General features: G+C 67.2%; 425 protein-coding genes, 2 tRNA genes, 2 rRNA genes, 2 pseudogenes and 1 riboswitch (2 of these 432 running past the window's edge). Of the genes and pseudogenes, 242 read left to right on the forward strand and 189 right to left on the reverse strand.

The genetic code is table 11. The annotated features are described in order from the left end of the window. The 4 genes from AC2IR1_RS01635 to AC2IR1_RS01650 all read left to right on the forward strand — a co-directional run. A 23S ribosomal RNA gene (locus tag AC2IR1_RS01635) occupies positions 1-1,581 on the forward strand; it begins 1,248 nt to the left of the window's first position. Between the two features lie 79 nt (positions 1,582-1,660). Further along, positions 1,661-1,775: ribosomal RNA gene (gene rrf, locus AC2IR1_RS01640) — 5S ribosomal RNA — on the forward strand. A 246-nt stretch (positions 1,776-2,021) separates the two neighbouring features. Next, positions 2,022-2,897, forward strand: coding sequence for a glycosyltransferase family 2 protein (locus tag AC2IR1_RS01645; protein ID WP_486474543.1), 876 nt, complete (start codon positions 2,022-2,024; stop codon positions 2,895-2,897). A gap of 110 nt (positions 2,898-3,007) precedes the next feature. Next, a complete protein-coding gene (locus AC2IR1_RS01650) occupies positions 3,008-3,514 on the forward strand; it encodes an acyloxyacyl hydrolase (protein ID WP_486474544.1) in 507 nt (168 codons plus the stop codon). A gap of 54 nt (positions 3,515-3,568) precedes the next feature. Here AC2IR1_RS01650 and AC2IR1_RS01655 read toward each other — a convergent pair whose 3' ends face one another. Then, positions 3,569-4,048: a MarR family winged helix-turn-helix transcriptional regulator gene (locus tag AC2IR1_RS01655; RefSeq protein ID WP_486474545.1), complete on the reverse strand. Its 480-nt coding sequence runs from the start codon at positions 4,046-4,048 to the stop codon at positions 3,569-3,571. Between the two features lie 237 nt (positions 4,049-4,285). Between AC2IR1_RS01655 and ectA the strand changes: the two genes are divergently transcribed. From ectA to AC2IR1_RS01675, 4 genes are all read left to right on the forward strand, one after another. Then, positions 4,286-4,825, forward strand: a complete 540-nt coding sequence (gene ectA / locus AC2IR1_RS01660; RefSeq protein ID WP_486474546.1) for a diaminobutyrate acetyltransferase — start codon at positions 4,286-4,288, stop codon at positions 4,823-4,825. A gap of 67 nt (positions 4,826-4,892) precedes the next feature. After that, a complete protein-coding gene (ectB, locus tag AC2IR1_RS01665; RefSeq protein WP_486474547.1) occupies positions 4,893-6,179 on the forward strand; it encodes a diaminobutyrate--2-oxoglutarate transaminase in 1,287 nt (428 codons plus the stop codon). 5 nt (positions 6,180-6,184) lie between these two features. Next, positions 6,185-6,586, forward strand: a complete 402-nt coding sequence (locus AC2IR1_RS01670) for an ectoine synthase (RefSeq protein ID WP_486474548.1) — start codon at positions 6,185-6,187, stop codon at positions 6,584-6,586. 147 nt (positions 6,587-6,733) lie between these two features. Further along, a complete protein-coding gene (locus tag AC2IR1_RS01675) occupies positions 6,734-8,185 on the forward strand; it encodes an aspartate kinase (protein ID WP_486474549.1) in 1,452 nt (483 codons plus the stop codon). A gap of 135 nt (positions 8,186-8,320) precedes the next feature. Here the strand turns inward: AC2IR1_RS01675 and AC2IR1_RS01680 are convergent, their stop codons facing one another. Beyond that, positions 8,321-10,906 carry a chemotaxis protein CheB gene (locus AC2IR1_RS01680; RefSeq protein ID WP_486474550.1) on the reverse strand — a complete coding sequence of 862 codons (2,586 nt, stop codon included), beginning with the start codon at positions 10,904-10,906 and terminating at the stop codon, positions 8,321-8,323. 226 nt (positions 10,907-11,132) lie between these two features. Here AC2IR1_RS01680 and AC2IR1_RS01685 point away from each other — a divergent pair, with 226 nt between their 5' ends. Then, positions 11,133-11,804: a hypothetical protein gene (locus tag AC2IR1_RS01685; protein WP_486474551.1), complete on the forward strand. Its 672-nt coding sequence runs from the start codon at positions 11,133-11,135 to the stop codon at positions 11,802-11,804. Between the two features lie 34 nt (positions 11,805-11,838). On the opposite strand, the gene AC2IR1_RS01690 is transcribed toward AC2IR1_RS01685, so the two are convergent. Continuing rightward, positions 11,839-12,954 (reverse strand): zinc ABC transporter substrate-binding protein, encoded by a 1,116-nt coding sequence (locus AC2IR1_RS01690; RefSeq protein WP_486474552.1) that lies wholly within the window; start codon positions 12,952-12,954, stop codon positions 11,839-11,841. Between the two features lie 96 nt (positions 12,955-13,050). Between AC2IR1_RS01690 and AC2IR1_RS01695 the strand changes: the two genes are divergently transcribed. The 3 genes from AC2IR1_RS01695 to AC2IR1_RS01705 are packed head-to-tail and all read left to right on the forward strand — an operon-like array spanning position 13,051 to position 15,130. Then, complete coding sequence (locus AC2IR1_RS01695) at positions 13,051-13,536, forward strand: Fur family transcriptional regulator (protein WP_486474553.1); 486 nt, start codon at positions 13,051-13,053, stop codon at positions 13,534-13,536. Positions 13,537-13,544: 8 nt separating this feature from the next. After that, positions 13,545-14,318 (forward strand): ATP-binding cassette domain-containing protein, encoded by a 774-nt coding sequence (locus AC2IR1_RS01700; RefSeq protein WP_486476352.1) that lies wholly within the window; start codon positions 13,545-13,547, stop codon positions 14,316-14,318. Further along, on the forward strand, positions 14,318-15,130 hold the full coding sequence (locus AC2IR1_RS01705) for a metal ABC transporter permease (protein ID WP_486474554.1): 813 nt from the start codon (positions 14,318-14,320) through the stop codon (positions 15,128-15,130). Before AC2IR1_RS01700 ends, AC2IR1_RS01705 begins: the two co-directional genes overlap by 1 nt. On the opposite strand, the gene AC2IR1_RS01710 is transcribed toward AC2IR1_RS01705, so the two are convergent. The 10 genes from AC2IR1_RS01710 to AC2IR1_RS01755 all read right to left on the reverse strand — a co-directional run bounded on the left by AC2IR1_RS01710 (position 15,127) and on the right by AC2IR1_RS01755 (position 24,564). Then, positions 15,127-15,651 (reverse strand): DinB family protein, encoded by a 525-nt coding sequence (locus AC2IR1_RS01710; RefSeq protein ID WP_486474555.1) that lies wholly within the window; start codon positions 15,649-15,651, stop codon positions 15,127-15,129. The genes AC2IR1_RS01705 and AC2IR1_RS01710 overlap by 4 nt on opposite strands. Positions 15,652-15,670: 19 nt before the next feature. Continuing rightward, positions 15,671-16,480 carry a division plane positioning ATPase MipZ gene (locus AC2IR1_RS01715; protein WP_486474556.1) on the reverse strand — a complete coding sequence of 270 codons (810 nt, stop codon included), beginning with the start codon at positions 16,478-16,480 and terminating at the stop codon, positions 15,671-15,673. Positions 16,481-16,630: 150 nt separating this feature from the next. Next, positions 16,631-17,800, reverse strand: coding sequence for an APC family permease (locus AC2IR1_RS01720; RefSeq protein ID WP_486474557.1), 1,170 nt, complete (start codon positions 17,798-17,800; stop codon positions 16,631-16,633). A gap of 179 nt (positions 17,801-17,979) precedes the next feature. Beyond that, on the reverse strand, positions 17,980-18,201 hold the full coding sequence (rpmE, locus tag AC2IR1_RS01725; protein WP_486474558.1) for a 50S ribosomal protein L31: 222 nt from the start codon (positions 18,199-18,201) through the stop codon (positions 17,980-17,982). An 11-nt stretch (positions 18,202-18,212) separates the two neighbouring features. After that, positions 18,213-18,590, reverse strand: coding sequence for a 50S ribosomal protein L19 (gene rplS, locus AC2IR1_RS01730; RefSeq protein ID WP_486474559.1), 378 nt, complete (start codon positions 18,588-18,590; stop codon positions 18,213-18,215). Positions 18,591-18,888: 298 nt separating this feature from the next. Continuing rightward, positions 18,889-20,028, reverse strand: coding sequence for a rod shape-determining protein RodA (rodA, locus tag AC2IR1_RS01735; RefSeq protein WP_486474560.1), 1,140 nt, complete (start codon positions 20,026-20,028; stop codon positions 18,889-18,891). Continuing rightward, positions 20,025-21,968, reverse strand: a complete 1,944-nt coding sequence (mrdA, locus tag AC2IR1_RS01740; RefSeq protein WP_486474561.1) for a penicillin-binding protein 2 — start codon at positions 21,966-21,968, stop codon at positions 20,025-20,027. Before mrdA ends, rodA begins: the two co-directional genes overlap by 4 nt. Continuing rightward, entirely contained in the window at positions 21,965-22,513 is a 549-nt protein-coding gene (locus AC2IR1_RS01745) for a rod shape-determining protein MreD (RefSeq protein WP_486474562.1), read from the reverse strand. The genes mrdA and AC2IR1_RS01745 overlap by 4 nt, the downstream gene beginning before the upstream one ends. After that, the gene (mreC, locus tag AC2IR1_RS01750; protein WP_486474563.1) at positions 22,506-23,450 is read right to left on the reverse strand and encodes a rod shape-determining protein MreC; all 945 of its coding nucleotides are present in this window, start codon (positions 23,448-23,450) and stop codon (positions 22,506-22,508) included. The genes AC2IR1_RS01745 and mreC overlap by 8 nt, the downstream gene beginning before the upstream one ends. A gap of 67 nt (positions 23,451-23,517) precedes the next feature. Then, complete coding sequence (locus AC2IR1_RS01755) at positions 23,518-24,564, reverse strand: rod shape-determining protein (protein ID WP_486474564.1); 1,047 nt, start codon at positions 24,562-24,564, stop codon at positions 23,518-23,520. A gap of 219 nt (positions 24,565-24,783) precedes the next feature. Here AC2IR1_RS01755 and rlmJ point away from each other — a divergent pair, with 219 nt between their 5' ends. Together rlmJ and AC2IR1_RS01765 are read left to right on the forward strand one after the other, a co-directional pair. Then, positions 24,784-25,563, forward strand: a complete 780-nt coding sequence (gene rlmJ / locus AC2IR1_RS01760) for a 23S rRNA (adenine(2030)-N(6))-methyltransferase RlmJ (protein WP_486476353.1) — start codon at positions 24,784-24,786, stop codon at positions 25,561-25,563. Next, positions 25,560-26,102 carry a sugar O-acetyltransferase gene (locus AC2IR1_RS01765; protein ID WP_486474565.1) on the forward strand — a complete coding sequence of 181 codons (543 nt, stop codon included), beginning with the start codon at positions 25,560-25,562 and terminating at the stop codon, positions 26,100-26,102. Before rlmJ ends, AC2IR1_RS01765 begins: the two co-directional genes overlap by 4 nt. A gap of 14 nt (positions 26,103-26,116) precedes the next feature. Here AC2IR1_RS01765 and AC2IR1_RS01770 read toward each other — a convergent pair whose 3' ends face one another. After that, entirely contained in the window at positions 26,117-26,518 is a 402-nt protein-coding gene (locus AC2IR1_RS01770) for an acyl-CoA thioesterase (RefSeq protein ID WP_486474566.1), read from the reverse strand. A gap of 252 nt (positions 26,519-26,770) precedes the next feature. Between AC2IR1_RS01770 and AC2IR1_RS01775 the strand changes: the two genes are divergently transcribed. Both AC2IR1_RS01775 and AC2IR1_RS01780 read left to right on the forward strand, forming a co-directional pair. After that, a complete protein-coding gene (locus tag AC2IR1_RS01775; protein ID WP_486474567.1) occupies positions 26,771-27,733 on the forward strand; it encodes a DUF808 domain-containing protein in 963 nt (320 codons plus the stop codon). Positions 27,734-27,736: 3 nt separating this feature from the next. Then, the gene (locus AC2IR1_RS01780) at positions 27,737-28,378 is read left to right on the forward strand and encodes a nucleoside/nucleotide kinase family protein (RefSeq protein ID WP_486474568.1); all 642 of its coding nucleotides are present in this window, start codon (positions 27,737-27,739) and stop codon (positions 28,376-28,378) included. 275 nt (positions 28,379-28,653) lie between these two features. Here AC2IR1_RS01780 and AC2IR1_RS01785 read toward each other — a convergent pair whose 3' ends face one another. From AC2IR1_RS01785 to AC2IR1_RS01820, 8 genes are all read right to left on the reverse strand, one after another. Further along, on the reverse strand, positions 28,654-30,234 hold the full coding sequence (locus AC2IR1_RS01785; protein ID WP_486474569.1) for a 2-isopropylmalate synthase: 1,581 nt from the start codon (positions 30,232-30,234) through the stop codon (positions 28,654-28,656). 564 nt (positions 30,235-30,798) lie between these two features. Continuing rightward, entirely contained in the window at positions 30,799-31,428 is a 630-nt protein-coding gene (locus AC2IR1_RS01790) for an NAD(P)H-dependent oxidoreductase (RefSeq protein ID WP_486474570.1), read from the reverse strand. 475 nt (positions 31,429-31,903) lie between these two features. Then, entirely contained in the window at positions 31,904-32,515 is a 612-nt protein-coding gene (locus AC2IR1_RS01795) for a (d)CMP kinase (RefSeq protein WP_486474571.1), read from the reverse strand. A gap of 111 nt (positions 32,516-32,626) precedes the next feature. After that, positions 32,627-33,973: a 3-phosphoshikimate 1-carboxyvinyltransferase gene (gene aroA / locus AC2IR1_RS01800; RefSeq protein ID WP_486474572.1), complete on the reverse strand. Its 1,347-nt coding sequence runs from the start codon at positions 33,971-33,973 to the stop codon at positions 32,627-32,629. Positions 33,974-34,034: 61 nt separating this feature from the next. Then, positions 34,035-34,703, reverse strand: a complete 669-nt coding sequence (locus tag AC2IR1_RS01805) for an SDR family NAD(P)-dependent oxidoreductase (protein ID WP_486474573.1) — start codon at positions 34,701-34,703, stop codon at positions 34,035-34,037. A 101-nt stretch (positions 34,704-34,804) separates the two neighbouring features. Further along, positions 34,805-35,848, reverse strand: coding sequence for an HlyD family secretion protein (locus AC2IR1_RS01810; RefSeq protein ID WP_486474574.1), 1,044 nt, complete (start codon positions 35,846-35,848; stop codon positions 34,805-34,807). A gap of 8 nt (positions 35,849-35,856) precedes the next feature. Beyond that, on the reverse strand, positions 35,857-37,626 hold the full coding sequence (locus AC2IR1_RS01815; protein WP_486474575.1) for an MFS transporter: 1,770 nt from the start codon (positions 37,624-37,626) through the stop codon (positions 35,857-35,859). Next, positions 37,613-38,104 (reverse strand): MarR family winged helix-turn-helix transcriptional regulator, encoded by a 492-nt coding sequence (locus AC2IR1_RS01820; protein ID WP_486474576.1) that lies wholly within the window; start codon positions 38,102-38,104, stop codon positions 37,613-37,615. Before AC2IR1_RS01820 ends, AC2IR1_RS01815 begins: the two co-directional genes overlap by 14 nt. A 380-nt stretch (positions 38,105-38,484) precedes the next feature. Between AC2IR1_RS01820 and AC2IR1_RS01825 the strand changes: the two genes are divergently transcribed. The 3 genes from AC2IR1_RS01825 to AC2IR1_RS01835 all read left to right on the forward strand — a co-directional run bounded on the left by AC2IR1_RS01825 (position 38,485) and on the right by AC2IR1_RS01835 (position 40,615). Then, on the forward strand, positions 38,485-39,375 hold the full coding sequence (locus AC2IR1_RS01825) for a DMT family transporter (RefSeq protein ID WP_486474577.1): 891 nt from the start codon (positions 38,485-38,487) through the stop codon (positions 39,373-39,375). Positions 39,376-39,457: 82 nt separating this feature from the next. Beyond that, positions 39,458-40,171, forward strand: a complete 714-nt coding sequence (locus AC2IR1_RS01830) for a cytochrome c biogenesis CcdA family protein (protein WP_486474578.1) — start codon at positions 39,458-39,460, stop codon at positions 40,169-40,171. A 12-nt stretch (positions 40,172-40,183) separates the two neighbouring features. Beyond that, a complete protein-coding gene (locus tag AC2IR1_RS01835; protein WP_486474579.1) occupies positions 40,184-40,615 on the forward strand; it encodes a thioredoxin family protein in 432 nt (143 codons plus the stop codon). Between the two features lie 133 nt (positions 40,616-40,748). On the opposite strand, the gene AC2IR1_RS01840 is transcribed toward AC2IR1_RS01835, so the two are convergent. From AC2IR1_RS01840 to AC2IR1_RS01855, 4 genes are all read right to left on the reverse strand, one after another. Then, positions 40,749-41,117 carry a hypothetical protein gene (locus AC2IR1_RS01840; protein ID WP_486474580.1) on the reverse strand — a complete coding sequence of 123 codons (369 nt, stop codon included), beginning with the start codon at positions 41,115-41,117 and terminating at the stop codon, positions 40,749-40,751. A 107-nt stretch (positions 41,118-41,224) separates the two neighbouring features. After that, entirely contained in the window at positions 41,225-42,172 is a 948-nt protein-coding gene (locus AC2IR1_RS01845; protein WP_486474581.1) for an AEC family transporter, read from the reverse strand. 39 nt (positions 42,173-42,211) lie between these two features. Next, entirely contained in the window at positions 42,212-43,324 is a 1,113-nt protein-coding gene (aroC, locus tag AC2IR1_RS01850; protein ID WP_486474582.1) for a chorismate synthase, read from the reverse strand. A 128-nt stretch (positions 43,325-43,452) separates the two neighbouring features. Continuing rightward, positions 43,453-44,421, reverse strand: coding sequence for a formylglycine-generating enzyme family protein (locus AC2IR1_RS01855; protein WP_486474583.1), 969 nt, complete (start codon positions 44,419-44,421; stop codon positions 43,453-43,455). A 115-nt stretch (positions 44,422-44,536) separates the two neighbouring features. Continuing rightward, positions 44,537-44,638, forward strand: a riboswitch (TPP riboswitch). A gap of 56 nt (positions 44,639-44,694) precedes the next feature. Between AC2IR1_RS01855 and thiB the strand changes: the two genes are divergently transcribed. The 6 genes from thiB (at position 44,695) to AC2IR1_RS01885 (ending at position 52,156) form a co-directional block, all read left to right on the forward strand. Further along, on the forward strand, positions 44,695-45,672 hold the full coding sequence (gene thiB, locus AC2IR1_RS01860) for a thiamine ABC transporter substrate binding subunit (RefSeq protein WP_486474584.1): 978 nt from the start codon (positions 44,695-44,697) through the stop codon (positions 45,670-45,672). Positions 45,673-45,692: 20 nt separating this feature from the next. Then, positions 45,693-47,213, forward strand: a complete 1,521-nt coding sequence (locus AC2IR1_RS01865) for a thiamine/thiamine pyrophosphate ABC transporter permease ThiP (RefSeq protein WP_486474585.1) — start codon at positions 45,693-45,695, stop codon at positions 47,211-47,213. A gap of 1 nt (position 47,214) precedes the next feature. Then, on the forward strand, positions 47,215-47,928 hold the full coding sequence (locus tag AC2IR1_RS01870; protein WP_486476354.1) for a thiamine ABC transporter ATP-binding protein: 714 nt from the start codon (positions 47,215-47,217) through the stop codon (positions 47,926-47,928). 11 nt (positions 47,929-47,939) lie between these two features. Continuing rightward, positions 47,940-48,632 carry a 2-dehydro-3-deoxygalactonokinase gene (locus AC2IR1_RS01875; protein WP_486474586.1) on the forward strand — a complete coding sequence of 231 codons (693 nt, stop codon included), beginning with the start codon at positions 47,940-47,942 and terminating at the stop codon, positions 48,630-48,632. 143 nt (positions 48,633-48,775) lie between these two features. Continuing rightward, positions 48,776-49,783: a deoxyribose-phosphate aldolase gene (gene deoC, locus AC2IR1_RS01880; RefSeq protein WP_486474587.1), complete on the forward strand. Its 1,008-nt coding sequence runs from the start codon at positions 48,776-48,778 to the stop codon at positions 49,781-49,783. A gap of 48 nt (positions 49,784-49,831) precedes the next feature. Next, positions 49,832-52,156, forward strand: coding sequence for an aldehyde dehydrogenase family protein (locus tag AC2IR1_RS01885; protein WP_486474588.1), 2,325 nt, complete (start codon positions 49,832-49,834; stop codon positions 52,154-52,156). Between the two features lie 49 nt (positions 52,157-52,205). Here the strand turns inward: AC2IR1_RS01885 and AC2IR1_RS01890 are convergent, their stop codons facing one another. From AC2IR1_RS01890 to AC2IR1_RS01920, 7 genes are all read right to left on the reverse strand, one after another. Then, entirely contained in the window at positions 52,206-52,766 is a 561-nt protein-coding gene (locus tag AC2IR1_RS01890; protein WP_486474589.1) for a manganese efflux pump MntP, read from the reverse strand. A 419-nt stretch (positions 52,767-53,185) separates the two neighbouring features. Next, positions 53,186-54,061, reverse strand: coding sequence for an aldose 1-epimerase family protein (locus AC2IR1_RS01895; RefSeq protein WP_486474590.1), 876 nt, complete (start codon positions 54,059-54,061; stop codon positions 53,186-53,188). Positions 54,062-54,182: 121 nt separating this feature from the next. Next, positions 54,183-54,506, reverse strand: a complete 324-nt coding sequence (locus AC2IR1_RS01900) for a hypothetical protein (RefSeq protein ID WP_486474591.1) — start codon at positions 54,504-54,506, stop codon at positions 54,183-54,185. Further along, the gene (locus AC2IR1_RS01905) at positions 54,503-54,985 is read right to left on the reverse strand and encodes an SRPBCC family protein (RefSeq protein WP_486474592.1); all 483 of its coding nucleotides are present in this window, start codon (positions 54,983-54,985) and stop codon (positions 54,503-54,505) included. Before AC2IR1_RS01905 ends, AC2IR1_RS01900 begins: the two co-directional genes overlap by 4 nt. Further along, positions 54,982-55,311 carry an ArsR/SmtB family transcription factor gene (locus AC2IR1_RS01910; protein ID WP_486474593.1) on the reverse strand — a complete coding sequence of 110 codons (330 nt, stop codon included), beginning with the start codon at positions 55,309-55,311 and terminating at the stop codon, positions 54,982-54,984. The genes AC2IR1_RS01905 and AC2IR1_RS01910 overlap by 4 nt, the downstream gene beginning before the upstream one ends. Before the next feature lie 182 nt (positions 55,312-55,493). Continuing rightward, a complete protein-coding gene (gene serB / locus AC2IR1_RS01915; protein ID WP_486474594.1) occupies positions 55,494-56,372 on the reverse strand; it encodes a phosphoserine phosphatase SerB in 879 nt (292 codons plus the stop codon). Positions 56,373-56,477: 105 nt separating this feature from the next. Beyond that, positions 56,478-57,302 (reverse strand): c-type cytochrome, encoded by an 825-nt coding sequence (locus AC2IR1_RS01920; protein ID WP_486474595.1) that lies wholly within the window; start codon positions 57,300-57,302, stop codon positions 56,478-56,480. 361 nt (positions 57,303-57,663) lie between these two features. Between AC2IR1_RS01920 and AC2IR1_RS01925 the strand changes: the two genes are divergently transcribed. From AC2IR1_RS01925 to AC2IR1_RS01940, 4 genes are all read left to right on the forward strand, one after another. Beyond that, the gene (locus AC2IR1_RS01925) at positions 57,664-58,809 is read left to right on the forward strand and encodes a phosphoserine transaminase (RefSeq protein ID WP_486474596.1); all 1,146 of its coding nucleotides are present in this window, start codon (positions 57,664-57,666) and stop codon (positions 58,807-58,809) included. 117 nt (positions 58,810-58,926) lie between these two features. Further along, on the forward strand, positions 58,927-60,519 hold the full coding sequence (serA, locus tag AC2IR1_RS01930; protein WP_486474597.1) for a phosphoglycerate dehydrogenase: 1,593 nt from the start codon (positions 58,927-58,929) through the stop codon (positions 60,517-60,519). 192 nt (positions 60,520-60,711) lie between these two features. Continuing rightward, positions 60,712-61,461 carry a metallophosphoesterase family protein gene (locus AC2IR1_RS01935; RefSeq protein ID WP_486474598.1) on the forward strand — a complete coding sequence of 250 codons (750 nt, stop codon included), beginning with the start codon at positions 60,712-60,714 and terminating at the stop codon, positions 61,459-61,461. Positions 61,462-61,529: 68 nt separating this feature from the next. Continuing rightward, a complete protein-coding gene (locus AC2IR1_RS01940) occupies positions 61,530-62,708 on the forward strand; it encodes an acetyl-CoA C-acyltransferase family protein (RefSeq protein ID WP_486474599.1) in 1,179 nt (392 codons plus the stop codon). A 101-nt stretch (positions 62,709-62,809) separates the two neighbouring features. On the opposite strand, the gene AC2IR1_RS01945 is transcribed toward AC2IR1_RS01940, so the two are convergent. The 4 genes from AC2IR1_RS01945 to puuE are packed head-to-tail and all read right to left on the reverse strand — an operon-like array spanning position 62,810 to position 67,209. Next, the gene (locus tag AC2IR1_RS01945) at positions 62,810-64,219 is read right to left on the reverse strand and encodes a uracil-xanthine permease family protein (protein ID WP_486474600.1); all 1,410 of its coding nucleotides are present in this window, start codon (positions 64,217-64,219) and stop codon (positions 62,810-62,812) included. A 46-nt stretch (positions 64,220-64,265) separates the two neighbouring features. Continuing rightward, positions 64,266-64,760, reverse strand: coding sequence for an ureidoglycolate lyase (locus AC2IR1_RS01950; RefSeq protein WP_486474601.1), 495 nt, complete (start codon positions 64,758-64,760; stop codon positions 64,266-64,268). After that, the gene (gene alc, locus AC2IR1_RS01955; RefSeq protein ID WP_486474602.1) at positions 64,757-65,788 is read right to left on the reverse strand and encodes an allantoicase; all 1,032 of its coding nucleotides are present in this window, start codon (positions 65,786-65,788) and stop codon (positions 64,757-64,759) included. The genes AC2IR1_RS01950 and alc overlap by 4 nt, the downstream gene beginning before the upstream one ends. Further along, complete coding sequence (gene puuE / locus AC2IR1_RS01960) at positions 65,788-67,209, reverse strand: allantoinase PuuE (RefSeq protein WP_486474603.1); 1,422 nt, start codon at positions 67,207-67,209, stop codon at positions 65,788-65,790. Before puuE ends, alc begins: the two co-directional genes overlap by 1 nt. An 89-nt stretch (positions 67,210-67,298) precedes the next feature. On the opposite strand from puuE, the gene uraH reads away from it, so the two are divergent. Further along, entirely contained in the window at positions 67,299-67,658 is a 360-nt protein-coding gene (gene uraH / locus AC2IR1_RS01965) for a hydroxyisourate hydrolase (RefSeq protein WP_486474604.1), read from the forward strand. Positions 67,659-67,765: 107 nt separating this feature from the next. On the opposite strand, the gene AC2IR1_RS01970 is transcribed toward uraH, so the two are convergent. The 3 genes from AC2IR1_RS01970 to AC2IR1_RS01980 all read right to left on the reverse strand — a co-directional run bounded on the left by AC2IR1_RS01970 (position 67,766) and on the right by AC2IR1_RS01980 (position 70,384). Continuing rightward, on the reverse strand, positions 67,766-68,413 hold the full coding sequence (locus tag AC2IR1_RS01970; RefSeq protein WP_486474605.1) for a YiaD family glycine zipper/OmpA-like lipoprotein: 648 nt from the start codon (positions 68,411-68,413) through the stop codon (positions 67,766-67,768). 216 nt (positions 68,414-68,629) lie between these two features. Beyond that, positions 68,630-69,520: a methylated-DNA--[protein]-cysteine S-methyltransferase gene (locus AC2IR1_RS01975; RefSeq protein WP_486474606.1), complete on the reverse strand. Its 891-nt coding sequence runs from the start codon at positions 69,518-69,520 to the stop codon at positions 68,630-68,632. Positions 69,521-69,733: 213 nt separating this feature from the next. Then, positions 69,734-70,384 (reverse strand): Hint domain-containing protein, encoded by a 651-nt coding sequence (locus AC2IR1_RS01980; protein WP_486474607.1) that lies wholly within the window; start codon positions 70,382-70,384, stop codon positions 69,734-69,736. Positions 70,385-70,474: 90 nt separating this feature from the next. Between AC2IR1_RS01980 and nth the strand changes: the two genes are divergently transcribed. From nth to lpxK, 5 genes are all read left to right on the forward strand, one after another. Beyond that, entirely contained in the window at positions 70,475-71,119 is a 645-nt protein-coding gene (gene nth, locus AC2IR1_RS01985) for an endonuclease III (protein ID WP_486474608.1), read from the forward strand. Continuing rightward, complete coding sequence (locus AC2IR1_RS01990; protein ID WP_486474609.1) at positions 71,116-72,102, forward strand: adenosine kinase; 987 nt, start codon at positions 71,116-71,118, stop codon at positions 72,100-72,102. Before nth ends, AC2IR1_RS01990 begins: the two co-directional genes overlap by 4 nt. Positions 72,103-72,228: 126 nt before the next feature. Continuing rightward, positions 72,229-72,474, forward strand: coding sequence for a DUF4170 domain-containing protein (locus tag AC2IR1_RS01995; RefSeq protein ID WP_486474610.1), 246 nt, complete (start codon positions 72,229-72,231; stop codon positions 72,472-72,474). Positions 72,475-72,480: 6 nt separating this feature from the next. Further along, positions 72,481-73,719 carry a 3-deoxy-D-manno-octulosonic acid transferase gene (locus AC2IR1_RS02000; protein WP_486474611.1) on the forward strand — a complete coding sequence of 413 codons (1,239 nt, stop codon included), beginning with the start codon at positions 72,481-72,483 and terminating at the stop codon, positions 73,717-73,719. 2 nt (positions 73,720-73,721) lie between these two features. Then, a complete protein-coding gene (gene lpxK, locus AC2IR1_RS02005; protein ID WP_486474612.1) occupies positions 73,722-74,702 on the forward strand; it encodes a tetraacyldisaccharide 4'-kinase in 981 nt (326 codons plus the stop codon). Positions 74,703-74,860: 158 nt separating this feature from the next. Here the strand turns inward: lpxK and AC2IR1_RS02010 are convergent, their stop codons facing one another. From AC2IR1_RS02010 to AC2IR1_RS02020, 3 genes are all read right to left on the reverse strand, one after another. Continuing rightward, positions 74,861-75,688 (reverse strand): inositol monophosphatase family protein, encoded by an 828-nt coding sequence (locus AC2IR1_RS02010; RefSeq protein ID WP_486474613.1) that lies wholly within the window; start codon positions 75,686-75,688, stop codon positions 74,861-74,863. Then, positions 75,675-77,018 (reverse strand): TldD/PmbA family protein, encoded by a 1,344-nt coding sequence (locus tag AC2IR1_RS02015; protein ID WP_486474614.1) that lies wholly within the window; start codon positions 77,016-77,018, stop codon positions 75,675-75,677. The genes AC2IR1_RS02010 and AC2IR1_RS02015 overlap by 14 nt, the downstream gene beginning before the upstream one ends. A gap of 200 nt (positions 77,019-77,218) precedes the next feature. Continuing rightward, positions 77,219-78,757, reverse strand: a complete 1,539-nt coding sequence (locus tag AC2IR1_RS02020; protein WP_486474615.1) for a translocation/assembly module TamB domain-containing protein — start codon at positions 78,755-78,757, stop codon at positions 77,219-77,221. A 163-nt stretch (positions 78,758-78,920) separates the two neighbouring features. On the opposite strand from AC2IR1_RS02020, the gene AC2IR1_RS02025 reads away from it, so the two are divergent. Continuing rightward, on the forward strand, positions 78,921-79,676 hold the full coding sequence (locus AC2IR1_RS02025) for an SDR family oxidoreductase (protein ID WP_486474616.1): 756 nt from the start codon (positions 78,921-78,923) through the stop codon (positions 79,674-79,676). Further along, positions 79,673-80,278 (forward strand): enoyl-CoA hydratase/isomerase family protein, encoded by a 606-nt coding sequence (locus AC2IR1_RS02030; RefSeq protein WP_486474617.1) that lies wholly within the window; start codon positions 79,673-79,675, stop codon positions 80,276-80,278. Before AC2IR1_RS02025 ends, AC2IR1_RS02030 begins: the two co-directional genes overlap by 4 nt. A 48-nt stretch (positions 80,279-80,326) precedes the next feature. Here AC2IR1_RS02030 and AC2IR1_RS02035 read toward each other — a convergent pair whose 3' ends face one another. Continuing rightward, a complete protein-coding gene (locus AC2IR1_RS02035) occupies positions 80,327-80,635 on the reverse strand; it encodes an HNH endonuclease (protein ID WP_486474618.1) in 309 nt (102 codons plus the stop codon). A gap of 17 nt (positions 80,636-80,652) precedes the next feature. On the opposite strand from AC2IR1_RS02035, the gene AC2IR1_RS02040 reads away from it, so the two are divergent. Next, on the forward strand, positions 80,653-81,843 hold the full coding sequence (locus tag AC2IR1_RS02040; protein ID WP_486474619.1) for a TIGR03862 family flavoprotein: 1,191 nt from the start codon (positions 80,653-80,655) through the stop codon (positions 81,841-81,843). A gap of 12 nt (positions 81,844-81,855) precedes the next feature. Here AC2IR1_RS02040 and AC2IR1_RS02045 read toward each other — a convergent pair whose 3' ends face one another. The 5 genes and pseudogenes from AC2IR1_RS02045 to AC2IR1_RS02065 all read right to left on the reverse strand — a co-directional run. Then, positions 81,856-82,470, reverse strand: a complete 615-nt coding sequence (locus AC2IR1_RS02045) for a glutathione S-transferase family protein (protein ID WP_486474620.1) — start codon at positions 82,468-82,470, stop codon at positions 81,856-81,858. A gap of 63 nt (positions 82,471-82,533) precedes the next feature. Further along, a complete protein-coding gene (holA, locus tag AC2IR1_RS02050; protein WP_486474621.1) occupies positions 82,534-83,562 on the reverse strand; it encodes a DNA polymerase III subunit delta in 1,029 nt (342 codons plus the stop codon). Beyond that, positions 83,559-84,083, reverse strand: coding sequence for an LPS assembly lipoprotein LptE (gene lptE / locus AC2IR1_RS02055; protein WP_486474622.1), 525 nt, complete (start codon positions 84,081-84,083; stop codon positions 83,559-83,561). Before lptE ends, holA begins: the two co-directional genes overlap by 4 nt. Further along, positions 84,070-85,515 (reverse strand): annotated as a pseudogene (locus AC2IR1_RS02060) (class I tRNA ligase family protein); the annotation flags it as partial. The pseudogene AC2IR1_RS02060 and the gene lptE, both read right to left, overlap by 14 nt. Positions 85,516-85,692: 177 nt before the next feature. Next, positions 85,693-86,832, reverse strand: a pseudogene (locus tag AC2IR1_RS02065) (class I tRNA ligase family protein); the annotation flags it as partial. Between the two features lie 161 nt (positions 86,833-86,993). Between AC2IR1_RS02065 and AC2IR1_RS02070 the strand changes: the two are divergent. Next, positions 86,994-88,250 carry a glycosyltransferase gene (locus tag AC2IR1_RS02070; protein ID WP_486474623.1) on the forward strand — a complete coding sequence of 419 codons (1,257 nt, stop codon included), beginning with the start codon at positions 86,994-86,996 and terminating at the stop codon, positions 88,248-88,250. Positions 88,251-88,370: 120 nt separating this feature from the next. On the opposite strand, the gene AC2IR1_RS02075 is transcribed toward AC2IR1_RS02070, so the two are convergent. Continuing rightward, positions 88,371-88,838, reverse strand: a complete 468-nt coding sequence (locus AC2IR1_RS02075; RefSeq protein ID WP_486474624.1) for a DUF3576 domain-containing protein — start codon at positions 88,836-88,838, stop codon at positions 88,371-88,373. 412 nt (positions 88,839-89,250) lie between these two features. On the opposite strand from AC2IR1_RS02075, the gene AC2IR1_RS02080 reads away from it, so the two are divergent. Both AC2IR1_RS02080 and AC2IR1_RS02085 read left to right on the forward strand, forming a co-directional pair. Continuing rightward, entirely contained in the window at positions 89,251-90,063 is an 813-nt protein-coding gene (locus tag AC2IR1_RS02080; protein WP_486474625.1) for a porin, read from the forward strand. A gap of 139 nt (positions 90,064-90,202) precedes the next feature. Continuing rightward, complete coding sequence (locus AC2IR1_RS02085) at positions 90,203-90,865, forward strand: YggS family pyridoxal phosphate-dependent enzyme (RefSeq protein ID WP_486474626.1); 663 nt, start codon at positions 90,203-90,205, stop codon at positions 90,863-90,865. A gap of 340 nt (positions 90,866-91,205) precedes the next feature. Here AC2IR1_RS02085 and AC2IR1_RS02090 read toward each other — a convergent pair whose 3' ends face one another. Both AC2IR1_RS02090 and ribA read right to left on the reverse strand, forming a co-directional pair. After that, positions 91,206-91,715, reverse strand: a complete 510-nt coding sequence (locus AC2IR1_RS02090; protein WP_486476355.1) for a L,D-transpeptidase family protein — start codon at positions 91,713-91,715, stop codon at positions 91,206-91,208. Then, on the reverse strand, positions 91,715-92,806 hold the full coding sequence (ribA, locus tag AC2IR1_RS02095) for a GTP cyclohydrolase II (RefSeq protein ID WP_486474627.1): 1,092 nt from the start codon (positions 92,804-92,806) through the stop codon (positions 91,715-91,717). The genes AC2IR1_RS02090 and ribA overlap by 1 nt, the downstream gene beginning before the upstream one ends. Positions 92,807-92,977: 171 nt before the next feature. On the opposite strand from ribA, the gene AC2IR1_RS02100 reads away from it, so the two are divergent. Beyond that, positions 92,978-93,664 (forward strand): response regulator transcription factor, encoded by a 687-nt coding sequence (locus AC2IR1_RS02100; protein WP_486474628.1) that lies wholly within the window; start codon positions 92,978-92,980, stop codon positions 93,662-93,664. A 332-nt stretch (positions 93,665-93,996) separates the two neighbouring features. Here the strand turns inward: AC2IR1_RS02100 and AC2IR1_RS02105 are convergent, their stop codons facing one another. Together AC2IR1_RS02105 and AC2IR1_RS02110 are read right to left on the reverse strand one after the other, a co-directional pair. Beyond that, positions 93,997-95,628: a methyl-accepting chemotaxis protein gene (locus AC2IR1_RS02105; RefSeq protein WP_486474629.1), complete on the reverse strand. Its 1,632-nt coding sequence runs from the start codon at positions 95,626-95,628 to the stop codon at positions 93,997-93,999. Further along, positions 95,625-95,924, reverse strand: a complete 300-nt coding sequence (locus AC2IR1_RS02110) for a hypothetical protein (protein ID WP_486474630.1) — start codon at positions 95,922-95,924, stop codon at positions 95,625-95,627. Before AC2IR1_RS02110 ends, AC2IR1_RS02105 begins: the two co-directional genes overlap by 4 nt. Before the next feature lie 196 nt (positions 95,925-96,120). On the opposite strand from AC2IR1_RS02110, the gene AC2IR1_RS02115 reads away from it, so the two are divergent. Further along, positions 96,121-96,909: an exodeoxyribonuclease III gene (locus tag AC2IR1_RS02115; RefSeq protein WP_486474631.1), complete on the forward strand. Its 789-nt coding sequence runs from the start codon at positions 96,121-96,123 to the stop codon at positions 96,907-96,909. Between the two features lie 140 nt (positions 96,910-97,049). Here AC2IR1_RS02115 and AC2IR1_RS02120 read toward each other — a convergent pair whose 3' ends face one another. Continuing rightward, positions 97,050-98,465 carry a hypothetical protein gene (locus AC2IR1_RS02120; RefSeq protein WP_486474632.1) on the reverse strand — a complete coding sequence of 472 codons (1,416 nt, stop codon included), beginning with the start codon at positions 98,463-98,465 and terminating at the stop codon, positions 97,050-97,052. Positions 98,466-98,855: 390 nt separating this feature from the next. Between AC2IR1_RS02120 and trxA the strand changes: the two genes are divergently transcribed. The 3 genes from trxA to AC2IR1_RS02135 are packed head-to-tail and all read left to right on the forward strand — an operon-like array spanning position 98,856 to position 100,660. Beyond that, a complete protein-coding gene (gene trxA, locus AC2IR1_RS02125; RefSeq protein WP_486474633.1) occupies positions 98,856-99,773 on the forward strand; it encodes a thioredoxin in 918 nt (305 codons plus the stop codon). A gap of 42 nt (positions 99,774-99,815) precedes the next feature. Beyond that, on the forward strand, positions 99,816-100,460 hold the full coding sequence (locus AC2IR1_RS02130) for an LON peptidase substrate-binding domain-containing protein (RefSeq protein ID WP_486474634.1): 645 nt from the start codon (positions 99,816-99,818) through the stop codon (positions 100,458-100,460). Further along, positions 100,457-100,660 carry a Trm112 family protein gene (locus AC2IR1_RS02135; protein WP_486474635.1) on the forward strand — a complete coding sequence of 68 codons (204 nt, stop codon included), beginning with the start codon at positions 100,457-100,459 and terminating at the stop codon, positions 100,658-100,660. Before AC2IR1_RS02130 ends, AC2IR1_RS02135 begins: the two co-directional genes overlap by 4 nt. A gap of 171 nt (positions 100,661-100,831) precedes the next feature. Here AC2IR1_RS02135 and AC2IR1_RS02140 read toward each other — a convergent pair whose 3' ends face one another. Continuing rightward, on the reverse strand, positions 100,832-102,058 hold the full coding sequence (locus AC2IR1_RS02140; protein ID WP_486474636.1) for a UbiH/UbiF/VisC/COQ6 family ubiquinone biosynthesis hydroxylase: 1,227 nt from the start codon (positions 102,056-102,058) through the stop codon (positions 100,832-100,834). 149 nt (positions 102,059-102,207) lie between these two features. Between AC2IR1_RS02140 and AC2IR1_RS02145 the strand changes: the two genes are divergently transcribed. The 4 genes from AC2IR1_RS02145 (at position 102,208) to AC2IR1_RS02160 (ending at position 109,048) form a co-directional block, all read left to right on the forward strand. After that, a complete protein-coding gene (locus tag AC2IR1_RS02145; protein WP_486474637.1) occupies positions 102,208-103,542 on the forward strand; it encodes an amidase in 1,335 nt (444 codons plus the stop codon). A gap of 156 nt (positions 103,543-103,698) precedes the next feature. Continuing rightward, positions 103,699-104,877, forward strand: a complete 1,179-nt coding sequence (locus AC2IR1_RS02150) for an aminotransferase class I/II-fold pyridoxal phosphate-dependent enzyme (RefSeq protein ID WP_486474638.1) — start codon at positions 103,699-103,701, stop codon at positions 104,875-104,877. A 15-nt stretch (positions 104,878-104,892) separates the two neighbouring features. Then, entirely contained in the window at positions 104,893-108,270 is a 3,378-nt protein-coding gene (locus AC2IR1_RS02155) for a DNA translocase FtsK 4TM domain-containing protein (protein ID WP_486474639.1), read from the forward strand. A 172-nt stretch (positions 108,271-108,442) separates the two neighbouring features. Continuing rightward, complete coding sequence (locus tag AC2IR1_RS02160) at positions 108,443-109,048, forward strand: LolA family protein (RefSeq protein WP_486474640.1); 606 nt, start codon at positions 108,443-108,445, stop codon at positions 109,046-109,048. A 66-nt stretch (positions 109,049-109,114) separates the two neighbouring features. Here AC2IR1_RS02160 and AC2IR1_RS02165 read toward each other — a convergent pair whose 3' ends face one another. Both AC2IR1_RS02165 and AC2IR1_RS02170 read right to left on the reverse strand, forming a co-directional pair. Beyond that, positions 109,115-109,696: a transglycosylase SLT domain-containing protein gene (locus AC2IR1_RS02165; protein ID WP_486474641.1), complete on the reverse strand. Its 582-nt coding sequence runs from the start codon at positions 109,694-109,696 to the stop codon at positions 109,115-109,117. Positions 109,697-109,794: 98 nt separating this feature from the next. Continuing rightward, positions 109,795-110,676 carry an AEC family transporter gene (locus AC2IR1_RS02170; protein ID WP_486474642.1) on the reverse strand — a complete coding sequence of 294 codons (882 nt, stop codon included), beginning with the start codon at positions 110,674-110,676 and terminating at the stop codon, positions 109,795-109,797. An 86-nt stretch (positions 110,677-110,762) separates the two neighbouring features. Here AC2IR1_RS02170 and hspQ point away from each other — a divergent pair, with 86 nt between their 5' ends. Continuing rightward, positions 110,763-111,089, forward strand: coding sequence for a heat shock protein HspQ (gene hspQ, locus AC2IR1_RS02175; protein ID WP_486476356.1), 327 nt, complete (start codon positions 110,763-110,765; stop codon positions 111,087-111,089). A gap of 84 nt (positions 111,090-111,173) precedes the next feature. Here hspQ and AC2IR1_RS02180 read toward each other — a convergent pair whose 3' ends face one another. From AC2IR1_RS02180 to AC2IR1_RS02190, 3 genes are all read right to left on the reverse strand, one after another. Beyond that, positions 111,174-112,748 (reverse strand): gamma-glutamyltransferase family protein, encoded by a 1,575-nt coding sequence (locus AC2IR1_RS02180; protein WP_486474643.1) that lies wholly within the window; start codon positions 112,746-112,748, stop codon positions 111,174-111,176. Positions 112,749-113,207: 459 nt separating this feature from the next. Next, positions 113,208-113,648, reverse strand: a complete 441-nt coding sequence (locus AC2IR1_RS02185; protein WP_486476357.1) for an ATP-binding protein — start codon at positions 113,646-113,648, stop codon at positions 113,208-113,210. Between the two features lie 64 nt (positions 113,649-113,712). Next, entirely contained in the window at positions 113,713-114,051 is a 339-nt protein-coding gene (locus tag AC2IR1_RS02190; RefSeq protein ID WP_486474644.1) for an STAS domain-containing protein, read from the reverse strand. Between the two features lie 92 nt (positions 114,052-114,143). Here AC2IR1_RS02190 and AC2IR1_RS02195 point away from each other — a divergent pair, with 92 nt between their 5' ends. The 4 genes from AC2IR1_RS02195 (at position 114,144) to AC2IR1_RS02210 (ending at position 117,182) form a co-directional block, all read left to right on the forward strand. Next, complete coding sequence (locus AC2IR1_RS02195) at positions 114,144-115,316, forward strand: thiolase family protein (RefSeq protein ID WP_486474645.1); 1,173 nt, start codon at positions 114,144-114,146, stop codon at positions 115,314-115,316. Positions 115,317-115,433: 117 nt separating this feature from the next. Then, positions 115,434-115,880 carry a GAF domain-containing protein gene (locus AC2IR1_RS02200; RefSeq protein WP_486474646.1) on the forward strand — a complete coding sequence of 149 codons (447 nt, stop codon included), beginning with the start codon at positions 115,434-115,436 and terminating at the stop codon, positions 115,878-115,880. Next, entirely contained in the window at positions 115,877-116,497 is a 621-nt protein-coding gene (locus tag AC2IR1_RS02205) for a LysE family translocator (protein WP_486474647.1), read from the forward strand. The genes AC2IR1_RS02200 and AC2IR1_RS02205 overlap by 4 nt, the downstream gene beginning before the upstream one ends. A 37-nt stretch (positions 116,498-116,534) precedes the next feature. After that, on the forward strand, positions 116,535-117,182 hold the full coding sequence (locus tag AC2IR1_RS02210; protein ID WP_486474648.1) for an RluA family pseudouridine synthase: 648 nt from the start codon (positions 116,535-116,537) through the stop codon (positions 117,180-117,182). Between the two features lie 290 nt (positions 117,183-117,472). Here the strand turns inward: AC2IR1_RS02210 and AC2IR1_RS02215 are convergent, their stop codons facing one another. Next, the gene (locus AC2IR1_RS02215; protein ID WP_486474649.1) at positions 117,473-118,498 is read right to left on the reverse strand and encodes a serine/threonine protein kinase; all 1,026 of its coding nucleotides are present in this window, start codon (positions 118,496-118,498) and stop codon (positions 117,473-117,475) included. Between the two features lie 126 nt (positions 118,499-118,624). Here AC2IR1_RS02215 and AC2IR1_RS02220 point away from each other — a divergent pair, with 126 nt between their 5' ends. Continuing rightward, positions 118,625-119,020, forward strand: a complete 396-nt coding sequence (locus tag AC2IR1_RS02220) for a VOC family protein (protein ID WP_486474650.1) — start codon at positions 118,625-118,627, stop codon at positions 119,018-119,020. A gap of 429 nt (positions 119,021-119,449) precedes the next feature. Here AC2IR1_RS02220 and AC2IR1_RS02225 read toward each other — a convergent pair whose 3' ends face one another. Continuing rightward, entirely contained in the window at positions 119,450-120,895 is a 1,446-nt protein-coding gene (locus AC2IR1_RS02225) for an aldehyde dehydrogenase family protein (RefSeq protein ID WP_486474651.1), read from the reverse strand. A gap of 282 nt (positions 120,896-121,177) precedes the next feature. Between AC2IR1_RS02225 and AC2IR1_RS02230 the strand changes: the two genes are divergently transcribed. Next, on the forward strand, positions 121,178-121,831 hold the full coding sequence (locus AC2IR1_RS02230; protein WP_486474652.1) for a peroxiredoxin: 654 nt from the start codon (positions 121,178-121,180) through the stop codon (positions 121,829-121,831). Between the two features lie 81 nt (positions 121,832-121,912). Here AC2IR1_RS02230 and AC2IR1_RS02235 read toward each other — a convergent pair whose 3' ends face one another. Then, positions 121,913-123,073: a hypothetical protein gene (locus AC2IR1_RS02235; protein WP_486474653.1), complete on the reverse strand. Its 1,161-nt coding sequence runs from the start codon at positions 123,071-123,073 to the stop codon at positions 121,913-121,915. Between the two features lie 245 nt (positions 123,074-123,318). Between AC2IR1_RS02235 and AC2IR1_RS02240 the strand changes: the two genes are divergently transcribed. Both AC2IR1_RS02240 and AC2IR1_RS02245 read left to right on the forward strand, forming a co-directional pair. Beyond that, positions 123,319-124,482: a capsular polysaccharide export protein, LipB/KpsS family gene (locus tag AC2IR1_RS02240; protein WP_486474654.1), complete on the forward strand. Its 1,164-nt coding sequence runs from the start codon at positions 123,319-123,321 to the stop codon at positions 124,480-124,482. Beyond that, positions 124,472-125,344, forward strand: a complete 873-nt coding sequence (locus tag AC2IR1_RS02245) for a glycosyltransferase family 8 protein (protein ID WP_486474655.1) — start codon at positions 124,472-124,474, stop codon at positions 125,342-125,344. The genes AC2IR1_RS02240 and AC2IR1_RS02245 overlap by 11 nt, the downstream gene beginning before the upstream one ends. Before the next feature lie 30 nt (positions 125,345-125,374). On the opposite strand, the gene AC2IR1_RS02250 is transcribed toward AC2IR1_RS02245, so the two are convergent. The 3 genes from AC2IR1_RS02250 to pnp all read right to left on the reverse strand — a co-directional run bounded on the left by AC2IR1_RS02250 (position 125,375) and on the right by pnp (position 129,535). After that, positions 125,375-126,466: a rhamnan synthesis F family protein gene (locus AC2IR1_RS02250; RefSeq protein WP_486474656.1), complete on the reverse strand. Its 1,092-nt coding sequence runs from the start codon at positions 126,464-126,466 to the stop codon at positions 125,375-125,377. A gap of 142 nt (positions 126,467-126,608) precedes the next feature. Beyond that, positions 126,609-127,250 carry a sulfotransferase family 2 domain-containing protein gene (locus AC2IR1_RS02255; RefSeq protein ID WP_486474657.1) on the reverse strand — a complete coding sequence of 214 codons (642 nt, stop codon included), beginning with the start codon at positions 127,248-127,250 and terminating at the stop codon, positions 126,609-126,611. Positions 127,251-127,402: 152 nt separating this feature from the next. Next, positions 127,403-129,535 carry a polyribonucleotide nucleotidyltransferase gene (gene pnp, locus AC2IR1_RS02260; RefSeq protein WP_486474658.1) on the reverse strand — a complete coding sequence of 711 codons (2,133 nt, stop codon included), beginning with the start codon at positions 129,533-129,535 and terminating at the stop codon, positions 127,403-127,405. Positions 129,536-129,818: 283 nt separating this feature from the next. Here pnp and AC2IR1_RS02265 point away from each other — a divergent pair, with 283 nt between their 5' ends. Then, positions 129,819-130,553 carry a class I SAM-dependent methyltransferase gene (locus AC2IR1_RS02265; RefSeq protein WP_486474659.1) on the forward strand — a complete coding sequence of 245 codons (735 nt, stop codon included), beginning with the start codon at positions 129,819-129,821 and terminating at the stop codon, positions 130,551-130,553. Positions 130,554-130,574: 21 nt separating this feature from the next. Here AC2IR1_RS02265 and AC2IR1_RS02270 read toward each other — a convergent pair whose 3' ends face one another. From AC2IR1_RS02270 to AC2IR1_RS02295, 6 genes are all read right to left on the reverse strand, one after another. Further along, positions 130,575-132,140, reverse strand: coding sequence for a hypothetical protein (locus AC2IR1_RS02270; RefSeq protein ID WP_486474660.1), 1,566 nt, complete (start codon positions 132,138-132,140; stop codon positions 130,575-130,577). Between the two features lie 11 nt (positions 132,141-132,151). Next, positions 132,152-132,421 (reverse strand): 30S ribosomal protein S15, encoded by a 270-nt coding sequence (gene rpsO, locus AC2IR1_RS02275; protein ID WP_486474661.1) that lies wholly within the window; start codon positions 132,419-132,421, stop codon positions 132,152-132,154. Between the two features lie 247 nt (positions 132,422-132,668). After that, positions 132,669-133,916: a calcium-binding protein gene (locus AC2IR1_RS02280; RefSeq protein ID WP_486474662.1), complete on the reverse strand. Its 1,248-nt coding sequence runs from the start codon at positions 133,914-133,916 to the stop codon at positions 132,669-132,671. 178 nt (positions 133,917-134,094) lie between these two features. Further along, positions 134,095-134,595 (reverse strand): DUF1643 domain-containing protein, encoded by a 501-nt coding sequence (locus tag AC2IR1_RS02285; protein WP_486474663.1) that lies wholly within the window; start codon positions 134,593-134,595, stop codon positions 134,095-134,097. 295 nt (positions 134,596-134,890) lie between these two features. Continuing rightward, positions 134,891-135,796, reverse strand: a complete 906-nt coding sequence (truB, locus tag AC2IR1_RS02290) for a tRNA pseudouridine(55) synthase TruB (RefSeq protein ID WP_486474664.1) — start codon at positions 135,794-135,796, stop codon at positions 134,891-134,893. Between the two features lie 317 nt (positions 135,797-136,113). Further along, positions 136,114-137,472, reverse strand: coding sequence for an RsmB/NOP family class I SAM-dependent RNA methyltransferase (locus AC2IR1_RS02295; protein ID WP_486474665.1), 1,359 nt, complete (start codon positions 137,470-137,472; stop codon positions 136,114-136,116). Positions 137,473-137,727: 255 nt separating this feature from the next. Between AC2IR1_RS02295 and AC2IR1_RS02300 the strand changes: the two genes are divergently transcribed. Continuing rightward, positions 137,728-137,925 carry a DUF1674 domain-containing protein gene (locus tag AC2IR1_RS02300; RefSeq protein WP_486476358.1) on the forward strand — a complete coding sequence of 66 codons (198 nt, stop codon included), beginning with the start codon at positions 137,728-137,730 and terminating at the stop codon, positions 137,923-137,925. A gap of 23 nt (positions 137,926-137,948) precedes the next feature. Here AC2IR1_RS02300 and AC2IR1_RS02305 read toward each other — a convergent pair whose 3' ends face one another. Further along, positions 137,949-138,332, reverse strand: a complete 384-nt coding sequence (locus tag AC2IR1_RS02305) for a hypothetical protein (protein WP_486474666.1) — start codon at positions 138,330-138,332, stop codon at positions 137,949-137,951. Between the two features lie 152 nt (positions 138,333-138,484). Then, on the reverse strand, positions 138,485-139,300 hold the full coding sequence (gene dapB, locus AC2IR1_RS02310; protein ID WP_486474667.1) for a 4-hydroxy-tetrahydrodipicolinate reductase: 816 nt from the start codon (positions 139,298-139,300) through the stop codon (positions 138,485-138,487). A 319-nt stretch (positions 139,301-139,619) separates the two neighbouring features. On the opposite strand from dapB, the gene rbfA reads away from it, so the two are divergent. From rbfA to AC2IR1_RS02350, 8 genes are all read left to right on the forward strand, one after another. Further along, positions 139,620-140,039, forward strand: a complete 420-nt coding sequence (rbfA, locus tag AC2IR1_RS02315) for a 30S ribosome-binding factor RbfA (protein WP_486474668.1) — start codon at positions 139,620-139,622, stop codon at positions 140,037-140,039. Beyond that, positions 140,039-140,824 (forward strand): phosphodiester glycosidase family protein, encoded by a 786-nt coding sequence (locus tag AC2IR1_RS02320; protein ID WP_486476359.1) that lies wholly within the window; start codon positions 140,039-140,041, stop codon positions 140,822-140,824. The genes rbfA and AC2IR1_RS02320 overlap by 1 nt, the downstream gene beginning before the upstream one ends. Before the next feature lie 205 nt (positions 140,825-141,029). Next, the gene (locus AC2IR1_RS02325) at positions 141,030-142,793 is read left to right on the forward strand and encodes a heparinase II/III family protein (RefSeq protein WP_486474669.1); all 1,764 of its coding nucleotides are present in this window, start codon (positions 141,030-141,032) and stop codon (positions 142,791-142,793) included. A gap of 31 nt (positions 142,794-142,824) precedes the next feature. Further along, positions 142,825-144,423: a bifunctional phosphoribosylaminoimidazolecarboxamide formyltransferase/IMP cyclohydrolase gene (gene purH / locus AC2IR1_RS02330; RefSeq protein ID WP_486474670.1), complete on the forward strand. Its 1,599-nt coding sequence runs from the start codon at positions 142,825-142,827 to the stop codon at positions 144,421-144,423. A gap of 15 nt (positions 144,424-144,438) precedes the next feature. Next, positions 144,439-144,909 (forward strand): signal peptidase II, encoded by a 471-nt coding sequence (gene lspA, locus AC2IR1_RS02335; protein WP_486474671.1) that lies wholly within the window; start codon positions 144,439-144,441, stop codon positions 144,907-144,909. Positions 144,910-144,959: 50 nt separating this feature from the next. After that, positions 144,960-145,475 (forward strand): DUF3035 domain-containing protein, encoded by a 516-nt coding sequence (locus AC2IR1_RS02340; protein ID WP_486474672.1) that lies wholly within the window; start codon positions 144,960-144,962, stop codon positions 145,473-145,475. A gap of 292 nt (positions 145,476-145,767) precedes the next feature. Continuing rightward, positions 145,768-147,189, forward strand: a complete 1,422-nt coding sequence (locus tag AC2IR1_RS02345) for a M16 family metallopeptidase (protein WP_486474673.1) — start codon at positions 145,768-145,770, stop codon at positions 147,187-147,189. A 5-nt stretch (positions 147,190-147,194) separates the two neighbouring features. Then, a complete protein-coding gene (locus AC2IR1_RS02350) occupies positions 147,195-148,520 on the forward strand; it encodes a M16 family metallopeptidase (protein ID WP_486476360.1) in 1,326 nt (441 codons plus the stop codon). An 85-nt stretch (positions 148,521-148,605) separates the two neighbouring features. Here the strand turns inward: AC2IR1_RS02350 and AC2IR1_RS02355 are convergent, their stop codons facing one another. Further along, a complete protein-coding gene (locus tag AC2IR1_RS02355; RefSeq protein ID WP_486474674.1) occupies positions 148,606-149,016 on the reverse strand; it encodes a MerR family transcriptional regulator in 411 nt (136 codons plus the stop codon). 76 nt (positions 149,017-149,092) lie between these two features. Here AC2IR1_RS02355 and AC2IR1_RS02360 point away from each other — a divergent pair, with 76 nt between their 5' ends. Beyond that, positions 149,093-150,055, forward strand: a complete 963-nt coding sequence (locus AC2IR1_RS02360) for a cation diffusion facilitator family transporter (RefSeq protein WP_486474675.1) — start codon at positions 149,093-149,095, stop codon at positions 150,053-150,055. A gap of 39 nt (positions 150,056-150,094) precedes the next feature. Here the strand turns inward: AC2IR1_RS02360 and AC2IR1_RS02365 are convergent, their stop codons facing one another. From AC2IR1_RS02365 to AC2IR1_RS02380, 4 genes are all read right to left on the reverse strand, one after another. Beyond that, complete coding sequence (locus AC2IR1_RS02365; protein ID WP_486474676.1) at positions 150,095-150,790, reverse strand: helix-turn-helix transcriptional regulator; 696 nt, start codon at positions 150,788-150,790, stop codon at positions 150,095-150,097. Positions 150,791-150,792: 2 nt separating this feature from the next. Then, entirely contained in the window at positions 150,793-151,164 is a 372-nt protein-coding gene (locus tag AC2IR1_RS02370) for a VOC family protein (protein WP_486474677.1), read from the reverse strand. Positions 151,165-151,257: 93 nt separating this feature from the next. After that, positions 151,258-152,025: a hydroxypyruvate isomerase family protein gene (locus AC2IR1_RS02375; RefSeq protein ID WP_486474678.1), complete on the reverse strand. Its 768-nt coding sequence runs from the start codon at positions 152,023-152,025 to the stop codon at positions 151,258-151,260. Positions 152,026-152,116: 91 nt separating this feature from the next. Beyond that, a complete protein-coding gene (locus AC2IR1_RS02380; protein WP_486474679.1) occupies positions 152,117-152,722 on the reverse strand; it encodes a DUF1285 domain-containing protein in 606 nt (201 codons plus the stop codon). A 59-nt stretch (positions 152,723-152,781) separates the two neighbouring features. On the opposite strand from AC2IR1_RS02380, the gene AC2IR1_RS02385 reads away from it, so the two are divergent. The 4 genes from AC2IR1_RS02385 to AC2IR1_RS02400 are packed head-to-tail and all read left to right on the forward strand — an operon-like array spanning position 152,782 to position 159,530. Continuing rightward, entirely contained in the window at positions 152,782-153,807 is a 1,026-nt protein-coding gene (locus AC2IR1_RS02385; protein ID WP_486474680.1) for an AAA family ATPase, read from the forward strand. Beyond that, positions 153,804-154,676, forward strand: a complete 873-nt coding sequence (locus tag AC2IR1_RS02390; RefSeq protein WP_486474681.1) for a DUF58 domain-containing protein — start codon at positions 153,804-153,806, stop codon at positions 154,674-154,676. The genes AC2IR1_RS02385 and AC2IR1_RS02390 overlap by 4 nt, the downstream gene beginning before the upstream one ends. Before the next feature lie 3 nt (positions 154,677-154,679). Beyond that, positions 154,680-157,475 carry a DUF4159 domain-containing protein gene (locus AC2IR1_RS02395; protein WP_486474682.1) on the forward strand — a complete coding sequence of 932 codons (2,796 nt, stop codon included), beginning with the start codon at positions 154,680-154,682 and terminating at the stop codon, positions 157,473-157,475. Between the two features lie 3 nt (positions 157,476-157,478). Further along, positions 157,479-159,530 carry a hypothetical protein gene (locus AC2IR1_RS02400; RefSeq protein WP_486474683.1) on the forward strand — a complete coding sequence of 684 codons (2,052 nt, stop codon included), beginning with the start codon at positions 157,479-157,481 and terminating at the stop codon, positions 159,528-159,530. A gap of 200 nt (positions 159,531-159,730) precedes the next feature. Here the strand turns inward: AC2IR1_RS02400 and AC2IR1_RS02405 are convergent, their stop codons facing one another. After that, positions 159,731-160,702 (reverse strand): asparaginase, encoded by a 972-nt coding sequence (locus tag AC2IR1_RS02405; RefSeq protein ID WP_486474684.1) that lies wholly within the window; start codon positions 160,700-160,702, stop codon positions 159,731-159,733. 180 nt (positions 160,703-160,882) lie between these two features. Between AC2IR1_RS02405 and AC2IR1_RS02410 the strand changes: the two genes are divergently transcribed. From AC2IR1_RS02410 to AC2IR1_RS02445, 8 genes are all read left to right on the forward strand, one after another. Next, positions 160,883-161,764 (forward strand): polysaccharide deacetylase family protein, encoded by an 882-nt coding sequence (locus tag AC2IR1_RS02410; protein ID WP_486474685.1) that lies wholly within the window; start codon positions 160,883-160,885, stop codon positions 161,762-161,764. After that, positions 161,764-162,168 (forward strand): hypothetical protein, encoded by a 405-nt coding sequence (locus tag AC2IR1_RS02415; RefSeq protein WP_486474686.1) that lies wholly within the window; start codon positions 161,764-161,766, stop codon positions 162,166-162,168. Before AC2IR1_RS02410 ends, AC2IR1_RS02415 begins: the two co-directional genes overlap by 1 nt. Further along, complete coding sequence (locus AC2IR1_RS02420) at positions 162,165-163,178, forward strand: CobW family GTP-binding protein (RefSeq protein ID WP_486474687.1); 1,014 nt, start codon at positions 162,165-162,167, stop codon at positions 163,176-163,178. Before AC2IR1_RS02415 ends, AC2IR1_RS02420 begins: the two co-directional genes overlap by 4 nt. A gap of 273 nt (positions 163,179-163,451) precedes the next feature. Then, positions 163,452-164,435, forward strand: coding sequence for an AraC-like ligand-binding domain-containing protein (locus tag AC2IR1_RS02425; protein ID WP_486474688.1), 984 nt, complete (start codon positions 163,452-163,454; stop codon positions 164,433-164,435). A gap of 23 nt (positions 164,436-164,458) precedes the next feature. Continuing rightward, entirely contained in the window at positions 164,459-165,802 is a 1,344-nt protein-coding gene (locus AC2IR1_RS02430; protein ID WP_486474689.1) for an 8-oxoguanine deaminase, read from the forward strand. A gap of 152 nt (positions 165,803-165,954) precedes the next feature. Further along, the gene (locus AC2IR1_RS02435; protein ID WP_486474690.1) at positions 165,955-167,334 is read left to right on the forward strand and encodes an aminotransferase; all 1,380 of its coding nucleotides are present in this window, start codon (positions 165,955-165,957) and stop codon (positions 167,332-167,334) included. Then, positions 167,335-168,777 (forward strand): aldehyde dehydrogenase family protein, encoded by a 1,443-nt coding sequence (locus AC2IR1_RS02440; RefSeq protein WP_486474691.1) that lies wholly within the window; start codon positions 167,335-167,337, stop codon positions 168,775-168,777. Then, complete coding sequence (locus AC2IR1_RS02445) at positions 168,774-169,595, forward strand: ABC transporter ATP-binding protein (protein WP_486474692.1); 822 nt, start codon at positions 168,774-168,776, stop codon at positions 169,593-169,595. Before AC2IR1_RS02440 ends, AC2IR1_RS02445 begins: the two co-directional genes overlap by 4 nt. 100 nt (positions 169,596-169,695) lie before the next feature. Here AC2IR1_RS02445 and AC2IR1_RS02450 read toward each other — a convergent pair whose 3' ends face one another. Together AC2IR1_RS02450 and AC2IR1_RS02455 are read right to left on the reverse strand one after the other, a co-directional pair. Beyond that, a complete protein-coding gene (locus AC2IR1_RS02450; protein ID WP_486474693.1) occupies positions 169,696-170,121 on the reverse strand; it encodes a VOC family protein in 426 nt (141 codons plus the stop codon). Next, positions 170,118-171,668 (reverse strand): ABC transporter permease, encoded by a 1,551-nt coding sequence (locus AC2IR1_RS02455; protein ID WP_486474694.1) that lies wholly within the window; start codon positions 171,666-171,668, stop codon positions 170,118-170,120. Before AC2IR1_RS02455 ends, AC2IR1_RS02450 begins: the two co-directional genes overlap by 4 nt. A 516-nt stretch (positions 171,669-172,184) precedes the next feature. On the opposite strand from AC2IR1_RS02455, the gene AC2IR1_RS02460 reads away from it, so the two are divergent. From AC2IR1_RS02460 to AC2IR1_RS02470, 3 genes are read left to right on the forward strand one after another with little or no spacing between them, the layout of a single operon-like run. Beyond that, the gene (locus AC2IR1_RS02460; RefSeq protein WP_486474695.1) at positions 172,185-173,165 is read left to right on the forward strand and encodes an ABC transporter substrate-binding protein; all 981 of its coding nucleotides are present in this window, start codon (positions 172,185-172,187) and stop codon (positions 173,163-173,165) included. 11 nt (positions 173,166-173,176) lie between these two features. Next, a complete protein-coding gene (locus AC2IR1_RS02465) occupies positions 173,177-174,292 on the forward strand; it encodes an NADH:flavin oxidoreductase/NADH oxidase (RefSeq protein WP_486474696.1) in 1,116 nt (371 codons plus the stop codon). Between the two features lies 1 nt (position 174,293). Further along, complete coding sequence (locus AC2IR1_RS02470; protein WP_486474697.1) at positions 174,294-175,313, forward strand: aldo/keto reductase; 1,020 nt, start codon at positions 174,294-174,296, stop codon at positions 175,311-175,313. 6 nt (positions 175,314-175,319) lie between these two features. Here the strand turns inward: AC2IR1_RS02470 and AC2IR1_RS02475 are convergent, their stop codons facing one another. From AC2IR1_RS02475 to AC2IR1_RS02515, 9 genes are all read right to left on the reverse strand, one after another. Beyond that, entirely contained in the window at positions 175,320-176,066 is a 747-nt protein-coding gene (locus AC2IR1_RS02475; RefSeq protein WP_486474698.1) for a maleate cis-trans isomerase family protein, read from the reverse strand. Positions 176,067-176,069: 3 nt separating this feature from the next. Next, entirely contained in the window at positions 176,070-177,539 is a 1,470-nt protein-coding gene (locus tag AC2IR1_RS02480; protein ID WP_486474699.1) for an amidohydrolase family protein, read from the reverse strand. Next, positions 177,536-178,417, reverse strand: coding sequence for a polysaccharide deacetylase family protein (locus tag AC2IR1_RS02485; protein ID WP_486474700.1), 882 nt, complete (start codon positions 178,415-178,417; stop codon positions 177,536-177,538). Before AC2IR1_RS02485 ends, AC2IR1_RS02480 begins: the two co-directional genes overlap by 4 nt. Then, positions 178,414-179,595: an amidase gene (locus tag AC2IR1_RS02490; protein WP_486474701.1), complete on the reverse strand. Its 1,182-nt coding sequence runs from the start codon at positions 179,593-179,595 to the stop codon at positions 178,414-178,416. Before AC2IR1_RS02490 ends, AC2IR1_RS02485 begins: the two co-directional genes overlap by 4 nt. Positions 179,596-179,598: 3 nt before the next feature. Further along, positions 179,599-181,083, reverse strand: a complete 1,485-nt coding sequence (locus AC2IR1_RS02495; protein WP_486474702.1) for a 4-hydroxyphenylacetate 3-hydroxylase family protein — start codon at positions 181,081-181,083, stop codon at positions 179,599-179,601. A gap of 239 nt (positions 181,084-181,322) precedes the next feature. Beyond that, positions 181,323-182,306, reverse strand: a complete 984-nt coding sequence (locus AC2IR1_RS02500) for a substrate-binding domain-containing protein (protein WP_486474703.1) — start codon at positions 182,304-182,306, stop codon at positions 181,323-181,325. Continuing rightward, positions 182,303-183,337, reverse strand: a complete 1,035-nt coding sequence (locus AC2IR1_RS02505) for a DUF5591 domain-containing protein (RefSeq protein ID WP_486474704.1) — start codon at positions 183,335-183,337, stop codon at positions 182,303-182,305. Before AC2IR1_RS02505 ends, AC2IR1_RS02500 begins: the two co-directional genes overlap by 4 nt. 10 nt (positions 183,338-183,347) lie before the next feature. After that, the gene (locus AC2IR1_RS02510) at positions 183,348-184,793 is read right to left on the reverse strand and encodes a SidA/IucD/PvdA family monooxygenase (protein ID WP_486474705.1); all 1,446 of its coding nucleotides are present in this window, start codon (positions 184,791-184,793) and stop codon (positions 183,348-183,350) included. 231 nt (positions 184,794-185,024) lie between these two features. Beyond that, entirely contained in the window at positions 185,025-185,720 is a 696-nt protein-coding gene (locus AC2IR1_RS02515) for a DUF599 domain-containing protein (RefSeq protein ID WP_486474706.1), read from the reverse strand. Positions 185,721-185,838: 118 nt separating this feature from the next. Here AC2IR1_RS02515 and AC2IR1_RS02520 point away from each other — a divergent pair, with 118 nt between their 5' ends. From AC2IR1_RS02520 to AC2IR1_RS02540, 5 genes are all read left to right on the forward strand, one after another. Next, positions 185,839-187,296: an FAD-linked oxidase C-terminal domain-containing protein gene (locus tag AC2IR1_RS02520; protein ID WP_486474707.1), complete on the forward strand. Its 1,458-nt coding sequence runs from the start codon at positions 185,839-185,841 to the stop codon at positions 187,294-187,296. 39 nt (positions 187,297-187,335) lie between these two features. Further along, entirely contained in the window at positions 187,336-188,430 is a 1,095-nt protein-coding gene (gene glcE, locus AC2IR1_RS02525) for a glycolate oxidase subunit GlcE (protein ID WP_486476361.1), read from the forward strand. Between the two features lie 3 nt (positions 188,431-188,433). Further along, positions 188,434-189,768: a glycolate oxidase subunit GlcF gene (gene glcF, locus AC2IR1_RS02530; protein WP_486474708.1), complete on the forward strand. Its 1,335-nt coding sequence runs from the start codon at positions 188,434-188,436 to the stop codon at positions 189,766-189,768. A gap of 66 nt (positions 189,769-189,834) precedes the next feature. Further along, a complete protein-coding gene (locus AC2IR1_RS02535; protein WP_486474709.1) occupies positions 189,835-190,674 on the forward strand; it encodes a trypsin-like serine peptidase in 840 nt (279 codons plus the stop codon). Positions 190,675-190,814: 140 nt separating this feature from the next. Further along, entirely contained in the window at positions 190,815-191,276 is a 462-nt protein-coding gene (locus AC2IR1_RS02540; RefSeq protein ID WP_486474710.1) for an Hsp20 family protein, read from the forward strand. A 93-nt stretch (positions 191,277-191,369) separates the two neighbouring features. On the opposite strand, the gene AC2IR1_RS02545 is transcribed toward AC2IR1_RS02540, so the two are convergent. Both AC2IR1_RS02545 and AC2IR1_RS02550 read right to left on the reverse strand, forming a co-directional pair. After that, on the reverse strand, positions 191,370-192,002 hold the full coding sequence (locus AC2IR1_RS02545) for a VOC family protein (protein WP_486474711.1): 633 nt from the start codon (positions 192,000-192,002) through the stop codon (positions 191,370-191,372). 279 nt (positions 192,003-192,281) lie between these two features. Further along, positions 192,282-193,463 (reverse strand): MalY/PatB family protein, encoded by a 1,182-nt coding sequence (locus tag AC2IR1_RS02550; RefSeq protein ID WP_486474712.1) that lies wholly within the window; start codon positions 193,461-193,463, stop codon positions 192,282-192,284. A 300-nt stretch (positions 193,464-193,763) separates the two neighbouring features. Between AC2IR1_RS02550 and AC2IR1_RS02555 the strand changes: the two genes are divergently transcribed. From AC2IR1_RS02555 to AC2IR1_RS02570, 4 genes are read left to right on the forward strand one after another with little or no spacing between them, the layout of a single operon-like run. Further along, positions 193,764-194,456: a paraquat-inducible protein A gene (locus AC2IR1_RS02555; RefSeq protein ID WP_486476362.1), complete on the forward strand. Its 693-nt coding sequence runs from the start codon at positions 193,764-193,766 to the stop codon at positions 194,454-194,456. Continuing rightward, positions 194,453-195,169, forward strand: coding sequence for a paraquat-inducible protein A (locus tag AC2IR1_RS02560; RefSeq protein ID WP_486474713.1), 717 nt, complete (start codon positions 194,453-194,455; stop codon positions 195,167-195,169). The genes AC2IR1_RS02555 and AC2IR1_RS02560 overlap by 4 nt, the downstream gene beginning before the upstream one ends. Beyond that, the gene (locus AC2IR1_RS02565; protein ID WP_486474714.1) at positions 195,166-197,250 is read left to right on the forward strand and encodes an MlaD family protein; all 2,085 of its coding nucleotides are present in this window, start codon (positions 195,166-195,168) and stop codon (positions 197,248-197,250) included. Before AC2IR1_RS02560 ends, AC2IR1_RS02565 begins: the two co-directional genes overlap by 4 nt. A 5-nt stretch (positions 197,251-197,255) precedes the next feature. Further along, on the forward strand, positions 197,256-197,828 hold the full coding sequence (locus AC2IR1_RS02570) for a PqiC family protein (protein ID WP_486474715.1): 573 nt from the start codon (positions 197,256-197,258) through the stop codon (positions 197,826-197,828). Between the two features lie 103 nt (positions 197,829-197,931). On the opposite strand, the gene AC2IR1_RS02575 is transcribed toward AC2IR1_RS02570, so the two are convergent. The 5 genes from AC2IR1_RS02575 to dapE form a co-directional block, all read right to left on the reverse strand. After that, positions 197,932-199,383, reverse strand: coding sequence for a lytic murein transglycosylase (locus AC2IR1_RS02575; RefSeq protein WP_486474716.1), 1,452 nt, complete (start codon positions 199,381-199,383; stop codon positions 197,932-197,934). 329 nt (positions 199,384-199,712) lie between these two features. Beyond that, entirely contained in the window at positions 199,713-202,019 is a 2,307-nt protein-coding gene (rnr, locus tag AC2IR1_RS02580; protein WP_486474717.1) for a ribonuclease R, read from the reverse strand. Positions 202,020-202,107: 88 nt separating this feature from the next. Further along, entirely contained in the window at positions 202,108-203,079 is a 972-nt protein-coding gene (locus AC2IR1_RS02585) for a ketopantoate reductase family protein (protein ID WP_486474718.1), read from the reverse strand. A gap of 99 nt (positions 203,080-203,178) precedes the next feature. After that, complete coding sequence (locus tag AC2IR1_RS02590; RefSeq protein WP_486474719.1) at positions 203,179-203,637, reverse strand: GNAT family N-acetyltransferase; 459 nt, start codon at positions 203,635-203,637, stop codon at positions 203,179-203,181. After that, positions 203,637-204,785 (reverse strand): succinyl-diaminopimelate desuccinylase, encoded by a 1,149-nt coding sequence (dapE, locus tag AC2IR1_RS02595; protein WP_486474720.1) that lies wholly within the window; start codon positions 204,783-204,785, stop codon positions 203,637-203,639. Before dapE ends, AC2IR1_RS02590 begins: the two co-directional genes overlap by 1 nt. 343 nt (positions 204,786-205,128) lie before the next feature. Between dapE and AC2IR1_RS02600 the strand changes: the two genes are divergently transcribed. Next, complete coding sequence (locus AC2IR1_RS02600; RefSeq protein ID WP_486474721.1) at positions 205,129-206,235, forward strand: Hint domain-containing protein; 1,107 nt, start codon at positions 205,129-205,131, stop codon at positions 206,233-206,235. Positions 206,236-206,313: 78 nt separating this feature from the next. Here AC2IR1_RS02600 and AC2IR1_RS02605 read toward each other — a convergent pair whose 3' ends face one another. Then, positions 206,314-206,691 carry a hypothetical protein gene (locus tag AC2IR1_RS02605; RefSeq protein WP_486474722.1) on the reverse strand — a complete coding sequence of 126 codons (378 nt, stop codon included), beginning with the start codon at positions 206,689-206,691 and terminating at the stop codon, positions 206,314-206,316. Positions 206,692-206,815: 124 nt separating this feature from the next. Between AC2IR1_RS02605 and AC2IR1_RS02610 the strand changes: the two genes are divergently transcribed. After that, positions 206,816-207,961, forward strand: coding sequence for a DUF2235 domain-containing protein (locus tag AC2IR1_RS02610; protein WP_486474723.1), 1,146 nt, complete (start codon positions 206,816-206,818; stop codon positions 207,959-207,961). Between the two features lie 99 nt (positions 207,962-208,060). On the opposite strand, the gene AC2IR1_RS02615 is transcribed toward AC2IR1_RS02610, so the two are convergent. Beyond that, positions 208,061-208,312 carry a GlsB/YeaQ/YmgE family stress response membrane protein gene (locus tag AC2IR1_RS02615; RefSeq protein WP_486474724.1) on the reverse strand — a complete coding sequence of 84 codons (252 nt, stop codon included), beginning with the start codon at positions 208,310-208,312 and terminating at the stop codon, positions 208,061-208,063. 443 nt (positions 208,313-208,755) lie between these two features. Here AC2IR1_RS02615 and AC2IR1_RS02620 point away from each other — a divergent pair, with 443 nt between their 5' ends. Then, entirely contained in the window at positions 208,756-209,757 is a 1,002-nt protein-coding gene (locus AC2IR1_RS02620; protein WP_486474725.1) for a Hint domain-containing protein, read from the forward strand. An 89-nt stretch (positions 209,758-209,846) separates the two neighbouring features. Here AC2IR1_RS02620 and AC2IR1_RS02625 read toward each other — a convergent pair whose 3' ends face one another. Further along, positions 209,847-210,347 (reverse strand): GNAT family N-acetyltransferase, encoded by a 501-nt coding sequence (locus AC2IR1_RS02625; protein WP_486474726.1) that lies wholly within the window; start codon positions 210,345-210,347, stop codon positions 209,847-209,849. A gap of 121 nt (positions 210,348-210,468) precedes the next feature. Next, a complete protein-coding gene (gene dapD, locus AC2IR1_RS02630; RefSeq protein WP_486474727.1) occupies positions 210,469-211,296 on the reverse strand; it encodes a 2,3,4,5-tetrahydropyridine-2,6-dicarboxylate N-succinyltransferase in 828 nt (275 codons plus the stop codon). A 120-nt stretch (positions 211,297-211,416) separates the two neighbouring features. Between dapD and AC2IR1_RS02635 the strand changes: the two genes are divergently transcribed. Together AC2IR1_RS02635 and AC2IR1_RS02640 are read left to right on the forward strand one after the other, a co-directional pair. Further along, positions 211,417-212,292 carry an LOG family protein gene (locus AC2IR1_RS02635; RefSeq protein WP_486474728.1) on the forward strand — a complete coding sequence of 292 codons (876 nt, stop codon included), beginning with the start codon at positions 211,417-211,419 and terminating at the stop codon, positions 212,290-212,292. After that, complete coding sequence (locus tag AC2IR1_RS02640; RefSeq protein ID WP_486474729.1) at positions 212,289-213,473, forward strand: MFS transporter; 1,185 nt, start codon at positions 212,289-212,291, stop codon at positions 213,471-213,473. The genes AC2IR1_RS02635 and AC2IR1_RS02640 overlap by 4 nt, the downstream gene beginning before the upstream one ends. Here the strand turns inward: AC2IR1_RS02640 and arsJ are convergent. The 5 genes from arsJ to AC2IR1_RS02665 form a co-directional block, all read right to left on the reverse strand. Beyond that, on the reverse strand, positions 213,470-214,735 hold the full coding sequence (arsJ, locus tag AC2IR1_RS02645) for an organoarsenical effux MFS transporter ArsJ (RefSeq protein WP_486474730.1): 1,266 nt from the start codon (positions 214,733-214,735) through the stop codon (positions 213,470-213,472). The genes AC2IR1_RS02640 and arsJ overlap by 4 nt on opposite strands. Then, entirely contained in the window at positions 214,732-215,730 is a 999-nt protein-coding gene (locus AC2IR1_RS02650; protein WP_486474731.1) for an ArsJ-associated glyceraldehyde-3-phosphate dehydrogenase, read from the reverse strand. The genes arsJ and AC2IR1_RS02650 overlap by 4 nt, the downstream gene beginning before the upstream one ends. Positions 215,731-215,732: 2 nt before the next feature. Continuing rightward, positions 215,733-216,599: an arsenate reductase/protein-tyrosine-phosphatase family protein gene (locus tag AC2IR1_RS02655; protein WP_486474732.1), complete on the reverse strand. Its 867-nt coding sequence runs from the start codon at positions 216,597-216,599 to the stop codon at positions 215,733-215,735. A 108-nt stretch (positions 216,600-216,707) separates the two neighbouring features. Further along, a complete protein-coding gene (locus tag AC2IR1_RS02660; protein ID WP_486474733.1) occupies positions 216,708-217,349 on the reverse strand; it encodes a ChrR family anti-sigma-E factor in 642 nt (213 codons plus the stop codon). After that, a complete protein-coding gene (locus tag AC2IR1_RS02665) occupies positions 217,346-217,951 on the reverse strand; it encodes a sigma-70 family RNA polymerase sigma factor (protein ID WP_486474734.1) in 606 nt (201 codons plus the stop codon). The genes AC2IR1_RS02660 and AC2IR1_RS02665 overlap by 4 nt, the downstream gene beginning before the upstream one ends. A gap of 201 nt (positions 217,952-218,152) precedes the next feature. Here AC2IR1_RS02665 and AC2IR1_RS02670 point away from each other — a divergent pair, with 201 nt between their 5' ends. The 4 genes from AC2IR1_RS02670 to AC2IR1_RS02685 all read left to right on the forward strand — a co-directional run bounded on the left by AC2IR1_RS02670 (position 218,153) and on the right by AC2IR1_RS02685 (position 222,377). Continuing rightward, entirely contained in the window at positions 218,153-219,436 is a 1,284-nt protein-coding gene (locus AC2IR1_RS02670; protein WP_486474735.1) for an NAD(P)/FAD-dependent oxidoreductase, read from the forward strand. Beyond that, a complete protein-coding gene (locus AC2IR1_RS02675) occupies positions 219,433-220,191 on the forward strand; it encodes a DUF1365 domain-containing protein (RefSeq protein WP_486474736.1) in 759 nt (252 codons plus the stop codon). Before AC2IR1_RS02670 ends, AC2IR1_RS02675 begins: the two co-directional genes overlap by 4 nt. Before the next feature lies 1 nt (position 220,192). After that, a complete protein-coding gene (locus AC2IR1_RS02680) occupies positions 220,193-221,356 on the forward strand; it encodes a class I SAM-dependent methyltransferase (RefSeq protein ID WP_486474737.1) in 1,164 nt (387 codons plus the stop codon). Between the two features lie 277 nt (positions 221,357-221,633). After that, the gene (locus tag AC2IR1_RS02685; RefSeq protein ID WP_486474738.1) at positions 221,634-222,377 is read left to right on the forward strand and encodes an SDR family NAD(P)-dependent oxidoreductase; all 744 of its coding nucleotides are present in this window, start codon (positions 221,634-221,636) and stop codon (positions 222,375-222,377) included. A 104-nt stretch (positions 222,378-222,481) separates the two neighbouring features. Here AC2IR1_RS02685 and AC2IR1_RS02690 read toward each other — a convergent pair whose 3' ends face one another. Beyond that, positions 222,482-223,276 (reverse strand): polysaccharide deacetylase family protein, encoded by a 795-nt coding sequence (locus tag AC2IR1_RS02690; RefSeq protein ID WP_486474739.1) that lies wholly within the window; start codon positions 223,274-223,276, stop codon positions 222,482-222,484. Positions 223,277-223,453: 177 nt separating this feature from the next. On the opposite strand from AC2IR1_RS02690, the gene AC2IR1_RS02695 reads away from it, so the two are divergent. Next, complete coding sequence (locus AC2IR1_RS02695; RefSeq protein WP_486474740.1) at positions 223,454-224,431, forward strand: dipeptidase; 978 nt, start codon at positions 223,454-223,456, stop codon at positions 224,429-224,431. 103 nt (positions 224,432-224,534) lie between these two features. Here the strand turns inward: AC2IR1_RS02695 and AC2IR1_RS02700 are convergent, their stop codons facing one another. Next, positions 224,535-225,341 (reverse strand): IclR family transcriptional regulator domain-containing protein, encoded by an 807-nt coding sequence (locus AC2IR1_RS02700; protein ID WP_486474741.1) that lies wholly within the window; start codon positions 225,339-225,341, stop codon positions 224,535-224,537. A gap of 587 nt (positions 225,342-225,928) precedes the next feature. On the opposite strand from AC2IR1_RS02700, the gene AC2IR1_RS02705 reads away from it, so the two are divergent. The 14 genes from AC2IR1_RS02705 (at position 225,929) to AC2IR1_RS02770 (ending at position 242,306) form a co-directional block, all read left to right on the forward strand. Continuing rightward, positions 225,929-227,335 (forward strand): aldehyde dehydrogenase family protein, encoded by a 1,407-nt coding sequence (locus AC2IR1_RS02705; protein WP_486474742.1) that lies wholly within the window; start codon positions 225,929-225,931, stop codon positions 227,333-227,335. Between the two features lie 4 nt (positions 227,336-227,339). Beyond that, on the forward strand, positions 227,340-228,374 hold the full coding sequence (locus tag AC2IR1_RS02710; protein WP_486474743.1) for a D-cysteine desulfhydrase family protein: 1,035 nt from the start codon (positions 227,340-227,342) through the stop codon (positions 228,372-228,374). Continuing rightward, a complete protein-coding gene (locus AC2IR1_RS02715; protein WP_486474744.1) occupies positions 228,371-229,627 on the forward strand; it encodes a sarcosine oxidase subunit beta family protein in 1,257 nt (418 codons plus the stop codon). Before AC2IR1_RS02710 ends, AC2IR1_RS02715 begins: the two co-directional genes overlap by 4 nt. Position 229,628: 1 nt before the next feature. After that, on the forward strand, positions 229,629-229,892 hold the full coding sequence (locus tag AC2IR1_RS02720; protein ID WP_486474745.1) for a sarcosine oxidase subunit delta: 264 nt from the start codon (positions 229,629-229,631) through the stop codon (positions 229,890-229,892). Next, positions 229,889-232,807, forward strand: coding sequence for a sarcosine oxidase subunit alpha family protein (locus tag AC2IR1_RS02725; RefSeq protein WP_486474746.1), 2,919 nt, complete (start codon positions 229,889-229,891; stop codon positions 232,805-232,807). The genes AC2IR1_RS02720 and AC2IR1_RS02725 overlap by 4 nt, the downstream gene beginning before the upstream one ends. Beyond that, positions 232,800-233,279 carry a sarcosine oxidase subunit gamma family protein gene (locus AC2IR1_RS02730; protein WP_486474747.1) on the forward strand — a complete coding sequence of 160 codons (480 nt, stop codon included), beginning with the start codon at positions 232,800-232,802 and terminating at the stop codon, positions 233,277-233,279. The genes AC2IR1_RS02725 and AC2IR1_RS02730 overlap by 8 nt, the downstream gene beginning before the upstream one ends. Before the next feature lie 88 nt (positions 233,280-233,367). Beyond that, positions 233,368-234,732 (forward strand): aminotransferase family protein, encoded by a 1,365-nt coding sequence (locus AC2IR1_RS02735; protein ID WP_486474748.1) that lies wholly within the window; start codon positions 233,368-233,370, stop codon positions 234,730-234,732. Positions 234,733-235,010: 278 nt separating this feature from the next. Next, positions 235,011-236,618 carry an ABC transporter substrate-binding protein gene (locus AC2IR1_RS02740; RefSeq protein WP_486474749.1) on the forward strand — a complete coding sequence of 536 codons (1,608 nt, stop codon included), beginning with the start codon at positions 235,011-235,013 and terminating at the stop codon, positions 236,616-236,618. A gap of 17 nt (positions 236,619-236,635) precedes the next feature. Continuing rightward, positions 236,636-237,655 carry an ABC transporter permease gene (locus AC2IR1_RS02745; protein ID WP_486474750.1) on the forward strand — a complete coding sequence of 340 codons (1,020 nt, stop codon included), beginning with the start codon at positions 236,636-236,638 and terminating at the stop codon, positions 237,653-237,655. Then, positions 237,652-238,557 carry an ABC transporter permease gene (locus AC2IR1_RS02750; protein ID WP_486474751.1) on the forward strand — a complete coding sequence of 302 codons (906 nt, stop codon included), beginning with the start codon at positions 237,652-237,654 and terminating at the stop codon, positions 238,555-238,557. The genes AC2IR1_RS02745 and AC2IR1_RS02750 overlap by 4 nt, the downstream gene beginning before the upstream one ends. A gap of 10 nt (positions 238,558-238,567) precedes the next feature. Further along, positions 238,568-239,395: an ABC transporter ATP-binding protein gene (locus AC2IR1_RS02755; RefSeq protein WP_486474752.1), complete on the forward strand. Its 828-nt coding sequence runs from the start codon at positions 238,568-238,570 to the stop codon at positions 239,393-239,395. Beyond that, a complete protein-coding gene (locus tag AC2IR1_RS02760; protein ID WP_486474753.1) occupies positions 239,392-240,144 on the forward strand; it encodes an ABC transporter ATP-binding protein in 753 nt (250 codons plus the stop codon). The genes AC2IR1_RS02755 and AC2IR1_RS02760 overlap by 4 nt, the downstream gene beginning before the upstream one ends. 55 nt (positions 240,145-240,199) lie before the next feature. Next, on the forward strand, positions 240,200-241,777 hold the full coding sequence (gene ggt, locus AC2IR1_RS02765) for a gamma-glutamyltransferase (RefSeq protein WP_486474754.1): 1,578 nt from the start codon (positions 240,200-240,202) through the stop codon (positions 241,775-241,777). 31 nt (positions 241,778-241,808) lie between these two features. After that, positions 241,809-242,306, forward strand: coding sequence for a RidA family protein (locus tag AC2IR1_RS02770; protein ID WP_486474755.1), 498 nt, complete (start codon positions 241,809-241,811; stop codon positions 242,304-242,306). A 111-nt stretch (positions 242,307-242,417) separates the two neighbouring features. Here the strand turns inward: AC2IR1_RS02770 and AC2IR1_RS02775 are convergent. Then, positions 242,418-242,494 (reverse strand) — tRNA-Met (locus AC2IR1_RS02775). 133 nt (positions 242,495-242,627) lie between these two features. Here AC2IR1_RS02775 and AC2IR1_RS02780 point away from each other — a divergent pair. The 6 genes from AC2IR1_RS02780 to AC2IR1_RS02805 are packed head-to-tail and all read left to right on the forward strand — an operon-like array spanning position 242,628 to position 247,217. Next, the gene (locus AC2IR1_RS02780) at positions 242,628-244,025 is read left to right on the forward strand and encodes an FAD-binding oxidoreductase (protein WP_486474756.1); all 1,398 of its coding nucleotides are present in this window, start codon (positions 242,628-242,630) and stop codon (positions 244,023-244,025) included. A gap of 50 nt (positions 244,026-244,075) precedes the next feature. Continuing rightward, on the forward strand, positions 244,076-244,591 hold the full coding sequence (gene def / locus AC2IR1_RS02785) for a peptide deformylase (RefSeq protein WP_486474757.1): 516 nt from the start codon (positions 244,076-244,078) through the stop codon (positions 244,589-244,591). Then, a complete protein-coding gene (def, locus tag AC2IR1_RS02790) occupies positions 244,591-245,091 on the forward strand; it encodes a peptide deformylase (protein ID WP_486474758.1) in 501 nt (166 codons plus the stop codon). Before def (AC2IR1_RS02785) ends, def (AC2IR1_RS02790) begins: the two co-directional genes overlap by 1 nt. Beyond that, positions 245,088-245,582 carry a peptide deformylase gene (def, locus tag AC2IR1_RS02795; RefSeq protein WP_486474759.1) on the forward strand — a complete coding sequence of 165 codons (495 nt, stop codon included), beginning with the start codon at positions 245,088-245,090 and terminating at the stop codon, positions 245,580-245,582. Before def (AC2IR1_RS02790) ends, def (AC2IR1_RS02795) begins: the two co-directional genes overlap by 4 nt. Before the next feature lie 32 nt (positions 245,583-245,614). Then, the gene (fmt, locus tag AC2IR1_RS02800) at positions 245,615-246,532 is read left to right on the forward strand and encodes a methionyl-tRNA formyltransferase (RefSeq protein ID WP_486474760.1); all 918 of its coding nucleotides are present in this window, start codon (positions 245,615-245,617) and stop codon (positions 246,530-246,532) included. 1 nt (position 246,533) lies between these two features. Next, positions 246,534-247,217 (forward strand): D-lyxose/D-mannose family sugar isomerase, encoded by a 684-nt coding sequence (locus AC2IR1_RS02805; RefSeq protein ID WP_486474761.1) that lies wholly within the window; start codon positions 246,534-246,536, stop codon positions 247,215-247,217. 10 nt (positions 247,218-247,227) lie between these two features. On the opposite strand, the gene AC2IR1_RS02810 is transcribed toward AC2IR1_RS02805, so the two are convergent. Continuing rightward, a complete protein-coding gene (locus tag AC2IR1_RS02810) occupies positions 247,228-248,301 on the reverse strand; it encodes a phytase (RefSeq protein WP_486474762.1) in 1,074 nt (357 codons plus the stop codon). Positions 248,302-248,471: 170 nt separating this feature from the next. Further along, a complete protein-coding gene (gene rnhA, locus AC2IR1_RS02815; protein WP_486474763.1) occupies positions 248,472-248,924 on the reverse strand; it encodes a ribonuclease HI in 453 nt (150 codons plus the stop codon). A gap of 357 nt (positions 248,925-249,281) precedes the next feature. Between rnhA and AC2IR1_RS02820 the strand changes: the two genes are divergently transcribed. Beyond that, positions 249,282-249,878 (forward strand): hypothetical protein, encoded by a 597-nt coding sequence (locus AC2IR1_RS02820; RefSeq protein ID WP_486474764.1) that lies wholly within the window; start codon positions 249,282-249,284, stop codon positions 249,876-249,878. Between the two features lie 184 nt (positions 249,879-250,062). On the opposite strand, the gene ispH is transcribed toward AC2IR1_RS02820, so the two are convergent. Continuing rightward, positions 250,063-251,016, reverse strand: coding sequence for a 4-hydroxy-3-methylbut-2-enyl diphosphate reductase (gene ispH / locus AC2IR1_RS02825; protein WP_486474765.1), 954 nt, complete (start codon positions 251,014-251,016; stop codon positions 250,063-250,065). A gap of 150 nt (positions 251,017-251,166) precedes the next feature. Beyond that, positions 251,167-251,739, reverse strand: coding sequence for a LabA-like NYN domain-containing protein (locus tag AC2IR1_RS02830; RefSeq protein WP_486474766.1), 573 nt, complete (start codon positions 251,737-251,739; stop codon positions 251,167-251,169). Between the two features lie 139 nt (positions 251,740-251,878). Here AC2IR1_RS02830 and folK point away from each other — a divergent pair, with 139 nt between their 5' ends. The 5 genes from folK to AC2IR1_RS02855 all read left to right on the forward strand — a co-directional run bounded on the left by folK (position 251,879) and on the right by AC2IR1_RS02855 (position 256,905). Continuing rightward, positions 251,879-252,475 carry a 2-amino-4-hydroxy-6-hydroxymethyldihydropteridine diphosphokinase gene (gene folK / locus AC2IR1_RS02835; protein WP_486474767.1) on the forward strand — a complete coding sequence of 199 codons (597 nt, stop codon included), beginning with the start codon at positions 251,879-251,881 and terminating at the stop codon, positions 252,473-252,475. A gap of 177 nt (positions 252,476-252,652) precedes the next feature. Further along, entirely contained in the window at positions 252,653-253,009 is a 357-nt protein-coding gene (gene rpoZ, locus AC2IR1_RS02840) for a DNA-directed RNA polymerase subunit omega (protein WP_486474768.1), read from the forward strand. Positions 253,010-253,159: 150 nt separating this feature from the next. Next, positions 253,160-255,328: a RelA/SpoT family protein gene (locus tag AC2IR1_RS02845; protein WP_486476363.1), complete on the forward strand. Its 2,169-nt coding sequence runs from the start codon at positions 253,160-253,162 to the stop codon at positions 255,326-255,328. Further along, entirely contained in the window at positions 255,318-256,004 is a 687-nt protein-coding gene (locus AC2IR1_RS02850; RefSeq protein ID WP_486474769.1) for a DUF2062 domain-containing protein, read from the forward strand. The genes AC2IR1_RS02845 and AC2IR1_RS02850 overlap by 11 nt, the downstream gene beginning before the upstream one ends. A gap of 151 nt (positions 256,005-256,155) precedes the next feature. Beyond that, positions 256,156-256,905: a pyridoxine 5'-phosphate synthase gene (locus AC2IR1_RS02855; RefSeq protein WP_486474770.1), complete on the forward strand. Its 750-nt coding sequence runs from the start codon at positions 256,156-256,158 to the stop codon at positions 256,903-256,905. Here the strand turns inward: AC2IR1_RS02855 and AC2IR1_RS02860 are convergent, their stop codons facing one another. Next, the gene (locus tag AC2IR1_RS02860; protein ID WP_486474771.1) at positions 256,906-257,862 is read right to left on the reverse strand and encodes a LysR substrate-binding domain-containing protein; all 957 of its coding nucleotides are present in this window, start codon (positions 257,860-257,862) and stop codon (positions 256,906-256,908) included. A 97-nt stretch (positions 257,863-257,959) separates the two neighbouring features. Between AC2IR1_RS02860 and AC2IR1_RS02865 the strand changes: the two genes are divergently transcribed. Then, positions 257,960-258,148, forward strand: coding sequence for a hypothetical protein (locus tag AC2IR1_RS02865; RefSeq protein WP_486474772.1), 189 nt, complete (start codon positions 257,960-257,962; stop codon positions 258,146-258,148). Positions 258,149-258,202: 54 nt separating this feature from the next. Here the strand turns inward: AC2IR1_RS02865 and AC2IR1_RS02870 are convergent, their stop codons facing one another. Next, positions 258,203-258,682 (reverse strand): hypothetical protein, encoded by a 480-nt coding sequence (locus AC2IR1_RS02870; protein WP_486474773.1) that lies wholly within the window; start codon positions 258,680-258,682, stop codon positions 258,203-258,205. A 79-nt stretch (positions 258,683-258,761) separates the two neighbouring features. Between AC2IR1_RS02870 and acpS the strand changes: the two genes are divergently transcribed. The 5 genes from acpS to era all read left to right on the forward strand — a co-directional run bounded on the left by acpS (position 258,762) and on the right by era (position 263,197). Beyond that, positions 258,762-259,166, forward strand: a complete 405-nt coding sequence (gene acpS / locus AC2IR1_RS02875; protein ID WP_486474774.1) for a holo-ACP synthase — start codon at positions 258,762-258,764, stop codon at positions 259,164-259,166. Between the two features lie 491 nt (positions 259,167-259,657). Then, positions 259,658-260,497 (forward strand): signal peptidase I, encoded by an 840-nt coding sequence (lepB, locus tag AC2IR1_RS02880; protein ID WP_486474775.1) that lies wholly within the window; start codon positions 259,658-259,660, stop codon positions 260,495-260,497. Positions 260,498-260,595: 98 nt separating this feature from the next. After that, positions 260,596-261,282, forward strand: a complete 687-nt coding sequence (gene rnc, locus AC2IR1_RS02885) for a ribonuclease III (RefSeq protein ID WP_486474776.1) — start codon at positions 260,596-260,598, stop codon at positions 261,280-261,282. Next, positions 261,279-262,142: a DMT family transporter gene (locus tag AC2IR1_RS02890; RefSeq protein WP_486474777.1), complete on the forward strand. Its 864-nt coding sequence runs from the start codon at positions 261,279-261,281 to the stop codon at positions 262,140-262,142. Before rnc ends, AC2IR1_RS02890 begins: the two co-directional genes overlap by 4 nt. A 146-nt stretch (positions 262,143-262,288) precedes the next feature. Then, the gene (gene era, locus AC2IR1_RS02895; protein ID WP_486474778.1) at positions 262,289-263,197 is read left to right on the forward strand and encodes a GTPase Era; all 909 of its coding nucleotides are present in this window, start codon (positions 262,289-262,291) and stop codon (positions 263,195-263,197) included. A 179-nt stretch (positions 263,198-263,376) separates the two neighbouring features. Here era and AC2IR1_RS02900 read toward each other — a convergent pair whose 3' ends face one another. Further along, entirely contained in the window at positions 263,377-263,565 is a 189-nt protein-coding gene (locus tag AC2IR1_RS02900) for a hypothetical protein (RefSeq protein ID WP_486474779.1), read from the reverse strand. 138 nt (positions 263,566-263,703) lie between these two features. Here AC2IR1_RS02900 and AC2IR1_RS02905 point away from each other — a divergent pair, with 138 nt between their 5' ends. After that, positions 263,704-264,033 carry a DUF1491 family protein gene (locus tag AC2IR1_RS02905; protein ID WP_486474780.1) on the forward strand — a complete coding sequence of 110 codons (330 nt, stop codon included), beginning with the start codon at positions 263,704-263,706 and terminating at the stop codon, positions 264,031-264,033. Positions 264,034-264,060: 27 nt separating this feature from the next. Here AC2IR1_RS02905 and AC2IR1_RS02910 read toward each other — a convergent pair whose 3' ends face one another. Further along, positions 264,061-264,741, reverse strand: coding sequence for a Pr6Pr family membrane protein (locus AC2IR1_RS02910; protein ID WP_486474781.1), 681 nt, complete (start codon positions 264,739-264,741; stop codon positions 264,061-264,063). On the opposite strand from AC2IR1_RS02910, the gene recO reads away from it, so the two are divergent. Further along, positions 264,740-265,510, forward strand: a complete 771-nt coding sequence (gene recO, locus AC2IR1_RS02915) for a DNA repair protein RecO (RefSeq protein ID WP_486476364.1) — start codon at positions 264,740-264,742, stop codon at positions 265,508-265,510. The genes AC2IR1_RS02910 and recO overlap by 2 nt on opposite strands. Before the next feature lie 75 nt (positions 265,511-265,585). Here the strand turns inward: recO and AC2IR1_RS02920 are convergent, their stop codons facing one another. Together AC2IR1_RS02920 and AC2IR1_RS02925 are read right to left on the reverse strand one after the other, a co-directional pair. After that, positions 265,586-266,122, reverse strand: coding sequence for a TetR/AcrR family transcriptional regulator (locus AC2IR1_RS02920; protein WP_486474782.1), 537 nt, complete (start codon positions 266,120-266,122; stop codon positions 265,586-265,588). A 163-nt stretch (positions 266,123-266,285) separates the two neighbouring features. After that, positions 266,286-266,975: a fumarylacetoacetate hydrolase family protein gene (locus AC2IR1_RS02925; protein ID WP_486474783.1), complete on the reverse strand. Its 690-nt coding sequence runs from the start codon at positions 266,973-266,975 to the stop codon at positions 266,286-266,288. Between the two features lie 128 nt (positions 266,976-267,103). Between AC2IR1_RS02925 and ade the strand changes: the two genes are divergently transcribed. The 4 genes from ade (at position 267,104) to AC2IR1_RS02945 (ending at position 273,277) form a co-directional block, all read left to right on the forward strand. Continuing rightward, a complete protein-coding gene (ade, locus tag AC2IR1_RS02930) occupies positions 267,104-268,804 on the forward strand; it encodes an adenine deaminase (protein ID WP_486474784.1) in 1,701 nt (566 codons plus the stop codon). Between the two features lie 119 nt (positions 268,805-268,923). Continuing rightward, on the forward strand, positions 268,924-271,020 hold the full coding sequence (locus AC2IR1_RS02935; protein ID WP_486474785.1) for a 3-hydroxyacyl-CoA dehydrogenase NAD-binding domain-containing protein: 2,097 nt from the start codon (positions 268,924-268,926) through the stop codon (positions 271,018-271,020). A gap of 15 nt (positions 271,021-271,035) precedes the next feature. After that, entirely contained in the window at positions 271,036-272,220 is a 1,185-nt protein-coding gene (locus AC2IR1_RS02940; RefSeq protein ID WP_486474786.1) for an acyl-CoA dehydrogenase family protein, read from the forward strand. Position 272,221: 1 nt separating this feature from the next. Then, positions 272,222-273,277: an acyl-CoA dehydrogenase family protein gene (locus AC2IR1_RS02945; protein ID WP_486474787.1), complete on the forward strand. Its 1,056-nt coding sequence runs from the start codon at positions 272,222-272,224 to the stop codon at positions 273,275-273,277. 132 nt (positions 273,278-273,409) lie between these two features. Here AC2IR1_RS02945 and AC2IR1_RS02950 read toward each other — a convergent pair whose 3' ends face one another. After that, positions 273,410-274,546, reverse strand: coding sequence for an alkane 1-monooxygenase (locus AC2IR1_RS02950; protein WP_486474788.1), 1,137 nt, complete (start codon positions 274,544-274,546; stop codon positions 273,410-273,412). A 28-nt stretch (positions 274,547-274,574) separates the two neighbouring features. Then, positions 274,575-275,639, reverse strand: coding sequence for an A/G-specific adenine glycosylase (gene mutY / locus AC2IR1_RS02955; protein WP_486474789.1), 1,065 nt, complete (start codon positions 275,637-275,639; stop codon positions 274,575-274,577). Positions 275,640-275,777: 138 nt separating this feature from the next. Between mutY and AC2IR1_RS02960 the strand changes: the two genes are divergently transcribed. Together AC2IR1_RS02960 and AC2IR1_RS02965 are read left to right on the forward strand one after the other, a co-directional pair. Next, positions 275,778-276,287, forward strand: a complete 510-nt coding sequence (locus AC2IR1_RS02960; protein WP_486474790.1) for a DUF721 domain-containing protein — start codon at positions 275,778-275,780, stop codon at positions 276,285-276,287. A gap of 28 nt (positions 276,288-276,315) precedes the next feature. Continuing rightward, positions 276,316-277,002 (forward strand): DsbA family protein, encoded by a 687-nt coding sequence (locus AC2IR1_RS02965; protein WP_486474791.1) that lies wholly within the window; start codon positions 276,316-276,318, stop codon positions 277,000-277,002. A gap of 92 nt (positions 277,003-277,094) precedes the next feature. Here AC2IR1_RS02965 and AC2IR1_RS02970 read toward each other — a convergent pair whose 3' ends face one another. Then, positions 277,095-278,117 carry an NADP-dependent oxidoreductase gene (locus AC2IR1_RS02970; protein WP_486474792.1) on the reverse strand — a complete coding sequence of 341 codons (1,023 nt, stop codon included), beginning with the start codon at positions 278,115-278,117 and terminating at the stop codon, positions 277,095-277,097. A 161-nt stretch (positions 278,118-278,278) separates the two neighbouring features. Between AC2IR1_RS02970 and smpB the strand changes: the two genes are divergently transcribed. From smpB to AC2IR1_RS02990, 4 genes are all read left to right on the forward strand, one after another. Next, complete coding sequence (gene smpB, locus AC2IR1_RS02975) at positions 278,279-278,752, forward strand: SsrA-binding protein SmpB (RefSeq protein WP_486474793.1); 474 nt, start codon at positions 278,279-278,281, stop codon at positions 278,750-278,752. 72 nt (positions 278,753-278,824) lie between these two features. Further along, a complete protein-coding gene (sseA, locus tag AC2IR1_RS02980) occupies positions 278,825-279,676 on the forward strand; it encodes a 3-mercaptopyruvate sulfurtransferase (RefSeq protein ID WP_486474794.1) in 852 nt (283 codons plus the stop codon). A gap of 7 nt (positions 279,677-279,683) precedes the next feature. After that, positions 279,684-280,868 (forward strand): amino acid aminotransferase, encoded by a 1,185-nt coding sequence (locus AC2IR1_RS02985; protein WP_486474795.1) that lies wholly within the window; start codon positions 279,684-279,686, stop codon positions 280,866-280,868. A 173-nt stretch (positions 280,869-281,041) separates the two neighbouring features. Next, positions 281,042-281,629: a VOC family protein gene (locus AC2IR1_RS02990; RefSeq protein ID WP_486474796.1), complete on the forward strand. Its 588-nt coding sequence runs from the start codon at positions 281,042-281,044 to the stop codon at positions 281,627-281,629. On the opposite strand, the gene AC2IR1_RS02995 is transcribed toward AC2IR1_RS02990, so the two are convergent. Together AC2IR1_RS02995 and dapA are read right to left on the reverse strand one after the other, a co-directional pair. After that, positions 281,626-282,441, reverse strand: coding sequence for a M90 family metallopeptidase (locus AC2IR1_RS02995; RefSeq protein WP_486474797.1), 816 nt, complete (start codon positions 282,439-282,441; stop codon positions 281,626-281,628). The two genes, AC2IR1_RS02990 and AC2IR1_RS02995, sit on opposite strands and share 4 nt — an antisense overlap. A gap of 138 nt (positions 282,442-282,579) precedes the next feature. Then, complete coding sequence (gene dapA, locus AC2IR1_RS03000) at positions 282,580-283,467, reverse strand: 4-hydroxy-tetrahydrodipicolinate synthase (protein WP_486474798.1); 888 nt, start codon at positions 283,465-283,467, stop codon at positions 282,580-282,582. Positions 283,468-283,710: 243 nt separating this feature from the next. Here dapA and AC2IR1_RS03005 point away from each other — a divergent pair, with 243 nt between their 5' ends. Beyond that, the gene (locus tag AC2IR1_RS03005; RefSeq protein ID WP_486474799.1) at positions 283,711-285,606 is read left to right on the forward strand and encodes a transglycosylase SLT domain-containing protein; all 1,896 of its coding nucleotides are present in this window, start codon (positions 283,711-283,713) and stop codon (positions 285,604-285,606) included. Here the strand turns inward: AC2IR1_RS03005 and AC2IR1_RS03010 are convergent. Both AC2IR1_RS03010 and mnmC2 read right to left on the reverse strand, forming a co-directional pair. Beyond that, positions 285,571-286,437 (reverse strand): DMT family transporter, encoded by an 867-nt coding sequence (locus AC2IR1_RS03010; protein ID WP_486474800.1) that lies wholly within the window; start codon positions 286,435-286,437, stop codon positions 285,571-285,573. The two genes, AC2IR1_RS03005 and AC2IR1_RS03010, sit on opposite strands and share 36 nt — an antisense overlap. After that, positions 286,434-287,114 (reverse strand): tRNA (5-methylaminomethyl-2-thiouridine)(34)-methyltransferase MnmC2, encoded by a 681-nt coding sequence (mnmC2, locus tag AC2IR1_RS03015; protein WP_486474801.1) that lies wholly within the window; start codon positions 287,112-287,114, stop codon positions 286,434-286,436. The genes AC2IR1_RS03010 and mnmC2 overlap by 4 nt, the downstream gene beginning before the upstream one ends. A gap of 55 nt (positions 287,115-287,169) precedes the next feature. Here mnmC2 and AC2IR1_RS03020 point away from each other — a divergent pair, with 55 nt between their 5' ends. After that, positions 287,170-288,216 carry an NAD(P)/FAD-dependent oxidoreductase gene (locus AC2IR1_RS03020; protein ID WP_486474802.1) on the forward strand — a complete coding sequence of 349 codons (1,047 nt, stop codon included), beginning with the start codon at positions 287,170-287,172 and terminating at the stop codon, positions 288,214-288,216. A 143-nt stretch (positions 288,217-288,359) separates the two neighbouring features. Here the strand turns inward: AC2IR1_RS03020 and AC2IR1_RS03025 are convergent, their stop codons facing one another. Genes AC2IR1_RS03025 through AC2IR1_RS03065 form a run of 9 tightly spaced genes read right to left on the reverse strand, consistent with a single transcriptional unit; the run spans position 288,360 to position 296,236 of the window. Continuing rightward, positions 288,360-288,761, reverse strand: coding sequence for a PaaI family thioesterase (locus AC2IR1_RS03025; RefSeq protein WP_486474803.1), 402 nt, complete (start codon positions 288,759-288,761; stop codon positions 288,360-288,362). Positions 288,762-288,769: 8 nt separating this feature from the next. Further along, positions 288,770-289,795, reverse strand: a complete 1,026-nt coding sequence (locus AC2IR1_RS03030; RefSeq protein ID WP_486474804.1) for a phosphotransferase family protein — start codon at positions 289,793-289,795, stop codon at positions 288,770-288,772. Between the two features lie 9 nt (positions 289,796-289,804). After that, positions 289,805-290,467 carry a histidine phosphatase family protein gene (locus AC2IR1_RS03035; RefSeq protein WP_486474805.1) on the reverse strand — a complete coding sequence of 221 codons (663 nt, stop codon included), beginning with the start codon at positions 290,465-290,467 and terminating at the stop codon, positions 289,805-289,807. 7 nt (positions 290,468-290,474) lie between these two features. Continuing rightward, entirely contained in the window at positions 290,475-291,677 is a 1,203-nt protein-coding gene (locus AC2IR1_RS03040; protein WP_486474806.1) for an acetyl-CoA C-acyltransferase, read from the reverse strand. 23 nt (positions 291,678-291,700) lie between these two features. Continuing rightward, positions 291,701-292,624 carry an SDR family NAD(P)-dependent oxidoreductase gene (locus AC2IR1_RS03045; RefSeq protein WP_486474807.1) on the reverse strand — a complete coding sequence of 308 codons (924 nt, stop codon included), beginning with the start codon at positions 292,622-292,624 and terminating at the stop codon, positions 291,701-291,703. Beyond that, a complete protein-coding gene (locus tag AC2IR1_RS03050; RefSeq protein WP_486474808.1) occupies positions 292,621-293,085 on the reverse strand; it encodes a MaoC family dehydratase in 465 nt (154 codons plus the stop codon). Before AC2IR1_RS03050 ends, AC2IR1_RS03045 begins: the two co-directional genes overlap by 4 nt. Further along, positions 293,082-293,909 (reverse strand): SDR family NAD(P)-dependent oxidoreductase, encoded by an 828-nt coding sequence (locus AC2IR1_RS03055; RefSeq protein ID WP_486474809.1) that lies wholly within the window; start codon positions 293,907-293,909, stop codon positions 293,082-293,084. Before AC2IR1_RS03055 ends, AC2IR1_RS03050 begins: the two co-directional genes overlap by 4 nt. After that, a complete protein-coding gene (locus AC2IR1_RS03060) occupies positions 293,909-295,033 on the reverse strand; it encodes an acyl-CoA dehydrogenase family protein (RefSeq protein WP_486474810.1) in 1,125 nt (374 codons plus the stop codon). Before AC2IR1_RS03060 ends, AC2IR1_RS03055 begins: the two co-directional genes overlap by 1 nt. A 9-nt stretch (positions 295,034-295,042) precedes the next feature. Further along, a complete protein-coding gene (locus AC2IR1_RS03065) occupies positions 295,043-296,236 on the reverse strand; it encodes an acyl-CoA dehydrogenase family protein (RefSeq protein WP_486474811.1) in 1,194 nt (397 codons plus the stop codon). A 140-nt stretch (positions 296,237-296,376) separates the two neighbouring features. Between AC2IR1_RS03065 and AC2IR1_RS03070 the strand changes: the two genes are divergently transcribed. The 5 genes from AC2IR1_RS03070 (at position 296,377) to AC2IR1_RS03090 (ending at position 301,374) form a co-directional block, all read left to right on the forward strand. Next, positions 296,377-297,615 (forward strand): branched-chain amino acid ABC transporter substrate-binding protein, encoded by a 1,239-nt coding sequence (locus tag AC2IR1_RS03070; protein WP_486474812.1) that lies wholly within the window; start codon positions 296,377-296,379, stop codon positions 297,613-297,615. An 87-nt stretch (positions 297,616-297,702) separates the two neighbouring features. After that, complete coding sequence (locus tag AC2IR1_RS03075; protein ID WP_486474813.1) at positions 297,703-298,635, forward strand: branched-chain amino acid ABC transporter permease; 933 nt, start codon at positions 297,703-297,705, stop codon at positions 298,633-298,635. After that, positions 298,632-299,891 (forward strand): branched-chain amino acid ABC transporter permease, encoded by a 1,260-nt coding sequence (locus AC2IR1_RS03080; protein WP_486474814.1) that lies wholly within the window; start codon positions 298,632-298,634, stop codon positions 299,889-299,891. The genes AC2IR1_RS03075 and AC2IR1_RS03080 overlap by 4 nt, the downstream gene beginning before the upstream one ends. Next, on the forward strand, positions 299,888-300,655 hold the full coding sequence (locus AC2IR1_RS03085; protein WP_486474815.1) for an ABC transporter ATP-binding protein: 768 nt from the start codon (positions 299,888-299,890) through the stop codon (positions 300,653-300,655). Before AC2IR1_RS03080 ends, AC2IR1_RS03085 begins: the two co-directional genes overlap by 4 nt. Beyond that, entirely contained in the window at positions 300,652-301,374 is a 723-nt protein-coding gene (locus AC2IR1_RS03090; protein ID WP_486474816.1) for an ABC transporter ATP-binding protein, read from the forward strand. The genes AC2IR1_RS03085 and AC2IR1_RS03090 overlap by 4 nt, the downstream gene beginning before the upstream one ends. Before the next feature lie 313 nt (positions 301,375-301,687). Here the strand turns inward: AC2IR1_RS03090 and AC2IR1_RS03095 are convergent, their stop codons facing one another. Both AC2IR1_RS03095 and AC2IR1_RS03100 read right to left on the reverse strand, forming a co-directional pair. Continuing rightward, positions 301,688-302,011: a DMT family transporter gene (locus tag AC2IR1_RS03095; RefSeq protein WP_486474817.1), complete on the reverse strand. Its 324-nt coding sequence runs from the start codon at positions 302,009-302,011 to the stop codon at positions 301,688-301,690. 264 nt (positions 302,012-302,275) lie between these two features. After that, positions 302,276-303,916, reverse strand: coding sequence for a long-chain fatty acid--CoA ligase (locus AC2IR1_RS03100; RefSeq protein WP_486474818.1), 1,641 nt, complete (start codon positions 303,914-303,916; stop codon positions 302,276-302,278). A 289-nt stretch (positions 303,917-304,205) separates the two neighbouring features. Between AC2IR1_RS03100 and AC2IR1_RS03105 the strand changes: the two genes are divergently transcribed. Continuing rightward, positions 304,206-305,174, forward strand: a complete 969-nt coding sequence (locus AC2IR1_RS03105) for an NADPH:quinone oxidoreductase family protein (RefSeq protein ID WP_486474819.1) — start codon at positions 304,206-304,208, stop codon at positions 305,172-305,174. Between the two features lie 125 nt (positions 305,175-305,299). On the opposite strand, the gene AC2IR1_RS03110 is transcribed toward AC2IR1_RS03105, so the two are convergent. From AC2IR1_RS03110 to AC2IR1_RS03125, 4 genes are all read right to left on the reverse strand, one after another. After that, positions 305,300-306,118 (reverse strand): IclR family transcriptional regulator, encoded by an 819-nt coding sequence (locus tag AC2IR1_RS03110; protein ID WP_486474820.1) that lies wholly within the window; start codon positions 306,116-306,118, stop codon positions 305,300-305,302. 77 nt (positions 306,119-306,195) lie between these two features. Further along, complete coding sequence (locus AC2IR1_RS03115) at positions 306,196-307,869, reverse strand: long-chain-fatty-acid--CoA ligase (RefSeq protein ID WP_486474821.1); 1,674 nt, start codon at positions 307,867-307,869, stop codon at positions 306,196-306,198. A gap of 7 nt (positions 307,870-307,876) precedes the next feature. Then, positions 307,877-308,671, reverse strand: coding sequence for an SDR family NAD(P)-dependent oxidoreductase (locus AC2IR1_RS03120; RefSeq protein WP_486474822.1), 795 nt, complete (start codon positions 308,669-308,671; stop codon positions 307,877-307,879). Continuing rightward, positions 308,672-310,219, reverse strand: a complete 1,548-nt coding sequence (locus tag AC2IR1_RS03125; RefSeq protein ID WP_486474823.1) for a class I adenylate-forming enzyme family protein — start codon at positions 310,217-310,219, stop codon at positions 308,672-308,674. A gap of 166 nt (positions 310,220-310,385) precedes the next feature. On the opposite strand from AC2IR1_RS03125, the gene AC2IR1_RS03130 reads away from it, so the two are divergent. Both AC2IR1_RS03130 and AC2IR1_RS03135 read left to right on the forward strand, forming a co-directional pair. Further along, positions 310,386-311,606, forward strand: coding sequence for an acyl-CoA dehydrogenase family protein (locus AC2IR1_RS03130; protein ID WP_486474824.1), 1,221 nt, complete (start codon positions 310,386-310,388; stop codon positions 311,604-311,606). A gap of 324 nt (positions 311,607-311,930) precedes the next feature. Continuing rightward, positions 311,931-312,878 carry a class 1 fructose-bisphosphatase gene (locus AC2IR1_RS03135; protein WP_486476365.1) on the forward strand — a complete coding sequence of 316 codons (948 nt, stop codon included), beginning with the start codon at positions 311,931-311,933 and terminating at the stop codon, positions 312,876-312,878. A gap of 88 nt (positions 312,879-312,966) precedes the next feature. Here the strand turns inward: AC2IR1_RS03135 and AC2IR1_RS03140 are convergent, their stop codons facing one another. Then, the gene (locus AC2IR1_RS03140; RefSeq protein ID WP_486474825.1) at positions 312,967-313,995 is read right to left on the reverse strand and encodes a YeiH family protein; all 1,029 of its coding nucleotides are present in this window, start codon (positions 313,993-313,995) and stop codon (positions 312,967-312,969) included. Between the two features lie 101 nt (positions 313,996-314,096). Between AC2IR1_RS03140 and AC2IR1_RS03145 the strand changes: the two genes are divergently transcribed. From AC2IR1_RS03145 to AC2IR1_RS03230, 18 genes are all read left to right on the forward strand, one after another. Next, on the forward strand, positions 314,097-314,981 hold the full coding sequence (locus AC2IR1_RS03145) for a LysR substrate-binding domain-containing protein (RefSeq protein WP_486474826.1): 885 nt from the start codon (positions 314,097-314,099) through the stop codon (positions 314,979-314,981). A gap of 115 nt (positions 314,982-315,096) precedes the next feature. Next, complete coding sequence (locus tag AC2IR1_RS03150) at positions 315,097-315,693, forward strand: helix-turn-helix domain-containing protein (protein WP_486474827.1); 597 nt, start codon at positions 315,097-315,099, stop codon at positions 315,691-315,693. 177 nt (positions 315,694-315,870) lie between these two features. Continuing rightward, positions 315,871-316,458 (forward strand): carboxymuconolactone decarboxylase family protein, encoded by a 588-nt coding sequence (locus AC2IR1_RS03155; protein ID WP_486474828.1) that lies wholly within the window; start codon positions 315,871-315,873, stop codon positions 316,456-316,458. Next, complete coding sequence (locus AC2IR1_RS03160) at positions 316,458-317,480, forward strand: succinylglutamate desuccinylase/aspartoacylase family protein (RefSeq protein WP_486474829.1); 1,023 nt, start codon at positions 316,458-316,460, stop codon at positions 317,478-317,480. The genes AC2IR1_RS03155 and AC2IR1_RS03160 overlap by 1 nt, the downstream gene beginning before the upstream one ends. Positions 317,481-317,482: 2 nt before the next feature. Beyond that, positions 317,483-318,448, forward strand: coding sequence for an isopenicillin N synthase family dioxygenase (locus AC2IR1_RS03165; protein WP_486474830.1), 966 nt, complete (start codon positions 317,483-317,485; stop codon positions 318,446-318,448). A 4-nt stretch (positions 318,449-318,452) separates the two neighbouring features. Next, positions 318,453-319,556, forward strand: coding sequence for a hypothetical protein (locus AC2IR1_RS03170; RefSeq protein ID WP_486474831.1), 1,104 nt, complete (start codon positions 318,453-318,455; stop codon positions 319,554-319,556). Next, positions 319,553-320,680 carry an ADP-ribosylglycohydrolase family protein gene (locus tag AC2IR1_RS03175; protein WP_486474832.1) on the forward strand — a complete coding sequence of 376 codons (1,128 nt, stop codon included), beginning with the start codon at positions 319,553-319,555 and terminating at the stop codon, positions 320,678-320,680. The genes AC2IR1_RS03170 and AC2IR1_RS03175 overlap by 4 nt, the downstream gene beginning before the upstream one ends. A gap of 168 nt (positions 320,681-320,848) precedes the next feature. Then, entirely contained in the window at positions 320,849-321,589 is a 741-nt protein-coding gene (locus tag AC2IR1_RS03180) for an amino acid ABC transporter ATP-binding protein (RefSeq protein ID WP_486474833.1), read from the forward strand. Then, on the forward strand, positions 321,589-322,461 hold the full coding sequence (locus AC2IR1_RS03185; protein ID WP_486474834.1) for an amino acid ABC transporter permease: 873 nt from the start codon (positions 321,589-321,591) through the stop codon (positions 322,459-322,461). The genes AC2IR1_RS03180 and AC2IR1_RS03185 overlap by 1 nt, the downstream gene beginning before the upstream one ends. Positions 322,462-322,519: 58 nt before the next feature. Beyond that, positions 322,520-323,362, forward strand: a complete 843-nt coding sequence (locus tag AC2IR1_RS03190; protein ID WP_486474835.1) for a transporter substrate-binding domain-containing protein — start codon at positions 322,520-322,522, stop codon at positions 323,360-323,362. Positions 323,363-323,438: 76 nt separating this feature from the next. Then, a complete protein-coding gene (locus AC2IR1_RS03195; protein WP_486474836.1) occupies positions 323,439-324,314 on the forward strand; it encodes an amino acid ABC transporter permease in 876 nt (291 codons plus the stop codon). Between the two features lie 24 nt (positions 324,315-324,338). Further along, on the forward strand, positions 324,339-325,418 hold the full coding sequence (locus AC2IR1_RS03200; RefSeq protein WP_486474837.1) for a pyridoxal phosphate-dependent aminotransferase: 1,080 nt from the start codon (positions 324,339-324,341) through the stop codon (positions 325,416-325,418). Between the two features lie 137 nt (positions 325,419-325,555). After that, positions 325,556-327,205, forward strand: coding sequence for an FAD-dependent monooxygenase (locus tag AC2IR1_RS03205; protein WP_486474838.1), 1,650 nt, complete (start codon positions 325,556-325,558; stop codon positions 327,203-327,205). Continuing rightward, entirely contained in the window at positions 327,205-328,569 is a 1,365-nt protein-coding gene (locus AC2IR1_RS03210; RefSeq protein WP_486474839.1) for an FAD-binding oxidoreductase, read from the forward strand. The genes AC2IR1_RS03205 and AC2IR1_RS03210 overlap by 1 nt, the downstream gene beginning before the upstream one ends. Positions 328,570-328,652: 83 nt before the next feature. Then, positions 328,653-329,342, forward strand: a complete 690-nt coding sequence (rpe, locus tag AC2IR1_RS03215) for a ribulose-phosphate 3-epimerase (RefSeq protein WP_486474840.1) — start codon at positions 328,653-328,655, stop codon at positions 329,340-329,342. 41 nt (positions 329,343-329,383) lie between these two features. Beyond that, on the forward strand, positions 329,384-330,019 hold the full coding sequence (locus tag AC2IR1_RS03220) for an alpha/beta family hydrolase (protein WP_486474841.1): 636 nt from the start codon (positions 329,384-329,386) through the stop codon (positions 330,017-330,019). Between the two features lie 112 nt (positions 330,020-330,131). Then, positions 330,132-331,157, forward strand: a complete 1,026-nt coding sequence (locus tag AC2IR1_RS03225; RefSeq protein ID WP_486474842.1) for an LLM class flavin-dependent oxidoreductase — start codon at positions 330,132-330,134, stop codon at positions 331,155-331,157. A 70-nt stretch (positions 331,158-331,227) separates the two neighbouring features. Further along, positions 331,228-332,415 (forward strand): MFS transporter, encoded by a 1,188-nt coding sequence (locus AC2IR1_RS03230; RefSeq protein ID WP_486474843.1) that lies wholly within the window; start codon positions 331,228-331,230, stop codon positions 332,413-332,415. Positions 332,416-332,420: 5 nt separating this feature from the next. Here AC2IR1_RS03230 and AC2IR1_RS03235 read toward each other — a convergent pair whose 3' ends face one another. Further along, positions 332,421-333,563: a sensor histidine kinase gene (locus AC2IR1_RS03235; RefSeq protein ID WP_486474844.1), complete on the reverse strand. Its 1,143-nt coding sequence runs from the start codon at positions 333,561-333,563 to the stop codon at positions 332,421-332,423. A gap of 172 nt (positions 333,564-333,735) precedes the next feature. Next, on the reverse strand, positions 333,736-334,278 hold the full coding sequence (locus AC2IR1_RS03240; RefSeq protein ID WP_486474845.1) for a helix-turn-helix transcriptional regulator: 543 nt from the start codon (positions 334,276-334,278) through the stop codon (positions 333,736-333,738). 110 nt (positions 334,279-334,388) lie between these two features. Between AC2IR1_RS03240 and AC2IR1_RS03245 the strand changes: the two genes are divergently transcribed. The 10 genes from AC2IR1_RS03245 (at position 334,389) to AC2IR1_RS03290 (ending at position 346,649) form a co-directional block, all read left to right on the forward strand. Next, positions 334,389-335,690, forward strand: a complete 1,302-nt coding sequence (locus AC2IR1_RS03245; RefSeq protein ID WP_486474846.1) for an acetylornithine deacetylase/succinyl-diaminopimelate desuccinylase family protein — start codon at positions 334,389-334,391, stop codon at positions 335,688-335,690. Between the two features lie 185 nt (positions 335,691-335,875). Further along, the gene (locus AC2IR1_RS03250; RefSeq protein WP_486474847.1) at positions 335,876-337,360 is read left to right on the forward strand and encodes an ABC transporter substrate-binding protein; all 1,485 of its coding nucleotides are present in this window, start codon (positions 335,876-335,878) and stop codon (positions 337,358-337,360) included. A gap of 241 nt (positions 337,361-337,601) precedes the next feature. Beyond that, the gene (locus AC2IR1_RS03255; RefSeq protein WP_486474848.1) at positions 337,602-338,546 is read left to right on the forward strand and encodes an ABC transporter permease; all 945 of its coding nucleotides are present in this window, start codon (positions 337,602-337,604) and stop codon (positions 338,544-338,546) included. Continuing rightward, the gene (locus tag AC2IR1_RS03260; protein WP_486474849.1) at positions 338,546-339,394 is read left to right on the forward strand and encodes an ABC transporter permease; all 849 of its coding nucleotides are present in this window, start codon (positions 338,546-338,548) and stop codon (positions 339,392-339,394) included. The genes AC2IR1_RS03255 and AC2IR1_RS03260 overlap by 1 nt, the downstream gene beginning before the upstream one ends. Further along, the gene (locus AC2IR1_RS03265) at positions 339,391-340,983 is read left to right on the forward strand and encodes an ABC transporter ATP-binding protein (protein ID WP_486474850.1); all 1,593 of its coding nucleotides are present in this window, start codon (positions 339,391-339,393) and stop codon (positions 340,981-340,983) included. The genes AC2IR1_RS03260 and AC2IR1_RS03265 overlap by 4 nt, the downstream gene beginning before the upstream one ends. Before the next feature lie 27 nt (positions 340,984-341,010). Next, positions 341,011-342,462: an aldehyde dehydrogenase family protein gene (locus tag AC2IR1_RS03270; protein ID WP_486474851.1), complete on the forward strand. Its 1,452-nt coding sequence runs from the start codon at positions 341,011-341,013 to the stop codon at positions 342,460-342,462. Positions 342,463-342,473: 11 nt separating this feature from the next. Continuing rightward, the gene (locus AC2IR1_RS03275) at positions 342,474-342,722 is read left to right on the forward strand and encodes a DUF2798 domain-containing protein (RefSeq protein ID WP_486474852.1); all 249 of its coding nucleotides are present in this window, start codon (positions 342,474-342,476) and stop codon (positions 342,720-342,722) included. Between the two features lie 25 nt (positions 342,723-342,747). Next, the gene (locus AC2IR1_RS03280) at positions 342,748-343,488 is read left to right on the forward strand and encodes a glucose 1-dehydrogenase (protein WP_486474853.1); all 741 of its coding nucleotides are present in this window, start codon (positions 342,748-342,750) and stop codon (positions 343,486-343,488) included. A gap of 243 nt (positions 343,489-343,731) precedes the next feature. Beyond that, complete coding sequence (locus AC2IR1_RS03285) at positions 343,732-344,754, forward strand: aspartate-semialdehyde dehydrogenase (protein WP_486474854.1); 1,023 nt, start codon at positions 343,732-343,734, stop codon at positions 344,752-344,754. Positions 344,755-344,996: 242 nt separating this feature from the next. After that, positions 344,997-346,649 (forward strand): DUF4139 domain-containing protein, encoded by a 1,653-nt coding sequence (locus AC2IR1_RS03290; protein WP_486474855.1) that lies wholly within the window; start codon positions 344,997-344,999, stop codon positions 346,647-346,649. A 142-nt stretch (positions 346,650-346,791) separates the two neighbouring features. Here the strand turns inward: AC2IR1_RS03290 and AC2IR1_RS03295 are convergent, their stop codons facing one another. Next, positions 346,792-347,442, reverse strand: coding sequence for a carbonic anhydrase (locus tag AC2IR1_RS03295; RefSeq protein WP_486474856.1), 651 nt, complete (start codon positions 347,440-347,442; stop codon positions 346,792-346,794). Between the two features lie 202 nt (positions 347,443-347,644). On the opposite strand from AC2IR1_RS03295, the gene AC2IR1_RS03300 reads away from it, so the two are divergent. From AC2IR1_RS03300 to AC2IR1_RS03310, 3 genes are all read left to right on the forward strand, one after another. After that, the gene (locus tag AC2IR1_RS03300; RefSeq protein WP_486474857.1) at positions 347,645-348,025 is read left to right on the forward strand and encodes a hypothetical protein; all 381 of its coding nucleotides are present in this window, start codon (positions 347,645-347,647) and stop codon (positions 348,023-348,025) included. A 191-nt stretch (positions 348,026-348,216) separates the two neighbouring features. Continuing rightward, a complete protein-coding gene (locus tag AC2IR1_RS03305; protein ID WP_486474858.1) occupies positions 348,217-349,620 on the forward strand; it encodes a leucyl aminopeptidase family protein in 1,404 nt (467 codons plus the stop codon). Further along, positions 349,617-350,492: a C40 family peptidase gene (locus AC2IR1_RS03310; RefSeq protein WP_486474859.1), complete on the forward strand. Its 876-nt coding sequence runs from the start codon at positions 349,617-349,619 to the stop codon at positions 350,490-350,492. The genes AC2IR1_RS03305 and AC2IR1_RS03310 overlap by 4 nt, the downstream gene beginning before the upstream one ends. A gap of 15 nt (positions 350,493-350,507) precedes the next feature. Here AC2IR1_RS03310 and AC2IR1_RS03315 read toward each other — a convergent pair whose 3' ends face one another. Then, on the reverse strand, positions 350,508-350,858 hold the full coding sequence (locus AC2IR1_RS03315; RefSeq protein ID WP_486474860.1) for a DUF2794 domain-containing protein: 351 nt from the start codon (positions 350,856-350,858) through the stop codon (positions 350,508-350,510). Between the two features lie 228 nt (positions 350,859-351,086). Here AC2IR1_RS03315 and AC2IR1_RS03320 point away from each other — a divergent pair, with 228 nt between their 5' ends. Further along, entirely contained in the window at positions 351,087-351,524 is a 438-nt protein-coding gene (locus AC2IR1_RS03320) for a c-type cytochrome (RefSeq protein ID WP_486474861.1), read from the forward strand. Positions 351,525-351,563: 39 nt separating this feature from the next. Here AC2IR1_RS03320 and AC2IR1_RS03325 read toward each other — a convergent pair whose 3' ends face one another. Together AC2IR1_RS03325 and AC2IR1_RS03330 are read right to left on the reverse strand one after the other, a co-directional pair. Then, positions 351,564-351,875 carry an I78 family peptidase inhibitor gene (locus AC2IR1_RS03325; RefSeq protein WP_486474862.1) on the reverse strand — a complete coding sequence of 104 codons (312 nt, stop codon included), beginning with the start codon at positions 351,873-351,875 and terminating at the stop codon, positions 351,564-351,566. Beyond that, a complete protein-coding gene (locus AC2IR1_RS03330) occupies positions 351,872-352,501 on the reverse strand; it encodes a TetR/AcrR family transcriptional regulator (protein WP_486474863.1) in 630 nt (209 codons plus the stop codon). The genes AC2IR1_RS03325 and AC2IR1_RS03330 overlap by 4 nt, the downstream gene beginning before the upstream one ends. Positions 352,502-352,673: 172 nt before the next feature. Here AC2IR1_RS03330 and AC2IR1_RS03335 point away from each other — a divergent pair, with 172 nt between their 5' ends. Genes AC2IR1_RS03335 through AC2IR1_RS03350 form a run of 4 tightly spaced genes read left to right on the forward strand, consistent with a single transcriptional unit; the run spans position 352,674 to position 355,664 of the window. Beyond that, a complete protein-coding gene (locus AC2IR1_RS03335) occupies positions 352,674-353,147 on the forward strand; it encodes a YaiI/YqxD family protein (protein ID WP_486474864.1) in 474 nt (157 codons plus the stop codon). Beyond that, a complete protein-coding gene (locus AC2IR1_RS03340; RefSeq protein WP_486474865.1) occupies positions 353,144-353,773 on the forward strand; it encodes an HAD family hydrolase in 630 nt (209 codons plus the stop codon). The genes AC2IR1_RS03335 and AC2IR1_RS03340 overlap by 4 nt, the downstream gene beginning before the upstream one ends. Continuing rightward, complete coding sequence (locus tag AC2IR1_RS03345) at positions 353,770-354,699, forward strand: ornithine cyclodeaminase family protein (RefSeq protein WP_486474866.1); 930 nt, start codon at positions 353,770-353,772, stop codon at positions 354,697-354,699. Before AC2IR1_RS03340 ends, AC2IR1_RS03345 begins: the two co-directional genes overlap by 4 nt. Further along, on the forward strand, positions 354,696-355,664 hold the full coding sequence (locus AC2IR1_RS03350) for an alpha/beta fold hydrolase (RefSeq protein WP_486474867.1): 969 nt from the start codon (positions 354,696-354,698) through the stop codon (positions 355,662-355,664). Before AC2IR1_RS03345 ends, AC2IR1_RS03350 begins: the two co-directional genes overlap by 4 nt. Positions 355,665-355,676: 12 nt before the next feature. On the opposite strand, the gene AC2IR1_RS03355 is transcribed toward AC2IR1_RS03350, so the two are convergent. Further along, entirely contained in the window at positions 355,677-356,918 is a 1,242-nt protein-coding gene (locus AC2IR1_RS03355) for an MFS transporter (RefSeq protein WP_486474868.1), read from the reverse strand. A 197-nt stretch (positions 356,919-357,115) separates the two neighbouring features. Between AC2IR1_RS03355 and zapE the strand changes: the two genes are divergently transcribed. After that, entirely contained in the window at positions 357,116-358,186 is a 1,071-nt protein-coding gene (gene zapE / locus AC2IR1_RS03360) for a cell division protein ZapE (RefSeq protein ID WP_486474869.1), read from the forward strand. Positions 358,187-358,643: 457 nt separating this feature from the next. Here the strand turns inward: zapE and AC2IR1_RS03365 are convergent, their stop codons facing one another. The 4 genes from AC2IR1_RS03365 to AC2IR1_RS03380 all read right to left on the reverse strand — a co-directional run bounded on the left by AC2IR1_RS03365 (position 358,644) and on the right by AC2IR1_RS03380 (position 362,718). After that, positions 358,644-359,918, reverse strand: a complete 1,275-nt coding sequence (locus AC2IR1_RS03365; protein ID WP_486474870.1) for a bifunctional folylpolyglutamate synthase/dihydrofolate synthase — start codon at positions 359,916-359,918, stop codon at positions 358,644-358,646. Next, on the reverse strand, positions 359,915-360,943 hold the full coding sequence (gene accD / locus AC2IR1_RS03370; protein ID WP_486474871.1) for an acetyl-CoA carboxylase, carboxyltransferase subunit beta: 1,029 nt from the start codon (positions 360,941-360,943) through the stop codon (positions 359,915-359,917). The genes AC2IR1_RS03365 and accD overlap by 4 nt, the downstream gene beginning before the upstream one ends. 61 nt (positions 360,944-361,004) lie before the next feature. After that, complete coding sequence (locus tag AC2IR1_RS03375; RefSeq protein WP_486474872.1) at positions 361,005-361,940, reverse strand: CPBP family intramembrane glutamic endopeptidase; 936 nt, start codon at positions 361,938-361,940, stop codon at positions 361,005-361,007. A gap of 13 nt (positions 361,941-361,953) precedes the next feature. After that, positions 361,954-362,718 (reverse strand): CPBP family intramembrane glutamic endopeptidase, encoded by a 765-nt coding sequence (locus AC2IR1_RS03380; protein WP_486474873.1) that lies wholly within the window; start codon positions 362,716-362,718, stop codon positions 361,954-361,956. Between the two features lie 534 nt (positions 362,719-363,252). On the opposite strand from AC2IR1_RS03380, the gene AC2IR1_RS03385 reads away from it, so the two are divergent. The 4 genes from AC2IR1_RS03385 (at position 363,253) to AC2IR1_RS03400 (ending at position 366,357) form a co-directional block, all read left to right on the forward strand. Beyond that, on the forward strand, positions 363,253-363,891 hold the full coding sequence (locus AC2IR1_RS03385; protein ID WP_486474874.1) for a dihydroxy-acid dehydratase: 639 nt from the start codon (positions 363,253-363,255) through the stop codon (positions 363,889-363,891). 132 nt (positions 363,892-364,023) lie between these two features. Then, positions 364,024-364,797 (forward strand): DUF6478 family protein, encoded by a 774-nt coding sequence (locus AC2IR1_RS03390; RefSeq protein WP_486474875.1) that lies wholly within the window; start codon positions 364,024-364,026, stop codon positions 364,795-364,797. Between the two features lie 107 nt (positions 364,798-364,904). Beyond that, positions 364,905-365,288 (forward strand): hypothetical protein, encoded by a 384-nt coding sequence (locus AC2IR1_RS03395; protein ID WP_486474876.1) that lies wholly within the window; start codon positions 364,905-364,907, stop codon positions 365,286-365,288. Positions 365,289-365,451: 163 nt separating this feature from the next. Continuing rightward, a complete protein-coding gene (locus AC2IR1_RS03400) occupies positions 365,452-366,357 on the forward strand; it encodes a LysR family transcriptional regulator (protein ID WP_486474877.1) in 906 nt (301 codons plus the stop codon). A gap of 108 nt (positions 366,358-366,465) precedes the next feature. On the opposite strand, the gene AC2IR1_RS03405 is transcribed toward AC2IR1_RS03400, so the two are convergent. The 4 genes from AC2IR1_RS03405 to AC2IR1_RS03420 are packed head-to-tail and all read right to left on the reverse strand — an operon-like array spanning position 366,466 to position 369,687. Then, entirely contained in the window at positions 366,466-367,602 is a 1,137-nt protein-coding gene (locus tag AC2IR1_RS03405) for an OmpA family protein (protein WP_486474878.1), read from the reverse strand. Between the two features lie 21 nt (positions 367,603-367,623). After that, entirely contained in the window at positions 367,624-368,202 is a 579-nt protein-coding gene (locus AC2IR1_RS03410) for a peroxidase-related enzyme (RefSeq protein WP_486476366.1), read from the reverse strand. A gap of 31 nt (positions 368,203-368,233) precedes the next feature. Then, positions 368,234-368,968, reverse strand: coding sequence for a GNAT family N-acetyltransferase (locus AC2IR1_RS03415; RefSeq protein WP_486474879.1), 735 nt, complete (start codon positions 368,966-368,968; stop codon positions 368,234-368,236). Continuing rightward, entirely contained in the window at positions 368,965-369,687 is a 723-nt protein-coding gene (locus AC2IR1_RS03420) for a competence/damage-inducible protein A (protein WP_486474880.1), read from the reverse strand. The genes AC2IR1_RS03415 and AC2IR1_RS03420 overlap by 4 nt, the downstream gene beginning before the upstream one ends. 48 nt (positions 369,688-369,735) lie before the next feature. On the opposite strand from AC2IR1_RS03420, the gene sfsA reads away from it, so the two are divergent. The 4 genes from sfsA (at position 369,736) to AC2IR1_RS03440 (ending at position 372,835) form a co-directional block, all read left to right on the forward strand. Continuing rightward, positions 369,736-370,443, forward strand: coding sequence for a DNA/RNA nuclease SfsA (sfsA, locus tag AC2IR1_RS03425; protein ID WP_486474881.1), 708 nt, complete (start codon positions 369,736-369,738; stop codon positions 370,441-370,443). A gap of 136 nt (positions 370,444-370,579) precedes the next feature. After that, positions 370,580-371,401 (forward strand): type I methionyl aminopeptidase, encoded by an 822-nt coding sequence (map, locus tag AC2IR1_RS03430; protein ID WP_486474882.1) that lies wholly within the window; start codon positions 370,580-370,582, stop codon positions 371,399-371,401. Position 371,402: 1 nt separating this feature from the next. After that, the gene (locus AC2IR1_RS03435) at positions 371,403-371,978 is read left to right on the forward strand and encodes a DUF6653 family protein (protein ID WP_486474883.1); all 576 of its coding nucleotides are present in this window, start codon (positions 371,403-371,405) and stop codon (positions 371,976-371,978) included. A gap of 89 nt (positions 371,979-372,067) precedes the next feature. After that, on the forward strand, positions 372,068-372,835 hold the full coding sequence (locus AC2IR1_RS03440; protein WP_486474884.1) for an SDR family oxidoreductase: 768 nt from the start codon (positions 372,068-372,070) through the stop codon (positions 372,833-372,835). Positions 372,836-372,951: 116 nt separating this feature from the next. Here AC2IR1_RS03440 and rsmD read toward each other — a convergent pair whose 3' ends face one another. Both rsmD and AC2IR1_RS03450 read right to left on the reverse strand, forming a co-directional pair. Further along, complete coding sequence (gene rsmD, locus AC2IR1_RS03445) at positions 372,952-373,512, reverse strand: 16S rRNA (guanine(966)-N(2))-methyltransferase RsmD (RefSeq protein WP_486474885.1); 561 nt, start codon at positions 373,510-373,512, stop codon at positions 372,952-372,954. Next, positions 373,512-374,720 (reverse strand): NAD(P)/FAD-dependent oxidoreductase, encoded by a 1,209-nt coding sequence (locus tag AC2IR1_RS03450; RefSeq protein ID WP_486474886.1) that lies wholly within the window; start codon positions 374,718-374,720, stop codon positions 373,512-373,514. Before AC2IR1_RS03450 ends, rsmD begins: the two co-directional genes overlap by 1 nt. 82 nt (positions 374,721-374,802) lie before the next feature. On the opposite strand from AC2IR1_RS03450, the gene AC2IR1_RS03455 reads away from it, so the two are divergent. Further along, positions 374,803-375,288 carry a redoxin family protein gene (locus tag AC2IR1_RS03455; RefSeq protein ID WP_486474887.1) on the forward strand — a complete coding sequence of 162 codons (486 nt, stop codon included), beginning with the start codon at positions 374,803-374,805 and terminating at the stop codon, positions 375,286-375,288. Between the two features lie 499 nt (positions 375,289-375,787). On the opposite strand, the gene AC2IR1_RS03460 is transcribed toward AC2IR1_RS03455, so the two are convergent. Continuing rightward, complete coding sequence (locus AC2IR1_RS03460) at positions 375,788-376,342, reverse strand: protein-tyrosine phosphatase family protein (RefSeq protein WP_486474888.1); 555 nt, start codon at positions 376,340-376,342, stop codon at positions 375,788-375,790. A 125-nt stretch (positions 376,343-376,467) separates the two neighbouring features. Here AC2IR1_RS03460 and AC2IR1_RS03465 point away from each other — a divergent pair, with 125 nt between their 5' ends. After that, positions 376,468-377,100, forward strand: a complete 633-nt coding sequence (locus tag AC2IR1_RS03465) for a GntR family transcriptional regulator (RefSeq protein WP_486474889.1) — start codon at positions 376,468-376,470, stop codon at positions 377,098-377,100. Positions 377,101-377,169: 69 nt separating this feature from the next. Here the strand turns inward: AC2IR1_RS03465 and AC2IR1_RS03470 are convergent, their stop codons facing one another. The 7 genes from AC2IR1_RS03470 to AC2IR1_RS03500 form a co-directional block, all read right to left on the reverse strand. Continuing rightward, the gene (locus AC2IR1_RS03470) at positions 377,170-378,042 is read right to left on the reverse strand and encodes a mechanosensitive ion channel family protein (protein ID WP_486474890.1); all 873 of its coding nucleotides are present in this window, start codon (positions 378,040-378,042) and stop codon (positions 377,170-377,172) included. Between the two features lie 14 nt (positions 378,043-378,056). Then, a complete protein-coding gene (locus tag AC2IR1_RS03475) occupies positions 378,057-378,353 on the reverse strand; it encodes a 4a-hydroxytetrahydrobiopterin dehydratase (RefSeq protein WP_486474891.1) in 297 nt (98 codons plus the stop codon). Next, the gene (locus AC2IR1_RS03480; protein ID WP_486474892.1) at positions 378,350-379,588 is read right to left on the reverse strand and encodes a GNAT family N-acetyltransferase; all 1,239 of its coding nucleotides are present in this window, start codon (positions 379,586-379,588) and stop codon (positions 378,350-378,352) included. Before AC2IR1_RS03480 ends, AC2IR1_RS03475 begins: the two co-directional genes overlap by 4 nt. A gap of 144 nt (positions 379,589-379,732) precedes the next feature. Beyond that, entirely contained in the window at positions 379,733-380,527 is a 795-nt protein-coding gene (locus tag AC2IR1_RS03485) for a glycerophosphodiester phosphodiesterase family protein (RefSeq protein WP_486474893.1), read from the reverse strand. A gap of 4 nt (positions 380,528-380,531) precedes the next feature. Next, positions 380,532-380,996, reverse strand: a complete 465-nt coding sequence (locus tag AC2IR1_RS03490; protein WP_486474894.1) for a RidA family protein — start codon at positions 380,994-380,996, stop codon at positions 380,532-380,534. A 270-nt stretch (positions 380,997-381,266) separates the two neighbouring features. Beyond that, positions 381,267-382,586 carry an HlyD family type I secretion periplasmic adaptor subunit gene (locus AC2IR1_RS03495; protein ID WP_486474895.1) on the reverse strand — a complete coding sequence of 440 codons (1,320 nt, stop codon included), beginning with the start codon at positions 382,584-382,586 and terminating at the stop codon, positions 381,267-381,269. Next, positions 382,583-384,337 (reverse strand): type I secretion system permease/ATPase, encoded by a 1,755-nt coding sequence (locus tag AC2IR1_RS03500; RefSeq protein ID WP_486474896.1) that lies wholly within the window; start codon positions 384,335-384,337, stop codon positions 382,583-382,585. Before AC2IR1_RS03500 ends, AC2IR1_RS03495 begins: the two co-directional genes overlap by 4 nt. Positions 384,338-385,629: 1,292 nt before the next feature. On the opposite strand from AC2IR1_RS03500, the gene AC2IR1_RS03505 reads away from it, so the two are divergent. Further along, on the forward strand, positions 385,630-386,460 hold the full coding sequence (locus AC2IR1_RS03505; protein ID WP_486474897.1) for an MlaA family lipoprotein: 831 nt from the start codon (positions 385,630-385,632) through the stop codon (positions 386,458-386,460). After that, complete coding sequence (locus AC2IR1_RS03510) at positions 386,420-387,064, forward strand: MlaC/ttg2D family ABC transporter substrate-binding protein (RefSeq protein WP_486474898.1); 645 nt, start codon at positions 386,420-386,422, stop codon at positions 387,062-387,064. Before AC2IR1_RS03505 ends, AC2IR1_RS03510 begins: the two co-directional genes overlap by 41 nt. Positions 387,065-387,219: 155 nt before the next feature. On the opposite strand, the gene AC2IR1_RS03515 is transcribed toward AC2IR1_RS03510, so the two are convergent. Next, positions 387,220-389,439, reverse strand: a complete 2,220-nt coding sequence (locus AC2IR1_RS03515; RefSeq protein WP_486474899.1) for a transglycosylase domain-containing protein — start codon at positions 389,437-389,439, stop codon at positions 387,220-387,222. 264 nt (positions 389,440-389,703) lie between these two features. On the opposite strand from AC2IR1_RS03515, the gene AC2IR1_RS03520 reads away from it, so the two are divergent. Both AC2IR1_RS03520 and AC2IR1_RS03525 read left to right on the forward strand, forming a co-directional pair. Next, positions 389,704-390,042: a P-II family nitrogen regulator gene (locus tag AC2IR1_RS03520; RefSeq protein WP_085889004.1), complete on the forward strand. Its 339-nt coding sequence runs from the start codon at positions 389,704-389,706 to the stop codon at positions 390,040-390,042. A 31-nt stretch (positions 390,043-390,073) separates the two neighbouring features. After that, a complete protein-coding gene (locus tag AC2IR1_RS03525; protein WP_486474900.1) occupies positions 390,074-391,405 on the forward strand; it encodes an ammonium transporter in 1,332 nt (443 codons plus the stop codon). A gap of 199 nt (positions 391,406-391,604) precedes the next feature. On the opposite strand, the gene AC2IR1_RS03530 is transcribed toward AC2IR1_RS03525, so the two are convergent. Further along, positions 391,605-391,988 (reverse strand): rhodanese-like domain-containing protein, encoded by a 384-nt coding sequence (locus tag AC2IR1_RS03530; RefSeq protein WP_486474901.1) that lies wholly within the window; start codon positions 391,986-391,988, stop codon positions 391,605-391,607. 76 nt (positions 391,989-392,064) lie between these two features. Further along, positions 392,065-392,973, reverse strand: a complete 909-nt coding sequence (locus AC2IR1_RS03535; RefSeq protein ID WP_486474902.1) for an MBL fold metallo-hydrolase — start codon at positions 392,971-392,973, stop codon at positions 392,065-392,067. Positions 392,974-393,165: 192 nt separating this feature from the next. On the opposite strand from AC2IR1_RS03535, the gene AC2IR1_RS03540 reads away from it, so the two are divergent. From AC2IR1_RS03540 to AC2IR1_RS03560, 5 genes are all read left to right on the forward strand, one after another. Beyond that, a complete protein-coding gene (locus AC2IR1_RS03540) occupies positions 393,166-394,383 on the forward strand; it encodes a urate hydroxylase PuuD (RefSeq protein ID WP_486474903.1) in 1,218 nt (405 codons plus the stop codon). Positions 394,384-394,418: 35 nt separating this feature from the next. Continuing rightward, positions 394,419-394,718 (forward strand): hypothetical protein, encoded by a 300-nt coding sequence (locus tag AC2IR1_RS03545; protein WP_486474904.1) that lies wholly within the window; start codon positions 394,419-394,421, stop codon positions 394,716-394,718. A 177-nt stretch (positions 394,719-394,895) separates the two neighbouring features. Beyond that, positions 394,896-396,881: a DNA mismatch repair endonuclease MutL gene (gene mutL, locus AC2IR1_RS03550; protein ID WP_486474905.1), complete on the forward strand. Its 1,986-nt coding sequence runs from the start codon at positions 394,896-394,898 to the stop codon at positions 396,879-396,881. Beyond that, complete coding sequence (locus tag AC2IR1_RS03555; protein ID WP_486474906.1) at positions 396,878-398,098, forward strand: DNA recombination protein RmuC; 1,221 nt, start codon at positions 396,878-396,880, stop codon at positions 398,096-398,098. The genes mutL and AC2IR1_RS03555 overlap by 4 nt, the downstream gene beginning before the upstream one ends. A gap of 96 nt (positions 398,099-398,194) precedes the next feature. Then, positions 398,195-398,521 (forward strand): DUF3775 domain-containing protein, encoded by a 327-nt coding sequence (locus AC2IR1_RS03560; RefSeq protein WP_486474907.1) that lies wholly within the window; start codon positions 398,195-398,197, stop codon positions 398,519-398,521. Positions 398,522-398,585: 64 nt separating this feature from the next. Here the strand turns inward: AC2IR1_RS03560 and AC2IR1_RS03565 are convergent, their stop codons facing one another. Continuing rightward, positions 398,586-399,743 (reverse strand): saccharopine dehydrogenase family protein, encoded by a 1,158-nt coding sequence (locus tag AC2IR1_RS03565; RefSeq protein WP_486474908.1) that lies wholly within the window; start codon positions 399,741-399,743, stop codon positions 398,586-398,588. Continuing rightward, entirely contained in the window at positions 399,740-400,795 is a 1,056-nt protein-coding gene (locus AC2IR1_RS03570) for a saccharopine dehydrogenase (protein ID WP_486474909.1), read from the reverse strand. Before AC2IR1_RS03570 ends, AC2IR1_RS03565 begins: the two co-directional genes overlap by 4 nt. 162 nt (positions 400,796-400,957) lie before the next feature. On the opposite strand from AC2IR1_RS03570, the gene AC2IR1_RS03575 reads away from it, so the two are divergent. Continuing rightward, complete coding sequence (locus AC2IR1_RS03575) at positions 400,958-402,154, forward strand: hydantoinase/carbamoylase family amidase (RefSeq protein WP_486474910.1); 1,197 nt, start codon at positions 400,958-400,960, stop codon at positions 402,152-402,154. A gap of 32 nt (positions 402,155-402,186) precedes the next feature. Here the strand turns inward: AC2IR1_RS03575 and AC2IR1_RS03580 are convergent, their stop codons facing one another. Further along, a complete protein-coding gene (locus AC2IR1_RS03580; protein WP_486474911.1) occupies positions 402,187-402,888 on the reverse strand; it encodes a response regulator transcription factor in 702 nt (233 codons plus the stop codon). Further along, positions 402,885-404,789 carry a PAS-domain containing protein gene (locus AC2IR1_RS03585; protein WP_486474912.1) on the reverse strand — a complete coding sequence of 635 codons (1,905 nt, stop codon included), beginning with the start codon at positions 404,787-404,789 and terminating at the stop codon, positions 402,885-402,887. Before AC2IR1_RS03585 ends, AC2IR1_RS03580 begins: the two co-directional genes overlap by 4 nt. Positions 404,790-405,079: 290 nt before the next feature. Between AC2IR1_RS03585 and AC2IR1_RS03590 the strand changes: the two genes are divergently transcribed. From AC2IR1_RS03590 to AC2IR1_RS03630, 9 genes are all read left to right on the forward strand, one after another. Further along, positions 405,080-407,056, forward strand: a complete 1,977-nt coding sequence (locus AC2IR1_RS03590) for an AMP-binding protein (protein WP_486474913.1) — start codon at positions 405,080-405,082, stop codon at positions 407,054-407,056. A gap of 35 nt (positions 407,057-407,091) precedes the next feature. Continuing rightward, positions 407,092-407,901, forward strand: coding sequence for an ABC transporter ATP-binding protein (locus tag AC2IR1_RS03595; protein WP_486476367.1), 810 nt, complete (start codon positions 407,092-407,094; stop codon positions 407,899-407,901). Between the two features lie 172 nt (positions 407,902-408,073). Next, positions 408,074-409,060: a branched-chain amino acid ABC transporter permease gene (locus AC2IR1_RS03600; RefSeq protein WP_486474914.1), complete on the forward strand. Its 987-nt coding sequence runs from the start codon at positions 408,074-408,076 to the stop codon at positions 409,058-409,060. A gap of 92 nt (positions 409,061-409,152) precedes the next feature. After that, complete coding sequence (locus tag AC2IR1_RS03605; protein WP_486474915.1) at positions 409,153-409,365, forward strand: hypothetical protein; 213 nt, start codon at positions 409,153-409,155, stop codon at positions 409,363-409,365. After that, a complete protein-coding gene (locus AC2IR1_RS03610) occupies positions 409,362-409,571 on the forward strand; it encodes a hypothetical protein (protein WP_486474916.1) in 210 nt (69 codons plus the stop codon). The genes AC2IR1_RS03605 and AC2IR1_RS03610 overlap by 4 nt, the downstream gene beginning before the upstream one ends. Before the next feature lie 3 nt (positions 409,572-409,574). Further along, a complete protein-coding gene (locus AC2IR1_RS03615) occupies positions 409,575-410,651 on the forward strand; it encodes a branched-chain amino acid ABC transporter permease (RefSeq protein ID WP_486474917.1) in 1,077 nt (358 codons plus the stop codon). Positions 410,652-410,766: 115 nt separating this feature from the next. Next, positions 410,767-412,062: an ABC transporter substrate-binding protein gene (locus tag AC2IR1_RS03620; protein WP_486474918.1), complete on the forward strand. Its 1,296-nt coding sequence runs from the start codon at positions 410,767-410,769 to the stop codon at positions 412,060-412,062. A gap of 89 nt (positions 412,063-412,151) precedes the next feature. Then, positions 412,152-413,000 carry an ABC transporter ATP-binding protein gene (locus tag AC2IR1_RS03625; protein ID WP_486474919.1) on the forward strand — a complete coding sequence of 283 codons (849 nt, stop codon included), beginning with the start codon at positions 412,152-412,154 and terminating at the stop codon, positions 412,998-413,000. Positions 413,001-413,016: 16 nt separating this feature from the next. Further along, positions 413,017-414,252, forward strand: a complete 1,236-nt coding sequence (locus AC2IR1_RS03630; protein WP_486474920.1) for a phenylacetate--CoA ligase family protein — start codon at positions 413,017-413,019, stop codon at positions 414,250-414,252. A 1-nt stretch (position 414,253) separates the two neighbouring features. Here the strand turns inward: AC2IR1_RS03630 and AC2IR1_RS03635 are convergent, their stop codons facing one another. The 3 genes from AC2IR1_RS03635 to AC2IR1_RS03645 all read right to left on the reverse strand — a co-directional run bounded on the left by AC2IR1_RS03635 (position 414,254) and on the right by AC2IR1_RS03645 (position 414,881). Next, positions 414,254-414,481: a DUF1413 domain-containing protein gene (locus tag AC2IR1_RS03635; protein WP_486474921.1), complete on the reverse strand. Its 228-nt coding sequence runs from the start codon at positions 414,479-414,481 to the stop codon at positions 414,254-414,256. A gap of 123 nt (positions 414,482-414,604) precedes the next feature. Next, positions 414,605-414,730 (reverse strand): type B 50S ribosomal protein L36, encoded by a 126-nt coding sequence (gene ykgO, locus AC2IR1_RS03640; RefSeq protein ID WP_035255927.1) that lies wholly within the window; start codon positions 414,728-414,730, stop codon positions 414,605-414,607. 76 nt (positions 414,731-414,806) lie between these two features. Next, positions 414,807-414,881, reverse strand: a tRNA-Val gene (locus tag AC2IR1_RS03645). Between the two features lie 183 nt (positions 414,882-415,064). On the opposite strand from AC2IR1_RS03645, the gene AC2IR1_RS03650 reads away from it, so the two are divergent. Further along, entirely contained in the window at positions 415,065-415,925 is an 861-nt protein-coding gene (locus AC2IR1_RS03650; RefSeq protein WP_486474922.1) for an N-formylglutamate amidohydrolase, read from the forward strand. Positions 415,926-416,141: 216 nt separating this feature from the next. Here AC2IR1_RS03650 and AC2IR1_RS03655 read toward each other — a convergent pair whose 3' ends face one another. Further along, positions 416,142-417,407: a DNA polymerase IV gene (locus AC2IR1_RS03655; RefSeq protein ID WP_486474923.1), complete on the reverse strand. Its 1,266-nt coding sequence runs from the start codon at positions 417,405-417,407 to the stop codon at positions 416,142-416,144. 46 nt (positions 417,408-417,453) lie between these two features. Here AC2IR1_RS03655 and AC2IR1_RS03660 point away from each other — a divergent pair, with 46 nt between their 5' ends. The 3 genes from AC2IR1_RS03660 (at position 417,454) to AC2IR1_RS03670 (ending at position 419,142) form a co-directional block, all read left to right on the forward strand. Beyond that, positions 417,454-417,909 carry an NUDIX domain-containing protein gene (locus AC2IR1_RS03660; RefSeq protein ID WP_486474924.1) on the forward strand — a complete coding sequence of 152 codons (456 nt, stop codon included), beginning with the start codon at positions 417,454-417,456 and terminating at the stop codon, positions 417,907-417,909. Between the two features lie 67 nt (positions 417,910-417,976). After that, positions 417,977-418,870 carry an SPFH domain-containing protein gene (locus AC2IR1_RS03665; RefSeq protein ID WP_486474925.1) on the forward strand — a complete coding sequence of 298 codons (894 nt, stop codon included), beginning with the start codon at positions 417,977-417,979 and terminating at the stop codon, positions 418,868-418,870. Continuing rightward, positions 418,870-419,142, forward strand: a complete 273-nt coding sequence (locus AC2IR1_RS03670; protein WP_486474926.1) for an NfeD family protein — start codon at positions 418,870-418,872, stop codon at positions 419,140-419,142. Before AC2IR1_RS03665 ends, AC2IR1_RS03670 begins: the two co-directional genes overlap by 1 nt. A gap of 16 nt (positions 419,143-419,158) precedes the next feature. Here the strand turns inward: AC2IR1_RS03670 and pyrF are convergent, their stop codons facing one another. Further along, positions 419,159-419,893 (reverse strand): orotidine-5'-phosphate decarboxylase, encoded by a 735-nt coding sequence (gene pyrF / locus AC2IR1_RS03675; protein WP_486474927.1) that lies wholly within the window; start codon positions 419,891-419,893, stop codon positions 419,159-419,161. A gap of 242 nt (positions 419,894-420,135) precedes the next feature. Then, positions 420,136-420,453: a hypothetical protein gene (locus AC2IR1_RS03680; protein WP_486474928.1), complete on the reverse strand. Its 318-nt coding sequence runs from the start codon at positions 420,451-420,453 to the stop codon at positions 420,136-420,138. Between the two features lie 218 nt (positions 420,454-420,671). Between AC2IR1_RS03680 and clpB the strand changes: the two genes are divergently transcribed. The 3 genes from clpB (at position 420,672) to AC2IR1_RS03695 (ending at position 424,525) form a co-directional block, all read left to right on the forward strand. Next, the gene (gene clpB, locus AC2IR1_RS03685) at positions 420,672-423,293 is read left to right on the forward strand and encodes an ATP-dependent chaperone ClpB (RefSeq protein WP_486474929.1); all 2,622 of its coding nucleotides are present in this window, start codon (positions 420,672-420,674) and stop codon (positions 423,291-423,293) included. A gap of 176 nt (positions 423,294-423,469) precedes the next feature. After that, positions 423,470-423,916 (forward strand): hypothetical protein, encoded by a 447-nt coding sequence (locus AC2IR1_RS03690; RefSeq protein ID WP_486474930.1) that lies wholly within the window; start codon positions 423,470-423,472, stop codon positions 423,914-423,916. A 114-nt stretch (positions 423,917-424,030) separates the two neighbouring features. Further along, entirely contained in the window at positions 424,031-424,525 is a 495-nt protein-coding gene (locus AC2IR1_RS03695; protein ID WP_486474931.1) for a DUF2867 domain-containing protein, read from the forward strand. Here the strand turns inward: AC2IR1_RS03695 and AC2IR1_RS03700 are convergent. From AC2IR1_RS03700 to AC2IR1_RS03720, 5 genes are all read right to left on the reverse strand, one after another. Then, complete coding sequence (locus AC2IR1_RS03700; RefSeq protein ID WP_486474932.1) at positions 424,492-425,046, reverse strand: nucleoside 2-deoxyribosyltransferase; 555 nt, start codon at positions 425,044-425,046, stop codon at positions 424,492-424,494. The two genes, AC2IR1_RS03695 and AC2IR1_RS03700, sit on opposite strands and share 34 nt — an antisense overlap. Before the next feature lie 99 nt (positions 425,047-425,145). Then, positions 425,146-425,880, reverse strand: coding sequence for an SDR family oxidoreductase (locus AC2IR1_RS03705; protein WP_486474933.1), 735 nt, complete (start codon positions 425,878-425,880; stop codon positions 425,146-425,148). A 19-nt stretch (positions 425,881-425,899) separates the two neighbouring features. Then, entirely contained in the window at positions 425,900-427,243 is a 1,344-nt protein-coding gene (locus AC2IR1_RS03710; RefSeq protein WP_486474934.1) for an FAD-binding protein, read from the reverse strand. Beyond that, positions 427,240-427,674, reverse strand: a complete 435-nt coding sequence (locus AC2IR1_RS03715) for a GtrA family protein (protein ID WP_486474935.1) — start codon at positions 427,672-427,674, stop codon at positions 427,240-427,242. Before AC2IR1_RS03715 ends, AC2IR1_RS03710 begins: the two co-directional genes overlap by 4 nt. Positions 427,675-427,678: 4 nt before the next feature. Further along, positions 427,679-429,166: a UbiA family prenyltransferase gene (locus AC2IR1_RS03720; RefSeq protein WP_486474936.1), complete on the reverse strand. Its 1,488-nt coding sequence runs from the start codon at positions 429,164-429,166 to the stop codon at positions 427,679-427,681. 312 nt (positions 429,167-429,478) lie between these two features. Between AC2IR1_RS03720 and AC2IR1_RS03725 the strand changes: the two genes are divergently transcribed. The 7 genes from AC2IR1_RS03725 (at position 429,479) to AC2IR1_RS03755 (ending at position 436,413) form a co-directional block, all read left to right on the forward strand. Continuing rightward, the gene (locus tag AC2IR1_RS03725; protein ID WP_486474937.1) at positions 429,479-430,390 is read left to right on the forward strand and encodes a CPBP family intramembrane glutamic endopeptidase; all 912 of its coding nucleotides are present in this window, start codon (positions 429,479-429,481) and stop codon (positions 430,388-430,390) included. 353 nt (positions 430,391-430,743) lie between these two features. After that, on the forward strand, positions 430,744-432,426 hold the full coding sequence (gene rpsA, locus AC2IR1_RS03730; protein WP_486474938.1) for a 30S ribosomal protein S1: 1,683 nt from the start codon (positions 430,744-430,746) through the stop codon (positions 432,424-432,426). 309 nt (positions 432,427-432,735) lie between these two features. After that, positions 432,736-433,032 carry an integration host factor subunit beta gene (gene ihfB / locus AC2IR1_RS03735; RefSeq protein WP_486474939.1) on the forward strand — a complete coding sequence of 99 codons (297 nt, stop codon included), beginning with the start codon at positions 432,736-432,738 and terminating at the stop codon, positions 433,030-433,032. Beyond that, a complete protein-coding gene (locus tag AC2IR1_RS03740) occupies positions 433,029-433,367 on the forward strand; it encodes a LapA family protein (RefSeq protein ID WP_486474940.1) in 339 nt (112 codons plus the stop codon). The genes ihfB and AC2IR1_RS03740 overlap by 4 nt, the downstream gene beginning before the upstream one ends. Before the next feature lie 72 nt (positions 433,368-433,439). Then, on the forward strand, positions 433,440-434,126 hold the full coding sequence (locus AC2IR1_RS03745; protein ID WP_486474941.1) for a phosphoribosylanthranilate isomerase: 687 nt from the start codon (positions 433,440-433,442) through the stop codon (positions 434,124-434,126). 106 nt (positions 434,127-434,232) lie between these two features. Beyond that, positions 434,233-435,495, forward strand: coding sequence for a tryptophan synthase subunit beta (gene trpB, locus AC2IR1_RS03750; protein WP_486474942.1), 1,263 nt, complete (start codon positions 434,233-434,235; stop codon positions 435,493-435,495). Between the two features lie 159 nt (positions 435,496-435,654). Next, positions 435,655-436,413, forward strand: a complete 759-nt coding sequence (locus AC2IR1_RS03755) for a potassium channel family protein (RefSeq protein ID WP_486474943.1) — start codon at positions 435,655-435,657, stop codon at positions 436,411-436,413. A gap of 123 nt (positions 436,414-436,536) precedes the next feature. Here the strand turns inward: AC2IR1_RS03755 and hmuQ are convergent, their stop codons facing one another. After that, positions 436,537-436,872: a heme-degrading protein HmuQ gene (hmuQ, locus tag AC2IR1_RS03760; protein ID WP_486474944.1), complete on the reverse strand. Its 336-nt coding sequence runs from the start codon at positions 436,870-436,872 to the stop codon at positions 436,537-436,539. 302 nt (positions 436,873-437,174) lie between these two features. On the opposite strand from hmuQ, the gene AC2IR1_RS03765 reads away from it, so the two are divergent. The 4 genes from AC2IR1_RS03765 (at position 437,175) to AC2IR1_RS03780 (ending at position 440,231) form a co-directional block, all read left to right on the forward strand. Then, positions 437,175-437,801, forward strand: a complete 627-nt coding sequence (locus tag AC2IR1_RS03765) for a 50S ribosomal protein L25/general stress protein Ctc (protein ID WP_486474945.1) — start codon at positions 437,175-437,177, stop codon at positions 437,799-437,801. A gap of 165 nt (positions 437,802-437,966) precedes the next feature. Continuing rightward, on the forward strand, positions 437,967-438,677 hold the full coding sequence (gene pth / locus AC2IR1_RS03770) for an aminoacyl-tRNA hydrolase (RefSeq protein ID WP_486474946.1): 711 nt from the start codon (positions 437,967-437,969) through the stop codon (positions 438,675-438,677). Further along, positions 438,674-439,729 carry a DUF2332 domain-containing protein gene (locus AC2IR1_RS03775; protein ID WP_486474947.1) on the forward strand — a complete coding sequence of 352 codons (1,056 nt, stop codon included), beginning with the start codon at positions 438,674-438,676 and terminating at the stop codon, positions 439,727-439,729. The genes pth and AC2IR1_RS03775 overlap by 4 nt, the downstream gene beginning before the upstream one ends. A 115-nt stretch (positions 439,730-439,844) precedes the next feature. Then, positions 439,845-440,231 (forward strand): DUF2237 family protein, encoded by a 387-nt coding sequence (locus AC2IR1_RS03780; protein WP_486474948.1) that lies wholly within the window; start codon positions 439,845-439,847, stop codon positions 440,229-440,231. A gap of 469 nt (positions 440,232-440,700) precedes the next feature. On the opposite strand, the gene AC2IR1_RS03785 is transcribed toward AC2IR1_RS03780, so the two are convergent. Beyond that, a protein-coding gene (locus tag AC2IR1_RS03785) for an alpha-hydroxy acid oxidase (RefSeq protein WP_486474949.1) crosses the window boundary here: on the reverse strand, positions 440,701-441,401 show its 3' portion. The gene runs 466 nt beyond the window's last position; 701 of the gene's 1,167 nt are visible here — the last part of the coding sequence; its start codon lies off the right edge, out of view; it ends in the stop codon at positions 440,701-440,703.

The raw sequence follows: 441,401 nt of genomic DNA on the forward strand, positions 1-441,401 counted from the left end.
CCTTCGGGAAGATTGGACGCAAGGAGCTTTCTGTGAAGCCGGCCTGTGAGGGATCCGGTGGAGAGATCACTAGCGAGAATGATGACATGAGTAGCGACAAAGAGTGTGAGAGACACTCTCGCCGAAAGTCCAAGGGTTCCTGCTTAAAGCTAATCTGAGCAGGGTAAGCCGGCCCCTAAGTCGAGGCAGAAATGCGTAGACGATGGGAATCAGGTTAATATTCCTGAGCCGTGCGGTGGTGACGGATCTCGAAGGTAGTTCATCCTTATCGGATTGAATGGGCTGCTTAGAGGTTCCTGGAAATAGCCCCGCTTTAAGACCGTACCCTAAACCGACACAGGTGGACTGGTAGAGAATACCAAGGCGCTTGAGAGAACGATGTTGAAGGAACTCGGCAAAATACTCCCGTAAGTTCGCGAGAAGGGAGCCCGGGTTCAAGGCAACTTGGATCCGGGGGCACAAACCAGGGGGTGGCGACTGTTTACTAAAAACACAGGGCTCTGCGAAGTCGCAAGACGACGTATAGGGTCTGACGCCTGCCCGGTGCCTGAAGGTTAAAAGGAGGGGTGAGAGCTCCGAATTGAAGCCCAGGTAAACGGCGGCCGTAACTATAACGGTCCTAAGGTAGCGAAATTCCTTGTCGGGTAAGTTCCGACCTGCACGAATGGCGTAACGACTTCCCCGCTGTCTCCAACATCGACTCAGCGAAATTGAATTGCCTGTCAAGATGCAGGCTTCCCGCGGTTAGACGGAAAGACCCCGTGCACCTTTACTACAGCTTCACACTGGCATCAGGCACAACATGTGCAGGATAGGTGGTAGACTTTGAAGCAGACACGCCAGTGTCTGTGGAGTCATCCTTGAGATACCACCCTTGTTCTGCTTGATGTCTAACCGCGATCCCTTATCGGGTTCCGGGACCCTGTGTGGCGGGTAGTTTGACTGGGGCGGTCGCCTCCCAAAGCGTAACGGAGGCGCGCGAAGGTTGGCTCAGAGCGGTCGGAAATCGCTCGTTGAGTGCAATGGCAGAAGCCAGCCTGACTGCGAGACTGACAAGTCGAGCAGAGTCGAAAGACGGCCATAGTGATCCGGTGGTCCCAAGTGGGAGGGCCATCGCTCAACGGATAAAAGGTACGCCGGGGATAACAGGCTGATACTGCCCAAGAGTCCATATCGACGGCAGTGTTTGGCACCTCGATGTCGGCTCATCTCATCCTGGGGCTGGAGCAGGTCCCAAGGGTACGGCTGTTCGCCGTTTAAAGAGGTACGTGAGCTGGGTTTAGAACGTCGTGAGACAGTTCGGTCCCTATCTGCCGTGGGTGTAGGATACTTGAGAGGAGTTGCCCCTAGTACGAGAGGACCGGGGTGAACGATCCACTGGTGGACCAGTTGTCATGCCAATGGCAGTGCTGGGTAGCTATGATCGGACAGGATAACCGCTGAAGGCATCTAAGCGGGAAGCCCCCCTCAAAACAAGGTATCCCTGAGGGCCGTGGTAGACCACCACGTCGATAGGCCGGAGATGTAAGTGCAGCAATGCATTCAGTTGACCGGTACTAATGGCCCGATAGGCTTGATACGATCCAGTAGAAGTCAATCACTTCTGCTCAGAAGTCACTAAGACAACAGATTGATATCTCTCATGTGGATTTTTCCTCGGTCTGGTGGTCATAGCACGAGCAAAACACCCGGTCCCATCCCGAACCCGGAAGTTAAGTGCCGTCGCGCTGATGGTACTGCGACTTAAGTCGTGGGAGAGTAAGTCGCCGCCAGACCTAGAAAAAATCCATCACGATGTCTTAAAGAAAGCCGATCTGCCAGGTGCAGGTCGGCTTTCTTCGTTTCCAGCCTTTGCATACCTGGTCTTGTCCCCCTCAATCTGGCCGTCTGCCCCTGCTGCGCTGCCTTCTGTGGCGTCGGGGCATCTGTCGCAGGACGCGTGACCGGGCCCGGGGCGCCGCTTCGGTTGCCAGCCCTGGCGGCCATCACTAACACTGGGGCATCGTGAACGGGGATACGTGATGCGGGTGGCCTGTCTGACCATGGTCTGGAAGGACCAGTTCTTCCTTGAGCTGTGGGTGCGCTACTACGGGGCGCTGTTCGGGCGTGACGCGCTCTACGTCATCAGCCATGGGGGAGAGCCCGAGGTCGCGGAGATCGCGCGGGGCTGCAACATCATCAACATCCCGCGTGACGCCCCGGACGAGATGTTCGACGAAATCCGCTGGAACCTGCTGTCTGATATCGCGTCAGGGCTGTCGCGCTACCACGATCGCGTGCTGGTGGGGGACGTGGATGAGCTGATCATTTCGCTGGATCCGGCGCGGCCGCTGCCGGACCGCCTGTCGGAGCGGACCCTTGGGCCGGTTTGCGCCCCGGCCGGTTACGAGCTTTTCCCGGAGGACGAGGCGGTGATGGTGACGCCGGATCGGCCGGTCCTGCAGCAGTGCTACAAGGGGGTGCTGAGCGCGACCTATTCCAAGCCCGGCATCCTGTCGGCGCCGGCGCGGCTGAGCGCGGGTGGGCATGGCTGCGAGACGCCCTTCGACCTGCTGCCGGACCTGGCGCTGCTGCATCTGCGGTTCCTGAACACCCCGGCACAGGTGGAGCGGCGTAAGGCCCGGATGGAGATCGCCGCCGCCGCGACCGAAGGGGCGGAGCGGGGCGAGAATGCCTTCCTGCGCGGCTGGCGCAAGGCGGAGCGGATCCGGGAGAAGATCGGCAAGCAGTTCTTCAACGCGCCGGAAGTGCCATCGCCCCAGGCGCCGGAACGGGCGCGGCTGGTGCTGGAGGGTGCGCGCAAGCGGAAGGGCCGGGCGCATCAGTTCAGCGTGCCCCAGGTGCGGCAGGACGATTTTCGCATCGTGCTGGACCCGACCCTGCGCGACCTGTTCTGACAGCGTCCCGGAGAGGCCGGGCGGACACGCTTTCGTAGGCGGCGCCCAGGACAGATGACAGGGCTGGCCCTGCGTGCAATACAGGGTGCGCAAGCAAGGAGTTATCTGACATGGATGGTACGCTGGCGGCGTTGTTCCTGATTTCGAGCCTGACCGACATGGGGCTGAACCACTGTGGCCAGGACGGCTGCCTGGCGCCCGCGGCGGACCAGTCGCGCCTGTCCTTCAGCGCGGGCCAGGTGATGTTCCAGGAAGATGACATCGCCAGTGAAGTCTTCATGAAATACGACCTGGGCACCAGCTATGGCCCCTTCCAGCCGAGCTTTGGCCTGTCGGTGAGCGACCAGGGGACGACCTGGATCGGCATGGGGGCATCCTGGACGGCGCAGTTCGACCAGGTCTACGTGCAACTGTCGCTGATGCCCGGGGTCTATGCCCAGGGAGACGGGCCGGACCTGGGCCACACGGTGGAGTTCCGCTCCGGTGTCGAGCTGGGCTTCGAGGGGCGCAACGGCTGGCGCTACGGTCTGCTCTACGACCACCGGTCCAATGCCGACCTGTCGAGCACCAACCCGGGCCTGGAAACCCTGCAGTTCCGCGTCAGCATCCCGATGTGACGGGTCAGCCGGAGTAATAGGTCACGTTCAAGGGGCCGGGCCGACAGGCTGCCGTCAGGACGGGCGGCCCTTGATCGGCCCGGTGTCCAGCACCGGCGAGGCGTCGAGATCCGCCGCATCGAGCATGGCCGCGACCCGTTCCAGGGACGAGACCAGCTGCGCCTGTTCCCAGTCTTCGAGAGATTCGAATTTCCGCACGTAGCGTTGCTGCAGCGGGTCGGGCGCATTCGCGAGGGTTTCGCGACCGCGTTCCGTGATGGCGATGTTCATCTGCCGGCGGTCGACCTCTGAGCGTTCGCGGGTCAGCATGCCCTGCTTCTGCAGCTTGTCCAGCAGCGCCGTGACGGTGCCCTGGGTCACGCCCATCTGCACCGAGAGCGCCTTGGGCGTGGTCAGGCCCTTTTCGGCCACCAGCTGCAGCACACGGAACTGCACCGGGCTGAGACCCGCCGCCTGGGCGAGTTCCTTCCCGAAAAGCTCCGTCGCGCGCAGGATCCGCCTGAGCGCGATCAGGCTGTCATCCGTGCGATCCATTCCCGTCAACCTCATCCTTGCAGAAGCCACAGGATCGCATTCTGAGCCGGGGAAGGCAATTCTTTGCCTATGCGTATCAAAATCTTTCCTCATGACTTAGGAAATCGGGTCGAATACCGTAGTTTTCAAGTGAAATATGCCCGCAAGGGCGGTTTTTCACGGAAAAATACTTTGAGTGGTTGAAATAAATCTCTGCGCATCTATTTTGACTGTCGAAGCAACAAGAGTGCGAGACACATGCTTGACGGAACTGGAACACTTCGACCCACGACCCTGACCCTGCGCAAACCCACGTCGCAGGACGGATCGGACATCTGGGAGCTCGTGCGGGCGTGCAAGCCGCTCGACGAGAACTCGATGTACTGCAACCTGGTGCAATGCGATCACTTCGCCGACACCTGCGTGCTGGCGGAAGAAGCGGAAAAAGGCGTGATCGGCTGGATCTCGGGGCACATGGTCCCGAGCGAACCGGGGACGCTGTTCGTCTGGCAAGTGGCCGTTTCGGCCGAGGCACGTGGCATGGGTCTGGGCGGCAAGATGCTGTCCCACCTGGTGAACCGCGAAGAGCTTGGCGTGGAACGCATCAAGACCACCATCACCAAGGACAACGACGCCTCCTGGGCGCTGTTCCGCCGCTTCACCGAGCGGATGGGCGGATCGCTGAGCGATGTCCCCCACTACAAGGAAGATGACCACTTCGACGGTCATCACGCGACCGAGCACATGGTTACCATCGAGCTCGGTTCCGAGCCCGGCCAGGCGGCAAAAGCCGCCTGAGCCCGTCGCGGCCAGAGGCTGCGCGCTCGACCAACTCCCCCAAATTCAACCCTTCGAGGTACCCCCAATGACGACTGTCACGACAGGCGACAAAGATATTTTTACCCGACGCGAGTCCGAGGCGCGCAGCTATTGCCGCAGCTTCGACACGGTTTTCACCAAGGCCAGCGGGTCGATCATGACCGACGCCGAAGGGCGTGAGTACATCGACTTCCTCGCAGGCTGTTCTTCGCTGAACTACGGGCACAACGACCCGGACATGAAGCAGGCGCTGATCGAGCACATCAGCAATGATGGCATCGCGCACGGCCTGGACATGTACACCGAGACGAAGTCCGCCTTCCTGCAGAGCTTCGAGGAAAACATCCTGAAGCCGCGCGGCATGGACCACAAGGTGATGATGGTCGGCCCGACCGGCACCAATGCCGTCGAAGCCGCCATGAAGCTGGCCCGCAAGGTGACCGGCCGCACCAATATCGTGGCCTTCACCAACGGGTTCCACGGCATGACCCTGGGCGCGCTGGCCGCGACCGGCAACGAAGGCAAGCGCGGCGGTGCGGGCATGGACCTGCACGGCGTGACGCGGATGCCCTACGAGGGTGCCTTCGGCGAGAATGTCGACACGCTGGAGATCATCGAACAGATGATCGACAACCCCAGCTCCGGCATCGATGCGCCGGCGGCCTTCATCCTGGAGCCCGTGCAGGGCGAAGGTGGCCTGAACGCCGCTTCGAAGCGCTGGATCGAAGGGATCGCGCGGATCGCCAAGAAGTGCGGCGCGCTGCTGATCCTCGATGACATCCAGGCCGGGATCGGCCGGACCGGTACCTTCTTCTCCTTCGAGGAGATGGACGTGCAGCCGGACCTGGTGCCGATGGCCAAGAGCCTGTCGGGCATGGGCCTGCCCTTCGCCGCGCTGCTGGTGCGCCCGCAGCACGACGTGTGGAAGCCGGCCGAGCACAACGGCACCTTCCGCGGCAACACCCATGCCTTTGTCACCGCCCGCGTGGCGATCGAGAAGTTCTGGAGCGACGATGCCTTCCAGGCCGAGATCGCGACCAAGGCCGCCATCCTCGAGGAAAGCCTGCGCGAGATCGCGAAGGAGATCCCGGGGGCCAAGCTGAAGGGTCGTGGCATGATGATGGGTGTCGACGTCGGGTCGGGCGAGCTGGCCGCGCATATCTGCGCCGAAGCCTTCGACCGGGGCCTGATCATCGAAACCTCGGGCGCCCATGACGAAGTGGTCAAGGTGCTGGCCCCCCTCACCACGCCGGTGGAAACCTTCCGGAAGGGTCTGAAGATCCTGGCCGAAGCCGCCGCCAAACAGAACCAGATGCAAATCGCAGCGGAGTAAGAAACATGATTGTTCGCGACTTCAACAAGATCACCAAGGACGAAAAAGACCGCGTCGTGTCGGACGCCAACTGGACCTCTGTCCGGATGCTACTGGCCGATGACGGCATGGGCTTCTCGTTCCACATCACCTTCCTCGAAGCCGGGTCGGAGCATACGTTCCACTACAAGAACCACTTCGAGAGCGTCTACTGCATGAAGGGCAAGGGCCGGATCACCGACCTGGCCACCGGCGAAACGCATGAGATCGTGCCGGGTGTGATGTACGCGCTGAACGAGCACGACAAGCACACGCTGGTTGCCGACGAAGAGCTGGTCATGGCCTGCTGCTTCAACCCGCCGGTCACCGGCACCGAGGTGCACCAGGCAGATGGTTCCTACGCGCCGGCCGAAACCGAAGACGCGTGAGCCTGAACCGGAGCGCCCGGAGGCACGAGCCCGGCGGGCGATCCGGCAGAGCTTTGGGTGGGGGGCGATGATCGCCCCCTGCCGCCCTCTTTCCCCCAAGAGAGAAAAGGAGCCCGGTCCGAGGAGGAAGGCCCGGGAGATCCCCCAATGACTTTTGCAAATCATACTGTCGAGAAGATCGGCGGCACCTCCATGTCGAAGGTGCACGAGCTGCGGGACAGCCTGCTGATCGCCGAGGGTAACCCCTATGGCCGCGTCTTCGTGGTCTCTGCCTTTGGCGGCATCACCAACCTGCTGCTGGAGCACAAGAAATCGGGTCAGCCCGGTGTCTATGCTCTCTTCTCCAACGACGACAACGCCCATGGCTGGCTGGATGCCCTGTCGGGCGTCGCCGATGCCATGAAGGAGGCCCACGGGGCCGTTCTGGACCACCCCGCCGACATCCACGCCGCCGACGAGTTCGTGCGCGAGCGGATCGAGGGCGCGCGGTCCTGCCTGTTCGACCTGCAGCGGCTGTGCAGCTACGGCCATTTCCGGCTGGGCGACCACATGCTGGATATCCGGGAACTGCTGTCGGGACTGGGTGAGAGCCATTCGGCCTATGTCACCACGCTGATGCTGCAGCGGGCCGGCGTGAATGCGCGCTGCGTCGACCTCAGCGGCTGGCGGGACGAGAGCGACCTCGATCTTGAAGGCCGCATCCGTGCCGGGTTCGAGCAGGTCGATTTCGAGACCGAGCTGCCGATCGTCACCGGCTATGCCCAGTGCACCGAGGGCCTGATGCGGGAATTCGACCGCGGCTATTCCGAGGTGACATTTGCCAATATCGCCGCCATCACCGGCGCGCGGGAGGCGGTGATCCACAAGGAATTCCACCTGTCTTCGGCAGATCCGAAGATGGTGGGCGAAGGCGCGGTGCGCAAGCTGGGGCACACGAACTACGACGTGGCCGACCAGCTGTCGAACCTCGGGATGGAGGCGATCCACCCGAAGGCCGCCAAGATCCTGCGCAAGGCGGGGATTTCCCTGCGCGTGGCCAATGCCTTCGAACCGCAGGACCCCGGTACCCTGATCGACGAGGCCGAGGCGGAGGCGCCGACGGTGGATATCGTCACCGGGCTGGGCGTGGTCGCGCTGGAGGTCTTCGAACAGGACATGGTGGGCGTGAAGGGCTACGACCAGCGCATCCTGGAGGTGCTGACGCGCCATAAGGTGCGGATCGTGTCCAAGGCGTCGAACGCCAACACCATTACCCACTACCTGGACGCGCCGCTGAAGGCGATCCGGCGGGTGGAGCGTGACCTGGTCGCGGCCTTCCCCAATGCCTGCCTGCGGATCGACCGGCTGGGCCTGGTGTCTGTCATCGGCCGGTCCCTGGAAGGGCTGGACGTGACGGAGCGCGGCCTGGGTGCCCTGCGCGAAGGCGGCGTGCGCAGCCTTGCGGTGCAGCACCTGCCGGGCAGCGTGGACGTGCAGTTCATGGTGGCACAGGACGCCTGCGACGAGGCGATCAAGCTGCTGCACCGCGCGCTGGTGGAGCAGGGCGAGAGCGCCCGCGATAAGGAGAAGGCGGGCGACAAGGTTCTGCAAGCCGCCTGAGCGCGCTGAAAATTCTGAAGGTTTCCGGGGCCATCGTCCCGGACCCCCTTGGGGGAGAAGCCGCCTGCGCAGGGTTGGACCCGGTGGGCGGCTTCCATTTTGCGAGGCCGCAGGCGCCGGGCCCGGGCCTTCGGGCTATTCTTCCACCGCGGAGGTCATCGCGGCCGTGGCGTGCTGGTCGATGAGGGAAATCGTCAGCCCGGTCAGCTCCGCCTTGTTTTCGGCATAGGGCATGAAGGCCAGCCGGTAATCGGAGGTTTCCGTGGTGATCCTGTATTCCTTGGGTTGCCGCAGGTTGAAGACCTCTGCCGCGGGGCTGGAAAGGCTGGGGAACCCTTCGGGGATGGTGAGCTGGGACAGGTGCAGGCCGGTGATGGGAATTTCCCGCATCCTGAAGAATTCCCGCGCCTTGTCGGAGGCCCGCCGCACCATCAGGGCGGGATCGACGGCAATCACCACGAAGGGCACTTCCTTCAGGATCGCGTCGAGGTCGGCCAGAACCGCCTGCAGTTCGGTCGAGTTGATCTGAAGCTCCTCGTTGACGGTGATCAGTTCCTCGTTCGCGGATTGCAGCTCCTCGTTGGAGGTCTCCAGCTCCTCGTTCGTGGCCTGAAGCTCCTCGTTGGTGGACTGCATCTCCTCGTTGACCGATTGCAGTTCCTCGTTCGTGGTCTGCAGTTCCTCCACCGTCTGTTGCAGCGCCTCCTGGGTGGAGCGCATGTCCTGCTCCATCCGTTCGATATAGTCGCGATCGGCCCCGGGCGAGGCGTCGGGGTCGCGCGCGGCGCGGTTCACCTGCTTGGTCTGGATGGCGATCAGGCAGTTTTCGTTGGCCCCGGTGCCGGAGTTGATCGGGTAGCAGACGAAGCGGACGCGGTTCGCCTCCGGCAGGGCGAATTCGTGCCAGCGGGAGGTGCGCTGCGTCTGGGTCTTGAGCGCGATGGAAATCAGGCTGATCACCTCGTCCCGCAGGGGACGGCGCAGCAGGCGGGTGTTCATGGCCAGGGGGCCTGCCTCATCCATCTGGATGAAGGCGGAGATATCGCCCACGATCCGCAGGATATCCCCGGCACGCGTGCTGATGAAGCCGTTGGGGGCGACCGATTTGACGAGCGATTCGTACATCGCATCGGCGGCTGGCGCGGTTTCCTTGGGCTGCATTCGCTGCGGCGCCGTGTCGGAGGGCCCGCCGCGGTAGTTGCCGGAGGTCAGCTCCGGGAAGCGGTAGTTGGTGACATGGCCGGTGCGCCGCTTGGAAAAGACCTTCTCCGCCTCGGGGCGCTGTTCGAAATGCGCTTCCAGCACGCCGACGGTTTCGGAGGTGCCCAGGAACAGCAGCCCGTGGGAGGCCAGGGCGTAGTGGATCCGGTAGAGCACGCGTTCCTGAAGTGCCGGTTCGAAGTAGATCAGCAGGTTGCGGATCGAAACGAGGTCCAGGTTGATGAAGGGCGGATCCTGGAAGATGTTGTGGCGGGAGAAGAGCGTGACCTCCCGCAGGGCGCGGACCACCCGCAGCTCGTTCCCGGTGATTTCGAAATACCGTGCAAGGAGGTGGCTGGGCACGTCCTGGGCGGCCGAGATCGGGTAGCTGCCGCGCCGCGCCACATCGAGCGCGCGGTCGTCGATATCGGTCGCGAAGATCTGGATCTGGCTCTTGCGCAGCGCGGCCGGGCCGCCGAGCGCTTCGGCAAAGAGGATGGCGATGGAATAGGCTTCCTCGCCGGTGGCACAGCCAGTGACCCAGACCCGCAGCTGGCGCTTGCTGTCACGCTCCACCAGCTGCTCAATCTGCGTCTTGAGCTGGTCGAACTGCCGGGGATCGCGGAAGAACCGGGTGACCGAGATCAGCAGGTCCTTGTAGAGGGCATCGACCTCTTCCTGGCTGGTGCGGCAGTGGTCGACGTAGTCGGGGTAGGTTTCGATCGACAGCGCGGTCATGCGGCGGGCAATGCGGCGGTTGATCGTGCTTTCCTTGTAGCCGCGGAAATCGACCCCGGTGCGGGCCAGCAGGATCTGCAGCAGGTCGGCCAGGCGGGAGGGGTTTTCGGAGATGATCCGCAGGTCGGAAAAATTGCGCGGCTGCAGGAGGATGCGTTCGAACAGCTGGCCGATGCGTTCGGGGGTCAGCGACAGGTCGATGCAGCCGGTGGCGATGGCCGAGGCGGGCATGCCGTCGTATTTCGCCGAATCGACATCCTGCGCGATGGTGATGCCGCCGGCCTCCCGGATGGCCTGCACGCCGTAGCTGCCGTCGGAGCCGGTGCCGGAGAGCACGATGGCCACGGCGTTTTCCCCGAACTCGTCCGCCAGGCTCTGGAACAGGCGGTCGGCGGAGGGTTTGGGGGTGGCCGGGTGGCCGAAGGGTTCCACCAGCATCAGCTTGCCATCGCGGGCGATGACATCGGAATTGTGCGGCGTGACGTAGATCGTGCCGGGTTCGGGCACCACGGGTTCGCTCAGCTCTACCGTGGGCAGGCGCGTTTCGCGGGAGATGAGGGAGGTCAGCAGGCTCTTGTGCGTGGGCGACATGTGCTGCGCGATGACATAGGTCGCGGGCACCATGGCGGAGAGGTTCTGCACAAGCAGGGTCGTCGCCTCCAGCCCGCCGGCAGAGGCGGCGATGCCGACGACGCTGAGCATCTGCTGCGCCGGCGCCTCCGCGGCTTCGGTGTTTTCTGCCCCGGCGTTGCCGCCGCCTTCCTTTTCCAGCTCTTCCGTCATCGCGACCCCATCTCGCTTTGCGGATATCAGACCGCGCGGCGGGGCCAAATTCCAGAAAAATTTGAGCTTTTTGCAACGTATGCGTACGGGAATGGTGCCTGCGGAGCGGCGCAGGCAGGCCCGGGGCCGAACGGGCGGCAGGGAGCTTCTGCAATTTAATCTAGTCTTAACCAGTTGCAGCGAATTCTTCGAAAATTGCGAGCCAGAAGACAGGCAGGAGTGAGACGTGACGGCCTTGCAGGATCATACGAAGTTCGCGGGGTACATCGCCTGCGATGAGACGCCGCGCAAGTACCGGCTGCGGTCGATCGACGTGTCTCATGGGGGGCTGATGCACAAGCTGAGTTTCCCCGAGCAGCCCGAGCTGGCGGAGATTTTCGTGCCCTCCCTCGCGGCGGAGATCGCCCGGGCGCTGGACCGGATGGATCTGAAGGGGGAGCTGCTGTCGGATTCCGATTACGTGATCGGGGTGCCGGGGGCGGTGTTCCGCAAGCTGCGGGTCCATACGCGGTATCACCCGGAACGGGGATTCGAGGCGAGTTTCTGGTTCGGCAGTTTCGAGGGGCAGCCCCTGACGGCGATCCGTCATTTCACCGAGGCGATGGTGCGGATGCCCCAGACCGATCACATCGGCAAGCTGGCCATCCAGACGCTGGACCGGGTGTTGCTGCCGGCGCTGAACGTCGTCTCGGCGCTGCGCAGCGAATGTGATGCGATCAGCATGGATGGGGATCTGCTGCGCCGCTACACCGACCGGCTGATCGAGGAGGCGGATGACCTGATCCTCTATGCCGAGCTGGTGAAGCGCATGGTGCAGGAACAGGAAATGGCGCTGCAGGACCCCGCGGCGGAGTTCGAGCATGCGCCATCCATGAAACTGGTGCCTGCCCGGGACTGAGACCGCGGGCAGGCGGTGCCGTTCTGTCGGTGCCTCAGCCCTTGCAGGCGATGAAGCTGTCGGCCATCGCGCGGATCAGCTGCGGATAGAGCGCGGCGCCGGTTTCGAGCTTGCTGCCCAGCGGGTCGATTTCCACCAGGCTGGAGTTGCCTTCGCCCAGCACGCTGTCGGCCAGGCCCGCGTTGAACTGCGGTTCGGTGAAGACGCAATTCACCCCTGCCTCTTCGACCGCGTCGTGCAGCGCGGCAATGCGCGCGGCGCCGGGGGCGCTGGCGTCGCTGTCGGTGATCGCACCGGAGGAGGTCAGGCCGAAGCGGTTTTCGAAGTACTGGTAGCCATCGTGGTAGACGAGGAAGCTGATCGGTGCCTTCGCCGCGAGCTCTTCCTTGATCGTGCCTTCCAGCTCGGCCAGCTGGGCGCGGGCGGCTTCGGCATTGGCGTGGTAGGTGTCGGCGTTCTCGGGATCGACCTCTGCCAGGGCGTCGGCGATGCCGCTCAGCCAGACGCGGGCATTTTCCGGGTCCAGCCAGCCGTGCGGATCCAGGCCGTCGTGGTGGTGGTGGTGTTCATGGCCTTCTTCGTGGCCGTCATGATCATGGTCATGATCATCATGGGCCTCGGCGTGATCTTCGTCGTGCTCATGCTCATGCTCATGCTCTTCGGCGGCTTCCGCATGTTCGTGATCGTGATCATCCTCGTCCGCGTCGTGGTCATGATCATGGTCGTCATGCTCTGCCGCATCGTGATCATGGTCGTGATCGTGGTCTTCCTCGCCCAGGTGTTCATCCAGCTCGGGGCCCGCGCGGAACTGCAGCTGCAGGGTGCCCGGCAGCGCCATCAGTTCGACGACATGGGCGTCGGTGGCAAGGGTTTCCAGGGGATGTTCGAGCCAGGGTGCCAGCGCCTCGCCCACCCAGAACACCACGTCGGCATCCTGCAGGGCCACGGCATCGGAGGGCCGCATGGAGTAGCCGTGCGGAGAGGCCCCGGGCGGCAGGATCACGTCGGCGTCGCCCACGCCATCCATCACCGCCATGACAAGGGATTGGATCGGAGCGATTTCCGTCACCACGTCGGGCGCGTCTGCCTGCGCCGCGGTGCCGAGGGCCGCCAGGCCGAACGCGGCCGCTGAGATCTGCCGGAGCTTCATGGGGTACCTTTATCTATGTGATAGTATAACAGCTCGCGAGTTGATAACGGACATACTATAACATAGCAAGGGCACCGGACTGCGAAGGAGGCAGAGATGGAAACGACCGGATTCTCGCGCCATGATCACGGGGTCTGCATGCGCGATGGCGTGGCGGCGGCGGATGCGCGCTGCCGCGAACAGGGGCTGCAGTTCACGCCGGTGCGGCGCCGCGTGCTGGAACTGCTGCTGGAACGTCACCGGGCGCTTGGCGCCTACGAGATCCTTGACCACCTGCGCGAAGAGGGGCTGGGCAGCCAGCCGCCCGTGGCCTACCGGGCGCTGGATTTCCTGGTGAAGCATGGGTTCGCCCACAAGATCGAGCGGCTGAACGCCTTCATCGCCTGCGCCTGTCCCGAAGAGCATCACGCGCCGTCCTTCCTGATCTGCCGCAATTGTTCCGAGGTTGCGGAGGCGCGGATCGACATGCGCGAAGGGCGCCTGGGCGATGCGGCACGGCAGATGGGGTTCACCATCGAACGCGCGGTGGTCGAGGCGGAGGGGCTGTGCCCCAATTGCCAGAAGAAAAGCGCCGTCGCGTGACGGCGCCGCTGGTCCGGCTGCAGGGCGCGCAGGCGCGTCTTGGCGGCCACGAGGTTCTGAGCGGTGTCGACCTGCGCATCGACCGGGGGGAGATCCTGACGATCGTCGGCCCCAACGGGTCGGGCAAGTCGACCTTGATGAAGATGATCATCGGCGCCGTGCCCCTGGCCGGTGGCCGGATGGAGCGTGCGCCGGGCCTGCGCATCGGCTATGTGCCGCAGAAGCTGCATATCGATCCGACCCTGCCGCTGACGGTGCGGCGCTTCCTGTCGCTGCCGGTGCGGGTGAGCGATGCCGAGGCGCGCGAGGCGCTGGAGCATGCGGGCGGTGCCGGGCTGGAACGGCGGCAGATGACGGACCTGTCGGGCGGCCAGTTCCAGCGGGTGCTGCTGGCCCGGGCGCTGCTGTCTCGGCCCGACCTTCTGATTCTGGACGAGGCGACCCAGGGCCTGGACCAGCCCGGCTCCGCCGCCTTCTATCGCCTGATCGAACGCCTGCGGAGCGAGCTGGGCTGTGCCGTGCTGATGGTGAGCCATGAGCTTCACGTCGTCATGGCGGCCTCTGACCGGGTGATCTGCCTGAACGGTCATGTCTGCTGCGAGGGCGCGCCGGAACACGTGGCGAGCGCGCCGGAGTACCGCGCGCTTTTCGGGACGGGCACACAGGGGGCGCTGGCGCTTTACCGGCACCAGCACGACCACGAGCACGATCATATCCACGGGCCGGGCTGCGGCCATGACCACCACGATCACACTTCACACGAGACGGGCGGGGCCAACTGATGCTCGACGATTTCCTTGTGCGCGCCATGCTGGCGGGGCTTGGCCTGGCCCTGGCGGCTGCCCCGCTGGGGTGTTTCGTGGTCTGGCGGCGGATGGCCTATTTCGGCGATGCCACGGCCCATGCGGCGGTGCTGGGCGTGGCGCTGGCGCTGGCCTTCGACGTGTCGATCTTTGCGGGTGTGCTGGTGGTGGCGCTGACCATGGCGATGCTGGTGTCCTCGCTGTCGGAGCGGGGCGTGGCGATGGACACGCTGCTGGGGGTCATGGCGCATACCGCCATCGCCTTTGGCCTGGTGGCGGTATCCTTCTTGTCGGGCGTGCGGATCGACCTGATGGGCTATCTGTTCGGTGACATCCTGGCCGTTGGGCGCGGGGATCTGGCGGTGATCTGGGGCGGGGCCGCGCTGGTGCTGCTGCTGCTGCGGTGGCGCTGGTCCGCGCTCTTGACGACGACGCTGAACCCGGACCTGGCGCGGGCCTCGGGCCTCGATCCCCGGCGGGAGCAGCTGGTGCTGACCGTGGCGCTGGCGCTGGTGGTCGCGGTGGCGATCAAGGTCGTGGGCAGCCTGCTGATCGCGGCCATGCTGATCGTGCCCGCCGCCGCCGCGCGGCCGTTTGCCCGCACGCCCGAGGTCATGGCCCTGGTCGCGACGGTGATCGCCATCGTATCGGCCCTGGGCGGGCTGCAGGCCTCGCTTTGGTTCGACACGCCGGCGGGGCCGTCGATGGTCTGCCTCGGGGCGGTGATCTTCCTGGCCGGGTCGCTTTTCGCGGCCCTGCGCCGGGGGCTGGCCGGGCGCGGAAGCGCCTAGTCGAAATAGGCGCGCGCCGAATGGGCGCGGTCGTGATCCAGATAGAATTCATCCAGCTGCGGCGGCACGATGCCGGTTGTCTGCAGCTGCACATGGGCCTGGCCACGGTGGTGCACCTGGTGCTGGAAGAGGTGCAGCAACAGCATGTCGACACGTTCCGGCACCGGGCCGATATCGCGTTCGGTCATCCGGGTTTCGGCCAGGGTCGCATCGGTCATCGCGTGGCAGAACTCGGTCAGGGTGCGATCCGCTTCGGCCTGTGCCGCGGCGAGCTCCTCCACCTTCTTGATCATCGGGCGATCATAGACGGCGCGGCCCTGACCGCCGTTGGTCAGGGCGTCGATGTAGAAGAGATCGACCGAGAGGATGTGGTTCATCGTTTCCCGCAGGGAGGGGAAGAAGCCGGGGCGCGGCTGTCGGAACTCGATCGGACCCATGCCGCGCATGGCGCGGTAGAACGTGGCATTGGCCCAGGCGTTGTTGAGCGCCATCAGCTGGTAGGAGCGGGTTGCGTCGGTCATGTCGGCCCTCCCTTTCGGGTCAGAAGTTCACCTTCACGCCGGGCAGGTCGAGCGCCTTCACGAGGTCGCGCATTTCCTGCCGGGCGGCGATGTTGGAAATGTTGAGGCTGCTGACGCCCAGGTCCTTCAGATCCAGCAGGGTCAGGCCGCGCGGGAAGAGTTCGCGGAAGATCACCCGTTCGGAGAAGCCCGGCGCGACGCGGAAGCCGATCCGCTTGGCCAGCCGTTCGATGGCGGATTCCATCTTCTTCTTGTTGGTCATGTTCTGTGCCCCCACGCGGTTGCGCAGCACGACCCAGTCGATGGGCTTCAGCCCGGATTTCGCGCGCAGCTGGCGGGCGGCCCAGACCATTTCGGAGTAGACGGAGGGGCCGAGGATCTTGTCGCCTTCGGTGTCGATCCGCGCCAGCAGGTCGAAATCGACGAAGCTGTCGTTGAGCGGGGTCACCAGGGTATCGGCCAGGGAGTGCGCCACCTGGCTGAGCCGGGTGTGGGAGCCGGGGCAGTCGATCAGGATGAAGTCAGCCTGGGTTTCCAGCTGGGAAATCGCCGTGGCGATACGGGCGTCGTAGATGTTTTCGCCGGGCACGAGGGTGGCGGCGTCAACTTCCGGCAGGTCATGGAAGACCGGGCTGGGCAGGTCGATACCTTCCTTCTTCAGCGTTTCGTAGCGGTTGGCCACGTAGCGCGCAAAGCTGCGCTGGCGCAGGTCGAGGTCGAGCCCGTGGACGCTGTGGCCCATCCGCGCAAGCGCGGTTGCGATATGCATGGAGACGGTGGATTTGCCCGCCCCGCCCTTCTCGTTTCCGACGACGATGATATGTGCCACGTTCCGTTCCCGGGGAGAGTTGTGCCTGCGCGCCGGGGCGCCGCAGGGTGCTGGCGCAGGTGTAATTGATTGCGGGGGCGGGCGGCAAGTCGGAGCTGGTGGAAACGAGAAGGGCGGGGCGGAGATTGCGCCCCAAAGGCAACGCCGGGATCAGCCTTCGACCGGCTGCCCGAAGAGCGCGATGGCCAGCGCCAGGAGCGCCAGCGCCCCCCAGAGCAGGCGGCGCGGGCCCCGGGCGTGGCGGGCGGCGATCACGGCCTGGGCCATGTAATACAGGGCAAAGGCGCGGGAGGCGTAGGAGATGATCTGGAACACGTCGGCCACCCAGGTCAGCGCCAGCCCGGCCAGGCAGAGCACCAGGTAGCCCTGCCGTTCGCGGATGCGCCCGCGTGTCAGTTCGGCCACAAGTCCGCCGGAACCGCCGGTGTCGGCGACGGCGGCGCTGAATTGGGCGGCGAGCGCGGCGAGGATCAGCATCCAGGGCAGGATGGGGGAGACATCGCGCATCATGTCGATCACCGCCGTCTCGCTCAGCGTGCCGTCGGGGACGTGGTGGGCGTAGACCAGAAGCAGCACGTAGACGAGGTAGATCGCGGTGGAGATCCCCTGAGCCAGCCGCATGGAGCGGATGCGGGTGCGCGCGTCGTAGGTCTCTTCCAGGTAGCGGGAAGTTTCGAAGCCCTGCACCGTCACCAGAAGGCCGAAGCCCAGGGTCAGCGCCCCCCAGCCGTGCTCGCTGCCCTCCGGGACAAAGAGCGTGGCCCCCCTGGCCGCGCCGGTGAAGAAGACGGCCAGCCCGGCGAGCAGCCCCGCGATGATGGCGAGCTTCAGCGTGACGGTGAGGTATTCGGCCCGTTCCAGCGTGCTGAAGCCGTGGCCGAAGCCCAGCACAAGGATCAGGCAGAAGACGGCGGAGGTGACGATGCGGGCGGCGGTCTGGCCCTGCCAGGGCAGGACCTGCACCGCGAAGGAGCCGAAGAGGTTCAGGTAATAGGCGACCGAGATGACGTAGGCGAAGGCCAGCAGGGCCGATGCCAGCTGTTCCAGGTGGCTCTTCGGTGCGGGCTGGTCGCCGATGCGGGCGATGTTTTCCCGGATCGCGGCGCCGAAGCCCCAGGCGGCGAGGCAGAGCACGCCCATCATCGCCGGGGCCCAGGCGCCGAAGCCATGGGCCAGCACCGGCCCGAGGACGAGGAAGCCGGAACCGATGATCGAGGCCAGCGGCGTGACCATGGCGCGCCAGGTGGGCCAGCGGCGGAGCGCGGGCAGCCAGAGGGCCGCACCGGCGATCAGGGTCAGGGCTAGGATGGCGGGGGTCATCTGGGTCTTCCGCTTGGCTCGTGCCCGGAGGGCCTAGCCCCGGCACGGGGTGGGGGCAAGGGCAGACGGCATCGTCCGGTGCGGTGAGGGCCGCATCGAAGGCCGGACGCGGGGGAGGGCCCAAAAGCAGAAAGGGCCCGCCTGAGGCGAGCCCTTCCGGAACGGTACTGGCGGGGCGATCAGAAGCCCAGGCCGGCGTACTTGTTCTTGAACTTCGACACGCGGCCGCCGGCGTCGAGCAGGCGGGAGTTGCCGCCGGTCCAGGCCGGGTGCACGGTCGGGTCGATGTCGAGGGACATGGTGTCGCCCTCTTTGCCCCAGGTGGAGCGCATCTTGATCACGGTGCCATCGGTCATCTTGACGTCGATGAAGTGGTAGTCGGGATGGGTATCCTTTTTCATGACGTCGATCCTCAGGCTTGAGCTTTGGGCTTGTAGTTGGTGACTTCGGCGATACGGGCGGATTTGCCGCGACGCGAACGGAGGTAGTACAGCTTGGCGCGACGGACGCGGCCACGACGGACGACCTCGATGGAGTCGATGTTGGTGGAGTAGAGCGGGAACACACGCTCGACGCCTTCGCCGAAGGAAATCTTGCGGACGGTGAAGGAACCGGCGATGCCGGCGCCGTTCTTGCGGCTGATGCAGACGCCTTCGTACATCTGCACACGGGTACGGGTGCCTTCTGTCACCTTGTAGCCGACGCGGATGGTGTCACCGGCCTTGAAGTCGGGGATGGTCTTCCCCAGGGAAGCGATCTGTTCCGCCTCCAGCTGTGCGATCAGGTCCATCGCAATTCTCCTATCTGCTCGCGGTTGGTCCGCGAAGTTGCTTGCCGGCCCCAGAGCTCCGCTCTTCGTCCGGGTCCCGGTCCAGCGATCTGGAGCAGCCCGGCGGAGGTACAGGTCATCTTTTGCTTCTTCCGTCCCTGCCGGATACGCCGAAGATGCGGATCCAAAGGCAACGCGGGACAGGTCCGGATGGCCGATTCCGGCCCCGGACGGGCGGCGTATAGGCCATTTCGGCCAGTGCGACAAGGGGTTTCGGGCCCATGGCCGCCCGGCTGCGGGTCCGGTGTGGGGCTGGGTCCTATCGTGGCTTGTGGACGTGGGCGCTTTGCACCAGGCCGAAGGCCAGCATGAGGACCAGCATGGCCGAGCCGCCGTAGCTGACCAGGGGCAGGGGCACGCCGACCACAGGGGCCAGGCCCATGACCATGGACATGTTCACCGCAAGGAACAGGAAGAAGGTCGTCGCGATGCCCAGGGTCAGCAGGGAGGCATAGCGGTTCTGGTTGTTCATGGCGGATCCGATGCAGAACACCAGGATGAGCGCGTAGAGGCACAAGAGCGAGACCGAGCCCACGAAGCCGAATTCCTCCGCCAGGGTGGTGAAGATGAAGTCGGTGTGCTTTTCCGGCAGGAAGTTCAGCCGCGACTGGGTGCCCTGCATGTAGCCGCGCCCGGTCCAGCCGCCGGAGCCGAGGGCGATCTTCGACTGGGTGATGTGGTAGCCCGCACCCAGCGGATCCTTGGACGGGTCGAGGAAGGTGTCGATGCGGCGGAACTGGTAATCCTTGATCAGCTGCCAGTCGGTGCCACGGCTTTCGAAGACCGCCCAGACCAGGCCCACGCCCGCGGTGATCACGGTGGCGAAATAGGCCCAGTGGACCCCGGCCAGGAACATCACCGCCCCGCCGCCGGTCAGCAGCAGGATGGCGGTGCCCAGGTCGGGCTGCTTCAGCACGAGGAAGGTGGGCACGGTGATGATCAGCACGGGGATCAGCACCCAGAGGGGGTGCGACACCTTCCGCACCGGCAGCCAGTCGTAGTAGGCGGCCAGGAACATCACCAGGGCGATCTTCATCAGCTCGGAGGGTTGCAGGCGCATGAAGCCCAGGTCGATCCAGCGCTGCGCGCCCATGCCGACGGAGCCGAAGAGCTCCACGAAGACGAGCAGCAGGAGGGAGACGCCGTAGGCCACGCCCGAGACGTTGCGCCAGAACCAGACGGGCACCATGCCGATGATAAACATCAGCAGCAGCCCCACGGCATAGCGTTTCATCTGGGGTTCGGCCCAGGGCGACAGGCTGCCACCGGCAACGGAGTAGAGCTGCATGAAGCCGACGCAGGCGACGGCGGTCAGCAGCAGGGCCAGCGGCCAGTTGAAGTAGAAGACCTTGCGCGAGCCCGTGGGCGTCGTCTTTACGGCATATTCGAGATAGCTCATGCCCGGCCCTTCGCATCACGGCTGAGGTCGGGGCGCAGGGCGCGCAGGCGTTCCTGCTGCTCCGCGATGCGGTCCCGGTCCTTGGCAGGGTAGACATCCAGCGGCGGGTCGCCCTTGAACAGCGCCTGCAGGGTGATGTCGCGGGCGATCGGCGCCGCGACGGAGGAGCCGCCGGAGCCGTGTTCGACCACGACCGCCACGGCGACCTTGGGATCGTCGAAGGGTGCGAAATCGACCCAGAGCGCGTGGTCGCGCCGTTCCCAGGGCAAATCCTCGTTCGAGGTGACGCCGGCAGCGCGTTCGGCCGCGGTGATGTTGCGGACCTGCGAGGTGCCGGACTTGCCTGCCATGCGCAGGTCTTCGGCAATCACGCGGGAGCCGTAGCCGGTGCCGTGGCGGGAGTTCGAGACCTCGAACATGCCCTGCTGCACCGTGCGCAGGTGCGCCGGGTCCAGGCCGAGGGAGTCCCCGCTGCCGGAGGGCTGTTCCACCCCGTCGATCGACTTGATCAGGCGCGGGGTCACGCTGCGGCCGGTGGCGACGCGGGCGGCCATGATGGCCAGTTGCAGCGGCGAGGCCAGCACGTAGCCCTGCCCGATGGAGGCGTTGATCGTGTCACCGATCAGCCAGGACTGGCCACGGACTTCCTGCTTCCATGCCTTGGTGGGCGCCAGGCCCTGGGCGACGGCGGACAGGGGCAGGTCATGGCGCACGCCGATGCCCATGCGCTGCGCCATCTCGGATATCTTTTCGATGCCGAGCCGGCTGGCCAGTTCGTAGAAGAAGACGTCGCAGCTTTCGCGCAGGCCGCCCACCACGTTGAGCCGGCCATGGCCGCCGCGTTTCCAGCAGTGGAAGCGGCGGTTCGATACCTCGAGGTAGCCGCCGCAGTAATAGGTGTCTTCCGGCCCGATGATGCCTGCTTCCAGCCCGGCCAGGGCCACGACCATCTTGAAGGTGGAGCCGGGCGGGTAGATGCCCTGCACCGACTTGGCGGCCAGCGGCCTGTGGTCGTTCTGCGTCAGCGCCCGGTAATCGGTGACGGAGATGCCGCGGACAAAGAGGTTCGGGTCGAAGCTGGGGGTGGAGCCGATGGCCAGCAGATCGCCGTTGGTGGTGTCGATCACCACCGCCGCCGCGCTTTCGTCGCCAAGCCGCGCCTGGACGTAGTTCTGCAGCATGACATCGGTGGTCAACTGGAGATTGGCGCCGGGCTGGCCTTCCTGCCGGTCCAGTTCGCGCATGACGCGGCCGACGGCGTTGACCTCCACCCGGCGGGTGCCGGCGGAGCCGCGCAGCTCGTCCTCCATCTTGGCTTCCAGGCCGACCTTGCCGATCTGGAACCGCGGGATGCCCAGCACGGGATCCGGGTCGTCGATCTTGGACAGGTCGTAGTCGGAGACCGGGCCGACGTAGCCCACCACATGGGCGAAATCGTCGTGCAGCGGGTAGAAGCGCGACAGGCCCACGTCCGGCGTGATGCCGGGCAGGGCGGGGGTGTTCACCGCGATCTTCGACACGTCCTGCCAGCTGACCCTTTCGGCCACGGTGATCGGCAGGAACGGGGCGGAGCGTTTCATCTCTGCCAGGGTGCGTTCGATGTCCGAGGGTTCGATCGGGACCAGTTCGGAGAGCCGTTTGAGCACCTCTTCGACGTCACCCGCGTCTTCGCGGACGATGGTGATCCGGTAGGCGGGTTCGTTGCGGGCGATGGCCAGGCCGTTGCGATCGAAGATTTCCCCGCGGGCGGGCGGAATGAGGCGCAGGTTGATGCGGTTTTCCTCGGCCAGCATGCGGTACTGGTCCGCCTGATCGACCTGCAGGTGGCGCATGCGCCAGGCCAGAAGACCCATGAAGCCCAGCTGCGCCCCGCCCAGAAGGGCGGCGCGGCGGGTGATCTTCTTGCCCGAAATCTGGGTGTCGCGGGGATTACGTCTCATAGCTTGTGCCCCAGGCTGTCGACCTCACCCACCGCGGTGCGGCGCAGGCCGAAGAAGAAGGCGGAAAGCCCGGCCAGGACCGGGTAGAAGGCAATGGTCATCGCCAGCTGCGAGGCGACGATGGTCAGGGGAGCCTTGTCCACGAAGAAGAGCCCGAGCGCCAGCCAGTAGCCCAGCAGGACGAGGGCCGAGGCGATGGCCGCGCTGAGCCATTCGGCCAGGAAGGACCGGTCCCGCATGAAGCGGGCGCGGCGCTGCATCCGGTAGATGACGAAGGTGGCGATGGCCGCCATCAGCCCGGGCGGGCGCATCTGCAGCAGGTCCGACAGCAGGAAGACGGCGGCGATCAGCGGCAGCGGCGCCAGTTCGGGCCGGCGCAGGGACCACACGAGGGTCAGCCCCAGCAGCAGGTCCGGCCCGGCCCAGAGGCGGGGCATGGTTTCCAGCGGCAGCAGGGCGAACATGATCAGCACCAGGCACAGCGCGGCATAGGCGCCGCGCAGGGCCCACATCCGGGTGGCCGAGGCGCGGATCAGGTCAGCCATCGACGCCTCCCGAAGCCAGCGGGGACACGGTGCCGGGGGCCTGGGGCGCGGCGTTGCTGTCGCGCGGTGCGGGGCGGCCGTGGGGCAGGATCAGCCCGCCCGGTTCGGTCAGCCGTTCGGTGCCCATGTGGCGCAGCACCCTGAGGAATTCGAGCCGTTCGTAATCCGCCGACAGGCGCACCCGCAGGCGGCCCAGCTTGTCCTGCGCCACCTGGCCCACCAGAAGGCCCGCCGGGAAGACCCCGCCATCGCCGGAACTGACGACGCGGTCGCCGGGGCGCACCAGGTCGGGATCTTCGATGAAGTCGAGCGCGGGGGCGGCGGTATTGTCGCCCATGACCATAGCGGTCTGGCCCGAGGGCTGGATCGTCACCGGCAGGCGGGAGGAGGTGTCGGTCAGCAGGATGACCCGGCTGATCTTGTCCCCCACGCCGGAGATCCGGCCGACCAGCCCGATGCCGTCCATCGCGGCCCAGCCATCGACGATGCCGTCACGGGCCCCGATGTTGAGCAGGACGGATTGCCGGTAGGGCGAGCCGCTGTCGGCCATCACGACGCCGGTGATATAGGTCAGGCGCGGGTCGAGCTGCACGTTGTTGAGGTCGAGCAGGCGGGCGTTTTCCTGTTCCAGCTGCAGGGCGGCCTCTTTCCAGGCCTTCATCTGCTGCAGTTCGCGGCGCAGTTCCTGGTTCTGCTCGGCGATGCGCTGATAGCTCTGGAAATCGCGGATCAGGTTCACGGCGCCGGTGACCGGGGCCATGGCCCAGTCCATGCTGGGCATGACGCGGTCGATGATCTGGGCGCGGAAGCGTTCGACGCGCGGGCTGTCGATGCGCCAGACAAGGAAGACGGCGATGAGGACCAGCACCAGAACCGACAGGATGAGCCTGCGGATCGGGGTGAAATAGTCCTCGTCCTGATTTTTGTCCTTGGCCATTGGACCCTCGAAAAGGCAGGGAAACGGGCCGAGAGGAGGCCCGTCTCAGGTCCTCAGCTTCGGGGTCTCAGCTGTCGTAGTCAATCGCGTGGCGGAGTTGCTTTTCATACTCCAGCGCCTTGCCGGTACCAAGCGCCACGCAGTTCAAGCTTTCGTCAGCGATGGAAACGCCGAGGCCGGTCTGTTCGCGCAGGGCCAGGTCCAGATCCCCCAGCAGGGCACCGCCGCCGGTCAGCATGACGCCACGGTCGACGATGTCTGCGGCCAGGTCCGGCGGGGTGGCTTCGAGCGCGGTCATCACCGCTTCGCAGATCTGCTGCACGGGTTCGGCCAGCGCCTCGGCCACCTGGGCCTGGGTGATCTCGGTTTCCTTGGGCACGCCGTTCAGCAGGTCGCGGCCACGCACCTGCATGGAGGCGCCACGGCCGTCGTCGGGCATGCGGGCGGTGCCGATGGCGGTCTTGATCCGCTCGGCGGTGCTTTCGCCGATCAGCAGGTTTTGCTGACGCCGCAGGTAAGAGATAATCGCCTCGTCCATGCGGTCACCGCCGACGCGGACGGAGCGGGCGTAGACGATGTCACCCAGCGACAGAACGGCCACTTCGGTGGTGCCGCCGCCGATGTCGACGACCATGTTGCCGGTCGGATCGGTGATGGGCATGCCGGCGCCGATGGCCGCGGCGATCGGTTCGGCGATCAGGCCGGCGCGGCGGGCGCCGGCAGACAGGACCGACTGGCGGATCGCGCGTTTTTCGACCGGGGTCGCGCCATGGGGCACGCAGACGATGATCTTCGGCTTGGAGAAGGTCGAGCGCTTGTGCACCTTGCGGATGAAGTGCTTGATCATCTCTTCGGCCACGTCGAAGTCGGCGATGACGCCTTCGCGCATCGGGCGGATCGCCTCGATCGAACCCGGGGTCCGGCCCAGCATCAGCTTGGCGTCCTCACCCACGGCGAGCACTTTCTTGACGCCATCCTTGACGTGGTAGGCAACCACCGAAGGCTCGGACAGGATGATGCCCCGGCCCTTCACGTAGACCAGCGTATTCGCCGTGCCGAGGTCGATTGCCATGTCCGAGGAAAAAAGCCCCGGCATCTTGTCGAATACTGCCATGTCCTGTCCCGATTATCGTAACGCGATCGGCCCGCTCCCCCGGCGGGCTCTCGATTGAGCGCCCTTATATTCAGGGACAGGGCAGGTGGAAAGAGGCGGGCGGGCCTGAATAAGCGCCATTTCGCCGTGGAACGGGCCTTTGCATGGTCAATAACCGGTGAACGGCGGGTGCAGGTGATAGGGATTGCGCGAATGGCAGGCGCCGTCGTATCCGGGGCCATGCTGTCGTACCAACATATCTATCACGCCGGGAACCCCGCCGATCTGCACAAGCACGCGCTTCTGGCTGCGATGCTGGCGCGGCTGACGGAGAAGCCCAAGCCATTGACCTACATGGAAACTCACGCGGGGCGTGCGCTTTATGACCTGTCCAGTGCCGAGGCGCTGAAGACGGGGGAGGCCGCGGCGGGGATTGGCGCCCACGCCGGGGATTTCCCCCCGGATCACCCCTATGCCCGTGTCCTGCGGGACATTCGGGCGCGGCATGGCGCCACGGCCTATCCCGGATCCCCGATGATCGCGGCGGAGCTGTTGCGGGAGGGTGATTCCCTCCACCTGGCGGAACTGCATCCGCAGGAGCAGGTGGCGCTGCAGCAGGCCATGGGTCGCCGGGCGAAGGTGCACCGGCAGGACGGCTACGAGATGGTGCTGTCCCTTTGCCCGCCGGAGCCCCGCCGGGGCATGCTGCTGATTGATCCCTCTTACGAGGTGAAGAGCGAATACGACCGCATCCCCGACGTGGTGAAGAAGCTGCATCGCGCCTGGAACGTTGGCGTTCTGGCGATCTGGTACCCGATCCTGAAGGACGGGCGGCACCTGCCGATGATCCGCGCGCTGGAGTCGCAGGACCTGCCCAAGGTATTGAAAAGCGAGGTGCGCTTCCCCCCGGTGCGGGAAGGGCACGGCATGGTCGGATCGGGCATGTTCATGGTGAACACCCCCTTCGGCACCGAAGAGGAGGCGGCCCGGCTGGCCGGGCTGATCGGAGGCGGAGGGTGAGCGAACTGGCGAAGATGAAGGCGGGGGAGTGGTTCAACACCCTGGATCCGGAGGTCGATGACCTGCGCACGGCCACCCGTCACGCGGTCTGGCAGCACAACACGCTGTCACCGGCCGAGCGGGGCCATTGCGGGCCGCTGCTGCGCGCCATCTGCGGGGCCTTCGATGAAAGCGCCTACCTGGAGGCGCCCTTCCATTGTGCCTATGGATTCAACCTGTTCCTGGGGCCGATGGTCTACCTGAATGCGGGCTGTGTCGTGCTGGACAGCGCGCCGGTGCGGATCGGTGCGCGGAGCATGCTGGGGCCGCAGGTCAAGCTGCTCTGCCCGGAACACCACCACGACCCGAAGCTGCGCGGCGAGGGGCAGGAGATCGCCCGCCCGATCACGCTTGGCGAAGATGTCTGGATCGGCGGTGGCGCAACGGTGCTGGGCGGGGTCACCATCGGCGATGGCGCCATCGTGGCGGCGGGGGCGGTGGTCACCCGCGACGTGCCGCCGGGCGGCAAGGTCGCGGGCGTGCCGGCAAGGGCGCTTTAGGTCCCCTCCCGGGATCAGGCTTCGGTGACGACGGGCTGATCGACGGCGCGCGGACGGCCGTCTTCGCCGACGGCGATCATGGTGAACTTCGCCTCGGTCACATGTTCGCGGATCGCGGTATAGGCGCGGCGGGACCAGACCTCGATCCGGATCACCATGGAGCTGCGGCCGACGTGATCCACGGCGGTATAGACGCAGAGCGTGTCGCCCACTTTCACGGGCTTCTTGAAGACGATCTGGTCGGCGGCGATGGTGACGGTGCGGCCGTTGCAGCGTTCATTGGCGCGGATGGCGGCGGCGAGGTCCATCTGAGACATGACCCATCCGCCGAAGATGTCACCGGCGGCATTGGTGTCGGCGGGCATCGCCAGGGTTCTGAGGGTCAGTTCCATGCCCTCGGGGTGATCTTGCGGCATCTCGGTCTCCTTGCCTGTCCCCCCTTCGTGCCCGAGATAGGGCGGTGCCTGCCCTTTGCGCAAGTTCTCCCTCCGCAGAGGCGCTATGCGCTGGTGCGAAGGCCAAGTGGTGCGCCCGTCATGATTTTCTGCCTGGATGGTCCGCAGACACCATTCGGCGGCGCAAAGGGAACGGCTGGACAGCGGGTGCGTTTTGCGCTGGTACGGCGGCAGGGTTGCGCTATCTGGAGCGCAGGCACGAAAGGAACGGGCATGAGCGGACTTCTGGCACTTCTCGACGATGTGGCGGCCATCGCCAAGGTGGCGGCGGCGTCGGTCGACGACGTGATGGGGCAGGCGGTGAAAGCCTCTGCCAAGGCCACGGGGGCGCTGATCGACGATGCGGCGGTGACGCCGAAATACGTGCAGGGCTTTTCCGCCAAGCGCGAACTGCCCATCGTGCTGAAAATCGCGCGCGGGTCGCTGTTCAACAAGCTGATCCTGCTGCTGCCGGTGGCCCTGCTGCTGTCCGCCTTTGCGCCCGGGCTGATATCGCCGTTGCTGATGCTGGGCGGGGCCTACCTGTGCTTCGAGGGGGGGGAGAAGATCTGGCACGCGGTGTCGACCGCGCATCACGACGTGGACGAGCAGGTGGCCAAGAAGACCGGCGGTGACGTCGGCCTGGAGGAAGAGAAGGTCAAGGGCGCGATCAAGACCGATTTCATCCTGTCGGCGGAGATCATGACGATCACCCTCTCGGCGCTGCCGTCCGACCTTGGGTTCTGGATGGAGGCCGGCGCCCTGGCCGTGGCGGGGGTGATCATCACCCTGGCGGTCTATGGTGCGGTTGCGGTGATCGTGAAGGCGGATGATTTCGGGCTTCTTCTGGCCTCCTACGGGCGGCTGGGGCTGACCCGCTGGCTGGGCCGGATGATCGTGCGCGGCATGCCTTTCCTGTTGAAACTGCTGACGATTGTCGGGACGGCGGCGATGCTGTGGGTCGGCGGGTCGATCATCACCCACGGGTTGCATGACCTGGGCTGGCACTGGCCCTACGAGACGATCCACCACGTCGCCGTGGCCGTGGCGGCGGGCCTGCCGGAGGCCTGGCATGCCGCGGTGGAATGGGTCGTGACCGCGGCCATCGACGGTGTGCTGGGCCTGCTTCTGGGGCTGGTGATCGTCTGGCTGACGGGGGTCGTGCGCGGCATCCTGGGCAAGAGCGGCGGGCACTGAGCCTTGGGCCCGCAGATCACCGTCGCCGCCCTGGCGGAACGGCTGGCAAGCGCCTGTGCGGAGGCCGGCGCGGGGCGGAAGATCGTCGCCCTGGCGGGGCCGCCCGGGGTTGGGAAATCCACGACCACGGGTCCGCTGGAAGCCGCGCTGCAGGCGCGGGGCGTCGCGGCGGGCGTGCTGCCCATGGACGGGTTCCATTACGATAACGCCATCCTTGCGGCGCGGGGCCTGCAATCCCGCAAGGGCGCGCCGGAGACCTTCGACGTGCCGGGCCTCTCCCGCCTGCTGGAAGCCCTGGCAGCCCCCGGGGCGCCGGACCTGGCCGTGCCGGTCTTCGACCGGGAGCTGGACCTGTCGCGCGGATCTGCCCGTATCATCCCGGCGGGGTGCCAAGTCCTTCTGGTGGAAGGGAATTACCTTCTGCTGCAGCGGGCGCCATGGGATGGCCTGCGACAGTATTTCGACCTCTCCGTCGCCCTGAGCTGCCCCGAAGCGGTGCTGGAAGCGCGCCTGATGCGCCGCTGGCTGGACCTGGGGCTGCCGGAGGCGGAGGCGCGGGAGAAGGTGCAGGGCAATGACCTGCCAAATGCCCGGACCGTGCTGATGGAAAGCGGGCCGGCAGATTTCCGTATCCTCACCGGCTGATCGCGGCCCCCTCGATCCGGCGCCGATCCGGTATCTGCTCCGCCCTCTGGCCTGCGCCCGAGCATACGATCACAGCGCGGATAATACGTGCCGGGGTACAATCCTGGGGGCGAAGCGCGTGAAATGCGACCATTTCCGATCCGCCGGGGGAGTTCGCGGCCCGCAGGTGTGGGCCGTGGGAACAGTCTGCCGCGCAGGCCTTAAGCGAGGGTAAAGAAAAAGGCTGCGCCCGGGGGGGCGCGACCTTGATCTGCAAGACGGCGGGATGACCCGGGTCAGCCAGCGTCCTTGTAGTTGATTTCCCGCGCATCGGCCCCTGCGCCAACCTTGGCGCGGCGGACGATCAGGCGGTTCAGCGCGTGGATATAGGCCTTCACCGAGGCGACCACGGTGTCGGTATCCGCGTTGGAGCCGGTGACGATCCGGCCATCTTCGTTCAGGCGCACGGAGACGGTGGCCTGGGCATCGGTGCCCTTGGTCACGGCGGACACCTGGTAGAGCTCCAGCTTGGCCGCGTGGGGGAAGATTTCCTTCACCGCGTTGAACGCCGCATCGACGGGGCCGTCGCCGGTGGTCTTGGCGGTCTTTTCGACGCCCTCGATGATCATCGTCATCTCTGCCGACTGGCCGCCGGTGCCGCAGACCACCACGAGGTCCTTGAGCTGCAGCGCATCCGGCGTCGCATCGTCGGAGACCCGGACGAGGGCGAGGATGTCGTCGTCGTAGACTTCCTTCTTGCGGTCGGCGAGGTCCTTGAACCGCGTGAAGATGTCCATCAGCTGGTTGTCGGCCACTTCGACGCCAAGCTGGCGGAGCTTGTCGCGCAGCGCGGCGCGGCCCGAATGCTTGCCCATGACGAGGTTGGTGGCGGCAAGGCCGACGTCCTCGGGGCGCATGATTTCAAAGGTTTCCGCGTTCTTGAGCATGCCATCCTGGTGGATGCCGCTTTCATGCGCGAAGGCGTTCTTGCCGACGATGGCCTTGTTGAACTGCACCGGGAAGCCCGAGACGGCAGCGACGCGGCGGGAGATGTTCATGATCTTCCGGGTGTCGATGCCGGTGGTGAAGGGCATGATGTCATGGCGCACCTTGAGGGCCATGGCCACTTCTTCCAGCGCGGTGTTGCCGGCGCGTTCACCCAGGCCGTTGATCGTGCATTCGATCTGGCGCGCGCCCGCTTCGACAGCGGCGAGCGAGTTGGCCGTCGCCATGCCAAGGTCGTTGTGGCAGTGGGTGGCGAAGATGATCTCATCCGCGCCGGGGACGCGTTCGAGGAGCATCTTGATCAGGTCGGCGGATTCCTTCGGCGCGGTGTAGCCCACGGTGTCGGGAATGTTGATCGTGGTGGCGCCGGCCTTGATGGCGATCTCCACCACGCGGCAGAGGTAGTCATGCTCGGTCCGGGTGGCATCCATGGGCGACCACTGCACGTTGTCGCAGAGGTTGCGGGCGTGGGTCACCGTCTCGTGGATCTTCTCCGCCATCTGGTCCATGTCCAGGTTCGGGATCGCACGGTGCAGCGGGGAGGTGCCGATAAAGGTATGGATTCGCGGGGATTTCGCGTGTTTCACTGCTTCCCAGCAGCGGTCGATGTCCTTGAAGTTGGCGCGCGAGAGGCCACAGATCGTGGCGTTGACCGCGTTCTTCGAGATCTCGGAGACGGCGTTGAAATCGCCTTCGGAGGCGATGGGGAAGCCGGCCTCGATGATGTCCACGCCCATCTCGTCGAGAAGCTGCGCGATTTCGAGCTTTTCTTCGTGGGACATGGTCGCGCCGGGCGATTGTTCGCCGTCACGGAGCGTGGTGTCGAAGATGAGGACGCGACCGGGATCGCTGGGGATGATGCTGGAAGTCATTGGAATCTCTCTTTCATTCTCCTGGGTGCCTGGGCGCGAAAGGCGTGTCCTCTGAGCGAGTCGCGCCGATACGGCACGCTCAGAGGCGAATTAGGAGAAGCAGGCCGGCACGCAGCAGGGCGCCCGGAAGCGGACGCTGTGCAGTGGTGATATGGGCCTGGGTCATCATGGCGCCTTCCTTAGCGGAAGAGCGGGGCCATGGAAAGGAGAAATCCACCCCCGTCCGTGCGGTGACGCCCGGGTTGAGCCTGCGCGGTTGGTTGAGAGATCATGAACGGGCCGGACCGGACGTCGGTACTGCAGTGCAGCGAATCAAAGGTGCGGGGCCTTGGTTAAAAGGGGTTTCGGGCCGAAATCGGCACGTCGGTACAACGTCGGTATCACGTCGGTATTGCGGCGGTGCAGCAGGCCGGAAATGGCCGGGTTAACGCAGCGTGCGGTGGGGGTGGCGGCAGAGAGGGGGGCGCAAGGCGGGGTGAACCCCGCCCTACGTGGGGGGCGTAGGGCGGGGTTTACCCCGCCGCCCCCGACAGCCGTCCCGACCGCCGTCCCCCGCCTGTCAGGTCAGACCAGCTCGTGGACCATTTCCTCGAGCGGCTTGCGCACCTTCTTCATCGGCAGCAGCCAGTCGCCATCGGCCTGGCGGTAGCCCAGCGGCAGGACGAGCACCGCGTGCAGGCCCTTTTCCTTCAGGCCCAGGACCTCATCCACGGCATCGGCGTTGAAGCCTTCCATCGGGGTCGAATCGACCTCCAGCTCTGCCGCGACGGCCAGGGCGAAGCCGAGCGCGATATAGGCCTGGCGCGCGGCATGGTCGTGGTTGGTCTGCGCGTCGCGCGGCAGGTACATGGACTTCAGCCGATCATAGTAGACCGCCAGCCCTTCGTTTTCGCCGCGTTCGGCGACGTTCTGGGCCAGGACCGCGTCGATCCGTTCGGCGGTGTAGTTGTCCCAGGCGGCGAAGACGAGCACGTGGGAGCCGTCGGTCAGCTGGGTCTGGCCATTGGCGGCCTCCTTCAGCTTCTCGCGCAGTTCGGGGTTCTTCACGACGAAGAGTTCGAAGGGCTGCACGCCGGAGGAGGTCGGCGCCATGCGGATGGCTTCGACGATCTGGGCGACCTTCTCCTCTGCCACGGGGCGGGAGGGGTCCATTTTCTTGGTGGCGTAGCGCCAGTTCAGCTTGTCAGTGAGCATTGGTTCGATCCGTGTTTGGCAGTGATGCAGTGGATGTGAGGAAATGCCCCTGCGAGTTCAACAAGGCTTTGCCGGGGTCCTGTGGGGCGGCCCCGGGCAGGGTGCTGAATCTATTCGGAAATATGCGGGTTCTCGCATTTGTGCACAGATCGCTGCGCAGCGGCATTGCGCGGGAATGGCACGGCTTTTGCCCCTTGAACGGGCATCCGGAGGCCAGGTTGCCCCTCCTCCTCCCCCCGCAAGGTCAGACGCAGAGCGGGGTGGTGCCCGCTGGATCGGCGGACGTCTGCAGGGGGAGCTTGGCGCCTCTCCCCTGCCGAGGAAGCTTGCATCGAAAGCGCTCCGCCCCTCCCATTTTTTGGCCAAAAATATCCTGGGGGGAGTCGCGCATCGCGCGGCGGGGGGCGAAGCCCCCCTCTACCTATAATTGACGCCTCCGGCGTCGGGGGGGGGAAATCCCCCTCCTGATCCGGCCTCAGTCCTGCCGGGCCGCGCGGATGACGGCGCAGGCCTTTGCCACCGCTTCCTCGATCGACATCTCGGAGGTGTCGAGCAGGACGGCATCGGCGGCGGGCACCATGGGGGCCGTGGCGCGGGCGCTGTCACGGGCGTCACGTTCGCGCAGGTCGGTCAGGACCGCGTCCAGCGTGGTATCGGTGCCCTTGGCGGTCAGTTCGAGGTAGCGGCGCCGGGCGCGGACGGCGTCGGAGGCGGTGACGAAAAGCTTCACCTCTGCATCGGGGCAGATGACCGTGCCTATGTCGCGACCATCGAGCACGGCGCCCCCCTGTCGGCGGGCGAAGGCGCGCTGGAAGTCGACGAGGGCGGCGCGGACCTCGGGGATGGCGGCCACTTCGGAGGCGGCGCGGGCCACGTCGGGGCTGCGCAGGTCGTCGCGGTCCAGGTCGGAGGCCTGCAGGGCGCGGGCGGCTTCGATGGGCGCCATGCCGTCGAGCCGTTTCGCCCCGGTGGCGCGGTAGAGCAGCCCGGTGTCGAGGTGCGCCAGGCCGAAGGTGCGCGCGACCTCCTTGGACAGGGTGCCCTTGCCGGCGGCGGCCGGTCCGTCGATGGCGATGGTAAAGCTCATGCTGGGTCCTCGTACTTACCCCTGCTTTCTAGCGTCCGAGGGCGCCCGGGGCCAGAGGCGGGATCTTCCGCCGGACTTGCCATGGGATCCCTGGGGGGATCCTGGGCAGCCTCAGGCGGATTCGAGCGTGGCGCCCAGGTCCGTCATCAGCGGCATGAAGATCGGGAAGGAGGTGGCGATGGGGCCCGCGTCGTCCACCGTCACCGGGGCCTTCGTCGAGAGGCCGAGGCAGAGGAAGGACATGGCGATGCGGTGGTCGAGGAAGGTTTCGCAGGTGAAGCCGCCCGGCACGTTGCCGGCGCCCATGCCCTTGACGATCCACCAGTCGGGGCCTTCTTCGACCTGCACGCCGTTGCCGCGCAGGCCGCGGGCCATGGCGTCGATCCGGTCGCTTTCCTTGACCCGCAGTTCCTTGACGCCGCGCATCACCGTATCGCCGGTGGCATTGGCCGCGACGACCGAGAGCACGGGATATTCGTCGATCATGGAGGCGGCGCGGTGGGGCGGCACCTCGATCCCCTTCATGTCGGGGGAATAACGGGCGCGCAGGTCGGCGACGGGTTCGCCGCCTTCTTCGCGGAGGTTCTCGAAGGTCAGGTCGGCGCCCATTTCCTGCAGCGTGGTGAAAAGGCCGGCGCGGGTGGGGTTGAGGCCGATGTTCGGCACCAGCACGTCGGAGCCGGGGGTGATCAGCGCGGCGCAGACGGGGAAGGCGGCGGAGGAGGGATCGCGCGGCACGACGATGGTCTGCGGCTTCAGTTCCGGCTGGCCCTTGAGGGTGATGACGCGGCCTTCGTTGGTGACCTCGGTCGAGATTTCCGCCCCGAAGCCCGCCAGCATTCGTTCGGTGTGGTCGCGGGTGGCTTCCTTTTCCACCACGACGGTTTCGCCGGGGGTGTTGAGGCCTGCGAGCAGGACGGCGGATTTCACCTGTGCGCTGGGCACCGGGGTTTCGTAGCGCACGGGTGTCGGGTTTTCCGCGCCGACAAGGGTCAGCGGCAGGCGGCCGCCCTTGCGGCCATAGGATTTCGTGCCGAAGAGCGCCAGCGGATCGGTGACGCGGGCCATGGGACGGCCGTTGAGGGAGGCGTCGCCGGTGAAGGTGACGGAGATCGGGCAGGTGGCCACGGCGCCCATGATCAGGCGCACGCCGGTGCCGGAGTTGCCGCAGTCGATCACGTGATCGGGTTCGGCGAACCCGCCGGTGCCGACGCCATGGACGCGCCAGTTGCCGTGGCCGAGGTTTTCCACCGTGGCACCGAAGCTCTGCATTGCCTTGGCGGTGTCCAGCACGTCCTGGCCTTCGAGCAGGCCGGAGATGTTGGTTTCGCCCACGGCCATGGCGCCGAAGATCAGCGCGCGGTGGCTGATGGACTTGTCGCCGGGCACGTTGGCCTCGCCCTTGAGGGGGGCGCCGGCGCGGGCGGTCATGGGCTGCGGTTCACCGTGGGCGGACATGGGATCTCCTCGCGTTCTGCGAGGGCCTGATAGCAGGGGCGTGGGGCAGGGTCACGCCTTATCAGAAGGGAACGGGGGTGCCGTGCTGATCGAAGAAATGGCCGGTGTCGGCGGGGGTGAGCGCGGCGAGGACCGAAAGCAGCCGCTGCGCGGCCTCCCGGGGCGGGACGGAGGGGTGGCGGGAGAGGTAGCGCGCGGTGAGCGGGGTGGCGACGGTGCCGGGGTGCAGCGCCACGCAGCAGGCGCGGGGATGCGTCCGGGCCAGTTCGATGGCGGCGCAGCGGATCACCTGGTTCAGCGCGGCCTTGGCGGCGCGGTAGGAGGTCCAGCCGCCCAGCCGGTTGTCCCCGATGGACCCCACCCGGGCCGAGAGCGCGGCAAAGGTCGCGGGCCGGTCGCGGGGCAGGAGCCGGGCGGCATGGCGCAGGACCAGCGCGGGGCCGGTGGTGTTGAGCGCGAATTGCGCCGCCATCGCCTCTGCCGTGAGGTCCTTCAGGGATTTCTCCGGCCGGTGGCCGTCGATTTCCAGCGCGCCGGTGGCGCAGAGGACCTGGTCGAAGGCCCCGGCGGGCAGGGCCGAAAGGTGCCGGTCGATGCAGGCGGGATCGGTCAGGTCGAAGCCGTCGTGACGGCGCGACAGGGTGGTGACGGTGGTGCCGGTCGTGGCAAGCCGGGCGGCCAGCGCCGCGCCGATGCCGCCCGAGGCGCCGAGGAGCAGGACATGTGTCATGCCCCCACTACGCGCCGCGGGGCGGATCGGGTCAATATCGGGCCTGAATTCGGTCCTGTATCGGGCCTGCGTCCAGATTTGGGCGCAGGCCCGGGCCGGGGTCAGTAGTCGCCGCTGCGTTCTGCCTCGACCACCACGGACATGCCGGGGCGCAGGTCGGCCACGTCGGGCTGCTCCGTGTCGATGGCGATCCGCAGGGGCAGGCGCTGGGCCACCTTGGTGAAGTTGCCGGTGGCGTTGGAGGAGGACAGGACCGAGAATTCGGAGCCGGTCGCGGGCGAGAAGCTTTCGAGGTGGCCCGAGAACTGCTGGCCGCCCATGGCATCTACCGTGAAGCTGACCGGCTGACCGATCCGGAGGCCTTCGACCTGGGTTTCCTTGAAGTTCGCGATCACCCAGGTCTGCGGCGAGACATGGGACATCAGCGTGGTCCCTGCAGAGACATACTGCCCCACGCGGACGGAAATCTGCCCCAGGGTGCCGTCTTCGGGCGCGTGGACGACGGTGTTTTCAAGGTCGATCTTCGCCAGTTCCAGGGCCGCCTGGGCCGAGGTGATGGAGGCCTGCAGCGTGCTGGTGGTGACCTGGGCCGACTTCAGGCTTTCCTGCGCCACGGCGACGGCGGCGCGGGCCTGGTCGACGCTGGCCTTGGCCTGGGCGAGGGAGAGCTGCACCTCGTCATAGGAGCTGGCGGAGACGACATCGTGTTCCTTCAGCTTGGCGTAGCGGTCCCAGCTGGCCTGGGCGGTGTCCTGGGCGGCCTGGGCGGAGGCGAGCGCGGCCTTCTTTGCCTCTACCGTTGCCTCGGCCGAGTGGATCGACTGGGCGTTGCTGTCGAGGTTGGCGCGGGCGGTGGCTAGGGTGGCCTCTGCCTGCTTGACGGCTTCCTTGTACTTGCGGTCGTCCAGCCGGGCGAGGACATCGCCGGCCTTGACCTGTTGGAAGTCCTGCACCGGCACTTCGGTGACGTAGCCCGAGAGCTGCGGCGCGATGGAGGTGACGCGGCCGCGGACATAGGCGTTTTCGGTGCGTACGCTGGCGCTGTCGAAGGGCGGCAGGTGCCAGGCGTAGAGCACGAAGAGGAGGCCGATGGCGCCGATGGCCAGGGCGACGAGAGAGTGGGAGAGCTTTTCGGAGAATTTCATGGCGTGTCTCAGGCGGTTGCGGGTGCGGCGGGGGCGTCACCCGTGGTGTTGGTTGGGCCGGCGGAGGGGCCGGTAGAGTTCGGGGTGGCCGCGTTCGGGGCAGCCGGGGCCGCGGGGGCGGCAGGGGCAGGGGCCGGGAAGAGCATCAGCCAGGCGACGTGCAGGATGAGCAGCGCCAGGGCCAGGCCTGCGATGCCGGCCAGCAGCAGGAAGACGTCGTTGTAGGCCAGGACGGTGGCCTGGGAGGACAGCTGGCTGGCCAGGGTCGATACCGCCTGCAGCTTGCGCTGGGTGACGTCGGTGATCTGGCTGGCATAGGCATTCATCAGCTGGGTGATGGAGGCGGTGACCGTGGGATCGCCCGCCATCAGCTGTTCCTTGAGCACGGCGGCGTGGTGGGCCGAGCGGTACTGGATGAAGGTCCTGAGCAGGCCGGAGCCGATCAGCGAGCCCAGCACCTGCGTCGACAGGAACACGGCGACGAAGGTCAGGATGTACTGCGGCCCCTTGGCCAGGGCCTTCATCAGGCCGACGGCCATGGCGGAGGGCATGTAGAGCATGCTGGCCGTGGCGATCAGGGCCTGGCTGACGAACATCTGTTCCGGCCGGGTCAGCACGGTGGAGTGGCTGTCCATCAGCGCGCCTGCGAGGATCATCGCCAGGGCCGCACCGTGGATCAGCGGGATCCGCTTGGGCGCGATCAGCAGGCCGCAGAGCGCGCCGCCCACCACGGTGAAGATCGAGATCACCCAGAACAGGGGCGCCATCTGCGCATTGCCGAGGCCCAGCGACATGAAGAGGTAGGGCGAGCCCACGGATTGTTCCGACAGCACGATGCGGAACAGCAGCAGCACACCGGTGAGGTGGAGCATTTCGGGCGTCGCGATCCAGCGGATGTCGATCAGCGGCGTGTCGCGGTGCAGTTCTAGCACCGCCGCCCCGGTCAGCGCCGCCAGGGCCACCGCCAGCGTTGCCCCCAGCCAGGGCGCATTGGTCCACCAGTCGGTGGTGCCCCAGGTGAAGACCGCCGCCACCCCGGCAAAGCCCACGGCGATGCCGGCATAGGACACCAGGTCCAGCGGGTGGATCACCTTCATGCGCGGCGCATGGGAGAGCGGCAGGTAGAGGATGAAGGGGATCGACATGAAGACGAGGCCCAGCACCAGGAACTTGGTCGCTTCCCAGCCGCCAAGGTCCCACAGGGTGGGGGTGAGCGCGCGGCCCAGCGGGGTGCCCAGCATGATCACCGTCAGCGCCCCGGTCAGCCCGACGGAGAGCTTTTTCGCGGGCGGCAGGGATTCCAGCATGTAGAGCACGGCGAGCGAGGTCAGCGGGGCCGCGGCGACGCCGGTGAAGAATTCGATCACGATGGCGGAATGCAGGTCATCGACGAAGAGGCCAAGCACGGTGGCAAAGACATAGGCGACCACGGACCAGAGCGCGAATTTGCGCAGGCCGTATTGCGTCCGCATCTTGATCAGCAACAGCGGAAGCGAGGCGCGCGGCGCCATGTAGGCCACCATGAGCCAGGTCGCCTGGGTCTGGGATGCGCCGATTTCGCCCGCGATCTGGCGGGTGTTGGCAAAGAGGAACCCCTGGCCCAGCGACTGCGACAGCCCGATGATCGAGGCCGCCAGCAGGAACAGCGCGACGCGCCAGTTCGGGTGGGCGATGGGGGCCGGTGCGGCGCCAGGGTTGGCGGAGGGGCCGGCAGAGGGACCTGCTGCGGGACCTGCTGCGGGGCCGGTTGGGGCGGTATTTGTATCAGTGCTGGCCATCACGGGCCTCTCGGGTCATGCGTTCGAGGTTGGCGAAGACCTTGGAAATCGTCTCTTCCGCCGCGTCGAGCTCCTCCGTCGGGATGCCGCGGATCAGTTCGCCGCGCAGCCGGTGGGAGAAGGCAATCAGGTCGCCTGCCTCGGACCGGGCGTGATCGGTCAGGAAGACACGGCGGATCCGCCGGTCTTCCTCATGCGGGCGACGTTCGACGAAACCGTCCTTCGACAGGCCGTCGAGGGTGCGGTTCAGCGTCGGTGCCTCGATCTGCAGGCGGTCGGCGAGCTCGGTCTGGCTGAGCCCCTCCTGGGCGGCGACCGTCAGGATCAGCTCCAGCCGGGAGAAGGTCAGCCCGTAGTTGCGCGCCCGCCGGTCATAGCACTTGCGCAGCGACCGGGAGAGCCGGGCGACGGATTTGAGCAGGAAGTGATCGGACTGGGCCGAGGTATGGGCCGAGGTATGGGGCTGGATCGGGGACATGGGACAGGGTCATCGGTTCGGAAACGGGGCGGCGGCGGGCAGACAATTTAGCCTGCTAACCATTAGGGCGCTAAATACATGTGAAGTTGCATTTTACAAGTCACGTTTTTCGGAACAGGTTGGGGAGAAATGGTGGAAAAATGTTGGTGGACAAGTGAAACAAGGGCTTTGATCGCGGCGGCGTGCGGCGCGGTCATGGCGGGATGTCGGGATCTGCATAGCAGCCACCCGGCCGGGGGGCTTTCGCCGCCCGGGGACGTGCCGTAACCGGAAGGGACCGCCGCGGCACGCCCGGGGGCGGATCCGGTGGAAGGGCCCAATGGCAAGACCCGGCAAGACGGACCGGTGTCGGTGAGAACGGGCAGAACAGGGAAGAGAACATGGATTTTCGCGCCATCGTCATGGGCGTCGCCTTCGTGCTGATGTGGTCGAGTGCCTTCACATCGGCCCGGATCATCGTGGAACATGCGCCGCCGATGCTGTCGCTGTCGGTGCGGTTCCTGATTTCCGGCCTGATCGCCATCGGGCTGGCTGCCGCCATGGGCCAGAAGATGCGCCTGACCCGCGCGCAATGGCGGGCGACAGTGATCTTCGGTGTCTGCCAGAACGCGCTGTACCTGGGTCTGTTCTTCATCGCGATGCAGTGGATCGAGGCGGGCTTTGCCTCGATCATCGCGTCGACCATGCCGCTGATGGTGGGGCTGTTCGGCTGGATCTTCCTGGGGGAAAAGCTGCGCCCGATGGCCGTGGGCGGGCTGGTCCTGGGGGTGATCGGCGTGGTGCTGATCATGGGCACTCGGATTTCCGGCGGGGCCGACCTGGGCGGGATCGCCCTGTGCATCCTGGGTGCTGCCGCGCTGAGCGTGGCGACGCTGTCGGCGCGGGGGGCGTCTTCGGGCGGGAATGTCCTGATGATCGTGGGTTTGCAGATGCTGGTGGGGTCGGCCTGCCTTGGCGTGGTGTCGCCCTTCCTGGAGGAATGGACCGTCACCTGGGACCTGTCGCTGGTGCTGGCCTTTGCCTACACGGTGATCGTGCCGGGGGTTGCGGCGACCTTCCTGTGGTTCGTGCTGGTCAACCGGATCGGCGCGGTGAAGGCGGCGACCTTCCACTTCCTCAACCCCTTCTTCGGCGTGCTGGTGGCCGCCGTGGTGCTGGGGGAGGAGATCGGCCCGCTGGACATGCTGGGCGTGGCCATCGTGGCCGCCGGGATCCTGGCGGTGCAGCTGTCGAAGCAGCAGCCGGTGGCGGCGGCGCCTGCGGGGGATTGAGCGGACAAGGCTGAAACAAAAGTGCCCGGATCTTCACGCGAAGTTCGGATGACAGGTGGGGCGCGAGGGGCGAGAAAGGGGCATGGAAATCCTGCTTGCCTACCTTGCGGGCCTGCTGACGCTGATCAATCCCTGCGTCCTGCCGGTACTGCCGATCGTGCTGGGATCCGCCCTGCAGGCGAGCCCGCGCGGGCCGCTGGCCCTGGCGGCGGGCATGGCGGTGTCCTTTGTCGCGCTGGGGCTGCTGGTTTCGGCCGCGGGCTTTGCCCTGGGCCTGTCGGAGGAAAGCGTGTCCCGGGCGGGGGCGGTGCTGATGCTGCTTTTCGGGCTGGTCCTGCTGGTCCCCCGGGCGTCGGCGGTCTTTGCCGGGGCCACCGGCGGATTTGCTGCCGGGGCCGATGCGCGCATCCGCGGGATCGAGGTCACCGGGGCGAGCGGGCAGTTCCTGGGCGGGCTGCTGCTGGGCGCGGTCTGGAGCCCCTGCGTCGGGCCGGTGCTGGGGGGCGCGATTTCGCTGGCGGCCTCCGGTCAGGACCTGTTGCGGGCCGGGATCATCATGGCGGGGTTCGCCGCCGGTGTGGCCACGCTGATCATCGTTCTGGGCTATGGCGCGCGGGGCATCCTGTTGCGCCGCCGGGCGCAGATGCAGGCGCTGGCGCGCCTTGCGCGGCCCGCGCTGGGCGTCATCTTCATTCTGGTCGGAACGGCGATCCTGTTCCGGCTGCATCACCTGGCCGAGGCCTGGGCGCTGCGCGTCCTGCCGCCCTGGCTGACGGATCTGTCGGTTGCGTTCTGAGGAGGTATCATCATGAAACGACGTCATTTCATCGCGGGCGGCGCGGCGCTGGCCCTGACCCCCGTGCCGGGGCTTGCGCTGGCGGAGGACCTGCCGGCGCCGCTGGCCTATGAACCGGGCGTCCTGAGCCAGCACCTTGATGCGGGCAAGACGGTCTTCCTGGACTTCAAGGCGAGCTGGTGCACCACCTGCGCCGCCCAGACCCGGGTGCTGGACAAGCTGAAGGCGGAAAACCCTGCCTATCTGGAACATGTGACCTTCATCGACGTCGACTGGGACACCTTTGGCCGGTCGCAGATGGCCGCGCGCATGCGGATCCCCCGCCGGTCTACGCTGGTCGTGCTGAAGGGGGATGACGAGCTGGGCCGGCTGGTGGCCGACACCCGCGAAGAGAAGATCCGCGCGCTGATGGATACGGCGCTGGCCGCCGCGACGGCGGCCTGAGGCACTGGTCCCGAGACCCTTGGCCCCGGGTTTGGTACGTGGTTCAGCTCTGGGTTCAGCTCTGGCTTCGCCTCCGGGGCAAGGAGCCGTATTGGCGCCCGTGGTTTGGGCCAGGGCCCCTGGGGCGGTCGGGTCAGCGGACCGCGCTGATCTGGTAGGCGGTGCCGGGGGCGACCCGCGCCTCTGACAGGGGGGCATCGCCGAACCAGCCAGAGCCGAGCGCGATGCCGCCTGCGAGGAGGGCAACGCCCGCCAACCCGAGGCTGAGCGTCTGTTCATCGGCTGGGGCAAGGTCGGCCAGCAGGGGGCGTGCGCCTGCCTGCGCCCGCCCGGTCGCGACGCCGGATGGCGCGGGGGGCAGACCCCGCCCGGGCCTGTCCCGTTGCAGAAGATTCCGGCGATCCCCCTGGCAATAACCCTGGGGATCGGCCCCGCTTCTGCCGAAGGCCCTGTTTCCAAGGGCTTCGGTAAAGGTGATGGCGTGGTTGGCTCTGTCGGTCACCTGACGCTCTCCCTGTCGGCGGCGCATGCGCCGCGTTTCCGCTGTCTCCCAACCCGGGGTGAGCCTCGGGCGAAAGTCTTAACATAAGGCAAACAGCGGTGGGGCCGTCAGGAGAGCAGGGCGAGCAGCACGGTCAGCGACAGGAAGGCGCAAGCGGTGGAGATGGTCACGGTCAGCGCCGCGGCGCCGGAGTGGCCGGAGCCCTGGGCGAGGATCGGGAAGATCCCGAATACCGGCATGGCGGTGGCCAGGATCAGCGCGTGGGAGAGCTCCCCCGGCGGCAGGGGCAGGGCCAGCAGCGCAAAGAGCGAGAGCCAGGCAAAGGCGATGGCGGGATGGACCAGCAGCTTGAACGCGGCGATGAAGCCGGCGAGCTTCAGGTTGCCCTTCATCGGCAGCCCCACCAGCGATCCGCCGATGAAGAAGAGCGCCACCGGCGAGGCGGCCCGCGACAGCAGGTCGAAGACCCGTTCCAGCGCCGCCGGCACCGGCAGGGCGAAGACGGAGAAGATGGTGCCCAGGATGATGGCGATGATGAAGGGCCGCTTGAGCACCGAGACCGCCACCTTGCCCAGGCGGCGGGGCAGGGATTCGCCGTTGCCGCTGTTGTTCAGGGCGTCGATCATGATCAGGCCGGTGGGCTGCAGAAGGAAGTTTTCCACCAGCAGGCACATGGCGAGGATCGAGGGCGCTTCCTCGGGGTAGACCATCTGCATGATGGGGAAGGCCAGGAAGGCGGAGTTCGGTGTGGCCGAGCCCATGACGCCGATGGCCCGCCGCCCCGGCCCCGTGCCGTTGAGGCGCAGGAGGGTCCAGATCAGCAGCTGGGTCGTCACCGCCGCCAGCACCAGCAGCAGCAGGAAGGAGGGGTTCACCAGGGAGGAGAAGCTACGCGTCGCCGTGGCGTGGAACAGCAGCGCGGGCAGCGCCACCAGCAGGACGAATTTTCCCAGCACGCCCATGGCGTGGGGATCGAAGACCTTCAGGCTGGTCAGCACGTAGCCGAGCGCGATCAGGGCGAAGATGGGGAAAGTGATGGTGAGGATGGCGAGCATTGGTTCTTACGTGTTCGTCTTTCCCCCCGGTCACCCGACCTATAGCTGCGGGCCGATCCGACCGCCAGCCTCTCCGATCTGGCCGCGGTGCAGAAGCAGGTGATCGAGGATCACGCAGGCCATCATCGCCTCTCCGACGGGCACCGCGCGGATGCCGACACAGGGATCGTGGCGGCCCTTGGTGATGATATCCGTCGCCTCGCCCGATTTCGTGATCGTCTGGCGGGTCTTGAGGATCGAGGAGGTGGGTTTCACCGCGAAGCGCACGACGATTTCCTGACCCGTCGAGATCCCGCCGAGGATCCCGCCCGCGTGGTTGGAGGAATAGACCGGCTGGCCGTCGTTGCCGGGGAAGATCTCATCCGCGTTTTCCTCGCCCGTGAGGCAGGCAGCGGCCATGCCTTCGCCGATCTCGACGCCCTTGACGGCGTTGATGGACATCATGGCGGCGGCCAGATCGGTATCCAGCTTGCCGTAGATCGGCGCGCCGAGGCCCGCGGGCACGCCGCGCGCGACGATTTCACAGATGGCACCGACGGAGTTGCCGGACTTGCGCAGCCCGTCGAGGTAGCTGGCCCAGCCTTCCGCGGCCGTCGCATCGGGGCACCAGAAGGGGTTTTCCTCGATCTGGGCCTCGTCGAAGCGGGTGCGGTCGATGCCGTGCGGGCCGATCTGGGTCATGTAGCCCCTGATTTCCACCTGCGGCGCCAGGACGCCAAGGGCGGCGCGGGCCAGGCCCCCGGCGGCCACGCGGGCCGCGGTTTCGCGCGCGGAGGAGCGCCCGCCGCCACGGTAGTCGCGGATGCCGTATTTCTGGAAATAGGTGATGTCGGCATGGCCGGGGCGGAATTTCTCGGCGATGTCGCCATAGTCCTTCGACCGCTGGTCGGTGTTGCGGATCATCAGCTGGACAGGCGTGCCGGTGGTCTTGCCTTCGAAGGTGCCCGACAGGATTTCGACCGCGTCGGGTTCGCGCCGCTGGGTGGTGTACTTCGACTGCCCCGGCTTGCGCCGGTCGAGCCAGAACTGCAGCAGCTCCGGATCCACGTCGATGCCCGGGGGGACGCCGTCGACGGTCGCGCCGAGCGCGGGCCCGTGGCTTTCGCCCCAGGTGGTGACGCGGAAGAGGTGGCCGAAGGAATTCATGGACATGGGGCGCTCCGGGGCAGGTTGGGCTGCTGGTTAGCCGATCAGGGGGGCTGGTGCAATTGCGAGGGCCATGTGGGGCCCGGGCAAGGGGTGTGGCGCACGGGGCATAAGGCGCGGGGCGTTCAGGGCGCTCAGCCCGGGGCGGCAACCCGGAAGCCGAGGTTCCCTGCGGAACTGTCGGGGTCGTTCCGGGTGCGGGAGTGGACGTGGTAGCGGTCGCAGTAGCTGTCGTGGCAGAGGTAGGAGCCGCCGCGCTGCACCCGGGCGTAGCCCTCGGCCGGGCCTTCGGGGTCACGCAGGGGACCGGTGCCCGCAGGCCGGGGGCCGAACCGGTCGGAGACCCATTCCCAGACGTTGCCCGTCATGTTGTAGAGCCCGTAGCCATTGGGCGCGAAGGCATCCACCGGGGCGGTGCCGATGAAACCGTCTTCGGCCGTGTTCACGGTGGGGAAGTCCCCCTGAAAGGTGTTCATCATGTAGCGCCCGCCCGGGGTGAGGTCGTTGCCCCAGGGGAATTTCTTCCGGTCCAGCCCGCCGCGCGCCGCGCGTTCCCACTGTGCTTCCGTCGGCAGGGACAGCCCGGCCCAGGTGCAATAGGCCAGCGCGTCGTACCAGGCGATATGGGTTGCGGGATGGTCGGGGCGGGACGCGGTATCGCTGCCGGGGCCTTCGGGGGCGGACCAGCAGGCGCCGTGCACCTGGCGCCACCAGGGCAGGCCGGGCGGGGTGTTGGGGTAGTCCTGCGGCCGGGGCAGGAGCAGGTGGAAGACCACGCTCCACCCTTCGCGTTCGGCCACGGTGCGGTATCCGGTGGCGGCCACGAAGGCGGCGAAATCGGTCACGGTCACCGAATGGGGGGAGATCCGGAAGGGGGAGAGCCGCACCCTGCGCCGGGGGCTGTCGAGGTCGGCGGGATAGGTCGAGCGGCGCGCGCCCATTTCGAAAAAGCCGCCGGGTACGGGCACCAGCCGGTCCAGCAGGGCGGCGCGGGTTGCCGCATCGGCCTGCGGGACGGCGAGCGCATCGGCCAGCAATACGCTGTCATCGGTCGTGGCCCCGCCGGCGCCATGGTTGGAGGTGCTGCAACATCCCTGGGTCATGATGCGGTTCCTTTCTCTGCCCTCTGGTGCCGCCGGGGGCGGGGCGGGTCAACCGGTTTCGACGCGGGCCGGCGGCGGGAACCGCTTGCAGGGAAGGCGCCCGGCGACTAGGCTGCGGCCTACCTCGGGGTGCCCTGATGCAGGGCTGAGATGCGACAGCGAACCCGTTGAACCTGATCCGGTTAATACCGGCGGAGGGATGGTCAGACAGGGGGCGCAGTGCGCCCGTCATGTCCCTGAACGTACTCCGCCCGTAGCAGATAGGAGGATGCCATGAAGCATCTTGCACTCGCCACGGGTTGTCTTCTTGCCACGCAGGCCGTGGCGGAGACCCCCGTTCTGAACGTTTACACCTATGAATCCTTCACCTCCGAATGGGGCCCCGGTCCGCAGATCGAGGCGGGGTTCGAAGCCGTCTGCGGCTGCGATGTGGTCTTTACCGGCGTGGGCGACGGTGCCGCGCTGCTGTCGCGGATCCGGCTGGAGGGCGCGCGGTCCGACGCCGACGTGGTGGTGGGGCTGGACACCTCGCTGATGGCGCAGGCGGAGGCGACGGGCCTCTTTGCGCCCGTCACCGCGACGGCGGAGTACGATCTGCCGATCAAGTGGACCGATGGCACCTTCGTGCCCTTCGACTGGGGCTATTTCGCCTTCGTCACCACCAAGGACGGCCCGCATCCGGCGAATTTCGAGGAGCTGGCGGCTTCGGACGCCAAGATCGTCATCCAGGATCCGCGCAGTTCGACCCCCGGCCTTGGCCTGCTGCTGTGGGTGAAGGACGCCTATGGCGACCGCGCCCCGGAGATCTGGCAGGGGCTGGCCGACAACGTGCTGACCGTGACGCCGGGCTGGTCGGAAGCCTATGGCCTCTTCCTCGACGGCGAGGCGGACATGGTGCTGAGCTACACCACCTCGCCCGCCTATCACGTCATTGCCGAGGGCGATGACAGCAAGGAGGCGCTGGCCTTCGACGAGGGCAATTACATGCAGGTGGAGATCGCGGGCAAGCTGGCGGCGAGCGACCAGCCGGAGCTGGCGGAGCAGTTCCTGCAGTACCTGCTGGGCGCCGAGGCGCAGGGCGTGCTGCCGGAAACCAACTGGATGTACCCGGCGGTGATGCCCGAAGGCGGGCTGCCCGAGGGTTTCCACGAGGTGGTTTCGCCCGAAAAGGCGCTGCTGATGGCGCCGGAGGCGGCCGAGGCGGCGCGCGGGGAGGCCCTTGAGGAATGGCGCGCGGCGCTTTCGCAGTAAGCCGGGGCACGGCTGGCGGGATGCTGGGACGCGCGGGGGCCGCTCTGGTCCTCGCGCTACTCTTCGTGCCGCTGGCGGTGGTGCTGCTGAATGCGGGCCTTGGCCCGGGGGAGGGGCGCGGCTTGCGGGCCGAGGACTGGTCCGCGCTGCGCTTCACCCTGATGCAGGCGGCGCTGTCGGCGGGGCTGTCGGTGCTCTTTGCCCTGCCGGTGGCGCGCGCGCTGGCGCGGCGGCGCTTCCCGGGGCGGCGGATCTTCGTCACCCTGACCGGGGCGCCCTTCCTGTTGCCGGTGACGGTGGCGGTGATGGGGTTGCTGGCGGTCTTCGGGTTGCGCGGCTGGGTCAATGACCTGCTGGCGCTGGCGGGGCTGGGGCCCTGGCGGATCTATGGATTGCCGGGGGTGCTGCTGGCCCATGTCTTCTTCAACATGCCGCTGGCGGTGCGGATGCTGCTGCAGGGCTGGCAGGCCATCCCGGCGGAGCGGTTCCGGCTGGCCGCATCGCTGGACCTGCCGCCGCTACAGGTGTTCCGGCTGCTGGAATGGCCGATGCTGCGGCAGGTGGTGCCGGGGGCGCTGGCGGCGATCTTTGCGATCTGCCTCGGCTCCTTTTCGGTCGCGCTGATCCTGGGCGGCGGGCCGCGTGCCACGACGCTGGAGCTGGCGATCTACCAGGCGTTCCTGTTCGATTTCGATCTGGGCCGGGCGGCGGTGCTGGCGGCGCTGCAGGCGGGCGTGGTGGCCACGGCGGCGGCGCTGGTGCTGGGGCTGGCGCGGGCCGACGGGTCGGGCGCGGGGCTGGACCGGGCGATGGCGCGGCGCGACGTGCCGGGCGGCGCGCTGCGGATCTGGGATGCGGGCTGGCTGCTGGCGGCGGGGGCCTTCCTGGTGCTGCCGCTGCTGGCGCTGGTGCTGGACGGGATCGGCGGGCTGGCCGACCTGCCGGCGCGGATCTGGCCCGCGATGGGCAATTCGCTGGCGGTGAGCCTGGGCTGTGCCGTCACCACCTGCCTGCTGGCGCTGGCGCTGTCGGCGCCCATGGCGCGCTGGGCGGAGGTGGTGGGGCTGATGCCGCTGGCGCTGTCCTCGCTGGTGCTGGGCACCGGGTTCTTCCTGATCCTCAACCCCGTCATCGCGCCGGGGCGGCTGGCCCTGCCGGTGACTCTGGTGGTCAACACGCTGATGGCGCTGCCCTTCTGCCTGCGCATCCTCGCCCCGGTCTGGGCGCGGGCGGAGGCCGATCACGGGCGGCTGGCCGATCAGCTGGGCCTGCGGGGGCTGTCGCGGCTGCGCTGGCTGCTGCTGCCGCGGATCCGGGGGCCGCTGGGCTTTGCCGCGGGCATTGCCGCCGCGCTGTCGATGGGCGACCTTGGGGTCATCACGCTCTTCGGCAGTCCGGAGCGGGAGACGCTGCCGCTGCTGATGTACCGGCTGATGGGGGCCTACCGCACCGATGCGGCGGCGGGGGCGGCGCTGGTGCTGCTGGCGATGTCCTTTGGCATCTTCTGGATTTTCGACCGGGCGGGAGGGCGGAATGCCTGAGATGGGGTCTCAAACGGGATTGGAGCTGCGCGGGCTGGTGCTGCAGCAGGGGGATTTCCGGCTGGAGGCCGGGTTTGCCCTGCGTCCCGGTGCGCGGGTCGCGGTGCTGGGGCCGTCGGGGGCGGGGAAATCGACCCTGCTGTCGGCGGTGGCGGGGTTTCTGGATCCTGTCGAGGGGCAGGTCCTGTGGCAGGGCGCGCGGATCGACGGGCTGGCGCCGGGGCGGCGGCCGGTGGCGATGCTGTTCCAGGATGGCAACCTGTTCCCGCATCTGGATATCGGGCGCAACGTCGCCCTGGGGATTTCGCCGCGCGGGCGGTTGTCCGGGGCGGAGAGCGCCCGCGTGGCGCAGGCGCTGGAGCGCGTGGGGCTGGGCGGCATGGGCGGGCGCAAACCCGGTGAGCTGTCCGGCGGGCAGCAGAGCCGCGCCGCGCTGGCCCGCGTGCTGGTGCAGGACCGCCCGGTGATGCTGCTGGATGAACCCTTCGCGGCGCTTGGCCCGGCCCTGCGGGCCGAGATGCTGGCGCTGGTGGCGGAGTTGCAGGCCGAAACCGGCGCGACCCTGCTGATGGTCAGCCATGACCCGAAGGATGCCGAGCGCATCGCGGAGGAGGTCGTGCTGGTCGATGCAGGCCGGGCGGAGGCGCCGGCGCCGCTGCGGCAGATGCTGGCCGATCCGCCGGAGGCGCTGCGCCGATACCTCGGTTCGGATTGACCATCGGGGGCATGCGGTCCTATCTGGATGCCATGAGCTGGATCGGACAGGAAATCGGCGCGACGCGCCTTTGGGGCCCCGAGGGCCAGACCCCCATGCGTGATCTGCCGCCCGAGGCGCGGCTGGTGGTCGGCGCGGCGGGCGTGCCCTGTGACGGGCTGCCCGGCACGCTGTTGCCGGAGGAATTGCAGAAAGGGCCGGACGGGCTGCACCTTGCCCCCCTGGGGCAGGTAAGCGCGGCGCTGCGGCTGCGGCTGCTGGGGTTTCAGTCGCTGAACGCGCATTGGGACGGGCTGGCGGTGCTGCCGGGCCAGCGGGAGACCCTTTGGGTCACGCTTTCGGCGGGCGAGGTCATACACCTGCGCGCCAGTGCCACACCGAAGCTGGCCAAGGCGCTTGGCTGTGCCGAGACGCGCCCCGAGGGGCTGGACGAAGCGCTGGCGCGGGCCGATGCGCTGCCCTTCGAACTGGCCGGGGCCGCGACACCGGGGGAGGCACTGGGCCTGCTGCTGGGCGCCGAGATGGCCGCGGCAAAGAGCCTGTGGCTGGGCCAGCAGGCGGTGCTGGTCGGGCAGGCGCCGCTGGCGAAGGCCTACCTTGCCGCGCTTCAGGGGCTTTACGTGCCGGTGACCGAGACGGTGGATGACGCGCTGGTGCGCGAAGGCTTCCGCGCGCTGGCGAAGAAGTTCCTGTCGGACAGCTGAAACCGGCAGGGGCCTGCCCCGTTGACGTGCGGTGACCTGCGGTATTTTACCGATTGGTCCAGAATTTTGACCTCGGGCGGGTGCGGTGGCTTGCGCGCCGCCGGGACCCGTGGAAAGGTCCGCGCGAGTTCAGGAGTGCCGCCATGCAGACGACAGACCAGCCGATCACCGGAACCGCCCAGCTTCCGCAGACCGTTTCACCCAGCCACGCGCCCCGCAACCCGGGGATGGAGCTGGACATGGATTGGGTCCGGTCGGCGCGGGTCAACCGCTCTGCCGTGGAGCGGCGCACGGGATCGCTGCCCGGGCGGCGGTCGGTGAAGAAGGATCATCAGGCGGCCTGGCTCTGCCGTGCGATCAGCTGCATCGACCTGACGACGCTGGCGGGCGATGACACCGAGGGCCGCGTGCGGCGGCTCTGCGCCAAGGCGGCGCAGCCGGTGCGGGCGGATCTGCTGCAGGCGCTCGGCATGGAGGGGCTGACCACCGGTGCCGTCTGCGTCTACCACGACATGGTGGAAACCGCCGTGGGCGCGCTGGCGGGCAAGGGCATTCCGGTGGCGGCCGTGTCGACGGGCTTCCCGGCGGGGCTGTCGCCCTTCCACCTGCGGGTGGCCGAGATCGGCGAGAGCGTGGCTGCGGGCGCCGAAGAGATCGACATCGTGATCACCCGGCGCCACGTCCTGCAGGGCAACTGGCAGGCGCTCTACGACGAGATGAAGGCGTTTCGCGCGGCCTGTGGCGAGGCCCATGTGAAGGCGATCCTGGCCACGGGTGAGCTGGGCACGCTGGAGAATGTCGCCAAGGCGTCCCTGGTCTGCATGATGGCGGGGGCGGATTTCATCAAGACCTCCACCGGCAAGGAGAGCGTGAATGCCACGCTGCCGGTGTCGCTGGTGATGATCCGCGCGATCCGCGACTATCATGAGAGGACCGGGATCCGCATCGGCTACAAGCCGGCGGGGGGCATTTCCAAGGCCAAGGATGCGCTGGTCTACCTGAGCCTGATCAAGGAGGAGCTGGGCGACCGCTGGCTGCGGCCCGACCTCTTCCGCTTTGGCGCGTCGAGCCTGCTGGGCGATATCGAACGGCAGCTGGAGCATCACGTGACCGGGGCCTACTCGGCATCCTGGCGGCATGCGGCAGGGTGATAGAATGAGTATTTTCAGCGGGTTGAAGCAGCAGGGCGGAGCACGGGCATGAGCGTCAAGGAGATCTTCGAGAGCATGGAATACGGTGCCGCCCCGGAGGCCGCGGGCGATGCGCTGGCCTGGATCGAGGCGCAGGGGCCGGAGTTCGGCTGTTTCATCGGCGGCGCCTTCGGCAAGCCGGGGGAGCTGTTCGAGACGGTGAACCCCGCGACCGGCGCCGTTCTGGCGCAGGTGACGCAGGCGAGCGGCGCCGATGTGGATGCCGCCGTGTCCGCCGCAAGGGCGGCCCAGAAGGGCTGGGAGAAGCTGGGCGGCAAGGCGCGGGCGCGTTACCTTTATGCGCTGGCGCGGCTGGTGCAGAAGCACGCGCGGCTGTTCGCCGTGCTGGAGAGCCTCGAATCCGGCAAGCCGATCCGCGAGGCGCGGGATATCGACGTGCCGCTGGTGGCGCGGCATTTCTACTATCACGCGGGCATGGCGCAGCTGATGGAGGCCGAGCTTCAGGGGCGGGTGGCCATGGGCGTCTGCGGGCAGGTGATCCCGTGGAACTTCCCGCTGCTGATGCTGGCCTGGAAGGTCGCGCCGGCGCTGGCCATGGGCAATACCGTGGTGCTGAAGCCCGCCGAATGGACGCCGCTGACCGCGCTTCTGTTCGCCGACATCTGCCGTCAGGCCGGGCTGCCTGCGGGGGTGGTGAACATCGTCACCGGCGATGGCGCGGTGGGCGCCGCGCTGGTCGCCCATGAGGGCGTGGACAAGGTGGCCTTCACCGGCTCGACCGAGGTGGGGCGGAAGATCCGCGAGGCCACCGCAGGGCAGGGCAAGGGGCTGACGTTGGAACTGGGCGGGAAGAGCCCCTTCATCGTCTTCGAAGACGCGGATCTGGATTCGGCCATCGAGGGGCTGGTCGATGCGATCTGGTTCAATGGCGGGCAGGTCTGCTGTGCCGGGTCCCGCCTGCTGGTGCAGGAGGGCGTGGCCGAGCGGTTCCATGCCAGGCTGAAGGCGCGGATGCAGACCCTGCGCGTGGGCAACCCGCTGGACAAATGCATCGACGTGGGCGCCATCGTCCATCCCGAGCAGCTGTCCCGGATCGAGGCGCTGGTGGGTGCCTCGGGCGGCGAGGTGCATCAGGGTGCCGCGCCCGAGGGCTGCTATTACCCTCCGACGCTGATCGAGGGGCTGGAGCCCGCCGATGCGCTGATGCAGGAGGAGATTTTTGGCCCGGTTCTGGTGTCCATGACCTTCCGCACGCCGGAAGAGGCGGTGGCGCTGGCCAACAACACCCGGTTCGGGCTGGCGGCGAGCGTCTGGAGCGAGAACGTCAACGTCGCGCTGGATATCGCGCCGAAGCTGGTGGCGGGCGTGGTCTGGGTCAACGGGACCAACATGTTCGACGCGGCGGCGGGCTTTGGCGGGGTGCGCGAAAGCGGGTTCGGGCGCGAAGGCGGCTGGGAGGGCCTGCAGGCCTACACCAAGCCCGCGGGCAAGGCCAAGGCGCTGAAGGCGGTGGATCTGCCGGTGGGCGAGGCGGAGCTGCCCGAGGGGCTGGACCGCACCGCGAAGCTTTACATCGGCGGCAAGCAGGCGCGGCCCGATGGCGGCTATGTGCGCCACGTCTGGGGCAAGGGCGGCAAGGCGCTTGGCCAGGTGGCCGTCGGCAGCCGGAAGGATCTGCGCAACGCGGTCGAGGCCGCGCGGGGCGCGGGCGGCTGGGCCAAGGCCACGGCGCACAACCGGGCGCAGGTGCTTTATTACATCGCCGAGAACCTGGAGGCCCGGGCGGCGGAATTCGCGGCGCGCATCGACGCGGTGACCGGCAAGGGCGGCAAGGCAGAGGTCGAGGCGGCGGTCAGCCGTCTGTTCAGCTATGGCGCCTGGGCGGACAAGTTCGGCGGTGATCTGCGGCAGGTGCCGATGAGGGGCATGGCGCTGGCCGTGCGGGAGCCTCTGGGCGTGATCGGGGCCTTCTGCCCCGAGGAGGCGCCGCTGCTGGGCCTCGTCTCCGTCATGGCGCCGGCGATCGCCATGGGCAACCGCGTGGTGCTGGTGGCAGGCGAGACCGCGCCGCTGACGGCCACGGATTTCTACCAGGTGCTGGACACCTCGGACGTGCCGGGCGGGGTGGTGAACATCCTGACAGGCAGCCATGCCGAGCTGGCGCCGGTGATGGCCAGCCATTTCGACGTCGATGCCGTCTGGAGCTTCTCCTCTGCCGACATCAGCGGCGTGATCGAGAAGGCCAGCGCGGGAAGTCTGAAGCGAACCTGGGTCAACAACGGGTTGGCGCGGGACTGGGATGCCGCCGAAGGGCGCGAGTTCCTGGAGCAGGCGACCGAGGTGAAGACGGTCTGGGTGCCTTACGGGGCCTGATTTTGGGGCCTGATTTGGGGCCTGAAAAGAAGGGGGCGTGACCGCCGCGTCAGGCGGCGGTCAGGTGTTCCACCAGGATGATCGTGCCAAGCGCCAGCAGGGCGAGGCCGCCTGTGACTTCGGCGACGCGGCCGAAGCGCTGGCCCAGCAGGCGCCCGGCCAGCATGCCGGTGGTGCCCATGGCCATGGTCGTCATGCCGATCACCAGGGCGATCACAAAGATATCCACCTGCAGGAAGGCGAGAGAGACGCCGACGGCCATGGCGTCGATCGAGGTGCCGATGGCGGTGACCACTGTCCGCAAGAGCGAGGTGGGGCGCGGCGCCTCCTCCGCCTTGCGGTTGAGCGCCTGCAGCATCATGTGCAGCCCCACGGCGGAGAGCAGCGCGAAGGCGATCCAGTGATCGACGGCGGCGACATACTGGTTCGCCGCGACCCCGGCCAGCCAACCGAGCAGGGGGGTGATCGCCTCTACCGCGCCGAAGATGGCGCCGGTGCGCAGGGCCGCGCCGAAGCCGGTCCGCTGCTGGGTCGCGCCCTTGCCGAGGCAGGCCACGAAGGCATCGACGGACATGGAGACGGCAAGGATGCCGATCGAGATCGGGGTCATGGCTGGACCTTTCGCAGACGGGGCGCATTCGGGCAGAGGGATCCTGCCCACCGGATCGCCTCGTCACGGTCTTGCGAAGTCCCGAAGGACCGGCACGCCACGCGGATGGGCCGCGAGCATGTTGACGAACCTCCACCCCGAAAGGTGGTCGCTACTCCCCGTGGGCGGTCAAATGGGGGTGCGCGGCGGGAAAGTCAAATGAAAACATCAGGTTAAAAATGCGTCTCATTCGCATTTAAAGGTGGGTGGGGTATGGCGGGACGCGTGGGCTCAGGCCGGCGGGGGCCGGGTGGGAGGCGTTGGATGGGGTGAGTTGGATGGTGGATTGGCATCCACCCTACGGGCCGTTGTGTGTGCCGTAGGGTGGATGACAATCCACCTGCAGCGCCCAGATCAGCGCAGCCGGCGGGAAGCGGGCGTCAGGAGACGGTGACGGACCAGCCGAAGGCGGCGCTTCCACCCGGCGCGAGGGTGAGCGAGAGCGGGCGGTCGGCAATGGCCGGTCCGGCCCCTTCGCGGGCGGCGATGCCGTGCCAGGGTTCGATGCAGAGGAAGGGCGCGCCGCGCTTCGTCCAGATGCCGAGCGCGGGGCAGTTGGCGAAGCGGAAGCTGAGCGTCGGCGCATCGGTGCCGGGGGCGGCATAGGTGATCGCATCGCCCCAGTCGCTTTCCAGGATCAGCGCGTCATTGTCGAAGAGATCGTAGGAGAGCGGCAGCTGCCCCGCGCTGAAGGGGGAGGGCTTGCGCCCGGGTTGCAGCAGCGACTCGGCCCCGCCGATGAAGGACAGCGGCGGTTCGGCCCCCTCTTCCAGGCGCAGCTCGTGCGGGGCGTTGCCCGCGCCGGGGAGCGGCCAGTTGAAGGCAGGGTGGAAGCCCAGGCCGAAGGGCATGGGCTTGTCGCCGGTATTGGTGACCTCGGCGGTGACCGACAGCGTGGTGCCGGAGATCGCGTGGGTCTGGGTCAGACGGAAGGCGCGGGGATAGACGGCGAGGCTTTCGGGCGTTTCCGTCAGCATGTGGGTGCAGGACTCCTCTGCATGGCGGGCGAGGGTCCAGGTGGCGCGGCGGGCGAAGCCGTGCTGCTTCATCGGCGCTTCGATCCCGTCGACCGAGACGGTATCGCCAGCTGCCCGGCCGACGATGGGAAAGAGGATCGGTGCGCGGCCGGTCCAGTGCGCCCCGTCGCCATGCCAGAGCAGCTCGCCACTGGCATGGGTCAGCGCCTGCAGTTCCGCGCCGAGGTCGGAGACACGGGCGGTCAGCGCGGCGGAGGAAATGGTGATGTCGTTGGTCATGCTGGGATCCAGGGCAGGGAGGTCGTTCCCGACAGGGATAGGCGTATGGGCATGACGCGGCAATGACGGAGGGGCAACGGGCGGCAGCAAGTGGTGCAACCGCCCGGAATTGCAGCGGAGATCACATTTCGATCGGCACGATCGGGGTGACTTCGATCCGGCCGCCGCCGGCGATCATCGGGTTGTCGGAGGCCAGGGCGCAGGCCTCTTCGATGCTGGCGCATTCGAGGATGGAATAGCCCATGAGCGGCGGCTGGTTGCCGCCCTCTGCCGCGCCATCGGCGGTGACGGTCCAGCTTTTGCCGACGGGGTTGCCCGGATCGACGAGGTGGGGGCCGACTTTGGCCATCCAGGCGCCCCAGGCGGCCATCGCCTCTGCCTGGGCTTCGGGGGTGGCGGGCACCTGGCTGGTTTCGGACATGTAGATGAACAGGAACCGGGTCATTTGGAAGCCTCCGTTTGCGGGCCGAGGATGAAGAAATCGAGGCAGCGCAGCAGCGAGAGCCAGCCGCGGCTGTGGCTTTGGGCGAAGTCGGCGTCGGGCATGTTGGCGTGGCGCACGGTCAGGCGGGCGCCCTGGGCGATCTCCTCCACCGTGAAGGAAACGAAGGTTTCCGGGCCACGGCTGCCGTCGGGACCGTGGTAGGCCCAGGTGAGCCCGACGGACCCAGGGGCGTCCGAGGGCGGCAGGACCGAGGTGACCTGGCCGGACAGGCGCAGGAAATTGCCGCTCTGCTTGCCGCGGGTGTCGCAGTGCCAGGGCCCGGGGTGGGCGAAGTCGAGGGCACAGTCGACGATGTAGATGCCTTCGGGGCCGAACCACTGGATCAGCTGGGTGGGTTCGGTCACGGCCGCCCAGAGGCGGGCGAGGGTGACGGGATAATCCCGGGTCAGTTCAAGAACGTGGTCTTCGACGTCGGTCACGGGTCTTCCTCCGGTTCCAGGGCGATAAGGGTATCGAGGCGGTCGAGGCTGCCGGCCCAGAAGCTGCGGTGATCCATGGTCCATCCATGGATCGCACCGAGGGCTGCGGGATCGGCGGTGTAATAGCGGTGGCTGCCTGCCACGCGTTGCCGGACGAGGCCCGCTTCGCGCAGCACCTTGAGGTGGCGGGAAATGGCAGGGGCGGAAATCGCCGCCTCCTCCGCCAGGGTGCCGGCGGGCAGTTCGCCGCGTTTGATCAGCTTTTCCACCAGCGAAAGGCGGGTGGGGTCGGAGAGGGCGGCAAAGGTGGCAGCGAGATCGGTCATGGGGAGAGCCTGCGGGAGGCCTCCGATTCGCGCAAGTGTTAATTAACGGATGTGTTAAATGGTGGGGTGAGAGGGGGCGCCGGGGGTGGCGGGGTGAACCCCGCCCTACGCAGGGTGGGCGTAGGGTGGATGAAATCCACCGGTCGATGTTGCGGGAGGCGCGCCCCCGGTGCGCACTGCCGTCAGGCGGTGGCGAAGTCTTCCTTCGCGTAGCCCTGCAGGTAGAGGAGCGCCGTCAGGTCGCCGAAGTTCACCCGCAGCTCGCATTGCTCCGCCACGGAGGGCTTTGCGTGCAGGGCCACGCCGGCACCTGCGCGGGTCAGCATGCCCAGGTCGTTGGCACCGTCGCCCACGGCGATCACCTCTGCCTCGCTGATGCCGAGCTTCGCGGTGGTCTGTTCCAGCGCCTCGACCTTGGCTTCCCGGCCCAGGATCGGGCGGCCCACGTCGCCGGAAAGCGTATCGCCCTCGGTCAGCAGGGTGTTGGCGCGATTCTCGTCGAAGCCGAGCTTGGCTGCGACCTGGGCCGTGAACATGGTGAAGCCGCCGGAGACGAGCGCGCAATAGGCGCCATCGGCCTTCATGGTGGCCAGCAATTCGGGGCCGCCGGGCATCAGGGTGATACGCTCGGCCAGCACCTTGTCGATGACGGAGACCGGCAGGCCCTTCAGCAGGCCGACCCGTTCGGTCAGAGCGCCTTCGAAATCCAGTTCGCCGTTCATGGCGCGGGCGGTGATGTCCTTCACGCGTTCGCCGACGCCGGCCTCGTCCGCCAGTTCGTCGATGCATTCCTGCTGGATCATGGTCGAATCCATGTCGGCCAGCAGCATCTTCTTCTTCCGGCCTTCGGCGGGCTGCAGGCAGAGGTCGACGCCCTGCTGCTGCAGGTCGGCCCAGGTGGCGCGGAAGGTGTCGGGGATCGTCTCCACCGGGAATTCCGCCGCCTCGCCATCGGCCAGCACGCGGATATCGCCACCACCCCAGGCATTGCGCAGGGCCGCGACGAGTGCGGTTTCCAGCGCGGGGGCTGCGGGGCTGGTCAGAAGGGTGACGATGTACATGGGCGGCCTCCGTGGTTCCTGCCGCGTATATGTCACGCGGCAGGGCAGGGGGCCAGTGGGTATGGGGCCAGTGGGTAAGCTGCGGTGGCAGCTGTCAGCCTCGGGTCAGCCGCCGGTGGGAATCGGGGGCAGCGTGCGCAGGAAGAGGATGATCGCCGCGACATCGTCCTCGGTCATGTTGGCGTAATGGGCGTAGGACATCGGCGGGAACATCCGGGAGCCGTCGGGGCGGGTGCCCTGGGTGATCATCGTGGCGATCTCTGCGTCGGTGTAGCCCTTCAGCCCGTCTTCATGGCTCGTCAGGTTGGCCGCGACGGAGACGCCCCATGGCCCTTCCCAGGCATGGCCGCCGCCGCCGAGATTGGTTTCGAAGTCCGGCATGCCGTCCTTGAGGGAGTGGCATTCGAGGCAATGGGCCACCGGCCCGGCGAGGTAGGCGCCGTAGTCCACCGTCACGCCCCGGGGCACATCCGGCACGCTGTCGATCGGCGGGCCGTAGGCCGGCGGCAGGGGGAAGGGATAGTCGGAGGCCTTGAACTCCGCTTCGACGGCCGGGACGGTGCGGATGTAGGCGACGATGGCGTTCACGTCGGTGTCCGACAGGCCCCGGTAGAGCCCGATGGGCATCGGCGGCCCGATGACGGAGCCGTCGGGGCGGATGCCTTCGCGGATGGCCTTCACCAGTTCCGCGTCGGTCCAGTCGGCAATGCGGGAGCCGGGGGTGATGTTGGGCACTTCCGCCGTGAAGGCGTGTTCGACGATGGTATTGCCGCCAAGCGGCGCGGCTCCGGGCATGGGCGCCGTGTGGCAGGAGCCGCAGGCGGCGGGCCCCTCGACCAGGTAGGTGCCCCGTTCGAGCAGGGTTTCCGCGGCGGCGGGAGTGGCGAGGGCCAGGGCCCCCGCGAGAGCGGGCAGAAGTTGGGTGCGCATGGATGGGTTTCCTCCGGACCTGTCTAGCGTCTTGCGTCGGTACCGCGTGGTATTGACGCATGGGAAGGTTATCACTCCCGCGGGTCAGCAGAGCAAAAACATGCGCGTCAGGCGCCTGTTTCGACGTCTTTTCCCTGATTTTCGGGGGAAATTCGGGGGGCGAGGCCGGAAGAACCGCCCGGGCAGGACCGCCCGGCGCGTTTCCGATAGGCGTCACGGCGCGCGCCGCCGGGATCGGAAACGACTCGGGATGCGGCAAAACCGACAATTTCACGGCTTGCCGATATGGCGACTCACCCGTATATCCGGCGGCGGGACACCCCTCCCCAACGAGGGGCATCTATCTGGAAGGTTAGGTCACATGGCTGACAAGCACCCCGGTCCGCGCCCGGCAAACCCGCGCTTTTCCTCTGGCCCCTGCGCCAAGATTCCCCATTTCACCGTCGATATGCTCTCTGATGCCGCGCTCGGTCGTTCGCACCGTGCCAAGGTCGGCAAGACGAAGCTGAAGGATGCGATCGAGACCACCCGGGAGATCCTGGGCGTTCCCGCCGACTACAAGATCGGCATCGTTCCCGCCTCTGACACCGGCGCCGTCGAGATGGCCCTGTGGTCCCTGCTGGGCGAACGCAAGGCCACCATGTGCGCCTGGGAAAGCTTCGGTGCCGGCTGGGTGACCGATGTCGTCAAGCAGCTGAAGATCGACGCCGAGGTGAAGACCGCCGACTACGGCCAGATCGTCGATTTCGCGACGGTCGATTTCGACACCGACGTTGTCTTCACCTGGAACGGCACCACCTCCGGCGTGCGCGTGCCCAATGGCGACGCGATCCCCGCCGACCGCGCCGGCCTGACCATCTGCGATGCGACTTCCGCCGCCTTCGCGCAGGATCTGCCCTGGGACAAGCTGGATGTGACCACCTTCTCCTGGCAGAAGGTGATGGGCGGTGAAGCGGCCCACGGGATGATCATCCTGTCCCCGCGTGCCGTTGCGCGCCTGGAAAGCTACACCCCCGCCTGGCCGCTGCCGAAGATCTTCCGCATGACCAAGGGTGGCAAGCTGATCGAGGGCATCTTCGAAGGCGCCACGATCAACACCCCGTCGATGCTGGCGGTCGAGGATTACCTGGTCGCCCTGGCATGGGCCAAGAAGATCGGTGGCCTGCCCGAGCTGATGAAGCGTGCGGATACCAACGCCAAGGTCCTGTGGGACTTCTGCGACCGCAACGACTGGATCGCCAACCTGGCGGAAGATCCCGCCACGCGGTCCAACACCTCCGTCTGCCTGAAGTTCGCCGACGACCGGATCAAGGATCCGGCGGCCTTCGCCAAGGCGGTTGCCAAGAAGCTGGAAGACGAAGGCGCGGCGCTGGATGTCGGTGCCTATCGTGACGCCCCGGCCGGTCTGCGGATCTGGTGCGGTGCCACGGTCGAATCTTCCGACATCGAGGCGCTGACGCTGTGGCTGAAGTGGGCCTTCGAGGCCTGCATCGAAGCGCAGGAATAATTCCGACGAATGGTGCCTGTGGCGGCGGGGTGAACCCCGCCCTACGGCCGAGCTGAACGGTAGGGCGGGGTTTACCCCGCCTTCCAACGCCCCCATTGCATCGAAGGAGCGCCTGACATGGCCCCCAAAGTTCTCGTATCCGACAAGCTGTCCGAAACCGCCGTCCAGATCTTCCGCGATCGCGGCATCGACGTCGACTTCATGCCCGCCCTTGGCAAGGACAAGGAAAAGCTGGCTGAAATCATCGGCGACTACGATGGCCTGGCCATCCGTTCCGCCACCAAGGTGACCCCGGCGCTGCTGGAAAAGGCCACCAAGCTGAAGGTCGTCGGCCGCGCCGGTATCGGCACCGACAACGTCGACAAGGAAGCGGCATCCAAGAAAGGCGTGATCGTCATGAACACGCCCTTCGGCAACATGATCACCACCGCCGAGCATGCCGTCGCGATGATGTTCGCCGTGGCCCGCCAGATCCCCGAGGCCTCTGCCTCCACCCATGCCGGCAAGTGGGAAAAGTCCAAGTTCATGGGCGTTGAGCTGACCGGCAAGACCCTGGGCGTCATCGGCGCCGGCAATATCGGCGGCATCGTCTGCAACCGTGCGCTTGGCCTGAAGATGAAGGTCGTGGCCTACGATCCCTTCCTGGGCGAGGAAAAAGCCAAGAAGATGGGCGTCGAGAAGGTCGAGCTGGACGAGCTGCTGTCCCGCGCCGACTTCATCACCCTGCACGTGCCCTACACCGAGCAGACCGCCAACATCCTGTCGGCCGAGAATCTGGCCAAGACCAAGAAGGGCGTCCGCATCATCAACTGTGCCCGCGGTGGCCTGGTTGACGAGGAAGCCCTGGCAGAGCTGCTGAAATCCGGCCATGTCGCAGGCGCCGCCTTCGACGTGTTCAAGGAAGAGCCCGCCACCGAGAACGTGCTGTTCAACCTGCCCAACGTCGTCTGCACCCCGCACCTGGGCGCGTCCACGACCGAAGCGCAGGAAAACGTGGCCCTGCAGGTCGCCGAGCAGATGTCGAACTACCTGCTGGACGGCGCCGTGGAAAACGCGCTGAACATGCCCTCGATGACCGCCGAGGAAGCCAAGGTCATGGGCCCCTGGGTCCAGCTGGCCGGCCACATCGGCAACTTCATCGGTCAGCTGACCGACGAGCCGATCAACGCCATCAACATCCTCTACGACGGTGTCGCGGCGGAAATGAACCTGGCGGCGCTGAACTGCTCCGTCATCGCGGGCATCCTGAAGAAGTCGAACCCCGACGTGAACCTGGTTTCGGCCCCGGTCGTCGCGAAGGAACGCGGCATCCAGGTCTCCACCACCAACCAGGACAAGGGCGGCACCTTCGACGGCTACATCAAGGTGACCATCGTGACGCCCGAGCGTGAACGCTCCTGCGCCGGGACCGTCTTCTCCGACGGGAAGCCGCGCTTCATCCAGATCAAGGGCATCAACATCGATGCCGAAGTGGGTGAGCACATGCTCTACACCACCAACGAGGACGTGCCGGGCATCATCGGTACCCTGGGCACCGTCCTGGGCGGCGCCGGTCAGAACATCGCCAACTTCACCCTGGGCCGTCAGGCCACGGGCGGCCAGGCGATCGCCGTTCTGTACCTGGATGAAAAGGCCAAGCCGGAAGCCATGCAGGCGCTGCGCGACACCGGCCTGTTCCAGCAGATCCGCCCGCTGGAATTCACGCTCTGATCCCTGGGGGCTGATCCCCAGGGTCTGATCTCCGGGCTCTGATCCGGTATGATCGGGAGATTGGAAAGGCCGCGCCGCAGGGTGCGGCCTTTCGATTTGACGCGGGCAGGCGCGGCCGGGAAGTGACGGTCGGGTGCTGGCCTTTCCGGGCGAAAGGTGATCCATTCGCCGCGACGCAGCGACGAGGGTAAAATGACCATCTACGCCATCGGGGACATTCACGGACAGATCGGCATGCTGGAAGGCGCGCTGGAAAAAATCGCGGCGGACGGCGCCGACGACGGGCCGGGCGGCACGGATGAGGTGATCTTCACCGGGGACCTGGTTGATCGCGGCCCCCATGCGAACCGGGTCATCGACCGGCTGATCGCGGGCAAGGCCGAGGGCCGCCGCTGGACCACGATCCGGGGCAACCACGACACGATGTTCATGCGCTTCCTGGAAAACGCCCGGCTGGATGATCCCGCGATCAAGTCCGGCGCGCCCTGGACCCATTTCAACCTTGGCGGCACGGCGACCCTGGCCAGCTATGGCATCGACACCGGGCCCGAACGTTCGGTCGAGGAGATGTTCGAGCAGGCGCAGGCGCTGGTCCCGCAGGCGCACCGCGATTTCCTGAACGCCATGCCGCTTTGGGCGGAGCGTGATGCGCTTCTGTTCATCCACGCGGGCATTCGCCCGGGCATCCCGCTAGAGGCGCAGGAGGAGCAGGACATGATCTGGATCCGGGATGATTTCTACGCCGTGGAAGGGCCGCATCCCTGGCTGATCGTGCATGGTCATACCATCGTTCCCGAGGTCACCCATTTCGGCAACCGGATCGACATCGACACGGGCGCGGGGGCTTCGGGCACACCGCGGTTCCTGTCGGCCGTGGCCTTCGAAGGGACCGAATGCTTCGTCCTGACGGACGGGGGCCGGGTGCCGCTGCAGCCCGAATAACGCACCGTCACTGTCGCCATCATCCCGGCGGGTGGTATCGTCCGCCCGAACCTACCCGGGAGGAAATCATGGACGATATCGTCATTCTCAGCGGTGCGCGCACCGCGATCGGCACCTTCGGCGGAAGCCTGGCCGGTACCTCGCCCATCGAACTGGGCACCATCGTGACCAAGGCCGCGATGGAGCGTGCCGGGGTCGAGGGCGGGCAGATCGGCCACGTCGTCTTTGGCCATGTCATCAACACCGAACCGCGCGACATGTACGTCAGCCGGGTTGCCGCGATGCAGGCAGGGATCCCCGACACGACGCCGGCGATGAACGTCAACCGGCTCTGCGGGTCGGGCGCGCAGGCCATCGTCTCTGCCGCGCAGTCGCTGATGCTGGGGGATGCGGATTTCGCCGTGGCCGCCGGGGCGGAGAACATGTCGAAGTCGCCCTATATCATCCAGCAACAACGCTGGGGCGCCAAGATGGGCGACGTGAAGACGCTGGACATGATGCTGGGCGCGCTGAACTGCCCCTTCGGGACCGGTCACATGGGCGTCACGGCGGAAAACGTCGCGGCGGAGGCGACCATCACCCGTGCCGACCAGGATGCCTTCGCGCTGGAAAGCCAGCGGCGGGCGGGGGCGGCCATCGAGGCGGGCTATTTCCAGGAGCAGATCGTCCCGGTCGAGATCCAGGTGAAGCGCAACCACGTGCATTTCGAGGTCGACGAGCACCCCAAGCCTGCCACCACGGCAGAGGTGCTGGCCGGCCTGCGCCCCGCCTTCCAGAAGGACGGCACGGTGACGGCGGGCAATGCCTCCGGCCTGAATGACGGCGCAGCGGCGCTGGTGCTGGCGCGGGCGTCGGCGGCAGAGGCCGCCGGGCTGAAACCGCGGGCGCGGATCCTGGGCTATGCCCATGCGGGCGTCCGGCCCGAGGTGATGGGCGTGGGTCCGATCCCCGCGGTGCAGAAACTGCTGGAGAAGACCGGGCTGACGGCCGGGGACTTCGACGTGATCGAATCGAACGAGGCCTTCGCGGCCCAGGCCATCGCGGTGAACCGCGCGCTCGACCTCGACCCGGCGAAGGTGAACCCCAATGGTGGGGCCATCGCCCTGGGCCACCCGGTGGGCGCAACCGGTGCCATCATCACCGTCAAGGCGCTGTATGAGCTGGAACGCATCGGGGGCAGCAAGGCGCTGATCACCATGTGCATCGGTGGCGGGCAGGGCATCGCCCTGGCGATCGAGCGGCTCTGACGTCATCCAGCTGCCGGATAGGATTGCCGGATAGAAAAAGGCGCGCCCCGGGGCGCGCCTTTCGCTTTTCGGAAGGTCCCGTGCCTCAGGCGGCCAGGACCTCAGGCGGCATCGGCCTTGTGCGCGGCTTCGGAGGCCTCTTCCTCTGCGTGCTCTTCCGGGGTTTCCTCCGGCAGGATCAGGTTGAGGATGATCGACAGGCCCGCGGCGGGCAGCAGGCCCGAGGTCATCAGGATCTGCATCGTGCGCGGCATGTGCTGCAGCGCCGAGGGCTCCAGCTGCAGGCCGAAACCGACGGAGAGCGACACCGCGAGGATGATCATGTTGCGGCGGTTCCAGGTGACTTCCGACAGCATGTTGATGCCGGAGGCCGCGACCATGCCGAACATCACGATGACACCGCCGCCCAGCACGTTGATCGGCACCGTGTTGATGATCGCGCCGACCTTGGGCACCAGGCCGCAGACGATCAGGAAGACCGCACCGATGGTGACGACGTGGCGGGACATCACGCCGGTCATGGCGATCAGGCCGACGTTCTGGCTGAAGGAGGTGTTGGGCAGGCCGCCGAAGATGCCTGCGATGGCGGAGCCCAGGCCGTCGGCGAAGGTGGCACCGGCGATTTCCTTGTCCGTGGCTTCGCGCCCCGCGCCGCCCTTGGTGATGCCCGAAGTATCGCCCACGGTTTCGATGGCCGAGATCACGGCCATGAAGCACATGCCGACGATGATAGCCGGATCGAAGGAGAAGCCCCATTTGAACGGGCTGGGAATGTCGAAGAAGGAGGCGTTGCCGACATTGCCGAAGGAGACCTGACCCATCGCGGCGGCGACGGCGTAGCCGGCCAGGATGCCGATCAGCACCGAGGCCACGGAGAGCAGGCCGGTGGTGAAGAACGACAGGCCCAGGGCGACCACGATCACGACCAGCGCGGGCAGCCACATGGCGAGGGTCCCGAACTCGGGCTTGCCGACCAGGGGCACACCGCCCGCGGCATACTGGATGCCGGTCTTCAGCAGCGCCAGCCCGATCATCAGGACGATCAGGCCGGTGACCAGCGGCGGCAGGGCAAAGCGCAGCTTGCCGATGATGAAGCCCAGGCAGAAGTGGAAGCAGCCGCCGATCAGGATGCCGGTCATCAGGCCGCTCATGCCGTCGACGCCAAGGCCCGCGACGGCGGGGATCATGACCGGGAGGAAGGCGAAGGAGGTCCCCTGGACCACCGGCAGGCGGGCGCCCACGGGGCCGAAGCCAATGGTCTGGAACAGCGTGGCGACCCCGGCGAAGAGCATCGCCATCTGGATCATGTAGGTCATGTCGGGGAAGCCGAGCGCCCCCTGGTCGGAGCCGAAGCCGAAGCCCGCCGCGCCGGCGATGATGATGGAGGGCGTCACGTTGGAGGCGAACATCGCCAGCACGTGTTGGATCCCGAGCGGTACCGCCTTGCCCAGCGGCGGCATGTAATTCGGATCGCGGAGTTCTTCCACGGTCCCCAGAGAGGTCTCAGCCATTGTCTTCCCCTATTGATTTTCACGCCCCTCTTCACGGGGGCGTGACTCAATAAGTGACAGTAAAATGACGGTCGAGGAAATGCTCTTCGAGGTTCGGAGTGTCGCCTATCCGGTCCAGTACGGCGAAAAGGCCGGGATCTGCCAAAGGCGTAAGCACTCCGTGCCAGGTGCCGCGATGGAAGTTCACGCCCTGGCCGGGCTTTGGCAGGAAGGCCCTGGGCGCGCCGGGCACGCCGCCCGCATCAGGCGCGACGATGACCAGCCAGGGGGCCTCGGACAGGGGCAGGAACGCCTGGGATCCCTCCGGATGGCGCTCCAGCAGGTCACAGGTATAGGGCATCTGCCGGGGCTGGGCCCGGAAGATGGAGATCCCGGCGCGCCCGCCGGGACCGAAATCGAGCCTGGCCCGATCGTGGTAGCGTTCGCACATGCCCGCGTTGATCAGCTTGTCGTAGCTTTCCGTCACCTCCAGCACGTCGCCGAAGGGGGCGAAGGCGCTGGCGGTGAGCTTTTCTGCGCGGATCTGCGGCAGGTCGGTCATTTGCCCTGCCAGATCGGCTTGCCCCAGATGCGCAGGCGGGAAATGCCCCCATCGGGGTGGATGTTCAGCCGGATGTGGGTGACGGGACCGATGTCCGCGACCTCGTCGGTGAAGGTGTGAACCGCGTCCGGGCCCAGTTTCACGCGCGGCAGCATCTCATCCCAGAACATGGCGGAGGTCACCAGCGCATCGGTCAGGCCATCGCCGAAGTTCGACATGTCGGCCGCCTGGATGCGGCAGGCATCGGGGTAGTTGCCCTTGTAGTGCTTGGTGTCGACCTCGATCCGGGAAACGGTGCCGCGCGCGCCAAGCGCGATGACCATCCAGTCGTAGCCGGGTTCGCGACGGCGCCGGGTTTCCCAGCCATCGCCCATGTCCTTGCCCAGCCCGGGGGCCAGGATGCGGTTGTAGTCGCCGTAGTGGGCATCCGAGAAGGCAAGCACGCGGCCGCCGTTCAGGGCCGAGGCCAGATCGATTTCCGCCGTGCCCTCGTCGGAGGGATCCAGTTCCGGCACGCCGTAGACCCGCAGGCGCGCCACGCCGCCATCGGGGTAGATGTGCAGGCGCAGGTGGGTCCAGCTTTCGAAGCTTTCGCAGCGGAAATAGTGGTGTTCGGAGGCCGACAGGGGTTTGTTCGGCAGGATTTCCACCCAGCGGGTGTCCTCCGTCGGGTCACCATCGAGGCAGGTGCAGGCCTCGATCCGGGCGGCGGGGGCGTAGTTGCCGGTGAAATGGCTGGTGTCGATATCGAAGCCCAGGATCCGGCCCGCGGCGGCCAGCTTGATCACGGCCCAGTCATGGCCCAGGCCACGACGGCGCCGGGTTTCCCAGCCATCCATCCACTTGCCGTTGTCGTCGTAGAGGTCGGGGAAGAACTCCGCCGGGGAATCCTTCAGCATGCGCTCCAGCGGGGCGAAGAATTCATCGGAGGCAAAGAGCGCCTTCGCGCCCAGTCCTTCGGAGGCAAGATTGATGCCCGTCCTGACAAAAAGCGGCACATTGGGGTCGATACGGTCGATCGTCGTCATCAGCTATCCGGTAGCAAGGCCGCAAGCCGGTGATACGCGATGCGTTCAACCTGCTTGCAGGCGGCGTGAAATTCGGTGGTGCGGTCATGGGCGAGGCGGCGGGCCATCGCCTCCATGATCGTCGCCTTGGTATTCTCCTTTGCGGAAATTATAAAGGGGAAGCCGAATTTTTCGGTGTAGCGGGTATTGTGGTCGGTGAAGTAGGCGCGTTCCTCGTCCGTCAGGGCCAGAAGCCCCGCCCCGGATTGTTCGTCGGTGCTTTCCACCGTCAGCCGCTTTGCCTCTGCCAGCTTGCCGGCCAGGTCGGGGTGGCTGGTCAGCACCTGCAGGCGCTCCTCGTCGGAAGCAGTGCGGAAGATCCGCGCCATTGCGTTCCACAGGCCCTTCGCACGGTCATGCACCGGGCCCAGTTCCAGTTCCCAGGTGCGTTCCGCGACCCAGGGGGAATGTTCGTAGATGCCGCCGAAGGCTTCGACGAAGGCGTCCTTCGCCATTTCGCTGGGAACCAGGTCGGCGACGACCTTCGGGTGTTCCGCCGCCCAGTGTTCGGCGATGTCGATCCGGCGCGGGAACCAGACGTCGCCCTTTGCCTGGGCATATTCGATGAACTTCTTCAGCCCGGCCAGGCGCCCGGGGCGACCCAGCAGGCGGCAGTGCATCCCGATGGAGAACATCTTGGCGGCGCCTGCCTCGCCCTCTTCGTAAAGCACGTCGAAGGCGGCCTTGAGGTATTCGAAGAACTCCTCCGTGCCGCCGAAGGTGGCCGGCCCGGCAAAGCGCATGTCGTTGGTGTCCATCGTGTAGGGAATCACCAGGGTTTCATGGCCGTCGAAGCTGCCCCAGTAGGGCAGATCATCGTCGATCGTGTCGGATACCCAGGTCATGCCCAGCTCTGCCGCCAGCTTCACCGTGTTCATGGAACAGCGCCCGGTGTACCAGCCCTTGGGCGGCTCGCCCGTCAGCTCGGTATGCAGGGCGATGGCCTGTTCCATCAGCGCGCGTTCCTCGGCCTCGGGCATGTCCTTGTGTTCAACCCACTTCAGCCCGTGGGAGGCGACCTCCCACCCGGCATCCTGCATCGCCCAGAGCTGTTCCGGGCTGCGGGCCAGGGCGTCGGTCACGCCGTAGACCGTCAGCGGGATGCCCTTTTCGGTGAAGAGCCGGTGCAGCCGCCAGAAGCCCGCGCGGGCGCCGTATTCATAGACCGATTCCATGTTCCAGTGTCGCTTGCCCTCCCACGGGACGGCACCGATCACTTCCGACAGGAAGGCCTCTGAGGCGGGATCGCCATGCAGGATGTTGTTCTCGCCCCCCTCTTCGTAATTCAGCACGAAAGAGACTGCGATCTTTGCACCACCGGGCCAGCGGGCATCCGGGGGCGTAGGGCCGTAGCCGATCATGTTGCGCGGGTAGCGGTTCATGTGGTTCTCTCCGTCTGCACCTTGGGGCCGACGTATCATCGACGGGCGCCGGGCGGTGCTCAAGGGGATTTTCCGGGAAAGGGGCTGGAATGGCCGAGGGTTACCTTACAACGCATGTGCTTGATACGGCAAAAGGCGTTCCGGCCGCAGGAATGGAGGTCATCCTCTACAGGTTGCAGGAAGGCGCGCGGGATGAGTTGGCGCGCATGGTCACCAATTCTGACGGGCGCACCGATTCACCGATCCTGCCGAAAGAGCATTTCCTGCCGGGCACTTATGAACTCGAGTTCCACGCAGGTGCCTACCTGGATGCCGCTGGCGTGCCGCCGGAAGAGCCGCGCTTCCTGGACGTGGTGCCGATCCGCTTCGGCATTTCCGATCCGGATGTGCATTACCACGTGCCGCTGCTGATCTCTCCCTTCGGGATGAGCACCTATCGCGGCAGCTGATCGCGGCCAGCGGCACCGGGGACTGGACCCCGGACACGAAAAGGGCCGCACCGGAAGGTGCGGCCCTGTGACGTTTCCGTTTCCGGGCTTCTGCCCGGCGAGCCGGATCAGCGTTGGTTCGGCAGGATGACGATTTCCACGCGACGGTTCTGGGCGCGGCCTTCGGGCGTCAGGTTGGACGCACGCGGCTGGTCTTCGCCCCGGCCGACGGCCTGAACACGGTAGCTGTCGACGCCGTAGGAAATCAGGGTCGAGGCAACGGAGGCGGCGCGGCGGCGCGACAGGTCCTGGTTGTAGGCGGCAGAACCGGTGTTGTCGGTGTGGCCCAGCACCTGGATCGTGGTGTCGGGGTATTTCTGCAGCGAATTCGCCACGGCGCGCAGGTCCGACGTCAGGTCCGGGCGCAGGGTGGCGCTGTCGGTGGCGAACAGGATGTCCTGCGGCATGGTGACGATCAGGCGGTCACCGGTGTTCACGACCTCGACCTGGCCGCCGGTGGCGGCACGCAGCTCTGCCTCCTGCTTGTCGAGGTAGGAGCCGTAGGCCCCGCCTGCCAGGCCGCCGAGGGTTGCGCCGATCACGGCCCCCTTGGCCTGGTTGTCCGAAACGATGGCCCCGACAGCGGCGCCGGTCAGGGCGCCAAGGCCCACGCCGGTGCGGGTGTTCTGCTGGCCGTCATCGGGATTGACGCAGGCCGTCAGCAGCAGCAGCGACGCGCCGGAGAGGCCAAGGATGGATTTGTTGATCAGGGTCATGTTCTGTCTCTTTCCTCCGAACGGCCGTCTTGGGCCGCTTTCTGCATTCGGGATAGCGCACTCCGCGCGTTCACCCAATGCACAACGCTGAGACCCCCGGCGGGTTTCCGCTGGATGACAGGAAATTTCACCCCCGTGGCGTAGGAGGCGCAATGGCCCGGCCTTTGGCCCTCATGTTTGGGCCCCATTGGGGGCGTCCTGTCGGACCTGTCCGGGTCAGCCTGTCGGGCGCAGGGACCCGGTCTCGGGCTCGGTCCTGGCGCTCTCGCGGGCCAGCATGGCGCGTTTCACCGGCAGGCCCCAGTGATAACCGCCCAGCCCGCCGTCGCGCCGCAGCACCCGGTGGCAGGGAATCAGCCAGGCCAGGGGGTTCCGACCGACGGCCGTGCCGACCGCGCGACTGGCCCCGGGGTGGCCCGTGGCGGTGGCGATTTCACCATAGGTCGTGACCTGACCCTCGGGGATGGTCAGCAGCGCTTCCCAGACCTTGATCTGGAAGGGGGCGCCCATGACGTGCAGGGGCGCGCGCCCCGTGGCAAAGGCCGCCTGGGCCAGGGGCGGCACGGCGTTGCGATCTTCCTCGAACCGGGCTGCGGGCCAGCGACGGCAGAGGTCGGCAAAGGCCGCCTCGGCGTCGGTGTCGGCCAGGAAGGCGATGCCGCAGATCCCGTGATCCGTTGCCATGACCAGCGTGGGACCGAAGGGAGAGGCGCACTGCGCCCAGCGAATCCGCAGGCCCTCCCCGCCGCGGGCAAGCTCCCCCGGGCGCATCGCTTCCCATCGCAGCACCAGGTCATGCAATCGACCCGTGCCCGAAAGCCCGGCGGCATCTGCCGTTTCCAGCAGGGTGGCGCGCCGGCTCAGCATTTCCCGGGCGCGGCCCAGGGCAAGGTATTGCTGATATCGTTTCGGGGAAACACCGGCCCAGGCAGAGAAGAGCCGCTGGAAGTGCGCCTGGCTCATGCCCATGCGGCCGGCCAGTGCATCCAGGGACAGTGGCGCCTCTGCCGCGTCGATTTCTTCGATCGCGCGCCGGACGAGGTTGTAGTGATAGCTGTCTTCGGGCGTTCCGCGCCGAGGGACGGCCTGTTGGACGGCCTGTTGCATGGGGCTCTCCGATGTCATGGATCGAAGATAGTCGCGTGGCGGGGTTCCTGCGACCCGGTTCCTGCGCAATGACCCCGCGATTGTTGGCGAGATTGCGCCCCGGTTGTCCCAGAGGTTGCCCCCGAGGTTGTCCCGGCGAAGTCCGCCGGGGCAGCAGCCCGCGACAGTCGCCAGTGAATGATCCTGGGCGCGGGGCCGCCATAGGCGCCCGGCTCAGGCGGCAAGCAGGTCGAGCAGGGACAGTTCCGCTGGGCATTTCTGTCGGATCAGAAGGGCTTCGGCCCGCGACAGGCAGATGCGCGGGCACCGGCCCTCCGCCTCGAAAAGGCGCGTGGCGCGGCGTACCGCCGGCGGCAGATCCAGCAGCGCGGCCATCTCGGGAGAGGTGCTTTCGACCCAGAGCGATCCGGCGGTGATGATCTCGTGCCGTTCCATGATGATGCAGTGGTAGGTCAACCCGCCCATCGTCGGATCCGGGCGGGAACGGTTCCTGCGGGAGATGTCGCAAAAGCGCGCAAGGGCTTCTTCCGAGCCGAAGTTGAGCTCCAGCTCGGGACGGCGGATCAGGCCGCGATGCCCCGGCGCGACGCGCAATTTCTCCGTCAGCTCTCCCTGCGGGCCCTTTTCGCCGCGCAGGAATGTCAGCGGTTGCGGCAGGGGGCCGCCACCGGGCAACCGCCGCAATCGGGCGATGTGCAGGACGGGCTGCGCACCGTGGTCCCGCGTGACGACCTTGTCGCCGGGCGCAAGCCATTCGATGGGCATTTCGCCATCAAGGGTCAGGACCATGCTGCCGGGGCCCAGTCCGGAAATCGGATCCGGGGGCGTGTCCCGCCCATGGATCACTGTCTTAGAATCGGTCATCTGCCTGCCTCCGAACGAACAATGGGACGAAGCCCTTTCGGCCGGGTTAAATCCCTTGTTGCTCCCAGATTTTCAGGGCAGAAACACGCCATGGCCCGCCAATTGCCCTACCAGACCCTGCGCGAGATCTTCAGCCGCTTCGAAACGGCCGAGCCACATCCCAAGGGGGAGCTGGATCACGTGAATGCCTACACGCTCGTCGTTGCCGTGGCCCTGTCGGCCCAGGCGACCGATGCCGGCGTGAACAAGGCCACGCGCAACCTCTTCCCCATCGCCGACACGCCGGAAAAGATGCTGGCTCTCGGCGAGGAGGGGCTGATCGAGCACATCAAGACGATCGGCCTTTTCCGCAACAAGGCGAAGAACGTCATCAAGATGGCGAAGATCCTGGTGGAGGACTACGGCGGCGAGGTCCCCAATTCCCGCGCGGCGCTGGAAAGCCTGCCGGGCGTGGGGCGCAAGACCGCGAACGTGGTGCTCAACATGTGGTGGGGCTTCCCGGCACAGGCGGTGGACACCCATATCTTCCGGCTCGGCAACCGGTCGGGCATCGCGCCCGGCCGCGATGTCGTCGCCGTGGAGCGCGCGATCGAAGACAACATCCCGGTGGATTTCCAGCTGCATGCGCATCACTGGATGATCCTGCATGGCCGCTACGTGTGCACGGCACGTAAACCCAAGTGCGGTACCTGCCTGATCCGGGATCTCTGCGAATTCGAGGAAAAGGTTCTATGACGAAATATGACGTGATCGGCATCGGCAATGCCGTGATGGACGTGATCGCCCAGAGCGACGATGCCTTCCTGTCCCGCATGGGGATCGAGAAGGGCATCATGCAGCTGATCGAACAGGACCGTTCGGAATTTCTCTACGGGGAAATGGGCGAGCGGCGGCAGATCCCCGGCGGTTCCGTTGCCAATACGGTGGCCGGCGTGGCGAACATGGGGCTGAAGACGGCCTTCATCGGAAAGGTCCGCGATGACGAGGTCGGCCGCGAATACGCGGAAAAGACCCGCGATGGCGGCACCGATTTCCCCAACGATCCCTTCACCGACAGCGATCTGACCAGCTCCCGCTGCATGATCTTCGTGTCGCCCGATGGCGAACGGTCGATGAACACCTACCTCGGCATCTCCTCCGAAGTGGGGCCCGACGACGTCCCGGACGAGGTCTGCGCGAATGCCAAGATCCTGTTCCTGGAGGGCTACCTTTACGACAAGCCGAAGGGCAAGCAGGCCTTCGAGACGGCGGCACGCTTGACCCGTGCGGCCGGTGGCATGGCGGGCATCGCCCTGTCCGATCCCTTCTGCGTGGATCGTCACCGCGCCGACTTCCGCACGCTGGTGAAGGAACTCGACTACGTCATCGGCAATGAACACGAGTGGAAATCGCTCTATGAAACCGATGACCTGGGCGCCGCGCTGGAAGCGGCGGCGGCCGAATCGGGTCTGGTGATCTGCACCCGCTCCGGCCATGACGTGGTCATCGTGCGCGGCGAAGAAGAGGCCATCGTGCCGGTGAAGATGGTTACCCCCGTCGATGCCACCGGCGCGGGCGATCTGTTCGCCGCGGGCTTCCTCTACGGGCTGGCGACCGGCGCCGATCTGGCGACCTCGGGCCGCATGGGCTGCATCGCCGCGGCAGAGGTGATTTCCCACTACGGCGCCCGGCCGGAGACCGACCTGAAGGCGCTGTTCAAGGCCGAAGGCCTGATCTGAGCCAACTGGAAGCGGGGTCGGGGAGGTTCGGTCAACAAGCTGTATGCCTTTGTGTACCGAACCATCTTGACCCGTCACGACAATCGGAGCAAACCACTGCTCGAAGCAGCCGGAAAGGAAACGCCCATGGCGCAACGCCTTCACCTCGTCTTCGGCGGAGAACTCGTCGATCCCGCCAAGAACGTCTTCAAGGACATCAACGACCTGCACATCGTCGGCATGTATCCGTCCTACGCGGAAGCCTACGACGCCTGGAAAGCCGAAGCGCAGAAGACCGTGGATAACGCCCATATGCGTTACTACATCGCGCATATCCATCGCCTGCGTGACGAGGAGCTCGAAGCCTCTCCGACCGAGGAACTGGGCAACTAAGACCGCATGGGGCCCAACGTCGGACTGGCCGCCTACAAGGCGCTCAACAGGCGTGGCGCGCGGGCGGGGGAGGACCTGCCCCCGCGCCCTGCCGGGCCCCTGCTGTGGATCCATTGCCCCCGGGCCATCCGGCGCAAGCCGGCGGAGGAAATGGCGCGACGCCTGCTGAACCAGGAACCCGCGCTGACGATCCTGCTGACCCTGGGGGAGGCCGACCGGCTGGAGCCGATCGACGATCCCTCTCTCGTGACCCTGCCCGCGCCTGCGGAGGACAGCGCCTCCGTCCAGGCGTTCTTTGCCTACTGGCAGCCCGACCTTCTGGTCTGGATGACGGGGGAGCTGAAGCCGCCATTGCTGGCCCAGGCGCGGCGGCAGGGCCTGCCGATGCTGCTGGCAGAGGCGGAAGAGGACGCGTTCAACGAACCCCGTTTTCGCCTGCGGCCCAGCCAGACCCGCCGCCTGCTGGATCGGTTCGATGCCCTCTGCGCCAGTTCGGCGAATGCCGCGCGGCGGCTTCAGCGGCTCGGCGCGGATCCCGCACGGATAGAGATCACGGGCCCCCTGCAGGAAGCGGGTGCAGCGCTGCCCTGTGACGAGGCGGAAAGGGACGAACTGGCGGCGGAACTGGCCGGGCGGCCGATCTGGCTGACGGCCATGGTCCACCGCGAAGAGCTCGGTATCGTGCTGGAGGCGCACCGGCGTGCGTCGCGCCTGGCGCACCGGTTGCTGCTGCTTCTGGTGCCCGATGATCCGGAGGATGCGGCCGAATTCACCGAAGTCCTGGCGAAAGAGGGCTGGCGCTACCAGTCCTGGTCGGAGGGAGAGATGCCGCGGGAGGAAACCCAGGTCCTGCTGGCCGACACGCGGGGCGACATGGGGCTGTGGTACCGCCTGGCACCGGTGACCTTCATGGCTGGGTCCCTCCGGCGCGGGATGAAGGGGCATGACCCGTTCGAACCTGCGGCCCTCGGCTCTGCCGTGCTTTACGGGCCCTTCGTGGCGCATCATCTTCCGGCCTATACCAAGCTGGCGCAGGCCGGGGCGGCACGGCTGATCCGGGATGCCGACAGCCTGGCGCAGGGGCTGGGGCGCATGCTGGCCCCCGATCAGGCCGCCACCATGGCCGCCTCCGCCTGGGAAGTTGCCACCGCAGGGGCGGAAATGACGGATCGGGTGATGGCATGGGCCGCCGACAGGCTGGAAATGCTGCCCAGGCGCAGCCGGCCCGAAGGGCAGGAGGACTGAACATGCAGGCACCGGCATTCTGGTTCCGGCGCCCGGGGATCCTGGCACGGATGCTGCAACCGCTGGGCGCGCTTTATGCCGCCGGAACCGCGCGGCGGCTGGCGCGGGGCGCGCCCGTGGATCCCGGCGTACCGGTCATCTGCATCGGCAATCTGAACGCGGGCGGCACGGGCAAGACCCCAACGGCGGTCGAACTGCTGATGCGGCTTTCGGCGCGCGGACTGACCCCGCATTTCCTGTCGCGCGGCTATGGCGGCAGTGTCGAGGGCACGGTGCGGGTCGATCCCGCCCGCCACACGGCGGCAGAGGTGGGCGACGAACCGCTGCTCCTGTCCGCCTTTGCGCCCGGCTGGGTGTCGCGCGACCGCGTCGCGGGCGCACGCGCAGCGGCCAGGGCCGGGGCGGATGTCATCGTGATGGATGACGGTTTCCAGGATCCGGCGCTGCGCAAGAGCCTGTCGATCATCGTCGTGGATGCGGCACGCGGCTTCGGCAATGGTCTCTGCCTGCCCGCTGGCCCCCTGCGGGAGCCGGTGGCGGTAGGTCTTGCCCGCGCCGACCTGCTGCTGTCCATCGGCGACCGCGCGGCGCAGGCTGGCTTTGCCGCGCCGGGCGGCCTGCCGCACCTGCAGGGCGCGCTGCTGCCGCTGCCCACGGGGATGGATTGGCAGGACCTGCCGGTCTTCGCCTTCGCGGGCATCGGTCATCCGGAGAAGTTCTTTGCCACCCTGCGCAGCCTCGGCGCGAAGGTCCTGCATGGGGAGGCCCTGTCGGATCACCAGCCGCTGACGCCCGCCCTGCTCAGCCGGCTGGAACAGGACGCCGCCGCCCATGGGGCGCAGCTGGTCACGACGGAAAAGGACGCGGTGCGTCTGCCGCAGGACTACCGGCAGAAGGTGCTGACGGTCCCCGTCCGGCTGGCGCTGGAGGATGACACGGCGCTGGCTGCGGCTCTCGACCGGCTGTTTGAGCCCCGCGGCTGAGGCAGGGGGGCAGCCCCCCGTCTCCTTCGGAGACACCCCCCCGGAGTATTTCCAGCCCAGTGAAAGAGCGGGGCTGGCGCATCATGGCCCGGGTCGCGCCCGGCCCCTGGCTTCTTCTTTCTGAAAATATGCATCGCGCGCCTGCCGCAGGCGGGCGGTCAGTCCCGGATCGGGGGCACCGCCTGGCGCGGGGCGCCGGGCGCGAGGTGCTGCAGGATCTGCCCGTGCAACGGGGTGCTCGCGGCCACCACGCCGTCCAGCAGCGGGCGCGGCGCGTTGAAGCGCAGCGGTGCGCCGGTGCGGTCGCTGACACTGGCGCCGGCTTCCTCCACGATCAGGCTGCCCGCGGCGATGTCCCATTCCCAGGAAGGGCGCAGGGTCATCATCGCGTCGAAGCGTCCCTCGGCCACCAGCGACAGCCTGTAGGCCAGCGAGGGGCGGTAATGCCGCGCGACCTCGGGCACCGGACCGATCCAGTTTTCCGGGGCGTAGTTCGGTTTGGCGGCCAGCAGGCTCGCCCCCACCAGCGCCTCCGTGCCGGAACAGCGGATGGGCGCACCGTCCATGGTCGCGCCCCCGCCGCGCCGCGCGGCATAGAGGTTGCCCTTCACCGGAAGGAAGACGACCGCCGCCGTCACCTGTCCGTTCACCGCCACGGCCAGCGAATGCGCCCAGGCGGTTTCGCCCTTCATGAAGGCGCGGGTGCCGTCGATCGGGTCGATGATGAAGACGGCCTCGTGGTTCAGGCGCACCGGGTCGTCCGGGCGTTCCTCTGACAGCCAGCCGTAGTCGGGCCGGGCCGCGCCCAGCATGGCATGCAGGGCGGCATCCACCGCCAGGTCGGCCTCGGTCACCGGGCCCTGGCCATCGGGTTTTTCCCAGCTCTGCGCGCCCTTGGCGGCGTAGCGCAGGGCGATCTCCCCCACCTGGCGGGCGGCGGCGGTGAGCAAGGCAAGGTCGGCCGCGTCGCGGTCAGCTTCCAGCAAGCGTCATCCCCTCGACCAGCAGGGAGGGCACCCGGGCGCCGGCCCAGGGGCGGGCGTCATTGGCCGGGATGATCCGGCCCAGCATGTCGCGCAGGTTGCCGGCGATGGTACATTCGTTCACCGGGCGCACGATCTGCCCGTTCTCGATCCAGAAGCCGGAGGCCCCGCGCGAGTAGTCCCCGGTGTCGGGGTTGATCGTCGATCCGATCAGGGAGGTGATCAGCAGGCCGGTGCCCATCTGGGCGATCAGCCCGTCGCGGTCGGTCTCTCCGGGGGTCAGCTCGATGTTCCAGGTGGCCGGGGAGGGCGGGGAGGACAGGCCGCGCGCGGCATTGCCGGTGGGCGCCACGCCCAGCTTGCGCGCGGTGGCCAGGTCCACGGTGAAGCCGGTCAGCACGCCGTCACGGATGATGTCGCGCGGCGCGGTGGTCAGCCCTTCGGCATCGAAGGGACGCGAAGAGGGCCCGCGCGGGCGCAGCGGATCCTCGGTCAGCGACAGGCCTTCGGGCAGGACGACTTCTCCCAGGGCCTTGCGCAGGAAGGAGGAGCCGCGCGCGACGGCGGCACCATTGGCGGCGGACAGAAGGTGCCCGATCAGGCTGGCGGCGACGCGTTCATCGTAGATCACCGGGTAGCTGCCGGTCTTCGGCGCGCTGGCCCCCTGGCGTTCCAGCGCCCGGGCGGCCGCGCGGGCGCCGATCTCCTCGGGGGAGCGCATGTCGCTGGCGAAGACGCGGAAATCACTGTCGTGGTCGCGCTCCATCGCCTCGCCCGTGCCGGCAATCGCGACGCAGGCCAGGGAATGGGACGACCGGCTGTAGCCGCCCTCGAACCCGTTGGTGGCGGCCATCCAGATGTCGCTGGCGCCATAGGCGGCAGACGCGGTGGAGACCTGGCTGATCCCCTCGACCGCAAGCGCGGCGGCCTCTGCGCGGGTCGCGGCCTCCTTCATCGCCTCGGGTTCGGGCTCCCCCTCCGGGTCGACCATCTCCAGTCCCTCGGCATCGCGACGGGCGGAAAGCTGCGCGGGGTCGGCCAGGCCGATCCACTGGTCCTCGGGGGCTTCTTTGGCCATGGCCACGGCACGTTCGGCCATCATCGCCAGCCCGCCGCTCCGCGCGTCGGAGCCGGAAACGCAGGCCTGCCGCTTTCCGACCAGGACCCTCAGGCCGATCTCGAACCCTTCGGCGCGTTCCGCCTGTTCCAGCTGTCCGCCCCGGATGTCGATGGACACCGAGGTGCCCTGCCGGGCGATGACGTCGGCATCGGTGGCGCCGGCGGCCCGGGCGGCGTCAAGCAGCACCCGGGAGAGGTCTTTGAGGTCGTGCATTCAGGGGGTCCCCCGCATTTGCCGGGTGTCAGGCCGGGTCTTGGACATTGTCCTGACCTAGCCTTCCGGGCGGTCCGGATCAAGCAGCGCACCCCCTGCCGGGGCGTCACGGCGGGGTGATCGCCCGTCTCCGTCCGGAAGGCGGGCGAAACAGCCGGGCCGGGAAAGCTGCCGGGGCAACTGCCGGGACAGCGCGATGATCAGGGCATCATCGGGCGGCCGTTCACCTGCAGCGTCTCGTCCGGCAGGATTTCCAGCGTGGTAGCCAGGTCATCCGGGCCGCCGATCTGGCGGGTGAACATGGGGGCCATCATCGGGACGGTCATCGCGATGTTGGGCGGCAGGATGTTCATCTTTGCCAGGATCCCGATCAGCCCCATCAGGCCGTGGGCCTCTGCATCCAGGCGTCCGGTGACCTTCGGCAGGTCCGGGTTCATCGCAGAGGGCTGGTCATTGTCGATCTCGAAGGCGCCGCTGGCAGAAAGGGTCGCGCCGCCCGCCCGCAGGTCCAGCGTGTCGATGGACAACGACGACAGTTCGCCGGGCTTGTCCCCGCCCATCATCATGTCCTCCATCGCATCCGGATCGGACAGCGAACCAAGAAGCCGCCCGGTCCCGCTCAGCCGGGCATCGAGGGTCAGCGGATCATGGGGCAGCATGTCCATCGGATCCAGCTGCGCCCAGACCGCATCCGGCAGGGCCAGGTCCCGCAGGGTGATCCGCAGGGCGACCGGGCTCGGCGTGTCTTCCGCCGTCAGCGGGAAGCCCATGCCAAAGCCCGTTTCACCGATGGTGACATCAATGGGGAAGGGCAGTTCGTCCTGGGTCAGATGCAGGCCGACGCCGACCGATCCCATGTCGAAATGCATCCCGGCGGCGCCAAGCGAATAGGTCATCTGCCCGCCCTGGGAGCTGGTCTGCATGTCGATCGCCTCCCCATCGCCGGTGCCGGACAGATGGAAGCTGCCCCCGGCATGGGTCAGCGTGCTTTCCGCCGAAAGGCCACCTGCCAGCAGGTCGTCCAGCTTGGGCTCTCCGGGGGTCGCTCGGGTGGGCATGCTGGCGCGGCTCTGCAGCTGGACCCGGGTCAGGTTGCCTTCGCCCTGCATGTCGATCTCCTCTTCCTCCTGCTGCAGGTCGAGGGTCAGGCCCAGCGTCTCGATCGTCAGGTCCTGCCCGGATTGCAGGACGTCGGTGCCGGACAGGGTGGAGGTGCCGGACAGACCTTCGAACCGCAGCGTCGCAAGATCGGTCAGCGGATCCTCTTCAGGCAGGTCCAGGCGGTCGATCCGCAGGTCCATGCCCTGGCCGGAATAGGTATAGGTGATGTCATGCGCCGTCCCGGACGCCAGGATTTCCAGCCCGCGATCGACATAGGTCATGTCCATCTCGAACTGGCCTTCCTCTTCCTCTCCGGTGACGGTCATCGGCATTTCCGGCGGCATCCGCATCACCACGTCATCGCCCTGCGGGGACAGGACCAGGCCGCCGAACCGAAGGGTGGTCGTCCCTGCATCCTCGCCGGGTGCCGTGGCCATGCGGGCCGTGACCTGACGCAGCACCAGATCGGGGCCGGCGTGGTCGATCTGCGCATCCACGGCATATCCCATCGCCTCCATGTAGGCGCGGGTCTGGTCCCAGACCTCCTCGGGGGACAGCGCCAGCGCGGGGCCTGCCGTCAGGCCAAGCAGGAAAACGGCCGGGGTCATGCTGGCACGGGCGGGACGGAAAGGGATCATCTGGAGCTCCTGAAGGTTCTGGATGCAAGGTGACGGCAGCCTTCCCGGGGGTCAAGCGCCGCGCGGTCACCGGCCGGGCGGCTGGACGGATGGGGAGCAGGGGGTTAGCTCTTTCCCAGACAATGCAGTCAGAGGGCCTGCAAGGCCCGGAAAGGGAGCAGATATGACGGATCTGACCGGAAAGACCGCGATCATCACCGGGGCAAGCCGTGGCATCGGCGCCGCCGCTGCGCGGGAATTCGCCGCAGCCGGGGCCAATGTCGCGCTCCTGGCGCGCAGCGGGGACGAAATCGCCCGGATTGCCGGGGAAATCGGCCCGCAGGCCGTGGCGGTGCCCTGCGATGTCTCCCGCTTCTGGGAGGTGGAGCAGGTGGTGAAGAAGGTCGTCGAAACCTTCGGCAGCCTGGACATCCTGGTGAACAACGCGGGCGTGCTGAAACCCATCGCCCCCCTGGCCGAGGCAGAGCCGGAAGCCTGGGCCAAGGTCATCGACATCAACATCATGGGCGTCTTCAACGGCATGCGCGCGGCGCTGCCGGTGATGATCGACGCCGGGGGCGGCACGATCATCACCGTCTCCTCCGGCGCGGCGCATCGCCCGCTGGAAGGCTGGAGCGCCTATTGCACCTCCAAGGCCGGGGCGGCGATGCTGACCGCCGCCGCCCACCTCGAAAACGCCGACAAGGGCCTGCGCATCATGGGCCTGTCGCCCGGCACCGTCGCCACCCAGATGCAGCGCGACATCAAGGCCTCCGGCGTCAATGCCGTCAGCCAGCTGAACTGGGAAGACCACGTGCCCGCCGACTGGCCCGCCAAGGCTCTGCTCTGGATGTGCGGGGCCGAGGCCGACGCCCACCTGGGCGAGGAACTGTCGCTGCGCGACGAGGGGCTGCGCTCCAAGCTGGGCCTGGGCGCATGATCCGGGTCGAGGAGCGTGAAGGTGGGCTCTACCGCGTCACCCTCGCCCGGCCCGACAAGGCCAACGCCCTGACGGCGGAAATGCTGCAAACGCTGATCGAGATCTACCGCACCGTCGACGCCCGTGCGGTCGTGCTGACCGGCGAGGGCCGCGTCTTCTCCGCCGGGGCGGACCTTGATGCCGCGCGCGCGGGTCTTGGCGTCTCGCCCCTGTGGGAGGAGCTCTCCTCGGCCGTGGCAGCACAGAAGGGGCTGACGGTGGCGGCGCTGAACGGCACGCTGGCAGGCGGCGCCATGGGCATGGCTCTGGCCTGCGACATCCGGCTGGCGGTGCCGGGGGCGAAGTTCTTCTATCCGGTGATGAAGCTCGGCTTCCTGCCGCAGCCCTCCGATCCGGGGCGGCTGGTGGCGCTGGTGGGGCCGTCGCGCGCCAAGATGATCCTGATGGGCGGACAGAAGATCCCGGCGGAAGAGGCGCTTTCCTGGGGCCTGATTGACCGGATCTGCGAGGATCCCCTGGCGGAGGCGGAGGCGACCGCCGCCGATGTGCTGGCCGCCAGCCCGGAGCATGTCGCGGCGATCAAGGCGATGTGCGGGGCGTGACGCCGGGCCGGGGCTTGGGCCAGACGGGGCAAGGGGGATCAAGGGGGATCAGCGCCGGCGCCGCGCCCCCGGGGTCTTCGAATGGAAGCCCGGCGGGCGTTTCGCGACCCAGGCGATGAATTTTGCCAGCCTTGGGTGGCTGCGCAGCGCCTCGGTCGTGTGGTAGTCACGCGCCAGCTCGGTCTCGGTCAGCGTGGCGTGGATCTCGTTGTGGCAGATCTGGTGCAGCAGGACGACCGGCCCGCCCTTGCCACCGCGCAGGCGCGGGATCAGGTGGTGCAGGCTCTGCCGCGCCTCCGGCGGGATCGGGCGCAGGCAGAGCGGACAGATGGGGTGGGGGCCGTTGCGGTCTTCCATGGCCCGAGGATAGGCGAATGACCTTGGTGGACGAAAGCATCGACGCGCTGGTGATCGGCGGCGGCCCGGCGGGGCTGATGGCGGCAGAGGTGCTCTCTGCCGCGGGCCATTCCGTGCTGGTGGCCGAAAAGATGCCCAGCCTCGCGCGCAAGTTCCTGATGGCCGGCAAGTCGGGTCTGAACCTGACGAAGGAGGAGCCCTTCGACGACTTCATCACGGCCTATGGCGAGGCTGCCGACCGGCTGCGCCCCATGCTGCGCGAATTCGGCCCGGCGGAGGTACGCGCCTGGGCCGAAGGCCTGGGGCAGGAGATGTTCACGGGCTCCACAGGCCGGGTCTTCCCGGTGGTGATGAAGGCCTCTCCGCTGCTCAGGGCCTGGGCCGGGCGCCTGGGCGCGCAGGGGGTGCGGCTGCAGACCCGGATGGACTGGCAGGGCTGGGACGGCGAAGTGGCGGTCTTTGCCACGCCATCGGGCGAAAGGCGCATCCGCGCAGGCGTGACCGTGCTGGCGCTTGGCGGGGCAAGCTGGCCCCGGCTCGGCTCCGACGGGGGCTGGGCCGCGCACCTGGGGCCCGTTGCACCCTTCGCGCCTTCGAACTGCGGCTTCCGCGTCACCTGGTCGGCCCACATGGCGCCGGTCTTTGGCCAGCCGGTGAAATCCGTGGCCCTGCAGGCAGGCGCGGCGACCAGCCGGGGCGAATTCGTGATCTCGGCCGAGGGGATAGAGGGCGGGGCGGTCTATGCCCTTTCAGCCCCGCTGCGCGCTGGCGCCCCCCTGACGCTGGACCTCTTCCCCGATCTTTCGGTCGAAGCGCTCTCGGCCCGGCTGTCGAAGGGGCGCAGGGGGGAAAGCGCGGCCAACCGCCTGCGCAAGCTGGGCCTGGACCCGGCCAAGCGCGCGCTGGTGATGGAACTGGCCCGCCCGCTGCCCGAAGGGGCGGCCCTGGCCGCCCGGCTGAAGGCGCTGGTGCTGCCCGTCACCGGGCCGCAGGGCCTGGACCGGGCGATCTCCTCCGCCGGAGGGCTGCAGTTTGGGGCGCTGGACGAGGGGCTGATGCTGCGCGACCGGCCCGGCACCTTCGCCGTGGGGGAGATGCTGGACTGGGACGCACCCACCGGGGGCTACCTCCTGACGGCCTGCCTTGCGACGGGCCGACACGCCGGGCAGGCCGCAGCGGCGTTTCTTCAGCCCAGACTTCAGCCCTGATTTATCCCCGTCTCAGCCCTGACTTCCGGCCATGATCGCCTTGTCCGACGCAAAGGCGCGCTGAAAGGCGTCCCGGTCCCTCATCCGTGCGGCAAAGTCCTGCAGCGCGGGCGTTTCCATCGGAAATTTCGCCACCTGCGCCCAGCCCAGGCAATGTGCCAGCACGATGTCGGGCACCGTCATCTCTTCCCCCATCACGAAGGGGCCTGCCATGCGGGCCGCCAGGACCTCGCAGTTGCGGGCGAACTCCCATCGCAGGCTGTCCTTCACCGCAGGCACCCGGCGATCTTCCGGCAGGACGAAGCTATGCCGGGTCGAGGTCCAGAGCGGGCCTTCCAGCTCATCCAGGATCTGCTGGGTCAGCCCGTCCTGCCGGGCCCGTGCCAGGGTGCCTGCGGGGGCCGTGAAACGGCCGGTGCTGTCCGCAAGCCAGGTCAGGATGGCCGTCGAATCGGTCAGTGCCTCGCCCTCCGCCAACAGGACGGGCAGCTTTCCCAGTGGTGAGTGGCGGCAGACCGTCGCGTCGTGGGGCAGGGCGAATTGCCGTTGGTAGGGCAGCCCCAGTTCTTCCAGCATCCAGACAACGCGGAAGGTGCGATTGTTGGCGCCCCCGATGAGTGTGTACATGATTGATCCTCCCTGCGCGGGAGGGAAGCGCGAAACGTCCCGGAAATCCAGTGTCTCGTGGGGTTAGCGCGACCGGCCCAGCATGGCGATCCGGATCAGCATCCGCTCCACCAGGGCCATGTCGGGGGCCGTCGCGCCGGCGGATCGCAGGGTCAGGTCCGTTTCGATGATGACGGTCAGGGCCTGTTCCAGCTTGGGCGCACCCCAGGCACCGGCCTGGCGCATGATCTTGTCCCGGCGCGGGCCGAAGACCGGCGGGCGCAGCTTGCCGATGCCCTCGCCCGGGCCGCCGGGATGGGCGGCAACGGCATAAAGCGTCCGGAAATGGCGCAGGGCGGCGATGCACAGGCCCGTGGGCTGGGTGCCCTGGGCCTTCAGCCGCCGCATGATCGACCCGATGTCGCCCGCGCGGCTTTCGGCCACGGCATGCAGCACGTCGTCCAGCTCCGCCTCGACGGAAGCGGGGGCGCAAAACGCGATTTCCTCTCCGGTCAGGGGGGTGTCGTCGCCGAACTTGTAAAGCGCGATCTTCTCCACCGTCTGGCGGAAGTCGCCGGGATCCAGCGACAGGGCCAGGTTGGTCAGGTCGCGCAGGCTGTCGGGCGGCAGCTTCGTCAGGCCGGCCTTGTTCAGCGTGGCCTCGATCTCCTCCCGGCTGGGCGGATCGTCATAGATCCCGCAGGCATGGGCATTGCGGTGGTTCTCGAAGGCCTTACGGATCTTCGACGTGGCCTTCAGCTGCCCGGCGGTGACGACAAGCTGCGCGTCGCCCTCCTGCCATTCCTCCAGCGCGTTCAGGATGGCGGTGGCGGCGTTTTCGTTGGCCCCTTCGACGTGGACGACGCGCGGACCGGGAAAGAACCCCTGCGCCTTCATCGCATCGACCAGCTGCGCGGTATCGCGGCGCAGCTCGCCCGCCTGGATCCGCGTCAGCCGCATTTCCTCGTCACCGTTCGGCCCGACGAGGTTGGCGATGATCTCCTGCCGGCGCAGGGCGATCCGCATCGCATCGGGGCCGTAAAGCAGGATGCCCGTGCGCGTCGCGTCGGGCTTGGCCGCATAGCGGGCGATCTCGCGACTGGCGAGCTTCATGTCTCGGTCGTGGGGACGGGGGGCATCTCGGCGATCAGCCGGGTCATCAGCAGATCGGCCAGGATCACGACCAGCCGGCCCCGGGCATCCGATTGCGCCGCCTGGGTCGCCACGGTGGAACCGGTGGCCGAATAGCCGGTGAAGGAACGCACGGAACCGCCGGCAAGCTGGCGGCCCGTGCTGTCGCGCAGGGTGTAGGTCACCTGGCCCGACACGCGGAACCGCGTGGTGTCCCCGGCGGAGTTCACCGCCAGGCGTCCCTCGGACATGGAGATCGAGATATCCAGGGCGTAGTCCGCCACCTGCGTCCGGCCCAGCCGCTGCTCCATCTCGCGCAGCAGAAGGTAGCCCTCTTCCGAGCTGGGCTCCGGCAGCTCCGTCCGGCCATAAAGGCGGGACGCGGCGCCGCCCGGCGCATAGGCCGGGGTGAAACCGCAGGCGGAAAGCCCGGCCAGCGCAGAACCGGTCAGCGCAGAGCCGGCCAGGATTTTCAGTACGTTACGTCTGTCAGACAACCACATTCACGATCCGCCCCGGGACGACGATGACTTTCTTGGGCTGGGCCCCGTCCAGCGTCCGCTTCACATTCTCGACCGCAAGCGCCAGCTTTTCAACCTCGTCCTTCGGCATGTCCTTCGCCACGGTGACTTCGCCGCGACGCTTGCCGTTGACCTGGATCGGCATGGTGACCGTATCCTCGACCAGCATCGCCTCGTCCGCGACCGGCCATGCGGCCTGCGCGATCAGGCCCTCACCGCCGAGGATCTGCCACATCTCTTCCGCCAGGTGCGGGGTCATGGGCGACATCAGCTGTGCCATGGTCTTGAGTGCGAACCGCTGAACCTCACGGCTTGCACCGTATTTTTTGATGGCGTTTCCGAGGCCGTAGAGCTTTCCAATGGCAATATTGAATGCGAACGTTTCGATCGCGGCGGTAACATCACGTATCGCCTTGTGAGTTTGAACTAGCAGTGGCTCGTCACCGCGCATTGGTTCCGTGGTACGGTTCTCAACGTCAAGCGCCAACTGATAAGTCCGTGCAAGGTACTTATTGGCAGAGTCGGCCCCGGCGGCGGTCCATTCCACGTCCCGTTCGGGCGGGCTGTCGGACAGCACGAACCAGCGTGCGGTATCGGCGCCGTACTGGCCGATGATCGCGACCGGGTCGACCACGTTGTTCTTCGACTTGGACATCTTGGCAGAGGGCACGATCTCCACCTCGGCGCCGCCTTCCTTCAGGAAGCCCTTGCCGTCCCGCAGTTCCACTTCCTCGGGGTAGTGGTAGACGGGGCGCCCGTTCTCGCCCTCGGTCTTGTAGATCGCATGGGTCACCATCCCCTGTGTGAACAGGGCATCGAAGGGCTCCTTCGATTTCTCCGGCAGATGGCCGGTCAGATGCATCGCCCGGGCGAAGAAGCGCGAGTAGAGCAGGTGCAGAATCGCGTGTTCGATGCCGCCGATGTACTGATCGACGTTCATCCAGTACTCGGCCTCGGCCATGTCGATGGGCGTTTCGGCACGCGGAGAGGTGAAGCGCGCGAAATACCACGACGAATCGACGAAGGTATCCATCGTGTCCGTCTCGCGCTTGGCCGGGGCGCCGCACTTGGGGCAGCTGCAGTCACGCCAGGTCGGGTGCCGGTCCAGCGGGTTGCCCGGGACGGAGAAGTCGATCGGCTTGCCGCCCTCGTCGTAGGGCAGTTCGATCGGCAGATTTTCCTTCTTCTCCGGCACCACGCCGCAGCTTTCGCAATGCACGACGGGAATCGGGCAGCCCCAGTAGCGCTGACGCGACAGACCCCAGTCGCGCAGGCGGAACTTGGTCACGCCCGCGGCCTTGGTGGCTTTCTTCTCGAAATAGGCGATCGAGGCGTCGATGGCCTCCTCCGCCGTGGCTTCGGTCAGCCCGGTGAAGTGATCCAGGTAAAGAACCTTTTCGGTCTTCGGCGGCACCAGCGGGTCGGTCGGCTCGTCCGTCAGGACGAGGTCGAGGAAGCAGGCCACGGCGGGATCTGCGTCGCGATCCTTCTCGTGCATCAGCTTCGCTTCTTCGACGCCGGCGATCAGGGCAAGGCCCGGCTCGACATCATGGTCACCCAGGGGCTCCAGGCCGATGCCGTTCATCGGCGAATAGGCCTGGGTGACCCGGTGCCCGGCTGCGGCCATGGGCGCGAAGACCGGCGCATGGGGCAGGCTGTACTTGTTGGCGAATTCCAGGTCGCGCTGGTCGTGGGCCGGGCAGCCGAAAATGGCCCCGGTGCCGTAATCCATCAGCACGAAGTTGGCGATCCAGACCGGCAGCTCCCGGTTGGGATCCAGCGGATGGCGCACCTTGACCCCGGTGTCATGACCCAGCTTCTCGGCCTTTTCGATGGCTTCCTCGGTGGTGCCGCCCTGGCGCGCCCTGGCGCAGAACTCTGCGACCTTGGGGTCCTTCTTCTCCAGCGCCTTGGCCAGCGGATGGTCGGCCGAGATCGCGACGAAGGCCGCGCCCGCCATGGTGTCGGGGCGGGTGGTGTAGATTTCCAGATCCTCGAAGCCACAGGGATCGCCGAACCCCTGCTCGATTTCGAACGACATCTGCAGCCCGCGGCTCTTGCCGATCCAGTTGGCCTGCATCGTCTTCACCTTGGCGGGCCAGTTGTCGAGCGTATCCAGCGCCGTCAGAAGCTCATCCGAGAAATCGGAGATCTTGAAGAACCACTGCGTAAGCTCGCGCCGTTCCACCAGCGCGCCGGACCGCCAGCCGCGGCCGTCCTCGACCTGTTCATTGGCCAGGACCGTCATGTCGACCGGGTCCCAGTTCACCACGGCGTTCTTGCGGTAGACCAGGCCCTTTTCCAGGAAGTCCAGGAACATGGCCTGCTGCTGACCGTAGTATTCCGGATCGCAGGTGGCGAACATGCGCGACCAGTCCAGCCCGAAGCCCAGCGGTTTCATCTGCTCGACCATCGTGTCGATGTTGCCGTAGGTCCAGTCCTTGGGGTGGCCACCATTGGCCATCGCGGCGTTTTCCGCCGGCATGCCGAAGGCGTCGAACCCCATGGGGTGCAGGACGTTGTGCCCGGTGGACGACTTGTAGCGCGCGATGACGTCGCCCATCGTGTAGTTGCGCACGTGGCCAATGTGGATGCGGCCCGAAGGGTAGGGGAACATCTCCAGCACGTAGTACTTGGGCTTGTCGCCCTCGCGCGTGGCGCGGAAGACCTGGGCGTCATCCCAGGCTTTCTGCCATTTCGGTTCGATCTCGGCGGCGGAATAGCGCGACATGTTGGGGTTCCCGGATGGTCTGCGGATGCTCTGCTTCAGGCCGGGTTGATATTGCGCCACAGGCCAAGGGTCCAGCCCCTTGGCGCATGGGCGGGCCGGGCATCGCCTTTTCAACCACCTCCGCGCGTGATTAACTGCACGACGTTTCCGGAGCGGCCACCTTGAACATCCTTTTCATTCACCAGAACTTTCCCGGCCAGTTCAAGCATCTCGCCACGGCTCTCGCGGCGCGGGGGCATAATGTCACCGCCCTGACCCTGCGGGTGAAGGAACCGACGACCTGGCGCGGTGTCCGCGTCCTGCCCTACAAGATCCTGCGCAAGGGGGGGCAGCAGCTGCATCCCTGGCTTCTGGACATGGACAGCAAGGTCACCAGGGGGGAAGCCTGCTTCCACGCCGCCCGCCAGCTGCGCGACCAGGGCTACCACCCGGACGTGATCATCTCCCACCACGGCTGGGGCGAATCGCTCTTCCTGCGGGACGTCTGGCCGCGCGCCCGCCTCGGCATCTATTGCGAGCTCTACCACCTCGCCGGATACCCCCACATCAACTTCGATCCGGAATTCCGCGGCAAGGACGATGAAATCGGCCCGCTGCGGATCCGGATGAAGAACCTCAACAACCACCTGCATTTCGACATCGCCCAGGCCGGCCTCTCCCCCACGCGGTTCCAGGCGGACACCTTCCCCGCGTCCTTCCGGGACGAGATCTCGGTCATTCACGACGGGATCGACACGGGTCACGTGAAGCCCGATCCGGATGTGCGCTTCGACCTGGACGGGCAGGTCCTGACGCGGCAGGACGAGGTGATCACCTTCGTCAATCGCAACCTCGAACCCTATCGCGGCTACCACATCTTCATGCGCGCCCTGCCGCGCCTGCTGCGCGAACGGCCCAATGCCCGCATCCTCATCACCGGGGGCGATGGCACTTCCTACGGGGCCAAGCCGCCGGAGGGGAAGACCTGGAAGCAGATCTTCATAGACGAGGTGCGCGGCCAGATCCCCGATGCGGACTGGGCGCGTGTCCACTTCCTTGGCCGCATTCCCTACGACCGCTTCCTCGACATGCTCCGCCTGTCGCGGGTGCATGTCTACCTGACCTATCCCTTCGTCCTGTCGTGGTCCCTGCTCGAAGCGATGGCGGTCGAAGCGGCGATCGTTGCCTCGGCCACCGAGCCGGTGAAGGAGGCGATCACCGACGGCGAAACCGGCAAGCTGGTCGATTTCTTCGATCCCGAAGCGCTGACCGACGGGATCTGCGCCCTGCTCGACGATCCGCAGGAACGCGCCCGGCTGGGCCGCGCGGCCCGGGCCCATGTCTGCCGGAACTACGACCTGGCCACGATCTGCCTGCCGCGCCAGATCAATTGGGTCGAAGCCCTGGCCGACATGCCGGTGCCGCCGCTGCCCGAATAGGCGCCCCTGCGGCCCGCCCGACGAAGACATCACAGATGACAGAAGGGGTGGCGCCTGCCGGTGCCACCCCTTCGCATGATGTCGGTGCGGGAAAACGCCCCGGAAGGGCGCCGCCCGATGTCAGTACTTCCGGTCCGCCACGCGCAGCTGGCGCGCGCGGGTCAGGATCGCATCTTCCACGGCACGCTGGGTGCCGGTCGCCACCGGGCTGCCGCCACGGCTCTGGATCGACACGTTCAGCGACCGCGCTTCCAGCGCCGGGTCAGAGATATAGACGGTCGCGCGGTAGGCACGGCCACCGCCCGGCGGGGTGCCATAGCCAAAGACGATCACGCCGGTGAAGGGGTCGATCGACTCGATCGGCAGGAAATCCAGCACTTCGAGGGAGGCATTCCACAGGTAGCGGTTCACCGCGATCTTGGTGCCATCGTCCTTCTGCTTGAACAGATCCCACAGCGTCTGGCGCTGTTCCAGCTTCTGCGACGGGGTCAGCCCCGGCTGCGCATTGTCGCCACAGGCGGCCAGAAGAACCAGCCCGATCACGCCAGCGCCGCGAGCCATGGTTCGAATTGCGCGAGAGGAAATCATGCTGCTGCCCCGTTTTGTTGGTCTCCCCCGATCTATCGGAGCCGCCCCGCAGGAGCAAGAACCTTTGGAAACCAAGCCTTGTACCGGCAGGGAGGGGGCGAAAAGGCGGCAATGGCGCCGGCCCGGGGGGATGCCGGGGCGGCAGGGGGCGTGGCGGGCGCCTGGCCCGGGCGTGGCGGCGGGCAGGGCTGGGATGGGCCGCGCGCCACCACGTCGAAAGCAGCGTGCAGAAAAGGGGCGAACCCTACGCATCCCCTTGGTTCACTGTGGCAGAGTTGCACCAATCCCGCCCCCGGTTGCTGACCCGGTATTCGGTCTTCTTGCCAACGAACGGCAAAAAGAGCGAAAGACCTTGGCATACCCAATGCGGATTCTCCGTTTTGGGGCAGACTGAGAAACCGAGGGAAACACTATGAAAAAGATTCTCTTCGCGACCACCGCACTGGTCGTCACCGCCGGCGCCGCCTCCGCTGACGTCGTTGCCGTCGCATCCGCCAACATGGGCGTCTTCTACGATGGTACCGACACCATCGTGAAGAACGAACTGGACTTCGGCCTGAACGCATCCGCGACCACCGACTCCGGCATCGAATTCGGCGCCTCCATCGACCTGGACGCCTCCTCCGTCGATTCCGCCAACACCCAGGACCCGGGCTCCTTCGACCCCGAAGTCTACATCTCCTCCGGCGGCCTGACCCTGACCATCGGTGACATCGGCGAAGCGCACGACATCTCCAACCTGGCAGACGCCGGCTTCGACGGCATCGGCCTGGACGACGACGTTGAAGGCGCTCTGTCCTACGGCTCCCACGACGTCGCAATCTCCTACGAGATGGGTGACTTCGGCTTCGCGGCGTCCTTCGACTCCGCTTCCGACGACTGGGCGATCAGCTTCTCCGGCGACTTCTCCGGCCTGGCCTTCGGCATCGGCTACGGTGAAACCGCTTCCGTCGACGAAACCATCGTTGACCTGGGCTACACCATGGGCGACATCGCTCTGGGCCTGACCTACGCTGACGGTTCCTACACCGGCATCGGCGGCTCCGTTGCCTACACCGCAGGCGACCTGACCGTCACCTTCATCTACTCCGGTTCCGACGGCTCCGAAGACGACTACGGCGTCGGCGCTTCCTACGACCTGGGCTCCGGCCTGGCAGTCGCAGGTGGCCTGGGCTCCAAGGACGACGAGACCGTTGCCGACTTCGGCGTGACCATGTCCTTCTAATAGACCTCACGGTCTATGGAATTGGGAAGGGCGAGCCTCAGGCTCGCCCTTCTTGCTTTTCGGGCCCCGCGATGCCGCGGCGGCCTCTTCCCTTTCCCGCCGCTTTGATGTTCCTTGGCCGCGCAGGAAAGGAGCCCCCATGTCCCTCACCGAAATCCGCACCCGCATCGCCAAGGCCTGCGCCGAGGCCGGCCGTGATCCCGCCGACGTGACCCTGATCGCCGTGTCCAAGGTTCAGCCGCTGGACCGGGTCCGCGCCGTCCTGGAAGAGGGGCAGCGCGTCTTCGGAGAGAACAAGGTGCAGGAGGCTGCCTCCAAATGGCCCGACTTCCGCGCCGAATTCGGAGAGGTGGAGCTGCACATCATCGGCCCGCTGCAGACCAACAAGGCCCGGCAGGCGATGGAGCTGGCCCAGGCGATCCATTCGGTCGACCGTCCCAAGCTCGCCCGGACCATCGCCCGCATCGCGGATGAAACCGGCCACTGCCCGCGTCTCTTCATCCAGGTGAACACCGGGGAGGAGGAGCAGAAGGCCGGCATCCTGCCCGCCGATGCCGATGCCTTCATCGCCGAATGCCGTGACCTCTCCCTCGCGGTGGAGGGGCTGATGTGCATCCCGCCGGTGGAGGAAGAGGCCAGCCTGCATTTCGCCCTGCTGGCGAAGATCGCCGAAAGGAACGGGCTCAAGGGCCTGTCGATGGGCATGTCCGGCGATTTCGAGAAGGCGATTTCCTTCGGCGCAACCCATGTGCGCGTGGGCTCCGCCATCTTCGGTCAGCGCGAAGGCTATACCCCCGCCTGAACCAGGCGGGAGGGGGGCCGTTGGGAAAGAGAAGGGGGCTCCGCCCCCGTCTCCGTGCCGGAGACTCCCCCGGAGTATTTTCGCCCCAGTGAAAGAGTTGGGGACACGCCAAAACCGGCCTGCGTGGCGTGCGCACGCCCGTAGGGTGGATGCCAATCCACCGTCCGCCGCCCCCGGCATCCGCAACTCCCCCTGTCATCTCAAAACCTTCGCCCCCAAAGCAATCCACGGGCCCGAGGCCAGGCCCAAAGGCGTTCTGCCCGCTGCACAGGCCGCCGCCCCGTAGGGTGGATGCCAATCCACCGTCCCTCCAAACCACCCGCCACGTCCCCCGGCTGTCTCAGCCCCGCATCATCCCGCCAAGCGCCGGAACCTCGATCTCCGCCCCGGGGCAAAGCACCCGTGCCACCTGCCGCAGGTGGTCGCGGCGCAGGGCAAGGCAGCCTGCGGTGGGGAAAAGCGGGCGGCGCCACTGGTGCAGGAAGATCGCCGATCCGCGCCCCGGCTCCGCCTCGGGCCAGTTCCAGTCCAGCACGAAGACAAGGTCGTACATCGGATCGGCGCGGCGCATCACCTCGTGACTGGCGGCGAAGGGCGCGCGGACGTGGTGGTTGTAGTCGGGATGATCGCCGGCATCGCACCACAGGTCGCCCGGCCCGATGGGGTGGGCCCAGGGTGCGGGCCGGGCCATGCGGTCGGCCCGGTACCAGAGCTCCCCCACCCGGTGCACCCCCAGGGGCGTCGCGCCATCGCCTTCCCGTTTCGTCCCGGACAGCCCGCCGCGGCCGATGCTGCACGGGTAGATCTGCCGCCCGACGCGCAGCCCCGCAGGGGTCAGCCGGGCGCGGATCACAGCAGGTGCCCCGACTTGCGGGCCTTGGTGGCCAGGTAGGCGCGGTTGTAGGCGTTCTCGCCCACCTTCAGCGGCACCCGTTCCACCACCTGCACGCCCGCCTTTTCCATCATGGCGATCTTGCGCGGGTTGTTCGTCAGCAGCCGCACTGCGCCGAAGCCCAGCCGCTGCAGCAGTTCGGCGCCCAGGCGGAAGTCGCGCTCGTCATCCTCGAAGCCCAGCCGGTGATTGGCCTCCACCGTGTCGAACCCCTGGTCCTGCAGCGAATAGGCCCGCATCTTGTTGGCCAGGCCGATGCCGCGCCCCTCCTGGTTGAGGTACAGCAGCACACCCGCCCCCTCGCTGCCCATCTGGCCGAGGGCGGCATGCAGCTGCGGCCCGCAATCGCACTTGAGAGAGCCCAGGACGTCGCCGGTGAAACAGGCCGAATGCAGCCGCGCCAGCACCGGCTTGTCGCGCGGCGGGCGGCCGATCTCCACCGCGTAATGCTCTTCGCCGCCATCCTCGGGGCGGAACACATGCAGGCGGCCGGCCTCCGACACCTGGATCGGCAGCCGGGCGGACACGACGGATCGCATCGGGCTGAACCGGCCTAGGTGCAGCGCCGCGTCATCGGCCGGCACCAGTGTCAGGTCGCTGGCCCGCGCCATGCCCGCCGGATCGTCCAGCGGCAGCAGCAGGGCGGCGGGCAGCAGCCGCGCGGTCTTGGCCAGCTTCAGCGCGATCCGCGCCAGGGCCGGGTCGCCGGTCCGCAGCGCCATCAGGGGCCCCTTCATCGGGTGGCGCAGGTCATCCGCCGGGTCGGCCAGCGCCTGCACCCAAAGCGGATCCGCATCCTCTGGCAGGGGCAGCCGCGCCAGGTCGCCGTCATAGGGCCGCGCCTTCAGCGTCTCGGCCCGCCGCGCCGTCAGCGCCAGCTCCGCCGTGCCCGGCAGCGCCTTCAGCTCCGTCAGCCGCGCTTTCGTCAGCGTCTCCGCCGCCAGGATCAGCGCCCCGCCGCCATGGGCCTGCAGCACCACCGGCACCCCCATGCGCAGATCCGTGCGCGCACGGGCCAGGCGTTCGGTGATGTCGGGGGCAAGACTCATGGCCGGGTTCCTCTGAAAGTCCGCTTCCCATAGCCTGTCCCTGTCAGGTTTGAAACATTTCCCGCCATATCGACACGAGAGCGTGAGAAGATTGCAGCATATCTTGCCGATCTGCCGGGGGCCGTCCATCTCCTTGTCAGATCATTGAATTCTCAAGCGGAGACAGCAACGATGGCGCAACTCAAGAAGATCCTGCTGGTCGACGACGACGACGACCTGCGCGAGGCGCTCAGCGAACAGCTCGTCATGACGGAAGACTTCGACGTCTTCGAAGCGGGCTCCGGCAACGAGGCGATGCAGAAGGTCCGCGAAGGCCTTTTCGACCTCGTCATCCTGGACGTGGGCCTGCCGGACACCGATGGACGGGAGCTTTGCCGCCTGATGCGCAAACAGGGCGTGAAGAGCCCGGTCCTGATGCTGACGGGCCATGATTCCGATGCCGACACCATCCTCGGCCTCGACAGCGGGGCCAATGACTACGTCACCAAGCCCTTCAAGTTCCCCGTGCTTCTGGCCCGCATCCGCGCCCAGCTGCGGCAGCATGAACAGAGCGAGGATGCCGTCTTCCAGCTCGGGCCGTACAGCTTCCGCCCGGCGATGAAACTGCTCGTCACCGAGGACGAAAAGAAGATCCGCCTGACCGAGAAGGAAACCAACATCCTGAAGTATCTCTATCGCTCGACCGAAAGCGTGGTGCCGCGTGATGTCCTGCTGCACGAGGTCTGGGGATACAACGCCGGTGTCACCACGCACACGCTGGAAACCCACATCTATCGCCTGCGTCAAAAGATCGAACCCGACCCCTCCAACTCCCGTCTCCTCGTGACGGAAAGCGGCGGATATCGGCTTGTTGCCTGAAATAAACGGCAGCGTAGGGTATTCCGGACTTTCGCCCGAACTCCGGGCGATGTAGTCAGAAGACAAGGCCCGTGCAACTTTCACGGGAACCATCCCGCGCATATCCGGGTTTGATATGCACCTCCCTGTTGGACTGGCCCGGGCTTGACCCGGGCCTTTTTTTGACCACAGGCCGGGCACTTCGCCGGATCTTGTTCCCTATGGCGCGCCGATCCGGCCCGGTGTGGCGCCGTCCCTATCCCGTTCCTGCCCAGGTCGATGCGGCCGGCCTTGTCGCCTTTCGTGCCCGGGCATCCCGCGGCGCGGGGCGTCGGAACGGCGGGGCAGGGCGGTCAGAATTCGCTCCACTCATCGCTGGCGGCGGGGGGCGGGGCGGCATTGACCGCCACCTTCTTCACCGGCTTCGCGGCCTTGTTGCCAAAGAACCCGATGGCCCCGTCGGCAAAGCTCTGTTCCTCGCCGGTCTGGAAGCGCAGCATCAGCGTGGACAACTCCTCTGCCTCACGGTTCAACGCCGAAGAGGCGGCGTTCGTTTCTTCGAACATCGCCGCATTCTGCTGGGTCACCTGGTCCAGCTCCTTCATCGTCTGGTCGATCAGCGCGATCGAGCCCGACTGCTCGTTCGCCGAAGAGGCGATGCGCGAAACCAGTTCCGCCACGCCGGACACTGCCTCGGCGATGTTCTTCAGCGCCGTCCCGGTCTCGTTCACCAGCGATACCCCGCTCTTCACATGTTCGGAGCTCTTCTGGATCAATTCCGAGATTTCCCGGGCCGAGGTGGAGGAGCGCGCAGCCAGGGCCCGCACTTCCGTCGCCACGACGGAGAAGCCACGACCGGCTTCGCCCGCCCGCGCGGCTTCGACCCCGGCGTTCAGGGCCAGCAGGTTGGTCTGGAAGGCGATATCCTCGATCACCTGGATGATCTTGTGGATCTCGGACGAGGAGCTTTCGATCGCGGCCATGGCCGTCACCGTGCGCCGCACCACATCGTTGGACGCGGCGGAGCGCGCCTGGGCCTCGTCCGCGACCTCGGAGGCGCTGCGTGCCGCCTCTGCAGTGGACCGGACGTTGGAGTTGATTTCCTGGATGGCGGTGGCGGTGTCCTGAAGGGAGGCCGCCTGCCGTTCGGTGCGTTGCGCCAGGTTGTTGGAGGCATTGGCGATGGCATCGGCATCTTCGGACACGGCACGGGCGTTGCGGATGACCTGCTGCACGGTGCCGCGCAGCTCGGAAATCGCGTGGTTGAAGTTCTGTCGCAGTGTGTCGTGTTCGGGATCGAAGGCGTCGTCGATATTGACCGACAGGTCGCGGCGGGCCAGCCGGGTCAGCGCCTCTCCCAGGCGGTGCACGACCTTTTCCTGCACGCCTGCCGCCTGTTGCTGCATGCGGTGCTCGCGTTCCGCCGCGGCGGCGGTGCTCTGGTTGGCCTCCCGCACGGCGGCATCCAGAGCGTGACGCTGCTGGATCGCGTAGAACAGTACCCCGGCTTCCAGCGTGACGATGGCGCCATGCACCCCGGTGCGCAGCAGGTTCGTCAGAAGGTCGGCCGAGGGGTACAGGACCGCCGGCAGCGCGATGGACAAAACCAGGTGGTGCAGGGCGATGACGGCGGCACCGGCCAGGATGACCCGGGCATCGGCCATCAGCATGGTGACCGCCAGCAGGGCGAAATACAGCATGTGGGAATCGATCTGCCAGGGATGGCCCGCCAGCGCGGCGGTCACCGCCATGGCCTGCCCGATCAGGCCCAGCCCGGCCAGGATCCGCCCCTTCGCCCCGCCCGTCATCATGCCGAACCCCGCGATCCCTGCCGTCGCCACCGCGAAGATGCCTGCAGGCAGCAGGCTGTTGCCGGCCATCAGGGCCGCCAGCGGCGCCAGCGGTACGAGCAGCAGTGCCAGCTGGAAGATGCGCTGCGTGGCCCGGGTGCGCGCCTGGCCGAAATCAGAGTTGTCGTAGGTCATCCGTTAACTCCGCAAAGGGATGCGAGCGCGCGTCCGTCGAGGACGAGCACAGGGGCGGCGGCACGCAGGCGCGCCGCGAAATCGGGTTGGTCGGCCTGTGCCAGCGTGCCCAGAGGTGCCCGGCGCAGGCCGATGCCCCGTCCGCCCGCGGCCTCGATCTCGGCCTCCCGGTCGGTCCAGGGCGGAGACAGCACCAGGACGAGCCCGTGGCTGACCTGCGGCAGGGACAGGACCGACAGCACCGGTCCCGACAGGGACAGGAAGAGAATGGTGATGGCGATCTGCAGGGTCTGCACCGGGCGGCCTCCTTCTTCCCCTTCCGATAAGCGCATTCCCTTGCTGCCGCGTTAATGGCGCAGTTGTTCTTGCCGTTTCGCCATGCGTATGTGAACATAAGGTGAACAAATTCGACCCGCCCTGCGCTGCTCCGCTTCCAATCCGCCCCTCCGGATGCTAGCGAAGGGCAACGCGACCGCAGCACAGGAACCGCTCATGTCCTTCACCCTCGCCACCTGGAACATCAACTCGGTCCGCCTGCGGGAGGCGCTGGTGTGTCAGCTGATGGAACAGGAGCTGCCCGATGTCCTGTGCCTGCAGGAATGCAAATCCCCGGTGGAGAAGATCCCCCTCGAACGCTTCCATGCCCTTGGTTACACCCACATGGTCGCGCGCGGGCAGAAGGGCTACAACGGGGTCGCCATCCTGTCGAAGCTGCCGATGGAGGAAGCGGGATCGCAGGACTTCGCGGACCTCGGCCATGCCCGTCATATCGCCGGGCGGCTGGAAAACGGGGTGACGATCCACAACTTCTACGTCCCCGCCGGCGGCGACAAGCCCGACCGCGAAATCAACGTGAAGTTCGGTCAGAAGCTCGACTACCTGACCGGGATGCGCGACTGGTTCCATGCCGAGACGCCGGAAAAGGCGATCCTCGTCGGTGATCTCAACATCGCCCCGCGCGAAGATGACGTCTGGGATCACAAGAAACTGCTGAAGATCGTCAGCCATACGCCGATCGAGGTCGAACACCTTGCCCAGACGCAGGATGCCGGCGGCTGGGTCGATGTCACCCGGCAGGACATCCCCCAGGGCAACCTCTACTCCTGGTGGTCCTACCGCTCCCCCGACTGGAACGCGGCGGACAAGGGGCGCCGGCTGGATCACGTCTGGGCCACGCCGGATATCTCGGGCGCCGCACATGGCTCGCGCGTGCTGCGGGCCGCGCGCGGTTGGGAGCAACCCTCGGACCACGCGCCGGTCTTCGCCACCTTCGATCTCTGATCCGGCTCTTCCGCAGGTGATGTGACGCGGGCCGCCCCGGCGCCGTCGGGACGAGGGCGCGGGGGCGTGACCTGTCCGCGAAGACAGGCGTTTCGGACATTCGCAAAACGGCCGCAAAAACAGCCGCGAAACCGGGTGCCTCAGGCCAGCACGACGACCCAGACCGACAGGGCAAGCCCCAGCAGGATCACGTAGGGCCCGTTCCAGGTCTGGCTGACTTCCTTCACCGACATGTCGCCCAGCCGCGCCGTCAGCATGACGGATGCGGTGAAGGGAGAGGTCACCCCGGACATCGCCCAGCCTCCGGTCAGCGCCAGAACCATCGGCACCGGCGAAATGCCCAGCACCTCCGGCGCGGGCAGAAGCGGCCCGAACAGCGACACGAAGAGGATCGGGTTCATCCCGATCTGGCCGCCCAGCGGGATCAGCCAGATCGGCAGGATCAGCAGAAGCCAGACCGGCAGCTGCGCCAGGTCCAGGCCGGTGGCGGCGATCAGCGGCGCCAGAAGCGTGCCCGCCCCGGTGCCCAGGAAGCCGGCGGTGGTCAGCAGCACGATCTCGGATCGCAGCGCCGGCAGTTCACTGAAAACGAAGGCCCCGGCATGTTCGCCCAGGTAGCGCCCGCGCCGGCCCGCGGGACCCATGCGCCAGATCCACAGGGCGGCGATCACCGGCACCACGGCCAGCACGATCCGCGACGCGGGCAGGCCGTTGCCGAAATGGATCAGCACGACCGGCAGGGCGATCAGCAGCAGGAGCCCAAGCACCGGCAGCAGTACCTTCGGCCCGCCGTTGTCGGTGGTGGCGGGGGCGGGTCTCTGCCCCGGGCGCAGCTTCGGCTTGAACGCGCGGTCCAGGGCGAAGCCGATCCCGGTCATCAGCGCGGCGGTCATCAGCGACGGCAGGACGACCATGCCCCAGCTGGCGCCGGGGACGACGACGGTGGAAATCACGATGGCCAGCGCCAGCGGCGACCAGCACAGGGAGGCGGCAAAGCCCCGCTGCACGGCCAGCAGCATGCGGCGGGTCCGGATCTTGGCGATCTCCGGGTCCGGCTCGCTCCTGGCGGAGCTGCGCGCCATGGTGCCCAGCAGGGAAATCGCGCCGTAGTTCAGCACCAGGGCGAAGACCTGCGCGCCCACGGTCAGCGCGGTGTAGCGCCGGCCCGGCGGTTGCTGGGCCAGGAAGACGGCGGCGCGGGTGAAGCTTTCGGAAAGTTCGGCGGCATGGCGCAGCGTCGCCAGGGCACAGAAGAAGGCCAGGATGAAGCTGCCCTGCGCCAGCGCGCGTTCCAGGACGGCCCCGGCCTCGTCGCTGGCAATCCAGGCGTAGATGCAAAGGGCGGCTGCCAGCAGGACGAAGATCTGCCGCGAGGCGCGCACCGTGGGCGCCAGCCACAGGATGACGGCAATCGCCGATGCCTCCGCCAGGTGCCCGGCGGTGGCCCATCCCATGAAGCTGTCCAGGGCGACGCCAAGCACGCTGATGCACAGCAGGACGCCGGTGATCCGGTCATGGGTCGGCGAGGCGGGAAGGGAGGGGAATTTTGCGCGCATGGACTGCCTTTCGTCCCGCCAGATAGCCGCCTGCCCCGGCGGAAGGCAAGGTGGCCTGCCGCGTGGCAGCTAGGCATGCCTTGCATGGCTGGCCCCGGGGGCGCGCTGTCGCCGGGGAGCTGGGGCGCGCCAGGGCCGACCGGCGACCGCACGCTGCCTTAACACTCTGCCGTTTCCGCGAAAAATACCGACGTGATACCGACGTAACACCGACGCGATACCGACGTCGGATTTTGGCGTTAACCTATGGGGTTGCGGGGCGGGGGGCCTCCGGGGCGCCAAAAGTTAACGCGACAGCTGCGCGCGGTCGGGTAACCATCCCCGCGGGCGCTTGGAAAACCCGGGCGAAGGGTCCATATAGGCGGAAGGATTTTCGCAAAGGAGCCTGCCATGATCGAGCTTGGAACCGGCCAGCAACCCGCGGGCGCCGAAGGTGGCCACGTCAAGGACGTGACCGAGGCGACCTTCATGCAGGACGTCGTTGAGGCAAGTCAGCAAGTCCCTGTGATCGTTGACTTCTGGGCGCCCTGGTGCGGTCCCTGCCGTCAGCTCGGCCCGGCCCTCGAAGAGGCCGTGAACGCCGCCGGCGGCAAGGTGAAGATGGCCAAGGTCAACGTGGACGAGAACCAGATGATCGCGGGCCAGCTGCGGGTCCAGTCGATCCCGACCGTCTACGCCTTCTTCCAGGGGCAGCCCGTCGATGGCTTCCAGGGCGCGCTGCCGCCCTCCGAGGTGAAGAAGTTCGTTGAAAAACTTGCAGATATGGCCGGTGGCGAAGAGGGCGGCCTCGAAGAAGCCGTTGCCGCCGCAGAGGAAATGCTGGCCGAAGGCGCCGCAGCCGACGCGGCCCAGACCTTCGCCGCGATCCTGCAGGAAGACCCGGCGAACGCCCCCGCCTACGGTGGTCTCGTCCGCGCCTACCTGGCGCTGGATGATCTCGACCAGGCCGAGGCGATCCTTAACGGCGCCCCCGCCGAAATCTCCTCCGCGCCCGAGCTGGAGGCCGCCCACGCCCAGCTGGAGCTCGCCCGCCAGGCCGCCGATGCCGGCCCCCTGGCAGAGCTGACCGCCAAGGTCGAGGCGGACCCTTCCGACTATCAGGCGCGCTATGATCTCGCCCAGGCGCTGCATGCCGCAGGCCAGGTGCAGGAGGCTGTCGATCAGCTGCTGGAACTGTTCCGCCGTGATCGCGAATGGAACGAAGGCGCTGCAAAGGCGCAGCTTTTCACGATCTTCGATGCGCTCAAACCGCAGGATCCGATCGTGCTGAACGGCCGGCGGAAGCTGTCCTCCATGATTTTCGCGTGATCAGCACTTTCCCGGCGGCCCATGCGGTCTAGACTCCCTCACATGATGACGCCAGCTGATCTGCCGGACATGATCCCGGTCTTTCCCCTTCCGGGCGCACTGCTCTTGCCGCGCGCCCGGCTGCCGTTGCACCTGTTCGAGCCGCGCTACCTCGCGATGTTCGAGGACTGCCTGAAGACGCCGCAGCGCCTGATCGGGATGATCCAGCCCAACGAACTCCCCGGTAACCCGCATCACGGGCTGCACCGCATCGGATGTGCCGGGCGGGTCACCCAGTTCTCGGAAACCGAGGATGGGCGCTACATGGTCACCCTGACCGGCATCTCCCGCTACCGGGTTCTGGAAGAAGTTCAGGGGTTTACTCCCTACCGACGCTTTTCCGTCGACTGGTCCGGGTTCGAGGCCGACCTGGCCCCGAACGAACAGGATCCGGGGTTCCAGCGTGATCGCTTCATGGATCTCCTCGGGCGCTATTTCGAAGACCAGGGCCTCTCGACCGACTGGGAAACGCTCCAGGACGCCGATGATGAGCTTTTGCTCAACTCCCTGGCGATGCTTCTGAATTTCTCCCCCGATGAAAAGCAGGCGCTGCTGGAGGCGCCGTCACTTACCACCCGCCGCGAGACGCTGGTCACGCTACTGGAATATGCCCTGCGCGGCGGCGACGGACAGGAATTGCTGCAATGACAGAAACCGAAATCACCCCCGCCGCAGCACCGCTGTTTGACCGTCGCATGCTGGAATCGCTGGTCTGCCCGCGCAGCCACACCACGCTGCGCTACGACGCAGAGGCGGAGGAGCTGATTTCCGACGCGGCCCACTTGGCCTTTCCAATCCGCAACGGGATCCCGGTGATGCTGGTCGAAGAGGCCCGCCGCCTGGACTGATCCCCGGGGTGGCGGTCAGGCTGGGTGGCGCAGGATGTTTGCCGATCCCCGGCAAGGTATGGTGGGTTGCACCCACCCTACGGATTGCGGGGGCTGTCGGGGCGGGGCCAGGCGTCGCACTCCCGCGTAGGGTGGGTAAAACCCACCTTCGGTCCCCGTCCCGCGCTGCCCTTAACGCATGAGCTCCGGCAGTTCCCCGGTCAGGCCCGCCGCTTCGCGGATGAAGCCACGGCGCAGGCCGGGCAGGCGATTGACCAGGCCAAGCCCGATATCTCGCCCGACCCTCAGGATCGGATTGTCGTTCGAGAACAGCTTGTTGGTCATGTCGGTGGCCAGGGCCAGCGTTGCGGTGTCGAAGCGGCGCCATTCCTCGTAACGCTGCAGCACGTCCAGCGCGCCGATATCCTCGCCGCGCTCCCGCGCCTTTTCCAGCACTTCGGCCAGTGCGCCGACGTCGCGCAGCCCGGCGTTCAGGCCCTGGCCCGCGATCGGGTGCATGCCATGCGCGGCATCGCCCACCAGGGCCAGCCGCCAGCCGGCGAATTTCTCGCAGACCGACAGGCCCAGGGGATAGGTAAACCGGGCGCCTTCCAGGTGGATCTCCCCCAGGAAATCGCCGAAGCGGGGGCGCAGCGCCTCCAGATAGTCTGCATCGGGCAGGGCATTGATCGCGCGGGCATTGGCGTCGGTCTCGCTCCAGACGATGGAGGACCGGTTGCCCGGCAGCGGCAGGATAGCCAGCGGGCCGGGCGGCATGAAGAACTGGTGTGCCACGCCGTGGTGCGGTTTTTCATGGGCGATGGCGCAGACCAGCGCGGTCTGGCCATAGCTCCAGCCGTGACGACGGATCCCGGCGCGTGCGGCGGTGCCGCTGCGCTTGCCGTCACAGCCGATCACCACGCGCCCACGCAGGTTCGTGCCGTCCGACAGGGTGACCGATGCGCCCTCGGGCCCGGTCGCCTGCGCGATCACGGTGGCTTCGTTCAGGACCGTCACCTCGGGTGCAGCTGCCACCGCTTCCAGCAGGGCACGGCGCAGGTAGCGATCCTCGACCATGTGGCCCATCGGGCCTTCCTCGATCTCGGCATGATCGAAATGCAGCCACCAGGGGGAGGGGCCTTCGCCCGCGCGCCCGTCGGTCACCTTGATCTCCAGCATCGGCTGGCTGTTGGCGGCGATGCCGTCCCAGACGCCGATGGCGCGCAGCAGCCGGACAGAGGCCATGGCGAGCGCATAGCCGCGCCCATCGAAGGCCGCATCTTCCATCGCGGTGCGGGGCTGGGCGTCGATGATGGTGCTGGTCAGGCCCGCGCGCGCCGCCGCCAGGGCCAGGGCGGGGCCGTTCAGCCCGCCGCCCACGATCAACAGGTCGCTCTGCAGGTCGCTGGTATCGCTCATCTTTATGCCTCCGGCCCGGGTGGGCCTCGTCGCTGGTGCCAAATAGGGTTGCTGTCAATATGACCCCTCGGGCGGGATTGTCCATGCGCCCGCCTGCCGCTACCGTCCGCGCGACGACGTGATGGATCGACGCAGGAAAGGCGCATGCGATGAAGGACTGGCTCTGGATGGAAGCGGCGGAGCTCGGCTCCGGCATCGGCGAGGGCAGCATCGATCCGGTCGCCCTGGCAGAGACATACCTGTCGGCGATCGACGCCCATCCGCAGGCCGCGCGGATCTATGCCCGCACGACGCCCGACCGCGCCCTGGAAGAAGCCGCGGCCGCCGCCGCGCGGGCAAGAGCCGGGACGAGGCTGCATCCGCTGGACGGTGTTCCGATCTCCTGGAAGGATCTGTTCGACAGTGCGGGCACGGCAACCGAAGCGGGCTCTGCCCTGCTGGAAGGGCGTGTGCCCACGAAGGATGCGCGGGTCCTGCGCAATGCAAGCCAGGCCGGGCTGGTCTGCCTCGGCAAGACGCATATGTCGGAGCTGGCCTTTTCGGGCATCGGCCTGAACCCGATCACCGCGACTTCCCCGAACGTGAACAACCCGGATTGGGTGCCCGGTGGCTCCTCCTCCGGGGCCGCGGCTTCCGTTGCCTTCGGCCTGGCGGCGGCCGGGGTCGGGTCGGACACCGGCGGGTCGGTTCGGATCCCTTCGGCCTGGAATGACCTGGTCGGGTTCAAGACGACCTCTGGCCGGGTGAGCCTGGATGGCGTGGTGCCGCTGGCAAAGCGTTTCGATACCGTCGGGCCGCTCTGTCGTTCCGTTCGGGACGCGGTGCTGATGCTTTCGGCGCTGGAGGGCGCGGTGGTGCCGGACCTCGCCGGTGCGTCGCTGACGGGCATGCGCCTGGCGACGCTGGAAAACCACGTGTTGGAGGATATCCGGCCCGAACCGCTGGCCGCCTACCGCCGCGCGGTGGAGATTTTCCAGCAGGCAGGCGCGGAAATCGTGCCGGTCTCCTCCCCCGAGTACGACCGCGCTGCGCCCCTGTCGGCAAAGCTCTTTGCCTCCGAAGGGTACGGTCTTTGGCAGGAGGTGATCGAGGCCGCCCCGGAAAAGATGTTCCCCGAGATCCTCGAACGTTTCCGCTCCGGCGCGACGGTCAGCGCGCCCGACTACGTTGCCGCCTGGGAGGCGTTGGAGGCTGCCCGGCTGGAATGGCACGCCCGCATGGCGGAATTTGACGCGGTGCTGGCGCCGACCTCCCCCATCCTGCCGCCGGATGCGGCGCGGATGCTGTCGGACCACGGCTACTACGTGACGGAGAACCTGCTGGCGCTGCGCAACACGCGTGTCGGCAACATGATGGGCCTGCCGGCCTTCTCCCTGCCCACGGGTCAACCCTCCTGCGGGATCATGCTGATGGGGCGGCCCTTCGCGGAGGAGGCCCTGGCACGGGTCGCAATCGCCGCAGAGGCCGCCCTGCGCGCGGCCTGACGGCCTTTTGCGAAGCTCCGGCAGCGTGCCGCGGCGATGTTTCACTGCAACATCGCTGTTGCCGGAGTGCTTCAATGCTGGACGGCTGATGCCGCTTTGGGGTACGCTCACGACCAAACAGGGCGCTATGACCCTGATCCAGAGGCAGTATTTCAGATGTTTCCAGAGCGGTTTTCGAACCTTCCGGAATATGCATTCCCGCGTCTGCGTGCCCTGCTCGATCATCTCGAGCCTGGTGGCGATGTCATGCATATGACGATTGGTGAGCCAAAGCACCCTTTCCCCGCCTGGGTCCCCCAGGTGCTGGCCGAGAATGTTGCGGGATTCGCCAAGTACCCGCCCAATGACGGCACGCCTGAACTGCAGGCCGCGATCACCGGCTGGATTTCCCGCCGCTACGGCGTGCAGATGGACGGCGCGACCCAGGTCATGCCGCTGAACGGTACGCGCGAAGGCCTTTACAACGTTGGCATGGCCCTCTGCCCAGAGCAGAAGAATGGCCAGAAGCCCGCGGTGCTGATCCCGAACCCGTTTTACCAGGTCTACATGATCTCGGCGATTTCGGTCGGGGCCGATCCTGTCTTCGTGCCGGCCACCGCGGAAACTGGGCACCTGCCCGACTATGCCTCCCTGTCGGACGAGGTTCTGAACCGTACTGCCGCCGCCTACATCTGTTCCCCCGCCAACCCGCAGGGCGCCGTGGCCTCTGCCGACTACTGGCGGGACCTGCTGGCGCTGGCGGAGAAGTGGGATTTCCAGATCTTCGCCGACGAATGCTATTCCGAAATCTGGCGCGATGAGGCCCCCACGGGAATCCTCGAAATCGCGGCAGAGGTCGGCGCCGATCCCGAACGCGTCCTGATCTTTCAGTCGCTGTCTAAGAGGTCGAACCTGCCGGGCCTGCGCTCCGGCTTCGTGGCCGGTGGGCCGCAGTCGATCCGCCGCATCCGCCAGCTGCGTGCCTATTCCGGCGCACCATTGCCACTGCCGCTGCAGCGCGTGGCGGAACGGGTCTGGGCGGACGAGGCCCACGTGGACGAGAATCGCGCGCTCTATCAGCAGAAGTTCCAAGCGGCCGACCAGGTCCTGGGCGGTGTGCCCGGCTACCAGGGCCCCGCTGCCGGCTTCTTCCTGTGGCTGCCGGTCGAGGATGGCGAGGCCGCCGCGCTGAAACTCTGGACAGAGACCGGGGTTCGGGTCCTGCCCGGTGCCTACCTCAGCAAGGAGACGCCGGAGGGGAACCCCGGCAAGGGATACATCCGTGTCGCGATGGTCGCGCCGCGGGACGAAATGGTGACGGGGCTGGAGAAGCTGCGCGCCTGTCTTTGGGATTGATGAGGAGAGGAGCCCATGGCTTTCCAGACGAAACGTGACCCCCTCTTCGATGCCAACATGCAGGAAGCGATCGAAAAGCGTGGCAAGGAACTGCTGGGGCTGCTCCTGCTGGTGGCGGGCCTCATGCTGGGCGCGATGCTGGCCAGCTATTCCCCCCAGGATCCGTCCTGGCTGTCGGCCAATGACGCGCCTGCGCAAAACTGGCTGGGGATCTTCGGGGCTTCGGTCGCCGCGCCGGTGATCATGGTGATCGGCATCGGTGGCTGGGCCCTGGCGGCGCTGGCCGTGGTCTGGGGCGTGCGCTTCGGTTTGCACCTCGGGGATGATGCCCCGGTTGGCCGGCTGGTCTTCGCGCCGGTCTTCGTCGTTCTCCTGTCGGTCTATGGCGGCACGTTGAACACCGCCGAAAGCTGGCCCCATGCCTTTGGTCTGGGCGGGCTTTTCGGGGATACCGTCCTGGGGGCGCTGATCGGTCTGTCGCCGCTGGACGTGGGTAGTTCGCTGAAGGTCGCGGGCCTGCTGATGGGACCTGCCGCGCTGATCCTGGGGTTCTACGTTGCCGGTGTGACACTGGCCGAGATCCGGCAGAGCTTCCGTCTTTTCCTGATCGGTGTCGTCCTCTTCTATGCCTTCCTGCGCCGGGTCCTGGGCCGTGGGGCCGTCGGGGCATTCAGCGTTGCAAACAGTGCGACGCGCTCTGCGGGGCAGGGCCTGAAGGCCCGCGCGGAGCGGCGCCGGGCCGAGCGGGATGCCTACGAGGATGCCGTGGTCGACTGGGACGAGGATCCCTGGGCCGGAGAGCCGCAGCCCACCATGGCGCAGCCCGCCGCCCATGCCGCGACGGCCTACGCGCCGCGCGGGTCCGAGCCGGTCATTCATCGCGCCCCGATCCCGCAGGATGACTACGCCTACGACCCGGTTTTCGAACCGGAGTACGAACCCGAATATGTGCCCGAATACGCGCCTGCCTATCAGCCGGAACCGGAGCCCGAGCAGAAATCCGGCCTGCTGGGCCGTCTGCCGCTGCCTGGCCTGAAGCGCCGCAACGAACAGCCCCGCAACTGGGACGAAATGGATGATGATGAGCTGCTGATGGCTGCCGGTGAAGAGGATCTGCCGTCGGATGAGCGGATCCGTGCGAAGATCGCCGATGTCGTCCGGTCCCGTGCGCGTCGCGCACCGATGCCGGCGGCGCCTGCGCCCGCCCCCCGGCAAGAGGCACAGCCCCGCCGTGGCCTGCTCAAGCGTGGGCCGACGCCGCTGGTCCTTGACACCTCCCGTCCGCAGGCGCGCGGCACCAATGCAAGGACGGAGCCGCCGCTGACGGCGCCGGAAGTCCCGCACATGCCGCGCCTCGGGGGGGCCGATCCCCGCCATGCAGGCCTGTCCTACCCTGAGGAAGTATCCTACCCGGAGGAGGCGCCCCAGGGCGCACCCCAGCTGGCCCCGATGGCAGAAGACAGCTACCGCGATGATTACGAGGCCGGGTTCGCGGGCGACCTGCCGGAACCCGAACTTTACGAGCCGCGGGGCTACCAGGATGCCGGTGCCATTCCGCCCGCGCCGGCCCTGAACACGGATGACGCGGAGACGGATGCCGCCGCTGTCACGCCGCGCGCCTACGTGGCGCAGGATGACTACCAGGATGACTACGGCGACTACTCCGGTGACGAAAACATCTTCGCCGAAGAGGATGACGATCCGGTGGCAGAGTTCGGTGTCCCGCCGCGCGTCGGAGCGGAGCCTGTTGCCCCGCCGAAGATCCCCGTGGCCGAACCGCGCAAGGTCGTGCAGCACGGCGATCGCAAGCCGGTGCAGCCCTCTGCCCGCGCAAAGGCGGAGGCCCAGCCCTCGCTTGCCTTCGATCCGAAGGAAGCGGAGTACGAGCTGCCGCCGCTGTCCCTGCTGATGAACCCCTCGACGATCCAGCGGCATCACCTCAGCGATGAAGCGCTCGAACAGAACGCGCGGATGCTGGAATCGGTGCTGGACGACTACGGCGTGAAGGGGGAGATCGTCTCGGTCCGTCCCGGCCCGGTCGTGACCATGTACGAGCTGGAACCGGCACCGGGCCTGAAGGCCAGCCGTGTCATCGGCCTGGCGGATGACATCGCGCGTTCGATGTCCGCCCTGTCTGCCCGTGTCAGCACCGTGCCCGGCCGGTCGGTGATCGGCATCGAATTGCCCAACGACAATCGTGAAATGGTGGCCCTGCGGGAGATCCTTTCCGCACGCGACTACGGCGACAGCCACATGAAGCTGCCCCTGGCGCTTGGCAAGGACATCGGCGGCGAACCGATGATCGCCAACCTGGCCAAGATGCCTCACCTGCTGATCGCGGGGACGACGGGTTCGGGCAAGTCTGTTGCCATCAACACGATGATCCTGTCGCTGCTCTACCGTCTGACGCCGGAAGAGTGCCGCCTGATCATGATCGACCCCAAGATGCTGGAACTTTCGGTCTACGACGGGATCCCGCACCTGCTGTCGCCCGTGGTGACCGACCCCAAGAAGGCGGTCGTGGCGCTGAAGTGGGTCGTGGCGGAGATGGAAGAGCGTTACCGCAAGATGTCCAAGATGGGCGTGCGGAACATCGACGGCTACAACGGCCGCGTCGACGAGGCCCTGAAGAAGGGAGAGATGTTCTCCCGCACGGTGCAGACCGGCTTCGACGAGGAGACCGGCGACCCGATCTTCGAGACGGAGGAGATCCAGCCCGAGAAGATGCCCTATATCGTCGTCATCGTCGACGAGATGGCGGACCTGATGATGGTCGCAGGCAAGGAGATCGAGGCCTGCATCCAGCGTCTGGCGCAGATGGCGCGTGCGAGCGGAATCCACCTGATCATGGCCACGCAGCGCCCCTCGGTCGACGTGATCACCGGCACGATCAAGGCCAACTTCCCCACCCGGATTTCCTTCCAGGTGACCTCGAAGATCGACAGCCGCACGATCCTGGGCGAAATGGGCGCCGAGCAGCTGCTGGGGATGGGCGACATGCTCTACATGGCCGGCGGTGCGCGGATCACCCGCTGCCACGGGCCCTTCGTGTCGGACGAGGAAGTCGAAGAGATCGTCAATCACCTCAAGGCTTACGGCCCGCCGGATTACATCGGTGGCGTGGTCGAAGGCCCGGACGAGGAGAAATCGGCGGATATCGACGCCGTGCTCGGCCTGAACACCGGCGGGAACACCAATGGCGAGGATGCGCTTTACGATCAGGCGGTCGCGATCGTGATCAAGGATCGGAAGTGTTCCACCTCCTACATCCAGCGGAAGCTGGCCATCGGTTACAACAAGGCTGCGCGCCTCGTGGAGCAGATGGAAGACGAAGGTGTCGTCAGTGCGGCCAACCACGTCGGCAAGCGGGAAGTGCTGGTGCCGGAACAGTAACCCGGGCCGCTTTCGGGCGGCAAATCGGATGGCAGAAGGGCGCGTGCCGGATGGCGGGCGCCCTTTTACGTTCCGGCGCAGGGGCGTGCCCCTTCGGGCGCATACGGAACGGTGATGGCCCATGCCGCGTTTGGATCTGGAACCAACGACTGCCGGAGATTACATCTTGGCCATGAAACTGATGACCCGCATCCTGGCGCCCGCCGCCGTGATCCTGGCCACCGCCCTGCCGGCGCTGGCCGACCGGATCCCCCTTGCCGATCTGTCGGCCTACATGAACGGAATGAAGACCGCCGAGGCGACCTTCACCCAGGTGAACTCCGACGGATCGGTTTCCACCGGCAAGCTGTTCATCAAGCGGCCTGGACGGATGCGTTTCGAATACGATCCGCCGAATGAGGCGCTGGTCATGGCGGGGGGCAATGCCGTCGCCATTTTCGATCCGAAGTCGAACGGGGGCCCCGAGACCTACGGTCTGGACCGCACGCCGCTGAAGCTGATTCTGGATGACCGGATCGACCTGAGCCGCAGCAACATGGTGACCGACTATCGCGAAGAAGGCCCTTCGACCATCGTGCGCGCGCAGGATCCCTCCCACCCGGAATACGGGCACATCGAACTGGTCTTCACCGGTGATCCGGTGGAGCTGCGTCAGTGGGTTGTCACGGACGAGGCCGGTACGCAGACCACGGTGATCCTTGGGGATCTCGAAACCGGGGTCGGCCTGGGCGACTCGATGTTCAGCATCAAGCGCGAGACGGAGCGGCGCGGCGGCTGAGCGCCGCAAGGCCTGGGCAGCAAGGCAAAACAGCAAGAAAGGGGGCCTGCTGGCCCCCTTTTTTCGTCAGCGGCAGTAAGCCAGCTGCGACGCGTAGAGGTCCGCACGCACCGCGACGCGCTGCGCCACGGAAATCAGCCAGGACTTGGACCTGTAGGAGCCACGGGCATAGCCCGCGCGACCTTCGTGATAGGCCAGGTACTGGTTGCGGGCGTCGGTCAGCGGGATGCCCAGCCTCAGCGTGCTTTCCGCCATGTACCAGCCCATGAAGTCGGCCGCGTCGTCAATGTCGTTGCGCCGGGCAAACCGGTTGCCGGTCTCGCGCTGGTATTCTTCCCATGTGCCATCCAGGGCCTGGCTGTAGCCCTGTGCGGAGCTCTGCCGACCCAGCGGAATGATACCCAGGGCGTAGCGATGCGGGGTCTTGGCGTTCCCCACGAATTTGCTTTCCTGGTGCATCACGGCCATCTGGACATTGACGGGAACACCCCAGCGACGCTCGGCACGGGCAAAGGCGCGCTCGTAATGCGGTCGCTGGCTGAGAATGGAACATGCGTTGTCGAGTTCGCGCGGGGGCGTGCTGTCCCGACCGCCCCCGCAGGAAGCGACCACAAGCACGACCAGAAGCGCGTATAGCTTTCTGCTCATCTGCCTCTCGTAGAACTGCTCTTTTCGTTTTTTCCACACCCTACACGAAGCCGTGTCAGAGAGAAACTGGCAAAGCCGTGAGCAGGAGAGGCGCCTGATCAGAGAAGGAAAGCGAGGAGCAGCGGCAACACGAGAACCGAAAGCAGGGTCGAAACGACGACGAGTCCCGCCACGGCATCCGCGTCGGCCCCGTATTTCACGGCCAGCAGGTAGGAGGTGACGGCGACGGGGGTGGAAATCTGGATCACCAGCACCGCAAAGGCCACGTCATCCAGCCCGAACGCCCGCCCGACGATCCATCCGGTCGCCACGCAAAGCACGATCTTCAGCACGGAAAGCGCCGAGGCGAGCTTGATCGAGCCGGGATGCAGACGTGCGACGGCGACGCCCAGAGTGATCAGCATCAGGGGAATCGCAAGCTGACCCACCAGTTCCAGGGTGTTGGTCAGGAAGACAGGCGTATGCCAGCCCTGCGACAGGAAGATGCCGCCCAGGATCGTCGCCCAAAGGAGCGGCTCCTTCAGGGCACGGATGACGGATCCGCCGCCGGAGACGACCCAGATGCCGAAGGTGAAGCTCCAGACCGCCATGACGGCGAAGACCACCACGGCGTAGCCCAGCCCGGTTTCCCCGAAAGCGAAGAGCGCCAGCGGCAGGCCCAGGTTCCCGGTGTTGCCGAAGATCAGCGGCGACAGGTAGCTGCGCTGTTCCAGCTTCAGCAGTTTCAGCACCAGCGCGGTCACCAGGGTCAGGGCGCCATAGCCGGCGACGGCGGCCAGCGACAGGGCCGTCAGGGCGGCAGGGTCGATCTCCGTTTTCATCAGGGCGGTGAAGATCAGGCAGGGGACCGACAGGGTCATCGCCATGCGGGTGACGAAGTCGATCTGGTAGTCGAATCCCATCCGCACCCAGGTGAAGCCGATGGCGGCGAGGATGAACACCGGAGCCGTGATCTCCAGCACTGTCAGGACGAGATTCACAGTCTGTTTCCCCCGAAAATTACCGTGACGGGTTGGACAACCGCCGGGGATTGACGTTAGTAGGGGGTCTCATGAGCTGCAAGTCGATGCTGAAAACCAACGCCAAATACCATCTGGGCCAGATCGTCCGCCATCGGAAGCACCCCTTCCGGGGGGTGGTCTTCGACGTGGATGCCGAGTTCAGCAATACCGAGGAATGGTACGATTCCATTCCCGAGGACAGCAGGCCGCTGCGCGATCAGCCCTTCTACCACCTGTTGGCCGAGAATGAGCAAAGCTACTATGTGGCCTATGTCTCGGAACAGAACCTGGTCGAGGATCTTTCCGGCGAACCGGTGGACCATCCCGACATTCCCGATCTTTTCGGGCCGTTCAACGATGGCACCTATCCGCTGGACTTCCAGCTGAACTGAGCTGTCGGGCCGGGTGGCCGCCCGAAGGGCGGACTTTGCGGTTGTCTGCCGCGCCTTGCCTTGCAGGTCTTGCCCCGACAGCCATCAATAGCCGATGGCGCAGCCGTCCTTGCGCGGATCGGATCCGCCTTCCAGGAAGCCCCTTTCGTCGATACGGATCGCCTGGGCGCCGCCGATGGGCGTTTCGGGGATGACCACCTCATGCCCGCGGGCGGAAAGCTCTGCCGCGACTTCGGGGGCGTAACCGCGTTCGACGCGCAGAACCCCCTTTTCCGGGAAGCTGCGCGGGGCATCTATGGCCTCCTGCGGGGACAGGCCGTAGTCGCGCAGGTTGGTGACGAAGCGGGCATGACCCGCGGCCTGGTATTGCCCGCCCATGACACCGAAGGGCAGGTTCGGCATCCCGTTTTCCGCCAGCATGCCCGGAATGATCGTGTGCAGGGGGCGCTTGCCGGGGGCGAGTTCGTTGCCGTGTCCCTCTTCGAGGGTGAAGCCCAATCCGCGGTCATGCAGGACGATACCGAACTTCTCGGTCCCGATGCCGGATCCAAAGCTGCTGAAGACAGAGTAGATCAGGGAAACCGCCATGCGGTCCCGATCCACGACGGTGATGTAGACGGTGTCCCGGTGCGGTGCGCCAGCCAGCATGGGGCCGGGGTGCTGGGCGCGGGACATGTCGACCCTGGCTGCCAGCTCCTGCGCGAGCGCCGGGTCCAGCATGCGCTCCCCCTGGGCGGTGGAAGGATCCGAAATCAGCCGGTTGCGCGCGGCATAGGCCAGCTTGGCGACTTCTGCCTCCAAGTGGGCGCGATCGGCGCCGAAGGGGGCCATCGACGACAGATCGAACTGCGCCAGCATGTTCAGCATCAGGATCGCCGTGGCGCCCTGACCATTCGGCGGATGCTCGTAAAGGTCGGCCCCCTTGTAGGTGCCGCGGATCGGGTCGGTTTGCTCCCCCGAATGGGCTGCGAAATCCGAGAGCTCCTGCGGGCCCCCGGCGGCCTTCAGGGCGGCCACGATGTCTTCCGCGACCTCGCCTTCGTAGAAGGCCCTGGCGCCATCCCGGGCGATGCGGCGCAGCACCTCTGCCTGGCCGGGCATCGCGATCCGGTCCCCTTCGCCGGGGATCTTGCCGCCCGGCGTCAGCCACCGTGCGGCATTGGCGTCAAGGCAGCCGGCGGCAGAGCGGAAATCATGCGCCACCCTGGCGTGAGCGGGCACGCCACGGTCGTAGTAGCCGATTGCCGGGGCCAGGCTGTCGGCCAGGCCAAGGCGGCCCCAAAGCGCCGACATCGCGTCGAAGGCAGCGACCGCGCCCGGGATGGTGACCGAGCGCGCGTCACCGGAGGGCATCGCCGTCAGGCCGGCCGCGCGCATCGCGGCGGCATCGGTACCGGCCGCAGCCCGGCCGGAGCCGTTGTAGGACAGGACCTCGGCACTGCCGGCGGGTTTCACCAGGGCAAAGCAATCCCCGCCCAAGCCGCACATCGGCGGTTCACAGACGCCCAGGGCGACGGCCCCGGCGATGGCGGCGTCCATCGCGTTGCCGCCCTGTTTCAGCAGATCCAGGGCCACGTTGGCCGCGATGGGATGGGATGTGGCGCAGATGCCGTTCTCGGCCCAGACGGGCGAGCGGCCGGGCAGGTGCAGGTCGCGCATGTAGTCTCCTCTTCGGAGGGCGATGCTGCGGCCGGGGATCGGGATGGTCAAGAGCTGTCGTAAGGAAGTCCTCGACGCCACGCACTGGGTGGGGGCTGTAAGACGCGGCGCCGAGGGAAGCCTTTGCAGCTACGTCTTCACCCTCGCCCGGAGTCGTGGCTCCTTTGGGATTGGCATGAGGCGATTTCGGGGCAAATCGGGCGAATGTGGCGAAAATGGAGCGTCGCGCGGGGTGGGATCCAAAGCAACACAGGCAGGCCTTCGCATGGTCACAAGTCTTAACGCCCGCACCGAGGCGGAGGGGCCAAGAGGGGAGGGCGCAGCGAGGCAAGGCCCGGCGGACACGGCGGGGCAGGTCGCCCCGGGGCAGAGGCCGAAACAGGGGACGGGCCGCCGCAGCGGGTGGGCACAGGGAAGAGGCAGAGGGCAGAAGTCCCGGGTGAGCGTCGGGGCCAGGGGTCAGGTGACGGGGCGCAGGTCCCCGACCTTGATCCGGAAGGTCAGTTCGTTGGTGTTGCCCTGCCGCGCGTAGCTGACGTCATGGGACAGATCGCGGATCAGGAACCATCCGAAGCCACCTTCGGGCAGCGCATCCAGCGCTTCGGGAAGGGCATCGGGGGCGCCCATGGGGGGGACGCCTTCGGGCATGGCGCGCCCTTCATCCCGGATGGAGAAATGCAGGCCGTCTCGCCCAGCGGTGCACTCGAGGTTGATCCAGCCGCGTTCCTCGGGGCCGTAGGCATGTTCCACGACGTTGTTCAGAACCTCGGCCAGGACAAGTTCGACCGAACCGCGTTCTTCCAGTTCCAGCCAGGCGAGATCGCTCATCAGGCTGTGCAGGGCGTGCCGTACGGAGAGAGGGGTGCCGGGAAAGGTCAGCCGGATGTCGGGGGCGGCGATCTTGGGCCCCTTGTCCGAAGGGGGGGCGCCGGAAGCGCCAGATGCGGAAGGATCTGGGGAGGGGTCAGCTTGCATGGCTCTGCAGTGCTCCGCCCAGGTCGGTGTGGATGGGGAAAACGGTATCCATGCGGGTCAACCGGAAGACCTTGTCGACATTGGCCCTGAGGCAGGCCAGTTCCAGCTTCTGGCCGCCTTCCAGCTGCTTCATGGAGGCAACGATGGCGCCCAGCCCGCTGGAATCGATGAAATCCACCTGCTCAAGGTTCAGGATGATGCGACCGCGCTGTCCCTCGGTCGCCTGGCGCATCCGGTCCTTGAAGCGGATCGCCACCGCGGCGTCGATCCGGCCGGCTTCGACGGTGATGATGGTCGCGCCCGCTTCGACGCGGCTCTGAAGCTCCATGATGACGATCCATGCCTGCTGCGTTGGAAGCGGAGGCTAGACGTCATTCCTTACCATTCGGTATGCAGGGCCATATGCTTTGGGAGGAAACCATGCAGGATGTCATCATCGCGGGCGCGGCCCGAACCGCAATGGGCGGGTTCCAGGGCGCGTTGGGATCCCTGACTGCGGCCGAGCTTGGTGGCGCGGCAATCCAGGCGGCGCTGGAACAATCCGGTCTGACCACGGTGGATGAGCTTCTGATGGGCTGTGTCCTGCCCGCAGGTCAGGGGCAGGCCCCGGCGCGGCAGGCGGGTTTCGCCGCGGGTCTGGGCGAAGAGGTCCCCGCGACCACCCTGAACAAGATGTGTGGATCGGGCATGAAGGCGGTGATGATGGCCTTCGACCAGATCGCCCTCGGCCATGCCTCGGTCATGGCGGCGGGCGGGATGGAAAGCATGACCAACGCCCCTTACCTGCTGCCCGCGATGCGCGGCGGCGCGCGGCTGGGGCATGGGCGCACCATCGACCACATGTTCCTCGACGGGCTGGAAGACGCCTATGACAAGGGGCGCCTGATGGGCACCTTTGCCGAGGACTGTGCCGAGGCCTTCCAGTTCACCCGCGAGGCGCAGGATGACTATGCGCTGACCTCCCTCGAACGGGCGATCACTGCGCAGAACGCCGGTGCCTTCGACGCCGAGATCACCCCGCTGGAGGTCACGACCCGCAAGGGCAGTCACCGCGTGGCAGAGGACGAACAGCCCGGCACGGCGCGGCCCGGCAAGATCCCGCAGCTGAAACCGGCCTTCCGAGAGGGCGGCACGGTGACGGCGGCCAATTCCTCCTCCATCTCCGACGGCGCGGCGGCGCTGGTGCTGGCGTCGAAGGCGCAGGCGCGCGCGCGCGGCATCCCGGTGCGGGCGCGGATCGCGGGCCATGCCAGCCATGCCCAGGCCCCTGCCGATTTCCCGACCGCCCCGGTGCCTGCCACCCGCAAGCTGCTGAAAAAGCTGGGCTGGACGGTCGAGGACGTGCAGCTGTGGGAGGTGAATGAGGCCTTCGCCGTCGTCCCCATGGCCTTCATGAGGGAGCTTGGCGTGCCGCATGAGAAGGTAAACGTCAACGGCGGCGCTTGCGCCCTTGGCCACCCGATCGGCGCATCCGGTGCGCGGATCATCGTCACCCTGCTGAACGCGATGGAGCGCCGCGGGCTGAAACGTGGCGTGGCCGCGATCTGCATCGGCGGCGGGGAAGGCACCGCGATTGCCATCGAACGCGACTGAGGGGGCAGTACCCTTTCCTCATTCGATGGCCTGAAATACTCTCGGGGGTGAATTGGGGCCTCTGGCCCCAAGAGGGGGCAGAAGGCCCCCTCCGCCCCCCATTCCGAAAGACCAGAGATGCCTGATTACGCCACCCTCGCCACCACCCTCCGCGCCCTGACCCATGGCGAAACGGACGAGGTCGCCCTGATGGCCACCCTCGCCTGCGAGATCCACCACAGCGACGACCGTTTCGACTGGACCGGCTTTTACCGTGTCACCGCGCCCGGGATGCTGAAGATTGGGCCCTACCAGGGCGGCCATGGCTGCCTGCAGATCCCCTTTGCCCGGGGCGTCTGCGGCGCCGCCGCACGGACGGGAGAGACCCAGCTGGTGCCCGATGTGGAGGCCTTCCCGGGCCATATCGCCTGCGCCTCCTCCACCCGGTCCGAACTGGTGATCCCCGTGCGCAACGCGGGCGGAGAGGTGATCGGCGTGCTGGACATCGACAGCGACCAGCCCGGTGCCTTCACCGAGGCGGACGCCGAAGCGCTTGAAACCATTCTGAAAGAGGTCTTTGCATGAGCTTTGACGCCTGGACGGTCTTCGCCCTTTTCTGGGTGCTTTTCGTCACCACGCCGGGGCCGAACGCGGTGAACTGCATCCAGAATGGCATGAACCTGGGCTTCTCCCGGGCCATGCTGGGGGTGCTGGGGATCCTGACCCAGGCGTCGCTCTTCCTTTTTGCCTCCGCCGCCGGGATCACGGCGCTGATCGCCGCCTCGCCCACCGGGTTCATGGTGGCGAAATACATCGGCGCGGCCTTCCTGATCTGGAACGGGGTGCGGGGCTGGATCAACGCGTCCAAACCGCCGCAGGTGGTCGACCGGCCGGCGCACTCGATCTACATCCGCGCCTTCCTGATCGCCACGATCAACCCCAAGTCGGTGGCCGGATACCTTGCGGCCTTCTCTCAATTCGTGCAGCCCGACGTGCCGATCTGGAGCCAGATGGCCGTCATCACGCCGACCGCGCTGATCATCACCACGCTGTCCTATACGACCTATACGGCACTCGGATTTTTCATTGGAAAAGCGGCACTTGGCGCGATCTTCAACACCTGGTTCCGGCGGCTGATGGCGGCCTGTTTCATCCTCTACGGGCTGCTTCTGGGCGGCTCTTCGATGCCGCAGCGGGCCTGAGGCTCGACCTGCGCGGCGGGACGGGGTATCTGGCCCCATGTCAGATAGCTACAGCCCCCCGGATACCCCCCTTTCGGTGATCCACGAGGATCACGAGATCCTCATCGTCGACAAGCCCACCGGCCTGCTGTCGGTGCCGGGCCGGGGAGAGCACCTGGCCGATTGCCTGCTGTCCCGCGTGCAGGTGGCCTTTCCGACCGCGCTGCTGGTGCACCGGCTGGACCGCGACACGTCCGGCGTGATGGTCTTTGCCCTGACGCCCCATGCGCAGCGGCACCTCGGGCTTCAGTTCGAACACCGGCGCACGAAAAAGACCTATGTCGCAAGGGTTTGGGGCCGGCTGGAGCCGAAGGAGGGCACCGTCGACCTGCCGCTTTGCGTCGACTGGCCGAACCGGCCGAAGCAGATCGTGGACCATGAGAACGGCAAGCCCGCGGTCACCGACTGGAAGGTGGTGAAGGCCTCCGACAGCGAAAGCCGGGTGCGGCTTTTCCCGCAGACCGGGCGGTCGCACCAGCTGCGGGTGCACATGCAGGCCATGGGCCATCCGATCCTGGGCGACCCCTTCTACGCCGAAGGCGCGGCCCGCGATTTTCCGCGCCTGATGCTGCATTCCGAGGAGCTTCGGCTGCTGCATCCGGACGGCGGCGTGGGGATGAAATTCCGCGCCAAAACCCCCTTCTGAGCGAAAATGCCAAGCGGCTGAAAAGGCGCGAAAAAAACGTCGGTATTACGTCGGTATCGCATCGGTAATGCGGAGGTGCCTCTGGGGGCCTGTCGGGGGCGCTGTCCCCGGTCGCCGCATGGCGGCAGATGGAAGGGCAGGGGGCCAAGGCAGGGGGCTCTGCCCCCGTCTCCGTGCCGGAGACTCCCCCGGAGTACTTCGGGCCCAGTGAAAGAGCGGGGCCGGCGCAAGAGGGGAGTCGGGTGCGCCTGTGGGGGGGGCGGAGCGGCGTCGGCGCGCCGCATCCCGGTTCAGCGTTTCAGGATGCGGTCGGTCAGGTTCTGCCGGGTGGCCATCAGCGCGTCGAGCGCGGCGGACTGGTCGGGATGGGCGAGGCGCCATGTCTCGATCTCGTCCAGGCGGTTGGCGGCGATCAGGGCCAGCAGGTCGGCGCGGATGCGGCCTTCTTCGTCGCGGGGCAGGGTCGCCACGGCCTGCACCTTTTCCGACAGGCTTTCGGGCAGGGCCGCGCGCAGCGCCTCCTGCGTCAGCGCGGTTTCGGCAAAGGTATAGATCCCGGTGCCACGCCCGGGCAGGGCGTAGGTGGTGACGTGATGGGCGGTGACGGGCAGGGGGGAGAGCGCCTCGGCGATCTTCGGGCCGTTGCGTTCGATGCGGTCCTCGGTGCCCTCGCCATCGGACCAGTCCAGCAGGTCGCGGGTGATCCAGTTGTAAAGCCGCTTGCCCGTGGCCATCCAGATCCGCGTCGGCAGCGCCTTGCGGGCCAGCATGGCGCGTTCGGCGGGGGTCAGCAGGTGCTTGGCATAGGCGCGTTTCTGCTTGAGCAGGTGGCGCAGATCCTCCCGCGCCATGGTGCGGAAGAGCGGGCCGCGGAAACGGTGGACCGAGGCGAGCTGAAAGTCGATCACCGCGGCGCCGCCATCGGGGCGCATCAGCCAGTTCTGCGGCTTGGCGATGTCATTGTGGGTGACGCCGCGGCGGCGCATGTCCCGCAGCAGTCGGCGGGCATCGCGGTAGAAGGCCGGGTCGGTGGGCTTGGCCAGCTGCAGGGGCGTGCCTTCGGACCATTCGCGCAGGATGCCTTCGCGGTCGTAGCGGATCAGCACCGGGCAGCCCTCGATCCCCTGGACGGCCCGCAGCCCGCGCACCTCCTTGCGGGCCAGCAGCCGGGCGAGGGGACGCGACCAGAGCGGCAGCGCGTCGAGCTTGCGCAGGGCCAGGCGGGCATCGGGCGCACCTTCCAGGTGCCCGGAGATCGTCTCCGAGAAGGGATCGCGCTTCAGCACGGTGACGGGGATGAAGGCGGGTCTGGTCAAAGGCTCTGCCCGGTTATGCGGCTTGGGCGCACATAGCAGGGCCGGGGTTCCCGGGGCAAGCGTCGCGCGCCCTTCCGCAGGGGGGCCGGGCGCGTTAGGGGAGGGCAAGCAATAGAGGAGGCCCCCATGGCCAAGATGATCCATTCCATGATCCGGGTGCTGGACGCGGCCCGGTCCATCGCCTTCTACGAGAACGCCTTCGGCCTGAAGATCGCCCAGGAGCTGGATTTCGAGAGCTTCGCCCTGATCTACATGTCCAACGCAGAAACCGGGTTCGAGCTGGAGCTGACGGTGAACAAGGGCCGGACCGAGCCCTACGACCTGGGTGACGGCTATGGCCACCTGGCGGTGACGGTGGAGGACCTCGAGGCGGAGCACGCCCGGATGACCGACCTTGGCCTGGCGCCGCGCAAGATCGTCGAGTTCGCCCCCGACGGGCAGTTCGTGGCGAAGTTCTTCTTCATCGCCGATCCGGATGGCTACGAGATCGAGGTGATCGAGCGGGCCGGGCGGTTCCTGTAAGGAGCCAGTCTGTAGGGGACAGTCTGCAAGGGCGTCTTTCCCGCCGGCCAGGCCCGCGGGAGGCGCTGCCCGCTGGCGTGCCGGACGTTCGGGACAGGTGCTTGGACGCCCTGCCCCGCGCGCCAGGGCTGCCTTCGAAGGCGCCCCGCCCCTCCCATTTTTTGGCCAAAAATATCCTGGGGGGAGTCGCGCATCGCGCGGCGGGGGGCAAAGCCCCCCTCTTCTTCTTGTTGACGCCTCCGGCGTCGGGTGGGCGAAGCCCCCCTTTTCCTCTTATTGACGCCTCCGGCGTCGGGCGGGCAAAGCCCCCCTTTTCCTGTCAGTGACGCCTCCGGCGTCGGGGGCAAAGCCCCCCGCCCCCTTCGGGCCAGGTAGAACGCAAAAGGGGAGGCGCGCGGCCTCCCCTTTCTGGTTCTCATCTGCAGCCGGTCAGGCGGGCAGCGCGTCCCAGCCGGAGACGGCCTTGACCTCCAGGAAGTCCTCCAGCCCCCAGGTGCCGCCTTCGCGGCCGTTGCCGGAGGCCTTCATGCCGCCGAAGGGCGCGCCGGCGCCACGGGCGTGGCCGTTCATTTCCACCATGCCGGAGCGCAGCGACCGGGCGAAGCGGTTGGCGCGTTCGGGGTTCGCCGTCTGGACGTAGTTGGTCAGGCCGTAGGGCGTGTCATTGGCGATGGCCAGCGCCTCTTCTTCGGTGTCGAAGGGCATGATCGTCAGGACCGGGCCGAAGATTTCCTCCCGCGCGATGGTCATGTCGTTGTTGGCATCGGCAAAGACCGTCGGGCGGACGAAGAAGCCGCGGTTGAAACCTTCGGGGCGGCCGGTGCCGCCGGCGACGAGGCGGGCGCCTTCGTCGATGCCCTTCTGGATCAGGCCCTGGATCTTCTCGAACTGGGTGGCGTTCACCACCGGGCCGATGTGGCGGCCTTCTTCGGAGGCCGGGCCCACGGTGACGGCACTGGCCACGGCTGCGGCCTCTTCCACCGCCGCGTCATAGCGGGAGCGTTCGACGAGCATCCGGGAGGGCGCGTTGCAGCTCTGGCCGGAGTTGTTCATCATGTGCAGCACGCCGCGTTTCACGGCCTTTTCGTCCGCGTCGGCGAAGATCAGGTTGGCGCCCTTGCCGCCCAGTTCCAGGTGCACCTTCTTCAGCGTCTTGGCCGCGTTCGCGGAGATCGCGGTGCCGGCGCGGGTGGAGCCGGTGAAGGAGACCATGTCGACTTCCGGGTGGCCCGACAGCGCGGTGCCGACGCCGGGGCCGTCGCCGTTCACCAGGTTGAAGACACCGGCGGGCACGCCGGCCTCGTCCATCATCTCTGCAAAGAGCAGGGCGTTCAGGGGGCTTTCCTCGGAGGGTTTCAGCACCATGGTGCAGCCCGCGATCAGCGCCGCGATGACCTTCAGCGTGACCTGGTTCATCGGCCAGTTCCACGGCGTGATCAGGGCGCAGACGCCGACGGCTTCGTAGACGATGCGGTCATTGGGGGCGTGATCGCCCAGCGGGCGGATGAACTGGAAGTCCTTGGCCGCGCGCAGGAAGTTCCTGGTGTGGGAGTAGCCCGCGCCCCATTGCGAGGCCCGGGACAGGTCGATGGGGGCGCCCATCTCCATCGACATCGCCTGGGACATCTCTTCGCGGCGGCGTTCGTAGATTTCCAGGAACTTCTCGACCAGGCCGATGCGGTAGGCTGGATCGGTCGCCATCCAGGCGGGGAAGGCGGCGCGGGCGGCCTGCACGGCGCGGTCGGCATCGGCCTCGGAGCCGAGCGAGATCACCGCGCAGGGTTCTTCGGTCGAGGGGTTGATGACCTGGTGGTCGCGGGGCTGGAGCGGGGCCACCCACTCGCCATTGATGTAGAAGTCGCGTTTCTCGATCATGGGAACATCCTTCGGTCTTGCGTATTTCCGCAATGCATATTTCCGCATTGCGGGACGCCGTTTCGCGGCATTGAATCCACTGTGGCACTGCGCAGGCGGGCAGGCAAGGCGGCAAGAGTGCAGGGTCTGCGCAGAAGGATGTGCGGCAAGGCGACACCTGCATGGGGACACCTGGCCCCGCCAAGGTTCCGGCAAGGTCCCGATAAGGATCCGCTGGGGGGTGCAATCCGCGTCGCAGGCGCTTAGATATGGTCCCAACGCACAGTATGACAGGAGGTTTACATGTCCCTGCGCATCAATGACATCGTTCCCGACTTCACCGCCGAAACCGACCAGGGGACGATTTCGTTCCACGACTGGATCGGCGACAGCTGGGCGATCCTGTTCAGCCACCCGAAGGATTTCACCCCGGTCTGCACGACCGAGTTCGGCGCCGTGGCGCAGCTGGCCGATGAATGGGCCAAGCGCAACACCAAGGTGATCGGCATTTCCGTCGACGGCGTGGAAGAGCACAAGAAGTGGAAGGGCGACATCGAGAGCTTTGCCGGTACCGAGGCGGGCTTCCCGATCATCGACGGCGCCGATCTGGTGGTGCCCAAGCTGTTCGACATGCTGCCGGCGGATGCCTACATGCCCGACGGCCGCACCCCGGCGCATTCCGCGACCGTGCGGTCGGTCTTCATCATCAGCCCGGACAAGAAGCTGCAGCTGTCGATGACCTACCCGATGTCCGTGGGCCGCAACTTCGCCGAGGTGCTGCGCGCCCTGGACGGCCTGCAAAAGACCTACGGCGCCCCGCTGGCCACCCCGGCCAACTGGGAAACCGGCCAGGACGTCATCGTGGCCCTGTCGCTGGACAATGACCAGGCGAAGGAAAAATACGGTGATCTGGACGTGAAGCTGCCCTACCTGCGCTTCGCCAAGGACCCGGCATAAGCGAGGGACCCGGCGCAAGACCGGGGCCTGACGGCTGATTAGAAAAGGGGCGCCCGATGGGCGCCCCTTTTTGTTTGGCATTCAGTTCCAGGGCCCTGCGTGTTTCAGGATGTAGAGCCCGGGATTGACGCATTTCCGGATCTCTTCCTGAATGCAGCGCTTGAACAGCGGACTTAGACTGGCGAGTGCCGCGGCCGGGTTCGTCGTGACTATCCCGATAACACCTCCCGCGAGCGCGGAACGGATAAGGCATGTTTCGCAAATCTTTAGCAGAAAAGCGGCCGTCTGCCTTGGATAGGAGAAGTAGACGTAGAATTTCAACTTCGAGATCCGCGTTTTCAGTATCGGGATCCGCACCGAGATCTTACTGCAGAAAAGTCGAATGACTATTCTTTGCCAGACGATCTTGAATTCCGGCCAGATCGCAAGGGTCATCAGCTTGAATGTCTTCTTCCGCATGTTGCCGGAAGGCCCACAGTTTTCCGGGACCAGCGTGCGCAAGGCTGCATCAATGGCGCGTTCGGCAACGCTTTGGTTCAGGTCGGCCTCGTTCGCGACCTCGGACATCAGGTTCGGCACGGATGTTGGAGGCTGATCCTGCAACACGGGTGCGGTGGAGATCAGGGTCAACGTGACGTCGCGATCTTCACCCCACTCGTGCAGCGTGAATTCCCCAACCAGATCAATCATGGTGCTGCTGCCGTCGTCGGGGCTCAGCAGGCCGAACATGGCGAACAGACGCTGGCGCTGATGGATGTCTGTTTCCTGAGGGGTGGGAGAGGTCTTTGACAGGTGCGCCGTTCCGAGGAGGAGGAAATCCTCTTCCGTCAGTTTGCCATCCAGGTTTGCCTGCATCCAGGCGATTGGATCCGGGCCGTGGGCCGATGCGTCGTAGGTATTCAGCAGCTGGAGCCCGTGAGACCGCCCTTCCTGTCCGACGCCGGGCTTGAAGTAGAGCCAGTATTGCGTCGAGATTCGGATCGAGTGGGTCAGGGCCACGATCACCCTGTGCACACCGGTCGGCACGCCCCGCTCTGCCAGCTGATAGTATTCCTCCCGCAAGAAGGGGATCTCCTCCTCATGGAATGCGGAGGCTTCTCCGGAGCGGGTGCCGGCGGGGTCTTCTTCGTAGCCCTGAAGCGGGGCCGGTGTAATGGTATATTCCATTTCCTGTTCGGAATTCAGGAAGGAGCGAATGTCGGCGCTCTGAAACGACAGGGGAAAATCGAACTCAATTGGCATTGGATGTCCTTTGGTCAGATTTGCAGGTCGAAATAGTTTATTAAATGTCGGCGATGGTGGCCGGGATGGGGATGGGGAGTCAACGGTTCCCTGTTTTGGATCGGTGTCTGCATCTGCGCAGGACGCCACGCGACGGTGATCACGGTTGTGCCAGATCCCTGTCGGTCCAGCGGGTGGACGGCGGCGCGTTTGATCCATGCCCCCATCCCCCTTTTCATTTCCTGCCGCTCCGTTAAGACGGGGGCATGAATTTTCTGAAGCTTGATACTGGTGTTATTCAAAGTTTTGACGCGGCCCTTGGGGACGATGTCGAGGTCGTGCGTACCGGGCTGGGCAAGCCGCTGGCGCTGTTGGCGAAACACCGGGGTTGGGCGCGGGCGCTGGCGCTGCAGGCGAAGGCGCTGGTGGCGCCGGGGGCGGCGGCTGCGCGGGCCGTGGAAGGCAACCTGGCGCGGAAACGGATCCGGCTGCCGCAGGTCTTTGCAAACCCGGTCATCGGCGGGATCTACGGCTATTCCAAGCAGGTGCAGGCCGCCGTGCTGCGCGCCGCGCTGGATGCGGAGCTGGAAGCGTCCGATCCGAAGGTCACCGTGGTCTACAACGGGTCGGTCTACCCCGAATCCGTGCTGGAAGCGGCCAGCCGCGGGCGGCGGCGGGTCTTCGTGGAGGCGGGGTTCTTCCCCGGCACGCTGCAGTTTGATCCGAAGGGCCTGAACGGGGCCAATTCCGTGCCGCGCGATCCGGCCTTCTACCTCGGGTCCGAGGATTTCGCGGCGGAGGGCCTGCCGGAGGCGGTCAACAACCGCCCGTCGAAGAGCCGCCATGCGGCGGTCACGCTGGAGCCGGGGTATGTCTTCGTGCCGTTCCAGGTGCCGTCGGACATGCAGGTGACGCTGCATTCGCCCTGGGTGCGCGACATGGCGCAGTTCCTGGACGTCGTCTGCGACGCGGCCGAGCGGAACCCGGGCGTGACCTTCGTGATCAAGGAGCATCCCAGCTTCAAACGGTCGGTGATCGGCCATCGCAGCCATCCCCGGGTGATCTTTGCCAATGGCAACGTGACGTCGGAGCTTATCCGGGAGGCGCGCGCGGTGCTGACGCTGAATTCCACCGTGGGGATCGAGGGGCTCTTGCTGGGCAAACCGGTCATTACGTTGGGGGAGGCCTGTTACAACCTGCCGGGGCTGGTACAACATGCGGAGGGGCCCGAAGCGCTGGATGCGGCGCTGGCGGCGGAGGACTGGCAGCCGGAGGAAAGGCTTCGGCGGCAGTTCCTGGGCTACCTGTGGAACCGCTACCTGGTGCGGGGCAGCTACAAGGCGCTGCCGGCGGACCTGGCTGGCGCATTGGAGGAAAAGTCCCGGAGGCCGAGCCGGGACGAGGGGGAGCAGGCCTGGGATGACGGTTGATCGGCTGCAGTTTGCGCTGGCGTCCGACAGGGCGATGATCGAGGCCGCCCTGGTGGTGATCGGTTCGGCCCTGTTGATGTGCAGCAAGCCGCTGCAGCTGCATTTCCTGGGCTTCGGCCTGCTGGCCTCGGATCGCTACAGGATCGCGGGGTTCTGTGCCGCTCATGACTGCGAGTTCATCTACCACGAGGTGACGGAGGCCGATTTCGGCGGGGCGCGGCAGGGAGATGACAACATCCCGCTGGTGGCGCTGGCGCGGCTGCATATCCCCAGATTGCTGAGCGGGCGGGTGCTTTACCTCGATTGCGACATGTTGGTGCAGGGTGATGTGGCGGAGCTGTTCGATCACATGCCCGCGGGCGCAAAGCTGGGCGCGGTGCGCGATTTCTACGTGCTGGACAACATGAAACACGGGGCGGAGACGCCGGACAAGCTGGCCGGGCACCGGGATGTGTTGCGGCGCGACGACGTGCGGGGCTACTTCAATTCGGGCCTGCTGCTGATGGATTGCGACGAGATCCGCAAGGATCCGGTGCTGATGGAGCAGCTGCAGAACGTCGGCGCGACCAATGGCATGCGGTTCATGGACCAGGATTACCTGAACCTGATCTTCGACGGCCGGGTGCACTACCTGCCGCTGGCCTGGAACTGCATCTGGGGACGGACGTCGCGGCGGGTGCGCCGCCTTGCCAAACTGCCCTGGCTGCCGGAGGCGGAGCGCTATCCGTCACAGGCGCAGCTGATCCACTACACCGGGCCCAAGAAGCCGTGGAAACACCAGAGCCTTCTGGCGGCGCTGTTCCGGGGCCGGCTGAGCGCGCTGCTGAAATGGCGGCGCGCGGCGCATCGGATCCTGGGCTGAGGCGGGGCCGCCGGTGACGGCGCGCGCCTGTCAGCTGTCCCAGTCGGCGAGTTCCCTTTTCACCTCGGGGTAGAGCTGCGCGTTGAGCGGGCTTTCGGCGATGGCCCGGCGCATGGCGGCGAATTCCGGGTCGCGGTTCTTCTTCACGATGGGGCTGTCCAGCGTGGTGAAGAGCATCGCCGGGTGGTGGGCGAGGTAGTTGAAGCTGCAGTTGGCCTCTTCCAGAAGCGGCGCCAGTTCCTCGCGGTTCCTGACAAGGCTGGGCAGCTCTGTCTTCAGCCGGGCCTCGATGTCGCGGTGCTTGCGGAAGTAGTCGATCTCGATGTGATAGCGGATCTCCTCCATCAGCTCCTCGTCCGAGAGGGTCATGAGGGCGGAGAGCACGTCCTGGCGGTCATGCAGGCTGCCGATGGTGAAACCGCGATTGCGGAAGTGCCGGCTCAGCCCGACTTCGCGGTAGCGCACGACGAGGCGCTTTTCCGCGATCATGGGCATGGATTTCCAGTAGCGCAGGAATTCCGGATTTCGGATCAGCGCCTGGTCGAAACGGTAGAAGTAGGACTGCAGGTGCATGTCCTCGAGCTTGCCACGCGCAGAGCCGTAGTAGATCCCGTAGATGTTTTCCGGCGCCTGTCGCGCGGTTTCGATCAGGGTGCATCCGGGACGGGCGGGGAACCAGTTGCTGTCGTTCAGCACGAAGAGGCGTTCGGCCTCCGGCATGGTCTGCAGCACGTGCAGCACGCCTTCGCGGTAGCCGCCGAAATCATAGCCGATGTTGGGCCGTTCGATCAGCTTGTGACACCATGGGCGCAGGGCCGCGATCTTGGCCGCATCCAGCGGGTGATTGGCCACCAGGATCACGCAAAGGCCGTTGTCGACCATGTGGCGCAGGGTGATGAAGAGCGAGTCGAGCAGCGCGCCGGGCTGGTAGATCAGCAGGACGGCGGGGTCCGGCGTGGCCGGGCGATCGCCCTGGGTGATCCTGACGGTGCGATGCGCCGTCAGGTCGTGACGCCACCGGTGCCAGGGGCCCAGGGCCGCCCGCAGCTTGCTGCCGAAACTGGAGGGAAAGCGCCTGAGTTCGCGTCTGACTTTCCAAAGGGGCGGCTGCGGGTCGGTCATTTCGGCGGTATCCGTGGGTCTTGCACTCTGATGTCACGTTGCACATGACAACACGGATACGAAAGAGATTGCCGATCCCTATGCGACGAAGGTGGTGGTTCGCGGCAGAGGGGCAACGTTCGATACGCGTACGGTTGCGTATTTATGCGACGTTGCGCCCCGCTTCGTACCTTTCGTAGCCCAGCAGGTCGAAGTCTGCGGCGGCGCCTTCGTTGATGATCTTCAGCGCGCGGGGCGTCAGGTAGCTTTCCTTCGGGGCCTTGCGGGAGCTGTTGCGACTGCCCTTGGCGGGCAGGATCACGGACAGGCCGCATTCGGCGAAAAGCGCGTTCAGATCATCGTGCAGGTCTTCGAAGCGCAGGATCTGATCCACCAGAAGGTTGCCCTTGGCATCGGTCAGGAAATGCGCCTGGTCGAGCTTCCGACCGGCGATGTAATCGGCGAAATCCATGCTTTTCGCGCGTTCGTGGCGGTGATGGGTCGGGGTCTGACGAACGTATTCGTATTCGGAGATGATGCGGGAATAGGGGTCGCGGACCACGGCGAAGGACCGGTAGTTCGCCCAGGCCTCTGCGCCCATCCATGTCTTCAGCTCTGCCGCGGTGGCGTGGCCGGGAATGTAGGCGTGCTTGATGCTCTGACGGATGGGGAGGGAGGCGCGCAGGCTGGAGATGAAGGTCTTCTTGCCGGGGGCCTTCCAGGGGCTGAGCAGCTCTTCGATCGCGCCTCCGGCGGTCTTGGGAATGTGCACATAGACGAGGTTGAGTTCGGGGTAGATCGGCATTGCGTCTTTGATCTTCTGCTGAGCGGCGCCACCCATGGGTGGCCCGGGAACAAGGGTGGTTAACAATGTTCACTGGTTTCAGCAGCCAGATACAGAAAACCCCCCGGTATTGCTACCGGAGGGTATGTAAATTTTACAGGAGGTAAAACAGATTACTCTGCGTCTTCCTCTTTCTTGGCTTCTTCGCCGGTTTCCTGATCGACCATCTTCATCGACAGGCGGACCTTGCCGCGGTCATCGAAGCCCACGAGCTTGACGAAGACTTCCTGGCCTTCCTTCAGCACGTCGGAGGGGTGGTTCAGGCGACGGTTCTCGATCTGGGAGACGTGCACCAGGCCGTCCCGCTTGCCGAAGAAGTTCACGAAGGCGCCGAAATCGACGAGCTTCACGACCTTGCCCTTGTAGATCTTGCCTTCTTCCGGCTCTGCCACGATCGAGTAGATCATGTCGTGGGCCTTCTGGATGGCTTCCCCGTCGGAGGAGGCGATCTTGATGATGCCGTCGTCGTTGATGTCGACCTTGGCGCCGGAGGTTTCCACGATCTCGCGGATGACCTTGCCGCCCGAGCCGATCACTTCGCGGATCTTGTCGGTCGGGATCTGCATCGTTTCGATGCGGGGCGCGTGGGCGGAGAATTCGGCAGCGCCGTCGAGCGCCTTGTTCATCTCACCCAGGATGTGCATCCGGCCTTCCTTGGCCTGGGCCAGGGCGGTCTTCATGATCTCGGGCGTGATGCCCTGGACCTTGATGTCCATCTGCAGGGAGGTGATGCCTTCGGCGGTACCGGCCACCTTGAAGTCCATGTCGCCGAGGTGGTCTTCGTCGCCGAGGATGTCGGTCAGGACCGCGTAGGAGCCGTCATCTTCGAGCACCAGGCCCATGGCGACACCGGCAACGGCGGCCTTCAGCGGAACGCCCGCGTCCATCATGGACAGGGAGCCGCCGCAGACGGATGCCATCGAGGAGGAACCGTTGGATTCGGTGATCTCGGACACGATGCGGATCGTGTAGGGGAAATCGGTGGCGGCGGGCAGGACGGCCTGGAGGGCGCGCCATGCGAGCTTGCCGTGGCCGATTTCACGACGACCCGGGGAGCCGACACGACCCACTTCACCGACCGAGTAGGGCGGGAAGTTGTAGTGCAGCATGAAGTTGGATTTGAAGTTGCCGTGCAGGGCGTCGATGAACTGTTCGTCATCGCCGGTGCCCAGCGTGGTCACGACCAGACCCTGGGTTTCACCGCGGGTGAACAGGGCGGAACCGTGGGTCCGGGGCAGCAGGCCGGTTTCGGCAACGATCGGGCGCACCTCGTTGGTGGCACGGCCGTCGATCCGCTTGCCGTTCTTCACGACATCGCCGCGCAGAACGCTGGATTCCAGCTTCTTGATGGCGGAGCCGAGGTTGGCGTCGGCCAGCTGCTCTTCGGTCAGGGTCGCCTTGATGGCGTCCACGGCGGCGGAGACGGCGGCCTGGCGTTCCAGCTTGTCGGTGATGGCGAAGGCTGCGCGCATCTGCTCTTCACCGGCGGCTTTCACCACGGCGTAGAGGTCGGAGTAATCCGGCGACTGGAAGTCGAAGGGCTCTTTCGCGGCTTCTTCGGCCAGCGAGATGATGAGGTCCAGAACCGGCTGGATCTGGTCATGGGCGAAGGTGACGGCGCCCAGCATTTCCTCTTCGGTCAGCTCGTAGGCTTCCGATTCCACCATCATGACGGCGCCCTTGGTGCCGGCGACAACCAGGTCGAGACGCTGCTCGGGGTTGTTGCGCAGGCCCTGCATGTCGTCGACGGAGGGGTTCAGCACGTATTCGCCATCGACGAAGCCGACGCGGCAGCCGGCGATCGGGCCCATGAAGGGCGCGCCGGAGATGGTCAGCGCGGCGGAGGCGGCGATCATGGCGACGACATCGGGGTCGTTTTCCAGGTCGTGCGACAGCACGGTGCACATGACCAGGACTTCGTTCTTGAAGCCGGGAGCGAAGAGCGGGCGGATCGGACGGTCGATCAGGCGCGCGGTCAGGGTTTCCTTCTCGGTGGGACGTGCCTCACGCTTGAAGAAACCACCGGGGACCTTGCCGGCCGCGTAGTATTTTTCCTGGTAGTGGACGGTCAGGGGGAAGAAGTCCTGGCCTTCCTTCTGGGTCTTGGCGAAAGTGACGTTTGCCATGACCGAGGTTTCGCCCAGGGTGGCGATGACGGTGCCGTCAGCCTGGCGGGCGATCTTCCCGGTTTCGAGGGTGAGGGTCTCGTCCCCCCACTGCATTTCTTTTTTCGTTACGTTGAACATCAGCGTATCCTGTCTGGAGGCGTGCCCGGGCCCTCCCGGGTCCTCCGTTTGAATGGTGGCCCCATTGCCACCGACCCCTAATCCTCATGTCACAGCGCCGGGGTCCGGGCGCTACGTCTCAGATTATGCACGCCCATACTGGAAATCGGGTCACTTGGAAAGTGAAACGGTGGGTCCGCGTGGCGCGGCTTGCGCGGGCCGGCAGGACGGGATATCGCCGCCGGGTTCCGTGATACATAGCGTGTTCCATACTGGCGGAACCCGTGCCGCAGCAGGAGGTCCGATGACGCAGGATGCGTCCGATCCGGGCGAAGAGCGCCCCGAAACCCGCGCCGAACCGGCGCTGCCCCCGTCGCCCTACGAGGCGCCGGGCTTCTACGAGCGGGCCATCGCCGAGGGCAAGCACCGCGATATCGTCGGCGGCCGCTGGGAGGAGACGGGCACGGCGCAGATGGCGCTGCTGCGGGATGCGGGCCTGCGGCCGGAGCATCATTTCCTGGATATCGGCGCCGGGTCGCTGCGCCTGGGCTGCAAGCTGGCGGCCTATCTGGAGCCGGGGCACTACTGGGGTACCGATGCCTCCCGCGAGATCATGCTGGCGGGGCTGGGGCGGGAGATGATGGCGGTGCCGCAGGTGCGCCGCCCGGATCCGACGCAGCTGATCCACGATACGCGGTTCGATCTGCCGGGGGTGCCGGAGACGATCACCCATGCGCTGTGCTTTGCGGTCTTTCCGCATCTTGCGCCGGGCTACCTTGACCTGGCGCTGAAGAACCTGGCGGAGAAGCTGCCGCGGCTGGAACTGTTCCTGTTCACCGTCTTCCTGGCGCCGGAGCCTCTGTTCGCGGCGCCGTTCCGGCAGAAGGACGGCGTGGTGACCCATCCGGCGCGCCCGCCCTACCACCGCCGCAAGGCCGATGTGCTGGCCGCCTGTGCCGCCCACGGCTGGCAGGCGGAGGCGGAAGAGGACCGCTGGCTGCCCCGGGGGCAGATCCTGTTCCACGCCAGACGCGGTTGAGGTTTTCGCGGGGCCCGGGGGTCAGCTGCCGGTGGCCGTGGGGCAATCGTGCAGGGACAGGCGGGTGCCGGGCAGAAGATCGGCCCGGAACGCCGCGAGGGCCGCGCGCATCTCTGGCTGCAGGGCGGGGTCGGCCAGATAGAAGGACACCCGGTCCTGCCCGATGAAGGTGCTGCCCGCGTGCAGGTCGGCGATGTGGCACCAGCCCTGCGGGATGCTGCCCGGGAACCAGAGGTCATAGATCATCGCCCAGCCGACATCGTGCCGGTCGAGGAGTGCATCCATCTTTTCCGGGGTGCGGCCCGTGGCGGCCATATGTCGGGCGTCTTCGGAGCCCAGCCCCCAGAGATCCAGCACGTAGGCGTCGTTGCGGAAGGACACCCAGCCCAGATCGTTCACCGCGACGGGGTGGGGGAAGTAGGCCGTTGCGAAGCGGTGCATCTGCCATTGCTGATCGCGGATGTTCTGCGCGGCCTGCGGGGTCATCCGCATGGAATCGAGGTAGCTGCCGCCAAGCCCGGTGCACAGGATGAGCAGGCCATAGCCGGCGGTCCGCCCGCCGGCCAGCAGCAGGGGCCGGAAGAGCCAGAGCAGCGCAGCCAGCAGGCTGCCGGCGATATAGATTTCATAGCGGTCGAACCAGCCGAACTGCCCCGCCGCCAGGTGACCGGCCCCGGCCAGCAGGACGACGCCGGCGACCATGGCACGGCCACGCTGCCCGGGCCCGGCCTGTCCCAGGCTGAAGGTCGCAAGGGCGAGCCCCAGCAGCAGAGCGACGCCCGGGGGCGTTTCAAGGGCGGACAGGAAGGACTGCAGGACGCTGGTCACCAGCGAGGCGCCGCCGCTGTCCACCACGGAGGCCGAGGCGCTGGATTTGACCATGACGGAGGAGGGCAGGGGCGGCAGGCCGAGGCTGTGCATGCGGGCGACATGGGCGGCAAAGCCCGCGACGATCACCGCCAGGCACAGCCCGGCCGCGCCGAACCGGCGGCGCCAGGCCAGCGCACCGACGGCGGCCAGCGACAGCGCCAGCCCTTCGAACCGCAGCAGCGGGGCCAGGACGATCCCCAGGAGCAGCCATGGCGCGACGCGGTCGGTTTCCGCCAGCCGGATCAGCCCCGCGACGATCAGCAGGCTGGCCCAGAGGTGGGCGGAATGCTCCATGCCGGTGAAGACCAGGCCGTAGCCGTTCACCGCCAGGATCAGCAGCGGCAGCACGAGGTAGAGCGCGGGTTCGATCGTCGGCCGTGTCCGGGCCAGCAGCCCGGCCAGGATCCAGACCGCGCCCAGCATCGGCAGCACGTTCAGGACCAGCGGCCCCCAGGTGCCCATGCCAAGGGCAAGGCAGAGGGCCAGCAGGCGCGGATAGAGGATCGAGGAGGAGGGCGAGGCGGCCTCGCCCAGGTTGATCCCGTAGTGCCCGTGCAGCAGGTTTTCCGCCAGCGACAGGTGGATGTAGGGATCATCCAGGGAATAGAAAAGCTCTCCGCCCGTATGGGCGAAGAGCTCTATGCCCACCAGCGACATGCCGGTGAGAGCCAGGAGGACGGCGAGCGCCTGAAAGCGTCTGACGTCGGCCCGGCCCATGCTGCGCGCGATTAGCGGCGCAGGCCGAGGCGCTTGATCAGGTCCTGGTAACGGGCCTCATCCTTGCCTTTGAGGTAGTCCAGCAGCTTACGACGCTGGGCAACCATCATCAGCAGGCCGCGACGGCCGTGGTTGTCTTTCTTGTGGGTCTTGAAGTGCTCGGTCAGCGTCGCGATGCGGGAGCTGAGGATGGCAACCTGGACTTCGGGCGAACCGGTGTCGCCTTCCTTGGTGCCGTATTCCTTGATGAGGCGAGCTTTTTCTTCAACGGTGATCGACATCGGGGTCTCCTGTCGGTTGAGGGTTGGGGCGCAAGCCGGGATGTCGTCCAGCAGGGTCCATGGAGCATCCGCCGGGGCGGACCCCGGAAGATTGCGCGCTGATAGGGGATTCGGCGTGAGAAATAAAGCGTTTTCTGGCGCCATCCCCCGGGCGACAGGGGGTGCCTGGCGTGGGGGCTGGCAGGGGGATGTGCGGGATTGCCCTGACCCGGCCGCGACCCCGGCCCGTGATCCGGCGGGGGTGCCGTCAGGCGGCGAAGGTCAGCGCCTCTGATTCCGGCAGCAGGGCGATGTCGTCTTCGGTGATGGCATCGCTGCCCGCAAGGGTGGCGATGCAGGTGCCGTCGGCCAGCACCCGGGTGCTGTCGCCATCGCTTTCGATGGTGATTTCCGGTTCCGGCCCCTCGTCCGCATAGGAGACGATCAGCATGTCCTGTCCGGCCTCGAAATCGACCAGCCGGGCGGCGTCTTCGTCGGTGGTGATCCAGTCGCCCAGGATGATCTCGTCCGCGCCATCGCCGGACCAGATGGTATCCCCCGCCCCGGCCAGGATCGTATCCTCGCCGGATCCGCCATGGAGGTGATCCCCCTCGTCGAGGTCGAGGGTGTCGTTTTCAAGGCTGGCCACGAGGCCGGAAATCCAGTCATCGCCCGAGGCCCCGAAAAGCGTATCTGCCCCGGTGCCCCCGGTCAGGCTGTCGGCGCCCGCGCCGCCAAGGGCCACATCGTCGCCCGAGCCGCCAAAGAGCGCATCGGCCCCGGTCCCGCCGCCCAGCAGGTCCGCCCCGGTGCCGCCCGTCAGGGTGTCATCGCCGCCCTTTCCCAGCAGCGCATCATCGCCCGAGCCGCCCGACAGCAGGTCGCCGCCCCCGCCGCCGCTGAGGGTGTCCGCGCCGTCCTGGCCCAGCATCACGTCGTCGCCCCGCCCGCCAAGAAGCTGATCGTCGCCCGCGCCGCCCGCGAGGGTGTCGTCGCCCGAGCCGCCCGCCAGCTGATCGGATCCGCCCCCACCTTCGAGGAGATCCCGGGCCGAGGTGCCGCCGGTTGCCTCCGGCGTGATGCCCTCTGCCTTTAGCTCTGCCGCGATGCGAGACAGGGCCTCTGCCACCGTCTCCTGGCTCAGGTCATCAAGGGTCAGGTCATCGTCGCCGGACAGAAAGTCGTCGCCCGAGAGGAAGAGGTTTTCGGTGTCCTCCCCCGTATCATCAACCGTATCGCCATCCGCAATGTCTTCGCCGGTGAAGTCGTCATCGCCCGAAAGATCCGCGAGCAGGTCCTCGCCCGAGGTCTCCTCCTCGTCGGATCCGTCCTGACCGTCTTCGGCCTCGTCCCCCAGGATCGTGTCGAGCAGGTTGCCGGAGGTCATGCCGGTGTCGAAGGATTCGTCTTCGTCTTCCGGCTCGGTGTCGTCCACCGGGTCGGGGGTATCGTCGAAGGCAAGCATGGCCGTTGCACCGACCATGAGCATGCCGAGGATGCCCGCTAACAGGAACATGACCACTCTCTTCCGGGGATCCCGGATTGTCCCGGCAGGCGGTTGCAGGCCTCTGGCCCGACCGCGCTGCGCGCCTCACACCGGGCGACAGGATACCGCAGCCGAGGGGGGGCGGGTCAATCGCCGTTTGGGGGAGTGGTAAAGGGGCGTTTAACGTCAGAGTTGTGTGGTGGGGGGCTCAGCCGGGTGTCCAGGATGTCGGCCGGGTCGCATAGGCAATGTAGAGCGGATGTCGGGGATGGCCGTCACGGGTCAGGCCGAGGTGGCCCAGCGGGCGGCCGGAGGCGGACAGAAGCCCGGCCACGGCCGCACCCCGGTCCTGGTAGGCGCCATGCACGCCCCAGCCGCACAGGATCAGGCCGGTTTCGCCGACCCAGTCGGCGGCGGCGGCCAGTTGCCGGTCATTTTCCGGCCCGACGGGCGCGCTGGCCTTCTTCAGCAAGGCCGGAGAGGTTTCCCGCCAGGCGAAGAGGTTGCAGGCGCGAAACCCGCCATAGCCAAGCGCCCGGGCGCGGCGTTCGCAGCGTTCGATCGTGGGGTCGTTCTGCTGTTCCGTCGCGGTGGAGGGGTTAAGCATGACGTAGAGCAGCCGCGGCGCGCCTGCGTCCCAGACCCGGGTCAGCGCATAGCGGTAGCGCTGGCAGGGGGAGTAGAGGGCCTCCGAAAGCGTGTCTCGCACTTGGACCTGCTTGCGTATGGCGCATTTGGTTTCCGACCCGTGATTTTGCACAATATTTAGATTTTTTCGCGAACTTGAGATACGATGGGGTACGTTTTCGAATCTAATTTAGGAGTGCAATAAATGCCACCAAGGAAATCGTCTGGCACGGGCGCCAAACAGTCGTCCAACAAAACCTCGACGCTTGCGTCTAAAGTCCTGTCCGGCAGCAAGAAACCTACGGCGAAGGAAATTAAATCCCTTGCCGCTTCAGTGCTTTCGCAGGACGAGACCAAAGGGAAGCGTTGACTGCTCGCTATAGGTTGAAGACCCGCGAGGGGTGCAGCTCTCCGCCGCGGAACTGGCCGACGGCAACGGGGACGCCCTGGAAGCTGGCCCAGCATTCCTCGCCGTAGTCGAGGCCATTGGCGATCACCATGCCGGGGTTGCCGTGACGCAGGCGTGCCGCGCCCTCGGCGGTGGCGGTGACCTGCGGCAGGTCGGCCAGGCCGGTTTCCAGCGGCAGCAGGTACTGGTCGAGCTCGGGCGTGCGGGCCAGTTGCTCGATCGTGTCGAAGGAGAGGCCCTTCGCCGCCTCGAAGGGGCCGGACCAGGTGCGGCGCAGGTGGTGGACATGGCCGAGGCAGCCGAGCGCCTGGCCCAGGTCGCGGGCGATGGAGCGGACGTAGCCGCCCTTGCCGCAGACCATCTCCAGCCGGGCGTGATCGGCATCGGGGCGGTCCAGCAGCAGCAGGCTTTCGACGTAGAGGGGACGCGCTGCGATCTCCATCTCCTCGCCGTCGCGGGCGCGCTTGTAGGCGCGTTCGCCGTCGATCTTCACCGCTGAGAACTGCGGCGGCACCTGGGAGATGTCGCCGACGAAGCGGTGGAGCGCTTCCTTGATCTCCTCATCCGAGGGGCGCAGGTCGGAGGTCGCGATGACCTCGCCCTCGGCATCGTCGGTGTTGGTGGCGGCGCCCAGGGTGACGGTGAAGTCGTAGCATTTCAGCGCATCGGTGACGAAGGGGACGGTCTTCGTCGCCTCGCCAAGGGCCACGGCCAGGGTGCCGGTGGCCTCCGGATCGAGGGTGCCCGCGTGGCCCGCCTTGTTGGCGTTGAAGGCCCAGCGGACCTTGTTGACCACCGCGTTGGAGGTGAGGCCCGCGGGCTTGTCCACCACCAGCCAGCCGGAAATGTCGCGGCCCTTGCGTCTGCGTGCCATGTCGCCCCTCGTCCTCGTCGGAATGCCTGTTTTCGAAGGCCGGTGAGCTAGCCGACCGGGGGCGATCCGTCAAGCGGGGGAAGGGGGCGCCGCCCCCGCCCGCCTGCGGCGGACTCCCCCGGAGTATTTCCGGCGGGTTGAAAGAGGCGGGACATCGCCTGGTGGGGTGACCGACGTTTGCCAGAGGAGCGTGCCACGCGCGGCGCCTGAGGGAGGTCGCCTCCGATGTGCCGTCCCGCTGCCTTCAACCCGCGTCAAATACTCCCGCCGGAGGCCATTGCCCGTCAGGGCAATAGGGGGGGCGACCGATGGAGATGTCAGGCGGGCTTGCGCAGCGCGGCCATGTAGAAGCCGTCCATGCCGCCGAGATCGGGCCAGAGGTCGGGGGTGGTGCGGATGCCGCCTTCCTCGGTGATCCAGGCGGGGTCGATGCCGGGCAGGTCGGGGCGCTGCACCGTCAGGCCGGGGTGGCGGGCGAGGGCTTCCTCCACCTGGCATTCGCCCTCGTCGGGGATCAGCGAGCAGGTGCAGAAGATCAGCGTGCCGCCGGGCGCCAGCAGGGTGAGGGCGCGGTCGAGCAGGTATTCCTGCAGTTCGATCAGCCCGCCGACCTCGTCCCCGGTCTTGGCCTGGGGCAGGTCGGGGTGGCGGCGGATGGTGCCGGTGGCCGAACAGGGCGCGTCGAGGAGGATGGCGTCGAAGCCTGCTTCGGGCAGCGGATGGGTGAGCGCGTCGCCCGCGACGATCTTGGCGGTCAGGCGGGTGCGGTCTAGGTTCTCCTTCACCCGCACCAGCCGGGTTTCGGAGATGTCGAGCGCCGTCACCCGGGCGCCGGCGGCGGCCAGTTGCAGGGTCTTGCCGCCCGGGGCCGCGCAGAGGTCGAGCACGCGCTTCTCTGCCAGGTCGCCCAGGGTGGCCGAGAGCAGTTTCGCGGGCAGGGCGGCGGCGGCGTCCTGCACCCACCAGTCGCCGGTATCGTAGCCCGGCAGGGCGGAGACCTGGCCCGCGTCGGGCAGCCGGATCGAGCCGGTGGGCAGGAGCGTGCCGCCCAGCGTGGTGGCGAGCGTTTCGGCCGTGGCCGGGTCTTTCGGGGTCAGGTCGAGGGGCGCGCCCGCGGCATGGGCGGTTTCGAAGGCCAGCAGGGCCTCGCGGCCGTAGGCCATGACCAGCGGGTCGCGCAGCCAGTCGGGCAGGCGGGGCGCGCGCAGCTTGGGCCATTCGTCGGGGGCTTCGGCTGCGACCTTGCGCAGCACGGCATTTGCGAGCCCCTTCATGTGGCCGCGGCCCGGCAGGCGGGCGACCTCGGTCACCCAGTCGTTGACCACGCCGTGGGCCGCCCCGCCTGCGGCCAGTTCCCAGGTGCCGAGGCGCAGCGCGTTGCGCACGGGAAGGGGCGGGGACTTCTGCAGGTGCTTGTCCAGCAGCCGGTCGCAGCGTTCGAGCTGGCGCAGGGTTTCCGTTGCTAGCCGTTGCGCCCGGGCGCGTTCGGGCGGTGCCATGCGGGTCAGCCAGGGCTGGTCACGCAGTTCCGACAGCAGGCGCGGCTCTTCTCCCAGCACGGCGTTGAGCAGGCGCAGGGCGCCTGCGCGGGCCGGGATCGGGCGTCCGCCGCCCTGTCCCTTCGACCCGCCCTGGCCTCTCGACCCACCGGGGTGTCCCTTTGCCTGACCTTTCATCGGGCCTTTTGCGGGGCCCTTGCCGGACCTCTTGCCTGAGTCTTTGCGGGGGCGGTCGGGAGCAGCGGGGCGGGAAGGCGATTTGGACATGGCGGAGGCTCGTGGAAACGGGATGTGCGCCAGGGCAGGGGGTGCGGTTCTTGCGGCGCGATGGGGGCGGCGTATATCATGGCCAGAGCCGAAAGGAACCATGCGATGAGCGAAGAGCCAGTTGATGAGGCCCCCGAAGAGAGCGCAGAGGCGCCCGTGGTCCGCCTGACCGCGGAAGAGGAGGCGGCGCGGCGCGCCGCCCTGCCCGAGGTTGCCCGCCGTGCGCTGGAGGAAGCCGATGCCCGGCGTGCCGCCGCGGAAGCACAGGCGCAGGGGCGGCCGCGCGAATACGGCGGACGTGACGGGCTGGACCCGGCGCGGTTCGGGGACTGGGAAAAGAAGGGCCTGGCGATCGACTTCTGATCGGGGATTTCCGATCGGGCGCTTCAGCGCCGGATCCAGTAGTCGTTGGCGGTGCCTTCGCCCTTCCGGGCGGTCAGGCGCAGGGTCTGCGACAGGATTTCCACCCTGGCGCAATCCGGCGCGACCTGGCGTTCGCCCAGCGTCATGGTCCGGCAGAAGCAGCCGTCGGACCAGTGCCATTTGCCCCGCACCCGCCCGCCGATGGCGCGACCGGTAAGGCGACCGTCGGGACGGACGCGGAAGGAAATGCCTAGCGCGGAAAGCTGGGCGCCCTGCACGATGTCCATGAAGTCGCTGCGGGTGGTGACAAGGCGGAATTGTTCGGCCCTGAGGGGGCTGCCCAGCAGCGCGATGCAGAGGGCAGCGCACAGGCCATGTTGAAGCGGGGAAAGCGTCGACAGGCTCATGCCCCCGGTTAAACCATCGCTTCCGGCGCGGATCAATGCCCCAGCGTCATCCGGGGCCGATCACAGTTGCGCCAGAAGGCTGTCGCCCTGTTGCGCATGGCCGGTCCGGATCGCGATGCCGTGAAACTGCAGGGGCATCGCTGCCCGAGGCGTCAGTCCTTCAGGCCCAGCACGTCCAGCATGTCGTATTCGCCGGGGCCCTGTGCCTGACCCCAGACGGCGGCCTTCAGCGCGCCGCGGGCAAAGACCGAGCGATCCTCGGCGACGTGGCGCAGGATCAGCCGTTCGGCCTGGGAGGCAAAGAGCACGTCATGTTCGCCGATGATCGCACCGGCGCGCACGGCGGAGAAGCCGATATGCCCGCGTTCGCGCGCCCCGGTGATGCCGTCGCGGCCCCGGTCGGAGACCTCTGCCAGATCAACCCCACGGCCTTCGGCGGCGGCCTCGCCCAGCATCAGCGCAGTGCCGGAGGGCGCGTCGACCTTGCGGTTGTGGTGGTATTCGATGACCTCGATGTCGAAGTCCTCGTCCAGGGCGGCGGCGACGCGTTTCGTCAGCTGGACCAGCAGGTTGACGCCCAGGGACATGTTGCCGGCACGGACCACGGTGGCATGGCGGGCGGCGGCGGAGATCCGGGCAAGGTCGTCGTCCGACAGGCCGGTCGTGCCGATGACATGGGTGGCGCGGGCCTGGGCTGCGAGGGCGGCAAACTCCACCGTCGCCTCGGGCGTGGTGAAGTCGATCACGGCCTGGGCGGTGGCGAAGGCCTCCAGCGGGTCATCGGTTACGGTGACGCCCAGGGGCGCTCCGCCCATGCAGGTGCCGATGTCCTGGCCGACCCAGTCGTGGCCCTGGCGCACCACCGCGCCGGAGAGCCGGGCCTCGTCGCTTTCGGCGACGGTGCGGACCAGCATTTGCCCCATGCGCCCGGAGGCGCCGGTGATCACGATACCGGGTTTGTCAGTCATGGAGGCTCCTTGCCGCTGGCCTGGCCGCTGGGGCGTTCGGCGTGTCGTCTGGCGCCTTCCATAGCCCGCCGCTGCGCGCTTGGCAAAGTCCCGGGGGCGTGGCAGGCTCTGACCGGGCGGGTCCTGATCGGAATGAGCGCCGGGATGAGGCGCGCGAGGGGGACGAACGGGGCCTTTTCCTGCCGGTCCGGCCCCGGCAGAGGCGTTGCGGGCTTGTGGAGCGTGCGACCATCCCCTAGACGCGGCCCCGCACCCGAGAGACGAGAGCGGCCGGCGGCGACCCGGCATCCGATGAAGCGGCGATGAGGCGGCAAAGAAGATGAGCAAGAACAAGTTCCATGACGGCCCCGGCCCGTCGCAGCGCCAGCTGCGCGTGGGCGAGACGATCCGGCGCGGGCTGTCGGAAGTCCTGGCGCGCGGCGACGTGCACGATCCGGAGCTGAACCGCCTGTCGATCACCGTGGGCGAAGTGCGCTGTTCCCCCGATCTGAAGATCGCGACGGCCTACGTGATGCCGCTGGGCGGCGGGCATGTGGACGACGCGATCAAGCTGCTGGCCGAACACCGGGGCGAACTGCGCCGTCAGATCGGCAAGAAGCTGAACCTGAAGTTCACGCCTGACCTGCGGTTCCGTCCCGACGATACCTTCGACCGGCTGGACGAGACCCGGCGGCTGTTCTCGGACGAGACGGTGCAGCGGGACGTGGCGGATGACGGCGACCGGGACGAGGAAGAGTGATCCCGCGCCTGCTCCTTGCGGCATTGGCCGCCGTGCTGGCCTGGCCGCTTCTGGCGGGGCAGGCGGGCGCGGTGACCTGCCGCAACCAGGAGTGGGAAGGCAACCGCTATTCCGTCTGCGAGGTCGATCCCGCGGCCGAGGACCTGCGCCTGTTCCTTTATGATCCGGGCGGGGCGCCCTATGGCGATTTCACGGCTCTGGAGGCCCGGCTGGCCAGCCGGGGGCAGCACCTGGCCTTTGCCATGAATGCCGGGATGTACCACGACAACCGCGCCCCCGTCGGGCATTACGTCGAGGACGGCAAGGAGATCATGCGGGTGATCCCCAACGCGGGGCCGGGCAATTTTGGCCTGCTGCCCAACGGGGTCTTCTGCATCGGCGGCGGCAAGGCAGAGGTGGTCGAGACGCTGAAGTACCAGGACGAGCGGGAGGCGCTGAATTGTCGCTATGCCACCCAGTCGGGGCCGATGCTGGTGATCGACGGAGAGCTGCATCCGCGGTTCCTGGCCGACAGCACGTCGCGCAACATCCGCAACGGGGTGGGCACGACCGCCGAGGGTGACCGCGCGGTCTTCGTCATCTCGCGCAGCGCCGTGACCTTTCACGAGTTCGGGCGATTCTTCCGCGACGTGCTGAAGCTGCCGCAGGCGCTCTACTTCGATGGCAATGTTTCGCGGCTTTACGCGCCGGAACTGGGCCGGGCGGACTGGGGGCGGCCCATGGGCCCGATCGTCGGCGTGGTCGAAGGCGGCACGGCGGAAAACCACGCCTCCGCGCTGAACTGATCCTGCAGGGGCGGTCCCGGGGCAGCCGGGGCGGTGGTCGGTGGTTGAAGCGCGCACAGACTGATGGCGGGCTGATCGGGGATCGGGCAATGCATGCCGCTGGCATTCTTTCCGGCATGACAGGGCTTGCCCGGAGGGGTAGGATGCTGCCAAACGCCAGTGAGAGCGTTTCCCGAGAAGAGCTTACGAGCGCAGAGGCAGGCATATGGCGAGATCCGAGCCCCGGGCAGAAGTCGGCGGCACAGGCGGCGCGCGGTTGATGAACCGCCTGCATGCCTGGGCGGCGGCCCGCGCCCGGCCCGCGACGGCCTTCACCAGCCAGCCCGAACCCCGCACCGTCGGATCCTTTGCCCGTGGTCGCCAGCTGATGGCGGGGAACTTCCTGTTCGCGGGGCAGCTGGTCGAGGCGCCGCAGCGGTCGATCTGGGAGGTCGAGACCCCCGATCCCGCCTTCCTGGACGAATTGCACGGCTTTTCCTGGCTGGATGACCTGGCCGCCGTGGGCGATCAGCCGACGCGGCTGAAGGCCCAGGCCTGGACCTGGGACTGGATCGAGCGCTACGGGCGCGGGCGCGGCCCGGGCTGGCAGCCGGACCTGGCCGGGCGGCGGCTGATCCGCTGGATCAACCATGCGCTGTTCCTGCTGCGTGCGCAGGAGCCGGAGAAGCAGGAGGCCTATTTCCTCAGCCTCGGGCGGCAGACGATCTATCTTTCGCGGCGCTGGAAGGCCGCGCGGCCCGGCCTGCCGCGCTTCGAGGCGCTGGTGGGGCTGATCTATGCCGGGCTGGCGCTGCAGGGGATGGAAGGCCACGTGGATCCGGCGCGCAAGGCGCTGGAACGCGAGGTGCTGGCGCAGATCGACGCCCAGGGCGGGCTGACGACGCGCAATCCCGAGGAACTGCTGGAGGTTTTCACCCTGCTGACCTGGGCCGCGCTGGCGCTGGAAGAGGCCGGAAAGGCCCCGGGCACGGAACATCGCGCGGCGATCGAGCGGATCGCCCCCACCCTGCGGACCCTGCGCCACGCGGATGGGGCGCTGGCGCGTTTCCACGGCGGCGGGCGCGGGCAGGAAGGGCGGCTGGATCATGCTCTGGCAGCCAGCGGCATCAGCACGGCGCAGCCGGACGGGCTGGCCATGGGATTTGCCCGGCTGAGTTCCGGGCGCACCTCGGTCATCGTCGATGCCAGCCCGCCGCCCCGGGGGCGTGCCAGCCTGTCGGCCCATGCCTCCACCCTGGCGTTCGAGCTGACTTCGGGGCGCCGGCCGGTGGTGGTGAACTGCGGATCCGGGCGCAGCTTCGGCCCGGAGTGGCGCCGGGCGGGGCGGGCGACGCCCAGCCATTCCACGCTCTGCCTCGACGGGATGTCATCGGGCCGGCTGTCGCACAGGCGCGGCCGGGGCGAGGAGCTGGAGGATGCGCCGAAGACGGTGCCGATCCGGATGACCCATGCCCCAGACGGGATCCAGTTCCAGGGCGGGCACGACGGCTGGGTGAAGACCCATGGCCTGACCCATGCCCGCACGCTGGAACTGACCTTCGACGGGCGGGCCATCGCGGGGGAGGACATGCTGCTGTGCCTGGATGACCGCGACAAGAAGCGGTTCGACAAGGTGATGGACCAGCGCAAGCTGGAAGGCGTGCCCTACCAGATCCGCTTCCACCTGCATCCGGAGATCGAGGCGCAGCTGGACATGGGCGGCACCGCCGTCAGCCTGGCGCTGAAAAGCGGCGAGGTCTGGGTGTTCCGCCACGACGGGCCCCAGCAGATGGCGCTGGAACCCTCGGTCTTCCTCGAACGCAACCGGCTGAAGCCGCGCGCGACCCTGCAGATCGTCCTTTCCGGCCATGCGGTGAATTATGCAACGCGCATACGCTGGTCTTTTGCCAAGGCACAGGATACTCCCGTCTCCGTCCGGGACCTGTACCGCGAGGACGAGGACCCGGCGCTCCTGACAGACATGACCTGATCCAGTTGACCCACGAGGGAAACACGTAACGATGACCGATAGCCTTGCCCTGCACCCCGTTCGCCGCGCCCTGATCTCCGTTTCCGACAAGACCGGTCTTGTCGACCTGGCCAAGGCACTGGCCGCGCGCGGGATCGAACTGCTGTCCACCGGGGGCAGCGCAAAGGCGTTGCGTGACGCAGGGTTGGAGGTTCGCGACGTGGCCGATGTGACCGGCTTCCCCGAGATGATGGACGGCCGGGTGAAGACGCTGCACCCCAAGGTGCACGGCGGCCTGCTGGCGCTGCGCGACGATGAGGCCCACGTGGCCGCGATGAACGAGCACGGCATCGGCCCGATCGACCTGCTGGTCGTCAACCTCTACCCGTTCGAGGAAACCGTGGCGAAGGGCGCCGATTACGACACCTGCATCGAGAACATCGATATCGGTGGTCCGGCGATGATCCGGGCGGCCGCGAAGAACCACAAGTTCGTGAACACCGTCGTCGATGTCGAGGATTACGCGGCCCTTCTGGCCGAGCTGGAAGCGCATGACGGCGCGACCTCCTACGCGTTCCGCCAGAAGCTGGCGCTGACCGCCTATGCGCGCACCGGGGCCTATGACGCCGCCGTTTCCGCCTGGATGACCAAGGCGCTGGAAGAACCGGCGCCGCGCCGCCGCGCCTTTGCGGGCCAACTGGCGCAGACCCTGCGCTACGGCGAGAACCCGCACCAGTCCGCCGCCTTCTACGTCGACGGCTCCGATCGCCCGGGCGTCGCCAACGCGACCCAGATCCAGGGCAAGGAGCTGTCCTACAACAACATCAACGACACCGATGCCGCCTTCGAGCTGGTGTCGGAATTCCTGCCCGCCAACGGCCCGGCCTGCGCGATCATCAAGCACGCCAACCCCTGCGGCGTGGCGCGCGGCCAGACCCTGCGCGAAGCCTACATGAATGCCTTCGACTGCGACCGGACCTCTGCCTTCGGGGGGATCATCGCCCTGAACTCCAAGCTGGACCTGGAGACGGCCGAGGAAATCAGCCAGATCTTCACCGAGGTCATCATCGCCCCCGGTGCCGATGACGCGGCCAAGGCGCTGCTGTCCAAGAAGAAGAACCTGCGCCTGCTGCTGACCAGCGGCCTGGCCAACCCGCTGACCGCGGGGCTGATGGTCAAGCAGGTCTCGGGTGGCTACCTGGTGCAGGACAAGGACAACGGCCATATCGACATGGACGACCTGAAGGTGGTGACCAAGCGCGCGCCCTCCGAAAAGGAAATGGCGGACATGCTGTTTGCCTGGAAGGTCGCCAAGCACGTGAAGTCCAACGCCATCGTCTACGTCAAGGACGGCGCCACCGTCGGCGTGGGTGCCGGCCAGATGTCCCGCGTGGACAGCTGCCGCATCGCCGCCCGCAAGGCGCAGGACATGGCAGAGGTGCTGGGCCTGGCCGAGCCGCTGACCCAGGGCTCCGTCGTTGCCTCCGACGCCTTCTTCCCCTTCGCTGACGGCCTGCTGACCGCCGCCGAAGCAGGCGCGACCGCCGTGATCCAGCCGGGCGGCTCGATGCGCGACGACGAGGTGATCGCGGCAGCCGACGAAGCGGGTCTGGCCATGGTCATGACCGGCATGCGCCACTTCCGCCACTGAGCCGGGAGAGCCTGCATGCGGATCGTGTTCTGGGCCGGTTTCTGGGTCTTCCTGGTCGACCAGCTGACGAAATACCTGGTCGTCCATGTCATCGACCTGGCGCACAAGCAGGAGGTCATCGTGTTCGATGGCCTCTTCCGCCTGCGCATGGCCTGGAACTACGGCATCAATTTCGGCCTGTTTTCCCAGGCAGGCGGCGCCGTCAGCCGCTGGATCCTGATCGGGCTGGCCCTGCTCATTTGCGCCGGGGTGCTGTGGTGGGTGCGGCGGGAAACCCCGCGTCACGCCGGGCTGATCGCCGCGGGGCTGGTGATCGGCGGCGCGCTCGGCAACGTGATCGACCGGCTGCTGTACGGCGCGGTGGCGGATTTCGTCAACGTGACCTGCTGCGGCATCGACAACCCCTACGCCTTCAACGTGGCGGATGTCGCGATCTTCCTGGGAGCGGCGGCGCTGGTCTTCCTGCCGGCGGAGAAAGAGGCGTGACCTCGTCCATGCAATCGGATAGGTCTCGGACAAAGCCAAGGAGTTAAGCCATGAACGTGGCCCGGGGAGCGATCCTTCTGACTGTCTTCACGCTGGCCGCCTGCGGCAACGGCGATGGCAAGCTGCGGTTCTTCGCGGACCAGGGCGGCGGGCCGGAAGAGTTCAACGTGGCGCCGACGCGCCAGCTGGAAACGCCCGACAACCTGTCCGAACTGCCGGTGCCGACGCCGGGGGGAAGCAACCTTGCCGACCAGCAGCCGCTGGGTGATGCGGTGGCGGCCCTGGGTGGCCGTTCCTCGGCGCTGGATGACAGTGGCGTGGGTGCATCCGACGGGGCGCTGGTCGCCTATGCCTCCCGCGCGGGGGTGGATCCGCAGATTCGCCCGACCCTGGCCGAGGAAGACGCGGAATTCCGCCGTCGCAAGGCACGCTTCGGCAATCTGCGTCCCTTCAAGCTGGACCAGTACTACCGCGCCTACGAGGCCCAGTCGATCGACCCGAGCGCGGTCGCGGCCTACTACCTGAGCCGGGGGATCCCGGTGCCGAGCTTCCCGCCGGCGAACTGATCCGGATCATCTGGATGTGCCGGGGCCGGCCTGGCCCCGGGCATATCCGGGGCGGGCGCCGGACGTGCACCAGACGTGCACCAGACGTGCACCAGACGGGGCCCTGATCGACGTTAACCAACAATTAGCCAAGTTGCGCGCAGGATCCTGCGGGATTTGTCGCGCGCCCCGGGTCGCGCGGGCTCACATCGCGGTGACCGTTCCGGGCATGGGTTGCCGTGGGGCGGTGCCGGGGTATCTTCGTGCAGAGGCAGGGCCGCGCGCGCCCCGCCGCAATGCCACAGGAGGGCGCATGCGGAAAATGCTGGCCGCCGGGGCGGTGGCCCTGGCCGGAATTGCCACATCGGTTGCCATTTCGATTGCCACGCCGGTTTCGGCGCGGGAGGTCGACGACCAGGTGACCGATTTCACCCTGGGCAACGGGATGCAGGTGGTGGTGATCGAAGATCACCGGGCGCCCGTCGTGGTGCACATGGTCTGGTACCGGGCCGGTGCCGCGGATGAGGAGCCGGGCGTTTCGGGCATCGCGCATTTCCTGGAACACCTGATGTTCAAGGCGACCGACACAATGGCCAGCGGGGAGCTTTCGGCGACGGTGGCGGCCAATGGCGGCACCGACAATGCCTTCACCAGCCAGGATTACACCGCCTATTTCCAGCGCGTTGCGGCAGATCGCCTGCCGCTGATGATGCAGATGGAAAGTGACCGGATGCAGCATCTTGCGCTGACCCGGGACGATATCGCGACCGAACGGGAGGTGATCCTGGAAGAGCGGTCCCAACGCACCGACAGCGACCCTTCGGCCCTGTTCGGAGAGCAGATGCGCGCGGCGCAGTACCTGAACCATCCCTATGGCAAACCCGTCATCGGCTGGCGCCAGGAGATGGAGAAGCTGGACCTGGAGGAGGCGAATGCCTGGTACCGGGAATATTATGCGCCCAACAATGCCACGCTGATCGTGGCGGGGGATGTCGATCCCGCGCAGGTGCATGACCTGGCGGAGCAATACTACGGAAAGATCCCGGCCAATCCCGCCCTGTCGGCGGAGCGGGTCCGCCCGCAGGAACCGCCGCAGATCGCCGAACGCCGGGTGGTCCTGCGCGATGCCCGCGTGGCGCAGCCCTTCGTGAACCGCAGCTACCTGGCGCCCGAGCGGGACCACGGGGCGCAGAAGCAGGCGGCGGCGCTGGTGTTGCTGGCCAAGCTGCTGGGCGGGGGGCAGACCTCCTACCTCTATGATCACCTGGTGATGCAGGACAAGGCGGCGGTCTATGCGGCGGCCTACTACAGCCCGACGTCCTATGACGACACGACCTTCGGCGTCTACATCGTGCCGCCCCCCGGGGTGGACCTGCAGCAGGCCGAAGACACGCTGGACGCGGCAATCGCGGGCTTCCTGGAGGAAGGGATCGACGCCGATGCGCTGGACCGGTTGAAGATGCAGATCCGCGCGGAACAGATCTACGAGCGGGACGATGTCGCCTCCATCGGGCGGATGTACGGCGCCGCGCTGAGCTCGGGCCTGACGGTGGAAGATGTGCGGGACTGGCCCGCGGTTCTGCAATCCGTGACGGCGCAGGACATCATGCAGGCGGCAGGCGCGGTCCTGAACCGCGATCACGCGGTCACCGGATGGCTGATGCCCGATCCCGATGGCAACGCGGCGCCGGTGCCGCTGTCCGATCCCGCCGCAGGCCAGGAGGTGAGCCAGTGAAGATGATGATCCGGGCCCTTCTTGCCCCCGCCTTCGTGCTGATCGCGGCCCTGCCCCTGCGGGCCGAGGTGCCGATCCAGCAGGTCACCAGCCCCGGCGGCCTGACCGCCTGGCTGGTGGAGGAACATTCGATTCCCTTCACCGCGCTGCGGCTGCGGTTTGCCGGGGGCGCCGCGCTGGACCTTCCGGGCAAGCGCGGGGCGACCTACCTGATGACCGGCCTTCTGGAGGAGGGATCCGGCACGGGCGATGACGCGCTCGACAGCCGCGGTTTTGCCACCGCGGTGGAGGGGCTGGCCGCCGACTTCGGCTATCGCGCCTATGCCGACTCCCTGTCCGTTTCCGCCCGCTTCCTGTCGGAGAACCGGGATGAGGCCGTGGCGCTGCTGCGCCAGTCCCTGGTGGAGCCGACCTTTCCCGAAGACGCGGTGGAGCGGGTGAAGGGCCAGGTGCAGTCGATCATCCGCAACAGCCTGAAGGATCCGCAGGACATGGCCAGCGACGGCTTCAGCCTGCAGGCCTACGGTGATCATCCCTATGGTTCCGCCATCGAGGGGACGCAGGAAAGTGCCGCCGCCCTGACCCGCGACGACGTGGTCGCGGCCTGGCGCAATGTCCTGGTGAAGGACCGCGTTTCGATTGCCGCGGTGGGGGATATTACGCCCGAGGAACTGGGCAAGCTGCTGGACGAGTTGCTTGGGGGGCTGCCGGAGGGCGGCGCGCCGCTGCCCGACAGCGTGACGCCCGCGCTGACGGGGGGCGTGACGGTGATACCCTTCTCCTCTCCGCAGGCGCAGGTCGTCTGGGGCCAGGAAGGACTGGGGATGGAGGATCCTGACTTCTTCCCGGCCTACATCCTGAACACCATCCTGGGCGGCAGCGGTTTCGAAAGCCGGCTGATGCAGGAGGTTAGGGTGAAGCGGGGGCTGACCTATGGGGTCTATACCTGGCTGGCCGACCGCGATTTCGCGGATGTCTGGATGGGCGGCATGGCCTCTGACAACCGCAAGGTGGCGGAGGCGATTGACGTGGTGCGTCAGCAATGGGCCGATGTGGCGGAAAACGGTGTGACCGAGGAAGAGCTGGACAGCGCCAAGAAATACCTGACCGGCGCCTATCCTCTGCGTTTCGACGGCAATGGCACCATCGCCGGGATCCTGGTCGGGATGCAGCACAGCGGCATGCCCATCGACTATCCCGCCAGCCGCAATGACCGGATCAACGCCGTGACCCTTGAAGACGTGAACCGCGTTGCCCGCGAACGGCTGCATCCCGAGGATCTGCGCTTCGTCGTCGTGGGGCAGCCGGAAGACCTGGAAGAGGTCAACTAAGGCCGCCCGCCCGATCACGGCAGAAGGGCCCGCAAGGGCAGGGGAAAGCAAGCGCCTCCGGCCGTCCGGCCGGGGGCGTTTCGCGTCAGTGCTCCCCCATGCACTGCCCGTGATCGCCAAGCGCCGCGATCAGCCCGCAGGGTTCGCCCGGGGCGTGGTTGCAGGCGCGCGACAGGCGCTCCAGCTCTGCCTCCAGCCGCTGCAGGCGCGTGATGCGCGCGCGGATGTCCGACAGGTGCGCGCGGGCGATGTCATGGGCCCCGGCACAGTCGCGGCCGCGATCCGACAGGTCCAGCAGGTGACGGATGGCATCGAGCGACAGGCCCAGGCCGCGCCCGTGGGCAATGAAGGTCAGCCGGTCAAGCGTGGCCCGGTCATAGCGCCGCTGGTTGCCCGCGCTGCGCTCTGCCTCCGGCAGCAGGCCCGCGTCTTCGTAGTAGCGGATCGTCGGAACCTTGACCCCCGTCGCGCGGGAGAGCGCGCCGATGGAAAACATCGCATTCTCCTCTTGAAGCTCTAGTGACTGGAGGTTCTATCTTGTCCGGCGACAGGATTCCAGAAGGGGCACCTTCATGCCGCATGATCATTCGCACGGCCATTCACATGGTCATTCACACGGGCACGGACTCGGGCACGGGCACCACCATCACCACGGGGCGGAGCTTGCCGGGGACAGCCGGGTCGCCTGGGCGGTCGGCGTCAACATCCTGCTGACGGTGGTGCAGATCGTGGCGGGGCTCTTCTCCGGTTCGCTGGCGCTGATCGCGGATGCGATCCACAACCTGTCTGATGCCCTGTCGCTGGTCATCGCCTTTGCCGCGCGCAAGATCGCGCGCCGTCCGGCGGATGAGAAGATGACCTTCGGCTATGGCCGGGCCGAGGTGGTGGCGGCGCTGGTGAATTACACCACGCTGATCGTCATCGCGGTGATGCTGGGCTACGAGGGGATAGAGCGGCTGTTCAACCCGGCGGAGGTCGAGGGCTGGACCGTGGTGATCGTCGCCGGCGTGGCGCTGGTGATCGACACGGCGACGGCGCTGCTGATCATGTCGATGCAGAAGGACAGCGTGAACATGCGCGCGGCCTTCCTGCACAACGTGGCCGATGCCATGGGTTCGGTCGCGGTGATCCTGGGCGGCACGCTGATCCTGCTCTACGACTGGCGGCTGGTCGATCCGATCGTGACGCTGGGGATCTCCGCCTACATCCTGTGGCATGCGGGGGCAGAGATCGGCCCGGTGATCCGCCTGCTGATGCTGGGCAGCCCCGACAGCCCGAAGGTGCTGGATGTGGCGGAGGAGATCCGCGCGGTGGAGGGCGTGGCCGACCTGCACCACCTTCACCTGTGGCGCATGCAGGAAAACGAGGCGGCGCTGGAGGCCCACGTGGTGCTTTCCGGCGGGGCCGAGGATGCGGGCGCGGTACGTCAGGCGATCCGGCAGGTGCTGCACGACCGGTTCGAACTGACCCATGTCACGCTGGAGCTGGAGACCCGGGCGGAGGCCTGCACAGATGCGCCGCTGATCGGCCACTAGGCCCGCTTCGACCGGAGAGGGGCGGCAAGGTTAGAGGGATCAGCGCGGAATGCGGCCTGCGGCGGCTTCGCGGGCGTAGAAGGCCTTCAGCGACTTGTCGCGTTCCGGGGGGAAGCGATCCCCGGTTTCGATGCCCGCAATACGGTCCAGCCGGAAGGTGCGGAAGTCGCAGCGCAGCTCGCACCAGGCGACGAGGGTCCAGACCTTGCCCCAGAAGAAAAGGCCGAGCGGGCGCAGCACGCGCTCCGTCTCTGCTCCGCTTTCGGCCAGGTAACGGACGATCAGGCGGTGGCGGGCATGCACGGCGGCTTCCACGAAATCCAGTCTTTCGCGCAGGGCGTCGGGCATGGAATCCATGGAAATCGCGTGGATCTGCACCGCCTCCAGCCGGGCGCGGGCCTGGTCGGGCAGCACGGCGTCGACCTTCACCAGCGCTTCCTCGGCCGCGGCGGCCATGCTGACGCCACCCCAGGCGCGCACCAGCCGGGCACCGGCGACAAGGGCCACGATTTCCTCTTCGGTGAACATCAGCGGGGGCAGGTCGTGGCCGGCCTGCATGACGTAGCCCAGCCCGGCCTCCCCCTCGATCGGCACGCCAGATCCCTGCAGGTCGGCGATGTCGCGGTAAATGGTGCGGAGCGACACTTCCAGCCGCTCCGCCAGGTCGCGCCCGGTCACCAGCCGTCCGCCGCGCAGGTGCTGCACGATCTGGAACAGGCGGTCGGCGCGACGCATCCTCAGGCCACCTTCGCGGCTTCGAAGAGCCCGATCCGGTTGCCGTCGGGGTCGCGGATCACGATGTAGCGGCCCGGCGGGATGGTGGCGATGGCGCCTTCGGCGCGCGCGCCTGCCGCCTCGGCCCGGGCCTGTGCCGCCTCGACCGTGTCGGGCACCAGGAGGTGGATGACATTGCCCGCGCCCATGCCCGAGGGCCCTTCGACGAGGTTGCCGCCGACGCCGCCGCGCCCGAAGGCCGCGACCTTCTCCGATCCCATCTCCATCATGTCCATCTTCCAGCCGAAGACCTCGGTGTAGAAAGCGGCGCTGCGGGCCAGGTCGGTCACCGGGATCTCTGCCCAGATGACGGTGGGGGTCATGTCGTTGCTCATGGTCTTTCTCCTGCGGAGGGTTGCGATGCCCCCTTGTCGCACAGGGCTGCTGACAGCATTCCGTCAGCAGCCGTCAGGAGCAAGCGGAATGGCTCAGCAGGCGGGGGAGAGGGCGGAAAGCCAGCCCAGCCCTTCGGTGGTGCGCCCACGCGGGTGGTAATCGGCGCCGACCCAGCCGGTGTATCCGTCCCGGTCGAGCTGCTGCAGGAACCCTGTGTAATCCATCGCGCCATCGTCGGGCTCCCCCCGGTCGGAGAGGGCCGCGACCTGCACGTGACGGACCGTGCCGCCATGGGCTGCCCAGCAGGCGCGCGCGTCGCCGGTGATCCTGTGCGCATGGTAGAGGTCGAAGAGCAGGCCCAGGTTCGATGCGCCAACCGCGTCGATCACCCGCCCGGCCAATTCGAAATCGTTCAGGTAGTATCCCGGCAGATCGACATCGTTGAGCGGTTCCAGCAGGAGTTGCTGGCGCGGCGCTTCCCCTGCGGCCCAGCGGAGGTTTTCGATCAGGGTGTCAAAGGCTTCGGGCCCCGCCCCGGCGCCGGTCACGATGGACACATGGGCCGCCTTCATCGCGCGGGCATAGCGCAGGGCGCGGGTGAAATCGTGGCGGAACCGGGCCTGGCCGCCGGGCAGGGCGGCGTAGCCTGCGGTGCCGCCGGTGTAGTTCGGCGGCGGGGCGTTGATCAGGAGCAGCGGCAGATCCGACAGGGTGAGCGCGTTGCGGATCTCCATCGCGGGCAGGTCGTAGGGATGCGGGATTTCCACCGCGCCAAAGCCTGCCTCCGCTGCCGCCGCGATGCGTTCGGGCAGGGCAAGCTCGGTAAAGAGCGTCGTCAGATTTGCTGCGAACTTCGGCATGGTCCCCCCGGGTGATGCCCCGCGTGCCCCGCCCGGCAGTGCCGTTTCGCCGGGCAGGCCTCGCGGGGGCAGGGGGTACGATGGGGCGTCGTCAGGAGCCGGTCAACTCGTCCGCTGGTATGATGGGGAAGAATTCGCCGGAGGAGCGCAGGCCGAACCAGTCGACCCCATCCACCTGCGCCGTCTCTCCGATATCGACGAGCCGGTAGAAGCTCTTGCGGTCGATCAGCGCTTCCAGCCGGTCGCGGATCAGGACGTAGGGCGAAGGTTCGCCGGTCTCCGGATCGCGGGTGACGCGGATCGGATGATCGGCCCCGGCGGTGGCGCGGTCGGCCACGTTGGTCAGGAAGGTCAGCTGCTGGTCGGGGCCGGGATTCGCGATCTCGAAATCCACGGCGAGGAAGGGGGCGTCATCGACGGTGATGCCGACTTTCTCCACCGGGGTGACCAGAAAATAGTCATCGCCATCGCGACGCAGGATGGTGGAGAACAGCCGCACAAGCTCCGGCCGGCCGATGGGTGTGCCGAGGTAGAACCAGGTGCCATCGCGGGCAATCCGCATGTCCAGGTCGCCGCAGAAGGGCGGGTTCCACTTGTGCACCGGCGGAAGTCCGCGCCCCTTCGCCGCCCTGGCGGAGGCAAGGATACTGTCGGCGGTGACTTTCACACTATTTTGTGACGACGGTGAATTTATCATTAACCAACTCGCGTCTATCGTTTCAAATGAGAGACTATAGCCAGCGCCGGAGGAATGTCATGGGTCAGACCGAAACCCCCGAGGACCTGATTGCCCAGATCGAGGCGGTCGAAGGCAAGCTCGCCCAGGCGAAGCAGTCGATCACCCGTCGCTTCGTCGGTCAGGAAAAGGTCGTGGACCTGACCCTTTCGTCCCTGCTCTGCGCCGGCCATGCCCTGCTGATCGGCCTGCCGGGCCTCGGCAAGACCCGCCTGGTGGAAACACTGTCGACGGTCATGGGGCTGAACGGGAACCGCATCCAGTTCACCCCCGACCTGATGCCGGCCGATATCCTGGGCTCCGAGGTGCTGGAAACGGCGGAGGATGGCACCCGCGCCTTCCGCTTCCTGCCCGGCCCGGTCTTCTGCCAGTTGCTGATGGCGGACGAGATCAACCGCGCCTCCCCCCGGACCCAGTCGGCGCTGCTGCAGGCGATGCAGGAAAAGCGCGTGACAGTGGCGGGCGAGGATCGCGAGCTGGGCCGCCCGTTCCACGTGCTGGCCACCCAGAACCCGATCGAGCAGGAAGGCACCTATCCGCTGCCCGAAGCGCAGCTGGACCGTTTCCTGGTGAAGATCGACGTCGAATATCCCGACCGGGAGACCGAGCGGGCGATTCTGCTGTCCACCACCGGGGCAGAGGAGGAGGAGGCGCATGAGGTCTTCTCCGCAGAGGAGCTGGTCGCGGCGCAAAGGCTGCTGCGGCGGATGCCCGTGGGGGATTCGGTGGTCGAGATGATCCTGGACCTCGTGCGCGCCTGCCGCCCGGATGATGCCACGGCGCCCGCCAAGGTGCGTGAAACCGTGGCCTGGGGGCCGGGGCCGCGCGCGGCCCAGGCGCTGATGCTGACGGTGCGGGCCCGGGCGATGCTGCATGGCCGGCTGGCGCCTTCGGCCGATGACGTGCTGGCCATGGCGCAGCCGGTGCTGTCGCACCGCATGGGCTTGAACTTCGCCGCGCGGGCGCGTGGTGACAGCCTCGACGCGCTGATCGCCGAGGTCGCTGCCGGATTCGGCGGTGCCGAGGGAGCCGGGGCCGCGGCGTGAGGACACCCTCCGCCCTCCGCCACCGGGCCGAGGAAGAGGCCGCCAAGTTTCCGCCGCTGCTGGCGCGGGCGGAGCAACTGGCGGGGACCGTCCTTCTGGGCGATCACGGGCGCCGCCGCGCCGGCCTTGGCGATGACTTCTGGCAATACCGGCCCGTGCAGCCCGGCGATCCGCGTCGGATGATCGACTGGCGCCGCTCTGCCCGTTCAGACGACCGTTTCGTGCGGGAACGCGAATGGCAGATCGCGCAGAGCGTGATGCTCTGGGTCGACCAGTCGGCCTCCATGGCCTTCAGCTCCGGCAAGGGTCTGCCCGAGAAGGGCGACCGCGCGCGCAACGTGGCCCTTGCCACGGCGATCTTGCTGATCCGCGGGGGCGAGCGCGTGGGCCTGACGGGCACCCTGCTGCCGCCGCGCCGGGGTCAGAACCAGGTGTTGCGCCTGGCGGAGTTCTTCTCTCGCCCCGGGGACGAGGATTTCGGCGTGCCGGAGCATCGCGCGATGATCCCCAATGCCCGCGCGCTGTTCGTCAGCGACTTCCTGGGCCCGATGGAGGAGCTGAGCCTGGCCTTGACCAAGGCCGCCGACCGGGGCGTGCGCGGGGTGCTGCTGCAGGTGCTGGACCCGGTGGAGGAGGCCTTTCCCTTCCACGGCCGGACGATTTTCGAAAGCATGGGCGGCAGTGTCGCCCACGAGACGCTGAAGGCCAGCGACCTGAAGGATCGCTACCTGGCGCGACTGGCGGAACGGAAGGAGGCGCTGCGCCATCTCTGTGCCGTCACCGGCTGGCAATACGGCGTGCATCATACGGACACATCGGCGCAAAGCGCGCTGCTCTGGGTCTGGCAGGCGCTTGACCGGGGGGTGTGACGGATGGTTCTGGGTCCCCTCGGCTTCGCGGCCCCCTGGTTGCTGCTGGCGCTCGTGGCGCTGCCCTTGCTGTGGCTGGTCCTGCGTGCGGTACCGCCCGCGCCGGTGCGGCGGCGCTTTCCCGGTGTCGCGCTGCTGCTTGGGCTGAAGGACGACGAAAGCGTTTCGGACCGCACGCCCCTTTGGCTGCTTTTGCTGCGGATGGCGGCGGTTGCGGCGGTGATCATCGGGCTGGCCGGGCCGGTGCTGAACCCGCAGTCGCGGGATGGCAGCGCGCCGGTCAACGGCCCGCTGCTGGTCCTGCTGGACGGATCCTGGGCCTCTGCCCCGGACTGGCCGCGCCAGCGTCGCGCGGTCGAGAGCCTTCTGGCAGAGGCCGGGCGCGCGGGGCGCACCGCGGCCGTCGTGCGCCTGACCACGCCCGAGGCGCCGGTGTTCCAGACGCCCGAGGCCTGGGCGACCCGCATGCCGGGCCTGGCGCCCGAAGCCTGGGCCCCGGCAGAGACCCCGGCGATGGCGGAGCTGACCGATGCGCTGGCAGACCTTCCCGCCGACACGGAAACGCTCTGGGTTTCGGACGGGCTGGAACGCCCGGTGCGCGCGCAGATCCTGGAGGCGCTGGCGGGCAAGGGGCCGGTGCGGGTGCTGGAAAGCGGCCGATCCGTCCTGGCGCTGCGGCCGGCGGGCTTTGCCGATGGCGCGGTGCAGTTGACCGCGACACGCGCGGCGCGGGACCTGGACCGGGAACAGGTGGTGACCGTTCAGGCCCATGGCCGCGACCCCGGGGGCACCATGCGGGTGCTGGACCAGGTGGAGATGCGGTTCGACCCCGGCGCTGCGGTCGCGCGGCAGGAGCTTGTCCTGCCGGCGGAGATCAGGGGCAGGCTCAGCCATTTCGCGTTGGCCGGGATCCGCTCCGCCGGGGCGATCGCCCTGACCGATGACGCGCTGCGCCGCCGCGAAGTGGCGCTGATCGACGGCCGGGGCGAACAGGAGGAGCTGGAGCTGCTTTCGCCGCTGCATTACCTGCAGAAGGCCCTGGAAACCAACGCGGATCTTCTGCATGGGGCCCTGACGGACGTGCTGCCGGCCAATCCCGACGTGATTGTCCTGGCCGATGTGGCGACCCTGTCGCCCGGAGAGTCGGAGGCGCTGCTGGACTGGATCGACGGGGGCGGGATGCTGCTGCGCTTTGCCGGGCCGCGCCTGGCCGCCAGCGACCTGAGCCGCGATGCCGAGGATCCCCTGATGCCCGTGCGCCTGCGCGCCGGCGGCCGTAGCATCGGCGGCGCCATGTCCTGGGGGGAGCCCAAGACCCTGGCGCCCTTCGACGCCGACAGCCCCTTCGCCGGGCTGGAGGTGCCGCCCGATGTCACCGTATCGTCCCAGGTCATGGCCCAGCCCGATCCGACCCTCGCGTCCCGCGTCATTGCCCGGCTGACCGACGGCACGCCGCTGGTCACCCGCAAGGAGATCGGCCAGGGGCAGGTCGTGCTGTTCCATGTCACGGCCAATGCGGAATGGTCCAACCTGCCGCTGTCGGGCCTTTTCGTGCAGATGCTGGAACGGCTGTCGGTCTCGTCGGTCACCGCCCGCCCCGCGCCCGAGGATGTGGAGGGCACGACCTGGCAGCCCGAGCGTGTCATGGATGCCTTCGGCACGATTTCCAGCGCCGGCACCCTGCCGGGGGTCGACGGCGCGACCCTTGTCGCCGGCGCGCTTGGCCCCGATCTGCGGCCCGGGCTCTACTCCAGCGACGACCGCGCCCTGGCCCGCAACGTGATGGGAGACGACACCGTGATCACCCCCGCTGCCTGGCCCGCCTCGGTTGACCTGCAGGGGCTGGAACCGCCGCGGGAACGCCCGCTTGGCGGCTTCCTCCTCGCGCTTGCCCTGCTGCTGCTTCTGGGGGATATCATCGCCTCCCTCGCCCTGTCCGGGCGGCTGCGCGGGGCGCGGCCCGCGGCGCTGGCCCTTGGTGCGCTGCTGCTTCTGCCGGTGCCCGAGGCGCGGGCCCAGAACGGCGCCCAAAACGGGGATCAGGACGCCTTCGCCATTGCCGCGACCGAAGAAACCGTGCTGGCCCATGTCCTGACCGGCAACGACCAGGTCGACGGGCTGGCGCAGGCGGGGCTGCAGGGCCTGTCGGATACGCTGAACTTCCGCACCTCGGTCGAACCGGCCACCCCCATGGGCGTGAACCTGGAAACGGATGAGCTGTCGCTCTTTCCGTTCCTCTACTGGCCCATCACCGCCGATCAGCCGCTGCCGTCGGATGCGGCGAATGCCAAGCTGAACCGCTATCTGCGGACCGGCGGGATGATCCTGTTCGACACCCGGGATGCCAATGTCTCCGGCTATGGCGCCTCGACCCCCGAGGGGCGCAGGCTGCAGCAGATCGCGGCGCCGCTGGATATCCCCGCGCTGGAACCCGTGCCGGAGGATCACGTGCTGACGCGCACCTTCTACCTGCTGCAGGATTTCCCCGGTCGCTATGCCGGCAGCCCCGTCTGGGTGGAGGCCGCGCCGGCCGATGCCCAGCAGGTGGAGGGGATGCCCTTCCGCAACCTCAACGATGGCGTGACGCCCGTGGTGATCGGCGGCAATGACTGGGCGGCAGCCTGGGCGGTGGATGCCGATGGCATGCCCCTGCTGCGGATCGGGTCGGGCCTGTCGGGAGAACGGCAGAGGGAGATCGCCTATCGCTTCGGCGTCAACCTGGTCATGCATGTGCTGACCGGCAACTACAAATCCGACCAGGTCCATGTGCCCGCGTTGCTGGACCGGCTGGGGAACTGAGACATGAGCGGACAGATCATCTTCGACCCGCTGCTGCCCTGGCCCGTGCTGGCCGTGCTGGCCGTGCTGATGCTGGCGGCGGTGGTGCTGGCGCTGTGGCGCGGGCTTGCGGGCTGGGCCTGGCGGGGCACGGCGGCGATCGTCGTGCTGGCGGCCCTGGCGGGGCCGTCCCTGCGGCAGGAAGACCGGGCACCGCTGACCGATATCGTGCTGCTGGTCGAAGACCGCTCCGCCTCTCAGCGCCTGGGCGACCGGGCAGAGCAGACCGCCGAGGCGGCAGAGGCCATGGCCGCCCGCATCGCGGCACGTCCCAACACCGAGTTGCGCCGGATCGAGGTCGGCGATGGCGAAGGCGACAGCGGGACCCTGCTGATGACGGCCTTGTCAGAGGCTCTGGCGGAGGAACCGCGCGCGCGGATTGCCGGGGTCATCCTGCTGTCGGACGGCCGGGTGCACGACCTTGACCAGGTGCCGGGGCTGCCCGCGCCGATGCACCTGCTGCTGACCGGCACGCCGCAGGATTGGGATCGCCGGCTGGTGGTGCGCAATGCCCCGGCCTTCGGGATCCTGGGCGAGCCGGTCGAACTGACCCTGCGGGTGGAGGATGACGGCGCGGTGCCGGCCTCCGAAGGCGACATGGCGGAGCTTGCGATCTCCGTCGATGGTGGCGAGCCGGAGCAATACCAGCTGCGGGTCGGCGAAGACGTGCAGATCGCCGTCACCCTGCCGCATGGCGGGCGCAACGTGATCCGCTTCACCACGCCTGAACAACCGGGCGAACTGACCGACCGCAACAATTCCGCCATCGTGCAGATGAACGGCGTGCGCGACCGGCTGCGGGTGCTGCTCGTTTCCGGGGAGCCGCATCCCGGCGGGCGCACCTGGCGCAACCTGCTGAAGGCCGACAGCTCCGTCGACCTGGTGCATTTCACCATCCTCAGGCCGCCATCGAAGCAGGACGGCGTGCCGGTGTCGGAACTGTCGCTGATCGCCTTCCCGACGCGGGAACTGTTCATGGAGAAGATCGAGGATTTCGATCTGATCATCTTCGATCGCTACAAGCGGCGGGGGATCCTGCCCTCTCTCTACCTCGACAATATCCGCCGCTACGCGGAGGAGGGGGGCGCGGTGCTGATCGCGGCCGGGCCCGATTTCGCCTCCGCCGAATCGCTCTACCGGTCCCCACTGGCAGAGATCATCCCGGGCCGCCCGACCGCGCGGGTGCTGGAGGAAGGCTATCGGCCCAGGGTGACGGACCTGGGTCAGCGCCATCCCGTGACGGCCGGGCTCGAACAGAGCTGGGACGGCGACTGGGGCCGCTGGATGCGTCAGGTGGAGGTGACGCCGGAACGCGGAGAGGTCGTGATGTCGGGAGTCGATGACCGGCCCCTGCTGATCCTCGACCGGGTGGGCGAAGGGCGCGTGGCGCTTCTGGCCTCCGATCATGCCTGGCTGTGGAACCGTGGCTTCGAAGGGGGCGGGCCGCAGCTGGAACTGCTGCGGCGCCTGGCGCACTGGATGATGAAGGAGCCGGAGCTGGAGGAAGAGGCGCTGACGGCCGACGCCCAGGGGCAGCGCATGGTGATCACCCGGCGCAGCCTGTCGGAAACCGTGCCGGACGTGATCGTGACGGGCCCCGATGGCCGGGAGATCACCCTGCCCCTGCAGGAGGTGTCGCCCGGCCGGTTCCAGGTAACCTACGACGGACCGGAGATCGGGCTTTACCGGCTCGCCTCGGGCGATCTGTCGGCGGTGATTGGCCTCGGCCCGGCGGCGCCGCGCGAATTCGACCAGACCATTGCCAGCGGCGAGGCGCTGGAACCTTCCATCGATGCGACCCGGGGCGGGGTCATGACCCTGTCCGACGGGCTGCCGGGGGTGCGCGACGTGCGCCCGGGCCGCCCGGCTGCCGGGCGCGGCTGGATCGGCCTGACCCCGCGCGATGCCTACGAGACGCGCGCGGTCCGGCAAACGCCGCTGCTGCCGCCCTGGTTGGTGTTGCTGCTGGCCTCCGGCCTGATCCTGGCAGGTTGGCTGCGCGAAGGGCGCCGCTGATCCGGTTGGCCCCAGTCCAGTTGGCTCCAGTCTGGGTGTCGCAAGTCCGGTTGGCTGCCTAAGGGCGGCCCTCGAAAGGCAGATTGTGAATGACGAAGGCCCGAAACGGTGATCTCCGGTTCGGGCCTTTGCATGTTCGGGACCCAGGGGCGGGGGGCAGGGCCCGAGAAACAGGGGGCGGGGAACTGGGGAGCGGGGGCTTACAGCCCGGCGGCGATCCGGCACATCAGCCAGAGGCGCGCCTTGCGCGCGCTCAGCTCATCACAGGAGAGCACGCCCAGGGCCGTCAGCTCTGCCTGGCAGCCGGTATAGGCATAGTCCGGCCCCAGACGCCCCGACAGGGTGGAGGAGGTGACGGCGATTGGCACGCCTTCGGCCAGCAGCGCTTCGATCGCCGGCATCCAGAGGGGCGGCACCTGGCCGCGCCCCAGCCCGTCCAGCACCAGCCCCCGGGCGCCGCTGTCCACCGCGGCCCGCAGCAGCAGGGGGGAGGCTTCCATCGCGGCGGGCAGGATGTCGACCCGGGGCAGGGGACCCGTCAGACCCGGGAAGCGTTCGGGCCGGTGTCCGGACCGGCGCAGGTCGACGTAGCCGCCATCCACGAAGCCCAGGGGCCCGTGGTCGGGGGAGCCGAACCCGCGCAGCCGGTGGGAGGACACCTTTCGCACGTGCCGCGCCTCGTGCACTTCCTGGTCGAACAGCAGCAGGGCGCCTGCCCCCCGGGCGGCGGCACAGCCGGCCAGGGTGATCGCATCGCGGATGTTGGGCCCCGCGTCGGAGCCGAGCGCATAGGGCACCCGCTGCGCCCCGGTCAGCACGAGCCCCGCATCGGGCAGGTCGCAGATCAGGTCGAGCAGGAAGGTGCTGTCTTCCAGCGTATCCGTCCCCTGGGAGACGACAACGCCCGCAGCCCCATCGGCGACGGCCCCCAGGGCGGCGTCCCGCACGGCAAAGAGATCATCGAAGGTCACCGCGTTGGAGGGCTTCTGCGCCAGGGTGGTGACCTGCAGCCTGAAACCCTGGTCCGGCAGACCCAGCCCGGAGATGAGCTCATCCCCCGTCAGGGCGCCGGCCACGGCGCGGCCCTCGGCATTCTGCATGCTTGCGATGGTGCCCCCCAGGGCGAAGAGATGGATGGTCTTGCGGTCGCCTGTCTTGGGGTCGCCGGTCATGGGGTCCTCCTGCATCTGGAGCCTGTCTAGCGGCGTGGCGCGCGCGCCGCCAGTCCCGGGAGCAGGGCGGGCCACGGTCTGTGTCAGGGCTGCGGAAAGACTTGCGCGGCGATGCCGCCCGCTCGACAGGGGCGCGCCCGGGGCCTTCCCTGCGGGAAAGCGCAACTTTGGGAGGTTCCCGTGGCAGAAAAAGAGATCCTGGTCGGCTTCGGCGTGGACGTGGATGCGGTGGCGGGCTGGCTCGGCTCCTACGGGGGGGAGGACAGCCCGGACGATATTTCCCGCGGGATGTTCGCGGGCGAGGTCGGCGTGCCGCGGCTGCTGAAGCTGTTCGAACGCTACGGACTGACGACGACCTGGTTCATGCCGGGCCATTCGATCGAGACCTTTCCGGAGCAGATGAAGGCGGTGGCCGAGGCGGGACACGAGGTGGGCGTTCACGGCTACAGCCACGAGAACCCCATCGCCATGACGCGGGAGCAGGAGGCGGCGGTGCTGGACCACTGCATCGACCTGATCACGAAGCTGACCGGCAAGGCGCCCCGCGGCTATGTTGCGCCCTGGTGGGAATTTTCCAATGTCACCAACGAGCTGCTGCTGGAGCGGGGGATCTACTACGACCACTCCTTGATGCACGACGACCACACGCCCTACCGGGTGCGCGTCGGCGACAGCTGGACCAAGATCGACTATACCGCGCGGGCGCAGGACTGGATGAAGCCCCTGGTGCGGGGGGAGGAAACCGACCTGATCGAGATCCCGGCCAGCTGGTACCTGGATGACCTGCCGCCGATGATGTTCATCAAGGGCAGCCCCAATTCCCATGGCTTCGTGAACCCGCGCGATATCGAACAGCTCTGGCGGGATCAGTTCGACTGGGTCTATCGTGAGATGGATTACGCCATCTTCCCGATCACCATCCACCCGGATGTCTCGGGCCGCCCGCAGGTCCTGATGATGCTCGAACGCCTGATCCGCCATATCCAGTCCCACGAGGGCGTCCGTTTCGTCACCATGGCCGAGATGGCCGAGGATTACGATCGTCGCTTCCCGCGCCGCTGATGTGCGCGCTTTGTGGCATCCTGGGCGGCGATGACCACTGGTCCGATGCCGTCCCGCGCGAGGGGGTCTATACCCGACGCGACGGCCCCCAGGCGCGCCGGGCGGAGGCCGCGCGGCGTGCGAAGGTGCTGAATGCGCTGCTGAAACCCCGGGGGCTGAAGTTCCGCGACTGGCAGGGGGACTACATCCTGGAGACGCTTACCGGCAAATCCGAGGTGCTGAACGCCATCGCCCATGTCTGGGATGACGGCAGCCGCCTGTCGGGCCGGGACCTGGATCCGCTGGATCCCGCCTGGCTGGACCGGATAGAGGCCGCCGCCGCCCGGGCCATGCTGATCGGCGGCATGCGGGCCGAAAGCGGGCAGGTCGCAAATGGGCAGGCCGAAAGCGGGCGCGAGGGATGATCCCCGTCACCGTGCTGACCGGCCAGCTGGGCGCGGGCAAGACGACCCTGCTGCAGCGCCTGCTGCGCAGCCGGCAGATGGCCGGCACCGCCGTGCTGGTGAACGAGTTCGGAGAGATCGGCCTGGATCACGAGCTGCTGACCCCGCTGGAGGGCGAGGTGACGCTGCTGCGGTCAGGCTGCATCTGCTGCACGGTGCGCGATGACATCGCCGGGGCCATCCGTGACCTGATCGACCGCGCGGCGCGGGGGGCGATCCCGCCGCTGACCCGGATCGTGATCGAGACCACGGGCCTGGCCGATCCGTTTCCGGTGCTGTCGACCCTTTCGGCCGATCCGGTGCTGCATAGCCAGGTCAGCCCCGGTGGGGTGATCACGGTTGTCGATGCGGTTAACGGGCCGGACGCCCTGTTCGACAACCTGGGCATGGCGCGGCGGCAGCTGGCCGCAGCCGATGTGATCGCCGTGGCGAAGCGCGATCTGGTCTCCGAAGCGGGGCTGAAGCAGACGCTGCACCGCCTGCACCGGATGAATCCCGTGGCGCAGATGACCTTTGCCGATGCACGCATTCACCGGATCCTGCCCCAGGGCGTGCGAGACTGGCCGATGCTGCCCGACGGGGTGACGGCGCTGGCGGGGCCGCTCCATCACGACCCGGAGGAGGACGGGGTGCGCAGCCTGACGATTTCCAGGCCCGGGCCGATCAACTGGACCGCTTTCGGGCTTTGGCTGACCGCGCTGCTGCAGCGCCACGGGGACAGGGTGCACCGGGTGAAGGGCGTGCTGGAGGTCGAGCCCGGGGGGGCGCCGGTGCTGATCAACGGCGTGGGCTACCTGGTCCATCCGCCGCAGCACCTGAAGCGCTGGCCCGACGGGGTGCCCCATACGCGGCTCGTCTTCATCTTCGAGGGGCTGGAGCCGGAGCAGATCCGCCGCTCGTTCGAGGCTTTCGACCGGCTGGGCCATGCCGTGGCGCCCTTGCCGGGCCGGGCGGAGCCGCCGCAGGGGTGAGTCGCCCGCCCGCTTGATCCTCCATGCTTTCGCACTTTGCCCTGCATGCGGATCTGGCGGGGGATTTTGGTGCGCCGCGTGGCCCGTGGGGAGGCCTGTGGGCCGGTTTCGCCACGAAACCACTTAAAATTGCACGAATCCGGATCATTTTCGATGAAATCATCCGGGGACGTAGGGTTATTTCGGCCCCGATCTTGCATGGAGAGGCAACCCCGCGCCCTCATGCAGGGGGCTGGCCATGGGCGGCGCGGCCTGATCGGGAAGGCAACAGGCATGCATCAGCAAGCGACGGGACAGCAGCAGGCCACGGGCTGGCAAAGGTTTTCCACCACGGCGGTGCCAAGTGCGGAGCGGCTGGCGTTCTGGCAGGATTCGGCAAACGAGCTTTTCCCCTCGACCCATGTCACCGGGGCGGAGGACGAGGAGTTCTTCGGCTCCGTCTCCTGGATGCAGTTCGGCGAAGTGGTGCTGGCCGATTTCGTGTCCACCGCGATGGAGGTGTCGCGGGCGGAGGAACATATCGCGCGCAATGATGCCTGGTACGAGGTCTGCCTGCAGGTCGAGGGCGATTGCGAGCTGACCCAGGGTGGGCGCACGGTCAAGGTGCGGCCACGGGAAATCGTGCTCTACGACAGTCAGCAGCCCTACCGGATGGCCTTCAAGGGGCCCTATCGCCAGATCGCGCTGAAGCTGCCGCGCCGGCTTCTGCAGGATCGGGTGCCCTGCCTCGACACGCTGATCGTGCGGCAGATTTCCGGCCAGTCCCTGCCGGGGCGGTTCCTGTTCGATTTCATCCTGACCATGTGCGAGGTGAAGGGCGAAAGCGCGCGCGACAGCCTGATTTCCCGGCTGGAAGGCCATGTGGTGGACCTGCTGGCGACCGCGCTTTCGGAGATTGCCCAGGATCAGCCGCTGTCGGCGAACCGGCAGGCGCAGCTGGCCCGGGTGAAGGCGCATATCCTGACCCACCTGGACGAACCGAGCCTGTGCCCAGCGGAAATCGCCCGGTCGCAGGCGATTTCGCTGCGTTCCCTCTACGAGCTGTTCGAGGGAGAGGACCTGCAGGTGTCGAAGTGGATCAAGGCGCAGCGGCTGGAACGGATCCGCAAGGACCTGGGCGACAGCCTGCTGTCGTCCTGGCCGATCACCACGATCGCGCTGCGCCGGGGGTTCAAGGATTTCTCTCACTTCTCGCGCGCGTTCCGGGCCCAGTACGGGATTTCACCGCGCGCCTACCGCAAGTCGCGGCTGAGCTAACTCTCTGACATCGAGGACAGAATATGCGTCTCTGGATCAAGCAGCCCCTGGCGATCATGGCCGAGGGGGCACAGGGCGGTATTGTCGTGGACAATGGCCGCATCGTCGAACTGGTGGGCATGGGCCGCAGCCCCGCGGCGCCGGTCGATCAGGTTTTCGACGCCTCGCGCCACGTGATCATCCCCGGGCTGGTGAACACCCATCACCATTTCTTCCAGACCCTGACGCGGGCCCATCCGGAGGCGATCAACAAGGAGCTGTTTCCCTGGCTGAAATCGCTCTACCCGCTGTGGGGGACGCATCTGAACCGTGACACCTTCCGCATGGGCGTGCGCCTGGCGCTGGTGGAGCTGCTGATGTCGGGCTGCACCACGGCGTCGGATCACCTGTTCGTCTTCGCCGATGACATGGCCGATGCGGTGGACATCGAGGCGGAGGAGGCCCGGGCCCTGGGCATGCGGATGGCGCTGACGCGCGGCGCGCTGAACATGGGGACCAAGTCGGGTGGCATCGCGGATGAGCGGCTGATCCAGGATTACGACACGATGCTGGCCGATTGCGAGCGGGTGCTGGGCCTTTATCACGACCGGTCCGAGGGCAGCATGTCCACCGTCGCCCTGGCGCCCTGCGCGCCGTTCAACGTCACCCGGGAGATGATGGTCGACACGGCGGAGATGGCCGAAAAGCACGATTGCCGCCTGCACACCCACCTGGGCGAGACCCATGACGAGGATGAATTCTGCCTGGCGAAATACGGCATGCGGCCGCTGGATTACCTGGAGGATACCGGCTGGATGTCGCCGCGGGTCTGGCTGGCGCATGGCATCCACTTCAATGACGAGGAGATCCACCGCATCGGTGCCTGTGGCATGGGCGTTTGCCATTGCCCGACCTCGAACATGGTGCTTGCCTCCGGCCAGTGCCGCACCAAGGAGCTGGAGGCGGCGGGGGCCGTCGTGGGGCTGGGCGTCGACGGGTCGGCGTCGAACGACAACTCGAACCTGATGGAATCGGTGCGCCATGCGCTGATGCTGGGGCGGCTGACCTATGGATCGGCGGCGGTGACCCATCTGGATGCGCTCGGCTGGGCGACGGAAGGGTCGGCAAAGCTGCTGGGGCGGACCGATATCGGCGTGATTTCCGAGGGAAAACAAGCGGATCTGGCGATGTACACCCTGGATGAGCTGCGCTTTTCGGGGGCGGGCGATCCGCTGGCGGCGCTGGTGCTTTGCGGGGCGCACCGGGCGGATCGGGTGATGATCGGCGGGCAGTGGCGGGTCGTGGATGGCCTGCCGCTTGGCGTCGACCTGGAGGCGTTGCGGCGCGATCACGGTGCGGCGGCGGCACAGTTCCTGCTGCCCGCCTGAGGCCCCCCTCGACCCTGCGAAAAAGGCTGCATGTGAGGACATGTTTTGCCGCTCCGCAGGGCCAGAGGCCGCCATGGCGCCTTTCCGCATCACGTCGGATAGTGATCGTGGCGGCCCCGTTGGATGGTCGCGATGGATATGGAAGATAACCAATGTTCTATCGGCAGATGGAAACGCGGCAATGGCAGGACCTCGACGAGGCGCATTACCTGCATCCGTTCACCGACCACAAGGCGCTGAAATCCAGCCACAGCCGCATCGCCGTGCGGGGGGAGGGCGTCTATGTCTGGGACACCGAGGATCACCGGATCATCGACGGGCTGTCGGGACTTGGCAATGTCACCATCGGCTATGGCCGCAAGGAGCTGATCGAGGCGGCGACGCAGCAGATGACGGATCTGTCGTTCTGCCAGTCCTTCTTCAACACCTCGCATCCTGCGGCGATCCTGCTGGCCGAGAAGCTGGTGGAGTTGACGCCCGAGGGGCTGAACCACGTGTTCTTCCAATGCTCGGGATCCGAGGCGAACGAGACCGCCGTGCGGGCGATTCGGCGCTACTGGAAGCTGAAGGGCCAGCCGGAAAAGCGCATGATCATCGCGCGGGAGAAGGCCTATCACGGCTCCACGCAGGTGGCCGCGTCGCTGTCGGGCCTGCCGGACATGCACGAGGCGGGCGGTGACCTGCCGCTCGACTTCATCACCCATGTGAAGACGCCCTATGCCTACCGCAACAAGCCCGAGGGCATGAGCGAGGAGGACTTTGGCGAGCTGGCCGCAGGCTGGCTGGAAGAGAAGATCCTCGAACTGGGGCCGGAGAACGTGGCGGCCTTCTATGCCGAGCCCGCGCAATCGGCCGGCGGGTCGATCTGCCCGCCGATGACCTACTGGCCGAAGATCCAGGAGATCTGCCGCAAGTACGACGTGCTGCTGGCGGTGGACGAGGTCGTCATGGGCTTTGGCCGCACCGGCAAGTGGTTCGGCAGCTTCTACTACGGGATCACGCCCGATTTCATGCAGCTGGGCAAGGGGCTGACCTCTGGCTACCTGCCGCTGTCGGCCTGCCTGATGTCGGACCGCGTGGCGGATGTGCTGATCGGGGAGGGCGGCGAGTGGGCGCATGGCTATACCTATTCCGGCCATCCGTCCTGCTGCGCCGTGGCCCTGGCCAATATCGAGGTGATGCAGAACGACGGCCTGGTGGAAAACGCCGAAACCGTCCTGGTGCCGCATTTCGAGGCGAAGCTGGCGGAGTTCGCGGATCATCCGCTGGTGGGCGACGTGCGGTCGGTCGGGCTGATGGCCGGGATCGAACTGGTGGCGGACAAGGCCACGGGCGCGGCCTTCCCGCCGGAGCAGCGTGTCGGCAACCTCTGTTCCGTCGAGGCGCTGAAACTGGGGCTGGCCTTCCGCGACAATGGTGACACCATGGCGCTGATGCCGCCGCTGGTAATGACGTTGGAGCAGATGGACGAGATGTTCGCCATCGCTCGCCAGGCCATCGACAACACGGCGCAAAAGCTGGGGATCCTGTGAATGGCCCATTGGGGTGAGTTCTACATCGGCGGCGCCTGGATTGCGCCCCTCGGGGCGGAAACGGGTGCCGTGGTGAACCCCGCGACGGGCGAGGGGATCGCCCGGATCGCCTGGGGCAGTGCCGCCGACGTGGACCGCGCCGTGGCCGCCGCGCGCGCGGCCTTCCCCGCCTGGTCCGAAACGCCGGTGGCGGACCGGATCGCCCTGCTGCGTCGCATCGCGGAGGTCTTCAAGGCCCGCAAGGCGGATCTGGAGCAGGCGGTGACGGCCGAGATGGGATCCCCCGCCGACCTGTCCGACTGGATGCAGACCGACAGTTCGGTGATCTACTTCAACGAGGCCGCCGATACCGCAGAGGCCTTTGCCTTTGAGCTGGCCCATGGCACGAGCCGCCTGCGGTATGAAGCGATTGGCGTGGCCGGGCTGATCACGCCTTGGAACTGGCCGCTGAACCAGATCGTGACCAAGCTGGCGCCCGCGCTGGCCGCCGGGTGCACGGTGGTGCTGAAGCCTTCGGAAATCTCTCCGCTTTCGGCGCTGATCCTGGCGGAGGTGCTGGAGGAGGCGGGCGTACCTGCAGGCGTTTTCAACCTGGTCAACGGATCGGGGGCGGAGGTGGGGGCAGCCATGGCCGCGCATCCGCAGATCGACATCCTGTCCTTTACCGGGTCGACCCGCGCGGGCATCGAGGTGGCGCGCAGCGCCGCGCCCACGGTCAAGCGGGTGCATCAGGAACTGGGCGGGAAATCCGCCAATATCGTGCTGCCGGATGCGGATCTGGGGCTGGCGCTGTCTGACGGGGTCGGGCGCTGCTTCATCAACTCCGGGCAGAGCTGCATCGCGCCCAGCCGTATGCTGATCCCGCGCGACATGCAGGACGAGATCGAGAGCCGTCTGATGGAAGAGGCCGCAAAGGTCCGCATCGGCGATCCGACCTCGAAGGAAACCACCATGGGCCCGGTGGCGAATGCCGCGCAGTGGGACCGGGTGCAGGGGTTGATCGCCAAGGGCATCGAGGAAGGCGCGCGTCTGCTGACCGGCGGGCCGGGCCTGCCCGAGGGCGTGAACCGTGGCTTCTACGTGCGGCCCACGATCTTTGCCGATGTCACCAACGACATGACCATCGCCCGGACCGAGATCTTCGGCCCCGTCCTGTCGGTGATTGCCTATGACAGCATCGACGAGGCTGTCGAGATCGCCAACGACAGCGACTATGGCCTTGCCGGATACGTCTATGGCGCCGATCCTGACCAGGCGGAGGCCGTGGCCCGGCGCATTCGTGCCGGCCGGATCTTCATCAACAATCCGCCCTTCGATTTCTCGGCGCCCTTCGGCGGCTACCGGCAATCGGGCAACGGGCGGGAGCTGGGGATCTTCGGCCTGACGGAATACCTGGAAGTGAAGGCCATGCTGGGCCACCGCAACAGCGAGGACAGCGCATGAACATGAGCGCCCAGAGCGATACCACCTCCGAGGCGGCTGAACTGCCCGTCGATATCCTGGTCGATCACGTCGACAAGACCTTCGTCACCCGCAAGGCGCAGATCCAGGCGCTGGCCGACGTGTCGCTGAAGATCAGGCGCGGGGCCTTCGTGGCGCTGATCGGGCCGTCGGGCTGTGGCAAGTCCACCCTGCTGCGCATGGTGGCGGGGCTGGAAACGGCGACCAACGGGTCAGTGCGCATTCGCGGCCACCAGCCGCAGCAGTATCGCAACCAGGGCAAGCTGGGCATTGCCTTCCAGGATGCGGCGCTGATGCCCTGGCGGTCGGTTTATCGCAACGTGGCGCTGCCGCTGCAGGTGCTGAAACGCTCGGTCGCCGAGCATGACGCGATCATCCGCGAAATGATCGAGCTGGTGGGCCTGAAGGGCTACGAGGATCACCTGCCTGCGCAGCTCTCGGGCGGCATGCGCCAGCGGGTTGCCATCGCCCGGGCGCTGGTGACCCGGCCCGAGGTCCTGCTGATGGACGAACCCTTTGGCGCGCTGGACCAGATCCTGCGCCGGTCGATGAACATCGAATTGCAACGCATCTGGAGCCAGCAGAAGACCACCACCCTGCTGGTCACCCATGGCATCGACGAAGCGGTCTTCCTGGCCGACCAGATCGTCGTGATGCACGCCAAGCCCGGCCGGATTGCAGAGGTCGTCGACGTGCCTTTCGAACGCCCGCGCACCAAGGCGCTGTTTTCGGAGCCGGCGTTCCATGCGCTGTGTGACGAGCTGATGGAGAAGCTGCACCCGGGCCACAGGGACGAATGAACAGGGACGAGTGACACACAGCCGGGATCGTCGGGGCGTCTTTGACCGTTTCGCCCTCGACGCAGAGCCACCTTGCCTCCGGGCGGGTGGCTCTTTTTGGTCAGGGGGCCATCCACTCCAGCTCGACAAAGGCGTCGCCCGGGGTGCGGATGTAGCAGCAGCGCCCGCCGGGGAAGTCGATGGCGTCACCCAGCAGGTCCGCCCCGGCGGCGCGGCAGGTGGCGAGCGTCGCCTCCAGATCATCGACGTGGAAGCAGACATGCCCCGCGCCGGGCCGCCAGGGCAGGGCGTCGGCAGGCGGCGTGCCGTCGGGGTGGGTGAAGGCGATCAGCTCCAGCACCATGTCCAGATCCGGCGCGCGCATCTGGGTGAAGGCGCAGAGCAGGCCGGCGTGGCCAGCCATGCGGGCGATGTCTTCGCCCATGTTTTCCTCCACGAAATCGGGGGTGAAGCCGAAGGCCGTGCCGAAGAACGCCATCGCGGCGGGCAGGTCGCTGACGGTGAGCGAGGCGTGGTGGAGTTTCATCGTCTGGTGCGCCGTTCCAGGATGCCCACCAGTTCATAGGTGCAGGCCGAGATCAGGATGGAGATCAGCGCCCCGGCCCAGATGGTTTCGTAATCCAATGCCGGGCGGGCGAGGTTCAGCAGGTTGCCCAGCCCCACGCCGGAGACCAGCCATTCCGCCACCATGACGCCCAGCAGGGCCATGGGCGCCACCATCTTGGCCGCCGCGAAGAGGTAGGAGATGGAATAGGGGATAGCGATCCGCCAGAGCAGTTGCCAGCGCGAGCCGCCGTAGACCGAGACGAGGTCGCGCGCGGCGGAGGGGATGGAGGCGAAGCCCTGGTTCAGCAGCACGTAGGCCGGGAAGAAGACCACCAGCATCGCCAAGAAGACCGAGGCCGCGACGCCGCGCCCGAAGGCCAGCACGACGAAGGGCACCATGGCGACGAGGGGCGTGTTCTGCACCACCATGGCCAGCGGCACCAGCGCCCGGGCCAGCGCCGGGGCCAGGATCGACATCGAGGCCAGGACGAAGGCAAAGGCCAGCCCGGCAATCAGCCCCAGCACGGCCATGGGCAGGGTGGTGCCGAGCGCGTGCCAGATCGGGAAGGCGCCTTCGGAGAAGACGAAGCGGATCGTCTGCCAGGGTGTGGGTGCGATCAGCGAGGGCATGTCCGCCAGGTCGATCAGCAGCGCCCAGAGCAGGAAGGGCACGATGAAGGCCAGGAGGCCGAAGCCCAGCTTCTCGATCCAGGTGGTGCCGCGCGGGGCGGAGGCCATGGCGGTGGCCAGTGTTGCGCTTTCGGTGGTGCGTTTCAGCCAGACGGCGGGGATCATGAACAGCAGGTAACCGCAGAGCCCGATCATCGAGGTGGAGATCGCGATACCCCAGAGCCGGGTCGGATTGGCCTGCGGCAGGGTCGAGAGCAGGAAGGATCCGAAGCCGAAGCGCGTGCCGGAGCCGAATTCGCCCAGCACGGCCCCCAGAACGGCAATGGGGGCGGCAACGCGCAGGCCGGCGAAGACCTGTGGCAGGGCACCGCGCAGCCGGACGTAGCGCATCAGCGCCGCTTCGTGGCCGCCGTAGACCTCGATCAGGTCGGCGAGCCGCTGGTCGACCTGTTTCAGCCCCAGCAGCATGGTGGACATGGCGGGGAAATAGACCATGAGCGCCGACAGCACGGTCTGCGGCCAGTCGCCTTTCAGGAACAGCACCAGCAGGGGGCCCACGACGATGGCGGGCATGGTGTAGATGGCGATGTTCACGCCGCGGAAGGCCGTGTCGAGCCAGGGAAAGACGCAGTAGAGCAGCGCCATGACGAAGGCCGTGCCGCAACCGATGGCAAAGCCCGTGGTCGCGATCTTCAGCGTGGCCGCGCCGTGCAGCAGGTAGAGGTCGGCGCCGGTCCACATGTCCTGAACGATGTAGACCGGGCTGGACAGGATCAGGCGGCCCATGCGGGTCTGCGTGCCCAGAAGGTGCCAGGCCAGCAGGAGCAGCAGCACGACCGCGCCCTTCAGCGCGATCCGGGCGGCAGGGCTGCGCAGCAGGGCCATGCTGCGGGCCATGCGTCGGGCCGTCTCAGGAGCCGTATCGGGGAGCGAGGTTGCGGACATGGGCGAACTTTCTGCCTTTCGGGGCCAATGCCGGGTGACCGGCAGGGGGAGGCGGTGATCCTACCCTGCCCCGAAGCGATCCCCGGGGCCAGAATCATGCCGCGACCGCCGGCGCGGCAAAACTTGGCGCCCGGTGCACCCTGGTCGGGCCGGCGGGGGAGGGTTGCGCGGAATGTGCATTTCCTGAGCATCGGGGCAGTTTTTCGCCGCGCCCCGGGACGGGCTTTTGCCGCCCGAAACCTGCCCCCGGCGGCAAATTCAGTCGATTTTCCGCCGATTTGCCCTGATTTGAAGCGCTTTGAGAAGCCGCCGGGGCCTTCCGCAGGATTGGGCAAGTCAGCGCGCAAGACAGGGCAACACAGCCAAATTGACCGTGACGCGCGGCGGTCCATAGGCTGGAAAGATAAGCCGGGAACCGGAAAAACGGACCGTGCAGGACAATCAGAACCCAACCAACAGGATCTTGCCATGACCAAGCTTTCCCGTCGCGCCTTCACGGCCTCTGCCCTGGGTGGTCTTGCCGCTGCCTCCTTCCTTCCGGGCCGCGCCGCTTTCGCCTCCACCACCACGCTGACCCTGCAGGCCATCTGGATCAACGATCCTGAGTTCAACGGCTATTACATCGCCATGGAAGACGGCTTCTACGCCGAGGAAGGGATCGAGATCGACTACATCCCCGGCGGTCCCGACGTGATCCCGCAGGCCTCACTGCTGACCGGCAAGGCCGACATCGCCCTGACCTCCCCCATGGAGACGGCCGAGGCGATCTTCGACAAGGGCGCCAAGTTCAAGGTCATCGGCGCGCAGTTCCAGAAGAGCCCGGATTCGGTGATCTTCCTGAAGGACAGCGGCATCACGACGATGAAGGACCTGGAAGGCAAGACCGTGGCCTGCCCGCCGCTGAACATCGGGCCGTTCAAGGTGGTGCTGAACCTTGCCGGCGTCGATGCCGACAAGATCACCTTCGTACCCTACACCTTCGACCCGACCCCGCTGGTCGCAGGCCAGGTCGATGCCGTGGTCGATTTCATGACCTCGATGCCCTACGTGATCAGCCAGGCTGCCGGCAAGGAGTCCGGCTTCATCATGTTCTCCGACGTGGGCATGGTGATGGGGCAGGACCTGGTCTGCGTGACCGAGGAAACCCTGGCCGAGAAGCGGGACCTGCTGGTCGGCTTCCTGCGTGCCTCCCGCAAGGGCTGGGACAAGGAGTTCGAGGCGCCGGGCCAGGCCGCGCTTGGCTGGGAAGACAGCTGGTTCAAGGGCAACGGCTATACCCCGGACATGACCCAGTTCCATTCCAACATCCAGGTCGACCTGATCAAGCATCCCGACGGCGTCTTCTCCATGGATGACGAATGGATTGCCAAGACGGTCGAGTCGCTCAACAACGTGGGGATCCATGCGGATGCCTCCATGTTCGACACCTCGCTGCTGAAAGAGATCTGAGCATCGTCACGATGAACGGAACGACCCCCGGGCAAGATGCCCTTTTCACACCCCTGTCCGTCAGGGGTGTGACCTTTCGGAACCGGCTGATCCTGTCCCCCATGTGCCAGTATGCAGCAGAGGAGGGGCGGGCGACCGGCTGGCATTTCGATCACTACGCCCACATGGCCCTGTCGGGGCTGGGCGGCGCCGTTGTCGAGGCGACGGGGATCCTGCCGGAGGGGCGGATCACGCCGCATTGCCTTGGCCTTTGGGAGGATGCCCAGATCGAGGGCATGGCGCGCATTGTCGAAGGGTTCCACCGTTACGGCACGCCCGTCGGCGTTCAGCTGGGGCATGCGGGGCGCAAGGCTTCGACCGCGGCGCCCTGGGACGGGGCGAAGGCCCTGACCGGGGAGGACCCCCGGCAGTGGACCTGCGCCGCGCCGTCCGCGATCCCCTATGCCGAGGGCTGGCCGGTGCCCCGGGCGATGCCGCCCGAGGAGATCGCCGCGCTGCGCGCCGCCTATATCGAAGCGGCGAAGCGGGCCATGGCGGCGGGGTTCGACTTCGTCGAGATCCACGGCGCCCATGGCTACCTTGTGCATTCCTTCGTTTCGCCGGTGTCGAACCACCGCAAGGACGCCTATGGCGGATCGCCCGAGGGCCGCATGCGCCTGCCGCTGGAGATCGCGACGGACCTGCGGGCGGTGCTGCCCGAAGACATGCCGCTCTTTTACCGTGCGTCCTGCACCGACCGGGTGCCGGGCGGGCTGGAGCTGCCCGATACGCTGGCCCTGGCTGCCGGTCTTTATGTGGCGGGGGTCGATGTGATCGACTGTTCCGCCGGGGGCATCGCGCCGGGGACCAATGGTGCCGCCGTCAACGCGATCCTGACCGAACAGCATGACATGGCCGCCGGGATCCGCGCGGCGGGCGGCATGACCATGGCCGTGGGGGGCATCCATGCGCCCGACCTGGCGCTTGGCTGCATCGCGGCTGGCAAGTCTGACCTGGTAGCCATCGCCTCGGAGATGCTGAACAACTTCGACTTCCCGCGGCAATGCGCAGAGGCGGCGGGGCTGGAGAAGCCCGATTTCGTGCAGCCGGAGCGCTATGCCTTCTACAACCAGTTCGCGCGGGGCTGAGGTGTCCCTGCCGCGTGTCCCCCTGGGCGAAACCGGTCTGACCGTCAGCCGGATCGGGTTCGGCACCGCGCCGCTGGGGGATTTCTACGCCCGGCTTGAGGAGCATGAGGCTATTGCCACGGTGGAGGCCGCGCTGTCTGCCGGGATGACCCTGATCGATACATCGCCCCACTATGGCAATGGCCTGGCAGAACATCGCACGGGCACCGCCCTGCGGTCGGTCGCGCGCGACGAGGTTGTCCTGTCGACCAAGGTCGGCCGGGTGATGGACCCGGCTCGCCGGGGCGGGGTCGCGCCCGCGGCAAGGGGGTTCGTAGGATCCCTGCCGCATCGCCCGCGGTTCGACTATTCCCGCGATGGGACCCTTCGGTCGATCGAGCAATCCCTGTTGCGCCTCGGGACGGATCGTCTGGACCTTGTGCTGATCCATGACGTCGACAGCTGGACCCATGGTGCCGACCGGATCGAGGCGCGCTATCGCGAAGCGCTGGAAGGGGCCACGCGGACCCTGGCGGAGCTGAAAGCGGAGGGCGTGATCGCGGGGTTCGGTCTGGGCCTGGATGATCACGAGATGGCCGAGCGGTTCCTGGGCGATGCGGCGTATGACGTGATCCTGCTGGCCGGGCGCTACTCCCTTCTGGAACAGCCGGCGCTGGCCTCGATGATGGCGAAGGCGCAGGCGACCGGGACGGCGCTGATCCTGGGCGGCGTGTTCAATTCCGGGATCCTCGCCACGGGGGCTGTGCCCGGGGCGAAGTACAATTACGAAACGGCCCCCGCAGAGGTGATGCGGAAGGTGGCGCGCATCGAGGAGATCTGCGCCGGTCACGCCGTGGCCCTGCCCCATGCGGCGTTGCAGTTCGCCCTGGCGCATCCGGCGGTGGCCTCGGTCGTGCTGGGGGCGGTCACGCCGGCAGAGGTGGCGCGCAATGTCGCCGCCCTGCAGGCGGAGATCCCGCGCGCCCTCTGGACGGATCTGAAGGCGGCGGGGCTGCTGGATGCCGCTGCCCCGACCCCCTGAGCGGCCTCAGTCGAACATGCGGCCCCAGCCGGTGATCTTCGGCGCGACACCCGCTTTGATGCAGGCATCCCAGTAGGTGACCGAAATCGAGTCGGCCAGGGTGATACCGGTCTCTGCCTCGAACTCCTCCGCCAGCGCCGTAGCGGGGAAGTTGGTGCAGACCACGGCGACGCAATCTGCGGCATCATGGGCGGCGGATTTCAGCAGGGCGCGCATCCTGTCGATGGGCGTCGCACCGATATCCACGTTGGCCACGCAACCCAGCGAGACGGCATTGACCACGTCGAAGCCGGAACGGGTGTAGTTTTCAACGATCGCCGCTGTGACATCCTCGGTATAGGGCACGGCGATCGAGATCTTCTTCCAGTTCTTCTTCTCGAACAGGTCGAAGTACCCGATGGTGGCCGAGGTCGCCTTGATGCCGGTCTCCGCCTCGATCAGCTCGCACAGCTTCTGGTCGTTCTCGATCCCGCGCCAGCTGGCGGAGGTGCCGTTCCAGGTGATCACGTCCAGCGGGGCATCGGCCAGAAGGCGGGCGGCGGCCAGCATGGGTTCATACTGGAAATGGCTTTCGGAACTTTCGTTCAGCGCCAGCGTCTTCACCACGATGCGGGAGAAGTGGTTCGAGATGCGCCCGGCTTCCTGCATGTTCATGGCATAGGTCAGCGGCTCCGCCCAGGTGTTGGAGGAGGGCATGATGTGGCCGATACGGGTGTAGGTGGCCGGGTCGTTGTAGGGATAGGGCAGGGTCATGTCTCAGTCCGTCGGAAGGGTGCGGGTGAAGCCCAGGTCGGGCCTTGTGCGGGTGTCGAGGAAACGTTGGATGTGGGGCAGGGCGGTTTCCGCCGCCCGGCGCTGGTCGGCGCGGGCGGCTTCCATCCGGGGCATGTGCCCGGCGATGCGGGCGCGCAGGGCGTCGGTGTCGAAGGTGGGCGTGCCTTCGGTCAGCACCTCCCTCCCGGCGACGAAGACACTGTCGACCGAACTGCCGCTTTCCGCCGTGACCATCTGGACCAGCGGGGCGTTGAGGGGCGTGAATGCCAGGGTGTCGAGGTTGAGGATGCTCAGATCCGCCGGCGCCCCGGGCCGCAGGGTCGACGGCGGCAGGCCCATGCAGGCGGCACCGCCCTGGGTGGCCAGCCGGTAGGCGGTGGCGGCGTCGATCCAGCGGTCGCGCGAGGTCTCGAATAGGCGGGAGAGGTTGGAGGCATGGCGCATCGCCTCGAACATGTTCATCGCGTCGGAGGAATTGGCACCATCGGTGGCGAGGCCGGGGGTGAGCCCCTCTTCCAGCATCGCCTTGAGCGGCGCCACCCCGGCGCCGAGCCGTTGGTTCGAGGCAGGAATATGTGCCACCGTCGCGCCGTGCCGCGCCAGCGTGGCGAAGTCGCGCCGGGCAAGCCATACCGCGTGGCCGACGGTGAAATCGGGGCCCAGAACGCCCAGGTCCGCCAGCCGGTCGACGGGTGAGCCCCCCCAGAGCTGTTGCGCGACCTCTGCCTGCAGGCGGCTTTCGGCGACATGCATGTGCAGTCGCCAGCCGTGCCGGCGGGCAAGGTCGGCCGCGCCTGTCAGGAAAGCGGGGGAGCACTGGTGCGGGATCGTCGGCGCAAGGCCCCAGCTGATGCCTTCGGGCAGGGCAATGCCCATGCCCTTGTCGATGCTGGTGAGCAGGGCGTCGGGGTCCTGTGGCGCGCCGGACATGGTGGCGGCGATCGCGGGCGGGAGGGTTTCGACCAGCCCGGGGATGCTGTCGGCAAAGCCGATATCGGCGACCATGGGGGCGATCACGGCGCGCAGGCCTGCGTCTGCATAGGCCTGCGCCACGGCGGCCAGGTGTTCGGGGTTCGGGGCGGGCATGCCCACGGCCAGGTCGTAGACCGCCGTCACACCTTTCGACAGCATGTCCCAGGCGCCGAGCAGGGTGCTGTCGTAGACCATCTGCGCATCGCGCCCCGCCGCCATCCAGCCGCCAGACGTCAGCGAGAATTCCAGCGGCCAGAGGTCTGCCACCCCCTTGTTCAGGTTGGCATGGCCGTGGGTATGGGCATTGACCAGCCCGGCGATGACCATCTGTCCGGTGATGTCGCGCACCGGCAGTCCGGTGGCATCTTCGCTGATCAGGCCATCGCGGAGGATCAGGTTGCGCGCCGTGACCTCTCCGGTCTCTGGGCAGGCGACGAGGCCCCCGGTCAGGACGAGACCTGTCGCCTCCGGCCCGGTCATTTCGGGCAGACCTGCGCGAAATGGCGGGCGACCTCGGCGCGGGGAGCGAACCAGACGCCGGGGGTTTCGTGGATCTCCTCCAGGAAACTGCGGATCCCCTCGAACCGGGCGGGCTGGCCCGAGATGCGGTTGTGCAGCGAGACCGTCATCAGGCGCGGGGAATGCGCGCTTTCGCGGTGCAGGGTCCGGAAGGCCGAGGCGAGGTAGGTGCGGAAATCTTCCGGTGTCGGCAGTTTCGCGGTGGCCATCCGGTTGTCGTTCAGCGTGAAGGTATGGGGCACCACGAGCCGCTCTCCGACCCAGTAGGGCAGGTCATCGGCGTAGCCATCGGCATCGTAGAGGAGCGAGGGGTGATCGGCGATCAGGCGGCGGGTGTTGTCGGAGGGCGCGTAGCGGCATTGCCAGCCGGTAGGGGCCTGGCCGGTGGCGGTGGTGATCCCTTCGACCGCGGCGGCGATGGCCGCGCGCTCCTCCTCCTCGGTCATCAGGACGTGGCGGAGGAAGCGGTTTCCGTGGGCGCAGATGTCCCAGCCCTTTTCAGCGATGAACCGCGCCGCTTCGGGGTTGCGCTGCAGCGCCTGGGCACAGGCACCGATGGTGGGGGGGATGTCGAAGGCCTCGAACATCTCGGCAAGGCGCCAGAAGCCCGCGCGGCTGCCGTATTCGAAAAGGCTCTCGGCCACGTAGTCCCGTTGCCCTGCGGGCACCTCGCCGGGGATGGCATCGGTCAGGGCAAGCTCTGTCGCCGGGTCGCCATCGGGGATGGACGGTTCGGCGCCTTCTTCGAAGTTCAGCACTACGACGACCGCCAGACCGGCGCCGCCGGGCCAGCGGAAGTCGGGCTTCATGCGCCCGTAGCCCACGAAGTCGCGCGTCATGCGGCACCTTCGGGCAGCTGCGCAAAGATATCGGCGGCGATCGACAGCAGGCGTTCTTCGCCGCGTGGGCCGGCGATGAAGGACAGGCCCACGGGGACGCCCTCCACCGTGGTGGCGGGGATGTTCAGCTGCGGAAGGCGGGTGAGGGAAGCGACGCAGGTCAGCGCAAGGGTCTTCTCGCGGAACTCGATCAGCTGCTCCAGCCCGCCGCCGATCTCGGGCGGCAGGTCGTGGGCGGTGGGGATGCACAACACGCCGTCATCGCCCAGCAGATCGGCCATGTAGCCGGTCAGCTCGTCCCGCCAGAGGGTGGCGGGGGCGATGTCGGCGGCGGTCACCGTGCTGGCCAGTTCCATCCGCTGCGCGATGGAGGCAGAGACGGTACGCCCCGGCTGCGCGGCCCAGGTGCCCAGTGTCGCGTGCAGGTCACCCAGTTGCAGGGGGCGGAAGGTGTTCAGCCAATGATCTACGCCGCCCTTGTAAAGGTCGACTTCGGTGGTGGTCAGCGATTGCGCCAGAGGTGTCAGCGCCTCGGCCACGCGGGCGTTCGGGATGGCGAAGGCATCGCGGGCCAGCATCAGGCGGGTCGGCGACAGGGGCTTGGGCGCGCCGAAATAGGCCGCGCCCACCCGGGACATGACATCGGGCGTGCGGGCCATCCAGCCGACGGTGTCGAAGCTGGGCGCCATGGCCATGACGCCCGCGACCGAGAGCCGCCCGAAAGTGGTGCGCAGGCCGAAGATGCCGCAGAAGCTGCCGGGCACGCGGACGGATCCGCCGGTGTCGGAGCCGAGGGCGAAATCGACAAGGCCCCCGGCCACGGCCGAAGCCGAGCCGGAGGAGGAGCCGCCGGGTACTCGGGAAGGGGCCCGGGGGTTGATGGGGGTGCCGAAGAACTCGTTGTCACCGAACATGCCGCAGGCGACCTCGTCGGTGTGGGTCTTGCCCGCGCAAAGCGCGCCCGCAGCCAGCGGGACCTGTACCGAAGGCGCCGTGGCGGCAGCCAGCAGCCCGGCCTTCAGCCGGTCGGGGTTGCCGCAGGCGGTGATGCTGCCCGCGATGTCGAAGAGGTCCTTCACGGCGAAGGTCAGGTCCGACAGCGGGCCTTCCGAGGTTTCCCGGAAGGGGGCAGGGGAATGGCCGACGAAGGCCGCCTTGCGGATCGTTTCGGTGTCCATTGCCTACTCCGCCGCCGTGCGGGTCAGCAGGTTGTCGACTTCCAGGTCATAGGTGCCCATGAAGCCGTCGACGCGGGATTTCACCTCGTCCCAGTCGAAGAAGCGGAAGGAATTGCCGCGGATCACGAACTGGGCGCCGGAATAGAACATCTCGTACTGCAGGTGGCGGGAGCCGAATTCCGAGCCGACCGCATCCCATGCCAGCTTCATCAGCTTGACGCGGTCGTGGCTGTCCATCACCGGCGAACGCTGCGTGCGGCCGATGATGTCGGCGGTCTCGGGGCTGGCGAAATCCAGATCCGAGGAGGGCACCATGATCATGCCGCCACCCGAGAGGATGCGGATCGCCTCGACCACTTCCGGATAGGTCGTCTGGGCGATGACCTGAGCCGTGACGAGGATCGAACGGTCGGGGACGTAGTAGGGCCCGTATTGCTCGCCCCTGGCCTCCATCGCGAGGACCAGCGCATCCATGTTCTGCACCTTGGCGGCGATCAGGCCCAGCTGTTCACGGACCTGCGGATAGCCGATGATGTTGTTGGTTTCCGCGATCTTGCGCGCGAGGCCCAGAAGGAAGTGCAGCTTCTGCGTCAGGCGGATCATGCACTGGTAATTCTGCATGACATGGGCCCGGGTCTGGTGCCACTGCGCCTGCGCCATCTTCAGGTCGCGGTGCACGAAGACGCGCTCCCACGGGACCTTCACGTCATCGAAGACCACCACGGCGTCGTTTTCGTCGAACCTGGCGGACAGCGGGTAATCGAAGGTGGAGGTCGCGGCACCTTCGTAGCTGCGGCGGGAGAGCATCTTCAGGCCATTCGTGGCCATCGGCATGCAGAGGGTGAAGGCGTAATCCTCGTCCCCCGGCTGCAGCGGCTGGATGCCCGAGACCATGATCTCGTTCGCGACGATGCCGGAGGTTGCCAGCATCTTGGCGCCGCGGATCGTCACGCCTTCGCTGTCTTCGTCGACGATGCGGGCGACCAGATCGCGGTCGGCCTGGCCGGCGGCGGATTTCGCCTTGTCGGCCTGCGGGTTGATGATGACGTAGCTGAGGTAGAGGTCGTTGTCGCGGATGTAGTCGAAGTAGTCCGCCATGGCGGCGGCGCGCTTGGGGTCATAGGCCTCGTAGACATCCAGCCCCATGCGGAAGCCCACGAAGGTGGAGGCGACGTGATCGGGCGAGCGGCCCATCATGCCGCAGGTCTGGGCCGACCACATCTCGATCGACTTGCGACGCTCGACCAGCTCTGCGTGGCTGGTGGGCATCATCCAGGACTTGTTGATCAGCTTGCCGGTCCTGGGCGAGGCGAAGGTCATCGCCTCCTGATTTTCCGGCGCTGCCTGAAAATCATAGAGCGCGCAGGCCGAGGCGACGGCGCCGCGGAAGGCGGGATCGGTATTCACGTCAGGCACGCGCTTGCCGTCGATGTAGACGCAGCGGTCATCCTGCAGGCTGGCGAGGTGGTCGGCACCGTTCTTGGGCATCTGGGTCTCCGGTCCGGTAATTCCGGTCTGGGCGGCGCAGGGGGAATTTGATCCTGCGATGCACCGCGGAAGCTGTCTTGGGTCCGTTCGCCCCGGCTCCTCTCGCCCTTTTTCGGGTCAGGCTCCGGGGGTGAGGGCAGGGTTCCGGCCCGCCGGGCCGGCGTCAATCCCGGCGCCGAAGGGGCGCAGGGACAGGCATTCGAGGGCGCAGAAGGGGCCAAGCGCCGTGCGGCGCCTGCTCAGGTCGCCAGCATGTCGGCATCGAACATGTCCTCTGGCGTCAGGCTGGTTTTCAGCAGGCCCTCGGCGGACATGTAGCGGATGATCGCCGCCATCGTGTCGCGGTTCTTCGCGAAGCCGGTGGACCAGTAGCCCTGTCCCAGCCGCTTTTCGGCGTCCAGCAGGCCTTCCAGTTGCCAGGGCAGCATGGTCTTCAGCACGCCGGAGTGGAACATCTGTGCCCGGGCCATGTCCTGCGCGGCCGCAAGCGCGGTGTAGAGGCGGCGGGTCAGGCCTGGGTTTTCCTCTGCAATCGCGCGTTTCAGGGCGAAGATGTGCATGGGCGGGAAGATCCCCGTCTTCGTGTAGAAGGCCGTTTCCGCCTCGACCGGATCGTCGAAGAGCCGGGTCACCGGGCAATCGGGATCGAAAGGATCCCAGGTCGAGGGCGCGGCGGCGGTATAGAGCGCGTCGATCTTCCCCTCCGCCAGCATCCGCGCCAGCCCGCCTTCGTCATCGGCGTGCACGATCTGGAAATCGTCCGGGTACTGCTGCGGGTGTTCATCCCCGGTGCGGCCGAATTCCAGCCCATTGGTGACATAGACCGGCGCGCGCATGGGCAGGTTGTAATGCTCCTCGAAGATGCCGCGCAGCCAGACGGCGGCGGCCATGTCCCAGATCGGGATGCCCACGCGCTTTCCGGCCAGGTCGGCAGGGCTCTTCAGCCCGGCGGCGCGGTTCACGAAGACGCAGGTGAAGCGGAAGTGGCGGGAGGGGAAGACCGGCACCGCCAGGTAGCGCCGCGCGCCTTCGAGGTCGCGCAGGTAGGTGGCCAGGGGATATTCGGCGGCGTCGTAGACATGGCGCGAACATTGCAGGTTGAAGAGATCCTGCACGGGATGGGTGGTCCAGGTGGTTTCCACTCCTTCGATCTGCACCACGCCGTCGATCAGCGGCCGCAGCCGGTCATTGTCGGAGGAGCCGACGGTCAGCGTCAGGGTCATGCGGCTTCCTTTTCGAGGATGTTGGTGATCAGCACGTCGAGAAGTTCCGGCAGGGCCAGCGGCGTGGCATTGGCGCCGCCGCGCGACCAGTGGGATCCGACGCGGTCGGGCGTGGTGCCAAGGCGAACGGCGAGCCGTTCGATGGCGTCGGTGCAGTCTTCGGCCAGCGGCAGGCAGGTGATCTTCAGATGCTCGGGCAGCAGGTCGTTGGCGCCCGTGAAGGGCAGGTTTTGCCCGCCGACCTTCTTGAAGGCCGGCACGCCGTGGGCCTTGCGCGCGGATTTTTCCAGCACGAAGGAGCGGTGCGTCAGACCCGGCGCAACCCAGGAGATGCGGGCATCATAAAGCCCGCCGAACCTCTCCATCGCCTTGGCCAGCAGGCGGGCCATTTCGTTGTGCATTTCGACATAGGCGCGCTTCTCGTTGTCGCCCCAGATCCATTTCGAGGGCCCTACCTGATGCGCCGTGCTGTCCGCCCGCCAGGGCGAGACGGCATTGCCGCGTTTTTCGAACAGACCCGGATCGTCGTAGGCGTGGCAGGGCGAGGGCTTGCCCTCGTAGCCGCTGATCGTCTCGTAGGGCACCAGCGCCATCGGTTCGGAGATCACGGCGCGGTGGATGAAGGTGCCCTTGCCGTCCGACAGGATCGACAGGTCCAGCAGCTCCTGCGGATCGTCGGGGCCGAGGCGCGCGCAAAGTTCCTGCGCCAGCGGCTGCCGGGTGATCGGGCGGAAGCCCTCGTCATGCAGGCGGCGGTTGATCGCGCGGTGTTCGGTCGAGAAGGGATAGGGCTTCGTCGCCGTGCAGGGCATCATCAGCAGCACCTTGCGCCCGCCCTCCGGCAGGGGCGGCATGTAGCGCGTTGTGACGTATTCGATCCAGTCGGCGATCCGGGGATGCGACAAGGAATCGAGGTTGTCCTGCGGGCAGTAGAGGCAAAGCTCCGGATCGAGGACATAGGGCGCCTGGATCTTTTCCTGGCTTTGCAGGAAGCGGGCGGCCTTGTCCTCGACGATGACCTGGTTCGACATCGGATCCTCCTCAGGCGTCGGTCTTGGGGGAAAGGGTGGCGGGCGGCGCGGTTTCGGGGCGCAGCTCTGCCTCGTCATAGGCGCGCAGGGCGGCGAGGTGTTGCGCCGCGTCCTCGGTGAACAGCTGACGGGTGATGCCGCGCACCACCCGTTCGGCGCCGAACTTCAGCGCAGAGATCCCGGCGGCGCAGCCCTGCGAGACCATCGCGGCGAAGGTGTAGCAGTAGTGGCGGCGCAGTACGGCGTCCGTGGCGGCGTCACGGCCGGTGAACTGGAAGGCATCGCCCAGGTAGGGAAAGGCGCCCAGCCCGTAGTCATCGGGACACGCAGCCGGGGCGAAGCGGTCCGCCCAGGTGGCCATGCCGGGGGCAAGGGTGGCCAGTTCCGGGCGCAGGCCCGGGTCTATGGCCATGCCGGTGCCGACGATCAGGACATCGGCCCCGAAGGTGCCATGGGGCGTGGTGATCGCGACCTCTCCGTCCCGTTCGGCCAGCGCGGTGAAGGGACTGTCGTAGTGGATGGCGAAGCTTTCCCAGGCGGCGCAGCGGTTGAAAGTGTCCTGCGGCGGCGGCTGGTTCATGCGGAAGATGGTCTGCATGAACTCCCATTTCATCGCATCGTCGAGGTCGGGGAAATTGCGCAGGAAGCCCGTGAATTCCATCCAGCGGTAGGGGTTCACCGGCGGCAGCTTTGGCCGCCGCACGAAAAGATCGACCTGCGCGGCCCCCGCTTCCAGCGCGCAGGCGGCATTGTCGAAGGCCGAGGCGCCACCGCCCAGCACCGCGATGCGCTTGCCGCGCAGTGCGGCAAAGTCGATGGCGTCGGCGGTATGAGCGTAAAGCCGGGCGGGCAGCGCGTCCGAGACGAACTGGGGCACCGCCCAGGCGCCGGTGCCCTGGATCCCGGGGGCGAGCACAACGGCGCGGGCGTAGTCGGTGCTTTCATGCCCGTCGGCATCGCGCAGGCGGATGGCGGTGATCCCACCGTCGAGCGGCTCCAGCGCCAGCACCTCCACCCCGTGGAAGACCGGCGGCTGCACCACGCCGCGCAGCCAGGACAGGTAATCCTGCCACTGCTCCTTGGGGATCTTGCCAAGCCGGTCCCAGGCGGCATCGCCGTAGCGGGCGCGGTACCAGACTTCCGGCGTCAGGGCGGGGATGCCCATCTCCGGCCCGGAGACATGTTTGGGCGTGCGCAGGGTCTTCATCCGCGCGTAGGAGGTCCAGGGGCCTGCCTCCCCCGGCAGGGTCCGGTCGTAGAGCCGGATGTTGGTCACGTTTTCCCGCATGAGGCCAAGGGCGATCGACAGGCCGGACTGCCCCGCACCCAGGATCGCCACGTCGAGCACGGGATCGCCCGCATGCAGGCGCGGGATGACCCAGGGCTTCTTGGGGTAGGACAGGGCATCGATCTGCGACAGCGCTTCCCTTGCGAGCGCATCGAGCGGGTCGGACATGGTCTCTCCTGATCAGGCAGTGCCGCGCCCTCTCGGGGCGTGGTCCGGCCGGGCCCGATCCTCCGGTTGCCACGGCCTGTTGCGGAACAGGATTCCATTCCCGGCGCGCAGGGCCAGAGCCCGCGACCGGCTTTGCCAAGTCAGACAAGAAAACACGCGCCGCTGTCCCTGCCCCCTGACCAAGGCGCCTGCAAAGCGGGCGGCGCAGGGCGCCGGTGGGGGCGTCGGGGGTCAGTCGTCGTCGCGTTGCAGCAGCAACTCGCGGGAGCGGGAGGCGAATTCGCGGCGCCAGAGTACGGCGCAGGTCACTGCCGTGGTCGCGATCAGGGCCAGCGGGCCCAGGAACCATCCTGTCGCGGCCATGGCGAAGTAGATCGACCTGAGCCCACGGTTGAAGCTGCGCGCGGCAAAGATGTTGATCTGTGCCGCCTTCAGGGCGCGGGGGACGCATTTCGCATCCGCGGGGTCATTGGGGATCGCCCCCATGAGCACGCCGCAATAGCCGAAGAGCCGGTTCGACCAGACGAATTTCAGGAAGGCGTTCACCATGAAGAGCAGGACCAGGATCAGCTTCAGTTCCCAGAACACTGCGGGGTTGCGCACGGCGCCAAGATCGGAGGCGATGTTGCGAAGCTCATCCGAATTGCCCAGCAGGGCCAGCGTGCCGCCTATGGCGATCATGGTCGAGGAGGCGAAGAAGGAGCTGTTGGCCCTCAGCGTACCGAGGATCTGCGCATCGAAGATCCGGTTGCTCCGCTCCGTCAGCTTGCGCAGCCATTCGCGCCGGTTCTCCGCCATCAGGGTGGAGACGGAGGGACGCGCGGCCGAAGGATGTTCGATCAGCCACCCGGTGCCAAGCCAGCAGCCCAGGATCAGCAACACGCCCAGGGCATCCGCGGCGGAGAAAAGCGAAAGGAATTCGGTCATCGACATGGCTTACAGATAGCCAGCGGAGGTGGTCCTTGCCTATGGGAAAAATTGGTTCTAAAATTTTACCAATCCTGATAGGGACCCGCCAGACACCTGCAAGCGATGGAGGATAGCCATGCAGATGCCGGAGCCGGACACCGCTGTCCTTTCACGCAAGGCTGCGCTGGTTGCGCGGTTGCGCGGCGTTCTGCCCGCCACCGCCGTGATCGAGGACCCGGCAGAGACGCGGGCCTACGAGTGCGACGCACTGACCGCCTACCGCTGCCCGCCGTTGTGTGCCGTGCTGCCCGCGACGACCGAAGAGGTCGCGGCGGTACTGGCGATCTGCCACGAGATGAAGGTGCCGGTGGTGCCACGCGGGGCGGGGACATCGCTGGCGGGGGGCGCATTGCCGACGGCGGATTCGGTGATCCTGGGCGTGGCGCGGATGAATGCCGTGCTCGAAACCGATTACGACAACCGGTTCATCCGGGTGCAGACCGGGCGCACCAACCTCTCCGTTTCCGGCGCGGTGGAGGCGCAGGGCTTTTTCTACGCCCCCGACCCGTCCAGCCAGCTGGCCTGCGCCATTGCGGGGAACATCGCGATGAACTCCGGCGGGGCGCATTGCCTTAAATACGGGGTGACGACGAACAACCTCCTGGGCGTGACGCTGGTGACCATGGAGGGCGAGGTGATCGAGCTGGGCGGCGCGCACATGGATGCCGCCGGGCTGGACCTGCTGGGCGTGGTCTGCGGATCCGAGGGGCAGCTGGGCGTGGTGACCGAAGCCACGCTGCGCATCCTGCCAAAGCCCGAGGGCGCGCGGCCTGTGCTGATCGGCTACGACAGCCTGGAGGTGGCCGGCCAATGCGTCAGCGACATCATCGAGGCGGGGGTCCTGCCCGTGGCGATCGAGTTCATGGACCGTCCCTGCATCCGTGCCACCGATGATTTCTCCGGCGCGGGCTATCCCGATTGCGAGGCCCTGCTGATCGTGGAGGTAGAGGGATCGGGCGCCGAGATCGCCGAACAGCTGGCCATCATCACCGCCATTGCCCGCAGGCATGACCCGGTGGAACTGCGTGAGAGCGGATCGGCGGAGGAAAGCGCGCGGATCTGGCTGGGTCGGAAATCGGCCTTCGGCGCCATGGGGCAGATCAACGACTACCTCTGCCTTGACGGAACGATCCCGGTGACCGAGCTGCCCCGCGTTCTGGCCCGGATCGGGGAGTTGAGCCGGGACTTCGGACTGGATGTGGCCAATGTCTTCCACGCGGGGGACGGCAACATGCATCCGCTGATCCTGTTCAATGCAAACCAGGAGGGCCAGCTGGCCCTGGCCGAGGGGCTGGGGGCGGAGATCCTGAAGCTATGTGTCGAGGTGGGCGGTTGCCTGACCGGTGAACACGGCGTGGGGATCGAGAAGCGCGATCTGATGGTGCATCAGTACCGGCCTGCCGATCTGGAGGCGCAGATGCGGGTGAAGGATGTCTTCGATCCGCAGTGGCTGCTGAACCCGGCCAAGGTGTTTCCGCTGGAGGCCTCGGACAGCCGCTGGGGGCAGGGGGGCCTTGCCCCCCATGTCGCCTGACGGCGCCATTCCCCCCAGGATATTTGGAGCCCAAAAATGATGAGACCCGGGACAGAGACCGAGCTGGCCGAGATGCTGCGGGAGGCGCGCAGGCCGCTGGCGGTGCAGGGTGGGGGCACGCGGGGTGCGCCGCTGTCGGGCGAGGTGCTGCAGACGGGCGGGCTGTCGGGGGTACGGCTTTACGAGCCGGGCGCGCTGACGCTGGTCGTGGGGGCGGGCACGCCGCTGGCGGAGGTCGAGGCGCTGCTGGCAGAGAAGAGCCAGCGGTTGGCCTTCGAGCCGATGGATCACCGGGTCTTGCTGGGCACCGACGGCGTGCCGACGATCGGCGGCGTGGTGGCTGCCAATGTCTCCGGTCCGCGCCGGATGCAGGTGGGGGCCTGTCGCGATCACCTGCTGGGGGTGCGGTTTGTCGATGGGGCGGGCGAGGTCATCTCCAACGGCGGGCGGGTGATGAAGAATGTCACCGGCTACGACCTGGTGAAGCTGATGGCGGGGAGCTGGGGCACGTTGGGGGTGTTGACGGAGGTCAGCCTGAAGGTGCTGGCCAAGCCGCAGGCAGAGGCCACGCTGGTGCTGGACGTGCAGGGGGCGGAGGAGGCCGTTCGGGGCCTCTGCCGCGCCATGGGGACGCCCTTTGACGTCAGCGGCGCGGCCTGGGCCGATGGTGCGCGCCTGTTGCGGGTCGAGGGGTTGGCGGGATCTGTCGCCTATCGTGCGAAGGCGCTGGATGCTGCACTAGGTGGCGGCAACCTCCTCGTCGAGGGAGACGAGAGCGCCGCACTTTGGCGCGGGGTGCGGGACGTGACCGCCTTCGCGGAGAAGCCCGGGGCCGTCTGGAAACTGTCGGTGAAACCCCTTGATGCACCACGCATTCTTGATGCGCTGACCGGCGCGGGCGTGGCGCATGAGGCGATGCTGGACTGGTCCGGCGGGCTGGTCTGGCTGCTGGCCGATGCGGTGGAGGCCGTGCGGGCCGAAGTTGCGCAGCTTGGGGGCCATGCGACGCTGGTGCGTGGCAGTGGCCTGCCGATGTTCCATCCGCGTCCGGCCCCGGTCGCCCGGATCGAGGCGGGCCTTCGGCAAAGGTTCGATCCGGGCGGCATCCTGAACCCCGGCCTGATGGGAGCCTGAGGCATGCAGACGAACTTTACCCCCGAACAGCTTTCAGATCCGGCGACCGCGACGGCCAACAAGATCCTGCGCGCCTGCGTCCATTGCGGGTTCTGCACCGCGACCTGCCCGACCTACCAGGTGCTGGGCGATGAGCTCGACAGTCCGCGGGGGCGCATCTACCTGATCAAGGACATGCTGGAAAACGAGCGGGTGCCGGATGAGAAGACCGTGCGCCACATCGACCGCTGCCTGTCCTGCCTGGCCTGCATGACGACCTGCCCGTCCGGCGTGCATTACATGCACCTGGTGGATCATGCCCGGGCCTATATCGAACAGCGCTACCGGCGGCCCTGGCGGGATCGTGTGCTGCGGGGGCTTCTGGCACGGATCCTGCCCTATCCCGGGCGCTTCCGGCTGGCCCTGATGGGGGCCAGGATCGCGCGGCCTTTCAAGGGCTTGATGCCCGATCCCCGCCTGCGGGCCATGCTGGACATGGCCCCGGCGCAGCTGCCCCCGGTGTCGCCCAACGACCGGCCGCAAAGCTTTGCCGCGCAGGCGCCGCGCCGGATGCGGGTGGCGCTGATGACCGGCTGCGCCCAGAAGGCGCTGAACACCGACATCAATGATGCCACCATCCGCCTGCTGCGCCGCCTGGGGGCGGAGGTCGTGGTGGCCCGGGGCGCCGGGTGCTGCGGGGCGCTGACCCACCACATGGGGCGGGAGGGCGAGAGCCACGCGGCGGCCGAGGCCAATATCCGCGCCTGGATGGCCGAGGCAGCGGGCGGGGGGCTGGACGCGATCGTCATCAACACCTCCGGCTGTGGCACCACGGTAAAGGACTACGGCCACATGTTCCGGGAAACCGGGCTGGCCGAGGATGCGGCGCGGGTCAGTGCACTGGCGCTGGATATCACCGAACTGCTGGTACGGCTGGGCTTGGCGGAGGTGCCTGCGGATCACGAGGCGCGGGGCATGCGGGTGGCCTATCACGCGGCCTGCTCTCTCCAGCATGGTCAGAAGGTGACGGAGGCGCCGAAAACCCTGCTGAAACAGGCCGGGTTCGAGGTTCTGCTGCCGGCTGACGGGCACCTGTGCTGCGGCTCTGCCGGGACCTACAACCTGATGCAGCCGGAAATTTCGGGCCAGCTGAAGGCGCGCAAGGTCGCCACGCTGGAGGCGCTGACGCCGCAGGTGATCGCCGCGGGCAACATCGGCTGCATGATGCAGATCGGTTCGGGCACGGGTGTGCCCGTGGTGCATTCGGTGGAGCTGCTGGACTGGGCGACCGGTGGGCCGAAACCCGCCGCGCTGAGTGGCGAAATCCTGCCGCAGGGGGTGCCGAACCTTCGCGATTAATCCCATGGGCTGCCGCAATTTGGCCCGATGCAGGGTACAGTCTGGGCCCGACACCCCGGAGCCCAGATGACACCCCGCGCCCTGATTGCCCCCCTTACCCTGTTGTTCCTGCTGCCTTTCCTGGCTGCAGGCCCCCTGCGCGCCGCGGATTCGGAGCTGCAGCGGCTGGACACCGGCGATGCGTCGCGCGGGTGGGAGGCGGTGGGGCGCCTCGACATCGGCGGCAAGGGGTTCTGCACCGGTGCCCTTGTCGCGCCGGACCTGGTGCTGACGGCGGCTCATTGCCTTTACGACCGCACGACCGGCGCAAGGATCGACCCGGAGAGCATCGAGTTCCTGGCAGGCATGCGCAACGGCCGGGCCAGCGCCTACCGGGAGGTACGCCGCGCGGTGACCCATCCCGATTATGTCTACGAGGCGGAGGTTTCGGCGGAGCGGGTGCGCAACGACCTGGCTCTGCTGGAGCTGGTCCGCCCGATCCGCAACACCACCGTGATCCCCTTCCAGACCGACATGCGGCCCGCCGCCGGGGACAAGGTGGGGATCGTCTCCTACGCCCATGACCGGGCCGAAGCGCCTTCCCTGCAGGAAATTTGTGGCGTGATCGCGCGGCAGCGCGGGGTGCTAGTGACCTCCTGCAACGTTGATTACGGCTCCTCCGGCGCGCCGATCTTCTCCTTTGCCAGCGGGGTGCCGCGCATCGTGTCCGTCGTCTCGGCCAAGGCGGAGGTCGATGGCGGCCCGGTGGCCCTGGGCACCGAGCTGGAGGCGCCACTGGCGGTGCTGAAGGCAGAGCTGGAAGCGGGCATGGGCTATGGCCTGGCCGCCGCGCCGCGGGTCAACCGGATCACCGCCGGCAGCAGCCGCCGGGACATAGGAGCGAAATTTGTCCGACCGGGAGAGTGATCGCCGCTTGCCCTCTTGAAGGCCCCGGGGCCGCCCCCCAGATAAATTGCATGGGACGCCACGACAGGGTCCCGGATCTGGCCCGTCCCGGAGGGAGGGCCGCACATAGCAGTTATCGCTTCAAGAAGGATGACCAACCCATGCGTAACTTCGATCTTGCTCCGCTCTACCGTGCCACCGTCGGCTTTGACCAACTGGCCGACATGATGGACCGCGTCTTTGCCAACGATGTGGCACAGCCGAGCTATCCGCCTTACAACATTGAAAAAACCGCCCCCGATGCCTATCGCATCTCGATCGCTGTTGCCGGCTTTGCCGATGATGAGCTGTCGGTCGAGGTGAAGGAAAAGGCCCTGGTCGTTTCTGCCCGCAAGGGTGAGGAAGCCGAACCCCGGACCTACCTGCATCGCGGCATCGCAACCCGTGCCTTCGAGCGCCGCTTCCAGCTGGCAGATCACGTGCGGGTCACCGGGGCCACCCATGCCGACGGCATGCTGCATATCGACCTGGTGCGGGAGGTGCCCGAAGCACTGAAACCCCGCCGGATCGAGATCGCCCGCGGCGCCAGCACGGCCCGCGCGATCGAAGCACAGGACGCCTGATTTCCCTCGGGCCCTGTACAGTTCCGGGAGCTGAGAACGCCCGGGACTTACCTCAGTGGGGCGCGGTCCGTAAGGGCCGCGCCTTCTGCGTTTTCAGAGCACGACCTCACCCGCCGGCCCCATCAGCCGCGCGGTGAGAGAGGGCCGGTCGGCCACCGTCCAGTGGACCCGTTCATCCTGCAGGACCGGGGCCAGAAGGCCCGCAGCCTGCTCCGCGCGGGGATGGGCAAGTTCCAGCGATACAATGGAAAAATCGCCGCCCGGCATGGCGCGCGGGGGGATGTCTGCCTCATCGCATTGCCAGTCCAGGAAGCTGGGAAAGACCCCGCCGAAGGGGCGCCGGCCGTCCTCCGGCACGGTGATGACCCAACGCATGTCCCCGCGCTGCTGGCGCTGCACCCCGCCGTTGATCCCGGGCAGATCGCCCCGGTGCTGCATCAGCCCGGGCAGCCGGACCAGCCAGTGGCCGAGGCAGGGTTCCGCCGGTGGCGTGTCGAGGTCGAACCAGCGCGCATGCCCGGGATCGGGGGCGTCCGGATCGGGGGCGATGACCTCCAGAAACGTCGCCTCTCCCAGGCGCATTACCCGGTTGTGGGTGCCCATCAGGGGGTGCTTGCCACCGCTCTGCGGCAGGGCTGCGCCCAGCCTTTCCTCGGTCCAGGCGATGCCTTCGGCAAGGTCCCCCGCGACGACCACGATGTGGTCCAGATACGTACCCGGATACATTTTGCCAACTCCCTGAAAAGCCCAGATTAAAACGTCGGTATTACGTCGGTATCATGTCGGTAACCCGACGGTGCGAAAAACGCTCTGTGCAGGCCCATTACAGGTCCGGCATGGGAGAGCTTGGCGGAGGTTCGCCACGGGTGGATCCCGCCGTCCGAACTGCCGCACCCCCTCCATGACAGCCCCGTCTTGCTCTCTCACTGGGCCGGAAATACTCCGGGGGTGAATTGAGCCGGTACGGCTCAAGAGGGGGCAGCGCCCCCTCCCCGTTGCCCGACCTCACTGCAGATCGCCGAAGGCCTTCTGCATCCGCTCCACCGCTTCCGCGATCCGTGTGCGCGGCATGGCGAGGTTGAAGCGCTGGAAGCTTTCGCCGCCGGTGCCGAAGGCCTCGCCGTAGTTCACCGCGATCTTCGCGTCCTTCAGGATGCGGCGCTGCACTTCGGCGCCCTCCATGCCGGTGTCGGCGAAATCGACCCAGGCCAGGTAGGTGCCTTCCAGCGGCATCGACTTCAGCCCCGGGATGGCGGCGATGCCATCGTCGAAGAGTTTCCGGTTGCCATCGAGGTAGGCGCAGAGCGCATCGACCCAGGCGGCGCCTTCGGGCGTGTAGGCGGCGGTGGCCATGTGCAGGGCGAAGCTGTTGGCGGAGATGCCGAGCGCGCCCATGGTCTTTTCGAACCGGCGGCGCAGGGCGGGATCGTGGATGATCACGTTGCCGGTGTGCCCGCCCGCCAGGTTGAAGGTCTTGGTGGTGGCGGTCATCATCACCAGCCGGTCGGCGATCTGGGGGCAGGCGCGTGCCATCGGCAGGTGCTTGTGGCCGGGCATCACCAGGTCGTTGTGGATTTCATCCGAGACGAGGATCAGGTCGTGGCGCTGGGCGAAGGCCGCGACGCCGTCCAGTTCTTCCTGCGTCCAGACCCGGCCGCCGGGGTTGTGGGGCGAGCAGAGGATCAGCATCCGTTCCTCGCCGGTCATCTGGGCATCCCAGCGGTCGAAGTCCATCTCGTAGCGGCCGCCGTTCAGGGCCAGCGGGCATTCGACGACCTTGCGGTCGGCGGCGCGGATGACCCGGGCGAAGGCGTGGTAGACCGGCGTCAGCAGCACCACCCCGTCGCCGGGTTCGGTGAAGGCCTGCAGGCAGAGCCCGGTGCCGTTGACCAGCCCGTGGGTGGAGAAGATGGCGCCGGTGTCGATGGTCCAGCCGTGGCGGTTTTCCTGCCACCAGGCGATGGCGTCGCGGTAGGCGGCATCATCGCCGAAGTAGCCGAAGACACCATGATCGACATAGGCCTGCAGCGCCTCGGTCACGCAGGCGGGCGGGCGGAAGTCCATGTCGGCGACCCACATCGGCAGGCCGTCTTCGGGCGAGAGCCCGTAGTAGGTTTCCATGTTGTCCCACTTGGCGGAGTGGGTGCCGCGGCGTTCGATGATCTCGTCGAAATTCGGGGTCGTCATTCAGGGTCTCCAGAGGCTTGGTGTGACGCTAGGCCTTCGGGGCGTGGGCGCAAGGGGCAGTTGCGCACATCCAGTGGCGCGCGCTGCGCCTGCTGACAGAAAAGGCTTACCCGGTGGTTGATTGCCGGAGGGGGCAGGGGGCGGAGGGGGCAGGTCGTGGCGGCGCCTGCGACCTGTCCTGCGACTGGTGGCTGGCTTGCCATTTGACGGCAAAGGTGGTGAGGCTATTTGTACCCGACTGTTCAGAATTCCCCCGAAGAGGTGGCCGTGCCGCCGGACGGGCCGAAGCAGAGTGACCGCGTGACCGAGACCTTTCCCGTGACCGCGACGGATCCGCAGGGCCTTCCGCTCTCCGATCTGATCGCCTGCCCGCGTTGCGACGCGGTGCAGCGGCTGGCGGAGCCGGCGGCGGGGCAGCGGGCCCTGTGCCGGCGCTGCGGTCACGTTCTGATCGCGCCGCGGCGCAAGGCGGGCAAGCAGATCATCGCGGTGGCCGTGGCGGTGCTGATCCTGGCGCTGACGGCGACATCGCTGCCCTTCCTGCGGATCAGCCGCGCGGGGCTGGCCCATGCGAGTTCGATCCTGGACGCGGCGCTGGCGTTTTCCTCCTCTCCGCTTTTCACGCTGCTGTCGCTGTTGCTGGCGGGGCTGATCGTCTTCATCCCGGCGCTGCGGGCGCTGCTGGCGATCTACGTGCTGGCGCCGCTGGTGCGGGACCGGGCGCCCTGGCCCGGTGCCATCCATGCCTTCCGCCTGTCGGAGGCGCTGCGGCCCTGGTCCATGGCGGAGGTTTTCGCCATCGGCTGTGCCGTGGCGCTGATCAAGGTGAGCGACCTGGCGCGGGTGGAGTTCGGCCCGGCCTTCTGGATCTTCGCCCTGCTGGTGATCCTGGTGCCGGTGCAGGACGGGCTGACCTGCCGCCAGTCGGTCTGGCGCAGTCTGGACCGCAGCCTGGACAGAGGTCTGGACAGAAACCGGGGAGGTTCGGCATGAGCGGGCGTTCCCGGGAAAAGGTGCCGGGGCTGCGCTCTGCCCGGCAGATGGGGCTTGTCGCCTGCACCCGCTGTTCGCGGGTCTGGCCGCAGGGCACCAAGCAATGCGGGCGCTGCGGGCATCACCTGAAGAGCCGCAACCCCCATGCGTTGCAGCATGTCTGGATCTGGTGGATCCTGGGCCTGGCCTGCTACGTGCCGGCCAATGTCTACCCGATGCTGGTCACCCGGACCTTCATCGGCACCCAGGACAACACGATCATCGGCGGCGCGCTGGAGATCGCGCATCACGGGTCCTACGGGATCGCGCTGGTGATCCTGATCGCCTCGGTGGCGATCCCGGTGTCCAAGTTCTCGGTCATCGCGGCGCTGGCCTTCGGCGTGCGCCACGGCAGCCGGATGAGCGCCCCACGGCGCCAGCACCTGCATGAGCTGGTCGAGTACATCGGCCGCTGGTCCATGATCGACGTCTTCGTCGTCGCCATCCTCAGCTCGCTGGTGCAGCTGGGCGCGGTGGTGGCGGTGCGTCCCGGGCAGGCGAGCCTCTACTTCGCCCTCTCGGTCATTTTCACCATGTTCTCCGCCATGGCCTTCGACAGCCGGTTGATCTGGGATGCCGAGGCGGCGGAGCCCCTGCCGGAAGAGGGGCCGGATGCGCCCGATGCGCCCGCCCCGGCCCCGGCAGACAGCCCAATCGGAGATCCCGCCAGATGAGCGACACCCCCGAGGTCGAGGTAACCACCGACCGCCGTACCCTGGCCGAGCGCGTCTCGGTCATCTGGATCCTGCCGCTGATCGCGCTGGCGATCGCGCTGACCGTGGCCTGGCGCAGCTACGAGGACCGCGGCCCGCTGATCGAGGTGTCCTTCGAGAACGCGGAGGGCATTTCCGCCGGGGAGACCGAGCTGCGCTATCGCAACGTGGCCGTCGGCGTGGTGGAGCAGGTGGGCTTTGGCGAGGGGCTGAAGGATGTGCAGGTGATGATCCGCCTGGACAAGGACGTGGCCGAATTCGTCGACAGCGACGCGCGGTTCTGGATCGTGCGCCCGCAGGTCACCGCGCGCGGTGTCAGCGGGTTGGGCACGGTGCTGTCGGGGGTCTACATCGAGGGGCTGTGGGACGGCGAAAGCAGCGGCGAGGCCCGCAGTTTCGAAGGGCTGGACCAGCCGCCGCTGAACCGCGAGGGCCGCGAGGGCACGACCTTCCGCCTGCGGGCGGCGGCCGAAGGCGGGCTGACCGCCGACGTGCCGATCGAATACCGCGGGATCGAGGTGGGCCGGGTGGGCCAGCCGGAGGTGACCGAAGACGGCGCCACCATCGAGGCGGATGCGATCATCTATGCCCCGCATGACCGGCTGCTGACCTCTGCCACGCGGTTCTGGGATACCTCGGGGTTCAACTTCTCCCTCGGGCCGAACGGTGCCAGCCTCGACTTCAGCTCCGTCTCTTCGCTGCTGCTGGGGGGCGTGACCTTCAACACCGTGGTCTCGGGCGGCGAGCCGGTGTCGGAGGGAGAGGTCTTTACCGTCTACCCGGATGAGAACGCGGCGCGGGCCAGCGCCTTTGGCGAGGGCGAGGGCGAGCGGCTGAGCTTTACCGCCATCTTCGAGGAGAATGTTTCGGGCCTGTCGGTGGATGCGCCGGTGACCTATGGCGGGTTGAAGATCGGCCGGGTCGAGGCGGTGAACGGCATCGTCGATCCGGAGCGTTTCGGCGACAACGAGGTGCGGCTGGCGGCGACGCTGCAGATCCGCCCGGCGAAGCTGGGCCTGGAGAAGGCCGGCACGCCCATCGATGCGACGCAGTTCTTTGCCGACCGCATCCGCGAAGACGGGCTGCGGGCGCGGCTGGCCACGGCCTCCATCCTGACGGGCGGTCTGAAGGTGGAGCTGGTGGAGCTGCCCGATGCCCCGGCGGCGGAGCTGGGCACGGAGGCGGAGGGCAATCCGCAGATCCCCACGGCCCCGGGCCAGATCAGCGACGTGTCGGCCACGGCCGAGGGCGTGATGGAGCGGATCAACAACCTCAAGATCGAGGAGCTGATCGACAGCGCGATCAACACGCTGGACAATATCGGGTCGCTGGCGGGCAACGAGGCGCTGAACCAGGTGCCGGGCGATGTGCGCGACATCCTGGGAGAGGCGCGCGACGTGCTTGGATCGGACGAGATCCAGGCGCTGCCGGGCCAGATCGGCGGGATCGCCGACCAGGTGGAGGAGCTGGTGCAGGCGCTGAACGAGCAGCAGGCGGCGCAGAAGCTGTCGGATGCGCTGCAGGCGGTGTCGGATGCGGCGGGCGGCGTGAACGGCGCCATCGCCGGGGTGCCCGGCGTGGTCGAGAAGATCGACCGGATCGCGGACAGTGCCGCCGACGTGCCGCTGGACGAACTGGCGCGCAGCCTGCAGGACCTGATGGACAGCGCCGATGCGGTGCTGGGCACCGAGGGCGCCAAGGCCCTGCCGGGCCATCTGAACGAGGCGCTGGACCGGCTGCGCGACGTGCTGGCAGAACTGCAGCAGGGCGGCGTGGTGCAGAACCTGAATGACACGCTGCAATCGGCGCGGGACGCGGCCGGGTCGATCGAGACCGCCGCCGACGACCTGCCCGACCTGCTGAGCCGGGCGCGCACCGTGCTGGACCGCGCCAACAAGACCCTTGCGGGGTATGACGCGGATGCCGGCATGGGCCGCGACGTGCGCGAGACCCTGCGAGAGCTGAACCGCGCCGCCGATGCGATCAGCGCCCTGGCGCGCGAACTGGAACGCAACCCCAACTCGATCCTCTTCGGGAGATGACCATCATGCGCCCTTCCTTCCTGGCCCTGACGGCCGTGGCGGCCCTGACCACGCTTGCGGGCTGCAGCACCAACGAACGGTTCTTCACCACGCCGGAGGCCCCGGCAGAGGCGCTTGCGCCGCAGCGCATCCGCTATGCCACGGTGGAGCTGACGGAGGTGTCCCTGCCCGATTACGCCGGGCGGCAGCAGATCGCCGTGCGGGGCGCCGATGGCGCCGTGTCGGCCCGCAAGGGCGAGCTTTGGGCCGATCTGCCCTCGCGCGGGATGACCATGCAGCTGGCGCGGGACCTGACGCGGATCACCGGCGCGCAGGTCGCGGCGGAGCCCTGGCCCTTCAACAGCCGTGCCCAGGCGCGGGTCGAGGTGCGGGTGGAGCAGATGCTGGACGAGGGGGACGGCAGTTTCCGCCTGTCGGGGCAGTATTTCGTGGCGCCTGAGCGCAGCGAGGGCGGCCGGTCGGGCCTCTTTGACCTGCGGGCGCCGATCGAGGGGGCGGGGCCGGTGGCGATCACCCGGGCGCGTGCCTCGGTCGTGGCGCAGCTGGCGGCCCAGCTGGCGCGCGAGGGGCTGCGCTGAGGCCAGTGCCCGGCCTGCGCGGGCTGGCCGGAGGATTTGGGCCTAGATGAAGGGGCCGGAAACGAAAGGGCCGGGGCGCTGATGCGACCCCGGCCCTTTCGTGTCAGCGCAGGCGTTGCAGCACCGCGACGGAGGGCTGTCCGTCCGGCGGCATGCCCGCGGCGCGCTGGAACGCGCGGATCGCGGCGGTGGAGCGGGAGCCCAGGATGCCGTCGATCCCGCCGGTGTCGTAGCCGCGCGCTGTCAAAAGGCGCTGCAGTTCGATCCGTTCGGCGCGTTTCAGCGGCCGTTCGCCAGCGGGCCAGGGCCGCGTGATGTCGCCCGCGCCCGCGATGCGGTCACCCAGGATGCCCACGGCCAGCGCGTAGGTGTCGGCGTTGTTGTAGCGCTTGATGACGTCGAAGTTGTGGAACACCAGGAAGGCCGGCCCCTTGGCCCCGGCCAGCATCAGCAGCCGTGCCTGGCCCCAGTCGCGCATGTTGCCCCGGGCCGGGCGCACGCCCAGGCGGGCCCATTCGGAGGGCATCTTTTCCGGCCCGTTGGTATAGGCGTAGTTGAAGTTGGCGGGCAGGGTGACTTCCATCCCCCAGGGTTCGCCCTGCCGCCAGCCGTGGCGGGAGAGGTAGTTGGCGGAGGAGGCCAGCGAGTCGGAGGGATCTTCCGACCAGATGTCGCGCCGCCCGTCGCCGGTGAAGTCGACCGCGTAGGATTCGTAGGAGGTCGGCATGAACTGGGTGTGCCCCGAGGCGCCTGCCCAGGAGCCCAGCATGCGGTCCGGGGTGGAATCGCCGTGCTGGACGATCTTCAGAAGGGCGATCAGCTGTGCCTCGTAGAAGGCGCCGCGCCGCCCGTCGTAGGCCAGGGTCGCCATGGAGGAGATCAGCGGGGTGGAGCCGCGGTAGTGCCCGTAGGCGGTTTCCAGGCCCCAGATGGCGGCGACATACTGCCCCGGCACGCCGTAGGTGCTTTCGATGGCGCGGAAGAGCCGGGTGTTCCGGGCGAACTCCTGCCGGCCATTGCGCACCCGCGTGTCGGAAACGGCGCCATCCATGTAGTCGCGGATCGACTTGGTGAACTCCGACTGGTTGCCGTCCTTTTCGATCACGTCGGGCATGAAGACGGCGTTGCGGAAGGCGCTGTCGAAGGTGCGGGCGGTGATGCCCTTCGCCATGGCGCGGCCACGGAAGCCGCGCAGCCAGGCGTTGAAGCCGGGGTTGACGGAGGCAGGCACGGCAGCGGGCGCGGCAGGCCGGGCGGGGGCAGAGAGCTCTGCCCTCAGGCCCGAGGGGCGGGCGCGCGGGCGCAGGGAGCTTTCGACGATCAGCGCCGTCGGCGTGGCGGAGACCTGAGTGACCTGCGGGGTGCTCCGCTGCGCGGTGGCGGCAAGCGCATCGAGGGTCGCGGTGGCAATGGGGGTGCCACCGTCCGAGGTGGCCGGGCGGGCAAGCGGACGCAGGGAAACCTCTGGCGCTGCGGCGCGGGCCGGATCGGACAGCGGCAGCAGGAGGGTGACTGCAAGGGGGACGAGGGCGGGAGCCCTGGCGATGAAGCGCATGGACGACCTGTGTTGGACTGCTCTGGTTCTTATTGCCCCTATCCTAGCGCGAAAGGGGCTGAATCGAAAGCGCGGGCTGAGCGGCACGCGGGCCCGGCGGGTCTGTGCCACAAGCCGGGTCCGCATGGGTTTGATCATTGGGGGAGATTTCGGGGCCGGGCCGCCAGCGGACGACGATGCAAGGTGTGAGGCAACCAGCGTGGACCAAGGCAAGGGGGGAGGCCATGCAGGGCAGGCCAGCGTGCAGGAGGGGCCGCAGCCGCCCCCTGCGCAGTCTCTCCTGCCGCAGTCCCCGCCCCGGTCCTTGCCCCGGTCCGTGATTCTGTCGGTCAGCTGTTCCGGCTGCGGGTGATCTTGCGGGCGGTCTTGCCCTTCTTGGCGCTGGCGCGGATCAGCTTGCGCTTGGGGCTGCCCTTGGACTTGGTCTTGCCCTTGCCGAAGCTCTTGTGCGGGCGGCCGCGCGGACCCTGGCGGGCGTTGGGGTTCTGTTCCACCTTGCCGCCTTCGAGCGACAGGAGCTCCAGCTCCAGCCCGCCGGTCACGGGGGCGGCTTCGGCCAGGCGGACGGTGACCCGCATGCCCGGCTCGATCAACCGCCCGGTCTTCGAACCCAGCAGGGTCATCGCCTCCCGGTCGAAGTGGAAGAATTCCGCCCCGAGCGACCGGATCGGGATCAGCCCGTCGGCGCCGGTTTCATCGAGCCGCACGAAGGCGCCGAAGCGGGCCACGCCGGAAATCCGGCCTTCGAATTCCTGCCCCACGCGTTCCGACAGGTAGGCGGCGAGGTAGCGGTCGTTGGTGTCCCGCTCCGCCATCATCGAGCGCCGCTCGGTTTCAGAGATGTGCTGGCCGGTCTGTTCCAGCACCTCGATGTCATGCGGCGACAGCCCGTCCTTGCCCCAGCGGTGCACGGTGATCAGCGAGCGGTGCACGATCAGGTCGGCATAGCGCCGGATGGGAGAGGTGAAATGCGCGTAGTTCTGCAGCGCCAGCCCGAAGTGGCCGAAGTTCACCGGCGCATAATAGGCCTGCATCATCGAGCGCAGCGTTGCCATGTTGATCAGTTCCGCCTGATCCGTGCCCGCCGCCTGGTCCAGCAGCCGGTTGATATGGGCGGTTTTCAGCACCTGCCCCTTGGCCATCTGGTAGCCCGAGGCCTGCGCGGTCTCGCGCAGCGCTTCCAGCTTTTCGGGGCTGGGTTCCTCGTGCACGCGGAACAGCAGGGGGGAGGCCTTGGCGATCAGGGTTTCGGCGGCGGCCACGTTGGCCAGCACCATGAATTCCTCGATCAGCTTGTGGGCATCGAGCCGGTCACGGAAGTTGACCGAGGTGACCTCGCCCAGCTCCGACAGTTCGATCTTGCGTTCCGGCAGGTCGAGGTTGAGCGGCTGGCGGGCCTCCCGCGCGGCCTTCAGCGCGGCATAGGCCTCGTAAAGCGGTTTGATCACGGTTTCCAGCAGCGGCCCGGCCTTGTCGCCCGGATTGCCGTCCATCGCCGCCTGCACCTCTTGGTAGGACAGCGAGGCGGCGGAGCGCATCAGGGCGCGGTGGAAGGTGTGGCGCAGCTTGTTGCCGTGCCGGTCCAGCACCATGCGCACGGCGATGCAGGCGCGCGGCACGCCTTCGTGCAGCGAACAGAGGTCGCCCGACAGCCGGTCGGGCAGCATGGGCACCACGCGGTCGGGGAAATAGGTGGAATTGCCGCGCCGCTTCGCCTCCCGGTCCAGGGCGGAGCCGGGAGTGACGTAATGCGCCACGTCGGCAATGGCGACCCAGAGGATATGGCCGCCGGGGTTCTTCGGATCCTCGTCGGCCTCGGCATAGCAGGCGTCATCGTGGTCGCGCGCATCCGAGGGGTCGATGGTGACCAGCGGCAGGTCGCGCAGGTCCTCGCGGCCCGAAAGGCCCGCGGGTTTCATGCGGTCGGCTTCTGCCACGGCCTCGTCGGGGAAGGCATCGGGGATGCCGTGCTGGTGGATGGCGATGAGCGAGACGGCGCGCGGAGCGGTGGGATCGCCCAGGCGGGCGACGATGCGCGCCTTGGGCAGGCCCATGCGGCCCTTGGGCCCGGCCTGTTCGCCTTCGACCAGTTCGCCGTCCTTGGCGCCGTGCACGTTGGATTCGGGCACGATCCATTCCTTGTCGTTGCCCTTGTCGATGGGCACGATGCGGCCACCTTCGGCCCCCTTGCGGAAGACGCCCAGGATGCGCTGCGGGTTGAAACCGATCTTGCGGATCAGCCGCGCCTCGTAGGCGTTTTCGCCCTCGATCGCGGTCAGGCGGGCCAGGATGCGGTCGCCTTCGCCCAGGGCCGGGTCGGAGGCACGCGGCAGGATGTGCACGGTGGGTTCCGGCCCTTCGCCGTGCCATTCCAGCGGCTTGGCCGTCAGGTCCCCGTCGCTGTCGGGGGCGTTGACCATGAGCACGGAGACAGGCGGCAGCCGGTCCGGATCGCGGTAGGTCTTCTTGCGCTTCTCCAGCACGCCTTCGTCCTCCAGCTCCTTCAGCAGGCGCTTGAGGTCGATGCGGGCGGCGCCCTTGATACCGAAGGCCTTGGCGATGTCGCGTTTGGCGGTCTGGGTGGGGTTGGCGGTGATCCAGTCGAGGATCTCTGCCCGGGAGGGAAGCTGTGACATGGCGCAGATCTACCACGGGCGCAGGGCGCGGTCATGGGGAAAAGCGGCGGCCGGATCAGCTGTGGATGAGCCGGGGATTACCCTGGGATCACCCTGGCAGGCTGCGGTCCAGCAGGCGGGTGAGGCCGCAGATGCCGGACATGACCGGCACCGGAAGGTCGAGCTTTGCGGCCAGTTCCACCAGCGCGCCCAGGATCGGTTCGATCTCCAGGTGGCGGCTGGCCTCGACATCCTGCAGCATGGAGGTGCGGATCGGGCCCAGCTTGCCGGTTTCGGCCATGCGTCCCTCGGGGTCATCAAAGCCGGGCAGGCCGATCAGGGCGCCCAGCTCGGCCATTTCCACCATCATGCTCCGGACCAGTTCGCGGGCTTCGGGATCGGCCAGCAGGGCGGCGGTGTCGCTGCGGGACAGGGCGGTCAGGGGGTTCATGTTGGAATTCCCCCAGAGCTTCAGCCAGACCTCCCGGTGGATCTGCGGGGTGACCTCTGCCGGGATGCCGCCGCTGCGGAAGGTCTCCGCCAGGGCGTCGATGCGGGCGGAGGGCCGGCCGTCGGTGGTGCCGAGCCAGAGCCGGTTGGCCTTGGCCAGGCGGATGTGCCCGGGTGCCGCGACGGAGCTGGCGGCATGGACGACATTGCCGGCGATCTGCGGCGCGGGGATCAGCGAGCAGAGCTTGGCCCCCGGATCCACGGTGTCGAGGGTCAGCCCCTGCGCGGGGCCGCCGAAGCCCTGCAGGAACCAGAAGGGCAAGCCGTTCACGGCGGGCATGACGAGGGTGTCCGGCGTCATGGCGGCCGCGATCGCCTCGCCAAGTGCGGGCAGGCCGTGGGCCTTCACCCCCAGCACCAGCAGGTCGGCGCCCCGCAGGGCGGCGGGGTCTTCGGTGACAATCACCGGGAAGACCTCTGTCCGGCCTGCCTCTTCGATCCGCAGGCCGTCACGCGCCAGCGCCTGCAGCGTCGCGCCGCGGGCCAGCACCGTGGCCGTTGCACCTGCGCGCACCAGCCCTGCCGTCAGCCATCCGCCGATGGCGCCGCATCCGATTACCGAAACCTTCATCTTCCCTCCCTTCGGGCGCCCGCGCGCCCTTTCCGTTCCGCACCCCGCCCCTGTCATTTTTTGGCCAGAAATATCCTGGGGGTGAATTGAGCCGCAGGCTCAAGAGGGGGCAAGGCCCCCTGCCTCCGGGGCGACAAGCAACTCCATCTCCCGATGGGGCACCCCGCCGTCGTCGTATTCCGGGCCACAGGCGGCAAAGCCCAGCCCTTCGTAAAAACCCATGGCGCGGACCTGGGCGCCCAGCACGATGACGGTGAAGCCCCGCGCCAGCAGCCGGTCGATCCCCGCCCGCACCAGCGCCGCGCCCAGCCCGGTGCCGCGCGCCGAGCGGCGCACGCAGATCCGCCCGATCCGCCCTGCGCCCGGCTCCGTCAGCAGCCGCGCGGTGCCCACGGGCAGGCCGTCGAGCGTTGCCAGCAGGTGTTCCGCCCCCGCGTCCAGATCGTCCCATTCCTCCTCTGCCGTGAAGCCCTGTTCGGCCATGAAGACCTCTTCGCGCAGGGCGAAGCAGGGGGCGGGGTCGGTGACGGTTTCGATCAGCAGCGCGGGGGTCGTCATCAGGCGAAGTAGTCCTTCAGGATGCGGGTGTAGATCGCCTTCAGCTGGGTGATCTGTTCCACTGGCACGTTTTCGTCGACCTGGTGCATCGTCTCGCCCACGAGGCCGAATTCCACCACGGGGCAGAGGTTCTTGACGAAGCGCGCATCGGAGGTGCCGCCGGTGGTCGACAGTTCCGGGGTGACGCCGGTTTCGGCCTCCACCGCGGTGGCGACGAGGGAAGAGAGATCGCCCGGGGGGGTGAGGAAGCTTTCGCCGGAGACCTTCACCCGGGTTTCGATCACGATGTCGAACATGCGGGAGACGTCCTGCGCTTCGCGCTTCAGCCACTGGGTGAGGCTTTCGCCGGTGTGCAGGTCGTTGAAGCGGATGTTCACCGCGGCGGAGCATTGGGCGGGGATCACGTTGGTGGCGGGATTGCCGGTGTCGAACTGCACCGCCGCCAGGGTGGAGGGATCGAAGTGGTCGGTGCCCTGGTCGAGTTCCTGTCCCGCGAGCCGGTCGATCAGCCGCGCCATGGCGGGGATCGGGTTCTTTGCCCGGTGCGGATAGGCCGAGTGGCCCTGCTTGCCGGTGGCGGTGAACCAGGCGGTCATGGCGCCACGGCGGCCGATCTTGATCATTTCGCCCATGGAGCTGGGGCAGGTGGGTTCGCCGACGAGGCAGTCGGTCATCGTTTCCGCGTTCTCGGCCATCCAGTCGAGCAGGGCGATGGTGCCATCGACCGACTCGCCTTCCTCGTCGCCGGTGATGGCCAGGACGATGGCGCCATCGGGCGGCGTGTCACGGACGAAGTCGATGGCCGCGGCGACGAAGCAGGCAACGCCGGACTTCATGTCGGTGGCGCCGCGGCCGTACATGCGGCCATCGCGGATTTCGGCGCCGAAGGGATCGGCGGTCCAGGCCTTCAGGTCGCCGACGGGCACGACATCGGTATGGCCGTTGAACCCGAAGGAGCGGTTGGCCCCCTTGTTGCCCCAGCGGGCGAAGAGGTTGGCGATGCCGCCCCGGTCGACCCGGGTGCAGGTGAAGCCCGCCTCCTCCAGCAGGCCCTGCAGCAGGACCAGCGCGCCACCTTCGTCGGGCGTGACCGAGGGGCAGCGGATCAGGTCGGCCGTGAGGGCAATGGGATCGGTGGGACCGGTCATCTGGAACTCCTTCTTCGCAGGCATGGCCTTTGCAGGCATGGCTAGCCGCTTTCGCGGGCGTTGCAAAGGGTGGCGGGGCGGGTTGGCCGCGCCCGGGGGATGGAGAGGGGACGGGCCGGGGGGCGGAGAGGCGTGAAGTCAAGGCTTTACGGATGGGGCGGAGAGTGCGATTCTGCCCGAAAGGCGCATGGAGAAGGCGCGGAGCATGGCAGAGCAGGCAGCGCGGGGGATTCCCGGGCGCGATCATTCATTCGTCGGACGGGTGGCGGGATGCCATCGGCCTGCTGCGCGTCGGGCCTGCGGGCCTGTTGCGGGGTCTGTTTTGATGGGGTTGGGCTGAGCCATGGGATGGGTCGCGGTATCCGCACCGGGGGCAGGTCGCCAGGCAGAGGTCGGACCGGCGGAAGGCCGGGGCACGTTGCTGCGCAGCGGCAGCCCGGCGGAGCTGATGGGGCAGGGGTCCCTGCTGATCGAGGCCGATGTGACCGCGACGCGGGTTCCGGCGCCGCTTCTGGACATTGCCATTCGTCATCCGGTGCCGGGGCGGCTGACCCTCTCCCAAGTGCCCGGTGGCGCGTTGAGCCTGGTGATGGAACGCGGGCAGAAGCAGCGCCAGTGCAGTCTGACCCTGGAGAGCGGTGAGCGGCCGGAGCGGCTGCGGATCATGCTGTCGTGGGATTGCCGCGCGGGGATTGCCCGGCTGGTGGTGGAACGGCCCGAGCGCGACCTGGCGCCGCTGGCGACGGGGCTGAAGGATCCCATGCCGCTGCCCTTCCAGGCGCTGGTCGAGGCGGCGTTGCATCCGGGGCTGGAGGTGCTGGGCGAGGGCGTGGATTTCCTGGCGGTTTCGGACAGTATCGAACCCATCGGGCCGATGCCGGGGCTGGTCGCGGGCACCTGGATCGAGGTGCCCGGCGGGCGCCGCCGGATCGAGGCCCTGCGCCGGGGTGATCTGGTGAGCGTTCACGGCCCGTCCGGCGCGGTGGAAAGCGTGCCGGTGCTGGCGGCGGTGCGGCGCAGCCTGCCAGCGCGCGGCCTGTTCCGCCCGGTGCAGCTGTTTTCGCCCTGGCACGGGCTGACCCGGGACGTGGTGGTGGCCGCCGGGCAGCGCCTGCTGACCGAAGGATCGGATATCGAGCAGCTGTTCCAGGCCGAGGGCGTGCTGGTTGGCGCCGGGCAGGTCATGACGGAACGCAGCGCGACCTGGGCCGAGAGCGGGCCGCTGGTGACGCTGCACCAGGTGCTGCTGCCGGATCAGCAATTGCTGCAGGTCTGCGGCGCCGAGGTGGAGAGCCTGCACGTGGGCCGTCTGCGCCGCAGCGCCGCCCTTGTCGAGGCGAGCCTTCTGGCCGGTTACCAGCGGTCGCGCCTGCCGCAGCAGGCGGGCCATGCCCGCCCCGTGCTGCGCGATTTCGAGGCGCGGATGCTGCTGCAGCACCGCGCCGCCTGATCTGGCCCCCGATCGCGCAGGGCCCAGCCGGGGTGGTGATCAGTTCGGCTGGTCAGTTCGGTCGGTCAGTTCGGCCGGTCAGTTCGGGAGGTCGCGGTCGCCTGCCTCTTCGCCGTAGAAGGGGGTCATTTGGGCCACGATGACGGAGTTTTCCTCCGCCGCGCGGGCCATCAGCGCGCGCTCTTCCTCGTCGATCTCGTGCCCCATCTCGATCCGGTCTTCCAGCGTGCCGTAGCCGGTGACGTCCAGCGGGGCGAGGTCGGCCTGCTTGAGGATCGCGACGGTTTCGCGCACGGCCTCTGCCTCGTCCACGCCGGAGGCAAAGCACATGAGCGCGGCGCCGGAGCTGCCTTCGGGCAGGCCGTCGTCCTTGTGGCGGCCCACTTCGACCAGGAGGGTGTAGACCTGCTGCGGCTTGGGCGCCTTCTTGGGTTTCGCGGGCTTGTCGGTGCTCATCGTCGCATCTCCTAGGTTGGGCGGGGCGTGCCAGAAAGGGGGCTGCGAGTAAAGGGGGGCGTTCCGGACTGTGCGGCGGCGCAGGGTATGGCTAGGCTGGGGGCATCGGTGAGAGGGGGTGCCCATGGCGAAGGATATCGTGATCCTGCTCGACGGGACGTCGAACGAGATTTCGCGCAAGCGGACGAATGTGCTGCGGCTTTACGGCTGCCTGGAGAAGTCGGAGGCGCAGCTAGTCTACTACGATCCCGGCGTGGGTACGATCGGGGCGCAGAACGCCTGGTCGCGGGCCCGGCGCAAGACGGCGGAGATCCTGGGCATGGCGACGGGCTGGGGCCTGGATACCAATGTGAAGGAGGCCTACCGGTTCCTGTGCGAGCGCTACGAGGAGGGCGACCGGATCTGGCTGATGGGCTTTTCACGCGGCGCCTACACGGCGCGGGTGCTGGCGGGGTTCCTGCATGCCTTCGGGCTGATCCGGACGGAGCAGCTGAACCTGCTGGACTATGCCTATCGCGCCTACAAGGGGATCGGCCAGAAGACCGGCGACAGCGCCTTTGCCGAGATCCGCCTGCATGAACGCGCCCTGCGGCCCGCGAAGGTGGAGATCGCGGGGCTGGCGCTGATGGACACCGTTGCCTCGGTCATCGAGCCGACGCGGTTCTGGTTCCGGCTGAAGCATCACGCCTATACGTCGAACAACCCTTCGGTGCAGAGCCTGCGCCACGCGGTGAGCATAGACGAGCGCCGCAGCATGTACCGGGCGACCCTGTGGGGAGAGGAGCGCGAGGTGCGCAAGCCCTTCGCCGCGCCGGGCAGCGGCAGGCCGCAGGATGCAAGGGAGCTGTGGTTTGCCGGGGTGCATGGCGACGTGGGCGGCGGCTATCCCGAAGAGGAGAGCGGCCTGGGCAAGCTGCCCCTGCTGTGGCTGATCGAGGAGACCGGGGCCCTGGGCCTGTCCTACCGGACGCAGACGGTGAACCGGCTGGTGCGGGGCAGCGTGGCCGATGCGGGATATGCCCCGCCCGACCCGGAGGCCGATCTGCATCCGTCGCTGAGCGGGCTCTGGTGGCTGCTGGAGCTGATGCCGCGCCGGAGCCCGGAGGCCCCGGGGCGCCGGTTCCTGGGCCTGACATGGCCGCTGGGGGCCTGTCGCAGGATCCCGGAGGGGGCAGAGCTGCACCCCTCGGTCACGGCACGGCTGGCGCTGCGCCCGGACTACAGGCCGCCCAACCTGCCCGATGCAACGCCGGGCGATGCGCCCGCCTGAGGGATGGCAGTGGGGCGGGCATGAAAAAGGCCCGGGGTGATCCCGGGCCTTCTTGTGAGTGTCAGGTTGCGTGACGCGATCTGAAGTCAGGTCCCGCGATCAGGCCCTGCGCAGGCCGCGGACCAGGGCGATCAGCAGGCAGGCGCCCAGGACGGCCACGATCAGCTGTCCGAGGATGCCGTAAAGCGTCGTGTCGACGATGGCGTAGAGCAGGAAGTTACCCACGATCGCGCCGATGATGCCCATCACGATGTTCATCAGCAGCCCCATGCGGGAATTCATGATCTTTTCGGCGATCCAGCCTGCCAGGGCGCCGACGATGATGGCCATGAGCCAGCCCAGTCCTTCCATTTTCCTATCCTCTTCCTGTGGCGGAATGCGCCGTTGAGACCCTTGCCGACCCCCTTGCCGACCCCCTGCTGCGCCCCGGTGCGTCCCCGGTGCGCCAGCTGTTGCGGTCGCGCAGGGGGCACCTTCCGGGCCCGGTTCCGGCAGTGTGGGCGGCTTGGAGCCGCCCCTGCCTGGTCGTTTTCAGGTCGTTTTCATGTCCGGATGCCAACGCCGAAAAGGCCGAAAAGTTTCACCCGGGATGAGAAAATATTAGTGCGTATATTCATCACACAGTCGTGATCGTACGGGCTATCAATTTGCGAAAACAACGTTTTTCGGTTTGGGAGATTCGGTGTAAATTTGAACAACCTTATCGAGAGTAATGTTTCAGGCGTCGGTCCCACGGCGCCGCCCACACCCGGTGTGCCCCGCGCGGCACCGGTCCGTTTATTGCAGGTTTTTAAATGGTTACAGAGAACGTCACCTACCGAGAATACAATGGATCCCTTCTGACGACCGAATTGCTGAGCAGTCAGAGGACAATCGTCCTGAACGCTTTCGGGCCGTCCCAGGGGGGCACGGTCGAGGACAGTTCCGGCGTGATCTACGTCGGCGAGGAAGTGAGCGTCGGCGGGCGGACGATGACGATGCTGGGATCCGGCACGGCCCAGGCGGGCCTGTCCATCGGCGCGACGATCGGCGTCGGGGCGGAGGTGCCGGTGCTGCTGATGAAGGACACGGCGACGGGGGAAATCTTCTTCGTCTTCCCGGACGGGGAGCCGAGCGCCCTGGGCATCGTGTCGATGATCGTGGACATCAACGCGGAGGCCTATGCGCTGGATGGCGCGCCGCCGATCTGCTTCTGCGAGGGCACGCGGATCCTGACCGCCCGGGGCGAGATGCCGGTGGAGGAGCTGCTGCCCGGCGACCTGGCCGTGACCCACATGGGGGAGCTGTTGCCCGTCCTGTGGGTGGGCAAGCGCCACTATCCCTTCGGCGCGCCGGAGGAACACCGCCCCATCGTGCTGCGCCCCGGGGCCATGGGCCACGGCCTGCCGCGGCGCCCGCTGAAACTGTCGCCGCAGCACCGGCTTGTCCTTGGCGCCGAGGCCGGGGACCGGAAGATGGGCCCGGCCAAGGCCCTGCTGGGGGAGCGGGACGTGCATCAGCAGAAACAGGCCCGCCCGGTGACCTATTACCACGTCCTGATGCCGCGCCATGCGGTGCTGATGGCGGAGGGTGTGCCGACGGAGAGCCTGTTTCTGGGCCCCATGTCGATGGGCATCCTGACGGAGCAGTCCCGGCGGGAGGTTTGCGACCTTCTGGGATGCGAGGAAGGGGAGCTGGGGCAGCAGCCCCAGGCAGAGCCGCGCTGCACCTTCCTGACACGTCGGGAGGCGCAGGAATTCCGCGCCGCGCGGTTGCGACTGCTGGAACCGCTCACGGAACAGCAGGTCGCCTCCTGAGCTGGGGTCCCTGACCAGCTCTGCCCCGGTTGCCGATCATGGTTCCCCATCGGCCCCGGGTCCGTCGGGTCGTCACATCACCGGAAGCGTCAGAGCTTCATGGACATCGGGTAGTTGAGCTTGCCCGCGCCGGTATCGGGGGCGTCTTCGTCCTCGGCAAAGCCGAGCTTGCGGTAGAGCGGGATGGCCTCGTGGTGTTTCGGCCCGGCGGTGAGGATCATTTGGGTGTAGCCCAGCTGCCGCGCGGCGGCGGTGATGGCCTGCCCGAGGGCGAGGGCCACGCCCTGGCCCCGGGCGGCATCGGTGACGAACATGCGGTTCATTTCGCAGGTGCCGGGGGCATTGGGTTTCAGCATGACGATGCCCGCGGGCTGCCCGCCCAGCCGGGCCAGAAGGCATTCGCCGCCGGGCGGGCCGAAGGTGTCCAGCAGGTTGTCGAGCTGGTGCAGGAAGTTCTGCGCCGCGAGGTAGGCGTCGATCACCTCCACATCCTCGGGGTAGCGGCTGCGGAGCCAGTCGGTGAAGGAGAGCGCGAGGCGCCTGACCTCTGCCAGGTCTTCGGCGCTGCGGGCGGGGGTGATGGTGAGCATGGCCTCTCCCGTCTGGTGGATCCCGTTGACTGCCGGGTCAGGATAGCATGGCGGGCGGGCCAAAGGAAAAGGGGCGGCCCCGGAAGACCGCCCCTTTCGAAGGATGCGCGCTGCGCCGTGATCAGTCGCGCAGCAGCTCGTTCACGCCGGTCTTGGAGCGGGTGCGTTCATCCACGCGCTTCACGATGACGGCGCAGTAGAGGTTCACGCCGTTCTTCGAGGGCATGGTGCCCGCGACGACCACGGAGTAGGGCGGCACTTCACCGTAGGAGACGGTGCCGGTTTCGCGGTCGACGATCTTGGTCGACTGGCCGAGGAAGACGCCCATGCCCAGCACGGAGCCTTCGCGGACGATCACGCCTTCGGCCACTTCGGAACGGGCGCCGACGAAGCAGTTGTCTTCGATGATGACGGGGCCGGCCTGCAGGGGTTCAAGCACGCCGCCGATGCCGGCGCCGCCGGAGATGTGGCAGTTCTTGCCGATCTGCGCGCAGGAACCGACGGTGGCCCAGGTGTCGACCATGGTGCCGCTGTCGACATAGGCGCCGAGGTTGACGAAGGAGGGCATCAGCACCGCGCCGGGCGCGATGAAGGCGGATTTGCGGACGACCGCGTTCGGCACGGCGCGGAAACCGGCGGCCTTCCACTGGTTGTCGCCCCAGCCCTTGAACTTGCTGTCGACCTTGTCCCACCAGCCGGAGCCCTGCGGGCCGCCTTCGTGCTGTTCCATGTCCTTGATCCGGAAGCCCAGCAGCACGGCCTTCTTGGCCCACTGGTTCACGTGCCAGTTGCCATCCGCCTGTTTCTCGGCCACGCGCAGCGTGCCGCCGTCGAGCGCGTTCAGCGTGTCCTCGATGGCTTCGCGGGTTTCGCCGGTGGTGGCGGGGGTGATCTGGTCGCGCGCCTCCCAGGCGGCTTCGATGGCAGCTTCGAGCTGGGCGTTGGACATGTCGTAACTCCGGTGCATCAGGGGTCTGGCCCCTCATAGGGCCTGAACGGGCTGGCCGCAATCGCTCTGGTCCCTGCGGGTGCGCTGCGCTACGCAGGGGGGATCGGAACAGGAGCTGTCATGAGCCACGATACCCGTCATTCCCGCTTTCGCGACGCAGGCACCGACAAGACCACGGCGCGGTTTGTCGACGAGACGCCGCAGACCCTCTCGCCCAGCTACCGGCTGGCCTATGCGGACGAGGATTTCCTGCTGCGGGACGAGATGCGGTCGGTGCGGCTGCAGCTGGAGCTGATGAAGCCGGAGATGGCGCTGGACGAGGCCGGGGTGAACAGCACGGTGGTGCTGTTCGGTGGTGCGCGGATCCGGGCGCCGGGGGTGATCGAGGACGGTCACCCGATGGCGAAGCTGGCCTGCTACTACACCGAGGCGGAACGGTTCGCGAAGCTGGTGACGGAGAAGTCGCTGGCCATGGGCGGCAAGGATTACGTCGTCTGCACCGGCGGCGGCCCCGGCGTGATGGAGGCGGGCAACAAGGGCGCCCATGCGGCGGGCGGCCGGTCCGTCGGCCTGTCCATCGTGCTGCCGCATGAGCAGGTGCCGAATGAATACGTGACGCCCGAGCTGTGCTTCAACTTCCACTACTTCGCCGTCCGGAAGATGCATTTCCTGATGCGCGCGCGGGCCGTCTGCGTCTTTCCCGGCGGTTTCGGCACGCTGGACGAGACCTTCGAGGCGCTGACCCTGATCCAGACTGGCCGGATGGAGCAGCAGCCCTTCCTGTTCTTCGGCCGTGCCTTCTGGGAAAGCGTGATCAACTTCGACGCGCTGGTCGAGGCAGGCACGATTTCAGAGGCCGACCTCAAGCTGTTCAAGTTCGTCGAGACCGCCGAGGAGGCCATGGAGGCCGTCGAGAGCTGGCAGGGCGCGGGCGAGAAGCGCAAGGAGATCCCCGGGCGCGGGGATCTGGCCAATGCACCGGAGACCGGCGCGTGACCAGCTGGATCCGGCTGCTGGCGCTGTTCGTCGCCGGCATGGGCGCGGCGGCGCAGTTCGGCAAGGTTTCGGTCCTGTTCCACGTCTGGGAGGATGTCTATCCGCAGGCGGGCGCGGCGCTTGGCTTCCTCGTGTCGCTGGTGTCGCTGATGGGCGTGGTGCTGGGCCTGCTGGCGGGGATGGTCGTCACCCGGGTGGGGTTCCGCCGGATGATGGTCTGGGCCCTGCTGCTGGGCGGCGCGCTGTCGGCGCTGGAGATCCTGTTGCCGCCGCTGCCGGTGATGCTGCTGCTGCGCGGGGCCGAGGGGCTGTCTCATCTGGCGATCGTCGTGGCGGCGCCGACGCTGATGGCGGAGATCGCCAATGACCGGCAGCGCCCGATCGCGATGACCATGTGGGGCACCTACTTTGGCCTGACCTTCGCCTGTTTCGCCCTGCTGGGCCCCTGGATGGTGGAGATGGGCGGGGTGCGCCTGATCCTGGTGCTGCATGCGCTGTTCATGGTGGGGATGGCGGGCGTGTTGCAGGTGCTGCTGCCGGATGACCGCGCGGTGCCCGACGGGGAGGTCGCCCATCCGGCGGAGCCGATCACCCTGGCCACCGTGGCGCGGCGGCACCGGGCCGCCTACAGTTCGCCCTTCATCGCGGCGCCGGGGCTTGGCTGGCTGTTCTACGCGCTGAACTTCGTGGCGCTGATGACGGTGCTGCCGTCCTTCCTGCCCGAGGCCACGCGGGAGATGCAGATGACCCTGCTGCCGCTGGTGGGGATCGCTTCGGCCATGACGCTGGGGGCGGGGGCGCTGCGGTACCTGAAGGGGGTGCCGGTGGCGATCTTCGGCTTCTGCCTGGGCGTGGTGGCGGTGCTGCTGCTGGTCCTGGTGCCCGGCCCGGTCTGGGTTCCGGCGGTGCTTTTCATCGCCATGGGCTTCATGCAGTCGGGCAGTTTCGCCGCCGTGCCGCAGATCAACGCCGATCCCGCCGACCGGGCGCTGGCCAATGGCGTGGTGGCGCAGATGGGCAACCTGGGCAATCTGAGCGGCACGCCGATCCTGCTGGCGATGACCGGGGCGCTGGACTTCACAGGATTGGTGATCTTCGCCGTCGCGGCCTATGGCATGGGCGCCGTGGTGCACCTGGTGGCGGCCCGCAAGCGCGCGGGCCGCATTCTGGGCGTCGTCTAGGCCGTGACGCGGTGCGGGGCCGAGAGGCGCGCGGCGCCGTAGCGGCTGAGCAGCAGCAGGAGCGCCGCCGTGCCCAAGCAGGCGGGCAGCCCGCCCAGTTGGTAGCTGGCCCCCGACAGCACCGTGCCCAGAAGCCGCCCCGCCGCATTGGCCATGTAGTAGAACCCCACGTCCATCGTGACCCTTTCGCCGCTGGTGAAGGCCAGGATCAGGTAGGAATGGAGCGAGGAATTCACCGCGAAGATCGCGCCGAAGACCAGCAGCCCCGCGACCAGCGTCACGGTGAGCCAGGGTTGCGGATCGCCCGCCGCCCAGACCAGCGCCGCCAGCAGCGCGGGGATCGCCACCAGCGCGCCGACCCAGCGGCGGGCGGCCAGGACGAGGTCTGCGCGCGGTCGGCCCCTGGCCTGCAGCAGCTTCGGCGCGGCGGCCTGCACGGCGCCGTAAAGGATCGTCCAGACCGCCATGAAGGTGCCGATGGTGAAGAAGGCCGCGCGGTTCCCGGCCTCCGTCCCGTCGGACAGGACCGCGTAGAAGTAGATCGGGATACCGACCACGAACCAGACATCCCGCGCGCCGAAGAGGAAGACCCGCGCGAAGGAGAGCCAGTTGATGTCGGGGTTGCGGGAGAAGACCTCGGAGAACTTGGTGCCCTTCTTGCCGCGCGGCAGGCCCGACGGCATGAAGAGCGCCACACCGGCGAGGATCGCGGCCAGCAGGATTGCCATGGCCCAGATCGAGGCGGTGAAGCCCGCGAGGCCCAGCAGGGCCGCGCCGAGCAGGAAGCCCGCGCCCTTCACCGCGTTCTTCGATCCCGTCAGCACCGCCACCCAGCGGAAGAGCGCGCCGTCACCCGAGGGCGCCAGCAGCTTCACCGCCGATTTCGACGACATCTTGGCCAGGTCCTTGGCCACGCCCGAGGCGCCCTGCACCGCCATGACGAAGGCCACCGACCCCCAGAGGGTCCAGGACGGGTCGAGCCGGGTCAGTGCCAGAAGCGCCAGCACCTGCAGGCCGAGGCCCGCATAGAGCGTGCTGGTCAGCCCGAAGCGCGCGGCGATCCAGCCGGCGGAGAGGTTCGTCACCACCCCCGCCAGTTCGTAGAGCAGGAAGAGATAGGCCAGCTGCACCGGGGAAAAGCCGAGCGTGTGGAAATGCAGCAGCACCAGCATGCGCAGCGCGCCATCGGTGAGCATGAAGGCCCAGTAGGCGGCCGTGACCGCGACATAGGCCGCAAGGCCATTGCGGGATGTCGCGGTCACAGCCCTTCCCCAACCATGCGGGAGACATCGACCAGACGGTTCGCGTACCCGAACTCGTTATCGTACCAGGCGAAGATCTTCACCTGGGTGCCATTCACGACCATGGTAGACGGCGCGTCGATGATCGACGACCGCGCATCGTTGAGGAAATCTGCAGAGACGAGGGGGCGTTCCTCGTAGCCGAGGATGCCCTTCAGGGGCCCTTCGGCGGCGGTGCGGAGGAGGGCGTTGACCTCTCCCGCGGTGGTGTCGCGCTCCACCTCGAAGACGCAATCGGTGAGCGAGGCGTTCAGCAGCGGCACGCGGACGGCGTGGCCGTTCAGGCGGCCGGTCAGTTCGGGGAAGATCTGGGTGATCGCCTTGGCGGAGCCGGTGGTGGTGGGGATCAGCGAATTCAGCGCGGAGCGGGCGCGGCGCAGGTCCTTGGCCGGGCGGTCGACGATGGTCTGGGTGTTGGTGACGTCGTGGATCGTGGTGATCGCGCCGTGGCGGATGCCCAGCCCTTCGTGGATGACCTTCACCACCGGCGCGAGGCAGTTGGTGGTGCAGGAGGCGGCGGTGACGATGCGGTGGCGCGCCGGGTCGTAATCGTGCTGGTTCACGCCGAAGACGATATTGGCCGCGTCGCCGTCCTTCACCGGGGCGGAGACGACGACCTTCTTCACGCCGCCGTCGAAATAGGGGGCGATCCTTTCGGCGGTCTTGAAGTGGCCGGTGCAGTCGATGACCACGTCCACGCCATCCAGCGGCAGGTCGGCGATGTCGCGAGCGCCGATGAAGGGCAGGCGGATGCCGTCGATGGTCACGCTTTCGGCGTCATGGGCGAAGGTGGCGGGCCAGCGGCCGTGCACGCTGTCGAATTCCAGCAGGTGGGCGTGCATTTCCGGGTCGCCCACGGCGTCGTTGATCCAGGCGATGCGGGCGCCGCTTTCCAGGAGGGGCTTGAGGGCGAGCTTGCCCATGCGGCCGAGGCCGTTGAGTGCGAAGGTGGTCATGATCAGGCGTCTGCTTCCAAAGAGGGGGCGGGAGTGTCGTCGAGGGCCAGGCGATCCACCGCGTGTTGCAGCGAGATGCGGTCCAGCGATGCCACGGGAAGGGCAGCGAAGGCGCGCAGCCGGTTGAAGAGGATGCCATAGGCCTGCTGGAAGGCCAGGGCCTTCTGCGCGTCGGTGCCGGTGGCCTTTGCCGGGTCGGGCATGCCCCAGTGGGCGCTGATCGGCTGGCCTTCCCAGGCGGGGCATTCCTCGTTCGCGGCCTGGTCGCAGACGGTGAAGACGAAATCCATCTGTGGCGCATCGGGGCCCTGGAATTCGGCCAGGGTCTTGGACCTGAGTGGCGCGGTGTCCAGGCCCTTGTCCGCCATCAGTTGCAGGGCGAAGGGATTGGGGCTGCCGGCGGGGCTGGTGCCGGCCGAGAAGACCTCGAACCGGGGGCCAGCGAGCTCCCTCAGGATGGCTTCGGCAAAGAGGGAGCGGGCGGAGTTGGCGGTGCAGATGAAGAGCACGTTGAGCTTGGTCCGGGGCATGTCCTGATCAGTCTCCTGTGGGCGAGGGAACCGGGAGGGCGCGAGGCAGAGGTCGGGCCGCCCCCGGCAGCAGTCGAGGAAGAGGTAGTCGAGGAGGTCGTTCGCGGTGCCCATCTCCGCCCGGTAGAGCAGCGATGTGCCCTGCCGGTCCTGTGTGATCAGCCCCGCCTTGCGCAGGGCCGACAGGTAGACCGAGAGGGTCGAGGGCTTCAGCCCCGTCGCCTCTGCCAGGTCCCCGGCGGCGACGGATTGCGGATAGCGGCGCATGAGCAGCCGCCAGACCGCCAGGCGCTGCGGGTGGCCGAGGGTGGAGAGGAGGGTGGGTGCTTCTTTTTCCATATTTCATGAAATATGGAAGTAAAGAGATTCGGGCAAGCGAAAAGAACCGCCCGCGCGGGGGATGCGCGGGCGGCGGGACTTGTCAGGCGAGGGGTGGAGGATGCGGTGTCAGATGCGCAGGAAGGGCTGCGCCAGGCGCGGCAGCAGCGAGCGGAAGCGCAGGCGGGCATCGGTGGCCGCCAGGCAGATGCAGGCGGGGCCGGGTTCTGCCGTGGGCGTGTGTTCCAGGGTCTCGTCCGCCACTTCGACATCGCCGGGACCGAAACGGCCGGTCTCGTCCGAGAAGGCGCCCTGGAGCACCATGGTCAGTTCCGTGCCGCCGTGGCCGTGATCGGGCACCGCCTGTCCGCCGGGGATGTAGAGCAGGCGGACGGAGTTCTGTCCTTCCTCGAAGAGGATCTGCTGTTTCACCCCGCCACCGGCGGCGCGCCAGCGCGGTTCGCCGTTCTGCAGCGCCTCGGCCACGGGGCCGGGATAGATGCCATTGCGGCGCGGCGCCGCGCGGGTGGCGGCGGGCGCGGGATCGTCCAGCCGGGCGAGGGTCCGCGCGAGCAGGTCGCCCGCGGTGTCCTGCACCGGTTCGTGGTTCAGCAGGGCACCGGCCAGCATTTCATGCGCTTCGAGGGCTGCGCGACAATCGTCGCAGACGGAGACATGGGCCGCGACGATCATCTCGAATGTGCGGGGCAGGCGCCCTGCGGCATAGCTGGCCAGCATCTCGTCCGGGATATGATGCGTGATCTTGCTCATTCGGGTCTCAGGTCCTTGAGTTCGTGTCGAAGCCGTTCGAGGCCAAGGCGGATGCGCGACTTGATGGTGCCAAGGGGCAATCCGGTCGCTTCCCTGATCTCGCCATGGGTCAGGTCGCCCAGGTAGGCGCGGGAGATGACCTCCCTCTGTTCATCGGTCAGGCGGGAGAGGGCGTCGCGCAGCGCGCCGGCCTCCTCCGCCAGGGCCATCTGGGCGCCCGGGTCGGCTTCGGGCGGGGTTTCTGTTTCGACGTCTTCCGGCAGCGGGCGGTTTGCCTTGCGGGCGATGTCGACCTGCCGGTTCCGGGCGATGCGGTAGATCCAGCCGGACACCTGGGCCCGGGCGGGATCGAATTGCGCCGCCTTGTGCCAGACCGACAGCATGGCGTCCTGCACCACGTCCTCTGCCGCGGCGGCGCCCATGCCGGATCGCATGAGCATCCCCTTCAGGCGGGGGGCGTAGAAATCGAACAGCCGGGCGAAGGCCGCCCGGTCGCGGTTGTCGCGCACCGCCAGCATCCACAGGGTCTGTTCCGTGGTGTCCTGTCGGGGCGTCTTTGCCCGGGGGGCTGTCGGGCCGGTCTTGCCGTCGTCTGCCTGCATCAAATCAATCTTTCCGCGCGGGCTTGCCACCGGGGCAAGCCGCGTCATCTCGAGTGTTGCAGGCATCGCGTTCATGTTCAACATGAGCGGTCTACGGGGGGCCGCGGGGATCGGATCAAAAATAATTCCGATGTTTTCCGGCCCCGGGTGAACCGTTCGGCTCGGGGCTTCGTAACAAGGTAGACACCACGGAGAGGTCCCATGTCCTTCGATGCCCTGAACAGTCGCCCGCAACGTATCGCCGTCATCGGAGGCGGCATTTCCGGCATGGCCGCCGCCTGGCAGCTGGCCGGGCAGCACCGCGTGACCCTGATCGAGGCGGCGCCGCGGCTGGGCGGGCATGCGCGCACGGTGATCGCGGGGAAGAACGGGGATCAGCCGGTCGACACGGGGTTCATCGTCTTCAACTACGCCAACTACCCGCATCTGACGGCCATGTTCCGCGACCTGGATGTGCCGGTGGAGCGGTCCGACATGTCCTTCGGCGCCACGATCGACGGTGGCCGGGTGGAATACGGGCTGCGCGATCTGCGCGCGGTGCTGGGGCAGCGGCGCAACCTGGCCCGGCCCGGTTTCGCGCGGATGGTGCGGGACATCCTGCGGTTCAACGACCGGGCAGAGGCGCTGGTGGCCGCCCGGCCGGAGCTGTCGATGGGCGCGCTGATGCGGGAACTGGGGCTGGGGCCGTGGTTCCGCGAATATTACCTGAAGCCCATCAGCGGCGCGATCTGGTCCACGCCCCCGGACGGGATCGAGGCATTCCCGGCTGCGGCGCTGGTGCGGTTCTTCCGCAACCATGCCCTGCTGTCGACCAGCGGGCAGCACCAGTGGTGGACGGTGAAGGGCGGATCGGTGGAATACGTGCGGCGGCTGGAGGCCTCGTTGAAGGCGCGGGGCGCGATGATCCGCACCGGCACGCCGGTGGCCTGCCTGCGCCGCGACGGCCCGCTGCCCGAGGTGGTGACCATGGACGGCACGCGGGAGGTGTTCGACCAGGTGATCCTGGCCTGCCACAGCGACGAGGCGCTGGCCCTGCTGGAACGCCCGACCGAAGAGGAACAGGCGGCGCTGTCGGCGGTGCGTTACCAGGACAACCACGCGGTGCTGCATTGCGACGCGGGGCAGATGCCGAAACGTCGGGCCTGCTGGTCTTCGTGGGTGTACAAGGCAGAGACGGGCCAGCGGCAGGAGGCGATCGGCGTGACCTACTGGATGAACCGGCTGCAGAACATCGACGAGGGCGATCCGCTGTTCGTGTCGCTCAACCCCGTGGTGCCGGTGCGGGAGGAGGCGATCTATGACGAGAAGCTGTTCCGCCATCCCGTCTTCGACGCGGCAGCGCTGGAGGCGCAGCGGCAGGTGATGCTCATGCAGGGGCGCAATGCGACCTGGTACGCCGGGGCCTGGCTGCGGCACGGGTTCCACGAGGACGGTTTCGCCAGCGCGGTGCGTGTGGCCCGGGCCCTGGACCCGCAGCCGGTATGAGCCGCTGGCCGGAACATATCCCGGGCTTGACGGTACATGCGCGGCGCGGGTCGGTGCAGCACAGTTTCCGCTATGGTGTCGATTACGTGCTGCTGGATCCCGAAAACGATGCCGGGCCGTCCCTTCTGGGGCGCAACCGTGCGGCGCTGGCAACGATCCACGACCGCGATCACGGCGGCCCGCGGGGCGCGGGCGAGGGTGCCCCCTGGGCCCGCCGCGTGCTGGCCGAACAGGGCCTGCCGGAGGCGCGCTACGACGAACTGCTGCTGCTGACCCAGCCCGGGTTCCTGGGCGCGCGGTTCAACCCGGTGTCATTCTGGATGGCCTTCGAAAAGGGCGATCTGGTCGCGGCGATCGCGGAGGTGAACAACACCTTCGGCGACCGGCACTGCTACCTTTGCGCGAATCCCGGATTCGCCCCTATCGTTTCCGGGCGTCCTGTCCATACGACCAAGGTCTTCCATGTATCCCCCTTTCGCGGAATCAAAGGGCACTATAGCTTCGGTTTTCACATGGGAGAGGAGAGGGTTGCGATCCGTATCCTCCACGGCGAAGAGGGAGGGGAGACCCTCTTCGCCACCATGACCGGCCCCCGCCTGAAACTGACCAATGCCCGGATCCTGGGCGCGGCGCTGCGGCGGCCTTTCGGCGGGGCGCGCATTCTGGCACTGATTTACTGGCAGGCCCTGCGCCTGAAGCTGAAGGGCGCGCGCTACAGGACGCGCCCCACCCCCCCGACAGAGGAGATTTCCTGACATGCCGATGCTGACCAACCGCGTGAAACGCGACTTCCTGGAGAGCTGCGAGCAGATCGAGACGGGGCGGCTGACCGTCACCACGCCGGAGGGCGAGGTGCATCACTTCGGTCAGGGCGGCGTGGAAGCGGATTTCAAGATCAACGACTGGGCGGCGGTCACGGCGGCGCTGGCACGCGGCGATGTCGGATTCGGAGAGGCCTATGTCTCGGGGCTCTGGGATACCGGGTCGATCGAGAATCTGACCCTGCTGGCGCTGCAGAACCTGGACCAGTTCGGGCGCTATGCCTACGCGGGGCCCTGGCAGGCGCTGAAGTTCCGCACGGTGGACCGCATCCTGCGGGCCAATTCGCGCAGCGGCGCGTCGCGCAACATCCAGGCGCATTACGACGTGGGCAACGAGTTCTTCCAGCTGTGGCTGGACCCGTCGATGACCTACAGCTCCGCCCTTTACGCCCCCGGTGACGACGACCTGGAGCGGGCGCAGTACCGCAAGTACGACCGCATCCTGGACCGGGTGCAGGGAGAGCGCCTGCTGGAGGTCGGCTGCGGCTGGGGCGGTTTCGCGGAACGCGCTGCCGGTCGAGGGCACCACGTGACCGGGCTGACGATCTCCCCTTCCCAGAAGGGCTATGCCGATGCACGGCTGGACGGACGGGCGGATATCCAGCTGCGCGATTACCGCGACAGCCAGGGCAAGTACGACGGGATCGTGTCGATCGAGATGATCGAGGCCGTGGGCGAACGCTACTGGCCCGCCTTCTTCGAGACGCTGAAGGGCCGCCTGGCAGAGGGCGGCCGCGCCGTGGTGCAGGCGATCACCGTCTCCGACAGCTATTTCCCGACCTACCGGGCCGGGTCCGACTTCATCCGCCAGCATGCCTTCCCGGGCGGGATGCTCCTGTCGGACGGACAGATCCGCGCGGCGGCAGAGGCGGCCGGGCTGAAGCTGCAGAACAGCTTTGCCTTCGGCCAGGACTACGCCCGCACCTGCAGCACCTGGCTGGACCGGATGGACGAGGAGGCGAGCCGGATCGCGAAGTTGGGCTACGGCGAAAGCTTCCTGCGCAGCTGGCGCTATTACCTGGGCATCTGCGCGGCGGCCTTCACTGCGGGGCAGACCGACGTGGTGCAGGTGGAACTGGCCCATGCGAATGGGCGCTAAGTAGCGTCACGTGCGGAAAGATTACCCGGTTTGGGTATCTGATCGGGCCGCCGGGCGGCCTTGCCTGTGGATAGTTATCCGGGTTCGTACCGTTTTGGGCGACAAGGCGCTCATTCCCGCAATCGACACGCGAAAGTGTAGGAGAATTGGGGGATTGGCCGGAAACTTTCCCCGGGAAGCAGGCGTTGCTTCCTCGTGTTGATCCGCGCGTCTGGGGGGCGCCCCGTGCTGCGCGTGGATCTTTTCCCAGTCCCTTGATCCCACGAAGGATTTTTCAATGAAACCAAGAAAACTGACCGGCAAGACCTACTGGATTGTAGGGGCGAGCGAAGGGCTCGGCCGGGAAGTCGCGAAGGAGATGAAACGCCTTGGGGCGGAGCTGATCCTTTCGGCGCGAAGCGAAGAGCGGCTGGAAGAGCTGGCCGAGGAGTTGGGCGGGGCGAAAATCGTCCCGATCGATGTGACCGATCCCGAGTCGGTCTGTGCCGCGGTGAGGGACGCCGGCGGTGCGGACGGGATCATCTATTCCGTCGGAATGTACGATCCGATGACCGCGCAGGAGTGGGATGCTGCCGCGGCCGAAAAGATCGCCGATGCGAATTTCATGGGGGCCATGCGGATCCTGGGACGGATCGTGCCGGGCTGGGTCCAGCGCAAGTCGGGGCATGTCGTCCTGATCGGCTCTCTTGCCGGGTTCAAGGGATTGCCCGGCTCCATCGGGTATGGCGCCAGCAAGGCGGCGCTGCGGCACCTGGCGGAGGACATGTACATCGACCTGAAGGGCACGGGCGTGGATGTGCAGCTGGCCAACCCGGGGTTCATCAAGACCCGGCTGACCGAGAAGAACGATTTCACCATGCCGCAGATCATGGCGCCGGAGGAAGCGGCCAAGCACGTGATGCGGCTGATCCGCAACCCGGAGCCGCGCCAGGTCAGCTTCCCGCATCCGTTTTCCTACGTGTTCACGGTTGCCGGTCGTTTCCTGCCGTTCCGTTGGTACGCGCGGCTGGTCTCGGGCTGAGCCCCGGGCCGCGGCCCGGCGATCACGGGTGATAAGGCGAAGGGCCCTGCACGTTTCCGGTGCAGGGCCCTTTTCGTTGTCGCGGAGGCGTCGTTGTCCGCCCTTCAGGCTATGGTCGCTGCCAGGTCGCGAGAGCGCATGAAAGTGCTGCGCGGGAAGCTTTTCATGTAGGTGACCAGCCGGTCGAGCATCATCAGCCGCCCCGGCTGCGCGATCAGCTGCACATGCAGGGTGAGGTGGAAGAAGGCGGGATTGGGCCAGTTGTAGTGTCCCAGGAATTCCTCCTTCCACAGGGTTTCGACCTCTGCCGAGGTGCGGATGATCCGCTCCATCCGGCCGCCGTGGATGAAATAGGGCGCATCGGCCAGGTGCCATTGCACCGGCAGTTCCACCATGGGCAGAGGCGCGCCGTCGCGCTGGTGCCGGTAGGGTGCCACGCGGTCGTGGAAGTTGGTGGAGACGGTGATGCCGTCCTCCATCATCAGGTCGAGCGTATGGGCGGACCATTCCCAGGACGGGGAGCGCCAGGTGACGGGCCGCTCGTTGATGATATCGGCGATGGAGTCGTTGCCGCGCACCAGTTCATCACGTTCCTGGTCGCGGTTCAGCCGGGTGGGGGAAAGGTGCCCGTGGCCGTGCCCGGCCAGTTCGTGGCCGCGCCGGTGAATTTCCGTCACCGCATCGGGATAGCGGTCCGCCGTCATGCCGGGCACGAAGAAGGTGCTGGGCACCTGGTGGCGATCCAGCAGGTCGAGCAGCGGTTCCAGGCCTTCGAGCACGGCATAGGCCCCGTGGGACAGCAGGGAGGGGCGATTGCGGTTCTCGGGATCGATGCTGAGCCAGATCGCCTCTGCATCGAGGCAGATTCCGAAGACGATGGGGAAGGGGGGATGCTGCATCTTGGCCTCTCTGTGGATTTTGCCCGGTTATAGAGCGGCGCAGGATCCGCGAGCCATCAAAAACATGCGAACATAAGAACAAAAGTTCGTAATGACTATATTTCTGTCAGGCCAGCGCATAGGGAGGGGGCGACGCCGGGTGCGATCCCGGCGAAGGGACCAGATGGAGTGAAGACGATGGCGCAACAGGACCTGCATGGCCAATCGGTGGTGATCGACGGGCTGATCGTGTCGAAGTGGAGTCGCAAGCTGTTCGAGGCGATGCAGGCGGGCGGGCTGACGGCGGCCAACTGCACCTGCAGCGTCTGGGAGGGCTTCGAGGAGTCGATGCGGGCCATGGGCCAGTGGAAGCTGTGGCTGAGGGAAAACGACGATCTGATCCGCCAGGTCTACCGGGTGGAGGATATCGCGAAGGCCAAGGCGGAGGGCCGGGTCGGGATCATCCTGGGCTGGCAGAACTCCGACGGGTTCGGGGATGACCTGCGCACGGTCGAGCTTTACGCCGAGCTGGGGCTGCGGGTGGTGCAGCTGACCTATCACAACGCCAATGCCGTGGGGGCCGGCTGCCTGGAGACGATCGACCGGGGGCTGACGGATTTCGGGCACGAGCTGGTGGCGGAACTGAACCGGACGGGGATCCTGATGGACCTGAGCCACGTGGGGCCGCAGACCTCTGCCGATGCGGTGAAGGCGTCGAAGAAGCCGCTGGCCTATACGCATTGCGCGCCGAAGGCGTTGAAGGACCATGCGCGCAACAAGTCCGACGAGGAGCTGCGCATGGTGGCGCAGAGCGGTGGCATGGTAGGGGTGACGATGTTCCCGCCCTTCATGCCCCGGGGCAGCCAATCGACCCTGGATGACTACATCAAGGTGATCGAATACGTCATCGACCTGTGCGGAGAAGAGCAGGTGGGGATCGGCACCGATTTCACCCAGGACAAGACGGCAGAGGATATGGCCTACTTCCTGCACTACAAGGGCCATGGCCGATCCCTGCTGACGCCCAAGGGCGCGGTCTTCCCGGAGGATTTCGGGCGGATCGAGCAATACCCCAACCTGACGCAGGCCATGCAGCGCCATGGCTGGAGCGAGGCCCGGATCGAACGGATCCTGGGCGGCAACTGGGTGCGGCTGTTCGGTGAGGTCTGGGGCTGAATTGTGGGACTGAATCCCGGGGCTGAGCCCCGGGGTTGAGGCTCGGGGTTGAACCTTGGGCAGGGCTCGGGGAGGCGGCCGGCGCCGTGGCGCCGGCAGTGCCTCAGGTCAGGATGTCGGACTGATGCGCGCGCAGGGCGGTCTGCATCTCTTCCGCGACATTCTGGATGATCGGCAGGATGGTCGAGAGCAGCTGCTTGGTGCTGACCGCACTCATGCTGGTCAGCGCGGTCACCGCGCCCGCCACCTTCTGATTGTTGTCGAAGAAGGGAACGGCGAGGGACCGCACGCCGACCTCTACCTCCTGCTCCACCAGGGCGTAGCCGCGGGCGCGCACCAGCTCCAGCTCCTTGCGCAGGACGGCGGGATCTATGGTGGTCTTGTCGGTCAGCAGGGTGGGGCGGCTGCTGTCGATCACCGCCTCGATCTCCTCCGGCGAGTCGAAGGCGAGCATGGCCCGGCCGGTCGATGTAGAGAGCAGCGGCAGGCGGCGGCCCACGGGCACCGTCACGGCCAGGGAGCGCTGCGGGATCGCACGGGCGGTGTAGACCGATTCGTCCCCGTCCCGGATCGCCAGGGCGACCGTCTGTTCGATTTCGGTGCTGGCCTGTTCCAGCCGCGGCTGCGCGAAATCGGAGAACGGCAGCGAGGACAGGTAGGTATAGCCCAGGTTCAGGACCCTGGGCGCCAGCCGGAAGCTGCGCCCGTTGCGGGAGATGAAGCCGAGATGCGCCAGGGTCAGCAGATAGCGCCGCGCGCTGGCCCGGTTCATGCCGGTGCGGTCCGCAACCTGGCTGAGGCTCATGCTCGGATTGGCGGCGTCGAAGCTGCTGAGGACGTTCAGCCCGTGTTCGAGAGAGGCGACGAAATCGCGCGGTTTGTCATCCGCGTTCGCCTGGTCATCGCTCATTCACTGTCCCCTTCTTTCTATTCGAATCCCGGTGGCCGAGAGGTTTTGGTAGTTATTCAGGTATTGGGCTGGGCTGTCACGCGAACGATCGCCTGACCCGCGGGTAACTTGCCCCTTTGGGCAGTTGCCCGGCAGGTGCCGGAGGGCGCCTTTGGGCCGTTGGCCGGGCGGTCGGAACGCGGGCAGTGCTGCGGCTCGGCCAAGGGGTGTCTCTCGTGTTTGCGGCCCGCGCCTGGCGACGGGGCCGTTCTGTTGATCGGTTTGGTGCCGCTGCGAGGCCCGGAGGCCGTTCTTAAATATCCGCAAAACGAACTTCTGTTGCATACAGTGATCAAACTCTAGGCGCAACAAATGGCTTTTGAGGTGCCTCGGCGCCGCTTTGGCTTGTCGCGTGATGCTGAAAGGTTCAGCTTTCATGCAGGATTAAACCTTCTTTTCAAGGCTATTTCCCCGGTTGGGGTGGCTGGCGCCGGTTTCGGGCGTCGATGGCGGGCGCGGAAATTTTAGAAAATTGCATCTTGCGTACGAAAGTTCGCTAAGCGTATGGATCTGGCATCGGCACTGGATGACGGATGGGAGATCCACGCATGGGTATGCAAATGATGATGGGCGGCGCGCTGCATGATGCCGTCGAAACCTGCGACGTGATCAACCCCGCCACCGGAGAGGTCTTTGCCCAGGTGCCGGAATGCAGCGCGGCGCAGCTGGACGAGGCGATTGCGGCCGCGTCCGAGGCCTTCCCGGCCTGGGCCGCGACCCCGGTCGAGGCGCGCGCCAAGGTGCTGATCGCCTGTGCCGAGAAGGTCCGCGCCCATGCGCAGGAACTGGGTGAGCTGATCAGCCAGGAACAGGGGCGCGCCCTGCCGATCGCGGTGGGGGAAGCCATGGGTTCGGCCAAGTGGTTCGAACATACCGCCGGCATCGAGCTGCCGGTGGAGGTCCTGCGCGATGACGAGGCCATGCGCGTCCAGGTCGAGCGCCGCCCGCTGGGCGTCGTGGCCGGGATTGCGCCCTGGAACTACCCGGTGATTTCGGCTGTGTGGAAGATCGCCCCGGCGCTGATGGCAGGCAACACCATCGTGGTGAAGCCCTCTCCCTTCACGCCGGTTGCGACGCTGCGCCTGGGGGAGTTGCTGAAGGACATCATTCCGGCGGGCGTGCTGAACATCGTGACCGGCGGGGATGTCCTGGGCCAGGCGCTGACGGCGCATCCCTCGGTCCGGAAGGTGTCGCTGACCGGGTCCATCGGGGCGGGCAAGAGCGTGATGCGCGCCTGCGCCGACGACCTGAAGCGGGTCACGCTGGAGCTGGGTGGCAACGACGCGGCCATCGTGCTGGATGACGTGGATCCGGAGGCGATTGCCGAGAAGCTGTTCTGGGGGGCCTTCCAGAACACCGGGCAGGTCTGTTCGGCGATCAAGCGGCTTTACGTGCATAAAAATGTTTTCGAGCCGGTGAAGGAGGCCCTCCTGGCGCGGATCGCGAAGACACGCCTGGGTGTGGGGCTGGACGACGGGGTCGAGATGGGCCCGATCAGCACCCTGCCGCAATACGAGCGGGTGAAGGAGCTGGAAGCCGACGCGGCACGTGCCGGTGGTACGCTGGAAGGTGGCGCGGCCATTCCCAACACGGCGGGCTACTTCGTGGCGCCGAAGATCGTGACGGGCCTTTCCGACGGGGATCGCCTGGTGGCGGAGGAACAGTTCGGCCCGCTGCTGCCGATGCTGTCCTTCCGGGACGAGGACGAGGTGATCGCCCGGGCCAACGGGACGAAGTTCGGCCTGTCCGGATCCGTCTGGAGCGGCGATTTCGAGCGCGCGGCGCAGCTGGCCGCGAAGCTTGATTGCGGGACGGCCTGGGTCAACCAGCACCTGACGATCCTGCCCTTCGCGCCGATCAGCGGCCACAAGTGGTCCGGCATCGGGGTGGAGAACGGGCCCTGGGGCCTGGCCTCCTTCACCGATCTGCAGACGATTTCCATTGCGAAGGCCTGATCCGATGATTGACGCAGCCAGCATTCTTTCCCGTATCGAGGATCTCCCCCGACTGCGCGCGCTTCACGGGCCGACACCGCTCGAGGAAGCGCGCGCCCTTTCTTCCCACCTGGGCGGGCCGCGGATCTTCTTGAAACGGGACGACCTGACGCCCGCGGGGATGGGCGGCAACAAGGTCCGGAAGCTGGAATTCATCCTGGGCCGGGCCATGGCCGAAGGATATGACACGGTGATCGTCTGCGGCGGCTACCAGTCGAACCTGGCGCGGATCGCGGCGGCCATGGGCGCCAAGGCGGGCCTGCAGGTGGAGCTGGTGCTGGGCGGCGTGCCCGGCGAGCCGCACCCGGTTTGCGGCAACCTGCTTCTCGATCACCTGCTGGGCGCCAATGTCCACCTGGTGGAGACCGAGCCCCGCTGGGATTTCGGCACCTTCATCGAGGATCTGGCCGCGCGGCTGGAGGGCGAGGGGCGCAAGCCGATGATGATGCCGCTTGGCGGGTCCAGCCCGCAGGGCATGGCGGGCTACCTGATGGCCACCGCCGAGATGAAGCAGCAGTTCGCGGAGCAGGGCATCGCGCCCGACCGGCTTTATGTCGGGATCGGGTCCGGCGGGACCTATTCGGGGCTCGTGCTGGGCGAATGCAACCTGAAGCCGGGCTACAAGGTGACCGGGATCAGTGTCAGCCGGACGGTGGACTACCTGGTCGACAAGGTGATCGAGGAGGCCGGTGAGGCCGCCGGCATCCTGGGCCTGCCCGAACTTCCCGGGGTCGAGGATCTGTGCATCTTCGACGACCAGATCGGGGCTCACTATGGCGCCCCGACCGAGGCCGCAGCGGAGGCGATCAGCCTGCTGTCGCGTACCGAGGGCGTGCTGGTCGATCCGGTCTATTCCGCCAAGGCCCTGGCCGGGCTGATTGATCACATCCGCACCGGTGTCATCGGCAAGGATGAAACGGTGGTCTTCCTGCACACCGGCGGCCTGCCGGCGCTTTTCGCCTACGAACCTGCCGACTTGCTGCCGGGTCTTGTGGCATGAGCCGATATTCCGCCCTGAACTTGGCCTGGCAGGCGCTGCGCGGGCACGCGGGATGGAAACCCGCCTGGCGCGATGCCGCGCCCCGCAAGCGCTACAAGGTGGTGATCATCGGCGGTGGCTGTCATGGGCTGGCGACGGCCTATTACCTGGCAAAGACCCATGGGATCACCGACGTGGCGGTGGTGGAGAAAGGCTGGATCGGGGGCGGCAACGCGGGGCGCAACACTGCCATCGTGCGGTCGAACTACCTTCTGACCCCGAATTCCCATTTCTATGAACACGGGCTGAAGCTCTGGGAAGGGCTGAGCGCGGACCTGAACTTCAACGTGATGTTCAGCCAGCGTGGCATGGTGAACATCGCCCACAGCCAGTCGGAGCTGTCGGGTCTGCACCGGCGTGGCAATGCGATGCGGCTGAACGGGGTGGATGCGGAACTGCTGACCCCGGGCGACCTGAAGGGGCTGATGCCGCTGCTGGACACCTCTGCCTCGGCGCGGTTTCCCGTCATCGGCGGGCTGATCCAGAAACGTGGGGGCACGGCGCGGCATGATGCGGTGGTCTGGGGCTATGCCCGGGCCGCAGATCAGCGCGGTGTCGACATCATCCAGAATTGCGAGGTGACCGCGCTGCGCCGGGACGGCGGGCGGATTACCGGGGTCGAAACATCGCGCGGGCTGATCGAGGCGGACAAGGTGGCGATCTGCGTCGCCGGCCATTCCAGCCAGCTGGGCGAGATGGCGGGCCTGCGCCTGCCGATCGAGAGCCACGTGCTGCAGGCCATGGTGACCGAGCCGGTGAAGCCGATGCTGGACGTCGTGGCGGTGTCCGGGGCGCTTCATGTCTACATCAACCAGTCCGACAAGGGCGAGATCGTCATGGGTGGCGATATCGACGGCTGCAACTCCTTCGCGCAGCGGGGCGATCCGCATGTGCTGGACCACGTGGTGGAATCCGCCCTGTCGATGTTCCCGGCAATCCGGCGGCTGCGGATGATGCGCAGCTGGGGCGGGATCGTGGACATGACCATGGACGGCAGCCCGATCATTTCGAAGACGCCCGTCGAGGGGCTCTATTTCAATGGCGGCTGGTGCTACGGCGGCTTCAAGGGCACGCCTGCGGCCGGGACCGCGATGGCGCATCTGGTTGCCACCGGAGAGCCCCATGCCATCGCCCGTCATCACACGCTGAACCGCTTCGAGACGGGTGCCCTGCTCGATGAACGCGGCGCCGGCTCCAGCCCCTGGATGCACTGAGATGCGTATCATCTGCCCCTGCTGCGGCCCTCGGCCGATGTCTGAATTCACCTATGGCGGTGCGGCGCTGACCGCCCCCGGCGACCTGCCCGGGCCGGGCGACGCGGCAGCGCCGGGCGCCACCTGGGACGCCCATGTCTACCTGCGCGACAACCCCGCGGGGCCGCATCGCGAGCTGTGGTATCACGCCGCCGGCTGCCGCCAGTGGTTCGAGGTGACCCGCGACACCCGCAACAATGATCTGCTGTCGGAGGAAGAGGCATGAGCGGCTGGCGCAGCTCCGCCGGAGGGCGGGTGATCGATCGGAACCAGCCGCTGCGGTTCCGCTTCAACGGCCGGGAACTGACGGGGTTCGAGGGGGATACGCTTGCCTCTGCCCTGCTGGCCAACGGTGTGCGCATCGTCGGGCGCAGCTTCAAGTACCACCGCCCGCGCGGGGTGGTGGCCTTCGGCGCGGATGAACCCAATGCCCTGGTTGAGCTGGGGGAGGGGGCGCGGCGGACGCCGAACCTGAAGGCGACGCAGGTGCGGCTGACGGCCGGGATGGTGGCGAAAAGCCAGAACTGCTGGCCTTCCGTGGGGTTCGACGTGATGGCGGTGAACGACGTGTTGTCGCCCTTCTTTCCGGCGGGGTTCTACTACAAGACCTTCATGAAGCCCGCCGCCGCCTGGCCCTTCTTCGAGAAGATGATCCGCAACGCGGCGGGCATGGGGCGCGCGCCCGTGGAGGCCGACCCCGACAGCTACGAGACCGTGAACCGGCAGGTCGGCGTGCTGGTGATCGGGGGCGGGGCCGCCGGGTTGAGCGCCGCACTGGCCGCGCGGGCGGCAGGGCAGGAGGTGCTGCTGGTCGAGGAACAGCCGGGCCTTGGCGGGCTGGGCACCGACGACGGGGCCGAGGTCGAGGGTCAAAGCTATGCCCAGTGGCGCCGGGCGGCCGAGCGCCGGTTGCGCAATGATGCGGGCGCGACCGTGCTGACGCGGACCACGGCCTTCGGTCACTATGACGGACATCTCGTTGCGGCGCTGGAACTGGATGCGGCGGGCGTGGCCCTGCGCCGATGGATGATCCATGCGGAGCGGATCGTGCTGGCCGCCGGCGCCTATGAGCGTCCGCTGGTCTTTGCCGGCAATGACCGGCCGGGTGTCATGCTGGCAAGTGCGGCCGTGCAGTACCTGGATCGCCATGGCGTGCTGCCGGGGCGGCAGGCGGTGCTGGCGACGAACAACGACAGCGCCTATGCGGCAGCCCTTGCGCTGAAGGCGGCGGGGATGGGCGTGGCGGCGCTGGCGGACAGTCGGGAAAGGATCGACCCTGCGCTGGCGGCGCAGGCCGAGGCCGCGGGGCTGCGCGTCCTGCTGAACCATGTGCCCGAACGCAGCCACGGGCGGCGGGGCGTCACGGGCGTCACGCTGCAGGGGCCGGGTGGGACCGCGCGCATTGCCTGCGACACGATCCTGACCGCCGGTGGCTGGACCCCTATCGCCCAGCTTTACACCCACACCGGCGGGCGGCTGCGGTATGACGAGGGGCTGGCGGCGCTGGTGCCCGACCCTGCCTGCTGGGACAGTCGGGCAGAGGTGGGCATGGTTGCCGTGGGCGCCTGTGCCGGGATCTACGGGCTGGCCGGCGCGATCGCGTCGGGCGCCTCCGCCGGGGCGGGAGAGCCCGTCGAACAGAAACCGGGCGGCTATGTCCATGCGGCGGTGCCGGCAAGCGGGCTGCGCAAGCAGTTCGTGGACCAGCAGAACGATGTCACCACCTCGGATCTGAAGCTGGCGGTGCGCGAGGGCTACCGCTCGGTCGAGCATGTGAAGCGTTACACGACCCTTGGCATGGGCACCGATCAGGGGCGCCTTGCCGGTCTGAACGGGGTCGACGTGATCGCGGAGGCGCAGGGCCGGACAACGGCGCAGATCGGCAACAGCAAGGCGCGGCCGCCGTTCTCTCCTGTCAGCCTCGGGGCGATGGCGGGGCCCTTCGTGGGCGCGCTGTCCGTACCCGCGCGGACCACGCAGATGAACGAATGGCATATCGCCAACGGCGGGTTCGTGGCCAACGTGGGCGCCTGGCGGCGACCGCAGTTCTACCGCCGCCCCGGCGAGGGCGATTTCGACGCGGTCCTGCGCGAGGCGAAGAACGTGCGCAGCAACGTGGGCCTGTGCGACGTGACCACCCTGGGCAAGATCGACCTGCAGGGGCCAGATGTGCCCGCGCTGCTGAACTACGTCTACATCAACGGCTTTTCGACGCTGAAACCGGGGCGCTGCCGCTATGGCGTGATGCTGCGGGAGGACGGGATGGTCCTGGATGATGGCACCGTGACGCGGCTGTCCGAGGATCGCTGGTTCATGACCACCACGAGCGGCAATGCCGAACGGATCCTGGCGCATCTGGAACGCGTGCGTCAGCGGGTCATGCCGGGGCTGGACGTGACGATCACCCTGGTGACGGAGCAATGGGGTGCCATGGCGCTGTCCGGGCCGCGCTCCCGCGAGGTGCTGCAGGCGCTGTCGCCCGACTTTGCCGTGGATCCGGAGGCGTTGCCCTTCATGGGTCTGGCCGAAGGGAAGCTGGCCGGGATCCCGGTGCGGGTGCTGCGTGTCAGCTTCTCCGGGGAGCTGGCCTACGAGGTCTATACCGCCGCCGGCGATGCCCTGCGGATGTGGCATGCGATCCTGGCGGCGGGCGCGCCCTTTGACCTGATGCCCTATGGCACCGAGGCGATGATGACCATGCGGATCGAAAAGGGTCTCTTCGTGCCCGGTTTCGAAGCTGACGGGCGCACGACGCCTGCCGACCTGGGGCTGGACCGGATGGTGAGCCGGAAGAAGGAGTTCTTCGGCCGTCCTTCCCTGACGCGGGCGGCGTTCGGCGCCGGGAACCGCAAGCAGCTGGTGGGCGTGGTGGCAATCGATCCGACACAGCCGATCCCGCGCGGAGCGCAGATCGTGGTAGATCCGGAAGCGCCCACCCCGGTGCCCATGGTGGGGCATGTCACCTCCGTCACCTTCAGCCCGGAGCTGGATCGCTGGATTGCGCTTGCGCTGGTCGAAGGCGGGCGCGATGCCCATGGGGAAAGCCGCACGGCCGCCTCTCCGCTGACCGGGGAGACTGTAGCGCTGACGCTTTGTGATCCCGTTTTCGTCGACCCGGAAGGAGTGCGCCTCCGTGCCTGAGTTTTGCACCATCACACGCCTGTCCGTCGCCTTCATGGCAGAAATCGTGGCCGATCCCGACACCTGGGACGGTGCCATGGCCGCGCAGCTTGACGGGATGGCGCAGGGCGGTTTCGTCCTGCCGCTGTCCCCGGAACGCCGGATCCTGAGCGCCGCCGGACCGATCGACGCGGGTGCCCTGACCGGGGCGCGGGTCATCGACGTGAGCCATGCCTGGCAGTCGGTGCTGCTGGAAGGGCCCTTTGCGCGCGACCTGCTGACACGAGGGATCGAGCTGGACCTGTCGCCCGCGGCCTTCGTGCCGGGTCAGGCCATGGCGACGCTTTGTGCGCGGGTCCCGGTGATCCTGCATGCGGAAGCCGAAGATCGGTACCGCCTTTTCGTCGCCACGAGCTATGCCGACTGGCTGGTCGACTGGCTGACCGCCGTCCTGGCGCCGCTGGCCGGAGCCGGCGGCGGGGTGGCGGCATGACCGAACAACAGACGCCCGCAGGCGCGCGACACCGCCGCGCCCGGGCCAAACGCAACACATAGATCCAGGGCCAACAGGGAGACATTCCATGAGCAACGCAGCAGACGCCCTCAAACATGTCTGGTTTCACGCTACGAGTTCGCAATCTCTGAAATCCGAATACGGGATGACCGTGTTCAACAAGGGCGAAGATTGCTACCTGATCGACGAGGCGGGCAATCGCTACCTCGACGCGCTGTCGGGCGGCGCCTTCGTGACCAACGTCGGCCATGGCCGTGCCGAGATCGGCGAAGCCATGGCGGCCCAGGCGAAGGAACTGGCCTATGTCGCGCCCTACAGTTTCGTCGCACCCTCGACCGTCAAGCTGGCCAAGGTGGTGGCAGATCTGACACCGGGCGATCTGAACCGGATCTTCTTCACCTCCGGGGGGTCCGAATCCGTCGAGACGGCGCTGAAGATCGTCAAGCAGTACCACTACCTTGGCGGGGATCAGAAGCGGACCAAGGTGATCAGCCGGCGCGGCTCCTACCATGGGTCCACCCACTACGCGATGAGCATCAGCGGCGCGAGCCATGACTTCAACGCCAAGATCTTCGGTCCGCTGGTGCCCGGCTGTCTGCATGTGCAGCACAACAACTGCTACCGGTGTGAGTTCGGCCAGGTGGATGAGAAGACCTGCCGGATGCTCTGCGTCGATGTCATCGAAAAGCAGATCCTGCACGAGGGCCCCGAAACCGTGGCCGCGATCATCGCCGAGCCGGTGCCTGCTGCTGCCAGCATCTATCCGGCGCCGGATGAATACCTGCCGCGCCTGCGCGAGATCGCGGACAAGTACGGCGTCCTGCTGATCATCGACGAGGTGATCAACGGTTTCGGCCGGACGGGCTCCATGTTCGCATGCGAGCAGTGGGGGATCGTCCCCGACGTGATGACCATGGCCAAGGGTCTGACCAGCGGCTACTCCCCCATGGGTGCGGTGGCGGCCAGCGACAAGGTCGTGTCCCGGTTCGAGAATGCCAGCGGCCGGGAAGCCGGGCTGAACCACGTGCTGTCCTTCGGCGGCCATGCCGTGTCTGCCGCGGCGGCCCTGGCCAACATCGACATCCTGAAGCGCGAGAACCTGGTCGAGAACTCCCGCGTGATGGGTCAGTACCTGATGGACGGGCTCGACAGTCTGCGCAGCCTGCCCATCGTCGGTGACGTCCGCGGGCGTGGCCTTCTGTGCGCGGTGGAGCTTGTCCGGGACAAGAAAACCCGGGAACCGTTCGGTCCGGCAGATCAAATGTCTGTTCGCATGACGAACTATCTGCGCGAAGAGGGCATCCTGGCGCGGACCTATCAGGTGGTGGAATTCGGCCCGCCCCTGACCGCGGGCAAGGCCGAGATCGACGCGATTGTCACGGGTATGGACAAGGCCATTCGGCGGTTCATGAAGGACGTCGGAATCTCCTGATAAATAACGCTTTCGGCAGCGTCGGAAGCGCGAGAACGCAGCATGGGGAGGGCCGGGATTTCCGCCCTTCCCCGTGCAGGGAATTGTCTTGTCGTCCGCATCGGCGGCGGTGTGCAGGGCAAATGGACGTTCACTATGCGACACTCAAAAAAGTGCGCCGATAATAAGTACAAAAGTTCGCATAAAGTGAAAAAGTTCCTATCGTGACCTCATCCCGCGTAAGAGGCGCGATCGACTACCAGACCAAGAACAATCGTTACACCAACAGGGAAATGACAATGCTGACACGTCGAACAATGCTCAAACTCTCGACCGCGGTACCGCTGATCGCCACAGGTGTGGTGTCTGCCGGGGCCGCTTTTGCCAAGACGCCGAAGGGTGTCGTGGTGATGGCGAAACAGATTGATGACCTGGCCACCGGCTTCGACCCGGCAGAGGCCTACGACATCACCAACCTGGAAGTCGTGCCGAACTGCTATCGCGGTCTGATCAAGCCCGATGCGGCCGACAACACCAAGGTCGTGGGCGACCTGGCGGAAAGCTGGGACGTCAGCGAAGATGGCAAGACCGTCACCTTCCACCTGGTGGGCGATGCCTACTTCGCCTCCGGCGAGGCCTGCACGGCAGAGGATGCGGTCTTCTCCTTCGTGCGTGCGGTCAAGCTGCAGAAAACCCCCTCCTTCATCCTGACCCAGTTCGGCTGGACCCCGGAGAACGTCGAGGAGCTGATCACGGCGCCCGACAGCTCCACCCTGGTCATGTCGATGCCCGAAGCCGTCGCGCCCAGCTTCCTGCTGTTCTGTCTGACCGCCCCGATCGGTGGCATCATGGAAAAGGCGACCGCGCTGGCGCATGAGGCCGATGGCGACATGGGCAACGCCTGGATGAAGACCCATTCCGCAGGCACCGGCGCCTACCAGCTGAGCGAGTGGGTCCCCTCCGACCGCGTCACGCTGGATGCCAACCCGCATTCCGGCAAACCGGACCAGGCCAAGCGCATCTTCATTCAGCATGTTGCCGATCCCTCCGCCCAGCTGCTGATGCTGCAGCGAGGCGATGCGGATATCGCGCGCAACCTGACCTCCGACCTGCTGAAAACGGCGCTGGCGGACGAAGACCTGACCGTGAATTCCGCCGGCCAGGCCGTTTCCGTCTACGTGGCGATGAACCAGGCGGTGCCGATCCTGCAGGACCAGAACGTGCAGAAGGCGATCAAGTGGGCCATCGACTACGACGGCATCGCGGAAAACATCACGCCGAACATGTACTCCGTCGCGCAGGGCTTCCTGCCGCCGTCCCTGCCGGGTGGCCTGACCGAGAAGATCTACACGATGGACGTCGAGAAGGCGAAAGGCCTGCTGGCCGATGCCGGCCATGCCGATGGCTTCGAAATCTCGATGCACGTTCCCTCTTCCGCGCCCTACGCCGACATCGGCCAGGCGGTGCAGGCGAACCTGGCGGCCATCGGGATCAAGGTGAACATCATCTCCGGCGAGATGCGCCAGACCTATGCAACCGCCCGCGCGCGGGCGCACGAACTGATCCTGCTGCCCTGGGGCACCGACTACTTCGACCCCTATTCCAACAGCCAGGCCTTCTGTGAGAACCCCGACGACAGCGACGATTCCGATCTGACGCTGCTGGCGTGGCGCAGCCACTACGTGGACGAGGAACTGACCGCCATGTCCCTGGCATCGCGGAAGGAAATGGACGGCGAGAAGCGCATGGCGCTGTATCACGAGATGCAGTTGATCTTTGCAGATCGTGCGCCCTTCGCGATGATGCTGCAAAAGACCGCCTCCGCCGTCATGGCGGAGGGCGTGTCCGGTTTCGAGATCGGCGCGCAGACCGGCTTCACCCAGTACGCCGACGTGCGAAAGGCATAAGGTCCTGCGGGATGTCCATGAAACGGACCAAGAAAACACTGTGGAAACTGGGGGCGACAGCCTCCAGTCTCTGCATCACCCTCTTCGGGCTGGTCGTCATCACCTTCTTCATCGGACGGGTGATGGCGATCGACCCGGTGACGGCCATCCTGGGCGATCACGCGCGCCCCGAGGTGGTTGAACGCATGCGGGCGGAGCTTGGCCTGGACAAGCCGTTGCTCGTGCAATTCTGGATTTACATGAAGCAGCTGGCCCATGGCGATCTGGGCGTGTCGATCATGACGTCGAACAACGTCCTGGATGACATCAGGCGCTACTTCCCCGCCACGGTCGAACTGGGCACCGTGGCGATGATCATCGCCACCGTCTTCGGGGTGCCCCTTGGGGTGCTGTCCGCGGTCAGGCGCAACAGCCGGGTCGACCAGGTCGTGCGGGTCTTTTCCCTGGTGGGGCATTCGACACCGATCCCGGTGCTGGGTCTGATCGCCCTGCTGGTCTTCTATGCGAAGCTGGGCTGGGCGCCGGGCACGGGGCGCGTCGGCGTGGCCTATTCGGGCATGACGCCCGAGGTGACCGGGTTCCTGACGATCGACGCCCTGCTGAATGGCGACCCCGATACCTTCTGGAACGCGGTGCAGCATCTGGCTCTGCCCAGTTGCGTGCTGGCCTATTTCTCGATGGCCTACATCCTGCGGATGACGCGCAGCTTCATGATCGATGCCCTGGGGGGCGAGTTCGTGATCACCGCCAAGGCCAAGGGCCTGTCGCCCGCGACCGTCATCTGGAAGCACGCCTTCGCCAATATCTCGGTCCGGCTGATCACGGTGCTGGCGCTGACCTACGCGGGCCTTCTGGAGGGCGCCGTGGTGACCGAGACGATCTTCAGCTGGCCCGGCATCGGGCAGTACCTGACCGTCTCGTTGATGAATGCCGACATGAATGCGGTGATCGGGGCCACGCTGGTGGTCGGATCCGTCTACATGCTGATGAACCTGCTGGCGGATATCGCCTACAAAGTGCTGGACCCCCGCCTATGAGCCTGCCGTTCCTCCAACGTGACTGGTGGCAAAGCGAAAGCCCCGCGTCCCAGACCCAGGCAAGCTGGATCCACCGCTATCGCCTGTGGCAGACCTTCTATGCCAACAAGGCGGCTGTCCTTGGCCTTGGCGTGATCGTCCTGGCCCTGTTGGGTGCCATTTTCGCGCCGCTTCTGGCCACCCATGATCCGGTGATCCAGAACCTTGGATCCCGCCTGTTGCCGCCTTCGGGCGAGCACTGGCTGGGGACCGACGAACTGGGCCGGGATGTCTATTCGCGACTGCTGTACGGTGCCCGGGTGACCCTTGGCATGGTCCTGGCGGTGGTTGTCCTCGTGGCGCCCGTGGGTCTGCTGATCGGATGTGCGGCCGGGTATTTCGGGGGGGTCGCGGATATCATCCTGATGCGGATCACCGACATCTTCCTGGCCTTTCCCCGGCTGATCCTGGCGCTGGCCTTCGTTGCCGCAATTCATCCCGGCATGACCAGTTCGATCATCGCGATCGCGCTGACGACCTGGCCGCCCTATGCCCGCCTTGCCCGGGCAGAGACCATGACGATCCGCAATGCCGATTACGTCGCAGCACTCAGGATGACCGGTGCCTCTTCGCGCCGGATCATCGTGAAACACATCATGCCGCTTTGCTTCAGCTCCCTCATCGTTCGGGTGACCCTGGACATGAGCGGGATCGTGATCTTCGCGGCCAGCCTCGGGTTTCTCGGCATGGGGGCGCAGCCGCCCATGGCCGAATGGGGCACGATGATCGCCACCGCGCGCCGCTTCATCCTGGAACAGTGGTGGGTGCCGCTGATCCCGGGGCTTGCGATCCTGGTGATTTCGCTGGCGTTCAACCTGATGGGCGACGGTCTGCGCGATGCGCTGGACCCGAAGCAGAGCTGAGGAGACCGGGATGCTTGTTGATATTTCCGGCCTGAAGGTCGAGTTCCCCTCTCCGCATGGGTACCAGGCCGCCGTGAAGGACGTTTCGATGCGCCTGGGAACGGAGAAGCTGGGCATTGTCGGGGAAAGCGGCAGCGGAAAGTCGATGACCGCGCGGGCATTGCTGCGGCTGTTGCCGCCCGCTGCGCGGGTCACGGCGGACAAGCTGGAATTCGACGGGATCGACGTCCGCAAGGCCAGCGAAAAGGACATGCGGGCGATCCGGGGGCGTCGGGCCGGGCTGATCCTGCAGGATCCGAAGTACTCGCTGAACCCGATCATGACCGCAGGCGACCAGATCGCAGAGGCCTGGCTGGCCGCGCGGAAGGGCAGCCGGAGAGAAGCGCGGGAGGCGGCGGTGGATCTGCTGGCGCAGGTTCAGATCCGCAATCCCGAACTGGTGGCGAAATCCTATCCGCACGAGCTGTCGGGCGGCATGGGGCAGCGGGTGATGATCGCCATGATGCTGGCGCCGGACCCCGAACTGCTGATCGCGGACGAGCCGACCTCGGCCCTGGATGCGACAGTGCAGTCGGAAATCCTGCGGCTGATGGAAGACCTGGTGTCGCGGCGGAACATGGGGCTGATGCTGATCAGCCATGACCTGCCGCTGGTGCGGAACTTCTGCGACCGGGTGGTGGTGATGTACGCGGGCCGCGTGGTGGAGGAACTGCCGGCGTCGGAGCTGTCGCAATCGCGGCATCCCTACACGCGCGCGCTGCTCGATTGCCTGCCGAGCCTGATGCACCCGAAAGCCCGCCTGCCCGTCATGAAACGCGATCCGGAGTGGCTGAAATGATCCCGACCCGTGACAGCATGATCTACATCCGGGACCTGCGGGTTTCCTTCGGTGAACGCGAGGTGGTGCATGGCATTTCGCTCGACGTGGCGCGGGGGACCAGCTTCGGCGTGGTGGGCGAAAGCGGGTCGGGCAAGTCGACCGTGATGCGGGTTCTGGCGGGGCTCGTCGACAGCTGGACCGGCGAGGTGATGATCGACGGCCAGCAGCAGGACAAGAAGCGCTCCCGGGAGTTCTTCCGCAAGGTGCAGATGGTGTTCCAGGATCCCTACGGGTCGCTGCATCCGCGTCAGACCGTCGATCAGACCCTGATCGAACCGCTTCTGGTGCAGGGGATCGGGGACACCGACAGCCGCATTCGCAAGGTCCTTTCCGATGTCGCCCTGCCACAGGGGGTGCGCTACCGCTATGCGCACCAGTTGTCCGGTGGCCAGCGCCAGCGCGTGGCGATTGCCCGGGCGCTGATTTCCGAACCCTCGCTTCTGCTGCTGGATGAACCGACCAGTGCGCTGGATGTCTCGGTCCAGGCCGAGATCCTGAACCTGCTGGCCGACCTGCGCGAAGAGCGCGACCTGACCTACCTGATGGTCAGTCACAACCTGGCCGTTGTCGCCCATCTCTGCCCCGAACTCTGCGTCATGGAAAACGGCGAGATCGTCGAGGTCCTGAGCGCCGAGGATCTGCGCGCCGGACGCACCCGCCATCCCCAGACCACTCGCCTGCGGGAACTGGATGTCGAGTTGGAATGACCCGGCCCGGGACCTTCGATCAGTTCCCCGTACACCTCCCTGAATGGACCTGCCCGTGACCTCCTACTCCCGATCCGTCGTCTATTCGACGACCGCCGCTGCGGCGACCTCTCATCCGCTTGCGACGCTGGCGGCGATGGACGTGCTGCGCCTGGGCGGCAACGCGGTGGATGCGGCAGTGTCCGCCATCGCCGTGCAATGCGTGGTGGAACCGCATCAGACCGGCCTGGGCGGCGATTGCTTTGCGCTTTACATGCCGAAGGGGGCGGCTGCCCCCGTGGCGCTGAACGGTGCCGGCCGGGCGCCGGTCGCGGCCAACCCGGAGTGGTACGCCCGGCAGGGCATCACCGAGCTGGCGCTGGACAGTCCGCATTCCGTCACCGTGCCGGGGGCCGTGGCGGGCTGGTGCCGGCTGGTGGCCGACCACGGGCGCCTGCCCATCGGTGACCTGCTGGCACCAGCGATCCGCTACGCCCGGGATGGTTACGTCATCCAGCCGGTCGTGGCGCGCGATTTCGCGATGGAGGCCGGGGTCCTGGCCGGGCATCCCGTCGCGGCGGAGGTCTTCCTTCCCGGGGGCAAGCCGCTGGCCGAAGGCGCGGTGCATCGCCAGCCGCGTCTGGCCGCAACCCTGGAAGCGATCGCCGCACGGGGGGCTGCGGGCTTCTATGAAGGTGCGGTTGCCGAGGATATGGTCGCTTGCCTGCAGGCGCAGGGCGGGCTGCATGGGCTTGAAGATTTCGCCGCCGCGCGGGCCGATTACACCGGCACGATTTCCACTCGCTACCGTGGCCACGACATCGTGGAGCTGCCGCCGAGCGGGCAGGGGCTGGCGGCGCTGATGATGCTGAACGTGCTGGAGGGGATGAACCTGTCCGATCCGACGATGACGGAGGCGGACCGGATCCATATCCATGCGGAGCTGGCGAAGCTGGCCTACCTTCACCGGGACGAGCTGTTCTGCGATCCCGATTTCGGGTCGACCCCGGTGCAGGAGCTGCTCTCGGCCGGTTGGGCCACCTATGCGCGCGACAGCATCGACATGGCGCGCGCGGCGCCGCCGGCCGTCTGGCCGGAAATCACCCAGCGGGACACCGTCTATGCCTGCGTGGTCGACCAGGACGGCAACGCGATTTCCTTCATCAACTCGCTGTTCCACAGCTTTGGCAGCCGGATCATGGCGCCGAAATCGGGCGTGCTGTTCCAGAACCGTGGCGCGCAGTTCAGCCTGCAGCCGGGTCACCCCAATGCCATCGCGGGTGGCAAGCGACCGCTGCACACGCTGATGCCGGGAATGGTGATGAAGGACGGCCAGTGCATCGCGCCCTTCGGGGTCATGGGTGGCCCCTACCAGGCGGCGGGGCATGCGCAACTGCTGTCGAACATCCTCGACCGGGGGATGGACGTGCAGCAGGGTCTCGATGCGCCGCGCAGCTTTGCCTATCGCGGGACGCTGAATGTCGAACGGCGCGCGGACGACAGCGTCCTGCAGGATCTGCGGGACCGGGGCCATGACGCGCAATGGGCGCCCAGCCCGATCGGCGGGGGGCAGATCATCTGGATCGACCCGGAAACCGGGGTGCTGGCCGCCGCGTCGGACCCCCGCAAGGACGGTTGCGCGCTTGGCCTGTAAGGCCGGCGCGACATTTCACAGGAGACGGAAGATGAAGGTGGAAGAACGCCTGGCCGAGCTGGGGATCGAACTGACCGTTCCGATGGCCGGGCCGAAGGAATACGGCAAGCGCTACGGCAAGATGAAGCCCTTCGTGGCCAGCGGCCGGGTGATGCACCTGTGCGGTCATTCGCCGGGGATGAAGGACGGGAAGGTCATGTATCCGGGCAAGCTGGGCCTCGATATCTCCATCGAGGAGGCCTACCAGGCGGCGCGGCTGACCGGGATCAACGCGATTTCGACGATGAAGCGCGCCCTGGGGGATCTGGACCGGGTGACGGGCATCATCAGCTCCCTCAACTACGTCGCCTGCACGTCGGAGTTCTACGAGCATTACAAGATCACCAACGGCCTGACCGATCTGCTGGAAGAGGTCTTCGGCCCCGATATCGGCCTGGGCACGCGCGCGACCTATGGCGCGCCCTCCCTGACCGACAACTACTGCTTCGAAACCTCGCTGGTGATCGAGATCGACACGCCGCTGGTCTGAGGCGACCGACGAGGCGAAACGCCCCGGGCCGCTGGACGGCTCCGGGGCATTTTCGCATGCGGAACAGGCGCTTGTTGCAGCGGCCTTGCGTCGTAATTTTCAGGGGGGATTTGGTAGCGGAGGAGGGACTTGAACCCCCGACACGCGGATTATGATTCCGCTGCTCTAACCAACTGAGCTACTCCGCCAAACCGTGGCGCTTCCTAAGATAGGCTCCGGGACAGGTCAAGCGCAAAATCACGGATTTTTTCGCCCCCCGGGAAGCGCTTGTTCCCGGCCCCCCAGAGGTTAAACATGGCGCCTGCAAAGGCAGGGAAAATCATGATCGACAGGCTGAAGGAAATCGTCGGAGAGGCCCATGTGCTGACCGGCGGCGACGCGGAGCCCTATGGGCGGGACTGGACCGGGGAGCGGTTCGAGGCCCCCTTGGCGGTGGTGCGGCCCGGCAGTACCGAGGAGGTCTCTGCGGTTCTGCGCCTGGCGAACGAGGCTGGGCAGGCGGTGATTCCGCTGGGCGGCCGGACCGGGCTGGCCGGCGGCGGCCAGGGCGAGGGCGCGCTGGTGCTGTCGCTGGAACGGATGAACCGCATCCGCGAGATCCGCAAGGACGCGCGATCGGCCGTGGTCGAGGCGGGCGTGGTCATCGCCACGCTGCACGCGGCGGTGGAGGAGGAGGGGCTGATCTTCCCGCTCTTCTTCGGCGCGCGGGGGTCCGCGATGATCGGCGGGGCGCTGGCCACCAATGCGGGCGGGTCCAACGTGCTGCGCTACGGCAATACCCGCGACCTGGTGCTGGGGGTCGAGGCGGTGCTGGCCGATGGCACCGTGGTCGACCTGATGCAGGACCTGCACAAGAACAACTCCGGCTATGACCTGCGGCACCTGCTGATCGGGTCCGAGGGCACGCTGGCGGTGATCACCGGCGCGGTGCTGCGGCTGAAGCCGAAGCCGGGGGCCTATGCCACGGCGATGGTGGGGCTGGACCGGCTGGAGCCGGCGCTGGACCTGCTGCACCGGATGCAGGAGGCGACGGCCGGGTCGGTCGAGGCGTTTGAATACATGCCCGACAGCTATATCGACGATTACCAGCTGCTGCGCCCCGGCGTGCGGCGGCCCTTCGAGGGGCGGCACCCGGTGAACATCCTGCTGGAAATCGGCGCGCTTGCCCCGCGCGACTGCCAGCCGGGGCCCGATGGGGTGGTGCCTGTCACGGCCTACCTCGAAGAGGTGCTGGGCGCGATGCTGGAAGCGGGGGAGATCGACGATGCGGTCATCGCCACCTCCGAGGCGCAGCGGCGCGAGATGTGGGCCCTGCGGGAGGCCGCCAGCGAGGTCGCGGGCATGCGCCCGGACCAGATCATCATGGATGTCGCCGTGCCCGTGGACCGGGTGGCGGAATTCCTGACCCGTGCCGATGCAGTTCTGTCGGAGGTGGATGCCGGGGCGCTGACCTCTGTCGTGGCGCACCTGGGCGACGGCAATATCCACTACACGATCTTCCCGAGCCTGCCGAAGTCGGAAAAGGACAGCCTGGTCGAGGCGATCGAGGACGTGGTGGCGGATCTGAAGGGCGCCTTTTCGGCCGAACATGGGGTCGGCACGCTGAAGCTGAACACCATGGCGCGGCGCAAGGATCCGGGGGCGCTGGCGATGATGCGGGCGATCAAGGCGGCGCTGGACCCCAAAGGCATCCTGAATCCGGGGAAACTGCTGCCCTGAGGCGGCGCGGCACCGTTGCGCAACCCAGCGGCTTCGCCTAAATCCACTGCATGAAACGCCCGATCCTGATCCATCCCGATCCGCGCCTGAAGAAGCTGGCCACGCCCGTCCCCGACCTGTCGGACGAGCTGCGGACGCTTGCCGATGACATGCTGGAAACCATGTATGACGCGCCGGGCATCGGCCTGGCCGCGCCGCAGGTCGGCATCCTGCAACGGCTGGTGGTGCTGGACTGTGCCGCCAAGGACGAGGCGCCGCGCCCGCTGATCATGTTCAACCCGGAAATCGTCGCTTCGAGCGAGGAGACTAAGGGGTATGAGGAAGGCTGCCTGTCGATCCCCGAGCAATATGCCGAGGTGATCCGCCCGGCGGAGGTCACGGCGCGCTGGATCGACCGCAACGGGGCCGAGCAGGAAGAGACCTTCCGCGACCTCTGGGCCGTCTGCGTCCAGCATGAGATCGACCACCTGGAGGGCAAGCTCTTCATCGACTACCTGAAGCCGATGAAGCGCCAGATGATCACCCGCAAGAGCCAGAAGCTCAAACGCGAACGGGCGCGCGGCTGATGGCGGTGCTGGACATCCTGCACTGGCCCGATCCGACCCTCGTCACCGTGGCGGAGCCCGTGGAAAAAGACAGCGATGTCAGCACCCTGGTCACGGACATGTTCGACACGATGTATGCGGCCCCCGGCCGTGGCCTGGCCGGGCCGCAGGTGGGCGTGCTGCGGCGGATCTTCGTCATGGATGTGACCTGGAAGACCGGGGTGAAAAACCCGGTGGCCTGCCTGAACCCGGAAATCCTGTGGCGGTCGGACGAGTTCGCCGTGCACGAGGAAGGCTGCCTGTCGATCCCCGGTGTCCTGGCCGAGGTGCCGCGCCCGGCGGAGATCGTGCTGCGCTGGCACGATGCCGCTTGGGCCCTGCATGAGGAAAAGCTGACCGGCTTCGAGGCGGTCTGCGCCCAGCATGAATTCGATCACCTGGAGGGGCGGGTCTACCTTGACTACCTTTCCCCCGCGCGGCGGCTGGAGCTGCTGCGCAGCTACGAGGAGGCCCGGGCATGACCGCGCGCACCTGCCTGCCCTGGCCCGACAGACGGCTGCGGACCCCCGCCGCCGATGTCGTTGAAATCACCGATGATATCCGCGCCATCTGGGACGACATGATCGACACGATGGAGGCGATGCCGGGCGTGGGCCTGGGCGCCAACCAGATCGGGGTCATGCTGCGGCTGGCCGTGGTCGATGCCTCCGAAAGCCGGGGCAAGGCCGTGAAGATGGCCAATCCGGAGGTGCTTCATGCCTCCGTCCAGCTGCGCGAGCATGAGGAAGCCAGCCCGAACCTGCCGGGCGTTTCCGCGAAGATTTCCCGCCCGCGTGCCGTGACGGTGCGGTTCCTGAATGAGGCCGGAGAGGTCGAGGAGCGTGATTTCGTCGGCCTTTGGGCGACCTCCGTGCAGCACCAGATCGACCATCTGGCGGGGAAGATGTATTTCGACCGGCTGAGCAAGGTGAAGCGCGACATGCTGCTGAAGAAGGCCGCAAAGCTGCGCTGAGCCGCCCAACAGATCAGAGGAGGCCAAGGCCGATGCGCGTTATCTTCATGGGAACGCCCGATTTTTCCGTGCCGGTGCTGGATGCGCTGGTGGAGGCCGGGCATGAGATCGCGGCGGTCTATTGCCAGCCGCCCCGGCCCGCCGGGCGCGGCAAGAAGGACCGCCCGACCCCGGTGCATGCCCGCGCCGAGGAGCTGGGCCTGGAGGTGCGCCACCCCGTGCGCCTGAAGGGCGAGGAAGAGCAGGCGGCCTTTGCCGCGCTCAATGCCGATATCGCCGTGGTGGTGGCCTATGGGCTGATCCTGCCGCAGGCGGTGCTGGATGCGCCGCGCCTTGGCTGCCTGAACATACATGCCAGCCTGCTACCGCGCTGGCGCGGGGCCGCGCCGATCCACCGGGCGATCCTGTCGGGCGATGCGGAGACCGGGATCTGCATCATGCAGATGGAGGCGGGGCTGGACACCGGGCCCGTCCTGCTGCGGCAGGCCACCGCCATCGGCGCCGAGGAAATCACCGCAGAGCTGCATGACCGGCTGTCGGCCATGGGCGCGGCGCTGATCGTCGAGGCGCTGCAGCGCCTGCCGGAGCTGGTGGCGGAGCCGCAGCCGGAGGCGGGCGTGACCTATGCCTCCAAGATCGACAAGGCCGAGGCGGAGCTGGATTTTTCGCAGCCTGCCGAGGAGGTTGACCGCAAGATCCGGGGTCTGTCGCCCTTCCCCGGCGCCTGGGTGGAGCATGAGGGCCAGCGGTTGAAGCTGCTGGCGTCGCGGCTGGCCGAGGGTGCGGGTGCCCCTGGGGAAGTGCTGGACAGCGAAGGCCGACTGGTGATTGCCTGCGGCGAGGGCGCCGTGGAGGTGCTGAAACTGCAGCGGGCAGGCAAGGGCGCGCAGGAGACGGAGGTCTTCCTGCGCGGCGTGGCCCTGCCGAAGGGCCAGGTTCTGGGGGGCTGAAATGCTGAGATCCGACATCAACGAGCTGATCGCCGAGGGCGACAGCTTCTTCCGGCAGTACGGGTTCACCCTGCCGCCCTTCGCCTACTGGACGCCGGAGGTGTTTCGCGCGCGAAAATCCGAGGCGGGGCTGATCGTCGACGGCGGGCTGGGCTGGGACGTGACGGATTACGGCAACGGCGATTACGACGCGCTTGGCCTGTTCCTGTTCACCGTGCGCAACGGCAATGCCGGGGATCTGGGCAACCCGAAGGGCGGCCGGGTCTATGCCGAGAAGCTGTTGATTTCAGGGGATCATCAGATCTCCCCCATGCATCGGCACATCGTGAAGACCGAGGATATCATCAACCGTGGCGGGGCGCCGCTGGTGCTGGAGCTGTGGATGGACGGGCCGGAAGGCATCGACCGCGAGGCGCCGGTGCGGGTGATGACCGACGGGCTGTGGCGCGATCTGCCTGCGGGCGGCCACCTGAAGCTGATGCCGGGGGAGAGCGTGACGCTGACCCCCGACATCTGGCATGCCTTCTGGGGCGAGGGCGGCCGGGTCTGCATCGGAGAGGTCTCGACGGTCAACGACGACCGCACCGACAATATCTTCGAGGCGCCCATCGGGCGGTTTTCGACCGTCGAGGAAGACGAGGCGCCTGTGCACCTGCTGGTGTCGGATTACGACGCCAAGCTGTAGGTTCGGCCGATCACCCCAGCTGGGCGGCGATGTCCGTCCAGGAGATCACCTTGAAATCATTGGTGGATCCAAGGATGCCGTCATCCGTCGCCAAGGTCAGCGCGCCCTGCGGAAAGGCGGTGCCCAGGGGCTGTGCCGTGGCGCCAAGGCCGCGGATCCGGCCGGTGTCGCCGGAGATCCGGACCAGGGCGCTGCAGGTGGCCGTGCCCTGCGGGGAGAGCGCGTAAAGCGCGATCTGCCCCTGCCCACGGGCGGCCAGGAGGTAGCGATCGGCCCCGTCGTAAAGCGCCAGCCCATCGGCGGCGGTCTCCGTGGTGTCCGTGACCGAAGGGGAGCAGGCGGCGCCGGGGGCGTCGATCTCCTGCCCGGCGGCGCCAGCCTCGGGATCCAGCGGATAGCGCCAGGTGGTGCCCCCGGCCAGGGAAAGGAAAACCGCGCCTTCGCGGTCATCCGCGACCATGGCAGCCGCCGGGGCGGGCAGTTCGATATGGCGGCGGAAGGTGAGTGAAATCAGTCCCTTGTCATTCGTCGCCAGCTCCCACTGCACCAGGTCGCCGGTGTCGAAACTGACCAGTACCCAGGTGCGTCCCGTGGCCGGATCGCGGGCCAGGCTCAGGCCGTGAAGACCCCGGACCCGGGTCTGCAGCGCCTTGGGCAGGGCGGGGAAGACATAGGGCGTCGCATGGGCGATCTGTCCGTCCGGCGTTGCCAGGTAGAAGATGAGGACCCCGGCCATCCTCTCTGCCGAGGCGAGGAGGGAAACGCCTGCTCCGCCGGCGGGGTAGGGGCGTTGATCGGTGTCGGTCAACATGCCGTCGTCGAAGCCCGCGACGACCTTTCCGGACAGGTCCCAGGCCTTCAGCCCGTCGCGGGTGTCGGCCCCGATCAGCAGGCTTTTCGTGGAATCCGAAGGGTTTACCCAAACCGTTGCCGCTCCGGCCCCGCCGTTGTCCCCGCTGGCGGCGAGCCGCGGCGTGACCTCTATCCGGGCCGGAGGCGCCAGGGAGGGCAGGGCCAGGGCAGGCGGGGCGGAGAGGGCAAGGGCGAGAAGCAGGGGGAAGGATTTCACAGGAAAGGACTTCATGGGGAAGGATTTCAAGGCGGGACTCCGGGAGGGCGGGATCATCGGGAGGCTTGGGAACGCACCGCCCGGCCCTTGGTCGCGCCATGGCCATGGGGGATCAAGCGGGGGATGGCACACCGGCGATCAACTTTGGTCGAGCCGCCGGTTTGCGCGGCAGGTCCGCTGCGCGGTCAGCCCTTGAAGGGCGCCATGCCCGCCCGCGCCAGGGCATCGGCGCGTTCGTTCTCGGGGTGGCCGGCGTGCCCCTTCACCCATTTCCAGGTCACGTCGTGACGCTTCGCCGCCTCGTCAAGTGCTTGCCAAAGCTCGGCATTTTTCACCGGCTTCTTCGCCGCCGTCTTCCAGCCGTTCTTCTTCCAGCCGTGGATCCAGCCGGTCACGCCGTTCTTCACGTATTGGCTGTCGGTGTAGATGGTGATCTGCGTTGGCCGCCCAAGCGCATCGAGCGCGTTGATCGCCGCCAGCAATTCCATGCGGTTGTTGGTGGTGTTGGCCTCGCCGCCCTTCAGTTCCCGCTCCTTCAGGACCGCCTCTCCCTCCCGGGCCTGCAGGAGCACGCCCCAGCCGCCGGGACCGGGATTGCCGGAACAGGCGCCATCGGTGAAGGCAAGGAACTCGGCCATGGGGATCTCCGTCGGGTGGGCTGTTGGTGGGCAGGTCGGGGGGAGACAGCACGCCGCGCGGGGGGAGGTCAAGGGCAGGCTGCGGCGCGGGAGGTTAACGAGGTCCTGCGGCATCGTTTCGAACGTCGGTACTGCAGTGCAGCGACTCACCCGGGCAGAGCCATGGTTAACAGGGGTTTCAGGCCGAAATCGCCACGTCGGTATCACGTCGGTATTGCGTCGGTATCGCGGCGGTGCGGCATGGCGGGCAGCGCCCGGGTTAATGCAGCGTACGCCGGGGCGGGCCCATCGGTAAAATACGGTTCCCGCCGGACAGAGCTTCGCGCTAGGCTGAGCGGAGTAAGATGAGGTTTGTTCATGCGTTTTTCCCCGTTCCGTGTCGCCGTCCCGCCGGTTTTCGCGTCATTGGTTTTCGTGCCGCTCTTCGGTCTGGCGATCGCTGCGGGCCCGGCCCGGGCCCAGATAGCCCATGACCATGCCGCGATGAGCCATCAGGCGGGCGGGATGAGCGGGGCGGAGGTGCCGGTATCGGAACCGGGCCAGTCGGCCTTTGCCGCAATAGCGGAGATCGTGGCCCTGCTGCGCGCCGATCCGGCGACGGATTGGAGCAAGGTGGATATCCAGGCGCTGCGCAATCACCTGCTGAACATGGACCTGCTGACCCTGCGCAGCAACGTGGGCCGCGACCGGATCCCGGGCGGCATGGTCTTTACCGTCACCGGGTCGGACCGGGTCGTTCAGGCGATCCGCACGATGGTGCCCGCCCATGCTCCCTTCATCGAGGCCGAGACCGGCTGGAAGACCAATGTGCAGCTTCTGGACAACGGCGCGGTGTTGCAGGTGACCGGGGACGAGGCGCAGATCCGCGCGCTGGGCTTTCACGGGCTGATGGCCCTGGGCGCCCACCATCCGGAACATCACCTTGCCATCGCCCGCGGAGAGATGCCGCACTGACGCGGCCCCGAGTTCGACCCCGAGCCCGAGACCCAGGTTGCGCGCGGCTGGCCCGGGGGCGCCACGCCCCTCCCATTTCTTGGCCAAAAATATCCTGGGGGGAGTCGCCGAAGGCGGCGGGGGGCAAAGCCCCCCTCTCACTTCCCCTCGGCCCGTCTTCCCATGGATCGGACCGAGGCGGGTCTCAGGCCGGTTGGCGCAGGACCCGGGGGACCTTGAACTCGACGTTCTCCTTGGCGGTTTCCACCAGTTCCTCCGTCACGTCGTAGCGGGCCTTCAGGGCGTCGATGACCTCGTTCACCAGCACTTCGGGGGCGGAGGCGCCGGCGGTGATGCCGATGGAGCGGATGCCTTCGAGCGCGCGCCAGTCGATGTCGGTGGCGCGCTGCACCAGCTGGGCGTAGGGGCAGCCCTGGCGCGCGGCCACTTCGACCAGGCGGCGGGAGTTGGAGGAGTTGGGCGCGCCCACCACCAGCATGGCGTCGATCTTGCCCGCCATGGCCTTCACCGATTCCTGCCGGTTGGTGGTGGCGTAGCAGATGTCTTCCTTGTGCGGGCCGACGATGGCCGGGAAGCGCGCCTGCAGTGCCGCGACGATGCCCTTGGTGTCATCCACCGACAGGGTGGTCTGGGTGACGAAGGCCAGTTTTTCGGGGTCGCGCACCTCGAGGGTGGCGACATCGGCCTCGGTTTCCACCAGCAGGACCTCTCCATCCGGCAGCTGGCCCATGGTGCCGATGGTTTCGGGGTGGCCGGCGTGGCCGATCATGACGATCTGCAGGCCTTCGTCGGAGTGGCGCTCCGCCTCGATATGGACCTTGGAGACGAGGGGGCAGGTGGCATCGACGTAGATCATTTCCCGCGCGGCGGCGGCGGCGGGCACGGCCTTGGGCACACCATGGGCGGAGAAGATCACCGGCCGGTCCGTCGGGCATTCGTCCAGCTCCTCGACGAAGACGGCGCCCTTGTCGCGCAGGCTGTCGACGACGAACTTGTTGTGCACGATCTCATGCCGGACGAAGACCGGGGCGCCCCATTTCTCCAATGCCATCTCGACGATCTTGATGGCCCGGTCGACGCCGGCACAGAAGCCGCGCGGGGCGGCGAGGTAGAGGGTGAGGGGGGGATGTGCGGTCATACTCGTCTCCTGCTGACCCAGAGGTAGGGGAGAGGGGAGCGGAGGTCCAGAGGGCGCGGCGCCCGGGGCGGGCGCCGGCGGGGTGGGGCGGGATCCGGCTGCAGACCGGGAGGGCCGGCTGTCTGGCTGGGATCCCGCGATCCCGGGAGGTCAGACCGAAGCGCGGGTGGTGGTCGCAGGGCGATCTTCGGTTTCGCGCGGCGGGCGGCCGATGACGTCGCGCAGTTCATCGAGTTCGATGAAGTTGTCGGCCTGGCGGCGCAGTTCGTCGGCGATCATCGGCGGTTGCGAGCGGATGGTGGAAACCACGGAAACGCGGACGCCCTGGCGTTGCAGGCTTTCGACCAGCGGGCGGAAGTCGCCGTCGCCGGAGAAGAGCACGATGTGATCCACGCGGGGGGCGAGTTCCATGGCATCGACGGTCAGTTCGATATCCATGTTGCCCTTCACCTTGCGCCGTCCCTGGCTGTCGGTGAATTCCTTGGCCGGCTTGGTCACCATGGTGAAGCCGTTGTAATGCAGCCAGTCCACCAACGGGCGGATTGGCGAGTATTCGTCGTTTTCGAGCAGGGCGGTGTAGTAGAACGCGCGCAGAAGCTTGCCCCGGCGCATGAATTCCTGCCGGAGATACTTGTAGTCGATGTCGAATCCGAGCGCCTTGGCAGCGGCATACAGATTCGACCCATCGATGAACAGCGCGAGCCGTTCGTCCTTGTAGAACATCAATGAACCTTTCAATTTGACGCCACGGTTACAATGCGGGTGAGTGAAGCCCGTCCCGGAGCGTGAGCTTTTGCAAATAAAAGTTGTAGAAGCATGCATCAAGTCGGATTGCACATCCAAGCTACAGGAGCCGCCAATTTTGACCAGAGTTTATCTAATTGCCCTCGGCGGAAACACGGAAACGGGCAGGCGGGGCCTTGCCGGGCAGATTGACGCGGCTGTCGAGGCCCTGGAGCGGGGTCCGGGGCGAATCACCCGGCGCAGCCGGAATTACCGCAGCCCGGCCTTTCCCCCCGGCAATGGCCCGGACTACGTGAACGCGGCCCTGGCGCTGGAAAGCGACGAGACCCCCGAGGAACTGCTGGCGCGGCTGCATGCGGTGGAGCAAGCGTTTGGGCGAGAAAGGAAAGTCCGCTGGGGTGCGCGGGTGCTGGACCTTGATTTGCTGGCCTGCGAGGCGGAGGTCCGCCCCTCTGCCGAGGTCTGGGCGCGGTGGCGCGACCTGCCGCTGGAACGCCAGATGACCGAGGCGCCGGAGCAGCTGATCCTGCCCCATCCGCGCCTGCAGGACCGGGCTTTCGTACTGGTTCCGCTGGCAGAGGTCGCGCCCGGTTGGATACATCCGCTGATGCGCAAGAGCGTCATACAGATGTGCGAGGATTTGCCGCAGGCAGATCGTGATGCGCTGGTGCCGATCGCGGCCTCCGGGGTGCCCGAAGGGGCCGCCGAGTCGTGAGGGCGCGCGCGTCGGGGTGCCCCGGGACGGGCGGCGGAGGCGCGCCGGAGGTGCCCGGGAGGCGGTGAAGACCTCGTGAAAACGGGGAGAATCTGCTTGCCCTCAAGGGGCGGAGCGCTTAGATACACGCTCTCAACCCCGCTCAATACAGCTTGTCCGAGCCCGAGGAGTGTCATCATGGCCCGCGTTACCGTTGAAGATTGCGTCGACAAGGTTCCGAACCGGTTCGAACTGGTCATGCTGGCCGCGCACCGTGCGCGTGAAGTCAGCTCCGGCTCGCCGATCACCGTGGACCGCGACAACGACAAGAACCCCGTCGTCGCCCTGCGCGAGATCGCCGAAGAGACCCAGTCCGCCGACGAGCTGCGCGAACGCCTGATCGAGTCGAACCAGACCCAGATCGAAGTGGACGAGCCGGAAGAGGACAGCATGGCCCTGCTGATGGGTGCCGAGGCGGCAGACAAGCCGGCCGAGGACGACATGAGCGAAGAGAAGCTGCTGCGCGCGCTCGTCGAGGCGCAGCGCCAGGACTAAGGCCCCGACATGCCGCCGCGAGACGCCGATGCGGGCCAGGGCCCGCGCAAGCAAGAGGGGCCTCGCAAGGACGATGCCCGCAAGAGTGCCGATACCGGCACCGGCGGCGGCAACTCGGATCCCCGGATGGACTCGGAAATGGTGCCGGAGATGGTGCCTGTGGACGAGCTGATCACGCTCGTCACCGCCTACAACCCGAAATCCAACACCGAACAGCTGCGCCGCGCCTATGATTTCGGGCGCGAGATGCACGAGGGGCAGTTCCGCCGGTCCGGCGAGCCCTATTTCACCCATCCCATCGCCGTGGCCATGATCCTGGCCGAACAGAAGCTGGATGATGCCACCATCATCACGGCGCTTCTGCATGACACGATCGAGGATACCCGCGCCACCTATTCCCAGGTCGCCGAGATGTTCGGCGAGGATGTGGCGGAGCTGGTGGACGGGGTCACCAAGCTGACCAACCTGCAGCTGTCCTCGACCGAGACCAAGCAGGCGGAGAATTTCCGCAAGCTGTTCATGGCGATGTCGCGCGACATGCGGGTCATCCTGGTGAAGCTGGCCGACCGGCTTCACAACATGCGCACCATCAAGTCCATGAAGCCCGAGAAGCAGCTTCAGAAGGCGCGCGAGACGATGGATATCTTCGCGCCGCTGGCAGGCCGCATGGGCATGCAGTGGATGCGCGAGGAGCTGGAGGACCTGGCGTTCCGGGTGCTGAACCCCGAGGGGCGGAGCAGCATCATCCGGCGCTTCCTGATGCTGCAGAACGAAAGCGGCGACGTGATCGAGCGGATCACGAAGGACATGCGCAAGGAGCTGGCGGAGCAGGACATCCCCGGCCAGGTCTATGGCCGCGCGAAGAAGCCCTATTCGATCTGGCGCAAGATGGAGGAAAAGAAGCAGAGCTTTTCCCGCCTGAGCGACATCTACGGTTTCCGCGTGATCACCGAGACCGAGGATGACTGCTACCGCGCGCTGGGGGTGATCCACCGCCGCTGGAAGTCGATCCCGGGCCGGTTCAAGGATTACATCAGCCAGCCGAAATCGAACGGCTATCGCAGCATCCACACCACCGTGTCGGGCCGCGACGGCAAGCGCGTCGAGGTGCAGATCCGGTCGCGCGCCATGCACGAGGTGGCGGAGGCGGGCGTTGCCGCGCACTGGTCCTACAAGGACGGCGTGAAGGCCGAGAACCCCTTTGCCGTGGATCCCACCCGCTGGATCAGCGCCCTGACCGAACAGATGGGCGCGGACGAGGATCACGAGGATTTCCTCGAAGCCGTCAAGCTGGAGATGTATTCCGACAAGGTCTTCTGCTTCACCCCCAAGGGGGAGGTCGTGAAGCTGCCGAAGGGCGCCACGCCCATCGACTTTGCCTATGCGATCCACACGCGGATCGGGTCGGCCTGCGTGGGGGCCAAGATCGACGGCATGCGCGTGCCGCTCTGGACCCGGGTGAAGAACGGCCAGTCGGTGGAGATCATCACGGCCGAGGGTCAGGAGCCGCAGGCGACCTGGCTGGACATCGCCACCACCGGCCGGGCCAAGGCCGCCATCCGCCGCGCCCTGCGCGAGGTCGACCGGGAGCGTTACGTGAAGCTGGGCCGCGAGCTGGCGCGCTCTGGCTTCGAGCACGTGGGCAAGAAGGCCACCGACAAGGTGCTGGAGACCGCCGCCAAGAAGCTGCGGATCAGCGAGGGCAAGGATGAGCTGCTGGCGCAGCTGGGCCGGGCCGAGCTGCGCGTGGCGCGGGTGGTCAATGTGCTTTACCCCGAGCTGATGGGCACCGAGGAGGGCGAGGCGCTGACCCGCGACCGCGCCCTGATCGGGCTGGAAAAGGGCCAGAGTTTCAAGCGGGCCAAGTGCTGTCAGCCGCTGCCGGGGGAACGCATCGTCGGCATCACCTGGCGCGGGCGACCGCTGCAGGTGCATGCGATCGACTGCGAGCAGCTGTCGGCCTACGAGGATCAGCCGGACCGCTGGGTCGACCTGCACTGGCAGGTCGGACGGCACGCCGCGATCTACTCGGTCACGCTCGATCTCGTACTTGCGAACGATCCGGGCGTGCTGGGGCGCATTTGCACGTTGATCGGAGAGCAGAAGGCCAATATCTCGGACCTGGAGTTCCTGGACCGGAAGCCGGATTTCTACCGGCTGCTGGTCGACGTGGAGCTGCGGGACGCGGAGCATCTGCACAATATCATCTCTGCCCTTGAGGCGGAGGCCGATGTTGCGTCTGTCTCGCGTCATCGCAAACCGGAGGAGCCGCCCGTGGCCCCTGCCGCCGAGCCCGAGGACGGAGCAGTTGGTCTTTAAACGTCGCGACAGACGGCCATACTGGAAGATCATCTTCGAATTCTTCTGGCCGCGTGGCGGCTGGACGCGGGCGTTCCACTATACCAAGCATCGGTTGCAGCGCCTGCCCGACACGCCGGAGAAGATTGCCCGGGGTATCTTTGCCGGGGTTTTCACCACCTTCACCCCCTTCTTCGGCCTGCATTTCGTGGTGGCCGCCCTGCTGGCGACGATCCTGCGCGGCAATATCATCGCCGCCCTGCTGGGCACCTTCGTGGGCAATCCGCTGACCTATGTGCCCATCGGGGTCCTGTCGCTGCAGACGGGGTACTGGCTTTTGGGGATGAGCCGGTTCGGCCCGGGGCCTGCGCCCCATCCCGACGGGTTCGCCCATGGATTCGGCGGCAAGTTCCTGGCGGCGGCGGATGATCTGAAGGACAACCTCTGGGCGCTGTTCACGGATGTGGATGCCAACTGGGATGCCCTTGGCGCCTTCTACCACGAGATCTTCTATCCCTACATGGTGGGCGGCCTGATTCCGGGGCTGCTGGCCGGGCTGGTCGCCTACTGGATCTCTGTCCCGCTGATCCGGGCCTACCAGGCGCGCCGGCGCGGGGTGCTGCGGGCGAAGCTGGCCGCCCTGCGGGAGAAATCCGCCGCCAAGAGTGCCAAGCCGAAGGAACGGCGCGGCCAGTAGCGGACGGGCCCAGTAGCTGCCGGGCCCGGTAGCTGCCTGGGATGCCCGCCTGCGCGGAAAATCCGGCCGGGCGGGTCGGCGGGGGTGGCCCTTGCCCCGGCGTTGCGGCATGAATTGCGCGACCGGGAGAGTCCCGGAAGGAGTGCCCGTCATGACCGAACAGCCGAAACTGCGCCTTGGTGTGAACATCGACCACGTGGCCACCGTGCGGAATGCCCGCGGTGGCGCCTATCCGGAGCCGCTGCGCGCCGCGAAGCTGGCCGAGGCGGCGGGATGCGACGGGATCACCGCCCACCTGCGGGAAGACCGCCGGCATATCTCCGACGCGGATATCGAGGCGCTGGCGGCGGCCCTGACGGTGCCGCTGAACTTCGAGATGGCGGCCACCGACGAGATGCAGGCCATCGCCCTGCGTCACAAGCCCCATGCCGTCTGCATCGTGCCCGAGAAGCGCGAGGAGCGCACCACGGAGGGCGGGCTGGAAGTGGCCAAGGATGAGAACCGGCTGGCGCATTTCATCGCGCCGCTGCGCGAGGCGGGCTGCCGGGTGTCGATCTTCATCGCCGCCGACAAGCCGCAGATCGACGCCGCGCACCGCATCGGGGCCGAGGTGATCGAGCTGCACACCGGCGCCTATTGCGACGCCCATGCCGAGGGCCGCTTCGACGACCGCGACGCCGAGCTGGAGCGCCTGCGCGAGATGGCGACCTATGGCCATTCCCTGGGGATGGAGATCCACGCCGGCCACGGGCTGACCTACGAGACGGTGCAGCCGATCGCGGCCTTCCCCGAGGTGCGGGAACTGAACATCGGCCACTTCCTGATCGGCGAGGCGATCTTCCGCGGTCTGCAGCCCGCCATCGCCGAAATGCGCCGCCTGATGGACGAGGCGCGGGCCTGATCAGCCGGGGCGCCCGGCGCCACCGCCGATAGTGCCCTCGACAGTCCCCCCGTTGACGATGCCCCGGTGGCCGAGCCCCTCGGCCCCGGTGCTGTCGATCAGCCATTTGCGGAAGAGCCGCTGTTCGGGCGACAGCGACAGTTCCCCGTGCGACAGCAGCCAGTAGCGCAGGTCGGTCCGGTGGAAGCGCGGGATCGGCGCGCAGATCCGCCCCTGGTCCAGCGCATCGCGGCAGAGCGTTTCGAAGCTGAGGAAGACGCCCGCGCCCGACATGGCTGCGTCGAGGCAAAGCGAAGCCTCCGAAAACTCCGGCCCGTCGCGCAGGGGCAGGCCGCCCGCGCCCTCGGGCATCAGCCAGTCATCCCAGGTGTACATCGCATTGGTGTCGCGGATGATCGGCACCGAGGCGAAGTCCTGCTGGCTGGTGATCGTGCGGGCCATTTCCGGGGAACAGACGGGCACGATGCGCAGCGGGAAAAGCACCTGGGCGCGCAGCCCGGGATAGGGGCCGCGCCCGATGCGGATGGCGAAGTCGAGGTCGCCGTCGTTGGGGTTGGCCAGCGCCACCTGGCTGTCGAGCCGTACCTTGAGATCCGGGAAGGCCTTGTAGAAGGCCGGCAGCCGCCAGATCAGCCAGCGCGCGGCGAAGATCGGCGCGCAGGAGATCGACAGCTGTCCCCCCCGGTCGCGCCGCCCCAGTTCCGCCGCCGCCGTCAGCTGGCGAAAGCCAGAGGTGAGCAGGCGGAAGAATTCGCCGGTCCCGGGCAGGGGCACCATGCCGCCCGGGCGCCGGTCGAAGAGCTTGTGACCCAGGGTGTCCTCGGCCCGGGCGACCTGTTGGGAGACGGCGCCGGGGGTGATCCCCAGCTCTTCGGCGGCAAGGCGCAGGGCGCCGGTGCGGGCCACGGCCTCCACCGCGCGGAGGTTGTTCAGGTGGATGCGGTTCAGCGGGTTCATATAGCTTAGCTAAACCCAGCTATACGTTTGCTGCAATTAAAAAGGGGTGTGGGAGGGGCTATGTTGGGCTCATCTGAAACCAAGAAAGGAGAAGACCATGTTCAATTGGTTCCGTTCTGCCCCTCGCGCCACATCGCGCGAGCCGATGGACCACCCCGAGATCGCGCGGATGAGCCTGCGCGAACTGGCCGACCTGCCGATGGTGCCGCCGATGGCCCCGGCGCGGGAGGCCCGCCAGGACAACCGCAGCGCGGTGTCCGCCAAGGCGCGCCACGCGGCCTGCTGAGGGGTGACGCCGGACCGCCCCCTGGCGGTCCGAACAAATTCCGCAAGGACCGCCTCAGGCGGTCCTGATGCTTTCCAGCATGTGTTCCAGACCCTGACGGATTTCGGTCGGCGTGCCACTGGCGCCGCCGCCCGAGACGTTGTTGCGATCGGCCTGAAACACCAGCGCGGCCAGGGTCAGCGCTTCCTGCTTGCTGAGCTGGACATGGGAAGAGAGCTTCTGCTGGAAGGCGGCAAGTTCGCTTTCCGTGATGAAGCGCAGGCTGTGCGCCTCCCCCGTGGCCGCTGCATTGGCGCTGGTCCTGGGGGTGCTTCCGCAAACGCTGGTGGCGAGGCGTGATCCCAGCAGGAAGCCGATGATGGCCCCGACCGAGATGCCGACGACGCCGCCTCCGAGACCGGCCCAGGCGACCGCGGCGGTGCCCACGACCTTGAAGGTGATCTGGCAGGCCGACCATTTCTGGAAGTTCTGCAGGTCGTAGACGGTTTCATCGAAGAATTTTTCGATGGAGTCCGGGTCATCATTGTCGGGCATCTATGGCGCTCCTGAAACAGATTTGTCAAAACGGGCACAGGATATGGCCCGGTGACGGGCGCCCAACGGGAAATGCGCGATGATCCTCGGAATTGGCACCGACCTGGCGAATATCGACCGGATTTCCGGCACGCTGGAGCGGTTCGGCGACCGGTTCCGCAACCGTGTCTTCACCCCCACCGAACAGGCCAAGGCCGCCCGTCGCAAGGACGAGGCGGGCACCTATGCCAAGCGCTGGGCCGCCAAGGAGGCGTGCTCCAAGGCGCTGGGCACGGGGCTGGCCATGGGAATTTCCTGGAAGGACATGGCCGTCAGCAACCTGCGCACCGGGCAGCCGGTGATGGAGCTGACGGGCTGGGCCGCCGAACGGCTGGCCGAGATGACGCCGCCGGGGCACGAGGCCATCGTGCATGTCACCCTGACCGACGATCACCCCTGGGCACAGGCCTTCGTGGTGATCGAGGCCCGCCCGCTGGCGGGCTAGGTGCCGTGGTTGGGGCATAGGCGCCAGAACTGCAGTATACCTGAACTGCCGCATGGGCCGTGGTGGCCTGAGGGTTGATTTCGCCCGTGCCGGGCGAAGCCTCCGGCGGGGATATTTGCCGGCCAGAAAATGAAAGAACCTCTCGCCCATGATGGAACGAGAGGCCCATTTCCTGGCGCGGTCATCGGGATCCCTCCCTGTACCGCTCCGACAGGGTGTCACGGTGCTCGTTAAGAAAGTCTTTCATATATTTGCTGGCGGGAAATATCCCCGCCGGAGGCATGCGGCTTTCGCAGAAAGGCGCAACGCTGTGCACGCGGTCGCCGGCGGGCTGCCTTTGGCGCGGCGCGCGGCGGGGGCAACACGATCCCGGCACCGCGCACGTGATTTGCCGGGAGGTCTGTTGACTTGGCCCGCAGGCCCCCGCATGTAGCCAAGGCTTGCCGGGCGACCGGGAGTGCATGCAAACAGGCAGGAAGGACCGCGCGGTCATGGCGAAAGACCACGGCGAAAGCAGTTTCATCTGGGAAACCATCAAGACGATCTTCTGGGCGCTGATCATCGCGGGCGTGTTCCGCAGCCTCTTCTTCCAGCCGTTCTGGATCCCCTCGGGGTCGATGAAGGACACGCTGCTGGTCGGTGACTTCCTGTTCGTGAACAAGATGGCCTATGGTTATTCCTATGCCTCCTGCCCGAACATCAAGATCAACAAGTTCGGCATCGACCTGGACGCGCGCGACATCTGCGGGTTCCTGGACAACGACAACTCCCGCCTGATGGGCAGCGAGCCGGAGCGCGGTGACGTGGTGGTCTTCCGCCATCCCGTGACGGGCGAGGATTACATCAAGCGGGTGATCGGCCTGCCGGGTGACAAGATCCAGATGATCGACAGCCTGCTCTACATCAACGGCGAGCCGGTGAAGGTCGAACCCAACGGCACCTTCGTGGAGACCTACGAGCCGCAGGGCCCGCAGGGCCGCGCGCCGCGCTGCGCCAACGACGTGGTGGGCATCGGCGGCGACTGCGAGAAGGAGCGGTACACCGAGACCCTGCCCAACGGTGTCAGCCATGACATCCTGAACATCGGCTATTCGCCCAGTGCCGACGACACCGGCGTCTTCGAAGTGCCCGAGGGCGAGTACTTCATGATGGGCGACAACCGCGACAACTCCACCGATTCGCGCTTCAGCCAGGCGCGCGACGGCGTGGGCTTCGTGCCCTTCGAGAACCTGATCGGCCGGGCGGACCGGGTGATCTTCTCCTCCGGCGGGCGGTCGCTGCTGTTCTTCTGGGACTGGCGCAAGGACCGGTTCTTCGAAAAGATCAGCTGATCGGCCCCATTCGGGACCCGAACAACAGGCCGCCGCCCTTGCACGGGCGGCGGCTTTGCGCTTTCTAGGGCGGCAATCCGCAGCATGGGGTGTGGCCGATGAAGATTTCGAGCGAGCTGAAAGCCTTTCAGGACCGTCTGGGCCATGATTTCGCCCGGCCGGAGCTGATCATGCGCGCGGTCACCCATTCCTCCGTCAGCAGCCCGACGCGGCCGGACAACCAGCGGCTGGAATTCCTGGGCGACCGGGTGCTGGGCCTCGTCATGGCCGAGGCGCTGCTGGGCGAGGACAAGGGCGCGAGCGAGGGCCAGCTGGCGCCGCGGTTCAACGCGCTGGTGCGCAAGGAGACCTGCGCCGACATCGCCCGGGAGATCGAGCTGGGCGAGGTGCTGAAGCTGGGCCGGTCGGAGCAGATGTCGGGCGGGCGCCGCAAGCAGGCGCTGCTGGGCGATGCGATGGAGGCGGTGATTGCCGCGGTCTACCTGGATGCCGGTTTCGACGCCGCGCGGGAGATGATCCTGCGCCTTTGGGGCGCCCGGATCGCGGAGGTCGAGGAAGACGCCCGGGACGCCAAGACCTCCCTGCAGGAATGGGCCCAGGCGCGGCGTCTGCCGCCGCCCGCCTACGTGGAGGTCGGCCGCGAGGGGCCCGACCATGCCCCCGTCTTCACCATTGCCGCACGGCTGAAGACCGGCGAGGAGGCCAGGGCCAAGGCCAGTTCGAAACGCGCCGCCGAACAGGCCGCCGCCACGGCCCTGCTGGCCCGGGTCGAGGGCAGCAAGTGAATCCCAACGTCAAGGGAAGCCTGTTCATGGTCCTGGCCATGATCGGCTTCGCCATCGAGGATGCCATCTTCAAGGGCATCGCCCAGACCCTGCCCGCGGGCTTCACCACGCTGCTTTTCGGCATCACCGGCACGCTGTTCTTCTGCCTGCTCTGCTGGAAGCAGGGCGAGCCCGCGCTGACCCGGGACGCGCTGCGCCCGCGACTGCTGATCCGGTCCGCGATCGAGCTTGTCGGGCGGCTGTTCTTCGCGCTGGCGCTGGCCTACACGCCGCTGAGCTCCACCTCTGCCATCCTGCAGGCGGCGCCGCTCTTCGTGACGCTGGGGGCGGCGGTGCTGCTGGGCGAGCAGGTGGGGCCGCGCCGCTGGACGGCGATGGCCGTGGGGTTCGCGGGGGTGCTGATGATCATCAAGCCCACGCCGGAGGCCTTCCAGCCGCAGTCGATCTTTGCCCTGCTGGGGATGATCGGCTTTGCCGGGCGGGACCTGGCGACGCGGATGGCGCCGCCGGCCGTGTCGGGGCGGCAGCTGGGCACGCTGGGCTTCATGGTGATCATCTGCGCCGGGATCATCTTCATGTGCTTCGATGCCGCGCCGCCGCGCCTGCCCACGGGGAGCGAGGCCCTGCGGGTGCTGCTGCTGGGCGCCGTGGGCGTGTCGGGCTACACCGCGCTTACGGTCGCGATGCGGTCGGGGGAGATTTCGGTCGTGGCGCCCTTCCGCTATTCGCGGCTGTTGATCGCGCTGGTGCTGGCCTTCGTCTTCTTCGGGGAGCGTCCGGACCTGTGGACCCTGGCGGGCGGGCTGCTGATCGTGGTGTCGGGGATCTATACCCTGATGCGGTCGGGCCGGCGGGGGTGAGTTCAGCACTTTGAAGGCCGGGCAGGATTGAAGGCCGGGTTGGATTGAAGGCCGGGCAGGATTGAAGGCCAGGCTGGATTGAAGACAGGGCTGGATTGCTGCTGTAAAAGGATCTAGAGAGCGCACTTCGCTTGAAGGACCAGACCATGAGCACATCGGCGGGCTTCGTCGCCCTGATCGGAGAGCCCAATGCGGGCAAGTCGACCCTGACCAACCGGATGGTCGGCGCGAAGGTGTCGATCGTCACGCACAAGGTGCAGACCACCCGCGCCCGCATTCGCGGCGTCGCGATGGAGGGGGATGCGCAGATCGTCTTCGTCGACACGCCCGGCCTGTTCCGCCCGCGCCGCCGGCTGGACCGTGCCATGGTTGCCGCCGCCTGGGGCGGGGCTGCCGATGCCGATGTCATCGTCCTGCTGATCGAGGCGCATCGCGGCATCACCGAGGGCGTGGAGCGGATCATCGAAGGGCTGCAGGAACTGGCCAAGGGCCGCCGCGTCGCCCTGGCGATCAACAAGATCGACCGGGTCGAAAGCCCCGTGTTGCTGTCGCTGACGAGCCGGATGAACGAGCTTTATCCCTTTGAGGAGACCTTCATGATCTCCGCCGAGAAGGGCCATGGCGTGCAGGATCTGCGCAAGTGGCTGGCGGGCGTCATGCCGGAGGGCCCCTGGCTTTACCCCGAGGATCAGATCGCGGATCTGCCGATGCGGATGATCGCGGCCGAGATGACGCGGGAGAAGCTGACCCTGCGGCTGCACCAGGAACTGCCCTACCAGCTGACCGTCGAGACGGAGCACTGGGAGGAGCGTAAGGACGGAACGGCGCGGATCGATCAGATCATCTATGTCGCGCGCGACGGCCACAAGGGCATCGTGCTGGGCAAGAAGGGCGAGACGATCAAGGGTGTCAGCAAGGCCGCCCGCGAGGAGCTGGAAGAGTTCCTGGGCCGCAAGGTGCACCTGTTCCTGCAGGTGAAGGTGCGCGAGAACTGGCTGGAAGAGAAAGAGCGCTATTCGGAAATGGGGCTCGATTTCCGCGACGGGAACACCTGAGGCGGCGAAGCCGGCGGGCAGAGTCCTAGCCGTAGGGGATTTGGCCTGGGGCGCTTCAAAGGGGGGCCTTGCCCCCCGGCGTCCTGCGGACGCCTCCCCCCGCGGATATTTTCAGCCAGAAAATGGGTGGGCCGGGGTGCCTTGTGGCGAGTCTTGGTATGGGGCCCCGAGATGGGGTGTCAGCTGTCGCGGGCGGCGCGGTGTGCGCGCAGGCGGGCCACGATGCGCCACCAGGTCACGCCGACGAGCAACAGCATGGCGCCTGCGGCATGCAGGCCCGCGCCCCTGAGGCCGGGCACCAGGCCGGTGAAGAAGCTGGCCGAGGCGGCGATGCCGAGAAGGATCAGGATCAGGGCGGGAATGGGCATGCGGCGCGGTCCGGGGTGTTCTTGGGGGCGTTCTGGGGGCGTTCTTGCGGTCTGTCGGGAGGCAGGCTAGGCCGGGAATGAGCCGAAAGAAAGGCGAAGTTGCCCGGAAGCGGGGTGGCCTTCGGAAAGGAACATGCGATGCGGTTGACGGCACGGATCTGGGTGGATGCCTACCTGGCGCGGCTGAGGATCGAGGGGATCCCGGCCTTTGTCGTGGCCCATGGCGATGACCAGGCGGGCGCGGTTCTGGTCAAGATGAACACCCTGGATGGTCAGGCGGTGCTGTACCAGCGCAGTTTCGACCTGATGACCGGCGAAAGGCGCTGGATCGTCCTGTCGGAGGGCGGCGAGCGCGAGGTGGATGATGCCGCCGATCGCCAGCGCGGCTTTGACCCCGATCTTTGGGTGATCGAGGTGGAGGACCGGCAGGGGCGGCATTTGCTGGATCAGCCGGGGCTGGCGGACTGAGGCCCGATTTGGTTCGGGCTGGTCTGCTCAGGTCCTGCGGATCACCCGGGCCAGGACGGCCAGGACGATGCCACCGGCCAGGAAGCCCAGGCCGACCATGCCGGACCAGACGGCGACCCCATCCCAGCGGACTTCGCCCGGATCGAGGAAGAAGTAGGGGTAGGTGCCGTCAGCGCGGCCCCGCAGCAGGGCGTAGACGATGTAGAGCGCGGGCCAGATCAGCCAGCTGACGGCCCAGGACAGGCGCACCCGGGTCTTGCGCGCAAAGCCCGCCCACCAGGCGAAGGTGACCACCGGCAGGACGCTGTGCAGCCCGTGGTCGGCGATGAGCGCGAGGCCGTCCCGCTCCGTCGCGAGCAACAGGTGGTAGACGAGGCCGGTCATCACTTCCCACAGGGCCAGCCCGCCCAGCCACCACCCGCCGAGCGCGCGGCGCGACACCCCCATGGCCGCGAAGCTGAGCAGCGTGGCGAGGCTGGTCAGGATGGTGAAGTAGCGCAGCATGTGCCAGGCGACCTGCGGCGGCGTATCGCCGGGCCGGTCGCCGGAGGTGACGACGTATTGTGCAGCCACTGCGGCGAGCGCCAGGAGCGCGATCAGCCGGGCCGCGAAAAGGGCGGAGGCGGACAGGGTATTTGAGCGAAAATCCATGCCGGGAAGCTGCGCCATCTTGCCCCGGGCCGCAAGCCCGCCGATGATGACCGGCATGGAATGGCGCGAGGAAGGGATCCTGTTATCTGTCCGTCCGCACGGAGAAAGTGCGGCGATCGCGGATGTGTTCACGCCGGGCCGGGGGCGCCACGCGGGGCTGATCCGGGGCGGTTCCTCCCGCAGGCTGGCGCCGGTGCTGCAGCCGGGGGCGCAGCTGGACATCGCATGGCGCGCGCGGCTGGAAGACCAGCTGGGCACCTTCACCGTCGAACCCGTACGGTCCCGCGCGGCGCAGAGCCTGGGCGACCGGCTGGCGCTGGCCGGGCTGGGCGCCGTCTGTGCCCTGCTGTGCTTTGCCCTGCCGGAGCGGGAGGCGCATGGGCGGCTCTATACCCTGACCGAACAGTTGCTGGACCTGATGGAGCAGGGCGAGCTGTGGCCGCTGGCCTACCTGAGGTGGGAAATGGCGCTGCTGGAGGATACCGGGTTCGGCCTGGACCTGACGAGCTGCGCCGTGACCGGCGCGGTCGAGGGGCTGGCCTATATCTCCCCCCGGACGGGGCGGGCGGTGACGCGGGCAGGGGCGGGGGACTATGCCGACCGGCTGCTGCCGCTGCCGCCGGTGCTGCGGGGCGAGGGCGATGCGTCGGATGCGGAGGTGCTGGAGGCGCTGCGGGTCACCGGGCATTTCCTGGAGAACCACCTGGCGCCGGAGCTGGGCACGAAGCCCGTTCCCGATGCGCGGGCGCGGCTGATGCGGCAGATCGCGCGACGGGTTGCCGCGGGGCCTGTCGAAGGCGCGGCGGCGGGGAAGGTCGGGGGCTGAGCCGGCCCTGGGGGAGGCCCAGCCCTGGTGGCGTACATCTTTGCCGTTGAGGGGGTTGAAGGGGAGCCCGGCGCGTCAGCGCAGGGCGAGGACCAGATCGACCAGCGTATCGAGCGCCTTGGTGTTTTCCGCCTCGTCGGCGCCGCTGATCTGGCCGATGCCGATCTGGGAGGCGTAGAGGAGGCGTGCGATCTGGGGGTTGGCGACCCCGATGCGGTTCAGCAGGTCCTGCAGGTGGTCCAGCCGCGTCGCGTCGATCTGGGCCAGCGTTTCGGCGGCGGCAGCATCGGTGCGGGCCCAGGCGCGCATGGCGCTTTCGGCGGCGGGATCCTCGGAATAGCCTTCGCGCATCAGCTTGTGCAGCAGCGCGACCGCTTCCGTCTTGTCCGAAGGCGCTTCGGCGGGAGCGCTTCCAGCTTCGTCGCCCCAGAACTGGAGCAGGGCCTGGCGAAATGCCGGAACATCCGGGAAGTGCCAGTAGAAGGACCCCTTGGTCGTCTCCAGAGAGCGCGCAAGGGGTTCAGCTTTCAGGGCCTCCGGACCGGCGGCGCTGAGGGCTTGCAGACCGGCGCGAAGCCAGTCGTCGGGGGAAAGTCGTGACCGTTTACTCATGGGTCACTACCTAGCGGAGCAAATGATGAGCGACAATCACGACATTGGGATCAAGCTTAAAGCGGGGAAGTCTTTCCTGCCTCAGCGTCACAATAGGCGAATCTTTGCCACACCTTTTGGCTGGGAGCGCTTTCGCGGACGCGCTTGAGCGTCAGGTTAGCGCTCACTTCGCCTGTAAAATATGCAATTTTACCTCCGGAAGGTCCGTAATCCCTCCGGTCAAAATCATGCCCGGGGAGACGGGGCCGACTCCCTCCGGCGTGCCGGTGAGGAGGAGATCGCCGGGCCCCAGGGCGTAGTAGCCGGAGAGGTGCGACAGCAGCGCGGGCACGTCGTGGATCATCAGGTCGAGGGTGGAGGACTGGCGCATTTTGCCATCGGCCTGAAGGGTGATCCGGCGGCCTGCAAGCGGGCCGGTTTCGCTGGCGGGCACGAGCGGCGACAGGACGGTGCCGCCTTCGACATCCTTGCCCAGGTCCCAGGGCCGCTGCTTCTTCCGCTCGGCGATCTGCAGGTCGCGGCGGGTCATGTCGAGGCCGGTGCCGTAGCCGTAGACGGCGGTGGCGGCTTCCTGTGGCGTGGCGTGGAAGAGGGGCGCGCCGAGGGCCACGACAAGCTCCACCTCGTGGTGGAAGTCCGTGGTGCCGGCCGGGTAGGGCAGGGCGGCGCCGGTGAAGCGCATGTTGGCGGGCGATTTGGTGAAGTAGAAGGGCTGCTCCGGCACCTCGTTGCCCATTTCGGCTGCATGGGCGGCGTAGTTGCGCCCGACGCAGAAGATGCGGCGCACCGGATAGCCTTCGGTCTGGCCGATGACGGGCAGGTCGGGAATGGGGGGCAGGTCGAAGAGCGGCATGGGCGGTCCTTTCGCGTTGCGGAATGGGTAGCGGGCGGCGCGGCGTCCCGCAAGCGGTGCGCGCTTGCGCTTTCTGGACTTGGGCGGCAGGAACTGGCTTTCTGGGAGAAACCGAAGGAGGTGTTGCCATGAGCCGCGAAACCCTATCCGAGATGATCACACAGGGGCGCGGTGATGCGCCCGCCGACCTGGTGCTGAAGGGCGGCCGGGTCTGGGACATGGTGACGGGGCTGGAGGTGCCGGGGGATGTCGCGATCTGCGGCGATCGCGTGGTGGGCATCGGAGAGACCTACGAGGGCAAGCGGGAGATCGACGTGACCGGCAAGCTGCTGGTCCCGGGATTCATCGACACGCATCTGCACATCGAAAGCTCCATGGTGACGCCTTTCGAGTTCGACCGCTGCGTCGGCCCGCGCGGGGTGACCACGGCGATCTGCGATCCGCACGAGATCGCCAACGTGATCGGCGTGCCGGGGATCCGGTATTTCCAGGAGGCGGCGACGCGGACGCTGATGGATATCCGGGTGAACCTGTCGTCCTGCGTGCCCTCCTCGCACATGGAGACCGCCGGGGCGGAGATCAACGCCGAGGATCTGGCGCCGCTGAAGGGCCATCCGCAGGGGATCGGGCTGGCGGAGTTCATGAACTACCCCGGCGTGATCTTTCGCGACCCGGGCTGCATGGACAAGCTGGCGCTGTTCGAGGGCGAGCATATCGACGGCCATTGTCCGCAGCTGACGGGCCGGGACCTGAACGCCTATGTCAGTGCCGGGATCCGGACCGAGCATGAGGCGACCACGGCCGAGGAGGCGCGGGAGAAGCTGCAGAAGGGGATGCGGGTGCTGATCCGGGAAGGGTCGGTGTCGAAGGACCTGCATGCGCTGCAGCCGTTGCTGACCGATATCACCAGCGCCTACATGTGCTTGTGCACCGATGACCGCAACCCGCTGGACATCGGGGAGCACGGGCATCTGGATTACATGATCCGGGAGCTGATCCGGCTGGGCTGCCCGCCGCTGGCGGTCTACCGCGCGGCGAGCCTGTCGGCGGCGGAGGCCTTTGGCCTGAAGGATCGCGGCCAGATCGCGCCGGGCAAGCGGGCCGATATCGTCGTGCTGGACGATCCGGCGCAGTGCCGGGCGGAGATGGTCCTGGCGGGCGGCGAGGTGGTCGACGATGCGGCCTTTGCCGCGCGGGAGGTGATCGCGCCGGTGGGCCGCCATTCGGTGAAGGCGCGCAAGGTCACGGGTGCGAATTTCCGCACCTCGGCCAACCACGAGGAGACCGACGTGATCGGCATCGTCGAGGGGCGGATCATCACCGAGCACCTGCATGAGGACATTGCCATCGTAGATGGCGACAAGCGGCCCGATATCGCCCGCGACCTGATCAAGATCGCGGTGGTCGAACGGCATGGCAGGAACGGCAATATCGCCACCGGCTTCGTCAAGGGGTTCGGGCTGCAGCGCGGCGCCATCGCATCGACCGTCTGCCACGATCATCACAACATCGCCTGTGTCGGCGCCGATTACGACGACATGGCCCTGGCCGCGAACCGGCTGGGGGAGATCGAGGGGGGATTCGTCGTGGTCGAGGGGGGCAAGGTCCTGGCCGAGGTGGCGCTGCCGGTGGCGGGGCTGATGAGCCTGGAACCCTTCGAGGTGGTGCGCGACGCGCTGGTCGATCTGCGTGCCGCCGCCGCCGGGCTGGGCGTGACCCTGGAAGAACCCTTCCTGCAGCTGGCCTTCCTGGCGCTGCCGGTGATCCCGGCGCTGAAGATCACCGACCGGGGCATGGTGGACGTGGTGAAGTTCGAGATCATCTCCTGACCTGATTTCGCGGTGCGGAAATGTTTTCCGCAAATATTGACCCGTCCCCCGTGACGGCCTAACCTCGCCCCCGAGAGGCGCGCGGCGGGGAGGCCGTGTGCGAGACAGGGAGGGGTTTCATGCCTGATGGGGTGATCGGAGAGGGCGTCGTCACGACCGAGATCGTGGGCGAGGTGGCGCTGGTCTGCATCGACAATCCGCCGGTGAATGCCAGCGGCCACGCGGTGCGGGTCGGGCTGGTCGAAGCGGTGCGCGCGCTGAACGCGGCGGGCGAGGCGAAGGCGATTGCCATCTGGTGCGCCGGGCGGACCTTCATGGCGGGGGCGGATATCCGGGAATTCGGCAAGCCGTCGCAGGCGCCGATCCTGCCGGACGTCTTCGACGTGATCGAACAGAGCGCGATCCCGGTCATTGCCGTGATGCATGGCACGGCCCTGGGCGGCGGGTTCGAGCTGGGCCTGTGCTGCCACGCCCGGGTGGCGATCGCGGGATCGAAGGTCGGCCTGCCGGAGGTCCTGATCGGGCTGCTGCCCGGCGCGGGCGGGACGCAGCGCCTGCCGCGCCTGGCGGGGATCCCCTTCGCGCTCGACATGTCGCTGTCGGGTCGGCAGGTGCCGGTGGAGGAGGCCGCCGCCGCTGGGGCCATCGACCGCGTGGTCGAAGGCACCCCGCGCGAAGTGGCGCTGGAGATGGCGAAGGCGGTCATCGCGGGCGATCTGCCGGTGCGGCGGACCGATCAGCTGGTGGCGGATTACGATGCGCAGGTGCTGGAAGACGCCAGGGCCGCGGCACAGGCGAAGAGCCCGCATCTGGTGAACCCGGGCAAATGCGTCGATGCCATTGCCGCCTGCCACCTGCCCCTGCCCGAGGGGATGAAGGTGGAGCGGCAGTGCTTCCTCGACTGCATGGAGACGCCGCAGCGCGCGGGGCTGATCCACGCCTTCTTTGGCGAGCGCGCGGTGTCGAACATCCCCGAAGCCAGGGGACCCGTGCGGGAGGTCGAACATGTCGGCGTGATCGGCGGCGGCACCATGGGGTCGGGGATCGCCACGGCCTGTCTGGCCGCCGGGCTGACCGTGACGCTGGTCGAACTGGCGCAGGAGGGGCTGGACCGGGGCGTGGCCACCATCGGCAAGAACCTCGACGGCGCGGTGAAGCGCGGCAAGATGAGCGCAGCCGCGCGGGAGGCGGCGCTGGAACGGCTGACCCCCGCGCTGGCGCTGGAGGCGCTGGCTGGGGTCGACATGGTGATCGAGGCCGTGTTCGAGGAGATGGGCGTGAAGCGCGAGATCTTCGGCAAGCTCGACAGGATCTGCAAGCCGGGGGCGGTGCTGGCCTCCAACACCTCCTACCTCGACATCAACGAGATCGCGGCGGCGACCAGCCGTCCGGGCGACGTGCTGGGCCTGCATTTCTTCAGCCCGGCCCATGTGATGCGCCTGCTGGAGATCGTGCAGGGGGCGGCGACGGCGCCCGATGCGCTGGCGACCGGCTTTGCCCTGGCGAAGCGGCTGAAGAAGGTGGGCGTGCTGGCGCAGGTCTGTGACGGGTTCATCGGCAACCGGATCCTGGCGCATTACGGGCTGTGCTCGGGCTATCTGGTGCTGGACGGCGCCTCGCCCCAGCAGGTCGACCGCGCGCTGGAAGAATTCGGCTTTGCCATGGGGCCCTACAAGGTCAGCGACCTGGCGGGGCTGGACATCGGATGGGCCACGCGCAAGCGCAAGGCGGCGGATCGCGATCCGGCGGAGCGTTACGCGGGCGATATCGCCGACCGGATCTGCGAACGGGGCTGGTTCGGGCGCAAGACCGGGCAGGGCTATTACCTTTACGGGTCCGGTGCGCCGGTGCCCAATCCGGAGGTCGCGGGGATCATCGACGCGGTGCGGGCCGAGAAGGGCATCACGCCCCGGGCCTTCACCGACGCGGAAATCGTGGAACGCTACATGACCGCGATGATCGTCGAGGCCGCCCGCGTGGTCGGGGACGGCACGGCGAAGCGGCCGCTGGATGTCGATATGGTCTTCCTCTTCGGCTACGGCTTCCCCCGGTTCCGGGGCGGGCCGCTGCATTACGCCGACACCCTGGGCGCGGCGGAGATCGTGGCCCGGATCACGCGCTATGCCGGGGAGGACCCGCAGTACTGGCAGGTGCCCCCGCTGCTGGCCCGCATGGCCCATGACGGCACCAGCTTTGCCGATCTCAACAAGTCCTAAGTCAAGGGGGAGCAGATGGATCTGAGTTTCAGCGCCGAGGAGCAGGCGTTCCGCGAGGAGGTGCGCGCCTTCTTCGCCGCCAACCTGCCGGAGGAGATCAGCACCGCCGTGCGCAATGGCGGCGAGCTGACCAAGGAGATCATGGACCGCTATCATGCGATCCTGAACGGGAAGGGCTGGCTGGCCTCGACCTGGCCGGTGGAATTCGGCGGGCCGGGCTGGTCGCCGGTGCAGCGGCACATTTTCGAGGAAGAGGCCTGCCGCGCCTATGCGCCGCGCGTGGTGCCCTTCGGCCTGGCCATGCTGGGGCCGGTGCTGATGAAGTTCGGCAGCAAGGCCCAGCAGGCGGAATACCTGCCGCGCATCCTGTCGGGGGAGGACTGGTGGTGCCAGGGCTATTCGGAGCCCGGCGCCGGGTCCGACCTTGCCAGCCTGAAGACCCGCGCGGTGCGGGACGGCGATGACTACGTGATCAACGGCCAGAAGACCTGGACCACGCTGGGGCAGCACGCCAACATGATCTTCTGCCTCGTGCGGACCGATCCGGAGGTGAAGCAGCAGAAGGGGATCAGTTTCATCCTCGTCGACCTCGACACGCCGGGCATCGAGATGCGTCCGATCAAGCTGATCGAGGGCGGGCATGAGGTGAACGAGGTCTTCTTCACCGATGTGCGCGTGCCGGCCGCGAACCTGGTGGGGGAGGAGAACATGGGCTGGACCATCGCCAAGTTCCTGCTGACCCATGAACGCACCAATATCGCCGGCGTAGGCTTCTCGATGCAGTCGCTGGAGGAGGTCAAGGCGCTGGCGCGGCAGGTGAAACGCCATGGCCGCCCGCTGATCGAGGATCCGCTCTTTGCCGCCCGCGTGGCCCAGGCGGAGATCGACCTGGAGGCGATGAAGATCACCAACCTGCGCATGCTCTACAAGGCGCAGAAACAGGGCGCGCCGGGGCCCGAGACCTCGATCCTGAAGATCAAGGGCACGGTGATCGCGCAGGAGCTGAAGGACCTGGCACGGCGCGCGCTCGGCCCCGCAGCGGCGCCCTTCCCGGGGATGCTCTCGGCCAACCTGGCGCCCGCGCCGGAGGAGGCCGCGAACAATGCCGCGCGCTACTTCAACAACCGCAAGACCTCGATCTTCGGTGGATCGAACGAGATCCAGCGGAACATCCTGACCAAGACCATGCTGGAGCTGTGACATGGATTTCGATCTGACCGAGGACCGGCAGATGCTGTCGGACAGCCTGACCCGCTACCTGCGGGAGAAATACCCGGTGGAGGCGCGCAACAAGGCGGCCTATGCCGCGCCCTTCCATTCGCAGGCCCATTGGGAGGGTCTGTCGGAGCTGGGCATGCTCTTTGCCCTGGCGCCGGAAGAAGCGGGGGGCTTTGGCGGCACGGGGTTCGACCTTTCGGTGGTCTTCGAGGCGCTTGGCGGCGCGCTCTGCCCCGAGCCGGTGCTGGGGGCGGCGCTGGCCGCGCGCCTGCTGGGCCGGGACGTGCCGGAGGATCTGCTGTCGGGCGCGGTGAAATACGCCGTGGCGATCGGGGAGATCGACGCCTGGTACGATGCGGCGCAGATCGCCACCGATGCGGTGGCCTCGGGCGGGGTCTACCTGCTGAACGGGCGCAAGTCGGTGGTCTATGGCGGACAGGCGGCGGACCGGCTTCTGGTGGCGGCAAAGCTGGAGGGGGGCGTGGCGCTCTTCGAGGTGGAGGCCGGCGCGGCATCTGTCACGGGTTATGCCATGATCGACGGCGGCGGCGCGGCGGAGGTGGTGCTGGAAGACACGCCCGCGCGGCTTGTGCTGCCTGACGCGGGGGCAGCGCTGGAAGACGCGGTGAATGCGGGGATCGTCGCGCTTTGTGCCGAGGCGGTCGGCGCCATGGATGTTCTGCATGCGATGACGCTGGAATACCTGCGGACCCGCAAACAGTTCGGTGTGACCATCGGCAGCTTCCAGGCGCTGCAGCACCGCGCCGTCGACATGCTGACCGAGATCGAGCAGGCCCGGTCCATCACCATCCGCGCGGCGGCGGAACTGGGAGGGGCGGAGGCCTCCCGCTATGCCTCGATGGCGAAGAATCTGATCGGCCGGGCGGGCCGGCTGGTGGCGGAGGAGGCGATCCAGATGCATGGCGGCATCGCCATGACCTGGGAATATCCCGGCTCGCATTACGCCAAGCGGCTGGTGATGATCGACGCCCAGCTGGGGGATACGGATTACCACCTGTCCCGCGTGATGGCGGCGTGAAGGCGGCCCGCCCCGCCGCCGCGACCTCGCCGGCAAACTGAAAGAGCGGGGCCCGCCAGATGCGCGGGCCCCTTTCTCCATTCGATGGCTGAAAATACTCCGGGGGGAGCCGCAGGCGGGGGGCAGAGCCCCCTACCCGGACAGCCCCTCGTGGCGACCTGACTTGTAGGGCGCCCAGTCGGTGATTTCGGGATAGTACATCTTCCGCCAGAGGCGCACGCGGGGGTTCATCCGGCGGCGCCAGAGCGGCGGGATCATCGCCATGACCGTCATCAGCGGATAGCCGTGGGGCAGGTCCGGGGCCTCGCCGTTGCCGTAGGTCTGCAGCAGGGGGAAGCGGCGGTCGGGCTTGTAGTGGTGGTCCGAATGGCGCTGCAGGTTGATCAGCAGCCAGTTCGTTGCCGTGTGGGAGGCGTTCCAGCTGTGGTGCGGCTTGACGTGTTCGAAGCGCCCGTTCCCGAGGTACTTCCGCGTCAGGCCGTAGTGTTCGACGTAGTTCGTCAGCTCCAGCATCCAGACCGCGACGAAGGCCTGGTAGAGGAAGAGGAAGAGCCCCGGCAGGCCGCCGATCAGCAGCGCGATGAGCAGCATCACCAGTTGCAGCGCGCCGTAGCGCCAGAAGGGGTTGCGGCGATCGAGGGCGGAGAGGCCGCGCTTCTTCAGCCGTGACGTTTCGGCGGCCCAGGCGGAGCGGGGGCAGTCGCGCAGGACGCGGGCGAAGTAATGCGGGAAGCTTTCGTTGTAGCGGGCGGTGACGGCGTCCTTCGGCGTGCCGACCGAGACGTGGTGCACCAGCAGGTGTTCGGTGCGGAAGTGGGAATAGAGCACCATCGACAGCAGGATATCCGCCAGCCAGCGCTCCGTCCGGTTCCTCTGGTGCATCAGTTCGTGGCTGTAGACGATGCCGATGGCGCCGGTCATCAGGCCGACCCCGTAGAAGAGCACGATGACCTCCAGCAGGCCCAGCGTGTCGGTGCGCCGGGTGTACCAGATCACCCAGAAGAGGGTGACGAACTGCACCGGCGCCCAGATCAGCGTGATGGCGCGGTACCAGAAGAGATCGGCCTCCGGTGTGTCGGTGTCGGCGTTTTCGGTGTTCAGCCCCAGCAGGCGGTCGAGGACGGAGAAGAGCCCGATGCCGTAGAGCGGCACGAGGAGCACCGTCCAGCCGCCGCAGACCGCGCCGATCGCCACCAGGGGCACCATCAGCAGCGAGAGCCAGAAGGGCGCCGCGGCGGTGAAACGGGAGATGTCGGCAGATGCGGTCATGGGAGGCCCTCCCGGCCTTAAGCGCGCGTCACTCCATGTCTAGAAGCCGGTCCCGCGCGAGGTCAAACGCCTTTCGCATCACGGTGGGCAGATCGGAGGGGCGGAAGGACGCAGGGGGCAGGAAGCTGCCCCGGTGCGGGTTGGCGCCCCGGGGCACGCGGGCGATGGAGACCCGCAGCTTCAGGTGGAAGTGGGTGAAAGTGTGCAGCGCCTGGGCCGGGAGTTCCTGCCAGTCGGCATCCAGGGGCGGGTCGTGCGGCGGCGTTTCCTCCGCCCAGTCGGAGCCGGGCCAGCCGAGCATGCCGCCCAGGAGCCCGCGGTCGGGGCGGGTTTCCAGCAGGAAGGCGCCGTCCTCGCGCCGGGCGATATAGGCCATGCCGGTGCGGGTGGGCTTGGGTTTCTTCGGGGTCTTCTTCGGCAGTTCCGCGGCGGTGCCCGCCGCGCGGGCGGCGCAGGGGGCGACCCAGGGGCAGATGCCGCAGGCGGGCGAGCGGGGCGTGCAGATCGTGGCGCCGAGGTCCATCACCGCCTGGGCGTAGTCGCCGGGGCGGGTGGCCGGGGTCATCAGCGCGGCTTTTTCCGTCAGCTCCGGCTTGGCGGCGGGCAGGGGCGTGTGGATGTCGAAGAGCCGGGCCATGACCCGTTCGACATTGCCGTCCACCACGGTTTCGGGCCGGTCGAAGGCGATGGAGGCGATGGCGGCCGCCGTGTAGGGGCCGATGCCGGGCAGGGCGCGCAGCCCGTCCAGGGTGTCGGGGAAGCGGCCGCCGTGATCGGAGACCACCACGCGGGCGCATTTCAGCAGGTTGCGGGCGCGGGCGTAATAGCCCAGCCCCGCCCATTCGCCCATGACGCGGGCATCCTCGGCGGCGGCGAGATCTGTCACGGTGGGCCAGAGCGTTGTGAAACGGGTGAAATATTCGCGCACGGCGGCCACCGTCGTCTGCTGAAGCATGACTTCGGACAGCCAGACGTGGTAGGGTTCGGGGATGACCCCGGCAGCCCGGTCGGCCGGACCGGTGCGCCAGGGCATCTGCCGCGCGTGGCGGTCGTACCAGGAAAGCAGCTGTTCCGCTTGCGCCGTTTCACGCATTCTTTATGCCTCGTTGCCTCTGCCCCCGGGCCTTTCCTCTGGCATGCGGGGTTTCGCTGACTAGAATAGTGCGGCAAGACCGGATGCAACCCTCCGGCCCGTGAAAGGGCCGCCCCTGGCCGAAGAAAGGCCCGACAGATGGCGCGACGCGCGACCACCACCTATGGCTTCAAGCGGACCTACGGCCTGCTGGAGACGCGGATCCGCAAGGCCGGAGAAGCGCGTGGCTTTGCCGTGTCCAAGCTGCTGACGCATTGGGAAGAGGTCGCGGGTGCCGATATCGCGGCGATGGCCCGTCCGGTCGAAGTGAAGTACGGGCGCGGCGCCATGGGGGCCACGCTGGTACTGCTGACCACCGGGGCGCATGCGCCGGTGCTGGAGATGGAGAAGGAGAAGCTGCGGGCCAAGGTGAACTCGGTCTACGGCTACAACGCCATTTCCAAGGTGCGCATCACCCAGACGGCCCCCACCGGGTTCAGCGAGGGGCAGGTCCAGTTCGAACGGCGCCAGCCGCCGCCCGAGGAACCGCCCGCCGATCCGGTGCTGGTCGAGAAGGCCCATGTGGCCGCCGACGGCGTCCACGACGAGGGGCTGCGCGCAGCCCTGGAACGGCTGGGCCGAAACGTATTGAAAACTCAGAACACCTGAATTGCAGTTGAGAAAGGACGCAGACCTCATGGATCGCAGGTTCGTCATCGGAGGCGGCGCGGCCGCTGTCATCGCCGTCGCCGGCGGTGGATACTTCCTCATGAGCCAGCCGGAAGAGGCGCTGGCCGATACCGCTTCCTCCCCGGTGTCCACCGGCGGCGGCGCGGCGGCGTCGGACGTCGACACCGGCGGCATCACCGAAATGGTCCTGGGCGACGAGAACGCGCCCGTGACCGTGATGGAATATGCTTCCTTCACCTGCCCGCACTGCGCGCATTGGCACGAGACTTCGTGGGAGAACCTGAAGTCGCAGTACATCGACACCGGCAAGGTGAAGTTCGTCTACCGCGATGTCTACTTCGACCGTTACGGCCTGTGGGCCGCGATGATCGCGCGCTGCGACCCCGCCAAGTTCTTCGGCCTGGCCGACATGTTCTACGAAACGCAGGACACCTGGCTGCGCGGCGCCAAGTCCGAGGCGGAGATCGCGGACAACCTGCGCAAGGTCGGCCGCGTTGCCGGGCTGAGCGACGAGGCGATGGAAGAGTGCCTGAACGACATGGACAAGGCCACCGCCCTGACCGCCTGGTACCAGAAGAACGCCAATGCCGACGGCATCACCGGCACGCCGAGCTTTGTCATCGACGGCGAGACGCATTCCAACATGGCCTGGGCCGACTTCAAGTCGATCCTGGATGCCAAGCTGGAAGGCTGATCGCCGATCTTCGGACAGCCCGTCTTCGGACAGGAAGGGCCTCGCCTTGCGGCGGGGCCCTTTTCGTTTGTTGCGACGGCTGTCCCGCGGGATCAGAGCTGCACCACCTGCTTGCCGGTATTGCCGCCCTTCAGCATCGAGAAGAAGGCGGCAGGCGTGTTTTCCAGCCCGGTGGCGGTGTCTTCGAGGTAGGCGATCTCGCCGGACTTCACCAGCGGCGTGACCTCTGCCAGGAACTCTCCGAAGCGGGCGGTGTGATCGGTCTGCAGCAGGCCCTGGATCGTCAGCCGCTTCACCAGCGCCATGCGCCAGACCTTCTGCAGCGGGATGGCGCCGGTTTCATCCGCCTCGCCAGAGTACCAGGCGATCATGCCGCAGACGATGATCCGACCGTGCAGGTTCATAAGCGGCAGCACGCCGCCCAGGACCTTGCCCCCGACATTTTCGAAGTAGACGTCGATGCCGGAGGGGCATTCCGCCGCGAGGGCTTCGCGCATGGTGCGGGCATCGGCATGGGCGCGGTGATCGATGCAGGCATCGAAGCCGAAGGTGCCGGTGGCGATGTCGCATTTCTGCTCTCCGCCGGCAATGCCCACGGCGCGCAGCCCCGCGCGGCGGGCCAGCTGACCGACCATGGAGCCGACGGGGCCGGTGGCCGCCGCGACCGCCAGGGTTTCGCCCTGGGCCAGCTTGCCATAGGCCGCCAGCCCCGACCAGGCGGTGAAGCCGGGCATCCCCAGCACGCCAAGCGCGGTGGAAGGCGGCAGGTCGGGGTCGAGTTTGCGGCACTGGGCGGCGGGGTGCACGGCGTGGCTGCACCAGCCGAACATGCCGAAGACCAGATCGCCCGGCGCAAAGCCCGGGTCGCGGCTTTCCAGCACTTCGCCCACGGCGCCGCCGACCATGGTCTGGTCAAGCTCCTGCGGGGCGGCGTAGCTGGCGGCGTCATCCATGCGGCCCCTCATGTAGGGATCGAGCGACAGGTGGGTCACCCGGACCAGCAGCTGCCCTTCGGCAAGGGCGGGCAGGGGGGCGTCTTCCAGGCGGAAGTTGGCATCCGTGGGGAAACCGTCGGGGCGGCTGGCCAGAACGATGCGTTGGCAGGTGTCGGTCATCTTGAAATTCTCCGCTTCGGGTACAGATTGAAGCTCTGACATCCGGAGGCTGACCGCAAGGCGGAATTTGTTTCCGCAAGAATTCAGGCGGAGGGGCGGGCCGCCTTGCGGGCAAGCCCGCGATGGACCTGCCCCCTTCGCTTGTGTAAAGAGGCGCGACCATGGCCAAGAAACCAGAGAATCCGAATTACAAGGTGATCGCCGAGAACCGGCGTGCGCGTTTCGATTATTCGATCGAGGACGATCTGGAGTGTGGCATCCAGCTGATGGGGTCGGAGGTGAAGAGCCTGCGTACCGGCCAGTCCAACATCGCCGACAGCTACGCGGCGGTGGAAAACGGAGAGCTCTGGCTGGTGAACTCCTACATCGCGCCCTACGAGCGGGCCATGTTCAGCCACGAGGAACGGCGGCGGCGCAAGCTGCTGTGTTCCCGCAAGGAGCTGGCGGACCTGTGGAAGGCCACGCAGCGGGAGGGGATGACCCTTGTGCCGCTGGTGCTCTACTTCAACCACCGTGGCATGGCGAAGATCAAGATCGGCATCGCCAAGGGCAAGAAGGCCCATGACAAGCGGGAGACCTCTGCCAAGCGGGATTGGAACCGGCAGAAGCAGAGGTTGCTGAAAGAACAGCACTGACGGGCTTTCACTTGCGCTGCGGTGCCCGGACGGCTAGGGAATTTGCGTTTCCAAACGGAGAGGTGCGCTGAGATGCAGGACGACCCGCGGATTCTGGTATCGACGGACTGGCTGGCGGAGCATCTGAAGGATCCCGACCTGCGGATCCTCGATGCAAGCACCTTCCTGCCCGGCACCGATCGCGACGCCAAGCGCGAATATGAAGAGGCGCATATCCCCGGCGCCCGCTTCTTCGACATCAATGAGATCAGCGACCAGCGGTCGGAGCTGCCGCACATGGCACCGACGGTGGAAAAGTTCATGTCCCGGCTGCGCGCCATGGGCGTGGGCGATGGTCACCAGGTGGTCGTCTATGACAGCCAGGGCCTGTTTTCCGCCGCGCGCGTCTGGTGGACTTTCCGCCTGATGGGCCAGTTCGACGTGGCCGTCCTGGACGGTGGCCTGGTCAAGTGGCTGGCCGAGGGCCGCCCGGTGGAGGACCTGGATCCGGTGATCCGCGATCGCCACATGACGGTGCGCCGGCAGAACCAGATGATCAAGGATGTGACCCAGGTCAGCGCCGCGGCAAAGCTGGGCGACTACGAGATCGTCGATGCCCGCGCGGCCGAACGGTTCCAGGGCAGGGTTCCGGAACCGCGTGCGGGCCTGCGGTCCGGCCATATCCCCGGGTCGAAGAACGTGCCCTACACCGACCTGCTCAATGCCGACAAGACGATGAAATCCCCCAAGGAAATCCGTGCGATCTTCGAAGGGGCCGGGGTCGATCTGTCCAGGCCCGTCATTGCCTCCTGCGGGTCGGGCGTGACCGCCTGCGTTCTGGCGCTGGCGCTGGAGCGGATGGGCAAGACCGACCATGCGATTTACGACGGCTCCTGGACCGAGTGGGGGGCCTTCCCCACCCTGCCCGTGGCCACCGGAGAGTGAGAGAGAGATGTTCGAGAACCTCAAGGAACAACCCGCCGACAAGATCCTGATGCTGATGGAGATGTACAAGGCCGACCCGCGCGAGCAGAAGGTCGACCTGGGCGTCGGTGTCTACAAGAATGCGCAGGGCGTCACCCCGGTGATGAAGGCGGTGAAGGCCGCCGAGAAGAAGATCTGGGAAGATCAGACCACCAAGGCCTACACCGGCCTGGCCGGGGAGCCGATGTTTGTCGCCGGCATGCGGGACCTGGTCCTGGGTGAGGCCGTCGCGGCAGAGAAGGTTGCCGCCGTGACCACCCCCGGTGGCACCGGCGCCGTGCGTCAGGCCTTCGAGATGATCAAGATGGCCAACCCGAACGCCCGCGTCTTCGTGTCCGACCCGACCTGGCCGAACCACCTGTCGATCCTGAAGTACCTGAACATCGAGACGATCCCCTACCGCTACTTCGATGCGGAGACCAAGGGCGTGGACTTCGCCGGCATGATCGCCGACCTGCAGTCCCTGCGCCAGGGCGACGTGGTGCTGCTGCACGGCTGCTGCCACAACCCGACCGGCGCCAACCTGTCGCTGCCGCAGTGGAAACAGGTCGTCGAGGTGCTGAAGGCCAAGGAAGCGATCCCGATGATCGACATCGCCTACCAGGGCTTCGGTGACGGCCTGGACGCCGATGCCGCGGGCACGCGGCTGGTGGCCTCCTCGGTTCCGGAATGCCTGATCGCGGCGTCCTGCTCCAAGAACTTCGGCATCTACCGCGAACGCACCGGCCTGCTTATGGCGGTGTCCGCCGATGCGGCGAAGACCAAGGTCGCCCAGGGCACCCTGGCCTACCTGAACCGCCAGAACTACTCCTTCCCGCCGGACCACGGCGCGCGCATCGTGGCGACGATCCTGGGCGATGCCGAGCTGAAGAAGATGTGGATGGACGAGCTGGAAGAGGTGCGCCTGTCGATGCTGGGCCTGCGGGAACAGCTGGCGGCAGAGCTGCAGCGGCTGACCAACACCGATCGCTTTGCCTTCATCGCGAACCACCGTGGCATGTTCTCCCGCCTGGGCTGCGCGCCCGAGTTCGTGGAGAAGATGCGCACGGACAGCGGCATCTACATGGTGGGCGATTCGCGCATGAACATCGCGGGCCTGAACACCGAAAGCGTGCCGGTGCTGGCCAAGGCGATCGTCGACGCTGGCGTCTGATCCGGCGTTCTGGCCAGATCTTCTGAGTTGAGCATGACCTGGGGGTCCCGTCGCTTTGCGGCGGGGCCTCTTTTCATTGGTTGTGCGTCCTCGGGCAGGTGACCCTGCGCCTGGGCCATTGACCGGCGGGCGATGCTGGCCGACCCTTCGTTCAAGCAGCGGAGGATCCAGACATGCGCAAGATTCAGGTCCAGGGGGTACATCACATCACCCTGACGGGGGCGGACCGCCAGACGAGTATCGATTTCTGGGAGGGGGTGCTGGGCATGCCCTTCGTCTTCGACCAGCCGAACCTGGACGATCCGAACCAGGGGCATCTGTACTTCGATCCCGGCGACGGGCGGCTGATCACGATCTTCACCAACGAGGAACGCGGGCCGGTGCACAAGCGCACCCCAACCGATCCCGGCTGCGTGCATCACCTGGCCTTCAACGTCTCCGCCGCGACCTTTGCCCAGGTGGTGAAGCGGCTGGATGACCGCGGGATCAAGCATTCGGGGGTGAAGGACCGCGGCTTCATGGATTCGATCTACTTCAAGGATCCGCTGGGCCTGCTGATCGAACTGGCGAGCTACAAGTTCTTCCCGCCGGAGGGATCGACCCATTCCGAGGTCCTGCTGGAGGCGCACAGGATCCGCGTGGCCCGGGGCGATTACAACATCGCCGAGGAGCATCTGGCTGATGCGATCGAACTGATCGTGGAGCGGTCCACGGGCACGCTGTCCGACAGCCGCGCGCCCGCCGATCCCTACCGGCGCTAGGGCTGTCGCCAGCTGGCCGGATCGAGCCGGAAGAAGCGGGACAGCTGTTCGTAGACCAGGGGTGCATGTTCGCGGACGTGGTGCGGGGTCTCGAAGAAGGCTTCGACCGCGACGGCGAAGAACTCCTGCGGGCCCTCGGCGCCATAGGGATCGAAATAGGTCTGCTTGAGGTTTTCGACCCGGTAAAGGTGCTGGGGATAGGCCTCGTCGAAGACATGGCGCCATTTTTCGCGGTCGTGGCCGGGGGCGAGGGCGGGCATGCCGTCGGTCGCGCCGGAGAGATCGTCGAGCTGGTGGGCGAATTCGTGGAAGACAACGTTGTGGCCGTCGTGGGCGTCTTCCGCCCCCTGCCGGGCATCCGCCCAGGAGAGGACCACCGGCCCCCGGGACCAGCTTTCGCCACTGCGGACCGCCTCGTGCTCCGTCACGACGTAGCCGTCATGTTCCCGCAGCTTCGACCGGAAGGCGCCGGGATAGATCAGCACGTTGGTCAGCCCGTGATACCAGCAGTGGTTCTTCACGACGAGCAGGCTGGCCTGAGCCGCGATCGACAGGCGCATTTCATCGGTCACCTGCAGGCCGTTGCAGCCGGTGAAGTCGACCTGTTCGAGGAAGGTCCTGATCGCGCGTTCCAGTGGCACCTGCAGGTCCTGCGGCAGGTGACGTGTCAGCGGGACGAGGCGGGCGATGATGGCGCGCTGTTCGGCCGACAACGGGGCGGACAGGCGCGCGGTGCGGCGACGGCGGCGCCAGAGCAGCCACAGTTCCGCGACAGCGCCCAGGGCCAAAACGGTCAGCAGAAATGCGTTCATCGGGCCACCTTCATCGGCACTGGATAGATCGACAGCGAGGTCGCAACCTACCTAGACATCGGCGGCGGAAAGACAACCGGGACAGGAAAAAGGCCGCCCTGATGGACGGCCTTTTCATGATCGGGTCGGGCGCGCGCCTCAGGCGGCGGCGGCCTCGTAAAGGCCGGCGTGACGCATCGCTGCGCGGATCTTTTCCTTCACCGGGTCGGAGACTTCCAGCAGGGGCAGGCGCACCTCGGCGGAGCACAGGCCCAGTTCCGACATGGCGAACTTTGCGCCGGAGACGCCGGGTTCGAGGAAGATCGCCTCGTGCAGGGGCAGCAGCAGGTCCTGGTATTCCAGCGCCTTGGCGTAGTCGCCGGCCAGCGTCGCCGCCTGCATTTCCGCGCAGAGCTTCGGCGCGACGTTGGCGGTGACGGAGATGCAGCCGACGCCGCCCATGGCGTTGAAGCCGACGGCGGTCGCGTCCTCACCGGACAGCTGGCAGAAGTCGGCGCCGCAGAGCATGCGCTGGAAGGCCACGCGATCCAGCTTGCCGGTGGCATCCTTGACCCCGATGATACGCGGCAGCTTGGCCAGTTCGGCCATGGTCGCGGGCGTCATGTCGACGACGGAGCGGCCGGGGATGTTGTAGATCACGATCGGCAGGTCGGCGGCGTCGTGCATGGCGGTGAAATGCGCGATCAGCCCGGCCTGGGTCGGCTTGTTGTAGTAGGGCGTCACCACCAGCGCGGCATCGGCGCCGACTTCGGCGGCGTGCTTGATCAGGCGGATGCCTTCGGCGGTGTTGTTGGCGCCAGCACCGGCGATCACCGGAATGCGGCCGGCGGCATATTTGACCACTTCTTCGACGACCAGTTCATGTTCGCGCAGCGACAGGGTGGGCGATTCGCCGGTGGTGCCGACGGGCACGATGCCGTTCGAACCCTGATCGACGTGCCGGTCCACGAGTTTCTTGAGCGTCACCAGATCCAGCTCGCCGTCCTTGAACGGCGTGACCAGGGCGGGAATCGACCCGTTGAACATGACACGCTCCTTCTATCGTGGCGGGTGGCGGAATTTCGCGCGGACCCGGGGGTGAAACCGTCCTGCCGTATATGTGAGTTGAGAGACGGGGACGGCGGTCTATCGTCGGTGTCGCATACTCTCGGAACGGGGCCAAAACAAGTGAAAGCGAGACAGTTTCCGGTGCTTTTCACCCTTTGCGGAGCGCTCCTGGCGTCGTCGGGGGCGGCTGAGCTGCGTGCGCAGGAGGGTCCGAGCCGGATCATGCCCCGCCCCCTGGCCTGGGCATTCGGGGCGATTTCCGAGGGGGACTGGGACCGCGCGGCGGAGATCGCGAGACGCGACGGGCCGCTGGCGGAAGAAATCGTGGAGTGGGCACGGCTGCGCGCCGGGCGTGGTGAACCGGCCGATGTGCTGATCTTCCTGGCCGCGCATCCGGACTGGCCCGGGCTGCCGCTTCTGCGTCGGCAGAGCGAACTGGCCTTCGCCGAGGCGAGCGATGCCCAGGTGCTTGCCTTCTTCGAGCAGGAGGCGCCGCGCACGCCCGAGGGGGCGCTGATCTACGCGACCAGTCTGGCCCGCGCGGGACGTCAGGAGGAAGCGCGGGCGCAGGTGATCCGCGCCTGGCGGGAGATGCCGATGCCGGAAAGCCTGGAGGGCGATTACCTGTCCGCCTACGCCGAAACGCTGGCGCCCTATCACGAGGCTCGCGCAGAGGAGATGTTCTGGCAGGGCGAAAGCGATGACCAGCGGCGCATGGCCGACAGGCTGGGCAGTGACGCCGCAAACCTGTCGGAGGCACGCAGGCTGGCCCGTTCCGGCGCGCCGGGGGCGAGGGACAGGATAGATGCCCTTGCCGATGGCGGGCAGGGGGATGCGGCGCTGGCCTATGCGCGGTTCCGGGCGGCGGTTGGCGCCGACCGGGACGATGACGCGCGACAGATCATGCTGACGCAGAGCGACATTCCGGGCGGCCTGGGCCGGCCCGATTACTGGGCGAACGAGCGGCGGATCTGGGCGCGGCAGGCCCTGCGTGACGGGGATCCCGATCTGGCCTACCGGCTGGCGGCGCATCACCAGATAACCGAGGGCGGCAATTTTGCCGACCTGGAGTGGCTGGCGGGCTATATCGCGCTGACCCGGCTGGATGATCCGGCCACGGCCCTGGGTCACTTCGAGACCCTGGCGGAGGGGGTGGCGACCCCGATTTCCCTTGGCCGGGCCTGGTACTGGATCGGTCGGGCGCAGGAGGCGGCGGGCCATGCGGAGGAGGCGCGCCGCGCCTACCTGGCCGGGGCAGAGCATCAGACGACTTTCTACGGGCTTCTGGCCGCAGAGAAGGCGGGCGTGCCCTTCGACATGCGTCTAGCCGGCACGGACGCCCCGGCGGAGTGGCGTGGCAGCGCGGTCGAAGGGGCAGAGCTGCGGCGGGCGGCGATGCTGCTGGTGGCCTCGGGCCAGTCCTACGCGGGGGAGATGTTCCTGATGGACTACGCGAGCCAGCTGGACGAGGCCGACCTGCGCCGTCTGGCCGCGATGCTGGAGGCGCGCGGGGATGCGCATCTGGCGGTCCGGCTGGGCAAGCTTGCGGCGCAGGAGAACATCATCCTGCCGCGCGCCTACTATGCGCTGCATCCGATGCGGGACATGGCGCTGCCGGTGCCGATGGAAATGGCCCTGGCCATCGCCCGGCGGGAAAGCGAATTCGACCCGACGGTCCGCTCTCATGTAGGCGCCAGCGGATTGATGCAGCTGATGCCCGCCACGGCCGTGCATGTCGCAAGCGGCCTGGGGGTGGAGCACGAGGAGGGCTGGCTGACCCGCGACTGGCGCCACAACGCGGTGCTGGGATCGGCCTACCTGGCGGAGCTGTCGGAGGAGTTTTCTGGCAACGTGGTTCTGATGTCGGTGGGCTACAACGCGGGGCCGCACCGCTCCCGCGCCTGGGTGGAACGCTTTGGCGATCCGCGGGACGCCGGAGTGGACGTGGTGGACTGGATCGAGGGGATCCCCTTCCGCGAGACCCGAAACTATGTGCAGCGGGTGGCGGAAAGCCTGCCGATCTACCGGGCCCGGCTGGGGCTGGAACCCCTGCCGGTGCCCTTCACCGAAGAGCTGAAGGGATCAACGCTTCTGCCGCTCTCGCCAGAGGGTGAATAGGCCCGCGCCGATGATCAGCGCCGCCCCGAGGGCCACGTTCGGGCGCAGGGTTTCGTGCAGCAGGGGAATGGCGATCATCGCGCCGAAGCCCAGCTGGAAATAGGCGAAGGGCTGCACGGCGGAGGCTTCGGCCATCTCGTAGACCAGGATCAGCAGGTAGTGGCCGAGCGCCCCGAAGATGCACAGCAGCAGCATCCAGCCCCAGTCATGCGCCTGCATGGGTTCCCAGAACCAGACGCCGAGCGCGGTCAGCACCACGAAACCGACGGTGCCTGTCCAGAAGAAGGAGGTGGCCGCACTGTCGCGCCGTGCGGCGTAGCGGTTCAGCAGGGAGTAGGTGGCGAACATGACCGCCGCGATCAGCGGCAGAACCGCCGCCGGGTTGAAGACCCCCATGCCGGGTTCGAGGATGATCATCACCCCGATGAAGCCCACGCCGATGGCCGACCAGCGGCGCCAGCCCACCTTTTCCCCCAGCACGGGCCCCGAAAGGGCGGCGATGATCAGGGGGTAGGCGATGAAGACGGCCTGGGTTTCGATGATCCCGAGGTAGGTGAACCCCACCACCATGACGACGATTTCCAGCGCCAGCATTACGCCGCGCAGGATCTGGATCGCGGGCTGGCTGGTCGCGGCGGCGCTGCGGATGCCGCCGGATTTGCGTACCGCGACCAGGATCACGAAGGCCGCGAAGAACCAGTAGCGCAGCATCACGACCATCATGGTGTTGTAGGTGCTGGCCAGGTGGCTCGACAATGCGTCCTGAGCGGCGAAGATCAGGGTGGTCAGGATCATCAGCATGATCCCGCGGCGGTTGTTCTGTTCGGTCATGGGAAGCTCGTGAGGGGGCGCAGGGCACGGGTCATGTGGCGCTTGCGGCCGAAGCCGGGAATGCGCTCGACCTCGAAACCGGCGTCGGCAAGGGCGCGGCGGACGTGGCCCGCCGCAGTATAGGTCGCAGCGCTGCCACCCGGCGCGGTGTGGTCATGCACGGCCTGCATCAGCGGGGCTTCCCAAAGCTCGGGGTTCTTCGCCGGGGCGAAACCGTCGAGGAACCAGGCATCGGCGGCCCCGTCCCATGCGGGCAGGGTCTGTCGCGCGTCGCCGGTGATCATGCGGAAGGACAGGTCAGGCAAGTCGAAGGCGGTGGAGCCCAGGTGCGGCGCCAGTTCGGCGGCGAGCGTGGCGATCTCTGGGAAGGCGGCCTGGGCACGGGCCATGTCGGGGCCGGCCATGGGGTAGGCCTCGAATGTGGTGAAATGCAGGGTGCCCTGCTGGCCCGTCTCGCGCCAGAGTTTCAGGACGGCAAGCAGGTTCAGCCCGGTGCCGAAGCCCAGTTCGGCCACCTGGAAGCCGTCACGGAACCGCGCGGGCAGATCGTTGCCGGCCAGGAAGACATGGCCGGTTTCGGCAAGCCCGTTGCCGAGGCTGAAATAGGGGTCGTCGAAGCGGGTGGCGACGGGAACATCGCCTTCTTTCCACTCCAGCGCGGGCGGCTGGCCCTGCATCGGGGGATCCTCTAGGAAGGGAAAATCAGCGGCAAGATGGATCGGAGACCGGGGAATGGCAAGCGCCGTCAACAGTGTGGACGTGACCGTGCGGGGCGCGGGCGTCTTCGGGCTCAGCTGCGCCTGGGAATGCGTGAAACGGGGCGCACGGGTGCGCGTGGTCGATCCCTTCGGCCCGGGCGCGGGCGCCTCGGGCGGGCTGGTCGGCGCGCTGGCGCCGCATGTGCCGGAGAACTGGAACGAGAAGAAGGCCTTCCAGCTGGAGAGCCTGCTGATGGCGGAGGCCTGGTGGGCCGAGGTCGAGGCCATCGGCGGTGTCAGCGCGGGCTATGCCCGAAGCGGGCGGCTGCAACCCCTGGCCGATGCCCATGCGGTGGAGCTGGCGCGCGGGCGCGAGGTGACGGCGGCGGAGCTCTGGCAGGGGCGCGCCACCTGGGAGGTCATCGCGGCCCGTGGCGGAGACTGGGAGCCGGAAAGCCCGTCGGGCTACCTTGTTCATGACACGCTGACCGCGCGGATGCACCCGCGGCGGGCCTGCGCGGCGCTCGTCGCTGCCTTGGAGGCCCGCGGTGTCGAGGTGGTTGCAGAGGCCTCTGACGCGGGCGCCGTGATCTGGGCCACCGGGGCAGCCGGGCTGGAGGAGATGAGCCAGGAGGCAGGTCGCCAGGTGGGCGTGCCGATCAAGGGACAGGCGGCGCTGCTGCGCCACGACGCGGGCGTGGTGCCGCAGGTCTTCGCCGGGGGTGTTCACGTGGTGCCGCACGCCGATGGCACAGTCGCGATCGGCTCGACCTCGGAGCGGGAGTTCGAAGGGCTGGGGACGGATGCGCAGCTGGATGATGTGATCGAGGCGGCCCGGGTCGCGATGCCGGTGCTGCGCAGGGCCGAGGTCGTCGAACGCTGGGCGGGCCTGCGGCCCCGGGCACGCTCCCGCGCACCGATGCTGGGGGGCTGGCCCGGCAAGCCGGGGCAGTACATCGCCAATGGCGGGTTCAAGATCGGCTTCGGCATGGGGCCGAAGGTCGGCGCGGTCATGGCAGCCCTGGTGCTGGAGGGCGTGGACGAGATCCCCGAAGGTTTCCGCGCCGAGGCATTGTTCTGAGAGGGGGCTCTGCCCCCGTCGCGGCAGGCCGCGACTCCCCCGGAGTATTTGGAGCCATCGAATGGAGGAAGGGCGCGTCCTTCTATTCGATGGCTGAAAATACTCCCGCCGGAGGCTTCGGCCCGGGACGGGCCGAAATTCGGTCAGCCGCCCTGGCGGATCCGGAAGACGCCGGTGCCGGTGGCGGCCAGCACGCCGGTTTCGTCGCTGATCTTCGCCTCGGCGAAGAAGGTCTTTGCTCCGCCGCCGGTGCGGAAGCCTTCGGCGATCAGCAGCTTGCCCTTCGTCTGGCCCAGGAAATTCACGCTGAGGTTCAGGGTCATGGCGAGGTTGCGCGCCTGCGGATCCCCGGTGAAGCAGCCGGCAAAGCCCATGGCGGTGTCGCACATGACCGAATGGATGCCGCCGTGCAGGATGCCGTAGCGGTTCATCAGGAAGGCTTCCTGTGGCAGTTCGAACCGCGCGTAGTCCTTGCGCCATTCGGTGATGTGAAAGCCGAGGTGCTGTTGCAGCGGATAGGGATCTTCGACCAGCTTGGGGTCCATGGGGCCTCTCAGACGGTTTTGGCGGCGTCGAGGCCGGCCTTCGCGAACCGCGGCACGAGTGCCCCCATCTGGCGGCCGCGTTCCGGGTTCGAGGCATTGCCGTCGAGCGCGCGCTTGTAGACGCCCTGGATGATGCCAGCCATCCGGAAGAAGGTGAAGGCCAGGTAGAAGCCGAAGCCCGGGATCCCGGGCAGGTCCGCGCGGGCGCAGTAGTCGTCGATGAATTCCGCATCCTCCATCAGCCCCTGCGCCCGGCGGTCGACCCCGGCCAGGCCGCGGCCCTCCGGCCCCTGCGGCATGGACCACTGCATGATCACCGCGGCGACATCGGCGAAGGGATGACCCGTGGTCGACAGTTCCCAATCCAGCACTGCGGCGATGCGGGGGGCGTCGGGGGCGAAGAGCATGTTGTCGATCCGGTAGTCACCATGCGCAAGCGTACGCAACCCGTCGTCGGGCGGGATGCTGCGGTCGAGCCAGGCGGCGAGCGCGTCCATGTCGGGGCGGGTTTCGGTTTCGGCGGCGCGGTATTGCTTGGTCCAGCGGTCGATCTGGCGGCGGTAGTAGTTGCCCTCCGGCCCGTAGTCGGACAGGCCGGTCGCGGCGAGGTCGACACCGTGAATCGCCGCCAGGACACGGGACATTTCCGACTGGATCGGGCGGCGTGCCTCCCTCTCCAGCTCCGGCAGGTCGGGCAGGTTGAAATGGCGGCCCTGCACCTCGTCCATGACGTAGAAGGCGGAGCCGATCACGCTGTCATCCTCGCAGAGCACATGCATCTTCGCGACCGGCACACCCGTCCCGGCCAGTGCCTTTTGCACGCGGAATTCGCGATCGACCGCATGGGCGGATTTCAGCAGCACGCCCGGGGGCTTGCGGCGCAGCACATAGCGGTGTCCCGGCGTGGTCAGGCGGAAGGTCGGGTTCGACTGGCCGACGTTGAACTTCTCGGCCGTGACGGGGCCGCGAAAGCCGGGCAGATGCTCCGCGAGCCAGCGTTCGACGGCGGCGATATCCAGGGTCTGGGTGTCCATGGCGGGCTTTCAGGAATAGGTCAGAAGGGGATCGTCAGACGAGGCGAGGAAGGGCGTCTCGTTGAAACCATTGAGAAAATGGCGGCGGGACGAGAAGACGAAGCGGGCCACGGCGCAATTGCGGGTCTGCAGCTGCAGCTCTATCTGGGCCTCGCCCGGGGCGCCGAGAGTGTCCGCGATCATCTGGCTGATCGCCCCGCCGGAAGAGACGGCAAAGACGGTTTCGGCCCCGTCCCGCATCAGCGCCGCGCGGGCCGAGTCGACCCTTGCGGCGAAATCGGCCCAGGGTTCGGGCGGGTTTTCCACCTCGTCCCGCTGCCACATCAACACCGTGTCGCGCAGGGTGCGGAAGTGGCTGCGACGGTCGTCGTGCAGGTGATCAGGCGCGTTGCCAGCGGTGAAACGCGCATCGAGCAGGGCCTTGAAATCGAACTCGCTGAGGCCCGGCAGGACCTCCGGCGCGGGGGCGGCGTCGAAGCCTTCGAGGATGCCCGAGAGCGTGTCGCGCTGGCGTTTCAGCCCGCCATGGGCGGTGCGGTCGGGGCGAATGCCCTGCGCCGCGAACCAGCGGCCCAGGGCGCGGGACTGGGCATGGCCGGCTTCCGACAGCACGTCGTAATCCGCCGCGCCAAAGGAGGCCTGGCCATGCCGTATCAGGTAAAGCGTACCCATCCGTATGTCAGAGCACTTCGAAGAGGCCCGCGGCCCCCATGCCACCGCCGACGCACATGGTGCAGACGACGTATTTCGCGCCCCGGCGCTTGCCCTCGATCAGGGCGTGACCGACCATCCGTGCGCCGGACATGCCATAGGGATGGCCGATGGAAATCGCCCCGCCATTGACGTTCAGCAGCTCATCCGGGATGCCGAGGACGCGGGCGGACTGCAGCACCTGGCAGGCGAAGGCCTCGTTCAGCTCCCACAGCCCGATGTCCTCCACCGTCAGGCCATGCGCTTCCAGCAGCTTTGGCACGGCATGGATCGGTCCGATCCCCATCTCGTTCGGGTCCAGCCCCGCAGCCATGACGCCGACATAGCGGCCCAGCGGTTTCAGGCCGCGCCGCTCTGCCTCTCCGGCCTCCATCAGCACGGAGGCCGAGGCGCCGTCGGAGAGCTGCGAGGCGTTCCCTGCGGTAATGTATTTACCTTCCTTGATCTGCTGGCCGTCCTTGAAAACGGGTACAAGTGAGGTCAGGCCGTCGAGCGTGGTGGAGGGGCGGTTGCCTTCGTCCTTCTGTAGCGTGACCTCCCTGAAAGAGACCTCCTTGGTCTCCTTGTCCATCACGCCCATGGTGGCGGTCAGGGGGACGATCTCGTCGTCGAACTTGCCCGCATCCTGGGCCGCCGCGGTGCGCTGCTGACTGCGCAGGGCATAGGCGTCCTGGTCTTCGCGGGTGACGCCGTAGCGATCCGCGACGATCTCGGCGGTTTCCAGCATGGTCATGTAGATGTCCGGGCGATGCTCGGTGATCCAGGGGTCGCGGGCCCGGTCGGAGCGCATATTCTGGTTCTGCACCAAAGAGATGGACTCCACCCCGCCACCCACGGCGACCTGCATCCCGTCGGTGATGATCTGCTTGGCCGCCGTGGCGATGGCCATCATGCCGGAGGCACATTGGCGGTCCATCGAGAAGCCTGCGACCGAGGTCGGCAGCCCGGCACGGATCGCCGCCTGGCGGCCGATATTGCCCCCGGTGGAGCCCTGTTGAATGGCGCAGCCGATGACGCAATCCTGCACCTCTGGCCCCTCCAGCCCGGCGCGGGCGACGGCATGCTTCACGGCATGGCCGATCAGTTCCTGCGCCTGGGTATTGTTGAACGCGCCGCGATAGGCCTTGCCGATCGGGGTGCGCGCGGTGGAGACGATGACAGCCTCACGCATGAAGATTCCTCCCTTGAAATTAACTATTCCGGCAGCGCGATGCCGCGCAGCGCGGCGGCCATGGCCGCGTATTTGCGGGTCTGCGCGAAGGCGCCCGGCATGACCTGTTGCCCGGCTTCGGCACGGATCTCCTCCATCCGTGCCTGTATGCTGTCGGGGTCGAGGTCTTCGTCCGCGAAGGCCACGCCGGGGGTTTCGTAGATCCGGGTTTCGGTGAAGCAGCCGCCTCCGGCGCCGAGGATCATCCGGCTGGGCGCATCTTCGTGCAGAAGGGTCAGCAGGCCGGGGGTGATGGTTTCGGGGCGCAGCAGGTCGAGGATCTGTTCGGGCAGAAGGCCCTCGGTCATCCGGGTCGCGGCGGTCGGGGCCAGCAGGTTCGCGCGGATGTCGTATTTCGCGCCCTCCTGGCAGAGCACGTTCATCAGGCCGAGCAGCGCAGCCTTCGCGGCACCGTAATTCGACTGGCCGAAATTGCCGTAAAGCCCCGAGGCGGAGGTGGTGTAGACGATACGTCCATACTGTTGCGTCCTGAAATGTTCCCAAAGCGCCTTGGTCGGCACGACGGAGCCCATCAGATGCACATCGACCACCTTGCGGAAGTCGTCCAGCTCCATCTTGGAGAAGGTCTTGTCGCGCAGGATGCCGGCGTTGCAGACGAGGATGTCGACCTTGCCCCAGGCCGCGATGGCCTGATCGACCATGTCCTGCACCTGCGCCGCATCGGTGACATTGGCGCCATGGGCCATGGCTTCGCCCCCTGCGGCGCAGATCTCCTCCACCACCTGTTCTGCCTGGGCCGAGCTTTGGCCGGTGCCGTCGGTGGCCACGCCGAGGTCGTTCACCACCACCTTTGCGCCCCGTGCCGCGAGGCCGAGCGCATGGCTGCGGCCCAGGCCCACGCCCGCGCCGGTGACGATGGCCACCCGGCCGTCGAAGCTTATGGTCATGACTCTTCTCCGAAATATCTGCGTCCGAGCCACTCTGCGACGAGGGCCGGCTTTTCCTGTCCTTCGATTTCCACGCTCACTTCTGTGGTGGTCTGGATCTCCCCCGGGCGGATTTCCTCGACCTTGGAGAGGACGAAATGGCCGCGGATCCTGGCGCCTGCCGGCACCGGTGAGATGAAGCGCACGCGGTTCATCCCGTAGTTCACCGCCATGGTCGTGCCCTCGATCCCGGGCATTTCGTAGGTCATCACGGAGAGCAGCGAGAGCGTCAGGAAGCCATGGGCGATGGTCCCGCCAAAGGGCGTTTGCGCGGCCCGCTCCGGATCGACGTGGATGAACTGGCGATCCTCGGTGCAGTTTGCGAAGGCGTCGATACGGGCCTGAGTGACCTCCACCCAGGACGAAGTGCCGAGCTTCTGGCCGACAAGCGACTGGTATTCCGTACGGGAAGGTATGGTCACGTCTCATCCTCCAGGAAGGCGGCCTTGGCGGTGGCGACCTGCATGCCGCCAGAGAGCGGGATGATCGCGCCGGAGATATAGGAGCCGCCGCGCCCACAGAGGAATTGCATGACGCCTGCGACGTCTTCCTCGCGACCGACGCGACCGGCGGGGACGGTGGCCGCGGTCTTCTTCCGGCCTTCCTCGTGCCCGATGGCAAAGGCCATCATCTTGGACATGAAGGGGCCGGGGGCGATGGCATTTACCGTGATACCTTCGGGGGTTAGCTCATTCGCGAGGATGCGGGTCATGTGGTGCACCGCAGCCTTGGAGGTGGCGTAGGAATAGGCGCCCTGGCCCTTGGGGATCTCCCCCATGACGGAGCCGACGTTGACCACGCGGGCGGGGTCGTCGGGCGTCGCCGCAGCGCGGAGAAGCGGCAGCAGCGCCTGGGTCAACTGGAACATGCCGGTGACGTTGAGTGTCAGAACCTTGTCCCAGGCGTCCTGTGGGAAGTCTCCAAGAGGTGCGCCCCAGGTGCGGCCGGCGTTGTTCATCAGGATGTGCAGCATTTCCGTTCTGCTGCGTACGGTTTCGGCGAGGGCGGCGATGCCCTCGGACGTGGCGACATCGCCCGCGAAACCTTCGGCGCTGCCGGGCAGGTCCATGGCGTTCAGTTCCGCCGCGACGGCCTCGCAGGCCTCGCCCTTGCGGGAGGCGATCAGGACCCGGGCACCTGCGGCGACCAGCCCTTCGGCGGCCATGCGGCCGATGCCGGTGGCGCCCCCGGTGACCAGTGCCACCTTTCCAGTCAGGTCGAAAAGTTCGTTTGGTTTCAAGCTCATCAAAAGCCCCTTGCTGCGGCAGCGCGCGCGGCGTGATAGCCGTAGTCGCCCAGCCATTCTGCACCCACGCGGGCGCGTTTCATGAAGAACCCCATGTCGAATTCATCCGTCATGCCGATACCGCCATGCATCTGGACGCCCTCGCTGACGGCCAGTTTCGCGGTTTCCGTCGCGCGGGCCTTGGCCACCGACACGGCCAGGTCCGCGTCCTCCGGTGTTGCGTCCAGCACTCGTCCAGCATTGGCGACGGCGGAGGCGGTGATCTCGATCTCGGTCCACAGATGCGCGGCGCGGTGCTGCAGCGCCTGGAAGGAGCCGATGGTGCGGCCGAACTGACGCCTTTCCCGCAGGTATCCGGCGGTCATGCCGAAGGCACCGGAGGTCACGCCGAGGAGTTCCGCAGCGAGACCGGCCTGACCGGCATTCAGTGCCGTATGTATGATGATGTGGGCGCCGTCGACTTCGCCCAGGATGTCCTCACCGGTCGCTTCCACGGCGTCGAAATCAATCGTCGCATGGTCGCGGCTGTCGATCGTCGACACATGCTTTCGCGTGATCCCGGCGCGGGTGGCGTCGACGTCGAAGAGGGTCAGGCCCATCGGGTCCCCCGCGCTGCCGGAGGTGCGGGCGAGGACCAGCAGGCGGTCCGCCGTGCTGCCCTCCGCCACGAAGCGCTTCCGCCCGGTCAGGCGATAGCCGTTGCCGGAGCGGGTGGCAGGCAAGGTGCTTCGATCAGGGGAAAATTTGGCGTGTTCGTCGATGGCGAGGGCATAGGTCACCGCGCCGTCGGCGATGGTGGACAGGCGCGCGCTGCCGGCCTTGCGCAGGGCTGTGGCGGCGATCACGGCGGTGCTGAGAAAGGGCGAGGCGGCGAGGACTTCACCCATCTCTTCCGCCAGGATCCCGGCGGCGCGGTGGCCCATGTCGGATCCGCCAGCCTCTTCGGGCAGCAGGACGCCGGTCCAGCCGAGCGCGGCCATTTCGCGCCACAGTCCTGATGCGTATGGTTTGCCGCTGTCGCGGTTGGCACGCAGGGCGGAAACCGGGCTCGCCTCGGCGAGGAAGGCGCGGGCGCTGTCGCGCAGCATCACCTCGTCTTCGGTGGGAATGAGGGAAAGGGTCATCACGGGCTCCTATTGCGCGGGCAGGTCAAGGACGCGCTTGGCGAGGATGTCGAGCATCACTTCTGAGGTGCCGCCTTCGATCGAGTTTGCCTTGGTGCGCAGCCATTCTGGGGCGAGCGCGCCATGGGCGCCGTCCCATTCCAGCCCGTCGCTGCCGGTCAGGGACATGAGCAGCTCGTAGCGTCGCTTGTTCAGCTCGGTCCCGGCGTATTTCAGCATGGCGGAGGCGTGGCCGACGCCGCCCTGTTTCGCCATGTCCTTGTATCGTTCCAACGTCATGGCGGTGGCGAGGCTGTCGACCTCCAGCTCCATCGCGCGGGTGCGCAGCACGGGATCCTGCATCGTCTGCGGATCCAGATCCTGCAGGAAGGCGCCAAGGGAGCGGGTGCCCAGAAGGCCCTGCGCGCCGCCGCCGATCATTTCGCGTTCGTGGGTCAGCAGGTGCTTGGCCACGTCCCAGCCTCGGTTCAGATCCCCCACGATGCGGGAGAGGCCCGCGGGGTCCTCCTTGGGCACAACGACGTTCTCGAAAAAGGTTTCGCAGAAGGGCGAGGCGCCGGAGATCAGGCGGATCGGGCGGGTGGTGACGCCGGGCGCGGTCATGTCGATCAGCATGAAGGAGATGCCGCGATGCTTCGGCGCCTCGCGGTCGGTGCGGACCAGCGCGAAGATCCAGTCGGCCTGGTCGGCGTAGCTTGTCCAGATCTTGGAGCCGTTGACCAGCCAGTGGTCGCCCTTGTCTTCTGCCCGGGTCTGCACCGAGGCGAGGTCGGATCCCGCGCCGGGTTCGGAATAGCCCTGGCACCAGCGAATTTCGCCGCGGGTGATCTGGGGCAGGTAGTGCAGCTTCTGTTCATGGGTGCCGAAGGCCAGCAGCGCCGGGCCGAGCATCCAGAGGCCGAAGCTTTCCAGCGGGGTGGGGGCGTTCAGGCGGGCCAGTTCCTCGCGGTAGATCTTTTCCTGCGCGCGGGTTAGGCCGGCGCCGCCATATTCGACCGGCCAGCGGGGCGCGGTCAGGCCGCAACCGGCGGCGGCCTGCATCCAGTCGCGCTGCGCCGCAGAGCTGAAGGTGAAGCGTTTGCCGCCCCAGCAGATCTCCCGATCCTTCGAGGGAATCGCCCTGAGCGCCTCTGGGCAATGTGCTTCTATCCACGTGGAAACATTGGCCCGGAACAGGTCCGGGTTGTCGCTGAGATCCAGCATACCGTCCTCCCCAACGGTTGTCTTTCGCATTGCAGAATAGAATTTCACACATTGCTTGACAACCCGGGACCGGATGCTTTTGATCTTGGCAGGGCAACGGGGGATGCATACCCTGTTTTCCATCTAGGGAGGAGTACATTATGAAATCGACCGTGAAAGCCGCGCTTGCGGCTGCCGTGTCCCTGTGCGCCATCACTGCCGCGCAGGCGGATACGATCAAGATGGCCTTCATCGATCCGCTGTCCGGGGCGATGGCGTCTTCGGGCGAACCGGGCTACCAGAGCTTCCTTCTGGCTGCTGAACACATCAATGCGGAGGGTGGTGTGAACGGCGATCAGATCGAGGTGATCGGTCTGGACAACAAGATCAGCCCCAAGGAATCGCTGGTGCAGTTGCAGAAGGCGATCGACCAGGGCGCGCGCTACATCTTCCAGGGCAACGGATCTTCCGTGGCCTCGGCGATCATCGACGCGGTGAACAAGCACAACCAGCGGAATCCCGGAGAAGAGGTTCTTTTCTTCAACTATGCTGCGGTTACGCCGGCCTTCACCAACGAGGCCTGCAGCTTCTGGCATTTCCGTTTCGACGCCCATGTCGACATGAAGATGAACGGCATCACCGACTGGGTCGCCTCGCATCCGGAGATCAAGAAGGTCTACCTGATCGGCCAGGACTACGTCTTTGGCGAAGCGGTCGCGGCTGCAGCCGAGAAGCAGCTGGGTGAGAAACGCCCCGATATCGAGATCGTCGGGAACGAGCTGCACCCGCTGGCCAAGGTGAAGGATTTCACCCCCTACGTGCAGAAGATCATCAGCTCCGGCGCGGATGCGGTGATCACCGGAAACTGGGGTCAGGACATGACGCTGCTGGTGAAGGCCGCCGCCGACGCCGGGCAGAAAATTCCATACCTTACTTTCTATGGCGGATCGAGCGGGGCCGTGGCCGCGCTTGGCGAAGGGGCCGTGGACACGCTCTACCAGGTGTCCGAACTGGCCGCGAACAAGCCCGGCGTCTCTGCTGAACAGGATGCGCTGGTGGAGGAGTACAAGGAGCGGTTCCCCGACTACGACTACTACTACCACCGGGCCTACGTCGCGATGGACATGTTCAAGGCGGCCGCGGAAAAGGCTGGCAGCGTCGATCCCATCGACGTGGCCTATGCGCTGGAGGGCCTGTCGATCGACGGTGGCTACGGCGAGGTAACGATGCGCGCCTCGGACCACCAGTTGCAGCAGCCCCTCTATGTCACCACGGTGTCCCACGACGTGAAATATACCGTCGACAACACGGACCTCGGCTGGCGGCTGGTGGATGGCGGAGAGATCTCCGCCGCGTCGGCGGAGGAGCCGACCACCTGCAAGATGGAGCGGCCCGAATAAATCTGGCCTGACCGCAACAGCGATGCCGCGGGCCTGTTCCCGTGGCATCCACCCTTCCGCCGGAGGGGGCAACTTCGGGTATTCAAAATGGAAACCTTGGTCTTCGCGCTGCTCAACGGCGTGATCTTCGGGCTTCTGCTCTTCATGCTGTCCAGCGGGCTGACGCTGATCTTCTCGATGATGGGCGTGCTGAACTTTGCCCATGCGAGCTTTTACATGCTGGGTGCCTACCTGGCCTTCACCATCACCGAGGGCACCTCCTTCTGGGTCGCGCTCTTCATCGCGCCGATCCTCGTGGGAGCGATCGGCATGGTGGTGGAGCGTTACGGGCTCAGGAGGGTTCATGCGCAGGGCCATGTGGCGGAGCTTCTGTTCACCTTCGGCCTTGCTTATCTCATAGATGAGGTTGTGAAGATCTTCTGGGGGCGTACGGCGGTGAACTACCGCGTGCCGGAGCTTCTGGATTTCCCGCTCTTCACCCTCTACGGGGCGCAGTACCCGGCCTACCGGATCTTTATCCTCTTCGTGGCGGCTTTCATGCTGGTAGCCCTTTGGTACCTGCTGAAAAGGACCCGCGCGGGGCTGATCATCCAGGCGGCGCTGACCCATCCCAACATGGTGGGCAGCCTGGGCCATAACGTGCCGCTGATCTTCATGACCGTTTTCGGCGTGGGCTGTGCCCTGGCGGGCCTGGCGGGCGTCATCGGCGGCAACTACTTCGTCACCGATCCCGCCATGGCCGTCCAGATGGGGCCCATCGTCTTTGTCGTGGTCGTCGTGGGGGGGCTGGGCAGCCTGGAGGGCGCCTTCCTGGCGGCCATGCTGATCGGGCTGCTGCAGACCTCGGCCATTTCCATCAACCTGTCGCTGGCGGATATCTTCGGGTTCATCGGGCTTGGGCCCCATACCGAGGTGGGCGAGATCACCATCGCCTCGCTGGCGCCGATGCTGCCCTTCCTTCTGCTGGTGCTGATCCTGATGATCCGGCCCCGCGGCCTGATGGGGGAACGTGAAGTATGACTGACATGACAGCACCTTACACCGCGCTGGAACCCACCCGCGCAGAGAAGTTCCGGCAACGCACCGTGCCGCTGATCCTCTTCGGGGTCCTGTTGCTGGTGATCCCGCTGCTGGGGCCGTCCCGGTCCACCGTGACACTGCTGAACCACATGGGGATCACCATCGTCTTCGCGCTGAGCTTCAACATGCTGCTGGGGCGCGCGGGCCTGCTGAGCTTTGGCCATGCGGTCTACATGGGGCTGGGCGGCTACTTCTCCGTCCACGTGATGAACTGGATCGGCGAGGGCGCGGGCCTCTGGGCCCATGTGCCGGTCTTCTCGCTGCCCGCTTTCGGCTTCGGCGCGGGGGCGCTGGCGGGCGCCGTGATCGGCTGGCCGTCCTGCCGACGCTCGGGCACGCCCTTCGCCATGATCTCCCTCGGCGTGGCCGAGCTGGTCGCGGCGGCGGGTTTCATGTTCGACAGCCTCTTCGGCGGCGAGATGGGGATCAGCGGCGACCGCATGTCGGGGCCGGAGTTCCTGGGCCTGTCCCTGGGGCCTGTCGACCAGGTTTACTGGTTCATCGCGTTCTGGACTTTCATCGGCGTGCTGGGCACTTACGCCTTCACCCGCACGCCGCTTGGCAAGCTGAGCGAGGCCACGCGCGACAACCCGGAGCGGGTGCAGTTCGTGGGCTACGATCCGCAGCGGGTGCGCTACCTCGTCTTCATCTTCGCGGGCGCCTTCGCCGGGCTGGCGGGCGGCATGTCGGCGGTGCAGGATGAGATCTTCACCCCGGAAAACCTGTCGCTGATCCCCTCGGGCGCGATCCTGATCGCGGCCTACGTGGGCGGCATCCGGTATTTTACCGGGCCGATCATGGGCGCGGTGGTGATGACCTACATGGGATCGAATCTGAGCGATTATACCTCCGGCTGGCTGCTGTACCTGGGGCTGATGTTCGTGGGCGTGGTGATGTTCCTGCCCGACGGGATCGCGGGGATCGTCTATGGCACGGCCGACAGCATCCGGAAGGGCCGTCTGGGCGAGCTGTGGCTGGTCTGGCTGACCCGGCTGGCGGGGCTGGCGCTGATCGCGGCGTCGATCATCACCATCGTCGAGGTCGCCTTCCGCTGGTCGGATGGCTACGGCGAGGTGTTCGAACCCTTCGACCTGCAGCTGACCGTCGAGAATCCGCTGACCTGGGCGCTGGCCGTGCTGCCGCTGGCGGCTGGCATCTGGCTGGTCCGTCGGGCCGCGAAAGGAGCTTCGAAATGACCCATGCGCTTGAAATCAATGACCTTCACAAGAGCTTTGGCCCGGCGAAGATCATCCAGGGCGTGAACCTGTCCATCGAGAAGGGGGAGCGGCACGCGATCATCGGACCCAATGGCGCGGGCAAGTCGACGCTGTTCAACCTGGTCTCGGGGCGGTTCATGCCGACCTCGGGGGAGGTGAAGCTGAACGGGAAGGTGATCAGCGGCAAGAAGCCCTTCGAGGTCAACCGGATGGGCCTGAGCCGGTCCTTCCAGGTGTCCAACATCTTCACCAACATGACCGTGCGGGAGAACGTCCGCTGCGGGGTGCTCTATTCCATGGGCTATGGGTACAGCTTCTGGCGGAATATCGGCAACCTGAAGGAAGTATCGGAAAAGACGGCGGAAATCCTGGAAGATGTGGGGCTGATCGACAAGGGCAACCTGCCTGCGGCGTCTCTGCCCTATGCCGATCAGCGGACGTTGGAGATTGCCATCACCATCGCCGGCGGGGCGGAGGTGATCCTGCTGGACGAACCGACGGCGGGCATGAGCCATTCGGAGACGGCCCGCGCCGTGGCGCTGATCGAAAAAGCCACGCGGGGCAAGACCTTGCTGATCGTGGAGCATGACATGGGCGTCGTCTTTGGCATGGCCGACCGGATCAGCGTGCTGGTCTATGGCGAGATCATCGCGACGGGGACGCCGCAGGAGATCCGCGGCGACGAGAAGGTGCGGGAAGCCTACCTGGGCGAGGATGCCCATGTTCTGGAGGGGGTGGCATGAGCCTGGATCACGCGGTGGAGCCGCTGCTGCAACTGACTGATCTGCATGCCTATTACGGCAAGAGCCACGTGTTGCACGGGGTCGATATGGAGATCCTGCCGGGGCAGGTCATCGCCCTGCTGGGCCGCAACGGCGTGGGGCGGTCGACCACCGCCAAGGCGATCATGGGAGAGGTGCCGCCCGTCGGGTCGGTGAAGTTCCGCGGGCGGGAGATCGCGGGGCTGCCGAACCACCGGATTGCCCGGCTTGGCATAGGCTATGTCCCTGAAAGTCGGGATATTTTCCCGACGATGACGGTGCGGCAAAACCTGATGCTGGGCATCAAGAACATGCGCCACCCCGGCAAGTGGACGATCGAACAGATGCTGGAGATGTTCCCCAACCTGGCCCGCCGCGCGGACAATCCGGCGGGGGTCCTGTCGGGCGGGGAGAAGCAGATGCTGACCATGTGCCGGACGCTGATGGGCGATCCGGAGCTGATCATCATCGACGAACCGACCGAGGGGCTGGCGCCGCTGATCGTGCAGCAGGTGGGCGAGATGATCGCCGAGATTGCGAAGGCCGGTGTCTCTATCCTGTTGGTAGAGCAGAAACTTTCCATCGCGCTGAAGATCGCGGACCATGTCTATGTCATGGGGCATGGCGAGATCGTCTATGGCGGCACGCCCGCCGATTTCGCCACGCGGGACGATATCCGGCGGGAGTGGCTGGAGGTGTGAAACCCGCGTGGAGGGCGCGTGGGCAGGCCCCCCGGGGGGGGCTTCGCGGGCGTTGTCGGGGGCGTTTGGAGAGGCGTTTGGGAGGCGGGGGCGGAAGGCGGGGTTAACCCCGCCCTACGGCATCGTTTCGAACGTCGGTATTGCAGTGCAGCGACTCAACCCGGGAAACCCATGGTTAACAGGGGTTTCGGGGGCAAATCGGCACGTCGGTATAACGTCGGTATTGCGTCGGTATCGCGGCGGTGCGGCATGAAGGGATCGGCCCGGGTTAACGCAGCGCGCGCCCGGGTCGATCCCGCCCCTCCGGGGCCGGTCAGTGCCCGCTGCCCGAAAGCTTCATCAGCACGAGGCCCGACAGGATCAGCAACGCGGCGAGCAGGCGCATGGGTGTCAGCGCCTCTCCCATCCAGAGCACCCCGACCAGGAAAGCGCCGAGCGCGCCGAGGCCCGTCCAGACGGTATAGGCCGTGCCGAGCGGAAGGCTGCGCATGGCGAGGGAGAGCAGCACGAAACTGCCCGCCATGGCGACGAGGGTGATCACGCTGGGCACGAGCAGGGTGAAGCCGGCGGATTTCTTCATGAAGCCGGCCCAGACGATTTCCAGCAGACCGGCGATGACGAGACAGAGCCAGGGCATGACCTGACCTCCTTTCAGGGGCCGGGTCGTCCCGAAACATTGGGCCCGAAAACTCAGGCACGGCGCGGGTCGTCCCGCGCGGCGGGACCTTATCAACTGGGAAGGCGGGGGCAACCGGGAAGACGGGGCCAACCGGGAAGGCGGGAGCAACCGGGAAGATGCGCGCCTTCGGGGTGGTGGAACGGCAGCGGGCGCCCCGAGGGGCGCCCGTGATGTTCTGGCAGGGTCTTCGCGGTGAGCTCCCGCCTGCGACGTCAGGGCGGCTCAGGCGGAGACGCGCAGATCCGGGTGCTGGTAGTCGGCCAGCTGCTTGCGCAGGTTCAGCTTGGACACCTTGCCGGTCGCCGTCATCGGCAGGGCATCGAGCCAGATGATGTCATCGGGCATCTGCCACTTGGCGAAATGTTCCTGCAGGTAGGCATGCAGGTCCTCTGCCGTGGGGCGGTCGTCGCCCGTGGCCACGGCGACCAGCACCGGGCGTTCGTCCCAGCGGGGATGGGGCACGCCGATGGCCGCGCATTGCGCGATGGCCGGATGCGCCGTGGCCGCGTTTTCGAGGTCGATCGAGGAGATCCATTCGCCGCCCGACTTGATCAGGTCCTTGGCGCGGTCCTGGATCGACAGGAACCCGTCCGGGTCGATCGAGGCGACATCGCCGGTGCCGAACCAGCCGTCGGCATCATGCGCCTCGGCACTGGCTTCGGGATTGCGGAAGTAGCCCGAGACGACGGCGTTGCCGCGCACGAAGAGTTCGCCCACCGCTTCGCCGTCCTGGGGCAGGGTGGTGCCTTCCTCGTCCACGATCTTCAGGTCGACGCCGAAGCAGCGGCGGCCCTGCTTGGACTTGGCGGCGATGCGTTCGTCGAAGGGGAGCTCCTCCATCCAGGCGGGCAGGCAGCCGTGGGTGCCGATGGGGGACATTTCCGTCATGCCCCAGGCATGGCCGACCTTGACGCCGCGGGTCTCAAACGCCTCGATCATGGATTTCGGCGCGGCGGAGCCGCCGATGACGACATCGCCGAAGCCCTCGGGCGTGCGGCCCTGGGCCTGGATTTCGGCCAGGAGGCCCATCCAGACGGTGGGCACGCCCCAGGCGGAGAAGACCTTCTGGTCGTCCATCAGCTTGAAGATCGACGGGCCGTCGAGCGCATGGCCGGGCATGACCAGCGAGGCGCCGATCATCGGCGCGACGTAAGGAAGGCCCCAGGCGTTGACATGGAAGAGCGGCACGACGGGCAGGATCGGCTTGCCCTCCTCGAAGCTGCGCTTCTGGGAGACGACGAGGGTGAAGGCATGGAGCACCGAGGAGCGGTTGGAATAGAGCGCGCCCTTGGGGTGGCCGGTGGTGCCGGAGGTGTAGCACAGGCCGCAGGCGGTGTTCTCGTCCAGTTCGGGCCAGTCGATGACGGGATCTTCGGGCGCCAGCAGCTCTTCGTAGCAGAGCGCGTCGAAGGGGGTGTCGGGCATATGCGCCCGGTCGGTCATGATGACATAGGTCAGGTCGTCGGGCAGGTGGTCCTTCACCGCGGCGATGATCGGCACGAAGGTGGTGTCGAGGAAGAGGATGCGGTCCTCGGCGTGGTTGACGATGTAGATCAGCTGCTCGGCCGAGAGGCGGGGGTTGATCGTGTGGCAGATCGCGCCGATGCCGCCGATGGCGTAGTAAAGCTCGAAATGGCGGTAGCCGTTCCAGGCCAGCGTCGCCACCCGGTCGCCGATCTGCACGCCGCGGCGGCGCAGGGCATGGGCCAGCTGCGCGATGCGGGCGCCGGCCTCCGGGTAGGTGTAGCTGTGGATGTCGCCCTCGGTCCGGACCGAGGTGATGCCGGCCTTGCGGTGGGCGTTCGTCGCGTATTCGAGAATGTTCGACACCAGCAGCGGCCGGTGCATCATCATGCCTTCCATGGCGGTTCTCCTCCCAGAACTGTGCTGTGAAATGTAGCCCTGCCGGGGGGCTTGCCCAAGGGGGAACGCTGCGTCTGCGGAATATTTTCCGGGTGAAATTCCGCCCCTCGGAAGAAGCGGGGGAATTGCTGCGCTGCGGCGTGACGGATGCGCGGAAAGTCACCCATTCGTGAATGTTTTCAATGGTATATCGGTGCGTTTCGCATAGCGTGGAGGGCGAGGAGGCCCGGCGTTGCCGGGTCGTGCGAATCGCACGGGAAACGTTGAGGACACGCAAGGGAGGCGCGACGTGAAAGCCATCGTCTGTCATGAATTCGGACCGTTGGAGAGCCTGAGCTGGGAAGAGGTCGCGGACCCGGCCCCGGGGGAGGGCGAGCTCCTGATCCGGACCGAGGCCGCAGGGGTGAACTACCCCGACGGGCTGCTGGTGCAGGGGCTCTACCAGGTGAAGCCGGAGCGGCCTTTCACCCCTGGGATGGAGGTCGCGGGCACGGTCGAGGCGCTGGGCGCCGGGGTCGAGGGGATCGCCGTGGGCGACCGGGTGCTGGCGGCGGTGTCGACGGGGGGCTACGCGGAGAAGGCGATCTGCCCGGCGGCGCGCTGCATGCCGCTGCCCCGGGGGATGGACGCGGCGGAGGCCTGTGCCCTGCTGGTGGCCTTCGGCACGTCGCATCATGCGCTGAAGCAGCGGGCGGAGCTGAAGCCGGGGGAGTGGCTGGTGATCTTCGGTGCGGCGGGCGCCACGGGGATCGCGGCGATCCAGATCGGCAAGGTGATGGGCGCGCAGGTGATCGCCGTCTGTTCGACCGGGGAGAAACGGGAGATCGCGCTGGCCAACGGCGCGGACCATGCCATCGGCTACGAGGGGCTGAAGGAGGAGGTGAAGCGGCTGACCGGTGGCCATGGCGCGGACGTGGTCTATGACAGCGTGGGCGGGCAGGCCTTCGACGCGGCGACGCGGTTCATGGCGCGGAACGGGCGTCTGCTGGTCATCGGCTTTGCCAGCGGGGAGATCCCGAAGTTCCCGGTGAACCTGGCGCTGGTGAAGGAATATGCCGTGGTCGGCGTCTTCTGGGGCAACTGGACCCGGGCAGAGCCGGGCGCCTACATGGAGAACATGAAGGAACTGCTGGACTGGTATGCTGCGGGCCGGGTGAAGCCGCTGATCGAGGGACGGTACCGGCTGGCGGAGGCCTCCGACGTGCTGGCCCGGGTGTTGGGGCGCGGGGCGGTCGGGAAGATTGCGCTGGTGCCGTGACGGGGGCCGGGGCGGGGTGAAGTCTGGAATTCGGGTGCGGGTGTTTGGTGGGGTGGTGGATTTGGTTGGTGGGGGATGGTGGATGCCAATCCACCGCCCGCCTCAGCCCCGGCGCAGGGCCCGGATCAATATCCCGTCCGGCTGACCATGCGGGAGAGTTCCACCAGCTTCGGGCCCAGCTCGTTTTCCAGCCGGTCCTTGGGCAGGGAAAACGCATAGCCGCCCAGGTTGAAGGCCAGCATCGGCGTGTCGGGCTGGGGCGAGCGGTAGGGCACCGAGACCGCGTGCACGTCGCGCTGCCATTCGCCGAAATTGGCGTAGAAGCCCTTTCGGGCGATCTGCTCCTGCGCGTCCTCGATGCCGTGCAGCACCTCGGAGAGCTTATCGCCCTCGTAGCGGTCGCGGATGCGGTCGAGGATTTCTGCCCGTTCCGCCTCTGACGTGCCGGCGATATAGGCGCGGCCCATGGCCGAACGCGCCAGGGAGATGCGGGAGCCGACGTTGAGCTGCAGCGAGATCACCCCTTCGGAGCGGGCGGCGGCGATATAGGTCACCGCCATGTCGTCGCGCCCGCCGAGCGCCACCAGCACGCCGTCACCGCAGTCATCCGCCAGCTTCTGCATGTAGACCTGCGCCGTTTCGCGCACCTGCATGCCTGCAAGGCAGGCATAGCCCAGCGAGAGCACCGGCAGGCCCATCCGGTAGCGGCCCGTGCCCTCGTCATAGACCAGGTAGCCCGATTTCAGCAGGGTGAAGGTGAGCCGGGACACGGTGGAATTGGGCAGACCCGTGCGTTCCGCCAGTTCCGAATTGCCCAGGCCGGCCTTGTCCGCAGGCCGGAAGGCCTTCAGGATTTCCAGGCCCCGGTACAGGGCCGTGACGAACTGGCGATCGCTTTCGCCCTTGTCCGTCTCCGTGATCGTGTCGCTTACCCTCTTGCGCATAACTCTTATCCCCGATGCGTCCTGACGCAGCTACAGAGCGCCGGGCGGGGGGTCAAGATGCCCGGCCCGGCCTTGGCCTAGGTGGCCCCGGCGGCTGTCCCGGCCGCCTCTTTTTCCGACAGCTCCCGCCAGAGCACCTTGCCGGAGGCCGACTTGGGCAGGCTCGCCACGAAGGCCACGGATTTCGGGCACTTGTAGGCTGCCATATGGTCGCGGCACCAGTCGATCACCCGGGCTTCGGAAAGGTCGGCGGCGCCGGTGCGGGGCACCGCGATGGCCTTCACCGTTTCGCCGCGGCGGGGATCGGGGGCGCCGATGATGCAGACCTCCGACAGGTCGGGGTGGGCATGCATCAGCGCCTCCACCTCGGCCGGCCAGACCTTGAAGCCGGAGGCGTTGATCATCCGTTTCACCCGGTCGACCATGAAGAAATAGCCCTCGTCGTCGTGGTAGCCGAGGTCGCCGGTGCGGAAGAAGCGCTTGCCGTCGATCTGCACGAAGGCGGCTGCCGTTTCCTCGGGGCGGTTCCAGTAGCCCTGGAAGACCTGGGGCGCGCGGGTGACGATTTCGCCGGTTTCGCCCGGGCCAAGCACGCGCAGGGTTTCGGGGTCGATGACATGGCTTTCGACGCCCATGACGGGGATGCCAAGGCATTGCCGCTTGGGCCGGTGGGTCGGGTTGATGTGGGTGCCGGCCATGGTTTCCGACAGGCCGTAACCTTCGATGTAGTCGAGGCCGGTCAGGGCGTGCAGCCGGGCCGCCACCGCTTCGGGCATGGCGGCGCCGCCGCCACCGATGCCGCGCAGGGACGACAGGTCCCGGGTTTCGATGTCGGGCATCTGCAGCATGTCGATGGCCATGGTGGCGATGGAGCGCCAGCGGGTCACGCGGTGGCGCGCGATCAGGGTGCAGGCGGCTTCGCGGTCCCAGCGGGAGAGCAGGACGATTTCCTGCCCCTGCAGGATCGGGATCGACATGCCGTTCTGCATGCCCGTCACGTGGAAGAGGGGCAGGGTGGTCAGGTGGACCTCGTCCTCTTCCTCGGACGGGTTCCAGGCGGCGCCGCCGTGGATCGTGGCCTGGACCGAGGCATGGGTGTGGACGCAGCCCTTGGGGTGGCCCGTGGTGCCGGAGGAATAGGGGATGACGGCGATGTCATCCGCCCCGGCGGTGACGGGGCCGGGCGCGTGGCCCGCGGCGAGGGCCGTGCGGAAGGGCGTGGCGCCTGTGATGTCTGCATCGCTTTGCCCCTGCAGGCTGGGATGCAGGGGGATGTCATGGCCGGGATCGGTCATGTCGGCATAGGCCGCGGCCAGCAGGTGGTCGATCCGGCCTGCCTCCAGCAGGGGTTGGATGAAGGGCAGCAGTTCGGTGCCGCAGATCGCCACGCGGGCGCCGGTGTCGTGGGTGAGGTGTTCCAGTTCGGCCTGCCGGTTCATCGGGTTGACCGGGATGACGGCGGCATCGGCGCGCAGGATGGCATAGTAGGCGATGACGTATTGCGGGGCGTTCTGCATGTAGAGCAGGACGCGGTCGCCCCTGGTCACGCCATGGGCCTGCAGCCAGCCGGCCAGGGCGCGGACGGCGTCGTTCAGCTGGGCATAGGTCAGGGTGTGGCCGTGGTAGCGGATCGCGACCTGATCGGGCACGCGCGCGGCGGAGCGTTCGAGGTTGAGCGCGACCGAGGCGCGGGGCAGGGCGAAGTCCATCGGCAGGTCCGGGGGCCAGTGGGGGTGATGCAGATCGGTCATGCCTTCCTCACACCTTCATGCCCGGCAGGTTGAGCGAGGCGGTATTGCCGCCATCCACCGGCAGCGCCTGGCCGGTGACGAAGGAGGCGTCGTCGGAGGCGAGGAAGGCGATCGCGGCCGCGATCTCCTCCGGCTGGCCATAGCGGCGCAGTTCGGCGCGGGAGCCGAGCTTTTCCTCCTTCCCGGCCGAGCGGGCGTAGTCGAAGACGGGCGCGGTCATGCCGGTTTCGATCAGGCCGGGGCAGACGGCGTTGACGCGCACCCCGTACTGGCCGAGGTCGCAGGCGGCGGTCATGGTGAGGGAAATCACTCCGGCCTTGGAGGCGGAATAGGCATTGCCCCCCGCGCCGGAGCGGATCCCCGCGACGGAGGCGGTGTTGACCACCGCGCCGGAGCGCTGGTCCACCATGATCCTGCCCACGTGCTTCAGCATCATGGCCGCGCCGATCAGGTTGACGCCCAGCGTGCGTTCCCAGGTCGCCTTGTCGGTATCGGTGATGGGCGAGCGGTCGCAGATCACGCCGGCGTTGTTGGCCAGCGCGTCGATGCGGCCGAAGTGGGCCTGGGCGTAGGCCACGGCCTCGGCCACCTGGGCCTCGTCCGCGACATCGCAGGCGCGGGTCAGATGTTCGCCCTGGCCGTGATCGGGGGGCAGGGCACCGGCCAGCGCGTCGGCATTGCGGTCGAGCAGCAGGACGCGGGCGCCCTCTGCCGCCAGCCGCGCGGCGGTGGCCCGGCCGATGCCGGAGGCGGCGCCGGTGACGATCGCGTATTTTCCTTCGAAACGGGTGATGGCGGGCATTCAGACCTCCTCGGCCGTCTTGACGGCGTCCCAGTAGGGGACGCGCAGTTCGCGCTTCAGGATCTTGCCGATCTCGGAGCGGGGGAGGTGGTCTCTGAACTCCACCTCGGAAATGCGTTGCAGCTTGCCCAGGCGGGCGTTGGCCCAGGTGCGGATCTCCTCCGGGTCGGGATCGCCCTGAGGCACGACGAGGGCGAGGGGCGTTTCGCCCCAGTCCTCGGACGGCACGGCGATGACGGCGACGTCGGCCACCGCCGGGTGGTGGCGCAGCACCTGTTCCAGGTCGGCGGCATAGACGTTGAAGCCGCCGGTGATGATCATGTCCTTGCGGCGGTCCATCAGGTGCAGGAAGCCGTCCTCGTCCAGGCGGCCCATGTCGCCGGTGCGGATGAAGTCGCGGCCTTCGGCGTCGCGCCAGATCAGTTCGGTGGTCTTGTCGGGCAGGTTCAGGTAGCCCGGCGTCATGGAGCCGGAGCGGCCGACGATTTCACCGAAGGCGCCGGGGGGCAGTTCGCGCCCCTCGTCGTCGATGATCTTCACCTCGTTGCCCTCGGGCACGAGGCCGGCAGTGTCCCACTTGGTCGGATTGGCCGCGCAGTCGAGTACGGTGGTCACGCCGCCCTCGGTCATGCCGTAGAATTCCACCAGATTGCCGGGCCAGCGGGTCATCACCTTTTCGATCAGCACCCCGGGCAGCGGCGCGGAGGTGGAGAACTTGCACTGGAAGGCCGAGAGATCGAAGTCGCCGAAGCGGTCTTCCTTCATCAGGCGCATGTACTGGACGGGCACCAGCATGGCATGGGTGGCGCGGTGGCGCTGGGCGAGGTCCAGGAAGCCCAGGGTGTCGAACTTCCGCATCGAGACGATCTGCCCGCCGCCCACGAGGCCGGAGAGCACGGCGACCAGGGTCGTGTTGGAATAGAGCGGCGTCGACATGACCTGCACCGCGGTTTCATCCAGTCCGAAGACCGTGAAACGCCCGAACTGGCGGGAGCGGAAGCGGTGATCGTGCTGGATCCCCTTCGGCGTGCCGGTGGTGCCGGAGGAATAGATGATGTCGAAGAGGTCGTCTGGCCCGACGGGCACCGGGGCGATGGCCGGGCCGGTGGCCCATGCCTCGATCCCTTCGAGCGCCACGGTTTCGACGCCCAGCGCCGGGGCGCGGGGGGCCTGGCTGGCCGAGGTGAAGAGCAGCGGCGCCGCGCAATCGGCGGCCATCTTCGCCAGCGCTTCGTCCGAGGCGGAGAAGGGCAGCGGCACCATGCAGGCGCCGGACCAGATCACCCCGGCATAGAGCGCGAGGTGGGCGGCCGAGTTTTCCGACAGGGACATGACGCAGCTTCCGGGGCCGATGCCCCTTGCGGCCAGCTGCCCCGCGATGCGGGCGGCCAGCGCCGCGAAGGCGGCCCAGTCGAGCGTGCCTGTTTCATCCGTCACCGCGGGGGCATCGCCCCGTCGCGCGGCAGTCCTAGACAGCGCGCATGCGAAGGACATGAACGCCTCGTCCGGCAGCTGCGGTGCACGCAGCCGGACCTGATCACCAGTCATGGTGGATCCTCCTCCCCAGAAGTCTCCTCAGAGGTCTACTCTGTCCGGGCAGCCTGCCATGGCGGCCGGCTGCGCGTCAATATCCCGCAGGTCGGAAAAGTATTCCGCAATGTTGACGGCGCCTTCGGGGGCGGGCATCAAGGAGGCAGGAGTGGAGGAGACCCCTATGTACGATCATTTCCCGATTTCCGATCGGGCGAAGGAGCTGCGCGAGCGGCTCATCGCCTTCATGGATGACCATGTCTTCCCGGCGGAGGAGGTCTATGCGGCCCAGGTGGCCGAGGGCGCGCGCTGGGCCCCGGTGCCGGTGATGGAGGAGCTGAAGGCGAAGGCGCGCGAGGCGGGCCTGTGGAACCTGTTCCTGCCGCATTCGAAGCCGGGCTACGAGGGCATGGGCCTGACCAACGTGGAATATGCCACGATGTGCGAGCTGATGGGCCGGTCCTCGATTGGGTCGGAACCCTTCAACTGCTCGGCCCCCGATACCGGCAACATGGAGACGATCTTCATGTATGGCGACGATGCCCAGCGGGAGGCCTGGCTGAAGCCGCTGATGGCGGGGGAGATCCGCTCGTGCTTTTCCATGACGGAGCCGGAGGTGGCGTCGTCTGATGCCACGAACATCCGCACGGAGATCCGCCGGGAGGGGGATGAATACGTGGTGAACGGCCGGAAATGGTGGTCTTCGGGCGGGATGGATCCGCGCTGCAAGATCGCCATCGTCATGGGCAAGACGGATCCGGCGGCGGAGAAGCACCGCCAGCAGAGCATGATCCTGGTGCCGCTGGACACGCCCGGCGTGACGGTGGTGCGGCCGCTGCACGTGATCGGCTACGATCACGCGCCGCACGGCCATGCGGAGATCGTCTATGACAACGTGCGGGTGCCGGCGTCGAACATGCTGCTGGGCGAGGGCCGCGGATTCGAGATCGCCCAGGGGCGGCTGGGACCGGGGCGCATCCATCACTGCATGCGCTCCATCGGGCAGGCGGAGCGGGCGTTGCAGTCCATGTGCGAGAAGGGGTTGGCGCGGCAGGCCTTCGGCACCTCCATCGCCGACATGGGGGTGACGAAGCACTGGATCGCGGAAAGCCGCTGCGAGATCGAGCAGGCGCGGCTGCTGACCATGCACGCGGCCCACATGATGGACACGGTGGGCAACAAGGCGGCCCGCAAGGAGATCGCCATGATCAAGGTCGTGGGCGCCAACATGGTGCAGCGGGTGGTGGACCGGGCGATCCAGGTGCACGGCGCCCAGGGTGTCTGCCAGGACACCTTCCTGGCTGCGGCCTTTGCCAATGCCCGCACCATGCGGCTGGTCGATGGCCCCGACGAGGTGCACCGCGAGGCCATCGCCAAGATGGAACTGAAACAGTACCGGAACTGAGGGGAGGGGGGCGCTTGAGGGGAGGGGGGCGCTGCCCCCCTCGCTTCGCTCACCCCCGGAGTATTTCCCGCCCGATGAAAGAGCGGGACGGTGCCCGGGGGGCGGCGGACGCTCGCAAGAGGCGTGTGGCGCGCAGCCTGCGGGTTCTCCGGCGGCCTGAAAGGCGCTGCCCCCACCCCTACCCCCACCTCTGCCCGCAGTATGGGCGTGTCGGGGGCCCCGGGTCCTGACGGGTGGGCGTTAGCGTTCTCATCCGCGCGGGAGGCGGAAAAGCCGTTTTGCCGCGGGCGGCGATGTGGAATAACGCCTTCGAAGCCCGAGGAGATTTCCATGCCTTCCATTGATACCAAGCTCATTCCCGCCGACCTGGCTCCCGTGATCGAGGCGCTGTGCAGCACCGGCGCGGCCGTGTCCCGCATCATCGCCCGTGGCCCGCTGGGCCAGAGCCTGGGCGCCGGGGTGGGCGAGAACAGCGACGGCGACCAGCAGAAGGCGCTGGACGTGCTGGCGGACGAGATGTTCGAGGCGGCGCTGAAGGGCGCGGGCGTGGCCTACTACGCCTCGGAAGAGCAGGAAGAGGTGCTGAGCCTCGTGCCCGGCGGCAAGTATGCCGTGGCGGCGGATCCGCTGGACGGGTCTTCCAACATCGACGTCAATGTCACCATCGGCACGATCTTTTCCGTCTTCGAGGCGGCCTCCGGCGCCAACGAGAGCTTCCTGCGGCCCGCGTCGGAGCAGGTGGCGGCGGGTTACATCGCCTATGGTCCCCAGACCCTGCTGGCCGTGACCTTCGGCGATGGCACCCAGCTTTACGTGCTGGATCCGGAGACCGGGGCCTTTGCCCTGGCCGAGGCGAAGATGAGCCTGCCGGAAGCGGCGACGGAGTTCTCGATCAATTCCTCCAACCGGCGCCACTGGACCGCGCCGGTGCTGGCCTATGTCGAGGAGAACGAGGCGGGCAAGACCGGGACCAAGGGGAAGGACATGAACTTCCGCTGGGTGGGGTCGCTGGTGGCGGAGACGCACCGGATCCTGACCCGGGGGGGCACGTTCCTCTACCCCTCCGACGGACGGCCCAAGTACGAGAACGGCCGGTTGCGCATGGTCTACGAGGTGGCGCCGATGGCCTTCCTGGTGGAGCAGGCGGGCGGGCTGGCCACCGATGGGGTGACGCCGATCATGGATTTGACGGCCGAGGCGCTGCATGAGCGGCGGCCCTTCGTCTTCGGGTCGAAGGAAGAGGTCGCGCGGATCGCCGAGTTGCACGGCTGAGCTCGCCCCTGCGGGGCGATGCCTCCGGCGGGAGTATTTTCAGCCATCGAATGGGGGGAGTGTGTCGCTTTTGCGGCGCCCTTTCGCGTTAGAGGGCCAGGGTCAGCAGGAGGCCCAGGCCGGAGATGAAGACCCAGGCGGCAGCGCCGAGGGCGAGGGGTTTCAGCCCCTTGGCGCGCAGGCGGCGGACGTCGGTTTCCAGCCCCATGGCGGCCAGCGCCAGGGTCATCAGCGCCGTGGTGGCGAATTTCACCGGCTGGAGCAGGGCGGCGGGGATCGGCCAGAGCGTGTTGACCAGCACCAGCGCCAGGAAGCCCATGACGAACCAGGGGATGGGCGCGCGGGCGGTGGAGGGTTTGGACCTTGCCGTGGCCCTGGCCGTGGCGGCGCCCAGCGTCAGGATCAGCGGTGCCAGCAGGATCACCCGGCCGAGTTTGGCGATGGCGCCGGTCTGGCCCGCCGCATCGCCGCCCTGGAAGGCGGTGCCCATGACCTGTGCCACCTCGTGGATCGTGGCGCCGGACCACAGGCCATAGGCCTGGGGCGCCATGTGGGTCAGGTGCAGCACCACGGGATAGCTGATCATCGAGAGCGAGCCGAAGACGGTGACGCAGGCGATGGCATAGGCCACGTCCTCGTCGCTGCCGCGGGTGACGGTGTTGGTGGCGATGACGGCGGAGGCGCCGCAGACCGAGGTGCCGGCGGCGATGAGTTGCGCCAGTTGCGGTTCGATGCCGAGGCGGCGCCCCATCCAGAGGGTGAAGAGGAAGGTGAGGGCGAGGCAGGCGGTGACCGTCACGATGCCCTGCCAGCCCAGGGAGGCGACCTGGGCGAAGGTGAGCTGGGCCCCCAGCAGGATCACGGCGAGGCGGAGCAGGCGGCGGATGCAGAAACCCGCGCCCGGGGCGATGTGATGGGCGGGCAGCGGCACGAGGTTGCGCAGGGTCATGCCCAGCAGCATGGCGAGGATCAGCGGAGAGAGCGCGGTGATGCCGAGGGCGCGTTGCAGGCCGATGGCCACAAGCGCGATGCCGGCGCAGAGGCCAAGCCCGGGCAGGACGGGATGGAGGCGGGGCAGGCGGGCCGCGCCCGTGGCGGAGGAGATGGGGAAGGGCATGGGAGTTCCTTTCGCCCCCGGTATCGCCCGGGGTTGATCCATCGGTCCAACGGATAATAATTGTCGAAACGTTCGAAAAATTCGATTGATTGGGGTGCCGGATGAACCTGGAGCAGTTGCGGATCTTCGTTGCCGTGGCCGAGGAGAGCCATGTCACCCGCGCCGCGGGGAGGCTGAACCTGACGCAATCGGCGGTCAGCGCCTCTGTCGCCGCGTTGGAGCGGGCGCATGGGGTCGCGCTGTTCGACCGGGTGGGGCGCAACATCGTGCTGACCGAGGCGGGGCGGAGCTTCCTTCCGCTGGCGCGGGCCTTCCTGGGCGAGGCGGAGGGGCTGCGGCTGGCGCTGGAGGACCTGGCGGAGGAGGTGCGCGGGCATCTGCGCCTCGAGGCGAGTCAGACCGTGGCGAGCTACTGGCTGCCGCAGGAGCTGATGGCGTTCCGGGCGCGGTTTCCGAAGATCACCCTGCAGGTGCGGTCGGGCAATTCGGCGGGCGTGGCCCGGGCGGTGCTGGAGGGGCGGGCGGACCTGGGGTTCATCGAGGACGGGCTGGCGCATCCGGGGCTGGAGGCGCGGCAGGTGGCGGAGGACGAGTTGATCGCGGTTTGCGGGCCGGCCCATCCCTGGCGGGCGCGGGGAGAGATCGCGGCGGAGGAATTTCCCGCGACCAGCTGGATCCTGCGGGAGGAGGGATCGGGCACGCGGGCGGAATTCGCGGCCTATCTTGCCGCGCGGGACCTGTCGCTGGAGATGCTGGACGTGGCGTTGGAACTGCCATCGAACGAGGCGGTCATCGCGGCGGTGGCGGCGGGGCGCTGTGCCTCTGTCCTGTCGTTGCGGGCGGCGCAGGCGGCGCTGGCGCAGGGGCGGTTGATCCGGCTGTCGGCGCCGGTCGCGGTGCGGCCTTTTTCGGTGCTGGTGCACCCGCAGCGCCACCGGACGCGGGCGGCGGCGGCCTTCCTGTCGCAGGTCGGCGCGGCGGCGTGATCTGCGTGCGGGGCGGGCAGCGGGCGCGGGGTGCCGCTGCGGTCGTTGCGCGCGGGCTTGCAATTGCGGCGCCGATCGTCTCTTTCAACCAGATGGTACGGCAAAGGACCCCGCGATGACCGAGGCGAGCGCAACGGAGCCGGAGAAGGACAACCTGGACCGGCTGGTGGGGCTGGCGGTCAAGGCCGTGCGGGCCCAGGGCGGGCAGACCCTGGCGGAGCTGGCGGCGGCGTCGGGCGTGTCGGCGCCGATGATTTCCAAGATCGAACGCGGGCAGGTCTCTGCCTCCCTCGGCACGCTGAACGCCCTGGCGAAGGCCATGGGCGTGCCGATCATCAACTTCTTTTCCGGCACGGTGGAGATGACCGAGGTGTCGCTGGTGCGCGCGGGCGAAGGCCCGGAGGTGCGCCGCGCCGGATCGACCTATGGCCACAGCTACAAGCAGCTGGGCCATGTGGACGTGGATGGCGTGGACTTCGAAAGCTACCTGATCACGCTGGACAACAACATCTCCGGCACGCCGGTGTTCCAGCATGGCGGCGTGGAGTTCATGCACCTGCTGAGTGGCGAGCTGACCTACCGCGTGGCCGACGAGGTTTATGAGCTGAAACCGGGCGACACGCTGACCTTCGATGCCTCCGCCCCCCATGGGCCTGCCCGAAAAGGCGCCGAAAAGGTGACTTTTCTGACGGTGATCTCCAAACCCACCTGAATTTCTCTTGAGGATAATTATTTCCTGAGGGTACATGATTTGCAGAGGCGCCCCGGTGGCGTTCCTGCGATCCGTTTCTCCCTTCGTCCCGCGTGACCGGGCGCTGTCGGCCCATGGCCGGCGGGCGGGAGAGCTGTGCGCGGGGCATCCGGGGCCGTGCGATGGAAAGGAAACGGCATGTCCGCCTGGATCCGGATGATCCCCGACGAGGAGGCCGACGCGGCCCTGATGGAGGTGCTGGCGCTGGCCCGTACCCCTCATGGCACGGTCGACAACGTGATGCGGGTGCATTCGCTGCGCCCCAACACGATGCGGGGGCATGTGACGCTCTACCGGGCGGCGCTGCATGACGACACCAACACCCTGCCGATGTGGCTGCAGGAAACCATCAGCAGCTACGTGTCGATGCTGAACCGCTGCCCCTATTCGCTGGCCAACCACTGGAAGAACGCGGCGCATCTGATCGGCGATGCCGCCCGGGCCAGCGCGATCGAGGCGGCCCTGCTGGCGCGCACGCCGGAGGTTGTCTTTGACGGGCGGGACCTGGCGCTGATGCTCTATGCCGAGAAGCTGACGCTGGCGCCGGGGGAGATGGTGGAGGCCGACGTGATGGCCCTGCGTGACGCCGGGCTGGATGACGGAGAGATCCTGGAGGCGAACCAGATCATCGGATATTTCAACTACGTCAACAGGTTGCTGAACGGGCTGGGCGTCAGCACGGCGGGCGACGTGGTGGGGTACTACGCCGAGGAGGGGGCGGAGTGATGCGCGCGCCGGACTTTTCCGCCACGGGCTTGCGTCCAAGGGTCGAGCTGATGGCGCCGGGCAAGCACCAGGGCAGCATCGAGCTGAGCTGGTCCGACAATGCCAATCCGCTGGGGGTCTATCCCGTTCCCGCGCTCTGCATCGTGGGGGAGGCGCCGGGGCCGTCGGTCCTGCTGATGGGCGGGGTCCATGGCGATGAATACGAGGGGCCGGTGGCGCTGATGTCGCTGTTCCGGGAGCTGGATCCGGCGGAGGTCGCGGGTCGGCTGATCATCCTGCCGCAGGCCAATGCGCCGGCCGCGCGGGCAGGCACCCGTTGTTCGCCGCTGGATGGCGGCAACCTGAACCGGGCCTTTCCGGGCGATGCGAAGGGCGGGCCGACGGCGCAGATCGCCAATATGATCGCCGCCTGCCTGATGCCCGCCGTGGATGCGGTGATCGACCTGCATTCGGGCGGCAAGGCGAGCTGGTTCGCGCCCTCTGCGCTGGCGGCGCGGGGGGCGGACAAGGGGCTGGACGCGGTGAACATGGGGCTGGCCACGGCCTTTGGCGCGCCCGCGACATGGGTTTTGCCCTACTGGCCCGGCAACGGGTCGGTGAACGGGGCGGCAAGCGCCCTGGGCGTCCCCTGCATCGCCGCCGAGCTGGGCGGTGCGGGCGTGGTGGGCCGGGCGCCGCTGGCCTATGCGGAGGGCGGCGTGCTGCGCGCGCTGGTGCACCTGGGCGTGCTGGACCGCGACGTGCCCGCGGGCGCCGTTCCGCGCAACGTGGAACTGGGCACCCCCGGCTTCCATGCCACCGCGCCGGTCACCGGGCTGTATCAGCCCGTGGCCGCGGTCGGCGAGGAGATCGCCGAGGGCGCGTTGCTGGGCCTCATCCATTTTCCCGAAGTCCCGATGGCACCGCCGATGGAGATCACGGCAGGCACCGGGGGCTTCATCCTGGCCGAAACCCGGCGGGCGATGGTTTCGCCCGGCGAATTCCTGGCCTTCATCGCGACAGATATTCCGGAAGGAGCCTGACCATGAACTACGCGGTTGCCCGGCAGACCAATGCCGACGAGATCCCCGTTGTCGATATCACCGCGCTGCGCGACGGCAGCGACCCGCAGGCGGTGGCGGAGGCGCTGCATGCGGCCTCGACCGGGCTGGGGTTCATCTATGTCAGTGGCCATGGCATCCCCGATGATGTCATCGAGGCTGCGCGTACCGCCGCCTATGATCTGTTCCATGCCGACCAGGAGGTGAAGGACAGCGTGAAGGTATCGCCCCAGCACCGCGGCTGGCTGGGCCGGGGCGGGGCGAAGATGCAGGACGATGCCAAGGCGGATCTGAAGGAAAGCTTCATCTGGGGCTTTCAGGACGAGAACGGCGTGACGCCCGAGGATCATCCGCTGCGTGGCCAGAACCGCTGGCCGGAGGCGCAGCCGGGGTTGCAGAAGGCGGCGATGGAATACTTCCACAAGGTGCACGAGGTGGCGCATCACCTGATGCATGGCTTCGCGCTTGGCCTTGGCAAGCCGGCCGATTTCTTCCTGAAGACCGCAGACAAGCCGTTGTCGCGCTGCAGCTTCGTCTACTACCCGCCGCAGGAAGCCAGCATGGGCGAGGATCAGTTCGGCGTCGGGCCGCATACCGATTTCGGCGTGCTGACCGTGCTGTGCCAGGACAATGTGGGCGGGCTGCAGGTGGAGGACGTGAACGGCGAATGGATTCAGGCGCCGCCCATCCCGGGCACCCTGCTGGTGAACGTGGCGGACCTGCTGGCGCGCTGGACCGACGGGGCCTACAAATCCACCCCGCACCGGGTGGTGAACAGTTCGGGCCGCGAACGCATGTCGCTGGTGCTGGCCTTCGACCCCAACCCCGAGACGATGATCGATTCCCGCGATGTCTTCGGCCCCGATCACGCGGCGCAGAATGATCCGATCACCTGTGGCGATTACCTGATCTGGCGCTTCGGCAAGGCCTTTTCCTATCGGAAGGCCTGAGGCGATGCGCGATGAGACGACCCGGACCGCAGACCTGTCCGAAGCGGTGCGCAACATGCTCTTCGCTTGCGGAGGGTTCGCGCCCGGCGACCGGCTGACCATCTGCCGGGAGGATGCCAGCCATGGCTGGTACGACGAAAAGGTGGCCGAGGCCGTGGCGCGGGAGGCCGAGAAGCTGGGCCTTCTGGTGACGCTGAGCGAGGCGCTGCCGCCGGAGCAGGCGCAGCCAGAGGCGCTGGCCCGCGCCATCGCGTCAGATGACAGCATCGTCTACTTTGCTCGCGTGGGCGACCAGGACCGTTTCGGTGCCTCCGGCGCGGTGGGGCGGCGGGTCATGGTCTATGCCCGCAATGCGCCCGACCTGGCCTCTGCCTTTGGCCGGGTGCCCCATGCGGCGATGCGTGCCCTGAAGCTGGAGATCGACCGGGTGCTGTTCGGTGCCGACATGGTGGAGATCACCTGCCCGGCGGGGACGATGATGGCGGGCCGGGTGGCCGACCTGCCGGAGGTCATCGCGGACACGACGATCCGGCGTTTCCCCCTTGGCGTGCCAGCGCCGGTGCCAGCGCGGGGGTTCAGCGGGCATGTTGCGCTGACCGGGGCGCTGACACCCACCGGGAACAATGCCTATGATCCGCCGGTCATGCCATTGACGGGGCGGGTGCTGGCGCAGGTGGACCGGGGCCGGATCACCGGGTTCGAGGGGGCGCAGGCCGATGTCGCCGCGATCGAGAGCCACTATGCGCGGATCTCGCTGAAGCTGGGGATCGACCCCTGGGTCGTGCATTCCTGGCATGCCGGGATCCATCCCGGATGCCGCTTCTTCGGGCCGGAGGGGGCGGACCTGGATTACTGGTCCAACACCGTCTTCAGCTCCCCCAGGCTTCTGCATTTTCACACATGCGGTGCGCAGGCGCCGGGCGAGATCAGCTGGAACCTCATCGACCCGACGGTCCATGTTGACGGCGTGCCGCTGTGGAACGCCGGTGTGCTGGAGCCGCGCGCCTTTCCGTCGCTGGCGGCCTGCCTTGGCGCCCATCCGGAGCTGGAAACGCTGTTCGGGGGCGCGGCCTGCGCAGGAGAGATGAACCGAGAGGATCCGAGATGACCGTTTCGAAACCCACTTTTGCCGAGCGTGCCGCCGGTGCCGTCCTGGGCGGGCTGATCGGCGAGGCCCTGGGCATGGGGCCGCACTGGTACTACGACCTGGAGGAGCTGCGCCGCGAGCATGGCGACTGGATCGACGGCTATGTCGATCCGAAGCCGGGGCGGTATCACGACGGGCTGAAGGCGGGGCAGCTGTCGCAGCCCGGGATCATCGCGGAGATGCTGCTGGACAGCGTGCTGACCGAGGGTGCCTACAGCGAGACGGCCTTTGCCGCGAAGCTGGACGGGGAGCTGTTTCCGCAGCTGAACGGCGATCCGCGTGTCGGGCCGGGCGGCTACACTAGCCAGTCGATCCGCGAGGCCTGGCGCAAGCGGGTGGACGCGGGCCTGCCCTGGGGCCAGGTCGCGGGCTATGCCGACACCACCGAGGGGGCGGAGCGGATCTTCGTGCTGGCCGCGCTGCTGGCGGCGGATCCGGCTGCCGCCGCGATCGCCTGTCGCGACAACACCCGCATGACCCAGATTGACACGACCACGGTGGCCATCACCACCGCCTACGGCGCCGTCGTTTCCGCACTGGTGCGGGGAGAGACGCTGGACGAGGGGCTGGGGCACCGGCTGATGGAGCTGGTGCACGCGGGCAAGCTGCCGTTCCACCATGTCACCAATGCCGGTGAGAGGCCGCCCGAGGCGGGCCAGGCGGAACAGGAGCTGGGCACCAACTTCCCCTCTCCCGATGCGCTGTTCATCGTGGGGTCAGCCGCGCGTGCGGCGGTCGATCCGGGGGTGGTCATCGAACCGGCCTGGAAGGCGTCGGTCGTCTTCGGCATGCCCTGCGCCCTCTACTACCAGATGCCGGCGGCCTATTACCTGGCGGCGCGGTTCGCGGGCGACTTCGAGGGCGCGGTCCTGAATGCTGTGAACGGCGGCGGACAGAACCAGGCGCGCGCGATGCTGACCGGCGCGCTGGCGGGCGCGATGGTGGGGATCGACGGGATCCCGAAGCGGTTCATCGACGGGCTGGAACATGGCGCGGCCCGGCGGGAGAAGGCCATGGCCCTGGGCCGTCTGGCCGCGGCGCTGTCCGACCGGCTGGAGACCAAAGAGCAGGGGACTGCCGCCTGACATGGAGATGCCGCGCGCCATAGCTGCCGAAATCGGCGCCCGTCGCGGGGCGGTGTCAAAACCGCGTGCCGTGGCAGGGCTTTGCCTTGCATCCCGGCGGGAACAGGCGTCGGACAGGGGGGCCGTGCAATGAACCAGATGGCCGCGATGCCGAGGAAGGATATGATCATGGAAAGCACCGTGATCAGCGCCCGGGCGCTGAACAAGTACTACGGAGACTTCCACGCCCTGAAGAACATCGACATGAAGGTCCGGGAGGGCGAGCGGGTGGTGATCTGCGGTCCCTCCGGGTCCGGCAAGTCGACGCTGATCCGCTGTTTCAACGCGCTGGAGTTCATCCAGTCGGGCGAGCTGGTCGTCGACGGGATCGAAGTGACCGAGACCTCGCGCCAGGTGAACCGGCTGCGGCAGAACGTCGGCATGGTCTTCCAGCAGTTCAACCTGTTTCCGCATCTGAGCGTGCTGCAGAACCTGATGATCGGCCCGATGAAGGTGCTGGGCGTCGGCAAGGCGGAGGCCGAGGCGCTGGCGCGTACCTACCTGGAACGCGTCCATATCCCCAACCAGGCGGACAAGTACCCGCACCAGCTGTCCGGCGGGCAGCAGCAGCGGGTCGCGATCGCGCGGTCGCTGTGCATGAAGAGCCGGGTCCTGCTGTTCGACGAACCGACATCGGCCCTGGATCCGGAGATGATCAACGAGGTGCTGGATGTCATGGTCGAACTGGCCGACACCGGCATCACCATGGTCTGCGTCACCCACGAGATGGGATTTGCCCGGAAGGTGGCGGACCGGGTGATCTTCATGGACGCGGGCGAGATCGTCGAGGAGGGCACGCCAGAGGAGTTCTTCGGCAATCCCAGGACCGAGCGCGGCCGCGACTTCCTTGGCAAGATCCTGGCGCACTGATGGTCGAGACGATCACGGTCCCCTCTGCCGACGGGCAGGACAGCAAGCCACTGGCGCCCCTGGCGGAGCACAGGCGCTATCGCAGTTTCCTGCACAGCCCGGCCGGGCAGGTGGGGATCTACCTGGTGCTGCTGGGCCTGTTCATCTACCTGGCCTACGCCGGAGCGGCCCGGATGGGCTACAACTGGCAATGGTACAACATCCCGCGCTACCTGGTGACGCGCACCGACAGCGGCGCGCTTGTGCCGGGGTTGCTGATCCGCGGGCTGGGAATGTCGCTGGCGCTGTCGGGCGGATCCTTCGTGCTGGCGCTGCTGTTCGGGGTGGTCATCGCCCTGTTGCGGCTGTCCGACCTGGTGGTGGGGCGTGGCGTGGCGCTGGTCTTCCTTGAACTGGTGCGCAACCTGCCGTTCCTGGTGCTGGTCTACCTGTTCTACTTCGTGCTGGGCCCGATCTTCGGCTGGGATCGCCTGACGGCGGCCGTGCTGGTGCTGGCCGTGTTCCACAGCGCGCTGGTGTCCGAGATCATCCGCGCGGGCATCAATGCGGTGCCGCTGGGCCAGTGGGAGGGTGCCAAGTCCATCGGCATGTCGCGCCTGCAGGCCTATCGCTACATTGTCCTGCCGCAGGCCCTGCGCATGATGCTGCCGCCGCTGACCGGCGAGGCGATCCAGCTGATCAAATCCTCTGCCATCGTCAGCGTCATCGGCGTTGCCGAACTGACGACCGTGGGCCGGGACATCGTCTCCGACACCTACATGAGCTTCGAAACCTGGTTCACAGTTGCCGCCCTCTACCTCGTGCTGACCGTTTCCCTTTCCTTCGGTGTCAGCAGGTTGGAACGGCGGCTCAAACGGCGAGGGCGGGCATGAAACGACCCGCCCCGCTGCCCTCAACTTCCCCTGATATGTCCAACGAAAGGTAACTCCCATGAAGACGACCCTGAAGCGCCTGGCCGGCATGGCCGCAGGCGCGGTCCTGATGGCCGGTGCCGCGGCGGCGCCCGCGCAGGCCCAGTCCACCACCCAATCGCTGAGCTCCGAATCCGTGATCGAGACGATCAAGAAGGACGGGGTCATGCGCGTCGGCATTTCCATGTTCAAACCCTGGACCATGCGCGACGTGAACGGCGACCTGATCGGGTTCGAGATCGACGTGGCCACCAAGCTGGCCGAGGACATGGGCGTGGATGTCGAGTTCATCCCCACCGCCTGGGACGGGATCATCCCGGCGCTGATCTCCGGCAGCTTCGACGTGATCATTTCCGGCATGTCGGTGACCACCGCGCGGAACCTGACCGTCAACTTCTCCATCCCCTATGCCTATTCCGGTGCCGCGCTCTTCGCGAACAAGGACCTGGCCGCAGGGCTGACCACGCAGGAGGACTTCAACAGCCCCGATGTGACCATCGCGACGCTGCGGGCCTCCATGGGGGAGGCGACGGCCAAGTCGCTGTTCCCGAAAGCGAAGGTGATCTACTACGATGACGTCAGCGTGCCCTTCCAGGAAGTGCTGAACGGCAATGCGACCGCCGGTCTGGCGAGCCAGACCATGTCGGCCGCCGAAACCAAGCGCTATCCCGATACCCTGGTGATGCCGGTCGATCAGCTGACCTACCGGATCCCGTCGGCGATCGCGGTGCGCAAGGGCGACCCGGATGCGCTGAACCTGTTCGACAGCTGGATCACCCTGAACACCGAGAACGGCTGGCTGAAGGACCGCTGGGCCTACTGGTTCACCACCGAGGACTGGGCCGACCAGGTTCCCGAGTAAGCCCGGGCGCGCGGGCGGCAATCCCCCTGCCGCCCGCGTCGCGCGATCATCTGCCACGGCCAAGCGGAGCAATGCCATGCTGACCAAGCTGAAACGCCTGCACTGGGGCGACTGGGTGATCCTGGCGGTCGTCGCGCTGTTCCTGGGCTATGTCGCCATGCAGATCGGCGGCACGCTGAACTACAAGTGGCGCTGGCATCTGATCCCCAATTACATCGTCGGCTGGCATACGAAGCGGCAGGAATGGTTCGCCAATGTCCTGTTGCAGGGCCTGATGATGACGATCCGCATCTCTCTTTATGCCTCGGTCCTGGCGCTGGTGCTGGGGGTGGTGCTGGGCCTGGCGCGGACCTCGCACAGCCTGGCGGTGCGGCTGCTGGCGCGCACCTACCTGGAGCTCTTGCGCAACATCCCCGCGGTGGTGGTGGTGTTCATCTTCTACTTCTTCCTGTCCACGTCGCTGATCGACGCCCTTGGCGTCGAACGCTGGGCCCGCGGCATCGCGCGGTCCGACGACGTGGCGGTCTGGACCTTCTTCTTCGGGGACATGCGCCTGTTTCCGAAACTGATTTCCGGGGTCATCGTCCTGGCCCTGTTCGAAAGCGCCTTCGTGGGGGAGATCATCCGCTCCGGCATCGAGGATGTGCCCGATGGCCAGCGCGAGGCCGCCCGGTCGATCGGCATGAACCGGTTCCAGGAGATGCGCTACATCATCCTGCCGCAGGCGCTGAAGCGGGTGGTGCCGCCGCTGGCGAACCAGTTCATCTCGCTCATCAAGGACAGCGCCATCGTGTCCCTGATCTCGATCCAGGACCTGACGTTCAAGACGATGGAACTGGTGGCTTCCACCCGGATGGTCTTTGAGGCCTGGCTGACATGCGCCGCCTTCTACTTCGTCATCAGTTTCGCGCTGTCGCGGCTTTTCGCGCGGCTGGAGCGGACCCGGGGCTGAGGCCCCCAGCAAAGGAAATCCGAGATGCTGACAAAGTCCCCGATCAAGGTGAGCCCCCGGGCGGGCATTGCCGACATCCCGCGGCTGCCGGCCGCCGCCCTTGCGCCCAAGCCGGAGGGCGCCGTGGGACTGGACGCGAACGAGAACCGCTTCGGCGCCTCCCCCCGTGTGCGGGAGGCCATGCGCGCCGAACTGGAGAGCGGGATGGAAGCCGGTTACCCGTCGATCGAGGCCGTCCCGCTGAACCGGGCGCTGGCGGAGCTGCACGGGCTGGAACCGGGGATGGTCGTTTCGGCTGGTGGCGGGGAACTGCTGCTGCCGCTGGCGCTGGTGGCCTTTGCCGGGACGGGGGACGAGGTGGTCTACTTCGGGGATGGCTTCGTGAAATTCCGGGGCTACATCCTGACCTCGGGCGCAACGCCGGTGGCGGTGTCGCGTGAGGGCGACCCGGTGCAGAACCTGCTGGATGCGGTCACCCCGCGCACACGGGTGGTGTTGTTCGACAATCCCGGAAACCCCACCGGCAGGATGCTCAGTGCCGAAGAGGTCGCCCGGCTGCGGCTTGGCCTGCCGGAGCATGTCCTTTTGATGCTGGACGAAGCCTACATGGAGTTCACCGATATCGGTCGGCTGGGGCTGGACCTGCTGCCGGGGCAGGGCAACGTGCTGGTCTTCCGGACCCTGTCGAAGGCCTATGGGCTGGCGGGGCTGCGGGTGGGCTGGGCCGCAGGTGCCGAAGAGCTGATCGAACATGTCAAACGGGTGGTCCCCACCTTTCCGCTTTCGCGGCTGACGCTGGCCGGGGCGCTGGCCGCCGTGACCGACCAGGCGTACCTGGACCGGACCCTGGCACAGATGCGCGCGACCCGCGCGGAGGTGACGCGGCGCCTGCGCGCGGCCGGCTGGGACGTGCCCGACAGCCAGGGGAACTTCGTCCTGGTGCGCGGCGGAGAAGCACGCGACGTGCTGGCGGTGCAGGGCGCTCTGGCCGACGCGGGGATCCTGGTGCGCAGCATGCCGGACTTCTTCGGCGCCCCCGCCATGCGGGTTACCATCGGGACCGAGGCAGACATGGCGCCCTTCCTGGCAGCGCTCGGGGCGTAACTGCCCGCAGAGGGGGCAGGTGTCCTCAAAAATGTATCTACAGTAAATTTGTTTCTTGAAGGTAGTTTTTCACACCCCCAGGCTGGGGGAGATCCGACCCACGGCTCCGATATGAGCCCCACGAGGGAAGTCTTGTCATGACCGATGTCCATATCCCCGAGGATGAACCCGCCGTAGAGGTGGTTGACGTGCTGATCGTGGGGGGCGGACCGGTGGGCATGGCGCTGGCGACCGACCTGCAGTGGCGTGGCGTCCGGGTGATGGTCGCGGAGCGCGACGTGGTGCTTTACAACGATGTCCGCGCCCGCGGGGTGAACCCGCGCACGATGGAGCATTTCCGGCGCCTGGGCCTGGCCGATGCGATCCGGGCGCGGGACGGGATCCCCGCCAGTTTCTACGATCAGATCGTCGTCGCCGAGAGCCTGTCCACCGGGCTGATTTCGATGATCCCGCAGGACAATTCGGTTCTGGACGTGCCGGGCAGCGTGGAAAGCCGCCCCGGCATCGTGGCTGAACGCCCGCATATCCTGCCGCAGCCGCAGCTGGTGGCCCTGCTTCGGGAGACATTCGAGGCACGCGGCGGGCTTTTCGCCCTGGGCTGGGAGGCGATCCGGCTGGGACAGACCGCGGACCATGCCTTTGCCGACCTGCGTGACACCACCAGCGGCAGGATGCGCCGGGTCGAGGCCCGCTATCTGGTGGGTTGCGAGGGTGGCCGCAGCCTGGTGCGGGACATGGCGGGGATCGGCATGGATGCGATCCCGCCCTCGGGCAAGCGGATCTCGGCCACGTTCCGGGCGGAGGATCTTTTCGGGCAGGCGGATGTGCCGCGCTACGCGCGTTTCATGGTGCCGTTCGGCCAGGGGTTCGACCATGTCACCACCCATGCGCCGGACGAATGGGGGTTCGGGACCGGGCCCTATCCGCTGGATGCGGATCTGTCGGATATAGATATCGAGGCCGAGGCGCGGCGACTGATCGGGAAGGATGCGGAATTCCGCGTGGAATTCGTGCGCTGCTGGCCGGTGCAGAAATCGGTGGCGAAGGCCTATCGGCGGGGGCGGCTGTTCATCGCCGGGGATGCGGCGCATACCTGTCCGCCCACCGGCGGGCAGAACATGAACACCGGCATCGGCGACGCGATGAACCTGTCGTGGAAGCTGGCTGCCGTGCTGCAGGGCTGGGGCGGCGAGGCGCTGCTGGAAAGCTACACGCAGGAGCGCCAGCCTGTTGGCGCGCGCAACACCGACTGGGCCTATGACAACGCCAAGATCATCCCGGCCTCGGCCCTGGCGGCCAGCACTTCGGTGGAGCAGCGGGTGGCGGGTCTGAAGGCCAATCGGTTCGGCAGCCTGGCGGGGGTGTCGCTGGACCTGCGCTACAGCTCTGATGTGATCGCGCAGGACGGGATCGAGGGCGTGGAGGTGCCGGAGTGGGAGGCCGAGGAATGGGCGCCCGTGGCCCGGCCCGGGCACCGCGCCCCGCATGTATGGCTGCCCGATGGCCGGGCGCTGATGGATCTGCTCGGGCCCTGGTTCACCCTGCTGGTGCTGGGCGACGCGGATGCCGCGCCGATCCTGGACGCGGCAGAGGCGGCGGGCCTGCCGTTGCAGGTGGTCCGGCTTAAGCATGAGGAGGCGCATGCGCTTTACGGGGCGGACCTGGTTCTGGTGCGCCCGGACCAGCAGGTCGGCTGGCGGGGCAACAGGCCGCCCGGAGATGCCGCAGCGCTGGTGGATCTGTTGCGGGGGCTGGGCGAGGGCGCCCGGCTGGCCATGGCGAGCTGATGCCCCGCGCGGCCCTTTTCGCGGCGCTGGCCGCGCAGCTGGGCGACCGGTTCAGCACCGCGCCGGGGGTGCGTGCCCAGCATGGCGGTGATCGGACGGGCCATTTCTTCGATGCCCCGCCAGAGGCCGTGGCCTGGCCCGAGACCACGCAGGAGGTGAGCGCGTTGCTTGGCGCCTGCCATGACGCGGGATGCCCGGTGATCGCCTATGGCGCGGGCACCTCGGTCGAGGGGCAGACCCTGGCGACATCGGGCGGGATCACCCTGGACCTGTCGCGGATGAACCGGGTGCTGGCGGTGCATACGGGCGACATGACGGCAGAGGTGGAGCCGGGGGTGACGCGAGAGGCGCTGAATGCCTGGCTGCGCGACACGGGCCTGATGTTTCCGGTAGATCCCGGCGCCAATGCGAGCCTGGGCGGCATGGCTGCGACGCGGGCGTCGGGCACGACGGCGGTGCGCTACGGCACGATGCGCGACGCCGTGGTCGCGGCCGAGGCGGTGCTGGCCGATGGCACGGTGATCCGGACCGGGGGCCGGGCGCGAAAATCCTCTGCCGGTTACGACATGACGAAGCTCCTGGTCGGATCGGAGGGGACGCTGGCGGTTTTCACCCGGCTGGTGATCCGCCTGCATCCGGTGCCCGAGGCGACGGCTTCGGGCCAGTTCATCTTTCCGGGCCTGGATACGGCGGCGGGCTTCGTGGCCGATGTGATGATGGCCGGGGGCAACCCGATGCGGATCGAGTTGATGGACGGGCCGCAGGTGGCGGCCTGCGTGGCCTACACGAAGATGCAGCGCCCGGCCTTGCCGTCGATCATGCTGCAGTTCGGCGGATCCCCGGCGGCGGTGGCCGAGCAACTGGCGATGGCGGGCGCCCTGGCGGGTGAACACGGGGTGGCCCGGCAGATCCTGTGCGATGGACCCGAGGAGGAGCGAAAGCTCTGGTCCTTCCGCCACGCGGCCGCGCCGGCCTCTGTTGCGTCGCGGCCCGGGGCACGGGTGATGTCCTCCGACCTGTGCGTGCCGATCGAACGGCTGGTGGAGGCCATCGGCGCGAGCCGGGAGATGATCGACGAGGCGGGGCTGACCGCGCATTTCAGCGGCCATGTCGGGGACGGCAACTTCCATGCGATGTTCCTGTGCGGCGAGGGGGAGCTGGAGGTCGCAAGGGAGGTGCACGACAGGATGGTGCACCTGGCGCTGCGGCTGGAGGGGACCTGTACCGGGGAGCATGGGATCGGCATCGGCAAGCTGCAGTACATGCAGGCCGAGCATGGCGCCAACTACCTTGCCATGCGGGCGGTGAAACAGGCGCTGGACCCGAAAAATATCCTCAATCCCGGCAAGCTCTTCCCGGCCTAGGGGCGGCTGCCGGTCCCCGCAGCCCTTCCCATCGGGCGGGGTGGGCACTATAGGAGCGGCAGTTGTCCCCGGAGGCCCTGCCCATGAGCTTTGACCGTTCGCTGAAGATTGCCCCGTCGATCCTCTCCGCCGATTTCGCCAACTTCGGCCAGGAAATCGAGGCGGTGGAGGCGCAGGGCGCCGACTGGATCCATGTCGACGTGATGGACGGGCATTTCGTGCCGAACCTGACCTTCGGCCCGCCGCTGGTGAAGGCGATCCGCAAGCACGTGAACACCGTGATGGACGTGCACCTGATGATCGCGCCGGTCGATCCCTATATCGACGCCTTCGTCGATGCCGGTGCCGACGTGCTGACCGCGCACCTGGAAGCCGGGCCGCATATCCACCGGACCCTGCAGGCGATCCGTGCCGCCGGCGTGAAGGCCGGTCTGGCGCTGAACCCCGGCACGCCGATCGAGGCGGTGGAATACCTGATAGACATGGTCGACCTGATCTGCGTGATGACGGTGAACCCCGGCTTTGGCGGGCAGAAGTTCATTCACAGCCAGATCGGCAAGGTGGAGAAGCTGCGCGCCATGATCGGCGACCGCCCGGTGCATATCGAGATCGACGGCGGCATCACGCCGGAAACCGCGCCGCTGATGCGCGCGGCGGGGGCCGACGTGCTGGTCGCGGGATCTGCGGTGTTCAAGGGCGGGTCGGTGACGGACCCGGCGCCCTACGGAGAGAACATCCGGGCGATCCGCACATCCTGCGACGTCATGGTCTGATCGGAACGGGCGCCTGCGGGCGCCCTTTTCATGGGGGACGCATGGATTTTCTTCTGAACGGAGACGAGGCGGGGCGGGTGACCGTGCTTCTGGCCCACGGGGCCGGCGCGGCGATGGATACGCCCTGGATGAATGCCCTGGCGGATGGCCTCGCCGCGCGGGGCCTGCGGGTGGCGCGGTTCGAGTTCGGCTACATGGCCGCACGGCGCAGCGGCGGATCGAAGCGCCCGCCGGGCAAGGCGGAGACCTATGTGCCGGAGTATCTTGCCGCCATCGATGCACTTCACTGCGAGGGGCCGCTGATCATCGGGGGCAAGAGCATGGGGGGGCGGGTGGCCAGCCTGATCGCGCAGGCGCAGTTCGACGCGCAGCGGGTGGCGGGCCTTCTGTGCCTGGGCTTTCCGTTCCACAGCCCGGCCAAGCCCGAGGTCCTGCGCAGCGGCCACCTGGAGGAGGTGACCTGCCCGACGCTGATCTGCCAGGGCACCCGCGATCCCTTCGGCACCCGTGACGAGGTGGCGGGCTATCCCCTGTCGCAGGCGGTGCGCCTGTCCTGGCTTGAAGACGGGGATCACGATTTCAAGCCGCGCAAGCGTGTGACGGGCAAGACCCTGGAAGATCACCTTGCCGACACGGCGGACAGGGTTGCGACCTGGGTGCGGGGGCTGGCCCTATAGCGCTCTTTTCGCGGGCGGATGGGCGCCATGCACATCGGCTGTGCGAAGGGCACTGCTGGTCTGACGACCTGCTCTGCCATAGCTTCGCGTCAAAGCGGAAAGGAGCCAGGACATGGAAGTCGGACTCTATACATTCGGCGATATCGGCACGGACCCGGCAACGGGGCTGTCCGTCACATCGCACCAGCGGCTGAAGAACCTGCTGGAAGAAATCAAGCTGGCCGACGAGGTTGGCCTGGATGTTTTCGGGCTGGGGGAGCACCACCGGCCCAACTATGCGATCACCTCGCCCTCCACCGTGCTGGCCGCGGCGGCGGGCATCACCAGGAACATCCGCCTGTCCAGCGCGGTGACGGTCCTGTCCTCCGAGGATCCGATCCGGGTCTTCCAGCAGTTCAGCACCCTGGACAACCTCAGCGACGGGCGGGGAGAGATCATGGTGGGGCGCGGCAGCTTCATCGAGAGCTTCCCCCTCTTCGGGTACGACCTGAAGGACTACGACGCGCTTTTCGAGGAAAAGCTCGCCATGCTGATGCAGATCAACGAGGCCGAGGCGCTGCACTGGCCCGGTACGGAGTTCACGCCGGAGGTGAAGGGGCTGGGGGTCTACCCGCGCCCGGTGAACGGCAAGCTGCCGATCTGGATCGCCGCCGGTGGCACGCCGCAGTCCATGGTGCGTGCCGGTGCCTACGGGGCGCCGCTGGCCCTTGCCATCATCGGCGGACAGCCGCGCCGGTTCGCCCCGCTGGCCGATCTGTATCGCCGTGCGGCGGAGCAGGCCGGGCATGCGGACAAGGCGCGCGTTTCGCTGAACGTGCATGGTTTCGTGCACGAGGACAGCCAGCAGGCCGCCGATATCTTCTTCCCGGCGCAGAAGGCGGTGATGGACCAGATCGGGCGCGAGCGCGGCTGGCCGCCGCAGAGCCGGGCACAGTTCGATGCCTCGATCACGCCGGAAGGCGCCAATTTCGTCGGGTCCCCGGCGCAGATCGTGGACAAGATCCTGGGCCTGAAGGGGGATCTCGGCTTTGACCGGGTGACGATCCAGATGGCCATCGGGATCATTGACCACAAGGAAATGATGAAGGCGATCGAGCTGGTCGGGACCAAGGTCGCGCCGGAGCTGAAAAAGGGCTGAGGCGGCCCCGGCCGGCGCCTGCCGCCGGCGCCCGCTTTTGGCAGTTGTGCCGGGTCTGAAGGACGGTTTCATGAATGAAAAGACACAGGCCCGCAGTGGCCTGGTGTTCCTGGGGGTGGTCTGTGCCTTTGCCCTGGGAATGATCGGCACGACGATGCCCACACCGCTTTATCCGCTGTACCAGGGGACCTTCGGGTTTTCCCAGCTGATGATCACGGTGATCTATGCGGTCTATGCCGTGGGCGTGCTTGGCGCCCTGCTGATCACCGGCCGGTGGTCGGACCAGCTGGGCCGACGGCCGTTGATGATGGCGGCGCTGGTCCTGTCGGGGGTGAGCGACCTGGTGTTCGCAGGCGTGGGCGGGCTCACCATGATCCTGCTCGGGCGGGTCCTGTCGGGCATGTCCGCCGGGATCCTGACGGCCACGGCCACCGTCACGGTGATGGAACTGGTGCCGGATCGCTGGCGCCGGTGGGCCACCTTTGCCGCCACGGCCGCCACCATGGGCGGGCTTGGCCTGGGGCCGATCCTTGCGGGTGCCGTTTCCGTCACCCTGCCGGGGCCGGTGCTGACGCCCTACCTGCTGCATTTCGGGCTGACCCTGCTGGGGCTTTACTGCATCTGGCGCGCGCCAGAGACGGTGACGCGCCCGGCACGGCCGAAGCTGAGCGTGCAACGGCCGAGCCTGCCGCCGGAGGTGCGCGCGATCTTCCTGCCCGCCTCGATCGCGGCCTTCGCGGGGTTCATGGTCTGCGGCTTCTTCACCGCGATGGCGCCGGCCTTCCTGGGGCGCGTCATGGGCATCGACGGGCGCCTGGCGGTCGGGACCATCGTGGGGATGCTGTTCATCTGTTCGACCCTCGGTCAGCTGCTGATGGGCCGGCTGCCGGATGGCCGTCAGCTGATCTTTGGCACGGGGATCATGCTGGCGGGGGTCGTCCTGCTGGGCTTCGGTTTCGCTGCGGAAACCTTGCTGCTGCTTTTGCCGGGGCTGGCGCTGGCGGGGGCGGGGCAGGGGATCTCCTTCCGGTCGGGGATGGGCGACATCGCGGGCGCCGCCCCGGTGCAGGAGCGCGCGGGCGTCGTCTCCACCTTCTTCATCGTCGCCTACATCGCGATTTCCCTGCCGGTGGTCGCCATCGGCCTGATATCCGGCCAGATCGGCCTGAAGCCCACGGCAGAGCTTTTCGCCCTGGTGGTGTCCCTGCTGCTGGTGCTGTCGCTGCTGCTGCTGGCCCGGCTGTCGCGCCGGGCCTGAAGGGGTCAGCCGCCCGCGCGGCTGTCCCGCTGGCCGTCTGGCTGGCTGTCTTGCTGTTCGGTGATCACGGGGAAGTCGAGCTCCACCCCGGTGCCGTGGGGCCCCGAAGTCAGGGAGAACGCCCCGCCGAGCTGCCGGGCAGAGGCTTCGATCACCTGGATGCCAAGGCCCTGCTTGGCGCTGACCCCTTCGGGCAGGCCGATGCCATCGTCGGACATATGCAGGGTGCAGCGGCCACCGACCGGCGGGCTGACCTTGCAGGTCAGGGTGCCCTTCCGCCCCCGGGGAAAGGCGTGCTTGATCGCGTTGGACGCGAATTCGTTGACGATGACACCCAGGGCTGCCGCCACATCGGAGGCGACGCTGGCGCGGGGCCAGTCACCTTTGAGGGTGACATTGCGGGGCGCGGTGCTGCCGATGAGCTCGCAGACGGAATGACCGAATTCCTCCAGCCGGACCTGCTCGGCATGGTTGGAGCGATAGAGCTGTTCATGCAGGGCGGCCACGGTTTCGATCCGGCGGCAGACCTGTTCCAGCGCCATGCGGGTTTCGCCGGCCCCCGCCGCGCGGGCCTGCATCCGGGTGAGGGCGGAGACCGACTGCAACGAGTTCTTCACGCGGTGGTCGACCTCGCGACGCATCAGGTCCGCCTGGGCAAGGGCGCGCTTCAGCTCCAGCTGGGACATGACCTGTGCGGCGAGAACCTTCAGCGTGTCGCGTTGCAGCGGCGTGAGCTGATTGGGCTTGTTGTCGATCACGCAAAGCGAACCGAGTGCGGCGCCTTCCTCGCTCCGCAGGACCACGCCGGCGTAAAAGCGCAGGTGGTCCTTTCCTGTCACCAGGGGATTGGCGGCGGTGCGCGGATCCCGGGTGCAATCCGGGACCTCCAGATAGTCGTCTTCGGTCAGGATCGCATGGGCGCAGATCGACGAATCGAGGGAGGTCTCCTCGGGCTCGAAACCATGGCGGGCCTTGAACCACTGCCGGTCGGCATCGACCAGGGAGACGAGTGACACCGGCATGTCGCACAGGGCGGAGGCGAGTTTTACCACCTCGTCGAAAGGTTTTTCCGGATCCGTATCCAGAACTTCGAAGGAACGCAGAACGGCCAGGCGTTCGGCTTGATCATAGGGCGTCGCGGCTCTCATGTGGGTGTCCCCGGGAAACATGGCAACTGATCTCAGGCGGGGAATTTATCGTGCAAGACCGGGTTTGCATAATGGAATCTTGGGGCGCGCGAATTTTGTGAGCGGCTAGCAAGCTGAAAAGAAACATACTTTGACGTTTGTTTTCGGGGGCCGCAGGGGATTCCCGGGGGGATCAAAGGCCGGGTCCGGCCAGCAGCCGGATCAGCCCGGCGGCATTGCGCACATCGTGCTTTTTCAGAAGCCGGGCGCGCACGTCTTCCACCGTGCGGGGCGACAGTCCGAGATCACGGGCGATTTCCTTGGAGGTTCCGCCCCTTGCCAGGCCGGAGACGACGTCACGCTCCCTCGGGGTCAGCTCCGGTCCGGAGGAGGCGGCGAGGGGCGCAAAGCTCATGACGAGGCGGGCGAGGGGATCTTCGGGGGTCAGGGTGCGGGCCCGGAACCGCACCCAGAAGGTTCCCTTGACGGGGTGCATCATCATCCGTTCATCCGAGTAGATCCCGGTTTCGCGCAGCGCCGCCATGCCGACATCACGCACGGTCTCGAACTCCTGGTCGGAAGTGTAGATGACCCGAAAGCTTTGCCCGAGCAGGTTTTCCCGCCTCACGCCCACCAATTCGGCAAAGGGCAGGTTGCAGGCACGGATCACCCGCTGCTCCGCCAGCACGAGGCCCTGGGGCGCGTGATCCCAGGCGATGCTTTCCAACTCATTCATATCGTGCGACTTTCTGAACTTTCGGCAAGCTGGGTTTCCGTCGGTTAAGGGGCGGTACCGTATTCCTACGGTATTGATACCGTATGCGGCCGAAGCGGAAGCTTCCAGTCATGACAACGACCCTGACCCTTCAAGACCGCCTTCTGGCCGCCGTCGAGGCGCGGCGCGACGAGCTGATCGCGCTGACGCAGGACCTGATCCGCATTCCGACGCTGAACCCGCCGGGTGAGAACTACCGCGAGATCTGCGACTACCTGGACCGCCGCCTGCGCGGGAAGGGGTTCGAGACGCAGCTGGTGCGCGCGCTCGGCGCGGTGGGGGACAGCGACCGCTACCCGCGCTGGAACATCGTGGCCCGGCGCGAAGGCGCGCGGGCGGGGGAATGCGTGCACTTCAACTCCCACATCGACGTGGTGGACGTGGGCAAGGGCTGGACCAAGGATCCCTTCGGGGGGGAGCTTGAAGACGGCAAGATCTATGGCCGTGGCGCCTGCGACATGAAGGGTGGACTGGCCGCTTCGATCATCGCGGCGGAGGCCTTCATCGCGACCTGTCCCGATTTCAGCGGCGCGATCGAGATTTCCGGCACGGCGGATGAGGAATCGGGCGGCTTCGGCGGGGTGGCCTACCTGGCGGAGAAGGGCTTCTACGCAAAGGTGGACCACGTCATCATCCCCGAGCCGCTGAACAAGGACCGCATCTGCCTGGGCCATCGCGGCGTCTGGTGGGCAGAGATCGAGACCCATGGCGAGATCGCCCACGGGTCCATGCCCTTCCTGGGCGACTGCGCGGTGCGCCACATGGGCGCCGTGCTGCACGAGATGGAAGAGAGCCTCTTCCCGGCGCTGGCCGCCAAGCGGACCGACATGCCGGTGGTGCCCGAGGGCGCGAAGCAGTCGACGCTGAACATCAACTCCCTGCACGGTGGCCAGGCCGAGATCCCGCGCGACAGCAACGCATTGCCCTCTCCCTGCGTGCCCGACAGTGCCCGCATGGTCATCGACCGCCGCTTCCTGATCGAGGAAAGCATCGACGACGTGATCGGGGAGATGAAGGCGGTGCTGGAAAAGGTCGCCTCGGAACGGCCCGACTTTTCTTACGACATGCGGGAGATGATGCGCGTCCTGCCGACGATGACGGAGCGTGACGCACCGGTGGTGCAGTCGGTCAGCCGCGCGATTGAGGCGACGATGGGCCAGGCCCCGCAGTACGTGGTGTCCCCCGGGACCTATGACCAGAAGCACATCGACCGGATCGGGCGGCTGAAGAACTGCATCGCCTACGGTCCCGGGATCCTCGACCTGGCGCACAAGCCGGATGAGTACGTGGGCGTCGATGACATGCTGCAATCGGCGGGCGTCATGGCCCTGTCCTTGCTGGATCTCTTGACCAAAGGAGACGGAACCGCCTGAGGCCCGACCGGTCAAAGGCGCGGAAGACATCAATCTTTTCGTTGACAGAAGGCGGGGCCATGTGCGCGAAACGCGGTGCTGGACCCCACCCGGCAATGAGGGGATGATGAGCCGGAGCCAGTGGTTCCGATCCCGGTGGGAGCACCGGCAATGCCCGAAAAAGGGTTAGACACAGGGAGTTTGACATGAAAGCCAAGATTTCCGCCGCAGCGCTTGCCGTGGCATTGGCCGCAGCCTCGGCCACCGGTGCTGCAGCGCAGGACAGCCTGACGGTTGGTCTGCAGCTGGAGCCGCCCCACCTGGATCCGACCTCTGCCGCGGCAGGTGCCATCGATCAGGTGGTCTATTCCAACATCTTCGAAGGGCTGACCCGTTTCGGCCCCGACGGGTCGATCAACCCGGGCCTCGCGCAGAGCTGGGATATCTCTGACGACGGGCTGACCTATACCTTCCACCTTGTGGAAGGCGCCAAGTTCCACGACGGCACCGATTTCGAGGCGACCGACGTGGTCTTCACCCTCGACCGTGCCCGGGCCGACGACAGCACCAACGCGCAGAAGCCGCTCTTCGCCGGCATCGAGAGCGTCGAGGCCTTGGATCCGGCGACCGTCAAGGTCACGCTGAAATCGCCCGACGGGCTCTTCCTGTTCAAGATGGCCTGGGGGGATGCGGTGATCGTCGCGCCCGAATCCATCGACACCATCAAGACCGATCCGATCGGGACCGGCGCCTTCAAGTTCGAGAACTGGGTGCAGGGCGATCACATCACGATCGAGAAGAACCCCGATTACTGGGGCGAACCCGCCAAGCTGGACGAGGCGACGTTCAAGTACATCTCCGACCCGACCGCGGCCTTTGCCGCAATGATGGCCGGCGACATCGACGTCTTCGCCGCCTTCCCGGCGCCGGAGAACCTGCCCCAGTTCGACGCCGATCCCCGCTTCAAGGTGCTGATCGGCAATACCGAGGGCGAGACGATCCTGGCGATGAACAACGGCCGGGCGCCCTTCGACAACAAGCTGGTGCGTGAAGCGGTGGCCCATGCGATCAACCGTCAGGACATCATCGATGGCGCCATGTTCGGTTACGGCACGCCCATCGGAACGTTCTTCGCGCCGCACAACCCCGACTACGTCGACCTGACCGGCCTGTCCGATTTCGATCCCGAGAAATCCAAGGCCCTGCTGGAAGAGGCGGGCGTCGCCCTGCCGCTGAAGGTCAAGATGACCCTGCCGCCGCCGAGCTACGCTCGTCGCGGGGGCGAGATCATCGCGGCCCAGCTGCGCGCCGTCGGCATCGAGCCGGAAATCGAGAACGTCGAATGGGCGCAGTGGCTCGACAGCACGTTCAAGAACGCCCACGACTACGACCTGACGATCATCAGCCACACCGAGCCGATGGATATCGGGATCTACGCCAACCCGGATTACTACTTCCAGTACGACAATCCGGAGTTCCAGGACGTGATCGCCAAGCTCGACGTCGAAAGCGACCCGGCCAAGCGGTCGGACCTGCTGAAGCAGGCGCAGACCATCCTGGCGGAAGACTACGTTTCGGGCTTCCTGTTCGAACTGCCGCTGCACACGGTCGCCAAGGCCGGGGTCGAAGGCCTGTGGACCAACGCCCCCACCCAGGCCACCGACCTGACCGGCGTCTACTGGGACAAGTGACCTCATGGGGTCGCCTTCGGGCGGCCCCCTTCCCGCCCCGCTGCAGGCCGGTCACGCCCGGCAGGCGGCGGATGCCTCCGGCGGGAGTATTTCCAGCCATCGAATAGGGGGAAGAGGGTCTCTCCCCCACGGGGCGTCTTCTTCCCATTCGATGGCCGGAAATACTCCGGGGGAGTCTCCGGGACGGAGACGGGGGCAGCGCCCCCCTCGACCTCAACAGCAACGGGACCGCTGATCTTCCATGCTGCGTTACACGCTGACACGACTTCTTTCGCTCTGCCTCAGCCTGGCGGTGGCCTCCGTGGTGATCTTCGCCGCGATCGAGGTGCTGCCGGGGGATCCGGCCACGATCATGCTGGGGGTCAATGCCCAGCCCGATACCCTGGCCGCGCTGCGGACCGAGCTGGGCCTCGATCAGCCCATGGTGCTGCGCTACTTCGACTGGATCGGCGGGCTGCTGCACGGCGATTTCGGGATTTCCTACACCTACCGGACGCCGGTGGCGCAGATGATCGCGGACCGGCTTGCGGTCTCGCTTCCGCTGGCGTTGTTCTCGCTGGCGCTGACCGTGCTGATCGCCTTTCCCGTGGGGATCTGGGCGGCAGCGCGGCGCGGGTCCATCGCCGACCTGGCGATCATGGGGCTGACCCAGCTGGGCGTGGCGATCCCGAACTTCTGGTTCGCCATGCTGATGGTGCTGGTCTTTGCCATCAACCTGCACTGGTTCAGCGCAGGTGGGTTCGCGGGCTGGGATGAGGGCCTTTTCGCCGTGCTGAAATCGCTGACCCTGCCTGCGGTGGCGCTGGCGCTGCCGCAGGCCTCGATCCTGGCGCGGGTGATGCGCTCTGCCCTGCTCGACACCCTGTCGGAAGATTTCATCCGCACTGCCCGGGCCAAGGGGCTGACGCGGCGCCAGGCGCTGTGGCGCCATGCGTTGCGCAATGCGCTGATCCCGGTGTTGACCATCATCGGCATGCAGTTCTCCTTCCTTCTGGCGGGCGGCATCATCATCGAGAATGTCTTCTACCTGCCGGGCCTCGGCCGCCTGATCTTCCAGGCGATCAGCGCGCGGGACCTGATCGTCGTCGAAAGCGTTGTCATGCTGCTGGTCTTTGCCGTTATCCTAGTGAACTTCCTGGTCGAGCTGGCCTATGCCGCTGTCGACCCCCGGCTGAGGGCGCGCTGATGTCCGACACGACGACCCTTCGCATGGCGGCGTCCAACCGCAATCTCTGGCTTGGTGGCCTGCTGACGGCGATCTTCGTCGGCGCCGCGCTGCTGAGCTTCGTCTGGGTGCCCTATGACGTCACGCAGATGGATATCGCCAACAAGATCAAGGCGCCTTCGGCCACGCACTGGCTGGGCACGGATCACTACGGGCGCGACATCCTGGCGATGATCATGGTGGGTGCGCGCACCTCGATCGCCGTGGCCGTGCTGGCCGTGGGGATCGGCATGGGCGTGGGCGTGCCGCTTGGCCTCTGGGCCGCCGCGAAACGGGGCAGCCTGTTGGACGAGGTGATCATGCGCGGCAACGACCTGGTCTTTGCCTTCCCGTCGCTGGTGATCGCGGTGATGATCACCTCGGCCTTCGGGCCCTCGGCCACCAATGCGATCATCGCCATCGGCATCTTCAACATCCCGGTCTTTGCCCGGATCACCCGGTCGGGCGCGCTGACGCTGTGGAGCCGGGATTTCATCCTGGCCGCGCGGGTCGCGGGCAAGGGCGCGGCACAGATCAGTTTCGAGCATATCCTGCCCAATGTGCTGAACCTGCTGATCGTGCAGGGGACGATCCAGTTTTCCCTCGGGATCCTGGCCGAGGCGGGACTGTCCTACGTGGGCCTTGGTGCCCAGCCGCCGACCCCCAGCTGGGGGCGGATGCTGGCGGACAGCCAGACCTTCATCTCCTTCGCGCCGCACATGGCCCTGTTCCCGGGGCTGGCGATCCTGCTGACCGTACTGGGGCTGAACCTGATGGGCGACGGGTTGCGCGACCTGTTCGATCCGAAACTGCGGAGGGGCCGGACATGAAGCTGCTGTCCGTCGAGAACCTTTCCCTGTCGATCCACGGCGCGCCCATCCTGCACGATGTCTGCATGGAGCTGGAGCAGGGCCAGATCCTGGGCGTGATCGGCGAGAGCGGGTCGGGCAAGTCCATGACCGCCTTCGCCACGATGCAACTGCTGCCCTCGGGCGCGGTGCCCACGGGGCGCATCCTGCTGGACGGGCAGGACGTGCTGACCCATTCCGAGCGCGACATGTGCGCGATCCGGGGGCGCGAGATCGGCATGGTCTTCCAGGAGCCGATGACGGCGCTGAACCCGCTGAAGACCATCGGCGACCAGGTGGCCGAGACGATCTGCATCCACGAGAAGATCAGCCGCAAGGCCGCGATGGAACGCGCCGCCGAGGCCCTGCGCCGGGCCGAGCTGCCGCCCGAGAAATTCCCCATGACCCGCTTCCCGCACGAGCTGTCGGGCGGGCAGCGCCAGCGGGTCGTGATCGCCATGGCCATCGCGCTGCGGCCCAAGCTGCTGATCGCGGATGAACCGACGACGGCGCTGGACGTGACGACGCAGGCGCAAATCCTGGAACTGCTGAAGAAGCTGGTGCGGGAAGAGGGCATGGGGATGATGATGATCTCCCACGATCTGGCCGTGGTGGCGGACATGGCCGACCATATCGCCATCATGCAGAAGGGGCGCGTGGTCGAAAGCGGGCCTGCGGCGACGCTGTTCCGCGAGATGCAGCATCCCTATTCCAAGGCCCTGCTGGCCGCGTCCACCCATGCGCCGGACCGTGATCCGACACCGCAGGACACGCCCTTGCTTGAAGTGCGCCGCGTGCGGCGGACCTACACGCTGCCGGCGAAGAAACTGTTCGGGGAACGCCGCCAGATCGAGGCGGTGAAGGGCGTGTCCTTTGCCCTGAAACGGGGGGAGAGCCTGGGCCTCGTGGGCGAGTCGGGCTGCGGCAAGTCCACCCTGACCCGCGCCATCCTGGGCCTGGAACAGGTACAGGACGGGGAAATCCTGGTGGCGGGGCAGCCGGTCTTTACCGGGGACCGGCCAAATCCGGAGGTGCGGCGTCGCATGCAGGTGGTCTTCCAGGACCCCTACGGCAGCTTTAACCCACGCCACAAGGTGGCCCGGCTGGTGGCAGAGCCCTTCTACCTGTCCGAAACCCCGCCGAGCGCCGCCGAGAAGGCCCGCGCCGTGGCCGAGGCGCTGGAGGCGGTCGGGCTGACCGCCGCCGATGCCGACAAGTACATCCACGAGTTTTCCGGCGGCCAGCGGCAGCGGATCGCCATCGCGCGGGCGCTGATCACCCGGCCCGAGCTGATCCTGCTGGACGAGGCGGTTTCGGCGCTGGACGTGCAGGTGCGGGCGCAGATCTTGGACCTGCTGGCGGATCTGTCGGAGCGGTTCGGCCTCAGCTACCTCTTCATTTCGCACGACCTGTCGGTGGTGCGGACCATTACCGACCGGGTGATGGTGATGAAGTCGGGCGAGATCGTGGAGGAGGGCGCCACGGCGCAGGTCTTCGACGCGCCGCAACACCCCTACACCCAGGCCCTGGTCGCAGCAGCCCCCGTGCTGCCGGAGGACGTGACCGCCTGATACGAAGACCGACATGATGGAGGAGACATGTCAGCCATTCCCGAACTGTGGTTCGATCCGTCGAACTGCCTGATCAACGGCCGCTGGATCCCGGCGGCCGCCGGCACCCTGCCGCTTCACGACCCCTCGACGGGAGAGGAGATCGGCGCCATCGCCCGGGGCGGGGCGGCGGAGGTCGACGCCGCGGTGGAGGCCGCGCAACGTGCCTTCGACGGCAGCTGGTCCCGCACGCCCGCCGTGGAACGGGGGCGGATCCTGACCCGGCTGGGCCTGCTGGTGCAGGAGCGGGTGGAGGCTCTGGCCGCCATCGAGGCGCGTGACGTCGGCAAGCCGCTGAAGCAGGCCCGCGCCGATGCGGTGGCCCTGGCGCGCTACCTGGAGTTCTACGGCGGTGCGGCGGACAAGCTGCACGGGCAGACGATCCCCTACCTTGACGGCTACACCGTCTACACCCTGCGGGAACCGCATGGGGTGACGGCGCATATCGTGCCCTGGAACTACCCGATGCAGATCATCGGCCGGTCCGTCGGTGCGGCGCTGGCCGCGGGCAACGCCTGCGTGCTGAAACCGGCGGAAGAGGCCTGCCTGACGGCGCTGGCCTTTGCCGACCTGGCCAAGGCGGCGGGGCTGCCCGACGGGGTGCTGAACGTCGTGCCCGGCCTGGGGGCTGAGGCCGGGGCGGCACTGTCGGGGCATCCGGGGATCCACCACCTGTCCTTCACCGGCTCTGTCGCGACCGGATCCGCCGTGCAGGCCGCCGCGGCGCGCAACGTGGTGCCGGTGACGCTGGAACTGGGCGGGAAATCCCCGCAGCTGGTTTTCGAGGATGCGGACCTGGAGGCGGCACTGCCCTTCCTCGTGAACGCGGGTATCCAGAACTGCGGTCAGACCTGTTCCGCCTCGTCGCGTATCCTGGTGCACCGCTCGCGCCACGAAGAAGTGGTGGAGCAGATGGCGGCCCGCTACGCCGCGCTGCGGATGGGACCGGCGGTGGCCGACCTGGACGTCGGGCCGCTGATTTCCGCCCGGCAGAAGCAGATCGTGGAGGGCTACATCGCCCGGGGCGCCGATCTGGAGGTCGCAGGGCAGGCGCAGCCGGGCGATCTGCCCGCCGGAGGCTACTACGTGCCGCCGACGCTGTTCGCCGGCGCAGGCGGGAGCCATCCGCTTGCACAGGAAGAGATTTTCGGCCCGGTGCAGGTGGTCATCCCGTTCGATGATGAGGCCGAGGCAGTTGCGCTTGCCAACTCGACCGAGTACGGCCTTGTTGCCTCTGTTTGGTCGCGCGATGGCGCACGGCAGATGCGGCTGGCGCGGGCGATCAGGTCTGGCCAGGTCTTCCTGAACAATTACGGCGCCGGGGGTGGCGTGGAACTTCCCTTTGGCGGCATCGGCAAATCCGGCCACGGTCGCGAAAAGGGGTTCGAGGCGCTCTACGGCTTCACCACGCTCAAGACGGTGGCGGCATTCCACGGATAGGAACCGCACCCATGTCCCTGCAAATGTCCCATCAACGCAAGATCGCCATCCTGGCCGCGGTCATCATGTCGGGCATCATGTCCTTCTGTCTGACCGGGCTGCTGACATGGTTGCCGGTGGGGTTCGTCCGGGCCTGGCCCGGGCACTGGGGGCACAGTTTCATGATTGCCTGGCCGGTATCCTGCCTGCTGGTGATCGTTGTCGGCCCGCGGGTGGGCGTATTTTCCGCCCGTGTGGTGGGCCGGTACAGCGGCAGCTGAAGCCGCGCAGAGGGAGGACCAGTAAATGAGACTGAAGGACAAGGTGGCAGTGATCACCGGGGCGGCGCAGGGCTTTGGCGCGGGGATCGCGCGACGCTTCGCCGAAGAAGGCGCGCGGGTGATGGTCGCGGACCTGCAGGGAGAGCAGGCGGCAGAGGTCGCGGCGGAGATCGGCGGCGCCTCCTGTGCTGTCGATGTCGCGAGCGAGGCAAGCTTCGCGGCCATGCTCTATGCGACGGAAGCAGCGCTTGGGCCGGTCGACATCCTGGTGAACAACGCCGGCGTCACGCACCTGCCCAAGCCTATGGAGCAGGTGAGCGAGGCTGATTTCGACCGGGTCTGTGCCGTGAACATGAAGGCGATCTACCTGGCGGCAAAGCTGGTCGTACCGGGCATGAAGGCCCGGGGCTCCGGGGCGATCTGCAACATCTCCTCGACCGCGGGGATCTCTCCGCGACCGAACCTGACGTGGTACAATGCCTCCAAGGGGTGGGTGAACACGGCCACCCGCTCCATGGCGGTGGAGCTGGCGCCCTCGGGGATCCGCGTCAACGCGGTGAACCCGGTGGCGGGCGAAACGCCCCTGCTGACCAGTTTCATGGGGGAGGACACGCCGGAGATCCGGGCGAAGTTCCTGTCGACCATTCCCATGGGCCGCTTCACCACACCCCGGGACATCGCGGATGCGGCGCTGTTCCTGTGTTCGGAAGAGGCGGGCATGGTCACGGGCCTTTGCATGACCGTGGATGGTGGGCGCTGCATCTAGGCCGGGCCTGTCGCAGAACGGTTGGGCGCGGACCGGTTGGGCGCGGACCGGTTGAGCGGGGACCAAAAGCCCCCGCTTCCGCCCCTCATGTGCGGGCAGGCACTGCCGATATCGCCGGTGTGATCTGAGGCGGGATCGGAACTGTCATCGCGTGCCTTGATATGGCGCATCACCGCAATACCCTTCCAACCCAAGCAATCATGGGGTATGGACCCCCGTCCTATGCGAAAGGAGTCTTCCATTATGGGCTATAAAGTCGTCGTCGCAGGCGCCACCGGTAACGTGGGCCGCGAAATGCTGAACATCCTGGCCGAGCGCCACTTCCCGGTGGACGAGCTTGCCGTGCTTGCATCCCGGAAGTCGCTGGGAACCGAGGTGAGCTTCGGCGACAAGACCCTGAAGACCCAGGACCTTGCCACATTCGACTTCACCGGCTGGGACATGGCGCTCTTCGCCGTGGGCTCCGGCCCGACGAAGGAGTTCGCGCCGAAGGCTGCCGCCGCCGGTTGTGTCGTGATCGACAACTCTTCGCTCTACCGCTACGACCCGGATGTTCCGCTGGTGGTGCCGGAAGTGAATGCGGACGCCGTGCTGGGCTATTCCAAGAAGAACATCATCGCCAACCCCAACTGCTCCACCGCGCAGATGGTCGTGGCACTGAAGCCGCTGCATGACCGCGCCAAGATCAAGCGCGTCGTGGTGTCGACCTACCAGTCCGTTTCGGGCGCCGGCAAGGAAGGCATGGACGAGCTCTGGGATCAGACCAAGGCCATCTACAACCCGACCTCCGAAGTCGAACCTGCCAAGTTCACCAAGCAGATCGCCTTCAACGTGATCCCGCACATCGACGTCTTCCTGGATGACGGTTCCACCAAGGAAGAGTGGAAGATGGTCGCGGAAACCAAGAAGATCGTCGATCCCGCGATCAAGGTCACCGCGACCTGCGTGCGGGTGCCGGTCTTCGTCGGCCATTCCGAAGCGATCAACATCGAGTTCGAGGATTTCCTGGACGAGGATGAGGCACGCGACATCCTGCGCGAGGCGCCGGGCATCATGGTGATCGACAAGCGCGAGGACGGCGGCTACGTCACCCCCGTCGAATGCGTGGGCGATTTCGCCACCTTCATCAGCCGGATCCGCCAGGACAGCACGATCGAGAACGGCCTGAACATCTGGTGCGTCTCCGACAACCTGCGCAAGGGCGCGGCCCTGAACGCCGTCCAGATCGCAGAGACCCTGGGTGCCAAGGTGCTCAAGAAGGGCTGATCGCCCCACCAGAACGGATCGGATCGGCGTCTTGCCCCGGAACCGCAGCCTGCCCGGCAGGAGTGGTTCCGGGGCGGGGCGCCGATTTTCTGTTGTGATCTTCCCATTGCTGTCCCGGGCATCGGGACGGCCGGAGTGATGCGCTCTGCCGAAACCCGCTCAGCGCGGGCATGACGGCACATGTCACTTGGTGTCCGTGGGTAGTTCGGGTTCCTGTGGGGCAACACCAAGTGGAGGACCAGATGCCCCAAGCCCTCAAACGAACGGCCATTGCAAGCCTTGCCCTGTCGGCCAGCCTGCTGGCCCCGTCCCTGCAGGCGGAAACCTTTCCGACCGGAAGCGCGGTGACCGCGGCGACGCTCTATCCCAGGGGGGCGACCCTCACCCGCGAGGCCGCGTTCGATCTGCCGGCGGGGCGGCATTCCATCGTGCTGGTCGATATGCCGGTCATTGCGCTGGAAAGTCTGCGGCTTTCGGCGCCGGGGCTGACCATCGGCACCGTGTCCTACCGTGACAATTACGTTCCGCCCTCCGGCACGGAAGAGAACGCCGACATTGCGGCCGCCCGTGCGCGCGTCAAGGAGATCGAGCAACAGCTGCTGGCGGTGGAGGACCGCGCCTCGGCCGTGGAACTGGCGGCCCAGGCGGCCCGTGACCGCATTGATTTCCTCGCACGTCTCGGCAGCTCGGATGCGGCCGCCGGGGCAGATCCGGACCGTCTGCGCAGCCTGCTTTCCATGGTCAGCGAAGAAGGGCTGGCGGCGCGGCAGGATGCCCGCGCGGCAGAGATCGAGGCGCGCGGCATCCGGGAGGAAAAGGCGCCGCTGGAAGAGGACCTGGAAGACGCCCGCGCCGCCCTGGCCGCGCTGCAGACCGGCAACGGCCCGCGCAGCGTCCTCGTGGTCGAGGTCGAGGCGGAGGTGGCCACGTCGGGCATGATGCAGCTGAGCTATACGTCGCATGCCGCGTCCTGGTACCCTGCCTATGACCTGTATCTGTCCACGGGCGCTGCGCCGCGCCTTGTCATGACCCGGGGCGCCTACCTGTCCCAGGCGACCGGCGAGGACTGGCAGGATGTCGATCTGACCTTGTCGACCGCCCGCCCGGCAGAGGCGATCGAGCCCAGCCACATTGCGGCCCAGTTGCTGCACAGCCGCGATCCGGAGGTCATGCCCAAGCCTGCCTTGCAGGCGCGCGGCGCCGTCGACCTGCCGATGCTCAGCGCGGCGCCGGATGCCATGTCAGCCCCCATGATGGAGGTCGCCTCCAGCGCCTTCGACGGGATCACGGTGGAGTATTCCGCGCCTGCGCCGGTGTCGGTCACCAATGGCGCCGACGAGGTCAAGATAGAGCTGGACCGGCTGGACATGACGCCGGAGGTCTTTGCCCGCGCGGTTCCGCTCCATGACGCACAGGCCTACCTGGTGGCCGGGGTGACGAACGAGACGGAGCAAATCCTGCTGCCGGGGCCGGCGCAGTACTTCCGCGATGGGACTTTCGTCGGCAGCGGCTACATGGCGGCGCTGCCGGTGGGGGAGGAGGCGGAGCTGCCCTTCGGGCCGATTGACGGCCTGCGCATCACCCGCAATGTCGCGGACCGGCTGGAAGGCGACCGGGGCGTCATCAACCGCTCGAACCAGCGTCGGGAGGTGGTGGAGATCGCGGTGGAGAACCGCACGCCGCTGGCCTGGGATCTGCGCCTGCTGGACAGGGTGCCCTACTCCGAACAGGAGGATCTGAAGATCAGCTGGTCGGCTGCGCCGCAACCGGACACGCAGGATTTCGACGATCGCCGCGGCGTTCTGGAATGGCGTTTCGACATGGCCCCGGGCGACACCCAGCAGGTCCGCCTGGAACAGGAAGTGACCTGGCCTTCGGGGCAGGTCCTGGACTGATCGTCCGGGCCGTCATGGTTTCCCTGCCGGAAGGGGATGGCGGGCTATGCCGGCAGGAGAAGGGCGGGCCAATGGCCCGCCCTTCGGTCGTTTCCTGAATTGGCGCGTGCCAGGGGCGGCCCGCGTGATCAGACCGCGGCGATCAGATCGCGGCGAAGGTCTTCTCGGCAGAGATGTACTGCTCCAGCGTGCCATTGCCGATATCGTGCCACAGGCCGTGCACGGACAGGTCGCCCGATTCCACGCGCGCCTGGACGAAGGGGAAGGTCATCAGGTTTTCAAGAGAGACCAGGACGGCCTCGCGTTCCAGCGCGGACCTCTGGGCCGCGTCGCCCTCGATGCCCTTGATCCGCTCGTAGCCCGGGCGCAGCAAGTCCATCCAGCGGCCGACGAAGCTCGACTTCTCCTCAAGTTCCGGCGCCTGGCCGGAACACATGGCGTGGCATCCCGCGACACCCCCGCAGGAGGAGTGACCCATGACGATAAGATGCGCGACCTTCAGGGAGGTCACAGCGTATTCGACCGCAGCGGAGGTGCCGTGATGTTCCCCGTCGGGTTCATAGGGCGGCACCAGGTTGGCGATGTTGCGGTGGATGAAGAACTCGCCCTGATCCGCGCCGAACAGCGACGTGACATGCACGCGCGAGTCGCAGCAGGAGATGATCATGGTCTTGGGGCGCTGACCCTCGTCGGCCAGACGTTTGTACCACGACTTGTTCTCGGCGAAGGTCGTCGCTTTCCATCCGTGATAACGCTGGACCAGAAGGGCGGGCAGGGGCTTGGCTCTGTGCATTGGCGGCTCCGCAGGTGATTTCCGGTGTGGTGGTTATAGACCTCTGACCGGTGGCGGCAAACGGGAATGGGGGGATTCTGATTAAATACCTTGCAAATGCGCCTTTGATTTCTTGGCATTTTCGCAGGCTCGCAAGATTTTGAGAACTTCGACAGGCGATCTTGTCGGCTGCCGTGGGGGCGCAGTCGCAAGGGGTGAGATCGTGGAGCAGATCCTGGTTCTGAGGCAGGAGGAGGCCGTCCGGCTTGATCCGGACAGACTGAAGGAGCTTTACACGCGCCTGGGCGATGCCGGGGCCGAAGATGTCGTCTGTCGCGCGATGGAGGAAATCGCGGTGCGCCTGTCGCATACGGAGCGGCTCTACCGGCAGGACCGATTGCGGGACATGCGCAAATCCGCGCGGTCCCTTGTCGCGATTTCCGACCAGGTCGGGATGCGGGCGCTGTCCCGGGTGGCCGAAGATGTGACCGCCTGTGTGGATGCCTGCGATCCGATTGCCCTGGCGGCCACGCTGTCGCGACTGCTGCGGGTCGGCGAACGCTCCCTGACCGCGATCTGGGATCTGCAGGACGCCACGCTCTGACTGCCGGACAGGCCCGACATACCCGGACTGAAATACCCGGACTGAAATACTTGGGCCGACAGAGTTGGGTTTGCAGGTGCAGAGGGACGGGCCGTGCCTTGCCACCCGCTCCGGTGCTTTCCGAATAGACTTGCGGTGGCGAGGCGCGGGATTAGGCTGGCGTCCAGCAATCCCGACTGGCGAGAGATCCCATGACCACCCCCACCCCGATGACTTTCCTGCCCGCTCAGACGGACGCCCTGCCTCTCTACCTCGTGGAGACCGGCGCCCTGGACGCCTTCCTTGACGGACAGCCCGCATCGGTCGCCGCATGGGTGCGGGCGAATGGATTTACCGGCGGGTTGGGTCAGGCGCTTCTGGTGCCGGGCGAAGATGGTGTGCCGGCCCTGGCGCTTGCGGGTTACGGCGATGCGACGGCCCGGTTGCGCGGGCGGTTCTGGCTTGCCGCGGCGGCGGTCAAGTTGCCGGATGGCGCCTACCGCCTGGAAACCACCCTCCCGCATGAGGCGCTGGAGGTGGAGGCGACGGGCTGGCTCATGTCCGCCTACAGTTTCGACCGTTACCGGGCGCAACCGGTGCACGCAGCGCGGCTGGTCGCGCCAGAGGGCGTCGATGCCGCCCGGATCGAGGCGATTGCCGCCGGAGAGGCGCTGGCCCGCGACCTGATCAATACACCCGCCTCCGACATGGGACCGGCAGAGCTGGAAGCGGCCGCGCGCGCCCTGGCGGAGGCGCACGGCGCCAGCATCTCCGTGATCGAGGGGGAAGAGCTGCTGCAGCAGAACTTCCCGATGATCCACGCCGTCGGCCGGGCTGCCGGGGACGGGCGGGCGCCGCGGCTGATCGATCTTCGCTGGGGGGATGACGGGCCGGCCCTGACCCTGGTGGGCAAGGGGGTCTGCTTCGACACCGGGGGGCTGAACCTGAAGCCCGGGGCCTCCATGGGGCTGATGAAGAAGGACATGGGTGGGGCGGCCAACGTGCTGGGCCTGGCGTGCATCCTCATGTCGCGTGGCATGCCCCTGCGGCTGCGGGTCCTGATCCCCGCGGTGGAGAACTCCGTCGCCGGAGACAGCTTCCGCCCGCAGGATATCCTGACGGCGCGCAACGGGCTGACGGTGGAAATCAACAACACCGATGCCGAAGGGCGGCTGGTGCTGGCCGATGCGCTTGTCTACGGCGCGGAAGAGAACCCGGATCTGATGATCTCCTTCGCGACCCTGACCGGCGCGGCGCGGGTCGCGGTCGGCCCCGATATCGCGCCTTTCTACACTGACGACGTCAATGTTGCCTCCGCGCTGTCCTCCTCTGGCGCCGTGGTGGCCGATCCGGTCTGGCGGATGCCCTTCCATGAACCCTACGAGACGATGATCGAGCCGGGGATCGCGGATCTGGACAATGCGCCCAAGGGCGGGTTCGCGGGGTCGATCACCGCCGCGCTCTTCCTGCGTCGCTTTGCCGGTACCGCGGTGCGCTATACCCATTTCGACATCTACGGCTGGACCCCTGCGCCCCTGCCCGCACGCACCAAGGGCGGGGCAGGTCAGGGGATCCGCGCCCTGCACGCGGCGCTTCCGGGGATCCTCGGGCTGTGAGCCTGCTGCCCGCAGGCGAGGATCGGCGCCGCTGGCCTGCCAACGGGCGCGTCGCGGCGGTCCGCCTGCAGGGGCGTGCCGGTGACCTCCGCTATACGCCGGGCGAACCGCGCCTGCTTGGCGCCCCTGCGGCCGATCTTCTTGACGCGCCCGCAGGGGCGAGGGACCGGCAGCTTCTGCGCGGTGCCGCGCTCAGGGTCTACGAGATCCACGAGGGCCATGCCTTCGTGGAGGCCGAGGCCGATGGCTATACCGGCTACCTGGCCGAAGCCGCGCTGGCGCCCGTGACCGCGCCCTTGCCGAACGCGCGTGTCGCCGTCCGCGAAACCCTTTGCTGGGAGGCGCCAAGGGCGCGCGCCATGGCTTCGGGGCGGCTGGCCTTTGGCGCGGGCGTGCATGTCTACGACAGCAAGGATGGTTGGGCCGCGACCGATGCGGGGCACATCCCTGTGTCGCACCTGGGTCTTTCGGCGCGGCTGGGGCAAGACCCGGTAGAGGTCGCGGAGAGGCTGCTTGGCCTTCCCTATCTCTGGGGGGCGAACGGGGCGGATGGGATTGATTGTTCGGGCCTGGTGCAAGCGGCCTGCCTTGCCTGCGGCATCGCCTGTCCCGGTGACAGCGACATGCAGGCCGCCGAACTGGGCACACCCTTGCCCGACGATGCGGCCCTGCAGAGAGGCGATGTGATCTTCTGGAAGGGACATGTCGCGCTGGTGGTGGATCCGGGGCGGATCATACATGCGAACGCCCATTCCATGTCTGTCGCCTACGAAGGGCTGGAGGAGGCGATCACCCGGATCGCCGCGGCGGGCGATCCCGTAACCCGGCGACGCAGGCTGCCCACTGCCCCCGAAGGTGGTGACCCGGTTTAGTCCCGCCGGTCCTGCTCAGTCCTGCGCGTCGACGGAACGGATCAGCTTCCGTTCCAGCACGCGCAGCACTGTCTTCAGGTCGTGCCCGCGTCGCAGGACCTGCCCGTCCATGCCGACGACGGCATACATCCCCTGCCGGTTCCGCAGCTTGGGCCGCTTCTCGATCCGGTAAATGGGAAACTCCGCAGAGCGGCGGAAGATGGAAAAGACGGCCACTTCGCGCAGGGCGGAAATGCCGTAGTCGCGCCATTCCCCCGCAGCCACGAACCGCCCGTAGAGGGACAGGATCACGCTGAGCTCGGTACGGTGAAACGACACCTGATCGGCGGAGACGCCCGGGATCGGGGCCTGAGGCTGCATGTTCATGATCCCAAGGTGCGCCTGCGGGTCACCAAAATCAAGCCGGATCGCCCGCCATGGTTTTCCGTCTTGGTTTTTCGGTATGGCCTGGATATTCCCGAGGCCCAGCCGTCAGGCAGTGATGGTGCCCCGGCTCACCGTATTCTGATCTTTTCGTGAAGAGTCCCGTTAATCTCTTGGCGGATGGCGCGCTCAGGTTAAGGTTGTGGCGGATAGCAACGTGGAGCCTTTCCGATGAAGCTGAAGACTCTCGCCCTTACCCTCGTCACCCTTTCGATTGCCAGCGGCACCCTTGCCCATGCGGATGCGACCAACCCGGCCGTGAAGGAACGCATGGACCTGATGGGGACCATCCGTGCCTCCTTTGCCTCCATCGGTGGCATGGTCCAGGGGCGCGCCGCCTTCGACGCCGACCAGGCGGCCGAAGCGAAGGACACCCTGGTGGAGGCCGCAGGCCTCATCCCGGCCAAGTTCGAACCGAACGAAACGGATCCCGAATCCGAGGCCTCGCCCGCCATCTGGGACAACTGGGATGATTTCGTCGCCCATGCCTCTGCACTGGAGGAGGCGGCGCTCGCGCTGGATACAACGTCCCTCGACACCATGAAGGCAGGGTTCGGCCCGATCGGTGCGTCTTGCGGCAGTTGCCACCAGGCCTACCGGATCAAGTGATTGCGCAATTGCGCAGGGGCCGGGCGCGCTTGCCCGGCCTCAGCCGCAGCGCAGCCCGGTCACCTTGCCATCCTCGCCCACCTGGATGTTGAGGCGTTCCGGGCGATGATCCATGGTCATCATGCTGTCGGGGTGCAGGACCCGAACAGGCCCCTCGCGGACCGGAAGCATCGAGGCGTCCCAGGTTTGCCCGACAAGATCCTTATGGGCCTCCTGCTGACAGGGGGAGCCCGGGGCCGCGCTCATTCCCAGGGCGGTTCCGCACAGGGTGAGGCTGGTCAGAAGACCCGCAGCGCACAGGGGCAGGTACGGGGTCAGGTACGGGGACAGGAAACGGGACAGGCGGGTCATGCAGCCTTTTCGACGCCGTAGCGCGCCATGAAGGTCTTCACCGCTTCGTCTGCAATCAGCTCCACCTCTTCGGCGGGGATCGAATCGACCACGCCGAACAGCAACTTGACCATGATCCTCGTCCGGCACAGTTCGACGAACTGGTCGGCGGCCAGTTCCGGATCCTCTGCCTGCAGATAACCGCGTTCCGTGGCTTCGCGAATGTAGCGCGACATGATGCGGCGCGCGATGAGCGGGCCGTTCTCGTAGAAGTCCTGGGACAGGTCCGGGAAACGGTTCGCTTCGGCGGTGGCCAGGCGGAACATGGAAATGGCCATGGGGGAGCTGAACCCAGTCACCATGCGACGCGCGGCAATCGGCAACAGTTCCTCAGGCGGCATGTTGGGGGGGACGAACCCGCGGGAGGTTTCCCCTTGCTTGTGGCACTCGCCCCGCGCGATCTCGATGAAGAGCAGGCGCTTGTCGGGGAAGTAGCTGTAAAGCGTGGCTTTGGATACGCCGGCTTCCTTGGCGATCTCATCGACATTGGCGTTGTCGAACCCGTCCTTCATGAAGACGCGGCGCGCGCCTTCCAGGACCTGGTCATATTTGCGTCCCCGGCGTCCGAGGGAAGTTTGACGGTTCATGAACCCTCCGCGCACTAGCGTGGGGATAATGGCGTCCCCTTTATGTAGGGGCAAGCCTTTCGCAGACAATGAGACGCAAGGTTGACGTGACTGCGCTCTCTGCGATGATCCCTTTTGCACATTGGCACCCTTTGGTGTCGGAAACGCGAAGCCAGGGGGCGAAAGACACCTCATGACAGTCATTTACGTCGATGCGGACGCCTGTCCCGTGAAGGACGAGGCGGAACGCGTGACGACCCGGCACAGGGTGTCATGCTGGATGGTGTCCAACGGCGGGCTGCGTCCGTCGCCCAACCCTTTTGTACACCATCAGATCGTTGCGGCCGGTGCGGATGAGGCCGACAAGTGGATCGCGGAACGCTGCGGGCCGGGCGATGTGGTGGTCACGGGGGACATTCCGCTTGCCGCGAAATGCGTGGCCGCCGGGGCCCTGTGCCTGCGCCACAACGGCGAGCGGTTCACCGAGGCGAACATCGGCCAGCAGCTGGCGATGCGTGACCTGATGGCGGATATCCGGGCGGCCAATCCCCTGGGCGCCGGTGGCGGGGGCAAGGGCTTTACAAAGGCCGACCGCTCCCGTTTCCTGAACGCTCTGGAAACCGCGCTGCGGGCTGCAGCGTCCAAGGGACAAGTGCAGGGAAAATGACGGAAAACCCCATCAAGGCTGTCGTGTTCGACATCGGCAACGTTCTGATCGAATGGAACCCGGAACGCCACTACGACGCCAAGTTCGGAGAGGACCGCAGGCGCGCGCTTTTCGACACCATCGACCTGCACGCGATGAACGACCGGGTGGATCGGGGCGGTGACATGGCGGAGCTTACCGCCCGCCTGGCCGAGGACCATCCGGAATGGCGCGAAGAGATCCTGACCTGGCATGAAGACTGGCTGACCATGGCCTCGCCCGCGATCCCGCATTCCTGGCGGCTGCTGCGTGCGCTCAGGGCCAAGGGGATCCCGGTCTTTTCGCTGACGAACTTCGGCACCGGCACCTTCGCCATCGCGCGGGAGGAATACCCGGTGCTGAGGGAGTTCGACGCGGAATACATCTCTGGTGAGCTGGAGGTGATCAAGCCGGACGAAAGGATCTACGAGATACTCGAGGATGGTTCGGGCCTGTCGGGGGCGTCGCTGATCTTTACCGATGACCGGGCCGACAATATCGCCGCCGCCGCCGCGCGCGGCTGGCGCACGCATCTGTTCGAAGGCCCCGAAGGCTGGGCCGCGCGCCTGGTGGAAGAAGGGCTTCTCACGCAGGAGGAAGCCGCATGAATGTTCCCATGATCTCCTTCGAGGAAGGCGAGGCCGTCCTCGACTGGCTGAAGCTGACCGATGCCCTGGCCGCGGCCCATGATCTGCCGAAGGCAGAGATCGGCGACACCTTTCTCTATCGCGGCGATGACACGCTGCTGACCCGCTCTGCCTGGATCGACGGGCTGGGGGTCGCGGTGAAGGCCGCCACCGTCTATCCCGGCAACAAGGCCAGGGGGCTGCCCGCGGTCAACGGCGCGGTGAACCTGATGAACGACGCCACCGGCCAGCTGGAGGCGATTGTCGATTTCCACCTGGTGACCAAGTGGAAAACGGCAGGGGACAGCCTGCTGGCCGCGCGGCGCCTGGCGCGACCCGACAGCCGGGTGATCCTGATCGTCGGGGCGGGCACCGTCGCGGGCACCCTGCGCGAAGCCTACGGCGCCGCCTTCCCGGATGCGCGTTTCCTTTGCTGGAACCGATCCCCCGCCGGGGCAGAGGCTCTGGCGGCGAAATATCCGGGCATCACCCCGGTCACCGATCTGCCCGCCGCAGTCGCCCAGGCGGATATCGTCACCTGCGCCACCATGGCGACTGAACCCTACCTCGACGGCGCCTGGCTGCGTCCGGGCCAGCACGTCGACCTGATCGGGGCCTACCGGCCCGACATGCGCGAAGCCATGGACAGCGCGCTGCAGCGCGCCCGGGTCTTCGTCGACAGCTTCGACACCACCATCGGGCATATCGGGGAAATCCAGACCCCGCTTGAGACGGGCGCGATCACGCGGCAGGACCTGCTGGCCGACTACTACGATCTCGGTGCCTTCACCCGGGGCAGTGAAGAGGAGATCACCCTCTTCAAGAACGGGGGCGGGGCGCACCTGGACCTGATGACGGCGCGCCACGTCTACGACGCATGGCGGGCCGAAAACGGAGGGGCGGAGTGAGCTTTGCGCCGCTGATCGGTCTTGTCCTTGGCGGAGGGGCCCTCGCCTGGGCGCCCTTCCTGCGTGAAGACATGCGCCCCAAGGTCGGTGAGCGGCGGGATGCCACGGCAGGAGAACTGGTGGAGCTGTCGCAGGGGCGGACCTGCTTCCGCTGGCGCGGGGACGAAGATGATCCGGTTGCGGTGCTGGTCCATGGGCTGACCACACCCGGCTATGTCTGGGATGACATCGCGGACCGACTTGTCGAAATGGGCTACCGGGTTCTGAGCTATGATCTGCTTGGCCGGGGGTGTTCGGACAGGCCCGAGCCAGACAGGCCCGTTTCAGGCAAGCCCGACGGGGTGCAGGACGCGGCCTTTTTCGTGACCCAGCTGACCGACCTTCTCAAGTCGCAGGAGGTGGCGGAACCCGTTACGCTGTTCGGCTATTCCATGGGCGGGGCCATCGCCACCGCCTTTGCCGCCGCCAATCCGGGATGGATCGAAAAGCTGGTCCTGGTCGCACCTGCGGGGATGGGGGGCTATCCCACCGGCTTCACCAGGTTCATGCGCGATGGGGGCTGGACCGGGAAGTGGTTGTTCTACCTGCTCTACCCGCGCCTCCACCGCAGCTCCGCTCGCGCGGCAGAGGCACAGGGCGTGCCGACAAACCTGGCGCGGCGGCAGGCGGCGGAGGCGACCTGGCGCGGGTTCACGCCTGCGGTGCTGGCCGGTCTGCGGGGGATCCTGCGCGACCCGATGGAACTGGAGCATCGCAAGATCGCGAAGGAGGGTGTGCCGCTCCTGTCGATCTGGGCGGTGGAGGACGAGGCGATCCCGCTGGACGGTATGGGCGTGCTGTCACGCTGGAACCGTGCCTCTGCCCAGAAACAGATCGAAGGGGCGGGGCACTGGCTGCCGCTGTCCCATCCCGAAGAGGTCGTGCGGGCCTTCCGCACCTGGCTCTGGGAAGACGGAGAGATCTAGCGCGATCTCTCCTCAGGCGGGCTGCGGTGTCTCGGGGCTTTCGCGGACGGGCAGGTGGATCAGGGCAGAGAAGGCGCCGACGCCGACGCCGACCCACCACACCAGCGTGTAATCACCGTGGATGTCGTACATGGCCCCGCCCAGCCAGACACCGAGGAACCCGCCGAGCTGGTGACTGAAGAACACGATCCCGTAGAGCGTCCCCATGTAGCGCATGCCGTAGATATGCGCGATCAGGCCGGAGGTCAGCGGTACGGTCGCCAGCCAGAGAGACCCCATGGCGGCAGAGAACAGCAGGACCGACCCGGGGGTGATCGGCGACAGGATGAAAGCCGCCGAAACGATTGTACGTAGGGTGTAGATCGCGGCCAGAAGGTACTTCTTCGGCAGGCGGTTGCCCAGCCAGCCGGCCCCCAGCGTGCCCAGCACGTTGAACACCCCGATGAGAGAGATCGAGATCGCGCCAAGCGCCGAGGTGGTGGAAATCCCGAGTCCGGCCAGGATCCCGCCAGAGGAGATCGGCCCGCAAAGCTCGGTCACGAAGGCCGGGAAGTGGGCGGTGATGAAGCCCAGCTGGTAGCCGCAGCTGAAAAAGCCCAGGAAAATCATCGCGAAGGTCGGATCCTTGCCTGCGCGCAGCAGGATCTGGCCCAGGCTTTCTTCCAGTTCGGCCTTGCTGGCCGGCGGCTGGACCGACCGCATCATTGGCAGCAGGAAGAGCACCGCAAGGATTGCGGCGGCGAAGATCATGAAGACATTCTGCCAGCTGGTGACGCCCAGAAGGTATTCCGCCACTGGCGCGCCGAAAACCTGCCCGGCGCTGCCGGCGGCGGTGGCGATGGCCAGCGACATCGACCGGTTTGCGGGCGAGGCGGCGCGCCCGACGACGGCCAGGATCACGCCGAAGCCGGTCCCGGCCACGCCGAACCCCACCAGCACTTCCAGGCCCCAATGCGCCTCGGGCGTGGTGGCGAAGGACGACAGCAGCAGCCCCGCGGCATAGGTCACCGCGCCCAGGATGATGGCACGACGGTCCCCCAGCTTTTCCGCAAAGGCGCCGAAGATGGGCTGGCCGATGCCCCAAGCAAGGTTCTGGATCGCGATGGCCAGGCTGAAGTCCGTCCTGGCCCAGCCGAACTCCGCCGCGATGGGGATCTGGAATACGCCAAAGCTCGCGCGGATGGCAAAGCTGATCAGGATGATGATGGCCCCCGCGATCAGCACGGGCGTGAAAAGACGGGCCTGCTGGGTCATTGGTCGGCTCCTGAAAGGCGTCGCTGCTGAAAAGGGTTGGGGGCAGGGTAGGGATAGGCCTGCGCCTGTCAAATCAGCTTTTGTGACATGCGACTTTCGTATCGGTTGCCCCGATGGGCGTCGTCGCGCCTGTCCGGTTGCGTTTGGCGCTTCCCCGTGGCGCGGGGGCGTATTATCACGCCCCCATGAGCCAGAGCATGACCGACCTCTATCACGCCCGCGTCAAAGCGGGGGAGATCCGCCCCGATCCTGCGCAGGAACATGTCCTGCCGGAATTCGACCGCATTCGCGCCGGGCTGGACGCCGCCCCCGTGAAACGCGGGTTCTTCGGCCGCAAGAAGGCGCCCGAGGCGCCGAAGGGGCTCTACCTCTGGGGCGGTGTCGGGCGCGGCAAATCCATGCTGATGGATCTCTTCGTCGAAAGCCTCGACGTGCCGGTGCGCCGGGTCCATTTCCACGCCTTCATGCAGGAAATCCACGAAGGCATGCATGCCGCCCGCAAGGCCGGTGTCGAAGACAGCCTGAAACCCGTGGTCGAAAAGGTCGTGGCCGAGGTGAAGGTGCTGGCCTTCGACGAGATGCAGATCACCGATATCACCGACGCGATGATCGTGGGCCGCCTGTTCGAGGCGCTCTTTGCGGCGGGGGTGGTGGTCGTGACCACGTCGAACCGCATTCCCGACGACCTTTACAAGAACGGGCTGAACCGGCAGCTTTTCCTGCCCTTCATCGAGATCATCAAGCAGCAGCTGGTGGTGCATGAACTGGAAAGCCCGCATGACTATCGCCAGCACCGCCTGTCCGGCGCGCAGGTCTATTTCTCCCCCGCCAACGCCGAGGCGCGCGCCCAGATCGAGGCCTATTGGCATGATCTGACCGGGGACGAAGGCCCGGGCGCCCCGCTTGTCCTGAAGGTGAAGGGCCGCGAGGTTGTCCTGCCGGCCTACCGTTCCGGGGTCGGGCGCGCGCATTTCCACCAGCTTTGCGGTGCAATGTTGGGACCGGGCGACTACCTGGCCGTCGCCGAAGCCGTCGAAGTGCTGATCCTGGAGGACATTCCCTGCCTCGGCCGGTCGAATTTCAACGAGGCGAAGCGGTTCGTCACCCTGGTCGACGCGCTTTACGAAGCGAAGGTGCGCGTGATCTGCTCCGCTGCGGCGGAACCTGAAAGCCTCTACCTCGAAGGGGAAGGGGTTTTCGAATTCGAACGGACCGCGTCGCGCCTGCGGGAAATGCAGGACAAGGACTGGGGTGCCGAGGAGGCCTGATTGCGTGTGTGCCGGGGAAGGTGGGTTGCACCCACCCTACGGGCCTTGCGCTGACTGCAGGGGTTGACCCTCCCCCGTAGGGCGGGGTTCACCCCGCCGCGCCAAGGCGACTGCAACCCCGCCACGCCACGGCGACCGCAACGCGCCGATCCTGGCTGCCAAAACGCAGAAGGGGGCCGTTGACCGACCCCCAGTGTTCTGCCCGATAGATCCCAAGCTTGCGACATGTCGCGAATCGCGGTGATAGGCTGCTGTGCGACCCGATACATGCGGATGAATGCCTGATCTAAAAGGACTTTATGCGAATCGTCGCGAATCGGTCAATGGGAAACGAATCGGTTAACCCGTGGTTTCGACCTCACGGTCAAGTGATGATTCGGAATTCCGATTCGGAACAGTCCCTTACGAGTCACTCTTTAAGTGACAAAAAATCCTGCAGCCGACGGAATTGCCCGCTTCAGCCGTCGATGCGAAGGATATGACCCGCAAAATAGAGCGATCCGCAGAACAGGATCCGGGCCGTGGGGTCCGTTTCGGCCAGCCGCGCCAGGGCGGTTTCGGCATCGGGCGCGATATCGGCGGGGATGCCGCAGGCACGGGCGGTCTCGGCCAGCGTTTCCGCGGGCAGGGCGTTTTCCTCTCCGGGGATCGTGATCGCGGTCAGCCCCTCGGCGCGGGCGGACAGCGGGCCCAGGTAGCCGGAGGCGTCCTTGGTGTTCAGCATGCCGCAGATCAGGCGCGTGGGCCGTGCCGGCAGCCCTCCCAGGAAGGAGGCCAGCGCCTCACCGGCAGAGGGGTTGTGGCCGCCGTCGAGCCAGAGCTCCGCCCGGGGCGCCATCGCGGCCAGCTTCCCGTCCTTCAGGCGCTGCAATCGTGCGGGCCAGGTGGCCCCCGTCACTGCCGCTTCGCAGGCGGCCTCGTCGAAACCCAGGTGGCGCAGCGTGGCAAGGGCCGCGCCGGCGTTTTCGATCTGGTGGGGGCCGGGCAGCGCAGGCAGGGGCAGGTCCAGAAGGCCGGTTTCGTCCTGGAAGATCAGCCGCCCGCGTTCCTCCCAGGCATGCCAGTGCTGGCCATGCACCAGCAGCGGCGCGCCCAGGTCGTTGGCGCGGGCCTCGATGACCTCCAGCGCCTCGTCCTGCTGCGGGCCGACGATGCAGGGAACGCCGCGCTTGATGATCCCCGCCTTCTCGCCCGCGATCTTGGCCAGGGTGTCTCCCAGGAAGGCCTCGTGATCCATGGACACCGGGGTAATGATCGTCGCGGCCGGTTTCGCCACGACGTTGGTGGCGTCCAGCCGGCCGCCCAGGCCGGTTTCCAGCAGGCACCAATCCGCGGGCGTCCGGGCAAAGGCCAGGAAGGCGGCGCAGGTGGTGATCTCGAAATAGGTGATCGCGTCGGGGCCGTTGGCCGCCAGGCACTCGTCCAGGATCTCGCTCAGATAGTCTTCGGAGATCAGCGCGCCTGCCAGCCGGATCCGTTCGTGAAACCGCACCAGGTGGGGCGAGGTATAGGCATGCACGCTTTGCCCCGCGCCTTCGATCCCGGCGCGCAGCATGGCCTGGGTCGATCCCTTGCCGTTGGTGCCGGCCAGGTGGATGACCGGCGGCAGCTTTTCCTCGGGATGGTCGAGCGCGCCAAGCAGGCGCCAGACACGGTCAAGCACCAGGTCGATGACCTTGGGGTGCAGGCGCATCATGCGCTCCAGCAGCGCATCGGACCCGGGCTGTGTCACTTCTTGTCTTCTGCCTTTTCGGCCTTGGCCTTGGATTTCTCCGTCTTGGCCTTTGCCTTCTCCGCCTCTGCCGGGGCGTCTGCCTTGGCTTCGGTCGCTGCTTCCGTGGGGGCGTCCGCTGCGGGCTCCGCATCGGCGACGGGGGCAGGCGGCGGCAGGTCGCCGGCCACGGCAGGCGGCAGGCCCATCAGCATGCGGGTGATGGTGATCAGCTCGTCCCGCATTTCGGTCCGCTTGGTCACCCGGTCCAGCATGCCGTGATCCAGCAGGTACTCGGCCCGCTGGAAGCCTTCGGGCAGCTGCTCGCGAATGGTCTGTTCGATGACGCGCGGCCCGGCGAAGCAGATCAGCGCATTGGGTTCGGCGATCTGCACGTCACCCAGCATCGCGTAGGAGGCGGTGACGCCGCCCGTGGTGGGGTGGGTCAGCACGACGATATACGGCAGGCCCGCTTCCTTCAGCATCTGCACGGCCACGGTCGTCCGCGGCATCTGCATCAGCGACAGGATGCCTTCCTGCATCCGCGCGCCCCCGGCGGCGGAGAATAGCACCAGCGGGCTCTTCTTCTTCACAGCGCGTTCGGCGGCGGCGATGATCGCATTGCCCACGTACATGCCCATGGACCCGCCCATGAAGGAGAAGTCCTGGCCCGCGGCCACGATCGGCGTCCGGCCGATCTCGCCCTCGACGACCAGCATGGCTTCCTTCTCGGCGGTCTTGCGCCGGGCGTCACGCATGCGATCGGGGTATTTCTTCTGGTCGCGGAAATGCAGCGGGTCGGTGACGGGCTCCGGCACGGCGACTTCCGTGAAGATGCCGCCGTCGAACAGGGCGGTGAACCGGTCACGCGGCGTGATCGCCATGTGGTGGCCGCAGCTGGTGCAGACGTTGAGATTGTCCTTCAGCTCACGGTGGAACAGCATCGTTCCGCAACTGTCGCACTTGGTCCACAGGTTCTCTGGCACTTCCCTGCGCGAGAAGATCGAGTTGATCCGTGGCCGGACGTAGTTGCTGATCCAGTTCATCTTGGCCTCTTTCGGGCGTTTCTGTCGGCCCCGAGATAAGGCCGTGGGACGAGGATTGCAATCAGCGCCTGATGGCAACCCTTGCGGAAAGCCAGGCAAGGACCAGCACAGCCAGCTCCAGCAGCAGCGAAAGCGTCAGGATCGGACCGTGGAATTCGCTGTTCAGCAGGTCGGTCTGGGGCAGGTCGGGCGTGGCGGGGAAGAGGAACAGCGACAAGCCGGAATCGGGGGCGCCGACCTCTCCGAAGAAGAGGAAGGCATAGGCGTTGTTGGCCAGGTGCAGCCCGATCGCCGGGCCCAGGGATCCGGCGCGTGCCGTCAGGTCCGAACAGGCCAGGCCAAAGCAGAAGGCCCAGATCACGTATTGCCAGTTGTCGGCCCAGTCGCTGCCCTCTGCCCAGTGCACGCTGGCAAAGGCGATGTTGGGCAGGATCATCCAGACCAGCGGGCTGTCGAACCGTGCCGCCAGCTGCTGTTGGAGGTAGCCACGATAAAGCAGTTCTTCCGAGGCGGTCTGCACCAGCAGGGCCAGCAGCCCGAAAGGCAGCGCCAGCAGCCACAGGGCGGGCGTGCGCACCTCCTCGATGGCCAGGAAATCGCCCCAGGGCGGGGAAAACTGGATCACCATGTAGAACGCCATGGCCCCCAGGAAGGCCTGGACCAGGGGTCGGAACACCGTGCCGGCCGGGCCCAGAAGGCTGCGGGCCGGGCGCATCTGCAGGTTCGAGACGATAAAGGCCGTGGCCAGACCCAGGAACCCGTAGGTCGTCAGCTGCAGGGTCAGGCCCAGCGGCGTGTCCCCCAGGAAGACGGCATCGGCCAGCGCCGGGGCGACGAAGGCAAGCGCCTCGTCAAAGCCGTAGATGGTGAAGCCGAAGAGGGCCTCGATCACCGCCAGGCCCAGGATCAGGCGCCACAGCTCCGGCTGGCGACCGGCGGGCATGGCGTAGGCGTGGTGGGGCAGGTAGGCGCGCGCCGGATCGAAAAGCTCTCTCATTTCCGCGGTGCCATCATTTCCGCAGTGCCAGTCGCGCGGCCAGCCACAGCACGCCCGTGGTCGCGAGTTCGACCGGCATCAAGCGCAGCATCGCAGGGTCATCCTGCGCGATGGAGATATGATAGAGCGCGAGGCCCCCCAGCTCATCCCCGAAGGAAACGCCCAGGATCGCGATGACATTGTTGACGAAATGCAATGCCAGCGCGGGCCCGAGAGTGCCCGATCGCGCGGTCAGGTCCCCGGCCACCAGGCCGAACAGCGCGGCCGAGGCGACGAACCATGGCGCGTTGGCGCCGGTCTCGGGTGAATAGTGCAGCGCACCGAAGAGCAGCGCCGGCGCCACCAGCCACAGCAGGCGCGACCGGAAGCGGCAGGACAGGCGCTTCTGCAGGTAGCCGCGAAACAGGCATTCCTCCGCGGTGATCTGGATCGCGATGGTCAGTAGGCCCGCCGGGATCCACAGAAACCAGCGCGCGGTGTCCATGTAGCGCGTGGGCGCGATGTCCACGGGCATCGGCAGCAGGGCAATCACCAGGATTAGCGGCAGAACGTAGCGCAGCACCCGCAACGCCTGCCGCAGGGTTTGCCCAAGCGGCAGCAGCAACAGGTCCAGCCCCCGCCCGTGCAGCACCCGCATCATCAGTTCCAGCGATAGAAGCGCCGTCGTGAAGGAAGACAGCATCAGCAACGTCAGCGCCTGCGGCCCGGGAATCGTCCGGGCCAGCACCGGCGCAGCCGCGATCATCCAAAGCGCCATCAGCACCGTGTAGAACAGCATGAAAAGGGCCAGGCCCGCACCTGTGCGCCATATGGCTGGAGGCATGTCCCGCCAGGGCGGCGCTTGGTCGTTGTCGGCTCGGCTCATGACCGGCAAGCTAGCGCCGGGCCCGCCGCCCCGCAATCGGCCTTGTGACACTTGTGCGGTGCTGTCGCACTTGTGCGGTGCCCATGGGTCATTTATGCCCTTGGCGGATGAAGAAGACGGGCCGCGACCGGAGGACGACTGCCATGACGACAGATCGAAGATCCGAACGGACCTCCGTGCCGCGTCCCGCTGGCGGCCCCCTTGGCAGCCCCCGGGCACGGTACTGACCGGATGCAGGCCGCAAGCATTCTCTCCCCCGCTCTTGGCCCTCTCAGGCGCCTTGCCGCGTCGCGCAGGTGGTTGCGGCTGCAGTCGCGCCCAACCCATCGTAGGCATGCCGGTCGAAAGCATCCGCTGCGCCACGTCGCGGCGGCGGGCCTGTGCCTGCTGCTGCCTGGATGCCTGGAAACCGGCGGTGCCGACAATGGCGAGGGTTTCTTTTCCACCATGCGCCGCCCCATGGGCGAAGTGCTGGCCCACGGCGAAATGGCCGGTGGCGATGTCGTCATTCGCGGGCCGGAGGACTATTGCATCGAAGGGCGCAGCCTGAAGTCCCGGACCGGCGGCGGCTTCGCCCTTCTGGCGCGTTGCGACATCCTGTCGGGCGGCGAAATGGGCAATCCTGTGGCCCTGGCCGTGCTGACCGCCACCGTCTCTCGCTATGATGACGGGGATCTGCCCGGGGCCGAAAGCATGGCGCGGGATTTCGCCGCCAATGGCCTTCCGGTGCTGGAAGCCAGCGATCGCAACGGCATGCGCCTGTTGCACCTGGGGGCGGGCGGCGATGCGCTGGTGCGTGCGGCGGATCCACGGCAATGGCGCGGGGTTTTCGTGATCAACGGCTACCTGGTCAGCCTGGCGGCCTATGGGCCGAAGGACAGCTCGGTCGCGGGGGCGGGCGGGCGTTCCCTGCTGCTGGCCATGGCGCAGTCCATCCGCGCCGCCAGCCCCGATACCCCCCGTGCCGCCCAAACCGCCCCGACCGAAAGCGCGCCATTGGCGGAACAGGCCGCCGATGGCCTGGGATCCACGGTCAACGTGCCTGCAACGGCGACAGGTGACACGGAAAACACGACGCAGGACTAACCGGCGCGGGCAGGACGCCGCATACGCTTGTGTCCGGATTTCCATGGGGTAACCTGCCACGGGCAGACGACGCCGGACGGCCCCCGCCGCCTGGCCGAAGCAACGGACACGACAACGGAAACCACGGCACAGATGGCAGGCTTTCGCAGATCCCTGATCGACAGGCTGATCAACCGCTCGGAACGGCGCCGCTGGCGCAAGCGTGCCGCCGAGGTGCACGACACGCCGCTGTCGACCCTGCGGACGCAGCGCAGTCAGGCGCGGGCACTGCGCGGTGAACTGGATTACCTGATCTATTTCGCCGACAGCCGTCTTGGCCTGCCGGCCATCGGCTCCAACGCCTTCCCGGTGCCCCATGGCACCGACTGGGCCTGGCGCCCGCAGCTTTGGCGCGGGCCACTGGCCCAGCATGGCGTGACTGCCGTCCGTTCCGGTGAACAGCTGGGCGAGGAAGTCACCATGTTCCATGACTGCGCCCAGTCGGAACTTACCCTGCGACAGGTCAGGAACCACCGCGAAAGCGACCTTGCCCCCTATGCCATGCGGCTCGACGTTTTCGGCTTCGACGGGTCTTTCCTGTCGCTTGCCATCAACCTGCCGGACGAGGCGCTGGACGGGCTGCTGAAGCGGCACCTGATCCGGCTGGACACCCTCGTCCAGATGGAAAAACCGTTGGAGCTTTTCGCCCGCCTCAACATCAAGCACGGTCCGAATACCGAACAGCTGGTTCGTGAACTGCCCGTGCACGAGGCGGAGCTGAGCGTCGAATTCGACTTGGCCTATTCGGAGATCAATGAAAAGCGGATCGAGAAGGCCTGGATCGACCTGATCTTCGAAGGCCCCCAGATGAACGAGGTCACCCTGCGCGACCTGACCGTCAGCCGCCGCCCCCGCGCGGATCTGTGATGCCGGCCGGGTAGCCGGCGAAGGTCCGGAGAGCGTACCCAGTAATCAAGCCCCAGAATAAACCCCAGAAGATGCCCGTGAAGACGCCCGCGACCAGGAGGTTCCGCATGAGTTCCGAGATGACCCTGACCAAGACCCGCCTTCACGCCGGCAAGTGGGAAGGCATCCTGACCGTTCCGGAAAGCCACCCCGCACCCCAGATCGAGGTGCTGGTGCATGATGAAAAGCTAGACGATGTCACGGTTGCCCCGACCGGGGCAGAGGGCGAATGGGGGCTCGTCGTCTCCATCCCGCCGCATGTGATCTCGGAAGGGACCCAGGTTTTCCTGATCCGCGACCGCGCCTCGGGCAAGCTGCTGGGCAACTTCGCGGTGCTGGCCGGCGAAGAGGTCAGCGACACGATGCATGCCGAAATCGTCCTTCTCCGGGCCGAACTGGACATGCTCAAACGGGCCTTCCGTCGTCACTGCGTCGAAACCGGCGCCGCCTGACCGTACCACCTGAACGCAAAGGGGGCCCCCATCGGCCCCGGCAGCGTTTCCCCAGCTGCAACGATACCGGATAAAACCGCGATATTGTCGGCTGTCTGCCCACTTCCTGCCTTCTTCGGCGCCGATACACGACGCTGACCACCCAGTGCGACAGGTAGGCAAGATGGACCGGCTCACGGAAATGGAGGCTTTCGCCACGGTGGTGGACCAGGGAGGGTTCACCGACGCGGCAAAGAAGATGGGGATCTCGAAATCCGCCGTCTCCAAGCATGTCTCCTCGTTGGAGGCGCGCCTCGGCGCGCGCCTGCTAAACCGGACGACACGCCGCGTCTCTCCCACGGAAATCGGCCTGGCCTACTACGACCGCGCCCGCCGCGTGCTGAACGATGCAGGCGAAGCCGATGCTCTGGTCACCTCGATGCAATCGGCGCCCTCGGGCCTGCTGCGGATTTCGGTGGCGACCGATTTCGGGGTAAATCACCTCTCTCCGGTGCTGGGGGAGTTCCTGCAGGAATTCCCCGATATCACCGTGAACATGGTGCTGAACAACCGCTACGTCGAACTGATTTCCGAAGGCTTCGACATGGCCATCCGCATCGGGGAGCTGGAGGACAGCTCCCTGCGGGCCCGCAAGCTGACGGAGACGGCGCAGCGCATGATCGCTGCGCCCTCCTACTTCGAAAAGTTCGGCCGGCCGGCCAAGATCGACGATCTGAACGAACACAAGCTGCTGCACTATTCGTCCCAGGCCTCCGGCAATGTCTGGAAACTGACGGCGCCCTCCGGGGAAAAGCGGCAGATCCGCACCGCCGGCTGGCTTTCGGTCAACGACGGGCAGTCGTTGCTCAATGCCGCCATTTCCGGCCTGGGCATCGCCTACCTGCCGTCCTTCCTTTACCACGACGCCATGGAACAGGGCCTGGTGGAGGATGCGATCCCCGATCTGCCGGTGGAGGTTCAGGGGATCTACGCGGTCTACCCGCCGGGCCGGTTCACCCAGCCCAAGGTGCGCGCCTTCATTGATTTCCTGGTGGATGCCTTCCAGGACAAGGGGCCGCTCAACTGGTAGCGCCCCGCATTTCCCCCGCCGCGACCTTCCTCTGACAGGGGGGCGTGGACCCTCGGACCCCGGTGCGCAGCCTGCGTGCCGGGGTATCTTGTCGCCGCTCTCGGGGTGTCAGGACTTCGGCAGAAGGATCGCCTCGACCCGCCGGTTGGCCTTGCGGCCCTCTTCGGTCCGGTTGCTGGCGATCGGAGCAAGGTAGCCCACGCCATGGGCTTCGATCCGGTCGGGCGCAATCCCGTATTCCCCGATCAGCCGTGCCCGCACCGCCTCCGCCCGGGCGCGCGACAGCTCCCGGTTGGGTTCAAGGGCGCCCTCGCTGTCGGTGTGCCCGACCAGAAGCAGGTGGCAGGCGGGATCCGACAGCAGCAGCGTCGCCACGGCATCAAGCGACGGGCTGGGCGTGTCTTCCAGCGTGGCGGCGCCGGTGGCAAAGCGCAGATCGGACAGCACCACGCGCCCCTCCCGTTCCAGCGCCTGCGCCAGCGGCGGCAGGGCGCCGGTGCCATCCCCGGGCAGGGCAGGGGAGGCCGCGTTCCCCGTCGCATCGGGCAGCGCGGGTGCGCCGGTGGGCAGGCCTGTGGGCAGGAAGGGCTGCAGCAGGCTGGCGTCGGTGCTGGCATGCACCATCTGCACGTAGCCCGCGCTGCTGTTGCGGCTGACCAGCAGGAAAATCGTGTCCTCCGCGCCGGTCGATCCAGTCGATGCGGTCGATCCGGACGCGCCATCGGCGGTGCGCTGCATCGTCAGGGCGCGGAAATCGAACAGGTCGACGCTCATCGCCGGGGCCGGGATCACCTCCAGGGCAAAGCGGAAGTCGAAGCCGCCGCAGACCCGCGTGGCGCAATCCAGCACGACCTCGAATCCTTGTTTCTTCAACGCTGCGCGCAGCGGCGCCAGAAGCTGCAGGGTGGTCATCCCCGGGCCGGGAACCGTCCAGGCGCGGCGGGTGATCGTTCCCTCCACCTGTTCCATGGGGGGCGGGGTGCTGCCCTTGGCAGGACCCGTGGGAAAGGCGTAGCTGTCCGGAACCGTGACCTCCTCGGTCGTCATCCGCGCGGCATAGGGCAGGGTATCCAAAGGATCGGCCAGCGCAGGCAGGCCCCCGCCCAGCCAGACGCAAAGCGCCGCCAGCCAGCGCAGCAACAGGCGACAGGGCGGCAACAGACGACAGGGCGGCAGCCCGGCGCAGGGAAGCGGGGCGGACCGCGCCGCCGCGCCCGCCTCGAAACCTGCCTTGCGGCCCGCCATCACCTGTTGCCCACCTCCCATTCAGCGGGCCTGCGCGTGGTATTCGGGGTTTGGCCGCATGTCGACGGCGCTGGCAATCCGGTTGGTCATGTTGAAGAACCCTGCGACATTGGCGATGTCCCAGATGTCCCGGTCGCTGAAGCCCGCGTCGCGCAGCGCCTGCCGGTCGGCCTCGCCGATCCGCGCGCTGGCCTCGGTCACCTTCACGGCGAACTCCAGCATCGCCCGCTGCCGCGCGGACAGATCGGCCACGCGCCAGTTCATCACCATCATCTCGCCCAGTGCGGGCCCGCCCATGTCCTGCGGGGCCATCTCGCGCACCGCCGCGCCATGGGCGGTCAAGCAGTAGAAGCAGTGATTGATCGAACTCACGGCCACCGCGATCATCTCCCGCTCCAGCTTGGACAACCCGCTCTCTCCCAGCATCAGGTCGTTGTAGAGCGCGGTGAAGGCCTCCAGCTTCTCAATGTCGAAGGCATGGGCCTTCAGCACGTTGGGCACCATGCCCAGCTTCTCTTCGCAGATGTCGAAATACTTCCGCGTGCGCTCCGGCAGCGGGTCCACCATGGGCAGGTTCAGGGCTGTAACTTGCCCGGTCATTTCGGTCGTCATGATATCGGTCTCCTCCCGTTCATGACCCCAGACGGTAATGGTAGCGCCCGACCTGCGCCATGCCGAGAGACCGGTAGAGGGCATTTCCGCCGACATTGCCGCGTGTCACGATGACCGAGAATTCCTCGGCCCCGTGTTCCAGCGCCCATCGGGCGGCGTCGATCATCATTGCCCGCCCCATGCCGCGCCCGCGCACCGTGGCGCTGACCTCCAGCGCATGCAGCATGGCGATGGTGCCGTCCACGGCGACAAAGGCCGTGCCGCCCGGCGAATTCTCGTAGCGCCCGATGAGGGATGTCCTGGGGCAGCTCACCCGGTCCATCACGGCCAGCCGCGCGGCTCCGATGCCGCCCTCGGCCCAGATCTCCTTCTGGATCGCCAGCGGTTCCCAGGCGGTCAGGCTGATCCGCTCCGGCGCCTTTTCCAGCGCGGCCATCTCGGCGGCGGGCATGGCATAGATCCAGACCGGGTCGACCACCTCGTAGCCCCGCGCCTCCAGCGCCGCGTCCAGGTCCTCGTCGCCCGGGCGGATGCTGAACAGCGGCACCTGCTCCATCGCCCGCATCGCGCCCTCGGCCGCGTCGATCTCTGCCGCGCTCACCTGGCTGCGGGTCGATGAGGCCGAAGAGACCCGCTTGCCGCCCCCGCCGCCCCGGCGCAGCACGAAGGGCATGCCAGGCAGGATCTCCGCCGGGGGCCAGGTGGCATCGACGACGGCCATGAACTCCGCCGTCCGGTCTTCGCCTCCGCTCATGCGGGGAAGAGCCCGGCCAGTTTCGTCATCGCCTCGTCCACCATGGCCGGATCGGCGCCCCGGATCACGATATTGGCGCCGTAGATCCCGTTCGACTGGAACGGGTAGGACCCGATGGAAAGCGCGGGGTAGCTCGCCGCAAGCTCCGACAGCGGCCCGGCGATCTCGCCCTCGCCGCGCTCGATCCGCAGGGTCTGGCTCAGCAGGGGGGTGCCACCCACCAGCGTGGGCAGAACGCTGGCCACCATCGCCTCGAAGACCGACGGCACGCCGGCCATGACATGCACGTTCTCGACGGTGAAGCCGGGCGCGATGCTGACGGGGTTGTCGATCAGGCTGGCCCCCGCCGGAATGCGCGCCATCCGCAGGCGCGCTTCGGTGATCTCGCCCCCCCGGCGCTCCCAATGGGCGACCAGCAGGTCACGGGCATCGTCGCGCACGTCGATCGTCCGGCCAAAGGCCTCGGCCACGCAATCGGCGGTGATGTCGTCATGGGTCGGCCCGATCCCGCCAGAGGTGAAGACGGTGCCGTATTTGCCCGACATCTCCCGCACGGTGGCGACGATGGCGGGCTGGTCATCGGCGATGAACCGCACTTCCTTCAGGTCGATGCCCAGCTTGGTCAGTTCCTGCGCGAGGAAGTACATGTTGGCATCGCGGGTGCGGCCCGACAGGATCTCGTCCCCGATCACGATCATCGCGGCGGTGGGATTGGCCATGACCTGCTCCTTGTTCATGCTTGATGATCAAAGCTATAGGCTTCGCGCATGCGCTTTCAAACCCCTCTTCTGCCCGCCACCCTGCTGCGCCGTTACAAGCGCTTCCTCGCCGACATCCGGCTGCCCGACGGGCAGGAGGTGACGGCCCATTGCGCCAATCCCGGCTCCATGATGGGGCTGGCGGATCCCGGCATGCGGATCTGGGTCGAACCCAACGACGATCCGAAGAAGAAGCTGAAGTACGGTTGGCGGCTGGTCGAACATCCCGATGGCCATTTCACCGGCGTCGACACCTCCGTTCCCAACCGGGCCCTGCGCGAGGCGCTGCTGGCGGGGCAGGTGCCGCGGCTTGACGGCTACGCCCGTGTCCTGCCGGAACAGAAGTACGGCGAGAAGAGCCGCATCGACTTCCTGCTGACCGACCCCGACCGCCCCGATTGCTATGTGGAGGTGAAGTCCGTCACCCTCTCCCGCCAGCCCGGCCTGGCGGAGTTCCCCGACAGCGTCACCGCGCGCGGGCTGAAACACCTGGGAGAGCTGTCGCAGATGGCGCAGGCCGGCCACCGGGCGGTGATGTTCTTCCTCGTGCAGCGCACCGATGCCACCCGCACCGACCTCGCCGCGGATATCGACCCGGCCTATGCCGCAGGCTTCGCCGCCGCCCGCGCCGCCGGGGTGGAGGTCATGGCCATGCGCTGCAACATCACCCCGGAAGAGATCACTCTGGGCCCCGCCCTGCCGCCGCCGCCCGGCTGATGCCTCCGCCCGGGCGTTTCCGCCCTCTCTGGCATTTCCGGACGAAAGCGATTATCTCTGCCCCTGACGCGCCAGCGATCGGGGCCCCAGGGCCGGTCCGGTCCCGCGCGCCCTCCAGGGCAAGATTTCAGGGAACATGGCATTGGAACAGGAACATCGCGGCCGCACGACACGGGAAGGCATCCGGATCCACGATCAGGCCGATTTCGAAGGCATGCGGAAGGCCGGCGCCGTCGCCGCCCGCATTCTCGATGACGTCGCCGCCATCATCGAGCCGGGCAAGACCACGGCCGAGATCGACAAGTTCATCGAGGACAAGGTGACCGAATACGGCACCATCTCCGCGACGATCGGCTACAAGGGCTACAAGCACGCCTCCTGCATCTCGATCAACCACGTGGTCTGCCACGGCATTCCCGGCGAAAAGAAGCTGAAGGATGGCGACATCCTCAACATCGACGTCACGGTGATCCTCGATGGCTGGTACGGTGACAGCTCCCGCATGTATGTCGCGGGCAAGCTCTCGCGGAAGGCGGAACGCCTGCTGCAGGTCACCCATGACAGCCTGATGATCGGCATCGACATGGTGAAGCCGGGCAATACCTTCGGCGACATCGGCCATGCCATCCAGAGCTATGTCGAAGGGCAGCGCATGTCGGTCGTGCGCGACTTCTGCGGCCACGGGCTGGGCACGGTCTTCCACGCCCCGCCGAACGTGCTGCACTACGGTCGCCCGGGCACCGGCGCGGTGCTGGAAGAAGGCATGTTCTTCACCATCGAACCCATGGTGAACCTGGGTCGCCCGGAAACCAAGGTGCTGTCGGACGACTGGACCGCCGTGACCCGCGACAAGTCGCTCTCGGCCCAGTTCGAACATTCCCTCGGCGTCACCGCCGACGGGTGCGAGATCTTCACCCTCTCGCCCGGTGGTCTATTCCACCCGACCTACACGGTCTGACGTGCCCGGCCCCGTGGTTGACCCGGGCGCGCTCTCCGAACGGCTCATGGCCATGGACGGGGCGACCTGGGACCGCCACGCCAATCCCTGGAGCGGTTGGAGCCGCCTCACCGTGCTCCCCCTCCTGGCACTGGCCCTCTGGGCGCGGGTCTGGCTGGGGCTTTGGTTCCTGCTGCCCGTGGCGCTGATCCTGCTCTGGACCTGGGCCAATCCGCGCCTCTTCCCCGTTCCGGCCTCCACCGACAACTGGATGTCGCAGGGGGTGCTGGGCGAAAGGATCTGGCTCGCCCGCAAATCCCGCCCCATTCCCGCGCAGCATGCCCGCGCCGCGATGATCCTCGTGGCGGTCTCGGGCCTCGGGTCCCTCGTCCTCGCCTGGGGGCTCTGGGTGCTGCACCCCTGGCTGGTGCTGGCGGGGCTGATCCTGGCCATGGGCGGGAAGCTCTGGTTCCTTGATCGCATGGTCTGGCTGAAGGCCGACACCGACCGCGCTGTCGCAGATCAGACTGCCACAGATCCTTCTGCCACGGATCAGGCCGGGCCCGACCCGGAACCTGCGGGTTCCGGCGCCGCCTGACTCCCGGCACGTCCAAGCCGCAGGATCCGGTATGACCCGGGGCCCGCGCGATGCTCTTCCTGCCCTGCACCCTGCAGAAAGGACATCGCATGCAGCTCACCGACAAGACGATCCTCATCACCGGCGCCTCCAGCGGGATCGGCGCCGCCGCCGCAAGGCTCTTCGCCGCAGCCGGGGCGCGCCTCGCCCTCGGCGGGCGGGATGCTCCCCGGCTGGAGGCCGTGGCCGCGCAGGCCTGTGCCAAGGGGGCGGAGGTCGCCACCCTCGCCGGGGACATCACCGAACCGGAGTACGCCACGGCCCTCGTCGCCCTGGCCGAAGAGCGTCTCGGCCCCCTCGATGCCGCCTTCAACAATGCCGGGATCACCGGACCCGCCGCCCCGGCAGAGGCGCTCTCTCCCCTCGACTGGCAGCAGGTGCTGGCGACCAACCTCGACGCGGCGCACCTGGCTGTCCGGGCCCAGGTCCCGGCGCTCAGGCGGGGGGCTGCGGCGGGCCGACCGGGCGGGGCGCTGCTCTTCACCTCCTCCTTCGTGGGCCATGGCATCGGATTGCCGGGCATGGCGGCCTACGGCGCGGCCAAGGCGGGCCTCGTCGGGCTGGTACAGGTCCTGGCAGTTGAACTCGGCCCCGAAGGCCTTCGCGCCAACGCCCTGCTGCCCGGCGGCACCCGAACCGCCATGGCGGGGGAGGACGCGGGCTTCCACGACTGGGCGGCCTCGATCCACGCGCTCAAGCGCATGGCCGAGCCGGAGGAGATCGCCCGCGTGGCGCAGTTCCTCCTGTCCGACGCCGCCAGTTTCGTGACCGGCGCGGCGATCCACGCCGACGGCGGCAACGCGATCTGCAAGGGCTGAGGCAGGGGGGCTGGTGGAGGAGGCTGGGGGCAACCGAAGGTGGATTACATCCACCCTACGGCGAGGCACCCGTAGGGTGGATGCAATCCACCGCTCCGGCCGCTCCGCCCCCACTCTCACCCCTTGGCGACGAAGCTCATCCAGCTGTCACCGAACTTCCGCCGGTCAAGCATCTCCCAGCCCTCCGGCAGCTCGACCTCGGCGCTTTCTTCCCAGACGATCAGCGCGTCATCGGCGATCCAGCCCTGCGCCAGCGCGGCCTCCAGCGCCGGCTCGCCCAGACCCTTGCCATAGGGCGGATCGAGGAAAACCAGCGTCGCGGGCACCCCGCCGCAGGGCGGCAGCCGCGTCGCATTGACCCGCAGCACCGTGGCGCGGTCCTTCACCGCCAGCTCGCGGATGTTCCCGGCCAGCAGCTTCTGCGCCACCCGCCCGTCATCGACGAAGGTCGCCTGCCGCGCGCCGCGCGACAGCGCCTCCAGCCCAAGCGCGCCGGTGCCCGCGAAAAGATCCAGCACCACCGCGTTGTCCAGCGGATCGCCGAAGCGCCCGCCGGCGAGTATGGAAAACAGGCTCTCCCGCACCCGGTCCGTCGTGGGCCGCAGATGCGCGCCCGCGTCGCCCTTGCCGAGCGCGGCCAGGCGCCGCCCCCGGAACTCTCCCGCGATGATCCGCATCAGCCCTTCATCAGCTCCTTCAGATCCACCGCCGGATCGGCCACCTTCGCCGGATCGGCGGTCCGGCCCGCATCGATCAGCCGCTTGCCCACCATGTAGCCGCGCGGGTCGTTCATTGCATCGACCGCCAGCAGCTGCTCGCCCGCGTAATACCAGTGCGACCGCGCGCCCTTGTCGTCGCGCCGGGTGACGATGCGGTCGTAACCGGTCGACAGCCCCGCGATCTGCAGCTTCACGTCATACTGATCCGACCAGAACCAGGGCTTCGGGTCATAGGCCTGTTCCAGCCCCAGCATGTTGTCGGCGGCGCATTCGGCCATGTCGATGGCGTTCTGCACGCTCTCCAGCCGCAGCCGCCCGCCGCGGAAGGGGAAACTGGCGCAATCGCCCGCGGCCCAGATCGACGGGTCCGAGGTACGGCACTGCGCGTCGCAGGCGATGCCGTTCTCCACCACCAGGCCCGCTTCCACCGCCAGCGCCTCATCCGGCAGGATGCCCGCGCCCACGATGACGAAATCCACGTCCAGCTCGGTCCCGTCGGTCAGAACCGCACCGCTGACCCGGCCCTCGCCCGTCAGTCGCTCCAGGCCGCAGCCCTCGCGGATCTCCACCCCATGCGCCATGTGCAGGGCCCGGAAGTAGCCGGAGGTCTCGGGCGCCGCGACCCGTTGGAGGATCCGCTCGCCCATCTCGACCAGCACCACCTTCAGCCCCTTCATCGCGGCCACCGCCGCGGCCTCCAGCCCGATGTAGCCGCCGCCCACGATCAGCACCCGCGCGCCCGGCACCACATGCGGGGCCATCGCCTCGATATCCGCCAGGCTGCGCACGCAGAAGACGCCCTCCAGCGCGCCGCCGATGGCGGACGGCAGGTGCCGTGGCACCGATCCGGTGGTCAGGGCCAGCCGGTCGTAGCGCAGCACCTCGCCGCCGATGACGACCTCCTTCGCGGCGGGCACGATCGCCTCCACCGCCGCATCCGTGCGCAGGGTGATGCCGTTGTCGGCGTACCAGGCGGCTGGCCGCAGGTAGAGCCGCTCTTCCTCCATCTCTCCCAGCAGGAACTTCTTCGACAGCGGCGGCCGCTGGTAGGGCGGCACAGGTTCGGCGCCGATCAGCGTGATCTCGCCCTCGTGGCCCTTCGCCCGCAGCCGTGCCACCAGCGACGCCCCGGCCTGCCCGGCCCCGATTACCGCGATATGGCTCATGCCCGTCACTCCTGCTGGTGCATCTTCGGCGCGAAGCTATATGCTTTCTTCAGGTAAACGCAAACCAGCACAGGATGACGCGATGACCATTGCCCCCGGCGATACCCTCCCCGATGCGACGCTCCTCACCATGGCCGACGGCGCGCCCGCGGCCGTCTCGGTTGCCGAAAAGACCAAGGGCCGCAAGGTCGTGATCTTCGGCCTGCCCGGCGCCTTCACCGGCGTCTGCACCACCGCCCACGTGCCCAGCTTCCTGCGCACCGCGCCGGATTTCGCGGCCAAGGGCGTGGATGAAATCATCTGCCTGTCGGTCAACGATCCCTTCGTCATGGGCGCCTGGGCCGACGCCACCGGCGCAGGCGATGCGATCTCCTTCCTGGGCGATCCGACCTCCGCCTTCGTCAAGGCGCTCGGCCTCGATTTCTCCGCCCCGCCGGCGGGTCTGATCGACCGCAGCCGCCGCTTCTCCATGCTGGTCGACGACGGCGTGGTGAAGGCGCTCAACATCGAGGAAAGCCCCGGCACCTGCGCCGTCTCGGCCGGGGAAACCCTGCTCGAAGCGCTCTGACGCGGCAAGACCACTGGCAAGATCACCGGTCCGATGCCCCGGTCGTGAACCTTGCCCAAAGACGGGGCCGCCATGTTGCGATGCGCGGCCCCTTGCAACCTGCCCTTGCAACCGGCCCTTGCAGTCTGGCGCGATGGCCCTGCGATCGTCGCGGGCCAGGGGTTTCATGCGGTGAACGGGCTGATGCAAAGGCAGCGCCCCTGCGCCGGTCCCGAAAAGGGAAACCCGGAACCATGAAGGTCCCGGGTTCAGGGAAGATCGCAGTCCCGATGCAATCCTCCACCCCATGTACATCGGACCCTAAACCCGGTGGCAATAACCGGGCCCTCGGTTTGCAAGTTGATGTACTGGCGCCGCCTCCATAGTCCCGACGGAAGCGACGTTGAGGTAAACTACCCTGTATACATGGAATGCGTCAATCGCCGGCGGCGCTTAACACGTGGTTAAGTGATGTACCCGTGAGTCACTCGCCCATGGCGTGGGTGGGCGCGATGCCCCGTCACTCCGTGCGGATGGCGGCCTGGTCGTCCAGCCAGCTCAGCTGGACCTCGCTTTCCACCGCTTCCTCGAAATATTGCCGCACATGGGCCACGGCCGCCCGTGACGCCATGCCGGATTCGATGAGCAGAAGGGAGATCAGCAGACCGCTGCGCCCGGCGCCGTACTGGCAGCTCACGGCGCAGCTCCCGCCCCGGGCAAGACGCGCATGCAGGGCCGGTCCCAGCTTGCTCCAGCGCGCCATGAACGCATCATCGGGGACCATGTAGTCCTCGATGGGCAGGAAGATCAGCTCCACACCCCGGGAAAGTGCCTCTTTCTTGAGCAGATCGAACGCCCCCGGGGGAAGCTCCTGTTCCTCTGGCAGGACCAGCAAGAGGTCCGCGCCCAGGTCCCGCATGTCGCAAACTGTGTCTTCCAGGGCATCCGGTGCGATGTAACCGCTGCCGTCGATGCCTGTTTCAAGGCCCGGAAAGCCGGACATCAGGCATTGCCCGCCTTCCGGCATCTCCACCCTGGCCCGCAGGGCAGAGCCCGCTCTGTACTCGTAGGTCAAGTAAAACTCCAAAAGCGGGATTGCAAAATTGCCTGCACAACCTCTCCGAACATATACAAGGTATTGAACGGATGGTATCCGGATCGGGGCGGAGGGAAAGTGTGTTGGGTCGAGTAGTTTAGAATATGCGCAAGAACAACGGCGAGATCGCCGCAGAGATCCGCGAACGGATCTGCCTGCTGGGGGGCGCGGATGAGATCATCCTGCATGAAGGTCAGCTGGCAACGGAATTCGGGGTCTCCCGCACGCCGATCCGGCAGGTGCTGCAGATGCTGGCCTATGAGAACCTGGTTGAAACGCGCTCCGGCGTCGGCACCATCGCAACGCCGCTGCTGATCGACCGGCGCGACTCCGACTTCCGGGCGTTCCGCGCCATTCTTGCCGCCTGCGTGCAATGCCCGGCCGATGTCGACACGGTGCCGGGGCTGTCCCTTGACCGGCTGCGCGACGCGCAGCGGCTGCTGGAGGCCTCGAAGGGGGCCGATCCGACGCTGGTGAAGACCGTTGCGGCCTACCTCGAAGCGATGCTGATGCTGGTGGGCGATCATATCGTGGCCACCGCGCTGCGCTCCGCCTTCTGGCGCCACGTGCGCTGGTGCCTGCATCCCCGTCACGGCAACATGGAAGAGGCGCGGGATCACTTCGCCATCGCGATCCGCGAAGCGCTGCCCCTGGCGGAGGCCGGGGACCCCCTGGCGCTTCTGGCGCGGCTCGCCGCCCTGGATGTCGGCGGCGGCGAAGGCTGGTATCGCGGCTGATCCCGTCGTGGCAATGCCGGGCCGGCCGGCAGAAGGGGCACCGCGCCGTGGCGCGATGCCCCAGGGACATCAATCCTCGGCCTTGCCGCCCACGTCGGGCTGCAGCAGGGTCCGGGTGGGGAAGGGGATATCCACGCCCCCCTCGTCCAGCGCCTCTTTCACCTTCCGCTTCATGTCGGTGGTGAAGCCGAAGTAATCGCCGCTTTCACACCAGACCCGGACCAGGAAATCGACGCTGAAGTCGCCCAGGTTGTTGACCTGGATGAAGGGCGCCGGATCGGACTTGGCGCGCGGATCGGCCATGATGGTGTTGCGGATGATCTCCTCCGCGTCCTTCAGGTTGGCGCCGTAGCCCACGCCAAAGGTCCATTCGGCGCGGCGGGTCGGGTAGATCGAGTAGTTGGTGATCGTGTTCCCCCAGACCTCGCTGTTGGGAATGATGATCTGGGTGTTGCTGAGGCTCGCCAGCTCGGTGAAGTTCAGGCTGATGTTCTTCACCGTGCCCATCTGGCCCGCGACCTCGACGAAATCGCCGTTCTTGATCGGGCGGAAGAAGATGATCATCACGCCGGCGGCGACGTTCGACAGCGTGCCCTGCAAGGCCAGACCGATGGCCAGGCCGGCGGCACCGATGACGGCGACGACGCTGGTGGTCTGCACCCCGAAGGTGTTCAGCACGAACAGGAAACTGAAGGCGACGATCGCATAGCGCAGGATCGAGCCGAGGAAGTCGAACAGCGTGTCATCCAGCTGCGCATAGCGCTTGGACAGCGCGTTGATCCGCCGCTTGGCCCAGGCCGCCAGCGTGAAGCCGATGAACAGGATCAGCACGGCGGTCAGGACATCGCCGAAGAGCGAGGCCAGGAAATCCAGCGTGAACAGATCGCCCACGGTCTTGCCGTTCCAGATCTCTGTCTGAAGCAGGCTGTTGAGTTTGTTCATGGCGTCTTCTTCGTTCATGTGCAGATCTGGTCCATTTTTCTTGCAAGTTTCGCGTCGGCGGCGGTGATGCCGCCCATGTCATGTGTCGTCAACCGGACGGTGACCCGGTTGTAGCTGTTCGACCAGTCGGGATGGTGGTTCCACTTCTCCGCCCAGAAGGCGGCCCGGGTCATGAAGGCAAAGGCCTCGGTGAAGTCGTCGAAGGTGAAGGTCTTCACCAGCACGTCCTCGTCCTTCTCGATCTCCCATCCGGTGTCGAAAAGCGGCCCCAGCAAGGTGTCCCTTACGGATGCGTCTAGAATCTCGGTCACTCCTGTTCCTCCTGTCTGTCGCGGCGGAAGGGGCCGTAGGCGGTCAGGACCTCTATGTCCTCGTCCACGGCGCGGGCTTCCGCCTCCAGGTATTGCGCGATGGCGCGGCCCAGCCCCGGATCGGCGATCCAGTGCACCGAATGGGTCATCGTGGGCAGATATCCACGCGCCAGCTTGTGTTCCCCCTGCGCCCCGGCCTCGACCCGCGCCAGTCCCCTGGCGATGGCAAAGTCGATGGCCCGATAATAGCACAGTTCGAAATGCAGGCAGGGGTGATGCTCCAGCGCGCCCCAGTAGCGGCCAAAAAGCACCTCCCGCCCGATGAAGTTCAGCGCGCCGGCCACCGGCACGCCGTCACGTTCCGCCAGCACCAGCAGCACGTCGTCGCGCATCGTCTCCTGCACGATGTCGAAGAAGGCGCGCGTCAGGTAGGGCGTGCCCCACTTCCGGCTGCCGGTGTCCTGGTAGAAGGCCCAGAAGGCATCCCAGTGTTCGGGCCGCAGGTCATCGCCCGTCAGCATCCTGATCTCGCCGCCAAAGGCCTGGGCCTGCTGGCGTTCCTTGCGGATGTTCTTGCGCTTGCGCGAGCTGAGCGAGGCCAGGAAATCGTCGAACGTCCCGTAGCCCCCGTTCAGCCAGTGGAATTGCTGGCTGGCGCGGCGCATCAGGCCCATCTGCTCCGCCGCGATGGCCTCCGCCTCGGTGCAGAAGGTGACATGCAGCCCCGACAACCCGTTGTCGGCGGTGATCTGCACCGCGCCCTGCACCAGTGCGGCCATGCCCTCCGCCTCGTGTCCCGGTTTCACCAGGAACCGCCGCCCCGTCGCCGGGGTAAAGGGCACCGCCATCTGCAGCTTGGGATAATAGCGCCCACCTGCCTGCTCGTAGGCATGGGCCCAGTTGAAATCGAAGATATATTCGCCCTGGCTGTGGCTCTTGGCATAAAGCGGCGCCACGGCGATCAGCTCGCCTCCCTGCCGGGCCAGCAGGTGATGCGGTTCCCAGCCAGTGCCGGGGCCGACCGATCCGCTGTCCTCCAGCGCCTTCAGGAAGCGCCATGTGGTGAAGGGATCGGCGGGCGCGCCGCCCGTGGCCGCCTCGGGGCAGGCGCAGCTGTCCCAGTCCCCTGGCGCAATCGCGCCGAGGCCGTCGATGGTGCTGATCTCGATCTCTTGGGACAAGGTGGTCTCGGTCCGTCTCGGGGATCCGTCTCGCGGACATGGGCTCGCGGACATGGGTCTGGGCAGTTACCCGGCATGATCTGGCGCGGGCCGGGCCATGGTCAAGCCTTGGGGCAGGCAGAGGGGCAGGCGCCCGCCCTGTCGTGCCCCGGATCCTGCCCGGGGCATGAAAGTCGTGCAGCAACCCCCCCGCGGCGATCAGCCGATCGCGGCGGGGAAGGCGGCGAGGTAGTGCTCGAAGGTCACGTTGTCCGACAGCGCCCGCGCCTCCGCTTCCGCCTCGGGGGAGCGGATGGTCCAGCACAGCACGGTCAGCCCGTGATCGCGCAGGGCCTGCACGCTGGGGCGCGCCAGGTCGGCGGCTTCGTGACTGACGAAGCTCGACCCGGTGGGCGCGACAAAGGTCATGTCCTGCAGGGCCTGGCGCTGCGCATCGGTCAGCTGTTCGAAATGGCTGCCCTCGTAGGCGCAGGTGGTGATGCCGCGCGGCACCTCGGGGGCCAGGTCCGCCATCCGGCCCACCATGGCGGGGTTGAAGGACATGAAGGCAATGGGCCCGGCATATCCCGCCGCCACGCGGGCGGCCTCTGCCTCCAGCGTGCCGGGGGCATGGGCCGTGCGCCCGTCCTGGTCCTTCAGTTCCACCAGCAGCGGGACCTTGCCGCCGACGATCTCCAGCACCTCGGCAAAGGTCGGGATGCCGCTGTCTCCGCCGGTCAGGCGGATCGTTTCCAGCTCGGCGGCGGGGCGGGCATCCACCGGGCCGCTTTCGCCGGTCACCCGGTCCAGCGTGTAGTCATGAAAGACCATGGCGGCGCCATCCGCGCTCAGCTGCAGGTCGATCTCGATGCCGTAGCCCGCATCCACGGCGGCCCGGATCGCCTCCCGGCTGTTTTCGGGGCGCCCGGCGGCCAGGTCGTGCAGGGCACGGTGGGCCACCGGCAGGGTCGCAAAGGCGGCCGGCAGGGCGGGGGCGGGGACCTTGGGGTTCATCGGATCACTCGACTTCGAAGATCGCCTCGATCTCGACCGCCACGCCGAAGGGCAGGCTGGCGGCAGAGACGGCGGAACGTGCGTGGCGGCCGGCCTCGCCCAGGGCGGCAACCATGAAGTCGGATGCGCCGTTCACGACCTTCGGCTGATCGGTGAAATCGGGGGTGGAATTGACGAAGCCCACCAGCTTCACCACCCGCTTCAGCTTCGACAGGTCGCCACCGCAGGCGGCCTTGGCCTGGGCCAGAAGGCTGATCGCGCAGAGCTTGGCCGCGGCGGCCCCGGCCTCCACTTCCATGTCGGCCCCCAGCTTGCCCTTCACCATGCCGTCGGCGTCCTGGCTGATCTGGCCGGAGACATGCACCAGGTTGCCCAGCTGGACGAAGGGCACGTAGTTGGCGGCGGGCGCGGCGGCCTCGGGCAGGGTCACGCCAAGTTCGGCCAGGCGGGTTTCGATCGCATTCGTCATGGGGGGTCCTTTCGGCGGGGCACGCGCGGCTGCGCGCCATTGGGTCGGTTCGGCGCGAACGCTACGCCCCGGGCCCGGGATTGCAACCCTGCAATTGGGCCCCATCCCCATCATGCCGCCGGGACGGACGCTCACCGGCCCTGCGGCCCGTCTCGCCCCGCCCGCCGGCCCGGTTTCCCGCTTCTGCCCGATCTTCCGCGCCGTTTTTCCGCGCTTTGGCGACGGCCCCTGCGGATGTCGCCGATGGCCCCGCCCGCCCACGGGGCCGGGCTATTCGCGGAAAGCCCGCGCCATGTAGTCTCCGAAGGGTTTGACGAGATAGGCCAGCGGCGTTCGGTCCTCTGTTCTCAGGTAGGCTTCCACCGGCATGCCCGGCAGCAGGGTCAGCGCATCCTCGCCGCCGCCCAGCCGTTCCCGCTCGCCCTCGTTCAGGCGGATCTCGGCCCGGTAGTAGCTGCGCCCGCTGGCCTCGTCGGTGAAGGCATCGGCGCTGACCCGGCTCAGCCGGCCTTCCAGTTCCGGGGTCGTCTTGCGGTCGAAACCGGGAAAGCGCAGGCGCACCTGCTGGTCCGTGTGCACCCGGTCCACGTGCAGCGGATCGACCCGCGCCGCGATCAGCAGCGCCCGGTCCTGCGGCACGAGGTACAGCACCGGATCCGCGGGCCTGACCACGGCGCCCGCCCCGAAGATGCGCAGCCCGTGCACCACGCCCGCCACCGGTGCCGTGACCTCCAGCCGGGCCAGCCTGTCGCGCAGGGCATGGCGCCGCTCCGCCAGCTCCAGCTCCCGCACGCGCAGGTCGCGCAGGTCGGCGATGGCCTCCTCCCGCCGGGCCGTGGCCCGCGACAGCACCTGCAGTTCGATCTCGGTGATCCGGCCCTCCGCCTCTGCCCGCTTCGCCGCCAGGTCGCCCAGCTGCCCCTCCTGCCGTGCGGCCTCCCGCTGCAGCGACAGGACCCGGCCAAGCTGGCTCAGCCCGCGGGCCAGAAGGCTCTCCTGCACCTCCAGCTCCTGCCGGATCAGCGCGGCCTGGCGGCGCAGCGCCTCCGCCTGGGCATCCAGGCCGCCGATCTGGGCGCGGATCTGGCCCTGGCGCTTGTCCAGCTGCGCCACCTCCTGCGCCGCGGCCTCCCGCCGGGTGGCCAGCAGGCGCCGCTGCCCCTCAACCAGGGCGGCGACCTGCGCGCCGGGGGCGCCCAGAAGCGCGGGGTCGAACTCGGGCAGGGCACGGTCGTCACGCTCTGCCTCCAGCCGCGCGCGCCGTGCCATCAGCTCATGCAGCTGGCCCTCGACGATCGTCAGCTCGGTCCGCAGCTGCTCCGGATCCAGCCGGATCAGAACCTGCCCCCGGTCGACGGCCTGGCCTTCCTCCACCAGCACCGCGGCCACGACCCCGCCATCGGGGTGCTGCACCACCTGGCGGTTGCTTTCGACCTCGATGCGGCCGGGGGCGATGACGGCGCCGGCGATCTGCGTGGTGGCGCCCCAGCCGCCCAGCCCGCCCAGCAGCAGGGCCAGCGCCAGCAGACCGGCGACGACCGGCCCGCGCACCCGCTGGCTGCGGGGCAGGGCGCGCGCGCCGCGGCTCACCTCAGCCCGCCCGAGGCACCGCCCCGGGTCCCCGTGGTGCGGATCTGCTCGTGGTTGGCGACGACCCGGCGCAGCACCTCGTCGCGCGGGCCGAAGGCCACCCGCTGGCCGTGATCCAGCATCAGCAGCAGATCGCATTCCTGGATCGCGGCGGGCCGGTGCGCCATGATCAGCACCGCGCCGCCCTCTGCCCGCAGGGCCCGGATCGCGTGGTTCAACGCCTGGCTCCCCTCGTTGTCTAGGTTCGAATTCGGCTCGTCCAGCACCAGAAGGACCGGCGCGCCATACATCGCCCGGGCCAGGCCGATGCGCTGGATCTGCCCGCCCGACAGCCGCCCGCCATGGGGGCTGACCCGCGTGTCGTAGCCCTGCGGCATGCGCAGGATCATCTCGTGGGCATCGGCCCTGCGCGCGGCGGCGACAACGGCGGTATCGTCGGGCCGCTCCGCCATCCGGGCGATGTTCTCCGCGATGCTGCCATCGAACAGCTCCACCCGCTGCGGCAGGTAGCCGATCAGCCGCCCGCGTTCCTCTGCCTCGTATTGCTCCAGCGTGGCGCCATCCAGCCGGATCGTGCCCCCGGCGCAGGGCCAGCCGCCGGTCAGCGCCCGCGCCAGGGTCGACTTGCCCGCGCCCGACGGGCCGATGACCCCGCAGGCCTGGCCGGGGGCCATCCCGAAGGTGACCATCCGCAGCGCCGCCTGGCTGTCCCCGGGGGGCACGACGGTGGCCTGCGCCACCTCCAGCCGGGCGCGCGGGCGGGGCAGGGCGGTGCGCGGCACCGGCACCGGCGTGACCTCCAGCAGGCGGGACAGCCCGGCCCATCCGCGCCGCGCCCGGCTGATCAGCGGCCAGCCCGCGATCAGGCTTTCCACCGGGGCCAGCGCCCGCCCCATCAGGACCGACCCGGCGATCATCGCCCCGGGGCTCAACGCATCCTGCAGGGTCAGCCAGGCCCCCAGGCCCAGCATGGCCGATTGCAGGAACATCCGCAGGGCCCGGCTCATCGCGGAAAGGGAGGAGGTGACCTCGGCCGCCGCCGTCAGCCGCTCTGTCGCCTCCCTCCGCAACCGGGACCAGCGGCGCCAGGCAGAGGTGCCCATGCCCATGGCGCGCACCATGCCCGCCTCGGCGCGCATCTGGTCCGCCTGGGCCTGCGCGCCCATGGCGGCGCTGACACCCTGCGCCTGCAGCCCGCGCCCGCTGGCCTGGCCGATCGCGGCCAGCACCAGCAGCGCGGCACCGCCGCCCAGGGCCAGCAGGCCCATGTAGGGATGAAACAGGGCAAGCCCCGCCAGGAAGACCGGCACCCAGGGCAGATCGGCCAGGGCGCCCGGCACCTGCGATCCCAGCAGCGCCCGGATCGCGTCCAGGTCCTGCAATGCGCCATCGCCGGAGGGCGCGTTGCGGTCTCCCCTTTGGTCACCCGCGTGACCCGTCCCCCCGGCAGAGGCCCGCGCCAGGGCCGCCTCGTAGACGCGCCGGTCCAGCCGTGCCTGGAACCGCGCGCCGACGCGCGCCATCAGTCGCGTCCGCGCCCCGTCCAGCACGCCCAGCACCGCGTAAAGGAACCCGACCAGCACCGTCAGGACGATCAGCGTCTCGACCGAGCGGGAGGACAGCACGCGGTCATAGACCAGCAGCATGTAGAGGGGGCCGGTCAGCATCAGCAGGTTGGCGAAGACGGAAAACAGCGCCGCCAGCCAGTAAAGCCCCCGGCTTTCGCGCCGCGCGGCGCGCAGTTCGGCCACGCCGGGCCGTGGCGGCGCCTGTCGTCCCGGCGCAGGCGCGTCGGCGGGGCCTTCCCGTGGCGGATCAGCGCGTGGCGCGCTGTCGGGGGGTGTCCCGCGCCCCCCGGCCGCGCCACTCGCCGCCTCGGCCCGGGCCCTGCCGTGCGGGCGCGGGGTGACAGTGTCAGGGCCAGTATCTTGGCCAGTATCTTGGCCAGCGTTTGGCCCCGCCTCTGGCCCCTTCTGCAGGCCCCCGTTCGGGAGCGCATTTGCGGCCCCAATCGGGGGCACCCCGGCGGGCTCTTGCTGGGGGGCCTGTCCAGGCTCCGGTTCGGGGGGCGTGGGGCGTGTGCCGGGGTGGGCTGCCGGCCTGGCGGTCCGATCGCTCCGTTCCGCGCCGTGCAGGCCGGGCCCGTGGCCCGCCGGGGCGGCGGGATGTGCGGCGGGATCTCCGTTTCCCTCATGGATCATGCCGCGCCCACCCGCTCGTGGGCCGACAGCCCGTCCTTCGCCGCAGCCACCGCACCGGATCTCCCGGCGGCAGCGTTCCTTTCGGGGGCAAGGCCAGGGCAGGCGTCATCTTCGGGGCTGATCGAAAAGGCGCAGGTTGGCATCGCTGCCCATGGGATGCGCGGCCGGGCGCATTGCCATGCCGGGCCGCCGGACATGGCCGCAGTGGGCATGCCAAGAGGGCGTGAAACTTGCCATCGGGCCGGACCTTTCCCATGGCCCTTCGCGCGGCCTTTCATCTGGCCCGTTCCGGGGGCATTCCCCTTGGCGCCCCGTCGGGCGGTCTCTCTGACTGCCGTCCTGACTGCGCCTCTGGCCTGTCCTTTCCGCATTCTGGCGTTTGCCTCTCTCACATCCGTTGCCTCTCCCGCGGGGGCGCTGCGGGGCCCGGCCACTGGTCCCCAGAAATGGAGGCCCCTAAAAAGGAACCCGCGCGTGTCCCATATGCGTCCTGTGCGCTCCTGCACCGGCGGGATGTCGCATCCGCGCCACAACTCCCGCGTGAGGCGTCTGGAGCTATGGCATCGAAGCCTTTAAAGAATAGATAAAGCTTGCGGGTCATATTGCGGCCCGTGCATGCACTCTCCGTGCCGTTTCCCATGTCGTGGCTGCCCGGCTGCGCAGGGCGGCGGTCCCTTCGGGTCCATCCCGGGCCCACCCGTCCCGAACCTGCCCATCACGAACCTGCCCAGCTGCCGACCCTGCAAGACCTGACCCGATACGCCACCGATCTGCCGAGGAACCCCGGCCCCGGTCCTGCCCCGCGCGGGCCGGTCCGCCGGATCAGACGAGAGCCCGCCACGATGTCCCAGACCGCCTCCCGGAACCCCTCCACCGCCCGCCCGCTGGTGGCCGCCGCCCTGGGCCTGGCCCTGATGGCCGGCCTGGCCGGCTGCACCCGGCCCGATCCGAACGCGGTGACCCGCGCGGGCGAAGCCTTCGATCCCTACGAGGCCACGAACCGCAAGGTGCATGCCTTCAACAAGGGCGTCGATACCGCGGTGCTGCGCCCGGTCGGGACGGTCTACGCCACCGTGGTGCCGGAACCGGTCAACATGATGGTGGGCAATTTCGCCGACAACCTGGGCACGCCCTCGGACGTGGTGAACAACCTGCTGCAGGCCCGCTTCGGCGATGCGGCGGTCAATACCGTGCGCTTCGTGATGAACTCCACCATCGGGGTCGGCGGGCTGATCGATGCGGCCACCGCCTTCGGGATCGAACCGCGCGATACCGACTTCGGCGAAACCCTGGCGATCTGGGGCGTGCCCCAGGGCGCCTACCAGGAACTGCCGATCCTGGGCCCCTCGACCGAACGCGCCACCGCCGGCCGCGTCGTCGATCTCTTCACCAACCCGCTCAACACCGTGCTCGACCCCTCCGAACAGCGGCTCAAGACCGGCGCGCGGGTGGCCAACCTGGTGGGCGAACGCGGTTACCGCAGGGACACGATCGATTCCCTCTACTACGACTCGGCGGACAGCTACGCGCAACTCCGCCTGATCTACCTGCAGAATCGTCGCCACCAGCTTGGCAGCGCCGCCGAAGGTGCCTATCTGGACCCCTATGACGACCAAGCAGCGGAGAGCTCGGGTGACTACATCGATCCCTACATCGACCCCTATGCGGAATGACCTCATCTCGCGGCGCGGGCTGCTGGCGGGGCTCGGCGCCCTGGCAGTGACCGCGCTCGTCCTGCCGGCGGCCCCCGCCCGCGCCCTGACCGCCGCCCAGGCGGAATCCCTCGTGGACAAGGTCGTGGCGGAGATCAACGCCGTCATCAACGGCGCCGCCAGCGAAGCGCAGATGATCCCCCAGTTCGAAGCGATGCTGCGCCGCTACGGCGACATGGACGCCATCGCGCGCACCTGCCTCGGCCCGGCGGCCCGGCAGGTCTCCTCGGCGCAGCTGGCCGCCTTCACCGATGCCTTCACCGGCTACATCGCCCGCAAGTACGGCAAGCGTTTCCGGGAATTCATCGGGGCGGAGATCAGCGTGACCGGCTCCAAGCCCTACAAGGACCGCTTCATCGTGCAGACGGTGTTCAACCTGCGCGGCCAGGCACCCTTCGACGTCGACTTCCTGGTGGCGGACCGCAACGGCAAGCAGATCTTCTACGAGATGGTCATCGAAGGCGTGTCGATGCTGGCCTCCGAACGCTCGGAAATCGGCGCCATGCTGGATGCCCGCCGTGGCGATGTCGCGGCCCTGACCGAAGCGCTGAAAACCACCGGCTGATCGCCGCGCCTCCCGGCCGCCGGGAGCAGGTGATATGCAAAGGGGCCCTCGCGGGCCCCTTTTCTGTGTCTCCGGTAACTGGCACCTGTGCAAGCTGGCACCTGGCCGCCCGGGGCCCGTTCCGGGGCCCAATTCCAGGGCCCCGGCTTTGTGCCTCAGTTCAGTCCGAAGATATCCTTCAGCGCGCGTTCGATCACATTGTCCAGGCGCTGCGGCGATCCGCCGTTGCCGCTGCCGTCCAGGGTGCGGGCGGGCTCGGGCGTGGGGCGCAGCATGGGCAGCGGGGTCGAAGGACGGTCGGCCTCGATCCGGGTCATCACCTCGTGGAAGACCTCGGCCGGCAGGCCGCCGCCGGTGACGCCCGACAGGGGCGTGTTGTCATCGTAGCCCATCCAGACTCCGGTGACGTAATCGGCGCTGAACCCGATGAACCAGGCATCGCGGGCGGCCTGGGTGGTGCCCGTCTTGCCGGCGATCTCGTGCCCGTCGACCTTGGCGCGGCCGCCGGTGCCGTGATCCACCACCTGGTTCATCATGTAGATGAGCTCCCGCGCGGCATCCTCGCGGATGACCCGCTCACCGATGCCGCCGTCCTGGCCCATCAGCGGCTCGGCGTCGCCCTGCAGGGTGACCGACTGCAGCCCGTAGGGCGTGACAGAAGACCCGCCGTTCAGGATGCCCGCATAGGCGCCCACCATTTCCACCAGCGTGCTTTCCGACGCGCCAAGCGCCAGGGCCGGGCCCTGGGCCAGGTCGCTTTCGATGCCGAAATCGCTGGCGATCTTGCGCACGTTCTCCAGGCCCGCGGCCTCTGCCACGCGCACGGCGGGGATGTTCAGCGACTTCATCAGCGCCTCTTCCAGCGTGACGGGGCCGCGGAACTGCCGGTCGTAGTTTTCCGGGGTCCAGGGGCCGGAACCGGGGATGTCGATGGTCAGCGGGCTGTCATCCACGATGTCGTTGTAATGCCACCCCAGCTCCAGCGCGGTGCCATAGACGAAGGGCTTGAAGCTCGACCCGGTCTGCCGCAGCGCCTGGGTGGCACGGTTGAACACCCCGCCGCCCGACACGTCGCGGCCGCCCACCATGGCGCGCACGGCGCCATCGGCGCTCATCACCACCACGGCGGTCTGCGCCTTGGACCCTTCCTTCACCTTCTCGTCGAAGACCCACTGCACCGCATCTTCCGCCGCCTTCTGGATCCGCTGATCCAGCGTCGTCTTCAGGATCACGTCCGCCGTGGTCTTGGAGGTCAGGAAATCCGGGGTCGAACTCATGATCCAGTCGGCGAAATAGCCGCCCGACTGTTCCTGCGCCTGCTTGGACAGCTGGGCGGGATGGCTGATGGCATTCTGCGCCTGGGCCTCGGTCAGGTAGCCCTGATCCTCCATCAGGCCGATGATCACCGTCGCCCGTTGCTGGCTGCGCGCCAGGTTGTTGGTGGGGGCGTAGCGCGTCGGCGCCTTCAGCAGGCCGGCCAGCATCGCGGCCTCTGCGGGCGTCACGTTGGCGGCGGACTTGCCGAAGTAGCGCTGGCTGGCGGCTTCGAAGCCGCGGGTGCCCTCGCCCAGGTAGGCGCGGTTCATGTAGACCGTCAGGATCTCGTCCTTGGTATAGCGCATCTCCATGCCGACGGCGTAGATCGCCTCGCGCGCCTTGCGCAGCAGGGTGGTTTCCCGGCAGGCGGCCTCGTAGTCGGCTTCGCTGTCCCAGTCGTCGGGATCATAGGCATCGCCAAAGCACAGAAGCTTCGCGGTCTGCTGGGTGATGGTCGACCCGCCGTTGCCCGACAGCGGGCCGCGCCCCTCGCGCAGGTTGATCCGCATCGCGCTCAGGATGCCGCGGGGCGAGACGCCGAAATGCTTGTAGAACCGCTTGTCCTCGGTCGCGACAATGGCGTTCTTCAGGTAGGGGGAAACCGTCTCGGCGGTGACGACACCGCCGAACTGGTCGCCGCGCCAGGCAAAGACCTGGCCCTGGTCATCCTGCATGGTGACCGACCCCTTGGCGCGGCCGTCGTAAAGCTCGTCGATGGGGGGCATCGTCAGGCCGCTGATCGCAGAGGCCACCACCACCAGCGCGACGCTCACCAGGCCCAGGCGCCAGACCACCCGCCAGATCAGGCCGAAGGTCCAGCGGAACAGGCCGCGGAAAAACGCCACGACGGGATTTCGCGGCTTGCGGGCGGGGGTCCGCCGACGCTTGGGCGAAGACCCGCCCTTGCCGCGCCCGTTGCCCGTGCCGCCGCCCTTCTTGCCACCACCGCCGCCGCCGGTCTTCCTGCCGGTCGTGCCGCTGCTCCTGCTCTTCGCCGATGCCCCGCCGTAGCGCTTGTCCGCCACCAGCGGCGCCCTGCGCCGTCCTGAATCACCCATATGCCTGCCCGGATGTTTTTCTGTCGCGACAGGATACAGCCTTGGCGCCCGAATGTAGAGCCGCCCCTTTGGGCAGGATGCGTTTTCAAGATGAACAAATTTTGAGCGAATTTGAATTTCCGCGCATTTATCCGGCAGAGGCAGGGCGATTAGGGCTGGCCCGTGCCCCCCGTTGTTCCGCAAAAGAAGGCAGCACGGCTTAGTTGCCGGTGCCAAAGGGCGGGCGCGTTCGCGTGACAGCCCGGAAAAAGGAAGGGGATAGTAGTGAAACTCATCATTGCGACAATCAAACCGTTCAAGCTGGAGGAGGTCCGCGAGGCGCTGACCGAGATCGGCGTGCGCGGCATGATGGTGACGGAAATCAAGGGCTTCGGCTCCCAGTCGGGCCATACGGAGATCTACCGCGGTGCGGAATACGCGGTGAACTTCGTGCCGAAGATCAAGCTGGAGATCGCAGTGTCCGCCGCCATGGCCGACCAGGTGGTCGAAACGATCACCTCCACTGCCAAGACCGGGAAAATCGGCGACGGCAAGATCTTCGTGCTGGATATCCAGCAGGCGGTTCGGGTGCGGACCGGCGAAACCAACGACGACGCGCTCTGAGACGCTCCGACAGGGAAAGGGAACTAATCCAATGAAAACCTTCGCAAAACTGGGCCTTGCCGCAGCCGTGATCGCGCTGCCGAGCCTGGGCCTTGCTCAAGACGAAGCCGCCGTGCCGGCCGCTGTGCCGACCGACGTCGTCTTCATCCTGAACACTCTGCTGTTCCTCGTGGCCGGCTTCCTGGTCTTCTTCATGGCCGCAGGTTTCGCCATGCTCGAAGCAGGCCTGGTGCGCTCCAAGAACGTTGCCATGCAGCTGACCAAGAACGTCGTGCTCTTCGGTGTCGCCTCGATCTTCTACTACCTGATCGGCTACAACCTGATGTACCCGCTGGGCACCTGGTCCATCGACGGCGTCCTCTCCGGCGTCTTCGGCCCGGGCGTGCTTGAAGCCGTCGGCATCACCGCAGAGACCGCCGACGACTACAGCTATGCCTCCACCGGTTCCGACTTCTTCTTCCAGCTGATGTTCTGTGCCGCAACCGCGTCCATCGTGTCCGGTACCCTGGCAGAGCGTATCAAGCTGTGGCCGTTCCTGATCTTCACGGTCATCCTGACCTCGATCATCTACCCGATCACCGCATCCTGGACCTGGGGCGGCGGCTTCGTTGGTGAATACGGCTTCTCCGACTTCGCCGGTTCGACCATCGTGCACTCCGTCGGCGGCTGGGCTGCTCTGACCGGTGCCATCATCCTCGGCCCGCGTATCGGCCGTTACACCGATGGCCGCGTCAACGCCTTCCCGGGCTCCAACCTGACCCTCGCCACCCTGGGTACGTTCATCCTGTGGCTCGGCTGGTTCGGCTTCAACGGCGGCTCGCAGCTGGCCATGGGCTCCATCGGTGACGTCGCAGACGTGTCCCGCATCTTCTCCAACACCAACACTGCTGCTGCAGGTGGTGCTGTTGCGGCCGCGATCCTGACCCAGCTGATGTACAAGAAGGTCGACCTGACCATGGTGCTCAACGGCGCCCTGGCCGGCCTGGTGTCCATCACCGCAGAACCCCTGGCACCCTCCCTGGGTGGTGCGACCATCATCGGCGCCATCGGCGGCATCCTGGTCGTCTTCGCGGTTCCGGTTCTCGACAAGCTGAAGATCGACGACGTCGTCGGCGCAATCCCGGTCCACCTGGTCTGCGGCATCTGGGGCACCATCGCGGTTGTCTTCTCCGGCTCCGCAACCCTGGGCCAGCAGCTCTACGGTATCGTCATCATCGGCCTGGCGACTGTCGTCTCCTCCACGGTGGTGTGGTTCCTGCTGAAAGCGCTGATGGGCATCCGCGTCTCCGAAGAAGACGAGATCGCGGGCCTCGACATGGCGGAACTGGGTATGGAAGCCTACCCGGAATTCTCTAAGGGCTGATCCTCCTTCCACAGGCAGCCACTACCTGGCCCGGGCGTTCGCGCCCGGGCTTTTTCGTGGGCCCCGTAGGGTGGATGCCAATCCACCGCTAAACCACACGCCCGCCACCGCCCCGCCCGGCGCCCCCCAAATGAAAAGGGCCCGCCAAAGCGGACCCCTCGTTTCCCCCACCGGCCTTCAACCCCACCGGCCTTCAACCTCACCCTTCCGGCGTCACCTTCTTCGGTGCGCCGCTGGCCATGTCGGTGCCGATATGGGGCAGGCCTGCCGCCTTCCAGCCGCCGAAACCGCCCTCCATGTGGGCGATCTTCTCCAGCCCGGCGGCAATGGCGGCCCGCGCCATCTTCTCCGATCGCATGCCGGACCCGCAGTGCAGCACGATGCGCTTGGCCTCCTGCCCGGGCAGGGTGGCCGGGGTGAAAAAGGACATGGGCATCAGCATGGCGCCCTCGACATGTTCGAACATGTATTCCTGCGGGGTGCGCACATCTATCAGCACGATCTCCCCCGCGGTCAGCGCCTCTGCCACCTCCTCCGGGCTCCAGGTCTGCAACTCGACGCCATCCACGGTTTCGCTCTTCATTTCGATCTCCTGTTTCGTCTTCTCGGCCGCGTGCGGGGCGCGCGGCACCTTTTGTGAACCCGGCTGTGTCCCGGGGTCAGAACCGGTTCGCCGGGATCCGGAAATAGCTGTGCCCGTCCGCCTCCGGCTCCGGCAAGCGCCCGGCCCGCAGGTTCACCTGCAGCGCGTGCAGCATCCGGTCGGGCAGGGGCAGGGTCGCATCGCGTTCCTCGCGCAGGGCGACGTAATCCGCCTTCGAAGTGCCGCCGCCCAGGTGCTTGTTGTGCGCCCGGTGCTCGGCCACGGTCGCTTCCCAGGCGGGATCCCTGCGCGCGCCCACCGGCGGGTAGTCATGGCCGATGAACAGCCGCGTGTCGTCGGGCAGGGCCAGGATCGCCTGCAGGCTGTCGTAGAGCTCGGCCGCCGATCCCCCCGGGAAATCCGCGCGGCTGGTGCCGCTGTCCACGTGCATGAAGGTGTCATGGACGAAGGCGGCATCGCCCACCACGTAGGTGATGGATCCCAGGGTGTGCCCCGGGCTCAGCATCACCGCGATCTCCAGCTCACCCAGGGCAAAGCGGTCGCCATGGGCGAAGAGCCGGTCGAAGTCCGCCTCCGGATCGAAGGCACCGGGCCCCTGCGCGGGCAGGTGGTAGAGGTCGGTCCAAAGGGCCGCGATCTCCCGCACCTTCTCGCCGATGCCATTGGGCGCGCCGGTCCGCCGGCGCAGCCAGTCGGAGGCCATCAGGTGGTCGGCATGGGGGTGGGTGTCCAGCACCCAGGCAACGCTCCAGCCCCGGTCCTCCACCGCCGCCAGGATCTCCGCCGCGCTGTCATGGGCGCTGCGCGCCGCCCGCGGGTCGAAGTCCTGCACGACGTCGATCAGCGCCGCCTGTTTCGTTGCGGGGCAGGCGATCGCGTATTGCACCGATCCGCTCGCCTTGTCGTAGAACCCCAGCACCTCGGGGGAGCCGGCCCCGCGAGAGGGAGAGTATGCCGTGAACATGTGAACCTCCTGGAAACTGATCCCTCTTTCAGCTAGAGAGCCTGCCGGGAATTCAAGTCCCCGGCCCTGGTGTCCTGCAGGTGGCTGCAGGTGTTTACCCGGTCACGCTTCCGTGGAATTGTCGTGTGAAAAGACCGCGTTCGACGGTCATGGCCGGTGGCCGGGGGGCTGCCATCAGAAGGGGACCTGAACATGTACGACTTGGCGGCCATCGGGGCCTGGGTGGAATTCGCCGTGCGCTGGCTGCACGTGATCACGGCCATCGCCTGGATCGGGTCTTCCTTCTACTTCGTGGCCCTCGACCTCGGCCTGAACCGCAACATCCCCGGCCCCGCGGATGGCGAGGAATGGCAGGTCCATGGCGGCGGCTTCTACCACATCCAGAAATACCTCGTGGCGCCCGAAGCGATGCCCGAACACCTCGTCTGGTTCAAATGGGAAAGCTACGCGACCTGGCTCTCGGGCTTTGCCCTGCTCTGGCTGGTCTACTACCTCGGCGCCGACTTCTACCTCGTCGATCCGGCGGTGCTGGACATCCCCACCTGGGGCGCCATCGCCATCTCGCTCTGCTCGCTCGCGTTCGGCTGGCTGATCTACGACCTGCTCTGCAAGTCGAAGTTCGGCGACAACAACACCCGGCTGATGATCGGCCTCTACATCATCCTCGTCGGGCTGGCTTATTTCTACACCCATGTCTTCACCGGTCGCGCCGCCCTGCTGCACCTGGGCGCCTTCACCGCCACGATCATGTCCGCCAACGTCTTCTTCATCATCATGCCGAACCAGCGCATCGTGGTGGCCGACCTCAAGGCGGGCCGCAAGCCCGATCCGAAATACGGCAAGATCGCCAAGCAGCGCTCGACCCACAACAACTACCTGACCCTGCCGGTCATCTTCATGATGCTGTCGAACCACTACCCGCTGGCCTTCTCGACCCAGCACACCTGGATCATCGCCAGCCTCGTCTTCCTGATGGGCGTCACCATCCGGCACTTCTTCAACACGATGCACGCCAAGAAGGGCATGCCCTACTGGACCTGGCTGGTCACCGCGCTGATCTTCCTGCTGATCATGTACCTCTCCACCGCGCCGCTCTGGCGCGACGACACGCCGGAAGAAGCCTCCGCCAGCCTCTCCCGCTTCGCCCAGGCCGAAGGCTTCGAAGAGGTCAGCGACATCGTCATGGGCCGCTGCTCCATGTGCCACGCAGAGGAACCCTTCTACGACGGCATCCTCTGGGCGCCGAAGGGCGTGCGCCTCGACAACCCGCATGAGATCGTCCGCAACGCCCGCGCCATCTACCTGCAGGCGGGGCTGGGCCACGCCATGCCGCCCGCTAACGTTTCCTTCATAGAAGAGGACGAACGTCAGGCGATCCGCGACTGGTACAAGGCCGCGACCCGGGGCTGACACCGCCCCAGTGGCGGGCCGGGAAAGGAGGGCAGATGCGGGCACTTCCCAGCATCCTGCTGCTTCTCGCGGCCACCCCCACCCGGGCAGAGGTGCTGGCGGCGCCGGTGACCCTGGGCACCACCTTCGACGCGCCCCTCGCGGTCTCGATCCGCCCCTTCCGGGCCGAGGCGGCGGAGATCTGGTACATCGCCGGCGCCTGCCCCGGCGCGCCGGACCCCACGGTGATCCGCCTTGTCGATTTCGCGGCCATCGCCGATCTGACGGTCTACCTGACCGACGCCCCCGAAAAGGCGCACCGCGTGATCTGCCTCACCAACGGCCCCCTCCCGTAACACGGGCCCGTAGGGTGGATGCAATCCACCATCCCTGACCCGCCCCGACCATGCCCGACCAAGCCGCACCCCGCTACGGAAGGTGGATTTCATCCACCCTACGGGCGGTTCACCAAGCTCGGAACACATCGCGAACCCCCATTTCCGACTCGCTCCCCGCATGCTAGATTTCGCGTCATGCATCGCCCAGACCCCCATATCCTCGATAGCCAACCCGTCATCCGCCAGCTGGACGAGGCCGCGATCAACCGCATTGCCGCCGGTGAAGTGGTCGAACGCCCGGCCTCGGCGGTCAAGGAACTGGTGGAAAACGCCCTCGATGCCGGCGCCACCCGGATCGAGGTGACGGTGGCCGATGGCGGCAAGACCCTGATCCGCGTGGCCGACGACGGCTGCGGCATCACGCCCGAGGCGCTGCCGCTCGCGCTCTCGCGCCACGCCACCTCCAAGATCGACGGCTCCGACCTGCTGAACATCCACTCCTTCGGCTTCCGGGGGGAGGCGCTGCCCTCGCTCGGCGCCGTCGGGCGCCTCTCGCTCACCTCCCGCGCCAAGGGGTTCGATGCGGCGGAACTGCGCGTCACCGGCGGTCAGGTCAGCGCGGTCAGGCCCGCGGCCCTCACCAAGGGCACCGTGGCCGAACTGCGCGACCTCTTCTATGCCACGCCCGCCCGGCTGAAGTTCCTGCGCACCGACCGGGCAGAGATGCAGGCGGTGACCGACGTGATCAAGCGCCTGGCGATGGCCGAACCCTTCGTCGGCTTCACCCTGCGCGATGCCTCCGGCGGCGACGCCCGCACCATCTTCCGTGCCGACCCGGAATCGGGGGATCTCTTCGATGCGCTGCATGGCCGGCTCGCCACCATCCTCGGGCGGGAGTTCGCGGAAAACGCCCTTCGCATCGACGCCACCCGCGACGGCATCCACATGACCGGCTATGCCGCGCTGCCGACCTATTCGCGCGGCGCCGCCGTGGCGCAGTTCCTCTTCGTCAACGGTCGCCCGGTGAAGGACAAGCTGCTGACGGGCGCGCTGCGCGCCGCCTACTTCGACTTCCTGTCGCGTGACCGGCACCCCGCCGCCGCGCTCTTCCTCGACTGCGATCCGCAGCTCGTGGACGTCAACGTGCACCCCGCCAAGTCGGAGGTCCGCTTCCGCGATCCTGGCACCGCGCGCGGGCTCATCGTCTCCGGCCTGCGGCATGCCCTGGCAGAGGCCGGGCACCGCGCCTCGACCACCGTGGCCGGTGCCACCCTCGGCGCCTTCCGGCCCGAACAGGCGGGGCAGGGCGCGCCCGCTCAGATGGGGGGGCAGATGCGCGATCTCGGCGCCCTCGGCCCGGCGCCGCAGGCCCCCGAACCCGGCGCCGCAGACGGCGCGCCCCGGGTCTATCAATACGATCCGATGCACCGTCGCGGTACCGACGCGATACCGACGCAATACCGACGTTTTGATCGGGGCTTTTCAGAGCCTTACGAAAACAATTCAGGGTCCGTACTACCGACCCTCGACAGCGGCCCCTCGGCCCGTTTCGAACAGGTGGTGGAGCCCGATCCCGCGACCAATGCCGTGCCGCTGGAAGAGCACCCCCTGGGCGCCGCCCGCGCCCAGCTGCACGAGAACTACATCGTCGCCCAGACCACCCGCGGCATGGTCATCGTCGATCAGCACGCGGCCCATGAACGCCTGGTCTACGAGAAGCTGAAACACCAGATGGCCGAAAACGGCGTGGCCTCCCAGGCCCTGCTGATCCCGGAAATTATTGAACTTTCCCAAGGGGATGCACAGCGCCTTCTGGATGCGGCAGATGATCTGGCGAAGTTCGGCCTGCATATCGAACCCTTCGGCGGCGGCGCCGTTGCGGTGCGCGAAACCCCGGCGATCCTCGGCGAAATCAACGCCGAAGCCCTGCTGCGCGACGTGCTGGACGAACTGACGGACCAGGACGACAGCATGACCCTGCAGGCCCGGATCGAGGCGATCCTGTCGCGGGTCGCCTGCCACGGCTCCATCCGGTCCGGCCGCCGCATGCAAGTGGCTGAAATGAATGAACTTCTTCGGCAGATGGAAGCGACGCCCCATTCCGGGCAATGCAACCACGGCCGTCCCACCTACGTCGAGCTGAAGCTCTCCGATATCGAAAGGCTCTTCGGTCGCACATGACCCAGATCGACCTCTCCGATCCGCTCACCCTCGCCGCCGTCATCGGTGGCGCGGCGTTTCTCATCCTGTTGATTCTCATCATCTTTTCCATCCGCGCGGCCTCCCGCTCGGCGGAGCCGGTGATCTGGCAGATGTCCCAGATGGCCCGTACCGTCGAAGGTCTCGCCAAGGGGCAGGAGCAGCTTTCGGGCGGCCTCACCTCGGTTTCCAATGCGCAGATCAACGGCCAGTCCCAGATGCTGCAGCAGATGGAGGCCCGCATGGCCCAGGTACAGGCCCAGATGAACGACCGTCTGCACGCCAACGCCATGTCCCAGGCCCGCACCCTGGCCGAGATGCAGGAAAAGATGAACGAGCAGCTGCGCGGCGGTACGGAGCGCACGACGAAGAGCCTGACACAGCTACAGGAACGCCTTCAAGTCATTGACAAAGCACAGGAAAACATCACGAAACTCTCGGGCGACGTGCTGTCCCTGCAGGACATCCTGTCCAACAAGCAGACCCGTGGCGCCTTTGGCGAGATCCAGTTGAACGACATCGTCGGCAAGGCGCTGCCCTCCGACAGCTACACCGTGCAGGCCACGCTTTCCAACGGCAAGCGGGCCGACTGCCTGATCCACCTGCCGAACCCGCCGGGGCCCATCGTCATCGACGCCAAGTTCCCGCTGGAAGCCTACGAGGCCCTGCGCAACGCCAAGACGGCGGAACACAAGGCCCGCGCCCAGACCCTGTTCCGCCAGGCCGTGCGCGCACATATCAAGGCGATTTCAGAGCGTTACATCATCGAAGGCGAAACCGCCGACGGCGCTCTGATGTTCCTGCCCTCCGAAGCGGTCTATGCCGAGCTGCATGCGAATTTCCCCGACACGGTGCGCGAAGGCTTCGCCGCGCGGGTCTGGATCGTCTCGCCCACGACCTGCATGGCGACGCTGAACACCATGCGCGCCATCCTCAAGGACGCCCGCATGCGCGAACAGGCGGGTGCCATTCGCAAGACCCTGTCGATGCTGCACCGCGATGTCGAACTGGTGGTCGAACGCGTGGCCAAGCTGGACACCCATTTCAACCAGGCCCGCAAGGATCTGGACGGCATCGGCACGGCGGCGGAACGTGCCGGTAAGCGTGCTGCAAAGCTCGACAATTTCGATTTCGAGGAACTGGGTGGGGATGCCGACAGCCCGCTGGCCAGCCTGGAAGATCAGACCGGCCGGAGCTGACCGAAAAACCTGTGTCTCAGGTATGGAATTTGCGGCAAATCAAGGAAGGGCGTATCCTGCGCGGGGCAAAGTCCCTGGCGAACAGGAGGAAACGCCATGTTAGAAATCTCGATCTCCAAGATCGCCAACGTCATCCTCATGGCCCGGGAGCTTGGCCGGGCAGAGGGGGAGCTGCATGCCTTCCTCGGCAGTCTGAACGAGGATGAACTGGCCAGCCTTGTCGCCGTGATGTGGATCGGCCGCGAAAGCTTCGATGCCGATGACCTGGGCGAAGCCATTGAAACCGCAAAGGAAGAGGCGACGACGCCGACCGCCGATTACCTGATCGGCACGCCGCATCTGTCCGACCATCTCGAAGCGGGCCTGGATGCGCTCGGCCTGTCGGCTTCCGACGAGGAAGACGACCTGGTGCGCGGCGGCTGAGGCAGATCGTAGGGTGCTTCCCCCGCAGGGGAGGCACCTCTGGCGCCTCCCCAACCTCCTGATATCACGCCAGGTAGTCGATACGCTCCAGCGTGTCGCACATGGTCTCGACCTCGGCGATCCACTCGCGCCGGATATCCTCGACGAAGAGCTCGTCGGCGGCATTCGACGCGGTGACGACGCCGGTTGCCAGCCGCGCGGCGACAAGGGATTCGATGGCCATCGCGACGGTGATCGACACGAGCTTGCCCATGGCGCTGCCGTCGGCGCGGCCGCTGGCATCCATCGCCCAGGCCTGATCGAAGACCGGCGCGCCAGCCTTCGAAGCGGTCAGGCGCACGAACATGACCACGCGGTCGGGTTCGCCCTCGTCATAGGCATGGTCGTTCCACAGCCCCTCCGAAATCTCGCGCAGGCGTGTGTCGCCCTCGGGGCCTTCCAGCGTCTCGACCTCCTTGAAGAGATCGGCCCAGGCCTCCGACCAGCCGTCGAGCCGCAGCGTGCCACGGACGAAGTCCTGCACCTTCCAGCTCTCGTCGAAACCGTACTGGGTGATGAAAGGCAGGGAGTTGCGGTTGGGGTAGGCTTCGAAGACCTCGCCGCCGGGCAGCGGATTTTCATAGCGGGTGATCGCGTCCCAGGGGCGGGCCACGTCGAATTCCTTGCCGTCCTTCAGGGACTTGGAGGGCGAACGCAGCGCCTTCAGCACGCCCAGGGGCGACCAGCTGAACTTGTAGCGGAAGTCGTTGGGGATCTTGGGGAAGCCGCCGCAGTAGGAGGTGAAGGAGACCTCCGCGCCCTCGCCCAGGCCGCTGTCCTTCAGCCGCGCCACCAGGTCATCGGCCAGGATGTGGTCGATCCCCGGGTCCAGGCCCACCTCGTTGACGAAGCTCAGGCCCTTTGCCTTGGCCGCTTCGTCCAGTTCCGCCATCTCGGGCGCCACGTAGGAGGAGGAGACGAAATGCGCGCCCTTCTCAAGGCAGGCCTTGGCCAGCGGCACGTGCATGTCGGCCGGCAGCATCGACACGGCGATGTCACCGGGTTCCAGCGCTTCCGTGACGGCTTCCAGCGTGAAGGCGCGGATATCCTTGGTCAGATCGCCCACCTCGGCTTCGGCCTTGGAGACCGTGCGGTTCCAGACCACGACGGGGTAGTTGCCGGTCAGCAGCCGTCGCAGGCCGGGGACGGCCGACAGGCCCGTGCCACACCAGTGAATTTTCATGCCAATGCCTCCATATGCGTGTCGAAAGTGGCCTTCGCGCGGCCCCAGACCCCGGCGTCGATTGCGTCGAGCGTCATCAGGGAGGGCAGCAGCTGGCCGGCGTAGTCCTCGCTGCTTTCCTTGGGCAGCATCGAGGGCAGGTTGTCGATCGCCATCACGTCCAGGGGCGGATCCTGGCGGACGCGCAGGGCCGGGTCGTCCCAGCTGGTCGTGCGGTCATAGACCTTGATGGGCGAGAAATCCGAGGTCGGGTCGCAGGCCACATCGCCGATCACTGTCAACTTGCGCGGGCCGTCGGCCATTTCCGCCGGTACGAAGACCGGGGTGCCGGGCATGGCGAGGATGGAGTTGAGGAAGATCTCGTGCTCCGCGATCTCGGGGAAGGGGCCGCCGGATGCGGTTTCGGCCATGTCCCATTTCGTCACGTCGCAGCCGAGCGCGGCGCAAAGGTCGGACCCACCGGTCCCGACACGGCCGAGCGCGCCGATGACGATGGCGCGGGGGCGGGCGGGGTAGGGGGCCAGGCGGGCCTCCAGGTCGGCCAGCAGGGCGTCCTTGTCCGGGTAGGCCTGAACGGGGGCGCACTGCCCGCCTTCCTGCTGCGCGGCCCAGCACATAAGCGATACGGCAGCTCCGGCATAACCGGCCCAGTAGCCGAAGGCGGCCACGCGACGGCCCTGTTCGTTCACCAGGTATTCGAGATCGTAGAGCGTTCCACCGCCCGCCTGGAACCGCTTAAGCAGCTCCTGGCCTGCGGGCTGACCCTTGAAGGCATGGCCGAACATGATGTGGCGATGGCGCAGGGGCGTGCCGTCCTCGGGAAGTTCCTTCAGGCCGAAGATGATGGCATCGGCAGGTGCGTCGGGCCAGCTGCCCTCGGGGGCAATCTCGGCGCCGGCAGCGCGGTAGCCTTCCAGCGGCAGGATGCGCGTGCGGCTTTCCTCCACCGTCAGGCGGAAGCCCTTCTCGATCAGGGCCTTTGCGCCTTCGGGCGTGAGGCCCGCGCGGTCTTCGTTCGGTCGCTGCTCGGCGCGCAGCCAGATGTGGGTCATGAGGGGCTCCTTTCGGGGGTCCGGTATAGCGGGCGCAACCCGGGATGCAACGACAGCGGGTCGGCTGCGCTGTTGGCGTCGCGGCGGCTGCCCGACGGGCGGGCGATTTGCCTTTCGCGGCCCGGTCCTGTTGTCTCGGGGCGCCAGATCCAGGAGGTGCCGATGATTCCCGTGAACCCCGACCGTTTCCTTGCCGACCTGCACCAGCTGCGCAGCTTCGGGGCTGCCGGTGTGGGCAAGGGGGTCGTCCGGCCCGCCTATTCCGAGCCCGACATCGCTGCCCGCCGCTGGCTGGCGGAGCAATATGCCGCCACCGGGCTGGAGGTCGCGGTGGACCCCTGCGGTTCCGTCTTCGGCCTGGCGGAGGGCAAGTCGCTGCTGGTCGGTTCGCATTCCGACAGCCAGCCGGAGGGGGGCTGGCTTGACGGGGCGCTCGGCGTGATCTGCGGGCTGGAACTGGCTCGGGCGGGTGCAGAGGCCGGTGTGCCGATCTCCGCCGTGTCCTTCCAGGATGAGGAGGGGCGCTTCGGCGTGACCACGGGCAGCCGGGTCTGGTCCGGCAACACCTCTCTTGCGGATGCGGATGCGCTGGTCGACAGCGAGGGCATCACCTTTGCCGAGGCGCGCGCGCGGATGGCGGACATGGTGACCGGCTTCGTCGATCCGGCGCGGTTCAGCGGTTTCCTCGAATGCCATATCGAGCAGGGGCCCTGGCTCTACGAGGCGAAGGAGGCGGTCGGGGTCGTTGCCGACATCGTCGGCATCCGGTCCATGCGGATCACCTTCGAGGGGGAGCAGAACCACGCCGGTACCACGCCGATGCACCGCCGCCGCGATGCCTACCAGGGGATGGTGGCCTTCCAGGGCATGATTTCCGAACGGTTCCGCAACGTGGTCACGCCGCAGACCGTCTGGACAACGGGCTTCGTGGATCTGCACCCCGGCAGCCATTCCATCGTTCCCGGACGCTGCACCTTCTCGATGCAATGGCGCGACGGTGACAAGGACAGGCTCGACCGGATGGAGGAGATCATCCGCGCGGCGGCGGAGGAAGTGGCGCAGGCCCAGGGGCTCTCCCTTTCGACCTCCGGCATGCTGGGGCTGGAACCTGTGCCGATGGATCCGGGCTTGCGCGCAGCCCTGGAAGGCGCGGCAGAGGCGCAGGTGCCTGGCCGCTGGCGCTCCATGCAGTCTGGCGCGCTGCACGATGCCGCCAGCGTGTCGAAGCTGATGCCCGTTGCGATGCTCTTCGTGCCCTCGATCAACGGGATCAGCCACGCCTTTGCCGAGGATACCGATGAGGCGGACCTGGTCGCCGGGCTGAAGGTCCTGGCGGAGGCCGCATCGCGCCTGGCCTGACGGGCGCCTCGTGACGGGGCGCCTCGCCGGGATCAGTCCCAGGTGACATCGCCGAGGAAGATATAGCCCGCGCCATAGATCGTCTTGATCAGGCGCGGGTTCTTCGGGTCCTCCCGCAGCTTGGTCCGCAGGCGGGAGATGCGCACGTCCATCGCCCGGTCAAACGCGTCACCGGCACCGCCGCCCAGTTCTTCCTGCATCGTGGCGCGGCTCACCAGCCGCTTGGGCCGTTCGAGGAAGAGCCGCAGTACTTCCGCTTCGGCCTGGCTGAAGGGGGTTTCGGCACCCTCGGCGTCTTCCAGCGTGAAACGGTCGAAATGGGCGGTCCAGCCGGCGAAACGCGCGGTCTGGCTGGCCTGGGCTGCGGGCTTGTCCCGGCGCAGGCGGGCGCGGACGCGGGCCACGACCTCTGCCGGGTCGAAGGGTTTGATGATGTAGTCGTCGGCGCCCAGTTCCAGCCCGGTCACCCGGTCCTGCACCTGCGCCCGACCCGAAATGATGATCACCGTCGCCCCGCTGTCCTGCGCCAGCCGGTGCACCAGGGTCAGCCCGTCACGGTCCGGCAGCGACAGGTCGACGAGGCAGAGATCGGGGGACATGCCGCGCAGCGCTGCCTCGAACTCCGTCGCGCGGGCAAAGGCGCGGCTGCGGAACCCCGCTTCCTCCAGCGCGGAGGAGAGGATGGAGCGGATGTCGGGTTCGTCGTCGAGAATGGCGATCAGCGGGGCGGTCATCCGGTCTCCTCCAGGGCAAGGAAGGCGGCGAGCGCTTCCTGATCGAAAGGTTTCTGCAACACCGGGGCCCGGGCAAGGGCGGCACGGTGCCAGGGGTGGTCGGGGCGCAGCGAGGTCATGATGCAGACCGGCGGCGCGGTGGCGGGCAGGGCCTGCAGCAGGTCGATGCCTGTCGATCCGCCCTCCAGAGAGAGGTCCGACAGGATCAGCGCCAGCTCCGGCAGGTCGCGGACGATGGCCAGCGCTTCCTCGGCCGAGGCGGCCTCGATCACGGGGCAGCCGAGGGCCAGAAGCATGTCGCGGATCGACCCGCGCAGCTCCGGACTGTCCTCGACCAGCAGGGTCAGGCCCGGCGTTGCGGGCGCAGCGACCTCACGCCAGGGCAGTTGCAGGGTCACCTGCGCGCCCCCGGCATTGCCGAGCCGCATGCGCCCGCCTGCCCGCTGTGTCATGTCGTAGACCATCGACAGGCCCAGCCCGGATCCTTCGGCCCCCTTGGTGGTGAAGAAGGGGGTAAGCGCCTCGTCCAGCGCCTTGTCGGAGAACCCGGGGCCGGTGTCGGTGACGGTGATTTCCACCCAGGTGTCCTTCAGGTTTCGCGCCCGCAGGACTATCTGCCCCGGTGCGGCGCCAAGCGCATCCCGGGCGTTCAGGATCAGGTTCAACAGGCTGTCCTGCAGCATTCCCGCGTCAAGCCAGAGCCGGCGGTCGCCGATGCCGTCCTCGACCGTGAGGGTGATGCTGTCGGGCAGGGCGGGCCGCGCGAGGGTGGCGAAGTCGCGCAGGAAGGCGGCCCAGTTCATCGGTGCGGGGCTGTGGTCGCGCCCGCCGGTCATGTCCGCGATCCGGTCCAGCAGCCGCCCGCCGCGCCGCGCGGCGCCAAGCGTGGCGGCGACGATGGACTCCGCCTCCTCTGGCAGGGCCAGGCGCGACAGCCGCGACTGCAGCCCCATGATGATCGTCAGCAGGTTGGAGAAGTCATGCGCCATGCCCGAGGTCATCTGCGCCGCCAGTTCCCGCCGCTTGGTCTGGGCAAGGGCCGCGCGGGTCTGGCTTTCCTCGGTCACGTCCATCGACATGATATAGGTCCCCTCCGCCCCGTTGGGCGTCAGCACGGTGCGGATGCGCCGCGAACTGGCCTCATCGGTGAATTCGAAGGAGGCGGCCCGGCCCGCCAGCGCCTCGTCCAGGTAGGGGCGCACCGCCTCGTAGGCCTGATGGCCCAGAACATCGGCGATATGCAGTCCCAGGATCTGCGCCGGCCGCCCCGGCATGATCCGGCTGAGCCGCCGGTTGGAGTAGCTGTAGATCCTGTCCTGCCCGACATGGGCGATATGGGCCGGCAGCATCTCCGTCGTCAGGCGGGTGCGCGCCTCCATCTCGGTCAGCTCGCGCTTGGCTTCCTCCAGCGCGGAGTTCATCGCCTGCAGTTCCCGGTTGGCCGCCGCCAGTTCCTCCGCCCGGGTCAGCAGCTGTTCCGACAGTTCCTCCGACCGGGCGCGCAGCAGGCGTTCCTGCCGCTTGGTGTCGGTGATGTCGGTGTAGACGGTGACCCAGCCGCCATCGGGCAGGGGGGCTCCTTCGACACTGATCACCCGGCCGTTGGCGCGGGGGCGTTCCAGGTAGTGCGGTTCAAAGGCGAGGGCCTTTTCCACGCGGCGCCGAATCGCCTCCTCCAGATCGTCCAGAGGGCCGTATTCACCGGATTCGCATAGAAAGCGGATCGTGTCCTCGAACCGGGCGCCGGGACGGACCAGATCGGCGGGCAGGTTGAACATCGACCGGAAGCGCCGGTTGCATTGCACCAGCCGCAGATCCTGATCGTAGATCGACAGGGCCTGCTGGATCATGTTCAGCCCGGCCATGGTCATCCGTTCGGTACGTGCCTGATGGCTCGGCATAATTCCTCCACTCCCCGTCGAAAACGCTATCGGCAAACGGGCCACCCGGCCAGCCCCTCACTTCGCAGTTGCAGCACGGATCTCGCGCCTGCGGCACCCGTAACAATTCGTTAGGGTTCGGAAATGATGCGGCAAAAGTTCGCAGTAACGTTTGACTTGTCAGGAGCATTGAGCGTAAATGGCAGGGCGTCAGCGCCTGTGGCCGCGTTCGCCAGATGCGCAGTCTGACCCGCCTTGAGGAGGGCGGTTTTTCCGGTCGGGGAGGGCCGGAAAAGAGGGAGGAGAACGCCGTGAGAGATATCTCGCGCGAAGCGGGCGGGCCGGTTCAATCCGTGCCCGCCCTGCTCGACAGGAACGCAATCCGCTGGCCGAACCGCACCGCCTACCGCGAGAAGGAGTTCGGCATCTGGCAAAGCTGGAGCTGGGCAGAAACCCGGGCCGAGGTGCGTAACCTCGCACGGGGGCTCATGAATCTGGGTGCCGGGCGCGGCGACTTCATTGCCATCATCGGGGCCAACCGGCCGCATCTTTACTGGGCGATCCCTGCGGCGCAGATGATCGGAGCCGTGCCGGTGCCGGTCTACAACGACAGCGCGGCGGAGGAGATGGCCTATGTGCTGGACCACTGCGGCGCGCGGCTGGTCATCGCCGAGGATCAGGAGCAGGTCGACAAGGTGATCGAGGTGAAGGCGCAGCTGCCTGCGCTGGAGCACATCATCTACCTCGACCCGCGCGGCATGCGGAAATACGACCATGAGCACCTGCACGACTTCGCCCATGTGCAGGAGCAGGGGCATTCCCTTCGGGACGAACTGACCCCGGAACTGGACCGCCGGATCGCCGGGATCGACTACGACGACACCTGCGTTATGCTCTATACCTCGGGCACCACCGGCAAGCCCAAGGGCGTTGTGCTGTCGAACCGGAACATCATCGAAACATCGAAGAATTCCAGTGAGTTCGACAAGCTGGGCGAGGGTGAGGAGGTCTTGGCCTACCTGCCGATGGCCTGGGTGGGGGATTTTATCTTCTCCATCGGGCAGGCCTATTGGAGCGGGTTCTGCGTCAACTGTCCTGAAAGTCCCGAAACCCTCGCGACGGATCTGCGGGAGATCGGGCCGAGCTACTATTTCGCCCCGCCGCGAATATTCGAGACGCAGCTGACGAGCGTGATGATCCGCATGGAGGACGCCGGTCGGTTCAAGAAGTGGTTGTTTGACAAGTGCATGGCCCACGCGCGCAAGGTTGGCGGCCGGCTGCTCGACGGGCAGCCGGTGGGGCTTGTGGACCGGCTGCGTTACCGGCTGGGCGAGGTGCTGATCTATGGTCCGCTGAAGGACACGCTGGGCCTGCGCCGGGTGCGGGTCGGCTATACCGCGGGGGAGGCGATCGGGCCGGAAATCTTTGATTTCTATCGCTCTTTGGGGATCAACCTGAAGCAACTCTATGGCCAGACCGAGGCGTCGGTCTTCATCACCCAGCAGCCTGATGGCGAGGTGCGGTCGGACACTGTGGGGGTCGCCTCGCCGGGGGTGGAGCTTCGGATCGACGACAGCGGGGAGGTCTTCTACCGCTCGCCCGGTGTCTTCCAGCTTTACTACAAGAACGCCGAGAGCACGGCATCGACCAAGGATGCCGAGGGCTGGGTCGCCACGGGGGATGCCGGTTTCATCGAGGAAAGGACTGGCCACCTGCGGATCATCGACCGCGCCAAGGACGTGGGCAAGATGGCTGACGGTAGCCTGTTTGCGCCCAAGTACGTTGAAAACAAGCTGAAATTCTATCCCAACATCCTGGAGGCGGTGGTCTTCGGCAATGGCCGTGACTACTGCACCGCCTTCATCAACATCGACCTGACGGCGGTCGGCAACTGGGCGGAGCGGAACAACATCGCCTATTCCAGCTACCAGGAACTGGCGGGGCATCAGGATGTTCTGAACACCGTGAAATCCCACGTCGAGGAGGTCAACCGGAGCATCGCGGAGGACGAGATGCTGTCGGGCTGCCAGATCCACAGGTTCCTGATATTGCACAAGGAACTGGACGCCGACGATGGCGAGATGACCCGGACCCGCAAGGTGCGCCGGAAGATCATCGAGGAGAAATACCACGACCTGATCACGGCGCTTTACGATGGGTCCGAGCGGATCTCGACCCGGACGGAAGTGACCTACGAGGATGGGCGCAAGGGGCATATCTCGGCGACGCTGACGATCTGCGACGCGCCGGTGCAGCCCCGGGCAGCGGAAAGGGTGGCGGCAGAATGAGCGTTGCGGAACAGATACTTGGCGACGAGCCGGAGATGGGAGACGGCTGGATCACCACCGACGGGCGCACCATCGGCGGGGTGATGATGGAGATGAAGAACATCACCCTGAAATTCGGCGGGGTGGTGGCGATCAAGGACATCAGCTTTGACATCCGGCAGGGGGAGATCCGGGCGATCATCGGGCCGAATGGCGCGGGGAAGTCCAGTATGCTCAACGTTATCAGCGGGTTCTACAATCCGCAGGAGGGCGAGGTCTGGTACCTGGGCAAGCCCCGGCCGAAGATGCGGCCCTACGAGGTGGCGCGGCAGGGCATCGCGCGGACCTTCCAGAACATCGCGCTTTTCGAGGGGATGACGGTGCTGGACAACGTGATGACCGGGCGGCTGAACCAGATGACCGCGGGCGCCCTGGCGCAGGCGATCTGGAAGGGGAAGGCGGAGCGGGAAGAGATCGAGAACCGCGAAAAAGTAGAGAAAATCATCGACTTCCTTGAAATTCAGAACATTCGGAAGAAACCGGTCGCAAGTCTGCCCTACGGGCTGAAGAAGCGGGTGGAGCTGGCCCGGGCGCTGGCCGCCGAACCGTCGCTGCTGCTGCTGGACGAGCCCATGGCGGGCATGAACGTCGAGGAGAAGGAGGACATGTCCCGCTTCATCCTGGACGTAAATGACGAATTCGGAACGACAATTGCCCTGATCGAGCATGACATGGGCGTGGTCATGGACCTGTCCGACCGGGTCGTGGTGATGGACTACGGCAAGAAGATCGGCGACGGCACACCCGACGAGGTGCGCAACAACCAGGACGTCATCGACGCCTACCTGGGGGTGGCCCATGACTGAGTTTCAGCCCCGTCGGAACGCCGCGAAAACGTCGGTGCTACGTACCCGCCGTTGTTTTGCCAAGCCCCTGAAAAGCCCCGATCAAAACGTCGGTATTACGTCGGTATCGCGTCGGTATCCCGACGGTGCGAATGCGGGCGGAAAAACCGGCCCGAAAGCGGAGGTCTGAGACATGCCCGACCAGCTTCTCTTCGCCATGGAGGTCTTCCTGAACGGGCTGATGGCCGGGGTGCTTTACGCGCTCGTCGCGCTCGGCTTCGTGCTGATCTACAAGGCCAGCGGCATCTTCAACTATGCCCAGGGGGTGATGGCGCTGTTTGCCGCGCTGACCCTGGTGGGGATCATGGAGGGGCAGGTGCCCTTCGCCCACCTGATCAACGCGGTTTTCGGCACCGACCTGCACCACATGGGATGGCACCTGCCGGCGATCGCGGCGATCCTGCTGACCGGCGTGGTCATGGTGGCCCTGGCCTGGGCCGTGAACCGGTTCATCTTCCGCCACCTGGTGGGGCAGGAGCCGATCATCCTCTTCATGGCGACCATCGGCCTGGCCTATTTCATGGAGGGGCTGGGCGACCTGATGTGGGGCGCCGACATCAAGAAGCTGGACGTGGGCCTGCCGCAGGGCCTGAACGCCTGGATCGACGAGACCACGTACAACGCCTTCGGCTATGGCTTCTTCATCGACAACCTGGACATCTGGGCCACGGTGATCGCCGCCCTGCTGGTGATCGCGCTGACCATCTTCAGCCAGTATTCGAAACAGGGCCGCGCCCTGCGCGCGGTGGCCGATGACCACCAGGCGGCGCTGAGCGTGGGGATATCTCTCAGCTACATCTGGGTGCTGGTCTGGTCCATCGCGGGGTTCGTGGCGCTGGTCGCGGGGGTGATGTGGGGCACCAAGTCCGGCGTGCAATTCAGCCTGTCGTTGATCGCTTTGAAAGCTTTGCCGGTTCTGATGCTGGGCGGTTTCACCTCCATCCCGGGGGCCATCGTGGGTGGGCTGATCATCGGTGTGGGGGAGAAATTGTTTGAGTTTGCAATAGGTCCGCTGGTTGGCGGGGCCACGGAAAATTGGTTCGCATACGTATTGGCCCTTATTTTCCTGGTGTTCCGTCCGCAGGGCTTGTTCGGAGAGCGAATTATCGAGAGAGTGTAAAGACCCCGGAGGCGGCTGCGCGACCCTGTCGCGACACCCGCCCGCCCGGGGCCCCGGAAGAGGAGCCGGGGTCAACCTGGAGGAGAAGTGACATGAAAGAAGTACGTGGAATCCGCCTGATCGCGGCGACCGGTTTCTGGGTCGCCTACTGGGCCTTCGTGTTCTGGGCCGCGCGCCCGGGCCACCTGGAGGGGCAGCATCACCTGATCAACGGGATCGTCGTGGTGATCGGCCTGGTGGCCGCCTACCTGACCTATGCCGCCGCCACGCGGCGCATCCACTGGGCGCAGGAGGGCGAGGGATGAAGGCCCTGGCGATCCTGAACGTCGTGGCCTGGGGCGCCTTCTGGACCTTCGGCCTGATCGCGCTGTTCGTCGAACTGGCGCGGGGCGAGCTGATGCTGGCCGCGTTGCTGGCAGGCGTGGGGTTCATCACCGGGATCGCCTGTCACCTTGGCCTGTGCAACCGCATCGCGCCGACACAGCGCGTGGCGCCGCAGAGCGAGGTGTGAGCCATGCTTTACCGCGAGGCCGGGGATTTCAAGACGAGCTACGGGGCGGACAACCAGACCTTCCCGATCCGGTTCGACAGGGTGGCGCTGCGCGTCACCCTGGGCCTGGCCTTGCTGGTCGTGCCCTTTGTCATCAATGACTACTGGGCCAATGCCGTGGCCCTGCCCTTCCTGATCTATGCCATCGCGGCGATCGGGCTGAACATCCTGGTGGGGTTCTGCGGGCAGGTGTCTTTGGGCACCGGGGGCTTCATGGCCGTCGGCGCCTATGCGACCTACAAGCTGATGACCGCCTTCCCGGAGGTGTCGATCATCGTGCATGTGCTGCTGGCCGGCGGGATCACCGCCGGGGTGGGCGTGCTCTTCGGCTTGCCGTCGCTGCGGATCAAGGGGTTCTACCTGGCGGTGGCGACACTGGCAGCGCAGTTCTTCCTGGTCTGGCTCTTCAACCGGGTGCCGTGGTTCTACAACCACTCCGCCTCCGGCCAGATCAGCGCGCCGGAGCGGAGGGTGCTGGGCCAGGCGGTGACCGGCCCGCAGGCGGAGGCCTGGGTGACCTACCTCTTCTGCCTGGCCTTCCTGATCTTCGCGGCCTTCGTGGCGCGCAACCTGACGCGCGGCACCCTGGGGCGCAGCTGGATGGCAATCCGCGACATGGATATCGCGGCAGAGATCATCGGGGTGAACCCGCTGTCGGCCAAGCTGTCGGCCTTTGCCTGGTCGTCCTTCTTCATCGGCATCGCCGGGTCGCTGTTCTTTGCGGTCTACCTGGGCGCGGTCGAGGTGGGGGAGGCCTTTGGCATCAACAAGTCGTTCCTGGTGCTGTTCATGATCATCATCGGCGGGCTGGGGCGGATCGGGGGCAGCCTGATGGGCGCGGCCTTCCTGGTGCTGCTGCCGGTGCTGCTGAAGAACGTGCTGGTGGGCAGCCTGGGCTGGCCCACGGACCTGGCCGCGCATCTGGAGTTCATGATCGTCGGCGGGTTGATCATCACCTTCCTTGTGGCCGAGCCGCACGGGCTGGCGCAGCTGTGGCGGGTGGCGAAGGAGAAGCTGAGACTCTGGCCCTTCCCGCATTAGGGCGGGGCCGACCGGGCGGGGGAGAGGAGCCCCGGCCCGACGGGCCCCGGGGCCCGTGTCCGACCGGGGAAGAGGAGCCCCGGAGATGGACCATCCAACCAAGGGAGGAAATGGGATGGCACTGAAAACCCTGAAGGCCGCAGGCGCGGCCCTGGTGGCGGCTGGCCTGCTGACAGGCCCCGCCGCGGCCGAGCTGGTCTTTCCCGACCTGAGCTACCGCACCGGCCCCTATGCGGCCAACGGCATCCCGTTCTCGGACGGGTACCAGGATTACCTGACCTTGCTGAACGAGCGCGATGGCGGCATCGGCGGGGAGCCGATCCGGCTGGTGGAATGCGAGACGGGCTACAACACCGAGAAGGGGGTGGAGTGCTACGAGGCCACCAAGGGCGAGGGCGCGCTGATCTACCAGCCGCTGTCGACCGGGATCACCTACCAGCTGATCCCCAAGGCCACCGCCGACGGCATCCCGGTGCATTCCATGGGCTATGGCCGGACCTCTGCCAAGAACGGCGAGGTCTTCCGCTGGGTCTTCAACTATCCCGCCAACTACTGGGACGGGGCGAGCCATGCGATCAACCATATCCTGGAGGAGAACGGCGGGGACATCAGCGGCAAGAAGGTGGCGCTGGTCTATCACAACTCCGCCTATGGCAAGGAGCCGATCCGCACGCTGGAGGAGCTGTCGGCCAAGCATGGCTATGAGCTGAAGCTGCTGCCGGTGGATCACCCGGGGCAGGAGCAGAAGAGCCAGTGGCTGCAGATCCGCCGCGACCGGCCCGACTACGTGATCATGTGGGGCTGGGGCGTGATGAACCAGGTCGCCATCCAGGAGGCGGTGAACATCCGTTTCCCGATGGATCATTTCATCGGCATCTGGTGGTCCGGGTCGGAAAATGACGTGCTGCCCGCCGGCGCCGGCGCGGATGGCTACAAGGCGCTGACCTTCCACAACCTCGGCATGGATTACCCGGTTTTCGACGATATCCAGACCTATGTCGTGGATGCCGGGCTGGCCGCCGGGGCGGGGGATCAGCTGGGCACCGCGCTTTATAACCGGGGGATGTATGCCGCGATGCTGGCGACCGAGGCCGCGCGCACCGCGCAGGAGATCCATGGCACCGCCCAGATCACCCCGGCGATGATGCGCGACGGCATGGAAGCGCTGGAGATGAGCGAGGAGAAGATGACCGCGCTGGGCCTGCCGAACTTCGGCCCGACCTTCAAGGTCACCTGCTCCAACCATGGTGGTGACGGCCTGGGCGCCGTGGCGCAATGGGATGCCAATGCCGGCACCTGGTCGCTGATCACCGATTACGGGCCCTCGGACAGCGATGTCCTGAACCCGCTGATCATCGCCGACAGCACGGCCTTTGCCGAGGAGAACGGCATCACGCCGGGCTGCGACTGACGACGGGCCGGCCCCCGGCGGATCGGGGGCCGGCGCCTGCTGCGGATGTCGGATCCGGATATTTGCAGCCAGAAAATGGGAGGGACGTGATGCTTGATTCTGCACCGCTGAGAGAGGTGTCGGCCCGGGAGGTTCTTCTGGAGGTCAACAATATCGAGGTGATCTACAATCACGTCATCCTCGTGCTGAAGGGGGTCAGCCTGACCGTGCCCAAGGGCGGCATCACCGCCCTGCTGGGCGGCAACGGGGCAGGCAAGACCACCACGCTGAAGGCGATTTCCAACCTGCTGCAGGCGGAGCGGGGGGAGGTGACGAAGGGCACGATCAGCTATCGCGGCGAAAGGGTGCAGGACCTGGACCCGGCGAGCCTGGTGAAGACGGGCGTCATCCAGGTGATGGAGGGCCGCCATTGTTTCGAGCATCTGACGGTGGAGGAGAACCTGATGACCGGCGCCTACACGCGCCCGTCGATCGGGGGTGGCAAGGGCGAGATCGAGGCCGATCTTGAGATGGTCTACCAGTACTTCCCGCGGCTGAAGGAGCGGCGCAAGAGCCAGGCGGGCTATACCTCTGGCGGGGAGCAGCAGATGGTGGCGATCGGCCGGGCGCTGATGTCGAAGCCGGAGACGATCCTGCTGGACGAGCCCAGCATGGGGCTGGCGCCGCAGCTGGTGGAGGAGATCTTCGGCATCGTGAAGAGCCTGAACGAGGAGCAGGGGGCGACCTTCCTGCTGGCGGAGCAGAACACCAACGTGGCGCTGCGGTTCGCCCATTACGGCTACATCCTGGAATCGGGGCGGATCGTGATGGATGGCGAGGCGAAGGCGCTGCGGGAGAACCCGGACGTGAAGGAATTCTACCTTGGCATGTCGGACGAGGGGCGGAAGTCGTTCCGCGACGTCCGGTCCTACCGGCGGCGCAAGCGCTGGCTGTCGTGAGAGAGGAGGAGAGGACATGGGGCGTCATTCCCGGACAAGTCACTACGACGCATTGGAAACGCGCAGCCCGGACGAGCGGGAGGCGGCGCTGGCGCGCGACCTGCCGCGCCAGATCGCGCAGGCGCAGGCGCTGCCCGGCTATGCGGGCGCGCTGAAGGGGGTGCAGGCGACGGCGGTGACGAGCGTCGAGGCGCTGGCAGCCCTGCCTGTATTGCGCAAGGCGGACCTGGTGGCGAAGCAGCGCGCGGGGGCGGCCCTGGGCGGGTTGACGGCGCAGCCGCTGACCGGCTTCGCCCATGTCTTCCAGAGCCCCGGGCCGATCTACGAACCGGGCGGCGCCAGCCATGACTGGTGGCGGATGGGCCGGTTCCTGCATGCGGCGGGGATCGGACGCGGCGACGTGGTGCAGAACTGCTTCAGCTACCACCTGACGCCGGCGGGCATGATCTTTGAAAACGGGGCGCGGGCGGTGGGGGCCACGGTGCTGCCCGCCGGCACCGGCCAGACAGAGCTGCAGGCGCGGGCGGCGCATGATCTGGGCGTGACCGCCTATGCCGGGACGCCGGATTACCTGAAGGTGATCCTGGACCGGGCGGAGGCGGAGGGGCTGGCGTTGCAGATCACCAAGGCCGCCGTGGGGGGCGGGGCGCTGTTCCCCTCGCTCCGGGCCGAATATGCCGAGCGCGGGATCGCCTGCCTGCAATGCTATGCCACGGCGGATCTTGGCAATATCGCCTATGAGAGCGCGGCGATGGAGGGGATGATCGTCGACGAGGGCGTCATCGTGGAGATCGTGACGCCGGGCACCGGCACCCCCGTCGCGCCGGGCGAGGTGGGGGAGGTGGTGGTGACGACGCTGAACGCCGATTACCCGCTGATCCGATTCGCCACCGGTGACCTGTCGGCGGTCCTGCCCGGGCAGAGCCCCTGCGGGCGCACCAACCTGCGGATCCGCGGCTGGATGGGCCGCGCCGACCAGACCGCCAAGATCAAGGGCATGTTCGTGCGCCCCGAACAGGTGGCCGATTTCGTGTCGCGCCACGAAGAAGTCTCCCGCGCGCGCGTCGTGGCCGAACGGGAGGGGGAGATGGACGTGATGCTGGTGCAGGTCGAAAGCCCCGGCGGATCGGCGGAGGCCTATGGCGAGAGCATCGCCGCCGTGCTGAAGCTGAAGGGCCGCGTGGAGATCCTGGCGCCGGGGACCCTGCCCAACGACGGCGTGGTGATCGAGGACCGGCGCAAGTACGACTGAGCTAGCGCGGCGCCCAGAGGTAGAGCCGCCCGCCGCCCTTCTTGGTGCCGGTGTCGGTGACGCCCGGGAGGGCGCCCGCGCGGACGGCGTCGAGGAAGCGATGGCCGAGCTTCACCTTGTCACCGATCCAGAGGTCGTCGAACCCCGGCCAGATGTCGCGGAAGTGGAAGGGCCCGGCGGGCCGTTGGGCGAGAATCACCCGCAGGCGGGAAAGATCGTCTTCGGTCATGCCACAGCCTAGCGCAGGTCGCCCGGGGCAGGCAGCCTGAACGGTGGGCCTGATGGCAAATGGACGCCCGAAAGCAAAAAGGGCCGCCCGAGGCGACCCTTTTCCGAAAAGCTCTGGCAGCTCTCAGCCCTGGCGGGCCTTGAAGCGGCGCTGCGTCTTGTTGATCACGTAGACGCGGCCCTTGCGGCGCACGATGCGGCAATCGCGGTGGCGCTGCTTCAGCGAGCGGAGCGAGTTCTTGACCTTCATGGCCCTTCTCCTCATGTCGCGGCGCGGCTAGCGCCAGGGTTTCGTGCAGGGATGCATTGCATCCCGATGAATTTCGTGGTGGGCGATACAAGGATCGAACTTGTGACCCCTTCGATGTCAACGAAGTGCTCTACCGCTGAGCTAATCGCCCACACTGGCTTGATTTCCTTGCTTCCTTCCCGTCAGCTTGGCCCCGAATGGCGCCGCCCTGGCAAGAAAGAAGCGCGGAGAACCGCGCCGGTTCGCGCTCTATAAAAGGAGTCGAACGGGGGATCAAGGGGCTTTTGGCAATCCTTTTTTGCGGTAAGATCCCGGGGTTGCCCGTGGAGACGTCATGACCCCTTCCGCATATGACATTTTCAGACCCGAGAGGCTGACCACGAGCGTGGTTTTCGCCTCTCCGCATTCCGGTTGCGACTATCCCGACGACCTGCTGGGGCGCACGATGCTGGACATGCGGCAGGTGCGCAGTTCCGAAGATGCCTTCGTCGACCGGCTGTTCGCGCCCGCCCCGGTGCAGGGGGCGCCGCTGATTTGCGCCCGTGTACCAAGGGCCTACGTCGATCTGAACCGCGCCGCGGATGAGCTGGACCCGGCGGTGATCGAGGGCGTGAAGCGACGCGGGCACAATCCGCGCATCAGTTCCGGCCTGGGGGTGATTCCCCGCGTCGTCGCCGGCGGGCGGCCGATCTACCAGGGAAAGCTGACCCTGCAGGAGGCCGAACGGCGGCTGGCGGAGTGCTGGCACCCCTACCACGATGCGCTGCGCGGCCTGCTGGCAGAGGCGCATCGCGGGTTCGGCGAGTCGATCCTGATCGATTGCCATTCCATGCCGCACGAGGCGCTTGATTCGGTGCGCCGCAATTCCCGCCGCCGCCCGGACGTGGTGATCGGCGACCGCTTCGGCGCCTCCGCCGGGGCGGAGCTGGTGGAACGGATCGAGGCGGCCTTCACCTCTGCCGGGCTTTCGGTGATCCGCAACGCCCCCTTCGCGGGCGCCTACGTGGCGCAGCAATACGGTCGCCCGGTGCGGGGCCAGCACGCGGTGCAGGTGGAAATCGACCGCGCGCTCTACATGGACGAGGCCCGGATCGAACCGCGCGCCGATTTCGCGGAGTTCGCCGCCGTGATTCGCGAGGTCGTGACGGACCTGGCGGACCTGGGCCGCCGGCAGATGCCGCTGGCCGCAGAGTAACCCGGGCCTGCCGCCCAGCTGTCCCGCCCCCCGGAAAGATTGAAACGGGGCCCGCCGGAGTGCCGGACGTGAGGGATGAGCGCTTGGCACACTTTCCCTTTTCGAACGCCCGCCGCCCCGGATGCGCCCCGCCCTTCCCATTTTTTGGCCAAAAATATCCTGGGGGGAGTCTCCGGCACGGAGACGGGGGGCAAGGCCCCCCTCCGCCGCCCGGGGTCAGCGCAACGCCCGCCCCTTGCGGATCGCATCCTTGCCGAACCGCGCCCGGATCGCATCGGAGGCGCGTTCCGCCGCCGTGCGTTTGCCCGCGTCCGGGTCGAGCAGGTCGGCGGAGCGGTCGGCATCGCTGCCGGTGCCCAGGTCGGTGACGCCCACGCCGATCAGCCGGAAGGGCCCGCGATCCTGCACCTGGTCGAAGAGGCCGCGCGCTTCCCGGTAGATACGGTCGGCCAGCTGGGTCGAATCGCGCAGCCCGATGCGGCGGGTCAGCAGGGAATGGTCCGCACGCTTCAGCTTCAGCACCACGGTGCGGCCCGCGATCTCCTTCGCCTTCAGCCGGTCGGAGACATTGACCGCCAGCCGCCAGAGGTGGCCGTCAAGGAGCTCGGGGTCTGAGGTGTCCTCGAAAAACGTGGTTTCGTTCGACACCGATTTCACCGGCGCATGGGGGGAGACGCGGCGGCGGTCCTCTCCGCGCGAGAGGTGGTAGAGCCGTGTGCCCATGGAGCCGAAGCGGGCGACGAGGTCCGACAGGTCCCAGCGGCGCAGGTCGGCGATGGTGTGGATGCCCGCCCGGTCGAGGGAGGCCTGGCCCGCCGCGCCCACGCCCCAGATCAGCCCGACGGGTTTCGGCCCCAGGAAATCCAGCGTTTCCGCCTTGCCGATCACCGCGAAGCCGTGGGGTTTGTCGAGGTCGGAGGCGATCTTGGCCAGGAACTTGTTGTGCGACAGCCCGATGGAGCCGGTGACGCCCAGTTCGTCGCGCATGCGTTTCACCAGCCGGGCGAGGCTGACGGCGGGGGCTTCGCCATGCAGCCGCGCGGTGCCGGAGAGGTCGAGGAAGGCCTCGTCCAGCGACAGGGGTTCGATGGCGGGGGTCAGGTCTTCCATCATGGCGCGGATCTGGCGCGAGACCTCGACGTAGCGGGACATGCGGGGGCGGATCACCACGGCGTCGGGACAGAGTTTCAGCGCCTGGAACATCGGCATGGCGGAGCGGACACCGCGGATGCGCGCGACGTAGCAGGCGGTGGAGACGACGCCGCGGCGGCCGCCGCCGATGATCACCGGCTTGTCGGCAAGCGTTGGGTCGTCGCGTTTTTCCACCGAGGCGTAGAAGGCGTCGCAATCCATGTGGGCGATGGAGAGCTGGTTGAGTTCGGCATGGGAGACGCAGCGGGGCGATCCGCAGGCGGGGCAGCGCAGGCGGGTGCCCGGTTGGGCGGCAAAGGGCCGGAGGCAGTCGCGGCAGAGGGCGTCCATGGTGGAATCCGGTGGTCTGCTTGGGAGGGAATGATAGACCGGGGGCATGGCGAACGAAACAGGAATTCCCGAGGCTGCGCTGGATCCCGCGAGGGTGTTTTCCGGCGCCAAGGCGGCTGTCTTCTTCGGCGACCGTCTGGCGGTGCTCTTGCGCGACGACAAGCCCGACATCCATTACCCCGACATGTGGGATTTTCCCGGCGGCGGGCGCGATCCGGGCGAAAGCGCCGTCGACTGCCTGATCCGCGAGGCGCGGGAGGAACTGGCGCTGGAGCTTTCGCCCGGCGACCTGGTCTATGCCCGCCGCCACGAGAGCGGCGGCGGTGGCGAGGTCTGGTTCTTTGCCGCCCATCTGCCGCCCGCGCGGGCGGAGGCGCTGGTGCTGGGTGACGAGGGGCAGGCCTGGGCCCTCATGACCGTGGAGGAGTTCCTGTCCCATCCCAGGCACATCCCCTCGCTCGGGGCGCGGCTGCGGCTCTACCTCGAGGCGCGCGGGGGCTGAGGTTTGCGGTTCCGCCCGGGGCGGATGCGGCGCATACTGCGGCAAAGCACCGGCGGAGGATGATGCGATGAATGGCAATGAGTTGGACGTGATCCTGGAGGGTGGCAACCTCGTGGTGATCCTGCTGGCGGTCGTGGTGATCCTGGCGGTGCTTCTGGGGGTCCGGATCGTGCCCCAGTCGGAGAAATACGTGGTGGAGCGCTTCGGCCGGCTGCGCACGGTTCTGGGGCCGGGGATCAACCTGATCGTGCCGGTGGTGGACCGGGTGGCACACCGGGTGTCGATCCTGGAACGCCAGCTGCCCAATGCCGAACAGGACGCGATCACCGCCGACAACGTGCTGGTGCAGGTCGAGACCAGCGTCTTCTACCGCATCCTTGAGCCGGAAAAGACCGTCTACCGGATCCGCGACGTGGATGCGGCCATTGCCACCACCGTCGCGGGCATCGTCCGCGCCGAGATCGGCAAGATGGAGCTGGACGAGGTGCAGTCGAACCGATCGGCCCTGATTTCCACCATCAAGGCCAACGTGATGGATGCGGTGGACAACTGGGGGATCGAGGTCACCCGGGCGGAGATCCTGGACGTGAACCTCGACCAGGCGACCCGCGATGCCATGCTGCAGCAGCTGAACGCCGAGCGTGCCCGCCGTGCCCAGGTGACCGAGGCCGAGGGCAAGAAGCGCGCGGTGGAGCTGCAGGCCGATGCCGAGCTCTACGCCGCCGAGCAGGTCGCCAAGGCGCGCCGGATCAGCGCCGATGCGGAGGCCTATGCGACCGAGGTGGTGGCCCGGGCCATTGCCGAAAACGGGCTGGAGGCGGCGCAGTACCAGGTGGCGCTGAAGCAAGTGGAGGCGCTGGTGGCACTTGGCCAGGGCGAGGGCAAGCAGACCATCGTCGTGCCGTCCAACGCCATTGATGCCTTCCGGGATGCCTTCACCCTGCTGAAGGGGCGCGGCTGATGGCGCTGGCGATGCTGTGGTGGGCCTGGCTTGCGGCCGGTGTCCTGCTGATCGGGCTGGAGATGCTGGCGCCCGGTTTCATCTTCCTGGGCTTTGCCATCGGCGCGCTGGTGGTGGGGCTGGTGCTGCTGACCGGGGTCGCGCTGGCGCTGAGCTGGCTGCTGCTGATGTTCGCCATCTTCTCGCTGATCGCCTGGGCGGTGCTGCGGAAGCTGAGCGGGGTGCGCAAGGGCCAGGTGAAACGCTGGGACCGCGACATCAACGAGGATTGAGGCGGTCCCCGCGGGATCAGGCGTTCGGGCGCGCGGCCTGGGGCGAGCGCAGTTCTGCCACCACGGCCTGGGCTGCGGCGCGGGGGTCTTCGGCGCGCCAGACGGGGCGGCCGACAACCACGTGATCGGCCCCTGCCGCCACGGCGGAGGCGGGGGTCGCGATGCGCTTCTGATCATCGCTGGCCGCGCCTGCGGGGCGCACGCCGGGGGTGACGATCAGACGGCCCTCGGCCCCGGGCAGGGCGCGGATGGCTGCGGCTTCGTTGGGGGAGCAGATGATGCCGTCGGCCCCGGCCTCGAAGGCGCGGGCGGCGCGTTCCACCACCAGTTCCGGCACGTCGCCCGGCAGCATCAGCCCGGCATCCAGGTCCGCCCGGTCGAGAGAGGTCAGGATGGTCACCGCGAGGATCTTCAGATCCTTGCCCGCCGCCCCTTCCTTGGCCGCGCGGACCACGTGGGGGTCGCCGTGCACCGTCAGGAAGTCGAGGTCGAACTGCGCGATGCCGCGCACCGCGTTTTCCACCGTCTGGCCGATGTCGAAGAGCTTCATGTCCAGGAAGATGCGCTTGCCGCGTTCCTGCTTCAGCTCGTTCGCCAAGGCCATGCCTCCGCCGGTCAGCATGCCGAGCCCGATCTTGTAGAAGGAGACCGCGTCGCCGATCCTGTCCGCCAGTTCGAGGCCCTGCAGGGCGTTGGGGACGTCCATGGCGACGATCAGGCGGTCGTCTGCCGGGATTTGGGGCTGGGTCATGATCTCTCTCCGGGATTTTCGACCTGATGGGCCAGCGCCGCAGTCAGGTCAAGCCCGCAAAGGCCCGCAGGGCCGGGAAGCCGGCCTAGGCCGGGGCTGCGCGCCACGGCCCTTCCCATTTTTTGGCCCCAAATATCCCGGGGGTCCGGGGGCAGAGCCCCCGGCGCTTTCCATCTGCAATCCGGCCTGAGTTTTTCCTGAGTTTTCTCACGCGGCCAGTCTCACGCGGCCCCAAACCTATTTCAGGCGGCGCGGTTCAGCAGCCTGTCCCAGAGAGAGGCGGTGGCCTGCTGCACCCTGATCGGGACATGTTCGAGAAAGGCCTCGGGCCGGTGGGCGCGCAGGGCGGTGGCCTTGCGGCGGTGCTTGCGGCAGGCCATTTCCGACAGGGCGCGGGTGACGGTTTCGTATTCCGCATCCATCGGCGCGCGCAGCGAGACGGGGTAGGTATAGACCTGGCCCCGGTCATGCAGGGCGACGGCGGCCTCGTAGGCGCGGGTGGCGGGGTTGTAGCGGATCGTCGCGATCCGGGTCAGGTGGGTCGTGCTCTGGACAGTCATGGGACCTCCTTCGGCGGGCGGCTGGGGCGGGGCGTCATGCCCCGTTGGAAAAGAAACGGTTTCATGACGGGCGGAGTTCCGATTTCTGCCGAAAGCGGCGGAAACCGGCTTGAACCCGCCCATACGCATCCCCATTTCGGTTTCGTGAGGTCCCGGACCTGCGCATGCCTAGATTAGGGTGCAAACTACTCGGGACGCTTGGGAAAAGGAGAAATGCCATGGACTTGTCGAAGTTCACGGAGCGGTCGCGGGGGTTCATCCAGGCGGCCCAGACCATTGCCATCCGGGAAGGCCATCAGCGCCTGGTGCCGGAACACATCCTGAAAGCGCTGCTGGACGATGAAGAGGGGCTGAGCGCCAACCTCATCGCCAAGGCTGGCGGTGACGCGAAGGCGGTCGCCCAGGCCTGTGAGCTGGCCGTGAAGAAGATCCCCGTGGTGAGCGGCGATACCGGCCAGGTCTACATGGACAGCGCCACGGTGAAGGTCCTGGACGAGGCCGAGAAGGTCGCGAAACAGGCCAAGGACAGCTTTGTCCCCGTCGAGCGGCTGCTGACCGCGCTGGCGCTGGTGCGGTCCGGCGCGAAGACCGCGCTGGAGGCCGGCAACGTTTCCGCGCAGAAGCTGAACGCCGCGATCAACGAGATCCGCAAGGGCCGTACGGCCGACTCGGCGTCCGCCGAAGACACCTTTGAGGCGCTGGAGAAATATGCCCGCGACCTGACCCGCGCCGCCGAAGAGGGCAAGATCGACCCGATCATCGGCCGGGACGACGAGATCCGTCGTGCCATGCAGGTGCTGTCGCGCCGGACCAAGAACAACCCGGTGCTGATCGGTGAGCCCGGTACGGGCAAGACCGCGATCGCGGAAGGCCTGGCCCTGCGCATCATCAACGGCGACGTGCCCGAGAGCCTGAAGAACAAGCGTCTTCTGGCGCTGGACATGGGCGCGCTGATTGCAGGCGCCAAGTACCGGGGCGAGTTCGAGGAACGGCTGAAATCCATCCTCTCGGAGATCGAGACGGCGGCGGGTGAGGTGATCCTCTTCATCGACGAGATGCACACGCTGGTGGGCGCCGGGAAAACCGATGGCGCCATGGATGCGGCCAACCTGATCAAGCCCGCGCTGGCGCGGGGTGAGCTGCACTGCATCGGGGCCACGACGCTGGACGAATACCGCAAGTATGTCGAGAAGGACGCGGCCCTGGCCCGCCGGTTCCAGCCGGTGATGGTCGAGGAACCGACGGTCGAGGACACGATTTCGATCCTGCGGGGCATCAAGGAGAAATACGAGCTGCACCATGGCGTGCGGATCTCGGATAGTGCCCTTGTCGCTGCCGCGCAGATGTCGAACCGCTACATCACCGACCGGTTCCTGCCGGACAAGGCCATCGACCTTGTCGACGAGGCCGCGAGCCGTCTGCGGATGGAAGTGGACAGCAAGCCCGAGGAGCTGGACCAGCTGGACCGGCATATCCTGCAGCTGCAGATCGAGGCCGAGGCCCTGAAGAAGGAGGACGATGCTGCGTCGAAGGACCGGCTGGAGGCCCTGGAAAAGGAACTTGGCGACCTGCAGGAGAAGGCCGACGCGCTGACCGCGCGCTGGCAGGCCGAGCGGGACAAGCTGGCCGGTGCGCGCGAGCTGAAGGAAAAGCTGGATCGCGCCCGGGCCGACCTGGACATTGCCAAGCGGCAGGGTGACCTGGCGAAGGCCGGGGAGCTGTCCTACGGGGTGATCCCGCAGCTTGAAAAGCAGCTGGGCGAGGCCGAGGCGGCGGAAGCCGAGGGCGAGGTCATGGTCGAAGAGGCCGTGCGGCCCGAACAGATCGCGGCCGTGGTCGAACGCTGGACCGGCATCCCGATGTCGAAGATGCTGGAAGGCGAGCGCGAGAAGCTGCTGCGCATGGAGGATGGTCTGCACAAGCGGGTCATCGGCCAGAACGCGGCGGTGAAGGCGGTGGCCAATGCCGTCCGCCGGGCGCGTGCCGGGCTGAACGACGAGAACCGGCCGCTGGGGTCCTTCCTGTTCCTCGGCCCGACGGGTGTCGGGAAAACCGAGCTGACCAAGGCGGTGGCGGAGTTCCTCTTTGACGACGACAGCGCGATGGTGCGGATCGACATGAGCGAGTTCATGGAGAAACACAGCGTCGCCCGCCTGATCGGTGCCCCGCCGGGATACGTCGGCTACGACGAGGGTGGTGTGCTGACCGAGGCCGTGCGGCGGCGCCCCTACCAGGTGGTGCTGTTCGACGAGGTCGAGAAGGCGCACCCGGATGTCTTCAACGTGCTGCTGCAGGTTCTGGACGATGGCCAGCTGACCGACGGCCAGGGCCGGACCGTGGACTTCAAGCAGACGCTGATCATCCTGACGTCGAACCTGGGCGCACAGGCCCTGTCGATGCTGCCGGATGGCGCGGACAGTTCGGACGCGAAACGTGACGTGATGGACGCGGTGCGGGCCCACTTCCGCCCCGAGTTCCTGAACCGGCTGGACGAGATCATCGTCTTCGACCGGCTGGGCCGGCAGGACATGGGCGGGATCGTGGATATCCAGCTGTCGCGGCTCGAAAAGCGGCTGGCGGGTCGGAAGATCCACCTGGAGCTGGACGAGGACGCCCGCAAGTGGCTGGCCGACGAAGGCTACGACCCGGTCTTCGGGGCGCGGCCGCTGAAACGGGTGATCCAGCGTGCGCTGCAGGATCCGCTGGCCGAGGCGCTGCTGGGCGGGGAGATCCGCGATGGCAGCGTGGTGCCGGTGACCGCGGGGGCCGAGGGACTGATCATCGGCGACCGGGTCGGAACCTCCGACCGGGCCTCTCCCGACGAGGCGACGGTTCACTGAAAGCCGTAGGGTAACGAGTGACTTGGTAGGGGCGGTTCCGCGAGGGGCCGCCCTTTTCCTTTGCGGGATGGGGCGTCGGCAGGTGGATTGGCATCCACCCTACGGGGGTGGAACGGTTTGGGGCGGCGGGGCGTTGGGAGGGAAAAGAAGACGAGCAGAACCGAGGGACCCCTGCCATGCGTACCATCATCCTGTCCATCCTGGCCGGGCCGGCCCTGCTGTCCGCCGCGCTGCTGTCGGGCTGCGTGCCCTTTCCGAGCGCGGAGGGCGAGGCGCTGCCCTCCCGGGCCAAGACGTCCGCAACCGAGGCCGGATTCCCGCAGGCGATGCGGGGCCGCTGGGGGCTGACCCCCGCCGATTGCACGCCGGGCCGGGCCGATGCCAAGGGGCTGATGGTCGTGGGTGAGGATGACCTGACCTTCTACGAATCCCGCGGCACGATCGCCGCCGTCGACCGGCGCAGCGCGACCCGGATCGAGGCCGATGTCGCCTACGCGGGCGAGGGCGCGACCTGGCTGCATCACGAGACCCTTCGCCTGACGGGCGATGGCGGGCTGACCCGCGTGGCCGCAGGGGAGGGCGCCATTGCCGGGACGTTGCGATATACGGCCTGCCCCGGTTGACCTGCGGGCCATCCTGAAATGCCCCGCAGGGGCCATTCATTCGGGGCGGTGATCCGTCGCAGGGCCAACCGGGGCGTTCCGCGCTTAGCTCGCGCGGGAACAGGGGAGGCCGCCATGGTCGCCATTGCCGATGTCCCGCTGGTCGCCCCGCGCGCGGCGCTGGATTACCATCATTCCCACAGCATGACCCTGCCCCGGGAGATGACCGCGCTGGAGGCCTGGAACCTGATGCAGTCGCGCCCGCTGCCCCTGCTGTCGCTGGCCTTCCGGATCCGCGATGCGGTGTCTTCCCTCTTCGGGGTGAAGCGGATTGGCGGGTTTTCCGGCAACCGGCCCGACCGGGTGGAGGTGGGCGGGCACCTGGACTTCTTCCTGGTGGAGGGGGTGCAGCCCGACCTTCTGGTGCTGACGGAGCGGGACCGGCACCTGGACGTGATGACCTGCCTGTCGGTCGAGGGGCGGGTGTTCACCACCACCGCCTCGGTCAAGGTGCACATCTTCTATGGCCGGATCTACATGATCCCCGTGGGCCTGGCCCATGGGATCATCGTGCGGGCGATGATGCGCCGGATGGGTCAGGCGCTGGCGGCGAGCGCCTCTGCCGCCTGACGGAAGATCGTCAGGTCCTCGAAGGGGAGGGGGGCATCGGGGCGGAAGACGCGCCCGCCGGTGGCGATGATCCCGCCGTCGACCATGAGGTTGTCGGTCAGCCCGAAGGGTTCGATGGAATAGCCGTCGGGGGTGGTGGGCCTGCCGCCGCCTGCGGGCTGCACGGCGCCGTAGCTGTCCTTCAGCCGGTCGCCGAAGGGGCGCGGATCGGTGGTGTAGCCCATCAGCCGGTGGCCCAGGGCCACCATGAAGCCAAGCTCCACCGCCGTGCCCACGTCCATCGACGGCCCGTGGAAGGGTGTCAGGTTGACCAGGGATGCCTGGCAGGAGCGCGCCAGTCGGAAGTCCTTTTCCGAGATCGCGATGCCATGTTCGGCCGGGCTGCGGCCCAGGGGCGGCACGGCTTCATCGAAGGGGAAGACGCCGGTCAGGCCCAGTTCGGCGCAGATGTCCTTTTTCCGCTGGCCGATGGCCAGGGCCTCCGGGTGGAAGACGTCGGGGCCGGCAAGATAGACACGCATGGCAGGATCCTTTCGCCGCCCCCTGTGCCGGAGCGTGGCGGCGGGGGCAAGGGGCGCCAGTGCAGGCCGGGGTCAGCTGCCGGGGGGCGAAGCTGGCGCTCAGAGGGAGAGTTTGCGGAAGATCGGTTCGGGGATGGCGCGGATGATGGTCATGATCAGGCGCCAGACCGGGCGGGTGTAGATGACCGAGCGGCCCCGGCGGACGGCGCGCAGCACGGCCCGGCCCACCTCGTCGGGCCGCGCGGTGAGCGCAGGCGGCAGGTCCAGGCCTTCGGTCATGGCGGTGGCGACGAAGCCGGGTTTCACGGTCAGCACCTGCACGCCCGCGGGCGTCAGCCGGTTGCGCAGGCCGGAAAGATAGGCGGTGAACCCCGCCTTGGCGGAGCCGTAGATGTAGTTCGACCCGCGTCCGCGATCTCCCGCGACGGAGGAGATGCCGACGATCACGCCTTCGCCCTCTGCCGCCATGCGATTGGCGAAATGGCCGAGGACCGAGGCGGGGCCTTCGTAGTTCGAGCGCATGACACGGATCGCCTCGGGCAGGTTCTGTTCGTCCTCCATCTGGTCGCCCAGCAGGCCCACGGCGCAGACGACGATGCCCGGCGCGGGTTCGAGGGAGGTGACGAAATCGCCGTGGCTGGCGGTGTCGAGGGCGTCGAAGTCATGCAGGCTGACTTCGACCCGGTGGCGCAGCGATAGGTCGGTGCCCGCAGGTTCGAGCCGTTCGGCATTGCGCGCGGCCAGCTGGATCGGGTGGCCGTCGGCGGCGAAGGCATGGGCGATGGCCAGGCCGATGTCGGAGCTGCCGCCAAGGATCAGGACTGGGTCTTTCATGGGGATCTCCGGTAGGCGGTCAGAGCTTCAGGCGGGCGGACAGGGCGGAGGCGTAGTGCCCGTCCCAGCCCTCTTGTTGCCGGGTTCGGGCCAGCGCCGCAAGGCGCGGGTCGGCCTGGTGCAGGGTTTCCGCCTTCAGCCGGGAGTCCTTGGCCAGGTAGAAGCGCCCGCCATGGGCAAGGGTGATCGCGTCGAGCCGGTCGAGCAGGGCCAGCGCCGCGGGTGTGACGGGGAAGTCGAGGGCGAGCGTGTAGCCCTCCATCGGGAAGGAATGCGCCGTGGTGTCGGGGCCGAGCCGCTTGAGCACGGCGAGGAAGGAGCCCTGTCCGGCCGTCGCGATCTCGTCCAGCAGGGCGGCGAGGCCGGGGCGGGCATTGGCCAGCGGGATGACGCATTGAAACTGGGCAAAGCCCGGACGGCCGTAGATGCGGTTCCAGTTTGCGATGGCGTCGAGCGGGTAGAAGTAGCTGTCCCAGTCCACCAGCGACGGCCCGGCCTTGGCCCGGCCCGCGCGGTAGTAGGCGGCGTTGAAGGCGCGCAGGGTCAGCTTGTTCAGCGCCATGGCCGGGAAGTCGAAGGGCACCGAGAGGCGCCGTTTGGGCGGCGTGTCGAAGGGGCGAAGGCGCTGGCGGGGCGAAAGCTGATCCCGGGTGGCGTGATCGCCCAGGATGACCAGCGAGCGGCCCAGGTCGGCGCCACGTGCGAGGCAGTCGAACCAGGCCACCGCGTAGGCGGGCCCGTTGGGGTCGGCGGCGGTTTCCTCGAAGATCTCCATCGCCTGCGCCAGGTCGCGGGCGGGGCGCATGTCCTGGGCGATCCAGGCGGTTTCGACGGGGCGCAGGCGCAGGGCCAGCCGCAGGATGACCCCGGTCAGCCCCATGGCGCCGGGGGTCAGGCGGAAGAGGTCGGTGTTCTCCGCCTCGCTGCAGCGCAGGACGCGGCCGTCGGCGGTGGCGAGGTCGAACCACAGGACATGGCGGGAGAAACTGCCGTCGCGCAGGTGGTTCTTGCCGTGCACGTCCGAGCCCATGGCGCCGCCGAGGGTGATCAGCCGGGTGCCGGGGGTGACGGCGGGGAAGAAGCCGCGCGGCAGGAAGGCGTCGATGATGTCGGCCAAGAGCACGCCGGCTTCGGCCACCACGACGCCGGTGTCGGGATCGAAGGAGATCAGGCGGTTGCGCCCGGTCATGTCCATCACGTGCCCGGTGGACAGGGCCGCGTCGCCGTAGCTGCGGCCATTGCCGCGCGCGATCAGCGGGCCTTCGGCCAGGGCGTCGGTGATGGCGGCATCATCGCGGGGGCGCGACAGGCGCGCGGGCGCGATCCGGGGGTGACGGCCCCAGCCCGAAAGCGGACGGGTCATAGGGCGGCGACCCCCGCGGGGGAGAAGGTGTAGCGCCGGTCGAGCTGGTATTTCACGACATAGCCGATGGCGAGGCCCAGCACCGCGCCCGCCTCTCGCGCGGCATCGGTACCGAAGGCGGCCCAGGCGGCGGTTTCCATGCCCCAGAAGATCGCCGTCGTGGCCAGCCCCATGACGGTATAGAGCCCGAATTTCCGCGAATGGGCGGCGATGCCGGTGTCGCGGTCGTCGAAGATCCAGCGCTTGTCGAGCAGGTATTTCAGCACCAGCCCCGCGCCGGTGCCCGCGATGACGGCAGTAGCGAAGGCCAGGGCGCCTTCCCCGGCGAGCGCCAGCACGGCGCGCTGCACGGCGAGGTTGGCCAGGGTGGCCAGCACGGCGAAGCCGGCATAGAGCGCGACCAGGGTCGCGGAGCGCTTGGGGCGCGTCATTGGATCAGAAGCTCCCGGCGGCAAAGAGCCCGAGGATCAGTGCGAAGCAGGCGAGGCTGGTGCGATCCCGGGCGGCGTAGACGACGGGGTCATCATGCATCTCTCCGCGGCTGGTGATCAAGGCGATCCGGCTGATCCAGAAGAGAAGGACGGCGCAGATGCCCCAGAGCGGTTCGGCATGGGCATAGAGCGACTGCACCGTTGTGCTGTCGACGTAGAGCGCCATGACGAGAACCGAGAGGTAGCCCGCGGCGAGCGCCATGGAGGAGACCAGCGGCAGGTCGGTGGTGCGGTAGCCGCGCCCGGGGGCGGCGTCCTTGCCCGCGGCGGCGGTGTCGATCAGTTCCGCCTGGCGCTTGATGGCGGCGAGGGAGAAGAAGAAGAACAGGATGAAGGCCATGAGCCAGGCCGAGAGCGGGATGCCGGTGGCGGCCCCGCCGGCCACGACGCGCATGCCGTAGAGCGCGGCCAGGGCGCAGATGTCGACGATGGGGAAGCGTTTCAGGCGCAGGGAGTAGGCCAGGGTCGCCGCGAAGTAGAGCGCGACGGCGCCGAGGAAGAGCGGCCCGGTCAGCGCGGCCAGGCCCAGCCCGCCGAGCAGCAGCCCCGGCGCGAGGTAGAACCCCGTGCGCAGCGAGAGCGCGCCGGAGGCGAAGGGGCGGTTGCGCTTGCGCGGGTGGGCGCGGTCCGAGGCGAGGTCCAGCAGGTCGTTCAGGACGTAGACCGAGGAGGCGACGAGCGAGAAGGCCACCATGGCCAGCAGGCTGAGCCCGAAGGTCGCGGCAGAGAAATCGTGCCCGGCCAGCATCGGCAGGAAGACCAGCAGGTTCTTCAGCCACTGGTGCGGACGCAGCGCGCGCAGCAGCGGCGGCAGGCCCTGGCCCGGTTCCGGCGGCAGCTCGCCCCGGGGGGCGAGGTGGACGACGTTGCCGGTGCTGTCTTCGGCCCGGGCGCGCAGGCGCGGGCGGGCGCCCACGGTGACCGCGCCTTCGACCCTGGACCAGACGGCCAGATCGGCGTCGCTGTCGCCGGCATAGGTGACGCCGGCGCCGTAGTGTTCCAGGATGTAGTCCGCCTTGGCCTCGCCCTTGAGATTGCGCCCGGAGGTCGAGCCCTGCACGTCGTCAAAGAGCCCCAGGTGCCCGGCGATGTCACGGGCCAGCCCGTCATCCGCGGCGGTGATCAGGGCGGTGCGCCCGCCGGCGGCGCGCCAGTCGGTCAGCAGGTTCAGCACTTCGGCGTTGTAGGGCAGGGCTTCGGGGTTGAGGCGGCCGAGGGTGGCCAGGCAGGTCTTCAGCCCCGGGCGCCCTTCTGTGGCCAGGGCGCGCAGCGCCTTCAGCGGGGCGGTGGCGCTGTGGCCGCAGGCGGACCAGAAGCTTTCATCCAGCAGGTCGGTGCGGATCAGCGTGCCGTCCAGATCGCAGATCAGCCAGTCATCTGCACGCGGCAGCGGCGTCGCCGTTGAAAACTGTCGTGAAGTGTCGTGTCGCATCTGTCTGTCCCGTCCCTGCGCCGGTTTCGCCTGGCATTGGCCCCATGCGGGCCCATCCGGACTTTGCCGGTCGGGGCGAAATTCACCGCAGAATCGGGTGAGAGTGTGACGCGGGCGGGATAATTGGGCGGCGGGAAAGGGGCGGAGGCCCGACCTGATCGCGGTGAAAGTGCAGGAGTGCCTGCGATGCCCCGTGACCCCTTGGCGCAGTCAGGCGGTTCGCCTTGCCTTCCGCAAAGTGTGGGCGCAGCGTGCCGCCACGGGTCGTACCGGGTTCTGATCCCGGCGGTTCGAATTGGTCCGGAGGCAGTCATGGCTCTTTCCCATCCGATGATACGTACGCCGCAAAACGGCACCTCGGCCCGCGTTCCGGGCGGCCTGATCCGCCGTTACGACCGGTTCTGGACCTTTTACGCGGGAGCGACCGCCGGACCTTGGGTTTGCTGGCTTCTGGCCGCGAAGCTGAGCCGGGCGGAGGCGCCGGGCATGACCCTGCAACTGGTGATCACGGGGCTGGAGCTGTCGGGCTTGCTGGCCCCTTTCCTGCTGGCCCTGATCCTGGTGCGGCGCGACCGGGTTCTGCGTGCGGACATGGCGGCGCGGCTGACCCGGTTCGATCGTCGCGATCTGTCGCTGGCTGTGCTCGGTGCGGCAATCATGCTGGCCAGCATTCTGGCAGCCATGGGGATATCGCTGTTTTTCGGCTATTCACCTGAGCAGTTCCGGCTGGCACAGGGCGCGTCGTTCCATGCAGGTTTGCTGTCGGGCTGGGTGCCATTGCTGCTTGCACCGCTGATCGAGGAACTGGCCTGGCACAGCTATGGCACCGATGCGTTGCGGGCGCGGATGCGGCTGATCACCGGGTCGCTGATCTTTGCCATCTACTGGGCGCTGTGGCATGCGCCGCTGGGGCTGATCCAGGGCTATTACCAGAACAATGTGGCCGAAAGCGGCTGGATCTACACCGCCAACTTCGTCGCCAGCCTGATCCCCTTCGTTCTGCTCATGAACTGGCTTTATTACCGGTCGGGTCGCAGCATCTGGGTGGCTGTGGTGTTTCATCTCAGCGCGGGCGGTTTCAACGAGCTCTTCCAGGTGCATCCCGACAGCAAGGTGATCCAGACCGGACTTCTGTTGTTGCTGACGGTCTGGGTCGTGGCACGAAACCGGGCACTTTTCTTCGAGCGTGCGCTACCGGACGACGGCGTTGGGTCCGGGGCCTGAGGGGGAAGCCGAAGGCTGGTTCCTGCCGGAGGTGCCGGATTCAACCCTGGGCGGAAGCCGGCTCAGCCACCCGCCCGGGCGGCGGGGCCCCGCCGGTGAAACACGCCTGATCCCCCTGTGAGAGCGGCGCAAGAACGCCGCAAGAGACTCTTTTCCCTTGATTTGCTGGCCCGGCTTGGCTAATTCCCCCCGCGTCGACAGGCGAAAACGCCGCGAACAAGGACGAGCAGGGGTCGGGACGAAATCCGGGCCCTCTTTGTTTTGCGGATGGCTAAGTGACCAACTTCATCCAAGACCGGCGGAGACAACCGCTCGGCCAGAATAGCGATATACGTTAGGAAACCAGAGACCACATGGCTCAGAACGCATCCATGGAGGAATTCGAAGCCCTCCTTAATGAAAGCTTCGAAATGGACACCCCGGACGAGGGTTCGGTTGTCAAAGGCAAGGTCATCGCAATTGAAGCGGGCCAGGCCATCATCGACGTCGGCTACAAGATGGAAGGCCGCGTTGATCTGAAAGAATTCGCAAATCCTGGCGAAGCTCCCGAAATCGGTGTCGGTGACGAGGTCGAAGTCTACCTCCGTTCCGCCGAGAACGCCCGTGGCGAAGCCGTCATCTCCCGCGAGATGGCCCGCCGCGAAGAAGCATGGGATCGCCTGGAAAAAGCCTACGCCGACGACGCCCGCGTCGAAGGTGCGATCTTCGGTCGCGTCAAGGGTGGCTTCACCGTCGACCTGGGCGGCGCAGTTGCGTTCCTGCCCGGCAGCCAAGTTGACGTGCGCCCCGTGCGTGACGCCGGCCCGCTGATGGGTCTGAAGCAGCCGTTCCAGATCCTGAAGATGGACCGTCGCCGTGGCAACATCGTTGTGTCGCGTCGTGCGATCCTCGAAGAGTCCCGCGCCGAGCAGCGTGCCGAGGTCATCTCGAACCTGCAAGAAGGTCAGGCAGTCGAGGGTGTGGTCAAGAACATCACCGAGTACGGCGCATTCGTCGACCTGGGCGGTGTGGACGGCCTGCTGCACGTCACCGACATGGCATGGCGCCGCGTCAACCACCCCTCCGAGATCCTGTCGATCGGCGAGACCGTGAAGGTCCAGGTCATCAAGATCAACAAGGAAACCCACCGTATCTCCCTCGGCATGAAGCAGCTGCAGGAAGATCCGTGGGATCTGGTCGCCGCCAAGTTCCCGCTGGGCTCCGTCCACCAGGGCCGCGTGACGAACATCACCGACTACGGTGCATTCGTCGAGCTGGAGCCGGGTGTCGAAGGTCTGGTCCACGTCTCCGAGATGTCCTGGACCAAGAAGAACGTGCACCCCGGCAAGATCGTCTCCACCTCTCAGGAAGTGGACGTCATGGTCCTGGAAATCGATCCGGCCAAGCGTCGCGTTTCCCTCGGCCTCAAGCAGACCATGCGCAACCCGTGGGAAGTCTTCTCCGAGACCCACCCGGAAGGCACCGTTGTCGAAGGCGAAGTCAAGAACATCACCGAGTTCGGTCTGTTCGTCGGCCTGCCGGGCGACATCGACGGCATGGTTCACCTGTCCGACCTGTCGTGGGACGAGCGCGGTGAAGACGCCATCCAGAACTACCGCAAGGGCGACATCGTCCAGGCCGTGGTTTCGGAAGTCGACATCGACAAGGAACGTATCTCCCTGTCGATCAAGAACGTCGGTGGCGACAAGTTCGCCGAAGCCGTTGGCGGCGTGAAGCGCGGCTCCATCATCACCGTGAACGTGACCGCAATCGAAGACGGTGGCATCGAAGTGGAATACGAAGGCATGAAGTCCTTCATCCGCCGCTCCGACCTGTCGCGTGACCGTGCCGAGCAGCGCCCCGAGCGTTTCTCCGTCGGCGACCACGTCGACGTCCGCGTCACCAACGTGGACAGCAAGTCCCGCCGCCTGGGTCTGTCGATCAAGGCACGCGAGATCGCGGAAGAGAAAGAGGCCGTCGAACAGTATGGTTCCTCCGACTCCGGCGCATCGCTGGGCGACATCCTCGGCGCCGCTCTGAAGGGCGACAACGACTGATCGCTGCACTGATCTTTCTGATCAGTCAGGAATTTGGAAAGGGCCCCGCAGATTGCGGGGCCCTTTTCGCATCTGGCGGCTGCGGCGGGCGGCGAATCAATTCCGTGGCTGCAGTGCGGCATCGCCGGATTTGAGGGGGCTGCCGCCACGGACGCCCGGTTGCGCGGCAGCAATTGGCCGCCATGGGCCCGATTTTGCCCAAAAACGACGGCGGGCAGACGGAGGAAGTTGTTCCCGTGAGCCGGGAAAGCTCTTATATTCCCGGAACATGGTGTCAGGTATGACCAGTGCCCGGGGAGATGAAACCGTATGATCCGTTCTGAGCTGATCCAGAAAATCGCAGATGAGAATCCGCACCTTTACCAGAGGGACGTGGAGCGGATCGTGAACACGATCTTCGAAGAAATCACGGAGGCCATGGCCGGCGGCAACCGCGTGGAGCTGCGCGGCTTCGGTGCCTTCTCTGTCAAGAAGCGCGAGGCCCGCACGGGTCGCAACCCGCGCACCGGCGATGCCGTGGACGTCGAGGAAAAGCACGTGCCCTTCTTCAAGACCGGCAAGCTGCTGCGGGATCGCCTGAACGGGGATGAGGACGGCGAGGAATGAAATACGTTCGCTACGCCATCTGGGCCGTGATCGCCATCGTGCTGGTCTCGGTCGCGCTCGGCAATCGCCAGATGGTCGAGCTGAACCTGCTGCCCGAGGGGCTGGCGGAGATCTTTGCCTTCAACGCCGCTGTGACGCTGCCGCTTTACGCGGTGATCTTCGCGGGCATCGTCGTGGGCCTGCTGATCGGCTTCCTGTGGGAATGGATGCGGGAGCACAAGCACCGCGCCGAGGCGCGCCGCCAGTCCCGCGAGGCGCACAAGCTGAAGCGTGAAGTGAAGAAGCTGAAGGGCGAGAAGCACGGCCAGGACGAGGTTCTGGCACTTCTCGACTGACCTGCCCGCAGGGTGTAGGAACAAGCCGCCGGTGCCCAAGGCCCGGCGGTTTTCGCATTTGAAGGTTCCGCCATGCCCATTCTCGTCCAGCCCAACCGCGCCCCTGCCGTCCGCGTGAAGATCTGCGGGCTGAAGACGCCCGGCGACGTGGAGGCCGCAGCGAAGGCCGGTGCGGTCTACGGCGGGTTCGTGTTCTTCCCGAAAAGCCCCCGCAACCTGTCGATCGAAGAGGCCCGCGCCCTGGCGGTGGAGGCCCCTATGGGCCTGGCCAAGGTTGCCCTGATGGTGAACCCCGATGACGCGATGCTGGAGGCAGTGAATGCCCGCGTGCCGCTGGACATGATCCAGCTGCACGGCCAGGAGAGCCCGGCGCGGGTCGCCCAGGTGCGGGAGATGACGGGCCTGCCGGTGATGAAGGCGCTTGGCGTTGCCGAAGAGGCCGACCTTGCGGCCATCGCCGATTACGAGGAGGTCGCGGACCAGCTGCTGATCGACGCCAAGGCGCCGAAAGGGGCGGATCTGCCGGGGGGCAACGGGTTGCCCTTCGACTGGCGCCTGATCGCCGGGCGCAGCTGGAAGGCGCCCTGGATGCTGGCCGGTGGCCTGACGCCCGCGAACGTGGCGGAGGCGATCCAGCGCACGGGTGCCCGCCAGATCGACGTCAGCAGCGGCGTGGAGGCAGAGCGCGGCGTGAAGGATCACGACCTGATCGCGGCCTTCGCCGCCGCTGCCATCGCCGCGGGCCGGGTTTCCGCCTGAGGCCCGCAGCCATTGCGGGAAGGGCATCGAGGGGTGGGCGATCCCTTGCCCGAAACCCGCCCACAGGCTACACCAGCAGCCGAGCAAGAGCCCGGAGGAGCCATCCATGGACGATCTCATCAACAGCTTCATGACCGGCCCGGACGAGAAGGGCCGTTTCGGCCTGCACGGCGGACGTTTCGTTTCCGAAACGCTGATGCCGCTGATCCTCGATCTGGAGGCCGAGTACGAGAAGGCCAAGACCGACGACGATTTCTGGGCAGAGATGCGCGACCTGTGGACCCATTACGTGGGCCGCCCCTCGCCGCTGTATTTCGCGGAACGGATGACGGAAGAGCTGGGCGGGGCGAAGATCTACCTCAAGCGGGAAGAGCTGAACCACACCGGCGCGCACAAGATCAACAACGTGCTGGGCCAGATCCTGCTGGCGCGGCGCATGGGCAAGACCCGGATCATCGCCGAGACCGGCGCGGGCCAGCACGGCGTGGCCACCGCCACCGTCTGCGCCAAGTTCGGGCTGAAGTGCATCGTCTACATGGGCGCCCATGACGTGAAGCGCCAGGCGCCCAACGTCTTCCGCATGCGCCTGCTGGGCGCGGAAGTGGTGCCGGTGAAATCCGGCCGCGGCACCCTGAAGGACGCGATGAACGACGCGCTGCGCGACTGGGTGACCAACGTGCACGACACCTTCTACTGCATCGGCACCGTCGCCGGGCCGCACCCCTATCCGGCCATGGTCCGCGATTTCCAGTCCGTCATCGGCAAGGAAACCCGCTGGCAGCTGGAAGAGCAGGAAGGCAAGGGCCGCCTGCCCGATACGGTGGTTGCCGCCGTGGGCGGTGGCTCCAACGCCATGGGCCTGTTCTACCCGTTCCTGGACGACAAGTCGGTCAACATCATCGGTGTCGAGGCCGGCGGCAAGGGCGTGGATGACCGGATGGAGCACTGTGCCTCCCTCACCGGCGGTCGCCCCGGCGTGCTGCACGGCAACCGCACCTACCTGCTGCAGGACGACGACGGGCAGATCCTGGAAGGCTACTCGATCTCTGCCGGTCTGGATTACCCGGGCATCGGGCCGGAGCACAGCTGGCTGCACGACATCGGCCGGGCCAAGTATGTGCCCGTCACCGACAAGGAGGCGCTGGAGGCGTTCCAGCTGTGCTGCCGTACCGAGGGGATCATCCCGGCGCTGGAAAGCTCCCACGCGGTGGCCCATGTGATGAAGATCGCGGGCGATCTGCCCAAGGACCACATCATCGTCATCAACCTGTCCGGCCGTGGCGACAAGGACATCTTCACGGTGGCCGATTTCCTGGGCTTCGACATGTCCGACACCGGCGCCGTGGGCGAGGGCCGCAAGGTCGAGTGACCCGTGCGCCGGGGGTGTTCCTTCCGGGCGGACACGAGGACGAAAGCGAAGGCCCCGGATCACGGGGCCTTTTCTTTTGCCGGTCGCGCGTCACACTATAGGGCGATCACGGCAATGGCCGGGTGCGAGGGTTGGGCGGAACGGCGGAATGGACGGCAGATGAAGAGGTTACGGGAGCTTTACGAGGGGCACAGCGTGGCTGCGCACCGGTTCCGATACGCCCTGCTGGGCTTCGACCTGGTGACGATCCTCTTCGTGATTGCGACGTCCTTCTTTCCCCATACCCGGGGCGTGGAAATCACCGATGCCATCTTCGGCGTGGTGATCCTTGCGGATTTCGTGATCCGCTTCGCCCTGGAACGGCGCAAGCTGCAGATGTGGCTGCGGCCCGCGACCTGGGCCGACGTGGCCGCGGTGCTGTCCTTCCTGGCGCCGATCGCAGGGGAGGGGCTGGGCTTCCTGCGGATCCTGCGCACCCTGCGCCTGCTGCATGCCTATCAGACCATGTCGCGCCTGCGGCAGGACTTTGCCTTCTTCCGGCGCAACGAGGATATCATCGTCGCCACGGTGAACCTGTCCGTCTTCCTGTTCATCATGACCGGGCTGATCTACGCCAGCCAGCATGGCGTGAACCCCGAGATCCGGAATTATGCCGATGCGCTCTACTTCACCGTCACCACGCTGACCACCACGGGGTTCGGGGACATCACCCTGACGGGCCCCTGGGGGCGGATGCTGTCGGTGGGGGTGATGATCTTTGGCGTGACCCTGTTCCTGCGGTTGCTGCAGGTGCTGTTCCGCCCCTCGAAGGTGCGGCAGGAGTGCGAGACCTGCGGGCTGGTCCTGCATGATGCGGATGCGGTGCATTGCAAGCATTGCGGCGCCGCGATCCACATCAGGACGGAAGGGCAGCTGTAGGGTGGATGCAATCCACCATCGGGGCGCCAATACGGAGCACCAGTGGAGCCATAAGCGGGAGCACCGTGTGGCCACCGTTCGGACGAAGGTGGCCCGAACGGTGGATTTCATCCACCCTACGGCTCAGGCCTCTTCCAGGGCGCTTTCGTGCAGCACGGTTTCGAAGGTCTCCACCTGGGGATGGCCCATCAGTGCCTCCCGGGTCGTGGTGTTGCGGGGCTGGTTGTGGGCATCGCGGAACTGCTCGGACTCGGTCCAGCGGATGAAATCCTCCTTGCTGGCCCAGAGGGTGTGGGAGGCGTAGAGGTGGTAATCCTCCACCAGTGGTCCCTTGAGCAGGCGGAATTCCAGGAAGCCCGGCAGCTCTTGCAGGCGGCTTTCGCGGGTGGCCCAGACCTCTTCGAAGGCGGCTTCGTGGCCGGGGCGGACTTTGAAACGATTCATGGCGATGAAGGTCATGTCGCGGTCTTTCGTATACGGGGGGAGGATACGGCGGGCAGAACGCGACGGCGCCAGCTGGCTGCGGATGGCGTGATATGACGGCAGCGTAGGGGCCGGGTCAAGGGCCGAAGGCCCCCGGAGACGGGGCCGGAGCGGGCCTGGATCGGGCCTGAACCGGGTCTGGATCGGGTCTGGCCCGGCTTGGGCGCGGGGGGCTGCTCGATTTGTCTTTCCTTTGCGGGGGAATCCGTGTAATCGCGCGGGACTTGAACGCGGGCATACAGCCTTGGAGGATGCCCGCCCCATTAGGAGAATACAAAATGGCTGGAGAAATTCCTGATCTCGTGGCCCTGGAACGTGCGGGGACGGGCAAGGGCGCCGCTCGCGCAGCGCGTCGCGCTGGCATGGTTCCGGGTGTGGTTTACGGTGGCGATGCAGAGCCGCTGGCGATCCAACTGCCCTTCAACGACCTGCTGACCCGCCTGCGGAAAGGCCGCTTCCTGGCGACCCTCTTCAACCTGAAGGTTGAAGGCCAGGAAGACGTGCGCGTGATCTGCCGCGGCGTTCAGCGTGACGTCGTCAAGGATCTGCCGACCCACGTCGATTTCATGCGCCTGCGTCGCACGACCCGCGTGAACCTGCACATCCCCGTCGAGTTCCAGAACCACGACGCGGCCCCCGGCCTGAAGCGTGGCGGTGTTCTGACCGTGGTGCGTGCCGACGTCGACCTGTCGGTCATCGCCGGTGACATCCCCGAGCACATCTACGTCGACCTGACCGGCAAGCAGATCGGTGACACCATCACCATCAGCGAAGTTGCCCTGCCCGAAGGCGTGAAGCCGGTCATCGAGCGTGACTTCGTCATCGCCAACATCACCGCCCCGTCCGGCCTGGCCGCACAGGACGAAGATGAAGGCGCAGAAGCAGAGGGCGCCGCAGAGGAGTGATCCCTGCGCCCCCGGGCTGATCGCAAGATCCCGAAACCCCCGCCGCGGCCCAGCCCGGCGGGGGTTTTTCGTTGCCGTTCCGGAGGGTTCGGCGCGCGCGCTCGCTGGACGCTGCGCGGCGCTTGCTCTAGTTCTATCCCCCGGCAGACAGGAAAGGCGCAGCAGATGCAGCTATTCGTCGGGCTCGGAAATCCCGGGGCGAAATATGCCGGCAACCGGCACAACATCGGCTTCATGGCGCTGGACCGCATCGCGGCGGACCACGGCTTCGCCCCCTGGCGGGCGAAGTTCCAGGGCGAGCTGACAGAGGGCACGCTGGGCCGTGAAAAGGTGCTGCTGCTGAAGCCCGCGACCTTCATGAACCTGTCGGGCCAGTCGGTGGGCGAGGCGATGCGTTTCTACAAGCTGACGCCGGCGGATGTGACCGTCTTCCATGACGAGCTGGACCTTGGCCCGGGCAAGGTGCGGGTGAAGCAGGGCGGCGGCCATGCCGGGCACAACGGGTTGCGGTCGATCCATCAGCACATCGGGCCGGAGTACCGCCGCGTGCGCATGGGCGTGGGCCACCCGGGCCACAAGGATCGCGTCGCGGGCTATGTCCTGTCGGACTTCGCCAAGGCGGAGCAGGACTGGCTGGACGATGTTCTGCGCGGCTGTTCGGACGGGGCGGCAGACCTGGCGGCAGGGGATGCGGGCCGTTTCCAGAACGCCATCGGTCTGCGGGTCAACCCACCGAGAAACAAGGACAAATCCGCCGCGGGGGCAGAGCCGGGCAGCCAGAAGGCCGCGGCGCAGAAGGCCGCCGCGCTGAAAGCTGCGGCGGATCGCAAGGACACCCGAACGCCGATGCAGAAGCTGAAGGACAAGTTCAGATGACCGCCGGCGCCACCCCCTGGCAGGCGCATTTCCTCAGACAGGCCGAGGCTTGCGACGACCTCGGTTCTCCCTTCACCGCACGCCTGCTGCGGCTGCTGGCGGCGCGGCTGCGCGGCGGGGAGGTGGCCCGCAGGATCGCCGCGTGGGATCCCGATCGGCTGGCCCCGGATGCGGTGGCGCTGCGCCTTGCGGGCGGGCTGCATGCCCTGGCGCTGAGCAGGGATGACCGGGCGGATCGGGCGCTGGCCGCCGTCTATCCGCCGCGCCACGGCGGGGAGGAGGCCCTGTGGGAAGCCGTGGCGCCGGTTCTGCGCAGCCGGTCCGACCACCTGCTGCACTGGCTGGAAAGCGCCCCGCAGACCAACGAGATCCGCCGCGCCTCTGCCCTGATCCTGGCGGCACAGCTGCTGGCGCAGCAGTTCCCGGGCCTGCCGCTGCAGCTGTCGGAGCTGGGCGCCTCGGCCGGGCTGAACCTGCAATTTGACCGCTATGCCCTTGATATCGAAGGGCACCTCTATGGCGCCGCAGAGCCGGTGCTGACCCTGTCGCCCGATTGGGACGGGCCACTGCCGCCCGAGGGCCGCTTTGCCGTGGCAGAGGCGCGGGGGGTGGACCTGAACCCGCTGGACCCGGGCAATCCGGCGGATGAACTGCGCCTGCGCAGCTACACCTGGGCGGATCAGGAAGACAGGCTGCACCGGTTGGACCGGGCCCTTGCGGTGGCCAGGCCGCGGGTCGACCGGGGCGATGCCGCCGCCTGGCTCTCTGCCCGGCTGGCGGCCCCGGCCTTGGGGCGCGTCCATCTGGTCTACCACACCATCGCCTGGCAATATTTCCCCGACACCACAAGGGCTTCGTGCATCGCAACGCTGGAGGAGGCGGGCGCGAGGGCGACCCCGCAGGCCCCGCTGGCGCGGCTGGTGATGGAGGATGACGGCGAACGTCCGGGCGCCGGGCTGACCCTGACCACTTGGACCGGGGGCGATCACGCCGGACAGACCCGCGCCCTGGGGCGGATCGACTTCCACGGGCGCTGGATCAGGGCGCGCTGAGCCGGGATCCGAGGGGGCACTCGAAAAACCGCAACGGCCCTGCTATGCTGGGTCCGGAGGGCTGCCGGGGGATTGCCGGGGGGAAACTGCCGGGACTGGCCAGGAGGGCCTGCGCATGGAAAAGGAACCGCCGATCAATGCCTTGGGCGGAGAGTTGGAGCCTTGCTCCACCCATCCGATGACCGGGTTCTTCCGCGACGGACATTGCAACACCTGCCAGCAGGACCAGGGCAGCCACACCGTATGCGCGGTGATGACGGCCGAGTTCCTGGCCTATTCCAAGTATGTGGGCAATGACCTGACCACGCCGATCCCGCAGTTCAACTTCCCGGGCCTGCGCCCGGGCGACCGCTGGTGCCTGTGCGCCGCGCGGTTCCTGCAGGCCCATGACGAGGGCTGCGCGCCGCAGGTGCGGTTGGAAGCGACCCATATCCGCGCCCTGGAAGTGATCCCGCTGCATGTGCTGGAGATCTATGCCCAGAGCGACGCCGACGGCGGTTGACCGGTGGGGCCTCGGGGGAGGGGCGCGGGATGGCGGGGGAAGGCGGGGTTAACCCCGCCCTACGGCATCGTTTCGAACGTCGGTATTGCAGTGCAGCGAATCGGTTTCGCAAACCCAGGGTTAACAGGGGTTTCGGGGTCAAATCGGCATGTCGGTATAACGTCGGTATTGCGTCGGTATTGCGGCGGTGCGGAAACGCCGGAGCGGCCCGGGTTAAGGGGGCGCGCGGTGGTTGGGGCGGCGGCTTGGGATGGTGGTGGTAGTAATGGTGGATTGCATCCACCCTACGGGTGCCCTGCCATTTTTTGGCTTCCAAATATCCTGGGGGGAGACGCGCGGTACGCGCGGCGGGGGGCAAAGCCCCCTTTCCCCGCCCCGCAGGGAGAGCCGCCCCGCAGGGCGGCGTCCTTCTTCTTGCGACGGGTCTTTTGCGACGGGGCCTGACGGCCGTTCACCGGCGCCGGGCGGATCAGCCCTGCCAGTTGCCGGAGAAACCTTCGGGGATCTGCAGATCGTCGCGGGACATGTCGAGGATGTCGCGCTTGCCGCAGAGCGCCATGGAGATATCCATTTCCTTCTGCAGCACCTCCAGGGCCTTCGTCACCCCTTCCTCGCCCATGGCGCCCAGGCCATAGACGAAGGCGCGGCCGATGAAGCAGCCCTTGGCGCCCATGGACACGGCCTTCAGCACGTCCTGACCGGAGCGGATGCCGGAATCCAGGTGCACCTCCACCTGGTCGCCCACGGCCTGCAGGATCGGATCCAGCGCGCGGATGGTGGAGATCGCCCCGTCGAGCTGTCGCCCGCCGTGGTTCGACACCAGGATCGCGTCGCAGCCGACCTTGGCCGCCATCTTCGCATCCTCGGGGTCGAGGATCCCCTTGAGGATCACCTTGCCGCCCCAGAGCTCCTTGATCTTCTCGATCTTGGACCAGTCGAGTTTCGGGTCGAACTGTTCCGCCGTCCAGGAGAAGAGCGAGCTGGGGTCGGTCACGCCGGAGGCATGGCCGACGATATTGCCGAAGCTGCGGCGCTTGGTGCCCAGCATCTCCAGCCCCCAGGTCCACTTGGTGGCGAGGTCGGCCAGGACCTTCGGCGTCAGCTTGGGCGGGGCGGAAAGGCCGTTCTTCAGGTCCTTGTGGCGCTGGCCCAGGATCTGCAGGTCGAGCG

This window comes from Pseudooceanicola sp. NS-SX8, from assembly GCF_057380755.1.

What these genes read in the sequence shown, in the direction of transcription:
- AC2IR1_RS01645 (WP_486474543.1), top strand. Translation starts at nt 2,022, where the DNA reads ATGCGGGTGGCCTGTCTGACCATGGTCTGGAAGGACCAGTTCTTCCTT.
- AC2IR1_RS01650 (WP_486474544.1), top strand. Translation starts at nt 3,008, where the DNA reads ATGGATGGTACGCTGGCGGCGTTGTTCCTGATTTCGAGCCTGACCGAC.
- AC2IR1_RS01655 (WP_486474545.1), bottom strand. Translation starts at nt 4,048, where the DNA reads ATGGATCGCACGGATGACAGCCTGATCGCGCTCAGGCGGATCCTGCGC.
- ectA (WP_486474546.1), top strand. Translation starts at nt 4,286, where the DNA reads ATGCTTGACGGAACTGGAACACTTCGACCCACGACCCTGACCCTGCGC.
- ectB (WP_486474547.1), top strand. Translation starts at nt 4,893, where the DNA reads ATGACGACTGTCACGACAGGCGACAAAGATATTTTTACCCGACGCGAG.
- AC2IR1_RS01670 (WP_486474548.1), top strand. Translation starts at nt 6,185, where the DNA reads ATGATTGTTCGCGACTTCAACAAGATCACCAAGGACGAAAAAGACCGC.
- AC2IR1_RS01675 (WP_486474549.1), top strand. Translation starts at nt 6,734, where the DNA reads ATGACTTTTGCAAATCATACTGTCGAGAAGATCGGCGGCACCTCCATG.
- AC2IR1_RS01680 (WP_486474550.1), bottom strand. Translation starts at nt 10,906, where the DNA reads ATGACGGAAGAGCTGGAAAAGGAAGGCGGCGGCAACGCCGGGGCAGAA.
- AC2IR1_RS01690 (WP_486474552.1), bottom strand. Translation starts at nt 12,954, where the DNA reads ATGAAGCTCCGGCAGATCTCAGCGGCCGCGTTCGGCCTGGCGGCCCTC.
- AC2IR1_RS01695 (WP_486474553.1), top strand. Translation starts at nt 13,051, where the DNA reads ATGGAAACGACCGGATTCTCGCGCCATGATCACGGGGTCTGCATGCGC.
- AC2IR1_RS01705 (WP_486474554.1), top strand. Translation starts at nt 14,318, where the DNA reads ATGCTCGACGATTTCCTTGTGCGCGCCATGCTGGCGGGGCTTGGCCTG.
- AC2IR1_RS01710 (WP_486474555.1), bottom strand. Translation starts at nt 15,651, where the DNA reads ATGACCGACGCAACCCGCTCCTACCAGCTGATGGCGCTCAACAACGCC.
- AC2IR1_RS01720 (WP_486474557.1), bottom strand. Translation starts at nt 17,800, where the DNA reads ATGACCCCCGCCATCCTAGCCCTGACCCTGATCGCCGGTGCGGCCCTC.
- rpmE (WP_486474558.1), bottom strand. Translation starts at nt 18,201, where the DNA reads ATGAAAAAGGATACCCATCCCGACTACCACTTCATCGACGTCAAGATG.
- rplS (WP_486474559.1), bottom strand. Translation starts at nt 18,590, where the DNA reads ATGGACCTGATCGCACAGCTGGAGGCGGAACAGATCGCTTCCCTGGGG.
- rodA (WP_486474560.1), bottom strand. Translation starts at nt 20,028, where the DNA reads ATGAGCTATCTCGAATATGCCGTAAAGACGACGCCCACGGGCTCGCGC.
- mrdA (WP_486474561.1), bottom strand. Translation starts at nt 21,968, where the DNA reads ATGAGACGTAATCCCCGCGACACCCAGATTTCGGGCAAGAAGATCACC.
- AC2IR1_RS01745 (WP_486474562.1), bottom strand. Translation starts at nt 22,513, where the DNA reads ATGGCTGACCTGATCCGCGCCTCGGCCACCCGGATGTGGGCCCTGCGC.
- mreC (WP_486474563.1), bottom strand. Translation starts at nt 23,450, where the DNA reads ATGGCCAAGGACAAAAATCAGGACGAGGACTATTTCACCCCGATCCGC.
- AC2IR1_RS01755 (WP_486474564.1), bottom strand. Translation starts at nt 24,564, where the DNA reads ATGGCAGTATTCGACAAGATGCCGGGGCTTTTTTCCTCGGACATGGCA.
- rlmJ (WP_486476353.1), top strand. Translation starts at nt 24,784, where the DNA reads ATGCTGTCGTACCAACATATCTATCACGCCGGGAACCCCGCCGATCTG.
- AC2IR1_RS01770 (WP_486474566.1), bottom strand. Translation starts at nt 26,518, where the DNA reads ATGCCGCAAGATCACCCCGAGGGCATGGAACTGACCCTCAGAACCCTG.
- AC2IR1_RS01775 (WP_486474567.1), top strand. Translation starts at nt 26,771, where the DNA reads ATGAGCGGACTTCTGGCACTTCTCGACGATGTGGCGGCCATCGCCAAG.
- AC2IR1_RS01785 (WP_486474569.1), bottom strand. Translation starts at nt 30,234, where the DNA reads ATGACTTCCAGCATCATCCCCAGCGATCCCGGTCGCGTCCTCATCTTC.
- AC2IR1_RS01790 (WP_486474570.1), bottom strand. Translation starts at nt 31,428, where the DNA reads ATGCTCACTGACAAGCTGAACTGGCGCTACGCCACCAAGAAAATGGAC.
- AC2IR1_RS01795 (WP_486474571.1), bottom strand. Translation starts at nt 32,515, where the DNA reads ATGAGCTTTACCATCGCCATCGACGGACCGGCCGCCGCCGGCAAGGGC.
- aroA (WP_486474572.1), bottom strand. Translation starts at nt 33,973, where the DNA reads ATGTCCGCCCACGGTGAACCGCAGCCCATGACCGCCCGCGCCGGCGCC.
- AC2IR1_RS01805 (WP_486474573.1), bottom strand. Translation starts at nt 34,703, where the DNA reads ATGACACATGTCCTGCTCCTCGGCGCCTCGGGCGGCATCGGCGCGGCG.
- AC2IR1_RS01810 (WP_486474574.1), bottom strand. Translation starts at nt 35,848, where the DNA reads ATGAAATTCTCCGAAAAGCTCTCCCACTCTCTCGTCGCCCTGGCCATC.
- AC2IR1_RS01815 (WP_486474575.1), bottom strand. Translation starts at nt 37,626, where the DNA reads ATGGCCAGCACTGATACAAATACCGCCCCAACCGGCCCCGCAGCAGGT.
- AC2IR1_RS01820 (WP_486474576.1), bottom strand. Translation starts at nt 38,104, where the DNA reads ATGTCCCCGATCCAGCCCCATACCTCGGCCCATACCTCGGCCCAGTCC.
- AC2IR1_RS01825 (WP_486474577.1), top strand. Translation starts at nt 38,485, where the DNA reads ATGGATTTTCGCGCCATCGTCATGGGCGTCGCCTTCGTGCTGATGTGG.
- AC2IR1_RS01830 (WP_486474578.1), top strand. Translation starts at nt 39,458, where the DNA reads ATGGAAATCCTGCTTGCCTACCTTGCGGGCCTGCTGACGCTGATCAAT.
- AC2IR1_RS01835 (WP_486474579.1), top strand. Translation starts at nt 40,184, where the DNA reads ATGAAACGACGTCATTTCATCGCGGGCGGCGCGGCGCTGGCCCTGACC.
- AC2IR1_RS01845 (WP_486474581.1), bottom strand. Translation starts at nt 42,172, where the DNA reads ATGCTCGCCATCCTCACCATCACTTTCCCCATCTTCGCCCTGATCGCG.
- aroC (WP_486474582.1), bottom strand. Translation starts at nt 43,324, where the DNA reads ATGTCCATGAATTCCTTCGGCCACCTCTTCCGCGTCACCACCTGGGGC.
- AC2IR1_RS01855 (WP_486474583.1), bottom strand. Translation starts at nt 44,421, where the DNA reads ATGACCCAGGGATGTTGCAGCACCTCCAACCATGGCGCCGGCGGGGCC.
- thiB (WP_486474584.1), top strand. Translation starts at nt 44,695, where the DNA reads ATGAAGCATCTTGCACTCGCCACGGGTTGTCTTCTTGCCACGCAGGCC.
- AC2IR1_RS01865 (WP_486474585.1), top strand. Translation starts at nt 45,693, where the DNA reads ATGCTGGGACGCGCGGGGGCCGCTCTGGTCCTCGCGCTACTCTTCGTG.
- AC2IR1_RS01870 (WP_486476354.1), top strand. Translation starts at nt 47,215, where the DNA reads ATGGGGTCTCAAACGGGATTGGAGCTGCGCGGGCTGGTGCTGCAGCAG.
- AC2IR1_RS01875 (WP_486474586.1), top strand. Translation starts at nt 47,940, where the DNA reads ATGCGGTCCTATCTGGATGCCATGAGCTGGATCGGACAGGAAATCGGC.
- deoC (WP_486474587.1), top strand. Translation starts at nt 48,776, where the DNA reads ATGCAGACGACAGACCAGCCGATCACCGGAACCGCCCAGCTTCCGCAG.
- AC2IR1_RS01885 (WP_486474588.1), top strand. Translation starts at nt 49,832, where the DNA reads ATGAGCGTCAAGGAGATCTTCGAGAGCATGGAATACGGTGCCGCCCCG.
- AC2IR1_RS01890 (WP_486474589.1), bottom strand. Translation starts at nt 52,766, where the DNA reads ATGACCCCGATCTCGATCGGCATCCTTGCCGTCTCCATGTCCGTCGAT.
- AC2IR1_RS01895 (WP_486474590.1), bottom strand. Translation starts at nt 54,061, where the DNA reads ATGACCAACGACATCACCATTTCCTCCGCCGCGCTGACCGCCCGTGTC.
- AC2IR1_RS01900 (WP_486474591.1), bottom strand. Translation starts at nt 54,506, where the DNA reads ATGACCCGGTTCCTGTTCATCTACATGTCCGAAACCAGCCAGGTGCCC.
- AC2IR1_RS01910 (WP_486474593.1), bottom strand. Translation starts at nt 55,311, where the DNA reads ATGACCGATCTCGCTGCCACCTTTGCCGCCCTCTCCGACCCCACCCGC.
- serB (WP_486474594.1), bottom strand. Translation starts at nt 56,372, where the DNA reads ATGTACATCGTCACCCTTCTGACCAGCCCCGCAGCCCCCGCGCTGGAA.
- AC2IR1_RS01920 (WP_486474595.1), bottom strand. Translation starts at nt 57,302, where the DNA reads ATGCGCACCCAACTTCTGCCCGCTCTCGCGGGGGCCCTGGCCCTCGCC.
- AC2IR1_RS01925 (WP_486474596.1), top strand. Translation starts at nt 57,664, where the DNA reads ATGGCTGACAAGCACCCCGGTCCGCGCCCGGCAAACCCGCGCTTTTCC.
- serA (WP_486474597.1), top strand. Translation starts at nt 58,927, where the DNA reads ATGGCCCCCAAAGTTCTCGTATCCGACAAGCTGTCCGAAACCGCCGTC.
- AC2IR1_RS01935 (WP_486474598.1), top strand. Translation starts at nt 60,712, where the DNA reads ATGACCATCTACGCCATCGGGGACATTCACGGACAGATCGGCATGCTG.
- AC2IR1_RS01940 (WP_486474599.1), top strand. Translation starts at nt 61,530, where the DNA reads ATGGACGATATCGTCATTCTCAGCGGTGCGCGCACCGCGATCGGCACC.
- AC2IR1_RS01945 (WP_486474600.1), bottom strand. Translation starts at nt 64,219, where the DNA reads ATGGCTGAGACCTCTCTGGGGACCGTGGAAGAACTCCGCGATCCGAAT.
- AC2IR1_RS01950 (WP_486474601.1), bottom strand. Translation starts at nt 64,760, where the DNA reads ATGACCGACCTGCCGCAGATCCGCGCAGAAAAGCTCACCGCCAGCGCC.
- alc (WP_486474602.1), bottom strand. Translation starts at nt 65,788, where the DNA reads ATGACGACGATCGACCGTATCGACCCCAATGTGCCGCTTTTTGTCAGG.
- puuE (WP_486474603.1), bottom strand. Translation starts at nt 67,209, where the DNA reads ATGAACCGCTACCCGCGCAACATGATCGGCTACGGCCCTACGCCCCCG.
- uraH (WP_486474604.1), top strand. Translation starts at nt 67,299, where the DNA reads ATGGCCGAGGGTTACCTTACAACGCATGTGCTTGATACGGCAAAAGGC.
- AC2IR1_RS01970 (WP_486474605.1), bottom strand. Translation starts at nt 68,413, where the DNA reads ATGACCCTGATCAACAAATCCATCCTTGGCCTCTCCGGCGCGTCGCTG.
- AC2IR1_RS01975 (WP_486474606.1), bottom strand. Translation starts at nt 69,520, where the DNA reads ATGCAACAGGCCGTCCAACAGGCCGTCCCTCGGCGCGGAACGCCCGAA.
- AC2IR1_RS01980 (WP_486474607.1), bottom strand. Translation starts at nt 70,384, where the DNA reads ATGACCGATTCTAAGACAGTGATCCATGGGCGGGACACGCCCCCGGAT.
- nth (WP_486474608.1), top strand. Translation starts at nt 70,475, where the DNA reads ATGGCCCGCCAATTGCCCTACCAGACCCTGCGCGAGATCTTCAGCCGC.
- AC2IR1_RS01990 (WP_486474609.1), top strand. Translation starts at nt 71,116, where the DNA reads ATGACGAAATATGACGTGATCGGCATCGGCAATGCCGTGATGGACGTG.
- AC2IR1_RS01995 (WP_486474610.1), top strand. Translation starts at nt 72,229, where the DNA reads ATGGCGCAACGCCTTCACCTCGTCTTCGGCGGAGAACTCGTCGATCCC.
- AC2IR1_RS02000 (WP_486474611.1), top strand. Translation starts at nt 72,481, where the DNA reads ATGGGGCCCAACGTCGGACTGGCCGCCTACAAGGCGCTCAACAGGCGT.
- lpxK (WP_486474612.1), top strand. Translation starts at nt 73,722, where the DNA reads ATGCAGGCACCGGCATTCTGGTTCCGGCGCCCGGGGATCCTGGCACGG.
- AC2IR1_RS02015 (WP_486474614.1), bottom strand. Translation starts at nt 77,018, where the DNA reads ATGCACGACCTCAAAGACCTCTCCCGGGTGCTGCTTGACGCCGCCCGG.
- AC2IR1_RS02020 (WP_486474615.1), bottom strand. Translation starts at nt 78,757, where the DNA reads ATGATCCCTTTCCGTCCCGCCCGTGCCAGCATGACCCCGGCCGTTTTC.
- AC2IR1_RS02025 (WP_486474616.1), top strand. Translation starts at nt 78,921, where the DNA reads ATGACGGATCTGACCGGAAAGACCGCGATCATCACCGGGGCAAGCCGT.
- AC2IR1_RS02030 (WP_486474617.1), top strand. Translation starts at nt 79,673, where the DNA reads ATGATCCGGGTCGAGGAGCGTGAAGGTGGGCTCTACCGCGTCACCCTC.
- AC2IR1_RS02035 (WP_486474618.1), bottom strand. Translation starts at nt 80,635, where the DNA reads ATGGAAGACCGCAACGGCCCCCACCCCATCTGTCCGCTCTGCCTGCGC.
- AC2IR1_RS02040 (WP_486474619.1), top strand. Translation starts at nt 80,653, where the DNA reads ATGACCTTGGTGGACGAAAGCATCGACGCGCTGGTGATCGGCGGCGGC.
- AC2IR1_RS02045 (WP_486474620.1), bottom strand. Translation starts at nt 82,470, where the DNA reads ATGTACACACTCATCGGGGGCGCCAACAATCGCACCTTCCGCGTTGTC.
- holA (WP_486474621.1), bottom strand. Translation starts at nt 83,562, where the DNA reads ATGAAGCTCGCCAGTCGCGAGATCGCCCGCTATGCGGCCAAGCCCGAC.
- lptE (WP_486474622.1), bottom strand. Translation starts at nt 84,083, where the DNA reads ATGTGGTTGTCTGACAGACGTAACGTACTGAAAATCCTGGCCGGCTCT.
- AC2IR1_RS02075 (WP_486474624.1), bottom strand. Translation starts at nt 88,838, where the DNA reads ATGATTTCCTCTCGCGCAATTCGAACCATGGCTCGCGGCGCTGGCGTG.
- AC2IR1_RS02080 (WP_486474625.1), top strand. Translation starts at nt 89,251, where the DNA reads ATGAAAAAGATTCTCTTCGCGACCACCGCACTGGTCGTCACCGCCGGC.
- AC2IR1_RS02085 (WP_486474626.1), top strand. Translation starts at nt 90,203, where the DNA reads ATGTCCCTCACCGAAATCCGCACCCGCATCGCCAAGGCCTGCGCCGAG.
- ribA (WP_486474627.1), bottom strand. Translation starts at nt 92,806, where the DNA reads ATGAGTCTTGCCCCCGACATCACCGAACGCCTGGCCCGTGCGCGCACG.
- AC2IR1_RS02100 (WP_486474628.1), top strand. Translation starts at nt 92,978, where the DNA reads ATGGCGCAACTCAAGAAGATCCTGCTGGTCGACGACGACGACGACCTG.
- AC2IR1_RS02105 (WP_486474629.1), bottom strand. Translation starts at nt 95,628, where the DNA reads ATGACCTACGACAACTCTGATTTCGGCCAGGCGCGCACCCGGGCCACG.
- AC2IR1_RS02115 (WP_486474631.1), top strand. Translation starts at nt 96,121, where the DNA reads ATGTCCTTCACCCTCGCCACCTGGAACATCAACTCGGTCCGCCTGCGG.
- AC2IR1_RS02120 (WP_486474632.1), bottom strand. Translation starts at nt 98,465, where the DNA reads ATGCGCGCAAAATTCCCCTCCCTTCCCGCCTCGCCGACCCATGACCGG.
- trxA (WP_486474633.1), top strand. Translation starts at nt 98,856, where the DNA reads ATGATCGAGCTTGGAACCGGCCAGCAACCCGCGGGCGCCGAAGGTGGC.
- AC2IR1_RS02130 (WP_486474634.1), top strand. Translation starts at nt 99,816, where the DNA reads ATGATGACGCCAGCTGATCTGCCGGACATGATCCCGGTCTTTCCCCTT.
- AC2IR1_RS02135 (WP_486474635.1), top strand. Translation starts at nt 100,457, where the DNA reads ATGACAGAAACCGAAATCACCCCCGCCGCAGCACCGCTGTTTGACCGT.
- AC2IR1_RS02140 (WP_486474636.1), bottom strand. Translation starts at nt 102,058, where the DNA reads ATGAGCGATACCAGCGACCTGCAGAGCGACCTGTTGATCGTGGGCGGC.
- AC2IR1_RS02145 (WP_486474637.1), top strand. Translation starts at nt 102,208, where the DNA reads ATGAAGGACTGGCTCTGGATGGAAGCGGCGGAGCTCGGCTCCGGCATC.
- AC2IR1_RS02150 (WP_486474638.1), top strand. Translation starts at nt 103,699, where the DNA reads ATGTTTCCAGAGCGGTTTTCGAACCTTCCGGAATATGCATTCCCGCGT.
- AC2IR1_RS02155 (WP_486474639.1), top strand. Translation starts at nt 104,893, where the DNA reads ATGGCTTTCCAGACGAAACGTGACCCCCTCTTCGATGCCAACATGCAG.
- AC2IR1_RS02160 (WP_486474640.1), top strand. Translation starts at nt 108,443, where the DNA reads ATGAAACTGATGACCCGCATCCTGGCGCCCGCCGCCGTGATCCTGGCC.
- AC2IR1_RS02165 (WP_486474641.1), bottom strand. Translation starts at nt 109,696, where the DNA reads ATGAGCAGAAAGCTATACGCGCTTCTGGTCGTGCTTGTGGTCGCTTCC.
- hspQ (WP_486476356.1), top strand. Translation starts at nt 110,763, where the DNA reads ATGCTGAAAACCAACGCCAAATACCATCTGGGCCAGATCGTCCGCCAT.
- AC2IR1_RS02180 (WP_486474643.1), bottom strand. Translation starts at nt 112,748, where the DNA reads ATGCGCGACCTGCACCTGCCCGGCCGCTCGCCCGTCTGGGCCGAGAAC.
- AC2IR1_RS02190 (WP_486474644.1), bottom strand. Translation starts at nt 114,051, where the DNA reads ATGGAGCTTCAGAGCCGCGTCGAAGCGGGCGCGACCATCATCACCGTC.
- AC2IR1_RS02195 (WP_486474645.1), top strand. Translation starts at nt 114,144, where the DNA reads ATGCAGGATGTCATCATCGCGGGCGCGGCCCGAACCGCAATGGGCGGG.
- AC2IR1_RS02200 (WP_486474646.1), top strand. Translation starts at nt 115,434, where the DNA reads ATGCCTGATTACGCCACCCTCGCCACCACCCTCCGCGCCCTGACCCAT.
- AC2IR1_RS02205 (WP_486474647.1), top strand. Translation starts at nt 115,877, where the DNA reads ATGAGCTTTGACGCCTGGACGGTCTTCGCCCTTTTCTGGGTGCTTTTC.
- AC2IR1_RS02210 (WP_486474648.1), top strand. Translation starts at nt 116,535, where the DNA reads ATGTCAGATAGCTACAGCCCCCCGGATACCCCCCTTTCGGTGATCCAC.
- AC2IR1_RS02220 (WP_486474650.1), top strand. Translation starts at nt 118,625, where the DNA reads ATGGCCAAGATGATCCATTCCATGATCCGGGTGCTGGACGCGGCCCGG.
- AC2IR1_RS02225 (WP_486474651.1), bottom strand. Translation starts at nt 120,895, where the DNA reads ATGATCGAGAAACGCGACTTCTACATCAATGGCGAGTGGGTGGCCCCG.
- AC2IR1_RS02230 (WP_486474652.1), top strand. Translation starts at nt 121,178, where the DNA reads ATGTCCCTGCGCATCAATGACATCGTTCCCGACTTCACCGCCGAAACC.
- AC2IR1_RS02235 (WP_486474653.1), bottom strand. Translation starts at nt 123,073, where the DNA reads ATGCCAATTGAGTTCGATTTTCCCCTGTCGTTTCAGAGCGCCGACATT.
- AC2IR1_RS02240 (WP_486474654.1), top strand. Translation starts at nt 123,319, where the DNA reads ATGAATTTTCTGAAGCTTGATACTGGTGTTATTCAAAGTTTTGACGCG.
- AC2IR1_RS02245 (WP_486474655.1), top strand. Translation starts at nt 124,472, where the DNA reads ATGACGGTTGATCGGCTGCAGTTTGCGCTGGCGTCCGACAGGGCGATG.
- AC2IR1_RS02250 (WP_486474656.1), bottom strand. Translation starts at nt 126,466, where the DNA reads ATGACCGACCCGCAGCCGCCCCTTTGGAAAGTCAGACGCGAACTCAGG.
- AC2IR1_RS02255 (WP_486474657.1), bottom strand. Translation starts at nt 127,250, where the DNA reads ATGCCGATCTACCCCGAACTCAACCTCGTCTATGTGCACATTCCCAAG.
- pnp (WP_486474658.1), bottom strand. Translation starts at nt 129,535, where the DNA reads ATGTTCAACGTAACGAAAAAAGAAATGCAGTGGGGGGACGAGACCCTC.
- AC2IR1_RS02265 (WP_486474659.1), top strand. Translation starts at nt 129,819, where the DNA reads ATGACGCAGGATGCGTCCGATCCGGGCGAAGAGCGCCCCGAAACCCGC.
- AC2IR1_RS02270 (WP_486474660.1), bottom strand. Translation starts at nt 132,140, where the DNA reads ATGGGCCGGGCCGACGTCAGACGCTTTCAGGCGCTCGCCGTCCTCCTG.
- rpsO (WP_486474661.1), bottom strand. Translation starts at nt 132,421, where the DNA reads ATGTCGATCACCGTTGAAGAAAAAGCTCGCCTCATCAAGGAATACGGC.
- AC2IR1_RS02280 (WP_486474662.1), bottom strand. Translation starts at nt 133,916, where the DNA reads ATGTTCCTGTTAGCGGGCATCCTCGGCATGCTCATGGTCGGTGCAACG.
- truB (WP_486474664.1), bottom strand. Translation starts at nt 135,796, where the DNA reads ATGGCACGCAGACGCAAGGGCCGCGACATTTCCGGCTGGCTGGTGGTG.
- AC2IR1_RS02295 (WP_486474665.1), bottom strand. Translation starts at nt 137,472, where the DNA reads ATGAAAGGTCAGGCAAAGGGACACCCCGGTGGGTCGAGAGGCCAGGGC.
- AC2IR1_RS02305 (WP_486474666.1), bottom strand. Translation starts at nt 138,332, where the DNA reads ATGAGCCTGTCGACGCTTTCCCCGCTTCAACATGGCCTGTGCGCTGCC.
- dapB (WP_486474667.1), bottom strand. Translation starts at nt 139,300, where the DNA reads ATGACTGACAAACCCGGTATCGTGATCACCGGCGCCTCCGGGCGCATG.
- rbfA (WP_486474668.1), top strand. Translation starts at nt 139,620, where the DNA reads ATGAGCAAGAACAAGTTCCATGACGGCCCCGGCCCGTCGCAGCGCCAG.
- AC2IR1_RS02325 (WP_486474669.1), top strand. Translation starts at nt 141,030, where the DNA reads ATGGCGAGATCCGAGCCCCGGGCAGAAGTCGGCGGCACAGGCGGCGCG.
- purH (WP_486474670.1), top strand. Translation starts at nt 142,825, where the DNA reads ATGACCGATAGCCTTGCCCTGCACCCCGTTCGCCGCGCCCTGATCTCC.
- lspA (WP_486474671.1), top strand. Translation starts at nt 144,439, where the DNA reads ATGCGGATCGTGTTCTGGGCCGGTTTCTGGGTCTTCCTGGTCGACCAG.
- AC2IR1_RS02340 (WP_486474672.1), top strand. Translation starts at nt 144,960, where the DNA reads ATGAACGTGGCCCGGGGAGCGATCCTTCTGACTGTCTTCACGCTGGCC.
- AC2IR1_RS02345 (WP_486474673.1), top strand. Translation starts at nt 145,768, where the DNA reads ATGCGGAAAATGCTGGCCGCCGGGGCGGTGGCCCTGGCCGGAATTGCC.
- AC2IR1_RS02350 (WP_486476360.1), top strand. Translation starts at nt 147,195, where the DNA reads ATGATCCGGGCCCTTCTTGCCCCCGCCTTCGTGCTGATCGCGGCCCTG.
- AC2IR1_RS02355 (WP_486474674.1), bottom strand. Translation starts at nt 149,016, where the DNA reads ATGTTTTCCATCGGCGCGCTCTCCCGCGCGACGGGGGTCAAGGTTCCG.
- AC2IR1_RS02360 (WP_486474675.1), top strand. Translation starts at nt 149,093, where the DNA reads ATGCCGCATGATCATTCGCACGGCCATTCACATGGTCATTCACACGGG.
- AC2IR1_RS02365 (WP_486474676.1), bottom strand. Translation starts at nt 150,790, where the DNA reads ATGCGTCGCGCCGACCGCCTGTTCCAGATCGTGCAGCACCTGCGCGGC.
- AC2IR1_RS02370 (WP_486474677.1), bottom strand. Translation starts at nt 151,164, where the DNA reads ATGAGCAACGACATGACCCCCACCGTCATCTGGGCAGAGATCCCGGTG.
- AC2IR1_RS02375 (WP_486474678.1), bottom strand. Translation starts at nt 152,025, where the DNA reads ATGCCGAAGTTCGCAGCAAATCTGACGACGCTCTTTACCGAGCTTGCC.
- AC2IR1_RS02380 (WP_486474679.1), bottom strand. Translation starts at nt 152,722, where the DNA reads ATGATAAATTCACCGTCGTCACAAAATAGTGTGAAAGTCACCGCCGAC.
- AC2IR1_RS02385 (WP_486474680.1), top strand. Translation starts at nt 152,782, where the DNA reads ATGGGTCAGACCGAAACCCCCGAGGACCTGATTGCCCAGATCGAGGCG.
- AC2IR1_RS02395 (WP_486474682.1), top strand. Translation starts at nt 154,680, where the DNA reads ATGGTTCTGGGTCCCCTCGGCTTCGCGGCCCCCTGGTTGCTGCTGGCG.
- AC2IR1_RS02400 (WP_486474683.1), top strand. Translation starts at nt 157,479, where the DNA reads ATGAGCGGACAGATCATCTTCGACCCGCTGCTGCCCTGGCCCGTGCTG.
- AC2IR1_RS02405 (WP_486474684.1), bottom strand. Translation starts at nt 160,702, where the DNA reads ATGACCGGCGACCCCAAGACAGGCGACCGCAAGACCATCCATCTCTTC.
- AC2IR1_RS02415 (WP_486474686.1), top strand. Translation starts at nt 161,764, where the DNA reads ATGTGCGCGCTTTGTGGCATCCTGGGCGGCGATGACCACTGGTCCGAT.
- AC2IR1_RS02420 (WP_486474687.1), top strand. Translation starts at nt 162,165, where the DNA reads ATGATCCCCGTCACCGTGCTGACCGGCCAGCTGGGCGCGGGCAAGACG.
- AC2IR1_RS02425 (WP_486474688.1), top strand. Translation starts at nt 163,452, where the DNA reads ATGCATCAGCAAGCGACGGGACAGCAGCAGGCCACGGGCTGGCAAAGG.
- AC2IR1_RS02430 (WP_486474689.1), top strand. Translation starts at nt 164,459, where the DNA reads ATGCGTCTCTGGATCAAGCAGCCCCTGGCGATCATGGCCGAGGGGGCA.
- AC2IR1_RS02435 (WP_486474690.1), top strand. Translation starts at nt 165,955, where the DNA reads ATGTTCTATCGGCAGATGGAAACGCGGCAATGGCAGGACCTCGACGAG.
- AC2IR1_RS02440 (WP_486474691.1), top strand. Translation starts at nt 167,335, where the DNA reads ATGGCCCATTGGGGTGAGTTCTACATCGGCGGCGCCTGGATTGCGCCC.
- AC2IR1_RS02445 (WP_486474692.1), top strand. Translation starts at nt 168,774, where the DNA reads ATGAACATGAGCGCCCAGAGCGATACCACCTCCGAGGCGGCTGAACTG.
- AC2IR1_RS02450 (WP_486474693.1), bottom strand. Translation starts at nt 170,121, where the DNA reads ATGAAACTCCACCACGCCTCGCTCACCGTCAGCGACCTGCCCGCCGCG.
- AC2IR1_RS02455 (WP_486474694.1), bottom strand. Translation starts at nt 171,668, where the DNA reads ATGGCCCGCAGCATGGCCCTGCTGCGCAGCCCTGCCGCCCGGATCGCG.
- AC2IR1_RS02460 (WP_486474695.1), top strand. Translation starts at nt 172,185, where the DNA reads ATGACCAAGCTTTCCCGTCGCGCCTTCACGGCCTCTGCCCTGGGTGGT.
- AC2IR1_RS02465 (WP_486474696.1), top strand. Translation starts at nt 173,177, where the DNA reads ATGAACGGAACGACCCCCGGGCAAGATGCCCTTTTCACACCCCTGTCC.
- AC2IR1_RS02475 (WP_486474698.1), bottom strand. Translation starts at nt 176,066, where the DNA reads ATGACCCTGCCCTATCCCTACAACGACCCGGCCACCTACACCCGTATC.
- AC2IR1_RS02480 (WP_486474699.1), bottom strand. Translation starts at nt 177,539, where the DNA reads ATGACCGGGCCGGAGGCGACAGGTCTCGTCCTGACCGGGGGCCTCGTC.
- AC2IR1_RS02485 (WP_486474700.1), bottom strand. Translation starts at nt 178,417, where the DNA reads ATGACGCGCGACTTCGTGGGCTACGGGCGCATGAAGCCCGACTTCCGC.
- AC2IR1_RS02490 (WP_486474701.1), bottom strand. Translation starts at nt 179,595, where the DNA reads ATGGACACCGAAACGATCCGCAAGGCGGCCTTCGTCGGCCATTCCCCT.
- AC2IR1_RS02495 (WP_486474702.1), bottom strand. Translation starts at nt 181,083, where the DNA reads ATGCCCAAGAACGGTGCCGACCACCTCGCCAGCCTGCAGGATGACCGC.
- AC2IR1_RS02500 (WP_486474703.1), bottom strand. Translation starts at nt 182,306, where the DNA reads ATGACCCTGACGCTGACCGTCGGCTCCTCCGACAATGACCGGCTGCGG.
- AC2IR1_RS02505 (WP_486474704.1), bottom strand. Translation starts at nt 183,337, where the DNA reads ATGTCGAACCAGGTCATCGTCGAGGACAAGGCCGCCCGCTTCCTGCAA.
- AC2IR1_RS02510 (WP_486474705.1), bottom strand. Translation starts at nt 184,793, where the DNA reads ATGTCCGACCCGCTCGATGCGCTCGCAAGGGAAGCGCTGTCGCAGATC.
- AC2IR1_RS02515 (WP_486474706.1), bottom strand. Translation starts at nt 185,720, where the DNA reads ATGACCGAATTCCTTTCGCTTTTCTCCGCCGCGGATGCCCTGGGCGTG.
- AC2IR1_RS02520 (WP_486474707.1), top strand. Translation starts at nt 185,839, where the DNA reads ATGCAGATGCCGGAGCCGGACACCGCTGTCCTTTCACGCAAGGCTGCG.
- glcE (WP_486476361.1), top strand. Translation starts at nt 187,336, where the DNA reads ATGAGACCCGGGACAGAGACCGAGCTGGCCGAGATGCTGCGGGAGGCG.
- glcF (WP_486474708.1), top strand. Translation starts at nt 188,434, where the DNA reads ATGCAGACGAACTTTACCCCCGAACAGCTTTCAGATCCGGCGACCGCG.
- AC2IR1_RS02535 (WP_486474709.1), top strand. Translation starts at nt 189,835, where the DNA reads ATGACACCCCGCGCCCTGATTGCCCCCCTTACCCTGTTGTTCCTGCTG.
- AC2IR1_RS02540 (WP_486474710.1), top strand. Translation starts at nt 190,815, where the DNA reads ATGCGTAACTTCGATCTTGCTCCGCTCTACCGTGCCACCGTCGGCTTT.
- AC2IR1_RS02545 (WP_486474711.1), bottom strand. Translation starts at nt 192,002, where the DNA reads ATGTATCCGGGTACGTATCTGGACCACATCGTGGTCGTCGCGGGGGAC.
- AC2IR1_RS02550 (WP_486474712.1), bottom strand. Translation starts at nt 193,463, where the DNA reads ATGACGACCCCGAATTTCGACGAGATCATCGAACGCCGCGGCACCCAC.
- AC2IR1_RS02560 (WP_486474713.1), top strand. Translation starts at nt 194,453, where the DNA reads ATGAGCGGGCGTTCCCGGGAAAAGGTGCCGGGGCTGCGCTCTGCCCGG.
- AC2IR1_RS02565 (WP_486474714.1), top strand. Translation starts at nt 195,166, where the DNA reads ATGAGCGACACCCCCGAGGTCGAGGTAACCACCGACCGCCGTACCCTG.
- AC2IR1_RS02570 (WP_486474715.1), top strand. Translation starts at nt 197,256, where the DNA reads ATGCGCCCTTCCTTCCTGGCCCTGACGGCCGTGGCGGCCCTGACCACG.
- AC2IR1_RS02575 (WP_486474716.1), bottom strand. Translation starts at nt 199,383, where the DNA reads ATGCGCTTCATCGCCAGGGCTCCCGCCCTCGTCCCCCTTGCAGTCACC.
- rnr (WP_486474717.1), bottom strand. Translation starts at nt 202,019, where the DNA reads ATGTCACAGCTTCCCTCCCGGGCAGAGATCCTCGACTGGATCACCGCC.
- AC2IR1_RS02585 (WP_486474718.1), bottom strand. Translation starts at nt 203,079, where the DNA reads ATGAAGGTTTCGGTAATCGGATGCGGCGCCATCGGCGGATGGCTGACG.
- AC2IR1_RS02590 (WP_486474719.1), bottom strand. Translation starts at nt 203,637, where the DNA reads ATGACGACCCCCGCGCTGCTGATCGAAACCGTCACCGACCCCGCCCCC.
- dapE (WP_486474720.1), bottom strand. Translation starts at nt 204,785, where the DNA reads ATGACCGGTCCCACCGATCCCATTGCCCTCACGGCCGACCTGATCCGC.
- AC2IR1_RS02600 (WP_486474721.1), top strand. Translation starts at nt 205,129, where the DNA reads ATGGGATGGGTCGCGGTATCCGCACCGGGGGCAGGTCGCCAGGCAGAG.
- AC2IR1_RS02605 (WP_486474722.1), bottom strand. Translation starts at nt 206,691, where the DNA reads ATGAGCACCGACAAGCCCGCGAAACCCAAGAAGGCGCCCAAGCCGCAG.
- AC2IR1_RS02610 (WP_486474723.1), top strand. Translation starts at nt 206,816, where the DNA reads ATGGCGAAGGATATCGTGATCCTGCTCGACGGGACGTCGAACGAGATT.
- AC2IR1_RS02615 (WP_486474724.1), bottom strand. Translation starts at nt 208,312, where the DNA reads ATGGAAGGACTGGGCTGGCTCATGGCCATCATCGTCGGCGCCCTGGCA.
- AC2IR1_RS02620 (WP_486474725.1), top strand. Translation starts at nt 208,756, where the DNA reads ATGGTTACAGAGAACGTCACCTACCGAGAATACAATGGATCCCTTCTG.
- AC2IR1_RS02625 (WP_486474726.1), bottom strand. Translation starts at nt 210,347, where the DNA reads ATGCTCACCATCACCCCCGCCCGCAGCGCCGAAGACCTGGCAGAGGTC.
- dapD (WP_486474727.1), bottom strand. Translation starts at nt 211,296, where the DNA reads ATGTCCAACGCCCAGCTCGAAGCTGCCATCGAAGCCGCCTGGGAGGCG.
- AC2IR1_RS02635 (WP_486474728.1), top strand. Translation starts at nt 211,417, where the DNA reads ATGAGCCACGATACCCGTCATTCCCGCTTTCGCGACGCAGGCACCGAC.
- AC2IR1_RS02650 (WP_486474731.1), bottom strand. Translation starts at nt 215,730, where the DNA reads ATGACCACCTTCGCACTCAACGGCCTCGGCCGCATGGGCAAGCTCGCC.
- AC2IR1_RS02655 (WP_486474732.1), bottom strand. Translation starts at nt 216,599, where the DNA reads ATGGAAAAAGAAGCACCCACCCTCCTCTCCACCCTCGGCCACCCGCAG.
- AC2IR1_RS02660 (WP_486474733.1), bottom strand. Translation starts at nt 217,349, where the DNA reads ATGAGCAAGATCACGCATCATATCCCGGACGAGATGCTGGCCAGCTAT.
- AC2IR1_RS02665 (WP_486474734.1), bottom strand. Translation starts at nt 217,951, where the DNA reads ATGCAGGCAGACGACGGCAAGACCGGCCCGACAGCCCCCCGGGCAAAG.
- AC2IR1_RS02670 (WP_486474735.1), top strand. Translation starts at nt 218,153, where the DNA reads ATGTCCTTCGATGCCCTGAACAGTCGCCCGCAACGTATCGCCGTCATC.
- AC2IR1_RS02675 (WP_486474736.1), top strand. Translation starts at nt 219,433, where the DNA reads ATGAGCCGCTGGCCGGAACATATCCCGGGCTTGACGGTACATGCGCGG.
- AC2IR1_RS02680 (WP_486474737.1), top strand. Translation starts at nt 220,193, where the DNA reads ATGCCGATGCTGACCAACCGCGTGAAACGCGACTTCCTGGAGAGCTGC.
- AC2IR1_RS02685 (WP_486474738.1), top strand. Translation starts at nt 221,634, where the DNA reads ATGAAACCAAGAAAACTGACCGGCAAGACCTACTGGATTGTAGGGGCG.
- AC2IR1_RS02690 (WP_486474739.1), bottom strand. Translation starts at nt 223,276, where the DNA reads ATGCAGCATCCCCCCTTCCCCATCGTCTTCGGAATCTGCCTCGATGCA.
- AC2IR1_RS02695 (WP_486474740.1), top strand. Translation starts at nt 223,454, where the DNA reads ATGGCGCAACAGGACCTGCATGGCCAATCGGTGGTGATCGACGGGCTG.
- AC2IR1_RS02700 (WP_486474741.1), bottom strand. Translation starts at nt 225,341, where the DNA reads ATGAGCGATGACCAGGCGAACGCGGATGACAAACCGCGCGATTTCGTC.
- AC2IR1_RS02705 (WP_486474742.1), top strand. Translation starts at nt 225,929, where the DNA reads ATGGGTATGCAAATGATGATGGGCGGCGCGCTGCATGATGCCGTCGAA.
- AC2IR1_RS02710 (WP_486474743.1), top strand. Translation starts at nt 227,340, where the DNA reads ATGATTGACGCAGCCAGCATTCTTTCCCGTATCGAGGATCTCCCCCGA.
- AC2IR1_RS02715 (WP_486474744.1), top strand. Translation starts at nt 228,371, where the DNA reads ATGAGCCGATATTCCGCCCTGAACTTGGCCTGGCAGGCGCTGCGCGGG.
- AC2IR1_RS02720 (WP_486474745.1), top strand. Translation starts at nt 229,629, where the DNA reads ATGCGTATCATCTGCCCCTGCTGCGGCCCTCGGCCGATGTCTGAATTC.
- AC2IR1_RS02725 (WP_486474746.1), top strand. Translation starts at nt 229,889, where the DNA reads ATGAGCGGCTGGCGCAGCTCCGCCGGAGGGCGGGTGATCGATCGGAAC.
- AC2IR1_RS02735 (WP_486474748.1), top strand. Translation starts at nt 233,368, where the DNA reads ATGAGCAACGCAGCAGACGCCCTCAAACATGTCTGGTTTCACGCTACG.
- AC2IR1_RS02740 (WP_486474749.1), top strand. Translation starts at nt 235,011, where the DNA reads ATGCTGACACGTCGAACAATGCTCAAACTCTCGACCGCGGTACCGCTG.
- AC2IR1_RS02745 (WP_486474750.1), top strand. Translation starts at nt 236,636, where the DNA reads ATGAAACGGACCAAGAAAACACTGTGGAAACTGGGGGCGACAGCCTCC.
- AC2IR1_RS02750 (WP_486474751.1), top strand. Translation starts at nt 237,652, where the DNA reads ATGAGCCTGCCGTTCCTCCAACGTGACTGGTGGCAAAGCGAAAGCCCC.
- AC2IR1_RS02755 (WP_486474752.1), top strand. Translation starts at nt 238,568, where the DNA reads ATGCTTGTTGATATTTCCGGCCTGAAGGTCGAGTTCCCCTCTCCGCAT.
- AC2IR1_RS02760 (WP_486474753.1), top strand. Translation starts at nt 239,392, where the DNA reads ATGATCCCGACCCGTGACAGCATGATCTACATCCGGGACCTGCGGGTT.
- AC2IR1_RS02770 (WP_486474755.1), top strand. Translation starts at nt 241,809, where the DNA reads ATGAAGGTGGAAGAACGCCTGGCCGAGCTGGGGATCGAACTGACCGTT.
- AC2IR1_RS02780 (WP_486474756.1), top strand. Translation starts at nt 242,628, where the DNA reads ATGATCGACAGGCTGAAGGAAATCGTCGGAGAGGCCCATGTGCTGACC.
- def (WP_486474757.1), top strand. Translation starts at nt 244,076, where the DNA reads ATGAAACGCCCGATCCTGATCCATCCCGATCCGCGCCTGAAGAAGCTG.
- def (WP_486474758.1), top strand. Translation starts at nt 244,591, where the DNA reads ATGGCGGTGCTGGACATCCTGCACTGGCCCGATCCGACCCTCGTCACC.
- def (WP_486474759.1), top strand. Translation starts at nt 245,088, where the DNA reads ATGACCGCGCGCACCTGCCTGCCCTGGCCCGACAGACGGCTGCGGACC.
- fmt (WP_486474760.1), top strand. Translation starts at nt 245,615, where the DNA reads ATGCGCGTTATCTTCATGGGAACGCCCGATTTTTCCGTGCCGGTGCTG.
- AC2IR1_RS02805 (WP_486474761.1), top strand. Translation starts at nt 246,534, where the DNA reads ATGCTGAGATCCGACATCAACGAGCTGATCGCCGAGGGCGACAGCTTC.
- AC2IR1_RS02810 (WP_486474762.1), bottom strand. Translation starts at nt 248,301, where the DNA reads ATGAAGTCCTTTCCTGTGAAATCCTTCCCCCTGCTTCTCGCCCTTGCC.
- rnhA (WP_486474763.1), bottom strand. Translation starts at nt 248,924, where the DNA reads ATGGCCGAGTTCCTTGCCTTCACCGATGGCGCCTGTTCCGGCAATCCC.
- AC2IR1_RS02820 (WP_486474764.1), top strand. Translation starts at nt 249,282, where the DNA reads ATGCGTTTTTCCCCGTTCCGTGTCGCCGTCCCGCCGGTTTTCGCGTCA.
- ispH (WP_486474765.1), bottom strand. Translation starts at nt 251,016, where the DNA reads ATGACCGCACATCCCCCCCTCACCCTCTACCTCGCCGCCCCGCGCGGC.
- AC2IR1_RS02830 (WP_486474766.1), bottom strand. Translation starts at nt 251,739, where the DNA reads ATGTTCTACAAGGACGAACGGCTCGCGCTGTTCATCGATGGGTCGAAT.
- rpoZ (WP_486474768.1), top strand. Translation starts at nt 252,653, where the DNA reads ATGGCCCGCGTTACCGTTGAAGATTGCGTCGACAAGGTTCCGAACCGG.
- AC2IR1_RS02845 (WP_486476363.1), top strand. Translation starts at nt 253,160, where the DNA reads ATGGTGCCTGTGGACGAGCTGATCACGCTCGTCACCGCCTACAACCCG.
- AC2IR1_RS02855 (WP_486474770.1), top strand. Translation starts at nt 256,156, where the DNA reads ATGACCGAACAGCCGAAACTGCGCCTTGGTGTGAACATCGACCACGTG.
- AC2IR1_RS02860 (WP_486474771.1), bottom strand. Translation starts at nt 257,862, where the DNA reads ATGAACCCGCTGAACCGCATCCACCTGAACAACCTCCGCGCGGTGGAG.
- AC2IR1_RS02865 (WP_486474772.1), top strand. Translation starts at nt 257,960, where the DNA reads ATGTTCAATTGGTTCCGTTCTGCCCCTCGCGCCACATCGCGCGAGCCG.
- AC2IR1_RS02870 (WP_486474773.1), bottom strand. Translation starts at nt 258,682, where the DNA reads ATGCCCGACAATGATGACCCGGACTCCATCGAAAAATTCTTCGATGAA.
- acpS (WP_486474774.1), top strand. Translation starts at nt 258,762, where the DNA reads ATGATCCTCGGAATTGGCACCGACCTGGCGAATATCGACCGGATTTCC.
- lepB (WP_486474775.1), top strand. Translation starts at nt 259,658, where the DNA reads ATGGCGAAAGACCACGGCGAAAGCAGTTTCATCTGGGAAACCATCAAG.
- rnc (WP_486474776.1), top strand. Translation starts at nt 260,596, where the DNA reads ATGAAGATTTCGAGCGAGCTGAAAGCCTTTCAGGACCGTCTGGGCCAT.
- era (WP_486474778.1), top strand. Translation starts at nt 262,289, where the DNA reads ATGAGCACATCGGCGGGCTTCGTCGCCCTGATCGGAGAGCCCAATGCG.
- AC2IR1_RS02900 (WP_486474779.1), bottom strand. Translation starts at nt 263,565, where the DNA reads ATGCCCATTCCCGCCCTGATCCTGATCCTTCTCGGCATCGCCGCCTCG.
- AC2IR1_RS02905 (WP_486474780.1), top strand. Translation starts at nt 263,704, where the DNA reads ATGCGGTTGACGGCACGGATCTGGGTGGATGCCTACCTGGCGCGGCTG.
- recO (WP_486476364.1), top strand. Translation starts at nt 264,740, where the DNA reads ATGGAATGGCGCGAGGAAGGGATCCTGTTATCTGTCCGTCCGCACGGA.
- AC2IR1_RS02910 (WP_486474781.1), bottom strand. Translation starts at nt 264,741, where the DNA reads ATGCCGGTCATCATCGGCGGGCTTGCGGCCCGGGGCAAGATGGCGCAG.
- AC2IR1_RS02920 (WP_486474782.1), bottom strand. Translation starts at nt 266,122, where the DNA reads ATGAGTAAACGGTCACGACTTTCCCCCGACGACTGGCTTCGCGCCGGT.
- AC2IR1_RS02925 (WP_486474783.1), bottom strand. Translation starts at nt 266,975, where the DNA reads ATGCCGCTCTTCGACCTGCCCCCCATTCCCGACCTGCCCGTCATCGGC.
- ade (WP_486474784.1), top strand. Translation starts at nt 267,104, where the DNA reads ATGAGCCGCGAAACCCTATCCGAGATGATCACACAGGGGCGCGGTGAT.
- AC2IR1_RS02935 (WP_486474785.1), top strand. Translation starts at nt 268,924, where the DNA reads ATGCCTGATGGGGTGATCGGAGAGGGCGTCGTCACGACCGAGATCGTG.
- AC2IR1_RS02940 (WP_486474786.1), top strand. Translation starts at nt 271,036, where the DNA reads ATGGATCTGAGTTTCAGCGCCGAGGAGCAGGCGTTCCGCGAGGAGGTG.
- AC2IR1_RS02945 (WP_486474787.1), top strand. Translation starts at nt 272,222, where the DNA reads ATGGATTTCGATCTGACCGAGGACCGGCAGATGCTGTCGGACAGCCTG.
- AC2IR1_RS02950 (WP_486474788.1), bottom strand. Translation starts at nt 274,546, where the DNA reads ATGACCGCATCTGCCGACATCTCCCGTTTCACCGCCGCGGCGCCCTTC.
- mutY (WP_486474789.1), bottom strand. Translation starts at nt 275,639, where the DNA reads ATGCGTGAAACGGCGCAAGCGGAACAGCTGCTTTCCTGGTACGACCGC.
- AC2IR1_RS02960 (WP_486474790.1), top strand. Translation starts at nt 275,778, where the DNA reads ATGGCGCGACGCGCGACCACCACCTATGGCTTCAAGCGGACCTACGGC.
- AC2IR1_RS02965 (WP_486474791.1), top strand. Translation starts at nt 276,316, where the DNA reads ATGGATCGCAGGTTCGTCATCGGAGGCGGCGCGGCCGCTGTCATCGCC.
- AC2IR1_RS02970 (WP_486474792.1), bottom strand. Translation starts at nt 278,117, where the DNA reads ATGACCGACACCTGCCAACGCATCGTTCTGGCCAGCCGCCCCGACGGT.
- smpB (WP_486474793.1), top strand. Translation starts at nt 278,279, where the DNA reads ATGGCCAAGAAACCAGAGAATCCGAATTACAAGGTGATCGCCGAGAAC.
- sseA (WP_486474794.1), top strand. Translation starts at nt 278,825, where the DNA reads ATGCAGGACGACCCGCGGATTCTGGTATCGACGGACTGGCTGGCGGAG.
- AC2IR1_RS02985 (WP_486474795.1), top strand. Translation starts at nt 279,684, where the DNA reads ATGTTCGAGAACCTCAAGGAACAACCCGCCGACAAGATCCTGATGCTG.
- AC2IR1_RS02990 (WP_486474796.1), top strand. Translation starts at nt 281,042, where the DNA reads ATGCGCAAGATTCAGGTCCAGGGGGTACATCACATCACCCTGACGGGG.
- AC2IR1_RS02995 (WP_486474797.1), bottom strand. Translation starts at nt 282,441, where the DNA reads ATGAACGCATTTCTGCTGACCGTTTTGGCCCTGGGCGCTGTCGCGGAA.
- dapA (WP_486474798.1), bottom strand. Translation starts at nt 283,467, where the DNA reads ATGTTCAACGGGTCGATTCCCGCCCTGGTCACGCCGTTCAAGGACGGC.
- AC2IR1_RS03005 (WP_486474799.1), top strand. Translation starts at nt 283,711, where the DNA reads ATGCCCCGCCCCCTGGCCTGGGCATTCGGGGCGATTTCCGAGGGGGAC.
- AC2IR1_RS03010 (WP_486474800.1), bottom strand. Translation starts at nt 286,437, where the DNA reads ATGACCGAACAGAACAACCGCCGCGGGATCATGCTGATGATCCTGACC.
- mnmC2 (WP_486474801.1), bottom strand. Translation starts at nt 287,114, where the DNA reads ATGCAGGGCCAGCCGCCCGCGCTGGAGTGGAAAGAAGGCGATGTTCCC.
- AC2IR1_RS03020 (WP_486474802.1), top strand. Translation starts at nt 287,170, where the DNA reads ATGGCAAGCGCCGTCAACAGTGTGGACGTGACCGTGCGGGGCGCGGGC.
- AC2IR1_RS03025 (WP_486474803.1), bottom strand. Translation starts at nt 288,761, where the DNA reads ATGGACCCCAAGCTGGTCGAAGATCCCTATCCGCTGCAACAGCACCTC.
- AC2IR1_RS03030 (WP_486474804.1), bottom strand. Translation starts at nt 289,795, where the DNA reads ATGGACACCCAGACCCTGGATATCGCCGCCGTCGAACGCTGGCTCGCG.
- AC2IR1_RS03035 (WP_486474805.1), bottom strand. Translation starts at nt 290,467, where the DNA reads ATGGGTACGCTTTACCTGATACGGCATGGCCAGGCCTCCTTTGGCGCG.
- AC2IR1_RS03040 (WP_486474806.1), bottom strand. Translation starts at nt 291,677, where the DNA reads ATGCGTGAGGCTGTCATCGTCTCCACCGCGCGCACCCCGATCGGCAAG.
- AC2IR1_RS03045 (WP_486474807.1), bottom strand. Translation starts at nt 292,624, where the DNA reads ATGACCATAAGCTTCGACGGCCGGGTGGCCATCGTCACCGGCGCGGGC.
- AC2IR1_RS03055 (WP_486474809.1), bottom strand. Translation starts at nt 293,909, where the DNA reads ATGAGCTTGAAACCAAACGAACTTTTCGACCTGACTGGAAAGGTGGCA.
- AC2IR1_RS03060 (WP_486474810.1), bottom strand. Translation starts at nt 295,033, where the DNA reads ATGACCCTTTCCCTCATTCCCACCGAAGACGAGGTGATGCTGCGCGAC.
- AC2IR1_RS03065 (WP_486474811.1), bottom strand. Translation starts at nt 296,236, where the DNA reads ATGCTGGATCTCAGCGACAACCCGGACCTGTTCCGGGCCAATGTTTCC.
- AC2IR1_RS03070 (WP_486474812.1), top strand. Translation starts at nt 296,377, where the DNA reads ATGAAATCGACCGTGAAAGCCGCGCTTGCGGCTGCCGTGTCCCTGTGC.
- AC2IR1_RS03075 (WP_486474813.1), top strand. Translation starts at nt 297,703, where the DNA reads ATGGAAACCTTGGTCTTCGCGCTGCTCAACGGCGTGATCTTCGGGCTT.
- AC2IR1_RS03080 (WP_486474814.1), top strand. Translation starts at nt 298,632, where the DNA reads ATGACTGACATGACAGCACCTTACACCGCGCTGGAACCCACCCGCGCA.
- AC2IR1_RS03085 (WP_486474815.1), top strand. Translation starts at nt 299,888, where the DNA reads ATGACCCATGCGCTTGAAATCAATGACCTTCACAAGAGCTTTGGCCCG.
- AC2IR1_RS03090 (WP_486474816.1), top strand. Translation starts at nt 300,652, where the DNA reads ATGAGCCTGGATCACGCGGTGGAGCCGCTGCTGCAACTGACTGATCTG.
- AC2IR1_RS03095 (WP_486474817.1), bottom strand. Translation starts at nt 302,011, where the DNA reads ATGCCCTGGCTCTGTCTCGTCATCGCCGGTCTGCTGGAAATCGTCTGG.
- AC2IR1_RS03100 (WP_486474818.1), bottom strand. Translation starts at nt 303,916, where the DNA reads ATGGAAGGCATGATGATGCACCGGCCGCTGCTGGTGTCGAACATTCTC.
- AC2IR1_RS03110 (WP_486474820.1), bottom strand. Translation starts at nt 306,118, where the DNA reads ATGCGCAAGAGGGTAAGCGACACGATCACGGAGACGGACAAGGGCGAA.
- AC2IR1_RS03115 (WP_486474821.1), bottom strand. Translation starts at nt 307,869, where the DNA reads ATGACCGATCTGCATCACCCCCACTGGCCCCCGGACCTGCCGATGGAC.
- AC2IR1_RS03120 (WP_486474822.1), bottom strand. Translation starts at nt 308,671, where the DNA reads ATGCCCGCCATCACCCGTTTCGAAGGAAAATACGCGATCGTCACCGGC.
- AC2IR1_RS03125 (WP_486474823.1), bottom strand. Translation starts at nt 310,219, where the DNA reads ATGACTGGTGATCAGGTCCGGCTGCGTGCACCGCAGCTGCCGGACGAG.
- AC2IR1_RS03130 (WP_486474824.1), top strand. Translation starts at nt 310,386, where the DNA reads ATGTACGATCATTTCCCGATTTCCGATCGGGCGAAGGAGCTGCGCGAG.
- AC2IR1_RS03140 (WP_486474825.1), bottom strand. Translation starts at nt 313,995, where the DNA reads ATGCCCTTCCCCATCTCCTCCGCCACGGGCGCGGCCCGCCTGCCCCGC.
- AC2IR1_RS03145 (WP_486474826.1), top strand. Translation starts at nt 314,097, where the DNA reads ATGAACCTGGAGCAGTTGCGGATCTTCGTTGCCGTGGCCGAGGAGAGC.
- AC2IR1_RS03150 (WP_486474827.1), top strand. Translation starts at nt 315,097, where the DNA reads ATGACCGAGGCGAGCGCAACGGAGCCGGAGAAGGACAACCTGGACCGG.
- AC2IR1_RS03155 (WP_486474828.1), top strand. Translation starts at nt 315,871, where the DNA reads ATGTCCGCCTGGATCCGGATGATCCCCGACGAGGAGGCCGACGCGGCC.
- AC2IR1_RS03160 (WP_486474829.1), top strand. Translation starts at nt 316,458, where the DNA reads ATGCGCGCGCCGGACTTTTCCGCCACGGGCTTGCGTCCAAGGGTCGAG.
- AC2IR1_RS03165 (WP_486474830.1), top strand. Translation starts at nt 317,483, where the DNA reads ATGAACTACGCGGTTGCCCGGCAGACCAATGCCGACGAGATCCCCGTT.
- AC2IR1_RS03170 (WP_486474831.1), top strand. Translation starts at nt 318,453, where the DNA reads ATGCGCGATGAGACGACCCGGACCGCAGACCTGTCCGAAGCGGTGCGC.
- AC2IR1_RS03175 (WP_486474832.1), top strand. Translation starts at nt 319,553, where the DNA reads ATGACCGTTTCGAAACCCACTTTTGCCGAGCGTGCCGCCGGTGCCGTC.
- AC2IR1_RS03180 (WP_486474833.1), top strand. Translation starts at nt 320,849, where the DNA reads ATGGAAAGCACCGTGATCAGCGCCCGGGCGCTGAACAAGTACTACGGA.
- AC2IR1_RS03185 (WP_486474834.1), top strand. Translation starts at nt 321,589, where the DNA reads ATGGTCGAGACGATCACGGTCCCCTCTGCCGACGGGCAGGACAGCAAG.
- AC2IR1_RS03190 (WP_486474835.1), top strand. Translation starts at nt 322,520, where the DNA reads ATGAAGACGACCCTGAAGCGCCTGGCCGGCATGGCCGCAGGCGCGGTC.
- AC2IR1_RS03195 (WP_486474836.1), top strand. Translation starts at nt 323,439, where the DNA reads ATGCTGACCAAGCTGAAACGCCTGCACTGGGGCGACTGGGTGATCCTG.
- AC2IR1_RS03200 (WP_486474837.1), top strand. Translation starts at nt 324,339, where the DNA reads ATGCTGACAAAGTCCCCGATCAAGGTGAGCCCCCGGGCGGGCATTGCC.
- AC2IR1_RS03205 (WP_486474838.1), top strand. Translation starts at nt 325,556, where the DNA reads ATGACCGATGTCCATATCCCCGAGGATGAACCCGCCGTAGAGGTGGTT.
- AC2IR1_RS03210 (WP_486474839.1), top strand. Translation starts at nt 327,205, where the DNA reads ATGCCCCGCGCGGCCCTTTTCGCGGCGCTGGCCGCGCAGCTGGGCGAC.
- rpe (WP_486474840.1), top strand. Translation starts at nt 328,653, where the DNA reads ATGAGCTTTGACCGTTCGCTGAAGATTGCCCCGTCGATCCTCTCCGCC.
- AC2IR1_RS03220 (WP_486474841.1), top strand. Translation starts at nt 329,384, where the DNA reads ATGGATTTTCTTCTGAACGGAGACGAGGCGGGGCGGGTGACCGTGCTT.
- AC2IR1_RS03225 (WP_486474842.1), top strand. Translation starts at nt 330,132, where the DNA reads ATGGAAGTCGGACTCTATACATTCGGCGATATCGGCACGGACCCGGCA.
- AC2IR1_RS03230 (WP_486474843.1), top strand. Translation starts at nt 331,228, where the DNA reads ATGAATGAAAAGACACAGGCCCGCAGTGGCCTGGTGTTCCTGGGGGTG.
- AC2IR1_RS03235 (WP_486474844.1), bottom strand. Translation starts at nt 333,563, where the DNA reads ATGAGAGCCGCGACGCCCTATGATCAAGCCGAACGCCTGGCCGTTCTG.
- AC2IR1_RS03240 (WP_486474845.1), bottom strand. Translation starts at nt 334,278, where the DNA reads ATGAATGAGTTGGAAAGCATCGCCTGGGATCACGCGCCCCAGGGCCTC.
- AC2IR1_RS03245 (WP_486474846.1), top strand. Translation starts at nt 334,389, where the DNA reads ATGACAACGACCCTGACCCTTCAAGACCGCCTTCTGGCCGCCGTCGAG.
- AC2IR1_RS03250 (WP_486474847.1), top strand. Translation starts at nt 335,876, where the DNA reads ATGAAAGCCAAGATTTCCGCCGCAGCGCTTGCCGTGGCATTGGCCGCA.
- AC2IR1_RS03255 (WP_486474848.1), top strand. Translation starts at nt 337,602, where the DNA reads ATGCTGCGTTACACGCTGACACGACTTCTTTCGCTCTGCCTCAGCCTG.
- AC2IR1_RS03260 (WP_486474849.1), top strand. Translation starts at nt 338,546, where the DNA reads ATGTCCGACACGACGACCCTTCGCATGGCGGCGTCCAACCGCAATCTC.
- AC2IR1_RS03265 (WP_486474850.1), top strand. Translation starts at nt 339,391, where the DNA reads ATGAAGCTGCTGTCCGTCGAGAACCTTTCCCTGTCGATCCACGGCGCG.
- AC2IR1_RS03270 (WP_486474851.1), top strand. Translation starts at nt 341,011, where the DNA reads ATGTCAGCCATTCCCGAACTGTGGTTCGATCCGTCGAACTGCCTGATC.
- AC2IR1_RS03275 (WP_486474852.1), top strand. Translation starts at nt 342,474, where the DNA reads ATGTCCCTGCAAATGTCCCATCAACGCAAGATCGCCATCCTGGCCGCG.
- AC2IR1_RS03280 (WP_486474853.1), top strand. Translation starts at nt 342,748, where the DNA reads ATGAGACTGAAGGACAAGGTGGCAGTGATCACCGGGGCGGCGCAGGGC.
- AC2IR1_RS03285 (WP_486474854.1), top strand. Translation starts at nt 343,732, where the DNA reads ATGGGCTATAAAGTCGTCGTCGCAGGCGCCACCGGTAACGTGGGCCGC.
- AC2IR1_RS03290 (WP_486474855.1), top strand. Translation starts at nt 344,997, where the DNA reads ATGCCCCAAGCCCTCAAACGAACGGCCATTGCAAGCCTTGCCCTGTCG.
- AC2IR1_RS03295 (WP_486474856.1), bottom strand. Translation starts at nt 347,442, where the DNA reads ATGCACAGAGCCAAGCCCCTGCCCGCCCTTCTGGTCCAGCGTTATCAC.
- AC2IR1_RS03305 (WP_486474858.1), top strand. Translation starts at nt 348,217, where the DNA reads ATGACCACCCCCACCCCGATGACTTTCCTGCCCGCTCAGACGGACGCC.
- AC2IR1_RS03315 (WP_486474860.1), bottom strand. Translation starts at nt 350,858, where the DNA reads ATGAACATGCAGCCTCAGGCCCCGATCCCGGGCGTCTCCGCCGATCAG.
- AC2IR1_RS03320 (WP_486474861.1), top strand. Translation starts at nt 351,087, where the DNA reads ATGAAGCTGAAGACTCTCGCCCTTACCCTCGTCACCCTTTCGATTGCC.
- AC2IR1_RS03325 (WP_486474862.1), bottom strand. Translation starts at nt 351,875, where the DNA reads ATGACCCGCCTGTCCCGTTTCCTGTCCCCGTACCTGACCCCGTACCTG.
- AC2IR1_RS03330 (WP_486474863.1), bottom strand. Translation starts at nt 352,501, where the DNA reads ATGAACCGTCAAACTTCCCTCGGACGCCGGGGACGCAAATATGACCAG.
- AC2IR1_RS03335 (WP_486474864.1), top strand. Translation starts at nt 352,674, where the DNA reads ATGACAGTCATTTACGTCGATGCGGACGCCTGTCCCGTGAAGGACGAG.
- AC2IR1_RS03340 (WP_486474865.1), top strand. Translation starts at nt 353,144, where the DNA reads ATGACGGAAAACCCCATCAAGGCTGTCGTGTTCGACATCGGCAACGTT.
- AC2IR1_RS03345 (WP_486474866.1), top strand. Translation starts at nt 353,770, where the DNA reads ATGAATGTTCCCATGATCTCCTTCGAGGAAGGCGAGGCCGTCCTCGAC.
- AC2IR1_RS03355 (WP_486474868.1), bottom strand. Translation starts at nt 356,918, where the DNA reads ATGACCCAGCAGGCCCGTCTTTTCACGCCCGTGCTGATCGCGGGGGCC.
- zapE (WP_486474869.1), top strand. Translation starts at nt 357,116, where the DNA reads ATGACCGACCTCTATCACGCCCGCGTCAAAGCGGGGGAGATCCGCCCC.
- accD (WP_486474871.1), bottom strand. Translation starts at nt 360,943, where the DNA reads ATGAACTGGATCAGCAACTACGTCCGGCCACGGATCAACTCGATCTTC.
- AC2IR1_RS03375 (WP_486474872.1), bottom strand. Translation starts at nt 361,940, where the DNA reads ATGAGAGAGCTTTTCGATCCGGCGCGCGCCTACCTGCCCCACCACGCC.
- AC2IR1_RS03380 (WP_486474873.1), bottom strand. Translation starts at nt 362,718, where the DNA reads ATGCTGTTCTACACGGTGCTGATGGCGCTTTGGATGATCGCGGCTGCG.
- AC2IR1_RS03385 (WP_486474874.1), top strand. Translation starts at nt 363,253, where the DNA reads ATGCGCCGCCCCATGGGCGAAGTGCTGGCCCACGGCGAAATGGCCGGT.
- AC2IR1_RS03390 (WP_486474875.1), top strand. Translation starts at nt 364,024, where the DNA reads ATGGCAGGCTTTCGCAGATCCCTGATCGACAGGCTGATCAACCGCTCG.
- AC2IR1_RS03395 (WP_486474876.1), top strand. Translation starts at nt 364,905, where the DNA reads ATGAGTTCCGAGATGACCCTGACCAAGACCCGCCTTCACGCCGGCAAG.
- AC2IR1_RS03400 (WP_486474877.1), top strand. Translation starts at nt 365,452, where the DNA reads ATGGACCGGCTCACGGAAATGGAGGCTTTCGCCACGGTGGTGGACCAG.
- AC2IR1_RS03405 (WP_486474878.1), bottom strand. Translation starts at nt 367,602, where the DNA reads ATGGCGGGCCGCAAGGCAGGTTTCGAGGCGGGCGCGGCGGCGCGGTCC.
- AC2IR1_RS03410 (WP_486476366.1), bottom strand. Translation starts at nt 368,202, where the DNA reads ATGACCGGGCAAGTTACAGCCCTGAACCTGCCCATGGTGGACCCGCTG.
- AC2IR1_RS03415 (WP_486474879.1), bottom strand. Translation starts at nt 368,968, where the DNA reads ATGAGCGGAGGCGAAGACCGGACGGCGGAGTTCATGGCCGTCGTCGAT.
- AC2IR1_RS03420 (WP_486474880.1), bottom strand. Translation starts at nt 369,687, where the DNA reads ATGGCCAATCCCACCGCCGCGATGATCGTGATCGGGGACGAGATCCTG.
- sfsA (WP_486474881.1), top strand. Translation starts at nt 369,736, where the DNA reads ATGCGCTTTCAAACCCCTCTTCTGCCCGCCACCCTGCTGCGCCGTTAC.
- map (WP_486474882.1), top strand. Translation starts at nt 370,580, where the DNA reads ATGGCATTGGAACAGGAACATCGCGGCCGCACGACACGGGAAGGCATC.
- AC2IR1_RS03440 (WP_486474884.1), top strand. Translation starts at nt 372,068, where the DNA reads ATGCAGCTCACCGACAAGACGATCCTCATCACCGGCGCCTCCAGCGGG.
- rsmD (WP_486474885.1), bottom strand. Translation starts at nt 373,512, where the DNA reads ATGCGGATCATCGCGGGAGAGTTCCGGGGGCGGCGCCTGGCCGCGCTC.
- AC2IR1_RS03450 (WP_486474886.1), bottom strand. Translation starts at nt 374,720, where the DNA reads ATGAGCCATATCGCGGTAATCGGGGCCGGGCAGGCCGGGGCGTCGCTG.
- AC2IR1_RS03455 (WP_486474887.1), top strand. Translation starts at nt 374,803, where the DNA reads ATGACCATTGCCCCCGGCGATACCCTCCCCGATGCGACGCTCCTCACC.
- AC2IR1_RS03465 (WP_486474889.1), top strand. Translation starts at nt 376,468, where the DNA reads ATGCGCAAGAACAACGGCGAGATCGCCGCAGAGATCCGCGAACGGATC.
- AC2IR1_RS03470 (WP_486474890.1), bottom strand. Translation starts at nt 378,042, where the DNA reads ATGAACAAACTCAACAGCCTGCTTCAGACAGAGATCTGGAACGGCAAG.
- AC2IR1_RS03480 (WP_486474892.1), bottom strand. Translation starts at nt 379,588, where the DNA reads ATGTCCGCGAGCCCATGTCCGCGAGACGGATCCCCGAGACGGACCGAG.
- AC2IR1_RS03485 (WP_486474893.1), bottom strand. Translation starts at nt 380,527, where the DNA reads ATGAACCCCAAGGTCCCCGCCCCCGCCCTGCCGGCCGCCTTTGCGACC.
- AC2IR1_RS03490 (WP_486474894.1), bottom strand. Translation starts at nt 380,996, where the DNA reads ATGACGAATGCGATCGAAACCCGCCTGGCCGAACTTGGCGTGACCCTG.
- AC2IR1_RS03505 (WP_486474897.1), top strand. Translation starts at nt 385,630, where the DNA reads ATGTCCCAGACCGCCTCCCGGAACCCCTCCACCGCCCGCCCGCTGGTG.
- AC2IR1_RS03515 (WP_486474899.1), bottom strand. Translation starts at nt 389,439, where the DNA reads ATGGGTGATTCAGGACGGCGCAGGGCGCCGCTGGTGGCGGACAAGCGC.
- AC2IR1_RS03525 (WP_486474900.1), top strand. Translation starts at nt 390,074, where the DNA reads ATGAAAACCTTCGCAAAACTGGGCCTTGCCGCAGCCGTGATCGCGCTG.
- AC2IR1_RS03530 (WP_486474901.1), bottom strand. Translation starts at nt 391,988, where the DNA reads ATGAAGAGCGAAACCGTGGATGGCGTCGAGTTGCAGACCTGGAGCCCG.
- AC2IR1_RS03535 (WP_486474902.1), bottom strand. Translation starts at nt 392,973, where the DNA reads ATGTTCACGGCATACTCTCCCTCTCGCGGGGCCGGCTCCCCCGAGGTG.
- AC2IR1_RS03540 (WP_486474903.1), top strand. Translation starts at nt 393,166, where the DNA reads ATGTACGACTTGGCGGCCATCGGGGCCTGGGTGGAATTCGCCGTGCGC.
- AC2IR1_RS03545 (WP_486474904.1), top strand. Translation starts at nt 394,419, where the DNA reads ATGCGGGCACTTCCCAGCATCCTGCTGCTTCTCGCGGCCACCCCCACC.
- mutL (WP_486474905.1), top strand. Translation starts at nt 394,896, where the DNA reads ATGCATCGCCCAGACCCCCATATCCTCGATAGCCAACCCGTCATCCGC.
- AC2IR1_RS03555 (WP_486474906.1), top strand. Translation starts at nt 396,878, where the DNA reads ATGACCCAGATCGACCTCTCCGATCCGCTCACCCTCGCCGCCGTCATC.
- AC2IR1_RS03560 (WP_486474907.1), top strand. Translation starts at nt 398,195, where the DNA reads ATGTTAGAAATCTCGATCTCCAAGATCGCCAACGTCATCCTCATGGCC.
- AC2IR1_RS03565 (WP_486474908.1), bottom strand. Translation starts at nt 399,743, where the DNA reads ATGAAAATTCACTGGTGTGGCACGGGCCTGTCGGCCGTCCCCGGCCTG.
- AC2IR1_RS03570 (WP_486474909.1), bottom strand. Translation starts at nt 400,795, where the DNA reads ATGACCCACATCTGGCTGCGCGCCGAGCAGCGACCGAACGAAGACCGC.
- AC2IR1_RS03575 (WP_486474910.1), top strand. Translation starts at nt 400,958, where the DNA reads ATGATTCCCGTGAACCCCGACCGTTTCCTTGCCGACCTGCACCAGCTG.
- AC2IR1_RS03580 (WP_486474911.1), bottom strand. Translation starts at nt 402,888, where the DNA reads ATGACCGCCCCGCTGATCGCCATTCTCGACGACGAACCCGACATCCGC.
- AC2IR1_RS03585 (WP_486474912.1), bottom strand. Translation starts at nt 404,789, where the DNA reads ATGCCGAGCCATCAGGCACGTACCGAACGGATGACCATGGCCGGGCTG.
- AC2IR1_RS03595 (WP_486476367.1), top strand. Translation starts at nt 407,092, where the DNA reads ATGGGAGACGGCTGGATCACCACCGACGGGCGCACCATCGGCGGGGTG.
- AC2IR1_RS03600 (WP_486474914.1), top strand. Translation starts at nt 408,074, where the DNA reads ATGCCCGACCAGCTTCTCTTCGCCATGGAGGTCTTCCTGAACGGGCTG.
- AC2IR1_RS03605 (WP_486474915.1), top strand. Translation starts at nt 409,153, where the DNA reads ATGAAAGAAGTACGTGGAATCCGCCTGATCGCGGCGACCGGTTTCTGG.
- AC2IR1_RS03610 (WP_486474916.1), top strand. Translation starts at nt 409,362, where the DNA reads ATGAAGGCCCTGGCGATCCTGAACGTCGTGGCCTGGGGCGCCTTCTGG.
- AC2IR1_RS03615 (WP_486474917.1), top strand. Translation starts at nt 409,575, where the DNA reads ATGCTTTACCGCGAGGCCGGGGATTTCAAGACGAGCTACGGGGCGGAC.
- AC2IR1_RS03620 (WP_486474918.1), top strand. Translation starts at nt 410,767, where the DNA reads ATGGCACTGAAAACCCTGAAGGCCGCAGGCGCGGCCCTGGTGGCGGCT.
- AC2IR1_RS03625 (WP_486474919.1), top strand. Translation starts at nt 412,152, where the DNA reads ATGCTTGATTCTGCACCGCTGAGAGAGGTGTCGGCCCGGGAGGTTCTT.
- AC2IR1_RS03630 (WP_486474920.1), top strand. Translation starts at nt 413,017, where the DNA reads ATGGGGCGTCATTCCCGGACAAGTCACTACGACGCATTGGAAACGCGC.
- AC2IR1_RS03635 (WP_486474921.1), bottom strand. Translation starts at nt 414,481, where the DNA reads ATGACCGAAGACGATCTTTCCCGCCTGCGGGTGATTCTCGCCCAACGG.
- ykgO (WP_035255927.1), bottom strand. Translation starts at nt 414,730, where the DNA reads ATGAAGGTCAAGAACTCGCTCCGCTCGCTGAAGCAGCGCCACCGCGAT.
- AC2IR1_RS03650 (WP_486474922.1), top strand. Translation starts at nt 415,065, where the DNA reads ATGACCCCTTCCGCATATGACATTTTCAGACCCGAGAGGCTGACCACG.
- AC2IR1_RS03655 (WP_486474923.1), bottom strand. Translation starts at nt 417,407, where the DNA reads ATGGACGCCCTCTGCCGCGACTGCCTCCGGCCCTTTGCCGCCCAACCG.
- AC2IR1_RS03660 (WP_486474924.1), top strand. Translation starts at nt 417,454, where the DNA reads ATGGCGAACGAAACAGGAATTCCCGAGGCTGCGCTGGATCCCGCGAGG.
- AC2IR1_RS03665 (WP_486474925.1), top strand. Translation starts at nt 417,977, where the DNA reads ATGAATGGCAATGAGTTGGACGTGATCCTGGAGGGTGGCAACCTCGTG.
- AC2IR1_RS03670 (WP_486474926.1), top strand. Translation starts at nt 418,870, where the DNA reads ATGGCGCTGGCGATGCTGTGGTGGGCCTGGCTTGCGGCCGGTGTCCTG.
- pyrF (WP_486474927.1), bottom strand. Translation starts at nt 419,893, where the DNA reads ATGACCCAGCCCCAAATCCCGGCAGACGACCGCCTGATCGTCGCCATG.
- AC2IR1_RS03680 (WP_486474928.1), bottom strand. Translation starts at nt 420,453, where the DNA reads ATGACTGTCCAGAGCACGACCCACCTGACCCGGATCGCGACGATCCGC.
- clpB (WP_486474929.1), top strand. Translation starts at nt 420,672, where the DNA reads ATGGACTTGTCGAAGTTCACGGAGCGGTCGCGGGGGTTCATCCAGGCG.
- AC2IR1_RS03690 (WP_486474930.1), top strand. Translation starts at nt 423,470, where the DNA reads ATGCGTACCATCATCCTGTCCATCCTGGCCGGGCCGGCCCTGCTGTCC.
- AC2IR1_RS03695 (WP_486474931.1), top strand. Translation starts at nt 424,031, where the DNA reads ATGGTCGCCATTGCCGATGTCCCGCTGGTCGCCCCGCGCGCGGCGCTG.
- AC2IR1_RS03700 (WP_486474932.1), bottom strand. Translation starts at nt 425,046, where the DNA reads ATGCGTGTCTATCTTGCCGGCCCCGACGTCTTCCACCCGGAGGCCCTG.
- AC2IR1_RS03705 (WP_486474933.1), bottom strand. Translation starts at nt 425,880, where the DNA reads ATGAAAGACCCAGTCCTGATCCTTGGCGGCAGCTCCGACATCGGCCTG.
- AC2IR1_RS03710 (WP_486474934.1), bottom strand. Translation starts at nt 427,243, where the DNA reads ATGACCCGTCCGCTTTCGGGCTGGGGCCGTCACCCCCGGATCGCGCCC.
- AC2IR1_RS03715 (WP_486474935.1), bottom strand. Translation starts at nt 427,674, where the DNA reads ATGACGCGCCCCAAGCGCTCCGCGACCCTGGTCGCGCTCTATGCCGGC.
- AC2IR1_RS03720 (WP_486474936.1), bottom strand. Translation starts at nt 429,166, where the DNA reads ATGCGACACGACACTTCACGACAGTTTTCAACGGCGACGCCGCTGCCG.
- AC2IR1_RS03725 (WP_486474937.1), top strand. Translation starts at nt 429,479, where the DNA reads ATGGCTCTTTCCCATCCGATGATACGTACGCCGCAAAACGGCACCTCG.
- rpsA (WP_486474938.1), top strand. Translation starts at nt 430,744, where the DNA reads ATGGCTCAGAACGCATCCATGGAGGAATTCGAAGCCCTCCTTAATGAA.
- ihfB (WP_486474939.1), top strand. Translation starts at nt 432,736, where the DNA reads ATGATCCGTTCTGAGCTGATCCAGAAAATCGCAGATGAGAATCCGCAC.
- AC2IR1_RS03740 (WP_486474940.1), top strand. Translation starts at nt 433,029, where the DNA reads ATGAAATACGTTCGCTACGCCATCTGGGCCGTGATCGCCATCGTGCTG.
- AC2IR1_RS03745 (WP_486474941.1), top strand. Translation starts at nt 433,440, where the DNA reads ATGCCCATTCTCGTCCAGCCCAACCGCGCCCCTGCCGTCCGCGTGAAG.
- trpB (WP_486474942.1), top strand. Translation starts at nt 434,233, where the DNA reads ATGGACGATCTCATCAACAGCTTCATGACCGGCCCGGACGAGAAGGGC.
- AC2IR1_RS03755 (WP_486474943.1), top strand. Translation starts at nt 435,655, where the DNA reads ATGAAGAGGTTACGGGAGCTTTACGAGGGGCACAGCGTGGCTGCGCAC.
- hmuQ (WP_486474944.1), bottom strand. Translation starts at nt 436,872, where the DNA reads ATGACCTTCATCGCCATGAATCGTTTCAAAGTCCGCCCCGGCCACGAA.
- AC2IR1_RS03765 (WP_486474945.1), top strand. Translation starts at nt 437,175, where the DNA reads ATGGCTGGAGAAATTCCTGATCTCGTGGCCCTGGAACGTGCGGGGACG.
- pth (WP_486474946.1), top strand. Translation starts at nt 437,967, where the DNA reads ATGCAGCTATTCGTCGGGCTCGGAAATCCCGGGGCGAAATATGCCGGC.
- AC2IR1_RS03775 (WP_486474947.1), top strand. Translation starts at nt 438,674, where the DNA reads ATGACCGCCGGCGCCACCCCCTGGCAGGCGCATTTCCTCAGACAGGCC.
- AC2IR1_RS03780 (WP_486474948.1), top strand. Translation starts at nt 439,845, where the DNA reads ATGGAAAAGGAACCGCCGATCAATGCCTTGGGCGGAGAGTTGGAGCCT.